Here is a 340818-nt window from a genome sequence, read left to right as displayed (position 1 = left end):
ACATTGGTTCGTCTTGTTCAGTTTTCAAAGGTCTTTGTCGCTCTCGCGCGACAACTATATTAGTATATCACGACCATATAGTCTTGTCAATATCTTTTTTCTATTTTTTTAAATTTTTATTTTTTTATGAAAAAGGATGCTTTTTTACATCCTTTTTCATAAATGATGATCCTTGAAATCTTTCAAGTATTCTTGGAGTCTTCTCCGCATTTTTGCTCGTCCAGAAAAACGTTGATTCATTAGAAGTTTATCATAGTCTTCTTTTTCTTGATTGGTTAGGTTTTCTCGGAATTCTTTTAGGGCTCCTCTTAACAGGACTAGTTCATCCAAAAAGAGTTCTTTTGATCGAAGTCTATGACTAATTTCTCCAATCTCTGTATATGGTACCTTATTTAATTTCCTTTTATCACTCTCTTGTTTTCTAACTTTATCTTTTATGTGATTGCGAAACTTTGTTTTGAAGTAGGTTAATAGAATTTCTTCATTCTCTTCTACTTCTGGATTACTTATTTGTAGCTCATATAAGACCAGCCTACCTTCTTGTTCCCAATCTGCGTGATCCCAAAGATGAATATAAAATTCCTTTTCACATTTCCATACAATCCATTTTACTTTTTCATATGATTTTTTAAAGTTCATTGGACCTCCTTTCTAACTTGTCTTCATTTTAAAGGAGGTTTTGATTTATTTGTGCTTATTTTCTATTTGGAATCTTTTTAACTCTAATCGGTCATTATTTTGATAAGAATGTCAGAATAATGGTTTTATCAAACAAAAAAAGTTGCTACGAATGTAACAACTTTTTGCAATAGTCCGTACGGGATTCGAACCCGTGTTACCGCCGTGAAAAGGCGGTGTCTTAACCCCTTGACCAACGGACCATTTTTACAACGTAATCTATTATATCAGTTCATTTTCATCTGTCAACACTTTTTTGAAAAAAAAGAGCCGAAATTTTCGGCTCCTTCTAAATGCTTTAGAAGACTATAAAGTTTATTACTTATTTTCTTCCATTTTAGATTTAATTTCTTCATAAGATAATGGTTTAGATTCTTTTTCTAATTCTAAATCAGTATCTTCTGGCATTTTACCTGTTTCATACAATGACTTAATTTGAACACTGTCCAAGGTTTCGTATTTCAACAAGGCTTCTGCAATCAACTTGTGTGTTTCACGATTGTTCTGGATGATTTCAGCTGCTTTATTGCGAGCTTCATTCAAGAGACTTCTTACTTCTTCATCAATTTCATATGCAGTTTGCTCTGAAATGAATTTTTGAGTCGTTTGAGCTCCAAACATAGCATGGTTGCCTTCGTATTGAACTGGACCAAGTTTTTCACTCATTCCATATTCCGTTACCATAGCACGCGCCATTTGGGTCGCTTGCTCAAAGTCATTGGAAGCCCCTGTGGTTTGAACGTTGAAGATAATTTCTTCTGCAACACGTCCGCCCATCAATCCAGCCAATTGTTCTTTCATATCTTCTTTAGAAAGAAGCATTTGGTCTTCTTTTGGAAGAGCAATCATATAACCACCAGCACGTCCACGTGGAACGATGGTCACCTTGTGAACAACACGAGCATTAGATAGGACTAATCCGACAATGGTATGCCCTGCCTCGTGGTAAGCAACCAATTCGCGTTCCTTTTGAGAAACTGTTCGGTCTTTCTTAGAAGGACCAGCAATCACACGGTCTTCTGCTTCATCAATATCAGATGCATCAATAACCTTCTTATTGCGACGGGCCGCTACCAGAGCTGCTTCGTTTAAGACATTTTCAAGATCCGCTCCAACAAATCCTGGTGTTTGTTGGGCAACTAGTTTCAAGTCGACATCTTTGGCTAATGGTTTGTTTTTAGCATGGACTCGCAAGATAGCTTCGCGTCCTTTTACATCTGGACGACCAACTAAAACCTTCCGGTCAAAACGACCTGGACGAAGGAGGGCTGGGTCTAAAACATCTGAACGGTTGGTGGCTGCAATCACGATGATGCCTTCGTTTCCTTCAAAACCATCCATCTCAATCAAGAGCTGGTTGAGGGTTTGTTCCCGTTCATCATTTCCCCCACCAAGGCCAACTCCCCGTTGACGTCCAACAGCATCGATCTCATCGATAAAGATAATGGCTGGAGCTGCTTTTTTAGCATCTTCAAATAGAGAACGAACCCGGCTTGCACCGACACCAACAAACATTTCAACGAAGTCAGAACCTGAAATACTAAAGAATGGTACGCCAGCTTCACCTGCAACTGCTTTAGCAAGTAATGTTTTACCAGTTCCCGGAGGGCCTTCAAGAAGAACACCTGCTGGGATACGGGCACCCAATTTTGTAAAGCGTTTTGGATCTTTTAAGAATTCAACCACTTCAACGAGTTCTTGTTTTTCTTCTTCAGCCCCTGCTACATCTGAAAAACGAACCTTGATATCTTCTTTATTGGTAGCACGCGCTTTGTTACGGCCAAAGTTCATAGCACCGCGGGCGCCACCGCCTCCTCCTTGATTCATCATAGAGAAGAAGAAGAACATCACGATGACAAATGGAACAATGGAAGTCAGAATGGTAATCCACATTCCACTTGAGCTTTCCCGTTTAATAGTGATGTCAGCCTTATGTTCGGATGCTAAGTTTTGTAGTTCTTGAACAGTCAAATCAGACGGTAAGATCACACTCGTGAAGCGAGTCACCTTACTTGGACTTGGAGTGAAAAATTGAACCCCTGTATCATCCTTGCTGGTTTTTGCTTTGTTATAGGTACCGGAAATTTCAATGACACTACCGTTTGGCTGATAGCTAATTTCCTTGACGTTGTCTGATTTAAGCTCTTTTACCAATTCTGTATAATTGATTTGCTGACTTTGTCCGATACTATTTCCAGCAAAGAAATACTGAAAACCTGTAACAGCAGCTACAATAATCAATAAGTACAGAAAAGGATTTCGAACAAAACCATTGTTTTTGTTATTTTTCATCTAGTTTCCTCTATTTTGAATACACTTCTTCTTTCAACACTCCGATATAAGGAAGGTTTCGATAGTTTTCATCGTAGTCTAAACCATAGCCCACAACAAACTCGTTTGGAATGGTAAAGCAAGTGTAATCTGCTTCAATCTCAACCAAGCGTCCTTCAGGTTTATCCAACAAGGTAGCAATTTTAACAGATGCTGGTTGACGTCCTTCAAACAATTCTTTCAAACTCTTAAGAGTTTTACCAGTATCAATGATATCTTCAACAAAGAGAATATCTCGACCCTTAATGTCTTGGTCCATATCTTTGATGATATTAATCACGCCTGAGCTTGATGTTCCACCATGATAGCTAGACACTAGCATAAAATCCAACTCAATATGCGTATCAATATGTTTGATCAATTCTGCCATAAATGGGACTGACCCTTTTAAAATCCCTACTAAAATTGGATTTTTCCCTTGGTAATCTTCTGTCAGTTTTTGACCAAGTTCACGTGCTGCAGTCACGATTTCATCGTGGGAAATGAGTATCTTTTTGATATCTTGTTCTAACATCTTTTTTACCTATCTATTTTCTGGATATAAATTGTATCCTTCATTATACCATTTTTTAATTCCTTACTCAAATCACTGATCGCAATTTCAGGAATAGCCAGTATTTGTTTATCTTGTTCTAAAACCACCAGATTGTTTCGTTGATTTAAAGGGATTTTTTGGTTAATCAACAATCTGCTAATTTTTCTATGGTGACCGTTCATCAGAATACGATCTCCCCTTTTACGGGGGCGAATAAAAACTGGGTGGTTGTTTGGAAGTGGGATTGCCTCCATATATGAATCGCTTGGTTCCACTCCAAATAAAAAGCGATAAGCACCTACTGTCTTTATGGTTCCAAATTGTAACAAATCTTCTGACATTCGGTCATCCGTCCTACGACTGATTTTCCGAATTTCAAAATAGTGATAGTCTTTGTAAAGTTCATAACCATTCTTTAGAACTTGTTGCGTATTGGACTTGGTCACTACTATTCTATGTAATTGTTCAAATTGTGCCCGACTCAATTGCAAATCTGGAAAACTAGCTAGATACTCTTCCAGCAAATAAATCTGAACAGCTGGTGATTGCTTTTGAAACTGTGTCACATCTTGTGGATTCAAATCTTTGGTCAACTCTTTTAAAGCCTGGTGCCAATGACTGAGATCTTCTCCTAAGTTGACTAAAGCACTCGTCACTTGAGGATTTTCTTTTTCTAACAGTGGGAGATAACGATGACGGATACGGTTACGGAAATAGTCCAAGGAGCGGTTGCTCTTATCCTCGAAATGAAAAATTTCTGGAAAATCCTTTTTTTTGAAATGTAAGAGGGGACGAATCAACACACCCTGTCCAAATGGTTGTTTTAAAGGAATACCTTTTAAATGCCGTGGACGACTCCCACGAATCAGACGCATTAAAATCGTTTCTGTCTGATCATCCATATGATGAGCGGTGACGAGAGCGCTACAAGCTTCTTCTTTCATAACTTTTTCAAAGAAATCATAGCGGAATTGTCTAGCTTGGCTTTCAGAAAAAGGACCAGAGAAATGGGCAACCTTCAGCGGTAGATGTTTTGCTTCAGCTAATGCTCGAATTCCTCTTTCTTCTTGGTCAGCTTCAATGCGTTGGTGATGATTGACATGAGCAAGTACGAGGTCGATTCCTAATTGGTGCCGATAATGGTAGAGCCAATCCAGTAAGGTCATGGAGTCCACTCCTCCTGATAAAGCCAAAAGGACTTTTTGATGAGATTCAAAAAGCCCCTCCTTTAGACAGAACTGAAAAAATTTTTCTTTCATTACTGTAAGACCTCATAAATATCTTTGGCAATTGCTGAGATAGTCTCGTAATCAGAGTGATCCGTAAAAATAGCTAAAATAAATGGTGATTCTGTATAAACAATGGCGACATCATGACGGAAATCATAGGCATCTCCAATCTTATGAGCGACCTTGACTGGGATATCTTTTGAAATTCGTTGATCATCAAAGCGAGTCTCTGACAGAGCATCAATGATTCCACCATTTTGTTGGTAGATAGCTTCCATGACATTTCCTGCCATTTTTGGAGATGCTATTCTAGTTTCTACATTCCACGTTTTTCCTGCAATCTTATTGGTCACCTTTTGAAATTCTTTGTCTGATTGGTGCGTTACATAATAGCCTAAAATGTTTTGCGCAACATTATCAGATTCTTTGGCCACTCGGTTAATCAAATCAGCGACGGTATAATCCTTATCATCCGGTGTTTTTGAAATACTTCCACTGCCTTCCGGTTCATAAGCTCCTGGATAATCATTGACTTCTTTTATATATTTTAAAGGAGTCTGCAAATCTACACGGTTTTCGTTTACCTCTTTTTGAGTATAGTACAAATACAAGAGCTTGGCTATACTAGCAGAATACATTTCCTGGTCTTCATGTATCCCAGCAGTCTTTCCAGTATCCACCTGCTTCACGTAAACTGCAATTCCGTCTTTGTTGTACTTCTGATTGAGAATCTCTTGGACTTTTTCCATCCGATTATCTGTAGCAGAAAGTTCATCTTTTGCAATCCATCCCTGGCCAGAAATTTCTAGGTAGGTCCCTTTTAAAGTTTTGGCAGTCTTGGTGATTTCAACCTTACTATAGGGAGTCAGACTTGTTTTTTTGCTTTTTGCGCCATTTACCAAGGGTTGATCATAAACTGTAAAAGAGGATGTCAGCCACATGGTCTTTTTTTCTTCTGTTAATTCCAAAATCGAATCTTCGTAAATTTGATCTTGATCAGCTACTACATACTGTTTATTCGATAATTTAAAAACAGATTTGCCTTGGTCATTCACAAACAATTGATCAACAGTAAAGGGAGTATCTGGCTTGATTTCCCCAGCTTTTTGACGCAATTCTGGATCCGAATAGGTCACGATTGGCTGATAAACATTCGGATTGGACGGTATGGAGACAAAGAAATGATCCTGAGTCCCTATTTGACTAGCGTAAGAAGAATCAGCAGTCAATGGAACTTGGACTTGGGATGAATCAGATAAGGGTTGGGTGACTAAGAAAGTAGGAAAAATCATCCAATAAACTAACTTATTCATCCTTGCTCCTTTCCTGAGTTTCTTCTTGCAATTTTAAGGCTTGATTTTTTTTAGCTAACTCTTCTAATTTTGTATCAGAATATTCTAGAAATTGTTGAACAGTTTTTACAATATTTTCCATTATTTCGGTAATAAATTAGGTATCGTATAAATATATTCGCCATCTTTAGAGAAGGAATATTTTGCGCGTGCATATTTTGCAGCGTATTCGTCATCCTTCAATTTCTCTACGATATCCTTTTGATATTCTTTTTCCTCAAGGGTTTGCTGATATTGTTCTTGCAATTGAACGTATTGTTGTTTGCGTTTTTGAAGCGTCTGGTAACTCTGAGCCAAATTATAAGTTGGGAGAATAAACAATAAAATTATTAAAATGAGAACCCAACCCATAAAACGGTTCTGTTTTTTTCGCTCCTCATTCTGGTATTTCTGACGCTGATGTTCGTCTTGAATATACCGATTATTCATTTGTACAATATTTTTAGGCATCTTCTTCTATCCTTGTTTCACGAATGATTTCATACATTTTAGACGCATCTTCTTTTTTAGTACTATCTAACATTTCCAACACTTTTACTGTCAATAGTTTATTTCCAAAGCGAACTTCGACTTCGTCATTCACCTTCAAGTCGGTTGAACTTTTCGCTAGGACCCCATTGACTTTTATCCGCCCCTTATCGGCTACTTCTTTAGCTACAGGGCGTCTTTTGATAATGCGGGAAACTTTTAAATATTTATCTAATCTCATCGTATCACCTCTAATGTATTATTGTACCATTTTTTTAGAAAGAGCCTAGTAAAATCTTTCTTCCTAGTCTTGATTTTCCAATTTTTCCTGCTTGATGGCCAGTAATTTCTCCCCAAATTGTCGCAAGCCTTCTAAAATTTCGAAGTCTTTTTTATTTCGCACATCAAAAATTAATTCAATCAATCCTTGGCTTTCTGCAATACGAGCTTTTAAATTAGTTGCTGATAAGGCAGCAAAATAATCTTGAGTCAATAAAAGTTGCTTGGTAATTGGCTCAAATTTCACCGTTAGTTGATTGTCTTTTCGATCAACCACTTTAACAAAGACCTGGTCCAGATAAGATTTGATAAACCCTATTTCTAGGAGATAGGCTACCACATCAGGATATTCTCCGAAACGATCAATCAATTCATCTTGCAGCAGTTCATAATCTTCTTGGACTTGAATTTCTCGAATACGTTTGTAAATTTCAATTTTTTGACGTTCATCGGAGATATAATCACTTGGAATGTAGGCATCAATTTGGAGATTGAGCTCCGCATTTCCTTTTTGGCGTTTTTTCTCTTTTCCTTGTTTCTTCTCAATAGCAGCTTCGAGTAACTGTGAATACATTTCAAATCCGACGGAATCGATAAAGCCAGATTGAGAAGCCCCTAAAATATTCCCGGCACCTCGAATAGACAAATCTCGCATAGCAATCTTAAAACCAGACCCCAATTCAGTGAATCCTTTAATGGCTTCAAGACGCTTTTCAGAAACTTCTGTCAAGGTTTTGTCCGGCCGGTACATCAAATAAGCATAGGCAATGCGATTGCTTCGTCCAACCCGTCCTCGCAATTGGTAAAGGGTAGACAAGCCCATATGGTCGGCATTTTCAATAAAGAGGGTATTGGCATTGGGGATATCCACCCCTGTTTCAATAATGGTGGTCGTAACTAAAATATCATACTCACCTTCAATGAAATCCATCAAGGTGTTTTCCAACCGTACCTCACTCATCTGTCCATGGACAAACCCAATAGAGGCTTCCGGTACCAATTCTTGTAACTCTGAAACTTTTTGCTCAATGGTATCTACCTTGTTGTAGAGATAATAAACCTGACCTCCCCGATCCATCTCCCGACGAATAGCATCTCGGATAATGGTTGGATTGGTTTCTAAGACATAGGTTTGAACAGGATAACGATTGGTCGGCGGGGTTTCAATAACGGACAAATCCCGAATCCCCAACATAGACATATGAAGGGTACGAGGAATGGGCGTTGCCGTTAAGGTTAAAACATCGACTTTTTTCTTTAACTCCTTGAGGGTTTCCTTGTGTTTGACACCGAACCGTTGCTCCTCATCAATCACGATAAGACCGAGATCCGCAAATTCCACATCCTTAGATAAAAGGCGGTGGGTACCAATCAGGATATCGACCTGGCCTTTTTTTAGTTTTTCCAAGGTTTCTTTTTGCTCAGCACGACTACGGAAACGACTCAAGACATCAACTTCTACTGGAAAGGCTTCGAAGCGTTCTTTGAAATTGGCATAATGCTGTTGAGCTAGGACCGTTGTCGGAACTAATACGGCCACTTGTTTATGGTCTTTGACAGCTTTAAAGGCCGCTCGCATAGCAACTTCTGTCTTCCCAAATCCCACGTCTCCGACCAAGAGACGATCCATAGGGCTTGAAGATTCCATATCCTTCTTGATTTCTTGGATAGAGCGAATCTGATCATCTGTTTCAACATAGGGAAAAGCCTGATCAAAAGCTTCTTGGTTCTCATCGTCTGGAGTAAAGGCAAAGCCTTGCAATTGGCTTCGCTCTGCATAAAGTTGAATCAGATCATCTGCAATATCCTCTACTTCCTGACGAACCTTTTGTTTGGCCTTTTGGAAGCGACCATCGTTGAGTTTGTTGATTTTAGGAGGTTTGCCATCACTCGCAACATACTTGGACAGCATTTGGATTTGATCCACAGGGATGGAAATCCGGTCTCCATTTTGATATTGGATGGAGACATAATCTCGGTGGACGCCAGAAATTTCAATGGTTTCTAGTCCTAAATACTGACCAATTCCATGAACCTGGTGAACAACGTAGTCTCCCTTTTCCAACTCATTGTAATTTTTTAACCGCTCAGCGTTGGAAATGGTTTGCCGACGGATCTTTCGTTTAACCTTTTTCTGGAAGATTTCTGTCTCTGTAATCAGGACAATCTTCTCATCCACAAAGTGGAAGCCACGCGCCAACCCACCAATAATCAACTGGCTCTGTCCTGGATGAAGCTGATCGGGTGCAAGATAATCCAGTTGGATCCCGTAGTCTCTCAAGTGCTCTTGTAACTGGTGGAGGCCTTGTTTACTCGTCACCTGAAGAATGACTGTGTAATCTTGTTTACGGAAACGGTCAATTTCATCTTTTAAAAGAGAGAACTGACTGAAGAATTCCTGCATGGGGTATTGGTTAAAAGAATAGAGGACATCAAATCGCAGATTTCCCAGGCCTTTTTGAAAATTTGAAAAATAAGAAGATGGTTTATAAGTGCGTAAGAGTGCGCTATTGTCCGCAAAATACTGGGCTTCAGCGAAAGAGCGACTCTTTTGTAGGTCCTCTGTCAAAAGGTTAGCAACTTCTACATCAAACCGCGCCTCCTGATCCATGATTTTATGGTAATCATCCAAAAAAAGAGGAGCATGTTTGGGGAGGTAATCAAAGAGAGTGTAGGTTTGCTGATAAAAAAGAGAGAGAAATTTTCGACTATCTGCATGGAGACGCTGGTGATGCGCTTCTGTGAGAATCTCAGTCAAATAGGATTTTAGCTCTGGATGAGGACTTTTTTGAATCAGATTTTCTAGATTCTTCTGTCCTCTTAAAAAATCATTTTTAGTTAGTAACATATCACTAACTGGATGAACTGTTACCGCATCTAGATTTTCTAGTGAACGTTGAGTCTCTGGAGAAAAAGTCCGAATGCCATCAATCTCATCTCCAAAAAATTCCAGGCGATAAGGGAAATCTTGACTGGCTTCAAAAAGATCTACAATATCCCCTCGAAGACTAAACTCTCCCTGTTGGCTTACCTGTGAAACCTTTTGATAGCCCATGGCCAGGAGGGTATCTTTCAACTCTGTCAGATTTTTTTCTTCTCCAACAGAGAAAGATTGAATCATAGAGCTGACAGTCTTTGGATTAGGTAAGAGCAAACGACTACCACTTACATTGGCAATGACGATCCCTTCTTTTTCTGGAGCTAAAAGAAAATCCAGAGCTTCCAGACGAGAAAAGACCCGTTCCTGGGAAGCAAAGACAAACTCTGCCAAAGGATTGTCATCTCCGAGGAAAAGATAGACCTTTTCTTCGCCTAATAATCCCAATAAATCACTTGCGAGCCGTTCTGCTTCATTTTGGGAAGAGGTCAAGACCAAGACCTTGTGTCCGTCTTCGACAACTGTCGCCATGGTAATAGCTTTTGTAGACGAAGACAGTCCTAGTAGAAGAGAGCGACTTCTTTTTTGCTGGTCTTGTTGCCATTTTCTGATATCTTTATTCTGTTGAAATAGATCAACCAGTGTCTTATATTTATCCATTGTATTGTTGCATTGTTTTTTCAAACTGCCCTTCTTTTAAATAAAAGCGAAGAGCTTCCTCTGATTTGTCGATAGCAAGGAGGATGGTGGCATAATCATCCTGATCGAATTTTCCTAAGACATGGTGGACTACTGACATGCCATGCTTGGGTCTCCCGATTCCAATCTTGATGCGATTAAAGGTCTGAGTGCCAATATGGTTGATGATCGACTTGATTCCGTTGTGGCCTCCAGCTGATCCTTTGGCCCGAAGGCGAATCTTGCCGACTTCCATATCCAAGTCGTCATAAATAACGACCAAATCTTCCACCTCTAAACCATAATAGGTCAAAAGCGCGTGTACGGCCTTGCCACTCTCATTCATAAAAGTGGTTGGCTTGACCAAAAAGACCTTTTCTCCATCTATAAAGGTGGAGGTCACATCTGCTTGAAAAATCTTATCATGTGAGAAGGTCAGGTTGAGAGACTTCGCCAGCTGATCCACTAACATAAAGCCTACATTGTGTTTAGTTTCCACATATTTATCTCCCGGATTTCCCAATCCGACGATTAATTTTGTCATTTACTTTCCCTTTCAAAAGCCAAAAGGGCTGGAATTTTTTTCCAACCTTTTGGTTATTTACTTGTTTTCTTTATACATTGAAGCGGAATTCCATGATGTCGCCATCTTGAACGACATATTCTTTTCCTTCTTCCCGCAAGCGTCCTGCTTCTTTTACAGCCTTTTCAGATCCATATTTGACCAAATCATCATAAGACATGGTCACAGCACGGATAAATCCTTTTTCAAAGTCTGAGTGGATAATTCCAGCTGCTTGAGGAGCTTTCATACCACGTTTGAAAGTCCAAGCGCGAACTTCTTTTTCACCAGCTGTGAAGTAAGTTCCAAGTCCAAGTAAATGGTAAGCTGCACGAGTCAATTTATCCACACCTGATTCTGTCAAACCAATAGCTTCAAGAAACTCTTTTTTATCTTCATCGTCTAATTCAGAAATTTCTTCTTCCGCACGCGCAGAAATCACCACTACCTCTGCATTTTCTGTTTCTGCAAATTCACGAATTTGCTTCACATAATCGATCGATTCTGGGTCTCCAACCACATCCTCATCCACATTCGCTACATACAGAACTGGTTTAGTGGTCAAGAGGAAGAGACCTTTGACAACTTTTTGTTCTTCGTCTGTGAATTCGATGGTACGAGCTGACTTCCCGTCTTCAAGCACTGGCTTAATCTTTTGGAGGACATTAAATTCTGCAACGGAATCCTTGTCCTTTTGCGTACGTGCCATCTTTTCCACACGCGCATAGCGTTTATTCACAGATTCTAAGTCAGCCAGAATCAATTCTAGGTTAATGGTATCAATATCTGCTAATGGATCGACAAAGGCATCTTCACGGCCTTGCTCCCGCATGACATTTTCATCATCAAAAGCACGTACCACATGGACAATAGCATCCACTTCACGGATGTTGGCCAAGAATTTATTACCGAGACCTTCTCCTTTTGACGCACCTTTTACAATCCCTGCAATATCTGTGAATTCAAAGGTTGTCGGCACTGTCTTCTTAGGAGTGATCATTTCCGTTAATTTTTGGAGACGTTCATCTGGAACTTCTACCATTCCAACGTTTGGATCAATGGTCGCAAAGGGATAGTTTGCAGCCTCTGCTCCTGCTTTTGTAATTGCGTTAAATAGGGTTGATTTACCAACGTTTGGCAAACCAACGATACCTGCTGTTAAAGCCATTTTTCTTCTTCTCCGTTCACATTTCAATCTCTTTTATTATAACATAATTCAAAGCACAAGATGATGAAAAAATGCTCTCCCTTAAAACTAACAGTCACCTGTCCAATTCCATAAGAATATGGTATAATCAAACCAATAATAATAAAGGAGTTTTCGTCATGAAAAAACTATCAATTAAATCGATCCTTCTGCCTCTTTTAGCTATCTTTACTCTCTTTCTTCTGGGAGCTTGTGGACAAAGTACAAAAAAAGGTTACCTTCAATTAACCAAGATAAGAAAACAGACATTCGTGTCATTGTTGAATATCAGGGGGATAAAATTCTAAGTACAGATTCTACAAGTGTTATCTATTACGAAGGTACAGGATTGCCAAAAGAACAATTAAAAAAAGTTATTGATGAATACGATAAAAAATTCAAAGATGTCAAAGGATTCTCACACTCTGCAGAATACAAGGATGACTATGTTATTGAGAAAACAAAGATCGATTATACCAAGGCAGATTTAAAAGAATTACAAGAAAATCAGTTAATTGCTGCACAAGAAAATCAAAATGTTGATTACATTGGCTACAAGACAACACTTAAAACCTTTAAATCTAATGGCTTCAAAGAAGTAAAAGATGGAAAATTTGAAGAATTAAAATAATACAAAAGGTTCAGTCACCTAGATGACTGAACCTTTTACAATACTTTTTTCATTTTTTGATCGAAATCATGACGGCTCATCATGACCATATGATCACAATTGCTACAACGAATTTTAATATCTGCCCCTACTCGCCGAATTTCCCAACGATTGGCTTTTTTCCCTGTTGCTTTGATGATACAAGCATGGGGTTTTTTCATTTCTACAAAATCACCGACCTGATACATGGATTTTCCTTTCATCAACATAGAAGACGAAAAGCTAGCCTGTTCAATGCTAGCTTTTGGCCCTTAATTGGTCCGAACTGGTGTAATTAATTGAATGAAGCGTTCAGATTCCTCTGCTGGTACCAATGTAAAGGGACGAACTGCAGAGATAAAGCGAATGACGACTTTTTCACTTTCAATGGCTTTCAAAGCGTCGATTAAATAAGTTGGATTAAAGCTGATGTTTAAATCATCTCCCGAAACTGCTTCTGTATCAATTTCTTCATTCACGCGCCCTACTTCAGGAGAATTGACGTGGGCAGAAACAACTCCACTAGCAATTTCTAATTTAACAGTACCGTTTTGAGTAGCATTAGACAACAGGCGGGCCCGTTCCATGGCTTGGCGAAGATGAGCAACTTTAAAGGTTACTTCCGAACTAAACTCTGTTGGAATCAAGCGATCCGTATCTGGATAGTTTCCTTCCAACAGACGTGTATAGAAACTGATATTGTCACTTCTAAATAAAATCTGGTTATTGGCAAAGAAGACTTCAACCTGTTCAATCTCATCTGAAAAGACAGACGTTAATTCGCGTAAAGAACGGCTTGGAATCACAACATCAAAGTTATCCCCATTTTTTTCAAGGGTAATATTTTTTTGACTCATTCGATGAGAATCCGTTGCCACCGTTTTTAATTCCTTGTGATCAGAAAGAACAAAATGAACTCCTGTCAAAATCGGACGACTTTCTTGGGTACTTGCTGCAAAAGCTGTCTCAAAAATGATTTTCTTCAAAGTTTGAATTGGGAGTGTTAGAGGGTTGCTGGCTGAAATTTCTTGAATGCGAGGATATTGTTCTGCATCTTTTCCTTTAAGAGTAATTTCTGATTTTCCACTAACTAATACAATTTGTTTTTGTTCGATTTCTTTCACATCTAAAACGACATCTGGTAGACTGGATACAACATTGATAAAGAAAGTTGCTTCTAAAAGAATAGCACCTGGTGTCGTTACTAGAAGGCCTGCATTTTCATCTTTAACAGAAATAAAGTATTCGATTGAGATTTGTCCATTTGATCCAATGAGAGTAATCCCTTCAGAAGTGACATCAATCTTAATAGTGGATAAGATTGGAATTGCATTTTTTGAACTAATGGCTCTTTTTGTCGTATTTAAAGCTTGTAGAAAATAAGCCTTGTTAATAGAAAAATTGATCATGAGATCTCCTTTTATTATTTTAGTATTAGTAAGTTAATAGTAATAGTAGAGTATGTGGAACATGTGGAAAACTCTTCTAAAGCCAGACAGGAATTGAAAAGTTCCTTGTTCACAACATGTGGAAAAAGAAGCAAGTTTTTCTAGGATTGTCCACATGGGATTACTTTAATTTTTTCTTGATGGTTTGAATCTCGAGTCTGAGATTGTCATCAATTTCGATCATCCCTTTGATTTTTTCATAAGCATGCATGACCGTTGTATGGTCTTTTCCTCCAAATTCACGACCGATACGAGGAAGACTATTGTCGGTCATCTCGCGGGCGAGGTACATAGCTACTTGTCGAGCTAGGACAATATTTTGAACCCGTCGAGAGCCTTTCATTTCATTGACACTGACATTGTAAAATTTTCCAACTTCCGTTTGAATCTTTTCAATAGGAATCACCGTAATTTGTAAGGCTTCATTCTTACGAGCTCGAATGGCTTCAGCTGCGACATCTATTGTAATATCTTTGATTTTTTTAACTCTTGCCACAAGAGAGATATCATTCAAAGCACCCTCTAAGTCTCGGACGTTAGAATCAAATTGACCTGCTAGGTATTCAAGTGTATCATCAGGGAAAGTAAAGTCCAGGTCTTCGATTTTATTTCTCAAAATAGCGATTCGAGTTTCAAAATCTGGTGGTGTAATATTTTGCGTCAAGCCCCACTTAAAGCGCGTGACTAGACGTTCTTCTAAGCTATCTAAATGATCAGGACTACGATCGCTGGTTAGGACAATCTGCTTATTATCCCCATAAAGAGCATTAAAGGTATTAAAGAACTCTTCTTGAGTTGTAACCTTTTTTCCTCCAAGCGATTGAATATCATCAATTAAGAGCAAATCCAAGTTTCGATAGGTTTTTTTAAAGGTATCCATATCATTGAGGCGAAGACGCTCTAAAAATTCATTGATAAAGGATTCTGCTGGGATGTATTTTACTCGAGCATTTGGGTAGTTTTCCATAATCTGATTCCCAATCGCGTTGAGCAAATGCGTTTTACCTAAACCGGGTCCTCCATAGATAAATAAAGGATTATAAGTGGTAGCAAGGTTTTCAGAAACTGCTAAAGCGGCAGCCAAAGCCCATTGATTTCCATCTCCACTTACAAAATTATCAAAGGTGTATTTCTTTCTTAATCCTGTTTGGATAGGAGGCAAATCTACTATCGGAGCATGGCTCACTGCATAGTCTCTATTCATTTCTGAAAGGGGAATAAACTCTTTTTCTTCTTCCTCTTCTTCAAGATTGAATTGATAGGAAATGGTTAATTCTACTGCATAAATTTCAAATCCAGCAGTCAAAATCACCTTTGTCATATTCTCTTCCCAGAATAATTTTTTTACTTCCGCATCTAAATAAATAACGGCTTCTTGTTGATCGACTTTGATGAGTCTTGAAGTAAGGACAAAATAGTCAAAGATTTCTTTTTTAAATGTCTTTTTACTTAATTCAATCACACGATTCCAGAATGTTTCTTCTCTTGACACTTATCGCCCTCCTATTCATTTTTACTTGCTATGTTTTTCTTATTTTATCATAAAAGGAGGGAGTTTTCCACAACTTGTTCTGAGGGAATAAAAAAGAGTTTTTTCCACAATATGTGAATAGTTATCCCCAATGTGTGTAGAAGTTTTCCACAAGTTGGGGAAAAGAGAAAAGAAAGTAGGAATATCAAGTAAGGAGGATTTTTGAAGAAGTGGATAAATCTGTTAATTGTTCTATAAAAAATAACAGCCTCATTTGAGACTGTTAATAATTCGTTGGTATTCATCAAGGTTGTTAAATGAAATATGAATACTACCTTTTTCTTGTTTTGTCAGACGGATTTCTACTTCTGTTCCTAGCATCTTTTTTAATCTGTTTTCTTCCTGTGCTAAAAATAGTTCTTTCTCTTTTTTACTTGGCCTTTTCTTTTTTTGACCAACCTTTTCTTCCAAACTACGAACGCTTAGTCCTTCTTTCAGGGTTCGTTCCAACCAATAGATTTGTAGATCTTCTTTTAAAGGAACTAAAATGCGGGCATGTCCTTGTGAAATTTGATCATTTTTGATGGCTTCTTTGACAGCTGGTGAGAGATGAAGCAAACGGACCATGTTGCTGATGTAAGGACGAGATTTTCCCATAAATTGTGCAATTTCTTCATGAGTAGCCCCTTTATCAATAAGATGCTGGTAGGATTCGGCCTCTTCAATTGGATTCAAATCTTCCCTTTGTAAATTTTCGATAATGGCTTGTTTGATCATGTCATCATCTGATAATTCTCTTATAATCGCAGGGATTTCTTTGAAACCAGCCATTTGAGCTGCTCGGTAGCGTCTTTCTCCAGCAAGTAGTTCATAACCAACAATCGGAGATTTTCGAACAATAATGGGCTGGATTAATCCATTTTCTTTGATTGAAGCTGCGAGTTCTTCTAATTTCTCTTGTACAAAGGTTTGACGAGGTTGAAAAGGATTGGTTCGTATTTGCCTTATGTCAATAATATCAATTTTTTCCATGATGTATATAGCATAACACACCTTTACAATTTCGTAAAGGTGTGTTGACACTGTTGTAAATTTACTTAATTTCCAAGACTTTCTGTAGATTTTGTCAGCTCAATGGTCGCTGTTTTTTGCTTACCATCTCTATAGAAAATAACTTTAATTTTATCACCAATTTGATGAGAATAGAGGGCAGATTGTAAATCCGCAGTTGATTCAATAGTTGTATCATCGATTTTTGTAATGATATCTAATCGACGCAAATATTTGGATGCCGGCATATCATTTTCGACTGAGCGGACAAGAACTCCACCTTTGAGTTTGCTTGGAATGTCTAATTGGCTAAGATCAGAAGAGGATAGGTTAGCCAGGTCCATCATGGTAATTCCAAGAGCTGGACGAATGACTTTACCATTTTTTTCTAAATGTTCAATAATATTTTGCACATCATTTATAGGAATAGCAAATCCCATTCCTTCAACCGCAGTTTGGCCATTTGAAGAGATTTTACTTGAGGTAATTCCGATGACTTGTCCCTGAATATTGATAAGGGGACCACCAGAATTCCCTGGGTTGATGGCAGCGTCCGTTTGCAACGCTTTTGTAGATACGTTTTGGCCATCTTCTGATTTGAGCTTCACAGTACGTCCGAGACTAGAAACAATCCCTTGGGTAACGGAATTGGCAAATTTTGTTCCTAAAGGACTACCAATAGCGATTGCGGTCTCTCCAACAGTCAACTTAGATGAATCTCCAAATTCAGCCACAGTCGTAACATTATCTGAACTGATTTTAACAACCGCAATATCTGAGAAAGTATCAGAACCGACAACTTCTCCGGAAACTTTATTTCCGTCTGCAAAGAGAATATCGACTTCTGTTGCTCCCATCAACACGTGAGCATTGGTTACTAGATAAGCGTCTTTACCATCTTTTTTATAGATAACTCCTGAACCTTCACTAGCCACTTCTGGATCAGAATCTGTTTCTCCATTGATGAAGCCTTTTTCAGAGGTTTCAGCATAGGTAATAACAGAAACAACAGCATTTTTAACCTTATCAACAGCTTCACTAGTTGATGTTGTATTCTTATAAGCACGATTAACTTTGGTAGATTTTATTTCTTGGCTAGAATTTGTAGAATTCCCCTTGGTAAACTGGAAAGAGGTCAAGGTCCCTAAGATTCCTCCAGTAAACCCAATGACAAGAACAAGTAAAAGTTGCAAAATTTTTTTTAGAAAATTTGATGGTTGTTTCATAGTTTTCTCCTATTGTTCCAATTATGGAAAAGTATAGACCTAGTTTCTTAATTATAACTTAAAATGGAAATTTTTTCCACAAGTTGTGGAAAACTGTGTATAAGTGTGAAAAACGTGAATATAGAGCCATTTTTTGAAAGATAGATGCTGGTCTATTTGTTGAAGACTTGTGTATAAGTTCATTTGTGTTAGAATATGAATATGAAAATTAAAATTGTAACAGTTGGAAAATTAAAAGAAAAGTATTTAAAAGATGGAATCGCCGAATATACGAAACGCTTGGGGCGGTTTACGAAGCTAGAATTGATAGAATTGCCGGATGAAAAAACTCCTGATCGAGCCAGTGATTTAGAAAACCAGCAAATCCTGGAAAAAGAAGGAAATCGTATACTAGCTAAAGTTGGAGATCGTGAGTATGTGATTGCCTTAGCGATTGAAGGGCAACAATTTCCATCTGAGAAGTTTAGTCAAACCTTAGAAGAGGTCACTGTACGAGGGTATTCTGAAATTACCTTCGTGATTGGAGGAAGTCTAGGTTTGTCCCCAGCAGTTAAAAAACGAGCGAATTTACTTATGAGTTTTGGAAAGTTAACCCTTCCCCATCAATTGATGAAGCTTGTTTTAATCGAACAAATCTACCGGGCATTTATGATTCAACAGGGAAGTCCTTACCATAAATGAATCTTGACGCTCCTCCTATTTTCTGATAGAATAAAAAGACATCTGGTCTCATAGCTCAGCTGGATAGAGCATTCGCCTTCTAAGCGAACGGTCGCAGGTTCGAATCCTGCTGGGATCAAAATAAAAAAACGTGATTTTTACAGAAATCACGTTTTTTTATTACTTAGTTTTTTAAAAAACTAGAGTTTTTCTAAACAGATGGGATAAAAAAATTGTAAAAACTAGATTTTTTGTTCCAAATAGCTGTAAAAATGAACCAAATAGCGGAAATGTTAAAAAAGCTTTTGATTTTGTAATAAAATTTGTGTATATTAAATTTAATAATTTAATAATCAAATAAATTATAAGGAGATTTTTTTTATGAAAAACAATCCATCAACAGTTTCTAAGGCATTTAAAGTTCTTACAGAAAAAGAATTGCAGCAAATCTGTGGAGGGGATAAACATTCAAAAATTATTATTAGAGATTTATTTAAAAAAGGTAAAAAATAATGTCCATGAATTATGTGTATTTTATTCTCATTGGATTACCCTTGATTTTATCTTATCCATTAATTGATAGACAATTAAAACATAAGCATTCAAAATTCTATTTAATTTTAATCATTTCTACTTTACTTTATGTGATATCTTATATTTTAGGATATTTTGAATTAGATTTCTTATACGCTTTCTTTATTTTATCTTATCCTCTATTTTTTTACGCGTACTATAGATTCTTCTGTAGATATGACCATTTTTTTGCAATTTTATATTCTCTGTTTATTTATCTAGCTTTTGAGACAACAGATACTTTTTTATCAGTAATTTTATCGTCTATAACTGGAGATTACATAGTAACTTATTATTCTATATTTTTTGTTACTCTTATTTCAGTTTTATCGATTGTTATTATTACGAGAATTATTGCCATTCTCGAAGTGAATCTTCTCTATTTTAAAGAGCGGGTTTTTAAGAAATTTGTCCAACAATTGATTGTTAGTTATCTTATTTTAACCTTAGTATTGAATGCTTCTCATTGGATAAGTGATATTGCTCATTTCAATAGTTTTGGTAGCATGGTAGCAACGATTTGCTTCTTGATATTTATCGGAACCATGGTTCAAATGAAGACGGTTCGAGATCGTTATGAAAAGAAAATGGAGTTGAAGCAAAAGAGGTTCGAACAGCGCCAAATGGAGCAGTATATGAATAAAATTCAAGGCCTCTATTTAGAATTAAAAGGTTTTCGTCATGATTTTGGCAATATTATCACTTCCTTAAATTTAGCGATTGAGGAAGAAAATATTGATGATATTAAACGAATTCAAAGAGATGTTCTTGAGGAATGCTACGGCCAACTCCAAAAAGAAGAATATACAGGATTTGACCTAGGAAATATTCGAGATTCTGCTTTGAGAAGTATCCTAAGTAGGGGATGGATCTATGCGGAGGAAATGGGTGTCAAACTAACCTTTGAAACAGAAGATATTATTGAAAAGGTTCCAATGAGATTGTTGGATCTCGTACGAACTGTTGGAATTTTAGTCAATAATGCTATTGAAGCTGCTAAAATGAGTCAAGAAAAAGAAGTTCAAATAGCGATTTTTAATATGCCGAATGGAGTGCATCTGATCATAAAGAACTCTATTTCTGATGAACCGATTAATTGGAATAAGCTTTATGAAAAAGGATTTTCAACTAAAGGGGATCGTAGAGGAATGGGCCTTGCGATTGTAAAAGAGCTTATTGGAGAATATGCTGCTATTTTTCTAGAGACAGAGTTGATCAATGGAAGATTTACGCAGAGCTTAGTTATTGGAGAGAAAGGAAGATAGATGAATATTGTATTGCTAGAGGACGAAATTTCTCAACAAGTTCGAGTAGAGAAACATGTGAAAGCTATCGCTGAGGAGGAAGGCCTACGATTAAATATTGTTTCCACCAGTAAAATAACTGAACTAAAGGAATATCTAACCAATGGTGATTTTCATCAGCTTTTCTTCCTTGACATTGATATCAAAGGGGATGAAAAAGCTGGTATCAAGGCAGCTCAAATGATTCGTGAGGTCAATCCTTTTGCGATCATTGCCTTTATCACGACGAAATCGGAATTTGCTACTATTACCTATCGTTACAAGGTATCAGCTCTTGAATTTATTGAAAAAACCTTGAATGAAAACTTGTTTAAGGAAAAAATTAGAGAATGTATTCTCTACTTGAAGAAGAATGTGATTGAAAATAAAAATATCATTGATTTCTTTGAGTATAGTTTCAAAAATATGGAAATTCGAGTGCCATATCGAGATATATTGTACATTGAAACAACTGGAGTTTCCCACAAATTGCGACTTGTTGGAAAGAATTTTCAAAAGGAATTTTTAGGGACTATCAAGGATATACTTGAAAAAGATGTGGACAATCATTTCTTCAGTCCTAATCAGTCTTATCTAGTGAATCAAAGAATGATTGTCAGTTTTGATCGTCGCAAGAGACTCTTGATGTTAGAAGAGGAGACAACTTGCCCTGTTTCTCGTACACAGGTGAAAAGGGTCGAAGAATTATTAAATAAAATACAGAAAAAGGCTTGACAATTTTTGAATCGATGGTATAATGGGATATGTTCTGTTAATGACATGGTCCGTTGGTCAAGGGGTTAAGACACCGCCTTTTCACGGCGGTAACACGGGTTCGAATCCCGTACGGACTATATCTCATTCCGCCATAGCTCAGTTGGTAGTAGCGCATGACTGTTAATCATGATGTCGTAGGTTCGAGTCCTACTGGCGGAGCTAAACTAGCATCCTAAGGGATGCTTTTTTTGTATAAAATAAGAGCCCCTTCAAACTGATGGGGCTCTTTATGATGCGAATTTACTGATTTTTTGAGGATTGAGATTTCTTTCGAATAGCATTGTAGCAAGCGAAGGAAAGAATTCCGAGTAGGAAAGCGATGGTTCCTTCTTTTAACCCATGTGGAATGAACTGTAGAACAACCTGTCCTTTTCCTTTAGGGACATCAACAGTCATAAATCCTTTTTGAGCCCTTTGAATAGGGACAGGTTGATTATTGATCGTCGCTGTCCACCCTTTATCATAAGGAAGGGTGAAAAAGAGACTTGTATGGTGGTCTGCTGTAAAATCTGCAGTGACGGTATTTCCTTTGGTTTGCACATGAACTTCTTGTTGGTGCAACCTTTCAAAGGCTTCCTGGTAGGCTTGAAGGTTCAAAGCAAAAAATTCTGGAGTTTGGAAGGTTACGGTAGAATTTTCAGGGAAGGCAATTCGAACCTTAACAGTTTCTCCTGCTGTAAAGTGACCAATGGTGAAGAATGGAAAGACATTGTCTGTTGTATAGCGGTTGACTTGGCCATTCGTAATGATTTCAACATCTGTATAATCTTCATTTTCAAATTCTAAAGAAGGAAGGTTCACGTAAAGTTGACTATCGTTTTGAATGTAGAGCTCATATTCGATACTGGCATAGGTCAGAAAACTATCTGCTTCAACTTTAGCTTTCTGAGGACCTTGAGAAGGATCATCTGCACCAGTTTTCAGTGGATGTAATCGCTGATAGTAAGTCAACGATTGACCCGTTAGATGATTGAGAAAGTTCTTTTGGTTATCCAAGGTTAGATTAGAAAATTGGATATCATTGTAGGGACTTGCGGTTAAAAATGCTAGTGAAAGAGCTTTTTCATTTTGATACAAGGTCTGATTTCCTTGCGTTTCCAATTTATGAAAAGCAAACTTTTGAGGATTCCTATCTGAAATATTGTATTTGATCCCGAACAGACTGTCCATTAGTAAAGTATTGTTTTGATAGCGCAAGTTCAAGTTGGTTCCATCTGATTTAAAACCGAGTTTATCTAGTGTCGAACTGGTATCTGTATTTCTGACAGATGAAAACTGGGAGATCCCTCTAAAATTGTATTTCATGCTGTCATTACCTGTTTGAGGTTGGAGAATCTCTGTTCGGTAAAATTCTTGATCATCCTGTAAACTTGATGTCAATTTATCAATTGATGGAATCTTTCCTTGGTAAGAAGAACGAGCTGCAAATACCCATTCATTTGCAATCCCATCGATCTGATAATAGCTGTTTATACTAATTTCAAACAAACAGAAGAAAAGAATAACAGCAGAAAAAATGGGATGAGAAAGTTTACGAACTGTAAAGGCAAGTGTCACAGTAAAGAATACAAGAAGGAATTCTAGTGTCAAGACAAAATGACTGCTTGTCAAGAAAGGATAGTGCTTGCGATAGAGAAAGGTGAGGATAAATCCAATACTAAGCAAACTAACAGCTAGGCAGAGTCGTTGCCAATTGATTTCTTTTATCCGATTGAGGACCTCTGCTGCCATGAACAAAATAGTCAATGAAAAGAGCCAGGCATAACGGTGAAGAAACATATTAGGAGCATGCATTCCCTGCCAGAATAAATCCAAAGCTTGTAAATAGAAACTTGCAATAAGAATGACTAATAAGGTCAAATATGCTAGTTTCACGTGAAACCGAATCGATTTGACAAAGAAAAATAGAAAGGCAAGTAAGAATGGAAATAGACCAACATAGATCATAGGGATAGCCCCATATTTTGTTGTATCAAAGCTACCAATCAAATTCTTTGCAAAAACGTCTAAGTACCAACTATTTTCTGTAAAGGTTCTTGTAATCTTGGTAAAGTTTTCTCCATGAGTTCGTAAATCCAATATGGTGGGGTAAATCATGATCAAGCTAGTGACCCCTGCTAAAATTGACACAATTGTAAAGTCAAAGAAAGAAGATATTCTTTTTTTAAAGTCCCAGGAAATCTGCGTGAAATACCATAATGTCAAGAAGATAGCCATCATAAATCCAAAATAATAATTTTGGATGAAGAGGATAGTCAAGCTTGTAAAGTAGAGAACCCGCTTCTTTTGAGTCATCAAACGGTGTAAACCTAACAGAATAAGAGGAGCCAAAATGAAGACATCGAGCCAGGTTTTGATTTCAATCTGACTGACGGAGAAACTCATTAACGCAAACAAAGTTGACAGCGAAAGAACCAAGAATGTTTGCAGTTGAGGATAGATTCCCTTAATGGAATAATAAGTTGACAACCCAATCAATCCTATTTTTATCAGTGTAAAGAGATAGACGGAATCAACCATGGATAAACTGTCAAAGAAGAAGACAAAGGGAGATAGAAAACTTCCTAAGTAATAGCTGGAAAGAGCGTAGAAATTTAACCCGAGCCCACTTGTAAAGCTGTAAAGGAAGCTGTCGGTTCCGTGTAAAATATTTCGTAAAGTAACGTCGAAAATAACGTATTGATGAAAGCCATCACCTAATAAAGGAGAAGTTTCACTCCCCCAATAAATGCCCTGACTGAGGTAGACGAAAAATAAGATTGTAAAGGGAAGTAAAAAAGCTGTAAAGTAAACAATGATGGGGTGTGATAGATATTTTTTAAATTTCATATAGTCTATTGAAAGACCCTGAAACAAAGGTTCCAGGGTTTTTGATCATTTGGAGTGATTCTTAGTCTTTCCAAAGTTCTTTAACTTTTGCTTGAACTTCTTGGTTTTCTAAGAATTCATCATAGGTTTCATCAATCCGGTCAATGACACCATTTTTTGAAAGAACAATGATATGGTTGGCAAGAGTTTGAATAAACTCATGGTCGTGACTGGCAAAGATGATCGATTCTTTGAAGTTTTTCAATCCATCGTTCAAGCTTGAAATTGATTCCAAGTCCAAGTGATTTGTAGGATCGTCAAGTACAAGAACGTTTGACTTCAAAAGCATGAGTTTTGAAAGCATCACGCGCACCTTTTCTCCCCCTGACAAGACGTTGACAGGCTTGTTAACCTCATCTCCAGAGAAGAGCATGCGTCCGAGGAATCCACGAAGGAAGGTATTGTCATCTTCTTCTTTACTTGCGAATTGACGCAACCAGTCAAGAATTGACTCGCCACCTGCAAAGTCAGCTGAATTGTCTTTTGGTAAGTAAGAGCGGCTAGTTGTAACTCCCCACTTGACAGTTCCTTCATATTCGATTTCACCCATAATGGCGCGGATCAAGGCAGTTGTTTGGATATCGTTTTGACCGATAAGAGCCGTCTTGTCACCTGGACGTAAGATGAAGCTGATGTTGTCAAGAATAGTTTCACCGTCAATCTTTACAGATAAGTTCTCTACTGTCAACAGATCATTTCCAATTTCTCGCTCCGCTTTAAAGCTGATAAATGGGTATTTTCGGCTAGATGGGACAATTTCTTCTAACTGAATCTTGTCAAGCATCTTTTTACGCGACGTTGCCTGTTTTGATTTTGACGCATTGGCAGAGAAACGAGCCACAAATTCTTGTAATTGTTTGATTTTTTCTTCTGCTTTAGCATTACGGTCTGCTAACAACTTGGCAGCCAGTTCAGATGATTCTTTCCAGAAATCATAGTTACCAACATAGAGTTTGATTTTTCCAAAGTCTAGGTCGGCCATGTGGGTACATACTTTATTCAAGAAGTGACGGTCGTGGGATACAACGATAACGGTATTCTCAAAATCAATCAAGAAATCTTCTAACCAGGTAATGGATTGAATATCTAGACCGTTGGTCGGCTCGTCCAAAAGAAGGACGTCTGGTTTACCAAAGAGAGCTTTGGCTAGGAGGACTTTCACTTTATCTCCATTTGTTAGTTCACTCATATTTTGGTAGTGGAGCTCTTCTGGAATATTCAGATTTTGGAGGAGTTGTGAAGCTTCACTTTCTGCTTCCCAACCACCTAGTTCAGCGAATTCTCCTTCAAGTTCTGCTGCGCGGACACCGTCTTCATCTGAAAAATCTTCCTTCATATAGATAGCATCTTTTTCCTTCATGATGCTATAAAGTTTTTCATTTCCCATGATAACGACATCAATGGCACGCTCATCTTCGTAGTCAAAGTGATTTTGACGAAGAACAGAAAGACGTTCGTCTGGTCCAAGAGAAATATGACCAGTTGTCGGTTCAATATCCCCAGCTAAGATTTTTAAAAAGGTTGATTTTCCAGCACCATTGGCCCCAATCAAACCATAGGTATTTCCTTCTGTAAATTTGATGTTGACATCATCAAAAAGTTTACGATCACTAAAACGTAGTGAGACGTCTGTAACTGTTAGCACGTATAGTTCTCCTCTTTTTCTGTCTATATAAGCCTATTTTACTAGAAAACGCTTGATTTTTCAATGAATACCCTTATGCACTGGAGGAAGTCATTTAGTCTGTAGAAAAGGGTGAAGAACTTGACTTTCCTTTGATGTCATTATATAATGAAAAGCAATCAGAAGAGTAATTTGTATTCGTTTTTTAGAGAGCTTATGGTCGCTGAAAATAAGCAACGAAACAGAATGAAATGGACTGATGTTCAAATAGAATCTTAACCAATAGAGATTCGGCTAGCAGGCCTTATGTGCAGCTCATTTGTGATGAGTCAGAGAGAACAGCATATGCTGTTCTAAGTGAGGTGGCACCGTGTCTCAGACGCCCTCGCATAGTTTTTGCTATGCGTGGGCTTTTATTTTGTACTTCAGGGAGGAAGAAAAATGACCAAGCCGATTATTTTAACTGGAGATCGCCCGACTGGGAAGCTCCATATTGGACACTATGTCGGTTCGTTGAAGAATCGAGTTCTTATGCAAAATGAAGACAAGTACCAGATGTTTGTCTTTTTAGCCGATCAGCAAGCTCTAACGGATCATGCTAAAGATCCGCAAACCATTGTTGAGTCTATTGGAAATGTTGCTCTAGATTATTTAGCAGCTGGCTTAGATCCAAAGAAATCAACTATTTTTATTCAAAGTCAAATCCCTGAGCTAGCGGAATTGACCATGTATTACATGAATTTGGTCTCTGTTTCACGTTTGGAACGAAACCCAACCGTTAAGACAGAAATTGCCCAAAAAGGATTCGGAGAGTCTATTCCATCTGGTTTCTTGGTTTATCCTGTTTCCCAAGCTGCAGATATTACCGCTTTTAAAGCCAATCTCGTGCCTGTTGGAACTGACCAAAAGCCCATGATTGAGCAAACTCGTGAAATTGTTCGTTCCTTTAACCATGCGTATCATTGCAATGTTTTGGTTGAACCTGAAGGAATTTTCCCAGAAAATGAGGCAGCGGGTCGTTTGCCTGGTCTGGATGGGAATGCCAAAATGTCCAAATCTCTTGGCAATGGTATCTATTTAGCGGATGATATGGACACCTTGAAGAAAAAGGTCATGAGTATGTATACAGATCCTGAGCATATTCGTGTCGAAGATCCAGGGAAAATCGAAGGAAATATGGTTTTCCATTATTTGGATGTGTTTGGAAAAGAAGAAGATCAAGCGACCATTCAAGACATGAAAGACCATTACCAACGGGGTGGTTTAGGAGATGTTAAAACCAAACGCTATTTGTTAGAGATTCTTGAAAGAGAGTTGGGACCTATTCGCGAACGACGGATTGAATTTGCTAAAGATATGGGTCAAGTTTATGATATGCTTCAAAAAGGTAGTGAAGTAGCCCGTTCGGTTGCAGCAGAAACGCTTGATCAAGTAAAATCTGCTATGGGATTAAACTATTTCAAGTAAGCTCTTGATATTGAGATGATTCAATAAAATAACTGATTCAAAAGAGGTTCCAACACCTCTTTTTGAAATATTCTACAAATGATTGACAAATTATCTTAGAATGGTATGATATTATCAATCAAAAAAGACGAGCTTGGCTCAAAAAGAAAGAAAAGAGGAAAATGGGAATGTCAAATTGGGACACTAAATTTTTGAAAAAAGGTTATACCTTCGATGATGTATTGCTCATTCCAGCTGAAAGTCATGTATTACCAAACGATGCAGATCTTCGTACAAAATTGGCGGATAACCTTGTGTTGAATATCCCAATCATCACAGCTGCGATGGATACAGTTACTGAAAGCCAAATGGCTATTGCCATTGCCCGTGCTGGAGGACTTGGGGTTATTCATAAAAATATGTCCATTGCCCAACAAGCAGATGAAGTTCGTAAAGTAAAACGCTCTGAAAACGGCGTTATTATTGACCCATTTTTCTTAACACCTGAACATACCATTGCTGAAGCCGATGAACTTATGGGACGTTACCGGATCAGTGGTGTACCTGTGGTTGAAACCATGGAAAACCGTAAACTAGTAGGGATCTTGACCAACCGTGACCTACGCTTTATTTCTGATTATAATCAACCGATTTCCAACCATATGACCAGCGAGAATCTTGTGACTGCACCAGTTGGTACAGATTTAGAAACAGCTGAACGGATTCTTCAAGAACACCGTATTGAAAAATTACCATTGGTGGATGAAAATGGTCGTTTGTCAGGTTTGATTACCATTAAGGATATTGAAAAAGTTATTGAGTTTCCAAATGCAGCGAAAGACGAATTTGGTCGTCTTTTAGTAGCAGGTGCTGTCGGAGTTACATCTGACACTTTTGAGCGTGCGGAAGCATTGTTTGAAGCTGGTGCGGATGCTATTGTTATCGATACAGCCCATGGTCATTCTGCAGGTGTTCTTCGTAAAATCGCTGAAATTCGTGCTCATTTTCCAGATCGCACCTTGATTGCAGGTAATATTGCTACAGCTGAGGGAGCGCGTGCTCTCTATGATGCAGGTGTTGACGTGGTTAAGGTAGGGATTGGACCTGGTTCAATCTGTACAACTCGTGTGATTGCTGGTGTCGGAGTTCCTCAAGTTACAGCGATTTATGACGCAGCCGCTGTTGCGCGTGAATATGGAAAAACAATCATTGCTGATGGTGGGATCAAGTATTCTGGAGATATTGTTAAAGCCCTTGCAGCTGGTGGTCATGCAGTCATGCTTGGATCTATGTTTGCAGGAACAGATGAAGCACCAGGTGAAACTGAAATCTTCCAAGGACGTAAGTTCAAGACTTATCGTGGTATGGGATCTATTGCAGCCATGAAGAAAGGTTCAAGCGACCGCTACTTCCAAGGTTCTGTTAATGAAGCCAACAAATTGGTTCCAGAAGGAATCGAAGGTCGGGTTGCTTATAAGGGTTCAGCAGCCGATATCGTCTTCCAAATGATTGGTGGTATCCGTTCTGGTATGGGCTATGTTGGAGCTGCCAACCTTCAAGAATTGCATGAAAATGCACAATTTGTTGAAATGTCTGGGGCAGGGTTGAAAGAAAGCCACCCACACGATGTCCAAATTACCAATGAAGCACCAAACTACTCTGTTCAATAAAAAATAAAAGTGTGAAATCATAAGATTCCACACTTTTATTATGTCAAAAAGTTGTCAATCAAAATTGACAACCTTGTTAATTATTCGTCAACTTGACCTGAGTGAATATTAAAGATCTTTAAGTCTTCAGGCAAATCTTTTAGGTGATCTAAAGTAGTAGTTGTGATAAATGTTTGGATGTCACGAGAGATAACTTCTAGTAAATGTAGTTGACGATTGTTGTCAAGTTCACTCATAACATCGTCTAAGAGTAAAATCGGCTTTTCATTCGTCAGTGATTCAATTAATGAAATCTCTGCTAATTTTAAGGAAAGAACAACACTGCGGTGCTGCCCTTGGCTACCAAAAGTCGCATTCATATCATTGATGTAAAAGCTAATGTCATCTCGGTGAGGACCAACACTGGTTGTTTTTTTGATGAGATCTTTTGTCCGATTTTCTCGAAGCAAGGTGATAAAGGTTTGGCGAAGTGTATCCTCATCTTGAAAAGGAATGGAGGAATCATACCGAATAGATAGTTTTTCAGTTTGATTCGAAATTTCAAAATGTTTCTCTTGTCCAAAGTCTTCTAATTTTTTAAGAAAATCTTTCCGATGGATGCAGACCCGGCTACCATAATCTGTTAATTGCTCATCCAAGACATCTAAAAAGGTTGGGTCTACGGTAGTTGCCGTTTTTAAGTAACTGTTTCGTTGCTTTAAAACATGATGATAGGCTGTTAAATCTGATAGATAGACGGGTTTCATCTGGCCTAAATCAATATCAATAAACTTGCGGCGAAGAGCGGGTGAGCCTTTAACAAGTTGTAAATCCTCTGGAGCAAAGAGAACTACATTCATGTTACCGATATAGGTTGATAACTTGCTTTGTTTTAAGTGGTTCACTTTAGTGACTCGTCCTTTTGAGGATAAAGAAATTTCTAAAGGGATTGAGCCGGTCTTTTTTTCTAGGACCCCTGAAACAGTAAATTGTTCCTCTTGAAAATGAATTAGATCTTTATCGGAACGGGTCCGATGGCTGCGGGTCAAGGCTAAAAAGTAGATGGATTCGAGGAGATTGGTTTTTCCTTGAGCATTTTGGCCTAAGAAAATATTCAAACCAGAGTGGAATTGAAGATCTACTTCTTTATAATTTCGAAATTTCTGAATGTGTATGGATTTAAGCCACATATTATGTTCCTGGGAAACGAACAGGCTTCCGCTTATTCTCTTCTTTTTTAGGTTTAGAATCTTTTTTTTGTTTTTGTTCTTTGTTTAATTTCTTCACTAATTGAGCAACGCGTTCTTTTTCCAGCTTGTCCGCTTGATAGTCTTCAATCTCTTCTGGACTAGGTTCTGTCAGTGTTATGACTTCCTTCTCACCAATTACTTCGATTGTATCTCCGACTCGTAACTTACGTCCTCTTCTGGTTTCCACTTCTCCATTGACCTCTACTTGATTTTCGTGTAAAAAGGCTTTGATAGCTCCACCGCTTTGAATGATTCCCAGTTCTTTAAATAGGGCTTGTAGTGTGATAAATTCATCAAAAAGTTTATAGTTCATAGTTCACCTCAATGATAGTTATTATACCACAAAAGGATGAAAAACCTAAAATAGGGCGAGTCAGTGTAAACGTTTTTTAATCTGTCTGGGAAAGATTTTACTGGGATTTCATGATATAATGAAGAGTAATATTTGTTAGAACGAGGATGACGATGGAATTAGTTACTGGTGTTCAAATCCATTTTATGAAATCAGAAAAATTTAAGACCAATGAGATAAAAGTGCGGTTCTCGGCCCCTCTTTCTGAAGAAACAATAGCAGGACGAGTTCTAGCTTCACGCATGATCGAAACAGCCAATCAACTTTACCCAACTTCACAGCAATTTAGAGAGCAGTTGGCGAACTTGTATGGAGCAAATTTTTCTACTTCTGTTTCAAAACGCGGTCAAATGCACTACATTGATATTAATTTATCTTATGTCCGTGATGCTTTTTTGAGCAAGAAAAATGTCTTGACAGATCAGATGTTGGATTTATTAAAGATATCTCTGAATGCTCCTCTTGCAGAAAACGGGTGCTTTCATTCAGAAACTTTTTCAGTAGAGAAAAAAAATCTCGTTACAGAACTAGAAGCAGAAATTGAAAATCATTTTTATTATGCTCACCAACAATTGAATCGTTTGTTTTATGATCAAGCTGATATGAAACTAAGTAAGTATGGAAGTATCCAGCAGATTCAGAATGAGGATGAAGGGTCAGCTTATCAAGCATTTCAAGAAATGCTTCAAACAAATCTGATTGACTTTTTCTTTATGGGTGATTTCAATGAACTAGCGGTCATTGAAAGGATTAGTGAATTTGGTTTACAACCTCGTAAATCTCATGTCAATCTTTTTTATGCCCAATCTTTTTCAAACGTTGTCAGAGAAGGACTCGAGCAAAGAGATACTCATCAATCTATTTTAGAGTTAGGTTATCATTTTCCTGTTCAGTATGGAGAGAAAGAGCATTTTGCTTTGATTGTTTTAAATGGTTTACTGGGGGCTTTCTCTCATTCTAAATTGTTTACAGTCATTCGAGAAAAAGAAGGGTTGGCTTATACCATCTCTAGCCATTTTGATATTTTTTCTCATTTTATGCGGATCTATGCGGGGATTGATCGAAAAAATCGAACCCGGACAATGACTCTGATGAGCCGTCAAGTGAGTGACTTGAAGAGAGGGAAGTTTACAAGTGAAGAGCTGCGCTTGACAAAAGCAATGATTATAAATGCTGCAAAATTGTCTCAGGATCGACCGGGCACCTTGATTGAAAGAGCTTATTTACACTCTATTTTAGGAAAACAGTTCTTGTCAATTGATGATTGGATCCAAGCTATTCAACTGGTGACGAAAGAAGAAATTATGGCTGTTGCCAAATCACTCAAATTGCAAGCGGTCTATTTTATGGAAGGAAGAGAATGATAAAGAAAGATTTGGAGAAAATAGATTATCCAGCTGTTGGAGAATGTGTTTATCAGACAAGTCTCCAAAATGGATTGAAGTTATATTTAATTCCAAAAGCGGATTTTAATGAAAGCTATGCAATCATTTCTACTAAATTCGGTTCTATTGACACAAGATTTATAGTAGATGGAGTGGAGGGAATAAAAGAATTTCCAGCAGGGATTGCACATTTTCTTGAACATAAATTATTTGAAGATCAAGACGGTCAAGATTATTTACAGCATTTTGTAAAGCTGGGAGCTGAAAGTAATGCCTTTACTAGCTTTACACAAACTAGCTATCTCTTTTCGACCACCTCGAATGTCAATGAAAATCTGAGATTGTTACTGGAGATGACACAATCTCTTCATCTCTCAAAGGATTCTCTAAAGAAGGAACAATTGATTATTCAACAAGAGATCGAAATGTACCAAGATAGTCCCGACTACCAATTATTCTTTAGGGCATTGGCAAATCTCTATCCAGAAACACCTTTAGCCCAAGATATTGCAGGTACTGTATCTTCTCTCTCCCAAATTGATGAAAAAAGTTTACAGGATAATTTCGATTATTTCTACCAACCATCCAATATGCAGCTAGTGGTTGTCGGAAATTTTGACCTTGACAGTCTTGTTAACCTTGTTTCTGAATTTGAGATGAAGACCTCTTCAAATCTTCTTCCTCATATCTTACCCGTGGACTTAAATCCAGTTGTTCAAAATGAGACAAGTCGGATGGAAGTTGCTTCACCGAAATTAGCAATTGGCATTCGTGGAAGAAATCAGATTCCTCCTCTTTACCAGTATCGCTATAAGATTATCCTCAAGTTATTGTTTGCTATGATGTTTGGGTGGACATCTAAACGATTTCAGTCACTTTATGAAGTTGGTAAACTTGACAACTCCTTGACACTAGAAATTGAAGTAGAGTCTTCGTTTCACTTTGTGATGTTAACGATGGACACCTCGGAACCTGTTAGTATATCCCATCAGTTCAGAACGGCCATTAAGAATTTTGAGAAAGACCCTGATGTGACCCAAGAGCATTTGGATACGATTAAAAGTGAAATGTTTGGAGATTTTCTACACGGTTTGAATTCCTTGGATTATATTGCTACTCAATTTAATCCAATTGAGACAGGTGAAAATCTATTTGATCTTCCAAAAATTTTACAGAGTATTTCTTTACAAGATGTTGTAAAGGTTGGGCGAGATTTTGTCAATGCTTGTGATATGACGGACTTTATCATTTTCCCTAAATAACGGGATAATAGTGGAATGATGTTTTTGTCGAATTAAATCGACGTTGATTTTGTCAATTAGATGTAAATGATCATGTAAACTAGTAAGGAGACTAGAATGAAAAAAGAAAATATCCCAAATGCCTTAACACTGATTCGAATTGTGTTTATTCCTATTTTTATTTTGATGCTAATATTTGGTAAAGGTTATGGTTGGCATGTAGCAGCAGCTATTGTCTTTGCAGTTGCTAGTATCACCGATTATTTGGACGGTTATTTAGCTCGTAAATGGAAAGTTGTTAGTAACTTTGGAAAATTTGCGGATCCTATGGCTGATAAGCTTCTTGTCATGTCTGCCTTTATCATGATGATTGAATTAAAGATGGTTCCGGCTTGGATTACAGCAGTTATTATTTGCCGTGAATTAGCTGTTACTGGCCTCCGTCTGTTATTGGTTGAAACAGGAGGAGTTGTTTTGCCAGCAGCGATGCCTGGAAAAATTAAAACCTTCTCACAAATGTTTGCCATTATTTTCCTTCTCTTTCATTGGGATTTATTGGGCCAAATTACGCTTTATGTTGCGCTAATCTTTACAGTCTATTCTGGATATGAATACTTTAAAGGCAGTGCCTACCTCTTTAAAGATACCTTTAGATAAATGAATAATATTATAGAAGTTCGAAATCTTACATTTAAATACCAAAAAACAGATGAGAACCATCAGTTAAATGATATTTCGTTTCACGTGAAACATGGTGAATGGTTATCCATTATTGGACATAACGGAAGTGGTAAATCAACAGTGGTCCGCTTGATTGATGGCTTGTTGGAACCGGAATCTGGTCAAATCTATATTTCCGGAGATTTGTTAACTCCTGAAAATGTTTGGGATAAACGTAGTGAGATTGGCATGGTTTTCCAGAATCCAGATAACCAGTTTGTTGGGGCTACAGTTGAAGATGATGTGGCGTTTGGGTTGGAGAACCAAGGAATTCCAAGAGATGAAATGGTGCAACGAGTAGACGAAGCTTTGAAGATGGTCCGCATGGATGAGTTCAAAGATCGAGAACCCGCTAGGTTATCCGGTGGACAAAAGCAACGAGTGGCCATTGCCGGGATTATTGCTTTACGACCTAAAATCATCATTTTAGATGAAGCAACCAGTATGTTGGATCCTGAAGGGCGTCTAGAACTAATTCGTACAGTTCGAGAAGTCAAAGAACGATATGGGTTAACGGTTATTTCTATTACCCATGATTTAGAGGAAGTTTCCCTAAGTGATCGAGTTATTCTCTTTGAAAAAGGAAAAGCGACCTTGGATCTGACTCCAAGAGAACTCTTTTCTCGAGATGATTTAGATGAAATTGGGTTAGAAGAACCTTTCGCTAATCGATTGCGCAGCATGTTACATCAAAAAGGTTTTCCAGTTGGAGAAACCTATCAGACTGAAGGAGAGCTAGAGAAACTATTATGGGAATTGCTTTAAAACAGCTTAGTTATACCTATCAAGAAGGTACTCCTTTTGAAGGAGCGGCTCTTTTTGATGTGAATATAGAAATCCCAAGCGGTTCTTATACAGCTCTAATTGGGCATACTGGAAGTGGAAAATCAACCATCCTCCAATTATTAAATGGTTTGCTTTTGCCCAGTCGAGGGGAAGTGCAAATGAATGATATGCGCATTAGTTCTGAGTCTTCTCAAAAAGAGCTAAAGGATCTTCGGAAAAAAGTGGGTCTCGTCTTTCAATTTCCAGAAAGTCAACTCTTTGCTGAGACTGTTGTAAAAGATGTCGCATTTGGGCCTCAAAATTTTGGAGTAGACCAAGAATCAGCTGAGAGCATTGCTAAGGAAAAATTACGCTTAGTCGGTCTTTCTGAAGAGTTGTTTGAACGGAGTCCCTTTGAATTGTCTGGAGGGCAAATGAGACGGGTCGCTATTGCAGGCATTTTAGCGATGGAACCTGAAATTTTGGTCTTGGACGAGCCGACAGCTGGTTTGGATCCGTCAGGTAGACGGGAATTAATGAAGCTATTTGCGTCACTTCATCAAGCTGGGATGACCATCGTTCTTGTTAGTCATTCTATGGAAGATGTGGCAGAATACGCAAATCTTGTTTATGTTTTGGAAAAAGGACGAATGGTGAGGTCTGGGCATCCAAGGGATGTATTTCAGGATGTAGAAGGATTAGAAAACATACAATTAGGTGTACCGAAAGTGACGAAATTTGCTTGGCGCTTACGTCAAAAAGGACTATCTTTGCCAACTTTACCAATCACTTTACAGGAGTTTAAGGAGTTAATTGGACATGAATAGTATGATTTTAGGACGATATGTACCAGGTAATTCCATTCTCCATCGTATGGATCCAAGAGCAAAGTTACTGGGACTTTTCTTGTTAATTGTTATTTTGTTTTGGGCCAATAATGTGTTGACGAATGTCCTGTTATTTTTATTGGCCTTTGCGTTGATTTTGAGTGCCAAGATCCCCTTCCGTTTTTTTATTAATGGCCTGAAATCGATGGTCTTTATCATTGCTTTCACCACACTCTTTCAGTTGTTTGCGACGACTGGCGGTAAGACCTTATTTCAATTTTATTTTTTGACTGTAACGGATAAAGGACTTGCTCAAGCTGGTGTGATCTTTTGTCGTTTTATTCTCATTGTTGTATTTTCAACGATTTTAACACTGACAACAACTCCCTTAAGCTTAGCAGATGCCGTAGAAAAGTTGTTAACTCCATTTAAAATCATCAAAGTTCCTGCTCATGAAATTGGACTCATGTTGTCTATGAGCCTTCGTTTCGTCCCCACGCTAATGGATGATACGATTCGCATTATGAATGCACAGAGAGCTAGAGGGGTTGATTTTGGAGAAGGGAATCTCCTTCAGAAGATCCGCTCTTTTATACCAATTTTAATTCCCTTGTTTGCATCAAGTTTTAAACGTGCAGATGCTCTTGCAATTGCCATGGAGGCAAGAGGTTATAAAAGTGGAGAGGGAAGAAGCCGTTATAGGCAGTTAAAATGGCAAGCCTTAGATAGTGTAGCTATTCTGTCTGTCGTAGCAGTTGGTGCTATCATTTTTTGGTTGAAATATTAGAATACCACCACTACATATAGGGGAATTTTTCTAAAAAAATGAAGAAAAACGCTATTTATAGCGTTTTTTGCATGAAAAATACATGATTTTGTAACCTTTGTAACATAAATTATAACTAACTGTAACATTTAATGTGTAAGATAGTATTATGTTCGAAAGGAGAATGTATTGATGAACACAAAAAAAGTCCAATGGACATTAACTTCTATTATCTCAGCTCTTTCACTTTTTGTTTCTGGTGTGGTAGTGAATGCTGAAACATACGAAGTGAAAAATGGTGATACTTTATCAGAAATTGCGATTAAGAATAACACTACTATCGAAAAGCTTGTTGAATTGAATCAAATCAGCAATCAAGATTTGATCCACGCTGGTCAAATTATTGAGTTGGGTGAACGTTCAAACTCATTGATCAACAAAGTAAATACTGCCACAGTAAGTCAGGAACCTGGAGTCGAGGCTTCGACAAATCAAGTAGCGGCTTCGACAACAACTACTGCTAATGCTACTTATAATGCAGCACCTGTTGTTACGAATTCTGGAAATGGGATTGTACTTGCTAATGGGAATACTGCTGGAGAAACTGGATCCTATGCAGCGGCTCGAATGGCTGAAATGACAGGTGTTCCTGCATCAACTTGGGAAGCCATTATTGCCCGCGAATCAAATGGTCAAGTGAACGCAGCAAATCCATCTGGAGCTAGTGGTCTTTTCCAAACAATGCCAGGTTGGGGTTCAACTGCTACAGTTGATGATCAAATCCAAGCGGCTTATAATGCCTATTCAAACCAAGGACTTTCAGCTTGGGGATACTAAAAAAGAGGGGAAACCCTCTTTTTATTTTGTTTCTTACCTTGACAAGGATTGGAAAGTGATGTAAAGAAAAATGACTGTGTCAGTCGACCTTGGTGAACCATGGATATTCTTACTCATGTGTGATTTCATACATAAAAGAGGTTTACAAATTTGTAAACCTCTTTTATTAACTTAAATGAGTCAGTAAAGCTAGAGGAGAATCTACGATGGTATCGGGAGTTTCCTCTTTTAATTGCTCTAGAGGTGCAAATCCCCAACTGACTGCAATTGTGTGAATACCAATGGTTTTTCCCCCAATGATATCAAATTTAGTATCCCCAACGATGCAAGCTTCCTCTTTTGGAATTTGATGATCCACTAGTACACGCTGAATGATATCAGATTTGTGCATAGATCCTGGGGTAGAACCATAAATCCCTTCAAAGCAATCACTAATTCCTAGTGAATGGGCTATTTCGAGACTCACTTCCTGATTCTTAGAGGTGGTGATGAATAAGTGATAACCCAATTCCTTCAATTGTTGAAGGAGTTCTTTGATACCTGGGTAGAGATAGGTTTGTTGTTGGCCAGTTTCTTTGTAATAGGTGCGATAGATTTCTACAGCTTTTGTGACCAGTTCTTTTGGAAGATGGTTTGTAAATGTAACTTCGAGTGGAGGGCCCATAAAGGTTCGAATAGTCTCTTTATCAGGAGCAGGAACTCCTAGCAGCTTGAAAGTGTGTAGAAAGGTGGTTTCAATTCCTTCGGAACTATCGACTAAAGTCCCATCCAAGTCGAAAAATATGTACTTCATAGGTTAGTCTCCAAATATTTCTTGCTGTAGGCGTTTCCCAGTTGGAGTTGCTGCTAGACCACCTTCAGCCGTTTCTCTAAAGGCAGTTGGTAGGCTAGATCCAACTTGATACATGGCGTCAATGACCTCATCGACAGGGATTTTGGATTCAATTCCTGCTAGAGCCATATCCGCTGCAATATAGGCATAGCTTGCACCCATAGCATTTCGTTTGACACAAGGAACCTCTACCAGTCCTGCAACGGGATCACAAATTAAGCCTAGCATATTTTTGATGACGAAACAAATGGCTTGGCTAGCTTGGTAAGGACTTCCCCCAGCAGCCAACGTCAAGGCAGCTGCACTCATGGCTGCCGCGGAACCCACTTCGGCTTGACAACCTCCCTCGGCTCCTGAAATCGATGCATTGTTGGCAATAACCAGGCCAAAGGCTCCTGCTGCTAATAAGAACTCCAATTGTTGGTGCTCATCTAAATGGAGTTTCTCGATGGCTGAAGTAAGAACAGCAGGTAAGCAACCGGCTGATCCAGCAGTGGGAGTAGCACAGACTAAGCCCATTTTTGCATTGTGTTCGTTGACAGCGATAGCATTTTTGGCTGCGGTTAGGACAGTATAGTCGGAGAGGGCTTTTCCAGATCGAATATAGCGATCCAATTTTGCAGCATCTCCTCCGGTCAAGCCACTTCTAGAAAGTTGGTCATTGAGTCCAAGATGAACGGATTCTTTCATGACCTCAAGGTTTCGTGTCATAAGAGTCAGAACTTCTTCGCGCTCGCGACCAGTTAGTTCAAACTCAGTTGCAATCATTAATTCTGCGACATTTCCTTCATAGTGGAGGGTCGCTTGCTCAACTAGTTCGGTAATGGAATAAAACATGGGGTCTCCTTATTGAAAGAAATTCACATTGTGTAAATGGGGAATTTGACGGATTAACTCAATAGCTTCGTCACAATTACGAGAATCCACTTCAATAATCATAATAGCCTTTTCACCGGCTTTTTCACGGGTTACGTTCATTTGGGCGATATTGATATCATAGCGGGAAAGGGCTTCTGTCACATGGGCAATCATCCCAGGAACGTCTTGGTGAACAATAATAATAGTTGGGGTGTTCATGTTTAGAGAAATTGCAAAGCCATTTAACTCGGTAACTTGTATGTTTCCCCCACCAATGGAAATTCCTGTGACGGAGATGGTTTTGTGATCATTTTTCACCGTGATGGTCGTCGTATTTGGATGAGGAGCATTGCTCTCCTTTTGAATAGACCAGACGATTCGAATTCCTCTTTCATGGGCAATTTCAAGACTATTGGGGATTCTTGGATCATCTGTGTCCATACCCAAAATACCAGCTACAAGGGCCAAGTCTGTCCCGTGACCGCGATAGGTTTTGGCAAAGGAATTAAACAACTGAAATTCAACTTCTGTCGGATCCTCTCCAAAAATAGAAGAGACAATTCTTCCAATACGAACAGCTCCTGCTGTGTGGCTACTAGAAGGTCCAATCATAACCGGTCCAATAATATCAAATACGGATTGGAATTTAAGCGAATTCATCAGTCAGCTCCTTAGGGTTTCTTTTCTTTCATTATAACAAATCTGGGGCATGTTTTCTTCTATTTGAGAGGGAAATTTTGTTTTAAACTTAAAAGATACTTAAAACTAGTTTATTTGAGGTGTTTTTTATTCTTGCTAACATATTATTGAAACATTTGACGTGATTTCATAAAGTTTCTGAAACATTTCTTCTGTAAGATAAAGAACATACAGAAAAGGAGTGTAAAACCATGAATAAAAAAATCTTTGTAAAACGTGTAATCGGATTGAGCTTATTATCAGGAATGTTTATTCCCGTCCTTGCCAGTGCAGAATCTTACACTGTAAAGTCAGGTGATACCTTATCAGCTATTGCTAAAGAGAAGAATACAACGGTTGATGCGATTGCTCAGAAAAATAAGATTAGCAATGTTAACCTCATTACAGTTGGTCAAGTTCTAGAGATTGAAGATGAGAAGGCAACAACTAATTCTACAGAGAAAGCTAGCACTAGTAAACCTACCACTACACAAGCAACAACTACGGTATCTACTTCAGATGGCTTGAGTGCCGAAGATGCAGCGGCTAAAGAATGGATTGCCCAGAAAGAATCAAGTGGCAGTTACACGGCACAAAATGGCCAATATTATGGTCGTTACCAGTTGTCCCTTTCTTATTTAAACGGTGACTTATCACCAGAAAATCAGGAAAAAGTAGCCAATCAATATGTTGTAAACCGATATGGATCATGGTCGGCGGCTAAAAACTACTGGCTGGCCAATGGCTGGTATTAAAGTAGATGAAAGAGTTCAGCAATTGGACTCTTTTTTGATTTACAGACTTGTAAACATATAGATACAATAGCCAATAAGAAGGATGGCAAGATGCTTGTTTTCTACTATAAAGCGTGTTACAATTGATAATGCTCAAAACGACCTTCAATCGTTGAAGCAAACCACGACCTTCAATCGTGAGAAACGAAAAGATGGGAGAAATCTATGAGTGATAACTCGAACACACGTGTTGTTGTTGGAATGAGTGGTGGTGTCGATTCATCTGTAACGGCTTTGTTGTTAAAGCAACAGGGTTACGATGTCATTGGCATCTTCATGAAAAACTGGGACGACACAGACGAAAATGGGGTCTGTACAGCTACGGAAGATTACAAAGATGTAGCAGCAGTTGCAGACCAAATTGGCATTCCTTACTATTCTGTCAACTTTGAGAAAGAATACTGGGATCGCGTCTTTGAATACTTCCTTGCAGAATACCGTGCAGGCCGTACACCAAATCCGGATGTCATGTGTAACAAGGAAATCAAATTTAAGGCCTTCTTAGATTATGCCATGACTCTCGGTGCCGATTATGTAGCGACAGGGCATTATGCGCGCGTGGCACGAGATGAGGACGGCATTGTTCATATGCTACGTGGCGTTGACAATGGGAAGGATCAAACTTATTTCTTAAGCCAGTTGTCTCAGGAGCAACTTCAAAAAACCATGTTCCCATTGGGACATTTGGAAAAGCCTGAGGTTCGCCGTTTGGCAGAAGAGGCTGGATTGGCAACAGCTAAAAAGAAAGATTCCACTGGGATCTGCTTTATCGGTGAAAAGAATTTTAAAGAGTTTCTCAGTAACTACCTCCCTGCCCAGCCAGGCCGAATGATGACTGTAGATGGACGTGATATGGGCGAACATGCTGGTTTGATGTATTACACAATCGGTCAACGGGGTGGTCTTGGAATTGGTGGTCAACAAGGTGGGGACAATGCCCCATGGTTTGTAGTTGGTAAAGATCTGAGTCAAAATATTCTTTATGTCGGTCAAGGCTTCTATCATGAAGCACTCATGTCAACAAGTTTACAAGCTAGTCAAGTTCACTTTACACGAGATATGCCAGAAGAGTTTACACTAGAGTGTACAGCCAAGTTCCGCTATCGCCAGCCAGATTCCAAAGTGACGGTTCATGTCAAGGGTGACAAGGCTGAGGTTATTTTTGCAGAACCTCAACGGGCCATTACACCAGGTCAGGCTGTTGTCTTTTACGATGGTGAAGAGTGTCTCGGAGGTGGTTTGATTGACAATGCTTACCGGGATGGAGAAGTTTGTCAGTATATTTAAATTGACAAATTTTCTCAATTTGCTACAATAAGAAAAGCAATAGAAATGATGGTCAAAGCTCATGGATGTTGCAGGCTTTTTTGTCCTGCACTTCTCAGAGTTTTGACTATTTTTGTGTCGTTTCGAAAGGAAGTAACATGCAAGAACAGGATTTTCGGACCAAGTTGAATCAGACGGTTTTTGGTGTGAGAGCAACTGCTTTAATTGTAGAAAATGGTCGATTGTTAGTTATAGAAGACAAGGATGGTTTCTATACAATCGGTGGCGCTCTTCAAGTGAATGAAGCTACAGAAGATGCTGTGGTTCGGGAAGTCAAAGAAGAACTTGGCGTTGCTTCTAGAGCTGGTCAGCTAGCTTTCATTGTTGAAAATCGCTTTAATCAAGCTGGAATCCACTACCATAATATTGAATTTCATTATTTGGTGGACTTGCTGGAAGATGCCCCTTTAACCATGCAGGAAGATACAAAGTCCTTACCTTGCCGGTGGCTTGCTATAGAGGCCTTATCTACTGTTGACCTGAAGCCGGCATTTTTAAAAACGGCCTTACCAGATTGGAACGGACAATTACAACACATACAGCTGGAGAAATAGGAGAAAAGATGACTTATAATTTTATAGAAGAATACGATATTATTGTAATCGGAGCAGGACATGCGGGTGTAGAAGCCTCACTTGCTGCGAGCCGGATGGGTTGTAAAGTTCTACTTGCAACCATCAATATAGAAATGTTGGCGTTTTTGCCTTGTAATCCTTCGATTGGTGGTTCTGCAAAAGGGATTGTGGTCCGTGAGGTAGATGCCCTCGGTGGAGAGATGGCCAAGAATATTGACAAGTCCTACATTCAAATGAAGATGTTGAATACAGGAAAGGGTCCAGCAGTCCGTGCGCTTCGTGCCCAAGCGGATAAGGAACTTTATTCTAAGGAAATGCGTAAGACGGTTGAGAACCAAGAAAATCTGACTCTTCGCCAATCAGTTATTGATGAGATCATCGTCGAAGACGGGAAGGTCAGAGGAGTTGTAACAGCGACTCATCAAGCCTATGGAGCCAAGGCTGTTATTGTCACGACAGGGACAGCTCTCAGAGGAGAAATTATTATCGGGGATCTCAAGTATTCGTCAGGACCAAATCACAGCCTTGCTTCGATTAAACTGGCTGATAATTTAAGAGACCTAGGACTTGAAATTGGTCGTTTCAAAACAGGAACGCCTCCTCGTGTCAAGGCATCGTCAATCAATTATGAAGAAACGGAAATTCAACCTGGTGATGAAAATCCAAATCACTTTTCTTACAATTCGCGTGACGAGGATTATTTAAAGGATCAAATCCCTTGTTGGCTCACCTATACCAATAGTCAAAGCCATGAGATTATCAACAGCAATTTACACCGGGCCCCTATGTTTACAGGTGTTGTAAAGGGTGTTGGTCCTCGTTATTGTCCATCTATTGAAGATAAGATTGTTCGCTTTGCTGACAAGGAACGTCACCAACTTTTCCTAGAACCAGAAGGACGCAATACAGAAGAAGTATATGTCCAAGGCTTGTCAACCAGTTTACCAGAAGACGTGCAAAGAGAACTAGTTCATTCAATTAAGGGGCTAGAAAATGCTGAGATGATGCGTACCGGTTATGCAATTGAGTACGATATGGTTCTTCCACATCAGTTACGAGCAACTTTAGAAACAAAGAAAATATCAGGTCTCTTTACAGCGGGCCAAACTAATGGAACATCTGGCTACGAGGAAGCTGCTGGCCAAGGAATTGTAGCAGGGATTAATGCGGCTCTGAAAATTCAAGGGAAACCAGAACTCATTTTGAAACGGAGTGATGGCTATATCGGGGTCATGATTGATGACTTGGTGACCAAAGGAACAGTCGAACCATATCGGTTGTTAACTAGTCGTGCTGAGTATCGCTTGATTCTTCGTCATGATAACGCAGATATGCGCTTGACAGAAATTGGGCGCGAGGTTGGTTTGGTTGACGATGAACGTTGGAACCGTTTTGAAACCAAGAAGTATCAGTTTGAAAATGAGATGAAACGTCTTGACAGTATCAAGTTAAAACCTGTAAAGGAAACCAATGAAAAAGTTACAGCACTTGGCTTCAAACCATTAACAGATGCAGTTACTGCCAAAGAATTTTTACGTCGACCAGAGGTATCCTATCAAGATGTTGTCAACTTTATCGGACCTGCTGCGGAAGAGTTAGATGATAAGATCATCGAACTGATTGAAACAGAAATTAAGTATGAGGGATATATCTCAAAAGCTTTAGACCAGGTTGAAAAGATGAAACGAATGGAAGAAAAACGAATTCCTGCCAATATTGACTGGGATGATATTGACTCCATCGCAACAGAAGCTCGTCAAAAGTTCAAACTGATTAATCCAGAGACCATTGGTCAAGCTAGTCGGATTTCAGGTGTCAACCCAGCTGATATTTCTATCTTGATGGTTTATCTTGAAGGCAAGAGTCGGAGTATTTCGAAAAACCAAGAAAAAGAATCCTAACTTGATGAGGATGTAAATATGTGAAGGAAGTGGCTGAAGAGCTACTTCTTTTCTCGTTTTATAGTTTGTTTACAATGGTGTAAAGATTCTTTACAGTGTTAGACAAGTGATCAATCAATCCATGATCCATCTTAGCCATTTGTTTGGCGGAAAGGCTTGACTGGCCTCGCTTTTTCTTATATTTTATGGTATAATGGCCCAACAGAGGTTTATGATGAAAAAATTTCGTATGACTCCTATCCATTATTGTATGGTAGGTTTGTTAGCATTTATTATATTAGCCATCAGTTCCAGATTAATGGGTGGCACAATTGCAAATTTATTTGTGATTCTGTTGATCCTTTCCGGTGTCATCTATCTTTTTCTTCATCAATTAAAGCAAGTAGAGTTAGATGAGTTAGAACAAATTCAATATGTTAATCATCAGGCTGAAAATGGATTGGCCTCGCTACTAGATAAAATGCCAGTTGGTGTGATTAAGGTAAACGGTGAAACCAATGAAGTCGAGTGGTTTAATCCCTATGCGGAGTTGATTTTCTCCACTGAGGATGGACAATTTGATGTGGAATACCTGCAACAAGTTTTGGCAATTCCATTTGAGGGGAAAGGCCATTACGCAACCATTGGGGATAAAAAATATTCGGTTTATCTGGATTCCCAAGCTAGTGTCGTTTATTTTTTTGATGCTTCAAGCGAGTACGAAGCCAACGTCGGTCTTGTTACCACTAGACCGGTTATCGGGATTATGTCTGTAGACAACTATGATGACTTAGAAGATGTTGTGTCTGATTCAGATATCAGTAGCATCAATGGATTTATTGCAAACTTTGTTGAAGAATTCTCTGAAAAATACCATATGTTTTACCGAAGAGTTGGGATGGATCGTTTTTATCTCTTTACCGACTATACGGTCCTTGAACAATTAATAGAATCCAAATTTTCTATTATTGACCAATTCCGTGAGGAAGCAAAAAATCGTGAATTACCAATTACGGTAAGTATGGGATTCTCATACGGGGACGGCAATCATGATCAAATTGGTAGAGTTGCTTTATCGAATCTAAACTTAGCTGAAGTTCGAGGAGGCGATCAAGCGGTTGTGAAAGAAAGAGAAGAAGGTAAGGATCCTATTTTCTTTGGAGGTGGGACAGCTTCTTCTATCAAGCGCACTCGTACGCGAACTCGTGCTATGATGACAGCTATTTCTGAAAAAATTAAATCGGTTGATCAGGTATTTGTTGTTGGCCACAAAAAATTAGACATGGATGCTTTAGGAGCATCGATTGGGATGCAATTATTTGCATACAATATCAACGAACGCTCTTATGCAGTTTATGATGATACGTCCATGGCTCAGGATATCAAACGAGCGGTTGAAAAAATTCAATCTGATGGAGCGACTAAACTATTAACGGTTTCAGATGCTTTAAGGATGGTAACCGATCAATCCCTTTTGATTATGGTGGACCATTCGAAGACAGCTCTTACGCTTTCAAATGATTTGTATGAGAAGTTTTCCCAAGTCATTGTCATTGATCACCATAGACGGGATGAAGACTTCCCTGAAAATGCCATGATCACTTATATTGAAAGTGGTGCAAGTAGTGCGAGTGAGTTGGTTACTGAATTGCTTCAGTTCCAGAATTCTAAGAAGAACCGCTTGAATAAGATTCAAGCCAGTGTTCTGATGGCAGGTATTATGTTGGATACCAAGAATTTCTCAGTTCGTGTGACAAGTCGTACATTTGATGTAGCTAGTTATTTGCGAAGCCGAGGCAGTGATAGTGTCCTCATCCAGGAAATTTCAGCTATTAACTTCGATGAGTACCGCGAAGTAAATGAATTGATCCTAAATGGTCAAATGGTCTTCCCACATATTATTGTGGCAACGGGAGCAGAAGATGTTCCTTATGGGACAGTCACCATTAGTAAAGCAGCGGATAGTATGTTGGCCATGTCCAAAATTGAAGCTACCTTTGTTATTGCTCTGAATGAACAAGGAAGCATTTCCATTTCAGCTCGAAGCAGAAGCAAGGTTAATGTGCAAAAGATTATGGAGCAAATGGGAGGCGGAGGCCACTTTAATTCTGCGGCCTCTCAATTGTCAGATGTAACAATAGATCAGGTTCGTGCCCAGTTGATTGACTGTATTCGAGAAGAGGTCCAAAAGGATAAGGAGGAAGAAGAATGAAAGTTATCTTTTTAGCAGATGTAAAAGGAAAAGGAAAAAAAGGGGAAATTAAAGAAGTCCCAACAGGTTATGCTCAAAACTTTTTGATTAAAAAGAATTTAGCCAAGGAAGCCAACGCCCAAGCGATTGGGGAGCTTCGTGGTAAGCAAAAATCTGAAGAAAAAGCCCATGCGGAACTAGTCGCAGAAGCGAAAAAAATTCAAGCAAAATTAGCAGAAGAAACGACCGTTGTCCAATTTACAGAAAAAATTGGTCCTGATGGACGTACATTTGGTTCGATTACCAATAAAAAAATTGCAGAAGAACTACAAAAACAATTTGGGATCAAAATCGACAAGCGTCACATTCAAGTAGCTTCCCCAATTCGCTCTGTTGGCTTGATTGATGTGCCTGTTAAAATTTATCAGGATATTACAGGTGTTATCCAAATTCGAGTAAATGAAGGTTAAGTAAATCGTTAGAAAGGAATGACTATGGCTGAGATAGAAGAATTAAGAACCCAGCCTCAAGATATCCAAGCAGAGCAATCTGTCTTAGGAGCCATCTTTATCGATGAGGGAAAACTGGTTTTTGTTCGTGAGTTTATTGAGCCAGCAGATTTCTTTAAATATGCCCATCGGTTAATTTTTAAGGCGATGATTGACCTTGCAGACAGGGGAGATGCTATTGATGCGACTACAGTTCGCAATATTCTAGATAGTCAAGGGGATTTACAAAATATCGGTGGTCTCTCGTATCTAGCCGAAGTCATCAACTCTGTTCCAACCTCAGCCAATGCGGAATATTACGCAAAGATTGTTTCTGAAAAAGCGGTGCTAAGACGCTTGATTGCTCGTTTAACGGAGAGTATAAATCAAGCATATGATGGAGCTAGTCCGTCGGATGAGATTATTGCAGGTGCAGAAAAAGCTCTGATTGATGTTAGTGAAAAGACTAATCGGAGTGGTTTCAAGAATATTAAGGATATCTTAAATATCAACTTTGGAAGTCTTGAAACTCGGTCTTTGCAGACAACGGATATTACTGGGATTGCAACGGGGTATCGAGATCTTGATCATATGACAACAGGTCTTCATGAAGAAGAGTTGATTATTCTTGCAGCTCGTCCAGCGGTTGGTAAAACTGCCTTTGCTCTAAACATTGCTCAAAATATCGGAACCAAGTTGGATAAAACAGTTGCTATTTTCTCGCTGGAAATGGGTGCTGAAAGTTTGGTAGACCGGATGTTGGCAGCAGAGGGCTTGATTGAATCCCATTCCATTCGTACTGGTCAGCTGACAGACGATGAGTGGCGAAAATATGCAATTGCACAAGGAAATCTAGCCAATGCAAGCATTTATATAGATGATACTCCCGGTATTCGGATTACAGAAATTCGGTCTCGTTCTAGGAAATTAGCACAAGAGACCGGTAATCTCGGTCTAATCCTCATCGACTACTTGCAGTTGATTACTGGGACTGGACGTGAAAACCGTCAACAGGAAGTCTCAGAAATCTCTCGTCAATTAAAAATTTTGGCGAAAGAATTAAAGGTTCCTGTGATTGCCCTCAGTCAGCTATCTCGGGGAGTCGAACAACGACAAGATAAACGTCCGGTTCTATCCGATATTCGTGAGTCAGGATCCATCGAGCAGGATGCAGATATTGTTGCCTTTCTATATCGAGATGACTATTATGAACGTGCGGGTGAGGAAGAAGAAGGCATGCCGAATAATAAGGTTGAAGTCATTATTGAAAAAAACCGTTCGGGTGCGCGTGGAACAGTGGAGTTAATCTTCCAAAAGGAATATAATAAATTCTCCAGCATATCAAAGAGAGTAGAGGAATAATGGATGAGTGATGCATTTACTGATGTAGCAAAAATGAAAAAAATCAAAGAAGAAATCAAGGCTCATGAAGGTCAAATTGTAGAAATGACCTTGGAAAATGGCCGTAAACGTCAAAAAAATAAGTTTGGTCGATTAATTGAAGTCTATCCTTCTTTGTTTATTATTGAATACACAAATGAAAATAGTTTACCTGGTGAACCAGCAACAACCTATGTCGAATCTTACACTTACTCAGATATTTTAACTGAGAAAAATCTGATTCATTACTTAGACTAATTTGGTTAGGGTGAGCTACAAATTTCAACCGTCTCTTCTCGGAGATGGTTTTTTTAATTATATGATCGTTATAGTTATGTAAAAATATTGACAAAGCTGTCAATTTTACAATCAAATATGTCAATAATAGACAGGGAATCTTTTAAAGGCTTTTGTTCTTAATCTTGCTACAATAGGGTTATTTGGGAGACTGTTAAAACAATCATGCTTGACAAGTTGTAAAAAAGTTGTAAAGATTCATGTAAACAAAATAAAAATGAGAGGATAGAAAAGGAAATACATGATAATCGAAGTCAGAAATTAGCGATTTAGAAAGTCGCTAGCTAGAAGCGCCCATTTTACTTTTCACTTATAGAAAGAAATACAAAAAAACGAGAAAGCAACTTTACAAGGACTGGTATTGGTGGTATAATAGAATTTGTGCGAAATGACAGCAGGACAAAATGAAGCTCGTCAACAGGAAGCCAGCTAGAAAAGTAACCTTTGCTGTTTGGGCGAAGGCTTTCTGAACGAATCAGGTTTGTCTAAAACGTTATTTCCTACAAAAAATTATTTTTATAGGAGGACATTTCATATGTCACGTTATACAGGACCATCTTGGAAACAATCTCGCCGTCTTGGCTTGTCACTTACAGGTACAGGTAAAGAATTGGCACGTCGTAACTACGTACCAGGTCAACATGGACCAAACAACCGTTCAAAATTGTCAGAATACGGTTTGCAATTAGCTGAAAAACAAAAACTTCGTTTCTCTTACGGACTTGGTGAAAAACAATTCCGTAACTTGTTCGTACAAGCTACTAAGATCAAAGAAGGAACTGTCGGTTTCAACTTCATGCTTCTTTTGGAACGTCGTTTGGATAACGTTGTTTACCGTCTTGGACTTGCGACTACTCGTCGTCAAGCTCGTCAATTCGTTAACCATGGTCACATCCTTGTTGATGGAAAACGCGTTGATATCCCTTCATACCGTGTAACTCCAGGTCAAGTGATCTCAGTTCGCGAAAAATCAGCTAAAGTTCCAGCTATCCTTGAAGCTGTTGAAGCAACTCTTGGACGTCCAGCATTCGTATCATTCGATGCTGAAAAATTGGAAGGTTCATTGACTCGCTTGCCAGAACGCGATGAAATCAACCCAGAAATCAACGAAGCACTTGTGGTTGAATTCTACAACAAAATGCTTTAATTTTAAGATATATCTTACGAAAAGCCCATGGTTGTGGGCTTTTTGCTTTGTCTTAAACTGTTGATTTCTGGGTTTGCTTAGATATTTGTTCCCTATGCTTGCTTCATAGAAAGAAATGACCGCCTGTAAAAATAGGCGGTTTTTCTTTTTCAAAATAAATGATCATTCTCCTGATTTGGAGATTTTTATGACCAAATACCTAAAATAATAAACCAAATAGCGATTTTTTCTTCTCCGGTAGTTCTTTTTGTTAAGATAAAACAAACGATTGGAAAGGGTTCTTATGGGATTTAAGAAAAAACATTATCGCCAACAAGTTGACATGAGAGACTGTGGTGTTGCAGCTTTAGCCATGGTCTTTGGCTACTATGGATCATACTATTCTTTAGCTAGTCTGCGGGAGAAGGCAAAAACGACTGCAGATGGAACGACCGCCTTAGGTTTGGTCAAGGTAGCTGAAGAGTTGGGCTTTGAGACACGCGCCTTCCGAGCAGACCGCACTCTTTTTGACTTAGAAGGAGTGACCTATCCATTGATTGTCCACGTGATCAAGGATGGGCGTCTCCCTCATTATTACGTAGTGTATAAGAAAGATAAAAAACATCTTTACGTAGCAGATCCAGATCCAAAAGTAAAGATGACCAAATTGACGATCGAAGAGTTTGAAAAGGAATGGACAGGGATTGTCATTGCCTTGGCCCCGACTCCGGCCTATCAACCTAGTAAGGAAAAGAAAAATGGGCTCCTAGACTTTGTCCCTCTTTTGTTTAAACAGCGACAATTGGTCCTTCATATTGTTCTTGCAACTTTATTGGTAACCCTTATCAATATTGTTGGTTCTTACTACCTACAATCAATTATTGATACCTATGTGCCTGATCAGATGAAGCAGACCTTGACTGTGATTTCACTAGGTTTGATTGTGGTTTACATCTTACAGCAAATCCTCACCTACGCGCAAGATTACTTGCTCCTTGTTTTAGGCCAACGCTTGTCTATTGATGTCATTCTGTCCTATATTAAGCATGTTTTTCGGTTGCCTATGAGTTTCTTTGCAACTCGACGGACAGGGGAAGTGGTGTCGCGTTTTACAGATGCCAACCGCATTATCGATGCTCTGGCTAGTACCTTGCTTTCAATCTTTTTGGATCTATCCATCGTCCTGATTTTATCAGTAGTCCTGTTTAGTCAAAATGCTCATCTCTTTTTCTTGACCATTCTCTTGCTGCCGATTTATGCAGTCATTATTTTTGCCTTTATGAAGCCTTTTGAGCGCTTAAATAATGAAACTATGGAAGCCAATAGTGTCTTGTCTTCTTCTATTATCGAAGATATCAATGGGATTGAAACCATCAAGTCTCTTACCAGTGAGCGTAGTCGTTATCAAAAGATTGACTCAGAATTTGTGGATTATCTGAAGAAGTCCTTTGCCATGAGCAAGGCGGAAAGTCTTCAAAAGGGGCTCAAGCACTTGGCTCAGTTGATTTTGAATGTTTTGGTCTTGTGGATGGGAGCTCATTTGGTCATGAAGCAAGAATTGAGTTTGGGTCAGCTGATTACTTACAATACTCTCCTTGTTTATTTCACAGGGCCTCTAGAGAATTTGATCAACCTCCAAACCAAACTTCAAGCCGCCCGAGTAGCTAATACCCGTCTGAATGAAGTCTATCTGATAGACTCTGAGTTCGCAGAGAAGAAGCCCCTTCAAGAGCGTGAGGCTCTCGATGGTGATCTAGTATTTGAGGGAGTAGATTACAAGTACGGTTTCGGGGCCAATGTTCTAACAGATATTAACTTAAGAATCAAAAGAGGGAGCAAGGTAAGTTTTGTCGGTATTTCAGGTTCTGGAAAAACAACGCTAGCTAAAATGATGGTGAATTTCTACCAACCCACTAAAGGAACGATTCGTCTGGGAGGAAGGGATATCCAGCAAGTGGATAAAACCTTGCTCCGCCAGCAAATCAATTATTTACCCCAGCAGCCCTATGTCTTTAATGGCACAATATTAGAGAACTTGTTACTAGGAGCGCGGGAAGGAACTAGTCAGGAAGATATCTTGCGCGCTGTTGAAATCGCAGGAATTCGAGAAGATATTGAGCGCATGCCCCTCAATTACCAAACGGAATTAACAACGGATGGTATGGGAATTTCTGGTGGACAACGGCAGCGGATTGCTTTGGCGCGTGCTTTGTTAACGGATGCTCCTATTCTGATTCTGGATGAAGCGACCAGCAGCCTAGATATCTTGACGGAGAAGAAAATTGTGGACCGCTTGATGGCCTTAGATAAGACCATTATCTTTATCGCCCATCGGTTAACGATTGCAGAACGGTCTGAAAAAGTCTTCCTCATGGACCAAGGTCGTCTTAAGGAAGAGGGAAGCCATGAAGAACTACTGAAAAAGAATGGCTATTACAGCCATTTAGTTACTTGTTAAGAGAGGACTAGGAGAAAAAAGAGAGTATGATGAACGAAAAATATTTTGAAAGTGCAGAATTCTATCAGAAACGTTTCCATAATTTTGCTAGTTTATGGGTAGTCCCTTGTTTTCTTTTACTACTTTTTGTTGTGGGATTCTCTGTCTTTGCCAAGAAGGAAGTGACCTTGTCTAGTCGAGGGACAATTGAAGCTACGCGCGTGATTGATCAAATCCAATCAACCAGTAATTCTCCCATTCAAGTCAACCATCTAAAGGAAAATAAAGAGATTAAGAAGGGAGAAATCTTGGTAGAATACCAAGAGGACCAGGAAAAACAACAAGGAATGAGCTTAACGCAACAGCTAGACCTCTTAAAGAAACAGGAGGAACAATTAAAATTGTTGAAAACGAGCATTGAGACAGGGGAGAGCCAGTTTACAGGAAATGAGCATTTTGGTTATGACCAGCTGTTTAAGGATTACCAGCAACAGATAGCGATTCTCCAAGCTCAAGCCCATCAACAAAATGCAACCATTGCTTCTCAAAATGCCAGTGCAAGTTCCAGTCAAGCAGAAATTGGCCAAGTTATCCAAGACCAAGAGAAGCGCTTAGCTGATTACCATAGTCTAAAATCAGCTCTACTAGAGGGGAGAAGTCTGGATGCGACTCATCCACTTTACTCTTTCTACCAGAGTTACGCTCAGCAAGCACACGGAGAGGAAAACGCTCAAGCACAAGCTTCTTTTATTGGCCAGTTGGATAGTCAAATCCAGCAGTTAGAGGCGAGTATTTCTAATTATCGAATCCAATATGCGGGATCCGGGAGCCAACAAGCTTTTTCGACCAGTTTAGATAGTCAAATAGCCTCCCTGAAAGCTCAACAATTGAGTAAAGTTGGACAAGATCTTCTGCTTCTTTCTCAGCAAATCGCAGATCTAGAAAGTAAGGTAAAAACACAAGAAACTCTTCTTCAGAAGACTCGGATTCTAGCGAAGGATGAAGGGGTGCTTCATTTGAATGATGAAACAAAAGGAGCGAGTATTGTAGCGGAAGGGACTCCTCTGGCTGTAGTTTATCCTCTCATTCAGAAAGAAAAAGAAGTCAAGATTGTCACCTATATTCCTTCAAAAGATATAGCCACGATTCATGTGGGAGATCGGGTTCGCTTTAGCACACAGGGAAGTAAACAAAAACCAATTACGTTAGAAGTCCGTATTAGCTCAATTGCTTCGAGTGCAACTCGGACAGAACAGGGGAACTTTTTCAAAATAGAGGGAGTCCTTCGTCTCAAGGATCATGAGGCTAAACTTCTACGTTACGGTTTGGAAGGGAAGTGTGTTCTGATCACAGGAGAAAAATCTTACTTCAGTTTCTTTGTAGATCAATTTTTAGGAGCGGGGAACTAAAGAAGGATAATAGAAAAAGAGACCGAGGTCTCTTTTTTATTCCAGCATTTTTAATAGGAAGTCAGCCATTTGTTGCGGGCTTTCTTTTTGGCCTCGCGCCACCCACATTTGACAGACTCCAAAGAAAGCATTGGTGAGGTAGACAGAACTATAGTCTCTCTCGATTTCGGTCAAAGATCGATGGCCATAACGCTCTTGCAAGCTATCAACTAGTAGAACTTGTAGCTTATGCCGCAAGAAGGATTGAATTTCTTTTGTCCCATTCTCGGTTAGAAGGACAGCAAAGAGGGGCTCCTTGGTGAGAAATTCGAAAACTTCGGTAACAGCTTGGTGTTTATCATCTTGCTGTTTGTCGAAGATGTATTCGACTTTGTGGAAAAATTCCTGTTGGTAGCGCTCAATCATATCGTACTTATCGCGGTAGTGGGTATAGAAGCTACTCCGGCTGATACCAGCCTCTTTTGCCAACTGAACGGTTGAAATCTCATCAAAGGACTCTCTATGAAGCAGGTCAACCATGGCTTCCTGGATGATCCGTTTTGTTTTTATTCGCTTGTTGCTTTCGGTAACCATTCTAGTCCCTTTCTTTTATATACAAAATTATACACAGTGTCCAAAAATTTCCTTTTTAACTTGCGGTTTTTCAAAAGAACTGTATAATCAATTATATCAAAAAATTAGACATTGTGTATAAAAAGGAGACAAAAAATGTTTAAGGAATGGAAAGTGATTTTTAGAAAACCGACCGTTATGGTTGTGATGTTAGGGGTTGCTTTGATACCAGCTCTCTATAATGTGATCTTTCTATCTTCTATGTGGGATCCTTATGGCAAGGTTTCGGACTTGCCGGTAGCAGTTGTCAATCAAGATCAGCCAGCTCGTTATCAAGAACAAGAATTAACAATTGGAAAAGACATGGTGTCCAATTTTGAGAAGAGTGATGCCCTGGATTTTCATATTGTAGATGAAACAGCAGCTAAAGAAGGACTGAAAAAGGGTGATTATTATATGGTGGTGACCTTGCCCCAAGATCTATCCGCTAAAGCGGCATCTATCTTAACCAATCATCCCGAACAAATGACCATTGCCTACCAAACATCTAGTGGCCATAGCTTTATTGCTGGTAAGATGAGTGATTCAGCCATGATAAAAATTCAGCAAACCGTTGCTAGTAATGTAACCAAAACCTATACAAACGCTCTTTTTGAAAAGATGGGGAGTTTGAAGACAGGGATGGGAACAGCAGCTGAAGGAAGTCAAAAGCTGGCAACCGGTGCTGGTCAGTTAAAAGAGGGTGGGCAAACCCTGACAGACCATTTGACAACCTTGTCCAATTCTAGTCTGTCTTTTTCAAATGGGGCACAGACTCTTAGCACAGGACTCTTGGCCTACACCAATGGAGTTGGTCAATTAGCGACAGGTCTTCACCAAATGAAGGAGAAAGTTCCGACCCTCGTATCGGGAGTTGGGCAACTTCATAATGGTTTTACCTCCTTTAGTAGTGGACTGACGGCCTATACGTCTGGTGTTGGACAACTTGGAGATGGTTTGAACCAAATGGCTAGTCAAACGCCTCAGTTAGCCTCTGGAATTGGCCAATTGCATACAGGAATGAACACTCTCACAACAGGACTGGATACCTACACAAAAGGAGTCAGTCAGTTGAATGTTGGTGCTAGCAATTTGACGAATGGTCTAACAAACTATAGCACAGGGCTTGCTACTCTCAGTGGTGGAGCTAGTCAATTAAGTGGTCAATCGGAAGCATTGAGAAATGGAGTGTCTCAGTTAGAAACAGGAATTCAAACCTTATCTACACAACTTTCTCCGTCACCAAGTCAACAAGAGCAGCTTGCCCAATTAACAGCAGGCCTCACCCGATTAAATGAAGCTATTCAGAACACGAGCGGAGATACTAGTCAACTCAGCACAGCATTGGCAACCATTGCCACCTCTGCTCAAGGGATTTCAGCTGCAGCACAGGCTGACCGCAATTCAGTACTAGCCAATCTTCAAGCTACTGCTGCCTATCAATCGATGACAGCCGAACAACAGGCAGAACTGACGGTTGCTGTGTCTGCTGCTTCAAGTACGACGGAGACTGCTGCTCAAGCGATTTTAACTACCGTTCAAGGTTTGCAAGAAGGCTTAACGACCGAGAGTCCCTTGGCCACAGTAAAAGAAAGTGCCAATCAGATCTTGCCAACAGCTTCGTCTACCTTGAATACTCTTTCAACTAGCTTGAGCTCCGTGCAGATAGCAGTGACAGAGCAACTTCTACCAGCTAGCCAAACTCTCAACCAAGGAGTGCAACTCTATACGACAGGGGTGGACCAGTTAGCTGGCGGAGCTAGTCAGCTTAATGATAATAGTAGCACCTTGATAGCAGGCGCTACTCAATTGAGTGCGGGGACCAGTCAACTGGAGCAGAAATCTGCGGATTTGGTATCTGGAAGCAGTCAACTAGCAACAGGATTGGGAGAACTAAATGGAAAGATGCCAACTCTGATTATGGGAATGGACCAATTAGTTTCAGGGGCCAACCAATTGACTAGTAAGTCTAGCGAATTAACAACAGGTGCTGGACAACTGGCCAGTGGGATTGGTCAATTAAACACTCAAACACCAGTTTTAGCTAGCGGTGTTGATCAACTCGTATCAGGAGTCGATCAGTTATCGGATAAATCAGCTCAGTTACTATCAGGTTCTTATCAATTGGCGGATGGTGCAAGTAAAATAGCTGATGGCTCTGGTCAATTAGCGACAGGAGGCCAAGTTCTTGTCGGGGGCTTGGGGGATCTCCAAACAGGTAGTCAGAATCTCAGTCAAGGCTTGAGTTCGGCTAAGGACCAATTAAATAGCGCTAGCACTAAAAAAGAAAATGCCAGCGTATTGTCAGATCCAATTACCCTTTCAAAGACAGACCATGATAATGTTTCAGTGAATGGAGTGGGAATGGCGCCTTATATGATATCAGTTGCCCTTTTCGTCGCTGCTCTTTCTACCAATATGATTTTTGCCAAATTGCCATCTGGGCGTCATCCAGAAAGTCGTTGGGCTTGGCTGAAATCGAGATTGGAAGTGAACGGGATAATTGCTGTCTTGGCTGGTGTCCTGGTCTACGGAGCTGTTCATCTGCTAGGGATGGCAGCAAACCATGAAGCTTTGACACTTTTCCTCTGTGTGCTAGGAAGTGTGACCTTCATGTCCATGGTGACGGCCTTAACGACATGGAACAACAAGGTAGGAGCTTTTATCTCTTTGATTCTCTTGCTCCTTCAACTGGCTTCTAGTGCAGGAACTTATCCGCTTGCCCTCACTAATCGTTTCTTCCAAACCGTTCATCCGCTGTTGCCGATGAGCTATACCGTATCGGGACTAAGGGAAACCATTTCCTTGTCTGGTCAGATAGGCGGGCAAGTCACCTTCCTTACCCTGGTTTTGATGCTGTGTATTGGTTTAGGAATGCTGGCCTATCAACCTCAAAAGATGGAAGAAGACTAAACTACCTCTATCCATAGTTTCATGTGAAACAAATCCCCTTCTCTGAAGAGAAAGGGGATTTTTCTTAGTTAAAATAAAGCACTTCAGGATCTGGAGTAACATAGACAAGGTTGTCACCCTTAAAGACAAGTTGAACTTGTCCTTCTTTGTAGGTAAAGACTGTAAAAGTTTGCTCTAATTGAGCCGTTTGAGCTAGATCGACTACACCAGCCCAAAAAGCATGGAGTTGCTCGTCAGTTAAAAGGCCCTCTTGATAGAGATTAACAAGGTTTTCTTTTTCCTTTTCTGAAAAGGTCTCGAGCATATAATTTGAATCAACATGGGTTTTTTCAGGTTTACCAAGAATTTTTTTGACTATTTTTGTTGTATAGCCTTCGAAATCAGGTGTATGCACTTTTAATCCACCGTCATATTTTTTATAGTAAACGACAGAATCACCAGTTGCATAGATCTTGTCCTTGGGGGCTTCGCTAGCATTGGCAGGGAACACCTCCATTTTTTTGCTTGAGCTGGTTTTTGTCTTAGACTCTTTCTTTTCTTTGTTCGAAGAGCTAGCTTTAGATGATTTTTTAGAAGATGAGGCTTCTTTTTCACTTTTCTCTTGTTTTTTAGAGGAGGAACCAGTGCTTGTTTCTTCCGGTTTGAAATATGATTGAAAATCAGACATACAGGCTGTCAAGAAGAAAAGACTCAAAAAGAGAGTTGCAAGGAGAGTGATTTTTTTAGACATAATGTAAATCCCTTTCTAATCATAGATCATCATTTCTTCTATTGTACACTATAAAAGATTGAAAAGCACGAAAAAATAGGAGAGAAGCTGTACGAAGTAGGTATTTATTTCATACAATCTTTCTCTCCTGTAAGGGACAGCTCGTTGTGATCTTATTTGAAGCGAGGAGGCTAGGACTTTTGTCCCAGCCTCTTTTTAGGGGTTTAAGAACTTTTTAAGGAAAAGTGGTATACTGTTTCTAAAAAATTGAAGGGATCCTTTATGAAAAAGACTGCTATTTTTGAAGATGTCGTCTCTATTATGACTCAAGATTCATCTACCATCAAAGATAGAAAAGGATGCGATCCAGAGCCTTTTCGAGAAAAAATTACAGATGATATGACGGATGATGCCTTTCTTTATCAAGTCAGGTCCTACCTAGCTAGTTTTGGAGTGATCGGCCATGTTTCCTTTGGAAAGAAAAAGGCCCCCAACAAAGGTTTTTTATTGCGCTCGACAGACGACGGTCTCTTTGTAGAAGGGGCAAATGAAGATACGGGACTTCAAGTAGGAGATCAGATCTTAGCTTTGGATGGAAGTGACTTGGAGCAGGTGGCGTCTCTTCATAAGGACTATTTTATCAGTAAGACCCCTGAAAGACACTACCGAGAATGGGCGGATTTGGTCTCTCAGTCCACAAGGGTCACCCTGCTTCGAGAAGGGGCAGAAAAGACCATTGAAGTAGCACCCAGTCGAGAACCAATCCAAGATCAGATTTTTTGGAAACGATTAGACGATGAGATTCTTTATCTTCGTCTGGATAATTTTATGGATGAAGGAGCCATTAGTCGGGTATATCAAGAGTGTTTACCGATGATGACGGAGGTCAAGTTTCTTCTCATTGATGTCCGACAGAACGGCGGAGGGACAGATTCTTTATATCTTCCTCTGTTACATCTAGGCTTAGAGAAGGATCAGGGCTATGATTCGCTTGACTGGGACGATGATGGCATGGAAATTCTCTACACGGAACGCAATGTCGACTTACGCTTAAAGGATTTTGAGGACTGGATGCAACAGGAAGAAATTAGTCCTGAAACAGCTAAACTACTTGAAGCTATGAAAGAGGGGTTACTACGCCATCGGGGAAAAGGCTATGTGCCGTATCAGCAAGAAAGCGAGGAATTCTTCCCAGAGGTTAGAGGTGGCCAATATCCCGAACAGATCTTTATCTTATCAGATATTTATTGTCGATCATCTGGTGATAATTTTGTCCAGATGATGAAGCAGTTTAAGAAGGTAACGGTGGTAGGTAGACCAACTCTAGGAATTTTAGACTATTCCAATTGTTGTACTGTTGATTATGGCGATTATCGATTGATGTTTCCTACTTCTCGCTGTCTAAGCTTGGATCAAGGAAAAGGAATGACGGATCAAGGTGTGGAGCCGGATATAGAGGTTCCCTGGAGTCCCGACCATTTTGAAAGAGATGTAGATCTAGACAAGTGTTTGGAGTTGATTCGCCAGAGTTGCGAAACGGCAAGATAATGCTTAGATAGCGGTTGGCTTTAATCAGGAAAGTAATCGTCTCTTATGGTAACGTTTTCTAGTATTTTTTCCTTGTGTTTGGATTGCTATGACTGAACAAAAAATGGTAAAATAGTCAGTGAAAATCAAAATGAAGAGTGAAAAAGATGAAACATAAAACACTTTATAAATTTATAGGGCAAACAATTTTGTATTTCGCTATTTTCTTAGCCCTACTCTATTTCTTTAGTTACCTTGGTCAAGGTCAGGGTGGCTTTATCTACAATGAATTCTAAAGGAGATCCCTACCGTGTCAAACCAACCAATTACTGATATGATCGAGGCGATTGAGCGCTTCGCCCAACTGCAACCAGACTATCCTGTCTACAATGTCCTTGGAGAAGAGCATACCTATGGCCAATTGAAGGCAGACTCAGATAGTTTAGCAGCTCACATCGACCAAATGGGACTTCCTGAAAAGTCCCCTGTTGTGGTCTTTGGTGGCCAAGAATATGAAATGTTAGCAACCTTTGTGGCCTTGACCAAATCTGGCCATGCTTATATCCCAATTGATAGCCATTCGGCCTTGGAGCGTGTGTCTGCTATTGTTGAAGTAGCAGAGCCAAGCCTGATCATTGCCATCAATGAGTTCCCAATCGAAAACCCAGCTGCTCCGATCATGTCTTTGGAGCAAGTGCGTGAAGCTTATGCGGCTCAGAATGCTTATGATTTGCAACATCCGGTCAAAGGGGATGATAACTACTACATCATCTTTACCTCAGGGACAACTGGAAAACCAAAAGGGGTGCAAATTTCGCATGATAACTTGCTCAGCTTTACTAACTGGATGATCACAGACAAGGAATTTGCGACGCCAGAGCGTCCGCAAATGTTGGCGCAACCGCCCTATTCCTTTGACTTGTCTGTCATGTATTGGGCACCGACCTTGGCTCTTGGTGGAACGCTTTTTGCCCTTCCATCAGCCATCACTCAAGACTTCAAACAACTCTTTGCAACCATCTTTTCTCTTCCGATTGCGATCTGGACTTCAACACCATCTTTCGCAGATATGGCTATGCTGTCTGAGGATTTCAATGCTGAAAAGATGCCAGGCATCACCCATTTCTACTTTGATGGGGAGGAGTTGACCGTGAAAACCGCTCAGAAATTGCGCGAGCGTTTCCCAAATGCGCGCATCATCAATGCTTATGGGCCAACAGAAGCAACCGTTGCTTTGTCGGCAGTAGCAATCACAGATGAGATGTTAGCGACTCTTAAACGCTTGCCAATCGGTTATACCAAAGAAGATTCTCCAACCTTCATCATTGATGAGGCAGGCAATAAATTGCCAAATGGAGAGCAAGGGGAAATCATCGTATCTGGTCCAGCTGTTTCAAAAGGTTATATGAATAATCCAGAGAAAACAGCAGAAGCCTTCTTCGAATTTGAAGGTCTTCCAGCCTACCATACGGGAGATGTCGGAACCATGACGGATGAAGGCCTTCTTCTCTATGGTGGACGGATGGATTTCCAAATCAAGTTTAACGGCTACCGTATTGAGCTAGAAGATGTTTCTCAAAACTTGAACAAGTCTCAGTACATCGACTCGGCTGTCGCAGTACCGCGCTACAACAAAGATCACAAGGTGCAAAATCTCTTGGCCTATGTCATCTTAAAAGATGGGGTCAAAGAACAATTTGAGCGCGAAATTGATATCACGAAAGCCATTAAGGAAGATTTGGAACACATCATGATGTCTTATATGATGCCTTCAAAATTCCTCTACCGTGACAGCTTGCCGCTAACTCCAAATGGGAAAATCGACATCAAAGGGTTGATTAGCGAGGTTAACAACCGATGATCGAGTTTTTGAAACAGCTCCCTCATTTAGAACCCTATGGCACCCCGGTCTACTTTATTTATTTGATTGGGGCCTTATTGCCCATCTTTGTTGGCCTCTTCTTTAAAAAGCGTTTCCCAGTCTATGAAGCCTTGGTCAGTCTAGCCTTTATTGTTTTGATGCTGACAGGGACGGATTTGAAACAAATCTATGCGGTTCTGTTCTACCTCTTTTGGGAAATCCTTTGGGTCTACTCCTATAAATTCTATCGAAGCCAGCGTGATAGCAAGTGGATCTTTTACCTTCACTCTTTCTTGGTCGTTTTGCCCTTGGTTTTTGTGAAGGTGCAACCAGCCATTGATGGGACCCAGTCTTGGATGGGATTCCTTGGGATCTCCTATCTGACCTTCCGAGCGGTAGGGATGATTATCGAGATGCGAGATGGGACCCTCAAAGAATTTAGTCTCTGGGAATTCTTGCGTTTCTTGCTCTTTATGCCGACTTTTTCAAGTGGGCCAATCGACCGCTTCAAACGCTTCAATGAAGATTACCTAACGATTCCAGATCGGGATGAGCTCCTCGATATGCTGGAGCAGAGCGTCAAGTATATCATGCTTGGCTTCCTCTATAAGTTCATTCTAGCTCATATCTTTGGTCATCTCTTGCTAGGTCATGTCAAGACTTATGCCCTTCTTCAAGGGGGCGTCTTTAACCTAGGAACTTTAGGGGTGATGTATGTCTTTGGTTTGGACCTCTTCTTTGACTTTGCAGGCTATTCCATGTTTGCCCTTGCGGCATCCAACTTGATGGGGATTAAGAGCCCAATCAACTTTAACCTCCCCTTCAAATCGCGTGATTTAAAGGAATTTTGGAATCGTTGGCACATGAGCTTGTCCTTCTGGTTCCGTGACTTTGTCTTTATGCGTCTGGTCATGGTCTTGATGCGCAACAAGGTCTTTCAGAGTCGGATTACAACGTCAAACGTTGCCTATATCATCAACATGTTGGTCATGGGCTTCTGGCATGGAGTGACCTGGTATTATGTTGCTTATGGCCTCTTCCACGGTCTAGGTCTCGTGATTAATGATGCCTGGCTTCGGAAGAAGAAGACACTGAATAAAGAGCGCAAAGCAAAAGGACTTGAGCCCCTGCCAGATAATCGCTGGACTCAGGCTCTTGGAATCTTTATTACCTTCAACACTGTTATGCTGTCCTTCCTGATCTTCTCAGGTTTCTTGGATCAGCAATGGTTTCCAAAAATGAAATAAGAAAAGGAAAAATGAAAAATGGATGTAAAATCACAAGTAATTGAAATTATTGACGAATTGTTTATGGAAGATGTCTCAGACATGATGGATGAGGATCTCTTTGATGCGGGTGTTCTTGATAGCATGGGAACCGTTGAGTTGATTGTTGAATTGGAAAACCGCTTCGATATTCGGGTTCCAGTATCTGAATTTGGTCGTGATGACTGGAATACTGCCAACAAAATCGTAGAAGGTGTAACGGAGCTTCAGAATGCTTAAACGATTGTGGCTGATTCTGGGTCCAGTCTTTTGCGCCATGGCTCTTGTCGCTACTCTTCTCTTTTTCTATCCGATTAACCACAAACATAATCTGACAGAGGAGAAAAAGGCCGCAGTGAGCTTGACGGCAGAAGGCTTTAAAAGTCGTGCCCGTAAGGAAGAAGCGCTCGGGGATCCCAACTATCGTTTTGTACCCTTCTTTGGTTCCAGCGAATGGTTGCGATTTGACATCGTCCACCCAGCAGTACTAGCTGAGAAGTATGATCGCTCTTATCGTCCGTATTTTCTAGGTCAACGAGGGGCAGCGTCTTTGAACCAATATTTTGGGATGCAGCAAATTCTTCCTCAACTAGAAGGAAAAACCGCTGTCTATGTGGTATCGCCCCAGTGGTTTACGAAGGATGGCTATGATTCGTCGGCCTTTCAGCAATACTTTAACAGCGATCAATTAACTAGCTTTTTGGCCAACCAAGAAGCTGGCCCAGCAAGCCAGTATGCGGCGTCTCGTCTTTTGCAACAGTATCCTAATGTTGCTATGCAGGGAGAAGTTCAGAAGCTAGCGAAAGGTCAAAACCTATCTGGTTTTGAAAAAGGTCTCAATCAGACCCTCATGCGCTTTGTTCGTCGGGAGGATGCCTTCTTTAGCACCTTTACGGCAATGAACAATAGCAACTATGAGAAGAAAGTTCTCTCTCGCTTAAATGACTTGCCAGATACATTTTCTTACGAAGCTTTGGAAGAGGTAGCGACTGCGGAAGCCAAAAAGAAAACCAATAATAACAAACTAGGCATTAGTAATAGCTTTTACAACCATCGACTTGCAAGTAAGTTAAAGAAACTCAAAGGATTCCAAAAGAATGAATCCTATGAGCAATCTCCAGAATACAATGATTTACAACTGGTCTTGGATCAGTTTGCTCAATCGAAAACCAATGTGATATTTGTCATCCCTCCAGTTAACTCTAAATGGATGGCCTATACAGGTTTGAGTAAAGAAATGTATCAACGGACAGTTGAAAAAATCCGTTACCAATTAGAAAGTCAAGGCTTTACCCATATTGCTGATTTTTCTAAAGATGGTGATAAACCCTACTTTATGCAAGATACCATTCATATGGGCTGGAATGGATGGTTGGTATTTGATAAAGCAGTTGATCCTTTTGTCTCCAACCCTCAACCTGCCCCTGAATACAAGATTAACAATCGTTTCTTAAGTCAGGACTGGGCTAACTATAAAGGTCAGCCGGATCAATTTAAGTAAGATGCGAAGAGGTTGAGAATACCCGGTCTCAACCTTTTTTCCTATGGTTTTGAATGAACTTATCCCCATATTCACAGACTTATCCACAAACTTGTGGATAAGTCTGTCTAATACAAAGAGAGGAACTGGTACAAGATGAAAACAATGAAGAAAATAGCCTTTTATGCGATTCTTCAAGGAATAGTGATCTTTCTCATTACGGGCCTCATCACCCAATTAGTCAGAGGAGATTTCTTTTTCCGTAGCTTGGCCCCAATATTTGGAGTCTTGGCAGCTGTCATGCGTTTTGGAACAGCTAGTCTGATGAAAATGTTGGCCCCAACGTTATACGATGAAGAGGTAAAACAAGAGAAAGCTCCTACCAAGAAAGAAGCTGAATAAAAAAATTGTTTTTTCTGGAAAAATCTCTGGGAAAGCACTTATCTAACAGGCTTTATGGTAAAATAGAAGGAAGAATATTAGTTTGGAGAGTAAAAATACAATGAAACGTTCCATGTATGCTGGGCGTGTTCGCGAGGAACACATTGGACAAGAACTAACCCTCAAAGGATGGGTGAGTCGACGCCGTGATTTGGGTGGCTTGATCTTTATTGATTTGCGGGACCGTGAAGGGATTATGCAATTGGTCATCAATCCGGAAACTGTTCGTTCGGAAGTCATGGCAACGGCCGAGAGTCTTCGTAGCGAATATGTTATCGAAGTGACAGGTCAAGTTGCTGCCAGACAGCAAGCGAATGATAAAATTGCAACAGGTCAGGTTGAAATGCATGTGTCTTCCTTGACTGTCCTCAATACTGCAAAAACCACGCCATTTGAGATCAAGGACGGCATTGAAGCAAACGATGATACTCGTCTACGCTATCGATATTTGGACTTGCGTCGTCCAGAAATGTTGGAAAACTTAAAATTGCGTGCCAAGGTAACCCATTCTATCCGTAATTATTTGGATGAGTTGGAATTTATTGATGTGGAAACACCATTCCTTTCTAAATCAACTCCAGAAGGGGCGCGTGACTACCTCGTACCATCTCGCGTCAACAAGGGTCACTTTTATGCCTTACCTCAAAGCCCTCAAATTACCAAACAATTGTTGATGAATGCTGGCTTTGACCGCTATTATCAAATCGTCAAATGTTTCCGTGATGAAGATTTACGTGGCGACCGTCAACCGGAGTTTACACAGGTCGATTTAGAAACTTCCTTCCTGACAGAGCAAGAAATTCAAGATATTACGGAAGGTTTAATCGCACGTGTTATGAAAGAAACTAAGGGAATCGAAGTGACACTTCCTTTCCCACGGATGAAGTACGACGATGCTATGGCTCTTTATGGTTCTGACAAACCAGATACTCGTTTTGAGATGCTCTTGACAGACTTGACAGAAGTTGTAAAGGGTGTAGACTTCAAGGTCTTCTCAGAAGCACCTGCCGTTAAAGCCATCGTTGTTAAAGGCGCAGCAGACAACTACTCTCGTAAAGATATCGATAAGATGACTGAAGTAGCCAAGCAATATGGGGCAAAAGGTCTAGCGTGGGTCAAGGTAGTTGATGGTGCTTTAAATGGGCCAGTAGCTAAGTTCTTGACAGGTGTGACAACAGAGTTGACAAGTGCTTTACAGTTGGAAGAAAAGGATTTGGTTCTCTTTGTAGCTGATACACTAGAAGTGGCCAATGCAACTCTAGGTGCCCTTCGTTGTAGAATTGCCAAGGAATTGGACCTCATTGACAATAGTCAATTCAACTTCCTATGGGTGGTCGATTGGCCAATGTTTGAGTGGTCTGAAGAAGAAGGTCGTTACATGAGTGCCCACCATCCATTTACACTTCCGCAAGCAGATACAGCTCATGAATTAGAGGGCGATCTTGCCAAGGTACGGGCCATTGCCTATGATATTGTGCTCAATGGTTACGAGCTTGGTGGTGGTAGTCTTCGGATCAACCAAAAAGAATTGCAAGAACGGATGTTTACCGCTCTCGGTTTCTCAAAAGAAGACGCGACAGAGCAATTTGGTTTCTTGCTAGAAGCCATGGATTATGGTTTCCCTCCACATGGTGGATTAGCTCTTGGTTTGGACCGTTTTGTCATGCTGTTAGCTGGTGAGGAGAATATCCGTGAAGTGATTGCCTTTCCTAAGAACAATAAGGCAACGGATCCAATGACCCAAGCCCCTTCTACAGTAGCTACCAAACAACTGGAAGAGTTGAGCCTACAAGTAGAAGTAAAAACTGAGGAATAAGAAAAGTAAAAGCGGAAAATTACCATAAGCAACTTGTGGGATTTTCCCTTTATTTATAAATTGAGAGATAATCATGAAAAAAACTCGCTTAGGCAAGATCTTGCGTTATTATATACGAAGATTGGCCTATAACTTTAAATTACTACGGGTCTTAAAAAGTATTTCCCGAGAGAAGTACGATGAAAAGATTTCGGCTTCTTTGGTCTATGGCTTCCTATCTGCCGTTGCTGTGAACTTCTTTTTCCAGCCGGGACGTGTGTATTCCAGTGGTGCGACAGGATTGGCCCAGATTATATCCGCCCTTAGTGATCGATTTTTAGGCTTTACCATTCCGGTCTCTTTGTCATTCTATGCCATCAATCTGCCATTAATGATCATCGCTTGGTATCAAATTGGTCATAAGTTTACTATTTTCACCTTTATCACGGTGTCTATGAGTTCCTTCTTTATCCAATTTATGCCAGTGGTTACCCTGACCAATGATCCTATTATGAATGCTCTCTTTGGGGGAGTTGTAATGGGGACAGGGATTGGATTTGCGCTTCGCAACAATATCTCCAGTGGGGGAACCGATATTGTTAGCTTGACCATTCGAAAGCGAACGGGCAAGAACGTCGGAAAAATTTCTCTCATCGTCAATGGGACCATCATGTTGATAGCAGGGATGACCTTTGGTTGGAAATATGCCCTCTATTCGATGATTACCATTTTTGTGTCCAGTCGAGTGACAGATGCAGTCTTTACCAAGCAGAAGCGGATGCAGGCTATGATTGTCACTAGCCAACCGGATAAGATAATTGAGAAAATTCATAAGCGTTTGCATCGTGGAGCAACCATTATCCACAATGCGGAAGGGACTTATAATCATCAGGAAAAAGCGGTCTTGCTCACCGTTATTACCAGAGCAGAGTTTAATGAGTTTAAATTTTTAATGAAAAAAGAGGATCCTGAAGCTTTTATTACCATATCAGAAAATGTTCATATTATTGGACGTTTTGTCGAAGTGGAGGATTAAAAAATTCCTGCAAGATAGGCTTGCAGGAATTTTTTTATGCTTGTACTACCAAAATCCAACTATAGGCTGGAATGGTGAATTCTCTTTGAGAAATTTGTTGCTCTCTAGTATAAACATGGGGGTGAGCAATTGCTAATCTAGCAGGCTGTTTGAGTGAATAAGTCCACTCTTGATCCCCCAGGTTGACCAAGATAAGAAGTTTGCGTCCATCTTTTTCGATGCTGTAAGAGAAGGTGTTTTCCGAAGTCCAAGTGACTTGACAGTAGTCTCGAATGGCTTGGGCCTTCTCTAGGTGGAGGAGGTCTTCCTCTTTACGATAAGCAATGAAATCGCGAAGGAAATGGATATCTCTTTCATAGGCTGTAGAAGAAAGCCAGTCTAGTTGATTTAGAGCATCTGGGAGATTGTAAGTATTTTCTTCTAAGCCTTTGCTGCGATAGAACTCTTGGCCGGCATGTAGGAAGGGAACGCCTTGAGACAAGAGGACGAGGTGCAAACCGAGACGAGCTTTAGCCTGTCGCTTCTCCTCTGAAATATTTGGATCTTCAACCTTGAGATAGTCAAAGAAGGTTGCGTTATCGTGGCATTCCACATAGTTAATCGCCTGTTGAGGACGCACAAAGTGGGCTGCTCCTTTGAGTCCAACATTGGCAGTCAAAATATTGGCAAGATCATTGGCCTGATAACGACTATCTATTCGACCTTCCTTCAAGATGCTTCGTTTAACGGTATCTCGGAAGTTGTCACTGAAAAAGCCATAAGGACGAAGGTGACGGGCATTGTATTGATGAGCCAGGAGGTCTGGATCCAGTCCGGTATCCATCTTCCACCCTTCCCCATAAAGGTAAATGTTGGGGTAAATAGCGCTTAATTCATCTTGAATTTCCATCATGGTTTGGCGATCAATGATTCCCATGAGGTCAAAGCGAAAGCCATCAAAGCCATACAGTTGAACCCACTGCTTGACGGATTGCTTGATGTAGTTGCGAACCATAGCCCGTTCACTAGCTACATCATTACCACAGAAGGTCCCGTTGGTCCGTTGGCGGTTTTGGTCATAACGGTAGAAATAGCCAGGAACAATCTGCTCAAAAGCAAAATCGTCAGAGAGGTAAACGTGGTTATAGACGACGTCCATTATGAGGCTGAGATCGGCCTGATGGTATGCATCAATCACTTGTTGTAGCTCAAGGATCCGTTGGTAAGGATCATTTGGCTGGGTGCTAAAACTTCCTTCAGGGACATTGTATTGCACAGGGTCATAGCCCCAATTGTAACCAGCGACAGGGTTGGTTTCATCCACGCTTCCAAAATCATAGAGGGGCATGAGCTGAACATGAGTAATGCCCAGGGATTTCAAGTAATCAAAGCCAAAGGTCTGGTTTTCATGTTTAGGAGATTCTAACAAGGCTGGGAAGGTCCCAGGGTGTTGGAATCCGGCTTCTTTTTGCATGGAGAAATCTCGAACACTTAGTTCATAAATAACGGCCTGAGTCGGATCCAGTTGAGTCGCTGCTCTCTGAATGGGGCGCTCAATCTTGTGGCGGTCGATGACATAGCTAGCTCCTGAATTGGCTTCAGAAGAGAGGGCATAAGGGTCATGAACGATATGGGTTACACCATTAACCTGATGCTGGTAGGCATAAGGGGCTTTTTCCCAATCTCCCTCGAGTACTAGACGCCAAACTCCTTTTTCTGTTCGCTCCATCGGGTAGGCAGTTTGGTTGATCAAGAGCTCAACCTCTTGAGAGATAGGAGCCCAGAAGGCAAAGGTCGTTTGTTCTTTTGAGTAATGAGCTCCTAAATCCTCTCCATCATAAGCATAAAGCTGATCAAAGATGGGTTGACGGACAACATCTCGGAAGTGGAGGAGACAGGACTCGCCGTTACCATTTGAAAGAGTATATATTTGACTCATGTCGACGGGAAGAGGGCTCCGAAGAGTTTTTTCTTCCTCCGTCGGCAGGAGTTCAATCGTGTTGGAACCAGACGTCAATGTAAAAGGAAGAGAGGCCACTACGCTCTCTCCTCCTTCCACGCGAATCAAGTCTTGGTCATCTAAATAAGCTGAAAAATGAGTTGTCATGGGTTCTCCTAAAGTTCAATAATCGAGTGTTCAATGAGCTGTCTATAGCAAACGGTTTTGTTTTCCTTGTTGTCCTTAATAATTTGGAGTAGGGTTCTGACAGATTCACGTCCTAATTCAACCGTATTGATATCAATATAGGCGTCAATTGGAATCCGTGGTTTAATGGAGTCGAAGGAAATAATCGGAAGTTCGACTTGTTTGTCGTTCAGGTATCTCCGAACCCCTTCGGCAACCAAAATATCCGTCGTCATGAGTGCTTCCAGTTCTTCAAAAGGCAGGGTATCCATGATTTGGTAAGAATTTTCTTCCAGCAAGAAACCAAAGGAGAACTTGACCAATTCCTCACGGAGAGGGATCTGGTGACTGGCAAGAGCTTCTTGGTAGCCCTTGTAGCGGTCTTGAGAAACGGCCAATTCCTTATTTCCTCCAAGAAAGGCGATGTGTTGGTATCCTTTCTTGATGAAATATTCGGTCGCATCAAAGGCGGCCTTAACATTGTCGTTATCGACTAAGGATACAAAAGGAGAAGTTGCTTTTCCCAAAATCAAGAAAGGAAATTTATCTTGAATACAGAAGTCAACCAAAGGATCATTCAATTTGGAATAGAGGAAGATGAGTCCATCTACCCGCTTACCATAAATCATTTGTTTGAGTTGATCGAGGCGGTGGGTTTCATTAGCCCCTGTACAAATCTGAATGGCATAGCCATAATCAGAAGCAACCTGACTAATCCCACGGAGGACCGTAGGGAAGAAGGGGTTTTGGAAGAACACATCACTTTCATCAGGCAAGACAAGGGCAATGACCTGACTGGACTGGCTCACTAAGCTACGAGCATTGAGGTTTGGATGGTAATCTAGTTCTTTCATGGCAGAACGAACCCGTTCTTTAGTGGCTTCACTGATGGTAGATTTATTTTGAATCACTCGTGTAACGGTAGATGGTGCAACGCCAGCAAGTTTGGCTACATCTTTGATGGTAACACGCATAAAGGACCTCCCTAAGGTTTGTAATCTGGATCCCGGAAATGAGTCTTATAGAAGGCAAGCGCGAGGAACAAGACAAATAGGATATTTTGGATCAAGATGGTTGTCGTAAAGACTTGGTGGAATACTAAACTGATCAGGACGCTCGCGAGAATGGGCAATCCTAGACAGTTGAGGGTAAAATTGAAGCATTCTTTGAAGGTCTTGAGAGAGAAGAGACGTGACTTCCGTGTCAAGAAGAGGAAGAAGGAAGCTCCAAATACTAAAATGGCAAAATTCACAGCAGATAAGAAACCTGAGAAGAGGACGAGAAAGAGACTAACAGCCAATCGATTGGCCTGGAACCAATCTTTGGAAATGGCCTTAGTGAGTTCTTTTTTGTCCTGGATGCTCTCTTGATTGATGGCTTGGTAAGGAATCGTAGCTAGTTCTTTCTTTTCTTTACTTACAATCAATTGGTTTTTATCGAAATAAAGAGTTAATTTTTCTCCTAATGGAGTTCCTTCGTGATGGCCTAAGATAACATGACCAGCTTCATTTTTATGAACTCCAAAATGACTGTTATAGACTAGTTCTTGCTGATTTATCTGTATGTTTTCTTTTAAATCCTTCATAACATCATCTGTTAAGGGATCAAAGACATCGCTAACGAAGGTGGTTAAGGGGTAGGTCTGTAGTTCTGCATTTTGAATGGCAACAGGAATGAGGGTCAAGGATAGAAGAAAGAGTGAGGTAAAGATCATTTGGAACCAATTAAGTTGTTTGCGGTTGGCAAATGCTTTTCTTACCTGAAAAAGGCTGGAAAAATAGTTAAATGGATAGGGCATGAAGAGACCTTTCTAATCTCCGGGATGGATTTCCCTTGTATGGAGAGCATAACAAGATTTTATCCTTAACCAAAGATGGGAGAGAAACTGGTAGCAAATCAATCAACTTGCTATCCTTGTCCCACTCCCATCCTTTCCTTAAAGATAAAATTAATGTGACTGGGAGAAAAGCACGAGAGAGGAACTCGTCCTTTTCATCATAGCTGGAAGGTTATAGAAAAGTTTATTTTATCCTTTATCTCCACCAGCTGTCAAGCCTGAAACAAAGTTCTTTTGGAGGAAGAAGAACAGAACACAGATTGGAACTGCAATCAGAATCGCACCTGCCGCAAAGAAGGCAATCTTTTGATTTTTTTGGTCGCTGATAAAGGTTTGAAGACCAACAGCTACCGTGTAATTGATTTCATCGCGAAGCAAGAATTTAGACAAGATGTAGTCTCCAAAAGGTCCCATGAAGGCCCAAAGTGCTTGGACCGCAATCATTGGGCGAACCAATGGAAGGACGATTTGCCAGAAGCGACGGAAGTGTCCAGCACCATCCAATTTTGCAGATTCATCAAGTGAAATTGGGACTGTATCGAAGTAACCCTTCATCAACCAAGCGTTCATCGGGATTCCCCCACCGACATAGAGGAAGATGAGGAACCAGCTGTGGTTCAAGGCATTCAACATCAAGGCCATAACGAAGAAGGCAGTCAAAGCAGCCATGGTAGGGACCATTTGGATAATCAAGAAGAAGACCAAACTTTGCTTACGAGCCAAGAAGTTGTAGCGGCTGTATGCATATCCTGCCAAGGTAATGATGGATGTTTGAGCAACCATGGTAATAATGGCGATAATCAAGGTGTTGAGATACCAGGTACCATATAAGGTGTCCGTAAAGAGTTTTTGGAAGTTATCAAAGCTGAGACTGCCACTGAAATCAAGCGTAAAGGCACTGACATTACCCGTTTTGAAGGCTGAAAGAACCGTGATCAACAATGGATAGATGATGATGATGGAAAGGACAACCAAGTAGAGGTAAGTCAAGAAATGATTAAGGCGGCGTTTAAATTGAACTGAATTTTTCATTTTACACATCCTCCATATCAAATGCGTGCAGTTTCTTGAAGGCAATCATCGAGATCGAGATGACAATCAGAGAGATAATCAACGTAACCGCAGCAGCCATTGAGTATTGAGGTGATGAGTTCGTTGTCAATTTATAGATCCAAGAAATCAAGATATCTGTCGAACCAGCATTACCACCAACAGATCCAGGTCCACCATCGTTAAAGAGGTAGATAATGGAGAAGTTGTTAAAGTTGAAGGTGTATTGGCTGATGAGAGTTGGTGCCGCAACCGCTAAAATCATTGGGAAGGTAATGTTGCGGAATTTTTGCCAAGCGTTGGCCCCATCAATATAGGCTGCTTCGTAAAGGTCGTTTGGAATAGATTGCAAGATTCCGAGTGTCAAGACGTAAATGTAAGGGAAGCCGAGCCAACCTTGCATCATAATCAAAGCAATCTTCGTCCAGGTAGGATCAGTTTTCCAAGGAATGAGAACCCCATCCAAGAATGGGAAAATCTTCGCAAAGAGCGGAAGGACTTGCGCATTGATGGCCCCGATACTATCGTTGAACATGTTTGAGAAGGTCAAAATCGTAATGAAGGCAGGAACCGCCCAAGGAAGAAGGAAGATAACACCGAAGATGCGTTTTCCTTTAATGAATGGTTGGTTGGCAATAATAGCCGTTAGGATACCAAGAACGATTTGAAGAGTAGAAGCTGCCAAGGCCCAGATCAAGGTCCAGCCCAATACAGATGTAAAGGCAGAACGGAAGGTACTCAAAGTCCACATGTTGGTGAAGTTTTGAAGTCCGATCCAATCAAGGAGCGTAAAGCGAGCTGTATGCTTAAAGTCGTAGTTGGTAAAGGCAATCATCAAGGTAACCAAAACAGGGAAGATGATTGCAAAGGTCATGGCAATATAAGAAGGGATGATCAAGAGATAAGGGAAGCCATTTTCATAGATAGCATTCACCATCTCTTTTAGGGTCTTCGGCACTCGAATACCGTTATTAATCCGCTTAGCTACAGTACCCGCATCTTTGATATTCAAGGCGTAGAACATCAAATAAACGACGGTGATAATTAAGTGGAAGGCCCCACGAATCAAGATAAAAAGAGAATTATCTTTTCCACGGACAGTACCGAGGGTAACGAGTTTAGACAATTCCTCCAAACCAATACCGAAAAAGTAAGCGAGAAAGACAAGTGTTACACCAAGGAAGATGTATCCTTTTGCTTTCTGTTTGTTATAGATTTGTCCCAAGCCAGGAATGAGGGATAACCACATTGCCTTTTTTGGATTTTGTTGTGTTTCCATATCGACTCCTTATAAGTGAGCGACCAGAGGCCACATCACAGCGAAAGGCTGGGAAACACTCCCAGCCCCTTGGGAACTGTATTACTTGCCACCGAATTTTTGTTCGATAGTTTCTTTGATTAATTTAACAGCACCGTCAGCAGCATCTTTAGCAGATTTCTTACCACTTACAGCGTCGAAGAGCATAGTTGCAGCTGGATCCCATACAGTACTCATTTCAGAGATGTTTGGCATTGGTTGCGCATTTTCAAACTGTTTAACAACGGCAGTTGTCAATTCATCGTTTTTACCAACAGCGTACTCACGAGCTTCTGTGTTAGCTGGCACTTCGTTCGTCTTATCGTAGAAAGCTTTTTGTTGATCAGTTGAAGTCAAGAAGTCTACGAATTTTTGAGCTGCTTCAGGGTGGTTGGCACCTGCAGGGATAACCCAAGCTTTACCACCACCGAAGGCAGAGTAAGCTTTTCCGTTTGGAAGAGTAGGGATTGTTGCTACACCGTAGTTTACTTTTGCTTCTTTCAATGAAGATGCTTTCCATGGACCATCGATGATGGCAGCTGTCTTACCTTCTTGGAATTGAGTTTGGATGAAGTTTGCAGCACCTTTAGTGTCTTGCAATCCTTTAGGCCATTTAGCATACCAAGTTTTCGCGTATTCAATACCATCGATCGCACCTTGGTTGTTCAAACCAATGTCTTTTGGATCTGTACCATCTTTACCGAAGACATAGCCACCGTTACCTGAAAGGAGTCCATATGCATAGTAGAAGTTTGTCCAGTCAGCAAGGAAGGCAGTGTTTTTACCTTCTTCACCAGCGAAGTCATACTTGCTGTCTTTTGCCAATTCTTCAAGTTCGCCAAATGTTTTTGGAGCTTCTTGCATGAGGTCTTTGTTGTAGTAAAGAACCAATGTTTCGATAACTGCTGGTGCACCGTATACTTTACCGCCGTTTGTTACAAGTGATTCAGTTGTTTTGTCAGTCTTGCTGTTTTTGTTCAATGTCACTTCAGCCAATTGACCGTCGTTACCAAGACCACCTACGCGGTCGTATGGTGCCATCATAACGTCTGGAGCTTTACCAGATTGGTTGTCAAGAGACAATTTGTCCAATCCACCAAGAGCGTCACCTGTCTTGATCGTTACTTTTGTTCCACTTTCTTTTTCAAAAGCTTTCGCAGCTTCTTCCATGTAAGCTTTGTAGCCATTGTCAACGTATACTGTCAACTCGTTTTCAGAAGCAGCAGAGTCGTCTTTTTTGCCTCCACAAGCTACCAAAAGAAGTGATGCGAATCCAACTGTACCAAGTACAGCAGCGCTTCGAAGAATTGTGCGTTTCATGATTTATTCCTCCTAAAGAATAAAAATAAGATTATTAGTTGAAAACGTTTTAGACAAACGTTTTCCTTAACACGAATAGTATATCACAGAGAGAAAACGTTTGCAAGCTCTTTGTGCAAAAATTTTTTAAAAATTTTTATCTTCTATTAAATACACACAAATAGTTGACAAGAAAATGAGAAAGGGATAAACTAGGCGTGGGGTGAACCTGCAGAAAAATCATAAAAGTTTAGGAAACCTCTTGCATAAACCACAAGAATACTTTATAATGGACACGTAACGCAAACGTTTTCCTTGAACGTTGCATAACGATGATCTAAGGTCATTTATAAATAGGCTAAATTTATTTCTATGTCTGACAGTTGGTCGCTTCTTATGCCTTCTAAGAGTCGGAATGAGAACTGGAACAGAACAGAGTAGAAAGTTGGTCTATTTTTCTTTGAAACAAAAAATATTAAACTAAAGGTGGTACCCTCAATGAAAAAACGCCAAAGTGGTGTCTTGATGCACATTTCATCCTTGCCTGGGAAGTATGGAATCGGTTCGTTTGGTCAAGCAGCTTACGATTTTGTCGATTTCCTCGTTCGGACTAAGCAACGGTATTGGCAAATTTTGCCTCTCGGAACAACCAGTTATGGAGATTCTCCTTATCAATCCTTCTCGGCTTTTGCAGGCAACACCCACTTTATTGACTTCGATCTCTTGATCGAGCAAGGGCTCTTGGATGCATCCGATGTCGAAGGTGTTGATTTTGGTCAAGACCCAACAGAAGTAGACTATGCGAAGATCTTCGAACAACGTCGTCCTCTTCTAGAAAAAGCGGTTAAAGCTTTTATTGAAAATGGTGATTGGGATGACTTCAGCCGTTTTGCTGAAGAAAATGCAGCTTGGTTGGAATTGTTCGCAGAATACATGGCTATTAAAGAGCACTTTGAATTAAAAGCATGGACAGAATGGCCAGACGCTGCGATTCGTGCACGTCAACCGGAAGCCCTTGCTTCATACCGCGCTAAATTGGAAGATAAATTGACTTACCATCGAGTAACACAGTATTTCTTCTTCAAACAATGGTTGAAATTGAAAGCATACGCTAACGACAACCATATTGAGATCGTAGGTGATATGCCAATCTACGTAGCGGAAGATTCAAGCGATATGTGGGCAAATCCTCATCTCTTTAAAACAGATGAAAATGGAAAAGCAACCTGCATCGCAGGATGCCCACCAGATGAGTTCTCAGCAACTGGTCAGCTTTGGGGCAACCCAATCTATGACTGGGAAGCAATGGACAAAGATGGTTACAAATGGTGGATTGAACGCTTGCGTGAGAGCTTCAAGATCTACGACATCGTGCGGATCGACCACTTCCGTGGTTTTGAATCTTACTGGGAAATCCCAGCTGGTTCTGATACAGCAGCACCAGGTAAATGGGTCAAAGGTCCTGGCTACAAACTCTTTGCCGCAGTGAAAGAAGAACTTGGTGATTTGAACATCATCGCAGAAGACCTTGGCTTCATGACGGACGAAGTCATTGAGCTTCGTGAGCGCACAGGCTTCCCAGGCATGAAGATTCTTCAATTTGCCTTCAATCCTGATGATGAAAGTATCGACAGCCCTCACTTAGCGCCAAATAACTCTGTTATGTACACTGGTACACATGATAACAACACGGTTCTTGGATGGTACCGCAATGAAATTGACGATCCAACTCGTGAGTACCTTGCTCGTTACACCAACCGTAAAGAATACGAATCTGTTCCACATGCGATGCTTCGTACCGTCTTTGCTTCAGTCAGCTTTATGGCCATCGCTACCATGCAAGATTTGTTAGAGTTGGATGGCTCAGCTCGTATGAACTTCCCATCTACTCTTGGTGGCAACTGGGCATGGCGGATGACAGCGGATCAATTGACTCCTGCTGTTGAGCAAGAATTGCTTGATTTCACGACCATCTATCGTCGTGAAAATACTGACTTGGTGAAAGAAGAAGCGAAAAAAGCAGAAAAATAATCTTTCCCCCATTAAAATTGTTGAAACAAAGGAGACACTTAACCATGGAATCATTACAAAAATATGTGATTGACCATCATCAAAAAACAATTGCAGAATGTTCAAACGAAGAATTGTACATTGCTTTGCTTAATTACACCAAGCAAGCAAGTGCCCAAAAGAAATTAAATACTGGTAAGAAAAAAGTTTACTATATCTCAGCTGAGTTCTTGATTGGTAAACTCTTGTCGAACAACTTGATCAACTTGGGTCTTTACGATGATGTCAAAAAAGAATTGGCTGACGCTGGCAAAGACTTGATCGAAGTTGAAGAAGTGGAATTGGAACCATCACTTGGTAACGGTGGTTTGGGACGCTTGGCAGCCTGCTTTATCGACTCTATCTCGACTCTTGGATTGAACGGAGACGGGATCGGTTTGAACTACCACTTTGGTTTGTTCCAACAAGTCCTTAAAAACAACCAACAAGAAACCATTCCAAATGCATGGTTGACTGATCAAAGCTGGCTCGTTCGTTCAAGCCGTAGCTACCAAGTGCCATTCGCACACTTCACATTGACATCTACTCTCTATGATATCGATGTTCCTGGTTACAAGATTGATACCAAGAACCGTTTGCGCTTGTTTGACTTGGAATCAGTTGATTCATCTATCATTGAAGATGGCATCAACTTTGACAAGACAGATATCGCTCGCAACTTGACTCTTTTCCTTTACCCAGACGATAGTGACAAACAAGGTGAATTGCTCCGTATCTTCCAACAATACTTCATGGTTTCAAACGGTGCACAATTGATCATCGATGAAGCGATCGAAAAAGGAAGCAACTTGCATGACCTTGCTGACTACGCAGTTGTACAAATCAATGATACTCACCCATCTATGGTCATTCCTGAGTTGATCCGTCTCTTGACTGAACGCGGTATCGAAATGGATGAAGCCATCTCTATCGTTCGTAGCATGACCGCTTACACTAACCATACCATCCTTGCAGAAGCCCTTGAAAAATGGCCACTTGAATTCTTACAAGAAGTGGTTCCTCACTTGGTACCAATCATTGAAGAATTGGACCGTCGTGTTCGTGCTGAACACAAAGATCCAGCTGTTCAAATCATTGATGAATACGATCGTGTCCACATGGCCCACATGGATATTCACTACGGATACAGTGTAAACGGGGTTGCAGCTCTCCATACAGAAATCTTGAAAAACTCTGAGTTGAAGGCCTTCTACGATCTTTACCCAGAAAAATTCAACAACAAAACAAACGGGATTACCTTCCGTCGTTGGCTCATGCATGCCAACCCAAGCTTGTCTCACTACTTGGATGAGATCCTTGGACGTGACTGGCACCATGATGCTTCTAAGTTGGAAGACCTTCTCTCATACGAAGATAAAGCTGCTGTCAAAGAAAAATTGGAAAACATCAAAGCCCACAACAAACGTAAATTGGCTCGTCACTTGAAAGATCATCAAGGTGTGGAAATCAATCCAAATTCTATCTTTGATATCCAAATCAAACGTCTTCACGAGTACAAACGTCAACAAATGAACGCTTTGTATGTCATCCACAAATATCTTGACATCAAGGCTGGTAATATCCCTGCTCGTCCAATCACAGTCTTCTTTGGTGGTAAAGCAGCTCCTGCCTACACCATCGCTCAAGATATCATCCACTTGATCCTTTGCTTGTCAGAAGTCATCGCAAACGACCCAGCAGTAGCTCCACACTTGCAAGTAGTGATGGTTGAAAACTACAACGTGACTGCCGCAAGTTTCTTGATCCCAGCATGTGATATCTCAGAACAAATCTCATTGGCTTCTAAAGAAGCTTCAGGTACTGGTAACATGAAATTCATGTTGAACGGAGCTTTGACTCTTGGTACGATGGACGGGGCTAACGTGGAAATCGCTGAGTTGGTTGGCGACGAAAACATCTACATCTTCGGTGAAGATTCAGAAACTGTTATCGACCTTTACGCGAAATCTGCATACAAATCAAGCGAATTCTACGCTCGTGAAGCAATCAAACCATTGGTTGACTTCATCGTCAGCGACGCTGTTCTTGCAGTTGGTAACCAAGAACGTTTGGAACGCCTTCACAATGAGTTGATCAACAAAGACTGGTTCATGACCCTTCTTGACTTGGAAGACTACATCAAGGTTAAAGAGCAAATGTTGGCTGACTACGAAGACCGTGATGCATGGTTGGATAAAGTCATCGTCAACATTGCCAAAGCAGGATTCTTCTCATCTGACCGTACCATCGCTCAGTACAACGAAGATATCTGGCACTTGAACTAATTTGTTTTTAACATTCTAGAAGCAATATACTTACAAAGAAGAGCTCCTTTTGGATCATATCCTGATTTAGAGGGAGCTTTTTTAGCACAGGATCGCTGGGAAAATCTAAACTTGCGCTTCCCTAAGGTTCACGTTATAATAAATACTATGGATATTAGAAACGAGGAAATACAATGAAGAAAAATCCAATTTATATGTATGTCTTGCTAGCTCTATCAGCGATGGGAACTCTATTAACTGCTCAGTCCTTCTTTGGATTGGCTAAAGTGGAGCTCACAGATGAAATGGCAGCTTCTTTGAACTTAACCACTGCTCTTGAACGGGAAGAATACAAAGCCTTCCTTGAGAAATTAATCGTAGCCTTACGCGGACCGATTGCTTGGTTGTTGCTATCTCTTTTGATTGGGGGCTTGATTGCAGTTGCCTATTTCTTCCTGTCTAAAAAGGATATTGTTAAGGCGACCTATGCCTATATGGGACAGATTGGTGCCTTTGTCTTAATGAGCTTGCATAATTTCTTGTCTTATCGTTCTTCTATGTCTGTGATCACGTCAGACAAATTGCGGACCTTGTTGCAGGCTTCTAGCTTATATGCACTTGTCTTGAGTGTGGTTGTAGCCCTTGTTTACTTGGGAATCCTCCTCTACAAATTGAAAAATAGACCAGCTAGCGACCTTCAAGCTTAGATCATAGCATTAAAAAACTCCTCAAGTCTGGAACAAAGAAGAGGAGCTGGTCTGATTGGAGAAGAAAATGAAAGTATGTTTTGTCTATATCAGTTTAAGTGGCAATACTGAAAGTTTTGTTCGTCGCCTCAGTGATTATCTATGGGAGCAGTACCCTGACTTGGTCATTGAAAAAATCCATGTCAAAGACCTAGTCAAAGAAGGGAAGCCCTTCTTTGAAGTTGATACACCTTTTATCGCCTTTTTACCGACCTACCTAGAAGGAGGAAATGGTGTTGATAATGGAGATGTGGAAATTTTAACGACCGATGTAGCAGACTTTATTGCCTATGGAGACAATGCCACTAAATGCTTGGGAGTTGTAGGATCAGGAAATCGCAACTTCAACAATCAATATTGCCTAACGGCCAAGCAGTACAGCCAACGCTTTGGTTTCCCTGTGCTAGCAGACTTTGAGATGAGAGGGATGCTAGGGGATATCAAAAAAGTAGCGGCCATTGTAGAAGATTTGTATCGTCTTTAAAACAAAAGAGGCTGGGACAAAAGTCCTAGCCTCTCAATTGTCTTTGGATTATCGAGCAAGACGCAGTGGTTGAGTGGGCTCTACCACGCTGATTTCATCAGCTTTTACAGCCCTACTCAACTGTGCGGAGGTGGGACGACGAAATCGAATTCTAACGAATTACCGATTTCTGTCCCACTCTCTTATTTGTTGCGGTTGAAGAGAGAGGGGTCATATTTTGTATGACTCCTCTTTTAGGGCTTATTTTAATTGATCTGTGATTTCTTTCGAGAGCAAGAGGCCGAGGCGATAGTCCTTATTGATGGCGTGGATGACATCGTTGATGTTTTCCGTCGTTTGGATTTGTTCCTTGATGCTTGCCTTGAAGGCTTCATCTTTTAAGAGTTGCTCTTGTAAAATCTTTTGCAGTTTTTCTCTCTCGTATTTATTGATTAAAAAGAGAACGAGCAGACTAACTAAAATAAGAATATAAACAGTTTGATTCATAGGGTTCTCCGAAGGATAAGATAATGGATGAAGGGAAGCGATAATCGCTAAAAATATAGGTGTGTTTAGCATGAGAAAAGGAGTGAGATGGAACTAAATAAGGTTTATTTAGCGATTCCTCTCACCCCTAAAAGTGATGGTTTCCTATCAAAAAGTAAGGAAGATATTACATTTTCTCAGGTGCATCGACACCAAGTAAGCGAAGCGCTTCTTTCAAGACAACTGCTGTTGAGTAGCTAAGAGCAAGGCGGCTATCGCGTTCGGGGCTTTCATCCAAGATACGAGTGTGAGCATAGTACTTGTTGAAGGCTTGAGCCAAGTTAATCGCATATTTAGCAATCAAGGATGGGTCATAGTTTTCAGCAGCACGTTTCACGACACGAGCAAAGTCTTGGAGAAGTTTGATGATTTCCCAGCTTTCTGGGTCGCTCAAGCTGTAAGTTGCATCTGCAGATGGTGTGAAGTTGGCTTTGCGAAGGATGGATTGGATACGTGCGTATGCGTATTGAACGTATGGTCCAGTTTCTCCTTCGAAGGATACCATGGCTTCAAGGTCAAAGTCATACCCGTTGCGACGGTCTGTCTTCAAGTCGTAGAACTTAACGGCACCAACACCGACTGCATGTGCCACTTCTTCCTTGTTTTCCAATTCAGGGTTCTTTTCTTCGATCTGAGCTTTGGCACGAGAGATGGCTTCTTGAAGGGTTGGTTCGAGCAGGATGATATTTCCTTTACGAGTTGACAATTTTTGGCGGTTCTTTGTCACCAAACCAAAGTCAACGTGGATCATATCGTCGCTCCAGTCAAATCCCATTTTCTTCAAAACAGCTTTCAACTGACGGAAGTGGTTGGATTGTTCTTGACCGACAGCATAGATGTTTTTCACAAAGTTGTAAGTCCGTGCACGGTAGATAGCGGTTGCGATATCACGAGTGATATAAAGAGTGGCACCGTCTGATTTCTTAATCATAGCTGGTGGAAGGTTGACATCATCCAACTCAACGATGCTAGCTCCCTTAGACTCTTTCAATAAGCCTTTTTCTTCAAGGATTTGGACAGCTTCATCCATCTTGTCATTGTAGAAAGCTTCTCCGTTTAAGCTGTCAAATTCAACACCGAGGAGTTTGTAGATACGGTTGAATTCTACCAAGCTTTCGTCACGGAACCATTGCCACAATTCAGTTGCTTCTGGATCTCCATCTTCCAATTTCTTGAACCAGAGACGTCCTTCCTCGTCCAAAGCAGGATCATTTTCGATTTCGGCATTGATGCGGACATAGAGTTTCAACAATTCATCGATTGGATTGGCTTCGACAGCTTCCTTGCTACCCCATTTTTTATAAGCGACCATCAAGAGACCAAATTGTTTACCCCAGTCTCCCAAGTGGTTGATTTTAATGGTGTTGTAGCCCATTTTGCGGAAGATATTTGAAAGAGCATCTCCGATAACGGTTGAGCGCAAATGACCAACTGAGAAAGGTTTTGCAATATTTGGACTAGAAAGGTCGATGGTAATATTTCCTCCATGTCCTTCGTCTTGCTGACCGTAGTCTGCACCTGCTTGGATAACCGCTTTGATGACTTGATCAGAGATTTGTGATTTATCTAAGAAGAAGTTTACGTAAGGACCAGTAGCAACGACTTTTTCAAAGTGAGAGGCATCAATTTTTTCCGCAATATCAGCAGCAATCGCTTGAGGAGCTTTGCGTTCGATTTTAGCCAAAGAAAAGGCAGGAAAGGCGATATCTCCGAGGTCTGAAGATTTTGGTTGCTCTAGTAAATTTAAGATAGTTTCTTGGTCTAAGCCTTCAATGACTTTTGCCAATTCACTTGCAATAAGTTCTTTATGATTCATAGTAGCTCCTTTGGTCTTTTGTTACTATTCTATCACAAAATTCGGCCTTTCTTCAAACTTTTTGGTATAATCAAAGTATAATTATTCAAAAGTGGAGCAAAAATGAAAAAAGATGAACGTCAGCTTTTGATTCGAGAAATTATTCAACATGAGAAGTTATCGACGCAAAAAGACATTCAAGACCGTCTAGAACAAAGAGGGGCGGGAGTGACCCAGACCACCTTATCCAGGGACCTACGAGAAATCGGTCTGATCAAGGTAAAAGAAAAGGGTGGCCTCTATTATAAATTGGCAGATGAACCTGATCGAACAGATATTTTTAGACTGATTGCTCAATATGCACAAGTGGTCTCGAGAGCGGAGTTCACATTGGTTGTTCGGACGGAGCTGGGAGAAGCGGCTATTTTAGCCAACGCAGTCGATGAGATTTTGGATGATCAAATCCTTGGTACCGTAGCAGGTGCCAATACCCTCTTAATTGTTTGCAAGGATCAAGAAGTAGCACAAACAGTCCAGCAGACCATTCTCCAACATTCTAGTCACTAGTCAAAGGCGAGGGACCAGTCCAGAAAGGGATCGGCCCTCCTTTTATGTCAGTTTAGAGTTGGAGTAAGCACTCAGAATGAATGCAATGATATAGAAAAGGAACGATATGGCAGCAGAAAAACTATCACCTGGCATGCAGCAATACCTAGATATCAAAAAAGACTATCCGGATGCTTTTTTACTCTTTCGGATGGGGGATTTTTACGAGCTCTTTTATGAAGATGCCGTCAATGCAGCACAGATTTTAGAGATTTCTTTGACCTCTCGGAATAAAAATGCAGAAAATCCGATTCCCATGGCTGGAGTTCCCTATCATTCGGCCCAGCAGTACATCGATGTCTTGATCGAAAAAGGCTATAAGGTGGCTATTGCAGAGCAGATGGAAGATCCCAAGCAAGCCGTCGGTGTGGTCAAACGGGAAGTGGTCCAAGTCATTACTCCGGGGACCGTTGTCGATTCGACCAAGCCAGACAGCGCCAACAACTTCCTGGTAGCCTTGTCTCATGATGAGACGGACTATGGCCTTGCCTATATGGACCTAGTGACCGGGGAGTTTCAGGTCACTAGTCTGAATGATTTTGCCATGGTCTGTGGGGAGATCCGCAACCTACGGGCGCGGGAGATTGTCCTGACCTACTCCTTGTCAGAAATGGAAGAAAGAGTCCTTCTTGGCCAAATGAACCTCTTGCTCTCCCCTATTTCAGAAGTGGCGGAGGATGTCCAACTTTTAGGGGCTGAGTTGACTCATTTGGAGAGAATAGCAGCTGGAGGCCTGCTCCGATACGTCCAGGAAACCCAGAAGCGGGAACTCCACCATATCAAGCCTGCCCATCACTATGAAGTCCGTGATTTCTTGCAGATGGATTATGCGACCAAGGCGAGTTTGGACTTGACAGAGAATGCTCGGACAGGCAAAAAGCATGGTAGCCTCTACTGGCTCCTAGATGAAAGCAAGACAGCCATGGGAGGCCGTCTCTTGCGGGCATGGATCCAGAAGCCTTTGATGGACCGCCATCGGATCGAGGAGCGCCAAGAGATTATCCAGGTCTTCTTGGATCATTTCTTTGAGCGAAGCGATCTGGCAGATCGTCTCAAGGGTGTCTATGACATCGAGCGTTTGGCCAGTCGGGTTTCCTTTGGTAAGACCACTCCCAAGGACCTCTTGCAGTTGGGTGAAACCCTGCGCCATGTTCCCTTGATCAAATCGCTTCTGGTCGAGATGGGCGAGCCAGTGCTAGACCTCCTCGTTGCCCAGTTAGATGAGCTACCAGAGCTTTGCCGTCTCATCGAGGCAGCGATTGACCCGGATGCCCCTATCGTTCTGACAGAAGGCAATATCATCCGTACCGGCTTTGACCCAACTCTGGATCAGTACCGTGTCGTCCTCCGGGAAGGGACCGGCTGGATTGCAGAGATCGAAGCCAAAGAACGGGAAGCCAGTGGCATCACCGGACTTAAAATTGACTACAATAAAAAAGATGGCTATTATTTCCATGTGACCAATTCCCAATTATCCCGTGTACCAGCTCATTTCTTCCGCAAGGCGACCTTGAAAAATTCTGAGCGCTTTGGGACAGAGGAACTGGCTCGGATTGAAGGGGAGATGCTAGAAGCTCGGGAACAGTCGACTAGCCTAGAGTATGCGATTTTCCTACGGATCAGAGAGGAAGTCGGCAAGTACATTCAGCGCTTGCAGTCCCTAGCCCAAGCCCTAGCAACGGTGGACGTCTTACAAGGCTTAGCCTGTGTGGCTGAAAGGCAACAACTGACTCGGCCAGTCTTCCAAGAGGCGCGTGATATCCGGATTGAGAAGGGGCGTCACCCAGTTGTTGAGAAGGTGATGGGGGCTCAAAGCTACATCCCCAACAGCATTTCCATGGATGAGACCTGTGATATCCAGTTGATTACGGGGCCCAATATGAGCGGGAAGTCCACCTATATGCGCCAGTTGGCCATCATTGTCATTATGGCTCAGCTTGGCTCCTTTGTACCGGCTCAGGCGGCGACCCTCCCTCTCTTTGATGCTATTTATACCCGGATTGGGGCTGCAGATGACTTGGTGTCCGGCCAATCGACCTTTATGGTTGAGATGATGGAGGCCAACAATGCCATTCGCCGAGCGACTCCGGCTTCTCTTATCTTGTTTGATGAGTTGGGACGGGGGACGGCGACCTATGATGGGATGGCTTTGGCTCAAGCCATCATCGAATACATCCATGACCGGACAGGTGCCAAGACGCTCTTTGCCACCCACTACCATGAGTTGACCGACCTGGAGCAGACCCTATCTCGCTTGCGCAATGTCCACGTCGCAACCTTGGAGAAGAATGGCCAAGTGACCTTCTTGCACCGGATCGAAGAGGGACCGGCTGACAAATCCTATGGGATCCATGTGGCCAAGATTGCAGGCCTGCCAAGCGATCTCTTGAAGCGGGCAGATACTATTTTGAGTCAACTAGAAGGCCAAAGCCACGAAGTGTCGATGGCGACTCCAACACAGCAATCCTCTCCAGAGCTTGGAGAACAGTTATCTCTGTTTGCAGCAGATGCCACTCATCCAGTACTAGAAGAATTAAAAACTCTCGATATCTACAACATGACCCCGATGGAAGTCATGATGGCAGTTGCTGAGATGAAAAAGAGAATTTAAAAAACAGTTCATTCGAACTGTTTCAGATTGAAGACAAAGTAATTTTAAAAACTTTCCTTAGGTGAGTACGGACGTCAGCGAACTTCGTAGAAGTTCCATGACTAATCATTGAGCCTAAGGTCTCAATGATTCCGAGTGCCTGAAACACAGTTGTTTCAGGCACTTTTCTCACAGCGGAAAGTTTTTCATCTTCTTGAATGACTAAAAAATAAAAGTCATTTTTTTGAATTCCTCAGGCTTTTCCTTGCAACTGTTGGTTGATCTCTTCTACTTTTTTCTTGTAAATGCGATAAGAAACCGCCCAGATAACCAAGTACACAAGGCTAAACTCTATAATGACGGAGATGTAGAAGCTGATTTGGATTGGGAACCAGCCTCCCAAGGTTGCCAAAGGTAGAAAACCAAAGAGCATCAAAAGGTAGTGGCTGAGGGTCGCACGGAGGAGGCTCCAGTCTTTGTTGAACAGGCTGCTTCCAAAGCTAAAGAGCAAGCCGATGCCAGCCCATATAAGGATACAATAGAGCATGACAATGGATCCATGCACGTCGTGGGCTTGCATCCATTGTCCAACGCCTGAACTTGGACTGAGAGGCATGTAAGTGGAAGGTGAGTTTAGGAAAGAAAAGACGATAGAGAGGGTAAGGCCGATGAAGATGCCTTTAGAGGCATTCGATAGATGAGTCTTTAACATGATAATTTCTCCTTAATAGCTTTTAAATAGCGACGAGACGAATAGGTGATGGTCCCGTTTTTCAGATTGATTTGGACCGATCCGCTGCTGGTAAAATACAGCTGATCGATTTCTTTGGTATTGATAATTTCAGATTGGGAAATTTTTAAAAAGTAGATGGGTAAGTCTTCAGAGAGTTGGTAGAGGGGGCCGGTGAGGATAAAGTGGTCATCCTTTGTTTCCCCAACGACTTGACGGTTTTCAATGTAGAACCGATGAAACAAGTGAGTCTCTACAAGATAGGTTTCCCCCTCCTTCTTCGCTCTCAAGCGTTCCTTCTGGTCCAATTCCTCAATGAATTGTTGGACTTTCTGGATGCGTTCGCTAGGTTGTGGCCCTGTGATGGCTACGCCTTCTTCTTGAAAATGGGGGTCAATGGTAACTGTTACTTTCATACAAATCCCTTCTAACATATTGACGTCAGGTAAGCGATCCGCTAGCAGGACTTCTTGCTTACAAGTCTATTAAACACTTTTTCAGGCATCAAGACAAGGCTTTTCGCATATTCGGTCAGTTTATCTGTTTATCTGGTAGAAGACGGTATCTTTAATGGAGCTGGAGCACAAGGTTTTATAAAGGGAGGGCTTCCTTGTAGATATGGTATAATAGTTCTATCTATGCGCGTATAAAACATAAGAGGGGAAGCTATGTCACAGATTATCGAATTACCAGAAATTCTAGCCAATCAAATCGCTGCCGGTGAGGTCATCGAGCGCCCTGCTAGTGTGGTCAAGGAACTGGTTGAAAACTCCATCGATGCGGGAGCTAGTCAGATTGTCGTAGAGATCGAAGAAGCTGGCTTAAAGAGCATTCAAATCACGGATAATGGACAAGGGATTGCCCATGAGGAAGTGGAATTAGCCCTTCGTCGCCATGCCACTAGTAAGATCAAGAGTCAAGCCGACCTCTTTCGCATTCGGACACTAGGCTTCCGTGGCGAGGCCTTGCCGTCTATTGCCTCTGTCAGTGTCATGACCATCCTGACAGCTCAGGAAGGAGCTAGTCATGGGACCAAGCTAGAGGCTAAAGGGGGCGAAATCACTTCTCTTGAGCCGGCGACTAGCCCTGTGGGGACTAAAATCACAGTTGAGGACCTCTTTTTCAATACACCAGCCCGCCTCAAATATATGAAGAGCCAACAGGCAGAGTTGTCCCATATCGTCGACATTCTCAACCGCCTGAGTCTGGCCCATCCAGAGATTGCCTTTACCTTGATCAATGACGGCCATGAAATGACACGGACGGCAGGGACGGGAAATCTCCGCCAAGCCATCGCAGGAGTCTACGGCCTCGCTACCGCTAAGAAAATGGTTGCCATCGAGACAGGTGATTTGGACTTTGAAGTGTCGGGCTTCGTCTCTTTGCCAGAATTGACCCGGGCCAATCGCAATTACATTAGTCTCTTTATCAACGGTCGTTACATCAAGAATTTCTTGCTCAATCGGGCCATCTTGGATGGCTACGGCAGTAAACTTATGGTCGGACGCTTCCCGATAGCAGTCATCAATATCCAGATCGACCCCTATCTAGCTGATGTCAATGTCCACCCGACCAAGCAAGAGGTGCGCATTTCTAAAGAGCGAGAACTAATGGCCTTGATCTCCCAGGCCATTGTCTCCGCTTTGAAAGAGCAGGATCTGATTCCAGATGCTCTAGAAAATCTAGCTAAGTCAACGCTTCGTCGAACAGAAAAGCCAGTCCAGACCAGCCTCCCCCTGAAAGAAAATAGCCTCTATTACGACCGAGACAAGGGAGACTTCTTTGTCCGTCCAGAGGTTGCAGAATCCCAGCCAAGTGGTGAATTGACCCCAGAGCAAACAGTTCTCTTTGTCCCAGAAGAGGGAAATCAGGAGGCTAAATCACCAGCCATCAAATTCGCAGAGCGAAAGGCGCCTCAGTATGATCAACTTGACCACCCAGAGTTGGATCTAGCTAGTCTAGACAAGGCTTATGACAAGTTGGAAGGAGAAGAACATTCGACCTTCCCAGAGTTGGAATATTTCGGCCAGATGCATGGAACCTATCTCTTTGCCCAAGGAAATGGGGGCCTCTACATCATTGACCAGCACGCGGCCCAAGAGCGGGTCAAATACGAAGAATACCGGGAGAGCATCGGGAACGTAGACGGCAGTCAGCAACAACTGCTGGTTCCTTATATCTTTGAGTTCCCTGCAGACGATCTGATCCGCTTGCAACAGCGCAAACACCTCCTAGAAGAAGTGGGAGTTTATCTTGAAGAGTACGGAGCCAACCAGTTGATCTTGCGGGAGCATCCGATCTGGATGAAGGAAGAAGAGATCGAGTCGGGTATCTACGAAATGTGTGACATGCTCCTTTTGACTAAGGAAGTGTCCATCAAGAAATACCGGGCTGAGTTGGCCATCATGATGTCCTGCAAACGCTCCATCAAGGCCAACCACACGCTGGACGATTACTCCGCACGTGACCTGATCTACCAACTGTCCCAATGTGACAACCCTTATAACTGCCCTCATGGCCGTCCCGTCTTGGTTAACTTTACCAAGTCCGATATGGAAAAGATGTTCCGACGCATTCAGGAAAATCACACCAGTTTGCGGGAATTGGGCAAGTATTAAACAAACAATAAAGGAAGATTATGTACGAATACATTAAAGGAATTTTAACGAAAATCACTGCTAAATACATTGTGGTAGAAACAACTGGGATCGGCTATCTCTTGCATGTGGCCAATCCCTATGCCTACTCTGGTAAAATGAACCAAGAGGTGCACGTCTATCTGCACCAAGTGGTCCGTGAAGATGCTCACCTTCTCTATGGCTTTGCGACCGAAGAAGAGAAACAGCTCTTTTTAAACTTGATCTCAGTCTCTGGGATTGGACCTGTCTCAGCTCTGGCTATCATTGCTGCAGATGACAATGCAGGCCTTGTCCAAGCCATCGAAAGCAAGAATATCACCTACTTGACCAAGTTTCCAAAGATCGGCAAGAAAACAGCCCAACAGATGGTGCTGGACTTGGAAGGTAAGATTAATCTTGATCTAGAAGATGCACCGGCTCAGACAAAAGCTAAGGCGACAGAAGAGAACCAAGCCTTGGAAGAAGCCATGGAAGCTATGTTGGCATTGGGCTACAAGGCAACGGAGCTTAAGAAAATCAAGAAATTCTTTGAAGGCACGACCGATACAGCAGAGAACTATATCAAGTCTGCCCTGAAGATGTTGGTGAAATAGGAGATTCCTATGCCAAAACGTTGTGGCTGGGTTAAAATGAACAATCCTCTCTATGTGGCCTATCATGATGAGGAGTGGGGACAGCCACTCCACGATGACCAGGCGCTTTTTGAGTTGCTCTGTATGGAGACCTATCAGGCTGGACTATCTTGGGAAACGGTACTCAATAAACGGCAGGCTTTCCGAGAGTCTTTTCATGGTTACCATCTTCAACGCGTCGCGGAGATGACGGATGAGGAACTGGAGGCTTTGATGGACAATCCAGCTATCATCCGAAATCGTGCTAAGATCTATGCGACACGGGCCAATGCTCAATCCTTTTTACAAGTCCAGGCAGAGTTTGGCACCTTTGATGCCTATCTCTGGTCTTTTGTCGATGGAAAAACCATTGTCAATGATGTCCCGGATTACAGTCAAGCACCAGCTAAGACGCCTTTATCTGAGACATTATCCAAAGACCTTAAAAAACGTGGTTTTAAGTTCACCGGACCAGTTGCAGTTTTATCCTTTCTACAAGCTGCAGGTCTGGTTGATGATCATGAGAATGATTGTGAATGGAAAAATCCGAATAGCTAACCCATCGTAGAAAATTTTTCTACGATTTTTCTATTTTTGTGTTACAATGAAGAAAAATTACGAATAGTATAAGTGGAGGCGTTATGAAAGCAGAGATCATTGCAGTGGGAACCGAAATTCTCACAGGACAGATTGTCAATACCAATGCGCAATTTTTATCAGAAAAGTTGGCCGGTCTAGGAATCGACGTTTATTTCCAAACTGCAGTTGGGGATAATGCCGATCGTCTCTTGTCTGTTCTTGCGATTGCGCGTGATCGAAGTGATCTCGTCATCCTCACGGGAGGCCTTGGACCGACCGAAGACGATCTGACCAAGCAGACCCTAGCCCAGTTCTTGGGTAGAGACCTGACCTTTGATCCAGAAGCGATGGCCAAGTTGGATCGCTTCTTTGCCAGTCGGCCAGACCATGTCCGAACTCCCAACAATCTGAGACAAGCGCAAATAGTAACTGGCTCAACACCGCTCCAAAATTTGACTGGTTTGGCAGTGGGAGGGTTGATTGAAGTGGAGGGCGTTAGCTATGTGGTCTTGCCTGGTCCCCCTAGTGAATTGAAACCCATGGTTACTGATGAGTTAGTGCCCCTTCTAGCCACAGGCGAGAAGCTCTACTCACGCGTCTTGCGCTTCTTTGGAATCGGGGAAAGCCAGCTGGTAACCGTTCTAGCCGATGTGATTGATGGCCAGACTGATCCGACGGTGGCTCCTTATGCCAAGACCGGAGAAGTGACCTTGCGCTTGTCGACCAAGGCCGTGTCACAAGAGCAGGCTGATCAGAAATTGGATCGGTTGGAGCAAGTGATTCTCCAGCATGAGACTTTAGATGGTCAACCCTTGAGCCAGCTCTTCTATGGCTATGGAGATGACAATTCCCTAGCCAAGGTTGCTTTTGAACTCTTGCGCGAGAGAGGCTTGGCCCTAACCGCAGCAGAGAGCTTGACGGCCGGGATGTTCCAGTCGACTCTGGCTAATTTCTCAGGAGCCTCAGCGGTCTTACCAGGAGGTTTCGTCACCTACAGCATAGAGGAAAAGAGCAAAATGCTCCAAATCCCCCTAGCTGAGTTGCAAGAACATGGAGCGGTCTCTGCCCATACAGCTGAGCGGATGGCGGCGCAAGCCCGTCTCTTAACAGGGGCTGATTATGGAGTCAGTCTGACAGGTGTTGCTGGCCCAGACAGTCTAGAAGGCCACCCAGCAGGGACCGTTTTTATTGGAATTGCAGGTCCTAAAGGAGTCCAATCGATCAAGGTCAATATCGCTGGCCGGAGTCGTATGGATGTTCGGAAAGTTGCAGTCCTCCATGCCTTTAATCTGGTACGCCGGACTGTATTATTAGATGAAAATTTGCTATAATAAAAAGAAGGTGTAAAACATTACGCTTTGAATATAGGAGAAAAGAATGGCGAAAAAACAGAAAAAATTAGATGATATCTCTAAGAAATTTGGAGATGAGCGTGAAAAAGCGCTCAATGATGCCTTAAAATTGATTGAAAAAGACTTTGGTAAAGGATCCATCATGCGTCTGGGCGAACGTGCAGAGCAAAAAGTTCAAGTCATGAGCTCAGGTTCCTTGGCTCTTGACATTGCCTTGGGTGCTGGTGGTTATCCAAAAGGTCGGATCATCGAAATCTATGGTCCAGAATCATCAGGTAAAACAACCGTTGCCCTCCATGCAGTAGCGCAAGCACAGAAAGAAGGAGGCATTGCTGCCTTTATCGATGCCGAGCATGCCTTGGATCCATCTTATGCTGCAGCTCTTGGGGTTAATATCGATGAACTCCTCTTGTCTCAACCAGACTCAGGGGAACAAGGACTTGAAATTGCTGGTAAATTGATCGACTCTGGTGCGGTTGATTTGGTCGTAATCGACTCTGTTGCTGCCTTGGTTCCACGCGCAGAAATCGATGGAGATATCGGTGACAGCCACGTTGGTTTGCAAGCGCGGATGATGAGCCAGGCTATGCGTAAGCTTGGAGCTTCGATCAATAAGACCAAGACCATTGCTATCTTTATCAACCAATTGCGTGAAAAAGTTGGGGTCATGTTTGGGAATCCAGAAACCACACCTGGTGGTCGTGCCCTGAAATTCTACGCTTCTGTTCGTCTAGATGTTCGTGGAAATACTCAAATCAAGGGTACTGGGGACCAAAAAGATACCAATGTTGGTAAGGAAACCAAGATCAAGGTTGTGAAGAACAAGGTGGCTCCACCGTTCAAAGAAGCCATGGTTGAAATCATGTACGGAGAAGGAATTTCACGTACAGGCGAATTGCTAAAAATTGCAACAGACCTTGATTTGATCCAAAAAGCAGGGGCTTGGTATTCTTATAACGGTGAGAAGATTGGCCAAGGTTCTGAAAATGCTAAGAAGTACTTGGCAGACCATCCAGAAATTTTTGATGAGATTGATCACCAGGTGCGCGTACGCTTCGGTTTGATCGATGATGACACTGCTGTAGTTGTACAAGATGAAGTAGCTGAAAGCCCACTTGTTGAAGAAGTAACACTAGATCTTGATGATGCCATTGAGATTGAAGAGTAATTTTTTTCAAAATAGGTCGAAAGACTGATGGTTTTTATGGTATAATATACTACAATGTTATTATCGTGTGGCGAAAGGAGTGCATGCATGATTAAAATTTACACAGTTTCAAGTTGCACGAGTTGTAAAAAAGCCAAAACTTGGCTAAATGCTCATCAGTTGATCTATAAAGAACAAAACCTTGGTAAAGAAGGGATTACAAAAGAAGAATTACTCGATATTTTGACCAAAACAGAAAATGGCATTGCAAGTATCGTTTCTTCAAAAAACCGATACGCTAAGAATCTAGGTGTCGATATTGAAGACCTCAGCATGAATGAAGTCATCGATATCATCTTAGAAACACCACGAATCTTGAAAAGTCCTATCCTAGTGGATAACAAGCGACTTCAAGTTGGTTATAAGGAAGATGATATTCGGGCCTTTTTACCACGTTCTGTACGAAATGTTGAAAATGCGGAGGCTCGCTTAAGAGCAGCCCTATAAGAACAAGTAGCCAAACATTGAGCTACTGAGAAGAGTCGAGATGTCAAGATCTCGACTTTTTCTTTTGTATCTGGCCAAAGAATCCACGAAAAAATGATTGTAAGAATGTTTTTGCTGGGCATTCTATGGTACAATACTTCTGTGGGGAAAATCCCTTTTATAGAAGCTTATCAAAGGAGAAAACATGAAAAAGAAGCTTATTTGTCTCGGAGTCTTGCTCCTGACGCTGACAGCTTGTGGACAGAAGAAACAAGGGAAAACCGACTCTTCCAGTGTTCAAAAATCCAACAGTGCTAAAATCGAATCATTCAATAAAGAAAATCGAAATCTGTTAGAAAAGGCAGAAGAACAGCAAGTCTTTACCAAACACTTTGTTCTTCCGACAGATGAGAAAGGTATTCGCCAAGAGCAGACCATCACCTATCAAGGGGAACAATTACAAAAATTGGTCATGACCAATACCACTCCTGCCAGTGATGAATTGAAAAAAGCCATTCAAGAGGTCGGCCTCGAAGAAGCTCAACGATTGATGGTGGAGTCGATGGACAAGGATGAACAACTCCAACAGGCGCGGGCCCTTCCAGGTTTTACAATTGAACTGACCCTACCAAATGAAAATGAATACCAAACGGTCATTACTTATGATTTCACCCAGTTGGATACGAAAAAAGCGTTGGAGTTAGAGTACTTCAAAACAGCCAATGTTGCAGATTTGTTGAAGTTGACACCAACAGAATATATGAATAATCTACTCCGTAATGGAGCAAAAGAAGAATAAGGAGAAAAACGTGAAAAAACTTTTATTACTAGTCGTTGCAGGATTGCTTGTCTTGGTCGGTTGTGGGAATTCTCAATCAAAAGGGGGCAAGTCCTTATCGAAAGATAGCGTCGTCACTCGGACCTTTAAGATCGATAGAGATGTCGATGAGGTTGACGAGGTAGGTAAACAGGAAATTACAGTGACAGTATCCTACCAAGGAAAGAAATACAAGAAAGTTTCAATCAAACTAGCGACTCATGTGTCAGATGAATTTAAAGCCGAAATCAAGAAGTTGATCGATGCTGAGGATGATAAAGAGGGTGCCAAGCGAGCCTTGATTGAGGGCTATGAAGGAGAAGGGGGCATTGATGAACTAAGAGACTACGATGGGATTACCGTGACATCAGATTGGACAGGTGAAGCAATGGTCTCTGAGATTGAGATTGATCCTGATAAAGTAGACTTTGATGACATTAAAAACAGTGAAGACTTGGGAGAAATTTGCAAAATGATCAAGACATACTCTCCAACGCTCTTCATCAAAAACATGGAAAAAAATGGCTTTAAAGAAGTAAAATAATGTCATTGAAAAATGCAGAAGATTGCTTTCAAAAATAAGTGATAAAAAGTCCAAGAAAGCCCGTAAAATCAATATTTTTCGTTTGAAAAGGTATGGAAATTATGGTATAATAGTACTAATATAAAGAAAGAGGGTGGTATTGTGGGATTTACAGACGAAACAGTACGTTTTAATCTTGACGATTCAAACCGTAAAGAAATTAGTGATACATTAAAGGATGTCTACTTATCTTTGGATGAGAAGGGCTACAATCCAATCAATCAAATCGTTGGTTATGTACTCAGTGGTGATCCTGCTTATGTACCTCGTTATAACAACGCTCGCAACCAAATTCGTAAGTACGAACGAGATGAAATTGTTGAGGAATTGGTTCGTTACTACTTGAAAGGGCAAGGGATCGATCTCTAATGAGAATTATGGGACTAGATGTTGGCTCGAAGACAGTCGGAGTAGCCATCAGTGATCCATTAGGTTTTACTGCTCAAGGTCTGGAGATTATTCAGATTAATGAGGAGAAGGGAGAGTTTGGTTTTGATCGTCTCTCTGAACTGGTGAAGGAATACCGGGTTGATAGCTTTGTCGTTGGTTTACCAAAAAACATGAACAACACAAGCGGCCCTCGCGTGGAAGCGAGTCAAGCTTATGGGAAGCGCCTTGAAGAGTTGTTCAACTTGCCGGTTGAGTATCAAGATGAGCGTTTGACGACTGTTGCAGCGGAGCGAATGCTGATTGAGCAAGCGGATATCAGCCGAAATAAGCGTAAAAAAGTCATTGATAAATTGGCTGCCCAGTTGATTTTACAAAATTATTTAGATCGAAAATTTTAGAAAAAGAGGAAATAAGATGGCACACAATCATGATCATGATCACAACCATGACGAACGCGAATTGATTACATTGGTGGATGAGCAAGGAAATGAAACCTTGTTTGAAATTCTTTTGACCATTGATGGAAAAGAAGAGTTTGGTAAAAACTATGTTCTTTTGATTCCTGCAAATGCAGAAGAAGATGAAAATGGTGAAGTAGAAATCCAAGCATACTCATTTACTGAAAACGAAGACGGAACAGAAGGCGACCTTCAACCAATCCCAGAAGATTCAGATGATGAATGGAATATGATTGAAGAAGTCTTCAACAGCTTTATGGAGGAGTAAAAATGTTCAGTGAACATTTTTACCCTTGCGTTGGAAATGCAGACCGCAAGTAAATCCAGTGGATGTTTTTACCCCAACTCCTAGAAATTAGAAGAGTTGGAACGTCTGGGGGACGTTTTTACCCTTGCGCTAGAAACAAAAAACGCAAGCAAGTCTGGGAGACTGTATCACCCCTGCGCAAGAAATACAAACCGCAGGAACATCCAGTGGATGTTTTTAGCCCTGCTTCAAAAAAACAAGAAAAAGCAGGAAGTCCGGGGGACGTTTTTAGCCTTGCGCTAGAAACAAGGACCGCAAGTAAGTCGGGGGACGTTTTTAGCCCAACTTCTAAAAATATTGGAAGTGAAATAAGAAACCAAAGAAATAGCAGAGCGTGAGCCAGCAACAAGGCTTGATCGCTCTTTTCTTTTAGGAGAAAGATATGAATCAAATTGAAGAATGGATGAATAGCCGAATTGGACTCAATTTTCGTTCAGGCTTGGGGCGGATGCAACAGGCTGTAAAGCTCTTAGGGGACCCTCATGAAGCTGTTCCGATGATCCATGTGACGGGGACTAACGGGAAGGGATCAACCATTGCGTTTATGCGCCAACTATTCCAACGACATGGTCTGAAAGTAGGTACCTTTACTTCTCCGCATATCGTTAGTATGCATGATCGGATTTGTATCAATGGGCAACCAATTTCGGATCAGGACCTGATTCGCTTGGGTCAGAGCATTCAAGCGATGGAGTCTCAGCTTCTCGAGACCCACGACCAACTCTCTTACTTTGAGATCATCACCCTCTTGGCCTTTTTGTATTTCCATGAACAAAAAGTAGACCTGGCCTTGATCGAGGTTGGGATCGGAGGCCTCCTTGATACGACCAATGTCATCACAGGAGAGGTAACAGTGATCACCTCAGTAGGGCTGGATCACCAGGAGACCTTGGGAGGAAGCCTAGAGGCCATTGCTAGGCAAAAAGCTGGGATCTTTAAAGCCGGGAAGCCGGCTGTTATCGGTCCACTGGCTAAAGAGGCTGAGCAAGTCTGCATAGAAAATGCCCAAGCAATAGGCTGTCCGCTAGCTCGCTATGGAGAAGATTTCCAACTGGTGAAGGGCGTCTTTCAAGATGCGCAGCATCGGTTTGACTCACTGAAAATTGGGCTCAATGGAGCTTATCAGGAAGAGAATGCTGCGGTAGCTCTCGAAGCCTTTCTCCTCTTCATGGAGCAGAGAGGTCTGGCGGTCGATGAAAACGGTGTTCGGGAGGCTTTGCAAGCGACTAGCTGGCCGGGTCGTCTGGAAAACTTTAGCCAAGGCATCTATCTAGATGGCGCTCATAACCCCCATGCCATCCATCGCTTGGTCGAATATGCCCGCACTTTTTCAGATAAGCGCGTGAAGATCCTCTTTGGTGCTTTAAAACGCAAGGATTACCAGGGAATGTTGGAGATCTTTGCAAGCGATTTGCCGGAGGCGGACTTGACGGTTACGACCTTTGCTTATGGGGAAGTGGTCCAAGAGGCGGATGGCTTAGGCTATCCTTATGTGGCAGATTTCAGAGATTATTTGCAAGATATTTATAGCCGACAAGATGGTCAAGAGGTGCTCTTTGTCACTGGCTCTCTCTACTTTATTTCCGAAGTTCGCGCATATCTATTAGAGCAGGGAAAGAATCCTTTATAGGTAGCAACTCTCATCGGCCAGTCATTAAGATTGACCAAAAACAGGCTCTAACGTATACTAAAGGTGAGCCACAAATGAACGGGGAAGTCCGTTGAAAAGTTGGCGCGAAAGGAGACCATCCATGACAAAGAAAGTAACTGCTTTATTAGCAACAGCTACAGTCCTCCTACTTGGAGCGTGTTCAAACCAGCAAACACCATCGCAAACGAACACGTCATCAAGTGCGACGACAACAACGGCAACTTCTTCTCAACAGACAACGACTAGTCCGCAGGTTAACCAAACAGTTCTGGACGGAACCTATATAGGAATGGATGAAAGCGATCAAGTGACCCTCGTCATTGCTGGTGATTCAGGGACTTGGACGGCTGTAGAGGCAGATGGAGAGCAAGAGCTGAAACAGGTCAAGCTAGATGCTGCCAACCAGATCCTCTTTATCGGAGATGATGGCTATCGCTATCAATTGGAGGGGCAACAACTGACCCTGAAAGAAGCGGATCAAGACTTGGGTAATCAGGATACGATCGTTCTGACCAAGCAATAAACTAGCAGAAGTGAGAGTGGGACAGAAATCCTAGCCTCTCAATTGTCTTTGGATTGTCGAGCAAGACGCAGTGGTTGAGTGGGCTCTACTACGCTGATTTCATCAGCTTTTACAGCCCTACTCAACTGTGCGGAGGTGGGACGACGAAATCGAATTCTAACGAATTACCGATTTCTGTCCCACTCTCTTTTTTCATTTTATCGGGTTTGCGCTCCCTTCTTAGAACTGGTATACTAGTAGGGATTATAAAAGAAGGAGAATGAGGGTGAGTTTTCGAAAGATTCGATTGTTAATGTCCAAATATGGGTTCAGTATCCTCTTTATGGGGTTTGAACTCTGGCTGTCCTTTGCGGCCTTCTTTTGGTTAAATGAATGGTTCCCCAACTGGATGTCTGTCACCATCATGGTCCTTTTGTATATCTCGACCATTTTGGCGATCGTCAACCGAAATATGCCTCCAGAGAGCAAGGTGACCTGGCTCTTAATCGCCGTCATCCCTGTCTTTGGTTCCCTTCTTTACCTCATGTTTGGGGAACGGCGTCTGTCCAAAAAAGAAATGGTCCAGTTGGAAAATATGGAATCCATGAATTTCCGTGAGGACAACAGCCGTGAGCTTCGCCTGCAATTGAAAGAAGAGAGTAAGAGCGTCTATGGGATGGTCAAGTCTATTCTGTCCATGGACCACAACGCAGACCTCTACAATGGGACGGCTTCGACCTTTTTCCCACTAGGGGACCAGATGCTCCCACAATTGTTGGAGGATTTGCGCTCAGCCAAGAAATTTATCTTTCTCGAATTCTATATCATCGAGGAAGGTCTCATGTGGAACAGCATCCTAGAGATTCTACTTGAGAAAGTCAAAGAAGGGGTCGAAGTGAAGCTGCTCTACGATGATATTGGCTGTATGGCGACCCTGAAGGGAAACTACACCAGACGCTTGCGCAAGTTAGGCATTGATGCCCATAAGTTTAACAAGGTGGTGCCACGATTGACGGTGGCTTATAACAATCGAGACCACCGCAAGATCCTGGTCATTGATGGCCAGATTGGCTATACGGGTGGCGTTAACCTAGCGGATGAGTATATCAACCAGAGAGAACGCTTCGGTCATTGGAAGGATAGTTCAGTGCGCTTGGACGGTCGAGCTGTCAAGGCCTTGACGCGACTCTTTCTCATGAACTGGTACATCAACCAGGGAGAGATTGAAGATTTCGATAAATACCATATGGAAAACCAAGCGGTAGATGGAGAAGGCTTCTATATCCCCTTTGGGAGTGGACCGAAACCCATCTACAAGTCCCAGGTTGGTAAGTCTGTGTATCAGAATATCATCAATCAGGCAACAGACTATGTCTACATTACGACCCCTTATTTAATCATTGATTATGATTTGACGGAAGATATTCGAAATGCGGCTCTCCGTGGTGTCGATGTACGCATCGTGACCCCTTTCATTCCGGATAAAAAATTGATCCAAATCGTTACACGAGGGGCTTATCCAGACCTGATGGAAGCAGGGGTGAAAATCTATGAATACACCCCAGGCTTTATCCATAGCAAGCAAGTATTGGCCGACGATGAAGTCGCAGTAGTCGGGACCATTAACTTTGACTATCGGAGCCTAGTTCATCACTATGAGAATGCTGTCTGGATGTATCGAAGCCCAGAATTGACCAAGATCCGAGCAGATTTTGAAGAGATATTCTCCGTATCTCAGCAGATCCAGTTGGACACTTTCCGGATCACCTGGTACCAGCATTTGATCAAAGAAATTATGCAGTTATTTGCGCCCATGCTATAGGCGATAGGCGATTAGATCCCTTCTCAAGAGAAGGGATTTTTTTATTACGAAGGAGAGACAAAATATTACAATTTCTTTACATAGGTTTGTCTAAGAATGTTCAAGGGGGCTATTTTTGGTATAATGAACATAATCTATAAAAAATAAGGAGAACTTATGAAAAAGCTCGTAAAATATGGTGTCTTACCAGCCTGCTTGTTGTTGTTGGCAGCTTGTTCGTCAAAACCAGCTACTGAGAAAAAACCAGCCAAAGAGGACAAGGTAGAACAATCTAGCGAATCAAAAGAAGAAAAAACAAAAAAACAAATTGAGAAAGATGGAGATATCATTCTTCGTGCCATCTTCACTGACCATTCTTCTGGTTTCACAACTTTGATGGGAACATCAGTTGATAAGTGGAAAAAACAAATTACTGAAAAATTTGTTGATGAAAATGCATCAAAATATCTACCTGCAGAAGACTTCACGCTTGAACTGACAACTGAAACATTCACTCCAGAAAAAATCTTGGAATTGTTTGACCAAGCTCGTTTCAAAGTGTTAGCAACGATTGGTGATGACTATGAAATTACTAAGGTTGAAGACGAAGGAGATACTGCGACAGTTACCTTCAAATCTCGTGCGATTGCAACACGTGACTTGGCTAACTTAATCAACCGTGCAAAATCTAGTCTGTTTGAAAACGGAATTGAAGATGTTAAAAAATTAGAAGACAACACAGATCCAGATCTAGAAAAACGCTTGTCTCTATTGAACAACTTCTTGTTCTACTATGCATTTGACCGTTTGAATGAAGACTTTGGTTACATCGAACCACGCGAGTACACTTTGGAATTGACTAAAACCAAAGAAGGACGTTACATTCTTAGCGATGAAAGCTTCCTTGAATTGCGTAAGGAAATCTTTGTAAACGAATATTCTGCTGATGGAGCTGAAACTCGTAAAGGAAGCAATTCCTCACAGAGTGACTCAACTAGCAAGGATTCAGATACAAGTTCAACCTCAAAAGATAAAGTATAAATCCATAAAAAAGGTGAGTTTTCTCACCTTCAGATTGAAGATAAAGTCTTCCGAAAAACTTTCCTTAGGTGAGTGCGGACGTCAGCGAACTTCAGCGAACTTCGAAGAAGTTCCATGACTTAGTTTTGAGCCCCCTCGCTCTTTAATTTCTAGGCTCGGGCTAAAACAGTTTCCTAAACTGTTTTACTCTCAAAACTCCCGAGTGCCTGAAACTATTGTGTTTCAGGCACTTTTCTCACAGCGGAAAGTTTTTAATCTTCTTAAATGGCAAAATAAATCATTTTTGAAGAGTAACTAGCTGTTTTATGTAAAATAATAGTTTATCTACATTCAAAAAGGTGAGTTTCCTCACCTTTTTTATTTACTCATTTCTTTGTCCCATATTGCTGTACAGAGAGCTCAGAATAGTATAAAATTAATAGTGGAGAATTGGGCCTAGATTCCGATTTTTAGGATGATTTTATGTTATAATATTTAAGAAAATGGTATGGGGGATAAAATGAATCAAAGCAGAAAAAACAAACGCTCAACTAGAACTAGCAGTTGGGATCAGCTACGGATTGTCAATAGCGGTCTCTGGGTCTTAACGCTACTTGTGGCTGGGCTCTTTCTTTATAATGTCTTTAGCTACAATATCCTAGCCTTTCGCTATTTGAATATCCTTGTGACGGCCTTGCTGGTTGGCGGACTTTTTTTAACCTTGGGTTTGATCCTTGCAGGCAAGGCTAAAAAGACGACGCTATTTTTATTGGTCCTAGGCTTGCTAGGAACCTCTGTGGGAACCTATGTTACCCAACAGTTGGTCGATGTCGCTGGAAATGTGAACAGAAATGCCAATTATACGGAGTTTGAGATGGCTGTCTATGTTAAAGCAGATAGCCCAATCCAAGATATCAAAGAAATCAGCAGTGTGGCAGCGCCTACGGGGAATAATAATGCAGATGATCTGATGGCCCTAGTAGAGGAAGTGAAGAAAACGCGCCAGCATGACTTGACCATCGAAGATGTGGAATCTTATGCGGCAGCCTACCAGGCCCTACAAGAAGACAAGACGAAAGCCATCGTCCTGAATAGTACCTTTGAAGATACTGTAGCAAGTGTGGATGCTGACTACGCAAAAAAATTAAAGAAAATCTACTCTTACAAGATTCGTCGCCAAGTGGAAACCAAGGCAAAGGCAGATGCCAATGCGGATACCTTTAACATCTATGTCAGCGGGATTGACACTTACGGTCCAGTCACTTCGGTTTCTCGGTCTGATGTCAATATTATCATGACGGTCAATCGAAAGACCAAGCAAGTCTTGCTGACCACGACTCCGCGTGACGCCTATGTTCCAATCGCTGATGGCGGGAACAACCAAGGGGATAAATTGACCCACGCTGGGATTTACGGAGTAGATGCGTCTATTCATACCTTAGAAAATCTGTACGACATCAAGATCGACTACTATGTCCGCTTGAACTTCACCTCCTTCTTGAAGCTTGTCGACCTCGTCGGAGGGATTGATGTAGAAAATGATCAAGAGTTTACAAGTCTACACGGGAACTACCACTTCCCTGTAGGGAAAGTCCACTTGAATTCGGAACAGGCCCTTGGCTTTGTCCGTGAACGCTACTCTCTCGAAGGTGGAGACAACGATCGTGGGAAGAACCAAGAAAAAGTCATCGCAGCCATTATCCATAAATTAACATCGACCAAAGCATTGAGCAATTACAACGAAATCGTTTCTGGTTTACAAGATTCCTTGCAAACCAATATGCCCTTGCCAACCATTATGAATTTGGTCAATACACAGTTGGAGACTGGTGGAAGCTATAAGGTGACTTCGCAAGCTGTCACTGGACAAGGACGAAATGACTTGCCTTCATATGCGATGCCAGGATCTGCTCTTTACATGATGGAGTTGAATGCTGATAGCGTGGCACAAGCCAAAGAAAAAATAAACCAAACCATGGAAGGAAAAAACAATGATTGATATTCATTCACACATTGTCTTTGATGTGGATGATGGACCAAAGACGATTGAGGATAGCAAGCTCCTCATCGAGGAAAGCTACCGTCAAGGGGTTCGTACCATCGTTTCGACGTCTCATCGTCGAAAAGGGATGTTTGAAACCCCAGAAGAAAAGATCTATCAAAACTACTTGGCAGTAAAAGAGATGGTAGAGACCTATCTGCCTGAAATGAAACTGCATTTCGGAGCAGAAATCTACTATACGCGAGATATCCTAGAAAAGCTAGAAGCCGGGACTATTCCAACGCTTGCTGATACCAGTTTTGCCTTGATCGAGTTTAGTATGGCGACCCCCTACAAGGAGATTCACCAGGCCTTAAGTGCAGTTTTGCGCTTAGGAGTGACTCCGGTGGTTGCCCACATTGAACGCTACCACTGTTTGGAAAAAAATGAAAAACGGGTGCGGGAATTAATCCGAATGGGATGCTATACCCAGATCAATAGTTCGAGTGTCCTCAAGCCGAAGTTGTTTGGTGATCGCTATAAGTTCATGAAACATCGTGCCCAATATTTCTTGGACAAGGACTTGGTCCATTTTGTTGCCAGCGATATGCACAATGTTGATCAGCGCCCTCCATACATGGACCAGGCTTATCAGTTGATTGAAAAACGCTACGGCAGTGACCGGGCGCGTGCCCTTTTTGTTGAAAATCAGCAAACATTATTGGATGACGAATTGTTTTAATCATCAAGTTCCATCACGGAGATTGAAAAGGAGAAAGTGAATATGAAAAACCAAGAGAGCAAAGAGATCGAATTGGATGTGGTCTCCCTCTTTAAAACCTTATGGCGTCGTAAATTCTCAATTATCATTACGGCCTTGTTGTTTGCGATTGGAGCCCTAGGCTACAGCGCTTTTGTAGCGAAAAAGATCTACCAAAGTACCAGCCGTATCTACGTAGTCAGCCGTCAGAATCAAGAAAACAATGCCTTGACCAACCAAGATCTTCAAGCGGGATCCTACTTGGTTAAAGACTATCGCGAGATCATCCTTTCTCAAAATGTCTTGAACCAAGCCATCGAAGAGTTGAAGTTGGAAATGACTCCAGCAGAGCTTGCTAAGAAAGTCTCAGTGGCAGTTCCAGCGGATACTCGGATTTTGTCCATCACAGCATCAGACCCAGATCCACAAGAAGCAGCTCGGATCGCGAATGGCTTGAAAGATGTAGCAGCCGAAAAAATTATTGCTGTGACCAAGGTATCGGACGTGACGACTTTGGATGAGGCTGTCGTACCGCAAAATCCTTCTTCACCAAATATCAAGCGAAATGTTGTCATTGGTTTTGTCCTTGGAGGCGTCGTGATTTCCATATTGGTGATCTTATCTGAGGTACTGGATGATCGAGTGAAGAAACCAGAAGATATCGAAGAAGTGATGGGCATCACTCTATTAGGTGTGATCCCTAGTGTGAAGAAACTGTAAGAGGGAGAATTCATGGCAACCTTAGAAATTGTAAAAAGCAAATTAGCAGCGATGACTCAGGCTGAAGAGTATTTTAATGCCTTGAGTACCAATATTCAGTTGAGTGGGACCAATATTAAGGTCGTTGCCATCTCATCTGTGCAACCAAACGAAGGAAAATCAACCATTTCTACGAATTTGGCGACAGCCTTTGCGCGTGCGGGCTATCGTACCTTGTTGATCGATGCGGATATCCGTAACTCGGTCATGACAGGTGTCTTCAAGAGCCAAGGTCGTGTCGCAGGATTGACAGAAGTACTTTCTGGGAAGAGTGAGATTTCGCAAGCAATTGCGACGACAGATTATCCAAAACTGGATGTGCTCCTGGCAGGGCAGGTTTCTCCAAATCCAACGGGTCTCTTGCAAAGTAAAAACTTCGAGGTCATCATTGAGGCGCTTCGCAATCACTATGACTATATCATTGTCGACACCCCACCAATTGGGATGGTGATTGATGCGGCGATTATTGCTCAACGCTGTGATGGTAGCTTGATTGTGACAGCAGCAGGAGCTGTTAGTCGCAAGGCTGTTCAAAAGGCTAAAGAGCAACTAGAGCAGACGGGGACACCATTCCTAGGAGTGGTCCTCAATAAGTTTGATATTCAATTAGAAAAATATGGTTCCTATGGTAATTACGGGAACTATGGCAATTATGGGAAAAAAAGATAAGGAATAGGATAGGGGTATTATGACAGAAGGAAGGGGATTTCACAAATTTGCTTTGGCCTTTGTTCAAAGCTTACCAGTCTTAGTTGTGGCTTATTTGTTTAGTTTTGTGACAGAGACAGAAATCCACTCTAATACAATTTTCTATCTGTATTTGTTGCATTACGTAGCCTTTTACGTCAGCGATTACAACCAAGATTATTTCAAGCGGGGGCATCTAGTCGATTTCTTACAAACCTTGAAATACAGCTTGTGTTTCGCGCTTGTCATCAGTTTTTCGAGCTTCTTTTTGGAGGAGAAGTTCTCCCTCTCCCGTCGGGGGATGATTTATTTTCTAGTGCTTCTTACTCTGGCTCTTTACTTGATGAACTACCTCATCAAACGCTACTGGAGACGCTTCTATTATAGTCTCAAAGGAAGTCACAAGATTCTCTTGATTACAGCGAATTCTCGTCTGGATAAAGTCCTGGATCGACTTCTTTCGTCCAATGATAGCGGTGGGGAAGTGGTTGCGGTGACAGTATTAGACCGCCCAGCCTTTCAACACCCAGCTGTTCGGGTTGTTCCCCAGGAGGACCTGTTGAGTTTTGCGACCTATGAAGTGGTAGATGAAGTCTTTCTCAATCTTCCAAGTGAAGAGTATGATATTGGGGAGTATGTCTCACAATTTGAGACCATGGGAATCGACGTTACCGTTAACCTCAATGCTTTTGATTTGAACTTTGCTGGCAACAAACGGATTCGCGAAGTGGCTGGACTCAATGTTGTTACCTTCTCGACCAACTTCTACAAACCTAGCCACGTGACCGCGAAACGCGTGATTGATATCTGTGGTTCCTTGGTAGGCTTGCTCCTCTGTGGCTTGGTAGCGATTGTATTGGTACCTTTGATTCGTAAGGACGGTGGTCCTGCTATTTTTGCCCAGAAGCGGGTCGGGAAAAATGGACGCTATTTCAAGTTTTATAAGTTCCGTTCTATGTATGTCGATGCAGAGGAGCGGAAAAAAGAATTGATGAATCAAAACACTATGACCGGTGGGATGTTCAAAATGGACAATGATCCTCGGATTACGCCAATTGGACGCTTTATCCGCAAGACCAGTCTGGATGAGCTACCCCAATTCTTTAATGTCCTAAAAGGAGATATGAGTCTGGTTGGAACCCGTCCGCCAACAGTGGATGAGTATGAGAAGTACACTCCGGAACAGAAACGCCGCTTGAGCTTCAAGCCTGGAATTACAGGGCTTTGGCAGGTGAGTGGACGCAGCGAAATTACGGACTTTGATGAAGTGGTTCGCTTAGATGTATCTTATATTGACGATTGGACCATTTGGTCAGATATAAAAATCTTGCTGAAAACGATCAAAGTTGTATTTAAACGAGATGGAGCGAAGTAGGAAATTCCTGCTTCGTCCTTTCCATGTAAGGAGAAAAATGAAACAGTCAGTTTATATCGTTGGTTCTAAAGGAATTCCAGCGAAATATGGTGGTTTTGAAACCTTTGTCGAAAAGCTGACAGAGTGCCAACAAGACCGTGAAATTCAGTACTATGTGGCTTGTATGCGGGAGAATTCTGTAAAATCTGGGATTACTGCAGATACTTTCGAGCATAATGGCGCAATCTGTTATAACATTGACGTCCCTAATATCGGTCCTGCGCGTGCTATTGCTTACGATATTGCGGCACTTAACAAGGCGATTGAGATCGCAAAGGAAAACAAGGACCAGGCACCAATCTTCTATGTCTTGGCTTGCCGGATTGGTCCCTTTATTTCTAGGATTAAAAAGAAAATCAAGGCTATCGGTGGGACTCTTATGGTCAATCCAGATGGTCATGAGTGGCTTCGTGCGAAGTGGAGTCTTCCAGTCCGCAAGTATTGGAAGTTTTCTGAGCAACTCATGGTCAAACACGCTGACCTTTTGATCTGTGATAGCAAGAATATCGAAGCCTATATCCAGAAGGATTACGCAAAATATCAACCTAAGACCACCTATATCGCCTATGGAACCGATACAAACAAGTCGCTCCTGAGTAAAGAAGACGAGAAAGTACGGACTTGGTTTGCGGATAAGCAAGTCTCCGAAGGGAATTACTATCTTGTCGTAGGTCGCTTTGTCCCCGAGAACAACTATGAGGCCATGATTCGTGGCTTTATGGCATCAAACTCTGACAAGGACTTTGTTCTCATTACCAATGTGGAACAAAACAAGTTCTATGAACAGTTGCGTAAGGATACAGGATTTGATCAAGATCCTCGAGTGAAGTTTGTCGGGACAGTCTACGATCAAGAATTGCTCAAATACATTCGTGAGAATGCCTTCGCTTACTTCCATGGTCATGAGGTGGGTGGAACCAATCCGTCACTTCTAGAAGCGCTCGAGTCTACTAAACTCAACCTCTTGTTAGATGTTGGCTTTAACCGTGAAGTCGGTGAAGATGGAGCACTTTATTGGAAGAAAGATCAATTGGCACATGTCATTGATCAGGCTGAACAAATGGATGCTCAAGCAATCGAAGATCTCAATCAAAAATCAAGTCAACGGATTGCTGAAGCCTTTACTTGGGAAAAGATTGTCACTGACTACGAGAAAGTATTTAAAGGATAGAAATGCAGAAAATTTTATATCTTCACGCTGGTGCCGAAATGTATGGTGCTGACAAGGTTTTGTTGGAACTTATTAAGGGGTTGGATAAAAATGCCTTTGAGGCCCATGTCATCTTGCCCAACGATGGTGTCTTAGTGAGTGCATTGGAAAAGGTCGGTGCAAAGGTTAAAGTTATTGATTATCCAATCTTGCGCCGGAAATATTTTAATCCAAAAGGCATTCTTGAGTACTTTGGCTCCTATAACAGTTACTCTAAACAAATTGCAAAGTATGCTAAGGAGAATGGTATAACCCTCATTCACAATAATACGACTGCGGTGCTGGAGGGAATTTATCTCAAACGGAAGTTAAAACTTCCTTTGATTTGGCATGTGCACGAGATTATCGTCAAACCAAAAGCGATTTCTGACTTCATCAACTTTTTGATGGGGCGCTATGCGGATACGATTGTGACAGTTTCAAATGCCGTTGCTAATCATGTCAAACAGTCTCGCTATGTCAAGGATGACCAAGTTCAAGTTATTTATAATGGGGTCGACAATGCCGTCTATCATGAAATCGATGCTAGCACTGTCCGTGATCAATTTGGGATCGCACAGGATGCTTTGGTTATCGGTATGGTTGGTCGAGTGAATGCCTGGAAAGGGCAAGGGGACTTCCTAGAAGCTGTTACTCCAATCTTACAGACCAATCCAAAAGCAGTAGCTTTTTTAGCAGGTAGTGCATTTGAGGGAGAAGAGTGGCGCGTGGATGAGCTGGAAAAAGCTATTTCAGACTCACCAGTAGCTGGACAAATCAAGCGAATTGACTATTATAGCAAGACGACAGAACTCTATAATATGTTTGATATCTTTGTCTTGCCAAGTACCAATCCAGATCCATTACCAACAGTCGTCCTAGAAGCCATGGCTTGTGGCAAACCTATAGTAGGTTACCGTCATGGCGGTGTCTGTGAAATGGTCAAGGAAGGGGAAAATGGTCTTCTCGCCACACCAAATCAGCCTGCAGAATTATCTAAGGCTATTCAAGATTTAGCCGAGAACACTGAGAAGAGAGAGCAATTTGGCAAGGCATCAGTCAAACGTCAAAAAGAACTCTTCTCCTTACAAAGTTATATTCGGAATTTTTCGGAGTTGTATAGGAAATACTAAAAAATAAAATTGGTTGAAAAATAGAACTATTTCCTGTCTGCTTTAAAGAATTACCATTATTATTAAATGTTGTAAAGTCAGTAAAACAGATTATGAAAATACAGACTAAAATAAAAGTTCAGGTGAAAAATATATGAAACCACTTTTAACTGTCGTTATTCCAGTTTATAATGTCGAAAAGTATTTAAACCGTTGTCTTAAGAGTATTCTTGTTCAAGAATGGATAAACTATGACATCATACTTGTTGATGATGGAAGTACTGATCGTTCTCCTCAAATTTGTGATGACTATGTTAAAGCGTATGACTTTATTTCAGTCATTCATAAAGAGAATGGTGGACTTTCTGAAGCTCGAAATACGGGTCTTTCTCAGGCTAAGGGAGAATATGTTTATTTTCCTGATTCAGATGATTGGCTTGAGCCAGATACCTTTATAGCCTTGGCAGAAGCGCTTGAATCTCAAAAATTTGATATTATTTCTTTTAATCGTGAGTTTGTCAAAGGTGAAGAAGATGTTATAGTTTCGGATTCAGTAGAGACTCAAGTCTTTGACGGGAAGGATGCTTTTGTGCAAATGCTGAAGCATAGTTATATTACTGGTTTTGCTAACGACAAAGTCTATCGGAAATCCTTATTCACTGATCATAACATTCAGTTTCCAATTGGTAAATACTATGAGGATCTTGGTACTAATTACAAGCTTTTTCTTTCAGCAAAGAGGGTTTATGCGACAAATCAGAAGTACTATCACTACTTAATCGATAACCCGGATTCCATTACACAGTCTTGGAATGAGAAGAAGTTTAGAGATATGTTTGGGTTCTACAAAGAAGTTTTTTATTCTACTTTTGTTCGTTCACAGTTGAATCAAGAAGAATTACAAATTTCACAGCTATATTATGTGAATGGCTTGACTCATATCTTGGCAAGTTTATATAAATCTAAATTAGATAAAAAATATATAGACATTACTAATGAAGTGAAACAAGAATTACTTAAGAATAATGTTTCTCTTTCTCAAATGAAAGACCAACCAAATAAGTTAAAATATATACTGTTTAGACTTAAAGTATTAAAACTAGCCTTCAGTATACAAAACATTTTCTGATATGATTTAGGAGTTTAATTTGAAATACTCTGTTATTATTCCAGTCTATAACGTTGAGAAATACATTGAGCGTTGTTTAAAAAGTGTTATTTCTCAGAATTATGATGACTTGGAGATTATAGTGGTAGATAATGGTTCTACAGATCGTAGTGGTAGTATTTGCGATATTTATGCTAATGAGTACGCAAATATCTCTGTCTATCATATTGAAAACCATGGTGTTGGTCCGGCACGTAATTTTGGCTTATCCAAAGCGAAAGGCGAGTTTATTTGTTTTGTGGATGCGGATGACTATCTTGTGGGAAATCTATTTTCAGATGTGGAAAGTCAATTAGATTCACAATTAGACTTATTGGTGTTTAGTTACTATAATTCGATTGAAAAGAATTTATCAGAAATAGATCGATCGGCAAAAATACTTCCTGCTGAAGGAAAAAAAGACAAGAGTGATTTTATTGCGCTTTTTCAAGAATTATGGTTAACAGACATGATGTATACTGTTTGGAATAAAATTTACCGTAGAGAATTTCTGGAGGAACATCAAATTGTTTTTGAATCCTATGAATTGGGAGAAGATGTTCGTTTCAATTTGAATGTTTATCAACATGTCAATTCAGTTCTCTTGGTGAAATCTTGTTATTATGTCTATATTTCAGGAAGAATAGATTCTGCGATGGGACAGTATCATCCTAATAGGATGAACTATCAATTGGAAGAACTAGGAAAAGTTGATCAGTTGATGACAAGTTGGAATATCCAAGATGATCAATTTATAGATCAAATAAAGGCGCGCATCCTGATGAGTAATATTCAGAACATATCAAAGCAAAAGATGTCTCTTTCTAAAAAACGACACTATGTTGAGGTCTTGTGTAGAAATCAAGAGATGTTTTCATTGATAAAAAAATCTACTTCTCCGCTTCACCCTCTAGTTAGACGGTTATTACATTTCAGAATGTATCTGACAGTAATTTTTTTAAAAAAACTGCAAACCTTGATAAAATAGGGGAATTCGCTATTTAGTTGTGAGAGGTTTTTATAGATACCGGTAATAAGACTATATGATCATGATTGAAAGGTTTGGATGACTGTTGTGATGAACAATCGTTTTATCTCAGAAAAAATTTATTTATTTACCTTGTTTATATGGGTTGTTGTCGCTTCGTTAGTCACAACCACTTATTTTGTTCGATTAGATGGTTTTCTATCGCTTTATCGTTTACTCCTTTACTTTACAATTATTATGCTGTTGATAAAGGAGTTGATGAACTTTCCGAAAACGCTATATTACTTTAGATTTCATTGGCAACAATTATTAATAGTAACGGCATTTTTTATTGCAATGTTTATAGTTGCAAAAAATCGCGATGGATTGTTAGATATAAATGTGTTGCTTCTTGTTTTTTCCGCTAGAGATATTGATTTTAGGAAATTATTAGGAACTTTTTCTGTGGCGACATTCCTGGTGCTTTGTTTGACAATTTATGCCAGTCAAAAAGGTATGATTACCAATATGTTTATGAATGCAGATGGTGGCTACCGTTTTAGTCTAGGATTTAACTATGTATCATTTGCATCACAGAGACTGTTCTTTGCCTTGTGTACTTATCTGATGTTTCGGGGTAAAAGAATTTCGTATCTTGAATTGTTGGCCTTACTCTTGGCTACGATTTATATGTACCAACAAACTTCGACATCTAGTCCATTTTACTTAAGTATTTTGATACTAACCTATGCCTTGTTGAGTATTAAAATCTTTAAAAAAGAGTTTATCATTGGAAATTTCTTGTCAAAGGCACTTGCGCAGTACGGTTTTATTGTAGCTTTAGCGGTTATCTTGTATTTTTGTTTTTATTCATCTGGCAATTTATTTCACTTAGTCGATCAATTTACGCATAATCGTTTGCGTCTCAGTGTGGATGGTTTCCGAAATTTTGGTGTATCTTGGTTAGGGCAACCAATTTCCTTTACAACTCTTGATATGTTTGGAAATTTCACTAGTAATTACAATTATATTGATAGCTCTTTTGTTCAATTATTGGTTATTGATGGCTTGATTGTCAGTGCCTTCATGTTGTTTGCTCTTACTAAAGTTATGAAATATTTCATATCCATTCAAAAAGATATCGTACTGGCTTGCCTAGGAATTATGATTATCCATGGAATGTTCGATCCTCAGATGTTGGTTCTTCGCTACTCTCCGTTAATTTTGTTCATCAGTCGATTGTTTATTATGAATCCAGATAATAAAATTGAATAAAAAGAGTTAGTCCAGTTAAAAAGAAAGATTAAGACGAGTTACATCCTTATGAAAGTTCTTAAAAATTACGCCTATAATCTCTCCTACCAGTTGCTAGTGATTATTCTACCGATTATCACCACACCTTATGTGACACGGGTTTTTAGTTCAGATGACTTAGGGACTTACGGCTATTTCAACTCCATTGTCACCTACTTTATCCTTTTAGCGACCCTAGGAGTAGCCAATTATGGAACCAAGGAGATCTCAGGACACCGCAAGGACATCCAAAAGAATTTCTGGGGGATTTATACTCTCCAGTTAGGCGCGACCTTTGTCTCCATTTTACTCTATCTCTTGCTTTGCTTGGTGCTTCCTTCCATGCAAAATCCTGTTGCCTATATCTTGGGCCTTAGCTTAGTATCAAAAGGGCTCGATATTTCCTGGCTCTTTCAGGGCTTAGAGGACTTTCGCAAGATTACGATTCGGAACATCACGGTCAAACTGGTTGGAGTCATCTCCATCTTCTTGTTTGTTAAGTCTGCTAATGATCTTTATCTCTATGTATTCTTACTAACGATCTTTGAATTATTAGGTCAGCTCAGTATGTGGTTGCCCGCCCGTGAATTTATTGGGAAAGCCCATTTTGATATGGCTTATGCACGGGTGCATTTAAAACCGGTCATTTTGCTTTTTTTACCGCAGATTGCTATTTCCCTCTATGTCACCCTTGACCGGACCATGCTGGGGGCTCTCGCCTCTACAAAGGATGTGGGGATCTATGATCAGGCCTTGAAATTGGTCAATATTTTGCTGACCCTAGTGACCTCACTGGGAAGTGTCATGTTGCCTCGGGTATCGAGCCTCTTATCCTCAGGGGACCACAAGGCTGTCAACAAGATGCACCAAATGTCCTTTTTGATTTATAATTTGGTCATTTTCCCGATCATTGCCGGCATGCTGATTGTCAATGATGACTTTGTTCAGTTCTTCCTAGGAAAGGATTTCCAGGATGCGCGTTATGCCATAGCCATCATGATTTTTAGAATGTTCTTTATCGGCTGGACCAATATCATGGGGATTCAAATCCTCATCCCGCATGATAAAAACAAAGAATTTATGATTTCGACCACTGTTCCTGCCATTGTCAGTGTCGGGTTGAATTTGCTCTTCTTGCCTCACTTTGGTTTTATCGGTGCAGCCATTGTTTCGGTTTTAACAGAATCCTTGGTCTGGGGAATTCAATTGTACTATACCCGTCATTACCTCAAGGAAGTACCGATTCTTGGGGCTATGGCAAAAATTATTCTCGCTTCTGCTATAATGTATGGCTTGTTGCTAAGTGCAAAACCATTCTTGCATTTTTCACCTACTTTAAATGTTCTTGTGTATGCAGTGCTTGGTGGCCTCATTTACCTGCTTGTTATTCTAGTTCTGAAAGTGGTAGATGTGAAAGAGTTAAAACAAATAATAGGAAAACAATCGAAATGAAGAAAATACGGAATACAAACCTAGATTTGCTTAAAATTATGGCTTGTATAGGAGTTGTTCTACTCCATACCACAATGCCAGGATTTAAAGAAACTGGATCTTGGAATTACTTAACATACTTATATTACTTAGGTACCTATTCAATTCCGCTATTTTTTATGGTAAATGGCTATTTGTTATTGGGAAAAAATGGAATAAGCTATTCATACATCCTGCAAAAAATAAAATGGATTCTTGTAACCGTATCGATATGGACTTTAATCATTTGGATTTATAAGAGGGATTTTTCAGAAAACCCAATAAAAAAAGTTTTGGGTTCTTTGTTACAAAGAGGTTATTTTTTCCAGTTTTGGTTTTTTGGTGCTTTAATTCTTATTTACTTGTGTCTACCAATTTTGAAAAAATTTCTAAAATCAAAAAAACGGTATTTGTTGATTCTTTCTGTACTGGTAATTATCGGTTTGGTAGTTGAGCTGACAAATATTTTACTTCAAATGCCAGTTCAAGTTTATGTTATACAGACATTTAGATTATGGACCTGGTTTTTCTATTATATTTTAGGTGGATTTCTAGCACAATTTAGCTTGGATACTCTTAAAAAATGTTTTAGGAGTTGGATGAAAGAAATAACCGTAGTTTTACTATTTGCTTCACCATTAATCTTATTTATGCTAGCGAAGTATATTCACCATAATCTTTTTGCTGAATATTTTTATGATAGTATTTTTGTGAAAGTTATAAGTTTAGGGACTTTTTTGACGGTGCTGACGTTTGATTTAAATACAGATAAAAACAGATGGATAATCTATCTTTCTAATCAAACTATGGGTGTTTTCATTATACATACATATGTTATGAAAGTGTGGGAGAAATCAGTTGGATTTAGTTTTGCAGGAGCACATTTGCTTTTTCTCATCTTCACATTGAGTGTAAGTTTTATTGTGGTTGGAATATTAATGAAAATCCCTTATTTCAATCGAATCGTTAAATTATAAATTATTAATAGGAGACAACTATGTACGACTATCTGATCGTTGGTGCTGGTTTATCGGGGGCAATTTTTGCTCATGAGGCAACCAAGCGTGGCAAAAAAGTAAAAGTGATTGACAAGCGTAATCACATTGGCGGAAATATTTACTGTGAAAATGTTGAAGGAATCAATGTTCACAAGTACGGTGCCCACATTTTCCATACTTCAAATAAAAAAGTCTGGGATTATGTCAATCAATTTGCTGAATTCAATAACTATATCAACTCACCGGTGGCTAACTACAAGGGGAGCCTCTACAATCTTCCCTTCAACATGAATACCTTCTATGCTATGTGGGGAACCAAGACTCCTCAAGAAGTCAAGGACAAGATTGCCCAGCAAACGTCTGACATGAAGGATATTGAGCCCAAGAACCTGGAAGAACAAGCCATCAAGTTGATTGGTCCAGATATCTATGAAAAGTTGATCAAGGGCTATACAGAAAAACAATGGGGCCGGTCTGCCACAGACCTTCCACCCTTTATCATCAAGCGCCTCCCAGTTCGCTTGACCTTCGATAATAATTACTTTAATGACCGTTATCAAGGGATTCCAATTGGTGGCTACAATGTCATCATTGAAAATATGCTTGAAGATGTGGAAGTAGAACTTGGTGTTGATTTCTTTGCCAATCGTGAAGAACTGGAAGCGTCAGCTGAAAAAGTAGTCTTTACAGGAATGATTGACCAGTACTTTGACTACAAACATGGGGAGTTGGAATACCGCAGCCTGCGATTTGAACATGAAATCTTGGATGAGGAAAACTATCAAGGCAATGCCGTGGTCAACTATACCGAGCGTGAGATTCCTTATACTCGGATTATCGAGCACAAGCATTTCGAGTATGGAACCCAACCGAAGACAGTCATCACCCGTGAATATCCAGCTGACTGGAAACGTGGAGATGAGCCCTACTACCCAATCAATGATGAAAAGAACAACGCTATGTTTGCCAAGTACCAAGAAGAAGCAGCTAAAAATGACAAGGTTATCTTCTGTGGACGCCTAGCAGACTATAAATACTACGACATGCACGTGGTGATTGAGCGTGCTTTGGAAGTCGTTGAGAAAGAATTTACTAAATGACACAAGAAAAAATTGATATCGTGGTTCTTTGGGTTGACGGAAGTGACCCGGAGTTTATCCGCGAGAAACAAGCCGTGACAGGTCAAATAGCAGAAATAGACCAGGAAATCGATGGTGAGCAACGCTATCGTGATTACGGCATCTTTAATTATTGGTTTCGAATGATTGAAAAGCATGCTCCTTGGGTAAATCATATTTATTTAGTCACAAATGGGCAAAAACCGGAATGGTTGAACTTGGAGCATCCACAACTGAAGTTGGTCACTCATAAGGAATTTATCCCTAAAGAGTATCTACCTACTTATAATTCAGCGGCTATTGAGCTTAACCTCCATCGGATTGAAGGCTTGTCAGAAAACTATCTCTATTTCAATGATGATATGTACTTAATCAGAGATAGTCAACCTTCAGATTTTTATAAGAATGGGCAACCTAAGCTTTTAGCGGTTTATGATGCTTTGGTTCCTTGGTCACCATTTACGAATACTTATCACAATAATGTTGCATTAATCTATCGTCATTTTCCTAATAAAAAAGCCTTAAAATCTTCACCTTGGAAATTCTTTAATTACCGTTATGGGTCTTTGGTTTTGAAAAACTTGCTACTCTTGCCATGGGGACCAACAGGCTATGTGAATCAGCATTTACCTGTTCCAATGAAAAAGAGTACCTTGGCACATTTATGGGAAGTTGAAAGAGAAACATTAGATAAAACGTCACGGAATCAATTGAGAGACTATGGGGTGGATGTTAATCAATACATCTGTCAGCATTGGCAAATTGAAAGTAATCAGTTTTATCCTATGTCAAAGAATTTTGGAGAGTCGATAGATTTAAATCAAGCAGATCGATTAGAGAGTATCTTTAAAGATAAACATAAAAAACTACTTTGTGTAAATGACGATGTTGACTTTGAAGAGGAGAATATCATTCGTTTTAAGGAAATCTTGAAAGAACGCTATCCTGAAAAATCAGCTTTTGAAAAATGAGAAATAAGAGATGAAATACTATTTAAAAGAAGAATTTTTACACGATAATAATGTTAAAAATGCCGGTAATAAGGCACGTAATGATGTTGAAGCAATTGCAAATAAAGAGGGATATCAGGCATTGGTTCTTTCGGTTGATAATTGGTATGAGATGAGTACACTTAAGGCACAGCTTCACAAATCTAAGGCTTTTGGTCAGGCTTTGGATCAACTAAAGCAAGGTGATGAGTTATTGATCCAGTTTCCCATGCTTCACCATAGCTTTTTTACAACGCATCATGTAAAGAAAGTGCAGAAAAAGGGTGTAAAAGTTCATTTTATTATCCATGATTTAGAAGCTCTTCGTTATGTTAATGTTGAGAATTTCCCTTTGAAGCATAAGATTCGCATTCAAATTCAAGAATCAGGTCTTCTTGGCGCAGCTGATGGGATCATCGCCCACAATCCAATCATGAAATCTGTTTTAGTGGATAAAGGCGTTGAGGCAGATAAGATTGTTAGCCTTGGTATTTTCGACTATTTGATTCCAAATTTCCAAGAGAAGACGGGCCTTACTAAGAATCAGCCAATTATTGTGGCTGGAAATTTGGCTCAGGAAAAAGCCGGTTACCTTTACTCTCTTCCTGAAGAACCTGCTTATAACCTGTATGGTGTTGGCTTTGATGAGAGCAGGGCACTTACCAACGAGACTTACTTTGGGTCCTTCCTACCTGATGAGCTTCCTGCAGCACTTGAAGGTGGCTTTGGTCTTGTCTGGGATGGGGATAGCGCAGAGACCTGCAGTGGCGTCTTTGGTGAATACCTTCGCTATAACAACTCTCACAAGGCTTCACTATACTTGGCATCAGGTTTTCCGCTTGTGGTTTGGAAACAATCTGCTCTCTCGCATTTTGTCTTAGAGAATGGTTGTGGGATTGCAGTGGAATCGTTGCATGATCTCTCTCAAACGATTGGACAGTTAGACGACGAGGACTACCAAGATTTGCTTGTCAATGCAAAAAGGATCGGCCAAAAGATTCGTAATGGAAGTTATTTAGCAAACGCCTTGAATAAAATTGTAAAATAGAAGCCTAGAAAGGCTTCCTTTTTATATTCCGTAGAAAAAACGCCTAGAAACCTTTTCGAATCCCTCTCGGTATGCTAAAATAGGAACAGTATAAAACATGATTAAGGGAATAGAAATGAGAAAAAAGGATTTCATTTATTTTGCCAGTGCAGCTGTATTGCTAGCTGCCTCAGTTCAAGTTGCTCATGCCGATGAAGTGGGAGTGAAAGAATCGGCAGTCACTGAAAGTGAAGCAGTAACGACACAAGCTAGCTCAGTACCAGTTGTCGAGGAAAAGCAAGAAGTAGGGACTCATCAATATGTGGCGCCAGCTCCAGTAACAGAGCTTCCAGTCACTAGCTCAGATGTTACGAAGGCAGACGAGCCAAAGGTAGAAACTAAGTCTATTTCAGCGGGGCAATCTGTCCCATCTTCTGAGTCAATTGCGAAACCTGTAACGGGGACCACTACTTTCTATAGCGCTAGTTCCAAGGCTCCGTCTGGCCGTACAGTTAGTACTCTAAGTCGTCCTCAAGGGGATTTAAGTATAGAAAATAACAACGAAGTCACAGGAACCTTTGATGCAGTTGTTCGCAATGTAGTGTCCCCAAGTGGCTTAAAGGAAGTCTTGATTCCGACCTGGTCAGATAAGAACTGGCAAGATGACCTTATTTGGCATAAGGCAACTAAGCAAGCTGACGGCAGCTATCGTGCAACCATTAAGGCATCTGAACATAAGAATGACACCGGTAAGTATAATGTCCATGTCTACTATGTGGACAATGACAACCAACGAAACTATATCACAGAAACCACGACGGAAGTGCGTCAATCCTATCCAAGTGGTACGGTAACGATTGAAAATAATAATGTTTCGACTGGTACATTTGATGCAGTAGTGCGAAATGTTTTTGCGCCAAATAGCTTGAAGGAAGTCTTGATTCCGACCTGGTCAGATAAGAACTGGCAAGATGATCTTGTTTGGCACAAAGCGATTCGTCAAAGTGACGGCAGCTACCGTGCTACCATCAAAGCTTCAGATCATAAAAATGATGATGGCAAATACAATGTTCATGTCTACTATGTAGATCAAAATAACCAACGGAGCTATATCACAGAAACTACTACAGAAGTGCGTCATGTAAAACCAAGTGGAACTGTAACGATAGAGAACAATAATTCTGAGACAGGCACCTTTAATGCAGTAATTCGTAATGTTGTTGCACCAAATGGACTGAAAGAAGTTTTGATTCCGACCTGGTCAGATAAGAACTGGCAAGATGATCTTGTTTGGCACAAAGCGATTCGTCAAAGTGACGGCAGTTACCGAGCTACCATCAAAGCTTCAGATCATAAAAATGATGATGGCAAATACAATGTTCATGTCTACTATGTAGATCAAAATAACCAACGAAGCTATATCACAGAAACCACTACAGAAGTGCGTCACGTAAAACCAAATGGAACTGTAACGATAGAGAACAATAATTCTGAGACAGGCACCTTTGATGCAGTAATTCGTAATGTTGTTGCACCAAATGGACTGAAAGAAGTTTTGATTCCGACCTGGTCAGATAAGAACTGGCAAGATGATCTTGTTTGGCACAAAGCGATTCGTCAAAGTGACGGCAGTTACCGAGCTACCATCAAAGCCTCAGATCATAAAAATGAGGACGGCAAATACAATGTCCATGTCTACTATGTGGACAATGACAACCAACGAAACTATATTACAGAAACTACAGCAGAAGTACGTCAAGCCCGTCGTTCTGGTACGATTGTAATCCAAAACAATAACAAGGATACGGGAACTTTTGACGTCATCATTAAGGATGTCTACAGCCCTAAAGGCGTACGGACTGTTCAAGTTCCAACTTGGTCTGATAAGGATGGTCAAGATGATATCCGTTGGTATGAAGCGACTCGTCAAGCGAACGGAGACTACAAGGTTTCTGTCAAGGCTAGCGATCACAAGAACTCTACTGGCAAATACCATGTTCATCTTTATTACATCCAAAATGATGGTTCGCGTGTAGGGGCTGGAACAACAACCACAGAAGTGGAATTTAGAAATCTGACGACCAGGACCCAAACAGGGATCAAGAATGTTAATTCTGGTGCGGGAACCTATACGGTAACAGTGGACCAAGCACCTCAGGGACGTCAGATCAAGAATATCCGTGTTGCTGCCTGGTCTCAAGCTCATCAAGAAAACCTCTACTGGTATTCTACAGCACCTTCTGGTACGCATACAGAAGTGCAAGTCTCTGCAGCAAATCACCAGTACCAGAAAGGGAACTATACAACGCACGTCTATGTGGACTATGTGGACGGTGGCGTTGAAGGCTTTAACCTGGGGCAAACAGCTCTTTCACCTCGTGAGATAGTTGATCAAGCAGCATACAATCCTCATGTTTCTAATGGTCAACGAGATCGTGTTTTACGAGCTGCAGCAAGTCTTGTCGGTGTTCGTAGCGGAAGTGCAGCCCATCATCAATTGGTCAAGGATTACAATAGCGTTAATCCATTGCCAGTCGGTTATGCAGTCAAGAATACAGATGATTGGTGCGATGTGTTTGTAACAACAGTTTTCCAACGCGAAGGTCTTAGTCATTTGATTGGTCGGGAGTGTGGCGTAGAGCGCCATATCCAAATTTTTAAACGTCTCGGTATTTGGAATGAAGATGGAGCCTCTACACCGAAGTCAGGGGATATCATTACCTTTAACTGGGACCAAGACTATCAGCAAAATGATGGATTTGCGGATCATATTGGAATTGTGGAACGCGTCGAAAATGGACTGATTCATACAATCGAAGGAAATTCCGGTGCCGTTGGAACTGTCAAACGCAATGTATACCGTATCGGACATGGCAATATCCGCGGATTTGCGACACCGCGCTATAAATAACATACATATTTTTCAGCATCATTGCCTAATGACATTTCTAGAATAGAAAGACAACCAGCTCTGCAAGAGGGCTGGTTTTTTGCATCCCTTTGATGATAGGAGGAGTAGTCGTTAGGCAAGGAGTTTTTGTCCAAAAAAACTTAAAAACACCCTAGAGATATCTATGCAACTATTTAAAGGTAACTGAGAAGGGTATAAAAAAGCTATGAAAACAAGGGCTGGAGCCATATAATAGATCTTTGCAATCATATCTTGGGAGGACTTAACCTAAATTGGCTAGTTGATGCAGAAATCAAGAAAACTTAAAAAAACAAAAACATTAGACGGTTCATTTGTTCATTTAGCGACATTTTTTATATAATCGTTGGCTAAATTGGCTCATATATGATAAAAATGGAGTGAGGAACTTTTGCGGTTCAAAATGATAAAAAGGAGATGAAAGAATGAACAGGAGATCATCCTTATGGAAAAGCTTTTTAAAAAAAGGGTTTGCTCTCTTCACCATTTTGATGATGCTGGGTCAATTGGGGCAAGGTGCTGTAACAGCCTTGGCGCAAGAGCTAGCAGTCGGAGATAATGGTGCCTTAGATGTTACCCTCTTGTATGGAGATAAGCAAGAACATCCTGGTGGTATGGCCTATAACACATCTGATACCATGTCTGGCTACATTCAGATTACCCCTAAGAATCTGACAACAGATCTCGATGACGTGGTTGTCAATCTAGTGCTTCCAGGGAAGTACTTGGATGAGGTCAATGTTCCTGAGTTTAATAGTAGCTCACAACATGATGCACCAACAGTGACAAAGGTGGGAGATGACTACCATGTCAGCTTACATTTTACGAACTACCAAAAATCTGAAGTCTTGACCCTACCATTCATCGCCAAGTTTAAGTTGGGATTCCCTCCTACTAACTACTCGATGGATATTACAGGGACGCTCAATATTAACGGTGCTGAGACTGCTTTAAATAGTATCACTTGGAAACCTCAATACAAGGATTATACCTTGACCAAGTTTGTCAATCAGAACTATGATGCGACCATGTCCAGAGACTATGCGGAAGCCTCTCCAGGGATTGTAACTGGAGCAGATGGCAAAAAGTACATCGAAAAAGCTACTTCCGTTCCGTTTGCCTTCTTGTTAGATGGGATGCGTGGACAGTACAATGGTAGCTATCGTCAGTTGGAATCTGCAACAATCACAGATAAGCTGCCAACCTATACGGACAAAGATGGAAAAACTCGTACAGCGGTTCTAGATACAGAAAAATCAGAAGGTTGGGTCGATAATGGAGATGGTACGGTTTCAAAAACTTTTGTTGCCGATGCCAATGCCAATCCTCAAAACTATCATTCAGATTTGATGCAAAAAATTCAAGACAAGAGTTTCTTGTACTTGAAATTCCCTGATTTGGTCATGGAAAAAGACCAAACCTTAGAAGATGTCTTAGTGAAAGATTTGACCAATACGGCGTCTGTCGTGGGGATTCCTGCGGAACGTGGTGATGGAGAGCCGGATGTAACGGCTGAAGATTCTCTCATCTTCCGACTCACTTCACGTGACTTGGAAGGTAAAGGAGCCTTTGCTAAGCAAGCAGAAGGAAATGTCTACGACTCGACCGACTACAAGGCAGCCAACTACAAATGGCTCTTGAAATACAATAACATTACACCATTTGCTCAAAAGAATCTTGTCTTTTATGATGAGCAAGTGGACTCTCGCTTGAAGTTTACGAAGATTGAATATGCTCGCATGTTGATTGGGATATATGGAAACGGGCCTCTAATCAATCAATATGTAAAACGCATCATTCTTACAATGGAAGATGGCTCGACTAAAGAAATCCAACCAGAGGCAGACAAGGATGGATTTGGAAGCACTGATTTGACCAAATATGGTACTGTTGTCGGCTGGAGACTGGAGATGAAGGACGACTTTGAACTTCCATCTGGTCAAGGGATTTATATTTCTGCCTATACATCCTTCAAAGAGCCAGAAAAGACTCATATTGATCAGAATGATGATGCCAAGAATGCCTATGAAAATACTGGACGGATTACTTACAAAACCCAGTCAGGAGCAGACAGAGATCAATCTGCTAAATGGCAGTTCAAACTTCTTCCATTGACAGAAAATGTTAATCTGACCAAGAATACAGATTACAACAATGTCCAATTCACAGATGGAAGAACCATTCGTTTTGCCTTATCTGCTGATAATGTTCGCTTGGATCCAGGTAAGGACTACAAAGACTTACGTGTCATCGATCTCTTTGATCCAAATACGCTGGATATCGACTTCAATAACTTAGATCAATATTTTGATAAGAACGGTCGCTATTATAGCCCTTGGTATAAATCCTATGAGGTCATCGAAAACTACCACAACTCTGGACGTTCTGCCTTGATTTTCCACTTGGATCAGAAGGAATTTATCAAACGCTCTCTAGAGACTGGTGGTCAAGTTCGTTTGCCATTTATCTATACCAAACTAAAAGGGAAGGCAGATGGCGGAACCTTTACCAACCATATCTATATGGCAGGAGAGGGTCTCTGGGATCTAGAAACTGCTAACCCGAATAAAGTTGCAGTAGATAGCTATGATTTAAATAACAATGGTTCTACAACGGATAAAATCCCTCATGCGGAATCCAACTATACCATTGTTGCAGCTGAAGGTGTTTATTCTCGTAAGTTCATTGCTAAGAATGACGACTTATCTGATGCATCAACAGTAACTCGTACCTTTAAACCAGGGGAAACCTTTAATTACAAGTTAACGATTAAAAACAACACAGATAGTCCAGTTGAAAACACGGTTATCTATGACGTTCTCCCTAAAGTTGGAGATGTCAATACACTGGATGCTTCAGCCCGTAAGACAGAATACACCGTTAGTCTTCGCGGACCAGTCACTGCTCCGGAAGGATGGACAGTATACTACACAACAGATACCACAGTTACAGCTAGCACCATGGCACAAGCTGCAGATAAAGATATTTGGTCAGCAGATGTCACAGACTATAGTAAAATAACAGGAATTAAGGTCGTAGCCAATGAGGGAACCACTATCGGTGCACGTAGCCAAGTAGATGTTGCGGTGCCAGTGGTCAACCCAAGCGAATTGACAGACCAAGTCAAGCAGTTGATGCTAGAACGGACAGAAGATAACAAGGACAATGGCGGTCGTTCAGGTGTCGTCCAAGCCCATAACCAATTCGGATACAGAGCTAAAGGACATGAAGGAAACCGCGAATCCAACACCGTAACGTCTCAAATCTTTGCGGCGAGCTTCCATGTGAAGAAAGTAGACAAGGATGATACTAGCAAAGGCTTAGCTGGTGCGGAGTTCACCTTGTCAGATGCGACTGGTACTGTCCTTGCGACTCAAGTTTCTGATAAGGATGGAGACCTTGCTTTCACCACCCTAACAGAAGGAACTTACACTCTTAAAGAGACGAAAGCTCCAAACAACTACAAGTTGGATGAGACAGAGCATGCAGTCGTTGTGACCTACGATGCAGATCAACAGCTTTACCATGTCACGATTGATGGCGAAGCGACTGGTTCAAAAGCTTCACCAAAAGTCATCGCCAATGAGAAAGATATCCATTATATCGATCTGGAAGCTTCAAAAGTCTGGGATGACCAAGACAACGTCGAAGGTCTTCGTCCAGAAAAGATTGAATTCCAATTGTACAAGAATGGAACAGCAGAAGGCAAACCAGTAGCCCTTTCAGCAGGAAATGACTGGAAAGTAACCTTCAGCGCTCTTCCAGACAAAGACAATGATGGTAATGTGATTACCTATACTGTAAAAGAAGTCAAGGTACCGACTCATTATACAGCTGAAAGTCAAGAAGCTCAGTTCGTCGATGGAAAAGCGACCATTACCAACAAGCGTACTCCTGAAACTACAGAAGTCAGCGTGAAAAAAGTTTGGGATGATGCTCAGAACCAAGACGGACTTCGTCCATCAACCATCACGGTCCATCTCCTAGCCAACGGAGAGGAAGTACAGACGGCTACTCTGTCTGGTGAGGGAGATACATGGAGCCACAGCTTCACTGACTTGCCAGTCTATAAGAATGGTCAAAAACTAGTCTATACGGTAACGGAAGATACAGTTGCCAACTACTCGACAGCTATCGAAGGATCAACCATTACCAACACCTACAAACCAGGTAAGACAAGTGTAACAGTGACCAAGAAATGGACAGATGCAGAAAACCAAGATGGCCTTCGTCCGAAGAGCATCAAGGTTCAGCTCTATGCTAATGACCAAAAATCAGGTAAAGAAGTAGAACTTTCTGCAGACAACGACTGGACTTACACCTTCTCTGACTTGGATGAGAAAAAAGCTGGTCAAACGGTTCAGTATACCGTGAAAGAAACAGAGGTGCCAGAAGGCTATACTCAAACTGTAGAAGCTACGAACCCGGGTCAAGTAGTGATTAGCAATACGCACACTCCTTCTAAGACGAAAGTTCAAGTAACCAAGAAATGGGAAGATGCTAATAACCAAGATGGTCTTCGCCCAGTGACGATTACGGTCAAACTTTATAAAGATGGAGTCGCTACAGATCAGACCCTTGAATTGTCAGAAGCGAATCAATGGCAAGGAACGTTTGAAAACCTTGATGAGAAAGCAGCCGGCAAGGCTATTCACTACACTGTGAAAGAAGAGAATGTCCCAGCAGGCTACACCCTTTCGATTGATGACAAGGATCCAGCTCATCCTGTCTTGACCAATAAGCATGAGCCAACTGTCACTCAGGTCAAGGTCACCAAGAAATGGGATGACGCTAATAACCAAGATGGCCTACGTCCAAAAGAAATTCGCGTCCAATTGTATGCGGGTGATGAAAAGCTAGGCAAGGAAGTTGTCTTATCTGCAGACAATAAATGGACTCATACCTTTGAGAAACTTGCTGAAAAAGCAAACGGACAAGAGATTCACTATTCTGTGAAAGAAGTGGACGTTCCTGAAGGTTACACCGTAACAAAAGAGAGCAAGGAGAAGGGCGATGTCGTCTTGACCAACACGCACACTCCAAGTACGGTGGATATTCCAGTCACTAAGATCTGGGTAGACAATGACAACCAAGATGGTCTTCGTCCGGCTAAAATCACTGTGAAGCTTCTGGCCAATGGTGGAGAAGTGGCTCGCAAAGATATTACAAGCGAGACCGATTGGAAAGAAACCTTTACTGGCCTTCCTAAGTTTAAGGATGGCAAGGAAATCGTCTACACCCTTCAAGAAGAAAAGGTTGAAAATTATTCACCAAGCATTGACCAAGAAAGCTATACTATTACCAATACGCACACTCCAGGTAAGACCACCCTCTCTGTAACCAAACAGTGGGATGACCAAGAGGACAAAGATGGTCTTCGTCCAAAGAGTGTGAGAGTGCAACTCTATGCGGATGGTAAGAAATCTGGTGAAGTCATTGAGTTGTCAGCTGAGAACAAGTGGACTCATACCTTTGCGGATTTGGACAAAAATGTCAAGGGCAAAGCTATCACCTACACGGTGGAAGAAGTCGATGTTCCAACAGGTTACCAAGTGACGAAAACCGATGATGGTCAAGGTAATGTTGTTCTGACCAATAAACATGAACCAACAGAGCCAGTGACACCAGAACCTAAAAAACCAGGTAAGAAGGTTGGTATCTTGCCAAGCACTGGTACCACCATCTCCTTGATTAGCTTGGTATTAGCCTTTGTAGTAGCAAGCAGTGCAGCTTATCTCCTTAAAAAGAAGAAAAAATAAGCGCAAGGCTTGATCTAACTAATCGAGAGTATTAAAGAGGCCCTTAGGGGCCTCTTTAGAATAGAGATAAACTGTTTTTACATTAACTAGCTAGATGATTCTTCAAAACAATGAGTTTTTATTTGAGTCATATAAGCAACTCTAAAACTTTCCGCTGTGAGAAAAGTGCTAGAAACAATAGTGTTTCTAGCACTCGGGAGTTTTGGAACCTTAGTTCCAAAACTAATTGAACACGGGCTGCGGATTGTGTCAAAAAGATAAGTTCTCCTAGAATCGAAAGATTCTGCGTCAAACTTCCTATTTTGACTTTATCCGCAGACGCCCTTTGTATCTTAATAAGTCATGGAACTTCTTCGAAGTTCGCTGACGTCCGCCCTCACCTAAGGAAAGTTTTTAAGATTGCTTTGTTTTCAATCTGAGAGGTCCTAAGGGCCTCTTTTTTCTGTGTGATAAAAAATACAAAAAATTCTTGACAAACTAAAAAATTAACGTTATCATTAACTAGTTAATTAACTGTTTAATGAACCGATTAAGAAAAAGAAAGGATTTATACATGTTTGGGAGGAAACTAAGGGCCTTAGGAATAGGATTCATCTGCCTTTTGTTGCTAGTGGCTTGTGGGAGTCAGAGGAGTTCGGGAGCTGGCTCTACTAAAAAGGGGCTCAAAATTGTGACGAGTTTTTATCCTGTCTATTCCCTGGTCAAGGAAATTTCAGGTGATCGAAACGAAGTCTGGATGGTTCAGTCAGGTGCTGGGATTCATGATTACGAACCTTCGGCCAAGGAGACAGCCCAGATCTATGATGCGGATGTCTTCGTCTACCATTCTCAAACACTCGAATCTTGGGCTGGACGTCTAGACCCTAGCTTGCAAGACTCGAAACTGCGGGTCATCGAAGCCAGCAAAGGAATGGAATTGGATAAGATCGCTGGCTTAGAAGAAATTGAGGATACGGAAGGGAAGGATGCAAAACACTTGTATGACCCCCATACCTGGATGGATCCACTGAAAATCGCCGAAGAAGGGAAGATCATCGCCCAAGAGTTGGGAGACATCGATCCAGAAAATAGAAGTTATTATGAGGCCAATGCCCAAAAGCTTGCAAAACGCTGTGAGGCTTTGGTGGACAAATACCAACCTCTCTTTGAAAAAGCGACACAAAAAACCTTTGTGACTCAGCATACAGCCTTTTCTTATTTAGCCAAGCGCTTTGGTTTGAAACAATTAGGAATTGCAGGGATCTCGCCTGAGCAGGAACCAACAGCCCGTCAATTAGCTGAGATTCAGCAGTTTGTCAAGGACTATCAAGTTCAGACTATCTTTGTTGAGAAGCATACCTCGTCCAAGGTGGCTGATAGCATTGCCAAGGCGACAGGGGCAAAGGTGAAGGTCCTGGATCCTCTCGAAGCAGATCCGGAAAATAACAAAGATTTCTTAGAGAACCTAGAAGAAAATATGGCTAGTCTAGCGAAAGAATTACAGGAGTAAGTAGAAAGAATGAAGAAAAAAGGAACAATTGGATTAGTAGCGACCTTAGGTCTGGGTTTATGTGCCTACGCCTTAAGTCAGCAAGCACCGGTCAAGGAAGACAAAAAGAGTCAGAATCAGGTGCAGTATTTACAAGGAGACAAGAAAAAGTCAGCTAGTAGCTCAAACAAGCAGGAAGAAAGCATTGAATCCGTCAACTCGAAGGAAAAGACTAAGGCAGAGCAGATTGTGGTTAAGATTACTGACGAGGGCTTTGTGACTTCCCATGGAGATCATTTCCATTACTACAATGGCAAGGTCCCTTATGATGCGATTTTTAGTGAGGAGTTGATTTTACGGGACCCTTCTTACCAACTACAGCAATCAGACATAGTCACACAGGTGCGAGATGGCTATATTATCAAGAAGGATGGAACCTACTACCTTTATCTAACCGATCCGCAACATACACTGAATGTTCGTTCGGTGGAGGAAATTGCCCAACAGAAAAAAGGAGAGCTGGTTTCAGATTCGAAAGAGAGTGTCCAAAAAGCTGGGCAAACTCGTGATTTTAGTCAGCCAAGTCAGGCTTTACGAGAAGGGAAAACAGTCGCTAGTCTAACAGCAGGAGTCAAGCCTAGCCAGGGTGGCTACCGGACAGATGACGGCTATGTCTTCCATCCTGGGGATGTGATTTCTGATACAGGAGATGGCTTTATCGTGCCTCATGGGGGACACTACCACTATATTCCGAAGAGTGCCTTATCAGCTGGAGAATTATATGCTGCCTTAGCGGTTTTAAATGGAGGAGGAAAAAATGAAGTAAATCCTATTGCTCCACCTTCTAGCCAGCTAGCTTCATCGGGTAATCCGAATCAGCCAATCTCAGACCCGGTCACTCCAACGATTACAGCTTCTGTGCCTCATCCAACAGCAACTAATAAGGGGGGGACCTTGCCGAGCCTTTTGAAAGAGTTGCAAAAAACTCCGCTTTCAGAGCGCCATGTTGAGTCGGATGGTTCTGTTTTTGATCCAAGTAAGATTACCAAATGGACAGATCAAGGGGTAGTTTATCCTCATGGGGATCATTTCCATTTCATCCCTTATAGTCTCCTTTCGCCTTTAGAGCGGGAGTTGGCACGACAGTTCCAACTATCCCGTACACAAGGTGGAAGTATCGCAAAAGAAGAGAGTCCAACTCAACCTTCAAGCCCAGACACAAAACCAGTCAATCAGGACCACGACCATGAGAAGGAGGATCCTCATCACAAGCATGACCATGAGGAGCATGAAGCCGATCACGACCATCATCATGAAGGTGAACAGGCCCATGAGCACGATCATGGATTCCATGCAGACCATGTCATCAGCAAGGATGACGAGGGTTATATGGTCGCTCACGGAGACCATGCCCATTACTTCTACAAGAAGGATCTCTCACCTCAAGAAATCGCTGCTGCAGAGGCAGTGTTAGCTGGTAAAAAGGAAGAGGACAAGGGGCAGCCACTGACAGATGATGTGGCGACCTATTCGCGCGATGCTTCGGATGAAGAAAAAATCCAGTACATTAGCCAGACCTACGGCGTTCCTCGGGAAGCTATCAAGATTTCCAATGGTTTCTTTGTCTTTAACAATCCAGACCAAGAATACGATCCAACCCATATCCACCCTTATGCAGTTCGGAAGGAACATGTCCGGATTCCACTTGAAACAGGAAATCCTGAGCTAGACTTTATCAACGAGCTTTATGCAACAGCACTTCGCTCTGGTATTTCACCATATACGATGCAAATCGAGAATGGTCAATTTGTCATTCCGCATGGAGACCATAACCACTATATCAAGGTGCGCTCAGCAGGCTTGGCGGACTACCTGGCTCACCGTCTGCCGACCATCCAAGCAGCTTACCAGAAAGGTGACTTGGACCAGAAAGCTGTAGAGGACAAGGTCAACCAACTCCTGGCAGAAAGTCGGACTTTGTACGCATCCGATCCTCTGCAACAAAGACGGATTGAGTTGAACTTGGGTCAATTTTTAGAAACTGTTAAAAACTTCCCAAGCAATTCGACAGCAGGCTACTTGGCTAGTCTTGACCAAGTTGACAAGGAATATATCCACGCGACCCAGGAAGTCAAACCGAAAGAAGAAACGGCCTTGGACCGTCGCTACCAGGAATTGTTGGAGCAGGTTCGCTTGCTAGATACCGAAGCTTTCCAACTCAAGAAAGAAAGCCTCGTTTCTCAGTTGCAGGAAGCCTATACGGCCAAGGATAGCCAACGATTGGAGAAAGAAGGAAAATTGTTGCAGGCCATTCAGGAGATGCAAGATCGGACCGGTGTGACTTCAGTGGACTACCTCAAGTATTTCTACCAAAGTTTAAGTGATGCGCGCTTGACACCGGAATTGCGGGCGACAGCAGCAGACCTTGCTTTGAAACTCTACCGGGCTCAGGCCTTTGAAGAAGCCTGGGACTCAAAAGCCCATTTCATGGAACTCTACCAAGCCAAGCAAGCCATTGACCAACTAGTGTCTCAGGAAAATGCTCCAACCTATCCAATTGAAAAAACAGTTCTGGATCAAAAGGGAGCAGATGCGCCGTCCTATAACCTAGCTGTTTACGACTTCCTCAAGGGGGTCTATGGTGGCCTGGATGAAAAGACAGAGTCTCGTCAACGCTCCAGTCTCTTGACAGCACTTGTAGAACAAATCACCTCTCTTTTGCCACAAGTAGAAGAAAGCAAACGTCCTGCCTTTGAAGAACGTTTGGAACAGGTGCGCCAAGAGCCAGATGCTGACACGGCTTTGACAACTGGGAAAACTCTTTTGCGTGAAGTTGGTGAAACGATTGAACAACAAAAGCAAAAGAAAACAGAAGAACCTCAACTTGGAGACGTAGCCCTCTATCAAGAGATTTATAACCAGTTGATCGCTCTCCACCAACAATTGGCTGAAAAAGGAGCCAGTGATGCTCAGTTTGAACGCTTAGAAGCTCTCTTTGATCAACTAGCTGATCCAAAGAGCGACAAGAAAGCCTTGTTACAGGCGATCCAAGCCCTTCGAGATGATTTGCTAGTGGCGCCATCGACAGCAGTGACAGTGGAAGCAGACAAAGCAACCCCAGCCCCTCAAAGTCCTGCTACAAGCGATCCTAACCTAAATAAGGAAGAAGCTTCAGATCCTGCTCAGACTCCATCTCCAGAGTCAGAAAAAACAGAAGCCAGCCCTGTCACAAGTGAAGAAACGACGGACTAGGATCTATGTAGAAATAACAGAAAAGAGAGTGGGACAGAAATCGGTAATTCGTTAGAATTCGATTTCGTCGTTCCACCTCCGCACAGTTGAGTAGGGTTGTAAAAGCTGATGAAATCAGCGCAGTAGAGCCCACTCAACCACTGCGTCTTGATCGATAATCCAAAGACAATTGAGAGGCTAGGACTTTTGTCCCAGCCTCTTTTAGATGTAGACAATCTTACTTTTTACATAAAACAGCTAGATGATTTTCAAAAATGACTTTTATTTTTAGTCATTTAGGAAATTTTCAAAAATGACTTTATCTTCAAACGGAAAGCTTCTTCTAGTCCACTAGATTAGAAACATCAGGAATTTGGCTCTATGGAGATGTCTGCTCTTTTAATCCTTTTTCAAAACTTGGTGAGAAGGCTTCGACTTGAATTTTTTCTAAGGTAAAGGGATGGGTGAGGCGCAAGCGATGGGCATGGAGCATGAGTCGAGGAGCTCTTTCGGGATTATAGAGAGGATCTCCCACGATTGGATGGCCATGGTGAGAGAGGTGGACACGGATCTGGTGGGTGCGACCTGTCTGGAGCTGGCAGTTGACCAAGCTGGTGCGTTTGAAAGTCTTTAAGCTGGTCACATGGGTTTCCGCATAGAGGCCCTTTCGAGGATCAACAATGCGTTTGCGTCGATCGTGGCGATCTCGTCCCAATTTATCCTTATAAACCAGTTGCTTTTTTGGTAAGCTGCCTAGGATTAAGGCCCAATAGTCTCGTTGGATTTTCTTGTCTTCTAACAGCCGATTCAGGACGGGTAAAACAAAGGGATTCTTGGCAAAGACAAGAGCCCCACTGGTTTCCTTATCTAAGCGATGGACTACATAACAGGTCTTCCCGACATAAGTGGAGACGTGATTGAGGAGGGCGATTTCATCTGGTTGATTGGCGTGCGTTTTCATGCCTTCGGGTTTGTTTACGATGATGAGATGCTCATCTTCATAGAGGGCTTGGACCAGGCTAGCATCCCCTGCTAGGATCTCCTTTTCTTCATAATCTTCCGGATCAAAGGTGAGGGTTAGTTGGTCTCCAGCCTCAAGCATGGATTGCCAGTGGACGCTCTCCCCATTGACTTGAACATGTTTTTTGGTTCGCAAAAAGTGGCGAATCTTTCGTGGGATGAGAAAATAATCTTCAAGGGCCTCTTTGACCGTCATAGCGGGCAAGGCGCTTGGTATTGTTATAGTATAATGCATAGTGTTATTGTATCAGAAAGCAAGAGGAAAGAAAAGGCGAGAAGGAGGAAGAGGGAGGGAGGAACAAGACGCTGAAACCCGCTCTAGTGTGGACTAGATGGCAACCTTAAAGAAAGCTAAAAGCATCCTTTCTTGCGAAGGTCTTTCTTGTCTAGACGTTAGGAAGGTGATAAAATAGGGACTATGAACAAATTAAAAGAATTAATGGAGGGAATGATTCGTCATTTCCAAAGAGAAAAAAAACCAACGAAAATTGCGGAAGAGGTTGAGTTATCAACAGACGGGGAGGAGCAAGCTCCAACCTATAGCCGCTTGGACAAGTCACGGAGAAAATCTCACTCCCAACATCCGATCAGACGCTTTTGGCGCAAGTATCACTTGACCAAGATCTTCTTACTGATTGGCCTGACCTTTAGTCTCGTCGTCGGAGGTTATCTTTTTTACATAGCCAAGACAACCAATGTAGCAGATCTGCAAAATGCCCTCAAGGCGACTACGATCATCTATGATAAAGATGGGAACCAAGCCGGTAGCCTAACGGGGCAAAAAGGGACCTACGTTGAGTTAGATGCCATTAGTGAAAACTTGCAAAATGCAGTTGTTGCGACGGAAGACCGGAGTTTCTACAAAAATAGTGGGATTAACTACGGTCGTTTCTTCCTGGCAATTTTGACTGCCGGTCGCTCTGGTGGGGGATCGACGATTACCCAACAGTTGGCCAAAAATGCCTATCTTTCTCAGGATCAGACGGTTGAACGGAAGGCCAAGGAGTTCTTCCTAGCCCTCGAGATTAACAAAAAATATAGTAAGAAAGAAATCCTGACCATGTACCTCAATAATGCCTATTTTGGGAATGGGGTTTGGGGGATTGAAGATGCTTCTAAGAAGTATTTCGGTGTATCCGCTAGTGAGTTGACTTTGGATCAGTCAGCTGTCCTTGCCGGTATGCTCAAGGGGCCAGAAATTTATAATCCACTTTATTCTGTCGAGAATGCGACCAATCGTCGTAATACGGTCCTACAAAATATGGTCGCAGCTGGTTATATCGATCAAGCCACAGCAGATCAATCCGCCGCAGTCGACATTCATGGCCAACTGATTGATGCCTATGAAGGCAAGTCAGAAGATTATCGCTACCCGTCCTATTTTGATGCGGTTATCAATGAGGCTGTCAACGAATATGGTCTAACAGAAGAAGATATCATCAAGAATGGTTACCGGATCTACACAGAGATGGACCAGAATTACCAAGCCAGCATGCAGGTCATCTACGACAATGTAGATCTCTTCCCAGTTGCCGAAGATGGCACGCGGGCAGAATCTGGTAGTGTAGCCCTGGATCCTAAGACCGGAGGAGTGCGGGCGATCGTTGGACGCGTGGCTAGTGACCAAGATGTTGGCTTCAGAAGTTACAACTATGCGACTCAATCTGCGAGAAGTCCTGGTTCTACCATTAAACCTCTCGTCGTGTATAGTCCAGCTGTTGCTAACGGCTGGTCGACCAACAAAGAATTGGACAATACGACTAAGGTCTACGGCAGTTATACAGTCGATAACTACGGCGGCATTCAAGGTAGCCCGACCGTACCTATGTACCAAGCCTTGGCAGAATCTCTCAACCTGCCAGCTGTAGCGACAGCCAATGAGTTGGGGCTCAATACTGTCTTTGATTACGGGACAAAATTTGGTCTCAATATGGACAAGGTGGACAGATCTCTCGGAGTTGCCCTCGGATCTGGTGTGACGACCAACCCTCTTCAAATGGCTCAGGCCTATGGAACCTTTGCCAACGATGGAGTGATGAACGATGCCCATCTTATTACGAAGATTGAAAATGCTAGTGGTCAGGTGGTGAAAAGTCACAGCCAGAAATCGAAACGAGTGCTCAGCAGCTCAGCCAATAAGAAGATGACCAATATGATGTTGGGAACCTTTACCAACGGAACGGGTGTCAACGCAGCACCGTATGGTTATACCATGGCTGGTAAAACAGGAACGACTGAAACGGACTTCAACCCCGATCTTTCCGGAGACCAGTGGGTCATCGGCTACACGCCAGATGTGGTCATTAGTCAGTGGCTAGGTTTCCCTAAGACGGATGAAACCCACTATTTGACAGGGACTAGTGCAGAGACAGCCTCAGTGATCTTCCGAAATGTAGCCAATAGCGTCCTGCCTTATACAGAAGGAACTGGCTTTGATAATGAGGAAAATTCTTACCAGGAAAATGGCATTGCCCCTGTCGGTCAAGAAACAGAAACAGAGACTCCAGAAGAGGACAAGGGCTTCTTTGATACAGTCAAAGAACGCGCTGCAGGTATCGTAGACGATGCCAAGAAAGCCATCGATGAAGCAGATATTCCTGGAAAAGCACAAAATGCCTGGGATACTTTCAAAGGTTGGTTTGGATTCTAAAAATAGATGCTTAAAAGATGGTAAGGTTCTTTCCATTCACAGTCTTCTTAGAAACTTTCCTTAGGTGAGTACGGACGTCAGCGAACTTCGAAGAAGTTCCATGACTAATTATTGAGCCTAAGGTCTCAATAATTCCGAGTGCTTGAAACGTAATGTTTCAAGCACTTTTCTCACGGTGGAAAGTTTCAAGATAGAGTTGAACAACTCCATAAAAAAGAAAACATATTTATTGAATACCTCCAGCCATTATAAAGCTTAGATCACTGTAGATAGGATGCTAAAAAAGCCTTCAGATGATGATCTGAAAGGCTTTTGTTTTTAGTTTCATTACAAGTCTTCGTCGGAGACGCTGAAGGTATCTCCGTGTTCAAAGTCACCGTATTGGTAACCACGTTTGAACCAGCGCATGCGTTGTTCAGAAGTCCCGTGGGTGAAGCTATCAGGGACGGAGTAGCCATAGGCTTGTTCTTGAAGGGTATCATCTCCCACGGCATGGGCAGCATTGAGCGCTTCTTCGATATCTCCCGTCTCCATGAGGCCTTGCTCTTCAATGTAGCGAGCCCACATACCCGCATAGTAGTCAGCTTGAAGTTCCAAACGGACATTGAGGGCATTTTTTTCTGTCTCGCTTTTCCCTCGGATGGCTTTTTGGTAACTCTGAAGAGTCCCCAATTCGTTTTGGATATGGTGGCCGACTTCGTGAGCGATGACATAAGCCATGGCAAAATCTCCGCTAGCCTTGTATTTGGTGGTCAACTCTTTGTAGAAGCTGATGTCTAAATAGATTTTTTGGTCTGTCGGACAATAGAAAGGGCCGGCAGATGCTTGGCCTACGCCACAGCCAGTTCGAGTTTGACCCGTATAGAAAACCAAGGTTGGCTTGTGATAGGTTCGGCCTTCATTTTGGAAGGTTTGCCCCCAGAAATCCTCAGTAGTTCCAAGGACTTGACTGACGAATTTGCTATCTCCGTCACTTACCTGGGTATTGCTTTGGCGCGTGACTTGTCCTGAGTTATAGTTCTGCGTGCTTTGACCTTGGTCAAAGAGCCCGCTTAATCCAGCTCCCCCGCTCAAAAAGATGAGGACCAGGATCAAGATGAGTTTGCTCTTAAAGCTTCCAGGCGAGAGGAGGATCTGTAAAAGACCACCCCCTAAATTCCCACCAGACCGGCCTGATGAGTAGCTTCCGCCGCTTTGTCCGCGACGGTCTTCAATATTTTTACTTTCTTTCAGATGATCGCTTTTCATAATTTCTCCTTTATCCTCTATATTGTACCAAATCGTGGAGAAAAGCCAAACAAAATGCGCTCCCAGAGAGCAGAAGAACTTGTCAAAAAGTGGAAAACTTGCTATAATGGTGTGAATGGAGGCGTTATGGCATTAAAAAAAGCAAGTCTAGCGTGTACGGTTTGTGGGTCACGCAACTACTCAATCAAGTTGAGTGCGACGCCAAAACCAAAACGTCTAGAAGTTAACAAGTTTTGTAAACATTGTAGCAAATATACAATTCATAAAGAAACCAGATAGGAGATTGTTGTGAAATTTTTTAAAGATATTTTTGTCTTGCTGAAAAACACGACTTGGCCTACTCGTAAAGAAAGATGGAAAAACTTTATCTCTGTGATTGAGTACACAGCTTTCTTCGTGGTCTTGATTTATTTGTTTGACCAAGTAGTGGCTAAAGGTATTTTGAAGCTGATCGATATGTTCTAAAAAAGAAATAAATCTGCGTCCCATGTGGATGCTTTTTTTCTTGCCTTTAGGAAGAAAAACGATAGAAACTTCTTTGCTTTCTCCGGTTTTATGTTATAATGGAGCTAGGAAAACAAGAGCCAGAAGGCTTTTTTTAGTATCGTGATGAAACGATCCCCTTCTGGTAGATAAGAAAGGAAACAAAAATGGATAGTTTTGACAAAGGCTGGTTTGTCCTACAGACCTACTCAGGATATGAAAACAAAGTGAAGGAAAACCTTCTTCAACGCGCACAAACATATAACATGTTGGAAAACATCTTGCGTGTGGAAATCCCAACTCAAACTGTGCAAATCGAGAAGAACGGGAAGACAAAAGAAATCGAAGAAAATCGCTTCCCTGGTTATGTCTTGGTAGAAATGGTCATGACCGATGAAGCTTGGTTTGTCGTTCGGAATACACCAAACGTTACTGGATTTGTGGGATCTCACGGGAACCGTTCAAAACCAACTCCACTTTTGGAAGATGAAATCCGCAACATCTTGATTTCGATGGGACAAACAGTTCAAGATTTCAACATTGATGTGAAGGTTGGAGATACTGTACGCATTATCGATGGGGCCTTTGCAGACTACACTGGTAAGATCACAGAAATCGATAACAACAAGGTGAAAATGATCATCACCATGTTTGGAAATGACACTGTGGCAGAAGTCAACCTCAATCAAATCGCAGAATTGTAATAGAGGAAAAAAGGGGCCTTCCCCTTGATAGAAAGAAATCCTCCAAGACGCTGGTCTTGGAGGATTTGTGTTTGTTGAAAAGAGATTTTTATGCAGGTTCAGAGACTTGGAAGACTGTTTCTTTGTCAAAACCGACAGAGTAGTCCTTCCCGTCTTCACCTTTCCAAGTAAAGATAGTCGCGTAGCCAAAGACGAAAACAGTTTCTGGACGGCCGCGTTTTTCAATGACTTCTTTAGCTGTCATTCCAGGTTGAATATCCTTGAGATTCGTAACCCTTTTAGAGTTAGGCAAGGTGGCAATTTTGTTAGTAGCTTGGCCTTTTTCATTAAAACTAATCATGATACCACTGCCCTCCCCATGCCAGTAACCACTATTATAAGAAGTGGAATCAGTAGGGCCTAACTTGCTGATGGCTTCATCTTTTGTAGTAGGGGCAAGGGCTTCATTCCCGACAAGGATTTCCACTTTAATCTCTTTGAAGGCAGCCCATTTTGGCATTTCAGGGATATCCCCGATAGCTTCCAGTGACTCTCCTTGGTCCATCAAGCTCATTGTATAGTTAGGATCCTCGCGCGTGTTAGAGTCTGACGAGCTATAAGAATCATCCTTATCGAAGCCTGATGAAAAATCCTTTTTGCTGGTTGACTTTTTAGAATATGAACTTTTAGAACTCTTAGAGCTTTTAGAGGTTTTTTTAGAGCTGCTCACAAGAGGTTTTCTTTGGTGAGTCTCTGGTGCAGCAGGTTGGCAAGCAGCCAGCATGGCCAATGAGAGGATGCTGAGAGCATATAAGGTAACTTTTTTCATTATCATCTTTTCCTTTCATGAGTGGAGAACAGAATCGCTCGCAAAGGAGCGCTGATGCAGTTCAATCAAGTGATGGTATCAAAAAAGCCCATTGCTGGGCTCATTGATATTTGTTTGTGAAGGCGGTAGACGGATTTGAACCGACGATCAAGCTTTTGCAGAGCCGTGCCTTACCACTTGGCTATACCGCCACAACATATTCTATTTTATCTTAAAAATCAGATAAGGTCAAGAAAAAATTTTGGACAAAAGGCTTATAAAAGGGAAAGAATGAGAATCGAGCAGAAAAACATAAAGGAAGGAGGGAGAGCCCTGAAGAAAAGCAGGAAAGTCTAGGAATTTCTCTCAAATGACTTGCAAAAAGCTTCTAAATCTGCTATACTGATAAAGTTGCGTAAAGCAATAAATACTCATCCCGGAACCATTGTGGCACCGTTGCCCTTGTGGTCGTGTTGCAAGCTGACGTCTGGGAGAGGAGAAAAAAACAAAAAGGAGAACTTACTCATGGCAGTAATTTCAATGAAACAACTTCTTGAGGCTGGTGTACACTTCGGTCACCAAACTCGTCGCTGGAACCCTAAGATGGCTAAGTACATCTTCACTGAGCGTAACGGAATCCACGTTATCGACTTGCAACAAACTGTAAAATACGCTGACCAAGCATATGACTTCATGCGTGAAGCTGCTGCAAACGACGCAGTTGTATTGTTTGTTGGTACTAAGAAACAAGCTGCTGAAGCTGTTGCTGAAGAAGCTGTTCGTTCAGGTCAATACTACATCAACCACCGTTGGTTGGGTGGTACCCTTACTAACTGGGGAACAATCCAAAAACGTATCGCTCGTTTGAAAGAAATCAAACGCATGGAAGAAGAAGGAATCTTCGACGTTCTTCCTAAGAAAGAAGTTGCACTTCTTAACAAACAACGCGCTCGTCTTGAAAAATTCTTGGGTGGTATCGAAGATATGCCTCGTATCCCAGACGTAATGTATGTTGTGGATCCACACAAAGAGCAAATCGCTGTTAAAGAAGCTAAGAAATTGGGTATCCCAGTTGTAGCGATGGTCGACACAAACACTGACCCAGACGATATCGATGTAATCATCCCAGCTAACGATGACGCTATCCGCGCTGTTAAATTGATCACTGCGAAAATGGCTGACGCTGTTATCGAAGGACGTCAAGGTGAAGATGCAGTTGCATCAGTTGAAGCTGAATTGGCAGCAACTGAAACTCAAGCAGATTCAATCGAAGAAATCGTTGAAGTTGTAGAAGGCGACAACGCTTAATTATCACAATCGTAATTACCTAGGAGGGCGGGGCTTAGCCCGGCTCTCCTATTTTTAAAAAAATATAGGAGAAACAAAATGGCAGAAATTACAGCTAAACTTGTTAAGGAGTTGCGTGAAAAATCTGGTGCTGGTGTCATGGACGCTAAGAAAGCCTTGGTTGAGGTTGAAGGTGACATCGAAAAAGCGATCGAATTGCTTCGCGAAAAAGGTATGGCTAAAGCAGCTAAGAAAGCTGACCGTGTTGCCGCTGAAGGTTTGACTGGTGTTTATGTGAACGGTAACGTTGCAGCAGTAGTTGAAGTAAATGCTGAAACTGACTTCGTTGCGAAAAACGCTCAATTCGTTGAATTGGTAAATGCAACTGCGAAAGTCATCGCTGAAGGTAAACCAGCTAACAACGAAGAAGCTCTTGCTTTGACAATGCCTTCAGGTGAAACTCTTGAAGCAGCATACGTATCTGCAACTGCTACAATCGGAGAAAAAATCTCATTCCGTCGTTTTGCTTTGCTTGAAAAAACAGATGCACAACACTTCGGTGCTTACCAACACAACGGTGGACGTATCGGTGTTATCTCTGTTGTCGAAGGTGGAGACGAAGCACTTGCTAAACAAATCTCAATGCACATCGCTGCAATGAAACCAACTGTTCTTTCATACAAAGAATTGGATGAACAATTCGTGAAAGATGAATTGGCACAATTGAACCACGTCATCGACCAAGATAACGAAAGCCGTGCAATGGTTGGTAAACCAGCTCTTCCACACTTGAAGTATGGTTCTAAAGCTCAATTGACTGACGAAGTGGTTGCTCAAGCTGAAGAAGATATCAAAGCTGAATTGGCAGCTGAAGGTAAACCAGAAAAAATCTGGGATAAAATCATCCCAGGTAAAATGGATCGCTTCTTCTTGGACAACACGAAAGTTGACCAAGCCTACACTCTTCTTGCACAAGTTTACATCATGGATGACAGCAAGACAGTGGAAGCTTACCTTGAATCAGTAAATGCTTCAGTTGTTGAATTCGTTCGCTTTGAAGTTGGTGAAGGTATTGAAAAAGCTTCAAATGACTTTGAAGCAGAAGTTGCAGCTACAATGGCAGCAGCTCTTAACAACTAAGAATAAAAAATAAGAGGTTTCGCTGGAAACCTCTTTTTTGTAAGATAAAGTGATCTAGCTATTTTATGTAAAAAATAGGTTGTCTACATACTAAGAGGACTGAAACAGATGTTTCAGTCCTTTTAGTGATTAATGCGCAAAGGTATCCAGTCCAAAGAGGAGCGAGAGAAATCCCATGATGAGACCTGCTAGGACAACTCCCAGCATAACAGCAAGGACGCTCCGTTTGAAGTCCCAGTCTAGAATAGAGGCGGCGAGGGTTCCAGTCCAGGCTCCAGTTCCTGGTAAGGGAATACCGACGAATAGGAGTAGGGCCCAAAAGATTCCCTTATCCCCTGCAGCTTCTTCTAGTTTTTGTCCTCCACGATGTCCCTTGTTGAGACACCAGGTAAAGAAATTCCCTATAACAGGCTTTTCTTTCCCCCACTCCAGGATATGGCGAGCGAAAAAGAAAATAATAGGGACAGGAAGCATGTTGCCAACGACCCCAATCAGGAGGGCTTGCCAAAGAGGAATTCCGCTAGAGATGGCGTAGGGAACAGCTCCACGAAGTTCTACCAGAGGAATCATGGAAATCAAAAAAGTAATAATGTAGTTCATGTGTCATCCTTTCAATTCATCCTTTTCATTCTACCTTATCTCCGCTGGAATGACAACTGTTTCAAACAGGAGAATTCCTTTTGAAGGCATGTGAATAGAGGGAGCTCGAATCCTTTGTATTAAATTGGGATCATCCTCACGATTTCTTTCTCAAGTTCTCGTATATGAAAGAAGTGTTATTATAGATTAATTCTCCAGACAAGGCTATTTTTGCTAATAAAAATCAGTTCGACAAAGTATAGTTCTTTTAGTACAAACTATATATTCTTAGCTAGCTCTCTTGTTTAAGCCTCAACTTTTGGTATAGTTAAAATGTAGAGTTTCTTTTTTTGCAAACGCATTTTAGAAAGCGCTTACATTGTTAAAAATCCCAAGAGGAGGTTAAATATGGGAAAGTCTTTTTTTGAAAAGCGCAGTGTATTTAGTATTCGCAAGCTCGCGGTTGGAGCTTGTTCTGTATTAATCGGTGTATCTTTTTTTGGAGCTCCATCTGTCTTAGCTGAAGAAGAAGGAAGAGCTGTAACAGAAGAGGAGATGACAGCCACAAGGGAAGCGTCAGAGGTGACGAATGGAGAAGTTGGGACAAGTGATAAAGCTTCAACAACCTTAGAGGCACCTGCTGTGATTACCCCTGAAAGAAATGAGAGCGAAATCGAAAAGCCACAGGGGGAACCTCAAACAAGTGAACGTTCTGCTGGGGCTACTGAAGAGGCTACCAAGGATCAAAAACAAGTAGCGGAGGACATGGTGCAAGATCGCGAACGAGACTTTAACAAGGACTGGTATTTCAAGTTAAACGCAGCTCCTGGTGCAGAAGGGCGTCAAGTGGATGTCAAGGATTGGAAAAAATTAGATCTTCCTCATGACTGGTCTATTTTCTTTGATTTCGATCACAACTCTCCTGCTCAAAATGAAGGGGGGCAATTAAATGGAGGGGATGCTTGGTATCGCAAGACCTTCCGTTTGGAAGACAAGGACCTCGATAAGAAGGTGCGTTTGGAATTTGGTGGAGTTTACATGGATTCCAAAGTCTATGTAAACGGACAATTTGTGGGTCATTATCCAAATGGCTACAATGCCTTTTCTTATGATATTACTCCTTATTTGAATGCGGATGGAAGTGAAAACACCATCGCGGTTCATGTGGTCAACCAACAGCCAAGTAGTCGTTGGTATTCTGGAAGTGGGATTTATCGTGATGTCAAACTCAGTGTGACGGATAAGGTCCATGTAGCTAAGTATGGGACCACCATCACGAGTCCAAAATTAGAAGAACAACAGAATGGGGCAGTCGATACTCTTGTGAAGAGTCGTATTGTCAACCAAGATGATCAAGCCCACAGTGTGTATGCGGAATACGAAATCGTCGATCAAAATGGTCAAGTGGTCAGTGAAAAGGTGCGCAGTGAAGTGCAATCCGTTTTGGCTGGTCAAGAGATCAACCTGTCTCATACTCTTCATGTTGAAAAACCGACCCTCTGGGATGTCAAAACCAATAACCCAGCCCTTTATACTCTGTATACACGGGTCTATCGGGATTCGCAATTGGTCGATGTGCAAAAGGAACGCTTTGGTTATCGCTATCTCAACTGGACACCAGAAGGTGGCTTCTTCCTTAACGGAGCGGCTACGAAATTCCATGGTGTTTCCCTTCACCATGACCATGGAGCCCTCGGAGCTGAGGAAAATTACAAGGCTGAATACCGCCGTCTCAAACAGATGAAGGACATGGGGGTCAATGCCATCCGGACGACCCACAACCCAGCGAGTGAACAAACCCTGCAAATTGCGGCCGAGTTGGGCTTGATGGTCCAAGAAGAAGCCTTTGATACCTGGTATGGTGGCAAAAAGCAATACGATTACGGTCGATTCTTTGAAAAGGATGCAACACATCCAGAAGCTCGTAAAGGGGATAAGTGGTCTGACTATGACCTTCGGACCATGGTAGAGCGAGGCAAGAACAATCCTTCCATTGTGATGTGGTCAATCGGTAACGAAGTCGGTGAAGCAGATGGATCTGATAAGTCTGTCGCAACCGTTCGTCGTCTGGTCAAGACCATCAAGGAAGTGGATGCAACCCGCTATGTCACCATGGGAGCTGATAAATTCCGCTTTGGTGATGGATCAGGAGGGCATGAAAAGGTAGCGGCAGAGCTCGATGCAGTTGGATTTAACTATTCAGAGGCCAACTATGAAAGCCTACGCGCTAAACACCCAAACTGGCTCATTTATGGTTCTGAAACCTCTTCTGCAACGCGGACACGGGGCTCTTACTATCATCCTGAAAGAGAATGGGTCGGAAGCAACCAAGAAGACCGCCACTATGAACAATCTGACTACGGCAATGACCGGGTTGGTTGGGGTCGGACAGCGACAGCCTCTTGGACCTTTGACCGCGATCATGCCGGCTATGCAGGGCAATTTATCTGGACAGGTACCGACTATATCGGTGAGCCAACACCATGGCACAACCAAAATGACACACCTGTGAAAAGTTCTTATTTCGGTATTGTCGATACTGCCGGTCTTCCGAAGAATGATTTTTACCTCTACCAAAGTCAATGGTTGTCAGCTGAGAAACATCCAATGGTCCATCTCTTACCGCATTGGAACTGGGAAAATCCAGAATTAGCCAATCGTGTCATGGATGAAGAAGGCCGGATCCCTGTTCAGACCTTCTCCAATGCCCACAGTGTGGAATTGATTGTCAATGGGGAATCACAAGGGGTCAAGACCTTTACCAAGAAGACCACAGCAGATGGCCGGACCTACCAAGAAGGGGCAAATCCGGATGAACTCTATCTAGAGTGGTTGGTTCCTTATGTGCCAGGTAAGGTGGAAGCTATTGCCCGCAACGAAGCAGGCGAAGTGATTGCCCGCGATCAAATCGAAACAGCTGGGAAGCCAGCCGGTGTTCGCCTGCTGAAAGAAGAACACGCCATTGCAGCAGACGGCAAGGATCTGACCTATATTACCTATGAAATCGTCGATGAAGCAGGTCGTGTCGTTCCAACTGCCAATAATTTGGTGCATTTCCATTTGCATGGACAAGGCCAAATTGTCGGCGTCGACAACGGGGAACAAGCCAGCCGGGAACGCTACAAAGCGCAGGAAGATGGCTCATGGCAACGTCGGGCCTTCAACGGCAAAGGGGTTGTCATTGTCAAATCGACTGAGCAGGCGGGTGCCTTTACCCTGTATGCAGACTCAGACCGCTTGCAGTCAGACCAAGTCAGCCTCTTTACTGGTAAGAAGGACCAGGAAGAACGCTCTGTCTTGGGGGTCGAACCGGTTCGAACTCAAGTGTACTTGGGACAAAATCCTGAACTTCCAAGTCACGTATCTGTTGTTTATAGTGATGGCAAGGCCCAAGAAGAAGCCGTCGAATGGGATGCAGCAGACTATAGTCGTGCTGGCCAAGTCCGGGTGACAGGTCATGTTCAAGGACGGACGGTCGAAGCTCTGGTCGATGTGATCGGTGTGGAGCAAGTCCTTCCAGTTATCAAACAAATCCCACAGGGAGCAGATCTAACGACAGTGGATAAGACAGTGCAATTGGTCTTCACAGATGGCCGGACAGTTAGCTATGAAGTTGATCAATGGACCTTGGAAGCTGGTCAAGAAGATCAGTTGTCCACACCAGGTGCTCGCTTGAAGGCGACAGGTCTCCTAGGCAATGGGGAAACGGTCCAAGCGACGCTAGTGGTTGCAGGAGGAGATGTAGCCAAGGCTAAGAAACCAACTGTGCAGCTAGATGGAGTAGCTCTTCCAAAATTTGGTAGTGGCAACCATACCATTTTCCGTTCCCTCGCTTATGGGCAAGAGCCAGGTCAAGTCACAGCAAGTGCAGAAAATGCCCAAGTGACGGTCCTACAAGCTGGCCGTGAAAATGGTTTGAAAGCTCAAATCTATGTTACCGATAAGGATACGGGAGCTGTCCAGACCTATGTAGTCCAATTCCAAGAAGAAAGTCCACAGATCCAGCGCCTAGAATTGCGTCTGCCAGAAGGGCAAGAACTCAAGGAAGACCAAACAGTACCACTTGAAGTCATTGCTCATTACCAAGATGGTAGCCAGGCAAGTCTCAAAGCAGATCAAATCGATGTGGCAACAGCAGCGGGAAGTCAAGGAAAAGCAGTCGCAACCAATAAAGGTTTGGAATTGCGAGAAGCAGGATTGGTTCATTTAGAAGCCAACTTCCAAGGAAAAACAGGGGAATTAACCTTTACCATCACGCCAAATCCTGAAGAAAAGACGGTTGTCAAGGTGCGTCCTGTACGGATTAGTACGAATCGAAATGTTTTGCCAGCTCTTCCAGAGACAGTCTTGGTCGAGTATGACAAGGGATTCCCGAAAGAAAAACGTGTGACCTGGGATGCCGTGACAGCAGATCAAGTCAAGGATTACCATAGCTTTACAGTCACAGGTCATGTAGAGGGTGTGGAAAAAGAAGCCCAAGCTCAAGTCACCGTTGAAGGCATTATCGCTGTAGAAGAAGTCAGCACGACAACGCCAGTTGGTGAAAAACCAGCCCTTCCAGAAAGCGTGCGGACTTATCACTCCAATGGCAAGACCTATGCTGCAAAGGTGGCCTGGGATGCGGTCGATCCGCAACTCTTGGCCCAAGAAGGAGAAGTTGTCCTCTCCGGCCGTGTAGAAGGAACCAACCTTCCAACCCGTCTTCATATTCGTGTTTCTAGCACCACAGTCAAGGGAGCCAATGTAGCAGAGCAATGGACAGGATCAGTCTTGCCACTCGCTTTTGCAAGTGACTCTAACGATGCGGATCCAGTTGCTAAGGTCAATGATAAGGTCATCTCCTTTACCGATGCTCCAGCTAACCGTTGGACCAACTGGGGCCGTGACAATGCGGAAGATTCTGTTGGTATCTTGTTTGGGGATTCTGGTATCTTGACCAAGCGAGCAGTGGACAACCTCCATGTTGGTTTCCATGAAGACCACGGCGTTGGGGCTCCAAGTGAATATGTGATTGAGTACTATACAGGGGAACAAATCCCAACTGTTCCAAGCAATCCAAATCGTGTTAAAGACGAAACAGACCATCCATTTAACAATCCAGCCAACTGGAAAGAAGTCAGCAACCTAACCGTTGAAGAACCGGTAGCAGCTGGCAAGATGAATCATTTCAGTTTTGATAAAGTCGACACCTATGCCGTTCGGATCCGCATGAAGACACCAGAAGGCAAACGTGGAAGCTCCATTTCAGAGATTCAGGTATTTGCCAATAAGGTTGCGGCAGAAGAAAAGAGCCAGGTGACCATTCGTGTCAACGGTGAGGTTTTGCCAGGAGTTAATCCAAGTGTGACCGATTACTACATCGATGCGCGTGATCGGGCTTATCCACAAGTGGAAGCGACAGCTAGCCATCACGGTCTTGCAACGGTTGTGCCAAGCGTCCATGAAGGTGAGCCAATCCGTGTCATCCATAAAGCAGAAGATGGTACTATCTTACAAGAATACCGCCTCCATCTCACAAGTGATGCAGAAAAACTGAAACAAGCTACCCCAGTAGCAGTAGAAGCAGGCAGACGTTTTGTGAAAGTCGGTCAAGATCTGGTTCTACCATCTACAGTAGGTGTCTACTTCAAAGGGGACACAGGTTATGAACGCAAGGAACTGACGGTGGACTGGCAGGCTATCCCAGCTGATGCACTTTCTCATGAAGGCAGCTTCACGTTAGAAGGAAAAGTCCTCGGCTATGATCTGACAGCTCATCTGACCGTCCGGGTGTCAGAAAAGACAGGAGAAATCCTCTCTGTGAACCGTGACTACAATGCAGAGGATACCAGAGCATTTGCTAGTGAAACCAACGATCTCGATCCAAATCAAATCGACTATATCGATTACATCAATGATGGTGGCTACAACGAGTACTACCGTTGGACCAACTGGAAGAGAGAGCCGGATCAAACAGAAGTGTTTGCTGGTCTCATCTTCAAGAAAAATGGTCAAGTAACAGAGCGCTTAGTCAATAAAGTAGCGGTCGACTTCTTTGCAGATCAGGAAACAGGTCTGCCAACGAAAACGGTTCTTGAACGCTACATTGGTCCAGACTTTGATGTTCCGGATGATTATGGCAATCTGAAGAATCTTCCAGATCATCCATTTAACCAGGCCTCTAACTGGGAAGAAATTCCGTATAGCTTGGATTATGCCTTTGAGCCTGGTTATATCTCTAACCTCAGCTTCAACGAAACCAGAACCAAAGCCATCCGTTTAAGAATGGTCCGTGATGAAAATCTAAAAGGAATTGGAATCGTTGAATTGAGCGCCTATGCTCCAACAGAAGAGGCCCAGGCCACAACTGATGTCACCATCCAAGTGAATGGCAAAGACCTAGAAGGTTTTAAACCAGATGTGACAGATTATCATCTAGAGTATGAGGGAGAACGTCCAATCGTTTCAGCACAAGGCAAGAATGGAACAGCCGTTACGGTCATCGATGCTAAAAGTGCCAATGCTCCGGTTCTTGTCAAGGTTGTCTCAGAAGATGGCAAGCTCGAAACAGTATATCAACTTTCTCTATCCGCAAAAGCACCTACAGGCTCAGCCATTCCTGAAGAAGGGGTCAAGAATCTGGTCCACACCAAACCAGAGTTGGTGATTGAGCCAGAAGAGATGGACTTTGAACGCTTAGAACGTCCAAATGCAGAACTTCCAAAAGGTGAGAAACGTGTGGTTCAAGAAGGTCAAAAAGGTCGCAAATTGCGCTTGGTGGAAGTCTCTCAAGAAAATGGTGTGGAAAGCCGGAAGGAACTAGATGCCTTTGTAGAGCTAGATCCAGTGGCAGAAATCACAGAGATGGACACGAAAGAAGTGCTTCCAGATACTCCACAACCAGAGCCGCAGCCAGAACCTCAGCCACAACCAGAGCCACAACCGCAACCACAGCCAGAGCCACAACCGCTTCCGAACCCAGAACATCCTCATGGCTCAGAAGGACCAGTAGCTACCTCAACTCCTCAAGCATCTCTTGAGGTCAAAGCAGTGCGTCAGGAAGAGACAGATGCAGCAGGGAAGGAAGTCGAGAAAACAGCTCAAACACTAGCAGTTTCAGCTGCTCCAGTTTCTGAAGGTAGATTACCAAATACAGGAATAGAAGAAAGCGTCGCAAGCCTCGTTGCTGGAATCCTAGCGGCAGGCCTTGCCAGTGCTGTGCTGGACGATCAGAAAAAAAGAGCCAATAAGGCCAAATAAAACAGCTAGAGAAACTAGCAAATAACGGAAAAAAGTTCACAGGTAAAAGAAGGAGGATGGGGAAGCCCCACCCTCTTTACCTGATGACATAAAGGAATGGAATATGGGAAAAAGATTATTTGATAAGAGAAATCGATTTGGCATTCGTAAACTCTCAGTAGGCGTCTGCTCGGTAGTCGTAGCGACTTGTTTTTTGGGAGTGACTACCAGTTACGCAGAGGAACAAGCTGAGAGGAGTGAGACTCGCGAAGAACGGGTTGAAACGAGCGATATAGGAGATCAAGGAAAGGAGGAGAAAACTGTGAACGAGCACCAAGAAGAATCAGAACAGTCCTCATCAGCTATTAGTGAGAAAGAAAATCGCGCAGTTAGCCAAGGGACAGAAGCAAGCCAACCAGCCACTTCTCTAGATGAGGAGCCTGAGATTGCGGATTATGGACCACTTCCAAGCAAGGCTCAGATGCAATACCACCGCGAAGAACTAGCAGCTTTCATCCACTTTGGGATGAATACTTACTATGATCGTGAGTGGGGAGATGGGCAAGAAGACCCTTATTATTTCTATCCAGAGCATCTGGATACCGATCAGTGGATCAAAACCCTGAAAGACGCGGGCTTCAAACGAACCATCATGGTCGTCAAGCACCACGATGGCTTCCTCTTGTACCCATCCAAATACACCGACCATACCATTGCCAAAAGTGGCTGGAAGGATGGAAAAGGTGATGTCCTAGCCGAGGTTTCTGCTTCTGCCAGCAAGTATGACATGGATATGGGGGTCTACCTCTCGCCTTGGGATGCTCACAGCCCACTCTACCATGTGGATACAGAGGACCAATACAACGAATACTATCTCAACCAGCTCAAAGAAATCCTTGAAGATCCAAAATATGGAAACAAGGGCAAGTTCGTAGAAGTCTGGATGGATGGAGCGCGGGGCGATGGGGCTCAAAAAGTCACTTATACCTTCGATAAGTGGTTTGATGCCATTCGTAAGGCCCAAGGGGACATTGCCATTTTCTCAGCTGAGCCGACCAATGTTCGTTGGATCGGAAATGAAAAGGGAATCGCTGGAGATCCAGTTTGGCATAAGGTCAATCCGGATAAGATTCGCAACAATCCATCGAATAGTTACCTCAATCACGGGGATCCGGAAGGGAAGCAATACTCAGTGGGAGAAGCGGATGTTTCTATTCGCTCCGGCTGGTTCTATCATGACAACCAAGAGCCTAAGTCCTTGCGCGAATTGATGGACATTTACTTCAAATCGGTCGGCCGTGGAACCCCGCTTTTACTCAATATTCCACCCAATCAAGATGGGAAATTTGCGGATGCCGATGTGGCCCGTTTGAAAGAATTCCGCCAGACCTTGGATCAACTCTACAGTGTGGACTATGCGGCAGGAGCTTTGGTCGAAGCTGACTCGACACGACGCAATGCTCATTATTCAGCCAGCCATTTGACAGATGGCGATGAAAAGACCAGTTGGGCACCTGCAGATGATGCAAAAACCGGCTCTTTTGTCCTCGATCTTGGAAAAGAGCAACACTTTGATGTAGTCGAGCTCAAGGAAACGATCGAGAAAGGCCAACGGATTTCTGGTTTCAACATTGATGTGGCTGTGAATGGTCAATGGGTTCCTTTTGGGGCTGGTTCAACCGTAGGATATCGCCGTTTGATCAAAGGGCAACCAGTTGATAGTCGCTATATCCGGGTGTCCATCACCGATGCCCAAGCTACTCCAATCTTGAACGGAGTCTCTGTCTATAAGACGCCAGCCAGCATTGAAGAAACCGATGGCTATCCGCTTGGTTTGACTTATCATTCTGACCGGACTGCTGAGCGGGCTAATGGCCAATGGAATGAAGAGGGAGAAGGCGTTCGAGGCACCTCTATGTGGACCAAGGAAAAGGGAGCTTCCGTGACCTATCAATTTGAAGGCACCAAGGCCTATGTCGTCGCAACTGTCGACCCTGGTCATGGGGAAATGGATGTCTATGTCGATGGCCAAAAACTAGCGACGGTCAATACCCAAAGCCCAAGCCGCAAACGCAGCCAAAAGGTCTATGAAACACCGGACTTGGCAGCAGGATCCCACACTTTGACCTTGGTCAATAGCAAGGGAGATGCGATCGCAACGGAAGGGATTTATGCCCTCAATAACCAAGAAAAGGGTCTCTTTGAGTTTGCTCAGCCAACCCTAGCTGTTAAGAAAGGCGACCCAGCGCAAGTCGTCGTCAAGAGAAAAGGTGGCTCTAAAGGAAGTGCCAGTCTCAAATTGATCACAGAACCAGGAACAGGAGTTCATGGCAAGGTCTACAAAGATACCAACGTCACCCTTGAGTTCGCAGATGGAGAGACGGAAAAAACAGTCCAAGTTCCAACTCTTGATTTTGCAGGAAAAGCGACTGACGTCTATGACTTTAAGGTCAAATTGCTCCATCCGGATCAAGGAAGTCTGGTCGGCTTTATTCCAGAACTGACAGTCCAAGTGATGAACGAGGACCAGCTCCCAGAAAATCGCAAAGAAGTAGATGACCAAGATCCAAAACTGCATTACAGTGAGGGTTGGCAGCACGAGACAGACAATCCAAACTTCTCAAATGGCACAGAATCTTGGTCTAGCTTTAACCAAGTGACCGATGAGGAAGGCAAGAAACACATTGAAGTGACCATTACCTTTAAGGGCACTGGTGTGGAGGTCCGAGGAGTGGTCGATCCAAGCCATGGTCTCTACAGCGTCACTCTGGATGGAAAAGAAATAGCCTTCGAAGAAGGGCGTGGTCATGATTATGAGATCGAAGGCGATCATTATTTCAGTGGCTACGGAGATCAACGCAAGCTCGACCAGAGTTTGGTCAATCTACAAGGTCTAGCAAAAGGCTACCACCAGCTACGTCTGCATCTGGATCCGTCTCTCAATGACCCTCAATCATCCAGAGCCATCCAGGTAGACCGATTTATCCTCTCAGGGAAAGATAGTCAGTTGCTCAGTCAAGAAGAGCTGCAACAGATCATCAGAGAAGGAGTAGAAAAGATCAAGGCTGCTTCTCTCGATCGCTTGAAAGCAGACCTCAAACCAACGGTTCAAGGACAATTGACGGCCTTGACTCAGTTGTTGGATCAAGAGCGGCCAGATTTGGTTGCTGCAGCTAATCAAGTGGAAGCCCTTGAAACCATCTTAGGAGATGCTCACAATTATGAACCGCTGACGCAGACACGACCAGAAGAAGGTGTTCGGGATTTGATTCTTGAAAAACCAGAACTTCTCATCGAAGCGGAGGAGATTCCATTTGAGAGTCAAACACGTGAGAACAAGGACTTGGCCAAGGGCGAAAGCCGGATCCTTCAAGCAGGGAAGGTCGGACGCCGATTGAAATTGATTGAGGTTCGACAAGAAGAAGGCAAAGAAATTCGGACAGAAGTCGATGCCTTTGTCGAAGTGGAAGCTCAGGACCAGATCACAGAAGTCGGGACGAAGGAAGTAGAAGAAGCTCCTATTATTCCGGATGTGCCGCTACCAACAAGTCCTAGTGAAGACTCACAAGAAACGAAACCGTTCCTTCCTCCAGAAGACAAAAAAGAAAGTGGAATTGCTCCAATTTTGAAACCAACGGCTTCGAAAGAGACTCCTCCTTCTCCTGTGGTAGAAGCCGTAAATCCAGACCCTGTGCAGTCCCAAGAAAAACTGCCACAGACAGGATCAGAGAAGGCAAGTTTCTTAGCTTGGATCGGACTACTCGGCTTAGGCTTCTTAGGCGGAAGAGTGAAATACGCTCGTCGGAAATCCTAAAGTCCCTTCTACAAGAGGTTAGCAATAGCTATCCTCTTTTTTTGCCTCCTTCTGGCTACCAACAAGGGTCTTCAGATTCCATCTCGACGTAGTCTTTGCTTTATTTACAGGCGTAAAAATTGTATAATAGTCAGATAAGGTCAAGAATGACATCATGGATGATGAGACCATTTTTGATCCTCTGAAAAGCAGAGAGCTTATCTAGAATGAAAAGGTTAGAAAGGAGCATCATGGCAAGTAAAAATACATCAGATAGCATTGAGGCCTATATCAAGTCGCTACTGGCCCAAGCAGGCATCGCAGAGCTCAAGAGAAGCGAATTAGCGGATGTCTTCCAAGTTGTTCCTAGTCAAATCAATTATGTGATCAAGACCCGCTTCACCGAAAGTCGAGGCTATATCGTAGAGAGCAAGCGTGGAGGTGGCGGTTATATCCGGATTGGCAAGGTCCAATTTTCAGACCAACACCAGATGCTAAAAGAGCTTGGCGCAAGCATCGGAGAACAAATCAGTCAGACTGTTTTTGGTGATATTCTCCAGATGCTATTTGAAGAAAAAGTCCTTACAAAGAGAGAAGCAGAGCTTTTGTCAGTGACGACGACAGACGAGGTCCTGGGAAGTGAAGCCCATTGCCTACGAGCCAATATCCTACGAAAAATTATCCAACAAGTCGATAGAAAGGGAATGTAATCTCCTTATGAACTATTCAAAAGCCTTATTAGAAACGATTGAAGCCGCTCAAATCTTGGCGGGTCATTTTGAGTCCCAAACGCTAGATACCTGGCATATCCTAGTGGCCCTAGCCAATAATCCTTATAGTGTAGCTGGTTCTGTCTTAAGTGACTATCCTATGCAGATTGATGATTTTCAAGATGCGGCGGAGCACATTACGGGTCAAGTCTACCAGAGGGATGGCCGCTATGAGGTGTTTCCTTTTTCTTTCCGTGTCGAAGAAATCATGAAACGTTCCCAAGAGATTGCCCAGGCAGTCCATGCCAAAAGTCTTGGAACAGAGCATGTCCTCTTGGCGCTTCTTTTAGAACGGGGAACCTTGGCTTCTCAAGTATTGGAGTATGTCGGCTTCCGCTATGATGATCAGGAAGAGGGCATTAAAATCGTCGAGCTTCGTAAGAGCTTGGAACAACGAGCAGGTTGGGACAAGGAAGCTGTCAAGGCTATTCGTTCGCTCTATCGGGCCCAGCAACCAAACCGTCAAACCATGGGAAATATGATGGGCATGCCAGCCTCTACCAGCGGTGGTTTGGAAGACTACACCCGAGATTTGACAGAAATGGCTCGCAATGGCAGTTTGGAACCGGTGATTGGCCGGGGTCAAGAAATCTCGCGGATGATTCAGATTTTGAGTCGCAAAACGAAAAATAATCCGGTCCTTGTAGGTGATGCAGGTGTCGGAAAGACCGCTCTAGCCTTGGGCTTGGCTCAACGGATTGCCAGCGGAGATGTCCCGACGGAACTGGCTAAAATGCGGGTCCTAGAATTGGACTTGATGAATGTTGTCGCAGGGACGCGGTTCCGTGGAGATTTTGAAGAGCGGATGAACAACATCATCAATGATATCGAAGAAGACGGCCATGTCATCCTCTTCATTGACGAGCTCCATACCATTATGGGCTCTGGCTCTGGGATTGACTCCACCTTGGATGCGGCCAATATCTTGAAGCCAGCCTTGGCTCGCGGGACCCTACGGACCGTAGGAGCCACTACGCAAGAAGAATACCAAAAACACATTGAAAAAGACGCTGCTCTGTCACGCCGCTTTGCTAAGGTCTTGATTGAGCAACCCTCTGTTGCAGATAGCATCGCGATTTTGCAAGGGCTCAAGAAGACTTATGAACGTCACCACCGTGTCCATATTACGGATGAGGCCATCGAGACAGCTGTTGTCTATGCCAATCGTTATTTGACCAGTCGCCTCTTGCCTGACTCCGCCATTGACCTCTTGGATGAGGCGGCAGCGACCGTGCAAAACAAGGGGCCTCAAGCCGGTCTTCAGTCCGACTTGACAGCTGCTGATCAAGCCTTGCTCAAGGGGCAATGGAAAAAAGTTGCTCAATTGCTAAAAGAAGATGCCAGTCCAAAAGGCTACCAGCTAGAAGTCAAGGAAGAGGATATCCTGAAGACGCTCAGTCAATTGTCAGGCATTCCTGTGGAGAAACTAACCCAAACAGCAGCTAAGAAATACCTTGAATTGGAAGCAGAACTTCATAAGCGCGTGATCGGTCAGGATCAGGCTGTCTCAAGTATCAGCCGAGCCATTCGCCGCAATCAGTCGGGAATTCGGTCTCACAAACGGCCAATTGGCTCCTTCCTCTTCCTCGGTCCGACTGGGGTCGGGAAGACTGAGCTGGCGAAGGCGCTGGCTGAGGTCCTCTTTGATGATGAGTCCGCTTTGATCCGCTTTGATATGAGTGAATACATGGAGAAATTTGCGGCCAGTCGTCTCAACGGAGCCCCTCCAGGCTATGTCGGTTATGAAGAAGGGGGCGAGTTGACGGAAAAAGTCCGCAACAAACCTTATTCAGTCCTCTTGTTTGATGAGGTGGAAAAAGCCCATCCGGATATCTTTAACGTTCTCTTGCAAGTCTTGGATGACGGTGTTTTGACCGACAGCAAGGGACGCAAGGTAGATTTCTCCAATACCATTATTATCATGACCTCAAACTTGGGAGCTACCGCTTTACGAGATGATAAGACGGTTGGCTTTGGAGCTAAGGATATTCGCTTTGACCAGGCCAATATGGAGAAACGCATCTTTGAAGAGTTGAAGAAGACCTATCGACCAGAGTTTATCAACCGGATTGATGAGAAGGTTGTCTTCCATAGCTTGACCAGTGACCAAATGCATGAGATTGTCAAGATTATGGTGAAACCGCTGGTTCAATCTCTAGCAGAGAAAGGCATTACTCTGAAATTCCAAGCGTCTGCTCTTAAATGGCTGGCGACTCACGGATATGATCCAGAGATGGGAGCACGTCCTTTGCGCCGAACCATCCAGACCCAGGTGGAAGACTACTTGGCAGAGATCCTCTTGAGAGGAGAAGTGGCTGAAGGGCAAACCCTCAAGGTAGGTGTTAAGTCTGGTCGGCTTAACTTCACGATTGACTAGGAGGATATGCAGTGCCTCTCAAACGCTTGACCCGAATCACCCTCTTAGCAGCCCTCTGTGTGGTGCTGAGACAAGCCTTTGCCTTCTTGCCCAATGTCCAACCCATTAGTGCCATTTTCTTTTTACTGGTGCTATTTGAAGACTGGCAATTTGCCTGTTTGGTGATGGCGGTCACCATGTTTACCTCGGCTTTTCTCTTGGGGATGAGCCCAGTGGTGCTCGCTCAGATACTGGCCTTTGGCCTCCTCTTGACTCTTTGGCGGGGGCTTTACCGCCATCTGTCTTTGCAAGTTCAGACTCTAGTGGTCGGCACCTTATCCTTTCTCTACGGGGTGCTGATTGACAGTCTTTATGCTGTTCTCTATCACATGCCTTGGTGGACCTATGCTCTGGTGAATGGCTTTAGCTTTAACTTGGCCCACGCCCTTTCCACCGCCTGTTTTTACCCTCTACTTTATGTAGTATTTAGGAGATTGTATCATGAAAAAAACACTTTATAGTTTCTTTGCTGTCCTAGCAGCTCTTGTATTGGTCAGTTGCGGACAAAGCAAATCATCGACTACGGAAAGCTCAGCTTCTAGCTCACAAGTAGCGAAAGAAAAACAAATTACCATTACGGTCAGTATCGCCCCTGAAGGGCAAGAAGCTCAAAGCAAGACCTTGAAGGTTGCTGAAAAAGCCAACCTGATGGAAGTCCTGAAAGCTAACTACAAGATTGAGGAGAAGAGTGGCCTCATCACCTCGATCGATGGCGTAGCCCAGGACGAAAGCAAGGGACTCTATTGGATGTACAAGATCAATGGAGAGATGGCACCAAAAGGGGCAGCAGAAACAACTGTCCAAGATGGAGATACTATCGAATTTTATCAAGAAGTTTATCAATAAGAAAAAGAGTGAATGCTTGGAGTAGGGCTCCATTTGTTCACTCTTTTTTTGAAACTAGTTTCTATTTTTTATAAGACTTGCAAATCCTCTTGACTTCCCTATAGATGAATGTTACAATTATATTACAAAATGTAACAAATGTTACAAAAGAGAGGTATTGCCATGAAAATGAAAGGAACCTTCTTTAGTCTATTTACCCTTGCTCTAACAGCTGCTCTTCTCTTAAGCGGATGTGGATCAGAAAAGAAAAAGGAAACCAGTCCATCTTCAACTAGTAAAATTGCGCAAGTGAAACAAAGCTCTACTAGTAAAAAAGAAGAGAAAAAGACCGCAAGCAAAACCACACAAAGCACAGAAGTTGCACAATCACCTGCCATGGCTTCGAGCGAAACACAAGCGAGCCAAGAAAATCCATCAACTCCAGTGACACCAAGAGTTCCAGAAGCCAGTCAAGGCCTGGTTCCAACTCCTTCCAAAGAAACAAAACCAGCAGTGAACTCAGCACCAGAAAAACAAAAACGTCCTAGCTTGGAAGAAGGTCGCACGACTGCCAAAGAACAAGCCTCTAAGACAGAGAACCCACGCTATAAAGGTGTCTTGAGTTATGCCTCAGGGGATTATTCAGGAGCAGCAGGTAGTTGGACCGACGGTCGAGATACAGGCGTAAGCATCGGACAAGGTGGACAAGTAACCATTCAAACTCCTGGTGGCGATGCAGTGGGCTATACAATTGGAAGCTATGAATACAACTTGGATCAAGGTCATTACCATGCTGGCTTGATTTCCACCCAAGATGGATCTGCAGCTAGCCTGGATATAGTTGTCGGTCAAGATGGTCAAGTGGCAAGTGTTCAAGTGACAGAAAATGGCCATGCGCATGCCTTGGTTCGGGAATAATGGCTCGCCACTGAGAAAATTAAAAAAATGATTGAAATCAGAGATTCAATTCTGTATAATAACATACAGAGTTGAATCTTTTTTAATTTTTGTTTTATAAAAATATATTTTTTTATAAAAAAGTATTGACAGATTGAAATTATAGTTTATAATAAAATCATAAGCAAAACATGTTTTGACATTATGATAAAGGAGCCAGTTAGATGAAAGAAAAAGTGGCAGTAGTATTTGGAACGTTTGCCCCCCTTCATCAAGGTCATATTGATTTAATTCAACGGGCAAAACGCCAATGCGACCGCGTTTGTGTGATTGTCTCTGGTTACAAAGGTGACCGAGGAGAAGAAGTTGGCCTTCCTTTGCAGAAACGTTTTCGCTATATTCGAGAAGGTTTTTCAAATGATGAACTCACCCAAATTTATAAATTAGACGAGACAGAACTTCCTCGCTATCCCTTAGGATGGGAGCCTTGGTTGAAAACAGCCTTAGAAACCATTCAATATGATGCTGAGAGAGAGGAGCTTATCTTCTTCGTTGGAGAGAAAGCTTACCAAGAGGAGCTTGAAGCGAGAGGCTTTCAAGCGCACCTACAGGAGCGTCAGTTTGGGATCTCAGGGACCCTCATCCGGGAAAATCCCAGCAAGTATTGGAAATACATTGCGCAACCCTTCCGTCGTCAGTTTACGAAAAAGGTCCTCATTATGGGGAGTGCTAGTAACGGGAAGACGACCTTGGCAAAAGATTTGGCCCGCTTCTATGATGCGCCAGTGAGCTTAGAATATGCCCGGGAGTACCAGATCAGAAACAATGTACGGGATGATGAGCTGACCCCCAAGGACTATTATTATCTCCTACTTGGACAATACGATCAAACCTCAAAATTAATCGACAGTAGTGCCAATCGAGGCCTGGTCATTGCGGATACGAATTCGCTGGTGACCAAGGGCTATTACGACTACTATATGGAAGTAGAAGGCCAAGAGACCAGTATGACGGATACCTTTGATAACTTATTCGTTAGTATCCTCGCTAAGGAAAAATGGGATCTGATCTTATTTGTCCAACCCATTGGATCCTATGTCAATGATGGCTTCCGTGATATGACCATGGCAGATGACGAAATTCGCAACAGTTTTTCAAATCACCTGGATCACCTCCGCCACCAATATCTCGCAGATATTCCTACAGCCTATCTCGGGCAGGACTACTTGGGGAATTACGAAGAAGCAAAGCGTGTCATCGATACGATTTATCAAGCTGATTAAAGGAGATGCAGCATGAAACGACTACAAGAAAAAATTCAAACATTTGGGGAGCATTTAAAAAATGTCCATCGAGAAGCTGGCAAACGTGGCTTCGTAGGGATTATGAAACTCCTTTGGAAAGACCTATTTGCAGGTCGCACTCTGACACAATGGCTTTATTTGCTTGCTTTATCTAGCGTGCCCTTTGTCCTAGAGTTTACCAATCAGGAAGCAAGTCACGATTGGTTAGGGCTCTTTGCCTCCTGGACAGGAATCGTTTGTGTTATACTAGTAGCAGAAGGTCGGGCTAGTAACTATCTCTTTGGAGCAGTAAACTCAGCGATTTACCTCGTCCTAGCCCTGAACAAAAACTTCTATGGAGAAGTTTTGACGACCCTGTACTTCTTCGTGATGCAACCAATTGGTCTCTATGTTTGGTTGTCAAATCGGATCAATGACCAGGGGGATGCAGAAGAATCTCACTTTGAGTCCAAGAAATTAACCTTAATGGAATGGATCAAGTATTTGGTTCTAACAGCTCTGATTTGGATCGGGATGGGCTACGCCTATAAAAGCATCCACAGTGCTCGCCCTTTCCGTGATAGTATAACAGATGCGACCAATGGTGTCGGACAGCTTCTCATGACCGGTCTCTATCGCGAACAATGGATTTTTTGGATTGCGACCAACCTCTTCAGTATCTATCTCTGGTGGGGAAAGAGCATCCATATTCAAGGCATGTACTGGGTCTATACCCTTAACAGTCTTGTCGGTTGGTATCAGTGGAGTAAAGCAGTGAAAAAGGAGGTTGCTTAGATGGCAACAATCAGCATTCCGGAAGGGATGAACGAAAAGGAATACTACGAGACGGTCGTCAGCGAGGAAGAATTCCTCCGTTGGTATAAGGAGCAGGATCATCCTACCTATGAAAATCCAAGCGTAACTGCCGATATGGTGGCCTACTGCTTTGTGGAGGGGCGTTTGAAGCTCTTGGTGATTCGCCGCAAAACGCATCCTTGTCAGCATCGGGTCGCCTTGGTTGGAGGATTCTTGCAAAAGCACGAAGATGCTATCCAGGCTTGTATCCGTGAAGTCCAGGAAGAAGTTGGACTAGAATTGACCCCTCAAAAGGTCGAGCAACTAATGACAGTTTCTACTCCTGGTCGGGACCCTCGGGGTTGGGTCATTACCATTGCTCACTTGGTTTATTTGCCAGCTGAAGCAGTAGATATGGTCCGAGCTGGAGATGATGCCAAAGAAGTTCTCTTTCTCGATGTGGACTTCAAACATGGGGAATGTTCCCTAGACGGCCGTGTCTTGACGGCTGAAGATTTTGCCTTTGACCACTATGAGATTGTCCAAGAATCCATCAAGCGGATCCAAGGGCGCTTGGCCTGGAACCCAACCTTCCTCCATCTCCTAGAAGAGCCTTTCACCGTATACGAAGCAACCGAGTTGGTGAATCTTATCCATCCAGATAAAGAAATTTTGACCAATAATTTCCTTGTGACCTATGGCTCTTACGTTGAAGAAGTGGGGGTTAAGCGGGTACCTAAGAAAAAACCACGCAAGACCTATCGCTGGAAAGAAAGCGAATCTCAAGCGGATCAATAAGATACAAAAACAGCATCAAAAAGTTGATGCTGTCAAATGAAGATAAGTTCTTCTAAAAACTTTCCTTAAGTGAGTACGGACGTCAGCGAACTTCTTCGAAGTTCCATGACTAATTATTGAGCCTAAGGTCTCAATAATTCCGAGTGCCTGAAACATTTGTGTTTCAGGCGCTTTTCTCACAGCGGAAAGTTTTAGATTTACATAACTGACTAAAAAAATATGTCAGTTTTTTTGAAAAACCAGCTAGCTATTTTATGTTAAAAATAGTTAGTACATATTTTAAACAGCATCAATATTTCGATGCTGTTTTTTTGTCATTAAGCTTTTTCTAATTGAAGAAGTTCTTCAATCTCAGCTAGAGTGCTAGCTTGCGAAATGGCTCCGCGGAGTTTGGCTGCGCCTGAGGTTCCTCGGAGGTAGTGAGGAGCTAAGCCGCGGAATTCGCGAACGGCAATGTGCTCACCCTTGAGATTGATCAAGCGCTTCAAGTGCTCATAAGCAATCTTCATCTTGTCTTCAAAGGTCAAATCAGGCAGGATTTCTCCTGTTTCAAAGTAGTGATTGATTTGATTGAAGAGGTAAGGATTCCCTATAGCAGCACGGCCGATCATGACCGCATCGGCACCGACTTCTTCGATCCGTTGTTTGGCGTCTTGCACCGTCCGGATATCTCCGTTGGCGATAAATGGAATCTTGGTCAGTGCTTGTGCAACCTTGTGAAGGGTCTCAAGATCCGCATGACCCGTATACATTTGCTCCCGGGTCCGTCCGTGCATGGCAAGGGCGGAGACACCTGCAGCTTCAGCTGCGAGGGCATTCTCAACTGCTAGAGAAGGGTCAGACCAACCTGTCCGCATTTTAACAGTGAGGGGGATATCAAGGACGGATTGAACCTTGTTAATGATAGAGTAGATCTTGTCTGGGTCCTTGAGCCACATGGCACCCGCCTCGTTCTTGACGATTTTATTAACTGGGCAGCCCATGTTGATATCGACGATATCGGTCTTGGTATTTTCTTGGATAAATTCAGCTGCGCGTGCCAGGCTGTCCTCATCGCTACCAAAGAGCTGAATCGATACAGGATTTTCACCTTCATCAATATGGAGCATATGCAGGGTCTTTTCGTTATTGTATTGGATTCCTTTATCAGAGACCATTTCCATGACTACAAGCCCTGCCCCGAGTTCTTTAGCAATCGTGCGGAAGGCTGAGTTGGTCACACCGGCCATAGGTGCAAGGACCGTCCGGTTTGGGATCTCGACATTCCCAATCATAAAAGGTGTATTAAGATTTGTCACGAATGAGTTCCTCCAAGTCGTTTTTATCAAAGTGATAAGCCGTCTGACAGAATTGGCAAACAATTTCTGCTCCCTGGTCCTCGTCCTTCATTTCTTGAAGGTCTTTGGCTGGCAAGCTAGCCAAGGCATCCATGAAGCGTTCCTTGCTACAGTCACATTGGAAGCGGATCTCTTCTTCAGAGAGACGTTTGTAGTGATCTTCGCCATAGATGGCAGTAAGAAGGGCTTCAATATGGTCGTCAGAGGCTAAAAGGGTAGAAATGGCCGGCATTTCTTGGATACGTTTTTCAAAGCGGGCAATTTCTTCTTCCTTGGCATTTGGCAAGACCTGCACCAAGAAACCACCGGCAACCTTGACCTTGTCTTCTTCATCAAGAAGGACATTGAGCCCCACTGCAGATGGAGTTTGTTGGCTTTCAGTCAAGTAATAAGCTAGGTCTTCACCGATTTCTCCAGTGACGAGAGGTGTCATGGAATGATAAGGATTGCCTGTGCCGTAGTCGGTAATCACTAGGAATTCCCCGTTTCCGACAAATGGTCCGACCACGACTTCACCGGTCGCTGTTTTCTTGATATCCACACCAGGATTTTGCACGTAGCCTTTGACGTTTCCTTGAGTATCTGCCACAGTGATGATAGCACCAAGTGAGCTAGTACCGAGGATTTTCACCGTTATCTTGGTGTTTCCCTTTTCATTGGCGGCGAGAATTTGACTTGCGATCAGGGTCCGACCGAGGGCCACAGTTGAGCTTGCTTGTGTCTGATGGTATTCTTGGGCTGCTCGCACGGTCTCTGTACTGTCTAGTACAAAGGCACGGAAAGAGCCACTTTCTGAGATAGTTTTGATAATTTTGTCCATACCTTTTATTTTAACACAAAATAGAAAAACAGGCGCAGGCCTGCGCTTGTTTTTTGGGGTTAGGAAGAATTTTAAGACCAAAAATAGTATAATAAAACAAAGGAGGCTAGCATGAACCAATCTTTGAAAGCGGCAGTCTATGGTTTGGCGGTAGCTGATGCATTAGGGGTTCCGTATGGATTTTTAACCCGAGGCAGTTTTAAAGCGATTGAGATGGTGGGCTATGGAAGCCAACAGTAACTGGCTGGAACTTGTTCAGATGATACTAGCCTTGTATTCGCGGCCTATGATTCTTTTTGGGAAAAAGGGAAGATTTCCTCTGCTATATGCAGGAGAGGTTTGAAATTTGCTTGTTAGAGGATGATTTTACAGCAAATGACTTGCTATTTTAAACTTGTAGGAGGACCATGCTTAATCTTTTTAGGTTATCATCTAAAACTCTACCTCGGTTACAAAACAAAAACGCAGAGACATCTTCTGCGTTTTCTTACTTTATAGGTCCATTTCTGGGAAAAGTTTAGCTAGTATTTTCGGAGTAATGCTTTGTCCCGGCCCCTCAGCACAATAGGTGTGCATATACATAGAAGGATTGAAGTTGAGCTCGATGCAGGTACAGTTGGGGTTTTCCTTTGTGGAAATAGCAGAGCTGTCAGGGATGATGAGATCAACGCCACAGGCCCAGGCTCCCATAGCCTTTGCCATGTCCGCAGCGAGTTCCTTATAAGATGGGTGCATGCTGTCTGTGACATCAATCGAGTCTCCGCCAGTAGAAATGTTGGAATTGCGCCGCAAGTCAACCTTGACTCCAGCAGGCAGGATATCATCTGGTCCATAGCCTTGCTGGTCCAGCATGAGCAGTTCAATGTCCCCCAGTTCAATGATTTCAAGCGGTGAACGATGATCTCGGCCCCGCAGAGGATTGTCATTTTTGATGGTAATCAATTCTCTCACGGTATGCTGACCGTCTCCGACGACATTGGCCGCCACTCGCAAGAGGACTGCTTGGCATTGTCCGTCTAAGACAAAGAAGCGGTACTCCGTTCCAGCGATAAATTCCTCCACTAAGACGGCGACATCTTCTGAAAAAGCAATCTCCAGAGCCTTGTGATAAGCTTCCAGGCTAGCTGGCTCTTGGAAGATAGAGATGCCCAGTCCGAAGTTAGTTGACTTGGGTTTGACAACAATTTCTCGGTTCTTAATCAAAGGGTAGTAGGCCAGTCCCTCTTCTAGAGAAGAAAATTCTGCTCCAGCCGGAACGGGAAAGTCAGCTGCTGCCAAAATCTTTTTGGTGACTGTTTTATTGGCCATGGCCAAAGGGATGACATAGTTATCCTTGGAGGTCATATTACCGTTCTTGACATATTCTACATGACTACCATGCCAAAGCTTGAGAAATTGGTCCTTTTCATCTAAAATTTCGACATTTAGCCCCTTTTGAATAGCATCAAAGAGTAGCATCTGGGTGGACAGTTCCATATTTTCGTAGCCTTTGAGGGCATAAGGAGCAGTCCAGGCATAGCGGTGGTATTCTTCTGCTTTTTCTAGACCAAAAGCTGTTAAGGAATCTTGCTGGATATGGGGCAGGAGCTGTCCTGACAGTGTCAGCTGAGGATGTAAGAGAGCCTCTCTCATCTGGTCCAGCAAAGTTTGATAGTAAGTTGGCAGTTCAAAATGCTGGATGAGCCCTTCCATGGCTTGGAGAATGGCTGAGCTGTCTGCCTCATCTGGCAGGGCAGTCAGCGGGTGGCTACAAGCAATTTTCTGGTTCAAATCATGAGCATCTTTTAATACTGCATCAACATTTTCTACATCATCTAGCCAGAGCAGGCCCAGTAAAAAGAGATGGACAGTATCTAAGGTCTCTTGGCTAATGCCCAAATGGTCAAAAGGATTGAGATCGAAGCAGCGGAATTCCAGATAGGTGATACCCTGCTCCAGATAGGCGCGATTGTGCTTCTGTCCACGGAAGCGAACGGCTGAGTAAAATTCTTTTTCAGCACTGAGCTCGCCAGACTGAACGTAGTTGTCAATATCGGTTACATATTGCTCCAAAGAAGTGTAGGACACCTGAATATTCTCGTCATTGACATAGCCATAGTTGCTGTTGCGAAAAGAGCGGATAGGCTGCGGGTATTCCTGACTGTAGAAGCCGGCTTCTGCCAGAGGAGCAGCACCGTAGAGATAGGTTAAGAGCCATCGGAAACGCAGAAAGTTTCGAGCCAGTTTGAGATAGAGGTCATTTTTAAAGTCCTTGAGTAAATGATAGGAGCTGACTTGAAAGAGAGCAGCGACCAGATCTTTCCCTAGCTCCATGTTGTAGTGGATACCAGAGATGGCCTGTAGTTTTTTGCCATATTTTTTCGCTAAACCCTCTCGGTAGTGGCGTTCGTATTCGTTTTCCAGACGGGCGATGATAATATCTTCTTCAGTCAGCTGCGGTGGCATGGACAGAGGCCACAGGCATTCACTCTGGTCAATTGAGCGGCCTGCCACATCGCTGATAGCTCCCAGTAAGCGCCGCGCTTCCTTAGTAGAGTGAGCAATAGGTGTAATTAGTTCCAGTTGTTGTTCGCTGAAGTCTGTTTGGATGGTCGGGTGGAAATTGCGGGAACCAAGCTGACTCGGATGAGCAGTTTGAGCTAAGTGTCCATCAGTTGTCACTCGCAGATTTTCCCTCTCCAGACCAAAGGTCGCTTGGAGAATAGGGCTTGATGTATCCAGTTTCTGCAGTAATTGATTAATCGTCATCGTTTCACCGTCCTATGGTAGTTATTTTAGTCTATTACAAACGGAAAAAGAAAGCAAATTTCCGCTACGATTTTACAAAAATTCCGAACTTTTATTTTAAATTAAGTACTAAAATTCAGAAAATACATATTTTGTAAAAATGTAATTCGTCTACATAAGAGAAAAAACAAATGAAATGATGAACCCTCCTTGAAAAATTGTCAAATTTTTCATATAATGAGGTATAAAACATAATCGCAGGTGAGATTCCTGCCTGCTTTTCAAGAAAGGACGAGCTATATAGCTCAGACAAAGATATGACATCAGTAGTTGTTGTAGGAACCCAGTGGGGAGATGAAGGAAAAGGGAAGATTACAGACTTCCTATCAGCCAATGCAGAAGTCATTGCTCGCTACCAAGGTGGGGACAATGCCGGTCACACCATCGTGATTGACGGCAAAAAGTTCAAGTTGCACTTGATTCCTTCTGGTATCTTCTTCCCTGAAAAGATCTCTGTGATTGGAAATGGGGTGGTGGTCAACCCGAAATCATTGGTCAAAGAGTTGGCTTATCTCCATGAAGAAGGGGTATCAACAGACAGCCTTCGCATTTCTGACCGTGCCCATGTCATCCTTCCTTACCACATCGAATTGGACCGTCTCCAAGAAGAGTCTAAAGGGGACAACAAAATCGGAACGACCATCAAAGGGATTGGACCAGCCTATATGGACAAGGCTGCACGTGTAGGAATTCGGATTGCGGATCTTTTGGACCGTGACGTCTTTGCGGAACGCCTTCGCATCAATTTGGAAGAAAAGAACCGTCAATTTACCAAACTCTATGATGCAGAGGCTTTGTCATTTGACGATATCTTCGAAGAATACTATGAATATGGTCAACAAATCAAACAATATGTAACCGATACTTCTGTTATCTTGAACGATGCTTTGGATAACGGCAAGCGCGTGCTCTTTGAAGGAGCCCAAGGGGTTATGTTGGATATCGACCAAGGAACCTATCCATTTGTAACCTCTTCAAACCCAGTCGCTGGTGGGGTGACTATCGGATCAGGAGTTGGCCCAAGCAAGATCGATAAGGTTGTCGGTGTATGTAAAGCCTATACCAGCCGTGTCGGTGATGGTCCATTCCCTACAGAGCTCTTCGATGAAGTAGGTGATCGGATCCGTGAAGTTGGCCATGAGTATGGGACAACTACCGGTCGTCCTCGTCGTGTTGGTTGGTTTGACTCAGTTGTGATGCGCCATAGCCGTCGTGTGTCAGGAATTACCAACCTTAGCTTGAACTCGATCGACGTTTTGTCAGGCTTGGACACGGTAAAAATCTGTGTAGCCTACGACTTGGATGGGGAACGCATCGACTACTACCCAGCAAGCTTGGAGCAACTCAAACGTTGCAAACCAATCTATGAAGAATTGCCAGGTTGGTCAGAAGACATTACGGGTGTCCGCCACCTGGATGAGCTTCCAGAAAATGCCCGCAACTATGTTCGCCGGATCGGTGAATTGGTTGGTGTGCGCATTTCAACCTTCTCAGTCGGACCAGATCGTGACCAAACCAATATCCTGGAAAGTGTCTGGTCAAGTAAATAATTCAATAAAAGTTGGGAGTCTCTCTCAACTTTTTTGAGTCTTAAGAATACTTTAAGCCCTGTGGTCTATACTAAGACCATAAACAAAGACCTCCCAACTTTGTTTAGAATCCAAACTTTTTTTTCATAATATCTCCCTATAAGAAGGTCACCCATTGGTGGCTTTTTTTCTGGCTTCATCATATAATAGAACAAGAACATAAAAAGTAAGTGAGTGTACAAGTGAGAGACTATACCCTAGAAGAGAAAGAAGCTTTTATGCGAGAGGCTTTAAAAGAGGCGGAGATTGCCCTCGCCAATGATGAAATACCGATTGGCTGTGTCTTGGTCAAGGATGGTCAGATTATCGGGCGTGGACATAATGCGCGTGAGGAGCTGCAGCGGGCGGTCATGCATGCGGAAATCATGGCGATCGAGGAAGCCAATCAGCATGAAGAGAGCTGGCGTTTGCTGGATACGACTCTGTTTGTGACCATTGAACCCTGTGTCATGTGTAGTGGTGCCATTGGTCTAGCTCGGATTCCCCAGGTGATTTACGGGGCGACCAATCAGAAGTTTGGCGGAGCAGGAAGTCTCTACGACATTTTGACAGATGAGCGCCTCAATCACCGGGTGGAAGTGGAAACAGGAATCTTGGAAGCAGAATGTGCAGCCATCATGCAGACCTTCTTCCGCCAAGGTCGAGAACGAAAAAAACAAGCCAAGCTCGCAGCTAAGGCCGAAACACAAGAATAAAAACCAGACCTTTGCAAAATCCACAATTTATGATATAATACCTATCGGAGCAACAGTTCTGCGTGAAGCGGGTCAGGGGAGGAATCCAGCAGCCCTAAGCGAAGTGAGCTGTGTGCTCTTTTTCTATTGCTCTTGATGAGTCAAGCCTAAAAGGTGCAGATGAATATTGGAGCAGCGAATCTAGTTTGAACGGACCTGAAATGAATTCAGCTGACATCCAATCTTAAGAAGCATATTTGTTTTCTTGTCAATCAAAATTGTTCTTCTCAATAGGCCTAAATAGGCCTAAAATTTGTTGACTTACGCAAACGATTGCTCTCGGTTATGTCCTAAGGTTAGCTTATTTAGAAAAATAGTATAGAATACAAATGTAAACGTTTTAAAATAGCGAAAGCACTTGCTTATTTTTTCTTAAAGCGTTATCATAAAAGAAAAGAACAATTGGAGGATAAACATGTCACATATTAAATTTGACTACTCAAAGGTGTTAGATAAATTTGTAGCACCACATGAACTAGATTATATGCAGCCTCAAGTGACTGCTGCAGATTCTGCTCTGCGAAATGGTACAGGTCCTGGGGCAGAAATGACTGGCTGGTTGAACTTGCCTGAAGAATATGACAAAGATGAATTTGCTCGTATTCAAAAGGCTGCTGCTAAAATCCAATCTGATAGTGAGGTATTGATCGTAATCGGTATTGGTGGTTCCTATTTAGGAGCTCGTGCAGCTATTGATTTCTTGAATAATTCTTTTGTAAATCTACAAAGCAAGGAAGAACGCAAGGCACCTCAAATCCTCTATGCTGGAAATTCTATTTCTTCAAGCTATTTGGCTGATTTGGTAGACTATGTATCAGACAAAGATTTCTCTGTCAACGTTATTTCTAAGTCAGGAACGACTACAGAGCCTGCTATTGCTTTCCGTGTCTTCAAAGAACTCTTGGTTAAGAAGTATGGTCAGGAAGAAGCAAATAAACGGATTTATGCAACTACAGACCGCGCTAAAGGTGCAGTTAAGGTTGAAGCAGATGCTAATGGCTGGGATACTTTTGTAGTGCCTGATAGTGTAGGTGGTCGTTTTACAGTATTGACAGCAGTGGGACTCTTGCCAATCGCAGCTGCAGGGGCTGATATCAGCAAGTTAATGGAAGGAGCAAATGCTGCTCGCAAGGCTTATGCTTCTGATAAGTTGGCTGAAAATGAAGCATATCAATATGCAGTTGTACGCAATATCTTGTACCGTAAAGGTTATCTGACAGAAGTTTTAGCTAACTATGAACCATCTCTACAATACTTCTCTGAGTGGTGGAAGCAACTGGCTGGTGAGTCAGAAGGGAAAGACCAAAAAGGGATTTACCCAACTTCAGCCAACTTCTCAACAGACTTGCACTCTCTGGGACAATTTATCCAGGAAGGTACCCGTATCCTCTTTGAAACAGTTGTACGTGTAGATAAACCTCGCAAAAATGTGCTGATTCCTGAATTGGCAGAAGACTTGGACGGTCTTGGCTACTTGCAAGGAAAAGATGTTGACTTTGTCAATAAAAAAGCTACAGATGGAGTGCTGTTAGCACACACTGATGGTGGAGTTCCAAATATGTTTGTGACACTGCCTGAGCAAGATGAGTTCACTTTGGGCTACACTATTTACTTCTTTGAGTTGGCTATTGCTCTTTCTGGCTACCTGAATGGTATCAATCCATTTGACCAGCCTGGAGTTGAGGCTTATAAGAAAAACATGTTTGCCCTTCTTGGAAAACCAGGCTTTGAAGAGCTGGGTGCTGAGTTGAATGCACGCCTTTGATTCTTATATGCCTTGAGTTCATTTAGAGTATAAAAAGAGATCCACAAGTTCATTTCTTGTGGATTTTTTAGTACAAGCCTCTTAATTAGTTTATTATTTTTTTGAACTGTGTAAAAAAGAGTGTCTTAATTCATTTATGAAAGCGCTGTATAATTGCCTTGTAAATAAAATTTGAGAGGTATCAAAATGAATGATTGGTTAAACATAAAAGGCAAAACAGTTCTTGTGACTGGCGCGTCATCTGGGATCGGTAAGGCAATCGTTGAAGAATTGCTGGAATTAGGTGTCAACGTAGCGAATTTCGATCTTAGCGACAACGATTTGCGTCATCCAAATCTATTATTTGTAAAAGTTGATGTAACTTCTCGCTCTGAAGTAGAAGAGGGTGTTGCCAAAATAGTTGAAAGATTTGGCAATATTGATGCAGTGGTCAATAATGCAGGGATTAATATCCCTAGATTATTAATCGATGCAGAAAATCCTAAAGGTCCTTACGAATTGGACGATGAGACGTTCGAAAAAGTAACGATGATTAATCAAAAAGGTTTGTATCTGGTTAGTCAGGCAGTGGGACGTATTTTAGTGAAAAATGGAAAAGGTGTAATTGTGAACATGGCTTCAGAAGCAGGCTTGGAAGGTTCTGAAGGACAAAGTGCCTATGCTGCCACAAAAGCAGCAGTCTATAGTTACACTCGTTCATGGGCAAAAGAGCTGGGTAAGCATGGTGTACGTGTGGTTGGAATTGCTCCAGGAATTATGGAAGCTACGGGACTTCGAACTCTTTCTTATGAGGAAGCTCTTGCTTATACCCGTGGAAAGACGGTAGAAGATATTCGAGCTGGTTATGCTTCAACTTCAACAACTCCTTTGGGACGAAGTGGTAAACTACGGGAAGTAGCTGACCTTGTAGCATTCTATATTTCAGACCGTTCTAGCTATATAACTGGAGTCACTACAAATATTGCCGGAGGGAAAACTCGCGGTTAAAAAAATGAAGGTGAGGAAGAGAGTTGACCATAGTAAATCGATGGTATAATATTTTAGAAAAAATGGTCTCACAGCCAACTTATTCCTTGGTAGATATGCGCTCAGAGCTGGATATTAGTATGCAAACCTTGCAAAAGAGTATCCAACAATTAAATGATGTTTTGGCTCCGAGTATCCAGATTATCTCACAAGATGATCAGTTAATGTTAGAGGTGTATGACTATACTGAGTTGGAAAGGATTTTATCTGGTAGTTTAAAACGGGAGAGTGACTTCAATTCTTCCAGTAAAAGAATTGCCTATTTACTAAAACGTTTAATTGAGTCAACCTCCCCTCTTCTTATTGACGACTTGGCTGAGGAAGCAGGTGTTAGTAGAAGTACCCTTAATAAGGATTTAAAACAAGTAAAATCTTTGGCAGAGAGTTACTCTATCACTATTTCAGGAAAGCCCAACCGTGGGCTGGAGGTCTTGGGGTCCGAGCTGAATTTGCGCTTGCTCTATATTCACCAAGTGGCCCCTTACTTTGAAGGAAAGACACTCACCGAGGCAACATCTTCTTTTCTGGAGACGCTACTCCAGGAGTATAAAATCCCGAAAGAAACAAAGGAACTCCTTCGAAAGACAATTTCAATTATGGTGGAGCGTATTCATGCATCTAGGGTGTTGAGTTGCCCTATTCCTTACTATAGGAATGATTTAACAGAGACACCTTTGGTTGAAAAATTAATCTATCATATTGAGATGACTTATAAGATTTCCCTCAGTCAGTTTGAGATAGACTTTTTGTGTTTTCCGTTTAATATCCGTTTTATTGACACTTTAAGCAAGCCGTCTTATCAATCTGAACAGCTTGCAAACATTTTTCAAGGGATTGTCAAGAAAGTCAAAGAAACAATGTTGGTTAACTTTGATGATGAAGAATTATTTGAAGAAATCAAGTCTCATCTAGGCTCCTTAATCAATCGACTGATTTTCCATGTGCAAGCTAATGATATATTCCATGGCGAGGTTCAAACTCAATATCCTTTTGCTTTTGAAATGGCGAAAATTGCTGGAGAAGAACTATCTGCAATTTTTGGTTCTGAATTGGAATTATCTGAAATCGGATATCTGGCTTTGTATTTTGAAATGATTTTAAGAAAGCAAAACTCTGTTGTAAATGGTTCTCGCAAGCAGATAGCTGTAGTTTGCACAACAGGAAGAGGAACTGCTGCGATGATTATTCAGCAACTCAGACGAATTCTTGGAAATGATGTAGACATTACTCAGTATTCTGAAGAGGATTTTAATCTGGATTTGAATCAGGACTATTTCGCGATTTTTACGACAGTTCCTCTAAAATATAAAGATTCTAAATCTCCAGTCATTCAAGTTAATCATCTTTTTGATGATCAATGGTTGCAGGAAGAATGGCAGAGGGCCAATGCTTTTCATCAAAAAAATCTAGAAACAGTCAGCTTACGTTTTCTTCGTTTGACTCCCCAAAAAACCTATCAGCAATACTTGCTAAATATGGTTGCAGAGTTAGAGAAACTTCAGATGATTGATGAAGGTTTTAGAAATCGGATAATTGATAGGGATAAAAAACAATCAACCATTTTTGGTGGAGGAATTGCCTTCCCCCATACAATTAACCAGGGTTATGCAAAGACTATTTTAATGTTTGGAAAGCTAGAAGAGCCTTATCAAAAAGGAGATGATTGGATTGAATTTATCTTTCTAGTCGCCATTCCCTCAGAAATTGAAAGCAAAATGGAGAGTGAATTGCTGGAATTGTATGACGACATTTTTCGAATTGCAGGAGAGCCTTCTCTAAAAGAAGCATTGAGGGCTGTAGAAACAGAGACAGAGTTTCTATCATTTTCTAAGAGCAAAGGAGTATTTTAATGAATTCGCTAATAATTTTCGCTGTATTTGTCATGGCAGCTTATATATTTCAAATGTTCCTCGGCTGGCAGCAACTCAAAGACTTCAATAAGACCTATACGATGCTCCGAAAACTGGGGCGCGTAGCGATTGGCAGGAAGTCCGGAAGAATCAAATCCGGTACGATTGTCATGTTCGCGGTTGATGAAAACGGTCGGGTTCTTAAAGCTAGCAAAATGCAAGGAGTCACAATCTTAGCACGTTTTCAAAATATGGACGATTATGTTGGAGAAGACATCCATTATTTTGACAAGTATAATCCTCTTGTGAGAAAAGAAAATAAGTTGATGCAATCAGCCATAGAAGATGCTAGAAAAGTCTATCTTTGGAATGAGGCAGGTATTGAGAAAGAGACAAGTTCATCTGATTCTTTTCTGGGATTCGGCTTTTATGCGAATTACTTACAATTATCTATTAAACAGTTATTTAAAAAAAATAAGAAAGGGAGTTCCTTATGAATCACATTACAAATTTTGCAGAGAGTTTTATGAAACTCTTCCAATTAGGTGGAGAAACCTTTATTAGCTGGATGACAAATATTGTACCGCTTGTCTTAATGCTATTGATTGCAATGAATACCCTTATCGCTTTCTTGGGAGAAGAGAAGGTCAATTCCCTGGCTAAGATTTCTGCCAAAAATCCTGTTAGCCGGTATATGATTTTACCTTTCATTTCTGCCTTTATGCTGGGGAATCCGATGGCAATCAGTATGGGACGTTTCTTACCAGAATATTATAAACCTAGTTTTGTAGCAGCTCAGATGCAGTTCTGCCACACTTCAAATGGTGTATTTCCGCATATCAATCCTGGGGAATTGTTTGTATGGATGGGAATTGCAACAGGAATTCAAACTTTAGGTTTAAGTCAAATGGACTTAGCCATTCGTTACATGCTTGTTGGGCTTGTCATGAACTTTGTAGGCGGTTGGGTGACCGATTTTACAACTGCTTATGTAGCAAAACAGCAAGGTGTTACCTTGAGTAAAACATTTGATTTATAGAAAGAGTGAAATTATGTCATATAAGAGTATAAAAGTTGTTAAAGGAAATGGCGGTTTCGGAGGACCTTTGGTCATTACACCTAGTGAAGCTAAGCATAAATTCATCTATATCACTGGCGGAGGAGAAAAGCCAGATATTGTAGATAAAATTGCTGATTTGACCGGTATGGAAGCTGTTAATGGGTTTAAAACTTCTATCCCAGATGAGGAAATTGCTTTAGCAATCGTGGATTGTGGCGGTACTCTTCGCTGTGGTATTTATCCTAAAAAGGGGATCCCTACAATAAATATTGTCGCTACAGGGAAAAGTGGGCCTCTAGCTCAATATATAACCGAGGAAATCTATGTGTCAGCAGTTGGCCTTAATCAAATTTCTGCTGCTAATGAAGACGAAAAAGCGACAACTGTGGTAACAGAAAAGCCAACTTACGATACTAGTAAAAAAATTACAGAGCAAAAAGCTGAAACAAGTATTGTAGCAAGAATTGGGATGGGCGCTGGGAAGGTCGTTGCGACTTTCAACCAGGCTGCTCGTGAAGCCATCCAAACAATGCTCAACACGATCATTCCTTTCATGGCCTTTGTTTCCTTGCTGATTGGGGTTATTCAAGGTTCAGGTGTTGGAAATTGGCTGGCAAAATTAATGGTTCCCCTAGCTGGGAACATCTGGGGACTCATTTTGATTGGCTTTATCTGTTCCTTGCCATTCCTATCTCCTTTGTTAGGCCCCGGAGCTGTTATCAGTCAGATTATTGGAACCTTAATTGGAGTTGAAATCGGCAAAGGGACTATTCCGCCCCAAATGGCTCTGCCAGCTATATTTGCTATCAACACTCAAAACGGTTGTGATTTCATTCCTGTAGCACTCGGTCTATCTGAAGCCAAGGCTGAAACAGTTGAGGTTGGTGTCCCTTCTGTGCTTTATTCACGCTTTCTCAATGGTGTTCCGCGGGTGCTAGTAGCTTGGATAGCTAGTATTGGCCTTTATCAGTAAACTTTTGATAGATGCACGTAAACATAGCAACTATTATGTTAAACTTATCTATAAGCATAAGTTTATGACAGATTTGAGAAAGGATGAATAGGAATTAGATGAAGAAAATTTTTGAAGCTAAAGTAATTCAAGTGGGGCCTGAAGCTCAGAATATGATTCAAGATGCCAATATGCTCATTTTGTTTGGAGAAGAAGCTCCGGAAGACTTAGCAGAGTATTGTTTTAAAATCGATAACAAAAATCTTCTAGGTGCAATACTAGAAGGTGGAAAGCTGGTGGTAGATAGTCAGGAATATTCGATTACTGCCGTAGGAAATGTAGTAGAAAAAAATTTAACTGGACTGGGCCATATCACGATTTCTTTTGATGGTTCAAAAGAGGGCAGCCTGCCGGGCACTCTCCATGTTGCAGCAGACCAAGCAGTAGTAATTGAAAAGGACTCTACCATTCAGATTTTCGAAACTGCTTGACCATAACAAAATTTAAAATCAAGCAATTTAGAAAAATAAAAGTCTAAAAAATTGATTCAGAGCTTGGACAAAAAGTCCAGGCTTCTGGGTCTAAATTAGAAAAAATAGATGACGCAGTGGTTGATTGGCAAGTCAATCAAACTAGCCAGTCAGTGCAAGGGAATTCCCAGCAGATGGATCCACAAGGGGTGCCTGAACAGAAGGAAAAGACCAAAAAGGTATTTACCCAACTTCAGCTAACTTCTCAACAGACTTGCACTCATTGGGTCAATTTATCCAAGAAGGAACTCGTATCATGTTTGAAACAGTTGTCCGTGTGGATAAACCACGTAAGAACGTGATCATCCCTACATTGGAAGAAGACCTTGATGGACTTGGTTACCTCCAAGGAAAAGACGTTGACTTCGTTAACAAAAAAGCGACTGATGGTGTTCTTCTTGCCCACACTGACGGTGACGTACCAAACATGTACGTAACTCTTCCTGAGCAAGATGCCTTCACTCTTGGTTACACTATCTACTTCTTCGAATTGGCCATCGCCCTTTCAGGTTACTTGAACGCGATCAACCCATTTGACCAACCAGGTGTTGAAGCTTACAAACGTAACATGTTTGCCCTTCTTGGTAAACCAGGATTTGAAGAATTGAGCAAAGAACTCAACGCTCGTCTATAATAGACAACAAAACGATCTCGCAAGAGGTCGTTTTTTAATCGCTTTCAATATCTCAGAATGAGGTGGAAAAATAGACTGTTTTATGATATAGTAGAACTACTATATTTATACTTTGCACGTCAAACTATGGTCACGAAAAGTGGGGAGAATGACGGGCGCAGGTTGTTAGTAAAGGAGAGATTATGACAACAGAAGACAAGACACCTTTTGGAACACAAGAGGAGAACGTTTCTCAAGAGCCTTTTGGAACACAAGAGGGACAAACTGTTCAAGAACCTTTTGGAGCGCAAGAAGAACAAACTGTTCAGCAACCTCTTGAAGCTCAAACTGGTCAAACCGTCCAAGAACCTTTTGGAGCACAAAATAGCCAAACAGCTTATGAGCCATTTGGGGCACCAGGAGCGCAAGCCTTTCAACAGGCTTCTCCAGTAGAAGGACCACAAGCTGGAGGACAGGAACAATTTTTCCAAAATCAAGCGCCTCAGGTAGAGAATAATCCGTTCTACCAACAAGGGAACCCTCAAGCCTTCCAATCGCAATGGAATGTTCAACCAAAACCGAAGCGTGGATGGACGAAATTTGTTGTCTTTTCCCTTCTTGCACTCCTTCTTGGTGGATTAATTGGTGGTGGAGCTGGCTATTTCTGGGGAAATTCATCTAAGCCTCAAGCAGATGCTAATCGAACAAAACGTTTAGAACGCGCTAATGAAGAAGCAAAAAAGATAAAGAACAGCTTCATTACAGATAAGAAGGAGGCTGTTTTCACCTGGACTCTTAAAGACCTTGGTTCCTTGAGTTATACCAATAAGGATGGTTATGGTTTGACTGCTGATCAGATTGTTGACACCTATGGATTGGCTTCCAGTGTGGAGTATGATAAGAATAGCCTCACTCTTTATTGGGATCGTGCAAAGAATGCTGAACATCAGAATGTTTATTTCCGATTTGAAAAAGTTGATGGCAATTATTATTTGAAAACTGTGGAAGCTTTTGATTTAGAAGAATTCTATGCAGACGAAGAAGACGATGAAGATGAAGATACTTCTGCAGATCGTGAGTTAAGTACAAAAGAATTCAAAAATCTGAAAACAGGAGATAAGAAAACTGGTAAAGGTGGAACGTCCTTATCAGAAGTTTTGAAAAAGCGTAAATCAAGTGCTGTTCGAATTGGAACAGAAACAAAAGCTACTGCAGATGGAGAAGAGTATGACTCTACTCGTGTTATTGCAACCGTAAACTTTAAGGTCGGTGACGATTATAAGACATTACGCTTCTTAGCACAACCAGACGGGGACTTCTTATACATTGGTCCAGAACGTTTTTAATATAGAGGAGATAGATGAAAGATGAATATGAATCAATCACAGGCACCATTTGGTGTGCCAGAAACTGGTAATCAAAAGAAGCCAGGGAAAGGTCTATTAATCGCTTGTGTTAGTGTTTTTGCAGTCTTAGGAGTCATTGCAGGTCTATTTCTTGGCCGTTCTTTTGGTGCAACAAATGCTAAAAGTAGCGAACCAGCCCTTCACCCAACAGCTGACGCAGGGGAATCAAAGCGTGATCAGTCTGGGAAGTATATTAATCCGGAAGAAGCAGAATTTTCTTGGAATATTGATGATTTAGCTGATTTGGAGTTTGGGACATACGAAACTCCAGATTTAGGAACAAGCATTGAAGATGTCGTGGATGCACATGGCAAGGCTTTGAAAGGCACGTTTCGAAGAGATAAAATTGATTTAGAATGGGGCGAGTTAGACGAAGATCAGGATGATACGCTGCCTTCTTATCATACTGTACGTGAAATGCGCCTTACGTTTCAGAAGAATGGAGACAATTATTATTTAAAAGACCTCTATTATTCAGGAAATTATAAAGAAGCTGAGGACGATTTTATGACCTCATCTTACTATGATAAACTGAAAGTGGGAGATGCCAAAACTGGTAAGGATGGTGTATCCTACAAGGAAGTGATTAAGGATCATACGATTTCTAGTCTTTCAATGTCTGCAGAAGAGGACTACAAAACTCATGATATTGTGACTACAATGAGAGTAAATATTAAATCCTCAAGTTCTTCTGAATATAGGTTTACTTTTGTGAGACAATCTGATGGAGATTTCCTCTTATCTGAAAAAGAATGATGATGAAGAAGGGCTCTTCATTCATTCTTTTCGAAAGATGTAAGGGAGGAAAAATCCATTCACTTAAAACCCTAAAAAGATCTGGAATAGTATTTTCAGATCTTTTTCTGTTCTAGCGAGGACTGGCTATTTATGGTATAGTAGGATATGTTGACAAAGGAAACACGTGTGAACAGTTGGACGGAAAGGGATACAGATACGATCGCAGAATGGATAATGTAAAGGAAATAACAAGAAAACATCTGAAGACCCTCTTAGCTTTCATCCAAAAAAGAGGGATTCTTTTAGGGATCCTGGGAATGTTGGGAGTAGGATATGGGCTTGCTGCTTCTTGGAGACCACAAGACCAGCTAAGTCCAGACCAGCAAGTGACCTTCAGCAAGGAAGAAGCCTATCTGCAGGCCTTCCTAGCAAAATCAGATCGACCGGAAGTTGGGGTGCATTTGGAGGAATTGCTGGAATTTAAAATAGGAGATGGGACTGGTGGACCAAGCACCAAGGGGACGACACCAGAGGCCCTGGTCAAAAAATTAGGGGGAGCCAAGCAAGCTCGGCTTGAGTCAAAAGCTAGAACGCAACTCCTTCGTCTCAGCTATGGAACGACACAAGATGGTCGAGATAGATACCAATTTGAATTTACCCATATGAAGGATGGCTACTATCTAATAGCTATTCAAGGCTATCAACCAACCTCTAAGGACCATCTGGAAAGTAAACAGCTGAAAAAGGCAGCCTTGACCAGTCTTGCTAGTGGGAAAGAGAAAACAGGCATGAAACTAGAAGACATTCTACAAAAGGTTGGCTTGCCACAATCATTGCTTTTGAATCATAAGGATGGAAAGACAGTTTTGGTCCTAACCTACCGTGCACAAGAGGGGCTCGTCTTTCTCACTTTGCAAGCCCCAAATGATGCTCGCTATCATCTAGTCAAGGTCGAATAAGGAGGAGTAAATGGATACAGTCATCAAGAAGTTAACAATTCCTGGTCTCCTGCTGCTAGCGCTCCTCCTAGGGATGGGGTTAGAGGTCCTTAGTCATCCGCCGAAAAATTCTACAGCGATAAGTGAAATAAAGAACTTATCAACTTTTAAAGCGAAAGAATTTCAAGGGGAGCGACTCTTAAAAGAAACGAATGAAAAAAAGGATTCGCCATGGACCTTGGAACAAATTAAGCATTTTTCTCTGTCGATAAAGAACCAAAACGGTAGCCTGAAGCAGACTGGAAGTCGCCTGGAGACCCTTCTGAAGGAGATGGGGCACCCCCAAGAGAAAGTTCTCTTTCAATCTACAGCAAGTAAGCAACCCAGTCTCTCCCTGCTCTATCGATGGGACGATAGGGGAAAGGGAGCCTCCATCCGTTTGCTTTTTAGCAAGGGTGCTGATGGGAGCTATCTGCTAGAAGAGATCGACGCCAGTCTAGCCAATCTAGACCGGGAGGGGAACAAAGCTTTTTCAGAAAAAGTTTACCAGAGCTTAGAACCTGGAGAAAAGATGGATCTGAAAGCACTTCTAGGTAGCTATCAGGGCCTACAATCCTTCGTCCGACGCCAAATCAGCCCTGATCAGGAAGGATTTCAACTATCCTTTCAGGATGAGAAGGGGAAATCTTATTTATTAGAGATTGAAATAATGGATGGTTCTTGCTATTTGTTGCGAAAGAGCCAGGTGGACTCTCAAGGGATTACAAGTCTTACCTGATAGAGGGGAGAAATTGAATGGAAAAAGGTAGAAAGATTCAGAGAGAATGGACTAAGGTCCCAGGTGGAAATAAAATCTCTTCAGAGCTCTCTTCAAAAAGTAATCTGCAGAATGATAGGATGGAACTACCAAGCAGGGTCAAAGAAGCAAAAACAGGGAAGCGAAATGGTGGAGAGAATCTTCAAAAAAGTGTGCTTAAGAAGTCTTACTTAGCTCATTTCTCTATTTTCTTCAAGCTAGTGCTAGGAGGTCTGTTCCTCTTGTTCCTTTTTAACATTGTGTCTCGATATGTGAAATCACCTGCGCATGATTCTCACTCTGTAAAATTAAGCAAGGGGACAGAGGCTCGTTTATCAGATAAGGAATTTAAAAATCTTTTTAATAAAAACTCTCGCTATACAGACCCAAATCATAAAATTGATATCAATATAGAGGAGGTTGTCGCATACATTAGAAAAATTAATGATGCCAACCTTACTATGGATGATATTTTCAACCAATTAGGAAAAGCAAGAGATGGATATGTGAGTATAGACTCTGATGGTAGTCGAGGAAGTGTATTGACGTATCTCCTTACCGATAATAAAGCAGCACTGGACTTTGATTTTAGTGAAAAGGAGAATTGCCTCCTTCTGCATTCGATTCAGTATTTTACCCTAGAAAGCCAGAGAGAATCAACTGAAAGAACAAGTGATGATTATAGTGCTCTTATTCCTCAGCCAGGTCAAGAGGGGGTGGAGTTGATGGAAGCTATCAAAGAATTGGGAGTACCAGATTGGCTCTATTCCAGTTTTTTACCTGGGACGGAGGCTCAAATTGCTATCTCCTATAAAGCAAGTGATGAGATGCGAGTTACCTTGTATTTTGATCAAGATGGAGATTTTTTCCGTTTGGGAAGTATGACGAAATTAAAGGATAAAAAAGAATAACTAAAGTGAGAAGGAGGAGTCTCATTCCGTTTTCTTCCATCCTGAGAAACGAGAATAAGGGAGAGTGAAATGCAAAAAGGTAGAAAAATTCAACGAGAATGGTCAAAAGTGCCAGGGGGGAATAAAAAAGTACCGGAGGTGTTTTCAGAAGGTCAACCACAAGGAGAGGTATTTGAATCCAAAGATCAATTTGAGGAAGACAAATATTCGAGATCAGATCGAGTATACGCATCCCAAATGGGCCAGTTCAAAGCATCCTGGTTTTCTCGTCGCAGTGGTCTCCTGAAGCTAGGGATAGGTCTTGTCGTCATTGTGTGTCTCTTTTGTGGGGCTCTCCACTATGTAAGATACCTTTCCCATCAAAGAGATTCCTATTCAACCACTAAAAAGACTGAGAAGCTCCCAACAGATTCATCCGTAAAAACTGAATTTACATTTTTTGGAGAAGATTCTCCTTATATTGACAAGGACCACAGAATTGAATTGTCCATAGAGGATTTCATTTCTTTAGTGAGAAAAGCGAATGAACCTAATGTAACGCCAGAGCAGATTGTCGATCAGATTGGGAAAGCGGTCTCTGGTCACCTGTCCTCTAGCTCCGACGGTAGCCAGAGAATCGGATTAGAATATGAGCTTGTCGGGGATACAGGGCGCTTGTCTCTTAATTTTCTGAAAGAACAAGATTCTATGGAACTCAGTAGTGTGACCTATTATACTAGGAAAAGTTTTAGAGGAGAAGTCACGAAAACAAGTAAAGACTATAAGGCTTTGCAAGCTTCATCTGAAGAAGGTCTAGAGTTGACAGAAGCTGTAAAAGAATTAGGAACTCCTGACTTTATGCATAATAATTATGCTATTGGGGGAGTCAAACGAATTACAATCGTCTATACTACAAGGGATAAGATGAGTGTCTTTATGTCTTTTGATGAAACTGGGGGAAGATTCCGTTTGAAAAGTATAAGGAGTGTTGAGGATAAATCATAATCGATAAGATCATCTGAGAATTCCTATTTAGGGGTTGTCAAAAAATTCTGGCCTCTCTACTTGTCTCTATTGGTCCAGAACGTGTTGCTTTGATGAAATCTTTAGATGAGAAAGAATTCTTGCAAATTATGCTATAATAGTAAAATCAAAGAGTTCAAAAGGAGCCTATCTTCCTAGAGGACTGACTACATAGAACAAGAGGTATCGCTATGACTGCACAAAAAATGACTGCACAAGAAATTATCGCCTTTATCGGCAATGCAGAAAAGAAAACCAACGTAAAAGTGACCTTTGAAGGGGAATTGGCAGGAGAGCTTCCAGCATCCGTTGTAAAGCTAGGCGATGTCCTATTTGGAGACTGGAAAGAGATTGAGCCCCTTCTTGCCAACTTAACAGAAAACAAAGACTATATCGTAGAGCAAGATGGTCGCAATTCAGCGGTACCTTTGCTGGACAAGCGTTATTTGAATGCCCGGATTGAACCGGGTGCGATCATTCGAGATCAGGTGACCATTGAAGACAATGCGGTAATCATGATGGGAGCAGTCATCAATATCGGTGCTGAAATCGGTGCAGGGACCATGATCGATATGGGAGCTATTCTTGGTGGCCGTGCAACGGTTGGTAAAAACAGCCATATCGGAGCAGGAGCGGTTCTAGCTGGTGTCATTGAGCCAGCCTCTGCAGAACCAGTTCGTATCGGGGATAACGTCTTGGTGGGAGCCAACGCCGTCGTCATCGAAGGGGTTCAAGTTGGTAATGGCTCCGTCGTAGCGGCGGGTGCGATTGTTACCCAAGATGTGCCTGAAAATGTAGTGGTAGCGGGTGTGCCTGCGCGCGTGATCAAGACGATTGACGAACAGACACAACAAAAAACCGCGCTTGAGGATGCCTTGCGTAACCTTTAATAGAAGAATAAGAAAAGGAAGCTGGGGGATACCTCGGCTTCTTCTCAAAAGAGGAAGATGGATATGACACTTGATTTAGTAAAAATTCGGCGAGATTTGCATCAAATCCCAGAAATTGGACTAGAAGAATTCAAAACACAAGCCTATCTCTTGGAGCGTATCGCTGAAATTACCGAAGGAAAAGAGTTCGTCGAGCAGCGGACCTGGCGGACGGGGATCCTGGTTTTTCTGAAAGGATCCAATCCAGAAAAGACCATTGGCTGGAGGACGGATATCGATGGACTGCCCATTATCGAGCAAACTGGCCTTGACTTTGCCTCCCGCCACGAAGGTCGGATGCATGCCTGTGGCCATGATGTTCATATGACCTTAGCCTTGGGCTTGTTGGAGCAATTGGTTCAAGAACAGCCTAAGAACAATCTCTTGTTCCTCTTTCAACCAGCCGAAGAAAATGAAGCTGGAGGCATGCTTATGTATGAAGTTGGGGCCTTTGGAGACTGGCTACCTGATCAATTCTACGGCCTCCATGTCCGTCCGGACTTAAAGGTAGGCGAAATCGCGACCAATCGGGGGACGCTCTTTGCAGGGACCTGTGAAGTGAAGCTGACCTTTAAAGGAAAAGGTGGACACGCCGCCTTTCCTCATGAAGCCAAGGATGCCCTGGTCGCTGCTAGCTATTTTGTCACCCAGGTTCAAACCATTGTCAGCCGCAATGTGGATCCTATCGAGGGAGCGGTTGTGACCTTCGGTTCCATGCATGCGGGGACGACCAATAATGTCATTGCGGAGACAGCCTTTCTGCATGGGACCATCCGGACCCTGACCATGGAAATGAACCTCTTGACCCAGAAGCGACTTGAGACGATTGCCAGAGGGGTTGCAGATGCTTTTGATATGGAGCTAGATCTTGAACTTAAGCAAGGGGGCTATTTGCCGGTGGAAAACAATCCGGACTTGGCAGATGAACTGATGACCTTCTTTGATCAAACAGAAGATGTCGCCTTGATTGATATCCTACCCGCCATGACTGGAGAGGATTTTGGTTATCTCTTGTCAAAAGTGGATGGAGTCATGTTCTGGTTGGGAGTGGACAGTCCTTATGCTCTTCATCACCCTCAGATGAGTCCCAAGGAAGAAGCCCTGCACTTTGGTGTCAAAGCCATTAGTCCTTTCTTGAAAATGAAAGCCAACCAATAAAGAGAGACGGAAATGAAAGCAAGTATTCGAAAAAGTATATTGAAGAAGATGAAAGGCTTGGAGCCGGAGAACAAGCGAAAGGCTGATCAAGCCTTGATCCAGCGGTTGCGCTCTTTGCCAGCTTACCAAGAAGCAAGCGTGATTGCGACCTATTTGTCCTTCCCACATGAGGTGGATACGAGTTTTCTGATTGATGCAGCTCAAGAAGATGGCAAACAGGTTGTCATCCCAAAAACCTATCCCAAAGGGCGCATGGAATTTGCAGTCTATAATCCGCAGAAATTGAAACCAACAGCCTTTGGCCTCATAGAACCAGATGATGGGAGTCAAGCGGTAGATCAGTCGGAGATTGACCTGATCCATGTTCCTGGAGTGGCCTTTCAAAAGGATGGCTACCGCCTGGGTTATGGAGGAGGCTATTACGATCGCTATTTGGCAGATTTCGACGGAGCGACTGTCAGCACCATCTATGCTTGCCAGGAAGTAGACTTTGCACCTGCCCCTCATGATATTCCAGTACAGGAGGTTCTTGTGGATGAATCAACTATTTGATAAGAAATATCCGGTGACCAGTAGCTTACTCTTATTAACAACCGGCGTTTTTCTATCCATGTTGCTGCTTCGTGGCTTTGACTATGAATCGGTCCAAACTGTTTACGACTTTGGGGGTGTCTTAGGAGCGGAAATCCAAGTAGATCCGAGCCAGAGCTGGCGGTTGCTTGCTGCCATGTTTGTTCATGTCGGCTTGCAACACTTTGTTTTGAACATGGTTACCCTCTATTTTATCGGAAGAATCGCAGAAGATCTATTTGGCTCAAAGGCCTTTTTAGCCCTCTACCTCTTATCCGGCTTGATGGGCAACCTTTTTGTATTGGTTTTTTCTCCTCTTGCTATTGCAGCTGGAGCTTCTACCGCCTTGTTTGGTATCTTTGGTGCCATTGCCAGTTTGCGCTTTATCGCTCGAAGTCCCTATATTCACTATCTGAGCCAACGTTATACTTCCTTGATTCTGATTAATATCCTCTTTAGCTTTATGCCGGGGATCAGTCTAGCCGGTCACATAGGAGGCCTGGTGGGAGGAGGGATTCTAGCTTTTGTCTTTCCCGTTTATGGTGAGCGAGATAGCCTAAAAAAAAGCTGGCGCTTGGTAGCTCTGTTTCTTTATACAGCTGGGGCCATCCTTCTTTATGCTTGGCCTTTACTTGCTCATCCTTTTTATGATTTGTAACGAATTTGTAAATTATCTGAAAACTGAGTGAAGTCTCAGTTTTTTTGTATATAAAATCCAAAAATAAGCAGCTACACTCAAAAAGTTGCTCGAAAAGTGAATAAAGACAACATAAGAAAGCGCTTGCAAAAAGGATTGAAAAGGAGTAAACTAACAATTGTAAATATCTTTCTTATCCATTCATAAAATGGATAAAATATTAAAAAAAAGGAGATTTGCAATGAAAAAATGGTTGATTAAGCTCTCGTTAGTAGCGATGGCTATATTGCTCCTTCCGTTTCAAGCTGTTGAGGCTTGTTGTGGATTTATCATTGGCCGTCAGTTGACCAAGGATGGTACCACCCTGTTTGGTCGGACTGAGGACTATCCTTATTATCCAAACGGCGGAAAACACAACAAAAACTATGTTGTTGTTGATGCTAAGAATTATAAGGAAGGAGACAAAATTCAGGACGAATCCAATGGTTTCACCTATCCTCATGCTGCCAGCGAAATGAAATACACAGCTGCTTATGATTCCGCTCGTGGAGATGGCAGCAATGGTGCATTTGGGGAACATGGCTTTAACGAAGCGGGTGTTTCCATGACTGCCACTGTTACAGCAATTCCAAATAAAAAGGTATTAGAAAAAGATCCACTGAAAGAAGATGGACTTCCAGAAGCTGCTATGCTCGATGTAATCTTACCTCGTGCAAAAACAGCTCGTGAAGCAATCGAATTACTTGGAAAAGTTATCGAAGAAAAGGGATCAGCTGAAGGAAATACAGTTGTGGTTGCTGACCAAAAAGAAACTTGGTATATGGAAATTCTTTCTGGTCACCAATATGTAGCGGTGAAGGTGCCAGAAGATAAATACGCAGTCTTTGCGAATACTTACTACCTAGGTCATGTTAATTTGAATGACACTGAAAATGTCATCGCCTCTAAAGATGTTGAAAAAGTAGCAAAAGAATCAGGAAGTTACAAGACTGATAAAGATGGCAACTTCCATATTGCTAAGTCTTACGGACCTGAAAAATATGCAGAAGGGGACCGTTCTCGGACTTATGCAGGGATTACAGTACTTGATCCAAAGTCTAAAGTGACTTACGAGGATGACGAATACGAACTATTCCGTTCTCCAACTGATCCAAATAAGAAATTTACTTTAGAAGATGCCTTTGCTATGCAACGGAATCGCTTTGAACATTTAAATGGTCGCTTCGTACCGGACGATCAAATTGGAGTGAAGAAACAAGGTGACAATGGCGCAAACGACACGGTTCGCAAGGATCAATACAAATATGCACTAGGTAATGAAAACGTTATCGATGCCCATGTCTATCAAATCAATCCAAAACTACCAAAATCATTTGGTGGTACAGTTTGGTTAGGAATGGGACCATCACGTAACACTCCATATGTCCCATTCTATGGAAATGTAAAAGATACTTACGAAGCCTTTAAACCTCAAACAGCTACTTATGATCCAAATTCTTGGTATTGGACTGTTTGGCATATTGACAACATGGCAATCAACAATCAAGATATCTTTGGAAAAACCGTCCAAGAACATTGGAAAGCACTAGAAAAAGGATTTATTGCTGATCAAGAGAAGAAGGATATTGAATATTATTCACTAAAAGATCAACCAGAAGCTGCAAAAGCTGCTGAAGATAAAGTAACGAAAGATTCACTTGACTTGTCTGATCGTCTTTTCCAACACTTCAAAGATTATGAAAAATTAATGGAAAAACAATTAGAGGCAGCTGGACGCAAGTCAGATCCTTATCGTGCTTCTAAACCAGATAATTATAAAGATCCTGAAGAGCCTAAGAAACCAGATACACCAACAGTTCCAGAAAAACCACAAATCAGTGAAGATGCGAACAAAGTTTACATCCCGGCTCCAAATTATAGAGCTACCCCTTCTAATAAGGATATTCCTGCTAATGCAGAAGGAAATCCAAACAATCGCTTTGGCTATGCTGCTAACAAGGATAAGCAACCACTTGTATCTCCTAAAGTAGAAACTCCTGTGAAACCAGAAGAAACTGTTCAAGCTCCAACTGAAGCTCCTGTAGCAGGAAATAGTGTAAACAATAATAATCGCTTCGGATCTAATTTCAATCCAAGCGAAATCGAGACTTACCCAAATACAAATTATTCTTACAATGTTCATCCTTAAAAAATAGAATCAGATAAAATAGTTGAACAAGAGAATAAATGAAAGAAGCTGGACTTTTTATCCAGCTTCTTTTTACAAGAAAAAAGAGATTGACCATTTTGTAAAGTGGGGGACCACTTACACCATATGGTCAGTCTCTTTTACATCCTTCAGATTCGTAAATGGTTTAGTTCGAAGTTTGTTCAGATGTTTCTAATTTTTTTCCAAGATCAATGATGTATTGTTTGAGATCATCTTTAACCTGTGGGTGTTTCAAGGCATAATCAATAGATGTTTTCATGAAACCAAACTTGTCCCCCACGTCGTAGCGTCTGCCCTTAAATTCGCGGGCAAATACTCGTTGGGTCTTGTTCAAGGTATCAATGGCATCAGTCAATTGGATTTCATTTCCAGCGCCCGGTTTTTGGTTTTCCAAGATTTGGAAAATCTCTGGAGTCAGCAAGTAACGACCGATAATGGCAAGGTCACTCGGTGCTTCCTCAGGTGCTGGTTTTTCGACAAAGGTTTCAACGCTATACAGTCCCTTGATGCCTTCCCCTTGAGGAGCAATGACTCCGTAGGCAGAAACCTCTTCATGGGGAACTTTCATGACAGCAATAGTAGAAGCATGTGTCTCATCATAGTCATTCATCAATTGCTTGGTGAGAGTAGTAGCTGTATCATCTGTGATATCCATGAGGTCATCTCCCAGCATCACGACGAAAGGTTCATTCCCAACGAAGGCCTTGGCTTGAAGGACAGCATCTCCAAGTCCACGCGGATGTTTTTGACGAATGAAGTGGAGGCGCATCCCGGTAGTTTCATCGACCAGTTTCAACAGGTCATTTTTTCCTTTTTCCTTGAGGTTGTACTCAAGTTCGAAGTTTGAGTCGAAGTGGTCTTCGATCGAACGTTTTGATTTACCAGTGACAACAAGAATGTCCTCGATGCCAGCCTTAAGGGCTTCCTCAACGATGAATTGGATGGTTGGCTTATCCACGATTGGCAACATTTCTTTGGCCAAGGCTTTGGTTGCAGGTAGGAAACGCGTTCCAAGTCCGGCCGCAGGAATGACTGCTTTCCTAACTTTTGTCATAATAATTCCTTTCTAACTAAAGAATGATTGGTTGTTGAACTGATTGGCAAGGAAAAATTCCTTAGTTCCACTCATTTTCTTCTTTAAATTCGTTGTTCATCATGAAGTTAATGGCTTCGCGAATGTCTTGCCCTTCATAAATTACTTGGTAGATGGCTTGTGTGATCGGCATGTAGACATTTAGCTCTTGGGCCAGTTCGTAGGCAGCCTTAGTGGTGGAAATTCCTTCGATGATCATACCCATGTTGGCTTCGATATCTTCTAGTTTTTCACCGCGACCGAGGGCATCCCCCGCTCGCCAGTTACGAGAGTGGATGGAAGTGCCTGTCACGATCAGGTCCCCAACTCCGGATAGTCCACTATAGGTCAAGGGGCTAGCCCCAAGTTTCACTCCTAGACGGGTAATTTCAGCTAGGCCGCGCGTGATGATGGCAGCCTTGGCGTTGTCTCCGAATCCAAGCCCGTGGAGGGCTCCAGCTCCGACTGCGATAATATTTTTCAGGGCACCGGCTGTCTCTACTCCGATTACATCTGTGTTGGTATAGAGGCGGAAGTAGTGATTGCTGAAGAGCTCTTGAACGTAACGAGCTGTTTCTAAATCCTTAGAAGCTGCTGTGATCAGAGTAATGTCGCGAACGATGGTTTCTTCAGCGTGACTTGGACCAGATACGACCACAATCTCGCTACGTAGAGAAGCAGGGATTTCCTCTTCTAAGATTTGAGAAATCCGTTTGTGACTGTTTGGTTCTAATCCTTTGGAGGCGTGCATGACCTTGACAGGATGGTCCAAGAGTTCAGCTACTTGCTTAGCAACGAGTCGTGTCACCTTGGTTGGGACGACAAAGAGGACCGCATCTGCTCCAGAAAGGGCTTCATCCAAGTTGTGGTAAGCCTTGATCCCTGAATCTAGCAGGACATCCTTAAAGTAGCGTTTGTTGGTATGTTCTTGATTGATTTCGTCGATTTGTTCTGGGACGTTTCCCCAGATCCGCACTTCATGGCCATTATCGTGGAGGACTTGAGAAAGGGCAGTTCCCCAAGAACCAGGACCGATGACCGCAACGGTTTGTTTATCCATAGTATCTTCCATTTCTATATCTATTTTCAAGCAAGTCTATAAATCTAGGGCTTGCATCTTCAAAAATGCTCCAAGAGGGCCTTGAAGAATGATCCTATTCTTCTCTCTATTTTAACATAATATAGGCAAAAAAACTTGTATAACTATCAATTGTTTTGTGAAGATAATTCATTTTGAAAGGATGATAAATAAAAAATGTTACTTTATACTTGCATTATTACTAGTTTGTGGTATAATAATTTCACTTATTATTATGAATATAAGGGGAGAAAAAATGAAAAAGTTGGCAATATATCTATTGATGACGCTTTCATTGTTGATGGTAAGCTTTACGCTTTTTTCAAAAATTGTAAATGCAGAAACGTCAAAAAAAGTGGATGTCATCACGGATGTAAAGATTCAAAATGATAAAGGTGAAGCTTTGACAGGACCGCTTGGAAGATACGATACTTTCCGTCTGAATGCAAAGTTTGCTATCGGGAAAAGAGGAACAGTCAAAGCCGGAGACACAACAGAGGTTAAAATCGACTCACCAATTGATATCAAATCACAGGATTTTGAGATTAAAGATCCAAGTGATAACTTGGTTGCCAAGGCAAAAGTTGATGCAGCTACTGGTAAAATTATCTTGACCTTTACAAAATATGTAGAAACAAAAGACGATGTATCCGGTTCATTCTTCTTCTATGCTCAAGTTAATAAAGTAAAATCTCCAAATGATGGAGAAGTTCCAGTTAAAGTTTCTGTAAATGATAAAGAGAAATTCACAGGAAAAGTCACAAGTGGAACAATAGGTGGAGGTAACCGCTACTCTATCATTAAATCGGGTTGGAGCGAAGCAGGAAACAAAGAGCTCGGCTTCCGAATTTCTGTAAACAGAACGAATGAAGTCATTAATGATGCTGTTGTTACAGATACCTTGAAATCACCAGGTATCACCTACAAGCCAGGAAGTTTCAAGATTAAAAAAGGAACTTGGGAATATAACAATGGTAAATGGGAACTCAAAAACGCAAAAGATGTTACCGCTGACTATACAGTGAATATTAATGGAAATTCATTTTCTATTAATCTAGGTAACATTGCTGCAGATGATCAATTTGCTATTGAATATGGGACAGATGTAAACTATGCTGTTGTTGATGGTGAAAAAATTCTTAACCAAGCTACTATCAAGGGAAGCAATAAGGATGAAACCTCATCAAATAGTACAGTGAAAATCCAAATTGCTGGTGGTGAAGGTATTGGTTACGAATTTAGTATTAAAGTTACTAAGGTAGACGAACAAAACAGACCTCTTAAAGGAGCAAAATTCCAAGTTGTTCGACAAGCAACTGGTCAAGTGATTGGTGAATTCGAGTCAGATGCGAACGGTGAATTTACTGTCAAGAACATCCTTCGTGACAAATACATCATCAAAGAAATTCAAGCTCCGGAAGGCTATGGGTTGGCAGAAGATACAATTGTTGAAGCTAGTGAATTTACGACACCAACTAAACCTGTTAGCAAAACGATTGTAAACAAGAAAGAGAAGCCAGCTAAGACTCAAGCTACTATCGAGCTGGATAAAAATCTTACAGGTCGTGATTTGGTAGATGGTGAGTTTAGCTTTGAATTGTACGAAGGTGCAACCAAGCTTCAAACAACGACTAACCAAAGCGGGAAAATTACATTCGAACCGATTGAGTTCACAGCAGAAGGTGAACATACATACACTGTAAAAGAAGTCAAAGGTAATAATGCTACCATTACTTACGATGCCTCTGAAAAACAAGTGACTGTTAAAGTCACTCGTGATGGAGGTGCCTTGAAGGCAGAAGTTGTCTATCCAGAAAACAAAACATTTACCAATGCCTTTACACCAAATGCAACGACTGCAACAATTGAGTTGTCTAAAGAGTTGACAGGTCGTGATTTGGTAGATGGTGAGTTTAGCTTTGAGTTGTACGAAGGTGTAAACAAACTTCAAACTGTTACTAACAAATCTGGCAAAGTGACCTTTGATGCTATCTCTTACACAGCAGAAGGTGAACACACTTACACTGTGAAAGAGGTCAAAGGGGACAATGCTACGATTGCTTACGATGCTTCTGAAAAACAAGTGACTGTTAAAGTTACTCGTGATGGAGATGCCTTGAAGGCAGAAGTCGTTTATCCAGAAAACAAAACATTTACTAACGCCTTCACACCAAACGCAACGACTGCAACAATTGAGTTGTCTAAAGAGTTGACAGGTCGTGACTTGGTAGACGGTGAGTTTAGTTTTGAATTGTACGAAGGTACTAACAAACTTCAAACTGTTACTAACAAATCTGGCAAAGTAACCTTTAATGCTATCTCTTACACAGCAGAAGGTGAACACACTTACACTGTGAAGGAAGTGAAGGGGAACGTACCAGGTATCACATACGATACAGCAGAAAAACAAGTAACCGTTCAGGTAACAAAAGATGGAGACAACCTAAAAGCAACAGTTGTCTATCCAGAAAACAAGGTCTTTGCAAATACTTACTCAGCTCCAAGTCCAGCAAAAGCTCAGATTTCAGCTAGCAAGATTTTAGAAGGTCGTGACCTAAAAGATGGCGAATTCAGCTTTAACTTGTTGGATGAAGCTGGAGAAGTTCTTCAAACAAAACAAAATGCAGCAGATGGTTCTGTAGCATTTGACGAAATTTCTTATTCACAAGAAGATGCAGGGAAAACTTTCCACTACACAATTAAGGAAGTAATCCCTCAATCTCAAGAAAAAGGAATGACCTACGATCAAGCGAGCATCGAAGTGACAGTAACAGTTACGAAAGATGACGCAAGCAATACGATCAAGGCTACAGTGGCATATGGTGCGAAGACATCCTTCACCAATACCTTTGTCACAAGTGAAATCCCACCAACACCACCAGTAGTTGAAAAACCAGAAGCTAAACTTTATACCATCCAACTTCACAAGGTCAATGGTGAAGGTCGAGCTCTAGCAGGAGCAGTCTTTGGACTCTTTGAAGCGGATGGTAGCACACCAGTTGCCAACCCTTATGGCGAAGGTCAAGCGACAGCGACATCCGATGCTAATGGTCTTGTAAGCTTTGTAGGCTTTGAGGCTAAGGATTATGTAGTGAAAGAATTGACAGCACCAGAAGGTTACCAACTATCAACTGCTTCAATCGCTGTCTCTGCAACAGAATTGAGCGCTGCGACAGACTTGGTAGTGGATAAAGGAAATGTGGTGAACCAACCGTTTACTGCTATTCCACCAACTCCGCCAGTTGTTGAGAAACCGGAATTGACTCTTTACAGCATCCAATTGCACAAAGTCAATAATGAAGGTCAAGTCTTGGCAGGAGCTGTCTTTGGACTCTTTGAAGCAGATGGTGTGACACCAGTTGCAAATCCATATGGCGAGGGTCAAGCGACAGCGACATCTGATGCCAATGGTCTCGTTACCTTTACAGGACTTGAAGCCAAGGATTATGTAGTGAAAGAATTGACAGCACCAGAAGGATACCAACTTTCTGAAGAAGCGATTACTGTTTCATCTAGTCAATTGATTGCTTCAACTGATCAAGTACTTGATCAAGGAAAAGTTGTCAACAAACCATTCACTGCTATTCCACCAACTCCACCAGTGGTTGAGAAACCTGAGTTGAAACTTTACAATATTCAATTGCATAAGGTGAACCTAGTCGGTCAAGACCTTGCAGGAGCTGTCTTTGGACTCTTTGAGGCAGATGGTGTGACCCCAGTTGCCAACCCATATGGGGAAGGTCAAGCGACAGCGACCTCAGATGCCAACGGTCTTGTAAGCTTTGTAGGCTTTGAGGCTAAGGATTATGTTATTAAGGAGTTGACAGCGCCAGCTGGTTACCAACTATCAACGGATGTTATTACTGTATCTGCTAGCGAATTAAAAGCCGCACCTAACCTTGTAGTAGATAAGGGGACAGTCGTAAACTACCTAACTCCTCCAAACACACCACCAACACCACCAACTACTCCAAACACACCACCAACTACACCACCAACTACTCCGCCAACCACCCCATCAACAGACAAACCAAAAGGTGATAAGCCTTCTGGAAGTCAACCAAAAGAAGAAAAGAAACATACTCTTCCTTCTACAGGTGAAACAGTGAGTGAGGGACTAGTGGCTGCAGGACTTGCTTTGGCAGTAGCTGGAAGCGCCTTGGTTTATAAAAAACGTGAAAATTAATTTCTAAAACAGGTTTTGTTCTAGCCTTGCTAGACAAGCCTGTTTTTTTGTCTATAGGTGATAAAAAATATTTATCAGGCCCTTAAAAAATACATATTAGACGCTCTTGAAGTGGGATGATAAAATAGGGAATAGAAATATCAAAGGAGGGAAGGCCATGTGTAGAACGATTGTTGGAGTCTCTGCCAATCTATGCGCAGTGGATCCAGATGGGAAAAATATCCATTCGTCTGTATCTTGTAAGTTTGCGGAAACCATTAAGCAAGTAGGTGGCCTTCCTATGGTCATTCCTGTGGGAGACCCGTCTTTTGCCAAAGATTATATCGAGACAGTGGACAAGCTTATCCTCAGTGGGGGGCAAAATGTCCATCCTAGTTTTTATGGAGAAGAAATCGCCATCGAGAGTGATGACTACAATCTCGAGCGCGATCAGTTTGAGTTGGCCTTGTTGAAAGAAGCAGTCCGTCAAAACAAGCCGGTCCTAGCTATCTGCCGAGGAGTTCAGCTCGTCAATGTTGCCTTCGGTGGGACTCTCCATCAAGAAGTGGAAGGACACTGGCAAGGGCTTCCTTTTGGTACTTCTCATTCCATTGAGACCAAAAAAGGCAGCGTGGTGGAGCGTCTTTTTGGACAAGCTAGCCAGATCAATTCTGTGCATCGCCAAAGCATCAAGGACTTGGCGCCTAACTTTCGAGTGACAGCCATTGACCCACGCGACCAGACCATTGAAGCTATCGAAGCAGTGGATGGTCATCGCATCATCGGTTTGCAGTGGCATCCAGAGTTCCTAGTCAAAGAAGAAAAAGGCAATCTCGAACTCTTCCGCTATCTGTTACAAGAATTGTAAAGTCTTTAGGATTTTTTAAGGAGAAAGAGGTAAACTAGTCTCATCAACAAAGACCTCCTAACTTTGTTTGATACAGTTTACTTTTTTCATATAATCTCCTGCAAAAGTCTCCTCGGTTGAGGGGGCTTTTGTGTGTTTGTCAGAAAAAATACGAATAGTAGTAGAGGGGAGACGCTAGGGAAAAGTGATGGTATAATAGAAGAGATGGAAACTATTTAGAATGAAAGAGGAATCATGATGACAAAAATTCGTGGATTTGAACTTGTATCAAGCTATACCAATCAGGACTTGTTGCCAAAACGGGAGACAGCACACGCAGCTGGTTACGACTTAAAGGTGGCCGAGCGCACAGTCATTGAACCAGGAGAAATCGTCCTCGTCCCAACTGGGGTCAAGGCCTATATGCAACCGACTGAGGTGCTCTATCTCTATGACCGCTCGTCTAATCCTCGCAAGAAGGGATTGGTCTTGATCAACTCTGTTGGGGTTATCGATGGAGACTACTACGGCAATCCAGGAAATGAAGGCCATATTTTTGCTCAGATGAAAAATATTACGGACCAAGAAGTCGTCCTTGAAGTTGGGGAACGTGTAGTTCAGGCAGTCTTTGCTCCTTTCTTAATTGCTGATGGGGATGAGGCGGATGGCGTGCGGACCGGTGGATTTGGGTCAACAGGGCACTAAGATGAAGATTATCTTTGTCCGTCATGGGGAGCCAGATTATCGTGTGTTAGAGGAGCGTTCTTATTCCGGATTTGGAATGGATCTAGCTCCCTTATCTGAGAAGGGAAGGAAACAGGCTCAGGACCTTTGCCAAAACCCCTTATTCCAATCAGCTGATCTGCTAGTAGCTTCAGCAGTAACGCGAGCTTTAGAAACAGCTTCTTATCTGGCTTGTGCTACGGGCCTACCTTTGAAAGTAGAACCCTTATTGCACGAATGGCAGGTATACGAAAGTGGTATAGAGAATTTTGAAACAGCTCGGACTCTGTTTCTAGAAAATAATGGGAAGCTCCTTCCGGATAGCCCGATACAATATGAAACCGCTGAGGATATGAGAGCTCGCTTTATTGAAACTTTGGCCAAGTACCGAGACTATCAGAAGCTTGTAGTGGTTACCCATCGCATGCTCATGCGTCAATTTGTACCGAATGAAACCATTGATTTTTGCCAAGTGATTGAGTGTGAGATAGAGATTTAGAAAGAGGTTTATCATCGCAAAGAAAAAAACGACATTTGTGTGTCAAAATTGTGCCTATAATTCACCCAAATACCTAGGGCGCTGTCCTAACTGTGGTTCTTGGTCTTCCTTTGTGGAGGAAGTCGAAGTTGCAGAAGTTAAGAATGCCCGGGTATCCTTGACGGGTGAAAAGACCAAACCCATGAAATTGGCGGACGTGACCTCTATCAATGTTCACCGGACCAAGACGGAGATGGAGGAATTCAACCGTGTACTCGGTGGAGGAGTGGTCCCAGGGAGTCTCGTTCTCATCGGGGGAGATCCAGGGATTGGGAAATCGACCCTTCTCCTTCAAGTCTCGACCCAGCTATCTCAAGTGGGAACGGTTCTCTATGTCAGTGGAGAGGAGTCGGCCCAGCAGATCAAATTGCGAGCTGAGCGCTTGGGAGATATTGACAGTGAGTTTTATCTCTATGCCGAGACCAATATGCAGAGCGTGCGAGCAGAAGTGGAGCGCATCCAGCCTAACTTCCTCATCATCGACTCTATTCAGACCATTATGTCTCCTGAGATTTCAGGGGTGCAGGGGTCTGTTTCTCAGGTACGTGAGGTGACGGCTGAACTTATGCAGTTGGCTAAGACTAATAACATTGCTATCTTTATCGTCGGCCATGTGACTAAGGAAGGGACCTTGGCAGGACCTCGGATGTTGGAGCACATGGTGGATACGGTGCTCTACTTTGAGGGCGAGCGCCACCATACCTTCCGGATATTAAGAGCCGTCAAGAATCGCTTTGGCTCGACCAATGAGATCGGAATCTTTGAGATGCAGTCGGGCGGTTTGGTTGAGGTCCTCAATCCCAGTCAGGTATTTCTGGAAGAACGCTTGGATGGGGCGACTGGCTCTGCCATTGTCGTCACTATGGAAGGCAGCAGACCAATCCTGGCGGAAGTTCAAGCCTTGGTGACACCGACTGTATTTGGAAATGCCAAGCGGACGACAACGGGTCTTGACTTTAACCGGGTTAGCCTCATTATGGCTGTGTTAGAGAAACGTTGCGGACTTCTTCTTCAAAATCAAGATGCTTATCTCAAGTCAGCTGGTGGTGTCAAACTGGACGAACCAGCCATTGACTTAGCCGTAGCGGTGGCCATTGCTTCTAGCTACAAGGAGCTTCCAACCAATCCTCAAGAGGCCTTTATCGGTGAGATTGGCTTGACTGGTGAGATTCGCCGAGTGACTCGGATTGAGCAACGGATCAACGAAGCGGCGAAACTAGGCTTCACAAAGATTTATGCACCTAAAAATTCTCTCCAAGGGATCGCGATCCCAGATGGCATCAAAGTGATAGCAGTCTCCACGGTAGGGGAAGTTTTGAAAAAAGTCTTTTCTTAATCAGGTCTTGGAATCGTTTGCAAAAAAGTTTTTCCTGTGCTATACTTTTTCTATACTTACTAAACATAGGGGGTTACTTATTTTGCAATTTTTTACAGATAACAATGTGCAGTTCCCTTTGGTCGAGCTGTCTCTCAATCAAGGTGAAACTGTCTATATTCAACGGGGGAGTATGGTCTACCATACGCCTAATGTGACCCTCAACACCAAATTAAATGCAAGTGGCTCTGGTGTGGGACGCTTTGTGAAAGCAGTTGGACGGTCAATGGTTTCGGGTGAAAGTACCTTTATCACTCAGGTATTTGCCCAGTCTAATAATGCTTACCTAGCATTGGCACCCGACTCACCAGGTCAGGTGGTGCCACTCTACTTGGGCGAAAAGCAGTATCGATTGAACGATGGTGCCTTCCTTGCACTGGATGGTTCAGCTTTCTATACAATGGAAACCCAATCGATTGGTAAGGCTCTCTTTGGTGGTCAGGGTGGATTCTTCGTCATGACGACCCAAGGTCAAGGGACCCTCTTGGTGAATGCCTACGGCTCAATTAAAAAAATTGAGCTAAACAATCAAGAAATCACCATCGATAATGCCCATGTCGTTGCTTGGAGCCAGTCTTTGGATTACAATATCCATTTGGAAAATGGTTTCTGGCAATCCATCGGAACGGGTGAAGGTGTTGTCAATACCTTTAGAGGGACTGGTGAGGTCTATGTTCAAAGTCTCAACCTTCAGACCTTTGCTGGCTTGCTGAATCGTTATTTACCAAGACGATCATAAGATAAGAAAGGAGTGTAGAAGTCGGTTTGCTTTTGCTCTCCTTTTTCATGTAGGCTGACAACTGACAATCTGGGAAAAAGATGGTAAGATAGAGTGTAAATAATTTGGTGTTCAAACTATTTTACCAACCAGAAAGGAAGTTCCTAATGTCCTATTTTGAGAATTTTTTAAAAGCCAATCAAGCCTATGTTGAATTGCACGGAGACCTCCATCTTCCGATCAAACCGAAAACGCAAGTGGCCATTGTGACCTGTATGGACTCTCGTCTTCACGTGGCACCAGCACTGGGGCTTGCTTTGGGAGATGCCCATATTTTGCGGAATGCAGGTGGGCGCGTGACAGAGGACATGATTCGTTCCTTGGTCATCTCACAGCAACAGATGGGGACTCGAGAAATCGTGGTCTTGCACCATACAGACTGTGGAGCACAAACCTTTGAGAATGAAGGCTTCCGTCAGCATCTGAAGAAGGAACTGGGAGTTGATGTTGGAGACCAAGACTTCCTACCCTTTCAAGATATCTACGAGAGCGTCCGTGAGGATGTTGCTCTCTTAAAAGCATCGCCACTGATTCCAGACGACGTCATTATCTCAGGAGCTGTCTATGATGTCGATACAGGATTGATCACTGAGGTGATAGATTAAACTTTTTCCGTTCGTCTTGGGAGGGACGATGGGAGAGTAATTATGTTTATAAAAGGAAAATAATTTAGGAGAAAGTAAAATGGTATCGTTATCGAAACCTATATTACGATTATTAGATAAGCACCCTAAAAAAGCAATCTATTTTTTGAGTGCTTTTTTACCTATGCTAATCATGCTTATCGTATGGGCGATAATTGGTTTATACCCATTTGGTAGTAGAAGCTTGATGTCTGTTGATTTTGGACAACAGTATGTTAGTTTTTTTGGATTATTGAAGAATTCAGTCTTATCGGGAGATTTCTCTAACCTGAGCTATTCATTTACCCAGTCACTCGGGGGACCAATGGCAGGATTGGTTGGATATTATTTGCTGAGTCCTTTTAATCTGATTTTTATTATTACCCCATTTCAGTTTTATGGGCTTGCCGTATTCCTCGTTATTTGGCTGAGGTACGGAGCGATAGGTTTAGCATTTGCTTTCCTATTGATTAAGAGATACAAGGGATTGAGCTCGAAGAAATATCTTGTCCCTTTGCTATCCACAGCATATGCTTTATCTGGAATGCTTGTTGCCTATCAGATGAATGTAATATTCTATGATGCCATGATTATGCTTCCGATAGTCATCGCTTATCTGGAAGAGTTGTTGGATGGCGGGAGCATCTTTAAATATTCTCTTGCCTTAGGGATGATGCTTTTCTTCCAATTTTACATGGGATACATGGCATCTATTTTTATAGTTTTATATGCTTGTTTTTATGTATCCTCCAAATTAGGTGATGAAGGAACATTAAAGTTAAAATTAAGTAACTTTTTTAAGCCGTTATTGAGAGCTTTTGGAGCCTCAGTGGTTGGAGGTGGTTTAGCTTCTGTAATCTTGTTACCTGTTTTATCAAGCCTTCTCGAGAGCAGAGGTGGTTACAACCCAGGAATGACTTTCTCGTTAGACTTAATGATTAAGCCACTGGATATTTTATCTAAGTTAACAATTGGTGGTTTTGATTCAGGAGCCTGGGTAATGGGGCCAAGCCTACCGAATATCTATATAGGAGCCTTTGGATTTGTCGGATTTATTCTGTATTTTTCATGTAAAAAAATATGTAGCATAAAGAAATGGTCTGCGGGTGTCGTTACTTGTATTTTCTTTATCTCATTTGTTAATGAATTTGTAAATAAAATTTGGCATATGGGCCAAATGCCATTAGGATTTTTTTATCGTTTTTCCTGGTTGTTCTCATTTTTCATGTTAGTGTTGGCGTTCCAAGCGCTAAAAGAAGGATTTGAGATTTCAACAAAAGGAAAAGTAATTTCACTTATCCTTTTGTTGCTTGCATGCTCCTATTTGTCCAATACAACATTCGCTTATATAAAACAACTGCAACCGGAGACTTTCACACTGATTATTTCTGGTCACTTACAGTTAATTGTATTGTTTACAATCATCAATACTTGTATCATATTGTATTTATACTGGAAGTTGTCGAAAGAAAATAAAGAAAAGAAGACAACAAGAGTTATTTTAACTGCTGTTTTACTTCTGATTTCAACAATCTTGGCTGTGAAAGGTTTTCTATTTTCACAGATCTATTTGACCTTTTTCACATATGTCTTTGTAATTTTTTCCATTAAGCCTAAAATGTCTAAGCTAGCAGTTGTCTTGCTTTACGGGATGACATTTTTTGAGCTAGGTTATAATGCCTATCTTTCCCAAGTTGGTTTTTACTATAACGATGTTGATCAGTTTGTAGATGCAACTACTTCAGTGAAGCGAGTAGTGGATCATGTAAAAAAACATGCTGATAGAAAATTTTATCGTATGGCCTCTACCTTTGCCTATTCTAGGACAAGTCCTTCGCTTTTAACGTACCCTGGCTTGGAGAACTTTAGTTCAACTCAGGAAAAATCAACAATTGATCATTTTTCATATATGGGAAATATAGGGGGATATTTCTCTACAATTTATGCAAATGGGACTCCATTAACAGATGCATTGTATGGCGTTCGATATTATATGGATTTCAAAGATGACACAGATAACCAGAAGGAACCTCAACCTGGGGGAATGAATTTTACTCGGTATACGAATCGTTATGATATGGAACGATATTTTACTGAAAAGGTTTATGAAGATGAACGGTACATCGTTCGTAAAAATCCAAATTCATTTTCTATCGCATATGGAACAAATAATCTTGTTAGTGACTTAAAATTCAACAGCAATGATGCTGTAAATAACCAAAATAGAATTTTAAATGCGATGCAGGGCGTTGAAGTTGGAAGTGCTGGTTATGTTGATTATTTTACGCCTTTGAGTTTTAACGATATTGAGGTGGAAAATGTAGAAGTTGTCAAAGAAAATAAGGACAGCGGAGAATACATCTATAGAAGAAAAGATAATTCGAAAGAGGGAGTGATTCGTTATAAGTTCACGCCTCAGAGTGATAATACATATTATTTGTTTTCGCCACAGACACTAACTGGTAGAAACGGCTACACAGTATCAGTAAACGGTGATTTGTTAAGTAATTTAATTGTTTTCTCTCAAAGACAAATATGGCAGATTACAGATCGAACGCCACAAAAGGAATCAGTTATTGAATTCCGATTCCAATTTGATGACATTGATTTATCTCATTTAGTATTATATAGAGCTGATGTTGAAAAAATTAAGGAAGTGCTAGATGCGAGAAAAAATCAAGAGTTGAATATAGAGCAGTTCAACAACACACATATAGTTGGTAAGGTGAATATAACAGACGAGAGCACCGTTATGATGACTTCGATTCCATACAATGAAGGTTGGAAAATCAAGGTTGATGGTAAGCAAGTTGAAACGAAGAAATCGTGGGATAGTTTTTTATCTTTTCCAATTTCACGAGGAAAACATAAAGTTGAGCTTTTCTTTAAGCAAAAATGGTCTACCCTTGGTCTAGTTCTCTCTGTGTTAAGCTTAATTGTCTTATTTATTATTTGGAAGAAAGAGAATAAACCAAAAAGTCGTCCTCTTGCTTCATAACCAAATAGGAATTCAGTCTTTGCGATGCAAGGACTGAATTTTTGTTCTCAAAGCATAAACGGGACCTATGAAAAACTAGGATAAGCTTGTGAAAATTTAATGAAAAAGATGAAAATCAAGATGGTTTTCGTTGTGAATTGAAAGGCTCATGATGGCCTTTGTTTCAGTGTTTGAGAGGCTTTGGCTCTCCTGTAAAATCGGATTGACAAAAAACTGAACAATTAGTGAAAAATAATTAAAAAATCTTGCATTTATAAACAGATATGTTACAATAATAATCAAATAATTTATAAAGGAGCATAATATGCAGACCACAAAAGCACGCGTGAAGCGAGTTTTAGCATTTATGAGTCTTTTAGTTTTATCCTTGACAGTTTTTACGACAGTCTTTGCGACTGAAGTAACTAGTTATACGATAAAAACTGAAATTAAGGTTGATAACCAACCGTTAACTGCCGACACGAAGATCACTACTGGTCAAACGATGGAGGCGACAAACGAGATTAGTTTCCCTGACTCACAGCAGATCAATGCTGGTGACACATTGGTTCTAGATCTTCCAAAAGAACTAGGCCTGGTGACCAAGCTTGAGTTTCCGATTGTACACGAAAATGGTGAAGTAATTGCCAATGCAGTGACAGATCCAAGTACGCAAAAGGTGACCATTACCTTTACAAACTATTTCACTGAGAATTACAAAGATAAGGTAATGACCTTGAAGTACAATGTCCGTCCAAATGCAGCAAACCTGCCAAAGACGGGGACTTACTACTTTACATTTGGTAGCACTGACTTCACATTGAACTACAACAAGGATGATGGTGAAGCTGGTGACTATGAAATGAAGTATGGTTACCAAGATCCACAAAATCCTAATCGGATTAAATGGCGTATTGTTTTGAATGCGGTTCAAGACAAGTTGAACAACATGGTCATCAAGGATGACTTCAGCGACAGCGGACAAGTCTTAGTAGAAGGTTCTCTACGTGCTGTTCGTTATGCAACTCAGCCAGAGAAGATTCCAAATGAAGCGGCTCTTCTTAAGTTGGAACCGATTGATAACTTTACCAAAAAAGCCGAGTTTACCAGAAATGCTGATGGCGATATTACAGGATTCACGATTAATTTTGGGGACAACTGGAACTGGGCTATGTACATTGAGTACACAACAGAGTTGAAGTCAGCACTTCCTGAAGGAAGTAAAGTGGCCAATGTCCTAGAATGGTCAGCTAGCAATTTTGACAAGTCTCGCTCAATTAACGCCTTGACACGTTTGGAAAGTGCTTCAGGTAGCGGTAGTGGGGATCGAACAACTACAACCACGACGACTACTACAACTACTACAACAAGCACAACCACTACTGAGGAACCAACGACCACGTCAACGACGACTGAGGAGCCAACAACTACGTCAACCACAACGACTGAGGAACCAACAACCACGTCAACCACGACGACTGAGGAGCCAACAACCACGTCGACTACGACGACTGAGGAACCAACAACTACGACGACTGAGGAACCAACAACTACGTCAACTACGACGACTGAGGAACCAACAACCACGTCGACTACGACGACTGAGGAGCCAACAACCACGTCGACTACGACGACTGAGGAACCAACCACTACGTCAACTACGACGACAACCACTACGACAACTACGACTGGTGGAGGACGTCCAACAACCACTACGACAACAACAACTCCAGGTGGTCCAACTACTGGTGAAACCACTGAACCAACACCGGGAGGTGGTACAGGTGGAGGTCGTAAGAAACTTCTTCCAAGTACTGGTGAAGTCGTAGCAACTGGTCTTGTAATTTCAGGAGTCATTGTCCTCATCGGTGCAATTGTGTTAAAACGTAAAATTTCTAATAAATAAACAAAGAGTTTCCGTATGATGGAGAGAGCGAAAGCTCTCTCTTTTTTGGGAGAACGATAGATGGAGAAAAGGGATGAAATTATCAATACTCATTACACTACTAAATGAGGAATTAGTACTAGCTCAGACGCATGCAGCTATTTCGGCCCAGCTGGAAGACATGCTTGGGAAAGATCTTTCGGATTATGAAATCCTTTATATTGATGATGGAAGCAATGACAGGACCTTTGAGCTGATCGAAGGGATTGCCAAAGACAATGATCGGGTCAAATATATTCGCTTTAGTCGAAACTTCGGCCGAGAGAGTGGTATCTTGGCTGGCTTTAAGTATGCGACGGGAGATGCTGTCATGGTCATGGATGGTGACTTGCAACATCCGCCCTATCTTATCCCGCTCTTTTTAGAAGCTTACAAGGAAGGCTACGATATCGTCAGTGGCCAGCGGACTCGTGATGGTGAGTCCTTTGTGGGGAGCACCTTTGCTCGTCTCTTTTACTTCCTATCCAACAAATCGATGGATGTCCATTTGACGGATGGGAAATCCGAGCTCCGACTTCTTAGTCGCAAGGCTATCAACGCCTTTGTCTCCATGCCGGAATACAACCGCTTTAATAAAGGTCTGTATGAATGGATTGGCTTCAAGGAGAAAGTCATCCCCTACAAAAATGAGCTTCGCAAGGCTGGAAAGAGTAAGTTTGGCTTCAAGAAATCCATGAACTATGCCATTCAAGGGATTATTTCCTTTAACGACCGCCCTCTTCGCGTTTGTATCCAGTTTGGCTTTATCTGTCTGGGCTTGGCTATTCTGTACTTGGCTTTTGAGTTGTTGAAGTATATCTTTGCCCCGGGGAATTATGTGAGTGGGTATTTCACCACCATTGCGGCTATCATTCTCTTTAGTGGAGTGCAGCTAATCTTTATCGGAATTCTTGGAGAATATATCGGGAAGATTTATTACGAAGTGAAACGTCGCCCTCATTTCATTATTGAAGACACCAATATTGAGAAGGCGAAAGAAGATAGTATCGGATAAGGAAGATAGGAGATAGAAGAATGTTTGTCTGGACCAAGCCTTGGCAAGAACTTTGGAAGAGAAAACCGAAGAGTTTGCTGTATGCTTTTAGCGCCATGCTCCCAATGGCCGTCATGCTGGTCGTTTGGGCTTTTATGGGAACTTTTCCCTTTGGAGACAAAAGCTTGATGGCTGTTGACTTTGGTCAACAATACATCAGCTTCTTTGGCTTGTTAAAAAATGCCGTGCTCTCCGGAGATTTATCTAGTTTGAGCTATTCCTTTACCAAGTCTCTGGGGGGAGATATGATAGGGGTGCTCGGCTACTATTTGATGAGTCCTTTTAATATCATCTATATTTTGACACCCCTCAAGTACTTTGGGTTTGCGGTCTTCTTGACCATTTGGCTCCGTTATGGGGCTATCGGGATGGCCTTTGCCTTCCTCTTGATCAAGCGGTATAAGGGCTTGGAGTCTAGGAAATGGCTGGTGCCCCTCTTTGCGACGGCTTATGCCCTGTCAGGGATGCTAGTGTCCTATCAGATGAATGTCATTTTCTATGATGCCATGATCATGCTTCCCATCGTCATCGTCTACCTAGAAGAACTATTGGATGGAGGCGCTCCCTACCGCTATGCCTTCGCCTTAGGCTTGACCGTCTTGCTCCAATTCTATATGGGCTATATGATCTCCATTTTCATCGCCTTGTATGCTTGCTACTATGTATCGCCAAGGCTGATGGTCGAAGGAGATTGGAAGAAGAAAATTAGAAACGTCAGTCTTCCCCTCTTGCAGGCTGTGATCTATTCGATTATTGGGATTGCGCTAGCTTCTGTCATCCTCTTGCCGGTCTTTTTCAACCTCATCGAAAGTAAGGGCCAGGTCGGAGGAGGGATGACCTTCTCATTGGCCTTTCAAATAAATCCCTTAGATATTTTTGCTAAGCTAGTTGTGGGTGGCTTTGATAACACCTCAGGCTGGTCTGCGGGGCCAAACCTTCCCAATATCTATATCGGAGCCTTGGGCCTACTAGGCTTTGTATCCTATTTCTTGTCGAAAAAAGTTGTCAGAGTCAAGAAATGGGCTGCCGGTCTGGTCACCCTCGTCTTCTTTATTTCTTTTGTCAATGAATTTGTCAGCAAGATTTGGCATATGGGGCAAAATCCAGCTGGTTTCTTTTTCCGTTTCTCTTGGCTATTCTCTTTCTTTATGCTCATTCTGGCCTACCAAGCGATGAAAGAAAAAATGGTGCTTTCGCGCATCGCCAATCTAGTGATTGGTCTGGTGTTAGTGGTGGCAGTCGTCTATATTTATTCGCAGAACTATAGCTTCATTGCCAAGCTTCAACCGTCTGGTGTCACCCGTTACATCACCCGCTTTACCGCCCTTCATTTGTTGGCGCTCCTGGTCGTTGCCTCCTATGGCTTTTATAGCTATTGGGACAAGTCTAAGAAGAGCCAGAAAGAAAAGCTCATTCGGATTGGCTGGACGGCTGGCTTCCTTGTCCTTACCCTCATCCTTTTAAAAGCAGGCTATTTGTTGTCCCAAGTCGGGATCACCGTTTTGATGTACTTGCTTGTCCTTCTGGTCTTAAACCAAAAATGGTCCCGCTTGTCAGTCGTGATCTTATCAGCTTTGACCTTCTTTGAGCTGGGCTACAATGCCTATCTCTCTCAGGTGACCTTAGGCTATGACAGTGTCCATAAGTTTGCGGATGCTGCTGTCTCGGTCAAGCGTGTGACGGACAAGGTCCAGGCTGATGCGGATGAGAAGTTTTACCGGATTGCGACCGACTTTGCATATTCTCGAACGGTCCCATCCTTGGTATCTTATCCGGGATTAAGCACCTTCAGCTCGAGCTTAGAACGGTCGACCATGGACCACTTTGCTTACATGGGGGATCTGGGGGTCAATGCAGCCACAGAGTATACCAATGGGACGCCCCTGACGGATGCCTTGTACGGTGTTCGCTATTACATGCATGCCAAGGAGTTCGATCCAAAAGAGATGGAAGCTCATCCAGAAAAGATGTATTTCTATCGCTTTACCAACCGCTTTGACATGGGGCGTTACTACACAGAGACAGTCTATGAAGACAATCGCTTTGTCGTCTATAAAAACCCTCATTCCTTCCCTTTGGCCTATGGGACTAATTCCCTCGTGAAGAATATTCAGTTTGGGGCCAACAATGCCTTTGCCAACCAGAACATTATCCTCAACTCTATGGAAGGCCATCAAAAGAATACAGGCGATTATGTGGAGTATTTCAAACCCTTGGCCTTTACTGGGATTGAAACGGAGAATTTAATAGAAGAAAAGGTCAACAAGGAGACAGGAGAGGCCATCTATCGACGGGCAGATGCTTCTAAGGAAGGTATTATCCGCTATAAGGTCATTCCACGTTCCAACAATACCTATTACTTCTTTGTGCCAGCGTCTTTGATTCCTAAGCAAGATTACTCTGTCCTGGTTAACAACAAATGGTTGCCAAACACCAAGACCTTTACCCAAAGGCAAATCTGGCAACTGACGGACATGACCGAAAATCAAGAGTCGGTGATTGAGTTTCGCTTTAGAACGGATACCATCGACATGAGCCAGGCGGGTGTCTATCGGGCCGAGCTGGATCAAATCCAAGAAGTACTTGAGAAGCGCAAACAGCAAGGTCTGAAGGTGACCAAGTTCAGCAATACTCATATCGAGGGGGAGGTCACTATTACAGATGATAGTGATGTCATGATGACCTCCATCCCATACAGTGCCGGCTGGCAGGTGAAAGTGGATGGTCAAGCTGTCACGACCGAAAGAGCCTGGAATAGCTTCCTATCTTTCCCAATCACCAAAGGGAAACATCAGGTCGAGTTTGTCTTCAAAACCAGAGGTAGCTTGACTGGTGCACTATTGTCTATTGTTGCAGCTGTGAGTCTCCTTATCATTAGAAAAAAATGGAAAGAGGAGCATTCTTAAGCTTCCCCAGGGTGTAATAAATTTCTTAAAAAGTTGAGATTTCGGTCTCAACTTTTTTCTATATTATTAAGAACAAAAAGTGTCAAAAAACGAATGATAAAAAAATGGACTAAATGGGAAAAAAAGTAAAAAAATGTTAAAAAATAGAGGGAAACTTCATCTGAATATTCAGAAAGTTTTACGGTAAGTAACAACTTTGATATATTTAGTTGACGGTGATGAACAAGTTTGATAATATTTGTTATGTATCAAACAATAAAAATATGAAAAAGGAGATACAAATAAATGAAGGAAATGTTTAATAGACGTCAGCGCTTTTCTTTGCGAAAGTATAGCGTTGGCGTTTGTTCTGTATTACTAGGGACAGCGCTTTTTGCTGTCGGAACTCCGACAGTAGCTGCGGATGAAGCTAGTGCGCCTACTGACACAAGCAAGGAAACAGTAGAAAGCGTTCAACCTGAGTCGACTCAAGGGGCGCAAGATACTGCTACTAAAGCTCCAGGTGAGACATATGCTGAGGGAGCACCTGCACCTAAAGTGGATCTTTCAAGCTCTGCTTTAGCAGCAGAAGCAAAAGCGGCAACGGAAACTCCAGCTGCACCTGAAGCAAAACCCGCTGTAGAAGCAACTCCAAAAGCAGAAGTAGCTGCAAAACCAGCAACAAGTGAAGCAGGAATCTCTTTAGAAGAACATGCTAAATTGTTGGAAACAGAAAAAGCAGCTGAAGCAAAACCAGCAGCAACTGAAGCAAAACCTGCTACAGATGAATCAAACAAGCCACGTGTACGTAGCCGTCGTGCTGCTACTAACGAAGCTGTGTCTGGGGACCACAACTCTAATCCAGTAGCAGTAAGTACTTACTTAAAAGATGGGGAAACTGTTGACCCATCTATTACTAATCCTAACGGGGCAACTGTTAAGTCTCAAGAAGTACCAGCTGGTTACGCTGCTAAAGAGGGAGATTGGTATACATACAGTATCGTAGATCTTGAAAAGTTCAACCAACGATACAATACAAACTACTATTCACGTGCCTATAAGAGATTCGATGAATCTACAGATACAGTTGTAGAATTAATTGATAAAAACACTGGTAATGTCGTAGAAACTAGAACGATTACAGCAACAAGTGGAATTCAAAAATTCACTACGACAGCTACTGCATCTAGAGGAGAGTTAACTTATCAAGTAGACTACGATAAAGGGACACCTGCTAGTAAGGCTGAACCAGCTCAACCATTCTTGCAATACGGATTTGAAGTTGGTGCTGCTATCCAAGCCTTGGTAGCTCCAGGACATAACCTTACTACTGAAGAACAAAAATTATACGATGATGTTTATGCTGCTCGTACATCAAGAGATATTATTAACGTTGTAGAACCAGCTTATAATGGTCGTACAATTACTGACACTAACAGTAAAATCCCACGTTTTGTTGAAAAAACAACTTACTACAGAGTAGTTGATAAAAACAACGCTACATTTAACGCTGGTAAAACTGATCCAACAGTTCAAGATTATGAGCCAAATGGTAATGAAGTTGACTTAGCCAAATACACAACTAAAGCCATGGAAGGACAAAACTTCACAGCGTCTGGCGAGCGTCAATTTGATGGCTACAAATTGTATCAAAAAGCTGACCCAGATTCAACATCTGGTTATGTAAGTCGTCCTTACAAAGTTGGTACGAAATTCATGGACGCTGAGCGTGCAGGAATTAAACGGATTAAAGAAATTGTAGACGAAGACGGATCAGTAGTCGTTCGTGTTTATCTTCTTGATCCAAAACAACAAAGCAAACGTTCTGACGGTAGCTTGAGCACTGATGGCTACATGTTGCTAGCAGAAACGAAACCGATTAAACCAGGTGATTATAACAAACAAGAATTAAATGTTAAGAAGTCACCTCTTAACACCATTCCTTTCACAGATAGTAAAGGTGTAAACTATGCAAATGGTAAGGAAGTTCCATTTGACTTCCAAAAAGCTGCAGGATATACACCGTATAAGACTGTCTTTGTTCCATTCTTAGGGGATAACATCGGTCACCTTTCTCCAAACGAACAATTGGTTCGTGGAGTAAATGGTATCGGTACAAACGTTGACTTGCTCAACTCATTGACACCGTACAAACAACCAATCTATTACTATGTCAAACAAAAACCAGTTGAAGTTACTCCGGAAGTTGAAAAACAATTGGAAGGACGTGTCCTAACAGATGGTGAGTTTACTTTCAAATTAACAGAAGAGAAAAGTACTCCAGACAAGCACGAAGAAACAGTTACCAATAAAGATGGTAAAGCTACATTTAGCAAACTTACCTTTACTAAAACTGGTACTTATAAATACAAGATCACTGAACAAAAGGGCTCTGATACAAACGTTGAATACGATGCAATGACAGTTACCATGACTGTTAATGTAACTGAAAATGCTCAAGGTGATTTGCAAGCTGCAGTTAAATACAGTGCTGAAGGTGGATTCAAATCAAGTGCTGATGATAAAATCTTCAACAACTACGTTGTAGCACCTGTTAAAACTAAATTCGACTTCACTAAGAAATTAGCTGGACGTGAACTTAAAGACGGAGAATTCAAATTCGTTCTTAAAGATGCAAACGGACAAGAAGTTGAAACAGTAACTAACAAAGCTGATGGAACTGTAACATTCACAGAATTATCATTCGACAACTCTAAAGTTGGTACTCACACTTATACTGTAGAAGAAGTTGTTCCTGCAGCTAAAGAAGCTGGAATGGTATATGATACTATGAAAGCTACTATTACTGTAGAAGTTGCTAAAAATGGTCACACATTAACAACTGTAACTAACGTAGTTTCTACTGGTGGGGTAGACGCTAATGGTAAAGCAACTGATGGAACAGCGGATAAAGAGTTCAACAACAAGATCACTCCTCCGGAAACACCTGAGTTCCAACCAGAAAAATTCGTCCTTAACAAAGAAAAATTTGACCTAACAGGTACAAAATTAATGGACGATGACGATGAGCTTCAGGATGAGTACACAGAAACAAATGCAAATCCATATGCTGATCAAACCAAGAACAACGAAGCAGAAAACATCAATACCAAGACTGTTGAACGTGGTGATAAATTAGTTTACCAAGTATGGTTGGATACTAAGAACTTCACTGACAAGAACAACATCCAATCTGTAGGTATCTCTGATACATACGATGCAGATAAATTGACTGTTAACAGTGCTGATATCAAGGCTTATGACAGCGAAACAGGAGTTGATGTAACATCTAAATTTGATATTACAGTAGCTAACGGAGTCATTACAGCTACATCTAAATCTTCTATGAACAAATCTTTAGGTGATGCTGATAACACTCAAGTTATCGACACCACTAAATTTGCATTTGGTCGCTACTACAAATTCGATATCCCAGCAACTGTTAAAGCAGATGTTCCTGGTGGGGTAGACATCGAAAACAAAGCCAACCAAATCGTTCATGTTTACAACCCAGTAAGCAAATCTGTAGAAACTCCAGAAAAACCAACTCAAAAACGTGTGAACAGTGTCCCAATCACTGTAGAATTCAACTTCACAAAACGTTTGGAAGGTCGTGAACTTAAAGCGAACGAATTCAGCTTCGTACTGAAAGATTCAACTGGTAAAGAAATTGAAACTGTTAAGAACGATGCATCTGGTAACGTTAAGTTCTCAGCATTGAAATTCAAAAAAGGTGAAGAAGGAGCTTACAAATATACTGTTGAAGAGGTAGCGGGAACAGACACAACTGTCACTTACGATACAATGAAGGCAGAAGTAACTGTAACAGTATCTCATGACGGTACAGCTAAAGCACTGGTTGCTAACGTAACTGAACCAGCTGACAAAGAGTTCAACAATACTGTAACTCCTCCAACAGAACCTAAGTTCCAACCAGAGAAGTATGTATTGAATAAAGAGAAATACTCTATCACTGATAACAAGCTTCTTGATGATGATGCTGAGTTGGCAGACAAGTACGCAGATACTAATGCGAACCCATACGCAGACCAAACTAACAACAATGAAACAGAAAACATCAATACCAAGACTGTTAATCGCGGAGATAAGCTTTACTACCAAGTATGGTTGGATACAACTAAATTCTCAGCTAACAACAAAGAAAACGTTCAATCTGTAGGAATCACTGATGACTTCGATGAAACAAAAGTTGATGTAGATTCTACTAAGATCAAAGCTTACGACTCAGTAACTGGTGACGATGTAACAAACAAATTCGACATCAAGGTTGAAAATGGTGTGATGACTGCAACCCTTAAAGCTGGCTTCACGAAGTCATTGGGTGATACAGAAAATACTCAAATCATTGACACAACTAAATTTGCATTTGAACGTTACTACAAATTTGATATCCCAGCAACTGTTAAAGCTGATGTTGCAGGTGGAGTAGACATCGAAAATACTGCAGCTCAAGTAGTGAACTACTACAACCCAGTAAGCAAGACTGTTGAAAAGCCAAACAAACCAACTGAAAAACGTGTAAACAGCGTACCAATCTCAGTTGAATTTAACTTCACTAAGAAATTGGAAGGCCGTGAGCTTAAAGCTAACGAATTCAGCTTCGTACTGAAAGATTCAACTGGTAAAGAAGTTGAAACTGTGAAGAACGATGCGTCTGGTAACGTTAAGTTCTCAGCTCTTACATTCAAGAAGGGTCAAGAAGGCGTTCATAACTACACAGTAGAAGAAGTTAAAGGAAACGACGCAACCGTTACCTACGATACTATGAAAGCAAATGTAACCATCACAGTTTCACACGATGGTACAGCTAAAGCTCTTGTGGCAAATCTTGGAAATATTGCAGATAAAGAGTTCAACAATACAGTAACTCCTCCAACAGAACCTAAGTTCCAACCAGAGAAGTATGTATTGAATACAGAGAAATACTCTATCACTGATAACAAGCTTCTTGATGATGATGCTGAGTTGGCAGATAAGTACGGAGATACAAATACTGATCCATATGTTGACAAAGACACCAACAATGAAGCAGAAAACATCAATACGAAGACTGTTAAACGCGGTCAAAAATTAGTTTACCAAGTATGGTTGGATACAACTAAATTCTCAGCAACTAACAAAGAAAACATTCAATCTGTAGGAATCTCTGATAACTACGATGAAGCGAAGTTGGAACTTGATGTTACTAAGATCAAAGCTTATGATTCAGTATCTGGTAATGATGTAACAGATAAATTTGATATCGTTGAAAACAACGGAGTGATCACTGCAACTCTTAAAGCTGGCTTCACTAAGTCACTTGGCGATGCAGAAAATACTCAAGTTATCGATACAACTAAGTTTGAATTTGGACGTTACTACAAGTTTGATATCCCAACAACAGTTAAACAAACAGTTAAAGCTGGTGTAGATATCGAAAACACTGCTGCACAAGTAGTCAACTACTACAACCCAACAACTAAGAAAGTTGAAACTCCAGAAAAACCTACTCAAAAACGTGTTAACAACGTACCAGTACCAGTAGAATTCAACTTCACTAAGAAATTAGAAGGTCGTGAACTTAAAGATCAAGAATTCAGCTTCACACTTAAAGATGCCGATGGTAAAGTTCTTGAAACTGTGAAGAACGACGCTGACGGAAAAGTTAAATTCTCAGCTATTGAGTTCAAGAAAGGTCAAGAAGGAACTTACAACTACACAGTAGAAGAAGTTAAAGGAAGCGACGCAACTGTTACTTACGATACAATGAAGGCTGCAGTGAAAGTCACAGTATCACATGATGGAACAGCTAAAGTTCTTGTAGCTACTGTTGGTGATATCGCTGATAAAGAGTTCAACAACCGTGTAACTCCTCCGGAAGAACCTAAGTTCCAACCAGAGAAATACGTTGTTTCTGAAGAGAAATTCGATATCACAGGTGACAAACTCGTTGATGATGATAAAGAGTTGGCAGACAAGTACGCAGATACAAATGCGAACCCATATGCGGACGATGCATCAAACAACGAAGCTCAAAACTTGAATACGAAGACTGTGAAACGTGGCGACAAGTTGGTTTACCAAGTATGGTTGGATACAACTAAATTCTCTGAAACTAACAAAGAAAACATCCAATCAGTAGGAATCTCAGATGACTACGATGAAACTAAATTGGACCTTGACGCTACTAAGATCAAAGCTTACGATTCAGTAACAGGCGCAGAAGTAACAGATAAATTCGACATCACAGTTGAAGGTGGAGTAATCACTGCAACCCTTAAAGCTGGCTTCACTAAGTCACTTGGCGATGCAGAAAACACTCAAATCATCGACACAACTAAATTCGCCTTCGGACGTTACTACAAGTTCGACATCCCAACAACAGTTAAAACTGATAAAGATGATGTACCTGGCGGAGTAGATATCGAAAATACTGCGGCTCAAGTAGTTAACTACTACAACCCAATGACTAAGAAAGTTGAAAAACCAAGCAAACCAACTGAAAAACGTGTAAACAACGTACCAGTTGAAGTGGAATTCAACTTCACTAAACGTTTGGAAGGTCGTGAGTTGAAAGCTAACGAATTCAGCTTCGTTCTTAAAGATTCAGAAGGTAAGACTCTTGAAACTGTAAGCAATGATGCGGCTGGTAACGTTAAGTTTAAAGCTCTTGAATTCAAGAAGGGTCAAGAAGGCGTACACAACTACACAGTAGAAGAAGTTAAAGGAAGCGACGCAACCGTTACATACGATACAATGAAAGCGAATGTAACAGTCACAGTTAAACACGATGGAACAGCTAAAATTCTTATCGCGAAAGTTGGCGACATTGCGGATAAAGAATTTAACAACCGTGTCACTCCTCCAGAAACTCCAGAATTCAACCCAGAGAAATATATCCTGAATGAATCTAAATTCGATATTACAGGTAATAAACTTGTTGACGATGATAAAGAGTTGGCAGACAAGGTAGCGGATACTAATAAAGATCCATATGCCGATAAGGATGATAACAACGAAGCTCAAAATATCAATACGAAGACACTTAAGAAGGGTGATAAAGTATACTACCAAGTATGGTTGGATACAACTAAGTTCACTGAAGCTCACAATATTCAATCTGTAGGTGTAACAGATAAATATGACAGCGAAAACTTAGACGTCAACGTAGCAGAAATTAAAGCATACGACTCTGTAACAGGAGAAGATGTGACAGCTAAATTTGATATCAAGGTTGAAAATGGTGTGATCACTGCAACTTCTAAGACAGACTTGACTAAGTCACTTGGAGACGCAGAAAACACTCCAGTAATCGACACTGCTAAATTTGCATTCGGACGTTACTACAAGTTTGAAATCCCTGCAACTATCAAAGCAACAGCTAAAGATGGTGTAGATATCGAAAACACTGCTTCACAAACTGTTCACCAATACGATCCAACTAAGAAATCTGTTGAAAAACCAGAAAAACCAACAGAAAAACGTGTCGTTAACATCCCAACTAAAGTTGAATTTAACTTCACTAAGAAACTTGAAGGACGTGAGCTAAAAGAAGGTGAATTTAGCTTCGTACTTAAAGATAAAGATGGAAAAGTTATTGAAACAGTTAAGAACGATGCAACAGGAAACATCAAGTTCTCTGCATTAGAGTTCAAACGTGGAGAAGAAGGAACTTACACTTACACTGTGGAAGAGGTTAAAGGTACTGAAACAGGAGTTGAATACGATAAGATGGTAGCTACAGTAACAGTAACAGTTACTAAAGAAGGCAAAGTCTTAACAGCAACTTCTCAATTACCGGTAGATACTGAGTTCAACAACAAGGTAATTCCACCGAAACCACCGGTGACACCACCAACACCACCGGTGACACCACCAACACCACCGGTAACACCACCAACACCACCGGTGACACCACCAACACCACCGGTAACACCGCCAACACCACCGGTGACACCACCAACACCACCGGTAACACCGCCAGCACCAGAACTTCCTTCTACTGGTGAAGAACAATCAGCTTCTGCTGCATTGTTAGGCGCTGCTCTTGGTTTGGTCGGACTGGCTGGCCTTGCAAGACGCAAGAAAAACGAAGACTAAACAAGTGGTAGACACTAACGATTCACACTAGGATCGGAAATGGTTTAGTTTTACACAAGAAGGCCTCGCTCTAAGGAGTGGGGCCTTTTTGTTATTTCTTGAAAGCATTGAAATCACGTCTCGCAATATGATACAATAGAGGATATTTACAATAGTTAGGACAAAGGTATGCTTATTTCGATTATTTCACAAGGTTTGATCTGGGCTATTTTGGGGCTAGGGATCTTTATGACCTTCCGTATCTTGGATTTCCCAGATATGACCACAGAGGGCTCCTTTCCATTAGGAGGAGCCGTTGCGGTAACGCTGATTACCAAAGGGGTTCATCCTTTACTGGCTACCATAGCGGCTGTAGGCGCGGGGTGTTTGGCTGGATTAGCAACAGGTCTTCTTTATACCAAAGGGAAGATTCCGACGTTGTTATCGGGGATTTTGGTGATGACTTCCTGTAACTCAGTCATTCTCTTTGTGATGCAACGGGCCAACCTAGGCTTGCTTGGCTACTCAAAAATCCAAGATATGATTCCCATCGCGAGTGGCGTAAACGAGATTATCATCGGAATCATCTTTGTGACCCTGGTGATTGCTGCTATGCTCTTCTTTTTAGATACTAAATTGGGGCAGGCCTATATTGCGACAGGGGACAATCCTGAGATGGCTAAAAGCTTTGGGATCCATACCAGCCGGATGGAGTTGATGGGGCTAGTAGTTTCTAATGGGATTATTGCCTTGTCAGGTGCCTTGATGGCCCAGCAAGAAGGCTATGCAGATGCTTCTCGAGGGATCGGGGTCATCGTCGTTGGTTTGGCTAGCTTGATTATTGGAGAGGTTCTTTTTTCAAAACTAACCTTAGCAGAACGTTTGCTCAGTATCGTTATTGGATCGATCATTTATCAATTCTTGATTTGGGCTGTGATTGCCATCGGTGTCAATACTAGCTACATCCGTATCTTTAGTGCTATCATCTTGGCGATCTGTCTCATGATTCCAACCTTTAAAGAGAAACTGCTGAAAGGAGTCAAACTCAGCAAATGACCGCAATTGTAGAATTAAAAAATGCCACCATCGTGGTGAACAATGGCTTGAATGAAGAAAAAGTCATATTGGACAATGTCTCTTTGGAGATTCATGAGCATGACTTTATCACCATTCTTGGGGGCAATGGTGCTGGGAAGTCAACCCTTTTCAATACCTTGGCTGGGACCCTGCCGCTGACCAGTGGTCAAGTCTTGATCAAGGGGGAGGACGTGACTCACTATGGTCCGGAAAAACGGGCCAAATACCTATCCCGGGTCTTCCAGGATCCAAAGATGGGGACAGCCCCTCGTATGACAGTGGCTGAGAATCTCCTGATTGCAAAATTCCGAGGAGAAAAGCGGGGCTTGGTTCCTCGTCGTCTTGCCCAGTACAAAGACGAGTTTAAAGAGGTTTTAAGCCAGATTGGCAATGGTTTAGAGAAGCATGTCGATACGGCGGTAGAATTCTTATCTGGTGGGCAACGTCAAGCTCTGAGCTTGTTGATGGCTACCTTGAAGCGCCCTGAACTCTTGCTCTTGGATGAGCATACAGCTGCTCTCGATCCCAAGACGAGTCAGGCCTTGATGGAGCTGACGGATCGATTTGTCAAATCGGATCGACTGACTGCCTTGATGATTACCCACCATATGGAAGATGCGCTCAAGTACGGGAATCGCTTGATTGTCATGAAGGATGGAAAAATTATCCAGGACTTGAACCAAGAGGAAAAGGCCAAGATGGATCTGTCTGATTACTACCGTTTCTTTGAATAAATTTAGAAACTAGTTTCAGCGTGTAATCGCTTGCAATACCAATATTAAAGGAGTATACTATAGGTGAAGATAAGGGAGAAGGGGTTGATACCAATGCCTTATAGATTCATACATTAGGTTACTTCGTTATAGGTTTGCCTCGCTGACACTTGATTGTGCTTTTTATAAAAAAGCCAGAACGTCGGAAATGTTAAATCGGTTGAGCCGTCAAGTAAGTCTGCTTAACTTACTAAATGACATTGAAATACGTGGAAATAGTAGTGGAAGCTTTAGATGGTTTTCGAACTTCGGTATGCTCAACTGAGTGCTTTGTAACAAAACTGAAAGAGAAATTGCAAAGAAAACCTCTGGTATGTGAAAACGTACCATAAAAAGAAATGAAAATCATAACTGTTGTTTTCGTTAGCCTGAATGGTTAATCGCCTCTTGTCAGTGAAGCAGACCAGACCTCTAGTCCCGTAAGACTGGAGGTCTTTTTGTTTGTCGTCGTAGAAAGTCGAGGTGAGGTCAGTGGGATTGCCATATGCACATGAATATAGCTGTCGAGATCACTTTAAAGAAAGAGCAATGGAACGTTTTGGGGTCGATGAAGAACAGTTGAAACGCTGGGTCAATCAACACGTGCCCTCGCTTCATCATTTTGATAGCAGTTTTGATCAACGACCCGATACGGAAGCCTACGTAGCAGAGGACGGTATCGTCTTTGTGTGTGATCTGAAGAATCGGGAATTTATTACTTGCTTCCAAGCGGTCAATTTGACGGTGGATGAAGAACAGAAGGAAGTCTGTCAAGACATTCATCGTGAGAATGTGCTCGCTTATAAACATAGCCAGAACAAGCTCCTGAATCGCTACCGGTTGAAAGAAGCCAAAGAATTGCTGGTCAATATTGATGAGCATGTTGATCGGTTTTATAGCTTGTCTCAAACCCTTAAGAAGGGGGCGCTTAGCGATCGGAATTACCAGCACTTAGAAGAACTGCTAAACGAGTTTCATGTCATCAAGGCGGCGATACGGGTGATTGAGAATAAGAAAAATGACTATCATACAGACTAGGGTCTCTTTTTGACAAAGTTGACAATCTGGGCTATCGTCTTTGGTCTTAATAAAGGGTCCTCCATCAGATGATGGAGGGCTTTTGTTTGGTCTGACTTTTGAAAAAATCGTGAAAAAATAGTATAATGTTCTAGATATGCAAGAAATTTGCAAAACTGTAATTCGACTTGGTGAGCCAAGGACCGTAAGTATGAACCATCACATAAAGGAGAAAACATGAGTAACATTAAGTTGATTACTTTAGGTGGAGTCCGTGAAAACGGGAAAAACCTCTACATAGCTGAAGTAAATGACTCTATTTTTGTTTTGGATGCTGGTCTCAAGTATCCAGAAAATGAGCAACTAGGGGTCGATGTCGTTATTCCCAACATGGACTACCTCTTTGAGAATAGCGATCGTATCGCAGGAGTCTTTTTAACGCACGGGCATGCGGATGCCATCGGAGCCCTTCCTTATCTTTTAGCGGAGGCTAAAGTTCCCGTATTTGGGTCAGAGTTGACCATCGAGTTGGCCAAACTCTTTGTCAAGAGCAACGATAGTGTCAAGAAGTTCAATGACTTCCATGTGATCGATGCCAACTCAGAGATTGATTTTGGAGGAACGGTTGTTTCCTTCTTCCAGACAACCCACTCTATTCCAGAAAGTTTAGGAATTGTCATCAAGACTTCTGAAGGAAATATCGTCTATACCGGAGACTTCAAGTTTGACCAGACAGCGAGTGAGTTTTATGCGACAGACTTTGCTCGTTTGGCAGAGATTGGACAAGAAGGCGTCCTCGCTCTCTTGAGTGACTCTGCCAATGCTGATAGTAAGATTCAAGTCGCTAGTGAGCAAGAGGTTGGGGATGAAATCCTGGATACGATTGCTGACTGGGATGGCCGTATCATTGTAGCCGCTGTTGCAAGTAACTTATCACGGATCCAGCAAGTCTTTGACGCAGCAGCAGAGACAGGGCGCCGGGTTGTCTTGACTGGATTTGACGTAGAAAATATTGTCCGGACAGGGATTCGTTTAAATAAACTTTCTTTGGCCAACGAAAAAATATTGATCAAGCCAAAAGAAATGTCTCGTTTTGAGGACCATGAATTGATTATTCTTGAAACGGGGCGGATGGGTGAACCCATCAATGGCCTCCGTAAAATGTCCATTGGCCGTCACCGCTATGTTGAAATCAAGGATGGCGACTTGGTCTATATCGTAACAACTCCATCTATCGCCAAAGAAGCGGTTATGGCACGTGTAGAAAATATGGTCTATCAAGCAGGCGGAGTCGTAAAAGCGATTACTCAAAGCTTGCGTGTATCAGGACACGGAAATGCGCGTGATCTTCAATTGATGATCAACCTCCTTCGTCCCAACTATCTCTTCCCAATCCAAGGGGAATACCGTGAATTGGATGCCCATGCACGGCTTGCGATGGAAGTGGGGATTTTGCCTGAAAATATCTTCATTCCGAAAAAAGGCACCATCATGGAATATGACAATGGTGACTTCGTTCCTGCTGGTAGCGTCTCTGCTGGAGATGTCCTCATCGATGGGAATGCTATTGGAGATGTTGGAAATGTCGTGCTCCGTGACCGGAAAGTCCTTTCAGAAGATGGTATCTTTATTGTGGCCATTACCGTTAACCGTCGTGAAAAACGCATTATCTCCAAGGCAAAAGTTCACACCCGTGGCTTTATCTATGTGAAGAAGAGTCGCGATATCTTGCGCGAAAGTGCAGAGATTGTCAACCAAAGTGTGGAAGAATACTTAGCCCAGGACAGCTTCGATTGGGGTGAGCTCAAGGGTGCTGTTCGTGATAGTTTGGCCAAGTACCTCTTTGACCAGACCAAACGTCGACCAGCTATCTTGCCAGTCGTCATGGAAGTACGCTAGGATTAAGATAAGAGGAAAAGTCGATCGTCGGCTTTTTCTTGTCAAGGAAAAGAAGAAATAGTGAGGAAAGATAGATGGCAGTAATGCAGATTGAATACTATTCAGAAGCGCTCGCAATGGAGTGGGGGATCAACGTCCTCTACCCAGATGCGTCTCGGGTGGAAAATCCAGATGATCAAGATATCCCGGTCCTCTATCTCCTTCATGGGATGAATGGCAATCAGTACTCCTGGTTGAAACGGACCAATGTGGAACGGATCCTACGTTCGACCAATTTGATTGTCGTCTTGCCTAATACCAATAATGGTTGGTATACGGATACCCAGTATGGCTATCCCTACTACACAGCCATCGCAGAGGAATTGCCTAAGACCTTGGCACGCTTCTTCCCCAATATGACCAAGAAGCGGGAGAAGACCTTTATTGCTGGTCTATCGATGGGGGGCTATGGATCTTTCAAACTGGCCCTTCAAACCAATCGCTTCTCGCATGCTGCTAGTTTTTCTGGTGCTCTTAGCTTTGAGGGGCGTCAACTAGCAGATACCGACCTTGGCAGTAAGGCTTATTGGCAAGGGGTCTTTGGAGAGTTAGAAGATTGGACGACGAGTCCTTACTCCTTGGAAAGCATTGCGGAGAAGTACTCAGATAAAAAGACGGTCTTATGGGCGTGGTGTGGCGAGCAGGATGCTCTGTATGAGGCCAACAATACAGCTGTGGATCATCTGAAGGACCTCGGTTTTGATATCACCTACAGCCATGGACCAGGAAAACATGAATGGTTTTATTGGGAGCGGGAGTTGGAGCATTTCTTAGCAACCCTGCCAATTGATTTTGAACTAGAAGAACGACTCGATTAGGAAGCTACTCATGCAGAGATATGCTATAATAGAGTGAAAAGTGCCTGGGCCAGTTAGAAGAGAAGCCCAGAATCAATGAACAATTAGGAGAAACATACGTGACTAAAGATATTCGTGTGCGTTATGCACCAAGTCCAACCGGACTACTACACATCGGAAATGCTCGTACAGCATTGTTTAACTACTTGTATGCGCGCCACCATGGTGGAACCTTTATCATCCGTATCGAAGATACGGACCGTAAGCGCCACGTCGAAGACGGCGAACGTTCCCAGCTGGAAAACCTTCGTTGGTTGGGCATGGACTGGGATGAAAGTCCAGAGACGCATGAAAACTACCGCCAATCAGAGCGTTTGGAACTCTATCAAAAATATATCGACCAACTCTTAGCCGAAGGGAAAGCCTACAAGTCTTACGTTACAGAAGAAGAGTTGGCAGCAGAGCGTGAACGCCAAGAAGCAGCGGGTGAAACACCTCGCTACATCAACGAATACCTCGGCATGAGCGAAGAAGAAAAGGCAGCTTATATCGCAGAACGCGAAGCAGCAGGGATCATCCCAACGGTTCGTTTGGCTGTTAATGAGTCAGGTATCTACAAGTGGCACGATATGGTCAAAGGTGATATCGAATTTGAAGGTGGCAATATCGGTGGTGACTGGGTTATCCAAAAGAAAGATGGTTACCCAACTTACAACTTCGCCGTTGTGATCGATGACCATGATATGCAAATCTCTCACGTCATCCGTGGAGATGACCACATTGCCAATACACCAAAACAGCTCATGGTTTATGAAGCGCTTGGATGGGAAGCTCCAGAGTTCGGTCACATGACCTTGATCATCAACTCTGAAACTAGTAAGAAGTTGTCTAAACGTGATACCAACACCCTTCAATTTATCGAAGATTACCGTAAGAAAGGGTACCTTCCAGAAGCAGTCTTTAACTTTATCGCCCTTCTTGGTTGGAATCCTGGTGGGGAAGACGAAATCTTCTCTCGTGAAGAACTCATCAAGCTTTTTGATGAAAACCGCCTTAGCAAGTCTCCAGCAGCCTTCGACCAGAAGAAAATGGACTGGATGAGCAATGAGTACATTAAGAATGCGGATCTTGCGACCATCTTTGAAATGGCCAAACCATTCCTCGAAGCAGCAGGACGCTTGACAGATAAGGCTGAAAAATTGGTGGAACTCTACAAACCACAAATGAAGTCAGTTGATGAAATCGTTCCATTGACAGACCTCTTCTTCTCTGACTTCCCAGAATTGACAGAAGCTGAACGAGAAATCATGGCTGGTGAAACTGTGCCAACTGTACTTGAAGCTTTCAAGGCTAAGCTTGAAGCTATGTCAGACGATGAGTTTGTGGTAGAAAATATCTTCCCACAAATCAAAGCGGTCCAAAAAGAAACTGGTATCAAAGGAAAAAATCTCTTCATGCCAATCCGTATCGCCGTTTCAGGAGAAATGCATGGTCCTGAATTGCCAGATACCATCTACTTGCTTGGACGTGAAAAATCCATCCAACATATTGAAAAAATGTTGGAAGAAATTGCAAAATAGGAATCAGCTTTTGAAAACATGCTGTTCATTTTTAAAAAGTCATCGATTCGATGGCTTTTTTGCTGAGATAGAGCATAGATTTAGCCAAAATGATTGAAAATAGGATTCAATCATGTATAATCAAGAGAGAATAATTTTTGAGGAGAGAGGGGCATCCTTACCTTGCTGAAAAAAACATGGAATAGAGTGACGAGATTTAAATTAATAAAATCGGGGAAACATTGGATTCGAGTAGCCTGTTCGAATGCTTCTTTTTTGCGTGTTAAAAAAGAAATAGGTGTTTCCAATCATTCTAGTATGGATGCTCCAAGCTCCATAGCCTTAAAAGGCTTGATTGCTGCTGGATCCATTATGGGTGCGACGTCAATTGCGCATCCAACGGATGCTGATGAGCTAGCAGGTCCAACTTTACAGTCAGAAGTGGCTTCGGAAGTGGGTGTAGTAGGTAAGGATAGCTTGGTGTTGAGCAGTGTGGAACAGTCGTCCACGACCAGTCTGTCTACGAGCGAGTGGTCTCCATCAGAGTTACAGAGTGATTCGCTTTCTACTACATTATCTACGACGAGTTCAGCAGTGCCCTCTACTTCAATGGCGGAAGCTAGCGTCCTTTCAAATGGGGACCAAGAGTCTGTAGTCGTCTCAGATCCTGCTCAGGATAAACAGCTTCAACGTATAGCTCAAGACCTTTATTCTTATATAGAGCAAGCGAAAGAATTGAAGGATGGAGAGGGACTTGTGTTGGAAGCGGAAGAAGCTCTGGAGGGCATCCGCAACCAATTAGCCAATCCAGGTCAAGGAGGAGAGGCGACGCTTCTTCAGGCCAAGTCTGTTCGGAATCGCTTGGTCAATGCTGTGTTAAGAGAACAATCAGGGAAGAGAGATCCGCGTACAGGTAGTGCCTTAGAAGTGGACAGTGCTTTTCGTGCTCCTTTTGTCATGAGTGGTCCAGCAAATAATCATCTGATCACAGCTTATAATTCAGATCCGATTCGGTTGCAGTACATTGTGAGAGAGCAGAATGGTGGGGTCATTCTCACCTATATGGGTTATGCTCCCGACAGTGAACGGGTTGAGGGTGTTCTCGTTCCCAATGCAACCTTGAAATCACCTTTTGCTCCCATGTTGATCGAAGGGAAAGTCGGAGTCACAGAGGTTGTCGAACCCGGGAAGACGTATACGATAACCGTTCGATTTACCAATGCTAGAAATCAGTTTCTCGATCGTTCTTTCCGCATTAAAGTCTTGCCTCAAAATGATGGCATTCGGAACCCAATTGCTCCAGTGACTTCTAATACTCAGGTGACTGATTTGACCAATCTGACTGAGTCTGAAAAAGCGCAGGTTTGGGAAAAGTTCAAAGCGGCAAATCCACGTCTGCTAGCGTCTAAAGACTTTAAGAGCTATTCAGTCTCTGCAACTGGAGAAATCACGGTTGTCTTCAAGGATTTGACGTCTAATACTGTAAAGATACCTTTGACAGAGGATCCTCGCACGCAGTCGCTCTCAGTGAGTTATTCCCAGAGCGTATCTGAAGCGCAAAGTACTTCTCAAATGCGGTCACAATCGACCAAGTTATCAGAGTCTCTGTCTGAGAGCTATTCAGAATCGGAGAGTGCATCAACCTCACTCGCTGTTTCTCAAAGCATCTCGCTCTCTACAAGTCTCTCGGTATCAACAGCAGCATCTCAATCTTTGAGTGTTCTAGAATCAGAGAGCCTTTCGGAATCTGCTTCGGTTTCTGTTAGTGAGTCTAAATCAGTCAGTGCGGTGGTATCAGAGAGTCAGTCTGCATCAGTCAGCGAGTCGGAGTCATTAAGAATCTCTAAATCGATCAGTCAGTCTACTTCAGAAAGCACCTCCGAGTCGGTTTCAGGATCGTTGAGTACATCTGTTTCTACAAGCGAGTCTGTTTCGAGGTCTCAATCCGATTCGCTTAGTCAGTCTGCATCGGCAAGTGTTTCAGAGTCGGTTTCGGAATCGTTGAGTACCTCGGTTTCCGCGAGTGAGTCAGTTTTGACTTCTCAATCCGATTCGCTTAGTCAGTCTGCATCGGCAAGTGTTTTGGAAACCGTTTCAGAATTCTTGAGTACCTCGGTTTCTGCAAGTGAATCTGTTTTGACTTCTGAATCCGAGTCTGTAAGTCAATCGGTATCGGGAAGTTTTTCGGAATCAGTCTCAGACTCCTTGAGTGCTTCAGTTTCCGTAAGTGAGTCAGTATTGACATCTCAATCCGAATCTGTAAGTCAATCGGTATCGGCAAGTGTTTCGGAATCAGTCTCAGAATTCTTGAGTACCTCCGTTTCGACAAGTGATTCCGTTTTGACCTCTGTTTCCGAGTCTGTAAGTCAATCGGTATCAGAAAGTGTCACCGAGTCTGTTTCAGAATCTTTGAGTACTACATTCTCAGCAAATTACTCAGCCTCGACTTCTGAGTTGGAATCAGAATCCGTCTCTTTGAGTATCTCGGATTCTACAAGAGGATCAGTCTCAGCTTCCCAATCGCTTTCAACTAGCCAGTTGACCTCAGAAACCGAGTCCGTCTCCGAATTAATGAGTGCCTCAATTTCCGCAAGTGAATCTATATCAACTTCTCAATCTGAGTCGGTAAGGAATTCAGATTCTATCTCGAGTTCCTTGAGTCAATCTGCTCCATCAAGCGAGTCTGCCTCGACACCGGAGTCTAAGTCTGAGAGTCAGTCTGATTCAGTCAGTCTAACCGAGTCGTCATCGGGATCCCTGAGCGGTTCAATCTCAACAAGTGAACCCCTCTCAGAGTCCTCATTTGACTCGCAAAGTCACTCAGAGTCAATCAGTCATTCTCAGTCTCTTTCAAGGCTGGATTCAACAAGCGAAGTTCGGTCTGAGAGTGTTTCAGGATTACTCATCCAGTCCTTATCCAACAAAGAAAGCTCATCGGAAGCAGTTCTTCCGGCAACTGGGGAGAAGAAATCTACAGGATCAATCTTATTTGCTACTCTTGCATCTTTCATTGGGCTAGCTCTATTGGGGCGCCGTAAAAAAGAAGAGGAAGAATAATCCCGTATCGCTATGTGAAAACACCTATCTGGTATTTTGAGTGTCTACAAGAGAATCTCATTTTGAGATTCTTTTTTTCTGTTTTACCCTATTAGATTTCGCTGATTTTATCAAAAAATAATGAAAATACTTTCGAGGAGGAAATTTTTTGAAAATTGAATTGTTATTTACCTCAAATTACTTGAATATGTATAGTAATAATGTATAATATTTAATGACTATAAAGTTGAGGGGATATTCATGTTTTTTAAACGTTTGAATGGAAAAGTTAGGGAGATGGATCGAACGACTCGTTTCAAGTTAATCAAGTCTGGGAAGCACTGGGTTCGTTCAGAAAATTCTACCTTAGGTTTATTTAAAATTGTTCGTGGAGAAGTAGAAACAAGAGTTGTAACGAAGTCAGACAAGGAGCGGGATGGGATCCGTTCTACAAGTCAATTTGTACTGAAAGGCTTATTGGCGACGGGAGCAGCTGCTGGTGCTACCTCCATTATCAACACGGCTTTTGCGGATGAAGCAGGAACTGATGTGGTGACAACTTCTGAATTACAGAAAGAGACCTTAGCAGAGGCCAATAGCTTAGTGATTGGATCTGTTTCTGATGCCAGATCAATGTCAGAAGAAAGTCTTGAATCGACAAGTGCTTCAGTCTCTTTAAGCGAGCACGGTTCTGAGAGCCTTACTGTGGCTCTGAGCGAATCTGCTTCAGAAGCTACGACGACATCAGAGTCAAGCGTGGAAACGACCGAAAGGGTTCTAGGTGAAACGGATAAGGTTGGTCTAGAACAGAATCTGTCAGAAGCGACCTTGTTGACCCAAATGGCCGAAAACTATGCCTCAAACCTTACAAATGCGGATCAAAAAGCAGCTCTTTCAGCTGCTATCGCTAAGGTGCAAACCGACTTGTCAACCAGTACTCAGTTGCTTCATGAAAATGTTGCGACGCAAGCATATGTGGAGCAGCGTCAACGGTTAAATGAGTCTGTTGACGAGCTGATGCTTGCTCTGAAAGCAGCAGGTTTTGTGGGGAATAGCAGTGTAAACGGCAAACCTGCCATTGCAGCTCAGTTGGCACCGATTTATGAAACCGTTACAGACTCTAAAGAGTTGTCCAATATTACTCCTAATTTGGATGATCGAAATGGAGCTAGCGTAAAAGACCTTGCTTTGGAATATGAAGACATAGAAAAGGATCCGCATTTAGATAAATCTGTAATAAATCTCGATCCTGCGACTCTTAAGTCTCTGTCTGAGAACCATGATGTGACACGTTATACCTTTGCTATTTGGGATTTCGTTAATCGAGTGAAACCGGATCCTCTGGATTATTATGCAACCTTATCCGTCGATCGTAGCTCGATTGGTTCAACTACTCCTAAAGGTGTCGACGTATACTTCCGCTTGGTTAAAAAGTCTAGTGGTACGGAGGTTTATGCTCAAACAGTTAAAGCAAATAGTGTAGTTGAATTTGATTTACCAAAGGAATTAGTTGGTTCAGATACAAACCGCCAATACAGGGTCTTTTACTCAATTTATGATGATGGGAAACCTGGAGTTATACGGATGCAAAGTGTAAGTTACCAGACTCCTAAATTTATGATTCAACAGCTTTATGATGTGCTAGAACCTAAAAATGTAGGTCTTTATGCACCATCGACAGTAGCATCCATTGTTCCATCACGAAGTGCTGAACATGTCACCTATTATAAGCTCATTGACGACAAAGGACAATTCTCGCGAGGAGCTTATGTTCCAACTGGCAGGGAAACTGTTTTGGCCTCTTATGCCCAGGTTGGTATTGAAGGCCAAGAGTACACAGCTTCAGCTGCTCGACAATTGGATGGTTTTGTTCAAGTTCCACTAGTAGACTATCATCAGAATAAAATGTCTGGCGTCTTTGATCTTAGGAAGGTTGGAGAACAGAATGTAGATACTTATTTGGGAGGGGCAAGAGACCATTATATTAAGCTTGTCCGTGAAGTGACAAGTCCAAATGGTGATTTCACCTTAAAATACTATGTCTTGGATCCTTCCAAACAGAGAAATTACCGGAAAGGTGATAACGGTACAGTATTTGACCTTGCAAATTATACCTTAGTCTATGAAAAGGCCTTTAGAAATGATCATTGGAATGAAACCTTTGAAAATCTTGAGACGCGAGAGGTAAAAAGCAAGAAAGAGGATTATTCTCTTACAGTCACTCCCGATTTTTCAGATGGAAAAAACTTTAAGTTAAAAATCTCAGGTTGGTTCTCCTTGACAGAGAAGGTGAGCTATACGGATGAAAAAACGGGTAAGGAATATTCTTTCCGTAAACCATATACTTCCGCCCCAGAAAATCAAGCACAGCTTAGTGGTAGCCATATTGTGGGTGACGATGCCTCCCTTCAAGGTGCTGACGGATTTTCTAAGTTTTATCATACGGTTTCGACCAGGGTTAGCTACTGGCCATTAAAGAGTGTGAATTACTATTACCGAAGAATGACTCCTTCTGAATTGAGTTCTCAATCATTCATTTATTCAGCTTCTCATTCGATGTCAACACAAGATAGTCTTTCATACTCAGAAAGCAACTCACAGGTAGTTGCTTCAGAGTCTCAATCTCTGTCTGTAGCTGTTTCTCTGTGGGATAGTCAATCAACGTCCTTATCTGAGTCGATGTCAAGTAGTGACTCGGTATCAGATAGTTTTTCTATTTCACAGGAACTCGAATCTCAATCGCTATCTTCTTCTCAGTCTAATTTGCAGAATGATTCGGAGGTCTCAGCTTCAGTATCGGTAAGTAGCTCTCTATCTGCTTCAGAGAAGTCAGCATCCAAATCATTAAGTGGTTCCTTGTCTGTATCGGAGTCGATTTCTTCCGCTTCGACAAGTGCTTCGGTCTCAGCCTCAGAGGTATCCGTTTCGGCTTCAGCAAGCAGTTCATTGTCAGTTTCAGAGAAATCCGCTTCTGAATCCTTGAGTGGATCGCTGTCTGTATCAGAGTCAATTGTTTCCACTTCAGCAAGTAGTTCGTTGTCAGCTTCAGAGAAATCCGCTTCTGAATCCTTAAGTGGCTCCTTGTCTGTATCAGAGTCAATTGCATCAACGTCAGCAAGTGCTTCAGTATCAGCTTCAGAGGTATCCGTTTCAGCATCAACAAGTAGTTCGTTGTCAGTCTCAGAGAAGTCATCTTCTGAATCAGTAAGCGAATCCTTGTCTGTATCAGAATCGATTTCTTCCGCTTCGACAAGCGCATCGTTATCAGCCTCAGAGAAATCAGCATCCGAATCCTTAAGTGGTTCCTTGTCTGTATCAGAGTCGGTTGTTTCTACTTCAGCAAGTAGCTCGTTGTCAGCTTCAGAGAAATCCGTGTCTGAATCCTTAAGTGGTTCCCTGTCTGTATCAGAGTCGATTTCTTCCGCTTCGACAAGTGCATCGTTATCAGCCTCAGAGGTATCCGTTTCGGCTTCAGCAAGCAGTTCTTTATCTGCTTCAGAGAAGTCAGCATCCAAATCATTAAGTGGTTCCTTGTCTGTATCAGAGTCAATTGCATCAACGTCAGCAAGTACTTCAGAATCTGTAGCTCGTATGAAATCTTCTGAACTTCAATCCGCTTCAGTATCTGAGTTGATTTCGGAATCAACTAGCGTGTCAACTTCATCATCGATAAGTGCTTCAGAAGCAAGTACGTCGATTTCGGCAAGTGTATCAGAATCAGTCTTAACTTCTGAATCAGTTTCAAGTAGCGCATCAGAATCTGTCTTGAGTTCCGAGTCCGTTTCAGTAAGTAGATCTGAATCAATCTCAAGTAAACAAGCATCTAAGTTAGCGTCTTCTTCGGTCTCTGAGTCAGTTTCAACGAGTGCTTCAAAAACTAGTGCGTCAGTTTCAGCAAGCGCGTCAGAATCAGTCTTGAATTCAACATCCGTTTCAACAAGTGCATCTGAGTCAGTCTCAACTAGCACTTCAGAATCTGTAGCTCGTATGGAATCTTCTGAACTTCAATCTGTCTCAGTGTCTGAGTTGACTTCGAAATCAACAAGCGTTTCAGCTTCGGCTTTGACAAGTGTGTCAGAATCAAGTGCATCAGTTTCAGCCAGCGCATCCGAATCGGAATTGAAGTCTAAGTCTATTTCAATCAGTACATCTAATTCTATCTTGAGTTCAGCATCCGTTTCAACAAGTGCATCTGAGTCAACCTCAAGCCAGCTAGCATCTGAGTTGGAGTCTGTTTCCATCTCGGTAAGTAGTTCGTTATCAGCATCGGAAGTATCCGTTTCGGCTTCAGCAAGCACATCCGAATCTACTTCAAACAAACAAGCTTCTGAGCTTCAGTCTGCCTCAGTGTCTGAGTTGACTTCTGAATCAATCAGCGTTTCCGTTTCAACATCGACAAGTGCGTCAGCCAGCGTATCTGAATTGGTCTTGAATTCAGCGTCTGTTTCAGAAAGTGCATCCGAATCTGCTTCTCGCAAGCAAGCCTCTGAGTTAGAGTCAACATCAACATCTGATTCAGTTTCAACCAGCACATCAGAATCTGAAGCTCAAATGGAATCTTCTGAGCTTCAGTCTACATCTGTATCTGAGTTGAGTTCGGAATCCGCTAGCGTGTCAACTTCAGCATCTACAAGAGTGTCAGAATTAAGTGCATCGATTTCAGCAAGTGCCTCTGAATCTGCTTCTCGCAAGCAAGCCTCTGAGTTAGAGTCGACATCAACATCAGAGTCAGTTTCAACCAGCACATCAGAATCTGTAGCTCGTATGAAATCTTCTGAACTTCAATCCGCTTCAGTATCTGAGTTGATTTCGGAATCAACTAGCGTGTCAACTTCATCATCGATAAGTGCTTCAGAAGCAAGTACGTCGATTTCGGCAAGCGTGTCAGAATCAGTCCTGAATTCAACATCCGTTTCAATTAGTACATCCGAATCTGCTTCTCTCAAGCAAGCCTCTGAGTTAGAGTCGACATCAACATCTGATTCAGTGTCAACTAGTGAGTCTGTATCAGTAAGTAGTTCAGAGTCTGTTTTGAATTCTGCATCTGTTTCAGCAAGCACATCAGAATCTGAAGCTCAAATGGAATCTTCTGAGCTTCAGTCTACATCTGTATCTGAGTTGAGTTCGGAATCCGCTAGCGTGTCAACTTCAGCATCTACAAGAGTGTCAGAATTAAGTGCATCGATTTCAGCAAGTGCCTCTGAATCTGCTTCTCTCAAGCAAGCCTCTGAGTTAGAGTCGACATCAACATCAGAGTCAGTTTCAACCAGCACATCAGAATCTGTAGCTCGTATGGAATCTTCTGAACTTCAATCTGCCTCAGTGTCTGAGTTGACTTCTGAATCAATCAGCATTTCCGTTTCAACATCAACATCTGATTCAGTGTCAACTAGTGAGTCTGTATCAGTAAGTAGTTCAGAGTCTGTTTTGAATTCTGCATCAGTTTCAGCGTCAGCAAGCGTATCAGAATCGGTCTTGAATTCAACATCAGTTTCAGAAAGTGCATCCGAATCGGCTTCTCGCAAGCAAGCCTCTAAATTGGCTTCGACCTCTGAGTCAGTTTCAGCAAGAGCTTCAGAATCTATCTTGAGTTTTGAGTCTGTTTCAATCAGTGCCTCTGAATCTGCTTCAAACAAACAAGCCTCTGAATTGGCATCCGCTTCAATCTCAGAGTCAGTTTCAACCAGCACATCCGAATCTGTAGCTCGTATGGAATCTTCTGAACTTCAATCTGCCTCAGTGTCTGAGTTGACTTCAGCATCCGTTTCCGCGTCAGCAAGCGCATCAAAATCAATCTGGAATTCAGCGTCTGTTTCAGCCCGCGCATCCGAATCTGCTTCAAACAAACAAACCTCTGAATTGGCTTCAGCATCGCATCAAACGAGTGCTTCTGATCAGTCTTCGACTTCTACAGATAGATCGACTTCGTCTACTCATTCTATGTCACAGGCATCAAATTGGTCATCCGCTTCTGCCTTGGCTTCAAATGCAGTAAACGAATCTACAGTGGTGTACGGGTCTGCTTCGGCGAGTCTTCAGGAGCCAGCGAGCACACTTGTTTCATTAAAAGCAAGCCAGCTCTCCTCAGAATCGACTTCTCTTTCAACGAGTCGTTCTACCTCTAGCTCGGCAAGCCAATCCCATTCACAAAGTCAAGCGACTCCTCAGATGAGCTCCTCTGGCGAGAAATCGGCTGCTTCTGTCTCTGAAGCAAAATCGACGTCGGACTCTCTAGGAGTGACGTCACGTGAGCTGTTCATCACGCTTGTAGTAGCTTTCTTTGCAGGCTTGGCCTCATTTTTCCATCGTAAAAAGTAAATACAATCATCTTTCTTAAATTGAAAATTTGCTTCTTTCGATTCTTCTGATATACCGGCAGATCCATGAGTGGATTTGTCGGTTTTCTTTGAGAATGTCGGGTGAAAAGCCTAGTGAAATATGGTATAATGAATGGAGAAAAGCTAGATGAATAGTGGTTCTTCAGATCATCTTCTGAAGAACTTTTTTTCTCTTATAGATCAGAGATCGTTTAGGTGAGATGGTCAAATTTGATGAGAGGACTTAGTTAGGATAAGCATTCGAAAGAAGGGGGAGTAGAAGAGCAGGATATGATGAAACAATCTGGAGTTAGGAAACGATTATTTTGGACAATCCTATTCGTTTTTGTTTATGTTTTAGGAAGTAAAATCACCTTGCCCTTTGTAGACCTAGCGAAGGTTCTAAATGTGAATGAAGGTGCTGCAAGGGGTCTGGAGTTGACGAGTGCTATCATGGGTGGGAACCTTCGTGGCATGTCCATCTTCGCTCTTGGACTTTCTCCCTGGATGTCTTCCATGATTTTGTGGCGGTTGTTTACGGTATCTAAACGTCATAACCTGGAGAGGACCAGTTCGGAGCTTGTGGAACGACGGAAGATGTACCTGACACTTGCTTTAGCTCTTGTTCAATCCTTGGCTATCTCCCTTTATCTCCCCTTACAAACAGATCTGAGCCCCCTTCTAGTTGTCTCGCTCAATGCCTTGATAATGATTGCAGGAACATTTTTCTTGGTCTGGTTAGCTGATTTAAATACGGCCCTAGGCTTGGGGAATTCTATTGTCATCATGATGGCGGGGATGCTCCTATACTTGCCAGAGGATGTCCTTGGAACCTTGTCAAAGAGTGGGGGTTCAGCATACAGCCTCCTGTTTTTAGTACCTCTCTTGTTAGCATTTATTTTCATGGTCGTATGCATCGAGTATGCTCGCTATCGGATCCCTGTGAATAAGCTGGGGATTCATAATAGTTTGAAACCTCACACCTTTTTAGAGGTTAAGCTCAATCCAGCTGGAGGCATGCCCTTTATGTATGCCATGACCTTGGTTTCTATCCCGCAGTATGTCTTTTTGCTGGTCCAAGCTATCAATCCCCGTGCGTCATGGGCTGCCAGTATCGCAAAAGAGTTGGTAATAGGAGCGCCAGCTTGGATCCTGCTCTACGGTCTGATGATAGCAATTTTGTCTTTTGCTTTTGCCTTTGTGACGGTCAATGGGGAAGAAATTGCCGACAAGATGATGAAAAACTCAGAGTATATTGATTTCGTTTATCCTGGTGAAGAGACACGTCGGTACATCAATCGAATCGTCTTTCGTCTAACAGTTTTTGGGACACTTTATTTAATTCTGTTTACAGTTTTGCCTTTCCTTCTTCTGCTCTGGGACAGAGGACTTCTGCGTTTGGCCATGATTCCAGGGAGTTTTCTCATGTTTGTGGGGATGATGTCGACCATCCGAGAGGAAGTTCGAGCCCTTCGCGTGAACCAAGGCTACACAAGATTGTTTTAGGAGTTGTTATGTATTACTTTATACCAGCCTGGTATGGCAGTGAGCGGATTTGGAACAGTAGGGTGACGCCTTGGTATTGGACGCAAGCTACGATTGAATTTGATGAGACTATTCACCAGCTTCGCGTCTTCCAGGAAGCGGGAGTGGAGCGGAAATTAGTGATTCCGCACTATTGCCCGCAATTGCGTTACGACCTCCATCGGCAAGATTTGTTGGAAACAGACTATCTGTCGATTTTTGATCACATTCAGGGGATTTCCCCTCATCAAGAGATGCTTCCGATTCAGGTCGAGGATTTGGAATGGCCTGCTCACACAAGCTTTACTTATACGCCTTTTCAAATAGTGGCGTTCTGTCGCGGCCAGGAGATTGCTAGTATCGATCTGGGAGTAGACGGGAATATCCTCTCAGTGAGACGGGTAAAGGATAAGGAAACGGTTTATGTACAGTATCTGGATGACCGAGGCTTTATTTCCAGTGTTATTTACTACAAAGAGGGAAGTCCGTATTTTCAAGACTATCTAAACCCCGAAGGTGACTGGGTATTGAGAGAGTTGTTAACAGATGCTAGCCACATGGTCTTTGTCAATGAAGCCTTTCAGAAGCAGTTTAAACGAGAAACCTACCCGGACATGGGAGAAGTGGTTGCTGAAAAATTGAAAGCCAACCTAGGAGACCTGGTTCCGGGTCAAGATTGTCTGGTGATTACAGCCCATCCGGTCAATCTACCCTTTGTCCAACAAGTGGGACTAGGTGTTTCAAAGGTTCTTTCTTTTTATGGGCAACGCCAGCCCTTATCTCAAGAAGATTCATCGCTTCATTTTTCTTTAAAAGAGGTTGACTTGGTGATAACGGATAGTGAAAAAACGAAACAGGACTTGCTTGATCTTGCTCCAAGTCTTGCTTCTAAGATCCATCGCCTGACGTCCTTTGATTCACGGCTGAGATTGGGAAGCAGTCAGGAGAGGAAGGAGTCGAAAATCTTTTTCCACCTGGATGAAAAGGATCTCCCCTCTCAATCCGTTTTACAGAAAATGTTTGAAATCTTAGCGAAAAATCCCTTGTTTGAGGTCATTTTCGCGATTTACAATGCTTCTGATGAAACCGTAGCGGCACTGGATCATCACTTAGAAGACTTGGCTAGCAAGATGGGGATAGCTTCTCTAGGTGTTCAGGTTGATTCTCGAGAACTGGGAGAAAACCACCTCCTCGAAGATGCCTCTCTCTTTGAAAAGAAGCAAGATCGTTATAAGGTTCGAAATTTCTTTAACGAGAATGATATCATCAAAGAATTAGAACAGACTCGCTTAATAGTAGACGTAAGTGAGGAACCCAATCTGTATACACAAATTGCAGGCATTTCGGCAGGAATTCCTCAGATCAATCGTACCCATACGGAGTATGTAGACCATTTAAAAAATGGATATGTCTTGGGGGATATGGGGGAAGAACTAGAAACAGCGGTAGACTATTTCCTTAGAGATCTGAAACCGTGGAATGAAGCGCTGATTTATTCTGTCGAAAAGATCCAAGAATACACAGGCCAGCGCTTGATCGCCAAATGGGAAGGATGGATGAAAAACTAGGATGGACAGGAAGTTGGAAACAGGCCATATTCTTCAAATTGGACCTACAAATTGGCAGGAAGAAGTGACAATTCCAGAAGGTCTGAACTGGCATTATTTTTCTATCCAAACCCCTCTACAGATAGAGGACTACATGGCGGAGCAAGGCATCAAGCAGTTTAAGGCCTTGGTGCTGGATCATCCTGAGAGGTTATTGAGCTTCAAAGAAGAGCTGGGTCTCTTTCAGCCCTACACTGTTTTTTATGATCAAGTATATGATCAAGAGTCAGTTACAGAAGAACTGGATCATTTGATGCACCTAGTTCAGGCTAAGGCTTGGGATTTTTCCGATAAGGCTCCCTTTCTCTATCAACTTCATCGTTTCCTTTATGACGGCCAGTATGGGGATGCTTTTAGTATCAGAGAGTTACGAGTTAGAGCTGACTTTGCAGGCAGTCAAACGGTCAGAGGGAAACACTTTTTGGAGTTAGAGGGTTCATATGGAGAAGAATATACTCCCATAGCCCAGTGGGTCAACACCTATTCATATGATGGGGGCCTTCCTAGGGACCTATGGCTAGAGTACGAGAAAACGCCAGACTGCCAGATCCAGTTGCGGGTCCAATTTTTCCAGAGTGGGACCTTGGGATCTTTAGTGAAGGAGCTTGTTTATTCAGAAGCAGATTTGGAAAGGCCGGTTCTGATTGACGAGCCAGATCGTTATTACCTATCCTTTTCACTAGAAGCGAAGGGCCAGGGGCGACTCATAATCGGTGCTTTGCACAAGCGCTTCTCCCATGGTCCTTTTGGAGAAATTGCTCTTGGTTCGCAGACTCTCAGAGACAGCAAGCGTCAGGAAATTTTTGCTTATTTCCATCCAGGAGACCTGAAGCCACCTCTGAATGTCTATTTCTCCGGTTATCGTCCTGCAGAGGGCTTTGAAGGCTTTGCCATGATGAAAAATATGGGAGCGCCCTTTATTCTCTTTTCGGATCCACGTCTAGAGGGGGGATGCTTCTATCTAGGCTCTCCGGAGTTGGAAAAGAAGATTCAGGATTTTATCGATCACCATCTTCAATCCTTAGGATTTGGTCCCAAAGAATTGAACTTTTCAGGTCTATCGATGGGCACTTATGGAGCTCTCTACTATGGATCCTCTTACTCACCTCATGCGATCTTGGTTGGGAAACCGATTGTCAACCTTGGGGATGTAGCTACCAATCTGAAGTTTAAACGGCCAGATGAATTTGGAACCTCGCTCGATATGATGCAATTGCTTCTTGGTCGAGTGTCAAGTGAAGGGATAGAGGCCTTGAACAAGCGTTTTTGGGATCGATTCCATCAGGCAGAGTTAAAGGATACCCTCTTAGCCTTGGCTTATATGAGGGACGATGACTACGACCAGAAGGCTTATTCGGATATTTTAGAAGCTCTTTATCACCAGCCTATTCGGATCATTAGTTCAAGTCGCCCGGGTCGCCACAATGATGCAACGGAGTCTATCATCGAGTGGTTCTTGACCCAATACAAAGAAATCATGGAAAGAGATTTTGGAAGAAGTGGATGATTAGGATGAGAAAGCAAAAAGATCGTCACCTTTATTGGGGGCCGATCTCTTCAGTTGATTATTTATGGGGGTCTGTGATAGAAAGATTAGCAGAAGATCAGATTCGATTTACGAATCCTTTGATGCCTTCTGGTCAAGTCTTAAAAAGTTGGAAATCCCTCACAAGCTATGGGGAGGATCGGATGGCACCCAGTCTGCCACTTTTACAGAGAGGCCGGACCTATGTAGTTGAAGTTCAGATGACTTCTAGGCCTGCTCATACGGTTATGCTAGAAGTTGTTTGCCAGGATCGTTTTGGCAAGATAGTGGACCGGCAGGTCAGTACAGAAGGGCAAGTTAAGTTGGTATATCCAGAGCAAGCCTATTCTTACCAGGTGCGTCTCCTCAGTGCAGGGATGCAAGAGTTTACCTTTCGCTATTTCACAATTTCACCGATTTCGTCTGAACAATGAGTTATTCTGATATAGATCAAGCAGATGGATAGTAAATGAGGACCCAGTGGATTCTATAAAATTGAAAAAAATAAAAAAGATCTTAAATGAGGTGAATAGCTGGAAAGATCGGATGTCCCAGTTGACAGACCAGCAGTTACAAGAAAAGACAGAGGAATTCCGCCGTCGTTTCCGACAAGGAGAGTCACTAGACGATTTGCTAGCAGAAGCTTATGCAGTCGTGAGAGAAGTCTCTCAGAGAGTCTTGGGGATGTTTCCTTACGATGTTCAAGTCATGGGAGCGATCGTCCTCCACCAAGGAAATATTGCAGAGATGGAAACCGGGGAAGGAAAGACCCTAACGGCAACCATGCCCGCCTACCTGAATGCAATAGAAGGGAAGGGGGTTATGGTGATTACCCCCAATACTTACCTGGCAACTCGTGATGCGGAAGAAATGGGTAAGATTTATCGTTTTCTAGGTTTGACAGTTGGAGTTCCACTTCAAGATACTGAGGGCGAACTCTCCCCAGCTAAGAAGCGGTCGCTCTATCAATCTGACATTGTTTATACCACCAATAGCAGCTTGGGCTTTGATTATCTTTCAGAAAATTTAACCGCCTCTGTTGATGGCCAATTCCTGGCAAATTTAAACTATGCGATTGTAGATGAAATCGATTCTATCTTATTGGATAGTGCTCAGACACCCTTAGTGATTTCGGGCTCTCCTCGCGTGCAGTCCAATCTATATGGGATTGTAGACACCTTGATCCGAACCTTCAAAGAAGGTGAAGAGTACAAGGCCGACGGGGACAAGAAACAGGTGTGGTTGACCCCAAAAGGTGTAAAAGCAGCCGAGGCTTTTCTATCCCTGCAGCATTTGTATGATCCTGAGCACCGTGATCTTGTCCGCCATATTAGTCTGGCTTTACAAGCACATCAACACTATAAAAGGGACAAGGACTATGTCGTCCGTTCGAATAAAAAAGGAGAACAGGAGCTTGTCCTTTTGGATCAAGCAACGGGGCGTCTTATGGAATTGACTCGTCTTCAAGGGGGACTTCATCAGGCTCTTGAAGCCAAGGAAGGACTTTCCTTGACACCAGAGACACGGGCCATGGCTTCGATTACTTACCAAAATTTATTCAAGATGTTTCAAAAACTTGGCGGTATGACGGGAACCGGGAAGGTTGCAGAAGCTGAATTTTTGGAGACCTATGCCATGTCAGTGGTTCAGATCCCAAACAATCGAAAACGAATTAGGCAGGATCTTCCAGATGAGATCTACCAGACCTTGCCAGAAAAAGTCTATGCTTCTATGGCCTACATAAAAGAAGTCCATGCAAAGGGAAACCCGATTTTGATCTTTGCCGGTTCGGTTGAGATGTCTGTCTTGTATTCAAACCTTCTCCTTCGTGAAGGAATTCCCCATAATCTGTTGAATGCCAATAAGGCTTCTCGTGAAGCGCAGATTATTGCTGAATCTGGGCAAAAAGGTGCAGTGACCGTTGCGACCTCGATGGCAGGACGGGGGACAGATATCAAATTAGGGCAGGGTGTAGCTGCCTTAGGTGGTTTGGTTGTCGTCGGGACGGAGCGGATGATGAATCGCCGGATAGATCTCCAGATTCGAGGACGATCAGGACGTCAAGGAGATCCTGGAAAAACCAAGTTTTTTGTCTCTCTGGAGGATGATTTAATCAAACACTGGGGGCCAAACTGGATCCAAGATAGGTATCAAGATTACGACGTAGAGGATCGACTTCGAAAAGCCAAACCTCTAACCCGGAGGAAATACCAACGCATCGTCGCTCAAGCTCAGGATGCGAGTGAAAGTGCTGCGCAAGCTAGTCGTCGCTTGACCTTGGAGTTCGCAGAGAGTATGAACATTCAACGCGATTTGGTTTATAAGGAACGGGATCGGTTGATCAGGCTGGACAGGCGTTTGGATGGACTGATCGAGAAAATTGCTCGGGAAGTGTTTGCCCAAGTGGCTAAAAATAAGAAGTATCAAGACCCGATTGCCTTCTATCACTATATTTTAGATCATATCAGTTATCAGGTTAATCCTGCTCAGATTCATCAAGCCTTTCCTTCCAAGCAGGCAAAAGAGGATTTCCTCTGGGAGCTAGCCCGCTCGGAGTTGCTTGCTAAATATCAAAGGCTGGAATCCGATGAGGTAATTGCTCAGTTTCAACGGATGGTGCTCTTAAAAGCTATTGATGAAAATTGGGTGGAACAAGTGGATTATTTGCAACAATTACGTGTGGCCTTGTCTGGTCAATACGCCAGTCAAAAGAATCCACTGGTCGAATTTTACCAAGAAGCCTCTTTATCTTTTGATCGGATGAAGGCTTTGGCAAAAGAGCAGATGGTTCGCAATCTCTTACTCAGTCGAGTAGAAATCAATACAAAAGGGGAAATTGTCCTGTATTTCCCATAAAAGAGGATTTATGACAGTATACAATATCAATCTTGGGATTGGATGGGCCAGTAGTGGCGTCGAGTATGCACAAGCCTATCGGGCCAAGTTGCTAAGACAGATCCAAGAACCTGCAAAATTTATTTTTATGGATATGATATTAGCAGACAATATTCAACACCTAACAGAGAATATTGGATTTAAAGACCATGAAATCATATGGTTCTACACCCATTTTACGGATATCAAAATTGCGCCAACCACTTATACGGTGGATCAAGTCCTGGCTGGGTTCGCTGGGAAGCCAACGCGAGAAGAGACCACGGGGAAGGTGAAGCGCTATTTCTATGAAGACCAAGACAGTTTTTTGACCTGCTATCTTCGGGACGAAAAGAGTCCTTATGTAGAGCGCTGTGAGTATGTTTCCAGAGGGATTCTAGTCAGAAAAGACTATTTTTCCTATACTCGCTACTGTACAGAGTACTTTATCCCCAAAAATAATCAAGCCAACTTGATTGAACGACGTTTCTACAATGAAGATGGAAGTGTGGCCTATCGGATGCAGTTGGCAGATGGTCAGGAGATTTACCGTTTTCCAGATCGTTATCTCTTCGGTCGGCAGGAATTGATTCGCTACTTTATGCAAAGTCTCAACTTGACCAAACAAGATCTGGTGATTTTGGATCGGGAGACTGACATCGGCCAACCTATTTTTGAAGAGGCCCAAAAAGCTCGTCTAGGAGTCGTGGTCCATGCGGAGCACTATAGTGTCAATCATACCGATGATCAATATATTTTGTGGAACAATTATTACGATTACCAATTTACTAATGCGGACAAGGTGGACTTCTTTATTGTCGCAACCGATCGCCAAAAGGAAGTTTTAGCAGCGCAGTTCGCCAAATATACCCCTCATGCTCCTGTTATTTACACCATTCCGGTAGGAAGTCTCGCCAGTCTACCGCAAAACGACTCTCGTAAACCTTTTTCTCTGATGACTGCTTCGCGTCTGGCGACAGAAAAACACATCGACTGGTTAGTTCGAGCAGTTGTCGAAGCAAAAAAAGAGCTACCGTCCCTTTCTTTTGATATTTATGGAAAAGGCGGAGAGGAAGGTAAGTTGCAATCACTGATTGAAGAGTTAGGAGCGACGGACTATATCCAGCTCAAAGGCCATAGGGACTTGACCGATATTTACAAAGATTATGAAGTCTACCTTTCGGCTTCTACCAGTGAAGGCTTTGGCCTGACCTTGATGGAGGCGATTGGTTCTGGTCTTCCGATCATTGGCTTTGATGTGCCTTATGGCAATCAGAACTTTGTTAGAGATGGGGAAAATGGCTACCTGCTTCCGACTGAACCAGACCAGGTTGTGGACAGGATAGCGAGGTCCTTTGCTGAAATGATCTGCTTGCTATACCAGAGCCAAAAGATGCCATCCATGCGTCAAGCATCTTATGCGCGTGCAGAAGATTTTCTAACCAGTAAGGTTGAAAAAGCTTGGTCTCAATTGATTGAGGAGGTGACCCATGCTGAACGTATTTGATCGGTTTTCGCGTGAAAGCCAAGATCTGCTCTATTCTTTACAAAGAGCAGGTTACACGCATCCAACGATCGTCTTGGAACCGAATGGCTTTTTACCTGATGGAGTAGAGTCGCCCTTTCTTTACTTTTTAGGTCAACCGACAGGTGAAAAACGGGGGCGTTTCTTTAACGAAATTTTAGTCCCTGATTTTTGGGAAATCACTGGTGATGCATCTGGTGGACGGATTTCCTACTACGGCCAAGAAAAAGCACGCATCTATTACCAAGATGCTACTCATAAACGAATCGTCGAACGGGTAGAGTGGTTCCATCAAGAGGGACAAGTAAGCACAGTGGATCACTATGATCAGTACGGTCGAAAAATAGCGGTGACCACTTGTGATGGCCAGGGCAATCCCTTGTTAACCACCTACTTTGAAGAAGAGATGGAACGCCTAACAGAAAATCATCAAACAGGTGATCTGATTTTGACGCTGGATCATGAGCCCATGCGGATTTTCAAAAATCGACTAGCTTTCTACGTCTTTTATGTCCAATACCGAGGATTTGCTCTAGATCAAGTGCTCTTTAATACGCTGGCTCAGTCTTTTGCTTTGAGTTTGCAACTTGGCAAAATGGGACTGGTAGGCCGGGATGTCTTGGTTTGGCAAGAGCCATTACAGGATAGTCTGCCAGGCAATATGCAACTGATCCTCAATAGTCCAGAGATACGGACGAAGAAGATTTTCATCCCTCAAAGGGAGACCTATCGCCGTGCCCTAGAGTTGGTATCACCAGAGCAAAAGGATTGTTTTGCCCCTCTTGGTTATATCTATGATTTTGCTGTCAAAGACGATATTCGCAAGGATGCTTTTGTATTAACAAATTCAGATCAGATTGAAGCCTTGCCTTATTTGTTAGAGCACTTACCGGATGTGACCTTCCGAATTGCTGCTGTGACAGAAATGTCACCGGAACTCATGTCTCTGGTCCGCTACCCCAATTTGGTCTTGTATCAGAATATTAGCCAGAAACGGATCAAGGAGCTTCTTCACCAGTCCAGTATCTATCTAGATATCAATCATTTTGGGGAGGTACAGGGCATTGTTCGTAAGGCCTTTGAGCACCAACAGCTGATCCTAGGCTTTGAGCAGACCTTACATGACCCGCCTTATCTTGCTCAAGAAAATGTCTTTAGGCAAGGAGAAAAAGACGAACTCGTGGCACGCATCAAAGAAGTTTATCAATCAATAGAGAACTACCGACACGCAGTTTCAAATCAAATTGCTCAATCTAACGCAATCGAACAGGAAGAGTTCCGTTCGAGATTCCAGGAAGGGATAGGTAATAGAGATGCCTGATCAGAAGAAGGACTTGTTCTATAAAGAAGTAGAAGGACGGATGAATGCGCTGAAGCGACGATCCGCAGAAAAAGAAAAAGCAACGCGCTCAGAAAACGTCAACCTGACTTTAAATGTCGTCATCGGCCTCGTTATCTTGTTGGGGGTGCTGCTCACCCTTTTCCGAGTGTTTGGAGGCTAAGATGGAAATGCTATTTGTGGTACTGATTTTTCTTCTATCGATTAGTCTAATCTTGTTGGTGATGTTTCAACCTCGTCAACAACAATCGCTGTCAACAGATGCGACCAGTAACTTAGGGAAGCCAAGCTATTGGCTAGCCCGTCGAGGGATCAAGCTAGCGACGCTGATTGTTAGTGTCCTCTTCTTTTTAACCTTGTTTATCTATCTGCTCCTTTCACGGGTTTAGAAGGGTAGGAAGGACCTTTTTCTTGAAGTAGCGACTTTGAATAGGAGCAGAAGTGGGATCGTCATGTCTCAATCTTTTCTTCCTGGTGATAACTATTTTTTATGGAAGGTATATGAAATATATATTTTTCAAGCTTCCATTTCTATGATAGACTAAGTGTCACCAAGAGAAAAAGAGGTACATTTATGACAACATTCCAGATTCATACAGTTGAGACAGCACCAGAAGAGGTAAAAGAGGTTCTTGAAACCGTCCAAAAAGATAATAACGGCTACATTCCGAATCTCATCGGTCTTTTAGCAAATGCACCGACAGCTTTGGAAGCTTATTGTACAGTCGGTGCGATTAACCGCCGCAACAGTTTGACACCAGTTGAACGTGAAGTGGTCCAAATCACTGCAGCGGTGACCAATGGTTGTGCCTTCTGTGTGGCAGGTCATACAGCCTTTTCGATCAAGCAAATCCAAATGAACGATGACCTTCTTCAAGCCCTTCGCAATCGTACTCCAATCGAAACTGATCCGAAGTTGGACACCTTGGCTAAATTCACCCTAGCAGTGATCAATACCAAGGGGCGCGTTGGAGATGAAGCCTTAGCTGAATTTTTGGAAGCAGGTTATAGTCACCAAAATGCTTTGGATGTGGTGCTAGGTGTGAGTCTAGCTAGCCTCTGTAACTATGCCAATAACCTAGCCAACACACCCATCAACCCAGAATTGCAACCCTACGCGTAACCAAAAAAGCTTGTGCGTGACATGATGGAGTTGAGCTTAACAATAAGGAAATGAGAAGTAGCTTTTATACCTACTTCTTTTTTTGATATGCTTCCTTCTCTTTTATGGTATACTGAAAGCGATAAAATGATTGGAGATCAAGATGAAAAAGATTCCTTTAGCATTTTCAGGCTGCCTGTTAGGTTTAGCAGGGGCTGGAAACCTTCTGTCTGATACCTTCCCAGTTCTGGCTCATTTCTTCAGTTTGACGGGTTTGATCCTATGGGTTTTCTTTTTATGTCACCATCTGATTTACTGGTCAGAAACCAAGATCGAACTACAAGAGCCGGCCCTTCTATCTGGGATGGCGACCTTCCCCATGGCTGGGATGATTCTATCGACTTATCTCTTACGACTCTTTCCGACATTTGGAGGACTCGCCCAGGCAGTTTGGTGGACTGCTTTCCTCTTAGATTGTGGCTTGATCTTCTACTTTACCAAGACCCATATATTGGCAAAACCGAGAGCCAATGCCACCCCTAGTTGGACCGTTCTTTATGTGGGGATTGCTGTTGCTGCCTTGACCTACCCAGTGGTAGGGGTGGTTGAGCTAGCCTATCTGACTCTCGGATTTGGCTTTGTCTTAACCTTGATTCTTTACCCACTAATCTATCAGGGGTTGAAAACCAGCCCTTTACCGAGCCACTTATTAGGGCAAGAAGGCATCTATTGTGCCCCCTTTTCTCTTCTGTTAGCGGCCCTGGTTCGTGTGGGTGGAGCCAGTCTACCTGTTTGGCTGTTATCCATCATGGTCGGACTCTCGCAAGCTTTTTATTTCTTCGTTTTAACGCGTCTGCCTAAGATGTTAAAAGAGGGCTTTCAACCAGCCTTTTCAGCCTTAACCTTCCCAACGGTCATCACAGCTACTTCCCTGAAAATGGCCCAAGGCCTATTGCACAGTTCTCTGTTAAGGCCCCTTGTCTGGTTAGAAACCATTCTGTGTCTAGCCATTCTTGTGTCTGTGCTTGTAGGCTTTGTGACTTACAGAAAAGGGGAGAACGAGTATTCCAATAGAAACTAGAGGTCAGAGACGGTTGTCTCGACCTTTTTTGGTTTACTTTCTAATTGAATCCTAGGAATGATTATGGTAAGATGCAATAAATCATTTTTAATCTCCTTCGAAAGGAATGTATGAAATTTATAAAGACAAAGGCCAAGCTCTTTTATCCACTTTTACTACTGGTTTTCTATATCTTGGTTCGGCCACAATTTCGCGAGTTGGCCCAACTAGTCAGCAACCAAGTCGGCCAAGCCCTTAGCTATTTTTGGACCCTTCTCTTTTTAGAGGCAGGTTATTTGATGCTTGTTTTTTCATTGGTAAAGAAGTATAGTCCACGTACGGTCTTTCAGTGGGCGAAGAAGAAACAATTCCTTCCCGCTATCTACGCAACTATATTCTCCAGCTGTGCCATCTACTGGCTGGACTATTTTCTCAGTGGGTTCACCAAAGGACGTCAAGCTATTTATCACTCTTTTCCGGTAACCTTGGAAGCCTTAGGCTCTCTCATCCTTTTTGTCCTAGTGGTCATCATCCGACCGATGACCGTGGAATTGATCTTTCGTGGAGCACTCGTCCAAGCCTATTTTAAAAAATGGCCCTTCTATGCAAGTGTATGGGCGCCAGCTCTTATCTATAGTGGACTTCAATTACTTCACCATCCTTTTACTGTTTTGAGTTTTTTGATCTATACCATCCCCGCCCTGATGTTTGGATTATTGAATGAAAAGACGGGCTCCTTGTATTATCCTATCCTTGCTCATATCGGGCTGAACTTCATTTATAGCTTACCCATCATCTTATCAACCATCCAGCATCTCTTCTCCTAGTCGTTGTGACGGCACTGGTGGAGGCTTCAAACCAAGGGCCAGAAGGTCGTTGGTTTTTTTTGAAATTATGGTATAATAGAATAAATTTAAAAGAGGGAGTGGGAGTTTGAGAAAAAGCTATCGTGTCAAGCGAGAAAAAGATTTCAATGCCATTTTTAAAAGCGGCAAGAATTGTGCAAATAGAAAATTTGTCATCTACCGTTTGCCACAAGAGCAGCCCCATTTCCGTGTCGGCTTATCCGTGAGTAAAAAACTAGGAAATGCTGTGACACGCAACCGAATCAAGCGCTTGATTCGTCATGTTTTAATGAAGCACCAGGATCATCTTGTGGCAGATGATTTTGTTGTGATTGCTCGAAAGGGAGTTGAAGAACTGGATTTTGATCAGGTCGAAAAAAATCTAGTCCATGTATTAAAATTAGCGCAAGTCTATCGTCAGGAAAGGTAATTACGTGAAAAAGAAACTAAAAGTAGCTAGCTTACTCGGAGGGGCCCTCCTTTTATTAACAGCCTGTGGAACGTCTGAAGTGACTTCCCAATCATCAGGAGTTTGGGAAAAATTCGTTTACTTCTTTGCAGAAGTCATTCGTTTCCTTTCTATTGGGGGAAACATCGGAGTCGGGATTATCCTCTTCACTCTCTTGATTCGGACCATTCTCTTGCCAGTTTTCCAATACCAAATGACCTCCTCGCGCAAAATGCAGGAGATTCAGCCACTTGTAAAAGAAATCCAGGCCAAGTATCCTGGGAAGGATTTGGAAAGCCGCACTCGCATGTCAGAAGAAATGCGGGCCCTCTACAAAGAAAAAGGTGTCAAGACTTCCTCTGCCTTCTTGCCATTGCTTGTACAAATGCCAGTCTTGATGGCCTTGTTCCAAGCCTTGAGTCGGGTAGAATTCCTAAAAGTCGGTCATTTTCTTTGGTTGGATATGAGCGCAACAGACCCAACCTTTATTTTGCCAGTTTTGGCAGCCGTCTTCACCTTCTTTAGCACCTGGTTGAGCAACAAAGCCATGCCAGAAAAAAATGGTGGAATGACAGCCATGATGTATGCGATGCCCGTGATGATTTTCTTCTTCGCTATGTACTCAGCCAGCGGGGTTGCTCTCTACTGGGTAGTTTCCAATGCTTACCAAGTTGGGCAAACTTACCTATTGAACAATCCATTTAAGATTATTGCGGCGCGTGAAGCAGAGCAACAGGCAATCAAAGATCTAGAAAAACAAAAACGACGTGCATTTAACAAAGCACAGAAAAAGAAAAACTAAGAAGGAGTTTGACAGATGGTCCAATATACAGGAGTCAATGTTGAAGAAGCCATTCAAAATGGTTTGAAAGAATTAGATATCCCGCGCATGAAAGCACATATTACTGTCGTTTCTCGTGAAAAGAAAGGGTTCCTCGGTCTCTTTGGTAAGAAGCCAGCTGTGGTAGACATCGAACCAATTGCAGAAACTACAGTGACAAAAGCCAATCAACAAGCTGTTAAGGGAGTTCCTGAGGAAATTAATGCTCAAAACGAACCTGTCAAGAGTGTCAGTGAAGAGACTGTTGATTTGGGGCGTGTGGTAGCAGCGATTAAGAAAGTTGAAGAAGAAGGCCAAGAAGTTTCTGAAGAAGTGAAGGCTGAGATTCTCAAACATGAGAAGGCTCCTGAAACCATTCTTGAAGAACAAGGTCATGGAGAGATTCTCGATTCAAGTCTTAACGAAGCTGAGTCACGCCAAACGTCTGATTTTGCTGGCTTGGGCATTGAAGTAGAAGAAAGCTATGACATTGAAAAGGTTGTCTCTGATGTCACTTCCTATGTTCAAACTGTTATTGATGAAATGGATGTCGAAGCTAGCATCTCAAGCAGCTACAATCGTCGCACTATCAATATGCAGATTGATACCAATGAGCCAGGTCGTGTCATTGGCTACCACGGGAAAGTTCTCAAGGCCCTTCAATTGTTGGCACAGAACTACCTTTACAATCAGTATTCTAAGAATTTCTACATTGCGATCAACGTTAATGATTATGTTGAACACCGTGCAGAAGTCCTTCAAAGCTATGCGCAAAAATTGGCAAGTCGTGCTCTAGAAGAAGGTCGAGCGCAACATACAGATCCAATGTCTAATAGTGAACGCAAGATCATCCACCGCATCGTATCGAAAATGGATGGAGTCACCAGCTATTCTGAAGGAGAAGAACCAAATCGTTACGTTGTCGTCGATATTGAAGGTTAATCTGCCGTCTAAAAAGGAAAATTTCAAAAGGGAGAGAGGGGTGTAAGCTTGCTCTCTCCTTTTCTATTTGGGAAAGGAAGACAAAAATGTATAGTAAGATGAGAGACTTTTTGAATTGTCAGGGGATCAAGTACCTAGCCCCTGCTAAAGCTGGTGAGGATGCAGAGCGAATGGTAGAGTATCGCGAGTTAGGGCAAGAAGCTCGGCAGGAATTCACCCACTTGGTCAGCGATTTTCAGAAGCTCTTTCCGCATTTAAAACAAGATCGGACCAGTCAGTGGATGAATCAAGCTCAAATTCTTCGCCCTCATTTTTGGGCTTATCTCCAAGGAGAGGGAGAGATAGCGGATCCGATGTTTGCCTTGCGACTTTATGGAGATGCGAAGGACTTTGGTGTGTCCCTGGAAGTAAGTTTTATCGAACGCAAGAAGGATGAGGAGAGTCTACAAAAGCAGAACCGCGTTTTAACTCTTCCGGTTTTTTCGCCAGTCTATTACTTCGCCCAAATAGAAGGTGTCAGTCAACGATTCCAAGGGACAGAAGCCAATCGCCAGAGACTTCTCAAAGGTGTGGAAACTGGCCAGGTCCGAAAGGTCTTGGTAAAAGTCGATGTCAATCTATCGCAAGCGACGAGTCGAGATGCCATTCTTGAGGAATTAAAAAAAGGAATGGCTAGCTTGCTTCCCTACTATGAAGCGACTCGTCAAAGGATAGAAGGAGATGCCCAATAAAAGCGGTATCATTGAACCTGCCCCAACAAATTTTTCATAGCTATTGACAAACAGACGTGAATCAGATAGAATAGTAAAGTATGTTTAGTAACTGATCACATTATAGCCGGCTAAACGAATACAAAATCTATGAGGAGGTATTCATCGTGAAACGTACTTATCAACCAAGTAAACTTCGTCGTGCGCGCAAACATGGTTTCCGTCACCGTATGGCAACTAAAAACGGTCGTCGCGTATTGGCAGCTCGTCGTCGTAAAGGACGCAAAGTTTTGGCTGCGTAATTCAGATAAAAAACTAAAAACCAGTAGAAACTCGAGACTACTGGTTTTTGTTTTGCCAAAAGTGTATTCAGCTAGGCTTTCTGTTATAATAGAGTGAGAAAAAATCGAAGAAAAGGATCCATATGCAAATTTTTGATACCCATACTCACCTCAACGTTGAAGAGTTTGCAGGGAGAGAAAAAGAGGAATTAGAACTAGCTAAAGAGCTGGGAGTCTTTGCCCACAATGTTGTTGGCTTTGACAAACCAACCATCGAACGAGCAATAGCCTTGGCCGACCAGTACCCGGAAGTTTATCTCACACTTGGTTGGCATCCTACCGAGGCAGGAGACTATAGTCCTAAGGTAGAGGCTTACCTACTGGAACAGTTGAAACATCCTAAAGTCGTCGCCTTAGGAGAAATCGGTCTGGACTATCACTGGATGACAGCACCAAAAGACGTTCAAGAAAAGGTTTTTCGTCGTCAGATCCAACTGTCCAAGGACTTGGACTTGCCTTTTGTAGTGCATACGCGTGATGCTCTTGAAGATACCTATGCCATTATCAAGAGTGAAGGAGTGGGTCCGCGCGGTGGGATCATGCATTCTTTCTCAGGAAGCTTAGAGGAAGCTAAGCGCTTCATGGATCTGGGAATGATGATCTCTTTTTCTGGAGTGGTCACGTTTAAGAAAGCAACAGATGTCCAAGAAGCGGCAACTGGCCTTCCGCTCGATAAGATCTTGGTTGAGACAGATGCCCCTTATCTGGCACCAGTTCCTAAGCGAGGCCGGGAAAATAAAACAGCCTACACCCGATATGTAGTGGATCATATTGCAACACTACGTGGTTTGACGACAGAGGAAGTAGCTCAAGCCACCTATGACAATGCGAGAAAGGTATTTGGCCTTGACTGAGAAAAGAAAAATACCAGAAGTGATTGTTGTTGAAGGCAAGGACGATACGGCCAATCTGAAACGCTATTATGAGGTGGATACCTATGAGACACGTGGATCCGCCATTAATCAGGATGACCTAGAACGAATTGCCACCTTGCAGGAGTTGCGTGGAGTCATAGTTTTTACGGATCCGGATTACAATGGGGAGCGCATTCGTAAGATCATCATGCAAGAAATTCCGCAGGCCAAGCATGCCTTTTTAAATCGTGGCGAAGCAGTGCCCAAATCAAAAACCAAGGGCTGTTCCTTGGGAGTCGAGCATGCCAGCTTTGAAGACTTAGAAAAAGCCCTTGCTGGACTGGTGGGCTCCTATGAAGATGAGCATTTCTTTGATATTACCAAGTCAGATCTGATGCGACTCGGCCTGCTGATGGGCAGTGACAGTCGCAAACGACGGGAATATTTAGGGGAAGCCTTGCGCATCGGCTACTGCAATGGCAAACAACTGCTCAAACGCTTGGAATTGTTTGGGATTTGTTTGGCACAAGTTGAAGAAACGATGGCTAGTTATTAAAAAAGAGATAGAGGTAGAAGATGGGATTGTTCGACCTGTTTACAGATAAGAAAAAAGTGATCGGCTTTTCTTTGGAGAATGTTCACGCAGAACATCAAAAGAATCCACGGCATTTTTTGATTCCAAGTCAAGAAGAAATCAACCAATTGAAGCTTGGGGACCAGGTTCGCCTCATCTTTGTGCTGGATACAGTCTTGGAGAATGGGTGTCGAGCAGAGCGTATGTGGGTCGAACTCACTGAAATCCGCGATGGGAAGTTCAAAGGACGTTTAACCAATCAACCCGCTTATATTACCTCCATCCAGCTTGGAGATGAGCTGGATTTTGCGCAGGAACATATCGCAAGCCTGATGGTTCCTCCTCTGAATCTTGATACGCAAAAAGGGGCCATGATTACCAAGGATTGCTTCCTACGACGTGAGATTAATTGGGCGATTCACGATGTCCCTCATCATCCACAAGATAGTGGTTGGCAATTCTTTACAGGCTTTGAGTCTCAGGAAGATTTGGACGATCCATCTAAGATCACCATTATCAGTCTTGAAGAGGCCTTGGAAATAGAGCCCTTGTTGGAAACCGTCTTAGATAAGAACGGGGAAGCTTATGTCTACCAAGCGGAGCAGAATGCCTTTGTGGAAGACTGTTAGGCTAGCTTGTAGAGAAACACAAGAGAGATAGAGTGATTATTTCTTACACTAAAAGGATTAGAAAAGAGAAAAAATGAGAATTGCAGATTATAGCGTGACAAAGGCAGTGCTAGAGCGTCACGGTTTTACCTTTAAAAAATCCTTCGGTCAGAACTTCTTGACTGATACCAACATCCTTCAAAAGATTGTGGATACTGCTGAGATTGATAAGCAGGTCAATGTCATCGAAATCGGTCCTGGAATTGGAGCTCTCACTGAGTTTTTGGCAGAAAATGCCGCAGAAGTGATGGCCTTTGAGATTGATGACCGCTTGGTTCCTATCTTAGCGGATACCTTGCGGGATTTTGACAATGTCACGGTTGTCAACCAAGACATCCTCAAGGTAGACCTCAACCAGTACATCGCAGAGTTCAAAAATCCAGAGCTTCCGATCAAGGTAGTGGCCAACCTTCCTTATTACATCACGACTCCCATCCTCATGCACTTGATCGAGTCTAAAATTCCTTTCCAAGAATTTGTGGTCATGATGCAAAAAGAGGTGGCAGATCGCATTTCAGCCGAACCTAATACCAAGGCTTACGGGTCTTTGTCCATTGCAGTCCAATACTATATGACCGCTAAGGTAGCCTTTATCGTGCCTCGCACCGTCTTTGTGCCAGCGCCAAACGTCGATTCTGCCATCCTCAAGATGGTGCGTCGCCCAGAGCCAGCAGTGGCAGTTAAGGATGAAGATTTCTTCTTCTCTGTTAGCAAGGCTAGCTTTGTCCACCGTCGCAAGACGCTTTGGAACAACTTGACCAGCCGCTTTGGCAAGACCGAAGAAATCAAAGCCAAATTGGAAGCAGGGATCCAAGCTGCAGGCCTGCAACCTTCTGTACGAGGAGAAGCCCTTAGCTTAGAAGACTTCGCCCGCTTGGCAGACGGTCTTCTAGAAGCCGGGATCAAATAATAGAAAAGACATGAGATATGAAGCTCATGTCTTTTCCAGTTGTAGAAGGAAAGGACGGGATTTGAACCCGCGCGTGAAGAAAATCCACTTGCCGGATTTCGAGTCCGGTGCCGTACCGAGCTGGGCCACCTTTCCAAGATGCGGAGAAAGGGATTTGAACCCTCACGCCCGAAGGGGCACATGCGCCTGAAGCATGCGTGTCTGCCGTTCCACCACCTCCGCATAGTTCTATTATACTCTTTTTAAAAGAAATGCCAAGAAAAAATAGCATGTTTCTTTTTATCGAACCTATTGAGGAAAAAGAAAGAGGCTGGGAAAATCCAGCCTTTTCTTTTTTTATTTATTCATAACTCAGTTGAGGGTAGAGTTCTTCTTGTTCTGCAGAGGTATCTTTGAGAAGGAAAATGGCCCATAAGAGAGCAAGGATAAAGACGACTAAGCCAGGGATCCCGCCTTCAGGTCCAAACTCACCACCTGTGATAAAGGTCCGGTTTGAAGTCGTGAAGTACATCAGAGAGGATTCACTATCAAAGCCGCTGACATGGAAGCCGTAGACATTTCCCATGATGAAGTTCCAAGCGAAGTGGAAGCCACAAGGTCCCCAGATATTTCCTCTCTTCAAGGCATAGACAGCTGTGAAGAGACCGAAAACGAAGAGGTGAACTGTTGAGAGCCAGGAAGCTCCGTTGTTGTTCAAGTGGAAGTAGGAGAACATGGTAGAAGAAATGAGGATGGCTAAGTAAGCATTCTTATGGTAAGAAATAATCGGAATCAACCAACCACGGATATAAATTTCTTCGGCTGCCGTTTGAAAAATATAGCCAATCAGAACCAAGATCCAAGATACGAGGAAAGGAAGACTAAATTGAATACGATCGAAACGGACATCGCCAGTGATGAAGAAGACGATTAAGACCGTAGTAATCATAATGGCACCGACCAAGACACCCTTAGCGAATTCGGAGAGACCATTTCCTTTGGAAAAGCCCATGGTTCGAATCGGTCGTTTTTCAATGAGTTTCACCCAGAGGAAGAAGGCAATGATGGTGTAGAGGAAGGACAAAAGATCCAGAATATTCCACCAGTCGGGAATCCAACTTTGTTTGTTCAAAAAGAAGTTTGTGGAAGCAGTACTGATCGGAGACATGTACTGGGTGATGTAATAGAGAATAAAGGGAGCTAAAAACCAAGGGGTTAAAAACTTCCCTTTCTTTACATTAGAAACGAGAGGGTTACTCTTGGAAAGAAATGAAAAACTCATAAAGGACCTCCTTATAACTGGCAGGGATTAGTAAGAAAGTCAGAAATTAGGCACCAAAAAAAGGCTTCTTTCATTACTAATCAGGTAGCTTCGTCAAGAAATGTATCAGTCTCCGTCACTTCCTTTCTATAAAATAGTTTGGACTTCCCACGATAGGCATATATATTATGTCCTTCTCCTCTATTATAAACCTATCTGAAAACGTTTACAACCCCTTGTCTGCATCTTGCTCAAAAAAACTGGATGAACTTCTTTTTTCCTACCCAAGTCAGTAAGCGCTATCGTATATTTTTTGATATAATGGTAGTATTAACTTTAAAGGAGTGCTAGTTGCAAGGAACGATTGTTAAAGCCTTGGCCGGTTTTTATTATGTGGAGTGCGAGGGAGAAATTTACCAAACACGCGCCCGAGGAAATTTCCGGAAAAAGGGACAAACTCCCTATGTTGGAGATAAGGTAGAATTTTCAGCTGAAGAAAATTCGGAAGGCTATATTTTAAAAATATTCCGAAGAAAGAATAGCTTAGTTCGCCCACCCATTGTGAATATAGATCAGGCTGTCGTCATCATGTCTGCCAAAGAGCCGGATTTTAATGTTAATTTATTGGACCGCTTTTTAGTCCTATTGGAACAAAAAGTGATTCATCCGATTGTCTATATTTCAAAAATGGACTTACTAGAAGATCCAGCTCAGATGCTTCCTTTCCAGGAAGTCTATCGCAAAATGGGCTATGACTTTGTCACGGACAAGGAAGAGCTCTTGCCTCTCTTGAAGGATCAGGTGACGGTCTTTATGGGCCAAACAGGAGTGGGGAAATCCACCCTCTTGAATACCTTGGCTCCGGAGTTGGAACTAGAGACAGGAGAAATCTCCGACAGTCTTGGACGCGGCCGCCATACGACGCGAGCTGTCAGCTTTTATGATCTCAATGGGGGCAAAATTGCGGATACTCCTGGCTTCTCCTCTCTAGATTATGAAGTCGATAATGCGGAAGATCTCAATCATGCTTTTCCTGATATCGCCAAGGTGAGCCAGGATTGCAAGTTCCGTACTTGTACCCACACACATGAACCATCCTGTGCCGTCAAGCCCGCTGTTGAGGAAGGGATCATAGCTTCCTTCCGCTATGAGAATTACTTACAGTTTTTGAGCGAGATCGAAAATAGGCGTGAAACCTACAAAAAAGTATCGAAAAAATTACCCAAATAAGGAGACCTGAAGAATATGAAAACAAACAAATTAGCCCCTTCTATCTTGAGTGCAGATTATGCAAATTTTGAAAGTGAATTGAAGAAATTGGAAGCATCTGGTGCAGAGTACGCCCACATCGATGTAATGGACGGCCACTTTGTGCCTAATATCAGCTTTGGTGCTGGTGTAGTTGCTAGCATGCGTCCTCACAGCAAGCTAGTGTTTGACTGTCACTTGATGGTTACCAATCCTGAGCAACATATCGAAGAGTTTGCGCGTGCCGGGGCAGATATCATTAGCATTCACGTCGAAGCGACTCCACACATCCATGGGGCCCTTCAAAAAATTCGTTTGGCAGGGGTCAAACCAAGTGTGGTCATCAATCCAGGAACCCCTGTTGAAAGTATCCAACACATCTTGAACTTGGTAGATCAAGTACTTGTCATGACTGTCAACCCAGGATTTGGTGGACAAGCATTCCTGCCAGAAACTATGGATAAGATTCGTCAATTGGTTCAATTGCGTGAAGAAAAAGGATTGGATTTCGATATTGAAGTCGATGGGGGAATTGATGATAAGACGATTCACGCTGCGAAAGAAGCAGGAGCAAACGTCTTTGTAGCAGGTTCCTATGTTTTTAATGGAGATGTGAATGAACGAGTTCAAACCCTTCGAGCAGCCATCCAAGACTAAGGCTGCGATTGTAGCTGGAGGCCGAGTGGAAACCATTCCGCTAGACTTAGATGTTTATGTCGGGGTGGATGCAGGTTGCCTTTTCCTATTAGAGCAAGGATTGGAACTTTCTTTAGCAGTTGGAGATTTTGACTCTGTCGAGCCAGAAGAATTCCAGAGTATTCAATCTGCGGCTCACGAATTACGGACTTCGGTAGCAGAAAAAAATGATACGGATCTGGAATTGGCGATTAAGGAAGTGTTAGAACGTTGGCCTCAAGCTGACATTCTAATCTTTGGAGCCTTTGGTGGTCGCCTGGATCACCACTTGGCCAGCGTTTTTTTGCCCAGCGATCCAGAGATTGCACCCTTTATGTCCCAACTTTACTTGATGGACCAACAAAATTATCTCTGCTATCGTCCAGCAGGCCGACATACCATTCTGCCTATAGCAGGCTATACCTATGTAGCTTTTATGCCAGTTGAGGGAGCTTCCATCCAGATTGAAGGAGCCAAGTATCCCTTAAATCAGACCAATTATTTTAAAAAGGCTATTTATGGGTCCAACGAGTTTATCAATCAGCCGATTACCTTAACCGTTGATCGAGGCTACGCCCTTATCATTTATAGCAAGGATGGGAAATAAGATGGAAATAATCCTTTTTGTATTAGGAGTGGGAAATCTTGTCTTGCTCTTCTTGCTCTACCAGCAACGGACAGCTGATAACAAACAGGTCCGTGACTTACTGGAGGACCAAGAAGATCATCTTTCGGATCAGCTGGATTACCGATTTGAGAGAGAGCGACAAGCTCAGCAAATCACTGGCCAGCAGATAGAGATGGCGATCAGTGACCGTCTTATGGAATTACGGACAGAAATGCATCAGCAAACGACTGCTTTACGAGCAGAACTTGCTGAGAATTTCACTAAAAACCGAGACAAAACGGACGAGCGGATGCAACAGATTCAAGCTTCCAATGATTTGCGGTTGGAGCAGATGCGTCAAACGGTCGAAGAAAAGTTGGAAAAAACCTTGCATAGTCGTCTCCAAACCTCTTTTGAGACGGTCTCCAAACAATTGGAGTCGGTCAATAAAGGTCTTGGGGAAATGCAGACGGTCGCAAGAGATGTGGGAAGTCTCAATAAGGTCCTCTCCAATACCAAAACCCGTGGGATTATGGGAGAACTCCAACTCGGCCAGATCATCGAAGATATCCTAACTCCCGCCCAATATGAAAGAGAGTTTGTAACAGTTCCCCATTCCAGCGAACGCGTCGAGTATGCCATCAAGATGCCTGGTCAGGTCAGAGGGGAATACGTCTATCTGCCAATCGACTCTAAGTTTCCTCTGGACGGTTATTACCGACTGGAAGAAGCCTATGAAAGTGGGGAGAAAGAGGAGATTGAACGGTGTCGCAAACTCCTATTGGCTAGTATTAAACAATTTGCCAAGGACATTCATCAAAAATACCTCTATCCGCCTGCCACTACTAATTTTGGGATTCTCTTTTTACCGACGGAAGGGCTCTATTCAGAAGTGGTCCGCGACCCAGCCTTCTTTGATCGCCTCCGAAGAGAGGAGCAGATCGTCGTCGCGGGGCCAAGTACGCTTTCAGCTTTGTTGAATTCACTATCGGTTGGATTTAAGACCCTGAATATTCAACGAAGTGCAGATGATATTAGCAAGGTCCTTGCATCCGTCAAGACGGAGTTCCAAAAATTTGGAGGTGTTTTAGAAAAGACCCAACGGCAGTTGAAGCATGCCTCTGGCAACATTGATGACCTCTTAAACCGAAGAACAAATGCTATCGAGCGTACACTCCGAAACATTGAAACGTCAGAGAATCTAGATATAGAAAGCCTATTGAATTTAGAAGTTGGAGAAGATGATGGTCAAAATTAATCAAATGAAAAAAGACGAATTATTTGAAGGTTTCTACCTCATTAAGTCAGCAGATCTTCGTCAGACACGTGCTGGAAAGAACTATCTTGCCTTTGTCTTCCAAGATGAGACAGGCACGATTGAAGGAAAATTGTGGGATGCTCAGCCACATAATGTGGAGCAATTTCAGGCTGGGCGTGTGGTTCATATGAGTGGCCGTCGGGAGGTCTACAACAATACGCCCCAGGTCAATCAGTTGACCTTGCGGTTGCCTCAAAGCGGGGAGCCATCAAATCCAGCAGATTTTAAGGAAAAGCCTCCAGTAAATCCAGTCGATTTGAAGGACTACCTATCGGGGATGATTTTCAAAATAGAAAATCCAGTTTGGCAACGTGTGGTGCGGGCGCTATACAGCAAGTATGACAAAGAGTTCTACTCTTATCCTGCGGCCAAAACCAACCACCATGCTTTTGAGACAGGCTTAGCTTATCACACAGCCACTATGGTTCGTTTGGCTGAGAGCATCTCTCAGGTGTATCCTCAATTAAACCAGAGTCTCCTCTATGCCGGTATCATGCTTCATGATCTTGCCAAGGTACTGGAGCTATCAGGGCCTGAAAATACAGAGTATACAGTTCGAGGGAACCTCATCGGGCACATCGCTCTAATCGATGAAGAAATTACCAAGGTCTTACAAGAGTTAAAGATTGACGATCAAAAAGAAGATGTGATTGTGTTGCGCCATGTGATTTTGAGTCACCATGGTCTACTAGAATATGGTAGTCCGGTTCGTCCAAAAATCATGGAAGCCGAGATCATCCATATGATTGATAACCTAGATGCAGAAATGATGATGATGACTTCTGCCTTAGCTTTAGTAGGTCCTGGTGAAATGACCAATAAGATTTTTGCCTTGGACAATCGCTCCTTCTATAAGCCAAATTTAAAAGATTCGTAATGAACTGTCCTTAAATAAGCTGCTCTTAGTTTGTTAGTAAAAAAACCAAAAACGAATGTTGTGAGACTAACAATGTTCGTTTTTTGGTATAATATGGTATAATACAATAAAAAAAACTATGTGGAGAGAAAATGAAGCTAAGAAGAAGTGAGCGGATGGTTGTGATCTCGAATTACTTGATTAATCATCCCTACGAATTGACGAGTTTAAATACATTTGCCGAAAAATACGAATCTGCCAAATCATCTATTTCTGAGGACATTGTCATTATTAAACGGGCCTTTGAAGAAATGGAAATTGGAAGCATTGAAACTCTTACTGGTGCAGGTGGAGGGGTCATCTTTACACCATCGATTTCGGATGCAGATTCAAAAGAAATTGTCCAAAATTTGTGCAATCAATTGTCAGAAAGTAACCGGATTTTACCAGGTGGGTATATCTACCTTTCGGATTTGCTAAGTGATCCAAAAATCTTAAATAATATCGGACGCATTATTGCCAAGGCCTTCCGAGATCAAAAAATCGATGCAGTCATGACGGTGGCCACTAAGGGTGTTCCATTAGCAAACGCGGTAGCGAATGTCTTAAATGTTCCTTTTGTCATTGTACGACGCGATTTGAAAATTACAGAAGGCTCAACGGTCAGTGTCAACTACGTATCTGGTTCCAGTGGCGATCGGATTGAGAAAATGTTCCTATCTAAACGTAGTTTGAAAGCTGGAAGCCGTGTTCTGATTGTCGATGACTTCCTTAAAGGAGGGGGAACTATCAGTGGGATGGTTAGCCTCTTAGCTGAGTTCGATTCAGAGTTGGCAGGAGTTGCTATTTTTGCGGACAATGCTTCGGCTAGAAGTAAAGATTTATTTGATCACAAGTCACTTCTACGTGTGACCAATATTGATGTAGCAGAAAATAAAATTGATGTAGAAATCGGAAATATTTTTGATAAGGACTAAGCTGGAGAGGGAGAAAGGAAAATGAAAACAATTTTAGACCGTTTTGATCGTAGTCCCCTATGGCTTCGATTGGCAACGATATTCATCTTGACAGGAGTTCTTGTCGGTGGGCTTTATACGGTTCGTAAAAATTCTGCAGACCAAGTTACAGTAGTGAAGCGAGAAACCAAAAAAACAGGTTCTCTTCCTATTAAGAAGAAAGATCCTAAAAAGGCCAAAGAAGAAGAGGAAGCGAAAATCGCTGAAGCGGCTGAAAAAGCAGTTGCTCATTTTGAAACGACTGCAACTCAAGAAACCTTAACCGCTGCCAAAGAGGCCGTAGAAAAAGTGAAGGACGAAACCAAAAAACAGGCCTTTCAAGCTCGTATTCAGTACATTGTAGACTATTACGGAATGCAAACCAACCAGAATACTCAATCAACTGATACGAATCAAGCTAGCCAAACAGGTCAACCTCAGCAAGTCGTTCCAGCAGAAGTCCCTCAGTATCAGTCCAATGAGGTTCCTCAGGTTTCGAATGCTACCACACCAGCTGTAACGCAACAATCTGAACAATAATCTAGCGCGATTTTAAGAAGAAGCAATCGTGCAAAAAAGAGAAAAAAATCTTGACAGTGAAAGTGCCGCTATGTTACAATAATAGACGGTACTTTTTACTTTTGGTCTCTCAAGAGTGTACAGGGACGTGCTGACAAATGTTGCAAAAGTACACACAGATGGTAGCTGTCACCAAGTGTATCATCACCAAAAATAAAAAAATACAGGAGAATGTAGATGCCTACAATTAACCAATTGGTTCGCAAACCGCGTAAATCAAAAGTAGAAAAATCTAAATCACCAGCTTTGAACGTTGGTTACAACAGTCATAAAAAAGTTCAAACAAACGTTTCTTCACCACAAAAACGTGGTGTTGCAACTCGTGTTGGAACAATGACACCTAAAAAACCGAACTCTGCCCTTCGTAAATTCGCTCGTGTACGTTTGAGCAACTTGATCGAAGTTACTGCCTACATCCCAGGTATCGGACACAACTTGCAAGAGCACAGCGTGGTGCTTCTTCGCGGTGGACGTGTAAAAGACCTTCCAGGGGTACGTTACCATATCGTCCGTGGTGCACTTGATACTGCAGGTGTTAACGATCGTAAACAAGGCCGTTCTAAATACGGTACTAAACGTCCAAAAGCATAAGGAAAGGGGATAAAGAGAAATGAGTCGTAAAAATAGAGCTCCAAAGCGCGATGTATTGCCAGATCCGCTTTACAATTCACAACTAGTTACTCGTCTTATCAACCGCGTTATGCTTGATGGTAAACGTGGTACAGCAGCTTCAATCGTTTACGGTGCTTTTGAGCAAATCAAAGAAGCTACTGGAAATGACGCGCTTGAAGTATTTGAAACAGCAATGGAAAACATCATGCCTGTACTTGAAGTACGTGCACGTCGTGTTGGTGGATCAAACTACCAAGTCCCAGTTGAAGTTCGTCCAGAACGTCGTACAACACTTGGACTTCGTTGGTTGGTAACCATCGCTCGTCAACGTGGTGAGCACACAATGGTTGACCGCCTTGCTAAAGAAATCTTGGATGCTGCAAACAACACTGGTGCAGCAGTTAAGAAACGTGAAGACACTCACCGTATGGCTGAAGCTAACCGTGCCTTCGCACACTTCCGCTGGTAAGATCAAGATACTGAGGGCGTTAAAAAAGCGACTGAAAATTAGGAAGCTTGACGAAGAATCAAAGATTCTAGGAAAGCTTATCTATTTTCCGAGCTTTTAGCCCGAGTTCAATTAAGATACCAAGAGCGCAAAAGGCCCAAGGCAAAAATAGGAAACTGATACAGTGTTCCATGAACACAAGGCAGTTTATCTTTTTTGCGCCGGGCCTCGCTCGGGTTCAAATCGGCTAACTAACTTTAGCCTGGGTTCAATTGAGCTCAAATCAGCTAAACCAAACAGAATAAACAATGAGAACGGGTAGGTCCTGCCTATCCGTTTTTGTTAAATCATGTTATAATAGTATAGAAATAAAAAATATAGGAGAACAAAACCTCATGGCACGCGAATTTTCACTTGAAAAAACTCGTAATATCGGTATCATGGCCCACGTCGATGCTGGTAAAACAACTACAACTGAGCGTATCCTTTACTACACTGGTAAAATTCACAAAATCGGTGAAACTCACGAAGGTGCGTCACAAATGGACTGGATGGAGCAAGAGCAAGAACGTGGTATCACCATCACATCTGCTGCGACAACCGCTCAATGGAAAGACACTCGTGTTAACATCATCGACACACCAGGACACGTGGACTTCACGATCGAAGTACAACGTTCACTCCGCGTTTTGGACGGTGCTGTAACGGTTCTTGACTCACAATCAGGTGTTGAGCCTCAAACAGAAACAGTTTGGCGTCAAGCAACTGAATACCGTGTTCCTCGTATCGTATTTGCGAACAAGATGGATAAAATCGGTGCTGACTTCCTTTACTCAGTAAGCACACTTCATGATCGTCTTCAAGCAAACGCACACCCAATTCAATTGCCAATCGGTTCGGAAGATGACTTCCGTGGAATCATCGACTTGATCAAGATGAAAGCTGAAATCTACACCAACGACCTTGGTACAGACATTCTTGAAGAAGATATCCCAGCTGAATACCTTGACCAAGCTCAAGAATACCGTGAAAAATTGGTTGAAGCAGTTGCTGAAACTGATGAAGACTTGATGATGAAATACCTTGAAGGTGAAGAAATCACTAACGAAGAATTGAAGGCTGCTATCCGTAAAGCAACTATCAATGTTGAATTCTTCCCAGTATTGTGTGGTTCTGCCTTCAAGAACAAAGGGGTTCAATTGATGTTGGATGCAGTCCTTGACTACCTTCCAAGCCCACTTGATATCCCAGCGATTAAAGGTATCAACCCAGATACAGACGAACAAGAAGAACGTCCAGCATCTGATGAAGCACCATTTGCTGCGCTTGCCTTCAAGATCATGACTGACCCATTCGTAGGTCGTTTGACATTCTTCCGTGTGTACTCAGGTGTCTTGAACTCTGGATCTTACGTATTGAACACATCTAAAGGTAAACGTGAACGTATCGGACGTATCCTTCAAATGCACGCCAACACTCGTATGGAAATCGAAACAGTTTACTCTGGAGATATCGCAGCTGCTGTTGGTTTGAAAGATACAACAACTGGTGACTCATTGACTGATGAGAAAGCAAAAGTTATCCTTGAGTCAATCGAAGTTCCAGAACCAGTTATCCAATTGATGGTTGAGCCAAAATCTAAAGCAGACCAAGATAAGATGGGTATTGCCCTTCAAAAATTGGCTGAAGAAGATCCAACATTCCGCGTTGAAACAAACCCTGAAACTGGTGAAACAGTTATCTCTGGTATGGGTGAGTTGCACTTGGATGTCCTTGTTGACCGTATGAAACGTGAATTCAAGGTTGAAGCAAACGTTGGTGCTCCTCAAGTATCTTACCGTGAAACATTCCGCGCTTCTACACAAGCACGTGGATTCTTCAAACGTCAATCTGGTGGTAAAGGTCAGTTTGGTGATGTTTGGATCGAATTTACTCCAAACGAAGAAGGTAAAGGATTCGAGTTCGAAAATGCGATCGTCGGTGGTGTGGTTCCACGTGAATTCATCCCTGCAGTAGAAAAAGGACTTCAAGAATCTATGGCTAACGGTGTACTTGCTGGCTACCCAATGGTTGACGTAAAAGCGAAGCTTTACGATGGATCATACCACGATGTCGACTCATCTGAAACTGCCTTCAAGATCGCTGCATCTCTTGCTCTTAAAGAAGCAGCTAAATCAGCACAACCAGCTATTCTTGAACCAATGATGCTTGTAACTATCACAGTTCCTGAAGAAAACCTTGGGGATGTTATGGGTCACGTAACTGCTCGTCGTGGACGTGTAGACGGTATGGAAGCACACGGTGCAAGCCAAATCGTTCGTGCTTATGTACCACTTGCTGAAATGTTCGGTTACGCTACTGTCCTTCGTTCTGCAACTCAAGGACGTGGTACTTTCATGATGGTATTTGACCACTACGAAGATGTACCGAAATCAGTACAAGAAGAAATCATTAAAAAAGCTAAAGGTGAAGCATAATTTTACCGTCTAGCTAAAAGCTTTCCTCCTATGAGGAAAGCTTTTTTGATTCGAAAAGAGCTTTAGACCTCTTCCTCATAAGAGATAGTGAAAATGAATATGAAAGTTTGTGTAATATTTCTAATCCTAATGAAATCAGTTGCATTTTAGGGGAAGAAAGTATATAATAATATTGTTGAAAGATGATTTGTAACCTATCAAGTTACTCTTTTCACATAAAAAATTTTTTGATTTTCATAAGGAGGAAATCACGAATGGTAGTTAAAGTTGGTATTAACGGTTTCGGTCGTATCGGTCGTCTTGCTTTCCGTCGTATCCAAAACGTAGAAGGTGTTGAAGTTACTCGCATCAACGACCTTACAGATCCAGTTATGCTTGCACACTTGTTGAAATATGACACAACTCAAGGTCGTTTCGATGGTACTGTGGAAGTTAAAGAAGGTGGATTCGAAGTTAACGGTAAATTCGTTAAAGTTTCTGCTGAACGTGATCCAGAACAAATCGACTGGGCTAACGACGGTGTAGAAATCGTTCTTGAAGCAACTGGTTTCTTTGCTAAGAAAGAAGCTGCTGAAAAACACTTGCACCCAGGTGGAGCTAAGAAAGTTGTTATCACTGCTCCTGGTGGAAATGACGTTAAAACAGTTGTATTTAACACTAACCACGACATTCTTGATGGTACTGAAACAGTTATCTCTGGTGCTTCATGTACTACAAACTGCTTGGCTCCAATGGCTAAAGCTCTTCAAGATAACTTCGGTGTTGTAGAAGGATTGATGACTACTATCCACGCTTACACTGGTGACCAAATGATCCTTGACGGACCACACCGTGGTGGTGACCTTCGTCGTGCTCGCGCTGGTGCAGCTAACATCGTTCCTAACTCAACTGGTGCTGCTAAAGCTATCGGTCTTGTAATCCCAGAATTGAACGGTAAATTGGACGGATCTGCACAACGCGTTCCAACTCCAACTGGATCAGTTACTGAATTGGTTGCAGTTCTTGAAAAGAACGTTACTGTTGATGAAGTAAATGCAGCTATGAAAGCAGCAGCTAACGAATCATACGGTTACACAGAAGATCCAATCGTATCTTCAGATATCGTAGGTATGGCTTACGGTTCATTGTTTGACGCAACTCAAACTAAAGTTCTTGACGTTGACGGTAAACAATTGGTTAAAGTTGTTTCATGGTATGACAACGAAATGTCTTACACTGCACAACTTGTTCGTACTCTTGAATACTTCGCAAAAATTGCTAAATAATTCATCTGTATGATGAGAGGAGGGTAACCTCCTCTTTTTTTGTACTTTTTTTAGACCTTCCTCATCATATTATAGGACTTGCCAAAATGGATTGACAGTGTTAACTGGATTCGGTATCCTATTCTTGATTGGAGATTTCTAATACAAAGAAATGAAAGCGATTACAAGTCGTAGAGGAAGGAGCCAATGGAAATCGCTCAAGAAAAAGAAAAAATCCATTTGAGGAGGTCAAGATGAAAGGTCATCAATTTGAAAAACAACAACGTTTTAGTATCCGAAAGTTTAGTGTGGGAGTTTGTTCTGCATTGATTGGATTGGCATTTTTAGGAACGGGGGCAGTCTCAGCAGATGAGACGCATGCGACTAAAGAACAACCCTTAGAAGCTTCCACAGCAAATACGGAAGATGTCAATCGTTTGATCAGAGAAGCGGGAGTCTACACTGCAGATGCTGCTTTGCCAACTGGAGAAACAGCAAAACCAGTTGAGGAGGCAACTCCAGCTACGACAGAGGCTAGTCCTGCAACTCCAGAAGCTAGCCCGACGGCAGATACTCCAGCCGTTTCAGCGACGGAACAACCAAAAGTAGCTGCAGAAAAAGTGGAAGATTTACCAACCAATGAAGAAAAACAATTAAGACCAAAAGAGGTCAAATTTGATACTTGGGATGATTTGTTGAAATGGGAACCTGGTAAACGAGTAGATGATGATTTGAACCGAGCAAGTGTTCCCCTAGCTAGCCGTTTTCAAGGGAAGCAAATCAACGAGCAAGCCAACCCAGATGCAAAGATCCAAGCCCTTTCTAACATGAACTCAAAGGCTAAGGATCATGCTTCCGTCGGTGGGGAAGAGTTTAAGGCTTATGCTTTTGACTACTGGCAATATTTGGATTCTATGGTCTTTTGGGAAGGACTTGTCCCTTCAGCAGACGTGATTGATGCGGCTCACCGAAATGGGGTTCCTATTTATGGAACACTCTTTTACAACTGGTCTAGTAGCATTAAGGATCAAGAACGCTTTGCAGAAACCTTGAAAGAAGATAGTGAAGGCTCAAAAACCTTCCCGATTGCTCGGAAATTGGTGGATTTAGCGAAGTACTATGGTTTTGATGGCTACTTTATCAACCAAGAAACAACAGGGAACTTAGTAGAGCCTTTGGGGCCAAAATTAAGAGATTTCCTTCTTTATACTAAGGAGTATGCGAAGAGCATCAACTATCCGATTAAGTATTCCTGGTATGATGCTATGACCTATGAATATGGTCGCTACCATGAAAATGCACTGGGTGAGTACAACTACAATTTCATGCAGCCTGAAAATGGGGAAAATCCAGTTGATACCTTCTTTGCCAACTTTAACTGGGGCAAATCAGAAGTTGATTATTCCATCAGTACAGCCAAATGGATTAACCGCAATCCTTATGATGTTCTAGCTGGACTCGAGCTCCAAAAAGGAGGCTCTTATAAGACCAATGTGGACTGGAATGCGATTTTAGATGATCATGGCAAGTTGCGTCTATCTCTTGGGCTTTATGCACCTGATACCATTACAGGTCTAGGAAAGACAGGAGAAGGTTACCATACCCATGAAGATCTATTCTGGACTGGTTTCCAAGGGGATCCAACCAAAGGAAAACCAGCAGACCAATCTTGGTACGGGATGTCCAATCTAGTAGTGGATAAAACTCCAATTACAAGTGCTGATTTCAATACGTCCTTTAATACAGGCCACGGCAAACATTGGTTTGTGGATGGCAAGATTTCTAAAGAAGGGGAGTGGAACTACCGTTCTGTTTCTGGCTACCTTCCAACATGGCGCTGGTGGGTAGAGCATAGTGAAGATAGTACGCCATTGAAAGGGCGTTATGATTTTGATCAAGCCTACAATGGAGGGAACTCTTTAACCTTTGAAGGGGATTTGAAAGCTAATAGCAGTCAAAATGTTATGCTCTATTCTACTAAGATTCCTGTGACAGAAACGACAAAATTAAGTGTGTCTCACAAGGGTGGGGTCGGGGCTGCTGCTTGGGTAGCTGTTGCCACAAAAGAAGACTACTCTGAATACGAATGGAAGGAATTGACACCGAGTGCGGATTGGTCTACTCAAACCTTTGATTTGGGAGGCTTGGCGGGTAAGACTATTTATGCCGTTAAGATGTTCTTTGATCATGATGCAGATGTCAAAGATTACAAGTTCAACCTCGGTCAATTGTCGATAACGTCCAACCAAGAAAAACCAGTAGCCCCATCTGAAGTGACTGTTCGGGCAAAACGCCTGCAAAATGCCCAGGAAGCGGAGGCTGTCCTTAATTTTAAAGGGGTTGCGGACGCAGATTATTATGAAGTCTATGAAAAAGACGGCGACAACTGGCGTCTCTTAACAGGGTCTTCTGCGACAACCGTCTATCTACCAAAAGTTAGCCGTTCAGCAAGTGCTGAAGGAACGACTCAGGACCTCAAGGTTGTGGCAGTTGGGAAGAACGGCCAACGTTCAGATGCAGGAACTGTGGCCTTTGATTGGGGTATGACCGTGTCAGATACCAGTCTTCCAAAAGCCCTTGCACCAAACGTGGTGATTGGAGCCAAAGTCATTGGTTCGAGCTTCCCAGATGCGGATGGTAGTGAAGGCATCGAAGGTATGTTAAATGGTACCATTACCAGTCTTTCAGATAAATGGTCTTCTGCTCAATTGAGTGGAACCGTCGATATTCGCTTGACACAACCACGGACCATTGTTCGTTGGGTCATGGACCATGCCGGTGCGGGTGGAGAATCTGTCGACGATGGAAAGATGAATACCCGTGACTTCGACCTTTACTACAAGGATGAAGCGGGTGAATGGAAGCTCGCTAAGGAAGTTCGTGGCAATAAAGCCCATGTGTCCGACATTACACTCGACCGTCCAATCAAGGCTCAAGAATGGCGTCTCCATGTCATTACGGCAGATAACGGAACCCCATGGCAAGCCATCCGGATTTACAACTGGAAGATGTATGAAAGTCTGGATACGGAAACGGTCAACATCCCAATGAAACATGCTGCGGCGCAAAACTTAGGCAATCATTTTGTCCAAGTCGGCTTCAAAGATGTTCCGGCCAATACCACATTGACTCTTTATGCCGATAAAGAAGCGACTAGCCCAATTGCGACCATGACAGCCAATCAAGCTGGAAATCTGATCTTTAAACCACTGGCTTTTGAATCAACCCCATCTCTTCTCTACTATCGTGCGCAAGAACCTGGCAAAGATATCAGTAATGTTCTAGCGATCGAAGTTCCAAAAAATGATAAAGAAATTGCGGGACTTCAATTTGAAGATGGTTTGACCAAGAAGGTTTACCGGGAAGGGGATGCTCTTTCCTTGAAAGGGGCGACTCTCCGTGTTCATTATAAAGATGGCCAAGCAGATCAACTGGTCAACCTCACCAACTCAGGTGTAGAGATTCATGGATTTGACAGTAGCAAGCTTGGAGAACAACACCTAGAAGTTTCTTACCTTGGTCAGAAATTGGATAAGACTCTCACTGTTTTTGTGGTCAGTGCAGAGGAAGCAGGTGAAAAAGCAGTTGCTGGTCTAGAATTGACCGACAAACCAAAAGTAGAATATATCGTCGGAGAAGCATTTGAAAAAGAAGGCGGACGCTTTACAGTTGTCTTTGATGATGAAACAACCGAAACGCACGCCTTGACCGATGAAGGTGTGGAAGTAACTGGCTTTGATGCAACCAAGGAAGGCCGTCAAACCATCACCGTCCATTACAAAGGAGCTAGCACAAGCTTTGATGTCCTCGTCAATCCAAAACCAGCTCTCAATGATGAATACCTTAAGCAAAAATTAGCTGAAGCTGAAGCTGCAAAAGCCAAAGTAGACTTTACATTTGCCAGTCCTGAAGTCAAAGAAGCCTTGTTGGCTGGAATGGCTGCTTCTGAAAAAGTCTTGAAAGAGCATGATACCAGCACACAAGATCAAGTCAATGAGCAGTTGAATCAATTGACCGCTCTCTTGAAAGCCTTGGATGGACAAGCTAATCTAGTCAAAGAGAAAGACGCTCTTTCTGCTCTGACAGAGGAAGCGACTGCTCTATTAGCAAGCAAGCCAAATCACCCTTCTGGTGACGCTTTACAGGCACTGGTTGAGAAAAATAAAGAACTCCTAGACTCTTCAGAACTCACTCCTGAAGCGCTCGCAACCGCAAAAACAGGTTTAGAAACCTTGATTGCGCTCCTGAAAGAAGATAAGCCGGCTGTCTTTGTAGACCCTGCGACTGGAGTCGAAGTTCAATTCTCTAACTTGGAGCCTACTGCTATTAAGGGACTAAAAGTCGCGAAAGTTGAAGCCAATCAGGCAGAAAAAGAAGAGCTGAAGGGACGAGAAGCGACTATCTTTGATATCGAAGGAGTCGATGCAAGTGGTCAGGATGTCGATACCCAGCATCCATCCCTTGTGAAAATCCCTGTGGATAAGGATAAAGAAGTGGAGCAAGTTCTCTTCTTCCCAGAAAGTCAAGCACCTCAATCCTTGGCCTTTGAGAGAGTTGGAGATGTAGTCATCTTTACCGCTCCTCACTTTACCCACTATGCGATTGTCTATAAGACACCAAGTCCAGTCTTACCAGATCAACCGATCCAACCAGAGGAACCTGCTAAACCTGATCAGCCTGTTCAACCAGAGGAACCTGCTAAACCTGATCAGCCTGTTCAACCAGAGGAGCCTACTAAACCGGATCAACCAGCGATACCAGATCAACCAGTTCAGCCGGAGAATCCAACAAAACCAGAACAACCGGATGGCAATCAACCGACACCAGAACAAGTGAATCCGACGAAACCAACTGATCCATTGAATCAAAAGGAAAACGGATCAGACCTTCTGGATCAACGAGTTCAACAAGTTTTGAATCGCTATTTAACACCATCTAAAGCAGGAACTTCTCAACAAGATCAAGCTAGCAAAGATACTGACAAGGAATTGCCAACAACGGCAAGTTTAGAGGCTACGTTTGCAGCAGAAGCTGTTCTCCTAGCAGCGCTTGGTGGCTTCCTCTTAGCTGGCAAGAAGAAAGAAGAGTAACTTTTTAAGCGTCTTTAAATGTTAAATTCAATCGTAAACCTCCTTTGTAAAAAACAAGGGAGGTTTTATAATGCAGATTCTAATCAAGGAGCAGGACTCCAGACTTGCTAATAAGAGGTAGAAATCCACTATTTTTCTACCTCTTTTACAGCTTTTGTGATATAATTATCATGTATTAAAAATAGAAGGAGTCATATCCAATGGCAAAATTGACTGTTAAAGACGTTGACTTGAAAGGGAAAAAAGTTCTCGTTCGTGTTGACTTCAACGTACCTGTAAAAGATGGCGTGATCACTAACGACAACCGTATCACTGCTGCTCTTCCAACAATCAAGTACATCCTTGAACAAGGTGGACGTGCAATCCTCTTCTCTCACCTTGGACGTGTGAAAGAAGAAGCAGACAAAGAAGGTAAATCACTTGCTCCTGTAGCGGCTGACTTGGCTGCTAAATTGGGTCAAGACGTTGCTTTCCTTCCAGGTGTTACTCGTGGTGCTGAATTGGAAGCAGCGATTAACGCTCTTGAAGATGGACAAGTTCTTTTGGTTGAAAACACTCGTTTCGAAGATGTTGACGGCAAGAAAGAATCTAAAAACGATCCTGAACTTGGTAAATACTGGGCATCACTTGGAGATGGTATCTTCGTAAACGATGCATTCGGTACAGCTCACCGTGCACACGCATCTAACGTTGGTATCTCAGCAAACGTTGAAAAAGCTGTTGCTGGATTCCTTCTTGAAAACGAAATTGCTTACATCCAAGAAGCAGTTGAAGCTCCAGAACGTCCATTCGTAGCCATCCTTGGTGGTTCAAAAGTTTCAGACAAGATCGGTGTGATCGAAAACTTGCTTGAAAAAGCTGATAAAGTTCTTATCGGTGGTGGTATGACTTACACATTCTACAAAGCTCAAGGTATCGAAATCGGTAACTCACTTGTAGAAGAAGACAAATCGGATGTCGCTAAAGCTCTTCTTGAAAAAGCAAACGGCAAATTGATCTTGCCAGTTGACTCAAAAGAAGCAAACGCATTTGCTGACTACACTGAAGTGAAAGACACTGAAGGTGAAGCAGTAGACCCAGGTTTCCTTGGTTTGGATATCGGTCCTAAATCTATCGCTAAATTCGACGAAGCTTTGACTGGTGCGAAAACAGTTGTATGGAACGGACCTATGGGTGTATTTGAAAACCCTGACTTCCAAGCTGGTACAATCGGTGTGATGGATGCTATCGTAAAACAACCAGGTGTTAAATCAATCATCGGTGGTGGTGACTCAGCTGCCGCAGCGATCAACCTTGGACGTGCAGACAAGTTCTCATGGATCTCTACTGGTGGTGGAGCTTCAATGGAACTTCTTGAAGGTAAAGTTCTTCCAGGACTTGCAGCCTTGACTGAAAAATAAGACGGTTCCTCATGAACCATAGAAGAAGCACCGAAAGGTGCTTTTTCTATTGGATGTGAGTAGAAGGAAGCTAGTTGATCTTCATTTCCCCGCTTGAACCTTTCTAGAAATATGTTAGAATAAAAGAGATAGAAAGATAGGGGACAATGGATTACTTTAAACGACATAAATTTGACCGTTCCAAATTTCGATTAGGAATGCGAACCTTCAAAACAGGGATAGCCGTTTTTCTGGTTCTATTGATTTTTGGTATCTTTGGCTGGCGGGGCTTGCAGATTGGGGCGCTGACAGCTGTCTTTAGTTTGAGAGAAGATTTTGATAAGAGTGTTCACTTCGGAGCTTCGCGCGTGATGGGTAACAGCATCGGTGGTTTTTATGCCCTGCTGTTCTTTATGATCAAGATTCTCTTCCACAATGCTTTTTGGGTGACCCTGATTTTTGTGCCCATTGCGACCATGTTAACCATAATGACAAACGTCGCTATGAACAACAAAGCTGGAATCATCGGTGGAGTTTCAGCCATGTTGATCATCACCCTCTCCATTCCGACAGGAGAAACGTTCCTATATGTTTTTGCCCGCATCTTTGAAACCTTTATCGGAGTCTTCGTTGCGATTTTAGTCAATTCAGATGTGGATCGGATTCGGGACTTTATAAAAGAAAGAAAAAAAACCATGTGAGATTATGTGACATTTTAATCTTGACATCGGTTTTTTTTGCGTTATAATAGAATAGAAAGGGGGTCTTGTATGAAAGAAAAGGAATTAAGACGAACGTTAGCGGTCTTTCCGATTGGTAGTGTTATGAAATTGACAGATTTAACAGCTCGTCAAATTCGCTACTACGAAGATCAACAACTCATTACTCCAGATCGAACAGAGGGCAATCGTCGGATGTTTTCTCTCAACGATATGGATCGCCTGTTGGAAATTAAGGATTATTTATCTGAAGGCCTTAATATTGCAGGAATTAAAAAACGGATTGCTGAGAAAGAAGCTCAACGTCAAGCTGCCAAGATTGTCAGTGAAAAGGATGTCCGTAAGGCCCTTCACCGTGACATTCTCCAGCAAAGTCGCTTTCATACAACCTCATCGCCATATGGTCAGTTACGCTGATCATTCTTTTTGCTAAATGCTATACTCATAAGGAGACACACATGTCAATTACTGTTGAAGATATTCGTCGCGAAGTCAAAGAAAAAAATGTAACCTTTATTCGGTTGATGTTCTCAGATATCTTAGGGACCATGAAAAACGTTGAAATTCCAGCGACAGATGAACAGTTGGAAAAGGTTCTCTCAAACAAGGCCATGTTTGATGGATCTTCTATCGAAGGGTTTGTTCGGATTAATGAGTCTGATATGTATCTCTATCCAGACTTGGACTCTTGGACGGTTTTCCCTTGGGGAGATGAGAACGGTAGTGTCGCAGGCTTGATTTGTGATGTCTATACAACAGAAGGGGAACCCTTTGCAGGAGACCCACGTGGGAACCTCAAACGTGCCCTTCGTCACATGGAAGAAGTTGGCTTCAAATCTTTCAACCTTGGACCAGAGCCAGAGTTCTTCCTCTTTAAGCTCGATGAAAATGGGGATCCAACTCTTGAAGTGAATGACAAGGGTGGCTATTTTGATTTGGCGCCTACAGACCTTGCTGATAACACTCGCCGTGAGATCGTCAATGTCTTGACTCAAATGGGATTTGAAGTAGAAGCCAGTCACCACGAAGTGGCCGTAGGTCAGCATGAAATTGACTTTAAGTACGATGAAGTGCTTCGTGCTTGTGACAAGATTCAAATCTTTAAACTCGTTGTCAAAACCATTGCTCGCAAACATGGTTTGTATGCAACCTTTATGGCTAAACCAAAATTTGGGATTGCTGGTTCCGGGATGCACTGCAATATGTCCTTGTTCGACGCTGAAGGAAACAATGCCTTCTTTGATCCAAATGATCCAAAAGGAATGCAGTTGTCAGAAACAGCTTATCACTTCCTTGGCGGTTTGATCAAGCACGCCTACAACTACACAGCCATCATGAACCCAACCGTTAACTCCTACAAACGTTTGGTTCCAGGTTATGAAGCACCTGTTTACATCGCTTGGGCTGGCCGCAACCGTTCACCATTGGTTCGTGTACCAGCTTCACGCGGTATGGGAACACGCCTTGAGTTGCGCTCAGTAGACCCAATGGCCAACCCTTATATTGCAATGGCTGTTCTCTTGGAAGTTGGTTTGCACGGGATTGAGAACAAAATCGAAGCACCAGCTCCTATCGAAGAAAACATCTACATCATGACTGCAGAAGAGCGTAAAGAAGCTGGAATCACTGACCTCCCATCTACCCTTCACAATGCTTTGAAAGCCTTGACCGAAGACGAAGTTGTTAAGGATGCTCTTGGTGAACATATCTATACCAGCTTCTTGGAAGCCAAACGGATCGAGTGGGCAAGCTATGCAACCTTTGTTTCACAATGGGAAATTGATAACTACTTGGACTTGTACTAAGCAAATTTATCCAAAAATGAGCTAGGTTTGATGACCTGGCTCATTTTTCATACAAAGAAAATGGATGGGACCAACAGGTCTCATCCATTCTTTTTACTTAATTTTCTTCATCTGGTGTCAAAATCATCGGGATGATGATAGGTTCACGTTCCGTGCTTTCGTAAAGGAAAGGACGAAGGGCGTTGACAATGGCACCGTGTACGGTTTGAATGTTGGCATCTTTGTTTTTCAAGGCGATTCGAATAGCATTGAAAAGGATGCGTTGACTTTCACGGATCAGGTCACCGGACTCTCTCATATAGATGAAGCCACGGCTGAGGATATCTGGTCCAGCTAAAATCAATTTCGACTTGAAGTCAACTGTCGCAACAGCTAGGACAACCCCATCTTCTGATAAATCTTTGCGGTCACGAAGGACAGCCGCTCCGATTTCTCCGATGCGATTTCCGTCGACATAGATATCTTGAGCATTGAAGCTTCCTGCGATACGAGCTGAGTTAGCCGTCAGGGCAAGAACATCTCCGTTGCTCATGATGAAGATGTTATCTTTTTCTACTCCACAATCACGCGCAAGTCCAGCGTGAATCTTCTGCATACGGTACTCACCGTGGACAGGCATGAAGTATTTGGGTTTGATCAAGCGCAACATGAGCTTTTGTTCTTGTTGGCCACCGTGTCCAGAGGTATGGATATTGTTAATCTTACCGTGGATGACATCGACTCCCGCTTCCGAGATGATATTGATCAATTTATTCACACTAGTTGTATTCCCAGGAATTGGACTAGATGAGAAGATAACGGTATCACCCGGTTGCAATTGCACCTGGCGGTGGGTTCCATTAGCGATACGAGACAGTGCCGCCATAGGCTCCCCTTGGCTACCTGTACACATAATGAGGATTTCGTTTGCCGGGTAGTCTTTGATTTCACTTGGTTCAATAATCGTTCCAGGTGGTACCTTGATATAGCCAAGCTCAATTCCGTTGACAATGGCTTTTTCCATCGAGCGTCCAAAGACAACAATCTTGCGGCCAGTTTTAACAGCGGCATCTGCAGCCTGTTGGAGACGGAAGATGTTGGATGCAAAGGAAGCAAAGATGATGCGTCCATGAATGCCTTCAATAATCTTCATAATGGATTGGCCAACGACTTTTTCAGAGTTGGTAAAGGTTGGGACTTCCGCGTTGGTTGAGTCAGAAAGCAGACAGAGGACGCCTTCCTCTCCTAGTGCAGCCATCCGGTGAAGGTCGGCCGGCTCACCAACAGGTGTGAAGTCAAATTTAAAGTCTCCTGTGCAGACGATTTTTCCTTGAGGCGTATGAAGAACAATCCCCAAAGGTTCTGGAATGGAGTGGGTTGTACGGAAGAAGGTTGCTTTAATATGCTTAAAGGTCAACTCCGTATTTTGGTTGATTTCATAGAGTTTGGCACCACGAAGGAGGCCATGCTCTTCCAATTTTCCACGAATAAGGGCTAGGGCCAAAGGTCCAGCATAGATTGGCACATTGGCTTGCTTCAAGAGGAAGGGAATTCCTCCGATGTGGTCTTCATGCCCGTGGGTAATCAAGACACCTTTGACACGATCGATATTTTCAACGATATAGGAATAGTCAGGAATCACGTAATCAATCCCTAACAAATCATCTTCAGGGAACTTGATCCCTGCATCCACAATGATGATTTCGTCTTGGTATTCAATCCCATAGGTATTTTTACCGATTTCCCCGAGACCTCCAATGGCGAAAACACCAACTTCTTCAGGTTTTAAGGTATATGCCATGGATTAGAACTCCGTAATTTCAAATGCGCCAGACTCTTTTTCATATTCTAGGTGTTGGTCTGACAAGAGAGTGATAAATTCGATATTGTAAGATGTATTTTCTTCAACAAGGCGACGAGCTTCAATGCGTCCTTCTAACTCATTCTTCGCATCAATATCGAGATAGAGGGCATGAGTCGTTTCACGACGAGGGTTGCGTTCTTTTGTTTCTTGGTAGAAAACTTTGTAAATCATTTCGTTTCGGTTCCTTTCACATGTTCGGACTGTAGCAGAAAAGAAACAGCTAGTAGCTAGCTGAGACACCTATTCTTGCTTTCTTTTGTCCTGATTCGATACAATTATTATTCATTATACCATAAATAGGCTCTAAGGAAAAGATGCAAGCGGGTTCTGAGAGCAGAAGGAAGCGCTTTTTTAGAAGGGATAGAGAGCAGTTGATTTCACAGTCTGAGGGTGCTTCCTCTACCGTTTGGCGTCTATTTGTAGTATAATATGAAGCAGACAACGAGGAGAAAACATGAAAGTATTAGCATTTGACACCTCCAGTAAGGCCCTATCCGTTGCCCTTTTGGAGGAAGAAAACCGATTAGCAGAGTTGACACTGACGATCAAGAAAAACCACAGCATTACCTTGATGCCTACTATTGAATTTTTAATGGCCAGCATTGATTGGAAACCGACGGATTTGGACCGTATCGTAGTAGCAGAAGGGCCTGGATCCTATACCGGCTTACGAATTGCGGTAGCAACGGCTAAAACCCTAGCTCAAACGCTAAAGATTGACTTAGTAGGGGTGTCGAGCTTACTAGCCTTGGTACCAGAAGAGATAGAAGGTCTGGCCATTCCAGTCATGGATGCGCGGCGCAACCATGTCTATGCGGGCTTTTACCAAGAGGATCAGCTGGTCTACCCGGAGGCTCACCTTTCTTTTGAAGCCGTATTAGAAAGAGTAAAGGGAGCTGAAAAGGTGACCTTCCTTGGGGAAGTGGAGGCCTTTCGTGAACAGATACAAGAAGCCTTGCCAAATGCTCAGATGGTAGAAACCCTACCGGATGCGGTACGGATTGGTCGACTAGGACTTACAAAAGAAGCTGTCTCCGTTCATGGCTTTGTGCCCAACTACCTCAAGCGGGTAGAAGCTGAAGAAAACTGGCTCAAGGACCATCAAGAGTCCGGTCAGTCCTACATCAAACGCCTATGATCCGAATCGAGAAGGAGGCGGGGCGATTCGATTTAGCCCCTCAGTTGGTAGAAATCTTAGACGATGTCTATGGACAAAGTCCTTGGACCTTGGAGCAAGTCCTAGCGGATATCGGTCAACCTCAAAATTGGTATGCCTTGGCCTATAGTGGGGAAGCATTGGTCGGCTTCTTGGCCATGCAAGAAAATCTCTATGAGCTAGAGGTCGTCCAAATTGCTGTTCGAAAAGAGTGGCAAGGGCGAGGGATTGCTCGTCAGCTATTAGAAATCCTTCCTCAGGAGAAAGAGGTCTTTTTAGAGGTGAGAGAAGGAAACACTCCGGCTCGGACTCTCTATCAGAAACAAGGATTTAAAGAAATTGGTTGTCGGAAAGGGTATTATCATGCACCTACCGAAGACGCCATTATGATGAAAAGGGAAGCAAATGAAGGATAGATATATTTTGGCATTTGAAACATCTTGTGATGAGACCAGTGTCGCCGTCTTAAAGAACGATACAGAGCTCTTGTCCAATGTCATTGCCAGCCAAATTGAAAGCCATAAACGCTTCGGGGGAGTGGTTCCAGAAGTTGCCAGTCGGCACCATGTCGAAGTCATTACGGCCTGTATTGAGGAAGCGCTAGAAGAAGCGGGAATTACAGAAGAAGAAGTCACAGCGGTTGCGGTAACTTACGGACCAGGTCTGGTTGGAGCTCTTTTGGTCGGTCTTGCTGCAGCCAAGGCCTTTGCTTGGGCCCATGGGATTCCTTTGATTCCTGTCAATCATATGGCAGGGCACTTGATGGCCGCTCAAAGCGTTGAGGTTTTAGAATTTCCGCTCTTGGCCTTGCTGGTCAGCGGAGGACACACTGAGTTGGTCTATGTCTCGGAGGCGGGTGATTATAAGATCGTTGGGGAAACACGTGATGATGCAGTGGGTGAGGCCTATGATAAGGTCGGCCGCGTAATGGGCTTGACCTATCCAGCCGGTCGTGAGATTGACGAGTTGGCACATAAGGGTCAGGATATCTACGATTTCCCACGTGCCATGATCAAGGAAGACAATCTGGAGTTCTCATTCTCAGGGCTCAAATCAGCCTTTATCAATCTCCACCACAATGCCGAGCAAAAAGGCGAGAGCCTGTCCAAGGAAGACCTATCGGCTTCCTTCCAAGCAGCGGTGATGGATATCTTGATGGCCAAGACTAAAAAAGCCCTAGAAAGATACCCTGTTAAGACCCTGGTGGTGGCGGGAGGAGTCGCGGCCAACCAAGGATTACGTGAACGCCTGGCTTCTGAGATCACAGATGTTAAGGTCATCATTCCTCCTCTACGCCTCTGCGGGGACAATGCGGGGATGATTGCCTATGCCAGTGTCAGCGAATGGAATAAGGGAAATTTTGCTAGATTAGACCTCAATGCTAAGCCTAGCCTTGCTTTTGATCCGATAGAAGAGAACTTAGATTAGTTAAAAAACGAACATAAACGACGGGAGGACGATTCCCGTCCCTTTTTTGTTATAATAGAGAGCATCAAAAAAGAAAGGAAGAAAGAGTGGAAAAGAATTTTCAGCAGGGGGTCAGGGATGCCCTTCCGACAGCCTTGGGTTATATCAGTATTGGCTTGGCCTGTGGTGTGGTGGCGTCTCCCTATCTCTCCCCTTTAGAAATGGGCTTGATGAGTCTCTTGGTTTACGCAGGGGCTTCTCAGTTTGCGATGATCTCTTTGATTGCGGTTCATTCGTCCCTCATGAATATTGCCTTAACCGTCTTTTTCATCAATTTGCGTAATATGCTCATGAGTCTGCATACCTCCCCTGATTTTAAGGAGGCTAGCCTGGTCCATAATATTGGAATTGGTAGTTTGTTGACAGATGAAAGTTACGGGGTTTATTTGAGTGAAAAATTGAAAAGTGACCGGATCACTGTTCCCTGGATGCATGGCAATAATGTGGTCGGTTATCTGGCCTGGGGCTCCTCAACCATTTTGGGGACAGCCCTGGGGTCTCTCTTGCCCAATCCTAGTGCCTTCGGCCTGGACTTCGCCTTAGTTGCTATGTTTATTGGGATTTTTGCAGGTCAGTTTCAAGGTATGCGTTTGACGGAGAAGATGGCTACCTTGCTCCTTGTTTTAGGTGCTGTGGCCTTTAGCTTTTTCCTCTTGACCTTCTTTTTGACCCAATCCTTGGCCGTTTTAGTGGCTACTTTAACAGGCTGTTTCGTGGGGGTGATGTGCGATGCGCGTGAATAGTTGGATTTTCTTAGTTATTTTGACGTCCGCAGTGGTCACCTGGATTCCGCGCATTTTGCCCTTCGTTTTGGTCAAATACCGGGGGCTGCCAGATCCAGTTCTGCGTTTTCTAAAATACCTCCCCATTGCTATTATTTTTGCCTTGATCCTTTCCAGTCTGGTAGAGGGGAAAGTAGGCCAGCTTCCTCAGGTCCGGTGGGTGGATCTGGTCGCAACCATTCCGACCATGATAGTAGCCTTTCGCTACAAAAATCTAATGGGTACGGTTCTATTCGGGATTGTCTTGGTTGCCCTCTCACGTTTGCTTGTCGCCTGAATCCCCTGAATTTTTAGATAGATTACTGTTTGTTACAAATATTACAAAAATATTTCAAAAATACTTGACATTGAGTAATATTGTAATATAATAGTTTTTATCAAATGAAGTGAGGGATCATCATGATGAAAAAATGGACAAGTTTAGCACTTTTAGGATTAACTTCTGCAAGCCTACTCGTAGCCTGTGGTTCAAAAAAAGAAGAGAACAAATCTTCTGCCAAAGAAGCACAAACGACGGTGAAGTCTAGTCAGAAAAAAACAAAGGCAGCTTCTGGTAAGAAAGAGACAAAATCTACTGAAACGGATTCGCAAGAAGGGGCACAAGCTGCTTCTCAAGATGCAGGAAACTCAGGTCAAACCGCTGCAGGATCTGGTGCAGCAAGCACTGATAAGGCCACAGATTCGTCTCAAATGGTGCCAGAAGAGCTGGTAGGGACTTGGACAGGAACAACCGAAATTGCCAAAGATGTTCAAATGACCGTGGCTGCAGACGGTACGGTCACTACAACAGCGAACTTTTATCAAGCTGATTTGAATCCTGTTCGTACTGCAACAACGAAAGCCAAGGCAGTTCAAGCATCTGGTAATGTCTATTACTGGGAAACAGACGAACCTGGCGCTTTTGATGCCCTTCTTCCAGGGATTGCTGGACTTGGGGGAGCCAATATGAAGGTAAAACCCGGCTTCATCTTAGAAGAGGGCCATTATACACCGATTGTATTTGTAACAGGGCTTAATGAAGACTTTGATTATAACAAATACAATGATTTCCGTGTTTCCCTTACAAAATAAAGAAAAATCCACGAATCCCTAAGGAGTCGTGGATTTTGTTTTAGATAAATTGTGTAATAAAGACAATGAGGATGACGATTGGGATCACAAAGCGAAGCAAGAAAACCCAGAGCTTGAAGAAGAAGTGCTTGGTTTTCTCTTCTCCCACCTTTAGTTCTTCTTGGGCTAGGACTTGATCAAAGATATAGCCTGTAAATAGGGAGAGGCAGAGAGCTCCAAAAGGCATGAGGAGGTTGGAAACCAAAAAGTCCATGCAATCAAAGAAGGATTTTCCAAAGAGGGTCCACTTGGATAGTACTCCATAGGAAAGGGCAGATGGGATCCCAAATACAAAGGTCAGAAGACCAATGATTTGGCTCCATTTAGCCCGCTTTTTGTTGTTTTGGTTGGTGACGTTCCCGACATTAATCTCTAACATGACGACGGATGAGGTAATAGTCGCAAAGAGGAAGAGAAGAAGGAAAAGCAGGTAGAAGAGAGTTCCAAAAGGCATCTTATCAAAGACTTGTGGAAGGACTACAAAGAGGAGTCCCGGTCCACTAGTAGAAGGGATTTGAAAGGCTGACATAGCTGGGAAGATCGCCAAGCCCGCCATGATGGAAACGGCGATATTCATGAAGACGACGGAAATCCCGGATTGGACCAGGTCAGTGTCCTTGTCCAAATAGGAAGCATAGGTCAACATGGCTGTCACCCCTAGCGAGAGGGCGAAAAAGGATTGGCCCAAAGCATAGAGTAGACCTTGACTGGTCATCTTGGAGAAGTCTGGCTTGAGGAAATAGCTGACTCCATCCCAAGCGCCATTTAGGGTTAAGGAACGACCAATCATGACTAAGAAAATGATAAAGAGAAGGGGCATCATGAATTTTGAGGCCTTTTCAATGCCTTGCTCCACCCCCTTGGAAACAATCAAGACATTGAGGAGAATGAAGATTGCTTGGGCTCCAAGAGCCAACCAGGGATTTGAAATAATCTCCCCAAAGAGCTGGGTGTAGTCGTTAACTGTAAGAAGTTGGAATAACTCTCCCAAGGCAACCCCTAAATAAATCAAGATCCAGCCACCGATGACACTGTAGAAGGAGAGGAGGATGAACAGGGCAAAGGCCCCAATCCAACCGATTCCATCGTAGAGGCGACGGCCACCAAGTTTTCCAAAGGTTTTAATGGCAGAGACACCAGCTGCACGTCCTAGAGTAAATTCAGCCAGTAAGAGGGGAAAGCCGATGAGTAGAGTTGCTATCAAAAAAACGAGAAGAAAACTTCCGCCCCCGTTAGCGGCGGTCATATAGGGAAACTTCCAAACAGCCCCAAGGCCAATTGCAGAACCTGCAGAGGCTAGGATGAAGCCAATTTTGGAACCCCATTGAGATTTTTCCATATGGATTCTCCATTTCTAGTTCAAATATAGGAAGAAAGCAAAGGCCAGCAAAGGCTCTTTCATAGACAAAAGAAAAAGGCTATTTAGTACGAACTAAATAGCCATAAAAACGCAAAGTGACATCTCTAAGAAGACGACTCTTATGTTTGTTGCTGGATTTGTTCTAAAAATAATCCTAACATCTTTTGAAAAAGCTGTCAATAGTGGAGACTTCCGGCCACCCAACCGGTACAGAGGGCAGCAGTAATGTTAAAGCCTCCTGTATGGGCATTGATATCCAGGACCTCCCCAGCAAAATGAAGACCGGGGACCAACTTACTTTCTAAGGTCTTGGGATTGATTTCCTTGAGGCTGACACCACCTTTAGTTACAAAGGATTTGGCCAAGGACATCTTCCCTGTTACAGGGATTGGGAGTTCCTTTACTTTCGCTAGTACGGCATCGATTTCTTTAGGAGAGAGTTGCTTCACCTTTTCCGGAAAATCCTGGGCAAAGAATTCCGCCAGGCGTTCTGGCAGATAGGCCTTCAGAACATTCTTTAAGGACTTCTCACGATTTTCCTCTAGGATTGCTGTGAGTTCTTCCTTAGAATAGTGAGGGAGACTGTCTAGTGTTAGGATTTCTCCTCCCTTGACGAAGCTTGACATGCGAAGGGCGGCGGGACCAGACAGGCCAAAGTGGGTAAAGAGGAGGTCATGGGTAATGTGGTGTTTGCCATAGTGGAGAGTCACATCGTCTAAGGAAATTCCTTGAAGGGCCTTGTGGGGGAAATCTGTCAGGAGGGGGCTTTCAGCAGCTTCTAGTTCCGTGATAGTGTGCTTGAAATGACGGGCGATATCGTGGCCAAAGCCGGTAGAGCCCGTCGAAGGGTAGGACTTTCCACCAGTTGTCACAATCAAGCGGTTTGCAGTCCAGGTCTCATCTTTGGATTTGATGACAAATTGTCCGTCGATTTTTTTCACAGAGGTTACCTCTACTTGGCAGCGGACTTGACCACCAAGCTCAGCAATCTTATCAGTCAGCGCTTGAATGATCGTCTGGGAACGATCTGAGGCTGGAAAGACACGACCATGGTCTTCGACCTTAAGTTTGACCCCGTTTTCTGTAAAAAAGCGGATGATATCATGATTGTCAAATTGAGAAAAGACACTGTAAAGGAAGCGTCCGTTGCCTGGAATGCCTGCTAGGAGATCATCCAGGCTCCCATTGTTGGTCACATTGCACCGACCTCCACCAGTCCCAGCTAGTTTTTTCCCTAGTTTGCGGTTCTTTTCCAAGAGGAGGGTTGCTTGCCCGTAGAAGGCACTAGAGATGGTGGCCATCATGCCAGCAGGGCCTCCTCCGATGACAATGGTATCGTAGTGGTTCATAAGGTCTCCTTTTTCTCGTCTCGTTTTATTTCCAGTTCATTGTAACATAAAAAATGGACCCTGTCCCCAGGCTCCACTTTTTATGAGTTAATTGTCTTCGTCTGGATTTTGACGGAGGTGGATGGAATAACGCTTAGGTGGGTAAATGCCGATTTCAGGACCCCAGCGTGGGAAGAGCTGATTGGTTTTTTTCCCAGCAGCGTACTTGGCTTCTGCCGCCATTTCCCAGAGCTCTTCGTAGAGATCGCCGAGCAAGAAGTCGAGCTCTTGATAATAGAGGTCTGGCTTTCCGTAGTCACTAAGGCTTAGTTCCATCAAACCATAGACTTGTAGCTTATGGTCCATAAGTCTACGTCCGTCCACCTTGTTAGAGTGGACAATGATGCGTCCGAAGGGATCATTTCTTCGGATGCGTTCGAGCTCTTTGTAGGCGTTGATTCCAGAATTTCCTTGACAGGAGAAGAAGTAAATGTTTTTCAAGTCATAGTCGATATAGGATATATTTCCATTATAGACCAGCTTGACTGGTAGATTACGAACCCGTTTTTTCTCTAGATAGTTGTTAATATGTTCGACCAACATCTTAGAGGGATAATTGTATTCAATGACATAGATCATAGTTTCTTTCCTTTGCTATTGAGTAAATAACTGAGCTATCTTTCAGTTACGAATAGTATACAAGCTTTTGAAGTCAGATAGGGGGAAAAATCTATTTGGTTCATTTTTGAAGCTATTTGGTTCATTTTAGAGGAGCAAAGGAGAAAAAGTTGCTAAAGGAATACGAAGAAAATGGGGAAGTGGGGAGAAGAAGGGCATATTTTTTTGAAAATGCAAAGAAAATTTACCGAAACCTTTTATTTGTGCTATAATCAAGGGGAAGTGACGTCATGGAAAGAAGGGTATCATGAGTTTAGAACAGTTAGAGCGGAAATCGCTCCAAGAAATCAATCAATCCGTCAAGGTTCCCAAGGGAACTTCTTTTTGGAGGACCTTATTATTGTTTTCAGGTCCGGGGAGCCTAGTAGCAGTGGGCTACATGGATCCTGGGAACTGGATCACCAGCGTTGTTGGAGGGGCTCACTATCGTTACTTGCTCTTGTCGGTGGTTCTCTTGTCTTCCTTGATTGCCATGCAATTGCAACAGATGGCTGGGAAACTAGGGATTGTCCATCGGAAAGATTTGGCCCAGACAACAGCGACGCATTTGCCCAAGTGGCTCCGCTATATGCTCTGGATAGTGATTGAATTAGCCTTGATGGCGACAGATTTAGCAGAAGTCATTGGTTCAGGGATTGCACTCCATTTGCTGTTCGGATGGCCCTTGCTCTTTTCTATTTTGGTCACCATCCTGGATGTCTTCCTCCTCCTTGGACTCATGCACTTAGGTTTTCGTAAGATTGAGGCTATTGTCTCCACCTTGATTTTGACCATTCTGGGGATTTTTATCTACCTTGTGGTCCTATCAAAACCAGATATAGGTGGCATTTTTGCTGGCTTTCTTCCTCAGAAGGAAATCGTAGGCATCGGTCTTCCCAAGGGATCACAAGCCTTGACGCTGGCCTTGGGGATAATTGGTGCAACCGTCATGCCTCATAATCTCTATTTGCATTCCTCCATTTCACAGACACGCAAGGTCGATTATGAGGATCCTGCAGATGTTCGTCGGGCTGTGCGCTTCATGACCTGGGACTCCAATATTGAATTGACTCTGGCTTTTGTTGTCAACTCACTCTTGCTGATTCTCGGAGCGGCCCTCTTTTTTGGACACGCAGAAGAAATTGGAGCCTTCTCTAGTATGTATGATGCCTTGCAAAACAATGCCATTGCAGGAGCTATTGCAAGTCCTTTTTTGTCCACCTTGTTTGCTGTTGCTTTGTTAGCAAGTGGTCAGAATTCAACAATTACAGGTACTTTGACAGGTCAAATTGTCATGGAAGGTTTCCTTAGATTCCGTCTTCCTCAATGGCTTGTCCGCCTCTTTACACGGATGTTGGCCCTCACTCCTGTCCTGATTGTCGCCTTTCTCTTTGGAGACCAGGAAAGTGTTCTAGATGATTTGTTGGTCTATTCTCAAGTCTTCTTGTCTCTGGCTCTACCATTTTCAATTTTTCCCTTGGTTTACTTTACCTCCAATAAAAAAATCATGGGAGAATTTGTCAATGCAAAATGGAATACCTACTTAGCTTACGGAGTCGCTACTCTTCTGACTATTTTAAACGTCCAACTCATTGTGACGACGCTCTTTAAATAAAAAATCAGCTTTTTCGGACGAGGAAAACATGCTATAATAGAAGGGAAGTTCCCATCTAGCTAGAAAATGGGCAGAAGTGGGCAGTAAAAACTAAACAAGAGGGCCTAACCCCTTGATACGAAAGGAATATCGAAAATCTTATGATGAATATGCAAAATATGATGAAGCAAGCACAAAAGCTTCAGAAACAAATGGAACAAAGTCAGGCAGAATTGGCGGCTTCTCAATTTGTTGGCAAGTCTGCTCAGGACTTGGTCGTCGCTACCTTGACAGGTGATAAAAAGGTGGTATCCATCGAATTTAACCCGGCAGTAGTAGACCCAGAAGATACAGAAACTCTTTCTGATATGACCGTTCAAGCTATCAATGCAGCCATCGAAGAAATTGATGCAGCAACCAAGAAAAAATTGGGAGCTTTTGCTGGTAAATTACCATTCTAAGCATACAGAGAAAACCTCTATCGATGATAGAGGTTTTTTAGTCGTTAAAAAAATTGGAGAGGTCCAATCCACCAAAAGGAGAGGTAGAAAAGGATTCTTGATCGGTTAGGAGTTGCCGGGCCCGGTCTGATTCGAGAAAGGCTTCATAAACAAGAGCAGTCATCCGGGCATCTTCTAGACTATCATGCGATTTTCCAGCTACTCCTAAAAACTGAGCAACTGTATGGAGCTGCAAGTTTTTAATCCCATGGAGGTCAGAAGGGCGGCGTTTAGAAGCTTCTTCAAAGACATCAACAGCATATTGGTCTGTGAACTCTAGCCCATTTTCCGCTAGGATAGGGAGGTCACTCTTGATGGCATTGTATCCAATGAGGGGACTATCTGCAACAAAATCTCGGAACTCCGCTAGGACTTGCTCGAGTGGGGGAGCTTGGAGGATTTTATCAGATGTGATCCCGGTGAGGCCATTGATAAAGCTCTTTAGTGGTTTATCCGTATAGGCATAGGAATCATAGTGGGCAACTTCTTGGCCATCTGCAAAGCGGACAGCAGAAACTTGGATAATGTGGTACTTTCCTTCAAATTGATTAAATTCTAAATCAAAGGAGACATAGTGGCTTAATTCTTTCAAGGGAACTCCTTCATCTATTGGGTGTTTTTGGATTTTCTAATTATTGAGGGGAGGCAAAGGCATAGAAAAAACTGACCGAAGTCAGTTTTTAGCGACCAAAGACGCGTCTCCAGAAGCCTTTACTCTCTTGTTCTTGAACCTTTTCATTGGCTTGATCTAATTCTAATTTCAATGTTTCACGGTCATTCATAGCCTGAAGGGTTAGCTGTTGTTGTTGGTCGAGCTGTTTGTCTTTTTCAGCAATCTGAACATCTTTGACACGCAACTGCTCATCCTTTTTAGCTAATTGCTCATCTTTGGATTTTAGCTGGTCGTCTTTTGCTTTTAGTTGTTCGTAGAGACGGACGATTTCGGCATTTTTTTCATCTACCAAAATTTCCATCAATTCACGCTGTTTCACATCATCACTAACAGGCTCGTCTTCAAAGATGGTCTTTTTGTAGATTTCTTCTAGCTTAATCAAGCCACTACGGGTTACGACGGTAACTCCCTTATCATTTTTTTCTGTATCTTCAGGATCTAGGGCCTTAACACGGTTGTTGACCGCTTGGCGACTAACTCCTAGAATTTCAGCAATTTCGCTGACTGTTTTTTCGATAGCCATAATATCCTCTAAACTCTTTTTCTATGAAATACTCTCTTAGATATTATCATAAGTAGGCAAGGCTGTCAAATCAAGCAAGGGAAGGGACGACAAGGAAAAAGCATGAAATTCCTTAATCCATCTTAGGAAGGGTTAATCTGGAGTTAGCCAGATCAATGGTGAGTTGGTAGTCCGTTTGGTCGCGGACAGTGATCTCGAAGTCGGTTGTATAAAGGACAAGACGAAGAGTAGTCCCTTTTTCCAGCTTGTAGATGGTTGGTTGGAGTTCAAAGTCGAATTCCATCCATTCCCCTGGGGTTACAGGTTCGACTTGTAAGAGATCATGACGGTTTTGAAGGTTGAGATAGCCCTTTGTAATCACCCGTTGACCGGCTTCCTTAAATGGCAACTCGGTCAAATTGTCTAGCATATGGTAGCGACCGTTATCAAGGGTGCGGACGGATAGGACAGCTGGATAGGGTTGGAGATATTTCTTGCTTCCTAGCTCCATGAGTTGGGCTGAGAGCAAGCCTTTGTTTGTGCTAGATTGGAGCCGCAGGTGAAGGCGAGCTTTTCCGTTGAGGTGTAAGTCTTCTGAGATCGGAAGATCGATGGTCACCTGTTGGGCCTTATCTTGGTAAAGATCAGTTAGGAAGGTTGGATAGGCTTTGCCATAGCGCTCATAATCTTCTGTCGCATAGCGGTTTTGGATGACTCTCTCACCATCTCCCAGTGGGAAGGTCCGCTGGGCTGTTTGATTGCCAAAGTCTTCCAAGGAAGTCCAACTTTGTTCCCCTGTATTGTCCTGCCAGATGACGGTTGGCAATTCATAGCTTGAATCATAGCCCAGTAATTTTTTAGAGAGGAGGGCATTCATACTCTCACGGAAGTCAATGGACTGCCAGTTGTTGAGATAGACATGGGCTCCATTGTGATAGAAGAGGTGTTTCTTGATGTTGGCTGGAAGGGCTTGGAACATTTGGTATACATGGAGGGGCTTGACATTCCAGTCTTGGGAACCATGGGTGAAGACGACCTCTGCCTTGACTTTGTCTGCCTGAAGGAGATAGTTGCGGTCATGCCAGAATTGGTTGTAGTCCCCTGTTTTGCGATCCAATTGCTTCTTAACCTCTTCCAAATCAGCGACATGGGCTGCATGGTGGCGGAGATAGTCTCCAGCCCGAAGGGCACGTGAATAAGTCAACTCAGCAAGCGAATCAAAATCCTCTCCAGGATAGCCGCCAGGACTCGTCACGAGTCCGTTTTCCCGATAGTAGTTGTACCAAGAAGAGATACCGGCTTCTGCGATGATAACTTCTAGGCCATCGACACCGGTGGTAGCCAGTCCATTGGACATGGTCCCTAGGTAGGACAAGCCCGTCGTAGCAACTTTGCCGTTAGACCAATCGGCCTTGACTTGGCGTTGGCGACTGTGGTCTGTAAAGGCCCGGCAACGGCCGTTGAGCCAGTCGATAACATTTTTATAGGCCTCGATTTGACGGTAATCTCCATTGGTCATCAAGCCTTGAGAGTCCTTGGTCCCTAAACCGGAGACGTAGAGATTGGCAAAACCACGAGCGAGAAGGTAGTCATTGAGGGTATAACTGGAGTTGATATGAGTGAGGGTTTCTTCAGCCTCAGAGACTAGTTGAGCTGAACCGACAGGATCCACCAATTCTAATTGAGGTTCTTCTACTTGGATGGTATGAGGTTCTTTGACCTCGAGGTCCACATTCATATTATAGAGAGCCTTGTCGCTAGCCTTGTCATTGGTTCCTTGGTGATAAGGGCTGGCAGTCATGACGGCTGGGATTTTTCCTTCATAGCGTGGGCGAATAATATTGACCTTGACCAAATCTGGAAGACCATCCTGGTCGCTATCAACTCGACTCTCCACATAGACCACTTCACGGATTACATCATGGCAGTTAAAGGTAGCTAGACTTTTTCCGTTGAAAAAGTGGTAGCGATTGTCCTCGGGGATCAAGCCATCGCTGACCAACTGCTCAATTAGTAAATTCCCTTTGACTGTTCGAGTATTGAGGAGGTGATAGAGGTTCTCAACCAAGTTTCCATACTCAATCGGAATTTGGACTTCTTTTAAGAAGCTGTCCGTATTTTCAAAGTCAATAAAATAGCGGAAACCGAGCAATTGGAGGGCCACTGTGTAGAAAATATTTGGAGACCATTCGCGGTCAGATTGGAAATAGCTCAGGAGATCTGTTTCAGCATCCGCCACTAGGTTAGAGAGAGGATAATCTGTATTTTTGTAGGTGAAATAAACCTTGCGAACAAACCATTCAAACAGTTCTTTCTCTGTAAGATGAAGGGGAAGGTCAAACCCGATTTCTTTCAGTTCCTTTAGAATGTCTGCTTGGTCGACTGGTAGATAGCTATATTGATTGAATTTCATAGGATGCTCCTTTTATCAGCTTCACTGTTTCTTTACTTCTTATATTATACGTGATAAAATAGTATTTGTCTAAAGACCTTTGATCTCTGAAGGAGGGTGTCATGGTGAGAAAATTATCTGTTGAAGAAGTTGCAAGAAGACGGACTTTATTGTTTGGGGTTCTTGCCGTCATTTTTGGGATCCTCATTTTTCGAAACGGTGTTGGTTTCACAAAATTTTCCTTGGATCTATTAGCCATTTACTTTTTAGTTGATGGACTAGGAAGCTTTCTTCTTCGCTTTTTGTTACGTAGCAAGTCTATTTCCTATAGCCACTCTATTTGGTTTATTTTTCTTTCACTTGCGTTGATCTGGTTGAATCGACTGAGTAGTCTGCCCGTAAACTTAGTTGTGATTTGTTTAGGGGCATATCAGTTGGGGAGTGCCATTGTCTATGGGATCACATTTTGGCTTTATAAGGCCAATCGGGTAAAAGGAGGCTGGCTCTATTTATGGGATGCGCTTTTAAACGGTGGGCTTGGTCTAGCAACTGTCTTGGAACCTGGTTCAGATGGGCACTTCCAATTTATCCTCTTGGGGGCTTATCTGGTCTTGTTGGGGATTTCTAATATTCGAGATGGTATTTTATTTGACAAAGACCAACAAGGCCAAGAGTTAAAACGTCGCTTTCGTATTAGCCTACCGGTTATCTTTGCAGCCTTTATCCCTGCTAAGGAGTTAAAACGGTTTAACCAGTTTCTTCAAAAAGGGAGCTCGGCGGGACACACAGGCCCTTATCGATTGGTGAAAAAAGAAGAAGAGGCAAGGGAATTAGAAATTTTGGTTCATACTTCTGACAGCAACTTATTTGGAGCGATTGGGCATGTAGATATTTGTTATCAGGGGAAGGTCATTTCTTACGGAAGTTACGATCCCTTTTCAGAGCGTCTATTTGGGACGATTGGGGATGGCGTACTGTTTAAAGTGGATAAGGAACCATACATCGAACTATGTAAAAAAGAGAGTCAAAAGACGCTGTTTGGCTACAGCCTATCCCTTACCGAAGAAGAGAATCAGGCAGTAGAGAAGCGTCTAGCTGAAATTGATCAGTTGTTAGAACCTTGGGATCCACCTAGGAGGTTACTGGAAGACGGTCAGCCGACCTACGCTTACAAATTGAAATATGATTTAGGGGCTGAGCTATATAAATTTACTTCTTCGCGTTTTAAATCTTACTTTGTTCTGTCTACTAATTGCTGCCTGTTAGCAGATTCCATTGTGGGACAGGCAGGAACGGCTGTATTAGATGTGCGTGGAGTGATTGCACCAGGGACCTATCAGGATTACTTAGAATACGAATTTGAAGCTCCAAACGGGCGGGTCCATACACGAACAGTATACTAAAAAAAGAAAGACAGATTTTTATTTTTGAAAAATCTGTCTTTTTTGCACAAGATTTCTTGTAAAAAAAAAGAAAATCTTTTAAAATATAAAAGACTTGGAGGAATTATGTGCATAAATAAGATTAGTAGTATTTCACCTGTATTAAAAACAAACAATCGAAATGTCAATCAAGAATTTTTTGAAAAGGTCTTAGGAATGAAAACCCTGTTGGAAGATGGGGCTTTATTATCCCTTGGAGATCAATCGAAGACAGATCGCCTCTATTTAGAGGAATCCCCTAGTATGAGAACCCGCAAGGTGGAGGGCCCAAAACGCCTGGCTTGCTTAAAGATTCGCGTGACCAACCCACAAGAAATTGAGTGGCTTCTGGCTCGTGGACATCAAGTTGATCGCCTCTTTAAAGGAAAAAATGGCTATGCCTTTGAAGCCCTTTCGCCAGAAGGAGATCGTATCTTGCTCCATGCGGAAGAGCAAGTGGGCAGTTTAACTGAAATTGAGGAAGTTCCAGATTTTCAAGCGAATGAAGAGTTTACAACCTTGACGGAGTTTTTCGTAGAAAAGATGGTGCTTCGAGTACCTAATGTAGAGACTTCTACAGCTTTCTATCAACAACTACCTGGCTTAGAAGATTATTTAGAGTTAGAAGCATCAGATGGTCCGGACCTTACACTAGCAAATGGACAGACTTGGGACCTTTGTCAGGTCAAGGTCATTTTAGAGCCATTTGTAGCAAGTGAACTAGCCTCCTGCTTTGGAGATCAGGTAACTTTTGTACCAAAAAGGCAACAATTTGTCTTGGTTGAGGATCCAAGCAAGATTGAATGGTGGTTCGAAGCCTAAGCAAGTCTTTGGCTGATTGAAATGAGTGAAGAAAAATGGAAAAAATCATCCAAAAAATTCAAGAGCAAATAGGAGCAGGCATCTACCCAGGTGCCTCTCTTGCTCTCTATCAGAAGGGAAGCTGGCAGGAGTATTACTTGGGACTGGCTGATCCAGCCAAGCAAGAGCCAGTTATTGCCGGCTTGACCTATGATTTGGCCAGTGTGAGTAAGGTCGTCGGAGTTGGAACGGTTCTTGCTTTTCTGGTCCAACAAGGGAAAATCGATATCGATCGTCCCTTAGCTTCCTACTATCCGGATATGGAGCAGGCAGAGGTGACCATCCGTCAGCTCTTGACCCATACTTCTGGTTTGGATCCTTTCATCCCCGGACGAGATGACTTGGATGCTGAGGGCTTAAAAGAAGCCCTGCACCGTTTGAAGCTCAAGGACAATCGCCAGTTCCACTATACAGATGTCAATTTTCTTTTATTGGGCTTTCTTCTGGAGAAGTGGTTTGGTCAGGATTTGGCCCAGATTTTTCAGGAGCAAGTTTTTACACCTTGGCAAATGAAGGAGACTACTTTTGGTCCGGTTTCTCAAGCGGTGCCAACCCTTCGTGGCGTTCCAGCTGGCGTCGTCCATGATCCGAAAGCGCGTGTACTGGGAGTCCATGCCGGAAGTGCAGGTCTGTTTTCGACCATTAGAGATATGGAAATTTTCCTGGAGCATTATTTACAGGATCCTTTTGCAGAAATCCTTTCCCAGAACTATGCTTTAGAAGAAGGAAAGACGCGCTCTCTGGCCTGGAATCTGGAAGGAGACTGGTTGGACCATACAGGTTATACAGGAACCTTCCTTCTCTATAATCGTAAGCTCCAGTTGGCAGCTGTTTTCTTATCCAATCGGACCTATGAAAAAGATGAGCGGGCCCAATGGATCCTAGATCGGAATCAACTCATGGAGCTCATCAAAACAGAAATGGAAGGGACCAGTAAAAATCCTTCCTAAGACGGAGAAAGAAGCGTGGTTTAGCCATCGCTTTTTTTCTTTATTTATATTAAAATGGAAGGAGAGAAGATTGTATCTAGCAATCTATAGCAGAAAAGAATGAAGATAACTGAGAGACGTATGACGAAATCGATAGGTGTCGGCCAGGCACATAGCAAGATTATTTTAATAGGTGAGCATGCGGTTGTTTATGGCTATCCAGCTATTGCCCTGCCCCTCCTTCACATTCAGGTCACTTGTCAGATTGTACCTGCGGAGCGTCCGTGGGTCCTTTTTGAGAATGACAGCTTATCGATGGCCGTCTACGCTTCCTTAGAGTATTTGGGGATTGAGAAGGCAGCCATCGCTTGCCGGATTGACTCCATGATTCCAGCTCAGCGGGGGATGGGCTCCTCGGCTGCTGTCAGTATCGCGGCAATTCGGGCAGTCTTTGATTATTTCAAGCGGGATTTGAGTCAAGAAACCTTGGAAATCTTGGTTAATCGAGCAGAAATGATTGCCCATATGAATCCAAGTGGGCTGGATGCCAAGACTTGCCTAAGTGATCAGCCGATTAAATTCATTCGCAACGTCGGTTTTAGTGAGTTAGAAGTTGATTTGGGTGCCAAGCTGGTCATTGCAGATACAGGTATCCATGGCCATACCAAAGAAGCCATTCAAAAAGTCAAGGACTTGGGAACAGTGGCCCTTGCTAGTTTCCATGAAATCGGCCTCCTCACCGAGCAGGCAGAAAAAGCCCTTGCTCAAAAAGATGCTCCCACCTTGGGACGTATCTTAACAGACTGCCATCATCATTTGCAGGCAGTGGGAGTGAGTTGTCCAGAAGCGGATCAACTGGTGGAACTAGCATTAGCGAGTGGAGCCTTGGGAGCCAAAATGAGCGGTGGTGGGCTCGGTGGTTGTATCATTGCCCTTGCTGCAGACCAGGAACAAGCAGAAATCATCGCAAAAGAACTAAAAAATAAAGGAGTGGAGGAGTTATGGATCGAAAGCCTGTAAGCGTGAAATCGTATGCCAATATCGCCATTATTAAGTATTGGGGCAAGGAAAACAGTGAAGCCATGGTGCCATCAACTAGTTCCATTTCCTTGACATTGGAAAATATGTATACAGAGACGCGTCTCAGTCCTTTGGGTGCCGAGGCCAAGGCCCATGCCTTCTACATAGATGGGGTCTTCCAAAATGAAGCGGAGCAGGCCAAGATTGGAGCAGTCATCGACCGCTTTAAACCAGAAGGGGAAACAGGCTTTGTGCGGGTTGATACCAGCAACAACATGCCGACAGCTGCAGGACTTTCTTCTAGTTCTAGTGGTCTATCTGCCTTGGTAAAAGCCTGCAATCGCTATTACCAACTGAGAATGACGCAGGCAGAACAAGCTCAAGCGGCTAAGTTTGCCTCCGGATCATCTTCTCGTTCTTTCTTTGGTCCTCTAGCGGCTTGGGACAAGGATACTGGAGCGATCTACCAGGTGGAAACGGACCTCAAACTGGCGATGATTATGCTGGTGTTAAACGACCAACAAAAAATTCTTTCTAGTCGGGAAGGGATGAAGCGGTGCACTGAAACCTCTAGCAATTTCCAAGAATGGATCCGCCAGTCAGCCCAGGATTACCAAGATATGCTGACTTACCTAAAGGACAATGACTTTGAAAAAGTAGGGGAATTGACCGAACGAAATGCTCTTCTCATGCATTCTACAACCAAGACTGCTAGCCCAGCCTTCTCCTATTTGACGGAAAAAAGCTACGAGGCCATGGATTTCGTGCGCTCTCTTCGAGAGGAAGGGAAACGGTGCTACTTCACCATGGATGCAGGTCCGAATGTAAAAGTCCTCTGTCTAGAAGAGGATCTGGAAGAGTTGGTTCCACTTTTTGAACAAGACTACCGTATTATTGTTTCCAAGACCAAGGATCTATCCCATGAAGAATAAGAAACAAGTTCGAGCAGGTGGGAAGCTGTATATCGCTGGGGAATATTCTATCCTAACCCCAGGACAAACAGCCATTATTCAGTTTATTCCCATTTACATGCAGGCAGATATCCAACCGTCATCTACTTATAGGATTCAGTCAGACATGTTTTCCTTTGCAGTTGATTTGACTCCGCAGGCGGACTATGCCCTGATCCAAGAAACCGTGCATCTGATGAACGCCTACCTCCAGTTACAAGGAGTGGCACTTGCTCCCTTTGATTTAAGTATTGAGGGGAAATTTGAGCGAGAGGGCAAGAAATTCGGGATTGGCTCTAGTGGCAGTGTGGTCTTGTTGACCCTCAAAGCCATGGCAGCTCTTTATGATTTTCCCCTGTCAGCAGACTTGCTCTTTCGTTTGGCCTGTTTGGTTTTGATTCGACGTGGAGACAATGGCTCTATGGGAGACCTAGCTTGTATTGCCTATGAAGGCTTGGTTAGCTACCGCTCTTTTGATAGACGGGAACTGGCTGAGCAATTACAAGATCAGGGTCTGGACCAGATCTTAGCCCTGGATTGGAGATATGAAATCCAGCCTCTGGCCCCTCAGTTGTCCTATACTTTTTTAGTAGGCTGGACCCAGGAACCCGCTATTTCAAGAGACTTGATTAACCAGGTTCGTTCAGCTATTGATTCGGTCTTCTTAGAGAGGACGGAGCAGGCTGTACAAGACCTCTTAGTGGCCTTTCAAGAGGCAGACCGAGACTTGGCCTGGTCTTCTATCAGTCGGGCGAGTGACTTACTTGGATCTCTCAATGAGGTGATTTATACCAAAAAATTGGCCCAATTAAAGAGGGCAGAAGAGGGACTGGAGGCCATTGCAAAATCTAGTGGCGCTGGAGGAGGAGATTGTGGGATCGCCCTCGCATTTGAGGAGGCTGCTGCCCAAGAAATCGTCAGACGCTGGCAAGAAGCAGGGATTGATTTATTATATGCAGAAAGGATGGGAGAGTATGACGACCAACCGAAAGGATGAACATATTCGTTTGGCCTTGGAGCAAACTCCAGGTTACAATAGCTTTGATGAGGTTGAGTTGATTCATTCCTCTTTACCAACTATCGATTTAGATGAGGTGGATTTGAAGACCCATTTTGCGGGTCGTGATTGGGACTACCCTTTTTATATCAATGCCATGACAGGTGGTAGTGCCAAGGCAGGAGAAATCAATCGAAAATTAGCCCAGGTGGCAGAAGCCTGTGGCATTCTCTTTGTGACGGGTTCCTATAGTGCAGCTTTAAAAGATCCCCAGGACAGCTCCTATCGAGTTAAGGACCTTTATCCGGACCTTCTCTTTGCGACCAATATCGGGATTGACAAACCGCTTGAACTGGGCTTACAGACGATTGAGGAGACCCAGCCTCTCTTTCTCCAACTCCATGTCAACCTCATGCAGGAGCTTCTCATGCCCGAAGGGGAACGAAGCTTTAGAAACTGGCAAGACCATTTAGCAGACTATGCAAAGCAATTACCAGTGCCGTTGGTGCTAAAAGAGGTCGGTTTTGGTATGGATGCCGGAACTATCCAAAGAGCCATCGAACTAGGTGTCAGGACCGTTGATATTTCTGGTAGAGGTGGAACCAGTTTTGCCTATATCGAAAACCGTCGGGGAGGCAATCGTTCCTATCTCAATGACTGGGGACAAACAACAGTCCAAGCCCTGCTTGGGGCTCAACCACTGATGGATCAGGTCGAGGTTCTCGCCTCTGGTGGCGTTCGTCATCCTTTGGATATGATCAAGGCACTGGTTCTAGGAGCCAAGGGGGTCGGTCTTTCTCGGACCATTTTAGAATTGGTAGAGACAAAGCCGATTGAAGAGGTCATCGCCCAAGTCAATGCTTGGAAAGAGGATTTACGCCTGATTATGTGTGCTCTTTCTTGTCAGACACTTGCCGATTTGAGAAAGGTTCCCTATCTTCTTTATGGTCGTGTAAAAGAAGGATATGAACAAATCCTCTCCATCCATGATTAACTTGAAGAAACTAACAAAAATCCCTCCGTTTGCACGGAAGGATTTTTTAATTGCTTTGACGAATGTTCTCTAAAATAGCTTGGGCTTTTTCCAGGTTAAAGGGTTTGTCTTCTAACAGGGCTTGGACCACCGGAGCTACCTCTGATGGACTAGCGCCAGCAAGTAGGGCAAGGGACTTAGCTTGGAGTTTCATATGCCCATGCTGAATACCGGTGCTGACCAAGGCCTTAAGCGCTGCAAAGTTTTGAGCCAGGCCGACAGCTACAATGATCCGTGCAAGAGTTTGGGCGTCGGGATTTCCAAGCAGGTCATGAGCCACTTGGACACTTGGATTGAGTCCGATGGAGCCTCCCTTGGTAGCAATGGGCATGGGAAGGGTCAGCTGGCCTTCTAGGACTTGCTGATCTGGATGAGCTATCCAATTAGATAGTCCTTGAGCTTGTCCAGATCGACTAGCATAGGTATGGCCACCTGCTTCAATCGCCCGCCAATCATTCCCAGTTGCCAAGACGACAGCATCGATGCCATTGAAAATTCCCTTGTTGTGAGTCGCTGCTCTATAAGGATCAACAGCCGCTAATTGACTGGCCAGAGCTATTTTCTGAGCGATTTCGGCAGCTTCTTTGGGATCGCGACTGAGGAAGCGGTAGTCTATGTGACAGCTTGCCGTGACCAGGGCATCTGTAGCTAAGTTGGATAGAATAGCCATTAATCCTTGCCCCTCGGATAAATCTTCTAAAGGGTCGACCAGGGCTTCCAACATAGTGTTGAGCATATTAGCCCCCATGGCCTCTTTTGGATCGACAGATAGGTAGCAAATGAGAAAGTCCCCTTTCACCTCTGTCCAGAGATCTCGTGCCCCACCTCCCCGTTTAACGATGGAAGGATAGGCTTGATTGGCCAGTTGGAGCAGTTCTTCTTTAGCTTCTGCAATCGCCTGACTGGCCTTTTCTTTATGGCTAACGTCATAAAGAGCTACTTGACCGATCATTTGACGCTTGTGAACCTGGGTCTGAAACCCACCTGAGCGCTTGATTAGTCCAGCAGCGTAAGAAGCAGCAGCGATGACAGAGGGTTCTTCCGTCACCATTGGGACTTGGATTTCCTGACCATCTACCTGGAAGCCAGGAGCTAGAGCAAAGGGTAAAGCCAAGGTGCCGAGGACATTTTCGACCATTTCATTGGCAAGAGAAAGGGGCAATGTGTCATTGTCCCTTACTGTTTGTAGACCTTCTTCTGAAAGGAGTCCGGCCTGAGCTAGTTTCTCGATGCGCTCTGCTGGACTTGCTTTTGAAAAACCAGTTAATTTAACCATGTTGTTCTACCTTTACATAGGTTCGTTGGTGTTCGTTGATTTCTGATAAGGCATAGGTTTGATCTTGGTAACCTTGGAAGGTTTGATTGCCTTCAGCATCTAATTGTGCCTCTTCGAAGAAGATCTTCTCATATTCGGCAATCGTAAGAGCTTTTCGCTGATCCAATTCTGCCATACGATTTGGATGGAGCATTTGCTCATATCCTTCGACCAAGTGAGCACTAAAAATCTCAGCGACTGCACCACTTCCATATCCATAGAGGGCGATGCGGTCGCCAGCCACTAGTTGAGGCTGATTCTCTAAGAGAGAAAGCAAACCTAGGAAGAGGGAACCCGTATAGATATTCCCAACCTTTTGGCTGTAGAGAATGGATTGTTCAAAATTGTATTGCAATTGGGCTTGTTTCTCAGGAGAAAGACTCTTGTCAAGAATCTTTTTTAAGCCCTTGAGGGCGAGCTTGGGATAAGGCAGGTGGAAGCAGACCGCCGCAAAATCATCCAAGGTTAAGCCAGTCCGTTTTTGATACTCTGTCCAAGTTGTTTTCAAGCAATCCAAGTACTGTTGGGTCGAATAAATCCCATTGACAAAGGGTGTGCTGGAATAGTTGGGACGCCAGAAATCCATAACATCACGGGTTTGAGCTACATTATCATCATTAAAGGCTAGAATACGTGGGTTCTGCGTCACCAACATAGCGACAGATCCGGCACCTTGAGTCGGCTCTCCAGGGGTGTCGATCCCATATTTTGCAATATCGCTGGCAATGACCAAGACCTTGCTCTGTGGGAACTTTTCAACATGAAGTTTAGCATAGTCCAAAGCGGCCGTTGCAGCATAGCAGGCTTCCTTCATTTCAAAGCTCCGAGCAAAGGGTTGGATTCCTAGGAGACCGTGAACGAAAACAGCAGCAGCCTTACTCTGGTCAATTCCTGACTCGGTCGCCAGGATGACCATATCAATTTCTTCTTTTTCTTCTTCGGTTAAAATACTATGGCTGGCACTTGCTCCAAGTGTGACGATATCCTCTGTAATAGGGGCAATACTCAGTTCTTTCAATAAGAGCCCTTTACTGAGTTTTTCTGGATCTGTATTTCGAGCAGCCGCTAGCTCACTTAAGCGCAAGACATACTGGCTGGTCGCAAATCCAATCTTATCAATACCGATTGTCATAAATAACCTCTTTTAATTTGATATCTACTAGTATATTTCGTTACTATTTTACCATATTTGAGAGCAAAACTCCCTTGAAAAAGCCAGAACAGAATGGAAATCATTCTTAGGACCGAGTTGGGCAAGGGGATTTTTTGAAAAAAAGAGGACGAAAAACAAAAAAGAGGCTGGGACAAAAGTCCTAGCCTCTCAATTATTTTTGGATTGTCGAGCAAGACGCAGTGGTTGAGTGGGCTCTACTACGCTGATTTCATCAGCTTTTACAGCCCTACTCAACTGTGCGGAGGTGGGACGACGAAATCGAATTCTAACGAATTACCGATTTCTGTCCCACTCTCTTCAACTCTTATGCTTGCTTATCTTTTTTAGGATTGCTCATGATTCGTATGAGGAGCTCTTTGCATTTGTCTCTTAGAACATTTTCGTAGAAGACGATTAAAGCGATGTATACAATCAGAAAGTTCAAGGTCAGATAGAACAAGTCAAATGAATTACGGGCATAGATAGTCGCTGATTGATAGGAGGGGAGGGCTCCTAGGATCATCCAAGGAAGATACTTGATATACTTGTTTAGCATCATACAGCACCTCGCATACTTTAAAGGATTTGTTTTTTCACTATCATTGTACTCCTTTTAAATAAAAATGCAAGCGATTACATAGATAAGTTTTGAAAAACCAATGCTAGTTGGCATTGGTCATTTTTCTTTTTTGATGGCGCTGATAAGAATGGTAGAGTTTCAAGACGACAGACCCGCTAGCCATCCCGATAGAGATGACCAAGGCTAGAATAACCACCAAGGTTACGCTGGTCATGGCTTGCCGATATTGGCCGCTAACAAAGAAGGAGGTGGTCCGATAGGAAATATATCCAGGAACCAAGGGAGCAAGAATAGCCAGCATAAAGACAACGACAGGTGTCTTATAGATAATACTTAAAATTTGACTGATACAAGAACCCACAATCGCTGCAATAAACGTCGCGATAATAACATTGGTAGGTCCTTTCAAGATATAGTAGAGCAACCAGATAGCCATTCCTAGAACTCCTCCAGGGACTAACATCGAGCGTTGCACGTTGAGGACGATTAAAAAAGTGATGATGGCAATCAAACTAGCCACCGCTTGGATTAAAAATTCGATTAGATTCATGATTCTATTTCATAAGGACAAGAGCGACGGTCGTTCCGGCACCAAGGGCAAGAGTAATGAGCAGGGTCTCAAAGAGTTTACTCATCCCAGAGTTGAGGTGGTTGTTCATCAGATCCCTGACGGCATTGGTCATGGCAATCCCAGGAACGAAAGGCATGACACAACCGGCAATAATGAGATCAGTATTAGAAGGAAAACCACTATATTGAGACCAAATATGGGCCAAAAAGCCAAAGACAAAGGCTGCCGCAAAAGCAGTGGCAAAAGGGATGCGCACGTATTTCTCAACTACTAGAGAGAAAGCAAAGGCAAAGACGGTCGCAATACCTGCTCCAATCGCATCATAAAAATTCCCGCCAAACATAATAGAGAAAAAAGGGGCACTAAGAGTAGCCGCGATGGTTAACTGCAGATTGGTATAAGGGACTGCTTTCCGTTTCAATTGGCTCAAGGCTTGGTAGGCTTCTTCGAGATTGATGTGCCCAGAGACTAATTGGCGAGAAATCTGATTGACATCACAGACCTTCTCGATATTGTAATTGGTCCGCAGGATCCGCTTCATCCGCGTGATATTGGCATTTTCGATTGAAAAGAAAATAGCGACTGGCATCGCTAAGGCATTGCAATCATCGATTCCTTGAGAATGAGCAATCCGGATCATGGTATCCTCCACCCGATGGATTTCAGAACCACTCTCTAAAAGGAGGGTTCCTGCCAACATGAGGACGTCAATCACTCGGTCCATATCTTTAGACGCTTCCATTGTTCTTCCTGTTCTGTTAATAGATTGCTTCCATTATATCAAAATTTCACTGATTTGTACTAGTGTTACCACGGATTTAGTCAAGACAGGACAAGAAAAAACCAGCCGTTTCCGGCTGGTTTGAAAAATCTATTTGAATCTTAGCTCAATGCATCGTCCATAGAAAGAACTTCGTGGAAGACACGTTGTGTCAATTCAGTTTTTTGTTCTGGAGTGAGGTATTTAGTGTTTACACAGTATCCAGAGATACGTACGATAACATCTTCACCGCTCATGATCTTTTCGTAAACGTCTGACAAGTCCATAACGTTCAAGTTAACGTGTTGTCCACCGTTTTCGAAGTATCCATCAAGGATAGTTACCAAGTTGTCTACTTGTTCGTCACGAGTTTTACCAAGAGCACGAGGTGATACTTGAGTTGTCAATGAGATACCGTCAGCTGCGTAACCAAAGTCAAGGCTAGCAAGTGAGTTCAAGTTTTGCAACCATCCACCTTTCGCTTTGTTAGATGGGTTAGCACCTGGTGAGAAGAATTCCAATTTGCTTGTGTTCACAGAACCATCTTCGTTGAGGTATACCCCTTTGTGGACTGGTGAGTTACCAGTTTGTTTAGAGTAAGCAACGTTAGAAGTGATAGTCAAAAGTGAAACTGTAGCTTCTGCATTCTTGTAAAGTTTGTGGCTGCGAAGACGAGTAGTGTAAGCTTCGATCAACCATTCTGCCAATTCGTTAGAACGTGGGTCATCTTCACCCCAACGTGGGTATTCACCGATTGTTTCGTAATCGTAGATGTAGCCATCTTCGTCACGGATTGGTTTAACAGTAGCGTATTTGATTGCTGACAAAGTATCAACAGTGTTAGCGAATCCACAGATACCGAATCCCATGTTTGCGCGTTGGTGAGTTGGCAAGAAGGCCATTTGAACAGCTTCGTAGTTGTACTTATCAGTCATGTAGTGGATGATGTTCAAAGCATCTACGTAAGTATCTGTCAACCAGTCAAGTGATTTTTCGAAGTTTGCTTTAACAGATTCGAATTCAAGAACTTCGTCACGGATAGGATCGATGTCAAATACTTTGTAGTCTTTATGAACGTCGTCGTAACCACCGTTCAAACCAGTAAGAAGAGCTTTAAGCACGTTTACACGAGCACCGAAGTACTGGATGTTGTGGCGTTGTTCTTCATTTTCTGGGTCAAGTGGAGATACACAACATGAGATACAGCTCATTTCACCGTATCCGTCTTTAGCCATAGTAGTTACACCTTCGTATTGGATAGAAGAGTGTTTGTGGCTCATGTGCATACAGTAGCGACGGAAGCTGTATGGCAATTTGTCAGTCCAAAGAACTGTCAAGTTTGGTTCTGGAGAGTTACCGATGTTGTCCAAAGTGTTCAAGAAACGGTAGTCCATCTTCGTAACACGGTGACGTCCGTCGTTACCCATACCAGCCATAGAAGTTGTGATGAAGGTTGGGTCACCTGAGTACAATTGGTCGTATGCTTTTGTACGAGCAAATTTAACTGTACGCAATTTCATAACGAAATCATCAACGAATTCTTGGATTTCAGACTCAGTGTAAGTACCACGAGCCAAGTCACGTTCAGCGTAGATATCCAAAACGATTGGCACACGTCCAAGAGAAGTAGCAGCACCGTTGATCACACGGCAGACAGCCATGAAGGCGATGTTTGTCCATTGGATTGCTTCTTTTGTATCGAAGGCAGGACGACGTACGTCTACACCATAAAGGTCACCCAATTTAACAACTTCTTGAAGTGCTTGGTATTGAAGGTTTACTTCTTCACGAAGACGGATTGATTCTTCATCGATTTCAGTGATCGCATTCCAGTCGTTTGCTTTTTCAGCCATCAAGTAGTCAGCTCCGTAAAGGGCCAAACGAGCATAAACCCCGATGATACGTCCACGTGAGTATGCATCTGGAAGACCAGTTACTGTGTGAGCGTGACGTGCACGACGGATGTTTGTAGTATAAGCACGGAAGATACCGTCGTTAACTGTTGTTACATATTTAGTGAAGATTTCATGCACAGCTGGATCTGGCTCATATCCATTTTCTTTCAAAGTAGTTTCCGCCATACGGATACCACCACGAGGCATGAAGTTCAATTTGAACAATTCATCGTTTTGGATACCGAAGATCACTTCGTTTTCTTTGTCGATGTATCCAGCTGCGATATCAGCGATAGAAGTTGGACGAGTATCGTATGGGAAACGAGTTTCTTCGTAGTGTGCTTTTGTTTCTTCAACAATCTTCTTGATGTGAAGAGAACGTTCAGTTGGTCCAGCTAGGAAGCTTTCGTCTCCATCATAAGGAGTGTAGTTAGCTTGTACAAAGCGTGAGACGCTGGCTCTTTCTTTCCAGTCTTCCCCTTGGAAGCCTTCCCAGGCTTTGTCAAAAATGTCTTGTGCTTCAACAACTGTTTTAACAACCATGTTTAAATCCTCTTATATCTTTCTAGCAACAAATCTGTTGCACTTACAATAGTAGTATACCACATAGAAATCGGTTTCACAAAGGGAATAGCAAAAAGATTTTGGATTCTTTTATAATACAGAACAGCACAGATGAATAAACTGTATTATATTTTTGTCTTGAGGAAAGTGAAAATTAGTAGGAAAAAATCGGTGATAGGGATATAATGAAAGAGGAGGTTGCCCATGCTCATATTTCCTTTAGTAAATGATACGAGTCGTAAGATCATTCATATCGATATGGATGCCTTTTTTGCGTCCGTTGAAGAGCGCGACCATCCAGAATTGAAGGGAAAGCCTGTCATCATTGGTCATGATCCCCGTTTGTCTGGTGGAAGAGGAGTGGTATCGACTTGCAATTACGAAGCCAGAAAATACGGGGTCCATTCGGCTATGAGTTCCAAAGAGGCCTATGAACGGTGTCCTCAGGCAGTGTTCATCCCTGGCAACTACGAGAAGTACCAGGCTGTTGGTCTCCAAGTCAGAGAAATATTTAAACGCTACACCGATCTGATTGAGCCCATGAGCATTGATGAAGCCTATCTGGATGTGACCAACAATAAGCTTGGTCTTCAGTCTGCTGTCAAGGTAGCTCGCTTGATTCAGCATGATATTTGGAATGAATTGCATTTGACTGCTTCTGCCGGAGTTTCCTACAATAAGTTTCTTGCAAAAATTGCCAGTGATTACCAGAAGCCTCGAGGACTAACCGTTATTTTACCCGAGCAAGCTCAAGATTTTTTAAGTCAGCTAGATGTAGCTAAGTTTCATGGTGTGGGAAAACGGACAGTGGAGCGGCTTCATGATTTGGGAATTTATACAGGTGCAGATCTCTTAGAAGTGCCGGAAATGACTCTCATCGATCACTTCGGTCGCTTTGGTTTTGATCTTTATCGAAAGGCTCGGGGGATCCATAACAGTCCTGTCAAGAGCAATCGTATTCGCAAGTCCATTGGGAAGGAACGCACCTACCGAAAATTGCTGGTGGCCGAGGATGATGTGCTAAAAGAATTAGCCAACCTATCTGAAAAGGTAGCGAACAGTTTGGCCAAGCATCAGAAAATTGGTAAGACCTTGGTGCTCAAGATTCGTTATGCCGATTTTACGACCTTGACCAAGAGACGAAGTTTAGAGGAAGCAACCAGAGACCCTAAAGTCATTCAGAGACTGGCCCAGGAGCTCTACCAGAGCCTAGAAAGTAACTCCTCAGGTATTCGCCTTTTAGGGGTGACCCTCACTAATTTTTCTTCCGAGTCTCGGGAAACCCATGAAGGATCTCTAATAGAAGAAACCCCGTAGGTATACTTGACCTACGGGGAATTTTTAGCTAGTTTTTGAAGAATTCTTGAATTTCTTCCTCTGTGAGGCCAATCATGGGATTAATGCTTAAGTAGTTGTCCTCTGTTAATCGATAGCCTTGTTGAGAGGCTGGGGAAGCAGGTGAGTCAGAGTGGTTTTCAACTGAGAGGGGCTCCCTTTGGGGCTCTGTTTTTTTTATGGGCTCTTCCAGGTGGACAGGGCTCTGTGAGGCAGAGTCTCTACCTTGAGGGGTTCCATCCGAAAAACGCTCAATCAGATAGGTTTTGCGAGCAGTTCCAGTATTCTTTGTCGCAAAGTTAAATGCAGTGTATTCTCCTAGGAGAATGAGCTTGCTTTTGGAGCGGGTGATGGCTGTGTAGATCAGATTACGTTGGAGCATGCGCCGACTCTGATTGGTCAAGGGAAGGATGACAACAGGGAATTCACTCCCTTGAGACTTATGGATACTCATGGCATAGGCTAAACGAATCTTGTACCATTCATTGCGGGGGTAGACCAATTCATTGCCATCAAATTGGATGGTGAGTTCATCTTGCTTGGATTCGGTATACTTAGCTGGCAAGAGGTCGGTGATGTAGCCAATATCACCGTTAAAGACATTGCTTTCGGCATCATTGACCAGGTGGATGACCTTGTCACCATTTCGATACTGGCAGTCCAGTGCTTGAAAGAATAGAGCATCCGTTTCTAATGGATTGAGAAGCTCTTGCATGAGACTGTTAATCTGGTCAATGCCTGCAGAACCTCGATACATCGGAGCGAGGACCTGGATGTCTCGAGCCGGAATACCGTTGCGAAGGGCAGCGCTGGTGATTTTTTCAATCATGGGAGCGATGAGCTCACTTGGCGCTTCAAAGTAGGAACGATCAGGTTTTTTCTCTGTGAAATCAGGAGGCAGTTGGCCTTTGCGAATCTGACTGGCTAGAGTGACGATGGTCGAATCCTCACTTTGACGGAAGATATGTTCCAGTTTGACTTGAGGGATGCTGGGAATCTGTAGGAGATCGGACAAGACTTGTCCAGGACTCACAGAAGGAAGCTGATCAGCATCACCAACAATTAAGAGTTTGGTATTGGAAGAGATATTGCTGAGAAGCTGATTGGCCAGCCAAGTATCCACCATAGAGAATTCATCGACAATGATAAAATCCGCATCAAGATAATCGTCCAAGTGACTCGTGTCGTCGTCTCCCGTCATTCCTAAGTGACGATGAATGGTGGCGCTCGGAAGGCCCGTCAGTTCACTCATTCGACGGGCTGCTCGACCAGTTGGAGCAGCTAAGAGGATTGGTAATTGAGATTTCTTGCGAAGGTCTAATTGGTGCAGGCGGGCATAGGTCCCGATGATCCCATTGATAACAGTTGTTTTCCCCGTTCCTGGTCCACCTGTAAGGACAAAGACTTTTTGCTGGATGGCTTCTTGGATAGCCTTCCGTTGGATGGGGTCGTAGTGAATGTGGAGTTCATCTTCAATGTCATCAATCGTTTGTTCGATTTTTTCTGGGTCGAAAGATTCTTGCTTTCCTTTTTCTAGCAGGCGACCGATATGGCTTCGGATCCCTTCTTCCGCAAAGAAGAGGCTGTTGTTGAAGATCTTGGTGTCAATATTTTGCACCTTGTCTTCTTCGATGAGACTGGCCAATTCTTGGGCGACGCTGGCTGGATCGAGCTCGACTGGACGAGATGCTTCTAAGAGTTGGATGGTGGCTTGGAGCAATTCTTTGGCTTCAACGTAGGTGTCCCCTGTTTCTAAGGAGAGGGTTAAAAGACTATGAACCAGTCCAGCTCGAAAGCGTTCAGGTGCATCACTGGCAATCCCTAATTCTTCTGCTAATTGGTCAGCAATTTTAAAGCCCATGCCTTGAATATCTTCGACCAGTTGATAAGGAGCCGATTCGACGATTTGCAAGGTTTCTTCCTTGTAGAAATCTTGGATTTGGAAGGCTAGTTTATTAGGGATGCCATAGTTAGCAAGTTGGGCGAGGACCCGTTCCGTACCATAGTTGAGCTGTAGTTTTTCGACAAAGGCCTCGCGATTCTTTTTAGAAAGTCCGGAGATGGAGGCTAGCTTTTCAGGTGCTTGCAGAATTTTATCAATGGTATCCTCACCATAGAGATCGACGATCTTTTGGGCCGTTTTGAGTCCGATCCCTTTAAAATGGTCGCTAGAAAAGTATTTCACCAAGCCTTTGCTAGTGGGTTTGGCTCGTTCATAGCGATTCATTTGCAACTGTTGGCCATATTTCGGATGATGGACCAGTTCTCCCCAGAAGGTATAATCTTCTCCTTCGACGATATCTGCCATCGTTCCAGTGACGATAATTTCAAAGTTATCATAGTCCTCTGCATCTGTATCATTGATATCCAACAATAAGATACGGAAAAAACTACTTTGATTTTCAAAAATGACCCGCTCAATGGTTCCTGAGAAATAGTATTCCATGCAGAGTTTCCTTTTAAGTAATGGTCTGAGAGAGCTTATCTCTCATGAAGATATTGAAAGAGATTGGAACAAGAGTCCCAACCTCATCATGGGTTAATACGTCTGGAATGGAAGGAGTGGCCAGAGGCGAAGGACGGCTTCCCCTTTGATTTGTTCCTTCTTGAAAGCCCCCACCTGGCGGCTATCTTTTGAAACGATTCGATCATCACCAAGGAGTAGATACTCATCATCCAAGAGCTTTTTCGTGAAGGTCGCACTTCCATCTTTATCAACGGTGAAAGCTTCGGCAATCTGTGCCATTTGGCGGAAGAGCTCTCCATTTTCTTCGAACCCTTTTCCAGAATAGGTTGATTGCAATTTATCTTCTTTAAATTTTTGAATGTAGTCTTTCAAGTAAGGCTCGTCAGTTTCTTTGCCGTTGATATAGAGGACATCGTTTTTGTACTCGATGGTTTCACCAGGGAGTCCAATGACCCGTTTAACGATTTCTTTGGTTTTTCCATTTTCTGTTTCACTAGCGACCACGATATCAAAACGGTCGATAGGCAGTTTATTGATAACGAGAAGGTATTCACTATCTGCCAAGGTCGGATCCATAGAATGGCCATCGACACGGACAGGCGTCCACAGATAAATACGAGAGAGAATAATGCCTCCAATAATGAGGCCGAAGAGCGCCCATTCTTTCAGGAAAGAACGGACTGGATTAGTTGATTTTTTTGAACGTTTCATGCTTTATCTTTCTATCAATTTTTTTGCTTTTTCTGTATTTTTAAAATGAAGTTTGGCACTGTAGTCAAGGGCTTGAATGCCATAGGCCTTTAATAGTTGAGCAGCTACCTTATCTGAGGGCGTACCAGCTCCACTAGGAAGGGTGTAGCCGAGTTCTTGACTCAAATCTTCCAGATTTTGGAGGAAGAGGTCACGGGCAATAATGGAACTCACAGCTACCGCCAGGTATTTTCCTTCGGCCTTCTCTTCTAGGGTGACGACTTGTGGGACCTGATTCGCTTCTGCTTGAACATAGCGATCATAGTTTTTCTTGGTCGTAAAGGCATCGACTACAATCTTTTGAGCTTTTGCCCCTTGTTGCAAGAGCAAAAAAATGGCTTGATTGTGAAGAGCAACCTTGACAGATACCGCATTGTAGCCAGAGGCGATGACCTGATTGTATTTTTTAGGTGTCAGCAGTAAGGCCTGATGCGGGATTTCTTTTTTGAGGATTGGTGCGAGAGCTCGAATTTTTTGATCATCTAAGGTCTTAGAATCCCCAACTCCTAGACTTTTTAAGTGGGCATGTTGCTCCGGGCTGACCAGTGAAGCCACGACGGCAAGCCCTCCAAAGTAAGAGCCATTTCCGACTTCATCCGTCCCGATTAAGGGGAAGTCTTGTCCGGCAAGTGCTTGGTCTATCGGATCTTGTTGGTAACCGAAGAAGGCAGCATAGCGCGTCGCCTGACTACCTTGTAGGACAACCTTTCCTGATGTGTAAATCGAAATGGTTGCACCAGGTGCCTTGAAAAAATAACGGATATAAGGATTTTTTGAAGGTAGCAGGTGGTCTTGGTGCTGACGAACAAATGCTTGGATGTCCTCGTTTTGAGGGGACAATGTAATTGTTTCCATAGCCCTTATTGTATCATAAAAGCTAGATGAAAGGCCAGAAAAAGACCAGCTAAATTTAGTCTGAAAGAACTTCTTTTAGGCTAGTTTCAATTGCTTGAGGATTAGTTTTTGAAGAGAAGCGGTGGATGACTTGGCCTTGGCGATTGATCAAGAATTTGGCGAAATTCCATTCAATGCGGGAGCCCAAGGGACCACTAGCTTGTTCTTTTAACCATTGGTAGAGGGGGCTTGCTTCTTTCCCATTGACTTTTATTTTTGCAAAACGTGGGAAGCTGGTTTGGTAATGGAGGCTACAAAATTGATTAATCTCCTCCGCACTACCCGGCGCTTGGCCCATAAATTGATTGCACGGAAAGTCGAGGATTTCAAATCCTTGATCTTGGTAGCGCTCATAGAGCTCTTGCAATCCCTGGTATTGAGGCGTCAGACCGCAACCAGTTGCTGTATTGACGATGAGGAGTACTTGGCCTCGATATGCTTCGAGGGAGAAGGGGCTCCAATCTTGGGCCATTACGGTGAAATCATAGATAGTCATTTTACACGTCCTTTCCTACTTTCTCTATTGTATCATGCTTGGGGAGAAAAAAGATAAACCGTGGCCTACTGCCTCCAGTATCTCCTATAGGAAGGGGATTTTTCTACTGACAAGCAGGCTAGATTTTGATATAATATCGTGAGGTGATTTTTTATGTCCAGCTTAAATAGATACAAATTTACTTTCGGCAATAAATCGCTGACTCTCACAACTAATCATGATAATCTCTTCATGGAGGAAGTTGAACGGGTCGCGAAGGAAAAATATGAAGCAATTAAAGAACAAATGCCAGCTGCTGATGATGAGACCCTGGCTATTTTACTAGCAATCAATAGTTTATCAACACAATTGAGTCGTGAGATTGAGTTTGACGATAAGGAAAAAGAATTGGAAGACTTTCGTCGCAAGGCCCTAGATGGCCTGGTCGGTAGATCATCTAATTAAGGGGAGTTGCATGTTTTCAATCCTGATTTTATTCATCCTAGCTTGGAGTTTTTATATTGGGTATTCACGAGGGATTTTGCTTCAAGGATATTATTTTTTCACCATGATTGTGGCCATGTTGGTCGCAGGATCAGGCTATCAGTCCTTGGCAAAAACCATTAGTCTATGGATCCCATTTTCGAGTGCAACACAAGCTTCAAAAACCTATTTTTATGGTGCGGACCAACTCTTTCACTTAGACAAAGTTTTTTACGCTGGTTTGGCTTATTTCATCTTGTTTGTTTTGGTCTATGCGATTGGTCGAGTGATTGGACTCTTTATTCCCTTGATTCCAACGCCTGAAAAATGGGAGGAGTTTCCGTTTCAGATTGCCAGTGGTGTTTTAGCTGTCTTGGTGACTTACTTTGTTCTGCAAATGGGATTCACGATTTTATCAACCATCCCCATGGCAGCCATTCAAGATCGGCTCCATGGAAGTTTCCTCATTCGATTTATGGTGCAATATAGCCCCCTTACAGCAGGCCTCTTGAAACAACTTTGGGTTGTTAAAATCTTAGGTGCGTAATCACTTCTCATCATGTGTAAAAGTTCATGAGAGATATTATAGAAAGGAAGGGGAGGCTCAGACCAAAATCAGCCTCCTTTTCTGTTGTGGAGAAACATGAATCAAAAAATTCTCGAAACCTTAGAGTTTCAAAAAGTCAAAAACTTAGTAGAGCCCTATTTGCAAACGGAGCAGGGCGAAGTGGAGTTGCAGGAATTAGCCCCACTTGCAAAAAAAGAAGCAATTGAAACTGCCTTTCTTGAGATGGCGGATATGGCTCAGATATTTGTGGAGCATCCGCACTTCAGCGTGCCCACCATTCAAGAAATTCGTCCGGTGACCAAACGTTTAGAATTGGAAACATCGCTCAATATTGATGAATTGTTAGCGGTGAAGAAAGTCTTGCGCGTGACTCATGAATTGCGAAATTTTTATGATGAATTAGAAAATGTCCGCTTGGAAAAACTGGATCGAATTTTTGAAAATCTAGTCGATCTTCCACAGTTGCAGGGAAGTTTACATGCCATTAATGAGGCTGGATTTATCGAAAATTTTGCCAGCGAAGCTTTGGCTAAAATCCGTCGACGGATTCAAGAGAATGAACATCAAGTGCGAGATATTCTGCAAGAATTGTTGAAGAGCAAGTCCGAAATGCTGGCTGATCAGGTCGTAGCTAGTCGGAATGGACGAAATGTTTTGCCAGTCAAAAACACCTACCGCAATCGGATTGCCGGTGTAGTTCACGATATTTCTGCTAGTGGGAATACTGTCTATATCGAACCTCGAGCGGTCGTCAATCTTAATGAAGAAATTGCCAACCATCGTGCGGATGAACGCTTCGAGATGCTCCGGATCTTGGAAGAAATTTCAAATCTCCTTCGGCCTCATGCGGGGGAAATTCGGAACAATGCTTGGCTAATCGGTCATATTGACCTCGTTCGTGCCAAACATCGCTTTTTACAGGATCGAAAAGGGACCATTCCAGCCTTGTCAGCTCAAGGGGAGATTCAGCTTCTGCAGGTTCGCCATCCCTTGATCGAGAAGGCTGTTCCCAATGATATCCACTTTGGCAAAGACCTTACAGAGATTGTGATTACAGGACCGAATACGGGTGGGAAGACCATCATGCTGAAGACCCTAGGACTAGCCCAATTAATGGCCCAGTCAGGGTTGCCAATCCTAGCAGATACTGGGAGTAAGGTAGCTGTCTTCACGCAAATCTTCTCTGATATTGGGGATGAGCAGTCGATCGAGCAGAGCCTATCTACCTTCTCCAGTCACATGACCAATATTGTCTCTATTTTGGAGCAGGTCGATGAGGAATCCTTGGTCTTGCTAGATGAGTTGGGAGCTGGAACGGATCCCCAAGAAGGGGCTTCACTAGCGATTGCCATTCTAGAAGATCTCCGCTTACGAGGGATCAAGACCATGGCAACCACCCACTATCCAGAACTTAAGGCCTATGGGATTGAAACCCTTGGTGTTCAAAATGCCAGCATGGAATTTGATACGGGCAGCTTGCGTCCGACCTATCGGTTTATGCAGGGGGTACCAGGACGTTCTAATGCCTTTGAGATCGCTCGTCGTCTAGGCTTATCAGAAGTGATCGTTCGTCAAGCGCAGGGGATGACCAATCAAGATCGGGATGTCAACCGCATCATTGAAAAGTTGGAAGCTCAGACCCTAGAAAGTCGCAAACGCCTCGACTCCATCCGAGATGTCGAACAGGAAAATCTAAAATTCAACCGTGTCCTCAAGAAATTGTATAATGAGTTGATCCGAGAGCGGGAGACAGAGCTTAACAAGGCGCGTAAAGAAGCGCAAGAAATTGTAGATCTGGCTCTAGCAGAAAGCGACCAGATCTTACAAGGTCTCCATGCCAAATCACAACTCAAGCCCCATGAAATTATTGAGGCTAAGTCTCAGTTGAAGAAATTAGCTCCAGAAACGGTCGACCTATCAAAAAACAAGGTCTTGAAACAGGCCAAAAAAGCCCGAGCTCCAAAAGTAGGAGACGAGATCTTGGTCATCAGCTATGGGCAAAGAGGAAGTCTTACTAAGCAGCTCAAGGATGGTCGTTGGGAAGCCCAAGTGGGACTAATCAAGATGACCTTGGAAGAAAAAGAATTTAATCTGTTAAAAGCTGAAAAAGATGCTTCACAACCGAAAAAACGCCAGGTCCACGTAGTCAAACGTTCCAACACCAACGGGCCTCGGGCTCGATTGGACCTTCGTGGCAAACGGTATGAGGAAGCCATGGAAGAATTGGACAGCTTTATCGACCAAGCCCTTCTCAATAATATGGCCCAAGTCGATATCATCCACGGTATAGGAACTGGGGTCATCCGGGAAGGAGTTACCAAGTACCTCCGTCGCAATAAGCATGTCAAAAGCTTCGAATACGCTCCTCAAAATGCAGGAGGAAGCGGAGCGACAATTGTGACCTTTAAATAAGCAAAGAGTCAGTCGTGCCTTTTAATCAGGCACGCTTTTTGCTATAATACAGTCAGTTTAAACGGAAAGAAGGAAAGTATATGACCCCTAATCGTTCGTCCGATTCTTGTACTACTATACTCGTCGGAAAAGATGCCAGTTATGATGGTTCAACCATTGTAGCTCGCACGGAAGACTCTCAAAATGGAGTGTTTACCCCTAAGAAATTTATCGTTGTTCAACCTGAGGACCAGCCTCGTCATTATCGGTCGGTCCTATCTCCTTTTGAGATAGACCTGCCTGATAACCCTGTTCGTTACACAGCTGTTCCAGATGCTATTCCTAAGGATGGTATCTGGGGAGAAGCAGGGATCAATCGTTACAATGTGGCCATGAGTGAGACAGAGACCATTACGACCAATAGCCGGGTCTTGGGTGCGGATCCTCTGGTGGAAAGTGGCATTGGGGAGGAAGACATGCTGACCTTGGTTCTTCCTTATGTCCAGACTGCCCGAGAAGGAGTGCTTCGCTTGGGGAAAATCTTAGAGGAATACGGAACCTATGAGTCTAATGGAGTGGCTATCAGCGATGTCCATGAAATCTGGTGGTTGGAAACTATCGGAGGTCATCACTGGATGGCCCGCCGTGTTCCAGACGATGCCTATGTGACCAATCCCAATCAATTGGGAAGTGATCGCTTTGAGTTTGATCGCCCAGAAGAGTTCTTGTGTAATCCAGATTTGAAAGATTTTGTGGAACGCCATCACCTGGCCTTGGATTTTGACGGTTCGTCTTTTAACCCTCGTTATGCTTTTGGGAGCCAACGAGACAAGGATCGTCATTACAATACACCACGGGCTTGGGATATTCAACGGTTCCTCAACCCAGAAGTGGAGCAAGATCCTCGTTCCTTCTTCCTTCCTTGGTGTCAAAAACCTTACCGCAAGATTACGATTGAAGATGTCAAATATGTCCTCAGCAGTCACTACCAGGATTCAGCCTATGATCCTTACGGTTTAGAAGGGGATAGTCATAGTCGTCGGACCTTCCGTACCATTGGCATTAACCGGACCAGCCAGACGGCCATTCTCCAATTGCGGCCAAATCGTCCTCAAGAGACAACCGGGATTCAATGGCTTTGCTATGGGTCTATGCCTTTTAATACGGCGGTTCCATTCTTTACCCAGGTCGATACGACACCGGATTATTTTGCCAATACGACAGAAAAAGTGACGACAGATTCCTTCTATTGGACCAATCGGATCATTGCTGGTCTGGCAGATGCCCACTATAGTCATCATGTTGGAGATTTAGAAGATTACCAAGAAAGTACTATGGCACTTGGGCATGCCCGGATTGGACGAGTGGATCAAGCCTTGGCAGCAGGACAAACCGTTGATTTCGAAAGAGAAAATCAGGAAATGAGTGATCAGATTCAAGAAGCGACGGATCGCTTATTGGATAAGGTCTTGTTGGATGCTAGCAACCTGATGACCAACCATTTCTCTTTGAGTGACTAGTTGGGTTAAGTTGTACTATTTTCAGGGTAGTTTCTGAAAACATTGACCTTCTTTTCAAATTATGCTAAAATAGAACAAATTGAACATCATACCGGATGAAGTTTTTCAGAAGTAGGGCCTTCCTATGACTGTGAAATGGACGGAACTCTGGAGAGACCGTAAAGGCACCGAAGGGGCAAGGTAGAGCATTCTACTCAAACTCTCAGGTAAAAGGACAGAGCAAAAGATAGAAGCCTTTTTGGTTTTTATTTGGAGCACCAGAGTACATGTTTTGACATGTGCTCTTTCTTTTTCTCCTTGGATGATTGGATAGATGATGTGGAGGAAGTGGATGGCTATCCCTTTCTAAAGCTAGACAAATGATAAAAGGAGAAATAGATAAGGATGACAAATTGGCTGGCATTTTTTAAACAAGTAGATAATGTGGTCTGGGGGGCTCCCCTTTTGATCCTCTTGGTGGGGACTGGGATTTATCTGAGCTTCCGCTTGGGCTTGCTTCAAGTTTTTCGTTTACCCCAAGCCTTTCGGCTCATTTTTACAGAAGATCAAGGAGAAGGGGATATCTCTAGCTTCGGAGCCTTGGCAACAGCCTTGGCGGCGACAGTTGGGACAGGAAATATTGTCGGAGTAGCGACAGCTATTCAGACAGGAGGTCCAGGTGCCCTCTTTTGGATGTGGATGGCGGCCTTCTTTGGGATGGCGACCAAGTATGCAGAAGGTTTGTTGGCCATTCGCTACCGGACCAAGGATGACAATGGTCATATTTCAGGAGGGCCCATGTACTATATTCTCCATGGGATGGGAGAGAAATGGCGTCCCCTTGCCATCTTCTTTGCCCTGGCAGGTGTCTTGGTGGCTCTCTTTGGGATTGGAACCATGACCCAGGTGAATGCCATTACGGGCGCTTTGAAGACTAGTTTTCAACTTTCCCCTCAAGTCGCTAGTCTGGTCATTGCAGGAATCGTTTCGGCTGTTATATTTGGGGGAATTCATTGGATTTCCAAGGTTTCCGAAAAGGTGGTTCCTTTTATGGCTGCAGCTTATATCTTCGCGACAGTTTACATTATTGTCTTGAATCTGGACCAAGTGCCGACCGTTCTATCTCAAGTTTTCCAAGGTGCTTTTACAGGAACCGCGGCTATAGGTGGTTTTTCTGGAGCCTTGGTGAAAGAGGCGATTCAAAAAGGGGTGGCGCGTGGAGTGTTCTCCAATGAGTCAGGACTGGGATCGGCACCGATTGCAGCAGCTGCGGCGAAGACGGAAGAGCCAGTAGAGCAAGGTTTGATTTCTATGACCGGGACCTTCATCGATACCATAATTATTTGTAGCCTAACTGGTCTAGCTATTTTAGTATCTGGCCAGTGGACAACAGTGGGGCAAGTTGGGAGTGATTTGACCCAACAGGTCTTTATCTCGACCTTTGGCCACATCGGTGGGATCATTCTGACTCTTTGTTTGGTCTTGTTTGCGACGACGACCATTTTGGGTTGGTCTTATTATGGTGAACGCTGTGTCGAATTTTTGGCGGGTGTCAAACTCATTCCCTATTACCGTCTTCTGTTTATCCTGATGGTGGGAGTAGGAGGCTTTCTTCAGTTGGAGTTGGTCTGGATCATTGCTGATATTGTGAATGGACTGATGGCCTTGCCGAATCTCATCGCCTTGTTAGCCTTATCGCCTATTGTTCTAAAGGAAAGCAAACGATATTTTAAGAAAAAGAAATAGACCAGATCGTGTGATCTGGTCTTTCTGTCTTAATAGCGTTTTTCTTTGGGCCAATCTTTCATTTCAGAAATGGCTGTAAAGAGGACGTCTGTTGATGAGTTGAGGGCTGTTTCACAAGAATCTTGGATAACACCGATAATGAAGCCTACACTAACCACTTGCATAGCGATATCATTGTCGATACCAAAGAGGCTGCAAGCGACAGGAATCAAGAGGAGGGAGCCACCGGCTACTCCAGAAGCCCCACCGGCTGAAACAGCTGCTACGACACTGAGGACCAGGGCAGTCCCAAAATCGACCTGAATGCCTAAGGTGTTGACAGCAGCAAGGGTCAAGGTATTAATGGTAACGGCAGCTCCGGCCATATTAATAGTAGATCCTAGAGGGATAGAGACCGAGTAAGTATCAGGATTGAGACCCAGTTCCTTACATAGCTTCATATTGACAGGGATGTTAGCAGCAGAGCTTCTAGTAAAGAAGGCGGTCAGTCCACTGACTCGTAGACATTTGAAGACGAGCGGATAAGGATTTTTGCGAATCATGATGTAGACAAAAATCGGGTTGATGACTAGAGCGACGAAGAACATGGTGCCAACCAAGAGAAGTAAGAGGAGGCCATAGCTTTTAAGTCCATCAAATCCTTGTCCTGCAATCGTTGTATAGACCAAGCCAAGAATCCCAAATGGCGCAAGGTTAATGATCCATTCGACAATCTTGGAAGTTATATCTGCCAGGGTTTGAAGGAGGTCCTTGCTGTGCTCACTCGCTTCTCTCATAGCAACACCAAAGACGACGGCCCAGGATAGAATCCCGATATAATTAGCCTGAATAAGGGCATTGAGCGGGTTGTCCACGATTTTTAAGAGAAGGTTGCTGATGACTTCCCCTAGTCCATCGGGAGAAGTTCCTTCAGCACTAGTTCCTGTTAAAGAAATGGTAATAGGAAAGAGATAGTTCACCAGGACCGCTACCAAGGCTGCCGCAAAAGTTCCCAGGAGGTAGAGGACAATGACTGATTTCATATTGGTTTGAGTTCCCTTTTGGTGCTGGGAGAGGGCGTTAGCGACAAGGGCGAAGACTAGAAGAGGAGCAATAGCTCGCAAGCCTCCTACAAAGATTTCCCCTAATAGACCAATTGCAGATGCTTTAGGAAGTAGCAGAGCTAAAAGGGCTCCAACGAAGATTCCGATTGCAATCCGCTTCATCAGGTTGGTTTTATTCCAAGTTTGAATGAGTCGTTTAACCATGAGGACCTCCTTTATTGAAAGTTTACCGTCCATTATACGATAGATAAGTTTGATAATCAAGGTGAGTATAGGATGAGGTTGCTGGTTCTAAAGGCTAAAATCTGATATAATCAAACAAGGAAAAGAGAGAAGGAGAGTGATAGAAGGTATGAAAAACATTTTTTCTCGCTATGTCAGTCAGTTTGATTGGGCCAAGATCATGGATGAATTGGTTTCGAAATTGATTTCGTTAGCTATTTTATTCGTTTTATTTTTTCTTGCAAAAAAACTAATCCATAGTTTGGTGAAACGCATCTTGAAGCCGTCTCTGAATTATGTAGGCCAAGACGAAGCGCGTAGGAATACTATTTTAAGGCTGGTAGAGAGTTTGTTAAATTACTGCCTCTATTTTATCCTGATCTACTGGATTCTTTCTATCTTGGGCTTGCCAGTCTCTAGTCTCTTAGCAGGTGCTGGAATTGCAGGGGTTGCCATTGGGTTAGGAGCACAGGGCTTCCTATCAGACTTGGTCAATGGGTTCTTTATTCTTCTGGAACGTCAGATAGACGTCGGAGATACCGTTCGTTTGACCAATGGTCCGATTACCATCGCTGGAACCGTCTCTAGTGTGGGCATTCGGACGACTCAGGTGCGAGACGCAGATGGGACCTTGCATTATGTACCCAATCGCAATATTATGGTTGTCAGCAATCTCTCTCGGGGTAACCAGCGCGTCCTCATTGATATGCCGATTTCTGCTCAAACTGACTTAGACAAGATCTATCAAATCTTCCAGCAGGTCAATGATGAACAAGCTCAAAAGCACCCAGAAATCTTAGATGGTCCGACGATTTTAGGGCCTCAAATCGAAAAGGGAACGGGTCGCTATTCCTTCCGCGTCGCCATGATGGTCCAGTCGGGAAGCCAAGTGGCCATTTACCATCTTTATTACAAACTCTATCATGATGCCCTCTTACAAAATGGCATCGAGATTCCAACCACTTTCTCTGTCACACCCTAACAAAAAAAGACCTATTGGTCTTTCAGATTGAAGATAAAGTCTTCTGAAAAACTTTCCTTAGGTGAGTACGGACGTCAGCGAACTTTTTCAAAGTTCCATGACTAATTATTGAGCCTAAGGTCTCAATAATTCTGAATGCCTGAAACAATTATGTTTCAGGCATTTTCTCACAGCGGAAAGTTTTTGATCTTCTTAAATAACTAAAAAATAAAAGTCATTTTTTGGTAATCATCTAACTGTTTTTATGTAAAACAATAGTTTGTCTCCATTGTAAAAGATCTATGTTTTTTTCTTATTCTAAAATAAGCATGCCATCTTTGACAGCGAAAGGATCTTTCGGATTGATCCGATCGTAGAACATAACGCCATTGATGTGGTCGATTTCGTGTTGGACCACAATGGAGTTGTAGCCTTTGAGTTTGATACGGTGCTTTTCTCCGGTCTTGTCATAGTAGTCTACCGTTACGCGCGCGTGGCGGACTACATAACCAGGAACATTGCGGTCTACAGAGAGACACCCTTCGCCATCTCCTAGAGCCGCATCTTGGACTGAGTGGGAGACAATTTTAGGATTGTACATGACTTCTTGGATGGAGTAGGCTTCTTTTGGAGGATTTCCTTCTTCGTCCTCTGGATTTGGGACGAGAACGGCAATGATGCGCTTAGAAATATCTAACTGAGGGGCCGCTAGTCCAACTCCACCTCGAAGACCCAATTTTTCTGCCATGACAGGATCCTGCGAATGGTGCAAGAACTGCATCATTTTTTCCCCTAGGATAATGTCTTGATCTGACAGTGGGAAAGTGACCTCTTCAGCGATAGCACGTAAAGTTGGGTGGCCCTCGCGGATAATATCATTCATATCAATTAGATGGGCAGCTTTTGTAATAGTTTCGATTGCAGACATGTTCTCATTCACTCCTTTTTTCTAGAAACCATCATATCATAATTCCTTCTAGAATGAAAGTTTCCCAATTGCTTGAGGGGCTAACAAACTAGACGGACTGTAAAGTAGAAAAGGAAAGAAACCTAGTCCGGTTCATGGTATAATGATAAGAAGAATGAAGGAGGCAAGCATGCGTCTAGATAAATATTTAGTGGACTGTGGAGTGGGAAGTCGGACAGAAGTCAAGCAAGTCCTCAAGCAAAAAAAGATACAGGTCAATGGAAAGATAGAAACCTCTGCCAAGGTCCATATTGATCCAGATAAGGATCAAGTTACCTATCTGGGAGAAAGTTTATTCCATGAAGAGTTTGTCTACTATCTGCTCAATAAACCCAAAGGGGTCATTTCAGCAACGGAAGATGACCGCCATCAAACAGTCTTAGATTTGCTAGATGACACGGCCAGACACAAGGAAGTCTTTCCTGTCGGACGGCTAGATATCGATACCCATGGCTTACTCCTCTTGACCAATAATGGTAAGTTGGCTCATGCCATGCTATCGCCTAAGAAACATGTGGACAAGGTCTACCGTGCCCAAGTAGCTGGCATCATGACCCAGGAAGATGTCGTCCGCTTCAAAGAAGGAATAGAATTGAAGGATTTCACCACCCTGCCAGCGGAGTTGGAAATGTTGGAAGTTGATCGAGAAGCTAATAGTTGCTTGGTTCAGATCCGCATCGCTGAAGGAAAATTCCACCAGGTCAAGCGCATGGTCGCAGCTTGTGGCAAGGAAGTCACCGATCTCGAGCGGATTTCCATGGGGCCCTTGAGCTTGGATCCTAGTCTCGAATTAGGGGAGTGGCGTAGATTGACAGCAGAAGAAATAAAGCTCTTAACTGACTTTCGGGTCAACCTATATTGAGAAGTCATTGTAGTCTTGGGTTTGAAGAACTCTGTTGGAAAAAGCAGAAGTGTTTGACAGAAAGATGAAATCTTGGTAGAATGAATAGGTCGAATAGACAACTAACTCTTTCTTGGTAGCGGGCTATGCCAAACCTGCCACTCGGATAGAGCATAAAGAAAAGGAGCTTATCATGGCAATCTCAAAAGAGAAAAAAAATGAAATCATTGCACAATACGCACGTCACGAAGGTGACACTGGTTCAGTAGAAGTACAAGTTGCTGTCCTTACTTGGGAAATCAACCACTTGAACGACCACATCAAACAACACAAAAAAGACCACGCTACTTACCGTGGTTTGATGAAGAAAATCGGTCGCCGTCGTAACTTGTTGGCTTACCTTCGTAAGAACGACGTTAACCGTTACCGTGAGTTGATCAACTCTCTTGGACTTCGTCGTTAATCTTGCGTCTAAAACGTTTCTATACTTCGTTGACTTCGCCTCGATGTACCGTCAGTACAATCTTCGGTTCGTCGCCTTGTCTAGAAACGTTTTATACAGCAAGAATGGAGCCCTCTGAATTCAGAGGGCTTTTTTGTTATCTTTTTTCGGACAAGATTCATGATTCTGAGTAAGTCGTTTTGTTTGACAGATGTAATTAACAGAGTTACAATAGACACATCTTAAGAAATAGAGGTTATCGATATGATTGATATTACATATCTAGATGGTGCAAAACAAGAAAGAGTCATGCATTTTGATTCCTATGAAGAATTTGAACGCTCCCAACAGACCTGCTTGATCGGTGTAGCGGATTACTATCCTGTACAAAAATTGACCTATAATGGGCACGAACTCGATTACCATGGAACTTACGGAGATGTCTTCTTCTATTTGATGAAGCAAGACCTCGATCAATACAAAAACTAAAGGAGAAAAACAATGGCAAAAGCAATTACAGACGCAACATTTGAAGCAGAAACGAAAGAAGGATTGATCTTGGTAGACTTCTGGGCGACCTGGTGTGGTCCATGTCGTATGCAAGGACCAATCTTGGATAAATTGTCTGAAGAACTTTCAGAAGATGTCTTAAAAATCGTTAAAATGGACGTTGACGAAAATCCAAATACAGCGCGTGCTTTCGGCATTATGTCTATCCCTACTCTTCTTTTCAAAAAAGATGGACAAGTGGTTAAACAAGTTGCTGGTGTTCACACTGCAGAACAAATCAAGGCTATTGTGGCTGAGTTGGGTTAAAAGCATAAGCACTCCCATTAATAAAATGGGAGTGCTTTTTTATATGATAAATTGCAAGAATAAGTGCAACAGTTAGTATTGAAAAGACTGAATGGCCTCTTTCAACTCATCTTGTAAAAAGTCTCTCTGATCAAGTTGAATATAGACTTCTAACAGACAGGATTTAAGGTTGGAAAATTTATAAAAATCTTCCCTTTCTTCTATTGGAAAGTCAAGCGTTTTTATCCAAGAAGCTACTTGTTCTTGCTCGATTTTCCCTTGCAAAATAGGTTCATAGAGCACTCTAGCTAAACGCCAATCCTCATCATCGGTAAAACGAATTGAAATTCTTTTAAAGATTTGTCCAAGTATGTTCAATCCTTCGTGAACTTTGTTATTAGGAAGGTCTGGATGACAAACTACTTCTGTCAAAAGATCAGCTCCATGCGCAAAAGCGTGAACCCAACCATACTGGCTAGAAAAACCTGTTGTATCCTTTTCTTTTAAAAGATAGTGCAAGCCCTGATTTAAAATTACATTGCGGATTTCAGCTTTTAATCCCTGATAAAAAATCGATTGTTGGTTGGCATCTGCAGACAAGAGATTGGCATAAATCAGTGCTCTAAAAGAACGATCAAGTGTCGATAGTCCAATCTTGTCAATCTCTTTTTCTACTCCTTCATCGGATATAATCGTCTCAGAAATGAAATGAAACTGTTCTTGTGTGAAGAGTTCTTCTTGAATCCCTCTAGCCAAGCTTGTAAAAACAAGATTATCGCGAATTTCTGGTGAAGGGTCTCCTAAATGTTCCAACAACCACTGGATTTCTTCTAGACGATAGCTTGGTTTTTCTTCTGTCACTTTACTTTGTAATTCTTGATACATCACTAGCACCTCTGCATTATTACTAGCTTATTTTAGAGTTAGCTGTAGAGGAGTTTATTCTCCCAATTCTGCACTGTAAGCAATAATCTGATCAACCGTATCAGACAAGAACTGAATGGTATCGCGAAGTGGTTTGTCAGTCGAGATATCTGCTCCGATAATCATAGCTGACTCCAGTGGTGTCTTGCTACCACCTGATTTGAGAAGGTCCAGCCAATCTTTGGCTCCGTTTTCGGAGTTCTTCAAATGCAAGTATCCCGCTGTTGAGATAACTAAGCCAGCTGAGTAGGTGTAGCTGTAAAGCCCCATGTAGTAGTGGCTTTGGCGCATCCAGGTCAACGCTGCGTCATCATCGATTTCAACGGCATCTCCCCAGAATTCGGTTAGGACTTCCTTCATGATGCTGTTGAGCTTGCTAGCGCCGAAGGTACCACCTTCTTCAATCAGGGTGTAGACCTTGCGTTGGAAAGCCGCTTCCAACAAGTGGGTGATGAAGTTGTGGAAGTATGTATCTGTCAAACGGTGAGCCAAGGCAAAGCGTTTTTGACGAGGGTCGTCAAACTGGTGTTCCAAATAGTCGCTGAGGAGGAGCTCGTTAAAGGTAGAAGGAGCTTCCACATAGTAGGTCGACATGTGGGCGTTGAAGTAGCTTTGGTTGTTGTCTGAGAAGATGAATTGACCAGAGTGTCCGATCTCGTGGATCAGGGTGTAGACATCGCTCATGCGTCCTGTCCAGCTCATGAGGACATAAGGGTGGACACGGTATGGGTCAGCGGCATAACCACCGGAATCCTTGCCTTCATTGGCCGCAAAGTCGACCCAGCGTTCGGTTTGGTAGCGAGCAATTTCACGGGAATATTCTTCTCCAAGGGGTGCCACAGATTTCATGACCAAGTCATAGGCATCATCAATAGTAACATCTGGGTTGAGCGCACTGTCCAAATCCAACTTCCAATCGGCAAAGGTCATTTTCTCAAGACCATTGACCTTGGCTACGTGTTTGAGGAATTTTTGAGCGACTGGAGCGAAATCCTTCATGATCAGGTCAATCTGACGGTCAAACATAGAACGATCCACTTCCTGCTCAGCCAAGAGATAGTCAAAGACAGAGTCGTAGCCTCGCATATCTGCGATCAGTTTTTCGGACTTAACTTGAGCTAGATAGGTAGCAGCAGCCGTGTTTTGGTGCTTGCGGAGACCTTCTGAGAAGGAACGAAAGGCTTTTTCACGGACTTCCGCATTCTCATGGTTTTGGTAGAAGTTTTCATAGGTGACAAAGCTATTCTTGTAGACTTTTCCATCCACTTCAAAATCAGCCATTTCAAAGTCGCCAGCCCGCATCTTGGTATAGATGTCTTGTGGTCCGTAGAAGACTTCACCCAGGTTGGTCAAAGTTTTTTCCACATCAGCTCCCAAGTAGTGGGCTTTTTTAATTTTAGCCTGACGAATGGCATAAGTGAGGTGAGGGAGTTGCCCGAGGCGTTCGAGGACTTCTTCATCCGCTTCTACCAAAGCATCATCAAAGAAGGAAAGTTCGACGCTCGCCCAAGTTTCGAAATCCATCCCCGCTTGGGCAATTTCCGCAAAAGCTTCATCGCCAAAGTCAGTCGTTTGTGGCATAAAGCTGTAGTTGCCAATGTGACTGAGTTGGATCTGAATTTGTTCAAAGACCGCAAAGGCAGCTTCAAAGTCTTCAAAAGTGTGGAGCTTGCCCTTGTAGTTGCGGACAAATTCATTGATTTCTTCGCGTGTTTTTTCAATGGCGCGCAAGAAGTCTTCCTGATCTTGGTAGAGGGCTGTGAGGTCCCAGAGTTCGTTCTCAGGAAATTCAGAACGTTTTTTTAATTCCATAGTGTTCTCCTTTTGATCAAATAACTATACTCAGTATAGCAGAAAATAGGGGAGAATGATAGGTGAAAGGAGAACTTATCAAAGCTAGCTGGATCCAATAAGAAGCCAAGGATTTTCTAGCTTTTTTACCTTCTTTTGGTATAATAAAGTGGAGAAAGTTTTAGGGAGTATACGATGAAGAAATTCTATAAAGTTAGCTTGGTAGCGATGACCTTGCTAACCTTGGTGGCATGTGGGCCTAAGCGACGTCCTCGGACGCAACCCTCTACAGCTCAAAGTGAAGTAACAGATGGAAAAAATTCCAAAAAAGCATCGTCTGGGCATGAGTACTATCAAACAGTGCTTGAGCGTTACCAGGCCTACTCTAGGGCGATCGAAGCAGGTGATAGTGCAGGTCTAGAGACCAAACTAAAAGAAATAGATCCTCAATCGGATGAGTATGTCTATGCCATATATCTTCAAACTCTGGGTAGTAAACCTAACCTTTCCTATTTTTATACAGATTTGGATAAGGATGGGCGGGACGAACTCTTGATTGGGAATGGCCAAACAGTCTCAGCAATCTACTATCTGAAAGGCCAGCAACCAGAATTGTTGCATACAGCTTTTGTGGCTTCCTCTGGTGGCTCTCGTTCAAGTTTTCAAATTTTTGAGGATGGCTCGGTCATTTATGCTAGCTTTTCGTCTCTTCAACCAGAAGTAGATTTGATCCATTACAAGTTCCAAAAAGGAAAGCTGGAGACTGTCAATAAGATCCAAATTAAAAATGGGGACGGTCAGAAGCCAGAAAAAGCCTTAGGGATTACAGCAAAAGAATTGGATCAAGCAAAATTTGGATGGAAAGAACTAGAGACTGGGAAGAAGGCGATCAGCCAAGCAAGTACCTCAGAGCAGCAAACAAATAGTTACCAAGTCCGTGTAGCAGTTTCAGATCTTCGAATTCGTAAAGAAGCATCGATCAAGGGGGAAGAAGTCGGGATGATCCCGCAAGGTGTTTACACGATAACTGAGACGGTTACAGCTGATGGATATACCTGGGGCAAGCTCCAATCTGGCCAAGGCTGGATCGCGCTTGAGTTTACGACGAGAGTGGAAGGGGGAAATGCATCTACTGTTAAAGGATTGAGTGCGGAAGATCAAGAGGATATCCACTCGGTAGTAGAGAATGGCTATTCTTTAATGTATTCTAGATTGGTCAAACCAACCTTTATATTAGATTTATCAAATGATCATAGCGGTATCTATTCTTATACAGAAGGCATGTTTTTAGATTATTTCAATACTTATACTCCAGGTACCTATCAACTTACAGATGTCATTAAAAAATTGGAAGCTCAAGAAACATCAGAATCCATTCAATCTATGACTACAGATCAATTAATTCAACTTGCGAAAGAAAGAAAACAAGGATGGATATACTCTTCGAAAGATAAGAAGTTTTTTGAATTCGTTCCAGGTGGACGTAGAGGTGCTGGCCCAGAGGTTGTTATTCCTTCAGCAGATGAGTGGGTCGTTGAGAATGATACAGTTACAGTAACAACTAGAGTTAAGACCTCTTCTCAACCTTTTGAGCGCTATGTGTTGAAGCGGAGCAAGAAAGACTATTCAGGTGGAGAACACAAAACGCGATTCTATGTCGTTAGTAAAGAAAATGTGTGGAATGGAAAATAGACGGTAGCTATATCTAGCTCTAGAATTTTAAAATAAGTGGAAATCAAATATTCCTCGAAAAAGGCTTTTAAAGCCTTTTTCTTTTGGGCTTGAATATGGTAAAATAAAGGTTATACGTGCTTGGATACAAAGATGAGGATATAACATACAGAAAGGCTGTTGAAATCCCGATCTCGTTGAGTTGGGTGGCCTTAGTATCTTGATAGTTGAACACGGGCTAAATCCCTAGTGAAAAAGATAGATTTCCTGGTGTGCGTGGCACACTGCGTCAATCTCCTATTTTCATACGGGATTCTTCACGCCCTTTGTATCCTGATTTTTGTAGGCAAGTCGTATAATTTTATCAATCCAAAGGGGATTACAATGACAAAACAAGTGTTTCAAACGACTTTTGCGGGTCGTGAGTTGATCGTAGAGACTGGTCAGGTTGCTAAGCAAGCCAATGGCTCTGTTGTCGTGCGTTATGGTGAGTCAACTGTCTTGACTGCTGCCGTTATGTCTAAGAAGATGGCAACTGGGGATTTCTTCCCACTTCAAGTCAACTACGAAGAAAAAATGTATGCGGCTGGGAAATTTCCTGGTGGATTTATGAAACGTGAAGGACGTCCTTCAACAGATGCGACCTTGACAGCACGTTTGATTGACCGTCCAATCCGTCCAATGTTTGCGGAAGGTTTCCGTAATGAAGTGCAAGTCATCAACACAGTCCTTTCTTACGATGAAAATGCATCTGCCCCAATGGCAGCGATGTTTGGTTCATCCTTGGCACTTTCTATCTCAGATATTCCATTTGACGGACCAATCGCTGGGGTACAAGTAGGTTATGTTGATGGCCAAATCATCATCAACCCTACTCAAGAGCAAGCAGAGCAATCGCTTCTTGAATTGACAGTAGCTGGTACTAAGCACGCTATCAACATGGTAGAGTCTGGTGCCAAAGAATTGTCAGAAGAAATCATGTTGGAAGCCCTTCTTAAAGGACACGAAGCTGTCAAAGAATTGATTACCTTCCAAGAAGAAATCGTTGCGGCAGTTGGGAAGGAAAAAGCAGAAGTTGAATTGCTTCATGTGGATGCTGAATTGCAAACTGAAATCATTGCAGCCTACAACAGCGACCTTCAAAAAGCTGTTCAAGTTGAAGAAAAATTGGCGCGTGAAGCTGCAACTCAAGCAGTCAAAGACCAAGTCACAGCAGTTTACGAAGAAAAATATGCAGACCACGAAGAATTTGACCGTATCATGCGGGACGTGGCTGAAATCTTGGAACAAATGGAACACGCAGAAGTGCGCCGTTTGATTACAGAAGACAAGGTTCGTCCAGATGGTCGTAAGGTCGATGAAATTCGTCCGTTGGATGCACAAGTGGACTACCTTCCTCGCGTTCACGGTTCAGGTCTCTTTACGCGTGGACAAACGCAAGCCCTTTCTGTTTTGACCTTGGCACCAATGGGTGAAACGCAAATCATCGATGGTTTAGACCCTGAGTACAAGAAACGCTTCATGCACCACTACAACTTCCCACAATATTCTGTAGGGGAAACTGGACGTTACGGTGCACCTGGTCGTCGTGAAATTGGTCACGGTGCTCTCGGTGAGCGTGCCCTTGCTCAAGTCTTGCCAAGCTTGGAAGAATTCCCATATGCCATCCGTTTGGTAGCAGAAGTATTGGAATCAAATGGTTCTTCATCTCAAGCATCTATCTGTGCGGGAACTCTTGCCCTCATGGCTGGTGGTGTGCCAATTAAGGCGCCAGTAGCAGGTATTGCTATGGGTCTCATTTCAGATGGAAACAACTACACCGTATTGACAGATATCCAAGGTTTGGAAGACCACTTTGGAGACATGGACTTTAAGGTTGCAGGTACGCGTGACGGGATTACAGCCCTTCAAATGGATATCAAGATCCAAGGGATTACTGCGGAAATCTTGACTGAAGCTCTTGCCCAAGCCAAGAAAGCTCGTTTTGAAATCCTTGACGTGATTGAAGCAACGATTCCAGAAGTTCGTCCAGAATTGGCTCCAACTGCTCCGAAAATTGATACCATCAAGATTGATGTGGACAAGATTAAGATTGTCATCGGTAAAGGTGGAGAAACCATCGATAAAATCATCGCTGAAACAGGCGTTAAGATTGATATCGATGAAGAAGGAAACGTGTCTATCTACTCGAGCGACCAAGCTGCTATTAACCGCGCTAAAGAAATCATTGCTGGTTTGGTTCGTGAAGCTAAAGTGGACGAAGTCTACCATGCTAAAGTTGTGCGTATCGAGAAATTCGGTGCCTTTGTCAACCTATTTGACAAGACGGATGCCCTCGTTCACATCTCTGAAATGGCTTGGACTCGCACCAACCGTGTCGAAGACCTGGTAGCTATTGGTGATGAAGTGGATGTCAAGATTATCAAGATTGATGAAAAAGGTCGTGTCGATGCTTCTATGAAAGCACTCTTGCCACGTCCGCCAAAAACAGAACATTCGGAAGAAAAAGGTGAGAAGGGTCATCGTCATGGCGACCGTCCTCGTCACCACAAACCTAGAAAAGATTTTGCCAAAGATTCAGGCGAAGCAACGAAAGAATAAGCATTTAAAAGAAAGGAGCACGGTATGGGATGGTGGCGTGAAACCATTGATATTGTAAAAGAAAATGACCCAGCAGCACGTACCTCGCTGGAGGTCCTCTTGACCTATCCAGGCGTTAAAGCGTTAGCTGCTCACCGTGTTTCTCACTTTTTGTGGAATCATGGCTTTAAGCTTCTAGCTCGGATGCACAGTCAGTTCTGGCGCTTTTGGACCCAGATCGAAATCCATCCAGGTGCGACAATTGCTTCGGGTGTCTTTATCGACCATGGAGCGGGCCTCGTTATTGGGGAAACAGCTATTGTTGAAAAAGGCGTCATGCTCTACCATGGGGTGACGCTCGGTGGAACTGGAAAGGATACAGGGAAGCGTCATCCAACGGTTCGTGAAGGAGCTTTGATCTCCGCTCATGCTCAAGTCATCGGCCCGATTGAGATTGGGGCCAAGGCCAAAGTAGGAGCAGGGGCAGTGGTAGTCTCTGATGTACCGAGTGATGTGACCGTTGTCGGTGTTCCTGCCAAGATTGTTCGTGTTCACGGTAAGAAGGATGAGCCAATCATTCACCAGGAAGAAGAAAAGCGTGAATACTACGTGAATAAGATGGAGCACGCCAAGGAAGCCAGTCACCATTCATCAAGTCTTTAGAAAAGGTTGGAAAAGTTATCGAAGTGAAATATGACAGGAGGAACCGACCTGTCAGATTTACCAGATGCTATTTTGAACCAGGTAGTCCTTGAACTGAAAGAAGGCTTGGAGTCAATTTCGCAAGAGTAAAGTCTATCAGTTCTTCTACACAGCTGACTATGTAGATCATCATAACCGAACCTGGGGTGCCCGCCATGAAGAGCGGACAGCTGATGCCATGACTTTTTTCACTATCGCTTTGACAATAGCAAAGGAACTAGAAAGGTAACTACAAGAATGGCAGTTTATTTTTACGGCTGTATCACCATGGATGGCTACTTGGCAGACAGCCAGCACAGGATAGACTGGCTGCATCAGCTTGCTTCTATAGAGGATACAGGCTATGATGACTTTTACAGGCAAATGGATATCACCATCATGGGTAAGCGGACCTTTGAGGAAATCCAAGATTTGCAAGATGTAGAAAGTTTTTATCAAGCTACGGAAAACTATGTCTTTACGCATGATAGGCACCTGCCTGTCAGCAATTACCAGCCAGTAGCTGGGGATGTGGTGGACTTTGTTCGCCAGATTGACAAAGGCAAAAATGTCTTTGTGATTGGTGGTAATTCCTTGGTAGGACCGCTCTTGGATGCGGATCTTTTCGACCACCTCATTATTCAGATAGCGCCCCTTATCCTAGGAAAGGGGGTTCCCCTCTTTACCCAAGAGGAAGGGCAGCGCTTTTATCAACTGGATAGCCTCAGACAATTTGGCCCTTTTGCAGAGCTGGTTTTCAGCCGAAAAAGTCAGAAATAAAGAAGGGAGTGGACCGCATGATTAAAATTTATGACACCATGTCTCGTGATTTGCGAGAATTTGTCCCAATCGAAGAAGGAAAGGTCCGCATGTATGTTTGTGGGCCAACAGTTTACAACTATATCCACGTGGGGAATGCCCGTTCGACAGTAGCCTTTGACACGATTCGTCGCTACTTTGAGTATCGTGGCTACGAGGTTAACTACATTTCCAACTTTACAGATGTGGATGATAAGATTATCAACCGTGCCAAGGAAGAAAGCATTACTCCTCAGGAAGTGGCAGACAAGTACATTGCGGCTTTTCGTGAGGATGTGACGGCTCTCGGGGTCAAACCTGCAACCCGCCACCCTCGTGTGGTCGAGTTTATGGACGACATCATTCGTTTTGTCGCTGATTTGATCGAAAAAGGCTATGCCTACGAGAGCCAAGGGGATGTTTATTTCCGTGTGGAAAAATCCCACAACTATGCTAAGTTAGCCAACAAAACTCTAGAAGACTTGGAGTTAGGTGCTTCTGGTCGGACAGATGAAGAGACTGCCCGCAAGGAAAATCCAGTCGACTTTGCCCTTTGGAAAGCTGCGAAGCCGGGTGAAGTTTCTTGGGACAGTCCTTGGGGTCCTGGTCGTCCTGGTTGGCACATCGAGTGTTCGGTCATGTCAACGGGGATTTTAGGCGATACCATTGATATCCACGGTGGTGGAGCCGATCTTGAGTTTCCACACCATACCAATGAAATTGCCCAGTCTGAAGCCAAAACAGGCAAAACTTTTGCCAACTACTGGATGCACAATGGCTTTGTCAATATCGACAATGTCAAGATGTCCAAGTCCTTAGGTAACTTCATTACTGTGCATGATGCATTGAAGACCATCGACGGCCAAGTCCTTCGCTTCTTCTTTGCGACCCAGCACTACCGCAAGCCCATTAACTTCACAGAAAAAGCGGTACGCGATGCGGAGACCAACCTCAAGTATTTGAAAAATACCTATGAGCAACCGTTCACAGGAGAAGTGGATCCAGCAGACTTACAAGGCTTTGTGGACAAGTTTATCGCGGCTATGGATGAAGATATCAATGCGGCAAACGGCATCACCGTCGTCTTTGAATTGGCTAAATGGATCAATTCAGGTCACTACAATCAAGACGTCAAAGATGCCTTGACCAAGATGTTAGAAGTCTTTGGAGTGGTCTTTGTCGAAGAAGACTTGGATGCAGATATTGAAGCCTTGATCGCTGAACGTCAGGAAGCGCGGGCTAAGAAAGATTTTGCGCGAGCAGATGCCATTCGCGATGAATTGGCTGCACAAGGAATCAAGCTCTTGGATACAAAAGAAGGTGTAAGGTGGACACGTGATTGATGTCAATCTAATCAATGGGATTGCCCTTGCCTTTGAGGGAGATGCGGTCTATTCCATGTATATTCGCAGACACCTGATTTTTCAAGGGATGACCAAGCCCAATAAGCTTCACCAGGCTGCCACCCGCTATGTCTCTGCTAGAGCTCAGGCCAGCTTGATTGAAAGCATGCTGGAGCAAGAAATTCTGACAGAAAAAGAGTTGGAGATCTACAAGCGCGGTCGCAATACCAATAGCCATACCAAGGCCAAAAATGCGGATGTCGTGACCTATCGGATGTCGACGGGCTTTGAGGCTGTCATGGGCTATCTCCATATGACGGGGGAGCTCTCTCGGCTAGAAGAGCTGATTGACTGGTGCATCCAGCAAGTAGAAGAAGGAAGAAAGCAGTGAAAAATATCAGAGAGTGGTTTCCTCATGCAGAGGTGACGGATCAAGCCAATCCACCAGCTGGTTATGTAGCCATTCCCCTTCAGGCTCATCAATGGTTGCTGCTGAAGGAAGAAGAGCTAACCGAACGAGAAAAACAATTGATTTCCTGGTTGGGCGGTGAAGAAGAGGTTGCCCCTAATCCTTGGTACCAGTACCTGATCGATGGAAAGGGAGAAGCCCCTCAAGTCATCAAAAAAATGCAGCTTGTCTATTGCCACATTTCGCATTCGACAGCGGAAGGGACGGCTTCTTGGCTAGAGATGATGCAGACACTTTTGCCCAACTTCCGAGCAACCTTGCAACTGAGCGGACAAGATTATGTGCTCATTCTGGACCAAGACCAGTCTTTACCTGTGGCCGATATCTTAAAAGATACCGTCTCTGCCATGGAGTATGACTTCAATATTCGTTTATCTATCTTGGTCGGGCAAGTATGGACCGAGTCTAAAGACGGGAAAGTGTCTCCGGTCATCCGAGCAGAACGGGCGGTCTTTCGAGCCTGGATCCGAGAAGGGCATCAAGGCGTCTATCGCTTTTCTCAACTCTATCTGTGGGGGATCGAGCAGGCAGGTCTGGATCTTACTCCAATCAAAGAAAGCTTGCATCAGTTGATTGAAAGTCAAGATCAATTGCAAGACATCATTGTCGCTCTTTGGGAAAATGGGGCAGTCGTGACTAAGGCGGCTCAGCAACTCTATCTCCATCGCAATTCGCTCCAATACAAGATTGATAAGTGGGAAGAGTTAACGGGTCTCCAGTTGAAAAATCTGACAGATCTGGCTCTTTGCTACCATTTAGTCTTGCAAGATGTCATTTAAACGGAATCAATCGAGAGTTTTGTGCAACTTGCACAAAACTCTTTTTCTTTTTTGTGAGACTTGCCATAGATTTGTAAAACGTTTTCATTTACAATAGAACTATAAAAATCAAAGGAGTACCATCATGGTAGAATTAAATCTTAAAAATATTTACAAAAAATATCCAAACAGCGAACACTACTCAGTTGAAGACTTCAACTTGGACATCAAAGACAAAGAATTTATCGTTTTCGTAGGTCCTTCAGGATGTGGTAAATCAACAACTCTTCGTATGATCGCTGGTCTTGAAGATATCACAGAAGGTGAGTGTTCTATCGATGGCACTGTTGTAAACAACGTGGCACCTAAAGACCGTGATATCGCCATGGTATTCCAAAACTACGCTCTTTACCCACACATGACTGTGTACGATAACATGGCCTTTGGTTTGAAATTGCGTAAATACAGCAAGGAAGATATCGACAAACGTGTACAAGAAGCAGCTGAAATCCTTGGCTTGAAAGAATTCTTGGATCGTAAACCAGCTGACCTTTCAGGTGGTCAACGTCAACGTGTTGCCATGGGACGTGCCATTGTCCGTGATGCAAAAGTATTCTTGATGGACGAACCTTTGTCAAACTTGGATGCAAAATTGCGTGTATCCATGCGTGCTGAAATCGCGAAAATCCACCGTCGTATCGGAGCTACAACGATCTATGTAACTCACGACCAAACAGAAGCGATGACACTTGCTGACCGTATCGTTATCATGTCTGCTACTAAAAACCCAGCTGGTACAGGTACTATCGGACGTGTAGAACAAATCGGTACTCCGCAAGAAGTGTATAAGAACCCTGTGAATAAATTCGTAGCTGGATTCATCGGAAGCCCTGCCATGAACTTCATTAACGTGAAATTGGAAGGTGGACACATCGTTGCCAATGGATTGAACTTGAAAGTTCCAGAAGGTGCTTTGAAAGTCTTGAAAGAAAAAGGCTATGATGGTAAAGAATTGATCTTTGGTATCCGTCCAGAAGACGTGAATACAGAAGCTGCTTTCCTTGAAACATTCCCAGAATCAGTCGTGAAAGCAACCATCTCTGTATCTGAGTTGCTTGGTTCAGAATCTCACTTGTACTGCCAAGTTGGTGACAACGAATTCATCGCTAAAGTAGATGCACGTGACTACCTTGGAACTGGTGAAACCATCGAACTTGGATTTGACTTGAACAAAGCTCACTTCTTCGACAAAGAAACTGAAAAAACAGTATACTAATACCTACTGACACTGTAGAGAATGAGACGATATGTCTCAGTCACTTTCATTTTAAGGAGACAAAACATGGAAAAAGACTGGTGGAAGGGGAAGGTCGCTTATCAGATCTACCCAAAAAGCTTTAAAGATAGCAATGGTGATGGCGTTGGGGATTTGAAAGGAATCACGAAGAAACTCGATTACCTTCAAAACTTAGGAATTGACATTCTCTGGTTATCGCCTATTTACAAGAGTCCGTTTATTGACCAGGGCTATGATATTTCAGACTACTATGCCATTGATCCTATTTTTGGAACTATGGAAGATATGGAGGAGCTAATTGCTGAAGGTAAGAAGCGGGGCATTTCTATCATTATGGACTTGGTGGTTAACCACTGCTCCAGTCATCACGAGTGGTTCCAAAAAGCTCTATCAGATCCAGATGGCCCTTATGCAGATTACTTTTATTTCATCGAAAGTGACAAGGAACCCAACAACTGGGAAAGTTACTTTGGAGGCAGTGTCTGGGAACCAGTTCCTGGCACCAACAAATACTATCTCCATTCTTATCACAAGGATCAGCCAGACCTTAATTGGCAAAATCCTGTCTTGCGCGAAGAAATTTACAAGATGATCAACTGGTGGTTGGACAAGGGAATTGCGGGCTTTAGGATCGATGCTATTATCAATATCAAAAAAGATCTAGAATGGCGTTCGCTTCCGTCTGATCGCGAAAATGGCTTGGTCCCAGTACTGGAGTCTCTAGTGAATGCCCAATCGATTGAACCTTTCTTGCAAGAGTTAAATGAGCGAACCTTCGCCAAGTACAATGCCTTCACAGTTGGGGAAGTGTTCAATGAAACCGACGAAGAATTGCATTTCTTCATTGGAAAAGACGGTGTCTTTTCTTCTATCTTTGACTTCAAGCAAACCTGCTTAGGGCAGGAAGGAAAGGGCTGGTTTGACCATAGTCTTCCAACAGCGGAAGAACTTAAGGAAAGTATTTTCCAAGCGCATGAGCGCGCAGATAGCATTGGGGTGCTCTCGACCATTATCGAGAATCACGACGAGCCTCGTGGGGTGTCCCACTATATTGCAGAAGGTCCAGTAAACGATACCAGTAAAAAAGCCCTGGGAACCATTCAGGTTTTGCGCAAGGGAATTCCGTTTATCTATCAAGGTCAAGAAATTGGAATGGAGAACCAAGTCTTTGAATCAGTGGAGGACTTTGATGATATCGCGACCATCAATGGCTACCATGTGGCTAAAGAAGCTGGTTTGAGTGAGGAAGAAGCCTTAGCAGTGATTGCCAACTATAGCCGAGACAATGCGCGGACACCGATGCAGTGGTCAGCGGAGCCAGGTTTGGGATTTAGTGATGGGCCAGCCTGGTTGATCAGTCCCAAACCAAATGTTGCCATCAATGTGGAAGACCAGGAAAAGGATCCAAATTCCATCTTGAATTATTACCGCCAGTTGACGGCCTTGTATCGCCATCCCCTCTATGGAAATACCATCCGGTTTGGAGATATGATCCCAGCTTATCGAGACCGTGAGAACATCATCGCCTTTGAACGCCGTGGGGACAAGCGTCTCTTGGTGATCAGCAATTTCCAAAATCGCCAGGCCACCTTGGAGTTGCCAACTCCGATTAAAACGGTCGTTTTAAATAATACTGCAGGACTATTCCAAGAAGGAGACCAAGTATTAGAATTGACCCCTTACCAAACGGTTGTGTTGGAATTGGTGGAATAAGGAGAAACTTTGTATCAGTGTTAGAATTTAATGTAGAATAGTATTTTCACTAAATATTCTGGAGAACATTATAAAAGTTTTCTATACTTTAGAATCAGTCAAGTATAAACTGAAACTTTCCGCCGTGAGAAAAGTGCTTGAAACATTTTTGTTTCAAGCACTCGGGAGTTTTGGAACATTAGGTCCAAAACTAAGTCATGGAACTTCGAAGAAGTTCGCTGACGTCCGTACTCACCTAAGGAAAGTTTTGAAAGATATTTTATCTCCAAAAAGAACCTTCGCGTCTGCGAAGGTTCTTTTCATGTCATCCAAGTCTACACCTGGAACTTATTCAACTTCTTTCTTTTTCAAGAGGAGGAAGCCTCCGCTTACGGCTAGCAAGAAGCCTGAAAGAACGAAGTGTGCAGTAGTATCTTCTCCAGTTTGTGGCAATTGCGCCTTGGCTGGATTTTCTTGGAATCTTTGTCCCACTTGGTAGGTCAAGGCTTGCATGCTTTCTCCAGTTTCAGCTGCGGCTTCTTTTTGTGGAAGGAGAACTTTAGGAGTGTCCTTCTTAGCCAATACTGGCTGTGGAGTGGTTGTTTGGTTATGAATTGGAACCACCACCCGATCTGGTTCTTTGGCTGGTACGTAATCCATCAAGCTTGCCAACTTGCTGCCAAAGATCGCGTTGGTTACCCAGCGGAAGAAGTGGACTGGGTGTTGGCGATTGGTTGGATTTCCGGCATAGACAAAGAGTGGTTGGCCAAGAAGTTCTCCAGAGATGGCCATGACCTTATTGGCTAGGACTTCATTTTTTGGCCACCAGCCTGCAATGTAGTAGTCACTTGAAGCGATACTCATCAAGGTCTTAAAGTTGCTTGGAACCTTTTCAATCCAGTTTCCTGAGTTGGAGTAGAAGAGAGCGTTCTTCTTGTAGCCACTGGTCAGTGGGTCTTGGTCATCGATGATGGCTTTCATCAAGCCCTCGTAGTCACTGCCACCTTTAAGTTTTTCAGCGTCAAAACCTGAAAGAACTCCCAATTTTTCCAGTTTCTGCATGGCTTCCCCGCCGATGACGAGAGTTGGTTTCTTGCCGAAGATGGAGGCATCAAAGCGATTATTTTCAAGCACAATGACATCTGCTTCGTCAGGAGTATCGACGATTTGGAAACCTAATTTTTCAAGGACCAAACTAGTATGAGCAGGCGCATCTACGCCGGTCCAATCGTAGTGATAGTTTGGAGAATAGATCTTCAATGGTTTCAAGGTTGGACCGTTTGGAACCTTGTAGAGGGCTTCGCCGTAGATGGCATAGTTTGGTAGGAGCGATGCAAAAGTATCGCGGTCAACGATGTAGCCATCATCTGTTAGGTAGACAGATTTACCTTGGGAAATCGCCTTGTTTACGGCTTGAACGGCACTGGCTGAGGTATTGGCAATGACGTAGTAAGGCGCTTTAGGATCGATCTCAGAGGTTCTAGTCGCGCGAGTGGTGGTGACTTCTCCAAGTTTTCCAGCAAAGAGACCGTCTTTGAACACAGGTTCTGCCTTGAAGCCTTTCATATCAGGGAAGTTAACGAGAAGTTCCGCATACATGGCTGCCCAGGCGGATTCGTTAGACCCTTTATAGAGGATATGGTTGGCATAGCCCCGTTTAGCTTGAGCCATGTCAATGACTAGGTCTCCTTTTTTGTAGGTACCTGTATCTTCTTTGAGTTCTTTGACGAGGACACCATTGCGTTTGAAGTAGTCAATCATATTGAAGGCTTCTTGGGCGTCATTGTCCTTGTCGAGGCCCATTGGGATAACATAGTAGTCAGGGAAGAATTTCGGACGACCATTCTTCACACGACCGACAACTTCACCAGTTGGTCCAACTAGTTCGTTCTCTGCTTTTGGATCTTCAATCTTGTTGAGACCACGTAGGTAGAAGTTGAGGCGCATCTCAAGAAGCTTGTCGGGATCTTGGCTGAGGAAGTCAATTCCGCCGAGGACAGCATTACGACCAGCATAATAGGATTCTTGGTTGGATTCTGGAATTTCGATGGTATGGCCCAAGATGCCGTGGTAAACGGCATAGACACCTGTATAACCAGAGAAGGAATCATCCCAGCCATCTCCCCAATCCAGTTTTGGAATGATGTAGCTGTCGTATTTGGAATTGGCAACCCCTGCGCGCCCCATATGACGGGCATTTTCCAGCATGAGATTGGACATGAGGTCGTATTCAAAGTTCGGATCATGTGGAGGTGTTGCAGGCTCGATCAAGAATTCTTTGACAAATCCATGGATATCATAGAGAGCGATCGGATTCCATTTGTTGATCATTTGGATGACGGTGCGCACTTCTGGGTTGGTTTGGTAACTAGCATCCCGGTTTGGATCTAGTCCGTTGGCCAAGGCACGCAGGTTGAGAGCGTCCCCGTCAGGGTTTTCCGTGAAGTCAAACAAGAAGATAAATTTGTTTAAAAGAGTTGGGATGTCCAGAGTCACATTCTTGACGTTACCAGCTTCGTCTGTCGTTTTAAAAGTGACTTGATTTTCTGTAGCGAAGGTACGGAAGAGACCGGTGATGATGTCAATCCCAGGTTGTTCATCCGCATGCGTATTATGAACCAGGACAGGTAGTTTGTAATCCAAGGTCTTGTCCTTCAGAGCTGCCAACATCTCGCTTGGTTTGGTGAGGGCTTTTGGATTGGTAGATGAGAGGTAGTGGTCAATACTTGCTTGGTCCTTACTTATAATTCCCATCTTCATATCCCGTCCCTGGGCGCTCTTACCAAGAGTTTCAAGCTGAACTAGACGGTCCGTTTTGGCTTCTGCCTTTGTCTGCTCAATGGAAGCTAGCATTTCCTCGTGGGTATGGAAATCTTTATATGGACGGAAGGTTAGATTCTTGCGAATAGTCAGCCCAAGATCTGAACTAGTTCCGACTAAAGTATGCTCGCCAATATAGTTCCGATAGGTCCGACGGATATTATTAGGGCTCCGAAGGCTTAAATCTTCGCCAAAGAGTTCCTTGACCGTAAAGGTCAGATCCAAATCGTTTCCGTTTTTGTTCTCTTCAACTGTGATGAAGGGATCTTTGGACAGAGTTCCTGTCTCCATGTCCCAAGTTTTCCACTCTTCCAGTGGTTTGTCGTCCAAAGTCCAGCTAATCTTGCCAGCAGCCTGAGCTTGATCCTTAACGGTATCCGTCAGCGTTCCTTTTTCAGACATGTAAACAGGACTGTCACTAAGGCTGATAGCTGGCTCTGCGTTTGCTGCTCGCTCTGTTCCTGTGTTTTCTGGCTTAGCACTAGGGCTAGTAGTGTCTGAAGCGGTAGGAGAGGCTTCAACTGGGCTAGAAGGATTAGTTGGAGCAGTCTCTGCAGGACTTGCAGTCGCTTCTGTTGCAGGAGCCGGACTGTTAGCCTCTGTGCTGGTTGCCGGGCTAGCGTTTGTTCCCTGTGGCTTGAGGACGTTTTCGACAGGTGCGGCAGGACTAGCTGTCTCAACAGTGTCCGCAGCAACTTGGCCTTGTGCGAGGAAGGCTAAAAGGACAGCGGTAGAGAGACTGAGTGCGTTTGTGTACAAACGCTTCTTATAAGAAGAATGCATAAAGAGACCTCCTTTGTTCTTTGCATGTATGCACCTCTATCATAACACTTTATGACAGCGCTTTCAATATATATGGAAGTTTTTCTCTTGAAATTCGTTACAGATTGATGGCAAAGAAAAGAGCTGGGAAAATCTTCCCAGTCTCTAAAGAAGGGTTTATGCTTGAAGTTCCTTCTGGTAGGTTTGATAGAATTCCACCTTAATGGAGATGAAGGTTTCAAGATCACGGAGGAGTTGCAGAAGGGTCGCTCGGGTTTCAAATTCTTGACGTGATCGAGGAAGAGGTCGCTCACGAAAGACTGCTAGATAGCGGTTGATTTCGTCAAGTAGGAATTGGGCTGGATTTTCTTGACTGAGCTGGCTGGCTGTTTTAGCAAAGAGTTGGGCCAAAATAAGACTCTCGCTCGCAGCTAATTGGCAGTTGTTTACATTATTGGCCATGTCCCGCAGGATATTATTTTGGCGCTTGCGCATCTCAAAATAGTGGATATGGTAGTTGGTCTGATGGAAGAGGTGGTTGGAATGGTCTAAATAGACTAGATCGAGAGCTTCTTTTAAGATGGTATCTAGCTCACGAATCAAGCTAGCATCGTTGCTCCCGTCTCCTTTTCCTAGAAACTCTGCAAAACGATAGAGAATCTTTTTGAGTTGCTCTTCGACAATTTCATGATAGCGATCAATTTCTTCCTGTCGAGAAGGCATATAGAGATTGGCTAGGAGGGCAAAGCTGGTTCCGATTAGAAAAATAGCCACTTCATTTCCCAATAAAGAAAGGGAAGTGGATTTTTCTAGCAGGAGATGGGTAACCAGGACAGAGCTGGGCGTGATACCAATTTCCCAGCCTTGTAGGAAAGCAAGGGGGACATAGGTGGCCAGATAAAAACCAAGGGCCCAGAGATTGAAGCCGAGAATCTGAAAGGCTAAGCTTCCAAGGAGGAGAGCAAGAAGCATGGACATGAAGCGATTATAGGCTAGTTTGGCGGTGCTTCGACGGGTATCGCTAATGCTGAGAATGGCAATAATCCCCGCAGAGGTGGCGTAGGACAGACCCAAAAACTCTGCAAGCAAGATGGCCAAACAGGTGGCGAGAATCATCTTGATGGTTCGGTGAATAAGTGGCATAATGCTGATTCTTTCCTTTTTCTAAACTAGTTTCATTATACCACAAGCAAAGTGCCCTACTTCAAATGTTTCACCAGATATGGCAATTGTGTTATACTAGTTTCATGGAAAAAAACGATATTGTTTATGGCGTTCATGCCGTTACAGAAGCACTAGTCGCAAATACAGGAAATAAATTGTATATCCAGGATGATTTGCGTGGAAAAAATGTAGAAAAAATCAAGGATCTGGCAGCGGAAAAAAAGGTCTCCATTTCTTGGACCCCTAAGAAGACCTTGCAAGAAATGACAGAAGGAGCTGTCCACCAAGGTTTTGTCTTGCGGGTTTCGGAATTTGCCTATACGGACTTGACTGAGATCTTGACCCAGGTAGCTAATCAAGACAATCCCTTGCTCTTGATTTTGGATGGCTTGACCGATCCGCATAACTTGGGATCCATCCTGCGAACAGCCGATGCTACTCAGGTAGCGGGAGTCATCATTCCCAAGCACCGTGCTGTTGGAGTGACCCCTGTTGTTGCCAAGACCTCAACTGGAGCAGTGGAGCATGTTCCCATTGCCCGAGTGACCAACCTTAGCCAAACCTTGGACAAGCTCAAAGAAGCAGGTTTTTGGATCTTTGGAACCGATATGAACGGGACGCCTTCTCACAAATGGAATACCAGTGGGAAGCTCGCCCTCATTATTGGCAACGAAGGCAAGGGCATTTCGGCCAATATTAAAAAGCAAGTGGATGAAATGATTACTATTCCCATGCAAGGACATGTGCAAAGTTTGAATGCCAGTGTCGCAGCAGCGATCCTTATGTATGAGGTCTTTCGCAATAAATTATAATAGAAGAAATCAGAGGAAGGAGGCAATCCATGAAAGAAAAGATTTTGTTAGTGGACGGCTACAACATGATTGCCTTCTGGCAGGAGACCCGTCAGCTCTTTAAGAAGAGTGAGCTGGATGCTGCACGAACGATCCTCCTAGAGAAGCTAAGTCACTATGCTAGCTTTGAAGGCATTCGCGTGATTTGTGTCTTTGATGCCCAATACATGCCAGGGATTCGCCAGACCTATGAAGAATTTCAGGTCCAAGTGGTCTTCACAGCAGAGGAGGAGACCGCCGATGACTACATTGAACGCTTGGCAGCAGAGCTCAATACCCCCCTCCACCAAGTATCAGTCGCGACCAGTGACTTGAATGAGCAATGGACGGTCTTTACTCAAGGAGCACTTCGTGTTTCGGCACGGGAGTTAGAGAAGAGAGTTTCCGTTGTCAAAGCCGACTTGAACCAGGCGCGAGGAGCCGTTAACGATCAAAAACCACCGATACGGCCTTTTGACCAAGAGGGCCTACGTCAACTACAAAAAGAGATGGGAGCAAGTAAATGACCTTTAAAATTTTAACAGATTCAACTGCAGATTTAGATGAAACATGGGCAAAGGAGCATGATGTAGAGATCGTCGGTTTGTCGATCCAAATTGATGGGACTCATTATGAGACAGTAGGCCCAGACAAACTGACCAGCCCCCAATTATTAGCAGAGATGCAAAAAGGTGCTAAACCAACGACCAGTCAGGTCAATGTTGGGCAATTCCAAGAGATTTTCAAAGGCTACGCTCAACGCAAGGAAAATCTCCTCTATATCGCCTTTTCTTCAGTTTTGTCAGGGACCTACCAGAGTGCGGTCATGGCAAGAGACTTGGTCCTTGAAGACTACCCAGAAGCTGTCATCGAAATCATCGATCCAAAAGCTGCAGGGATTGGAGAAGGCTACTTGTCTATGCTAGCAGTTGAGGCGCGTGATGCCGGTAAGAGTTTGAATCAGGTTAAGGAAGAACTGATGGAAGTGGCTCCTAAGTTGCGGACCTATTTCTTGGTGGATGATCTCTACCATCTTATGCGCGGGGGACGCCTTTCTAAGAGTTCAGCTATCGTCGGAAGTTTGGTCAATATCAAGCCCCTTCTTTGGATTGATGAAGAAGGCAAGTTAGCCCCTATAGCCAAAATTCGTGGACGTAAAAAAGCCATGAGGGAAATGCTCTCACTTATCCAGGAAGATATCGGCCACAGTACAGCTTTGGTTTCTTACACGGATGATCTAGCAGGAGCAGAAGAACTCAAGGCACAATTGTTGGAGAATCCAGCTATCTCCCAAGTCTTGATTATGCCACTAGGTCCCGTCATTGCTGCCCACGTTGGTCCTAATTCTCTCATCGGCTTTGTCATAGGAAAAGAAAATCGCAAATAATTTTTCAAATCGGTTGACTTTTATTTGAAAAATTTGATACAATAGTAGGCGGTATTGTTTACCCCATTTGTAAGGCCCCGGAACCTTTCAAATAACTCGCGGACCGGAACATCCGCCCTGTAAACAAAAACGATATTCATAATAGGAGAAATCATGAACAAAACTACATTCATGGCTAAACCAGGCCAAGTAGAACGCAAATGGTACGTTGTTGACGCAACTGATGTACCTCTTGGACGCCTTTCAGCAGTTGTTGCTAGCGTGCTTCGCGGAAAAAACAAACCAACATTCACACCTCACACTGATACAGGTGACTTCGTAATCGTTATCAATGCTGAAAAAGTTAAATTGACTGGTAAAAAAGCAACTGATAAGATCTACTACACTCACTCAAACCACCCAGGTGGATTGAAATCAATCTCTGCTGGTGAACTTCGTTCTAAAAATGCAGTTCGTTTAATCGAGAAATCAGTTAAAGGTATGCTTCCACACAATACTCTTGGCCGCGCTCAAGGTATGAAATTGAAAGTATTCGTTGGAGCTGAGCACACTCACGCTGCACAACAACCAGAAGTTCTTGATATTTCAGGACTTATCTAAGGAAAGGAACAATAAAGTATGTCACAAGCACAATATGCAGGTACTGGACGTCGTAAAAACGCTGTTGCACGCGTTCGCCTTGTTCCAGGAACTGGTAAAATCACTGTTAACAAAAAAGATGTTGAAGAGTACATCCCACACGCTGACCTTCGTTTGGTCATCAACCAACCATTCGCAGTTACTTCAACTGTAGGTTCATACGACGTTTTCGTTAACGTTGTAGGTGGTGGATACGCTGGTCAATCAGGAGCTATCCGTCACGGTATCGCTCGTGCCCTTCTTCAAGTAGACCCAGACTTCCGCGATTCATTGAAACGCGCAGGACTTCTTACACGTGACTCACGTAAAGTTGAACGTAAGAAACCAGGTCTTAAGAAAGCTCGTAAAGC

General features: G+C 42.9%; 277 protein-coding genes, 7 tRNA genes, 1 other RNA gene, 4 pseudogenes, 1 riboswitch and 1 other annotated feature. Of the genes and pseudogenes, 216 read left to right on the top strand and 73 right to left on the bottom strand.

All coding sequences use genetic code 11. The annotated features are described in order from the left end of the window. Positions 1-156 precede the first annotated feature (156 nt). From I2C87_RS06665 to ychF, 12 genes are all read right to left on the bottom strand, one after another. Positions 157-639, bottom strand: a complete 483-nt coding sequence (locus I2C87_RS06665; RefSeq protein WP_154854227.1) for a sigma-70 family RNA polymerase sigma factor — start codon at positions 637-639, stop codon at positions 157-159. A gap of 170 nt (positions 640-809) precedes the next feature. Next, a tRNA-Glu gene (locus I2C87_RS06660) sits at positions 810-881 on the bottom strand. A 115-nt stretch (positions 882-996) separates the two neighbouring features. Continuing rightward, complete coding sequence (ftsH, locus tag I2C87_RS06655; protein ID WP_006595315.1) at positions 997-2970, bottom strand: ATP-dependent zinc metalloprotease FtsH; 1974 nt, start codon at positions 2968-2970, stop codon at positions 997-999. 10 nt (positions 2971-2980) lie between these two features. Further along, positions 2981-3523, bottom strand: a complete 543-nt coding sequence (gene hpt, locus I2C87_RS06650; protein ID WP_048690450.1) for a hypoxanthine phosphoribosyltransferase — start codon at positions 3521-3523, stop codon at positions 2981-2983. Positions 3524-3528: 5 nt separating this feature from the next. Beyond that, positions 3529-4803 (bottom strand): tRNA lysidine(34) synthetase TilS, encoded by a 1275-nt coding sequence (gene tilS / locus I2C87_RS06645; RefSeq protein WP_195324278.1) that lies wholly within the window; start codon positions 4801-4803, stop codon positions 3529-3531. Next, positions 4803-6086 (bottom strand): serine hydrolase, encoded by a 1284-nt coding sequence (locus tag I2C87_RS06640; protein ID WP_195324277.1) that lies wholly within the window; start codon positions 6084-6086, stop codon positions 4803-4805. The genes tilS and I2C87_RS06640 overlap by 1 nt, the downstream gene beginning before the upstream one ends. Further along, on the bottom strand, positions 6079-6207 hold the full coding sequence (locus I2C87_RS10135) for an SP_0009 family protein (protein WP_260469288.1): 129 nt from the start codon (positions 6205-6207) through the stop codon (positions 6079-6081). The genes I2C87_RS06640 and I2C87_RS10135 overlap by 8 nt, the downstream gene beginning before the upstream one ends. After that, on the bottom strand, positions 6207-6575 hold the full coding sequence (locus tag I2C87_RS06635) for a septum formation initiator family protein (protein WP_023024832.1): 369 nt from the start codon (positions 6573-6575) through the stop codon (positions 6207-6209). Before I2C87_RS06635 ends, I2C87_RS10135 begins: the two co-directional genes overlap by 1 nt. Beyond that, positions 6568-6834, bottom strand: a complete 267-nt coding sequence (locus tag I2C87_RS06630) for an RNA-binding S4 domain-containing protein (RefSeq protein WP_023024830.1) — start codon at positions 6832-6834, stop codon at positions 6568-6570. The genes I2C87_RS06635 and I2C87_RS06630 overlap by 8 nt, the downstream gene beginning before the upstream one ends. 63 nt (positions 6835-6897) lie before the next feature. Further along, positions 6898-10410 (bottom strand): transcription-repair coupling factor, encoded by a 3513-nt coding sequence (mfd, locus tag I2C87_RS06625; protein WP_195324285.1) that lies wholly within the window; start codon positions 10408-10410, stop codon positions 6898-6900. Beyond that, entirely contained in the window at positions 10403-10972 is a 570-nt protein-coding gene (gene pth / locus I2C87_RS06620) for an aminoacyl-tRNA hydrolase (RefSeq protein WP_048690437.1), read from the bottom strand. The genes mfd and pth overlap by 8 nt, the downstream gene beginning before the upstream one ends. A gap of 70 nt (positions 10973-11042) precedes the next feature. Further along, positions 11043-12158, bottom strand: coding sequence for a redox-regulated ATPase YchF (gene ychF, locus I2C87_RS06615; protein ID WP_195324276.1), 1116 nt, complete (start codon positions 12156-12158; stop codon positions 11043-11045). Positions 12159-12387: 229 nt separating this feature from the next. Between ychF and I2C87_RS06610 the strand changes: the two genes are divergently transcribed. Then, the gene (locus I2C87_RS06610) at positions 12388-12807 is read left to right on the top strand and encodes a DUF1307 domain-containing protein (protein ID WP_229046260.1); all 420 of its coding nucleotides are present in this window, start codon (positions 12388-12390) and stop codon (positions 12805-12807) included. A gap of 35 nt (positions 12808-12842) precedes the next feature. Here the strand turns inward: I2C87_RS06610 and I2C87_RS06605 are convergent, their stop codons facing one another. The 5 genes from I2C87_RS06605 to I2C87_RS06585 all read right to left on the bottom strand — a co-directional run bounded on the left by I2C87_RS06605 (position 12843) and on the right by I2C87_RS06585 (position 18020). Next, complete coding sequence (locus I2C87_RS06605; RefSeq protein ID WP_006596995.1) at positions 12843-13034, bottom strand: DUF951 domain-containing protein; 192 nt, start codon at positions 13032-13034, stop codon at positions 12843-12845. 63 nt (positions 13035-13097) lie between these two features. After that, entirely contained in the window at positions 13098-14234 is a 1137-nt protein-coding gene (gene dnaN, locus I2C87_RS06600) for a DNA polymerase III subunit beta (protein WP_195324275.1), read from the bottom strand. Between the two features lie 160 nt (positions 14235-14394). Continuing rightward, entirely contained in the window at positions 14395-15765 is a 1371-nt protein-coding gene (dnaA, locus tag I2C87_RS06595) for a chromosomal replication initiator protein DnaA (RefSeq protein WP_048715111.1), read from the bottom strand. A gap of 249 nt (positions 15766-16014) precedes the next feature. Further along, positions 16015-16776 (bottom strand): ParB/RepB/Spo0J family partition protein, encoded by a 762-nt coding sequence (locus I2C87_RS06590; RefSeq protein WP_195214272.1) that lies wholly within the window; start codon positions 16774-16776, stop codon positions 16015-16017. Positions 16777-16841: 65 nt separating this feature from the next. Further along, positions 16842-18020, bottom strand: a complete 1179-nt coding sequence (locus I2C87_RS06585; RefSeq protein ID WP_195324274.1) for a S1C family serine protease — start codon at positions 18018-18020, stop codon at positions 16842-16844. A gap of 201 nt (positions 18021-18221) precedes the next feature. Between I2C87_RS06585 and rlmH the strand changes: the two genes are divergently transcribed. The 7 genes from rlmH to I2C87_RS06550 all read left to right on the top strand — a co-directional run bounded on the left by rlmH (position 18222) and on the right by I2C87_RS06550 (position 21472). Then, positions 18222-18701, top strand: a complete 480-nt coding sequence (rlmH, locus tag I2C87_RS06580; RefSeq protein WP_129269707.1) for a 23S rRNA (pseudouridine(1915)-N(3))-methyltransferase RlmH — start codon at positions 18222-18224, stop codon at positions 18699-18701. 44 nt (positions 18702-18745) lie between these two features. Continuing rightward, a tRNA-Arg gene (locus I2C87_RS06575) sits at positions 18746-18819 on the top strand. Positions 18820-19061: 242 nt separating this feature from the next. Beyond that, positions 19062-19193 carry a bacteriocin gene (locus I2C87_RS06570; protein ID WP_195324273.1) on the top strand — a complete coding sequence of 44 codons (132 nt, stop codon included), beginning with the start codon at positions 19062-19064 and terminating at the stop codon, positions 19191-19193. Continuing rightward, positions 19193-20518, top strand: a complete 1326-nt coding sequence (locus I2C87_RS10070) for a sensor histidine kinase (protein WP_229046258.1) — start codon at positions 19193-19195, stop codon at positions 20516-20518. Before I2C87_RS06570 ends, I2C87_RS10070 begins: the two co-directional genes overlap by 1 nt. Then, a complete protein-coding gene (locus tag I2C87_RS06560) occupies positions 20519-21271 on the top strand; it encodes a response regulator transcription factor (RefSeq protein ID WP_154854253.1) in 753 nt (250 codons plus the stop codon). Positions 21272-21318: 47 nt separating this feature from the next. After that, positions 21319-21390: transfer RNA gene (locus I2C87_RS06555), tRNA-Glu, on the top strand. Positions 21391-21398: 8 nt separating this feature from the next. Continuing rightward, positions 21399-21472: transfer RNA gene (locus I2C87_RS06550), tRNA-Asn, on the top strand. An 81-nt stretch (positions 21473-21553) separates the two neighbouring features. On the opposite strand, the gene I2C87_RS06545 is transcribed toward I2C87_RS06550, so the two are convergent. Both I2C87_RS06545 and I2C87_RS06540 read right to left on the bottom strand, forming a co-directional pair. Continuing rightward, complete coding sequence (locus I2C87_RS06545; RefSeq protein ID WP_229046255.1) at positions 21554-24142, bottom strand: YfhO family protein; 2589 nt, start codon at positions 24140-24142, stop codon at positions 21554-21556. A gap of 61 nt (positions 24143-24203) precedes the next feature. Continuing rightward, positions 24204-25826 carry an ATP-binding cassette domain-containing protein gene (locus I2C87_RS06540; RefSeq protein WP_061564539.1) on the bottom strand — a complete coding sequence of 541 codons (1623 nt, stop codon included), beginning with the start codon at positions 25824-25826 and terminating at the stop codon, positions 24204-24206. 143 nt (positions 25827-25969) lie between these two features. Continuing rightward, positions 25970-26195, top strand: a binding site (T-box leader). Between the two features lie 51 nt (positions 26196-26246). Here I2C87_RS06540 and trpS point away from each other — a divergent pair. Together trpS and guaB are read left to right on the top strand one after the other, a co-directional pair. Then, entirely contained in the window at positions 26247-27272 is a 1026-nt protein-coding gene (gene trpS / locus I2C87_RS06535) for a tryptophan--tRNA ligase (RefSeq protein ID WP_195324272.1), read from the top strand. A 167-nt stretch (positions 27273-27439) separates the two neighbouring features. Then, complete coding sequence (guaB, locus tag I2C87_RS06530; RefSeq protein ID WP_048789949.1) at positions 27440-28921, top strand: IMP dehydrogenase; 1482 nt, start codon at positions 27440-27442, stop codon at positions 28919-28921. Between the two features lie 80 nt (positions 28922-29001). On the opposite strand, the gene recF is transcribed toward guaB, so the two are convergent. Together recF and yaaA are read right to left on the bottom strand one after the other, a co-directional pair. Beyond that, positions 29002-30090, bottom strand: coding sequence for a DNA replication/repair protein RecF (recF, locus tag I2C87_RS06525; RefSeq protein ID WP_195324271.1), 1089 nt, complete (start codon positions 30088-30090; stop codon positions 29002-29004). Position 30091: 1 nt separating this feature from the next. Next, a complete protein-coding gene (yaaA, locus tag I2C87_RS06520; protein ID WP_048691002.1) occupies positions 30092-30463 on the bottom strand; it encodes a S4 domain-containing protein YaaA in 372 nt (123 codons plus the stop codon). Between the two features lie 152 nt (positions 30464-30615). Between yaaA and yfmF the strand changes: the two genes are divergently transcribed. From yfmF to I2C87_RS06485, 7 genes are all read left to right on the top strand, one after another. Beyond that, positions 30616-31866 carry an EF-P 5-aminopentanol modification-associated protein YfmF gene (gene yfmF / locus I2C87_RS06515; RefSeq protein ID WP_195324270.1) on the top strand — a complete coding sequence of 417 codons (1251 nt, stop codon included), beginning with the start codon at positions 30616-30618 and terminating at the stop codon, positions 31864-31866. Beyond that, on the top strand, positions 31863-33149 hold the full coding sequence (gene yfmH / locus I2C87_RS06510; protein WP_195324282.1) for an EF-P 5-aminopentanol modification-associated protein YfmH: 1287 nt from the start codon (positions 31863-31865) through the stop codon (positions 33147-33149). The genes yfmF and yfmH overlap by 4 nt, the downstream gene beginning before the upstream one ends. 96 nt (positions 33150-33245) lie before the next feature. Beyond that, complete coding sequence (pgsA, locus tag I2C87_RS06505; protein WP_006595343.1) at positions 33246-33785, top strand: CDP-diacylglycerol--glycerol-3-phosphate 3-phosphatidyltransferase; 540 nt, start codon at positions 33246-33248, stop codon at positions 33783-33785. Beyond that, positions 33786-34613: an energy-coupling factor ABC transporter ATP-binding protein gene (locus I2C87_RS06500; protein ID WP_006595344.1), complete on the top strand. Its 828-nt coding sequence runs from the start codon at positions 33786-33788 to the stop codon at positions 34611-34613. Then, positions 34598-35440 (top strand): energy-coupling factor ABC transporter ATP-binding protein, encoded by an 843-nt coding sequence (locus I2C87_RS06495; RefSeq protein WP_048690995.1) that lies wholly within the window; start codon positions 34598-34600, stop codon positions 35438-35440. Before I2C87_RS06500 ends, I2C87_RS06495 begins: the two co-directional genes overlap by 16 nt. Next, positions 35433-36227: an energy-coupling factor transporter transmembrane component T family protein gene (locus I2C87_RS06490; RefSeq protein ID WP_195324269.1), complete on the top strand. Its 795-nt coding sequence runs from the start codon at positions 35433-35435 to the stop codon at positions 36225-36227. The genes I2C87_RS06495 and I2C87_RS06490 overlap by 8 nt, the downstream gene beginning before the upstream one ends. Before the next feature lie 171 nt (positions 36228-36398). Beyond that, entirely contained in the window at positions 36399-37043 is a 645-nt protein-coding gene (locus tag I2C87_RS06485; RefSeq protein WP_048715090.1) for a LysM peptidoglycan-binding domain-containing protein, read from the top strand. Positions 37044-37209: 166 nt separating this feature from the next. Here I2C87_RS06485 and I2C87_RS06480 read toward each other — a convergent pair whose 3' ends face one another. From I2C87_RS06480 to sdaAB, 3 genes are read right to left on the bottom strand one after another with little or no spacing between them, the layout of a single operon-like run. Next, positions 37210-37836 carry an HAD hydrolase-like protein gene (locus I2C87_RS06480; protein ID WP_006595348.1) on the bottom strand — a complete coding sequence of 209 codons (627 nt, stop codon included), beginning with the start codon at positions 37834-37836 and terminating at the stop codon, positions 37210-37212. A 3-nt stretch (positions 37837-37839) separates the two neighbouring features. Beyond that, the gene (sdaAA, locus tag I2C87_RS06475) at positions 37840-38712 is read right to left on the bottom strand and encodes an L-serine ammonia-lyase, iron-sulfur-dependent, subunit alpha (RefSeq protein ID WP_125329311.1); all 873 of its coding nucleotides are present in this window, start codon (positions 38710-38712) and stop codon (positions 37840-37842) included. A 9-nt stretch (positions 38713-38721) separates the two neighbouring features. Next, positions 38722-39393 (bottom strand): L-serine ammonia-lyase, iron-sulfur-dependent subunit beta, encoded by a 672-nt coding sequence (gene sdaAB, locus I2C87_RS06470; RefSeq protein ID WP_195324268.1) that lies wholly within the window; start codon positions 39391-39393, stop codon positions 38722-38724. Between the two features lie 230 nt (positions 39394-39623). Here sdaAB and I2C87_RS06465 point away from each other — a divergent pair, with 230 nt between their 5' ends. The 11 genes from I2C87_RS06465 (at position 39624) to I2C87_RS06415 (ending at position 53314) form a co-directional block, all read left to right on the top strand. Beyond that, positions 39624-40166, top strand: coding sequence for a LysM peptidoglycan-binding domain-containing protein (locus I2C87_RS06465; protein ID WP_195324267.1), 543 nt, complete (start codon positions 39624-39626; stop codon positions 40164-40166). 204 nt (positions 40167-40370) lie between these two features. Further along, positions 40371-41492, top strand: a complete 1122-nt coding sequence (mnmA, locus tag I2C87_RS06460) for a tRNA 2-thiouridine(34) synthase MnmA (RefSeq protein ID WP_023027417.1) — start codon at positions 40371-40373, stop codon at positions 41490-41492. Positions 41493-41629: 137 nt separating this feature from the next. Beyond that, positions 41630-42085, top strand: coding sequence for an NUDIX hydrolase (locus I2C87_RS06455; protein ID WP_123159939.1), 456 nt, complete (start codon positions 41630-41632; stop codon positions 42083-42085). An 8-nt stretch (positions 42086-42093) separates the two neighbouring features. Next, positions 42094-44007, top strand: a complete 1914-nt coding sequence (gene mnmG, locus I2C87_RS06450) for a tRNA uridine-5-carboxymethylaminomethyl(34) synthesis enzyme MnmG (protein WP_023027415.1) — start codon at positions 42094-42096, stop codon at positions 44005-44007. Positions 44008-44218: 211 nt separating this feature from the next. Then, positions 44219-46198, top strand: coding sequence for a DHH family phosphoesterase (locus I2C87_RS06445; RefSeq protein ID WP_123159938.1), 1980 nt, complete (start codon positions 44219-44221; stop codon positions 46196-46198). After that, positions 46195-46647, top strand: a complete 453-nt coding sequence (gene rplI, locus I2C87_RS06440) for a 50S ribosomal protein L9 (protein ID WP_023024764.1) — start codon at positions 46195-46197, stop codon at positions 46645-46647. Before I2C87_RS06445 ends, rplI begins: the two co-directional genes overlap by 4 nt. A gap of 24 nt (positions 46648-46671) precedes the next feature. Then, on the top strand, positions 46672-48027 hold the full coding sequence (dnaB, locus tag I2C87_RS06435; protein WP_023024763.1) for a replicative DNA helicase: 1356 nt from the start codon (positions 46672-46674) through the stop codon (positions 48025-48027). Between the two features lie 3 nt (positions 48028-48030). Then, on the top strand, positions 48031-48303 hold the full coding sequence (locus I2C87_RS06430; protein WP_006595358.1) for a Veg family protein: 273 nt from the start codon (positions 48031-48033) through the stop codon (positions 48301-48303). Between the two features lie 574 nt (positions 48304-48877). Then, on the top strand, positions 48878-49489 hold the full coding sequence (rpsD, locus tag I2C87_RS06425) for a 30S ribosomal protein S4 (protein ID WP_003009175.1): 612 nt from the start codon (positions 48878-48880) through the stop codon (positions 49487-49489). A gap of 283 nt (positions 49490-49772) precedes the next feature. After that, entirely contained in the window at positions 49773-51926 is a 2154-nt protein-coding gene (gene comA / locus I2C87_RS06420; protein WP_123159937.1) for a peptide cleavage/export ABC transporter ComA, read from the top strand. Between the two features lie 26 nt (positions 51927-51952). Next, positions 51953-53314: a bacteriocin secretion accessory protein gene (locus tag I2C87_RS06415; RefSeq protein ID WP_123159936.1), complete on the top strand. Its 1362-nt coding sequence runs from the start codon at positions 51953-51955 to the stop codon at positions 53312-53314. 36 nt (positions 53315-53350) lie between these two features. Here I2C87_RS06415 and I2C87_RS06410 read toward each other — a convergent pair whose 3' ends face one another. After that, a complete protein-coding gene (locus I2C87_RS06410) occupies positions 53351-53887 on the bottom strand; it encodes a TetR/AcrR family transcriptional regulator (protein WP_006595361.1) in 537 nt (178 codons plus the stop codon). Between the two features lie 135 nt (positions 53888-54022). Here I2C87_RS06410 and I2C87_RS06405 point away from each other — a divergent pair, with 135 nt between their 5' ends. Continuing rightward, on the top strand, positions 54023-56818 hold the full coding sequence (locus I2C87_RS06405; RefSeq protein WP_195324266.1) for a YhgE/Pip domain-containing protein: 2796 nt from the start codon (positions 54023-54025) through the stop codon (positions 56816-56818). A gap of 64 nt (positions 56819-56882) precedes the next feature. On the opposite strand, the gene I2C87_RS06400 is transcribed toward I2C87_RS06405, so the two are convergent. Then, the gene (locus I2C87_RS06400) at positions 56883-57548 is read right to left on the bottom strand and encodes a DUF4947 domain-containing protein (RefSeq protein WP_229039010.1); all 666 of its coding nucleotides are present in this window, start codon (positions 57546-57548) and stop codon (positions 56883-56885) included. Positions 57549-57809: 261 nt separating this feature from the next. Between I2C87_RS06400 and I2C87_RS06395 the strand changes: the two genes are divergently transcribed. The 9 genes from I2C87_RS06395 (at position 57810) to I2C87_RS06355 (ending at position 66932) form a co-directional block, all read left to right on the top strand. Then, positions 57810-59075, top strand: coding sequence for a S41 family peptidase (locus tag I2C87_RS06395; protein WP_195324265.1), 1266 nt, complete (start codon positions 57810-57812; stop codon positions 59073-59075). 146 nt (positions 59076-59221) lie between these two features. Continuing rightward, positions 59222-59350, top strand: coding sequence for a teichoic acid D-Ala incorporation-associated protein DltX (locus I2C87_RS06390; protein ID WP_006595368.1), 129 nt, complete (start codon positions 59222-59224; stop codon positions 59348-59350). Between the two features lie 14 nt (positions 59351-59364). After that, positions 59365-60915 carry a D-alanine--poly(phosphoribitol) ligase subunit DltA gene (gene dltA / locus I2C87_RS06385; RefSeq protein WP_195324264.1) on the top strand — a complete coding sequence of 517 codons (1551 nt, stop codon included), beginning with the start codon at positions 59365-59367 and terminating at the stop codon, positions 60913-60915. Continuing rightward, positions 60912-62162 carry a D-alanyl-lipoteichoic acid biosynthesis protein DltB gene (dltB, locus tag I2C87_RS06380; protein WP_195324263.1) on the top strand — a complete coding sequence of 417 codons (1251 nt, stop codon included), beginning with the start codon at positions 60912-60914 and terminating at the stop codon, positions 62160-62162. Before dltA ends, dltB begins: the two co-directional genes overlap by 4 nt. Before the next feature lie 18 nt (positions 62163-62180). Next, positions 62181-62420, top strand: coding sequence for a D-alanine--poly(phosphoribitol) ligase subunit DltC (dltC, locus tag I2C87_RS06375; protein WP_061564509.1), 240 nt, complete (start codon positions 62181-62183; stop codon positions 62418-62420). Then, positions 62413-63681 carry a D-alanyl-lipoteichoic acid biosynthesis protein DltD gene (gene dltD / locus I2C87_RS06370; RefSeq protein ID WP_195324262.1) on the top strand — a complete coding sequence of 423 codons (1269 nt, stop codon included), beginning with the start codon at positions 62413-62415 and terminating at the stop codon, positions 63679-63681. Before dltC ends, dltD begins: the two co-directional genes overlap by 8 nt. A gap of 144 nt (positions 63682-63825) precedes the next feature. Continuing rightward, on the top strand, positions 63826-64062 hold the full coding sequence (locus I2C87_RS06365) for a hypothetical protein (RefSeq protein WP_181971094.1): 237 nt from the start codon (positions 63826-63828) through the stop codon (positions 64060-64062). A 100-nt stretch (positions 64063-64162) separates the two neighbouring features. After that, a complete protein-coding gene (gene aspS / locus I2C87_RS06360; RefSeq protein ID WP_117744838.1) occupies positions 64163-65917 on the top strand; it encodes an aspartate--tRNA ligase in 1755 nt (584 codons plus the stop codon). Positions 65918-65990: 73 nt separating this feature from the next. Continuing rightward, entirely contained in the window at positions 65991-66932 is a 942-nt protein-coding gene (locus I2C87_RS06355; protein ID WP_023024741.1) for a YitT family protein, read from the top strand. A gap of 34 nt (positions 66933-66966) precedes the next feature. Here the strand turns inward: I2C87_RS06355 and pulA are convergent, their stop codons facing one another. The 6 genes from pulA to I2C87_RS06325 form a co-directional block, all read right to left on the bottom strand. Continuing rightward, entirely contained in the window at positions 66967-69018 is a 2052-nt protein-coding gene (gene pulA, locus I2C87_RS06350) for a type I pullulanase (RefSeq protein WP_023027401.1), read from the bottom strand. 8 nt (positions 69019-69026) lie between these two features. Continuing rightward, entirely contained in the window at positions 69027-70010 is a 984-nt protein-coding gene (locus I2C87_RS06345; protein WP_195324261.1) for a LacI family DNA-binding transcriptional regulator, read from the bottom strand. Between the two features lie 11 nt (positions 70011-70021). After that, positions 70022-70834, bottom strand: coding sequence for a DUF1189 domain-containing protein (locus I2C87_RS06340; protein WP_195324260.1), 813 nt, complete (start codon positions 70832-70834; stop codon positions 70022-70024). A 228-nt stretch (positions 70835-71062) separates the two neighbouring features. Beyond that, entirely contained in the window at positions 71063-71905 is an 843-nt protein-coding gene (locus I2C87_RS06335) for a sugar ABC transporter permease (RefSeq protein ID WP_006596980.1), read from the bottom strand. Between the two features lies 1 nt (position 71906). Next, entirely contained in the window at positions 71907-73202 is a 1296-nt protein-coding gene (locus I2C87_RS06330) for a sugar ABC transporter permease (protein WP_129822584.1), read from the bottom strand. Between the two features lie 81 nt (positions 73203-73283). Further along, on the bottom strand, positions 73284-74540 hold the full coding sequence (locus I2C87_RS06325; protein ID WP_195324259.1) for an extracellular solute-binding protein: 1257 nt from the start codon (positions 74538-74540) through the stop codon (positions 73284-73286). Between the two features lie 477 nt (positions 74541-75017). Here I2C87_RS06325 and malQ point away from each other — a divergent pair, with 477 nt between their 5' ends. The 4 genes from malQ (at position 75018) to nrdI (ending at position 80062) form a co-directional block, all read left to right on the top strand. Then, positions 75018-76550: a 4-alpha-glucanotransferase gene (gene malQ, locus I2C87_RS06320; RefSeq protein ID WP_195324258.1), complete on the top strand. Its 1533-nt coding sequence runs from the start codon at positions 75018-75020 to the stop codon at positions 76548-76550. A 44-nt stretch (positions 76551-76594) separates the two neighbouring features. Next, a complete protein-coding gene (glgP, locus tag I2C87_RS06315; RefSeq protein WP_195324257.1) occupies positions 76595-78853 on the top strand; it encodes a glycogen/starch/alpha-glucan family phosphorylase in 2259 nt (752 codons plus the stop codon). 173 nt (positions 78854-79026) lie between these two features. Beyond that, entirely contained in the window at positions 79027-79539 is a 513-nt protein-coding gene (locus I2C87_RS06310) for a hypothetical protein (RefSeq protein WP_006595384.1), read from the top strand. A gap of 55 nt (positions 79540-79594) precedes the next feature. Continuing rightward, positions 79595-80062, top strand: a complete 468-nt coding sequence (gene nrdI / locus I2C87_RS06305; RefSeq protein WP_006595385.1) for a class Ib ribonucleoside-diphosphate reductase assembly flavoprotein NrdI — start codon at positions 79595-79597, stop codon at positions 80060-80062. A gap of 240 nt (positions 80063-80302) precedes the next feature. Here nrdI and I2C87_RS06300 read toward each other — a convergent pair whose 3' ends face one another. After that, complete coding sequence (locus tag I2C87_RS06300; RefSeq protein ID WP_048715648.1) at positions 80303-80548, bottom strand: hypothetical protein; 246 nt, start codon at positions 80546-80548, stop codon at positions 80303-80305. Positions 80549-80714: 166 nt separating this feature from the next. Next, complete coding sequence (gene argS, locus I2C87_RS06295; RefSeq protein ID WP_195324256.1) at positions 80715-82403, bottom strand: arginine--tRNA ligase; 1689 nt, start codon at positions 82401-82403, stop codon at positions 80715-80717. Between the two features lie 102 nt (positions 82404-82505). Here argS and argR point away from each other — a divergent pair, with 102 nt between their 5' ends. Together argR and mutS are read left to right on the top strand one after the other, a co-directional pair. Beyond that, positions 82506-82949: an arginine repressor gene (gene argR / locus I2C87_RS06290; protein WP_126404976.1), complete on the top strand. Its 444-nt coding sequence runs from the start codon at positions 82506-82508 to the stop codon at positions 82947-82949. Positions 82950-83055: 106 nt separating this feature from the next. Continuing rightward, positions 83056-85599, top strand: coding sequence for a DNA mismatch repair protein MutS (gene mutS / locus I2C87_RS06285; RefSeq protein ID WP_195324255.1), 2544 nt, complete (start codon positions 83056-83058; stop codon positions 85597-85599). A gap of 232 nt (positions 85600-85831) precedes the next feature. Here the strand turns inward: mutS and I2C87_RS06280 are convergent, their stop codons facing one another. Both I2C87_RS06280 and I2C87_RS06275 read right to left on the bottom strand, forming a co-directional pair. After that, entirely contained in the window at positions 85832-86290 is a 459-nt protein-coding gene (locus tag I2C87_RS06280; RefSeq protein ID WP_195324254.1) for a DUF3021 domain-containing protein, read from the bottom strand. Continuing rightward, the gene (locus tag I2C87_RS06275; protein ID WP_195324253.1) at positions 86284-86724 is read right to left on the bottom strand and encodes a LytTR family DNA-binding domain-containing protein; all 441 of its coding nucleotides are present in this window, start codon (positions 86722-86724) and stop codon (positions 86284-86286) included. The genes I2C87_RS06280 and I2C87_RS06275 overlap by 7 nt, the downstream gene beginning before the upstream one ends. A gap of 252 nt (positions 86725-86976) precedes the next feature. Here I2C87_RS06275 and mutL point away from each other — a divergent pair, with 252 nt between their 5' ends. The 34 genes and pseudogenes from mutL to I2C87_RS10210 all read left to right on the top strand — a co-directional run. Next, positions 86977-88926, top strand: a complete 1950-nt coding sequence (gene mutL / locus I2C87_RS06270) for a DNA mismatch repair endonuclease MutL (protein WP_195324252.1) — start codon at positions 86977-86979, stop codon at positions 88924-88926. 20 nt (positions 88927-88946) lie between these two features. Beyond that, positions 88947-89540, top strand: a complete 594-nt coding sequence (gene ruvA / locus I2C87_RS06265; protein WP_195324251.1) for a Holliday junction branch migration protein RuvA — start codon at positions 88947-88949, stop codon at positions 89538-89540. Positions 89541-89549: 9 nt separating this feature from the next. Next, the gene (locus I2C87_RS06260; RefSeq protein ID WP_195324250.1) at positions 89550-90116 is read left to right on the top strand and encodes a DNA-3-methyladenine glycosylase I; all 567 of its coding nucleotides are present in this window, start codon (positions 89550-89552) and stop codon (positions 90114-90116) included. A gap of 83 nt (positions 90117-90199) precedes the next feature. Next, positions 90200-91468, top strand: coding sequence for a competence/damage-inducible protein A (locus I2C87_RS06255; protein ID WP_195324249.1), 1269 nt, complete (start codon positions 90200-90202; stop codon positions 91466-91468). A 46-nt stretch (positions 91469-91514) separates the two neighbouring features. Next, the gene (recA, locus tag I2C87_RS06250) at positions 91515-92657 is read left to right on the top strand and encodes a recombinase RecA (RefSeq protein WP_195324248.1); all 1143 of its coding nucleotides are present in this window, start codon (positions 91515-91517) and stop codon (positions 92655-92657) included. An 87-nt stretch (positions 92658-92744) separates the two neighbouring features. Continuing rightward, entirely contained in the window at positions 92745-93143 is a 399-nt protein-coding gene (gene spx, locus I2C87_RS06245; RefSeq protein ID WP_006595399.1) for a transcriptional regulator Spx, read from the top strand. A gap of 184 nt (positions 93144-93327) precedes the next feature. Continuing rightward, complete coding sequence (locus tag I2C87_RS06240; RefSeq protein ID WP_195324247.1) at positions 93328-93921, top strand: SP0191 family lipoprotein; 594 nt, start codon at positions 93328-93330, stop codon at positions 93919-93921. A 10-nt stretch (positions 93922-93931) separates the two neighbouring features. Continuing rightward, positions 93932-94483: a hypothetical protein gene (locus I2C87_RS06235; protein WP_120701483.1), complete on the top strand. Its 552-nt coding sequence runs from the start codon at positions 93932-93934 to the stop codon at positions 94481-94483. Positions 94484-94624: 141 nt separating this feature from the next. After that, positions 94625-94891 carry an IreB family regulatory phosphoprotein gene (locus tag I2C87_RS06230; RefSeq protein WP_006597020.1) on the top strand — a complete coding sequence of 89 codons (267 nt, stop codon included), beginning with the start codon at positions 94625-94627 and terminating at the stop codon, positions 94889-94891. Continuing rightward, positions 94891-95310: a Holliday junction resolvase RuvX gene (gene ruvX, locus I2C87_RS06225; RefSeq protein WP_123160711.1), complete on the top strand. Its 420-nt coding sequence runs from the start codon at positions 94891-94893 to the stop codon at positions 95308-95310. The genes I2C87_RS06230 and ruvX overlap by 1 nt, the downstream gene beginning before the upstream one ends. A 16-nt stretch (positions 95311-95326) precedes the next feature. Further along, the gene (locus tag I2C87_RS06220) at positions 95327-95638 is read left to right on the top strand and encodes a DUF1292 domain-containing protein (RefSeq protein WP_006595405.1); all 312 of its coding nucleotides are present in this window, start codon (positions 95327-95329) and stop codon (positions 95636-95638) included. A gap of 421 nt (positions 95639-96059) precedes the next feature. Continuing rightward, the gene (locus tag I2C87_RS06215) at positions 96060-97307 is read left to right on the top strand and encodes a bifunctional folylpolyglutamate synthase/dihydrofolate synthase (protein WP_195324246.1); all 1248 of its coding nucleotides are present in this window, start codon (positions 96060-96062) and stop codon (positions 97305-97307) included. Between the two features lie 121 nt (positions 97308-97428). Continuing rightward, positions 97429-97851, top strand: a complete 423-nt coding sequence (locus I2C87_RS06210; protein WP_195324245.1) for an SP_0198 family lipoprotein — start codon at positions 97429-97431, stop codon at positions 97849-97851. A 265-nt stretch (positions 97852-98116) separates the two neighbouring features. Beyond that, the gene (gene cls, locus I2C87_RS06205) at positions 98117-99652 is read left to right on the top strand and encodes a cardiolipin synthase (RefSeq protein ID WP_195324244.1); all 1536 of its coding nucleotides are present in this window, start codon (positions 98117-98119) and stop codon (positions 99650-99652) included. A gap of 156 nt (positions 99653-99808) precedes the next feature. Beyond that, the gene (locus I2C87_RS06200) at positions 99809-100672 is read left to right on the top strand and encodes a hypothetical protein (protein WP_195324243.1); all 864 of its coding nucleotides are present in this window, start codon (positions 99809-99811) and stop codon (positions 100670-100672) included. Between the two features lie 499 nt (positions 100673-101171). Further along, the gene (locus I2C87_RS06195) at positions 101172-102650 is read left to right on the top strand and encodes an LCP family protein (protein WP_195324242.1); all 1479 of its coding nucleotides are present in this window, start codon (positions 101172-101174) and stop codon (positions 102648-102650) included. Continuing rightward, positions 102643-103374 (top strand): capsular polysaccharide biosynthesis protein Cps4B, encoded by a 732-nt coding sequence (cps4B, locus tag I2C87_RS06190; RefSeq protein WP_195324241.1) that lies wholly within the window; start codon positions 102643-102645, stop codon positions 103372-103374. The genes I2C87_RS06195 and cps4B overlap by 8 nt, the downstream gene beginning before the upstream one ends. Positions 103375-103416: 42 nt before the next feature. After that, on the top strand, positions 103417-104112 hold the full coding sequence (locus I2C87_RS06185; protein WP_048715617.1) for a Wzz/FepE/Etk N-terminal domain-containing protein: 696 nt from the start codon (positions 103417-103419) through the stop codon (positions 104110-104112). A 12-nt stretch (positions 104113-104124) separates the two neighbouring features. Further along, the gene (locus I2C87_RS06180) at positions 104125-104820 is read left to right on the top strand and encodes a tyrosine-protein kinase (protein ID WP_048715614.1); all 696 of its coding nucleotides are present in this window, start codon (positions 104125-104127) and stop codon (positions 104818-104820) included. A 19-nt stretch (positions 104821-104839) separates the two neighbouring features. Next, positions 104840-106213, top strand: a complete 1374-nt coding sequence (locus I2C87_RS06175; RefSeq protein ID WP_195324240.1) for a sugar transferase — start codon at positions 104840-104842, stop codon at positions 106211-106213. Positions 106214-106250: 37 nt separating this feature from the next. Then, entirely contained in the window at positions 106251-107423 is a 1173-nt protein-coding gene (gene cps2T, locus I2C87_RS06170) for a beta 1-4 rhamnosyltransferase Cps2T (protein WP_195324239.1), read from the top strand. Positions 107424-107425: 2 nt separating this feature from the next. Continuing rightward, positions 107426-108574: a glycosyltransferase family 4 protein gene (locus I2C87_RS06165; RefSeq protein WP_048715609.1), complete on the top strand. Its 1149-nt coding sequence runs from the start codon at positions 107426-107428 to the stop codon at positions 108572-108574. 133 nt (positions 108575-108707) lie between these two features. Then, positions 108708-109682 (top strand): glycosyltransferase, encoded by a 975-nt coding sequence (locus I2C87_RS06160; protein ID WP_195324238.1) that lies wholly within the window; start codon positions 108708-108710, stop codon positions 109680-109682. Positions 109683-109701: 19 nt separating this feature from the next. After that, entirely contained in the window at positions 109702-110688 is a 987-nt protein-coding gene (locus tag I2C87_RS06155) for a glycosyltransferase family 2 protein (RefSeq protein ID WP_195324237.1), read from the top strand. A 78-nt stretch (positions 110689-110766) separates the two neighbouring features. After that, positions 110767-111942 (top strand): polymerase, encoded by a 1176-nt coding sequence (locus I2C87_RS06150; protein WP_193389715.1) that lies wholly within the window; start codon positions 110767-110769, stop codon positions 111940-111942. A 48-nt stretch (positions 111943-111990) separates the two neighbouring features. Beyond that, positions 111991-113412 carry a flippase gene (locus I2C87_RS06145; RefSeq protein ID WP_195324236.1) on the top strand — a complete coding sequence of 474 codons (1422 nt, stop codon included), beginning with the start codon at positions 111991-111993 and terminating at the stop codon, positions 113410-113412. After that, positions 113409-114407, top strand: a complete 999-nt coding sequence (locus I2C87_RS06140; protein ID WP_048715601.1) for an acyltransferase — start codon at positions 113409-113411, stop codon at positions 114405-114407. Before I2C87_RS06145 ends, I2C87_RS06140 begins: the two co-directional genes overlap by 4 nt. A gap of 20 nt (positions 114408-114427) precedes the next feature. Next, a complete protein-coding gene (gene glf / locus I2C87_RS06135) occupies positions 114428-115528 on the top strand; it encodes a UDP-galactopyranose mutase (protein WP_195324235.1) in 1101 nt (366 codons plus the stop codon). Then, entirely contained in the window at positions 115525-116517 is a 993-nt protein-coding gene (locus I2C87_RS06130; protein WP_195324234.1) for a stealth family protein, read from the top strand. Before glf ends, I2C87_RS06130 begins: the two co-directional genes overlap by 4 nt. 10 nt (positions 116518-116527) lie before the next feature. Beyond that, entirely contained in the window at positions 116528-117583 is a 1056-nt protein-coding gene (locus tag I2C87_RS06125; protein ID WP_195324233.1) for a galactofuranosyltransferase, read from the top strand. A gap of 115 nt (positions 117584-117698) precedes the next feature. Next, a complete protein-coding gene (locus I2C87_RS06120; RefSeq protein WP_195324232.1) occupies positions 117699-120473 on the top strand; it encodes a GBS Bsp-like repeat-containing protein in 2775 nt (924 codons plus the stop codon). 443 nt (positions 120474-120916) lie between these two features. Further along, a complete protein-coding gene (locus tag I2C87_RS06115; RefSeq protein ID WP_195324231.1) occupies positions 120917-126250 on the top strand; it encodes a Cna B-type domain-containing protein in 5334 nt (1777 codons plus the stop codon). Positions 126251-126803: 553 nt separating this feature from the next. Continuing rightward, positions 126804-127739, top strand: a complete 936-nt coding sequence (locus tag I2C87_RS06110) for a metal ABC transporter solute-binding protein, Zn/Mn family (RefSeq protein ID WP_195324230.1) — start codon at positions 126804-126806, stop codon at positions 127737-127739. A gap of 9 nt (positions 127740-127748) precedes the next feature. Further along, positions 127749-129767: pseudogene (locus I2C87_RS10210) on the top strand (pneumococcal-type histidine triad protein); the annotation flags it as partial. A 1561-nt stretch (positions 129768-131328) separates the two neighbouring features. Here I2C87_RS10210 and I2C87_RS06100 read toward each other — a convergent pair. Next, positions 131329-132204: an RluA family pseudouridine synthase gene (locus tag I2C87_RS06100; protein ID WP_195324228.1), complete on the bottom strand. Its 876-nt coding sequence runs from the start codon at positions 132202-132204 to the stop codon at positions 131329-131331. 183 nt (positions 132205-132387) lie between these two features. Here I2C87_RS06100 and pbp2a point away from each other — a divergent pair, with 183 nt between their 5' ends. After that, the gene (gene pbp2a, locus I2C87_RS06095) at positions 132388-134619 is read left to right on the top strand and encodes a penicillin-binding protein PBP2A (RefSeq protein ID WP_195324227.1); all 2232 of its coding nucleotides are present in this window, start codon (positions 132388-132390) and stop codon (positions 134617-134619) included. A 327-nt stretch (positions 134620-134946) separates the two neighbouring features. Here the strand turns inward: pbp2a and I2C87_RS06090 are convergent, their stop codons facing one another. Continuing rightward, positions 134947-135867 (bottom strand): neutral zinc metallopeptidase, encoded by a 921-nt coding sequence (locus I2C87_RS06090; RefSeq protein ID WP_048716701.1) that lies wholly within the window; start codon positions 135865-135867, stop codon positions 134947-134949. Between the two features lie 126 nt (positions 135868-135993). Between I2C87_RS06090 and rpmG the strand changes: the two genes are divergently transcribed. From rpmG to nusG, 3 genes are all read left to right on the top strand, one after another. Further along, complete coding sequence (rpmG, locus tag I2C87_RS06085) at positions 135994-136146, top strand: 50S ribosomal protein L33 (RefSeq protein WP_006595433.1); 153 nt, start codon at positions 135994-135996, stop codon at positions 136144-136146. A gap of 9 nt (positions 136147-136155) precedes the next feature. Further along, positions 136156-136332, top strand: coding sequence for a preprotein translocase subunit SecE (secE, locus tag I2C87_RS06080; RefSeq protein ID WP_048716699.1), 177 nt, complete (start codon positions 136156-136158; stop codon positions 136330-136332). 185 nt (positions 136333-136517) lie between these two features. Further along, a complete protein-coding gene (nusG, locus tag I2C87_RS06075) occupies positions 136518-137054 on the top strand; it encodes a transcription termination/antitermination protein NusG (RefSeq protein ID WP_006595435.1) in 537 nt (178 codons plus the stop codon). An 88-nt stretch (positions 137055-137142) separates the two neighbouring features. Here the strand turns inward: nusG and I2C87_RS06070 are convergent, their stop codons facing one another. Next, complete coding sequence (locus I2C87_RS06070) at positions 137143-137862, bottom strand: hypothetical protein (RefSeq protein ID WP_195324226.1); 720 nt, start codon at positions 137860-137862, stop codon at positions 137143-137145. A 120-nt stretch (positions 137863-137982) separates the two neighbouring features. After that, positions 137983-138053: transfer RNA gene (locus I2C87_RS06065), tRNA-Cys, on the bottom strand. A gap of 313 nt (positions 138054-138366) precedes the next feature. On the opposite strand from I2C87_RS06065, the gene rpsB reads away from it, so the two are divergent. Together rpsB and tsf are read left to right on the top strand one after the other, a co-directional pair. Further along, positions 138367-139149, top strand: coding sequence for a 30S ribosomal protein S2 (rpsB, locus tag I2C87_RS06060; RefSeq protein ID WP_048716695.1), 783 nt, complete (start codon positions 138367-138369; stop codon positions 139147-139149). Between the two features lie 78 nt (positions 139150-139227). Continuing rightward, the gene (gene tsf / locus I2C87_RS06055) at positions 139228-140268 is read left to right on the top strand and encodes a translation elongation factor Ts (protein WP_125335075.1); all 1041 of its coding nucleotides are present in this window, start codon (positions 139228-139230) and stop codon (positions 140266-140268) included. A 129-nt stretch (positions 140269-140397) separates the two neighbouring features. Here the strand turns inward: tsf and I2C87_RS06050 are convergent, their stop codons facing one another. Next, positions 140398-140868 carry a COG2426 family protein gene (locus I2C87_RS06050; RefSeq protein WP_048716691.1) on the bottom strand — a complete coding sequence of 157 codons (471 nt, stop codon included), beginning with the start codon at positions 140866-140868 and terminating at the stop codon, positions 140398-140400. Between the two features lie 387 nt (positions 140869-141255). Here I2C87_RS06050 and I2C87_RS06045 point away from each other — a divergent pair, with 387 nt between their 5' ends. The 10 genes from I2C87_RS06045 (at position 141256) to I2C87_RS06000 (ending at position 159642) form a co-directional block, all read left to right on the top strand. Next, positions 141256-148086 carry an Ig-like domain-containing protein gene (locus I2C87_RS06045; RefSeq protein WP_195324225.1) on the top strand — a complete coding sequence of 2277 codons (6831 nt, stop codon included), beginning with the start codon at positions 141256-141258 and terminating at the stop codon, positions 148084-148086. Positions 148087-148189: 103 nt separating this feature from the next. Next, the gene (locus I2C87_RS06040) at positions 148190-151879 is read left to right on the top strand and encodes an alpha-L-fucosidase (protein WP_195324224.1); all 3690 of its coding nucleotides are present in this window, start codon (positions 148190-148192) and stop codon (positions 151877-151879) included. 230 nt (positions 151880-152109) lie between these two features. Then, a complete protein-coding gene (locus tag I2C87_RS06035) occupies positions 152110-152568 on the top strand; it encodes a CtsR family transcriptional regulator (protein ID WP_195324223.1) in 459 nt (152 codons plus the stop codon). A 7-nt stretch (positions 152569-152575) separates the two neighbouring features. Next, complete coding sequence (locus tag I2C87_RS06030; protein WP_023024642.1) at positions 152576-155005, top strand: ATP-dependent Clp protease ATP-binding subunit; 2430 nt, start codon at positions 152576-152578, stop codon at positions 155003-155005. An 11-nt stretch (positions 155006-155016) separates the two neighbouring features. After that, positions 155017-155505, top strand: coding sequence for an ECF transporter S component (locus tag I2C87_RS06025; protein WP_023027354.1), 489 nt, complete (start codon positions 155017-155019; stop codon positions 155503-155505). Further along, entirely contained in the window at positions 155486-155890 is a 405-nt protein-coding gene (locus I2C87_RS06020) for a DUF4430 domain-containing protein (protein ID WP_023024640.1), read from the top strand. Before I2C87_RS06025 ends, I2C87_RS06020 begins: the two co-directional genes overlap by 20 nt. 162 nt (positions 155891-156052) lie before the next feature. Beyond that, on the top strand, positions 156053-156787 hold the full coding sequence (locus I2C87_RS06015; RefSeq protein WP_023024639.1) for a hypothetical protein: 735 nt from the start codon (positions 156053-156055) through the stop codon (positions 156785-156787). Positions 156788-156990: 203 nt separating this feature from the next. Continuing rightward, positions 156991-158049 (top strand): AAA family ATPase, encoded by a 1059-nt coding sequence (locus I2C87_RS06010; protein ID WP_023027352.1) that lies wholly within the window; start codon positions 156991-156993, stop codon positions 158047-158049. A 12-nt stretch (positions 158050-158061) separates the two neighbouring features. Beyond that, positions 158062-158844, top strand: coding sequence for a nicotinamide riboside transporter PnuC (pnuC, locus tag I2C87_RS06005; protein ID WP_195324222.1), 783 nt, complete (start codon positions 158062-158064; stop codon positions 158842-158844). After that, positions 158845-159642 (top strand): NUDIX domain-containing protein, encoded by a 798-nt coding sequence (locus I2C87_RS06000; protein WP_195324221.1) that lies wholly within the window; start codon positions 158845-158847, stop codon positions 159640-159642. It abuts the gene before it with no gap. 317 nt (positions 159643-159959) lie between these two features. On the opposite strand, the gene dusB is transcribed toward I2C87_RS06000, so the two are convergent. Both dusB and hslO read right to left on the bottom strand, forming a co-directional pair. Beyond that, a complete protein-coding gene (dusB, locus tag I2C87_RS05995; RefSeq protein WP_185761504.1) occupies positions 159960-160940 on the bottom strand; it encodes a tRNA dihydrouridine synthase DusB in 981 nt (326 codons plus the stop codon). Beyond that, positions 160927-161799 carry an Hsp33 family molecular chaperone HslO gene (gene hslO / locus I2C87_RS05990; RefSeq protein WP_006597306.1) on the bottom strand — a complete coding sequence of 291 codons (873 nt, stop codon included), beginning with the start codon at positions 161797-161799 and terminating at the stop codon, positions 160927-160929. Before hslO ends, dusB begins: the two co-directional genes overlap by 14 nt. A 111-nt stretch (positions 161800-161910) precedes the next feature. Here hslO and I2C87_RS10205 point away from each other — a divergent pair, with 111 nt between their 5' ends. Next, entirely contained in the window at positions 161911-162039 is a 129-nt protein-coding gene (locus I2C87_RS10205; protein WP_260471270.1) for a hypothetical protein, read from the top strand. Between the two features lie 252 nt (positions 162040-162291). Here the strand turns inward: I2C87_RS10205 and gshAB are convergent, their stop codons facing one another. After that, positions 162292-164547, bottom strand: a complete 2256-nt coding sequence (gene gshAB, locus I2C87_RS05980) for a bifunctional glutamate--cysteine ligase GshA/glutathione synthetase GshB (protein WP_195324220.1) — start codon at positions 164545-164547, stop codon at positions 162292-162294. A 296-nt stretch (positions 164548-164843) separates the two neighbouring features. On the opposite strand from gshAB, the gene I2C87_RS05975 reads away from it, so the two are divergent. From I2C87_RS05975 to I2C87_RS05870, 22 genes and pseudogenes are all read left to right on the top strand, one after another. Continuing rightward, positions 164844-166136, top strand: coding sequence for an adenylosuccinate synthase (locus tag I2C87_RS05975; RefSeq protein WP_125335045.1), 1293 nt, complete (start codon positions 164844-164846; stop codon positions 166134-166136). A gap of 221 nt (positions 166137-166357) precedes the next feature. Further along, entirely contained in the window at positions 166358-166870 is a 513-nt protein-coding gene (gene tadA / locus I2C87_RS05970) for a tRNA adenosine(34) deaminase TadA (RefSeq protein ID WP_195324219.1), read from the top strand. 41 nt (positions 166871-166911) lie between these two features. Then, an RNA gene (gene ffs, locus I2C87_RS05965) (signal recognition particle sRNA small type) lies at positions 166912-166997 on the top strand. Between the two features lie 327 nt (positions 166998-167324). Continuing rightward, the gene (locus tag I2C87_RS05960; protein ID WP_008808173.1) at positions 167325-168674 is read left to right on the top strand and encodes a glucose-6-phosphate isomerase; all 1350 of its coding nucleotides are present in this window, start codon (positions 167325-167327) and stop codon (positions 168672-168674) included. A gap of 186 nt (positions 168675-168860) precedes the next feature. Next, entirely contained in the window at positions 168861-169661 is an 801-nt protein-coding gene (locus I2C87_RS05955) for an SDR family oxidoreductase (protein WP_001000837.1), read from the top strand. Between the two features lie 62 nt (positions 169662-169723). After that, positions 169724-171550: a BglG family transcription antiterminator gene (locus tag I2C87_RS05950; RefSeq protein ID WP_080639548.1), complete on the top strand. Its 1827-nt coding sequence runs from the start codon at positions 169724-169726 to the stop codon at positions 171548-171550. Then, positions 171550-172047, top strand: coding sequence for a transcriptional regulator GutM (locus I2C87_RS05945; RefSeq protein WP_033585448.1), 498 nt, complete (start codon positions 171550-171552; stop codon positions 172045-172047). Before I2C87_RS05950 ends, I2C87_RS05945 begins: the two co-directional genes overlap by 1 nt. Then, positions 172044-172589 carry a PTS glucitol/sorbitol transporter subunit IIC gene (locus tag I2C87_RS05940; RefSeq protein WP_001015684.1) on the top strand — a complete coding sequence of 182 codons (546 nt, stop codon included), beginning with the start codon at positions 172044-172046 and terminating at the stop codon, positions 172587-172589. Before I2C87_RS05945 ends, I2C87_RS05940 begins: the two co-directional genes overlap by 4 nt. Before the next feature lie 13 nt (positions 172590-172602). After that, positions 172603-173583: a PTS glucitol/sorbitol transporter subunit IIB gene (locus I2C87_RS05935; RefSeq protein ID WP_038804194.1), complete on the top strand. Its 981-nt coding sequence runs from the start codon at positions 172603-172605 to the stop codon at positions 173581-173583. Between the two features lie 98 nt (positions 173584-173681). Then, complete coding sequence (locus I2C87_RS05930; protein ID WP_008808177.1) at positions 173682-174053, top strand: PTS glucitol/sorbitol transporter subunit IIA; 372 nt, start codon at positions 173682-173684, stop codon at positions 174051-174053. Positions 174054-174249: 196 nt separating this feature from the next. Beyond that, positions 174250-174726 (top strand): annotated as a pseudogene (pgi, locus tag I2C87_RS05925) (glucose-6-phosphate isomerase); the annotation flags it as partial. A 182-nt stretch (positions 174727-174908) separates the two neighbouring features. Then, positions 174909-176051: a hypothetical protein gene (locus I2C87_RS05920; RefSeq protein ID WP_195324218.1), complete on the top strand. Its 1143-nt coding sequence runs from the start codon at positions 174909-174911 to the stop codon at positions 176049-176051. Positions 176052-176072: 21 nt separating this feature from the next. Then, positions 176073-176867 (top strand): hypothetical protein, encoded by a 795-nt coding sequence (locus tag I2C87_RS05915; RefSeq protein ID WP_195324217.1) that lies wholly within the window; start codon positions 176073-176075, stop codon positions 176865-176867. A 299-nt stretch (positions 176868-177166) separates the two neighbouring features. After that, positions 177167-177808 carry a hypothetical protein gene (locus I2C87_RS05910; RefSeq protein ID WP_229046247.1) on the top strand — a complete coding sequence of 214 codons (642 nt, stop codon included), beginning with the start codon at positions 177167-177169 and terminating at the stop codon, positions 177806-177808. 10 nt (positions 177809-177818) lie between these two features. Next, on the top strand, positions 177819-178565 hold the full coding sequence (locus tag I2C87_RS05905; protein WP_195324215.1) for a hypothetical protein: 747 nt from the start codon (positions 177819-177821) through the stop codon (positions 178563-178565). Between the two features lie 17 nt (positions 178566-178582). Beyond that, positions 178583-179494: a hypothetical protein gene (locus tag I2C87_RS05900; protein WP_195324214.1), complete on the top strand. Its 912-nt coding sequence runs from the start codon at positions 178583-178585 to the stop codon at positions 179492-179494. 69 nt (positions 179495-179563) lie between these two features. Next, positions 179564-180478: a hypothetical protein gene (locus tag I2C87_RS05895; RefSeq protein ID WP_023024610.1), complete on the top strand. Its 915-nt coding sequence runs from the start codon at positions 179564-179566 to the stop codon at positions 180476-180478. A 209-nt stretch (positions 180479-180687) separates the two neighbouring features. Next, complete coding sequence (gene dapD, locus I2C87_RS05890) at positions 180688-181386, top strand: 2,3,4,5-tetrahydropyridine-2,6-dicarboxylate N-acetyltransferase (protein ID WP_195324213.1); 699 nt, start codon at positions 180688-180690, stop codon at positions 181384-181386. Positions 181387-181449: 63 nt separating this feature from the next. Further along, a complete protein-coding gene (locus I2C87_RS05885; RefSeq protein ID WP_195324212.1) occupies positions 181450-182583 on the top strand; it encodes an N-acetyldiaminopimelate deacetylase in 1134 nt (377 codons plus the stop codon). 12 nt (positions 182584-182595) lie between these two features. Beyond that, positions 182596-183135 carry a 5-formyltetrahydrofolate cyclo-ligase gene (locus tag I2C87_RS05880; protein ID WP_195324211.1) on the top strand — a complete coding sequence of 180 codons (540 nt, stop codon included), beginning with the start codon at positions 182596-182598 and terminating at the stop codon, positions 183133-183135. Beyond that, positions 183119-183811, top strand: a complete 693-nt coding sequence (locus I2C87_RS05875; RefSeq protein ID WP_195324210.1) for a rhomboid family intramembrane serine protease — start codon at positions 183119-183121, stop codon at positions 183809-183811. The genes I2C87_RS05880 and I2C87_RS05875 overlap by 17 nt, the downstream gene beginning before the upstream one ends. A gap of 220 nt (positions 183812-184031) precedes the next feature. After that, complete coding sequence (locus tag I2C87_RS05870) at positions 184032-185978, top strand: C69 family dipeptidase (RefSeq protein WP_195324209.1); 1947 nt, start codon at positions 184032-184034, stop codon at positions 185976-185978. A 166-nt stretch (positions 185979-186144) separates the two neighbouring features. Here I2C87_RS05870 and galU read toward each other — a convergent pair whose 3' ends face one another. Then, positions 186145-187053: a UTP--glucose-1-phosphate uridylyltransferase GalU gene (galU, locus tag I2C87_RS05865; protein ID WP_048716624.1), complete on the bottom strand. Its 909-nt coding sequence runs from the start codon at positions 187051-187053 to the stop codon at positions 186145-186147. Between the two features lie 61 nt (positions 187054-187114). Further along, positions 187115-188131 (bottom strand): NAD(P)H-dependent glycerol-3-phosphate dehydrogenase, encoded by a 1017-nt coding sequence (locus I2C87_RS05860; protein WP_195324208.1) that lies wholly within the window; start codon positions 188129-188131, stop codon positions 187115-187117. Positions 188132-188405: 274 nt separating this feature from the next. Here I2C87_RS05860 and I2C87_RS05855 point away from each other — a divergent pair, with 274 nt between their 5' ends. From I2C87_RS05855 to rsmA, 41 genes are all read left to right on the top strand, one after another. Next, a complete protein-coding gene (locus I2C87_RS05855) occupies positions 188406-192335 on the top strand; it encodes a SpaA isopeptide-forming pilin-related protein (protein ID WP_195324207.1) in 3930 nt (1309 codons plus the stop codon). 157 nt (positions 192336-192492) lie between these two features. Next, a complete protein-coding gene (locus tag I2C87_RS05850; protein ID WP_048716619.1) occupies positions 192493-193182 on the top strand; it encodes a gamma-glutamyl-gamma-aminobutyrate hydrolase family protein in 690 nt (229 codons plus the stop codon). A gap of 237 nt (positions 193183-193419) precedes the next feature. Beyond that, positions 193420-193866 (top strand): dUTP diphosphatase, encoded by a 447-nt coding sequence (locus tag I2C87_RS05845; protein ID WP_195324281.1) that lies wholly within the window; start codon positions 193420-193422, stop codon positions 193864-193866. Then, positions 193826-194383 carry a histidine phosphatase family protein gene (locus I2C87_RS05840; protein WP_195324206.1) on the top strand — a complete coding sequence of 186 codons (558 nt, stop codon included), beginning with the start codon at positions 193826-193828 and terminating at the stop codon, positions 194381-194383. The genes I2C87_RS05845 and I2C87_RS05840 overlap by 41 nt, the downstream gene beginning before the upstream one ends. Before the next feature lie 13 nt (positions 194384-194396). Continuing rightward, on the top strand, positions 194397-195758 hold the full coding sequence (radA, locus tag I2C87_RS05835) for a DNA repair protein RadA (RefSeq protein ID WP_195324280.1): 1362 nt from the start codon (positions 194397-194399) through the stop codon (positions 195756-195758). Positions 195759-195840: 82 nt separating this feature from the next. Continuing rightward, on the top strand, positions 195841-196536 hold the full coding sequence (locus tag I2C87_RS05830; RefSeq protein ID WP_023027329.1) for a TIGR00266 family protein: 696 nt from the start codon (positions 195841-195843) through the stop codon (positions 196534-196536). A gap of 146 nt (positions 196537-196682) precedes the next feature. Then, positions 196683-197180 carry a beta-class carbonic anhydrase gene (locus I2C87_RS05825; RefSeq protein ID WP_023027328.1) on the top strand — a complete coding sequence of 166 codons (498 nt, stop codon included), beginning with the start codon at positions 196683-196685 and terminating at the stop codon, positions 197178-197180. Positions 197181-197259: 79 nt separating this feature from the next. Continuing rightward, on the top strand, positions 197260-200196 hold the full coding sequence (gene pgfM1, locus I2C87_RS05820; RefSeq protein ID WP_195324205.1) for a glycosyltransferase PgfM1: 2937 nt from the start codon (positions 197260-197262) through the stop codon (positions 200194-200196). Between the two features lie 304 nt (positions 200197-200500). Then, on the top strand, positions 200501-202081 hold the full coding sequence (locus I2C87_RS05815) for an LPXTG cell wall anchor domain-containing protein (protein ID WP_195324204.1): 1581 nt from the start codon (positions 200501-200503) through the stop codon (positions 202079-202081). A 73-nt stretch (positions 202082-202154) separates the two neighbouring features. Then, the gene (pgfS, locus tag I2C87_RS05810) at positions 202155-203114 is read left to right on the top strand and encodes a glycosyltransferase PgfS (protein ID WP_195324203.1); all 960 of its coding nucleotides are present in this window, start codon (positions 202155-202157) and stop codon (positions 203112-203114) included. A gap of 20 nt (positions 203115-203134) precedes the next feature. Next, entirely contained in the window at positions 203135-206059 is a 2925-nt protein-coding gene (gene pgfM1, locus I2C87_RS05805) for a glycosyltransferase PgfM1 (RefSeq protein WP_195324202.1), read from the top strand. 285 nt (positions 206060-206344) lie between these two features. Next, a complete protein-coding gene (locus I2C87_RS05800; RefSeq protein ID WP_195324201.1) occupies positions 206345-214138 on the top strand; it encodes an SspB-related isopeptide-forming adhesin in 7794 nt (2597 codons plus the stop codon). A 168-nt stretch (positions 214139-214306) separates the two neighbouring features. Then, complete coding sequence (locus tag I2C87_RS05795) at positions 214307-215173, top strand: ABC transporter permease (protein ID WP_048715658.1); 867 nt, start codon at positions 214307-214309, stop codon at positions 215171-215173. Beyond that, positions 215170-215928, top strand: a complete 759-nt coding sequence (locus I2C87_RS05790) for an ABC transporter ATP-binding protein (protein WP_048715660.1) — start codon at positions 215170-215172, stop codon at positions 215926-215928. The genes I2C87_RS05795 and I2C87_RS05790 overlap by 4 nt, the downstream gene beginning before the upstream one ends. Before the next feature lie 567 nt (positions 215929-216495). Further along, positions 216496-216984, top strand: coding sequence for a hypothetical protein (locus I2C87_RS05785; protein WP_195324200.1), 489 nt, complete (start codon positions 216496-216498; stop codon positions 216982-216984). A gap of 216 nt (positions 216985-217200) precedes the next feature. After that, entirely contained in the window at positions 217201-218862 is a 1662-nt protein-coding gene (locus tag I2C87_RS05780) for a ribonuclease J (RefSeq protein ID WP_117744767.1), read from the top strand. Positions 218863-218936: 74 nt separating this feature from the next. Further along, the gene (locus tag I2C87_RS05775) at positions 218937-219719 is read left to right on the top strand and encodes an alpha/beta hydrolase (RefSeq protein ID WP_129822526.1); all 783 of its coding nucleotides are present in this window, start codon (positions 218937-218939) and stop codon (positions 219717-219719) included. A gap of 98 nt (positions 219720-219817) precedes the next feature. After that, positions 219818-221278 (top strand): glutamate--tRNA ligase, encoded by a 1461-nt coding sequence (gene gltX, locus I2C87_RS05770; protein WP_195324199.1) that lies wholly within the window; start codon positions 219818-219820, stop codon positions 221276-221278. 186 nt (positions 221279-221464) lie between these two features. After that, positions 221465-224314: an LPXTG cell wall anchor domain-containing protein gene (locus I2C87_RS05765; protein WP_195324198.1), complete on the top strand. Its 2850-nt coding sequence runs from the start codon at positions 221465-221467 to the stop codon at positions 224312-224314. 240 nt (positions 224315-224554) lie between these two features. Then, positions 224555-230611 (top strand): accessory Sec-dependent serine-rich glycoprotein adhesin, encoded by a 6057-nt coding sequence (locus I2C87_RS05760; RefSeq protein WP_195324279.1) that lies wholly within the window; start codon positions 224555-224557, stop codon positions 230609-230611. Between the two features lie 290 nt (positions 230612-230901). Further along, positions 230902-232116, top strand: a complete 1215-nt coding sequence (gene secY2 / locus I2C87_RS05755; RefSeq protein ID WP_195324197.1) for an accessory Sec system protein translocase subunit SecY2 — start codon at positions 230902-230904, stop codon at positions 232114-232116. An 8-nt stretch (positions 232117-232124) separates the two neighbouring features. After that, positions 232125-233702, top strand: a complete 1578-nt coding sequence (asp1, locus tag I2C87_RS05750; RefSeq protein WP_195324196.1) for an accessory Sec system protein Asp1 — start codon at positions 232125-232127, stop codon at positions 233700-233702. 1 nt (position 233703) lies between these two features. Then, positions 233704-235248, top strand: coding sequence for an accessory Sec system protein Asp2 (asp2, locus tag I2C87_RS05745; RefSeq protein ID WP_195324195.1), 1545 nt, complete (start codon positions 233704-233706; stop codon positions 235246-235248). Between the two features lie 5 nt (positions 235249-235253). After that, on the top strand, positions 235254-235700 hold the full coding sequence (asp3, locus tag I2C87_RS05740) for an accessory Sec system protein Asp3 (protein WP_229046241.1): 447 nt from the start codon (positions 235254-235256) through the stop codon (positions 235698-235700). Positions 235701-235746: 46 nt separating this feature from the next. Beyond that, on the top strand, positions 235747-238122 hold the full coding sequence (gene secA2 / locus I2C87_RS05735) for an accessory Sec system translocase SecA2 (RefSeq protein WP_195324194.1): 2376 nt from the start codon (positions 235747-235749) through the stop codon (positions 238120-238122). Positions 238123-238132: 10 nt separating this feature from the next. After that, positions 238133-239647: an accessory Sec system glycosyltransferase GtfA gene (gene gtfA / locus I2C87_RS05730; protein ID WP_195324193.1), complete on the top strand. Its 1515-nt coding sequence runs from the start codon at positions 238133-238135 to the stop codon at positions 239645-239647. Continuing rightward, a complete protein-coding gene (gene gtfB / locus I2C87_RS05725; protein WP_048715683.1) occupies positions 239631-240986 on the top strand; it encodes an accessory Sec system glycosylation chaperone GtfB in 1356 nt (451 codons plus the stop codon). Before gtfA ends, gtfB begins: the two co-directional genes overlap by 17 nt. Beyond that, positions 240979-241167 (top strand): accessory Sec system protein Asp4, encoded by a 189-nt coding sequence (gene asp4, locus I2C87_RS05720; RefSeq protein ID WP_048715685.1) that lies wholly within the window; start codon positions 240979-240981, stop codon positions 241165-241167. Before gtfB ends, asp4 begins: the two co-directional genes overlap by 8 nt. A gap of 1 nt (position 241168) precedes the next feature. Beyond that, positions 241169-241393 (top strand): accessory Sec system protein Asp5, encoded by a 225-nt coding sequence (gene asp5 / locus I2C87_RS05715; RefSeq protein WP_048715687.1) that lies wholly within the window; start codon positions 241169-241171, stop codon positions 241391-241393. A gap of 185 nt (positions 241394-241578) precedes the next feature. Beyond that, complete coding sequence (locus I2C87_RS05710) at positions 241579-242127, top strand: carboxymuconolactone decarboxylase family protein (protein WP_195324192.1); 549 nt, start codon at positions 241579-241581, stop codon at positions 242125-242127. A gap of 142 nt (positions 242128-242269) precedes the next feature. After that, positions 242270-243187 (top strand): TDT family transporter, encoded by a 918-nt coding sequence (locus I2C87_RS05705; protein WP_129822515.1) that lies wholly within the window; start codon positions 242270-242272, stop codon positions 243185-243187. A 110-nt stretch (positions 243188-243297) separates the two neighbouring features. After that, entirely contained in the window at positions 243298-243993 is a 696-nt protein-coding gene (locus tag I2C87_RS05700; RefSeq protein ID WP_129822514.1) for a CPBP family intramembrane glutamic endopeptidase, read from the top strand. 106 nt (positions 243994-244099) lie between these two features. Then, positions 244100-244441: a ribonuclease P protein component gene (gene rnpA / locus I2C87_RS05695; RefSeq protein ID WP_048690882.1), complete on the top strand. Its 342-nt coding sequence runs from the start codon at positions 244100-244102 to the stop codon at positions 244439-244441. A gap of 4 nt (positions 244442-244445) precedes the next feature. Beyond that, positions 244446-245261 carry a YidC/Oxa1 family membrane protein insertase gene (locus I2C87_RS05690; protein ID WP_048715693.1) on the top strand — a complete coding sequence of 272 codons (816 nt, stop codon included), beginning with the start codon at positions 244446-244448 and terminating at the stop codon, positions 245259-245261. Between the two features lie 15 nt (positions 245262-245276). Beyond that, positions 245277-246221, top strand: a complete 945-nt coding sequence (gene jag / locus I2C87_RS05685; RefSeq protein ID WP_048715695.1) for an RNA-binding cell elongation regulator Jag/EloR — start codon at positions 245277-245279, stop codon at positions 246219-246221. A gap of 86 nt (positions 246222-246307) precedes the next feature. Continuing rightward, entirely contained in the window at positions 246308-246952 is a 645-nt protein-coding gene (locus I2C87_RS05680) for a hypothetical protein (RefSeq protein ID WP_048715697.1), read from the top strand. Positions 246953-247098: 146 nt separating this feature from the next. After that, entirely contained in the window at positions 247099-247233 is a 135-nt protein-coding gene (rpmH, locus tag I2C87_RS05675; RefSeq protein WP_003003086.1) for a 50S ribosomal protein L34, read from the top strand. A gap of 122 nt (positions 247234-247355) precedes the next feature. Further along, a complete protein-coding gene (locus I2C87_RS05670) occupies positions 247356-248126 on the top strand; it encodes a TatD family hydrolase (protein WP_048715699.1) in 771 nt (256 codons plus the stop codon). Continuing rightward, on the top strand, positions 248098-248682 hold the full coding sequence (gene rnmV, locus I2C87_RS05665; RefSeq protein WP_173018618.1) for a ribonuclease M5: 585 nt from the start codon (positions 248098-248100) through the stop codon (positions 248680-248682). The genes I2C87_RS05670 and rnmV overlap by 29 nt, the downstream gene beginning before the upstream one ends. Positions 248683-248702: 20 nt before the next feature. Continuing rightward, positions 248703-249329 carry an immunity protein Imm33 domain-containing protein gene (locus I2C87_RS05660; RefSeq protein WP_048715703.1) on the top strand — a complete coding sequence of 209 codons (627 nt, stop codon included), beginning with the start codon at positions 248703-248705 and terminating at the stop codon, positions 249327-249329. Between the two features lie 73 nt (positions 249330-249402). Then, positions 249403-250278, top strand: coding sequence for a 16S rRNA (adenine(1518)-N(6)/adenine(1519)-N(6))-dimethyltransferase RsmA (rsmA, locus tag I2C87_RS05655; protein ID WP_048715706.1), 876 nt, complete (start codon positions 249403-249405; stop codon positions 250276-250278). Positions 250279-250324: 46 nt separating this feature from the next. On the opposite strand, the gene I2C87_RS05650 is transcribed toward rsmA, so the two are convergent. The 3 genes from I2C87_RS05650 to I2C87_RS05640 all read right to left on the bottom strand — a co-directional run bounded on the left by I2C87_RS05650 (position 250325) and on the right by I2C87_RS05640 (position 251539). Continuing rightward, a tRNA-Ser gene (locus I2C87_RS05650) sits at positions 250325-250413 on the bottom strand. A gap of 4 nt (positions 250414-250417) precedes the next feature. Next, a tRNA-Leu gene (locus I2C87_RS05645) sits at positions 250418-250500 on the bottom strand. Positions 250501-250618: 118 nt separating this feature from the next. Next, on the bottom strand, positions 250619-251539 hold the full coding sequence (locus I2C87_RS05640; RefSeq protein WP_048715708.1) for a CPBP family intramembrane glutamic endopeptidase: 921 nt from the start codon (positions 251537-251539) through the stop codon (positions 250619-250621). Between the two features lie 330 nt (positions 251540-251869). On the opposite strand from I2C87_RS05640, the gene rsgA reads away from it, so the two are divergent. The 16 genes from rsgA to glnA all read left to right on the top strand — a co-directional run bounded on the left by rsgA (position 251870) and on the right by glnA (position 271570). Next, positions 251870-252748 carry a ribosome small subunit-dependent GTPase A gene (gene rsgA, locus I2C87_RS05635; RefSeq protein ID WP_195324191.1) on the top strand — a complete coding sequence of 293 codons (879 nt, stop codon included), beginning with the start codon at positions 251870-251872 and terminating at the stop codon, positions 252746-252748. A 15-nt stretch (positions 252749-252763) separates the two neighbouring features. Continuing rightward, the gene (rpe, locus tag I2C87_RS05630; protein ID WP_023024510.1) at positions 252764-253423 is read left to right on the top strand and encodes a ribulose-phosphate 3-epimerase; all 660 of its coding nucleotides are present in this window, start codon (positions 252764-252766) and stop codon (positions 253421-253423) included. Next, a complete protein-coding gene (locus I2C87_RS05625; RefSeq protein WP_195324190.1) occupies positions 253383-254048 on the top strand; it encodes a thiamine diphosphokinase in 666 nt (221 codons plus the stop codon). The genes rpe and I2C87_RS05625 overlap by 41 nt, the downstream gene beginning before the upstream one ends. A gap of 1 nt (position 254049) precedes the next feature. Beyond that, positions 254050-255306, top strand: a complete 1257-nt coding sequence (locus I2C87_RS05620; RefSeq protein WP_048789968.1) for a DNA recombination protein RmuC — start codon at positions 254050-254052, stop codon at positions 255304-255306. Then, positions 255293-256243, top strand: coding sequence for a 3'-5' exoribonuclease YhaM family protein (locus I2C87_RS05615; RefSeq protein WP_195324189.1), 951 nt, complete (start codon positions 255293-255295; stop codon positions 256241-256243). Before I2C87_RS05620 ends, I2C87_RS05615 begins: the two co-directional genes overlap by 14 nt. Positions 256244-256374: 131 nt before the next feature. Further along, on the top strand, positions 256375-257199 hold the full coding sequence (gene purR / locus I2C87_RS05610) for a pur operon repressor (protein WP_048690858.1): 825 nt from the start codon (positions 256375-256377) through the stop codon (positions 257197-257199). A 21-nt stretch (positions 257200-257220) separates the two neighbouring features. Then, complete coding sequence (locus tag I2C87_RS05605; RefSeq protein ID WP_048690856.1) at positions 257221-257757, top strand: hypothetical protein; 537 nt, start codon at positions 257221-257223, stop codon at positions 257755-257757. A gap of 216 nt (positions 257758-257973) precedes the next feature. After that, the gene (rpsL, locus tag I2C87_RS05600) at positions 257974-258387 is read left to right on the top strand and encodes a 30S ribosomal protein S12 (protein WP_001142332.1); all 414 of its coding nucleotides are present in this window, start codon (positions 257974-257976) and stop codon (positions 258385-258387) included. 19 nt (positions 258388-258406) lie between these two features. Next, a complete protein-coding gene (gene rpsG / locus I2C87_RS05595) occupies positions 258407-258877 on the top strand; it encodes a 30S ribosomal protein S7 (protein ID WP_003003105.1) in 471 nt (156 codons plus the stop codon). A 374-nt stretch (positions 258878-259251) separates the two neighbouring features. Continuing rightward, entirely contained in the window at positions 259252-261333 is a 2082-nt protein-coding gene (gene fusA / locus I2C87_RS05590) for an elongation factor G (RefSeq protein ID WP_048690854.1), read from the top strand. A gap of 254 nt (positions 261334-261587) precedes the next feature. After that, on the top strand, positions 261588-262598 hold the full coding sequence (gene gap, locus I2C87_RS05585) for a type I glyceraldehyde-3-phosphate dehydrogenase (RefSeq protein WP_006595530.1): 1011 nt from the start codon (positions 261588-261590) through the stop codon (positions 262596-262598). 233 nt (positions 262599-262831) lie between these two features. After that, the gene (locus tag I2C87_RS05580) at positions 262832-267667 is read left to right on the top strand and encodes an endo-beta-N-acetylglucosaminidase (protein ID WP_195324188.1); all 4836 of its coding nucleotides are present in this window, start codon (positions 262832-262834) and stop codon (positions 267665-267667) included. 200 nt (positions 267668-267867) lie between these two features. Beyond that, positions 267868-269067 carry a phosphoglycerate kinase gene (locus tag I2C87_RS05575; protein WP_195324187.1) on the top strand — a complete coding sequence of 400 codons (1200 nt, stop codon included), beginning with the start codon at positions 267868-267870 and terminating at the stop codon, positions 269065-269067. A 146-nt stretch (positions 269068-269213) separates the two neighbouring features. After that, positions 269214-269747: an FUSC family protein gene (locus tag I2C87_RS05570; RefSeq protein ID WP_048690848.1), complete on the top strand. Its 534-nt coding sequence runs from the start codon at positions 269214-269216 to the stop codon at positions 269745-269747. A 69-nt stretch (positions 269748-269816) separates the two neighbouring features. Then, entirely contained in the window at positions 269817-270182 is a 366-nt protein-coding gene (locus I2C87_RS05565; protein ID WP_048715733.1) for a MerR family transcriptional regulator, read from the top strand. A gap of 41 nt (positions 270183-270223) precedes the next feature. Beyond that, positions 270224-271570, top strand: coding sequence for a type I glutamate--ammonia ligase (glnA, locus tag I2C87_RS05560; RefSeq protein WP_006595535.1), 1347 nt, complete (start codon positions 270224-270226; stop codon positions 271568-271570). Between the two features lie 97 nt (positions 271571-271667). Here the strand turns inward: glnA and rnjA are convergent, their stop codons facing one another. Together rnjA and I2C87_RS05550 are read right to left on the bottom strand one after the other, a co-directional pair. Next, the gene (rnjA, locus tag I2C87_RS05555; RefSeq protein WP_129269943.1) at positions 271668-273350 is read right to left on the bottom strand and encodes a ribonuclease J1; all 1683 of its coding nucleotides are present in this window, start codon (positions 273348-273350) and stop codon (positions 271668-271670) included. Positions 273351-273353: 3 nt separating this feature from the next. Next, positions 273354-273584, bottom strand: coding sequence for a DNA-dependent RNA polymerase subunit epsilon (locus I2C87_RS05550; protein ID WP_006595537.1), 231 nt, complete (start codon positions 273582-273584; stop codon positions 273354-273356). A gap of 283 nt (positions 273585-273867) precedes the next feature. Here I2C87_RS05550 and tsaB point away from each other — a divergent pair, with 283 nt between their 5' ends. The 6 genes from tsaB (at position 273868) to I2C87_RS05520 (ending at position 277889) form a co-directional block, all read left to right on the top strand. After that, a complete protein-coding gene (gene tsaB, locus I2C87_RS05545; protein WP_129269945.1) occupies positions 273868-274551 on the top strand; it encodes a tRNA (adenosine(37)-N6)-threonylcarbamoyltransferase complex dimerization subunit type 1 TsaB in 684 nt (227 codons plus the stop codon). Then, positions 274548-274985 (top strand): ribosomal protein S18-alanine N-acetyltransferase, encoded by a 438-nt coding sequence (gene rimI, locus I2C87_RS05540; protein ID WP_129269947.1) that lies wholly within the window; start codon positions 274548-274550, stop codon positions 274983-274985. Before tsaB ends, rimI begins: the two co-directional genes overlap by 4 nt. Further along, complete coding sequence (tsaD, locus tag I2C87_RS05535; RefSeq protein ID WP_129269949.1) at positions 274975-275997, top strand: tRNA (adenosine(37)-N6)-threonylcarbamoyltransferase complex transferase subunit TsaD; 1023 nt, start codon at positions 274975-274977, stop codon at positions 275995-275997. The genes rimI and tsaD overlap by 11 nt, the downstream gene beginning before the upstream one ends. 86 nt (positions 275998-276083) lie before the next feature. After that, the gene (locus I2C87_RS05530; protein WP_156676971.1) at positions 276084-276779 is read left to right on the top strand and encodes an AzlC family ABC transporter permease; all 696 of its coding nucleotides are present in this window, start codon (positions 276084-276086) and stop codon (positions 276777-276779) included. After that, the gene (locus I2C87_RS05525) at positions 276766-277095 is read left to right on the top strand and encodes an AzlD domain-containing protein (RefSeq protein WP_129269951.1); all 330 of its coding nucleotides are present in this window, start codon (positions 276766-276768) and stop codon (positions 277093-277095) included. The genes I2C87_RS05530 and I2C87_RS05525 overlap by 14 nt, the downstream gene beginning before the upstream one ends. A gap of 122 nt (positions 277096-277217) precedes the next feature. After that, positions 277218-277889, top strand: coding sequence for a hypothetical protein (locus I2C87_RS05520; protein WP_229046236.1), 672 nt, complete (start codon positions 277218-277220; stop codon positions 277887-277889). 40 nt (positions 277890-277929) lie between these two features. Here the strand turns inward: I2C87_RS05520 and I2C87_RS05515 are convergent, their stop codons facing one another. The 3 genes from I2C87_RS05515 to I2C87_RS05505 all read right to left on the bottom strand — a co-directional run bounded on the left by I2C87_RS05515 (position 277930) and on the right by I2C87_RS05505 (position 281255). After that, positions 277930-279267, bottom strand: coding sequence for a sodium-dependent transporter (locus I2C87_RS05515; RefSeq protein WP_195324186.1), 1338 nt, complete (start codon positions 279265-279267; stop codon positions 277930-277932). Between the two features lie 197 nt (positions 279268-279464). Continuing rightward, positions 279465-280637 carry an NAD(P)/FAD-dependent oxidoreductase gene (locus I2C87_RS05510; RefSeq protein ID WP_195324185.1) on the bottom strand — a complete coding sequence of 391 codons (1173 nt, stop codon included), beginning with the start codon at positions 280635-280637 and terminating at the stop codon, positions 279465-279467. An 87-nt stretch (positions 280638-280724) separates the two neighbouring features. Continuing rightward, complete coding sequence (locus I2C87_RS05505; protein WP_006595548.1) at positions 280725-281255, bottom strand: hypothetical protein; 531 nt, start codon at positions 281253-281255, stop codon at positions 280725-280727. Between the two features lie 286 nt (positions 281256-281541). On the opposite strand from I2C87_RS05505, the gene I2C87_RS05500 reads away from it, so the two are divergent. Beyond that, the gene (locus I2C87_RS05500) at positions 281542-282888 is read left to right on the top strand and encodes an Nramp family divalent metal transporter (RefSeq protein ID WP_195324184.1); all 1347 of its coding nucleotides are present in this window, start codon (positions 281542-281544) and stop codon (positions 282886-282888) included. A gap of 140 nt (positions 282889-283028) precedes the next feature. Further along, positions 283029-283328, top strand: a complete 300-nt coding sequence (locus I2C87_RS05495) for a YbaB/EbfC family nucleoid-associated protein (RefSeq protein WP_048690824.1) — start codon at positions 283029-283031, stop codon at positions 283326-283328. Between the two features lie 37 nt (positions 283329-283365). Here I2C87_RS05495 and I2C87_RS05490 read toward each other — a convergent pair whose 3' ends face one another. The 3 genes from I2C87_RS05490 to I2C87_RS05480 form a co-directional block, all read right to left on the bottom strand. Continuing rightward, positions 283366-283959, bottom strand: a complete 594-nt coding sequence (locus I2C87_RS05490; RefSeq protein WP_195324183.1) for a 3'-5' exonuclease — start codon at positions 283957-283959, stop codon at positions 283366-283368. An 88-nt stretch (positions 283960-284047) separates the two neighbouring features. After that, positions 284048-284563, bottom strand: a complete 516-nt coding sequence (locus I2C87_RS05485) for a DUF536 domain-containing protein (protein WP_048690819.1) — start codon at positions 284561-284563, stop codon at positions 284048-284050. 112 nt (positions 284564-284675) lie between these two features. Then, positions 284676-286955 carry a Xaa-Pro dipeptidyl-peptidase gene (locus I2C87_RS05480; protein WP_195324182.1) on the bottom strand — a complete coding sequence of 760 codons (2280 nt, stop codon included), beginning with the start codon at positions 286953-286955 and terminating at the stop codon, positions 284676-284678. 101 nt (positions 286956-287056) lie between these two features. On the opposite strand from I2C87_RS05480, the gene I2C87_RS05475 reads away from it, so the two are divergent. The 7 genes from I2C87_RS05475 to fni all read left to right on the top strand — a co-directional run bounded on the left by I2C87_RS05475 (position 287057) and on the right by fni (position 294106). Next, a complete protein-coding gene (locus I2C87_RS05475) occupies positions 287057-288337 on the top strand; it encodes an HdeD family acid-resistance protein (RefSeq protein ID WP_110981421.1) in 1281 nt (426 codons plus the stop codon). Positions 288338-288442: 105 nt separating this feature from the next. Beyond that, positions 288443-289177: a CppA N-terminal domain-containing protein gene (locus tag I2C87_RS05470; RefSeq protein WP_048715754.1), complete on the top strand. Its 735-nt coding sequence runs from the start codon at positions 288443-288445 to the stop codon at positions 289175-289177. Between the two features lie 35 nt (positions 289178-289212). Then, positions 289213-290166: a serine hydrolase domain-containing protein gene (locus I2C87_RS05465; RefSeq protein ID WP_048715756.1), complete on the top strand. Its 954-nt coding sequence runs from the start codon at positions 289213-289215 to the stop codon at positions 290164-290166. A 120-nt stretch (positions 290167-290286) separates the two neighbouring features. Continuing rightward, a complete protein-coding gene (gene mvk, locus I2C87_RS05460; RefSeq protein WP_048715759.1) occupies positions 290287-291165 on the top strand; it encodes a mevalonate kinase in 879 nt (292 codons plus the stop codon). After that, positions 291147-292097 (top strand): diphosphomevalonate decarboxylase, encoded by a 951-nt coding sequence (gene mvaD / locus I2C87_RS05455; protein WP_154854471.1) that lies wholly within the window; start codon positions 291147-291149, stop codon positions 292095-292097. Before mvk ends, mvaD begins: the two co-directional genes overlap by 19 nt. After that, complete coding sequence (locus tag I2C87_RS05450) at positions 292087-293112, top strand: phosphomevalonate kinase (RefSeq protein ID WP_048715762.1); 1026 nt, start codon at positions 292087-292089, stop codon at positions 293110-293112. The genes mvaD and I2C87_RS05450 overlap by 11 nt, the downstream gene beginning before the upstream one ends. Then, positions 293090-294106, top strand: coding sequence for a type 2 isopentenyl-diphosphate Delta-isomerase (gene fni, locus I2C87_RS05445; protein WP_154854474.1), 1017 nt, complete (start codon positions 293090-293092; stop codon positions 294104-294106). Before I2C87_RS05450 ends, fni begins: the two co-directional genes overlap by 23 nt. Before the next feature lie 46 nt (positions 294107-294152). Here fni and I2C87_RS05440 read toward each other — a convergent pair whose 3' ends face one another. The 6 genes from I2C87_RS05440 to pflB all read right to left on the bottom strand — a co-directional run bounded on the left by I2C87_RS05440 (position 294153) and on the right by pflB (position 300962). After that, positions 294153-295421 (bottom strand): hydroxymethylglutaryl-CoA reductase, degradative, encoded by a 1269-nt coding sequence (locus tag I2C87_RS05440; RefSeq protein ID WP_154854477.1) that lies wholly within the window; start codon positions 295419-295421, stop codon positions 294153-294155. After that, the gene (locus tag I2C87_RS05435; RefSeq protein WP_154854480.1) at positions 295414-296592 is read right to left on the bottom strand and encodes a hydroxymethylglutaryl-CoA synthase; all 1179 of its coding nucleotides are present in this window, start codon (positions 296590-296592) and stop codon (positions 295414-295416) included. The genes I2C87_RS05440 and I2C87_RS05435 overlap by 8 nt, the downstream gene beginning before the upstream one ends. Positions 296593-296938: 346 nt before the next feature. Continuing rightward, the gene (locus I2C87_RS05430; protein ID WP_154854597.1) at positions 296939-297169 is read right to left on the bottom strand and encodes a hypothetical protein; all 231 of its coding nucleotides are present in this window, start codon (positions 297167-297169) and stop codon (positions 296939-296941) included. A 106-nt stretch (positions 297170-297275) separates the two neighbouring features. Then, a complete protein-coding gene (locus I2C87_RS05425; protein WP_154854484.1) occupies positions 297276-297743 on the bottom strand; it encodes a threonine/serine exporter family protein in 468 nt (155 codons plus the stop codon). Between the two features lie 4 nt (positions 297744-297747). Beyond that, positions 297748-298506, bottom strand: coding sequence for a threonine/serine exporter family protein (locus I2C87_RS05420; protein WP_154854487.1), 759 nt, complete (start codon positions 298504-298506; stop codon positions 297748-297750). Between the two features lie 140 nt (positions 298507-298646). Next, positions 298647-300962, bottom strand: a complete 2316-nt coding sequence (gene pflB, locus I2C87_RS05415; protein WP_154854490.1) for a formate C-acetyltransferase — start codon at positions 300960-300962, stop codon at positions 298647-298649. A gap of 225 nt (positions 300963-301187) precedes the next feature. Between pflB and dinB the strand changes: the two genes are divergently transcribed. Continuing rightward, positions 301188-302300: a DNA polymerase IV gene (gene dinB / locus I2C87_RS05410; protein WP_023027275.1), complete on the top strand. Its 1113-nt coding sequence runs from the start codon at positions 301188-301190 to the stop codon at positions 302298-302300. 28 nt (positions 302301-302328) lie between these two features. On the opposite strand, the gene I2C87_RS05405 is transcribed toward dinB, so the two are convergent. The 4 genes from I2C87_RS05405 to I2C87_RS05390 all read right to left on the bottom strand — a co-directional run bounded on the left by I2C87_RS05405 (position 302329) and on the right by I2C87_RS05390 (position 306925). Then, a complete protein-coding gene (locus tag I2C87_RS05405; protein WP_195324181.1) occupies positions 302329-304764 on the bottom strand; it encodes an ATP-dependent RecD-like DNA helicase in 2436 nt (811 codons plus the stop codon). Positions 304765-304857: 93 nt separating this feature from the next. Further along, on the bottom strand, positions 304858-305496 hold the full coding sequence (lepB, locus tag I2C87_RS05400) for a signal peptidase I (protein ID WP_048715187.1): 639 nt from the start codon (positions 305494-305496) through the stop codon (positions 304858-304860). Between the two features lie 3 nt (positions 305497-305499). Beyond that, entirely contained in the window at positions 305500-306390 is an 891-nt protein-coding gene (gene rnhC / locus I2C87_RS05395; protein ID WP_195324180.1) for a ribonuclease HIII, read from the bottom strand. Positions 306391-306445: 55 nt separating this feature from the next. Beyond that, entirely contained in the window at positions 306446-306925 is a 480-nt protein-coding gene (locus I2C87_RS05390; RefSeq protein ID WP_195324179.1) for a glutathione peroxidase, read from the bottom strand. Positions 306926-307078: 153 nt separating this feature from the next. Between I2C87_RS05390 and zapA the strand changes: the two genes are divergently transcribed. From zapA to I2C87_RS05365, 5 genes are all read left to right on the top strand, one after another. Beyond that, positions 307079-307369 (top strand): cell division protein ZapA, encoded by a 291-nt coding sequence (gene zapA, locus I2C87_RS05385; RefSeq protein WP_023024429.1) that lies wholly within the window; start codon positions 307079-307081, stop codon positions 307367-307369. A gap of 10 nt (positions 307370-307379) precedes the next feature. Next, positions 307380-307934 carry a CvpA family protein gene (locus tag I2C87_RS05380; RefSeq protein ID WP_195324178.1) on the top strand — a complete coding sequence of 185 codons (555 nt, stop codon included), beginning with the start codon at positions 307380-307382 and terminating at the stop codon, positions 307932-307934. A 96-nt stretch (positions 307935-308030) separates the two neighbouring features. Next, positions 308031-310367, top strand: a complete 2337-nt coding sequence (locus I2C87_RS05375; RefSeq protein ID WP_195324177.1) for an endonuclease MutS2 — start codon at positions 308031-308033, stop codon at positions 310365-310367. A gap of 80 nt (positions 310368-310447) precedes the next feature. Then, entirely contained in the window at positions 310448-311866 is a 1419-nt protein-coding gene (locus I2C87_RS05370) for a C69 family dipeptidase (RefSeq protein ID WP_154854503.1), read from the top strand. A gap of 137 nt (positions 311867-312003) precedes the next feature. Further along, positions 312004-312094, top strand: a riboswitch (glycine riboswitch). 156 nt (positions 312095-312250) lie between these two features. Next, complete coding sequence (locus I2C87_RS05365) at positions 312251-313591, top strand: alanine/glycine:cation symporter family protein (RefSeq protein WP_048789997.1); 1341 nt, start codon at positions 312251-312253, stop codon at positions 313589-313591. Between the two features lie 29 nt (positions 313592-313620). Here I2C87_RS05365 and sstT read toward each other — a convergent pair whose 3' ends face one another. Then, entirely contained in the window at positions 313621-314838 is a 1218-nt protein-coding gene (gene sstT / locus I2C87_RS05360; protein ID WP_048789998.1) for a serine/threonine transporter SstT, read from the bottom strand. A 148-nt stretch (positions 314839-314986) separates the two neighbouring features. Here sstT and I2C87_RS05355 point away from each other — a divergent pair, with 148 nt between their 5' ends. Next, on the top strand, positions 314987-315838 hold the full coding sequence (locus I2C87_RS05355) for a mechanosensitive ion channel family protein (protein WP_048789999.1): 852 nt from the start codon (positions 314987-314989) through the stop codon (positions 315836-315838). A gap of 292 nt (positions 315839-316130) precedes the next feature. On the opposite strand, the gene def is transcribed toward I2C87_RS05355, so the two are convergent. After that, complete coding sequence (def, locus tag I2C87_RS05350; protein ID WP_048688441.1) at positions 316131-316745, bottom strand: peptide deformylase; 615 nt, start codon at positions 316743-316745, stop codon at positions 316131-316133. Between the two features lie 169 nt (positions 316746-316914). Between def and I2C87_RS05345 the strand changes: the two genes are divergently transcribed. The 4 genes from I2C87_RS05345 (at position 316915) to trxA (ending at position 318883) form a co-directional block, all read left to right on the top strand. Next, positions 316915-317646: a pseudouridine synthase gene (locus I2C87_RS05345; protein WP_048790000.1), complete on the top strand. Its 732-nt coding sequence runs from the start codon at positions 316915-316917 to the stop codon at positions 317644-317646. Positions 317647-317818: 172 nt separating this feature from the next. Next, a complete protein-coding gene (rpsO, locus tag I2C87_RS05340; protein WP_004193424.1) occupies positions 317819-318088 on the top strand; it encodes a 30S ribosomal protein S15 in 270 nt (89 codons plus the stop codon). A 243-nt stretch (positions 318089-318331) separates the two neighbouring features. Continuing rightward, positions 318332-318556: a DUF4649 family protein gene (locus I2C87_RS05335; RefSeq protein WP_003010037.1), complete on the top strand. Its 225-nt coding sequence runs from the start codon at positions 318332-318334 to the stop codon at positions 318554-318556. Positions 318557-318568: 12 nt separating this feature from the next. After that, on the top strand, positions 318569-318883 hold the full coding sequence (gene trxA, locus I2C87_RS05330) for a thioredoxin (protein WP_048790001.1): 315 nt from the start codon (positions 318569-318571) through the stop codon (positions 318881-318883). A gap of 72 nt (positions 318884-318955) precedes the next feature. On the opposite strand, the gene I2C87_RS05325 is transcribed toward trxA, so the two are convergent. After that, positions 318956-319747 (bottom strand): DUF2785 domain-containing protein, encoded by a 792-nt coding sequence (locus tag I2C87_RS05325; protein ID WP_048790002.1) that lies wholly within the window; start codon positions 319745-319747, stop codon positions 318956-318958. A gap of 54 nt (positions 319748-319801) precedes the next feature. After that, the gene (gene pepF / locus I2C87_RS05320) at positions 319802-321598 is read right to left on the bottom strand and encodes an oligoendopeptidase F (protein ID WP_048790003.1); all 1797 of its coding nucleotides are present in this window, start codon (positions 321596-321598) and stop codon (positions 319802-319804) included. A 174-nt stretch (positions 321599-321772) separates the two neighbouring features. On the opposite strand from pepF, the gene I2C87_RS05315 reads away from it, so the two are divergent. The 11 genes and pseudogenes from I2C87_RS05315 (at position 321773) to I2C87_RS05265 (ending at position 332887) form a co-directional block, all read left to right on the top strand. Beyond that, positions 321773-323269: a hypothetical protein gene (locus I2C87_RS05315; protein ID WP_229046232.1), complete on the top strand. Its 1497-nt coding sequence runs from the start codon at positions 321773-321775 to the stop codon at positions 323267-323269. A 363-nt stretch (positions 323270-323632) separates the two neighbouring features. Continuing rightward, a complete protein-coding gene (gene pnp / locus I2C87_RS05310; RefSeq protein WP_324250047.1) occupies positions 323633-325849 on the top strand; it encodes a polyribonucleotide nucleotidyltransferase in 2217 nt (738 codons plus the stop codon). Between the two features lie 24 nt (positions 325850-325873). After that, positions 325874-326491 carry a serine O-acetyltransferase gene (gene cysE / locus I2C87_RS05305; protein ID WP_129270001.1) on the top strand — a complete coding sequence of 206 codons (618 nt, stop codon included), beginning with the start codon at positions 325874-325876 and terminating at the stop codon, positions 326489-326491. Between the two features lie 30 nt (positions 326492-326521). After that, positions 326522-326617: pseudogene (locus I2C87_RS10160) on the top strand (bacteriocin); the annotation flags it as partial. Further along, a pseudogene (locus I2C87_RS05295) lies at positions 326595-326759 on the top strand (phosphorylase); the annotation flags it as partial. The pseudogenes I2C87_RS10160 and I2C87_RS05295, both read left to right, overlap by 23 nt. 8 nt (positions 326760-326767) lie before the next feature. After that, the gene (locus I2C87_RS05290) at positions 326768-327289 is read left to right on the top strand and encodes a dihydrofolate reductase family protein (RefSeq protein WP_129270003.1); all 522 of its coding nucleotides are present in this window, start codon (positions 326768-326770) and stop codon (positions 327287-327289) included. Positions 327290-327306: 17 nt separating this feature from the next. Then, positions 327307-328650, top strand: a complete 1344-nt coding sequence (cysS, locus tag I2C87_RS05285) for a cysteine--tRNA ligase (RefSeq protein WP_195324176.1) — start codon at positions 327307-327309, stop codon at positions 328648-328650. Then, positions 328643-329041, top strand: a complete 399-nt coding sequence (locus I2C87_RS05280) for a Mini-ribonuclease 3 (RefSeq protein ID WP_003004765.1) — start codon at positions 328643-328645, stop codon at positions 329039-329041. Before cysS ends, I2C87_RS05280 begins: the two co-directional genes overlap by 8 nt. Next, positions 329038-329898: a helix-turn-helix domain-containing protein gene (locus I2C87_RS05275; RefSeq protein WP_195324175.1), complete on the top strand. Its 861-nt coding sequence runs from the start codon at positions 329038-329040 to the stop codon at positions 329896-329898. The genes I2C87_RS05280 and I2C87_RS05275 overlap by 4 nt, the downstream gene beginning before the upstream one ends. A gap of 124 nt (positions 329899-330022) precedes the next feature. Then, entirely contained in the window at positions 330023-331153 is a 1131-nt protein-coding gene (locus I2C87_RS05270) for an ABC transporter ATP-binding protein (protein WP_021154414.1), read from the top strand. 66 nt (positions 331154-331219) lie between these two features. Next, a complete protein-coding gene (locus I2C87_RS05265) occupies positions 331220-332887 on the top strand; it encodes an alpha-glucosidase (RefSeq protein WP_195324174.1) in 1668 nt (555 codons plus the stop codon). Between the two features lie 327 nt (positions 332888-333214). Here the strand turns inward: I2C87_RS05265 and I2C87_RS05260 are convergent, their stop codons facing one another. Both I2C87_RS05260 and I2C87_RS05255 read right to left on the bottom strand, forming a co-directional pair. Beyond that, entirely contained in the window at positions 333215-336469 is a 3255-nt protein-coding gene (locus I2C87_RS05260; RefSeq protein ID WP_048790012.1) for an LPXTG-anchored zinc carboxypeptidase, read from the bottom strand. 156 nt (positions 336470-336625) lie between these two features. After that, a complete protein-coding gene (locus I2C87_RS05255; protein WP_048790013.1) occupies positions 336626-337591 on the bottom strand; it encodes an aromatic acid exporter family protein in 966 nt (321 codons plus the stop codon). Between the two features lie 104 nt (positions 337592-337695). Between I2C87_RS05255 and rlmB the strand changes: the two genes are divergently transcribed. From rlmB to rpsI, 5 genes are all read left to right on the top strand, one after another. After that, positions 337696-338424 (top strand): 23S rRNA (guanosine(2251)-2'-O)-methyltransferase RlmB, encoded by a 729-nt coding sequence (gene rlmB / locus I2C87_RS05250; protein ID WP_048688495.1) that lies wholly within the window; start codon positions 337696-337698, stop codon positions 338422-338424. A 29-nt stretch (positions 338425-338453) separates the two neighbouring features. After that, entirely contained in the window at positions 338454-338969 is a 516-nt protein-coding gene (locus I2C87_RS05245; RefSeq protein WP_048790014.1) for an NYN domain-containing protein, read from the top strand. Continuing rightward, positions 338966-339829, top strand: coding sequence for a DegV family protein (locus I2C87_RS05240; RefSeq protein ID WP_048790015.1), 864 nt, complete (start codon positions 338966-338968; stop codon positions 339827-339829). The genes I2C87_RS05245 and I2C87_RS05240 overlap by 4 nt, the downstream gene beginning before the upstream one ends. Positions 339830-339982: 153 nt before the next feature. Further along, positions 339983-340429, top strand: coding sequence for a 50S ribosomal protein L13 (gene rplM, locus I2C87_RS05235; protein ID WP_002876943.1), 447 nt, complete (start codon positions 339983-339985; stop codon positions 340427-340429). 18 nt (positions 340430-340447) lie between these two features. Then, positions 340448-340818, top strand: a 371-nt coding sequence (rpsI, locus tag I2C87_RS05230) for a 30S ribosomal protein S9 (protein ID WP_049501587.1), incomplete at its 3' end; no start/stop codon positions are given.

Origin of the sequence: Streptococcus sp. 1001283B150225_161107_H12 (assembly GCF_015552665.1) — a bacterium.
GTDB lineage: Bacteria > Bacillota > Bacilli > Lactobacillales > Streptococcaceae > Streptococcus.
Note: the sequence above shows the minus strand (reverse complement) of the source record. Positions and strands in the feature narration are given on the sequence as shown.

What these genes read in the sequence shown, in the direction of transcription:
- I2C87_RS06665 (WP_154854227.1), bottom strand. Translation starts at nt 639, where the DNA reads ATGAACTTTAAAAAATCATATGAAAAAGTAAAATGGATTGTATGGAAA.
- ftsH (WP_006595315.1), bottom strand. Translation starts at nt 2,970, where the DNA reads ATGAAAAATAACAAAAACAATGGTTTTGTTCGAAATCCTTTTCTGTAC.
- hpt (WP_048690450.1), bottom strand. Translation starts at nt 3,523, where the DNA reads ATGTTAGAACAAGATATCAAAAAGATACTCATTTCCCACGATGAAATC.
- tilS (WP_195324278.1), bottom strand. Translation starts at nt 4,803, where the DNA reads ATGAAAGAAAAATTTTTTCAGTTCTGTCTAAAGGAGGGGCTTTTTGAA.
- I2C87_RS06640 (WP_195324277.1), bottom strand. Translation starts at nt 6,086, where the DNA reads ATGAATAAGTTAGTTTATTGGATGATTTTTCCTACTTTCTTAGTCACC.
- I2C87_RS10135 (WP_260469288.1), bottom strand. Translation starts at nt 6,207, where the DNA reads ATGGAAAATATTGTAAAAACTGTTCAACAATTTCTAGAATATTCTGAT.
- I2C87_RS06635 (WP_023024832.1), bottom strand. Translation starts at nt 6,575, where the DNA reads ATGCCTAAAAATATTGTACAAATGAATAATCGGTATATTCAAGACGAA.
- I2C87_RS06630 (WP_023024830.1), bottom strand. Translation starts at nt 6,834, where the DNA reads ATGAGATTAGATAAATATTTAAAAGTTTCCCGCATTATCAAAAGACGC.
- mfd (WP_195324285.1), bottom strand. Translation starts at nt 10,410, where the DNA reads ATGGATAAATATAAGACACTGGTTGATCTATTTCAACAGAATAAAGAT.
- pth (WP_048690437.1), bottom strand. Translation starts at nt 10,972, where the DNA reads ATGACAAAATTAATCGTCGGATTGGGAAATCCGGGAGATAAATATGTG.
- ychF (WP_195324276.1), bottom strand. Translation starts at nt 12,158, where the DNA reads ATGGCTTTAACAGCAGGTATCGTTGGTTTGCCAAACGTTGGTAAATCA.
- I2C87_RS06605 (WP_006596995.1), bottom strand. Translation starts at nt 13,034, where the DNA reads ATGTATCAGGTCGGTGATTTTGTAGAAATGAAAAAACCCCATGCTTGT.
- dnaN (WP_195324275.1), bottom strand. Translation starts at nt 14,234, where the DNA reads ATGATCAATTTTTCTATTAACAAGGCTTATTTTCTACAAGCTTTAAAT.
- I2C87_RS06590 (WP_195214272.1), bottom strand. Translation starts at nt 16,776, where the DNA reads ATGGAAAAAATTGATATTATTGACATAAGGCAAATACGAACCAATCCT.
- I2C87_RS06585 (WP_195324274.1), bottom strand. Translation starts at nt 18,020, where the DNA reads ATGAAACAACCATCAAATTTTCTAAAAAAAATTTTGCAACTTTTACTT.
- rlmH (WP_129269707.1), top strand. Translation starts at nt 18,222, where the DNA reads ATGAAAATTAAAATTGTAACAGTTGGAAAATTAAAAGAAAAGTATTTA.
- I2C87_RS06570 (WP_195324273.1), top strand. Translation starts at nt 19,062, where the DNA reads ATGAAAAACAATCCATCAACAGTTTCTAAGGCATTTAAAGTTCTTACA.
- I2C87_RS10070 (WP_229046258.1), top strand. Translation starts at nt 19,193, where the DNA reads ATGTCCATGAATTATGTGTATTTTATTCTCATTGGATTACCCTTGATT.
- I2C87_RS06560 (WP_154854253.1), top strand. Translation starts at nt 20,519, where the DNA reads ATGAATATTGTATTGCTAGAGGACGAAATTTCTCAACAAGTTCGAGTA.
- I2C87_RS06545 (WP_229046255.1), bottom strand. Translation starts at nt 24,142, where the DNA reads ATGAAATTTAAAAAATATCTATCACACCCCATCATTGTTTACTTTACA.
- trpS (WP_195324272.1), top strand. Translation starts at nt 26,247, where the DNA reads ATGACCAAGCCGATTATTTTAACTGGAGATCGCCCGACTGGGAAGCTC.
- guaB (WP_048789949.1), top strand. Translation starts at nt 27,440, where the DNA reads ATGTCAAATTGGGACACTAAATTTTTGAAAAAAGGTTATACCTTCGAT.
- recF (WP_195324271.1), bottom strand. Translation starts at nt 30,090, where the DNA reads ATGTGGCTTAAATCCATACACATTCAGAAATTTCGAAATTATAAAGAA.
- yaaA (WP_048691002.1), bottom strand. Translation starts at nt 30,463, where the DNA reads ATGAACTATAAACTTTTTGATGAATTTATCACACTACAAGCCCTATTT.
- yfmF (WP_195324270.1), top strand. Translation starts at nt 30,616, where the DNA reads ATGGAATTAGTTACTGGTGTTCAAATCCATTTTATGAAATCAGAAAAA.
- yfmH (WP_195324282.1), top strand. Translation starts at nt 31,863, where the DNA reads ATGATAAAGAAAGATTTGGAGAAAATAGATTATCCAGCTGTTGGAGAA.
- pgsA (WP_006595343.1), top strand. Translation starts at nt 33,246, where the DNA reads ATGAAAAAAGAAAATATCCCAAATGCCTTAACACTGATTCGAATTGTG.
- I2C87_RS06500 (WP_006595344.1), top strand. Translation starts at nt 33,786, where the DNA reads ATGAATAATATTATAGAAGTTCGAAATCTTACATTTAAATACCAAAAA.
- I2C87_RS06495 (WP_048690995.1), top strand. Translation starts at nt 34,598, where the DNA reads ATGGGAATTGCTTTAAAACAGCTTAGTTATACCTATCAAGAAGGTACT.
- I2C87_RS06490 (WP_195324269.1), top strand. Translation starts at nt 35,433, where the DNA reads ATGAATAGTATGATTTTAGGACGATATGTACCAGGTAATTCCATTCTC.
- I2C87_RS06485 (WP_048715090.1), top strand. Translation starts at nt 36,399, where the DNA reads ATGAACACAAAAAAAGTCCAATGGACATTAACTTCTATTATCTCAGCT.
- I2C87_RS06480 (WP_006595348.1), bottom strand. Translation starts at nt 37,836, where the DNA reads ATGAAGTACATATTTTTCGACTTGGATGGGACTTTAGTCGATAGTTCC.
- sdaAA (WP_125329311.1), bottom strand. Translation starts at nt 38,712, where the DNA reads ATGTTTTATTCCATTACCGAACTAGTTGAGCAAGCGACCCTCCACTAT.
- sdaAB (WP_195324268.1), bottom strand. Translation starts at nt 39,393, where the DNA reads ATGAATTCGCTTAAATTCCAATCCGTATTTGATATTATTGGACCGGTT.
- I2C87_RS06465 (WP_195324267.1), top strand. Translation starts at nt 39,624, where the DNA reads ATGAATAAAAAAATCTTTGTAAAACGTGTAATCGGATTGAGCTTATTA.
- mnmA (WP_023027417.1), top strand. Translation starts at nt 40,371, where the DNA reads ATGAGTGATAACTCGAACACACGTGTTGTTGTTGGAATGAGTGGTGGT.
- I2C87_RS06455 (WP_123159939.1), top strand. Translation starts at nt 41,630, where the DNA reads ATGCAAGAACAGGATTTTCGGACCAAGTTGAATCAGACGGTTTTTGGT.
- mnmG (WP_023027415.1), top strand. Translation starts at nt 42,094, where the DNA reads ATGACTTATAATTTTATAGAAGAATACGATATTATTGTAATCGGAGCA.
- I2C87_RS06445 (WP_123159938.1), top strand. Translation starts at nt 44,219, where the DNA reads ATGATGAAAAAATTTCGTATGACTCCTATCCATTATTGTATGGTAGGT.
- rplI (WP_023024764.1), top strand. Translation starts at nt 46,195, where the DNA reads ATGAAAGTTATCTTTTTAGCAGATGTAAAAGGAAAAGGAAAAAAAGGG.
- dnaB (WP_023024763.1), top strand. Translation starts at nt 46,672, where the DNA reads ATGGCTGAGATAGAAGAATTAAGAACCCAGCCTCAAGATATCCAAGCA.
- I2C87_RS06430 (WP_006595358.1), top strand. Translation starts at nt 48,031, where the DNA reads ATGAGTGATGCATTTACTGATGTAGCAAAAATGAAAAAAATCAAAGAA.
- rpsD (WP_003009175.1), top strand. Translation starts at nt 48,878, where the DNA reads ATGTCACGTTATACAGGACCATCTTGGAAACAATCTCGCCGTCTTGGC.
- comA (WP_123159937.1), top strand. Translation starts at nt 49,773, where the DNA reads ATGGGATTTAAGAAAAAACATTATCGCCAACAAGTTGACATGAGAGAC.
- I2C87_RS06415 (WP_123159936.1), top strand. Translation starts at nt 51,953, where the DNA reads ATGATGAACGAAAAATATTTTGAAAGTGCAGAATTCTATCAGAAACGT.
- I2C87_RS06410 (WP_006595361.1), bottom strand. Translation starts at nt 53,887, where the DNA reads ATGGTTACCGAAAGCAACAAGCGAATAAAAACAAAACGGATCATCCAG.
- I2C87_RS06405 (WP_195324266.1), top strand. Translation starts at nt 54,023, where the DNA reads ATGTTTAAGGAATGGAAAGTGATTTTTAGAAAACCGACCGTTATGGTT.
- I2C87_RS06400 (WP_229039010.1), bottom strand. Translation starts at nt 57,548, where the DNA reads ATGTCTAAAAAAATCACTCTCCTTGCAACTCTCTTTTTGAGTCTTTTC.
- I2C87_RS06395 (WP_195324265.1), top strand. Translation starts at nt 57,810, where the DNA reads ATGAAAAAGACTGCTATTTTTGAAGATGTCGTCTCTATTATGACTCAA.
- I2C87_RS06390 (WP_006595368.1), top strand. Translation starts at nt 59,222, where the DNA reads ATGAAACATAAAACACTTTATAAATTTATAGGGCAAACAATTTTGTAT.
- dltB (WP_195324263.1), top strand. Translation starts at nt 60,912, where the DNA reads ATGATCGAGTTTTTGAAACAGCTCCCTCATTTAGAACCCTATGGCACC.
- dltC (WP_061564509.1), top strand. Translation starts at nt 62,181, where the DNA reads ATGGATGTAAAATCACAAGTAATTGAAATTATTGACGAATTGTTTATG.
- dltD (WP_195324262.1), top strand. Translation starts at nt 62,413, where the DNA reads ATGCTTAAACGATTGTGGCTGATTCTGGGTCCAGTCTTTTGCGCCATG.
- I2C87_RS06365 (WP_181971094.1), top strand. Translation starts at nt 63,826, where the DNA reads ATGAAGAAAATAGCCTTTTATGCGATTCTTCAAGGAATAGTGATCTTT.
- aspS (WP_117744838.1), top strand. Translation starts at nt 64,163, where the DNA reads ATGAAACGTTCCATGTATGCTGGGCGTGTTCGCGAGGAACACATTGGA.
- I2C87_RS06355 (WP_023024741.1), top strand. Translation starts at nt 65,991, where the DNA reads ATGAAAAAAACTCGCTTAGGCAAGATCTTGCGTTATTATATACGAAGA.
- pulA (WP_023027401.1), bottom strand. Translation starts at nt 69,018, where the DNA reads ATGACAACTCATTTTTCAGCTTATTTAGATGACCAAGACTTGATTCGC.
- I2C87_RS06345 (WP_195324261.1), bottom strand. Translation starts at nt 70,010, where the DNA reads ATGCGTGTTACCATCAAAGATGTAGCCAAACTTGCTGGCGTTGCACCA.
- I2C87_RS06340 (WP_195324260.1), bottom strand. Translation starts at nt 70,834, where the DNA reads ATGCCCTATCCATTTAACTATTTTTCCAGCCTTTTTCAGGTAAGAAAA.
- I2C87_RS06335 (WP_006596980.1), bottom strand. Translation starts at nt 71,905, where the DNA reads ATGAAAAATTCAGTTCAATTTAAACGCCGCCTTAATCATTTCTTGACT.
- I2C87_RS06330 (WP_129822584.1), bottom strand. Translation starts at nt 73,202, where the DNA reads ATGGAAACACAACAAAATCCAAAAAAGGCAATGTGGTTATCCCTCATT.
- I2C87_RS06325 (WP_195324259.1), bottom strand. Translation starts at nt 74,540, where the DNA reads ATGAAACGCACAATTCTTCGAAGCGCTGCTGTACTTGGTACAGTTGGA.
- malQ (WP_195324258.1), top strand. Translation starts at nt 75,018, where the DNA reads ATGAAAAAACGCCAAAGTGGTGTCTTGATGCACATTTCATCCTTGCCT.
- glgP (WP_195324257.1), top strand. Translation starts at nt 76,595, where the DNA reads ATGGAATCATTACAAAAATATGTGATTGACCATCATCAAAAAACAATT.
- I2C87_RS06310 (WP_006595384.1), top strand. Translation starts at nt 79,027, where the DNA reads ATGAAGAAAAATCCAATTTATATGTATGTCTTGCTAGCTCTATCAGCG.
- I2C87_RS06300 (WP_048715648.1), bottom strand. Translation starts at nt 80,548, where the DNA reads ATGAATCAAACTGTTTATATTCTTATTTTAGTTAGTCTGCTCGTTCTC.
- argS (WP_195324256.1), bottom strand. Translation starts at nt 82,403, where the DNA reads ATGAATCATAAAGAACTTATTGCAAGTGAATTGGCAAAAGTCATTGAA.
- argR (WP_126404976.1), top strand. Translation starts at nt 82,506, where the DNA reads ATGAAAAAAGATGAACGTCAGCTTTTGATTCGAGAAATTATTCAACAT.
- mutS (WP_195324255.1), top strand. Translation starts at nt 83,056, where the DNA reads ATGGCAGCAGAAAAACTATCACCTGGCATGCAGCAATACCTAGATATC.
- I2C87_RS06280 (WP_195324254.1), bottom strand. Translation starts at nt 86,290, where the DNA reads ATGTTAAAGACTCATCTATCGAATGCCTCTAAAGGCATCTTCATCGGC.
- I2C87_RS06275 (WP_195324253.1), bottom strand. Translation starts at nt 86,724, where the DNA reads ATGAAAGTAACAGTTACCATTGACCCCCATTTTCAAGAAGAAGGCGTA.
- mutL (WP_195324252.1), top strand. Translation starts at nt 86,977, where the DNA reads ATGTCACAGATTATCGAATTACCAGAAATTCTAGCCAATCAAATCGCT.
- ruvA (WP_195324251.1), top strand. Translation starts at nt 88,947, where the DNA reads ATGTACGAATACATTAAAGGAATTTTAACGAAAATCACTGCTAAATAC.
- I2C87_RS06260 (WP_195324250.1), top strand. Translation starts at nt 89,550, where the DNA reads ATGCCAAAACGTTGTGGCTGGGTTAAAATGAACAATCCTCTCTATGTG.
- I2C87_RS06255 (WP_195324249.1), top strand. Translation starts at nt 90,200, where the DNA reads ATGAAAGCAGAGATCATTGCAGTGGGAACCGAAATTCTCACAGGACAG.
- recA (WP_195324248.1), top strand. Translation starts at nt 91,515, where the DNA reads ATGGCGAAAAAACAGAAAAAATTAGATGATATCTCTAAGAAATTTGGA.
- spx (WP_006595399.1), top strand. Translation starts at nt 92,745, where the DNA reads ATGATTAAAATTTACACAGTTTCAAGTTGCACGAGTTGTAAAAAAGCC.
- I2C87_RS06240 (WP_195324247.1), top strand. Translation starts at nt 93,328, where the DNA reads ATGAAAAAGAAGCTTATTTGTCTCGGAGTCTTGCTCCTGACGCTGACA.
- ruvX (WP_123160711.1), top strand. Translation starts at nt 94,891, where the DNA reads ATGAGAATTATGGGACTAGATGTTGGCTCGAAGACAGTCGGAGTAGCC.
- I2C87_RS06220 (WP_006595405.1), top strand. Translation starts at nt 95,327, where the DNA reads ATGGCACACAATCATGATCATGATCACAACCATGACGAACGCGAATTG.
- I2C87_RS06215 (WP_195324246.1), top strand. Translation starts at nt 96,060, where the DNA reads ATGAATCAAATTGAAGAATGGATGAATAGCCGAATTGGACTCAATTTT.
- I2C87_RS06210 (WP_195324245.1), top strand. Translation starts at nt 97,429, where the DNA reads ATGACAAAGAAAGTAACTGCTTTATTAGCAACAGCTACAGTCCTCCTA.
- I2C87_RS06200 (WP_195324243.1), top strand. Translation starts at nt 99,809, where the DNA reads ATGAAAAAGCTCGTAAAATATGGTGTCTTACCAGCCTGCTTGTTGTTG.
- I2C87_RS06195 (WP_195324242.1), top strand. Translation starts at nt 101,172, where the DNA reads ATGAATCAAAGCAGAAAAAACAAACGCTCAACTAGAACTAGCAGTTGG.
- cps4B (WP_195324241.1), top strand. Translation starts at nt 102,643, where the DNA reads ATGATTGATATTCATTCACACATTGTCTTTGATGTGGATGATGGACCA.
- I2C87_RS06185 (WP_048715617.1), top strand. Translation starts at nt 103,417, where the DNA reads ATGAAAAACCAAGAGAGCAAAGAGATCGAATTGGATGTGGTCTCCCTC.
- I2C87_RS06180 (WP_048715614.1), top strand. Translation starts at nt 104,125, where the DNA reads ATGGCAACCTTAGAAATTGTAAAAAGCAAATTAGCAGCGATGACTCAG.
- I2C87_RS06175 (WP_195324240.1), top strand. Translation starts at nt 104,840, where the DNA reads ATGACAGAAGGAAGGGGATTTCACAAATTTGCTTTGGCCTTTGTTCAA.
- cps2T (WP_195324239.1), top strand. Translation starts at nt 106,251, where the DNA reads ATGAAACAGTCAGTTTATATCGTTGGTTCTAAAGGAATTCCAGCGAAA.
- I2C87_RS06165 (WP_048715609.1), top strand. Translation starts at nt 107,426, where the DNA reads ATGCAGAAAATTTTATATCTTCACGCTGGTGCCGAAATGTATGGTGCT.
- I2C87_RS06160 (WP_195324238.1), top strand. Translation starts at nt 108,708, where the DNA reads ATGAAACCACTTTTAACTGTCGTTATTCCAGTTTATAATGTCGAAAAG.
- I2C87_RS06150 (WP_193389715.1), top strand. Translation starts at nt 110,767, where the DNA reads ATGACTGTTGTGATGAACAATCGTTTTATCTCAGAAAAAATTTATTTA.
- I2C87_RS06145 (WP_195324236.1), top strand. Translation starts at nt 111,991, where the DNA reads ATGAAAGTTCTTAAAAATTACGCCTATAATCTCTCCTACCAGTTGCTA.
- I2C87_RS06140 (WP_048715601.1), top strand. Translation starts at nt 113,409, where the DNA reads ATGAAGAAAATACGGAATACAAACCTAGATTTGCTTAAAATTATGGCT.
- glf (WP_195324235.1), top strand. Translation starts at nt 114,428, where the DNA reads ATGTACGACTATCTGATCGTTGGTGCTGGTTTATCGGGGGCAATTTTT.
- I2C87_RS06130 (WP_195324234.1), top strand. Translation starts at nt 115,525, where the DNA reads ATGACACAAGAAAAAATTGATATCGTGGTTCTTTGGGTTGACGGAAGT.
- I2C87_RS06125 (WP_195324233.1), top strand. Translation starts at nt 116,528, where the DNA reads ATGAAATACTATTTAAAAGAAGAATTTTTACACGATAATAATGTTAAA.
- I2C87_RS06120 (WP_195324232.1), top strand. Translation starts at nt 117,699, where the DNA reads ATGAGAAAAAAGGATTTCATTTATTTTGCCAGTGCAGCTGTATTGCTA.
- I2C87_RS06115 (WP_195324231.1), top strand. Translation starts at nt 120,917, where the DNA reads ATGAACAGGAGATCATCCTTATGGAAAAGCTTTTTAAAAAAAGGGTTT.
- I2C87_RS06110 (WP_195324230.1), top strand. Translation starts at nt 126,804, where the DNA reads ATGTTTGGGAGGAAACTAAGGGCCTTAGGAATAGGATTCATCTGCCTT.
- I2C87_RS06100 (WP_195324228.1), bottom strand. Translation starts at nt 132,204, where the DNA reads ATGCATTATACTATAACAATACCAAGCGCCTTGCCCGCTATGACGGTC.
- pbp2a (WP_195324227.1), top strand. Translation starts at nt 132,388, where the DNA reads ATGAACAAATTAAAAGAATTAATGGAGGGAATGATTCGTCATTTCCAA.
- I2C87_RS06090 (WP_048716701.1), bottom strand. Translation starts at nt 135,867, where the DNA reads ATGAAAAGCGATCATCTGAAAGAAAGTAAAAATATTGAAGACCGTCGC.
- rpmG (WP_006595433.1), top strand. Translation starts at nt 135,994, where the DNA reads ATGGCATTAAAAAAAGCAAGTCTAGCGTGTACGGTTTGTGGGTCACGC.
- nusG (WP_006595435.1), top strand. Translation starts at nt 136,518, where the DNA reads ATGGATAGTTTTGACAAAGGCTGGTTTGTCCTACAGACCTACTCAGGA.
- I2C87_RS06070 (WP_195324226.1), bottom strand. Translation starts at nt 137,862, where the DNA reads ATGAAAAAAGTTACCTTATATGCTCTCAGCATCCTCTCATTGGCCATG.
- rpsB (WP_048716695.1), top strand. Translation starts at nt 138,367, where the DNA reads ATGGCAGTAATTTCAATGAAACAACTTCTTGAGGCTGGTGTACACTTC.
- tsf (WP_125335075.1), top strand. Translation starts at nt 139,228, where the DNA reads ATGGCAGAAATTACAGCTAAACTTGTTAAGGAGTTGCGTGAAAAATCT.
- I2C87_RS06050 (WP_048716691.1), bottom strand. Translation starts at nt 140,868, where the DNA reads ATGAACTACATTATTACTTTTTTGATTTCCATGATTCCTCTGGTAGAA.
- I2C87_RS06045 (WP_195324225.1), top strand. Translation starts at nt 141,256, where the DNA reads ATGGGAAAGTCTTTTTTTGAAAAGCGCAGTGTATTTAGTATTCGCAAG.
- I2C87_RS06040 (WP_195324224.1), top strand. Translation starts at nt 148,190, where the DNA reads ATGGGAAAAAGATTATTTGATAAGAGAAATCGATTTGGCATTCGTAAA.
- I2C87_RS06035 (WP_195324223.1), top strand. Translation starts at nt 152,110, where the DNA reads ATGGCAAGTAAAAATACATCAGATAGCATTGAGGCCTATATCAAGTCG.
- I2C87_RS06030 (WP_023024642.1), top strand. Translation starts at nt 152,576, where the DNA reads ATGAACTATTCAAAAGCCTTATTAGAAACGATTGAAGCCGCTCAAATC.
- I2C87_RS06020 (WP_023024640.1), top strand. Translation starts at nt 155,486, where the DNA reads ATGAAAAAAACACTTTATAGTTTCTTTGCTGTCCTAGCAGCTCTTGTA.
- I2C87_RS06015 (WP_023024639.1), top strand. Translation starts at nt 156,053, where the DNA reads ATGAAAATGAAAGGAACCTTCTTTAGTCTATTTACCCTTGCTCTAACA.
- I2C87_RS06010 (WP_023027352.1), top strand. Translation starts at nt 156,991, where the DNA reads ATGAAAGAAAAAGTGGCAGTAGTATTTGGAACGTTTGCCCCCCTTCAT.
- pnuC (WP_195324222.1), top strand. Translation starts at nt 158,062, where the DNA reads ATGAAACGACTACAAGAAAAAATTCAAACATTTGGGGAGCATTTAAAA.
- I2C87_RS06000 (WP_195324221.1), top strand. Translation starts at nt 158,845, where the DNA reads ATGGCAACAATCAGCATTCCGGAAGGGATGAACGAAAAGGAATACTAC.
- hslO (WP_006597306.1), bottom strand. Translation starts at nt 161,799, where the DNA reads ATGGACAAAATTATCAAAACTATCTCAGAAAGTGGCTCTTTCCGTGCC.
- I2C87_RS10205 (WP_260471270.1), top strand. Translation starts at nt 161,911, where the DNA reads ATGAACCAATCTTTGAAAGCGGCAGTCTATGGTTTGGCGGTAGCTGAT.
- gshAB (WP_195324220.1), bottom strand. Translation starts at nt 164,547, where the DNA reads ATGACGATTAATCAATTACTGCAGAAACTGGATACATCAAGCCCTATT.
- I2C87_RS05975 (WP_125335045.1), top strand. Translation starts at nt 164,844, where the DNA reads ATGACATCAGTAGTTGTTGTAGGAACCCAGTGGGGAGATGAAGGAAAA.
- I2C87_RS05960 (WP_008808173.1), top strand. Translation starts at nt 167,325, where the DNA reads ATGTCACATATTAAATTTGACTACTCAAAGGTGTTAGATAAATTTGTA.
- I2C87_RS05955 (WP_001000837.1), top strand. Translation starts at nt 168,861, where the DNA reads ATGAATGATTGGTTAAACATAAAAGGCAAAACAGTTCTTGTGACTGGC.
- I2C87_RS05950 (WP_080639548.1), top strand. Translation starts at nt 169,724, where the DNA reads ATGGTCTCACAGCCAACTTATTCCTTGGTAGATATGCGCTCAGAGCTG.
- I2C87_RS05945 (WP_033585448.1), top strand. Translation starts at nt 171,550, where the DNA reads ATGAATTCGCTAATAATTTTCGCTGTATTTGTCATGGCAGCTTATATA.
- I2C87_RS05940 (WP_001015684.1), top strand. Translation starts at nt 172,044, where the DNA reads ATGAATCACATTACAAATTTTGCAGAGAGTTTTATGAAACTCTTCCAA.
- I2C87_RS05935 (WP_038804194.1), top strand. Translation starts at nt 172,603, where the DNA reads ATGTCATATAAGAGTATAAAAGTTGTTAAAGGAAATGGCGGTTTCGGA.
- I2C87_RS05930 (WP_008808177.1), top strand. Translation starts at nt 173,682, where the DNA reads ATGAAGAAAATTTTTGAAGCTAAAGTAATTCAAGTGGGGCCTGAAGCT.
- I2C87_RS05920 (WP_195324218.1), top strand. Translation starts at nt 174,909, where the DNA reads ATGACAACAGAAGACAAGACACCTTTTGGAACACAAGAGGAGAACGTT.
- I2C87_RS05915 (WP_195324217.1), top strand. Translation starts at nt 176,073, where the DNA reads ATGAATATGAATCAATCACAGGCACCATTTGGTGTGCCAGAAACTGGT.
- I2C87_RS05910 (WP_229046247.1), top strand. Translation starts at nt 177,167, where the DNA reads ATGTTGGGAGTAGGATATGGGCTTGCTGCTTCTTGGAGACCACAAGAC.
- I2C87_RS05905 (WP_195324215.1), top strand. Translation starts at nt 177,819, where the DNA reads ATGGATACAGTCATCAAGAAGTTAACAATTCCTGGTCTCCTGCTGCTA.
- I2C87_RS05900 (WP_195324214.1), top strand. Translation starts at nt 178,583, where the DNA reads ATGGAAAAAGGTAGAAAGATTCAGAGAGAATGGACTAAGGTCCCAGGT.
- I2C87_RS05895 (WP_023024610.1), top strand. Translation starts at nt 179,564, where the DNA reads ATGCAAAAAGGTAGAAAAATTCAACGAGAATGGTCAAAAGTGCCAGGG.
- dapD (WP_195324213.1), top strand. Translation starts at nt 180,688, where the DNA reads ATGACTGCACAAAAAATGACTGCACAAGAAATTATCGCCTTTATCGGC.
- I2C87_RS05885 (WP_195324212.1), top strand. Translation starts at nt 181,450, where the DNA reads ATGACACTTGATTTAGTAAAAATTCGGCGAGATTTGCATCAAATCCCA.
- I2C87_RS05880 (WP_195324211.1), top strand. Translation starts at nt 182,596, where the DNA reads ATGAAAGCAAGTATTCGAAAAAGTATATTGAAGAAGATGAAAGGCTTG.
- I2C87_RS05875 (WP_195324210.1), top strand. Translation starts at nt 183,119, where the DNA reads ATGAATCAACTATTTGATAAGAAATATCCGGTGACCAGTAGCTTACTC.
- I2C87_RS05870 (WP_195324209.1), top strand. Translation starts at nt 184,032, where the DNA reads ATGAAAAAATGGTTGATTAAGCTCTCGTTAGTAGCGATGGCTATATTG.
- galU (WP_048716624.1), bottom strand. Translation starts at nt 187,053, where the DNA reads ATGACAAAAGTTAGGAAAGCAGTCATTCCTGCGGCCGGACTTGGAACG.
- I2C87_RS05860 (WP_195324208.1), bottom strand. Translation starts at nt 188,131, where the DNA reads ATGGATAAACAAACCGTTGCGGTCATCGGTCCTGGTTCTTGGGGAACT.
- I2C87_RS05855 (WP_195324207.1), top strand. Translation starts at nt 188,406, where the DNA reads ATGAAAAAGTTGGCAATATATCTATTGATGACGCTTTCATTGTTGATG.
- I2C87_RS05850 (WP_048716619.1), top strand. Translation starts at nt 192,493, where the DNA reads ATGTGTAGAACGATTGTTGGAGTCTCTGCCAATCTATGCGCAGTGGAT.
- I2C87_RS05845 (WP_195324281.1), top strand. Translation starts at nt 193,420, where the DNA reads ATGACAAAAATTCGTGGATTTGAACTTGTATCAAGCTATACCAATCAG.
- I2C87_RS05840 (WP_195324206.1), top strand. Translation starts at nt 193,826, where the DNA reads ATGGCGTGCGGACCGGTGGATTTGGGTCAACAGGGCACTAAGATGAAG.
- I2C87_RS05825 (WP_023027328.1), top strand. Translation starts at nt 196,683, where the DNA reads ATGTCCTATTTTGAGAATTTTTTAAAAGCCAATCAAGCCTATGTTGAA.
- pgfM1 (WP_195324205.1), top strand. Translation starts at nt 197,260, where the DNA reads ATGGTATCGTTATCGAAACCTATATTACGATTATTAGATAAGCACCCT.
- I2C87_RS05815 (WP_195324204.1), top strand. Translation starts at nt 200,501, where the DNA reads ATGCAGACCACAAAAGCACGCGTGAAGCGAGTTTTAGCATTTATGAGT.
- pgfS (WP_195324203.1), top strand. Translation starts at nt 202,155, where the DNA reads ATGAAATTATCAATACTCATTACACTACTAAATGAGGAATTAGTACTA.
- pgfM1 (WP_195324202.1), top strand. Translation starts at nt 203,135, where the DNA reads ATGTTTGTCTGGACCAAGCCTTGGCAAGAACTTTGGAAGAGAAAACCG.
- I2C87_RS05800 (WP_195324201.1), top strand. Translation starts at nt 206,345, where the DNA reads ATGAAGGAAATGTTTAATAGACGTCAGCGCTTTTCTTTGCGAAAGTAT.
- I2C87_RS05795 (WP_048715658.1), top strand. Translation starts at nt 214,307, where the DNA reads ATGCTTATTTCGATTATTTCACAAGGTTTGATCTGGGCTATTTTGGGG.
- I2C87_RS05790 (WP_048715660.1), top strand. Translation starts at nt 215,170, where the DNA reads ATGACCGCAATTGTAGAATTAAAAAATGCCACCATCGTGGTGAACAAT.
- I2C87_RS05785 (WP_195324200.1), top strand. Translation starts at nt 216,496, where the DNA reads ATGGAACGTTTTGGGGTCGATGAAGAACAGTTGAAACGCTGGGTCAAT.
- I2C87_RS05780 (WP_117744767.1), top strand. Translation starts at nt 217,201, where the DNA reads ATGAGTAACATTAAGTTGATTACTTTAGGTGGAGTCCGTGAAAACGGG.
- I2C87_RS05775 (WP_129822526.1), top strand. Translation starts at nt 218,937, where the DNA reads ATGGCAGTAATGCAGATTGAATACTATTCAGAAGCGCTCGCAATGGAG.
- I2C87_RS05760 (WP_195324279.1), top strand. Translation starts at nt 224,555, where the DNA reads ATGTTTTTTAAACGTTTGAATGGAAAAGTTAGGGAGATGGATCGAACG.
- secY2 (WP_195324197.1), top strand. Translation starts at nt 230,902, where the DNA reads ATGATGAAACAATCTGGAGTTAGGAAACGATTATTTTGGACAATCCTA.
- asp1 (WP_195324196.1), top strand. Translation starts at nt 232,125, where the DNA reads ATGTATTACTTTATACCAGCCTGGTATGGCAGTGAGCGGATTTGGAAC.
- asp2 (WP_195324195.1), top strand. Translation starts at nt 233,704, where the DNA reads ATGGACAGGAAGTTGGAAACAGGCCATATTCTTCAAATTGGACCTACA.
- asp3 (WP_229046241.1), top strand. Translation starts at nt 235,254, where the DNA reads ATGAGAAAGCAAAAAGATCGTCACCTTTATTGGGGGCCGATCTCTTCA.
- gtfA (WP_195324193.1), top strand. Translation starts at nt 238,133, where the DNA reads ATGACAGTATACAATATCAATCTTGGGATTGGATGGGCCAGTAGTGGC.
- gtfB (WP_048715683.1), top strand. Translation starts at nt 239,631, where the DNA reads ATGCTGAACGTATTTGATCGGTTTTCGCGTGAAAGCCAAGATCTGCTC.
- asp4 (WP_048715685.1), top strand. Translation starts at nt 240,979, where the DNA reads ATGCCTGATCAGAAGAAGGACTTGTTCTATAAAGAAGTAGAAGGACGG.
- asp5 (WP_048715687.1), top strand. Translation starts at nt 241,169, where the DNA reads ATGGAAATGCTATTTGTGGTACTGATTTTTCTTCTATCGATTAGTCTA.
- I2C87_RS05710 (WP_195324192.1), top strand. Translation starts at nt 241,579, where the DNA reads ATGACAACATTCCAGATTCATACAGTTGAGACAGCACCAGAAGAGGTA.
- I2C87_RS05705 (WP_129822515.1), top strand. Translation starts at nt 242,270, where the DNA reads ATGAAAAAGATTCCTTTAGCATTTTCAGGCTGCCTGTTAGGTTTAGCA.
- I2C87_RS05700 (WP_129822514.1), top strand. Translation starts at nt 243,298, where the DNA reads ATGAAATTTATAAAGACAAAGGCCAAGCTCTTTTATCCACTTTTACTA.
- jag (WP_048715695.1), top strand. Translation starts at nt 245,277, where the DNA reads ATGGTCCAATATACAGGAGTCAATGTTGAAGAAGCCATTCAAAATGGT.
- I2C87_RS05680 (WP_048715697.1), top strand. Translation starts at nt 246,308, where the DNA reads ATGTATAGTAAGATGAGAGACTTTTTGAATTGTCAGGGGATCAAGTAC.
- I2C87_RS05670 (WP_048715699.1), top strand. Translation starts at nt 247,356, where the DNA reads ATGCAAATTTTTGATACCCATACTCACCTCAACGTTGAAGAGTTTGCA.
- rnmV (WP_173018618.1), top strand. Translation starts at nt 248,098, where the DNA reads ATGCGAGAAAGGTATTTGGCCTTGACTGAGAAAAGAAAAATACCAGAA.
- I2C87_RS05660 (WP_048715703.1), top strand. Translation starts at nt 248,703, where the DNA reads ATGGGATTGTTCGACCTGTTTACAGATAAGAAAAAAGTGATCGGCTTT.
- rsmA (WP_048715706.1), top strand. Translation starts at nt 249,403, where the DNA reads ATGAGAATTGCAGATTATAGCGTGACAAAGGCAGTGCTAGAGCGTCAC.
- I2C87_RS05640 (WP_048715708.1), bottom strand. Translation starts at nt 251,539, where the DNA reads ATGAGTTTTTCATTTCTTTCCAAGAGTAACCCTCTCGTTTCTAATGTA.
- rpe (WP_023024510.1), top strand. Translation starts at nt 252,764, where the DNA reads ATGAAAACAAACAAATTAGCCCCTTCTATCTTGAGTGCAGATTATGCA.
- I2C87_RS05625 (WP_195324190.1), top strand. Translation starts at nt 253,383, where the DNA reads ATGAACGAGTTCAAACCCTTCGAGCAGCCATCCAAGACTAAGGCTGCG.
- I2C87_RS05620 (WP_048789968.1), top strand. Translation starts at nt 254,050, where the DNA reads ATGGAAATAATCCTTTTTGTATTAGGAGTGGGAAATCTTGTCTTGCTC.
- I2C87_RS05615 (WP_195324189.1), top strand. Translation starts at nt 255,293, where the DNA reads ATGGTCAAAATTAATCAAATGAAAAAAGACGAATTATTTGAAGGTTTC.
- purR (WP_048690858.1), top strand. Translation starts at nt 256,375, where the DNA reads ATGAAGCTAAGAAGAAGTGAGCGGATGGTTGTGATCTCGAATTACTTG.
- I2C87_RS05605 (WP_048690856.1), top strand. Translation starts at nt 257,221, where the DNA reads ATGAAAACAATTTTAGACCGTTTTGATCGTAGTCCCCTATGGCTTCGA.
- rpsL (WP_001142332.1), top strand. Translation starts at nt 257,974, where the DNA reads ATGCCTACAATTAACCAATTGGTTCGCAAACCGCGTAAATCAAAAGTA.
- rpsG (WP_003003105.1), top strand. Translation starts at nt 258,407, where the DNA reads ATGAGTCGTAAAAATAGAGCTCCAAAGCGCGATGTATTGCCAGATCCG.
- fusA (WP_048690854.1), top strand. Translation starts at nt 259,252, where the DNA reads ATGGCACGCGAATTTTCACTTGAAAAAACTCGTAATATCGGTATCATG.
- gap (WP_006595530.1), top strand. Translation starts at nt 261,588, where the DNA reads ATGGTAGTTAAAGTTGGTATTAACGGTTTCGGTCGTATCGGTCGTCTT.
- I2C87_RS05580 (WP_195324188.1), top strand. Translation starts at nt 262,832, where the DNA reads ATGAAAGGTCATCAATTTGAAAAACAACAACGTTTTAGTATCCGAAAG.
- I2C87_RS05575 (WP_195324187.1), top strand. Translation starts at nt 267,868, where the DNA reads ATGGCAAAATTGACTGTTAAAGACGTTGACTTGAAAGGGAAAAAAGTT.
- I2C87_RS05570 (WP_048690848.1), top strand. Translation starts at nt 269,214, where the DNA reads ATGGATTACTTTAAACGACATAAATTTGACCGTTCCAAATTTCGATTA.
- I2C87_RS05565 (WP_048715733.1), top strand. Translation starts at nt 269,817, where the DNA reads ATGAAAGAAAAGGAATTAAGACGAACGTTAGCGGTCTTTCCGATTGGT.
- glnA (WP_006595535.1), top strand. Translation starts at nt 270,224, where the DNA reads ATGTCAATTACTGTTGAAGATATTCGTCGCGAAGTCAAAGAAAAAAAT.
- rnjA (WP_129269943.1), bottom strand. Translation starts at nt 273,350, where the DNA reads ATGGCATATACCTTAAAACCTGAAGAAGTTGGTGTTTTCGCCATTGGA.
- I2C87_RS05550 (WP_006595537.1), bottom strand. Translation starts at nt 273,584, where the DNA reads ATGATTTACAAAGTTTTCTACCAAGAAACAAAAGAACGCAACCCTCGT.
- tsaB (WP_129269945.1), top strand. Translation starts at nt 273,868, where the DNA reads ATGAAAGTATTAGCATTTGACACCTCCAGTAAGGCCCTATCCGTTGCC.
- rimI (WP_129269947.1), top strand. Translation starts at nt 274,548, where the DNA reads ATGATCCGAATCGAGAAGGAGGCGGGGCGATTCGATTTAGCCCCTCAG.
- tsaD (WP_129269949.1), top strand. Translation starts at nt 274,975, where the DNA reads ATGAAGGATAGATATATTTTGGCATTTGAAACATCTTGTGATGAGACC.
- I2C87_RS05525 (WP_129269951.1), top strand. Translation starts at nt 276,766, where the DNA reads ATGCGCGTGAATAGTTGGATTTTCTTAGTTATTTTGACGTCCGCAGTG.
- I2C87_RS05520 (WP_229046236.1), top strand. Translation starts at nt 277,218, where the DNA reads ATGATGAAAAAATGGACAAGTTTAGCACTTTTAGGATTAACTTCTGCA.
- I2C87_RS05515 (WP_195324186.1), bottom strand. Translation starts at nt 279,267, where the DNA reads ATGGAAAAATCTCAATGGGGTTCCAAAATTGGCTTCATCCTAGCCTCT.
- I2C87_RS05510 (WP_195324185.1), bottom strand. Translation starts at nt 280,637, where the DNA reads ATGAACCACTACGATACCATTGTCATCGGAGGAGGCCCTGCTGGCATG.
- I2C87_RS05505 (WP_006595548.1), bottom strand. Translation starts at nt 281,255, where the DNA reads ATGATCTATGTCATTGAATACAATTATCCCTCTAAGATGTTGGTCGAA.
- I2C87_RS05500 (WP_195324184.1), top strand. Translation starts at nt 281,542, where the DNA reads ATGAGTTTAGAACAGTTAGAGCGGAAATCGCTCCAAGAAATCAATCAA.
- I2C87_RS05495 (WP_048690824.1), top strand. Translation starts at nt 283,029, where the DNA reads ATGATGAATATGCAAAATATGATGAAGCAAGCACAAAAGCTTCAGAAA.
- I2C87_RS05485 (WP_048690819.1), bottom strand. Translation starts at nt 284,563, where the DNA reads ATGGCTATCGAAAAAACAGTCAGCGAAATTGCTGAAATTCTAGGAGTT.
- I2C87_RS05480 (WP_195324182.1), bottom strand. Translation starts at nt 286,955, where the DNA reads ATGAAATTCAATCAATATAGCTATCTACCAGTCGACCAAGCAGACATT.
- I2C87_RS05475 (WP_110981421.1), top strand. Translation starts at nt 287,057, where the DNA reads ATGGTGAGAAAATTATCTGTTGAAGAAGTTGCAAGAAGACGGACTTTA.
- I2C87_RS05470 (WP_048715754.1), top strand. Translation starts at nt 288,443, where the DNA reads ATGTGCATAAATAAGATTAGTAGTATTTCACCTGTATTAAAAACAAAC.
- I2C87_RS05465 (WP_048715756.1), top strand. Translation starts at nt 289,213, where the DNA reads ATGGAAAAAATCATCCAAAAAATTCAAGAGCAAATAGGAGCAGGCATC.
- mvk (WP_048715759.1), top strand. Translation starts at nt 290,287, where the DNA reads ATGACGAAATCGATAGGTGTCGGCCAGGCACATAGCAAGATTATTTTA.
- mvaD (WP_154854471.1), top strand. Translation starts at nt 291,147, where the DNA reads ATGGATCGAAAGCCTGTAAGCGTGAAATCGTATGCCAATATCGCCATT.
- I2C87_RS05450 (WP_048715762.1), top strand. Translation starts at nt 292,087, where the DNA reads ATGAAGAATAAGAAACAAGTTCGAGCAGGTGGGAAGCTGTATATCGCT.
- fni (WP_154854474.1), top strand. Translation starts at nt 293,090, where the DNA reads ATGACGACCAACCGAAAGGATGAACATATTCGTTTGGCCTTGGAGCAA.
- I2C87_RS05440 (WP_154854477.1), bottom strand. Translation starts at nt 295,421, where the DNA reads ATGGTTAAATTAACTGGTTTTTCAAAAGCAAGTCCAGCAGAGCGCATC.
- I2C87_RS05435 (WP_154854480.1), bottom strand. Translation starts at nt 296,592, where the DNA reads ATGACAATCGGTATTGATAAGATTGGATTTGCGACCAGCCAGTATGTC.
- I2C87_RS05430 (WP_154854597.1), bottom strand. Translation starts at nt 297,169, where the DNA reads ATGCTAAACAAGTATATCAAGTATCTTCCTTGGATGATCCTAGGAGCC.
- I2C87_RS05425 (WP_154854484.1), bottom strand. Translation starts at nt 297,743, where the DNA reads ATGAATCTAATCGAATTTTTAATCCAAGCGGTGGCTAGTTTGATTGCC.
- I2C87_RS05420 (WP_154854487.1), bottom strand. Translation starts at nt 298,506, where the DNA reads ATGGAAGCGTCTAAAGATATGGACCGAGTGATTGACGTCCTCATGTTG.
- pflB (WP_154854490.1), bottom strand. Translation starts at nt 300,962, where the DNA reads ATGGTTGTTAAAACAGTTGTTGAAGCACAAGACATTTTTGACAAAGCC.
- dinB (WP_023027275.1), top strand. Translation starts at nt 301,188, where the DNA reads ATGCTCATATTTCCTTTAGTAAATGATACGAGTCGTAAGATCATTCAT.
- I2C87_RS05405 (WP_195324181.1), bottom strand. Translation starts at nt 304,764, where the DNA reads ATGGAATACTATTTCTCAGGAACCATTGAGCGGGTCATTTTTGAAAAT.
- lepB (WP_048715187.1), bottom strand. Translation starts at nt 305,496, where the DNA reads ATGAAACGTTCAAAAAAATCAACTAATCCAGTCCGTTCTTTCCTGAAA.
- rnhC (WP_195324180.1), bottom strand. Translation starts at nt 306,390, where the DNA reads ATGGAAACAATTACATTGTCCCCTCAAAACGAGGACATCCAAGCATTT.
- I2C87_RS05390 (WP_195324179.1), bottom strand. Translation starts at nt 306,925, where the DNA reads ATGACTATCTATGATTTCACCGTAATGGCCCAAGATTGGAGCCCCTTC.
- zapA (WP_023024429.1), top strand. Translation starts at nt 307,079, where the DNA reads ATGTCCAGCTTAAATAGATACAAATTTACTTTCGGCAATAAATCGCTG.
- I2C87_RS05380 (WP_195324178.1), top strand. Translation starts at nt 307,380, where the DNA reads ATGTTTTCAATCCTGATTTTATTCATCCTAGCTTGGAGTTTTTATATT.
- I2C87_RS05375 (WP_195324177.1), top strand. Translation starts at nt 308,031, where the DNA reads ATGAATCAAAAAATTCTCGAAACCTTAGAGTTTCAAAAAGTCAAAAAC.
- I2C87_RS05370 (WP_154854503.1), top strand. Translation starts at nt 310,448, where the DNA reads ATGACCCCTAATCGTTCGTCCGATTCTTGTACTACTATACTCGTCGGA.
- I2C87_RS05365 (WP_048789997.1), top strand. Translation starts at nt 312,251, where the DNA reads ATGACAAATTGGCTGGCATTTTTTAAACAAGTAGATAATGTGGTCTGG.
- sstT (WP_048789998.1), bottom strand. Translation starts at nt 314,838, where the DNA reads ATGGTTAAACGACTCATTCAAACTTGGAATAAAACCAACCTGATGAAG.
- I2C87_RS05355 (WP_048789999.1), top strand. Translation starts at nt 314,987, where the DNA reads ATGAAAAACATTTTTTCTCGCTATGTCAGTCAGTTTGATTGGGCCAAG.
- def (WP_048688441.1), bottom strand. Translation starts at nt 316,745, where the DNA reads ATGTCTGCAATCGAAACTATTACAAAAGCTGCCCATCTAATTGATATG.
- I2C87_RS05345 (WP_048790000.1), top strand. Translation starts at nt 316,915, where the DNA reads ATGCGTCTAGATAAATATTTAGTGGACTGTGGAGTGGGAAGTCGGACA.
- rpsO (WP_004193424.1), top strand. Translation starts at nt 317,819, where the DNA reads ATGGCAATCTCAAAAGAGAAAAAAAATGAAATCATTGCACAATACGCA.
- I2C87_RS05335 (WP_003010037.1), top strand. Translation starts at nt 318,332, where the DNA reads ATGATTGATATTACATATCTAGATGGTGCAAAACAAGAAAGAGTCATG.
- trxA (WP_048790001.1), top strand. Translation starts at nt 318,569, where the DNA reads ATGGCAAAAGCAATTACAGACGCAACATTTGAAGCAGAAACGAAAGAA.
- I2C87_RS05325 (WP_048790002.1), bottom strand. Translation starts at nt 319,747, where the DNA reads ATGTATCAAGAATTACAAAGTAAAGTGACAGAAGAAAAACCAAGCTAT.
- pepF (WP_048790003.1), bottom strand. Translation starts at nt 321,598, where the DNA reads ATGGAATTAAAAAAACGTTCTGAATTTCCTGAGAACGAACTCTGGGAC.
- I2C87_RS05315 (WP_229046232.1), top strand. Translation starts at nt 321,773, where the DNA reads ATGAAGAAATTCTATAAAGTTAGCTTGGTAGCGATGACCTTGCTAACC.
- pnp (WP_324250047.1), top strand. Translation starts at nt 323,633, where the DNA reads ATGACAAAACAAGTGTTTCAAACGACTTTTGCGGGTCGTGAGTTGATC.
- cysE (WP_129270001.1), top strand. Translation starts at nt 325,874, where the DNA reads ATGGGATGGTGGCGTGAAACCATTGATATTGTAAAAGAAAATGACCCA.
- I2C87_RS05290 (WP_129270003.1), top strand. Translation starts at nt 326,768, where the DNA reads ATGGCAGTTTATTTTTACGGCTGTATCACCATGGATGGCTACTTGGCA.
- cysS (WP_195324176.1), top strand. Translation starts at nt 327,307, where the DNA reads ATGATTAAAATTTATGACACCATGTCTCGTGATTTGCGAGAATTTGTC.
- I2C87_RS05270 (WP_021154414.1), top strand. Translation starts at nt 330,023, where the DNA reads ATGGTAGAATTAAATCTTAAAAATATTTACAAAAAATATCCAAACAGC.
- I2C87_RS05265 (WP_195324174.1), top strand. Translation starts at nt 331,220, where the DNA reads ATGGAAAAAGACTGGTGGAAGGGGAAGGTCGCTTATCAGATCTACCCA.
- I2C87_RS05260 (WP_048790012.1), bottom strand. Translation starts at nt 336,469, where the DNA reads ATGCATTCTTCTTATAAGAAGCGTTTGTACACAAACGCACTCAGTCTC.
- I2C87_RS05255 (WP_048790013.1), bottom strand. Translation starts at nt 337,591, where the DNA reads ATGCCACTTATTCACCGAACCATCAAGATGATTCTCGCCACCTGTTTG.
- rlmB (WP_048688495.1), top strand. Translation starts at nt 337,696, where the DNA reads ATGGAAAAAAACGATATTGTTTATGGCGTTCATGCCGTTACAGAAGCA.
- I2C87_RS05245 (WP_048790014.1), top strand. Translation starts at nt 338,454, where the DNA reads ATGAAAGAAAAGATTTTGTTAGTGGACGGCTACAACATGATTGCCTTC.
- I2C87_RS05240 (WP_048790015.1), top strand. Translation starts at nt 338,966, where the DNA reads ATGACCTTTAAAATTTTAACAGATTCAACTGCAGATTTAGATGAAACA.
- rplM (WP_002876943.1), top strand. Translation starts at nt 339,983, where the DNA reads ATGAACAAAACTACATTCATGGCTAAACCAGGCCAAGTAGAACGCAAA.